Genomic DNA, 449942 nt, shown 5'->3' on the forward strand with positions numbered 1-449942 from the left:
GATGCCGGGCTCGATGCACGAGGCCGCCACCAGCGCCATCACGGCGACGAAGGACTCGGCCAGCATGCCGCCGTAGCCGATGAAGCGCGCATGGCGTTCGTTGTCGAGCATCTTGGGCGTGGTGCCCGAGGAGATGAGCGCGTGGAAGCCCGAGACGGCGCCGCAGGCGATGGTGATGAACAGGAACGGGAACAGGCTGCCCGACCACACCGGGCCGTTGCCCTGCGCGAACTGCGTGACGGCGGGCATCTGCAGCGTGGGCATCACGAACACGATGCCGATGGCCAGCGCGATGATGGTGCCGATCTTCAGGAAGGTCGAGAGATAGTCGCGCGGCGCGAGCAGCAGCCACACCGGCAGGCTGGCGGCGACGAAGCCGTAGCCCACCAGCATCCAGGTCAGCGCCTTGCCGTCGAAGGTAAAGAGCGGCGCCCACTCGGGGCTCTGGCTCACGGCCTGGCCGCCGAAGATGGCGAGCATCAGCAGCACGAAGCCGATCAGCGACACCTCGCCGATGCGCCCCGGGCGGATGTAGCGCAGGTACACGCCCATGAAGAGCGCCACGGGAATCGTCGCGGCCACCGTGAAGGTGCCCCACGGCGATTCGGCCAGCGCCTTCACCACGATCAGCGCCAGCACCGCGAGGATGATGATCATGATCATGAAGGTGCCGAACAGCGCGATCATGCCGGGCACCGGCCCCATCTCCTGCTTGACGAGATCGCCCAGCGAACGGCCGTCGCGCCGCGTGGAGATGAACAGCACGATGAAGTCCTGCACCGCGCCGGCGAACACCACGCCGGCCAGCACCCACAGCAGGCCGGGCAGGTAGCCCATCTGCGCCGCGAGCACCGGTCCCACCAGCGGCCCCGCGCCCGCGATGGCCGCAAAGTGGTGGCCGAACAGCACGTTCTTGTCGGTCGGCACGTAGTCCAGGCCGTCGTTGTGGCGGTGCGCCGGCGTCTTGCGGTTGCCGTCCAGGCCCAGCACCTTGTCGGCGATGAAGAGGCTGTAGTAGCGGTAGGCGATCAGGTAGGTGCAGATCGCGGCGGCCACCACCCAGAGGGCGTTGACGCTTTCGCCTCGGGTCAGGGCCACGGTGGCAAGCGCGAACGCGCCGACCACGGCCACGACCAGCCACACCAGATGGCGTCGGATGCTGTGCATGCGGATGTCTCCTCGGAATTGAACCCGGGGAGTTTTGCCGGCCCAGCGCCGTGGCGCATCCGTCGGACCGCGCGGGGCGGGCGCGTGGCTTTGCGTAATGGGAAACCCTCGATTCCACCGGTACGAGGCCCGGAAACGGGTCTTCCCGAGGCCTTGCATTTCTCATAAATGTGATAAATTCACATAATTAACAATGTGAAACATTCCTTTCGAGCCACGATGAACCAGCATTCGCAGGCACGCAGACGCAGCAGCGGCTTCACATTGATCGAGCTCATGATCACGGTCGCGATCGTGGCCATCCTGGCGTCGATCGCCCTGCCGAGCTATCAGCAGTACGTCGTCCGCTCGAAGCGCTCGGCGGCCCAGGCGCAGATGCTGGACATCGCCAACCGGCAGCAGCAGTTCCTCATCGCCAACCGCGGCTACGCCGACAAGGCGGCACTCACCGCCAGCGGCTACAGCCTGCCCGCCGAGGTTTCCGGCAACTACAGCTACGACGTCACCCTCTCCACCACCGGCATTCCGGGCTATACGCTCACCTTCACGCCGACCGGCGCGCAATCGGGTGACGGCAACCTCACACTCACCAGCGAAGGCGTGAAGGCGCCGTCCGGCAAATGGTGAAGAGCCGCTTCATCCGCCGCCAGCGCGGCACCACGCTGATCGAGGTGCTGGTCACGCTGCTCGTCGTGGCCATCGGCCTGTTCGGCCTCGTCGGGCTCCAGGCCCGCATGCAGGCTTCCGAGATGGAGTCGTACCAGCGCTCGCAGGCGCTGATCCTCCTGAACGACATGGCCAGCCGCATCGCGACCAACCGCCGCACTGCCGCCAGCTACGTCACCAGCGCGCCGCTGGGCGCCGACGCCGCCTGCCCCACCGCCACCGGCACGCGACAGCAGACCGACGCCAAGGAGTGGTGCAACGCGCTGCAGGGCGCCGCCGAAATCTCGGGCGGCAGCAAGCTGGGCACCGTGATCGGCGGGCGCGGCTGCGTGGAAGACATGGGCAACAACGAGTACCTGGTCACCGTCGCGTGGCAGGGGCTGGGGCCGATCTCCGCACCGCCGGCCGGCGTGGCCTGCGGCAAGGGCCAGTACGACACCGGCACCCAGTGCACCGGCGACAAGTGCCGCCGCGCCGTGACCACGCTGGTGCGCATCGGGTCGCTCTCATGAACCGCACGCGAGCCCTGGGGCATGCCCAGCGCGGCCTCACGCTGATCGAGCTGATGGTGGCCATCACCATCACGCTCATCGTGGTGGCCGCGCTGCTCGCGCTCTTCCTCAACGTGAGCAACTCCCAGCGCGAGCTGGAGCGGGTCAACCGCCAGATCGAGACCGGCCGCCTCAGCATCTTCGTGCTCGAGAACGAGCTTTCCCACGCAGGCTTCTGGGAAAACTACATGCCCGAGTTCGACGATCTCACCGTCACCGGCGCCCCCACGCACGTGCCCACCGGCGCGCTGCCCGACCCGTGCCTGCCCTACTCCGCCGCGAACTGGACCGACGACTACAAGCGCCAGTTGCTCGACCTCCCGGTGCAGACCTACGACAGCGTCCCCGCGAGCTGCGCCGACCTGCTGAAGAACAAGAAGGCCGGCACCGACATCCTCGTGGTGCGCCATGCCGAGACCTGCCTGCCCGGCACGTCCAACTGCGACGCCGACACGAGCGGCGCGATGTATTTCCAGTCGTCGCTGTGCGGCACGCAGAAGCCGTCGTCCTTCTCGCTGTCGATCGCCGGCTTCGACACCACGTTCCGCAAGGACTGCACCACCCCATCGCCCAAGCGCAAGCTCGTCGCCGACATCTACTACGTGCGCGACTACGCCGACACGGTGGGCGACGGCATCCCGACGCTCGCGCGCTCGCGCTTCGACCTGGCGGGCGGCACGCTGGCGCAGCAGCCGCCGACGCCGCTGATCGAGGGCGTCGAGGGCTTCCGCGTAGAGCTCGGTCTCGACACGCTGAGCAAGACCGGCGCCGCCGTGGACTACACCACGGCCATCGCCTGGGCCGATCCCGCGAACAAGTCCACGCCCGCCAACCGCGGCGACGGCAGCCCCGACGGCGCATTCGTGCACTGCACCACGAGCCCCGCCTGCACCGCCGATCAGCTCGTCAACGTGGTGGCCGTCAAGCTCAACGTGCTGGCGCGCAGCGTCGAGGCCTCGCCCGGCCACACCGACACCCGCACCTACCAGCTCGGCGGCGCCACGCTGGGGCCGTTCAACGACCACTACAAGCGCCACGCGTTTTCCACTTCCGTGCGCCTGAGCAACGTCACCGGCCGGAGGGAAACGCCATGAAGACACGCATGCCACGCATCGGCGGCACCCGTGGCGGCGGCCAGCGCGGCGCCGCCCTGCTCATCGGGATGATCATGCTGCTGCTGATCACGCTGGTGGTCACCGCCGCCTTCAACCTGAGCAACGCCAACCTCAAGGCGGTGGGCAACCTGCAGACGCGCAACGAAGCGGTCGCGGCCGCCAACCGCGCGATCGAAGAGGCCGCCACCAGCCTGCTCGTGCCCGGCAGCGACGGCAGCCCGACGCTCTCGCCGCCGCAACCCACCGTGAGTCTGGTGGACATCAACAACGACGGCGTCACCGACTACACGGTGAACGTCGCCGCCCCCGTGTGCGTGCGCGCCACCAAGGCCCTGGACAGCGGCAGCGGCGGCACCACGGGCCCGGGCGGCGTCACGGGCGGCGCCTCCACCAGCGGCTCCGGGCTCGCGACGCTGCCCGACCAATACAACTCGGTCTGGGACATCAGCACCACGGTGACCGACACCGCCACCGGCACTTCCACGGCCGTGCGCCAGGGCGTGCGCGCGCTGCTCAACAAGGCGCAGTTCGATGCCTTCTGTGCCTCCTAGGCATGCCACTTCACGACAACCCGACGACGAACAGGCCCGCACCATGATCCGGAAACTTCTCGCTTCGCTGTGGACGGCCGCCGCGCTCACCGCGTTGACGGCACTGCCGGCGGGCCAAGCCCGCGCCGAGGACATCGACCTCTTCGTGGGCTACAACCCCAGCGCGGCGCAGGCGCCGAACGTGCTGTTCGTGCTGGACAACACGGCCAACTGGAACCAGCCCTTCACCGCCGAGATGACCGCGTTGGCCTCGGCCTTCGAAAGCCTGAAGGCCAACAAGTTCAAGGTCGGCCTGATGATGTTCACCGAGACCGGCCAGGGCAACTCCAACTCCGACGGCGGCTACGTGCGCGCCGCGGTGCGCACGCTGGACGACGGCACCAAGGTCAAGTACGGCGCGCTCATCCGCAGCCTCGACAAGATCGGCGACAAGTCCAATGGCGGCAAGGCCGGCAAGACCATGGCCGAGGTCTACCGCTACCTGGCGAGCGGCACGCCCATCGCCGGCAGCGGCAAGGTCAAGGCCGACTACGCCGGCAACGTGAGCGGCACCCAGGCCTCGAAGGACATCTACGCGCTCACGCGCAACGCGCTCGGCAGCTTCTCCGCCACCACCTACGTCGGCCCGAGCACCGAGAACTGCACCGGCACCTACGTCATCTACATCAGCAACGGCGCGGCGCAGGACAACACCAACGACAGCCAGACCTCCAACGCCGCCCTGCGCGCCGCGGGCGGCGACGCGACGCAGATCGCACTGAGCCCCAGCGGCTCGCAGGACAACACGGCCGACGAGTGGTCGCGCTTCCTGCAGACCAGCATGGGCGTGAAGGTCTACACCATCGAGGCCGCCAAGGCCACCGGCGGCCAGGGCCCGGGCTGGAGCGCGCTGCTCAAGAGCATGGCCACCCAGAGCAAGGGCGAGTACTACGACATCTCGGCGCAGCCCAACCTCGGCAGCGCGCTCGGCGCGGCGCTGGACGACATCTTCAGCAAGATCCAGTCGGTCAACAGCGTGTTCTCCTCGGTAAGCCTGCCGGTGAGCGTGAACACCCAGGGCACCTACCTGAACCAGGTGTTCGTGGGCATGTTCCGCCCCGACCAGGACGCCTTCCCGCGCTGGAACGGCAACCTCAAGCAATACAAGCTCGGGCTGGACAGCAGCAACCAGCTGATCCTGCAGGACTCGGTGGGCAACAACGCCGTCAACAACCAGACCGGCTTCGTCGCGCCCTGCGCCCGCAGCTTCTGGACGCCCGCTCCCAGCGACACCGACCTCTACTGGAGCTTCCGGCCCTCCGGCGACTGCATAGGCAAGGAAGCCGCCGACAGCCCCGACGGCAACGTGGTGGAAAAAGGCGCGCAGGGCTACATGCTGCGCCGCCTCGCGGTGGCCAACCGCAACATGAAAACCTGCGCGCCGGGCAGCTGCACCGCCCTCACCGCCTTCGCCGACGGCAACTCCGCCATCACCAAGGCGGCGCTGGGCGTCACGGCGGACACCGACCGCACCGCGCTCATCAACTGGGCGCGCGGCCTCGACAACAAGGGCGACGAGCGGCTCGACGCGCAGGGCAATCCCGTCACATCGACCTCCATGCGCCCATCGGTGCATGGCGACGTGGTGCACTCGCGGCCGGTGGCCATCAACTACGGCACCGATGCCTCGCCCCAGGTGGTGGTGTTCTACGGCGGCAACGACGGCGTGCTGCGCGCCGTCAACGGCAATCGCAGCGCGGCCATCGGCTCGGCGGCCGCCGGCGACGAGCTCTGGTCCTTCATGCCGCCGGAGTTCTACGGCAGCCTCAAGCGGCTCTACGACGACACCACGCGCATCAACTTCCCCGGCCTGCCGGTCACCGCCGGCGCGGTCGCGCCCAAGCCCTACGGCATGGACGGCCCGGTCTCGGCCTACCGCAAGGACAGCACCGCCTGGCTCTTCGCGAGCATGCGCCGCGGCGGCCGGCTGATCTATTCCTTCGACGTTTCATCCGCCTCCGCGCCCACGCTGAAATGGCGCAAGGGCTGCCCCAACCAGGGCGACGACACCGGCTGCGACACCGGCTTCGAAGGCATCGGCCAGACCTGGTCGGCCCCCAAGGTGATGCGCGCCAACGGCTACGGCGGCGGCAACAGCCCGCTGCTCATCTTCGGCGGCGGCTACGACAAGTGCGAGGACGTCGACACCAACAGCGCAGCCCAGGCCTGCGGCAGCGGCGCGAAGGGCAGCGGCATCTACGTGCTCGACGCCGACACCGGCGCACGCCTGCAGATGTTCGCCACCGCGCGGCCGGTCGCTGGAGAAATCACCGTCGTCACCGACTCCCTCGGCATCGCCAGGATCGCCTACGCGGCGGACCTGGGCGGCAATGTCTACCGCATCGCCGTCGACAGCGGCGCTCCTTCGGGCTGGACCATGACGCAGATCGCCTCGCTCGGCTGCGACACCGTGACCACCTGCACGCCCAACCGCAAGTTCATGTTCGCCCCCGACGTGGTGGAAGACAACGGCGCCTTCGTGATCCTGCTGGGCTCCGGTGACCGCGAGAAGCCGCTGCGCTACTACAACGTCGCGCTCGGCGTGGCCAACCGCTTCTACATGCTGGTCGACAAGCCCACCGACAGCACCTGGCTGAGCAGCGAAACCAGCCGCTGCGGCACCGGCAACGGGCTGCTGTGCCAGGCCTCGCTGCAGCCCATCACCGACACCTCCACGCCGACCTCCTCCGACCTCGCCACGAAGAAGGGCTGGTACCTCGCCCTCGCCGCGGGCGAGCAGGTGGTGACGAGCTCGGTCACCGCCTACGGCATCACCACCTTCAACACCCATACGCCCAGCAACCCGAACGCGCAGTCGTGCCGCGCCGATCTGGGCACCGCGCGCGTCTACAACGTGTCCTACGTCAATGCCGCGCCCCAGGGAACCGGCGGCCGCTTCCAGAACGTGGTGGGCGGCGGCCTCGCGCCCTCGCCCGTGGTGGGTCGCGTACAGCTCGACGACGGCAGCATGCGCGACGTGGTGATCGGCGCCAACCCCGACTCGTTCCTCAGCCCCAAGGGCACCGCGCCCAAGGCGGCGTTCAAGCAGCCCAAGGGCCGGGTCTACTGGTTCATCCAGAAGTGAGCCCGCGCAGCACCGGCAACATGCGCAACCGCCCCCGCACCTCCCGCGCATACGGCTTCACGCTGGTGGAGCTGATGGTCACGGTGGCCGTGCTGGTGGTGCTCGTCGCCATCGCCGTGCCTTCGTTCGACGGCATCCGGCTTTCCATGCGCCTGAGCAACTACTCCACCTCGCTCGTGGCGGGCAGCCAGCTCGCTCGCAGCGAAGCCATCAAGCGCAACGCCCCCGTCACACTGTGCGCCTCGGCCGACGGCACCAGCTGCAGCACCAACGGCCAATGGGAAACCGGCTGGATCGTGTTGAGCGGCACGCAGGTGCTGCGCGCGGAAAGCGCCGCCGCCTCGGGCTACCTGCTGCGCGAGGCGGGCGGCGCGAGCGCCATCGTGTTCCAGGCCACCGGCATGGGCGCGAGCCAGAGCCGGATCACCATATGCCGCACCACCCCCAGCGCCAACCAGTCGCGCGCCGTAAGCATCAGTGCCACCGGGCGCACCAATGTCACGAGGTCGAACGACGGCACCTGCACCGCGACCTAGGTCCGCCCCGGCATGCCGGAAAGGCCGGCCATCGGGACGAACGACAATACCCCGCTGCGCAGGGGACCGGCCGGCGGCCCGGGCCCCTTTACTTTTGTCTCGGACGCACAGAACCAGGAGCAACGACCGCATTCATGGAACATCGGCTGGATTGGGCCCTTGCCGCCTGCGCTCGCATCCTTCGTCCCGTCGTCCGGCTGGCGCTCGCCATGGGCGTCAAGCATCCGCACCTGGAAGACCTGCTGCGCGACCTGCTCATCGAGGAGGCCCAGCGCTCTTGGCGCCAGCAGGGCGTGCGCCGGCCCAACCTCAGCCAGATCTCGGTCACCACCGGCCTGAACCGCAAGGCCGTCACCGCCAAGGTCCGCGCCACCGTCGACCCGCTGCCCCATACCGAACTCTCGGCGGCCGCCAAGACCTTCACGCTCTGGCTGCAGATGACGGCCGACGACGACGCCTTGCGCCGCATTCCCGTCACCACCGAGGACGAGACGCCCTCCTTCGAGCGCGTGGCCCGCCTGGCCAGCCGCGGCAACATGCATCACCGCACCATCCTGGATGAACTGGTGCGCCTGAACATGGTGGCCGAGGACAACGGCGTCGCCGAGCTCATGGCCGACGGCTTCGTGCCGGTCGAAGACCTGCAGTCGATGCTCGCCTTCCTCGGCGACAACGGCCGCGACCACCTGCTGGCCGCCGTCTCCAACACCCTGGGCGCGTCGCCCCGCATGCTCGAGCGCTCGGTCTACGCGCGCGGCCTCACGCTGGAAGACTGCGAAAAGATCCAGCTCCTCGCGCGCGAACGCTGGGCGGCCCTGCACCGCGAACTCGCCCGCGAAATGACCCAGGCCGTCGAGCACGCGCCCGCCGACAGCAAGGCGCGCATCCGCGTCGGCATCTATACCTACTACGAAGACGACGAAGCCGCGCCGAAGAAGAGCGGGCCCTCACGATGAACACGACTCTCACATTCCCCGGTTCCTTCCGGCTCGCGCGCGGCTTCCTGCGCAGCCTGCTGATCGCAGGCGGCATGACCATGCTCCTTTCCTGCGGCGGAGGCGGCGGTGGCGGCGGCACGTCCGGCCTGGGCGCCGCCGGCATCTCGGGGGCGGGCTCCAGCGCAACTGGCGCGGCAACTGGCAGCAGCACCGACACCAGCGGCGGCGGCACGGGCGGCTCCGGCAGCGGTTCCGCCAGCTCGGGCGATAACGGCGGCGCAGGTGGCAACGCGAGCAGCGGCACCAGCACCGCCGGCAACACCAACGGCGAAGGCTCCGGCGTGGGCTCCGGCGGCACAGGCGTGAGCGCGGACGCCGCCGGCATCGGCGCCGCGGACGGCCTCGGCAGCGTCATCCTCAATGGCCTGCGCTACAACACCGACAGCGCCACCTTCAGCCTCGAGGACACCACCGAGCTGCAGATCGGCATGAGCGCGCGCATCGCCGGCAAGGTCGACGCCAACTTCACCAGCGGCACCGCCGCCCAGGTCGTCTCGGCGGCAGAACTGCGAGGCGCCATCTCCAACATCGACCTCTCGAACGGCAGCTTCACCGTCATGGGCAGCCGCGTGACCACCGACACCGCCACCGTCTGGGGCGACTCCAACGGCGCAGCCGACCTGCGCGACGGCGCCGTGATCCAGGTCTGGGGCCTGCCCGCCGCACCGGGCACGCTGCGCGCCACGCGCGTCCAGATCACGCCGGGCTCCGTCGAGCCGCTGGTGACAGGCACCGTCCAGAGCCTCGACCTTGTCGGCCGGCACTTCACGCTCGGCCTGCTCACCGTCGACTTCGGCCCCGGCCTCGACACCGCCAGCCTGGCCGAAGGCGCCATCGTCCGCGTGCGCGGCACAGTGGCGCCAGTGGCCGGCCGCTTCACCGCCTCCACGGTCAAGGGCTGGTACGCCATCCCGACGGCCGACGGCATCGCGCTCCAGCTCGCGGGCGTCGCCACCGACTTCGCCTCGATCGGCGACTTCCGCGTGCTCGGCAACAAGGTCGACGCACGCAATGCGCAGATCACCGGCGGTCCGGCCGGCTCCATCGGCAACGGCGTCAAGGTCGAGGTCGACGGTTTCCTCTCCGGGCAAGTGCTCGTGGCGAAGAAACTGCGCATCCGCTACGTGCCGGGCACCGGCGGGCCGGCGTCCTTCACGGTGATCGGCCCCGTCGCCGGCTACCAGTCGGCTTCCGACTTCATGGTGCGCGGCCAGCGCGTGAACGCCGGCGGCTCCGCTACCATCTTCGAAAACGGCACCGCCGCGGACCTGGGCAACGGCAAGCGCGTGACAGTCGTCGGAGACCGCGTGGTCGACGGCGTTCTCATCGCCCAGCGCGTCACCTTCGCGCAACCCTGAGCCGCGGGGCGCCGAGCCCGGTACTGCGCGGTGCCGGGCAACCCAGGCCACGTCGTTCGCGGCGCGACCGGATCGATCGATCGGAGCCATGGACACGCCAACCGCCCAAGCGAGCGCATCCTCGACGCCACGCTGCTGCATCGCAGGTGGCGGTCCTGCCGGCATGGTGCTGGGCCTGCTGCTGGCCCGAGCCGGCGTGCCCGTCGTCGTGCTGGAGAAGCATCTCGACTTCCTGCGCGACTTTCGCGGCGACACCGTGCATCCGTCCACGCTTGAAGTGCTGCACGAGCTGGGCCTGCTCGAAGCCTTCCTGCAGCGCCCGCACGATCGCATCGACGAGCTTCGCGCCACCTTCGAGGGCCGCAGCGTTCCGGTGGCCGACTTCACCCACCTGCCCTCGCACAGCAAGTTTCTCGTGCTGATGCCTCAATGGGAGTTTCTCGATTTCATGTGCGACGAGGCCCGGCGTTACCCGGGCTTCGAGCTTTGGACCGATGCCGAAGCCGTCGGCCTGCTGCAGGACAAGGGCCGCGTGAACGGCGTGAAGGTGCGGCGCGGCCGGCATGCCGGCCAGCCGCGCGACGTCGAACTTCATGCCTCGCTGGTGGTGGCCGCCGACGGCCGGCATTCCGCGCTGCGCGATGCGGCGGCGCTGCCGCACATCAGCTACGGCGCGCCCATCGACGTGCTGTGGATGGCCGTTCCGAGGCTGGCCGGCGACCCAGCTGCCACCGCGGGCCACGTCGCGGGTGGCCACTTCCTGGTGACGCTGAACCGCGGCGACTACTGGCAATGCGCCTTCGTCATACCCAAGGGCGGCCATGACGCGCTGCGCGCGCGCGGCATCGGCGCCTTCCACAAGGAAATCGGCCGCATCGCGCCCTTCCTCGCCGACCGGCTGCCTTCCGCACTGCCCGACTGGGACGCGGTGAAGCTGCTCGAAGTGACGGTCGACCGCCTCGAAAGCTGGTCATGCCGCGGCCTGCTGTGCATCGGCGACGCCGCGCATGCGATGTCGCCGGTGGGCGGCGTCGGCATCAACCTCGCCGTGCAGGACGCCGTGGCTGCGGCGAACCTGCTGGCCGCCGCGCTGGCCGGCGACGCGACCGAGAAGCAAATCGACGCCCTGCTGCCCCAGCTGCAGCGCCGCAGGGAACTGCCCGTGCAGGTCACCCAGGCCGTGCAGCGCTTCATACAGGACCGCGTGCTCATGGCCGTGCTCGACGGCAAGCCGGCGACAGGCCCGCGGCGCCTGCCCTTGCCCCTGCGGCTGCTTGCGCGCTGGCCGCTGCTTCGCCGGCTGCCGGCGCGGGCCGTGGGGCTGGGCCTGCGGCCCGAACACGTGACTTCGCCGCGCTCGCCGCGCACATGATGAAAAAACTGGCATTTCGTTACATAGCCGGGGGCTGACGGGGCCTGGCGGGAGGGCTCGGACAGAGGGCCCTGTTGTAGACTGCCGGGTTTTTCGGATCACGCGCAATCAGGCGCTTTCAGGGGGCATGGAGCAAGTTTCAAGGCGCACAGGTTTCAACGGCTCGGCGCTCATTCGCTTGCTCTCAAGGCTTTCCAACGTCGACGCCCGGGAACCCGCGCAACCCACCGCCGACCGGCTGAGCCAGTGGTTCGGCTGGACCGATGCCATCTCGCTGTCCGCTGCGCTCGACGGTGCCCCGGCAACGCCGCAAACCGGCCTTCGCGCCCCCCGCAACAACGAAGAAAGCGAATGCCAGCGCGTGAAAGCCGCACTGGCCACTGCCATCGTCGAGGACAACACCTTCGGCGCCGGCAAGGACGCAGCCTCCGACTTCACCCCCTACAAGCGCCGCTACCTGGCCCGGCAACAGGCCATGGAAGCGGGCGCGAGCACGCTGCGCGGCAAGCTGCGCGCGGCCATGGCGGCCAAGTCGCCGGCCATGGCCCGGCTCGCATCGGTCGACGTGGTCATGGCCCAGGTGCTCGAAGCACGCGAATACAGCCTGCTGTCGGCCGTGCCGGGCATCCTCGAGCGGCACTTCGAGCGCCTGCGCAAGGCCGCCGAAGCTCCGCCGGCAGAAGCCGACGCCGAAGCATCCGAGACAGAAGACAACCCCCACAGTGCCCAGCCCGCCGACGAGTGGCTGGACGTGTTCCGCAAGGACGCCCAGGACGTGCTGCTCGCCGAACTGGACTTCAGATTTCAACCGGTCGAAGGGCTGCTCGATGCCCTTCGCACCCAGGCCACCAGGACCTCATGACCCGATTCCTCCACTACGCCGTATTTGTCGCTGGCCTTGCCGTCGTGGGCTGGGTAGGCGCCGGATACATCGGCACCAACCCGCTGGCACTGGCCGTCACGCTGATCATCGGCGCGTTCTACATCATGGGCGCGCTGGAGCTGCACCGCTTCCAGCAGGCCACCGACAGCCTGACGCAGGCCACGGCCGACCTCTCAGCCCCGCCCGACAGCCTGGGCACCTGGCTCGACCGGCTGCATCCCTCGCTGCGCAACGCCGTGCGCCTGCGCATCGAGGGCGAGCGCGTGGGCCTGCCGGGCCCCGCCCTCACACCGTACCTCGCCGGCTTCCTGGTGCTGCTGGGCATGCTGGGCACCTTCATCGGCATGGTGGTCACGCTCCGGGGCACCGGCCTCGCGCTGGAAAGCTCGACCGACCTGCAGACCATCCGCGATTCGCTCTCCGCCCCCGTGAAGGGCCTCGGCCTCGCCTTCGGCACCTCGGTGGCGGGCGTGGCCGCATCGGCCATGCTGGGCCTGGCCTCTGCGCTGAGCCGCCGCGAGCGCCTGCAGGCCGGGCAGGTGCTCGACACGAAGATCGCCACCGTGCTGCGCGTCTTCTCGCAGACGCACCAGCGCGAAGAGTCGTTCAAGCTGCTGCAGCAGCAGGCCCACGCCATGCCCGAGATGATCGGCCAGCTGCAGGCCATGGTGCACGCCATCGAACGGCAGAACCAGTCCCTCAGTGACCGGCTCGCGGCCAGCCAGGACAGCTTCCACAGCAAGGCCGAGGCCGTGTACGGAAACCTCGCTTCCTCCGTCGACCAGTCGCTCAAGCAGAGCCTGACCGAGAGCGCGCGCGTCGCGGGCGCCGCGATCCAGCCCGTGGTCGAAGCCACCATGGCCGGCATCGCGCGCGAAACGGCCGCGCTGCACCAGACCATCTCGAACACCGTGCAGCAGCAGCTCGACGGCCTCTCCGGCCGCTTCGAGGCCACCACCGACCGCGTGGCCGACACCTGGAAGACCGCGCTCGCCGAACACCAGCACACCACCGAAGCGCTGTCGAAGGACGTGCGCGGCTCGCACGACCACTTCGCGCAGACCTTCGAGCAGCGTTCCGCCGCGCTGGTCGACAGCGTCTCCGCGCGCCTCGAAAGCACCGTCGGCAACGTGTCGAAGACCTGGGGCGACGCGCTCGCGCAGCACCAGCAGGTCAGCGAAAAGCTGTCGGGCGATGCGCACCAGGCCCTCACCTCCGCCACCGCCGCGTTCGAACAGCACACCGCATCGCTGCTGCAGACCGTGGACCAGGCGCACGCCAAGCTGCAGACCGAGCTGGCAGCGCGCGACGAACAGCGCCTCTCGGCCTGGACACAATCGCTCACCGACATGGGCGCCTCGCTCCACCAGCAATGGCAGCAGGCCGGCGCGCACAACGCGAGCCAGCAGCAACAGCTGCTCGACACCATGGCGCAGACGGCACGCGACACGATGGCGCAGACCGAGACGCATGCGAAGAGCACCGTCGCCGAGATCGCACGACTGCTGCAGGCCGCGGCCGAGGCACCGCAGGCCGCGTCCGACGCGATGTCGCAGATGGCACAGCGAGATGAGCAGCGCCTTGCCGCCTGGACGCAATCGCTGACCACCATGGCCGCATCGCTGCAGCAGGAATGGCAGCAGGTCAACGCGCACCACGCGGGCCAGCAGCAGCAACTCATCGACGCGATGACGCAGACCGCACGCGACACGATGGCCCAGACCGAAGCGCATGCAAAGAGCACGGTCGCCGAGATCGCGCGGCTGCTGCAAGCCGCATCGGAGGCACCGCAAGCTGCTGCCGACGCGATGTCGCAGATGGCATCGCGCGACGAAGAGCGCCTCGCGGCCTGGACGCAATCGCTGACCACCATGGCCGCATCGCTTCAGCAGGAATGGCAGCAGGTCAACGCGCACCACGCAGGCCAGCAACAGCAGCTCATCGACACGATGGTGCAGACCGCGCGCGACACGATGGCGCAGACCGAGACGCACGCAAAGAACACTGTCGCCGAGATCTCGCGGCTGCTGCAGGCCGCCGCCGAGGCACCTCAGGCCGCGGCCGATGCGATGTCGCAGATGGCATCGCGCGACGAACAGCGCCTCGCGGCATGGACTCAATCGCTGGGCGCCATGGCTGCCTCGCTGCAGCAGGAATGGCAGCAGGCCAACGCGCACAACGCGAGCCAGCAGCAGCAGCTCTTCGACACCATGGCCCAGGCCGCGCGCGACATGTCGGCGCAGACCGAAGCGCACGCGAAGAGCACCGTCACCGAGATCGCGCAACTGCTGCAGGCCGCATCGGAAGCACCACGAGCCGCGGCCGAGGTGGTAACGGAACTGCGCCAGAAGCTCGCCGACAGCATGGCGCGCGACAACACCATGCTGGAGGAGCGCAGCCGCATCCTCGAAACGCTTTCCACCCTGCTCGACGCGGTGAACCACGCCTCGACCGAACAGCGCGCGGCCATCGACACGCTGGTGTCGGCATCGGCCGAAATGCTGGAGCGCGTCGGCAGCCGCTTCACCGAGAAGGCTGAAGCCGAGTCCGACAAGATGAGCAACGTGGCCGCGCAGATCGCCGGCAGCGCCGTCGAGGTGGCCAGCCTGGGTGAGGCCTTCGGCCTCGCGGTGCAGCTCTTCAGCCAGTCGAACGACAAGCTCGCGGCCCACCTGCAGCGCATCGAAGGCGCGCTGGGCAAATCGATCTCGCGCAGCGACGAGCAACTCGCCTACTACGTCGCGCAGGCGCGCGAGGTGATCGACCTGAGCATCATGTCGCAGAAGCAGATCGTCGAAGACATGCAGCAGATCGCCAGCAGGCAAGAGAAGCAACTGCAGGCACCCGCGGACAGCGAAGCATGATGGGCACCCGCGAAGACATCGAGGCCGGCTTCGACGAGCCCGGCGTGCCGGTGTGGGCCGTGTTCGGCGACCTCATGGCCGGCCTGCTCGGCGCCTTCGTGCTCATCCTCGTGTGCGCGCTCGGCATGCAGATGGAGCTGGCCTCGAAGCTGGAGACCGAAGTCAAGCAGCGGCAGGCCGAGGCCAAGCGCCTGCAGACGCTCGAACAGGCCCTGGCGGCGCCGCTTGCGGCCGGCCGCGTGACGCTGACCAACGGCCGCATCGGCATCAGCGGCAACGTGCTGTTCGCCTTCAACTCGGCAGAACTGCAGCCCGAGGGCAAGCAGCTGCTCAAGAGCCTGGCCGCGCCGCTGACCACTTATCTCAAGTCGCGCGACGAAATCCTGATGGTGAGCGGCTTCACCGACGACCGGCAGATGCGCGACAACGCGCGCCAGTTCGCGGACAACTGGGAGCTGTCGGCACAGCGCGCACTGACCGTGACGCGCTCGCTGATTGAGGCCGGCGTGCCGTCATCGACGATCTTCGCCGCCGCCTTCGGCTCCGAGCAGCCCGTGGCGTCGAATGCCGACGCGGATGGCCGCTCCAAGAACCGCCGCGTGGAAATGGCGCCCACGCCGCGCCCTTCTTCTTCCAGCGCCAGCGCGAAGCCTCGTGACTGAGCAGGAAGAAGCCACCACTCGCGACACCGGCGCCATGGTCGCCGCGGCGCTCGCGCGTGGCGACCAGCGCTTCGACCCGGTGCGCTTTCGCGTCATCGAGGCGATGGCCCGGCGCGCGGCTGCGCTCGATGGCGAAGTGCGGCGCATCGTCGACAACAAGGTGATCGCGCTGCTTGCGGCGTATGGCGACGATCTGGAGAAGGCGAAGTCCGCGGAAGCTGCGGAACAGCCGGCCGAGCCCGAGCGCGACGCATTCGCTGAGCTCATCGAGCACATCGCGAAGCATGCGCCGGCTGCCGTCGACGTTCCCGCAGCAACGGCAACAACGGCAGCGAAGACAACGGCAACGGGCAAGGCAGTGCCCCGCCCCTCTTCTCGCGCTGCAGCGCCTGCGCCAGCCGCCGAGCTGAAGTCGATCCGCTACTTCAAGAGCACGTGGTCCAAACTCAGCGCCGACCGGCGGCTGAATCAGTCGCGCGCGAAGGTGCCCCAGAACGCCGGCCCGCTCAACTCGCACCAGCTCGTGCACCGCTCGCTCACACTCATGCGCGACATGTCGCCGGAGTACCTCAACCGGTTCATGGCGTATGTCGATGCGCTGTCGTGGGTCGAGCAGTTGAATGCTGGTGGTGCCGCTGCTGCGGGTGCTGCGAGCCCGCGCGCCGAGGGCGCGAAGAAGAGCGGTCGCGGCAGCAAATCCGGCTGAGGACTCTACTCGCTCAGCCGAAGCAGCTCAGGGCCGCCGCGCCTGCACCACCTGGCGCGACCAATACACGCCATCGAGCCGATCGAGCCGCACAACGCCGCCCGTCGAAGGCGCATGCACAAAGCGCCCATTGCCCACGTAGATGCCCGCATGCGAGGGCGTGGAAGAGCCGAAGAGCACGAGATCGCCGGTGCGAAGCTCGGACACTGCCACCGGGCTGCCGAAAGCCGTCATGCGCGCCACCGTGCGAGGCGGCGATTCACCCACGCTGTTGAGGTATACGTAGCCGATGAGCCCGCTGCAATCGAAGCCGCCATCGGGCGTGTTGCCGCCGTAGCGGTACGGCGTGCCCACGAGGCCGAGCGCATGGATCGCGATGCTGTTCGATTGCTCGGCCGTCAACGTGCTGGTGCCGCCGATGACGGGCCCGGGGCCGCCGCCCTGTCGTGGCCCGGAGGGGCTCGCACAGCCGATGAACAGAAGGCAGGCCCCTATCGAAAGAAGCCGAAGCAGCCACTGCTGCAATGTGGTGGGGGATGAGGGTGTCGGCACAGGCGCGTCGTACATGTCGGAGGGCTGGGCTCGTGAACCTGCACGAACTCTAGCGCGGAATGCGACGGTTTCCTGAAGATGCCGGCCCTCCGCGGCCCGCACTGCTGCGCGGGCGCCACGGAGGGAGGTTGGGCAAGAGGCCTGCGCGTGCCTCCTGCGGGTTCTTTTGGGGTCTCTTTTCTTACTGGCTTACTGAGCGGCGGGCGCGTTGACCGCGTCCTTCAGCGCCTTGCCGGCGGTGAACTTCGGCGCCTTGCTGGCCTTGATGATCATCTTCTCGCCGGTCGAAGGATTGCGGCCTTCGCGCTCGGGACGGCTGGCCACGGCGAAGGTGCCGAAGCCGATCAGTTGCACCGTGTCGCCCTTTGCCAGGGCACGCGACAGGTTGTCGATGGCGGAGTCGAGCGCGCGAGCGGCATCGGCCTTGCTGAGGTTGGTGTCCGTGGCGATGGCGGCGATGAGGTCGGTCTTGTTCAAAACGGGTGTTCTTTCTTTGCTTGGATCAAACGGTGGAAAAAAACGGTGGCGCATGAATGCGCACCGGGCTTGAATGTAATCGCGCTCGGCTGCAGGCGTGGAGCGCCGATGCGTTTCAAAAGTGAAACATCGTGATCGATGCACGCCGGTGCGCGAAACTTGGGCAACCGGCCGATGAGGCCACGCATCCGCAATGAAACGACTGATCGACCGATTGCGAACCTGGAGAACGGCAGCGCACTGGCGCCGCGCCGCGAGCGAACGCGCACTGGCCGAGTTTGCGCTCACGCATGCGGAACGGGCGATGGGAGCGCATGTTTTGCGGCTCGATGAGCATGGGGCCGTGGTGCGCGTGATGTATGAGGCCGGGCATGTGCCGCCTGCGCGTTGCTGGTATGCGGTGCCGCGCGATGGGGGCAGTGTCCGGGCGATGACCTTCGAAGAAGTTGCATCGATGGAATCGCCCTGGCGGTGAGGTCCGCGGGGGGCCGCCATCGCGTGCCCCTTCAGCTCTTGGTGTCTCTCTTGCTGCGCCGTCGCTGAAACAGCCAGTTGCCGATCAATCCACCGACGACAACACAAACAGCCTGCGCCAGCAAGGCAATCATGAAAGCGTCCGAGAGGTCGTACTCGCTACGCGCCATGTTCATTTCGTACCAATGGCCGATCGCGACCAGGATGAAGTTCGAGATGAGTCCGAGCAGCAATGCGCCTGCCGCGATGAAAAGACCCCGAAACGCCACATGCGCAGCGTGCGCCCGCACAAAGATTGACACTGCTTCCTCCCGCGATCATCCGGGGCCTGATTTTTCTGCAGCCCCATGCACGAGTCGAGCAAGCTACCCGACGATCAAGAATCGCCGGTGAAAGATTCAGTGCTGGCCAAAGACCAGCAGCAGGTTGTTGGCAGGCATCGAATGCCGCTCCCGCAACACAAGCCCCGCCTGCTGCGCCTGCGCAGCCACATCAGCAAGCCGCCGAATGCCCCACGCAGGATTGCGCCCACGCAAGTCCTCATCGAACGCCAGATTGCTCGGTGCCGTCGGCACGTCGTCCTCGAAGTAAGGCCCGTAGGTAACGAGCACTCCGCCGGAACGCAGATGCCGGGCCGCCCCTTGCATCAGCCCGACGCAGGCGGCCCAGGGTGCGATGTGGATCATGTTCGCGCAGTAGATCGCGTCGAATTTCTCCTCTCCTTCGGCGAAGGAGAAGCCCTGCGAAGGCCATTGGGGTGCCGTGACGTCGAGCAGGACTGGCGCCCGGAGGTTGGGCCGCGCGGCTTGCGCGATTCGGGTTGCGATGCCGGGCAGCGCGCGGGCGTCCGCGTCGGTGGGCTGCCAGGTCCACTTGCTCAAGGCCGTGGCGAACCAGACGGCGTGCTGGCCTGTGCCGGATGCGATCTCCAGCATGGCGCCCTGCTCGCCGAGGATGCCGGCGAGTGCGTCGAGGATGGGCTGCTTGTTGCGTTCGGCGGCGGGGCTGTGGGGAAGATCGGGCATTCTGGAGGCACCTGGACGAAGAAGGAGGGTTGGAGCTCGTCGGGGCAAGAATAGCTTCGAATGACTCGCAAGGATGCCCGGGAATCCGGTACGGCATATAACAATGCAACCAACCCGACGCACCGGCAACGGGCCCCAGCCCGGCTGGGCCGCTCATCATCTTCACCTTCCGCGCGTTCTCATTTCCACAAGGACCCGACATGACCATCGAAACCCAAGACGACGTTGTAGCCCTGAAGCGAATCGGCCGCATCGTTTCGCTGACGCTGCAGCGCATGCTCGATGCTGCGGAGCCCGGCATGACCACGCGCGAGCTCGACCTCATCGGCCAGCGGCTGCTGGAAGAGCATGGCGCGCGGTCTGCGCCGAAGCTCACGTACAACTTTCCGGGCACGACCTGCATCAGCATCAATGAAGAGGCGGCACACGGCATACCCGGCGACCGCGTCATCCGTGCCGGCGACGTGCTGAACGTCGATGTGTCGGCCGAGCTCGGCGGTTACTTCGCCGACACCGGCGGAACCACGGTGGTGCCGCCCACCAACCCGCAGAAGACCCGCCTGTGCCACGCCACCCGCACCGCGCTGGCCGAAGCGATGAAGACCGCCAGGGCCGGGCAGCCGATCAACCGCATCGGCGCCGCCATCGAGCGCACGGCCAAGGCCTACGGCTTCAAGGTCATCGAGAACCTCGCGAGCCACGGCGTCGGCCGCACGCTGCACGAGGAGCCCGAGCACATTCCGGGCTACTTCGATCCCTCGGACACGCGCACGCTGCACGAAGGCATGGTCATCACCATCGAGCCCTTCCTGTCGACCAAGAGCCGCATCGTCACCGAGGCTTCCGACGGCTGGACGCTTGCGGGCGTGAAAGGCAACCTGTCTGCGCAGTACGAGCACACGATGATCATCACCAAGGGCGCGCCCATCGTCGTCACCCAGCACTGACGACTGAAGAAGAACGAAGGCGCCAGCGGCGGCGCCTTTGCCTTGCCCCCCTACCCCGCCGCCACGATCACATGCGCCTGGATCTTGCCGGCCACCGGGCCTTCGCCATGACGGCTCGCAATCGCATGAGCCGCGCGGTCCGTGGCCAGCTGGAGCGCGTTGGCGTCGCGTGACTCGATCTCGTTGCGCAGCGGTGTTCCCTGGCAATAGGCGGTGGCGACCTCGCGCGCCGAGGGTGAACGGCTGAGCTTCTCGCGCGTGTCGATCTGGATGCTGGTGAAGCCCGCGCGGCGCAGGTCTTCGCGGATCAGCGCGACGTCGTGATAGCCGTGCGGCGTGCGGGCCAGGAAGCGCGGAGGGTCTTGCGGGAACAGCTCGGCCATGGCGTTGGTGACCTCGTCGGCAAAGGCGTTCTCCTCGATGCGGTCCCACACGTTGAAGACAAAACGCCCGCCCGGCCTCAGCACGCGGCGCGCCTCGGCATAGCCGGCAGTCCGGTCAGGGAAGAACATCGCGCCGAACTGGCAGCAGACGACATCGAACGAGGCATCTTCGAACGGCAGCTTGAGCGCATCCGCCTGCCGCCATTCGATGTTGATGCCGGTGCTGCGGCCATCGGTGCCGTCGCCCTGCCGGGTGGCGGCGTAGTCGAGCATGGGCTGGTTGAGGTCGGTCACCACATAGCGCGCGCCGGCGCCGAGCCTGGGCGCAAGCGCCCGCGTGACCACGCCGCTGCCAGCCGCCGTTTCGAGCACCGCGCCGGGCGAAGAGGGCGCGACCAGCTCCGCCATGTCGAGGGCATAGGCCTCGAAGATCAGGGGGACCATGAGCGTGTCGTAGAACTTCGGGATCGAACCTGCGAATACCTTGTCGGTTTCGGGCATGGGGTGTCTCCTTGAAGGCTTGTTCGGAGCAGTGCCCTTGGGTGCCCTGTTGGGGTTACCTAGTCCGGGGCTGGCTAGGTGGCTGCAACAGGGGCGCGGGCTGATCGGGCATCGGCCGCGTTGTGCGATGGTGGCCCTGTCTGCAGGCCTCGTCAACGTCGTGACGTGGAGTGGCCTAGCGCGAAGGTCCGTCGAAGAAGAAGCGGGTCGTGGCCATCATCCGTACGTTCTTCGTCGAGTTGACCGATGGCGTGTGCAGCACGCGCATGTCCATCAGGAAGACATCGCCTGCGCGGCCGGACATCTCGATGATTTCAATGCCCAGTTGATCGAGATTGCGCTTCAGGTCGCCGGGGGTCTTCAGCACTTCGCGCAGTCGGGAAGATGTGGGCATGCCCTGGGTGTCGACTCGATGCGAACGGGTCAGTGCCAGCGTCGCGCCCCCTCCGGGGGCTACGTCGTCGATGAGGAAGAAGGCCTGGATTCCGGGTAATGGGCCTTTGGGGTTTGCGGCGATGTCGACGTGCCAGTTCAGGTTTTCGAGTGTCGAGGTGCCCTGGTTGGGTGGGGACAGGAGCAGTTGAGTATCTTGAATCGCTGACGGAGGGCGTCCGCCTAGACGAGTGATGCACTCGATCAGCTCGGGCGTTGACAGCGCTTCGTGCAAGCCCGGAACTTTGACGAGCGCAGATAGCTTTCCGATCTGCTGAAAGACAGGAAGCTTTTGCAGTGAGTTCGCCGAACCTTGTCCTCTCGGCGATGAATTCAGCCGCTTGAATTCATCGAGCAATTTCTGCCTGATACCGGTGACCTGTCTCTTTGAATGGAAGCCTTTCAGTCGCTGGTATCCGCTGTCAATGAAAGAACTGTTTTGAAATTGGCTCATAGCTTTTTCGTGGCAGCAGGTCAAGAGTGGACGTGAGGCCGCAGGCAATCAAGCGTACTGGAGCAGCCGCACACGGTGACAAGGGCCACATTTGAGGTCAAGCAGCAGTCACCTGGCCCTTTCTACCGCATGGCGGCTTCAGACTGGTTGCAGACGTTCGTTCTCGCAGTCACCAGCGACCGCTCTAGTCGCAGTTTCTGGCCAATCGTCGAGTTGTCTAGCAAAGTCACGCACATCAAACGCGGCGGCGCCCTCGATTCCAAGATATCGCACCGTACTCATCAGCCTGCTGTGATCCAGGCGAAGAGAATGGCGGAAACCTCGCCGTACATGGCACGCCCTCGCCCGTCGCCACATAGGTGGGACGGCGCCCATTGCGACCTCCGCGTCAGGCGTCAATCCAACCGAAGTTCGAACTGTGCCTTTGTCCTGTCCCAGCTCTCACCGAAAAGTGCTTCTTTCGCATCGGCCGTTGTCGCCCAGCGCGTCGACACCGCTACCGGATACAGCTCTAGTTCTTTGACCTGGATGTAGCGCAGTGCGTCGTCATCGAGATGCTTCTCAATGAAACTTTTGAGCAAAGGACCTGCCTGGACCCGCCAGATCATGAGCCGGCGAACAGCGCGAACCAAGTTTCCCAGCGGTGAGGGATTTGGCAGCAGGTTGACATCTAAGGTCCTGCTCCGGATTCGAAACAGATAGTCTTCTGAGCAGATAAGTTTCTTTTCCTTCAGATCGTACGCGGCTGCATCCCAATCAAAAAAAGTACTGGAGACGATGTCTTCAAGCGAATTCAAAGGGACGTACTTACGCGCCCAAGTCGTCTCGAGAGCCCAAAAGTCAATCTTCCACGGACCTTGCTTGCATCCGAAGCCGCCAAATCGATTCGGCGTAGCACGTAGCGAGGACGCAATTTCAGCGATCCTCTCCTTAGGCGCATCGATCACGAGATCTAGGTCGGAGCGAAAACTCCTCCGCCCTTCATATGCAAAATCGCGAACAAGGCCGCCGATTACCGCCACGCGCTCGAAGCCAATGAACTTATCCTTGAGCACTTGACGGAGAAACTCCATCTCTCCGGTGTTGTTCGCCCAGAAATATCGATCCAGACGACGCTTCAGGGCGTCATTACTAGGCGCCGTTGACATGAGGGATCTCCTGGATCTCGTCCCAGAGACGCATCGCGAACGAGTCCGTCATGCCAGACACCATATCAGTCAGAAGCCGTAGTTCGCGATAGCGTAGCCCGCCAGCGCCGTGGTCGGCCTGCGCCGCCGCAGCAGCCTCCTGAACATAGTTGGGGCTAATGACAGAGAAGATAAATTTGGACCGAGCGCTCACCCGCTTGGACTCGATGTCATCGTCCTTCTTGCGATCGCTAATCGCCTCCCAGAACGCACTCATCAATCCGTCGAGCGCTGCTGCACCGAGGGCCTCCGCTTTCAGCACGTCGGCATTCTCGAACGCATACTTTTGCGCAATCTTTTTCAGCGCTGAGCACAATGGTGAGTTATCCATCAACGGCGTCGCATGGCTGTACGAGAAGATGGCCGTTACGTCGCTGCTGAACTGATCGCTCGCGTGCGAAACCAAGGCCCCGATGAAGTGCGCGCGTAGATACTGAATTTTGATGTCACGCAGCGTGTCTGGGCGCAGGTCTTTACCCTCGATCCTGCCAAACAGCTCATGTAGGCCCTCAACTGTTGGATCGCCCGGAACTTTGCGGCGCAGTACGACAAGCACGTCGTCGGGCGACATCACTCCCTTCTTCAGAACATCATCCACGTCCAGCACGGAGTAGGCGATGTCGTCGCAGGCTTCCATGATCCAGGTCACCGGATGTCGCTGACCTTCGCTCAGACCTGTTTGAGCTCGAATCCATTCGACCACGCTTCGCTCTGACGAAAAATACCCCCCCTTTTTCTTGACCGGGCAGTCATCGTCGACCGTCGCAAAGCTGACGGGATACTTAAGTCCAGCAGCCAAAGTCGCAGCCGTCAGGTCGAGCCCCATGCCATCCACGTGGGTCTGAAGGCGCGTAAGCAACCGGAGCGCCTGCGGGTTGCCGTCGAACGCTGTGAACTCCATGCGAAGGGCGTCCGGCACGATGTCCTTTGAGTTCAGGTCGTCGCCATCAGGGGTTTTCTTGCTGAAGATCCATTTCGCTCGCTTCTTGAACCAGCGGCCGATAGCGGCTTCGCCCTGGTGGCCAAAAGGCGGGTTGCCAAGATCATGACCGAGCCCTGCAGCCTGGAGGATCGGTTGGATGACATTAAGCAGGGCATCGTCACCGATGTCCGATTCATCGAACTTAGATTTGTTTTTGAGGTAGACACGCGTGCCGATAGACCGAGCGAGGTTCGCCACTTCGTGAGAGTGCGTCAGACGTGTCCGCACGCCGTCATTCTCATCCATCGGCCAAACCTGCGTCTTGTCAGCGAGTCGCCGGACGGGCGTAGAGAACAGCAGCCGGTCGTAGTCATGCTGGAAATCCGAGCGCGGATCATCGGACTTGGCACTGTCCGCACGGGCACCCGACTGTGTGTCATTCTCCGGGTGCAGAGGCGCCCGACCAGGACGCGGCCGACGGACGTTGGACCAAATATTCAGAGAAAGAGCCGGCTTAGTCATGGCGCATTCTACTGAGGCCAGTCCGCACCCGACCGTAGATGCTTGGAGTTCGCGATCCTGCACAAAGCAGCGCCTGAGTGTCCGGTAGATGTCCCACTCCGATCGGTGGTGGACCTACCCACCGAAGTCAGCAGCCGCTGCAAAACGGAAAGCCGCGAAGAGAGCCGAAGTTCCACAGCAAGCGCCAAGCCACTTTCAGAGACTTGGCGCCCGACGCCCGGTCACCCAGCCGGACTCATCTCCTGATAAAGCACCACAGCCTCCCGCGCCAAATCCGAAGCAATCCAAAGCAGATTGTCCCGATGCGCCTCCCCCGCATCCTGGAACCATCCATCCCCGGCGCCGTAGAAGCACCAGAGCAGCGAGTTCAGTTGCTCCAGCTTGTTCTCAAGAAGACCGGACGGGTCCCGTGTCGTGGTGGTCGCGTCCGCGGATGCCGGCTTTGCGGCCCCGGCCATAATTCGTTTAGCCATCTGGTGTGCTCTCTTTCCAAAGTTCTGCACGTCACTTGGTCAGACGGTCAAGGTGTTCGCGCACCTTGGCCGTCGCCTTTTGCGCCTCACGTTCGCGTCGATGCAAGTCGCACCAACAGCCCGCCGCAAGGCAATGCGGTTCACTCAAGAGAAGTCTTTGTGTGCTCTGCCCTCCATGCCCACTTGGTGGGTCGTTCAACCACAGGGGCATTCACTGTATAGAAGACCAGCCCTGCGCAGAAATAACTTTCTGCCCAGAATTTCTCGATTCCTTCGAGTAATCGCGAGGCCGCAGCGCCAGTACACAAAGCGCTGACAGTCGCCGGGTCAATCAACGAAAAAGAGGCTGCAGAAGCGGCTGCATCAACTTAAGAATCGCGCCCGAATTCGCGCGCATGTTCCACCGCGTACTTGATGAGCTCTGCCTGCCCCTCGATGCCCAGGCGGCGCTTGATGCTCTGCCGGTGCGCCTCCACCGTGCGCACGCTCAGGCCCAGTTCGCGTGCGATCTGCTTGCTCGATTCGCCCCGGCCCAGCGCCGAAAGAATCTCGCTCTCGCGCGGCGTGAGCAGCGGCCTCGGCTCCTGCGTGCGAAACAGTTTTTTCGACACGGCCGGGCTCAGGAATGTGCCGCCGGCCGACACGGCCTCTATGGCCGCGACGATCTCGGCCGCGGGCGCGTCTTTCAGCACGTAGCCGCGCGCGCCCACCTGCAGGGCCTTCTGCACGTACTCGGGGTTGTCGTACATGCTGAGCATCACGATGTGCGTTGCGCTCTGGCGCTGCAGCAGCACTTCCGCTAGCTCGATGCCGTTCATGTCCTTCATGCCTACGTCCATCAGCATGAGGTCGGGCCGCACGCTGTCGACCAGTTCCAGCGCTTCGGCGGCGCTGCCGGCCTCGCCGACGATCTCCAGGTTGGGCATGGAGCCGAGCCGGGCGCGCAGGCCGTCGCGTACCAGCGGGTGGTCGTCGACAAGAAAGAGCCGGATGGTCTTGGCGGTGGTCATGCTCTGGCGCCTGATGCGGGCGCGTGTGCCTGCTGTTTCTGGTCGGCCGCTGCTGCCCTCGCGCTGCGTGCGGGCACCTCGGCCTCGATGGAGGTGCGCCCTGCGTTGCTGCACATGGTGAGCCGCCCGCCGATGGCTTCCATGCGCTCGCGCATGTTGCGCAGGCCGATGCCGCGCCGGGGGTCGAGCTGCACGGCCTCGATGTCGAAGCCGGTGCCGTCATCGCTCACTTCGAGCCGCACGCCTTCTTCCTCGTCGAAGTTCAGCGCAATGTGCACGTGCTGCGCGTTGGCGTGCTTGCGCACGTTGGTCAGCGCCTCCTGCGTGAGGCGGAAGAGCGCGGTCTTCACCTCGGGCTGCAGCTCGAAGGATTCGCCGCCGATCATCATCGAGGCATCGACGCCGCCGCCCTCTTCCCTGAACTCGTCGACCAGCCGCTCCAGCGCGGCGGGCAGGCCCAGGGTGTCGAGCAATGCGGGGCGCAGCCGGTGCGAGATGCGGCGCACCTCAATCAGCGAATCGTTGAGCCGCTGCAGCGCCTTCACGAGTGCAGGGGGCGTGGGCTGCTGCTGGCGGTCGAGCGATTCCACTGCCGATTCGATCAGCAGCTTGGCCGACACCAGCGTCTGGCTGGTGCCGTCGTGCAGCTCGCGTGCGAGGTGGCCGCGCTCTTCTTCCTGTGACTGCACCACGCGGCGCGCCAGCAGGCGCAACTTGGCTTCCGCCGTGCGGTGCTCGCTGAGGTTGAGCAGCAGGCCGGCGGCGCTGACCACGCCGAGGCACAGCGCGGCAATGCCGGCTATCCACAGCAGCGTGGCGGTGACGTTGGCGTTCACCTGCCGGTCGAGGGTGTCCATGGTGGTCTGGATGTCGTCGAGGTACAGGCCGGTGCCCACCATCCAGTTCCAGCGCGGCATGGCGGTCACGTAGCCGAGCTTGGGCGCCAGCTGCGCGCTCGAGGGCTTGCGCCATTCGTACTCGACGTAGCCGCCGCCGTTTTCCTTCGCGCCCTTGATCAGCTCCTGGATGGTGTAGCGGCCATGCGAGTCGCGCAGCTCCCAGAGGTTCTGTCCGACCAGCTCGGGCTGGCGCGAGTGCATGAGGGACTTGCCCTCCAGGTCGTACACGAAGAAGTAGCCGTCGTCGCCGTAGTTGAGCGCGGCCAGCCGGCGCAGTGCTTCGTTGCGGGTGGCCTCGTCGTCCTGGCCCGATTCGTACAACGGCATCAGGTTGCTGACGGCCAGGTCCACGTAGCTGCGCAGCTCGCTGCGGCGCTGGGCCATGTAGCTGTTCTCGATGAGGGCACGCTCGCGCTGGGCGAGGTCGTTCTCCTGGTGGCGCACCGCAAGGGCCACCAGCACCAGCGCCAGGAGCAGCGGTGCGACGGCGAGCGCAACGATCTTGGTGCGGAGGTTCATCGGGTGGCAAGGCTACCACCGCGCCTGGAGGCCGCCAGGCCGGGTCAGCCGCCGACGGCAGCAGGCACCGATGCCCGCCTGAACTCCGTCGCGTAGTAGAGCAGCGCCACCAGCACGTACCCGCCGCCCAGCAGGCACAACCCGCCCCATCCGTGAAAGGCGTATACGGCGGCCGCGATGCCCGAGGCCACCGCCGCGCAGATGAAGATGAAGGTCATGAACAGCCCGTTGATGCGGCCGCGCAGCTCGGGCGCCAGCATGAACAGGCTGCGGAAGTTGAGCACCTGGCACAGCTGCACGGCCCCGTCGAGCAGGATGCCTGCCGCGACCAGCCCGGCCAGCGAGTGGTAGTGCATGGAGACGGCGCCCAGCACGAACGAAAGCAGCGCGACGACGATGGCCCAGCCGGTGGCGGCCCGCGTCCAGCCCCTGTCGGCCAGCCGCCCTGCCACGGGCGCGAGCAAAGCGCCCGCGGCCCCCGCCAACGCGAACAGCGCGATGCCGCCCTGCCCCATGCCGAACTCGTGCACCAGCGCCAGCGGCACGGCCGTCCAGAAGGCCTGGAAGCCGGAGAACATCATTCCCTGGTAGAGGCTGCGCCTGCGCAGCAGCGGCGTGTTCCACACGATGCCGGGCAGCGAGGCCATGGTGCGCGCGTAGCCCACCGAGGCATGCGGGTGCCGCTGCGGCAGCACGCGCCACAGCACGGCGATGAGCGAAGCCATCAGCGCGGCCGACAGGCCGAACACCGCGCGCCAGCCCAGCGCCGAGGCCACCACGCTGGCAAAGGGACGTGCCAGCATGATCCCGCCCAGCAGCCCGGCCATGATGTTGCCGACCACCTTGCCGCGCGTGACCTCCGGCGCGAGGTGCGAGGCGAAGGGCAGCAGCACCTGGGCCGCGACGGCGCAGGTGCCCACTACGAAAGAAGCCGCCAGGAAAGTGACGGCCGAGCCCGACAGCGCGATGCCGACCAGCCCGATCACCGCACCGGCCAGCGCGCCGATGATGAGCTTGCGGTTCTCGACCACGTCGGCCAGCGGTACCAGCAGCAGCAGGCCCGCGCCGTAACCGAGCTGGGTGAGCGTCATGATGAGCCCGGCCAGGCCGGCGTGCAGCTGCAGCGTGTCGGAGATGGGGCCGATCAGCGGCTGGGCATAGTAGATGTTGGCTACGCAAAGGCCGCAGGCGACGGCGAAGACCAGCGTGAGCGCGGGCGTGAGCCCTGGGGCGGAAGGATGGGCAGCGTGGGCCGCTGGGGCCGCTGGGGCCGTGGAGGATGAAGAGGACACGGAGGAATCCCGGTTGCCGGTTGCGAGAAGGCTGGATTCAGGGTTAACCCGAAGGCCGGGCACCTTAGCACGCGCAGCCGGTTTCTGCTGGCGTGGGCCTTGTGCAGGCCCTCGGAACACCGCCGAAGCGCTCAGTCGACCGTGGTCGGCCGGCCCGAGGCCACCCATGCATCGAGCCCGCCCGTCAGCGGCAGGGCCCGACGCGCACCGCGCGCCAGCAGCACGCGCGCAGCCTGCGCGGCCGACACCTCGTTGGGGCAGTTGCAGTACAGCACCACGTCACGCCCCGCCGCGTGCGACAGGTCGAGGCTGCGCTGCTGCAGCGCCTTGAGCGTATAGGCCTGCGCGCCCGGAATGCGGCGCGGGTCGACCTGTACGCCGGCCTTGCCGCGCACGTCGATCACCAGCGGGGGCTCCTCGCCGCTCAGCAGCTCGTGCAGCTCTTCCACCGAGATGCGCGGCATGCCCGTGAGCCGCATGAAGGCGCGCCGGCGCCAGTAGCGCACCGCGAGGATCACCAGCAACACCACGGCCAGCGCGGCGGTGGCGACGCCGCCGGCCTGCGCCATGATGGCCAGCACCTCCTGGATCTGGTTGCGGAACACCCAGCCCAGCCCGAGGAAGAGCCCGGTCCAGACCAGCGCCGCGCCCACGTCGAAGCCGATGAAGCGCCGCACCGACATGCCCAGCGCCCCGGCCATCGGCGGTGCAACCACCGACACGCCCGGCACGAACTTGGCGGCCACCAAAGAGAGCCCGCCCCAGTCGGAAATGAGAGATTCGCCGCGCCGCACGCAGGAGTCGGGCGACAGCGAGATGCGGCACAACATGCGCATGAAGCGGTAGCCGAAGCGCCGCCCGGCATAGAACCACGCGCCGTCGCCCAGAAGGTTGGCGACAACCGCCGCCACCACCACGCCGGCCACCGAGACATCGCCCGCCGCCAGCAGCGCGCCCGTGAGCACCAGCACCGCCGCCGCCGGCACCGGCAGCCCCAGCCGCGCGGCGAAGCTGGCGGCGAAGACCACCAGGATCGCGTTCTGCACGAGCAGGGACATCAGCTGCGCCATGGCTGCCCTTGTGGCCCGGATGCGGGCGGAATCTGCGGAGGTTGCGTGCTGTTCATGCCGGCAGCGATTCTCGGGCATGGCCCAAGAACGTACCGGGCACAGGCCATTGGCGGATGGCTCCAGCCCTCGTCAGCCAGCGTCAACCGGCGGTTTTTTCAGGGGTGCGCGACACGCTGAAGCCGAAGGTATTCAAGCCTCCCTGGCTCGACGCGCTGACCTGCCCGCCATGCATGCTCGCCACGGCCTTCACGATGGCCAGCCCCAGCCCGTGGCCGTGGTGCTCGCCGCCGTCGTTGCGCGCCTCGTCGACACGGTAGAACCGGTCGAACAGGTGCTGCAGATGCTGCCCGTCGATCGGCGCGCCGGGGTTCGAAACCGTGATCCACGTCGCGGCGGCCTCCTCGCGCAGCGTGACCGTGATTCGCGCGCCCGGCTTCGAATGCTCGATGGCGTTCTGCAGCAGGTTCGACATGGCGCGGCGGAACAGCGCGCTCTCCAGCCGCGCCTCGGCCAGCACGTCGCCCTCGATGACGACCTGCGCGCGCGTCTCGTCGAGCACGAACTCGAAGAACTCGATGGTCTTGCACACCTCCTGCGCCACCGGCGTGAGCACCAGCCCGGTCGCCACCTCGCCGCGGTCGGCGCGCGCGAGGAACAACATGTCGTTGACGATGGAGCGCACCCGCTCCAGGTCTTCGAGGTTGGCCTGCAGCACCTCCTGGAACTCGCCCGCGCTGCGCTGGCGCGAGAGCGCCACCTGCGTGCTGCCTATGAGGTTGGCCAGCGGCGTGCGCAGCTCGTGCGCCACGTCGGCGTTGAACGATTCGAGCTGGCCGTAGGCTTCTTCCAGCCGGCTCAGCGCGCCGTTGAAGGCCTCGGCCAGCGCCGAGAGTTCCACCGGCAGCGGCTCCGCGCGCAGCCGCTGCGACAGTGTCTTGGGCCGCAGCGCCTGCGCCTCCTTCGACAGCCGCTCCAGCGGCCGCAGCCCGACCCGCGCGATCCAGTAGCCCGCGAAGGCCACCACCAGCACCGCGCCCAGCCCGAGCGCGACCAACGCGCTCAAAAAGGCCTGCCGCGTGCGCGCATAAGGCTCGGTGTTTCGCCCGACGATCAGGCGCACGGCCGGGCGCTGCTCGAAGGGATCGATGTGCACGGACAGCGTGCGGAACGGCCGCTCCTGCCCCGGCAGCTCGATCACGCTGGTGTGGCCGTTGGCCTCCCGCGTGAGGCCGTCGATCTCGGCCAGGCCCTTGCCGTACTGGAAGCGCGGATCGTCGCTGAGCACCCAGAAGCGCACGCTGCCGTCTTCGGGCGTGAGCGCGTCCATGCGCGACTGCACGCGCGACCAGCGCTCGGGGCTGCCGATGGCCTTGATCCAGAACTGCAGGCTCTTGAGCGTGGTGTCGAGCTCTTCGTATTGATGCCGCTCCAGCTCGCGCGCCAGCACGCTGTGCAACGCGAAGCCGGCCAGCGCGAAGGTCGCGAGCGCCACGGCCGCGAACATGATCACCAGCCGAGCGGTGATGGAGCGCTTCACGACGCGGCGCCCTCCCCGCCGCTCTCGCGTACCTCCATCACGTAGCCCATGCCGCGGATGGTGTGCAGCAGCTTCGGGCTGAAGGGCACGTCGATCTTGTCGCGCAGCCGCTTGATGGCCACTTCGACCACGTTGGTGTTGCTGTCGAAGTTCATGTCCCACACCAGCTCGGCGATGGCGGTCTTCGAGAGGATCTCGCCCTGGCGGCGCGCCAGCACCGCGAGCAGAGCGAACTCCTTGGCCGTGAGGTCGATGCGGGTGCTGCCCCCACCACTGCCACGAAAAGCCTTGCGCGCCAGCAGGTCGATCTGCAGGTCGGCGATGCGCAGCTGCATCGGCTCCTGCTTGCGGCCACGCCGGTTCAGCGCCTGCAGCCGCGCCAGCAGTTCGAGGAAGGAAAAAGGCTTGACGAGGTAGTCGTCGGCCCCTTCGTGCAGGCCCTTGATGCGGTCTTCGACGCGGTCGCGCGCGGTGAGCATGATGACCGGCGTCTGCTTCACGGCGCGCAGCGCGCGCAGCACCGAGAAGCCGTCCTGGCCCGGGAGCATCACGTCGAGCACGATCACGTCGTACTCGTGCGTGAGGGCGAGGTGCTGGCCGTCGATTCCGTTGTGTGCCATGTCGACGGCGCAGCCCTGCTCGGTCAGCCCCTTGGAGAGGTAGTCCGCGGTTCTCAGTTCGTCTTCGACTATCAGGATCTTCATGGCGCGTTCTGCCTTCTTGTCTTCGTCTCCACCCCTTGCGGCATCAGCCAGCATCAACCGGCATCAACCCGCGTTCATCCGTGCACCTCGGCAGGCACGGGAGCCTTGCCTTCCTTCGCGGCCTTGCGGGCCTTGCGCGCTTCCTTGCGTCGCATGTACCAGTAGTGGGCGCGGTCGAGGTACAGGTAGACCACCGGGGTCGTGAAGAGCGTGAGCGCCTGCGAGAGTATCAGCCCGCCGACCATCGCGTAGCCCAGCGGGCGGCGAAGCTCGGAGCCCGAGCCGTGGCCCAGCATCAGCGGCAGGCCCGAGAGCAGAGCGCACATGGTGGTCATCATGATCGGGCGGAAGCGCAGCAGGCAGGCCTGGTAGATGGCGTCATGCGGCGTCATGCCCTGCTCACGCTCGGCCTTGAGCGCGAAGTCGATCATCATGATGCCGTTCTTCTTCACGATGCCGATGAGCAGGATGATGCCGATCAGCGCGATCACGCTCAGGTCGTAGCCGCCCGCCATCAGTATCAGCAACGCGCCCACGCCGGCCGAGGGCAGCGTCGAGAGAATGGTCAGCGGGTGGATGTAGCTCTCGTACAGCAGGCCCAGCACGATGTACACCGCCACCAGCGCGGCCGCGATCAGGTAGGGCTGCGTGGCCAGCGAGTCCTGGAAGGCCTGCGCCGTGCCCTGGAACGAGCCGGTGAGCGACTGCGGCAGCCCCATGTCGGCCTGGGCCTTGTTGATGGCGTTCACCGCGTCACCCAGCGCATGGCCCGGCGCGAGGTTGAACGAGATGGTCACGGCCGGGAACTGGCCCTGGTGGCTGATCGACAGGTAGGCGGTCTTGCTGGTGTCCACCTTCACGAAGGTCGACAGCGGCACCTGCTGGCCGGTGATGGGCGAGTTGAGATACAGCTTGCTGAAGAGCGCCGGGTCCTGCTGCAGCGCGGGCGTTACCTCGAGCACCACGTGGTAGCTGTTGAGCTGGGTGAAGTACTGCGCCACCTGGCGCTGGCCGATGGCGTCGTACAGCGTGGCGTCGATGACGGCCGGCGAGATGCCGAAGCTCGATGCGCGGTCGCGGTCGATGGTGAGCACGGCAGAGGCCGCCGCGTTCTGCTGGTCGGTGGCCAGGTCGGTGAGCTCGGGCAGCTGCTTGAAGCGCTCCAGCAACTTGGGCGCCCAGGTGTTGAGCTCGTCGAGGTTGGCGTCGGTCACCGTGTACTGGTACTGCGTGCGCGAGGCCCGGCCGCCCACGCGGATGTCCTGCCCGGCCTGCAGGAACAGGTTCACGCCCTGCACCTTGGCCAGCTGCGGACGCAGCCGCGTGATGATCTCGTCGGCAGAGGCGGTGCGGCCTTCGTCCTTCGGCTTCAGGCTGATGAAGAAGTTGCCGGTGTTGTAGGTGGAAGAGCTGCCGTTCATGCCGAAGCCGGTCACGTCGGGGTCTTTGCGCACCACGTCGGCCAGCTCGAGCATGCGGGCGTTCATCGAGGCGAAGGAGGCGTCCTGTGCCGACTCGGCAAAGCCCGAGATGAAGCCCGTGTCCTGCTGCGGGAAGAAGCCCTTGGGGATGAACACGAAGAGCACGCCCGTGGCCGCCACAGTGGCGATGAAGGTCATGAGCGTGATGAACTGGTGGTCGAGCACCACGTGCAGCCCGCGCTTGTAGGCGCCGAGCATAGCGTCGAAGCCGCGCTCGAAGAGCTGGTAGAGCCGCCCGTGCTGGCTGCCGTGCTCGTTCTTCAAAAAGCGCGAGCACAGCATGGGCGTGAGCGTGAGCGAGATCACCACGCTCACCACGATGGTGAGCGTGACCGTCACCGCGAACTCGCGAAAGAGCCGCCCCACGATGCCGCCCATGAGCAGCAGCGGAATGAACACCGCCACCAGCGACACCGAGATCGAGATGATGGTGAAGCCGATCTCGCCCGCGCCCTTGTACGCGGCCTCGACGGCCGACATGCCCTCTTCCACGTAGCGGTAGATGTTCTCGAGCATCACGATGGCGTCGTCCACCACGAAGCCGACCGCGATGGTCAATGCCATGAGCGAGAGATTGTCCAGGCTGTAGCCCAGCAGGTACATCACCGCCACCGTGCCCAGCAGCGCGAGCGGCACCGTCACGCTGGGGATGAGCGTGGCCGGCACGTTGCGCAGGAACACGAAAATCACGGCCACCACCAGCGCGATGGTCAGCAGCAGCGTGAACTCCACGTCCTTCACCGAGGCGCGAATGGTCTGCGTGCGGTCGATGATGGCGTTGACGTCCACCGTCGGCGGGATCGAGGCCTTCAGCCTGGGCAGCGCGGCGTTGATTCGGTCCACCGTCTCGATGACGTTGGCGCCCGGCTGCTTGGTGATGGCGAGCACGATGGAGCGGCCGTTTTGCACGGTGCTGCCCTCGGGCGCGGCAGCGCCGGCGTAGGCCCAGCCGGCGATCTTGGCGTTCTCGGGGCCGTCGACCGCCACGCCCAGGTCGCTCACGCGGATGGGCGCGCCGTTGCGGTAGGCCAGCACCACGTCGTTCCACGGTTTGGCCTTCAGCAGCTGGTCGTTGGTATAGACGGTGAAGCTCTGGTTGGGCCCGTCGATGGTGCCCTTGGGCGCGTTGACGGTGGCCGAGGCGAGCACGGTGCGCACGTCTTCCAGGCTCAGGCCCAGTGCCGCGAGCTTGGCCGGGTCGACCTGGATGCGCACGGCCGGCTTCTGCACACCGCCGATGTTGACCAGGCCCACGCCCGAGATCTGCGAGATCTGCTGCGCGAGGATGTTGTCGGCGTAGTCGTTCACCTCGGTGAGCGGCAGCGTCTTCGACTGCACCGAGAGAATGAGGATGGGCGCGTCGGCCGGGTTCACCTTGCGGAAGGTCGGCGGGCTCGGCAGGTTGGCGGGCAGCTGGCCGGTCGATGCATTGATGGCGGCCTGCACGTCGAGCGCGGCGGCGTCGATGCTGCGGTCGAGGTCGAACTGCAGCGTGATCTGCGTGGAGCCGAGGCCGCTTGTCGATGTCATCTGCGACAGCCCCGCGATCAGCGAGAACTGCCGCTCCAGCGGCTGCGCCACGTTGGAGGCCATGGTTTCCGGACTGGCGCCCGGCAGGTTGGCCGAGACCTGGATGGTCGGAAAGTCGACCTGCGGCAGCGGCGCCACCGGCAGCAGCGGAAACACCGCCGCGCCGACCAGCAGGATGGCCAGCGCCAGCAGCGTGGTGCCGATGGGGCGCTTGATGAATGCGGCGGAGATGCTCAATTGCTGCTCCCGCTGCTGGTGGCGACCTTCGCCGCATCCTTCACGGCGTCCTTGACGGCATTCTTCGCGGCGGGCGGCGGCTCGACGATGGTGGCGCCGGGCTTGAGCTTGTACTGGCCGTCGACCACCACGCGCTGGCCGGCCTCCAGGCCCTTGTCGATCACGGCCGTGCCGTCGGCGATCTGCACCACGTGCACCGGCACGTTGGCGACCTTGTTCTCGGCGTCTACAGCCCAGACGTAGGTGCTGTCCTGGCCGCGCTGAACGGCGGCGGCGGGCAGCGTGAGCGAGTCGGCCCGGCGGTCGAGCTGCAGCCGCACGTTGACGTACTGGCCCGGCCACAGCGTGTGCTGCGGGTTGGTGAAGCTGCCCTTGAGCTGCACGGTGCCGCTGGTGGTGTCGATCTGGTTGTTCAGCAATATCAGCTTGCCGGTGCCCAGCATCTGCGTGCCGCTGCGGTCGTAGGCCACCACCGAGAGCGGCTGGCTGCTCTGCTGCTGCACGCGGTTGATGTCCTGCACCGCGTCCTCGGGCAGCGTGAACTGCACGGCGATGGGGTCGATCTGGTTGATGACGACCAGCCCGTTGGTGTCGGCCGCGTGCACGATGTTGCCCGGGTCCACCAGCCGCGCACCCACCCGGCCGTTCATGGGAGAGGTGATGCGCGTGAAACTCAGCTGCACCTCGGCGTACTGCACCTGGGCGGCGTCGTTCTGCACTGCAGCTTCGAGCTGGTTGACGAGCGCCTTCTGCGTGTCGACCTGCTGCTGCGTGGCGGCGTCCTGCGCGATCAAGGTGGTGTAGCGCTTGAGGTCGGCGCGGGCGTTCGTCAGCGTGGCCTGGTCCTTGGCCTTGGTGGCCTGCGCCTGCGCGAGCTGGGCCTGCAGCGTGCGCGGGTCGAGCTGGGCGAGCAGCTGGCCGGCCTTCACGTCCTGCCCCTCGACGAAGCCGACCTTGTCGAGCTGGCCGTCGATGCGCGCCTTGACGGTGACGGTGGCCATCGAGGCGACGGTGCCGATGCCCGAGCGGTAGACCTGCACGGTCTGGGTGGCGACGCGCGCGGTGGTCACCTGCACGGGCGGCGTCTTCGGCGCGTCGGGCTTGGCGGCGTTGGCCGCGTGATGGGTGAGCGCCCAGGCGCCGCCGCCGAGCACAAGCACGAGCGCGGAGGCCGCGAGCCAGGTGGATCGGCGTTGGTACAGGGGGTGCGTCGTGGTGGTGTCTGGGGTCGCCATGGCATCAATTCCCGGAAGTCGTTGTGGCGGCGTTCCAGCCGCCGCCCGTGGCCGCGATCAGCGAGACGCTGGCGGCCAGCTGGCGGCCGAGCACCTGCGCGGCCGTGCGCTGGTTGGTGAGCGAGAGCGTCTGCGCCGTCACCACGCTGAGGTACGTTGCGGTGCCGGCGCGGTACTGGCTCAACGCCATGCGCTCGGCGAGCTGCGCGGCGCGCACCGCATCGGCCTGCAGCGCGGATTCGTTGTCGAGCACGCGCAGGGTGGCGAGGTTGTCCTCCACCTGCTGGAAGCCAGCGAGCACGGTCTGCTTGTATTGCGCGACGGAGGCGTCGTAGGCGGCCACGGCCTGGTCGGTGTGGGCCTTGCGCAGGCCGCCGTCGAACACGGTCTGCGCCAGCGCGGCGCCCAGCGACCACACGCGGCTGGGCGTGTTGAACAGCGTGCCCAGGGTGGCTGCGCTGAAGCCGCCGCTGGCGCTGAGCACGATCTGCGGGTAGTAGGCGGCCTTGGCCACGCCGATGTTGGCGTTGGCCGCCTGCACGCGGCGCTCGGCGCCGGCGATGTCGGGGCGGCGCTCCAGCAGCTCCGACGGCAGGCCCGCGGGCGTGACCGGCAGCTGCAGGCGCAGCGCGGCGGCGGAGAAAAGCGACTCGGCCGTGGGCGCCTGCGACGAGGTCTCGAGCGGCGGCAGCGAGAACGACGCGGGCGCCTGCCCGGTCAGCACCGCGATGGCGTGCTCCAGCTGGCTGCGCTGGGCGTCGAGATCGACGGCCTGGGCCTGCGCGGTCTTGAGCTGGCTCTCGGCCAGCGCCACGTCGGAGCGCAGCACGGTGCCGGCCGCGTACTGGTGCTGCGTGAGTTCGAGCGCCTTGGCGTAGGCGGCGGTGGTGCTGGCGTACAGGTCGCGCTGCAGGTCGATCACGCGGATCTGCAGATAGTCCTGCGCCAGCGTGGTCTGGATGCTGAGCCGTGCACCGGCCAGGTCGTCGGCGCTGGCCTGCTGGCTCGCGTTGCCGGCCTCGACCGAGCGGCGCACCGCGCCCCAGATGTCGGGCTCCCAGCTCGCGGCAAGGCCGAGGGTGTCGGTGGTGCCGAGCTTGACGGTGCCGGTGCTGTTCGACTGCGCGCGGGTGGCGCCGGCATTGAGGCCGACGGTCGGGAAGAAGCCGGCACGCGCCGCCGCGGTGATGGCCTGCGCCTCGCGGTACTGGGCCTCGGCGACGCGGATGTTCTGGTTGGCCGCGTTGGCCTGAACGATCAATGAGCTGAGCGTGCTGTCGCCGTAGGCATCCCACCAGGGGTGGTCGGCGTCGATGGTCTGCGGTGCGGCGGTCTTCCAGGGGCCGCCGGTTTCCTTGAAGGCGGCGGGCACGTCCAGCTGCGGGCGGACGTAGTCTGGGCCGACGGCGCAGCCCGCGAGGAGCAAGGCGGCCAACGCAAGGGCCGAGGGCCTGAATGCCTTGCGCGATGGGGAGGTTGCGTCGGAAGAATCCATGATGAGGGCACTCTAGGCACCCCCATCAAACCCCTCGCTGTCGACTAACTGACAGTTCTGACAGTTTCAGTTTGTCAGCGCGGGGCGTCGCCCTTGCGGTACTCGGCGGTCAGCTCGTCCAGCTTCTGCTTGAGCGCCGGATCGAGCTTGTATTCGGCGGCCGCGATGGTCGCCTCGAGCTGGTCGGGGCGGCTGGCGCCGAGCAGGGGCGCGGTGATGAGCGGATTCGCCATCACCCAGGCCACCGCCAGCGTGGCCAGCGGCACGCCGGCCTCGTCCGCCAGCTTGTGCAGCTGCGTCACGGTGTTGAAGCTGCGCTCGTTCCAGTAGCGGTCCTGGTACATGCCGCCGGCGGTGCCGAGCGTGAAGCGGGTGTTTTCCTCGGGCTTGCCGCCGGGCTTGTACTTGCCGGTGAGCAGGCCGCCCGCGAGCGGGTTGTAGGGGATCACGCCCAGGCCCTCTTCCGCCGCCAGCGGCAGCAGTTCGCGCTCGATTTCGCGGAACAGCAGGCTGTAGCGCGGCTGCACCGACACGTAGCGCGTGAGCCGCAGCAGGTCGGCCTTGCCCAGCGCGCGGGCCAGGCGGTAGGCCAGGAAGTTCGACACGCCGATGTAGCGCGCGCGGCCCGACTTCACGATGGTGTCGAGCGCCTCCAGGCTTTCTTCCAGCGGCGTCTCGCGGTCGTCCATGTGCAGCTGGTACAGGTCGACGTGGTCGGTCTTCAGTCGCTTGAGCGAGGCGTCGATGGCGTCCAGCAGGTGCTTGCGCGAGGCGCCCTGGTCCCAGCTGTTGGGGCCGACCTTGTTGACTGCCTTGGTCGCCAGCACGAAGCGGCGGCGGCCCGAGGGGCCCTGCTTCTCGAGCCAGTTGCCGATGATCTCCTCGGTGCGCCCTGCCGTCTCGATGGTGCCGCCGAGCGGATACACGTCGGCGGTGTCGAGGAAGTTGATGCCGCCTTCGGCCGCCTTGTCGAGGATCTGGTGCGACACGGCCTCGTCGGTCTGCAGGCCGAAGGTCATGGTGCCGAGGGCGAGGCGGGAGACGGTGAGGCCGGTGCGGCCGAGACGGGTGGAGGGAAGGCTCATGGTGTTCGGTTCTCGCTCGGAAGGGAAGGAGATGGGTGGGAAGGAGCGGCGGCCATCATAGGCACGACCGCGCGACCCTGCAGGCGAGCGAGGTTTCAGCTGCTTTCGACATGCATGCCGGGCGCGCCGCGCTCGACCGAGAAGCGGGCCATGGTGCCGACCGGCGAGTCGGCCGTCTTCTCGTCTTCCACCGCGCGGAACTCGACCGAGCAGCCGCGCGCATCGAGCGTCGCGAGCGCGTAGCCGCGTCTGTCGGCCCGGCCGTAGCGCAGCTGCGGATTCTTCGCGAGCATGTTCGCCACGCTGGCGGCGCTGGGACCTTCGGAGGTGATGGCGCCGCCGACGAACTCGGTCGCGACCAGCGGCCCCTGCTGCGCATCGCCGCGCCGCAGGTCGGCGGCCCAGAAGGCGTGCACGTCGCCGCTGGCCACCAGCGCGTTGCCGCCGCGCGCCTTGTGTTCCGCCAGCGCGTCGAGGAGGCGCGAGCGGGCTGCGGCGTAGCCGTCCCAGCCGTCCATCCAGTAGCCGTGCTCGGGGCCGCGCTTGCGGTCGGCCTCGGCCAGCAGCGTGGGCTGGGCGACGACGGTCCAGCGCGCGGGCGGCGCGGCGAGTTCGCGCGCCAGCCAGGCCTCCTGCTGCGCGCCGAAGAGGCTGCGTTCGGGCGCGAGCCGGTCGGGGCAGTCGGCCAGCGGCGAGGCGCTGCGCCCCGCGAGGCAGACGTGGTGCGAGCGGTACTGGCGCCCGTCGGTCAGCAGCAGGTCGAGCATGCGGCCGAAGCGATGGCGGCCGTAGATCAGGGCATTGGGGCCGCGCGGGCGCATGCTGGCGGGCACCGGCATGTGCTCGTACCAGGCCTGGTAGGCGGCCGCGCGGATCGCGAGGAACTGCGCGGCGTCCGCCGTGCGCGGCGACTCGTCGTTCGTGTAGTCGTTGGCCACCTCGTGGTCGTCCCAGGTCACCAGCCAGGGGAATGCGGCGTGCGCGGCCTGCAGTTGCGCGTCGGCCTTGTAGAGCGCGTAGCGGTCGCGGAACTGGGCCAGTTGCGTGGGAATGCCGCCCTCGTGGCGCCGCACCTGGCGTGCCTTGTGGGAACTCTCGTAGATGTAGTCGCCCAGGTGCACCACGAAATCGAGCGGCTGCGCGGCCATGTCGCGGTAGGCGGCGAAGTAGCCCTGCTCATAGTGCTGGCAGGAAGCGAACGCGAAGCGCAGCGGCTGCGCGGACTCGTCGGTTTCCGCGGGCGCGGTGCGCGTGCGCCCGGCCGGGCTGCGCGCGCCGCCGGCCGTGAAGCGATACCAGTACCAGCGAGCCGGCGACAGGCCCTGCACTTCCACGTGCACCGAGTGGGCGAGCCCGGCCGTGGCGATGGCCGTGCCCTTCGCCACGACGCGCCTGAAGCCTTCGTCGTCGGCGACTTCCCACTTCACTTCGACGGGCGCGTCGCCCATGCCGCCGCCCTGCAGCGACTCGGGAGCGAGCCTTGTCCAGAGCACGAAGCCGTCGGCGCGCGGCACGCCCGAGGCCACGCCCAGCGTGAACGGATCGCGCTCGCCCCATGGTGTTGTTGTGGTCGTTGTTGTTGCCGGCTGCGCGTTCAGCAGCAGGAACGGGTGGCCGAGCGAAGCGGCCGCGAGGCCGCCGCACAGCAGGCGTCGGCGCGAGAGTCTTTCTTCCTTCATCCGGAGCAATGTCGTCCGGTTCGCTCGCCCCTGTCAATCGGGCCGCGTGCCGGTCAGTGCGTGCCGCCGGTCATGAGCCCGGCTGCGACCCCACGACGGTGACCCGCGCCGCCATGTACGGATGCACCGAGCAGACGTAGTCGTACACGCCCGGCTTGTCGAAGACGCGGGCGAAGGCCTTGCCTGGCAGCAGCAGGTCGATGCCGGTCGAGCCGTCCTTGAAGGCCAGGCCGTGCGGCGCGCCGTCGTCGTTCTGCCAGCTCACGCGCTGGCCGGCCTTGACGGTGATCTGCGCGGGCTCGAAGGCGAAGTTGCGGATCGTCACGTGCGCCGCCCCGCCGGCGTGCGCGCCGTCCGGTGCAGCGGCCGCCGAGGCGGTGGTTGCCATGCGCTGCACCGCGATCTTGCGCGGCGCGTTGCCCACCGCCACCGTGTGCATCGGCCCGCCCGCGAGGTCGACCACGCTGACGTCGTTGGAGCCTTCGTTGCTCACCCAGAGCTTCTTGCCGTCCGCCGACAAGTCGAGCCAGTGCGGCTGCTTGCCGACCGGGATGCTGCGCACCGCCGTGCGCGCGGCAGGGTCGAACAGCATGACTTCACCCGGCCCCTGCACCACGACCACGCCGCTGGACATGCCCGCGAAGTGCTGCGCGATGTGCGGCGACACGCCCGTGGGAACCGGCGCGCCCCACTGGTTGGTGGCCGGATCGAGTACCTGCACGGCCGGCAGGCCGGCCAGCGTCAGGTACAGCGCCTTGCCGTCGTGGCTGAACTCCAGGTCGCGCGGCGGCTTGTCGAGCGGGATCTGCGTGACCACAGCGCGCGTCGCCATGTCGATGACCACCAGCGCGAAGTGCCCCGGCTCCTGTGAGGCGACGTACGCCTGGCGCCCGTCGGGCCGGATGGCGATGGTGTGCGGCTTGGGCACCGGCACGGTGGCGCTCACGCCATGGGCGGATGTGTCGACGAAGGCCACGCGGTCGTCGCCGTTGACGGCCACCAGCAGCCACTTGCCGTCCGCAGTCATGGCCAGGCCCTGCGGACCCTTGCCGACGTCGATGGAGCGCGTGACGCGGTCGCTCGCGGCGTCGATCTCGCTCACGGCGGCAGCGCCCGAGCCGCTCACGAACACGCTGCGTCCGCCGGGCGCGACGATGATCCCGTCGGGCCCCGCCGCCACCGGCAGCGTGGCCACGACGCGCTCGGAAGCGGTGTCGATCACGCTGACCGTGCTGTCCTTGAAGTTGCCGACATAGGCCTTGGGGCCGACGGCGAGCGCCGGGCCGGCCGAGGCCGCCAGGGCCGCGAAGATGACGAGGATGCGCGCGAAGCCGGGCATGGCGATCATGGTGAAGACCTCCTGGGAGAAGAAAGAAGAAGCAGAATCCGCAGAGGGCATGACGCATGGCATGCCTTGCTTATTCCAGCCGGGGCCGAAAAAAAGCTGGAATAAAAAACCGGGCTGCCACGTCATGCAGGAAGAAGGAGCCCTTGAGCCTGTCGACCGACCGCACACGCCAGTTCGAAGCCGCCGCGCTGCCGCATCTCGATGCGGCATGGAATCTTGCGCGCTGGCTGCTTCGCGACGACCAACTGGCCGACGACGCGGTGCAGGAGGCCTACCTGCGCGCGTTCCGCTTCTTCGACGGGCTGCGCGGCGAGAGCGCGCGGCCGTGGCTGCTGGGCATCGTGCGCAACGCCTGCTACGACTGGATGCGGCAGAACCGGCAGCTGGCCGACCAGGTGGAGTTCGACGAGCTGCGCGACAGCGAGGCGGTTTCAGCGCCCTCCTCGCCCGAAGCCGGCGATCCGGCTCGGCAGTGGGAACAGCGCGTGCAGGGCGAGCGAGTCAACGCCGCCATCGACGCGCTGCCGCCGGTGTACCGCGAGGTGATCGTGCTGCGCGAGCTGGAAGAGATGCGCTACGAGGACATCGCGCGCATCGCGGGCGTGCCGCTGGGCACCGTCATGTCGCGGCTGTCGCGTGCGCGCTCGATGCTGCGCGAGAGCCTGCGCGACGAACGTCCCGGCGACGCGGGAGGAAGGACACGCCATGTCAATGTCTGACGAGGAACTGGGAACGCTGATACGGCGCCATGCCACGCGCCATTCGCCACCCGAGGGATTGGCCGAACGCATCGGGCATGCGGTGCGTGCCGAAGCGGTTGTTGCGCCGGTACCTGCTCCGATGCGGCGCCGTCTTTCCATGTGGCAGGGACTGGCATGGTTCGGCACCGGCGCCGCGACGGCCTGGGGCCTGGCGCTCGTGCTGCTGGCAACGCCGATTCCGCCTGCGGATGCGCTCGCCGAGGGCGTCACCTCGAACCATGTGCGCTCGCTGATGGCCTCGCACCTGGCCGACGTGGCCTCGTCCGACCATCACACGGTCAAGCCCTGGTTCGCCGGCAAGCTGGACTTTTCGCCGCCGGTGGTGGACCTTGCCGCGGAAGGTTTTCCGCTGACGGGCGGGCGGCTCGATTACCTCGACGGCCGGACGGTGGCAGCGCTGGTCTACCGCTCAGGGCCGCACGTCATCAACCTGTTCGTGTGGCCGGCTGCCGACGCCAAGGCGCAGCCGACGACGCTCTCCGCACGACAGGGTTACCAGCTGGTGCACTGGGCCCAGGGCGGCATGCAGGCCTGGGCGGTGTCGGATCTCAATGCAGCCGAGCTGCAGAACTTTGCGGCGCTACTGCGCGAACGCACCGCGCCGAAGTAGCACCGGCCTCAGTACGCGACGACGGCCGGCCGGCGCGCGGCGGCACGGGCGCTTGCCACCGCCCAGCCGAAGATGCCGAGGCCGGCGAGCGCCAGCAGCGCACCGACCCAGCCGGTGGAAGTCCAGCCCAGGCCTGCCGCGATCGCCACGCCGCCGAGCCACGCTCCAAGCGCATTGGCCATGTTGAAAGCCGAGTGGTTGAGCGCGGCCGCGAGCGTCTGCGCGTCGCCCGACACGTCCATCAGGCGGATCTGCAGCGCCGGGCCGATGGCCACGGTGGTGCCGATGAGGAACACGTTGATGGCGGCCGTGATCACGTTGTGCGCCGCGAAGGTGAACATCGCGAGCACCAGCGCCGCGTAGACCATCAGGCCACCGATGGTGCGCATCACCGACTTGTCGGCCAGCCGCGCGCCCACGAGGTTGCCCGCGACCATGCCGAGGCCGAAGAGCGCGAGCACGAAGGGCACGCCGCCCAGCGGCAGGCCCGCCACCTCGATCAGCGTGGGCTTGATGTAGCTGAACACCGAGAACATGCCGCCGAAGCCGATGGCCGCGATGCCGAGCGTGAACCACACCTGCTTGCGCTTGAGCGCGCCGAGTTCGCGCCATGGGCTGGCGCCGGCAGCGGGCGCCATGTCGGGAATGTCGCGGCGAAGCAGCGCGATGGCCACCAGCGCGATGACGCCCACGAAGACGAAGGCCGCGCGCCAGCCGAAGATCTGGCCCAGCCACGCCGCGATGGGCACGCCGACCAGCGTGGCGCCGGTGAGCCCCAGCATCACGAGCCCCACGGCCCGAGCCCTGCGCCCCGGCGGCGCGAGCGTGGCGGCCACCAGCGCGGCCACGCCGAAGTAGGTGCCGTGCGGCAGGCCGGCTGCAAAGCGCAGCAGGTTCAGCAGCAGGTAGTTGGGGGCGACGGCGCTGGCGAAGTTGCCGGCCGCGAACACGGCCATGAGCGCAATCAGCAGCGCGCGGCGGCGCCAGCCGGCGGCGAGCACCGCGAGCACGGGGGCTCCGATGACGACGCCGAGCGCATAGGCGCTGATGACGTGGCCGGCCTGCGGGATGCTCACGCCGATGTCCTTCGCCACCTCGGGCAGCAGGCCCATGATGACGAACTCGCCGGTGCCGATGGCAAAGCCGCCGACGCCGAGCGCGAGCACCGCGCGCAGGAAGTTGGCGGGTGCGCCCGAAGGCAGCTTGAAGGAAGAAATATCGGTGACCGCGCTGTCCTGCGCGGGTGGGGAGGCGTTCAAGGCCAGGCTCCTGGGAGGGGTGCCCGGCGGCAGCGGGCAAGGGGCGATTTTAGGGTAAACCCTGAAATCGCGCCGATACGCAATTGCCGAAGACCTTGTACTGGCAGGGCCGGGAGGCCCTCGCCAGCGGGCTCAGATCGCCACCAGCTGCCTCACGCCCTGCGCTTCCATGTCCTTGCCGAGGCCGCGCGCGATGACTTCGCCGCGCTCCATCACGAGATAGTCGTCGGCCAGCTCCTGGGCGAAGTCGTAGTACTGCTCGCACAGCACGATGGCCATGTCGCCCCGGTCGGCCAGCATGCGGATGACGCGGCCGATGTCCTTGATGATGCTGGGCTGGATGCCCTCGGTGGGCTCGTCGAGGATCAGCAGGCGCGGCTTGGGCGCCAGCGCCCGGGCGATGGCCAGCTGCTGCTGCTGGCCGCCGGAGAGGTCGCCGCCCCTCCGGTTCATCATCTGCTTGAGCACCGGGAACAGCTCGTACAGCTCCGCCGGAATGGGCGTGCCGCCGCTCTTGTAGGCCAGGCCCATGCGCAGGTTTTCCTCGACCGTGAGCCGCGCGAAGATCTCGCGGCCCTGCGGCACGAAGCCGATGCCCGCTCTCGCCCGCTCGTAGGGCGTGGCCTTGTGGATCGGCTTGCCTTCGAGCTCGATGCTGCCGCTCTTGATGGGCACGAGGCCCATGAGCGACTTCAGCAGCGTGGTCTTGCCCACGCCGTTGCGGCCCAGCAGCACCGTGACCTTGCCGAGCTTCGCCTCGAAGCTCACGTCGCGCAGGATGTGGGAGCCGCCGTAGTACTGATGGATGTTCTTGACTGTCAGCATGGTTCGTTCTCCCTCAGCGGCCCAGGTAGACCTCGATCACGCGCTCGTCGGCCTGCACCTCGTCGAGCGTGCCCTGCGCCAGCACGGAGCCATCGCACAGCACGGTGACGATCTCGGAGATGGTGCGGATGAAGCTCATGTCGTGCTCCACCACCATCAGCGAATGCTTGCCCTTGAGCGAGAGGAACAGCTCGGCGGTGCGCGCGGTCTCCTCGTCGGTCATGCCGGCCACGGGCTCGTCGAGCAGCAGCAGCTTCGGGTCCTGCATCAGCAGCATGCCGATCTCGAGCCACTGCTTCTGGCCGTGGCTCAGGTTGCCGGCCAGGCGTGACACGCTGTCGGCCAGGTGGATGGTTTCGAGCACTTCGGCCAAGCGATCACTCTGCGCCGAGTCGAGCCTGAAGAGCATCGACGAGCGCACGCCCTTGTCGGTCTTCAGCGCGAGCTCGAGGTTCTCGAACACGGTCAGGTGCTCGAACACGGTCGGCTTCTGGAACTTGCGGCCGATGCCCAGCTGAGCGATTTCCGCCTCGCGGTGGCGCAGCAGGTCGATGGTGCTGCCGAAGAACACGGTGCCCTCGTCGGGCCGGGTCTTGCCGGTGATGATGTCCATCATCGTGGTCTTGCCCGCACCGTTCGGGCCGATGATGCAGCGCAGCTCGCCCGGCGCGATGTCGAGCGACAGCTTGTTGATGGCCTTGAAGCCGTCGAAGCTCACGCTCACGTCTTCGAGGTAGAGGATGCGGCCATGCGTGACGTCGACCTCGCCCGGCGTGACGTGGCGGCCGAAGTCGGCGGCGCGTCCGCCCGACTCGGTGCTTCCGCTCACGTAGTGGATGCCGCTGGCGCGTGCGGCGCGCTCGGCGCCGGCTTCCATGAGATCCGGTGTCATGCACGTGCTCCCTTCGCGTCCACCGGCAGCGAGGCCAGCGCATCGGGCTCGACGCCCTGCTCTGCAGCAACCGCTCGGCGCACATCCTGCACGGGCTCCGGTGGCGTGGTCTTCTTTTTCTCCCTCGACAACCACTTGCGCACCAGCCCCACGATGCCGTTCGGAAGGAACAGCGTGACAGCAATGAACAAGGCGCCCAGGAAGTACAGCCAGTACTCCGGATAAGCCACAGTGAGCCAGCTCTTCGCACCGTTGACGATGAAGGCGCCGATGATCGGCCCGATCAGCGTGGCGCGCCCGCCCACCGCCGCCCAGATGGCGATCTCGATGGAGTTAGCCGCGCTCATCTCGCCCGGATTGATGATGCCGACCTGCGGCACGTAGAGCGCGCCGGCCACGCCGCACATGACGGCCGAGATGACCCAGATCGTGAGCTTGTACGGCAGCGGGTTGTAGCCCGAGAACATCACGCGCGTTTCCGCGTCGCGAATCGCCTGCAGCACGCGCCCGAACTTGCTGCCGATGAGCCACTTCGCGAACAGGAAGAAGCCCAGCAGCGTGGCGCCGGTGAGCGCGAACAGCGTCATGCGCATTTCCTGCGTGGCGATCGGGATGCCCAGGATGCGCTTGAAGTCGGTGAAGCCGTTGTTGCCGCCGAAGCCCGTCTCGTTGCGGAAGAACAGCAGCATGGCCGCGAAGGTCATGGCCTGCGTGATGATCGAGAAGTACACGCCCTTGATGCGCGAGCGGAAGGCGAAGAAGCCGAACACGAAGGCGATGAGGCCCGGCACCGCGACGATCAATATCAGCGTGGCGATGAAGCTGTCGCTGAAGGTCCAGTGCCAGGGCAGCGTCTTCCAGTCGAGGAACACCATGAAGTCGGGCAGGTCGCTCTTGTAGTTGCCGTCGCGGCCGATCTGGCGCATGAGGTACATGCCCATCATGTAGCCGCCCAGCGCAAAGAAGAGGCCATGGCCCAGCGAGAGGATGCCGGTGTAGCCCCAGATCAGGTCCATGGCCAGCGCGCAGATGGCGTAGCACATGATCTTGCCGACCAGCGCCACCGCGTAGTCGCTCATGTGCAGCGGGCTGTCCGGCGGCACCCACATGTTGAGGACGGGCGCCACGGCGCACACCACGATGAGCGCGACGAAGAAGGCCGTCCAGCCCTTGCCGCTCAGCAGCGGCCCCTTGGTTGGCAACGTTACCTTGCTCATGCTTCCGCGCTCCGGCCCTTCATGGCGAAGATGCCCTGAGGTCTCTTTTGAATGAAGATGATGATGAAGACAAGCACCGCGATCTTCGCGAGCACCGCGCCCGCCCAGCCTTCGATGAACTTGTTGAGAATGCCCAGCCCCAGCGCCGCGTACACGGTGCCCGCGAGCTGGCCCACGCCACCCATCACGACCACCATGAAGCTGTCGACGATGTAGCTCTGGCCCAGGTCGGGGCCGACGTTGCCGATCTGGCTCAGCGCGCAGCCTGCGAGACCGGCGATGCCCGAGCCGAGCGCGAAGGCGTAGGTGTCGATGCGCGCGGTGTTCACGCCCATGCACGAGGCGATCGGGCGGTTCTGCGTGACGCCGCGCACGAACAGGCCCAGGCGCGTGCGGCCGATGAGCCAGCCCATGGCGACCAGCACCAGCGCCGCGAAGACGATGATGCAGATGCGGTTCCACGGCAGCGTGACGTTGCTCAGCATGGTGAAGCCGCCGCTCATCCAGCCGGGGTTTTCAACACCGACGTTCTGCGCGCCGAAGATGGACCGCACCAGTTGCTGCAGCATCAGGCTGATGCCCCAGGTGGCCAGCAGCGTCTCGAGCGGGCGGCCGTAGAGGAAGCGGATCACGCCGCGCTCCAGCACCGCGCCAACGAGCGCCGATGCCATGAACGAGACGGGAATGGCGGCCACCAGGTACCAGCCGAACGCCGCCTCGGGCATGTACTTCTGGAAGATGCCCTGCATCACGTAGGTCGCGTAGGCGCCGATCATCATCAGCTCGCCGTGCGCCATGTTGATCACGCCCATCAGCCCGTAGGTGATGGCCAGGCCCAGCGCGGCCAGCAGCAGCACCGAGCCCAGGCTGATGCCGCTGAACACGGCGTTGATGCGGTCGCCCCAGACCAGCGCGCCGTCGATGCTTGCAATGGACGCGACGATGGCGGCCTTGACGTCCGCCTCGGTCTCGTCGGCCAGGCGCTGGTTGAGCAGCAGTTTGGTGTCGGGGTTGCGGTTGTTGCCCAGCTCCTTCGCCGCGGCGAGGCGCTTCGCCTTGTCGGCGCTGCCGAGCATGCTGGCGGCGCGCACCAGCTCGAGCTGGGACTTGATCTTCGGGTTGATCTCGGCGGCCAGCGCCTTCTCGACCATGGGCACGCGCGACTCGTCGGGCTCCTTGAAGAGCGCCTGCGCGGCCTCGGCGCGCACGGCGTCGTCCTTGCTCGTGAGCTTGAGCGCGGCCTGCGCTGCATCGAGCGCGCCGCGCATGAGGTTGTTGTTGACGACGTCCTCGGCGGTGTCGGGCACCTTCAGCTCGGCGCCGCTCACCGGGTCATAGCCCTTGTCGTCCTTCATCACGAAGACCTTGTCCTCGGTGTACTTCACCGCGTCGTCGGACATGGCCTGGATGAAGGCGGAAGTCTTCTCGTCGGCCGTGAGCACGGCCTTGTTGAGCGCGGCGATGCGGGCTTCGGAATCGCCGGAGGCGATGGCCCGGGCTTCGTCGGCGGTCAGCGCATGAACGGGCACTGCCACCAGGAGCAGCAGCGCCGTCGCGCAGGAACAGATTGGGCGCAATAAGAAATGCACAGCGTTTCTCTCATTCAGGAACACCGAGGAACCGGCTTTGCCGGTCCTCAGGTGTTGCCCCCGGTAGGGGGTTGGCGAAGCGACACGAAGTGCGCGCAGCCTGGGGGCGAGCCCAGTTACATCGACTTGCCGGCGGGGTAGTCCGGCTTCTTGTCGTTGCCTTCGATGTACGGGCTCCACGGCTTGGCCTTGACCGGGCCCGGCGTCTTCCACACCACGTTGAACTGGCCATCGGCCTTGATCTCGCCGATGAACACGCTCTTGTGCAGGTGGTGGTTCTTCTCGTCCATCTTCGAGACGATGCCCGAGGGAGCCGTGAAGGTCTGGCCGGCCATGGCGGCGATCACCTTGTCGGTGTCCGTGCTCTTGGCCTTCTCGACCGCCTGCTTCCACATGTGGATGCCGATCCAAGTGGCTTCCATCGGGTCGTTGGTGAGCGGCTTGTCCTTGTGGCCGGCGATGTTCTTGGCCTTGGCGTACTCGCTCCACTGCTTGATGAAAGCGGTGTTGGTCGGGTTCTTGATCGACATGAAGTAGTTCCATGCGGCCAGGTGGCCCACCAGCGGCTTGGTGTCCACGCCGCGCAGCTCTTCCTCGCCCACCGAGAAGGCGACCACGGGCACGTCCTTGGCCTTCAGGCCGGCGTTGCCGAGTTCCTTGTAGAAAGGCACGTTGGAGTCGCCGTTGATGGTCGACACCACTGCCGTCTTGCCGCCGGCCGAGAACTTCTTGATGTCGGCGACGATGGTCTGGTAGTCGCTGTGGCCGAAGGGGGTGTACTTCTCGTCGATGTCCGATTCCTTCACGCCCTTGCTCTTCAGGTAGGCGCGCAGGATCTTGTTGGTGGTGCGGGGGTAGACGTAGTCGGTGCCCAGCAGCACCCAGCGCTTGGCGCCGCCGCCTTCCTTGCTCATCAGGTAGTCGACGGCCGGAATGGCCTGCTGGTTGGGCGCGGCGCCCGTGTAGAAGACGTTCTTCGAGAGCTCTTCACCCTCGTACTGCACCGGGTAGAACAGCAGGCCGTTCATTTCCTCGACCACCGGCAGCACCGACTTGCGCGACACCGAGGTCCAGCAGCCGAAGATCACCGAGACCTTGTCCTGGCCGAGCAACTGCTTGGTCTTCTCGGCGAACAGGGGCCAGTTGGAGGCCGGGTCGACCACCACGGGCTCGAGCTGCTTGCCCAGCACGCCGCCCTTCTTGTTGATGTCGTCGATCGCCATCAGCACCGTGTCTTTCAGCACGGTCTCGGAAATGGCCATCGTGCCCGACAGCGAGTGCAGCACGCCGACCTTGATGGTGTCGGCAGCGAATGCGGGCGCAGCAGAAATGCTGGCCAGCGCGACGGCGGCGGTAAGCGCCTTGAGTGTGAAACGACGTTGCATGTGGACTCCTGCTCCGGGGTTGGTTGAACCTTGTCGACAGCGCTTGGCTGGCGTGGGAGGGAGTCTGCGGAACGCACCACAAAGGGGAAATACGCCGGGTGGCGTACACGGACGTACTCAGCCGGGTGGCGAGACAGGCGGTGCGGGGTACTTGCGGGCGTTGACCAGCATCTTGCTGCGCGCCGCTTCGATCATGTCGATGCCGAGCTTGTCTGCGAGCTGCAGCAGGTAGAGAAAGACGTCGGCGATCTCGGTGCCGATCTCGGCGCGCTTGTCGGCCGGCAGGTCGCGGCTCTGGGCTTCGGTGAGCCACTGGAAGTGTTCGAGCAGCTCTGCCGCCTCGACCGAGAGGGCTGAGGCGAGGTTCTTGGGGGAGTGGAACTGCTCCCAGTCGCGGGCTTGCGCGAAGTCGCGCAGGGCCTGGGTCAGTTGCTGCAGATCGGTGGCCATGTCTGTCCTGTCGTGCGGACGGGAGAGTTTGGCACGGCCACCCGCCGCCCCACACTTCAGCGCTGTCGGCTGCCGCGCCGGTGCAGCGCGGCCACCAGCAGCGCCGACACCGTCAGGTACAGCAACGACGCCCCGAACGCACTTGAATATCCCGCCGCATCGGGCGCGTGGCCCAGCCTCCCGTAGAAGAGGATGCCGATCAGCGCCACGCCCAGCGCGTTGCTCGCCTGCTGCACCATCGACATCACGCCCGAAGCCACACCCGCATGCTGCGGCGGCAGGCCGGCCAGTACGGTGGACACCAGCGGCGCCATCACCATGCCGAGCCCGGCGCCCTGCACGAACAGCAGCGGCACCATCCACGCCACGACGTGCGAATGCCCGGCCCATCCGGCGACGTTGACGAACTGCAGCGCATGCCCCGCCGCCAGCACGAGCGCACCGAGCGCGATGGGCGGCTTGCCGCCGAAGCGCCGCGTGATGCGCGCACCCGCGATGGAGGTCGCGAAGAAGCCGACCGCCAGCGAGGTGAAGACGACGCCCGAGCTCAGCGCGTCGAGCCCCAGGCCCTGCTGCAGATACAGGGCGAGCACGAAGTACAGCGAGGCGTTGCCCACGTAGAAGGCCAGCGTGGTGAACAGGCCCGTGACGAAGCGACCGTCAGCCAGCAGCACCGGCGCCACCAGCGGCGCGCCGCCGCGTGCCGCGAGCCGGCGTTGCTGATATGCGAAGGCCGTGAGCAAGGGCACTGCTGCCGCGAGGCACAGCCAACTCCACAACGGCCAACCTTGTTCGCGGCCCTCCACCAGCGGCAGCACCACGGCCACCGAAGCCGCGGCGACGAGCAGCACGCCGGTCAGGTCGAGCTTGCTGTGGCCGGTGTTCGCCAGCGGCGGAATGACGCGCGGCGCGAGCACCAGCGCCAGCAGGCCGACCGGCACATTGATGAGAAAGCAGCTGCGCCACCCCTGCCCCGCCAGGTCGGCATGGATCAGCAGCCCGCCCACGAGTTGGCCCAGCGTGGCGGCGAGCCCCAGCGCGAGCCCGTAGGCCGCGAAGGCCCGTGCGCGGTCTTCACCGGTGTAGGCCAGGCCGATCATGGCCAGCACCTGCGGCTGCAGCAGCGCGCCGGCCAGCCCCTGCAGCACGCGCGCGGCCACCAGCAGTTCGATGGTCGGCGCGAAGCCGCAGGCTGCTGAGGACAACGCGAAGAGCAGCAGGCCGAGCATGAACATCCGCCTGCGCCCGAAGATGTCGCCCAGCCGCCCGCCGGTGACGAGGCCCGCCGCCATGGCCAGGCCGTAGCCGGCCACCACCAACTGCAGGGTGCCCGCGCTCGCCTGCAGTTCGCGCTGCATCGACGGCAGTGCGACGTTGACGATGAAGAAATCCAGCACCACGAGGAAGGTACCGCTGAGCATGACCCACAGGCCGAGCCGGCCGGGCCTGGTCACGCCCGCGCCATGGCCGGCCGCGGGAGAAAGGGAAGTTGCTGCAGCGGAGGCAGCGGGATTCGACTGCGTCATGATGGCCCCAAGTCTTGGGGCGACGCAGTGCTGCGGCAATGACCTGGGAGGTCATGGCCGGGCTCTGGCAGCCGATCGATCGAGCCAGCCGCTCAGGTCTTTGTGGCGGCCTTCTTGAACTGGGCGGAAGCGAAGGCCCAGATCATGCGCGTGGCATCGGGCCCCTCGGGATCGCTGAACAGGAGGTTCGGCGCCCCGCCGCTCCATGAATGGCCCAGCCCCGCAATCTCGCAGAGCGTGACGAGCGTTCGCCCCCTGCGCCTGAAGTCGGTCACGCGCATCGCGCGGCGCTTGCCACGCTGCACATCGCGCGGCAGCCCGGGCCGCGCGCCCACCGCCGTGGCCCAGACCGCGGCGCTGCTGACGGCGTTGCTCGGCGCGACCACCGCGTCGGCGTCGCCGTGCAGCACCAGCATCGGCGGCAAGGTGGTGAAGACGGCCGCGGCGCCCATCGCCTTGCCGACAGCCGTGGTGGGCATCGGCGGTACGTGCTCGCCGCGCATCGCGCCCAGGGCCGTGGCTGGCGACTTCGCCGCGCCGGGCGCCACGCCCGAGTGCATGACGACGGCGCAGAAGCGGTTCGGATAGCGCGTCGCAAGCAGGGCCGCCATGCTCGCACCGGCGGAGAGGCCGGCCAGCGCCACGCGATCGCGGTCGACGGGGTAGAGCATGCAGGCTTGGTCGATGGCGGCCATCAGCGTGGCGGCCTCGGCATCGGCCTTGCCGGAGCGGCGTTCGTACCAGTTCCAGCAGCCCTGCGGATGGGCGAGCCGGTCCTGCTCGGGGTAGAGCACCAGGAAGCGCTGGCGCACGGCCAGTGCGTTCATCCGGGTGCTCGCGGCAAAGTCGCGCCCGGTCTGACCGCAGCCGTGCAGCATGACCATGAGCGGCAGGCGCTCGCCCGGCTGCAGTTCGAGACCGGCCGGCCGGAACAGGTGATAGCCGCGCGCGCCGCCCGGCCCCACCGCGACGCCGCCGAGCCAGTCGCCCTTGCCGGGCGGCGGCTTGAGCCGCTTGGCGGCTGCGCGCTGGACCTGTCCCGCGATGCGCTTGCCGATGCGCTTGCTGTTACTCAGCGTGGCCTTGGTGAGCGCACGCAGGTTGCGCTCGTAGGCGCGGGCAAAAACGGAAGCTGTGGAACGGCTGGCCATGGCGCGCAGTGTGACCGCAAAGCGCCGGCCGGCCTACCCTCGCCCTAACTGCGGGAACGGCGCCGCCGCCCCGGGGCATGCGTCAGTAGATTTCAGGAACGATCATGTTCGCCGGCACGGGCTGGCGCAGGTAGTCGGCATGGCGCACACGCTCGGGCAGCTCGACCGGCGGATGCGGCACTTCCTGGTAGGGCAGCTGGCCCAGCAGGTGGCTGATGCAGTTCAGGCGCGCCTTCTTCTTGTCGACCGCCTGCACCACCCACCACGGAGCCTCGGGGATGTGGGTGCGCTCGAGCATGGTTTCCTTCGCCTTGGTGTATTCCTCCCAGCGGCGGCGGCTCTCGAGGTCCATGGGGCTCAGCTTCCACTGCTTGAGCGGGTCGTGGATGCGGCCGAGGAAGCGCATGTGCTGCTCGTCGTCGGTGATGGAGAACCAGTACTTGATGAGCTTGATGCCCGAGCGCACGAGCATCTTCTCGAACTCGGGCACGGTGCGGAAGAACTCCTCGTACTCGTCGTCGGAGCAGAAGCCCATGACGCGCTCGACGCCCGCGCGGTTGTACCAGCTGCGGTCGAAGAGCACCATCTCGCCGGCCGCCGGCAGGTGCGCCACGTAGCGCTGGAAGTACCACTGCGTGCGTTCGCGATCGTTGGGCGCCGGCAGCGCGGCCACGCGGGCCACGCGCGGGTTCAGCCGCTGGGTGATTCGCTTGATGACACCGCCCTTGCCCGCCGCGTCGCGGCCTTCGAACAGGATGACGACTTTCTGCTTGCTGTGCTGCACCCAGTCCTGCAGCTTGACCAGCTCGCCCTGCAGGCGGAACAGCTCCTTGAAGTAGGCCTGGCGGGCCGCCTTGTCGGTGGAAGTGGCCGTCGTTCCCGCGGCGGGGTCGAGGCCGTCGATGTTGCGGTCCTCGATTTCCAGCTCGAGCTCTTCGTCGTAGCTGTCGATCAGGTCGCGGGCGATGCGTTGCATCAGGTCTTCGTGGTCGGGAAGTGCGCTCGTCAGCATGGTGGGGGCAGCGGAAGAAAGGATTGAAAAGAGAGGCGAAAAAGCATGCTGCTCGCCCTATATGACGACTACGTGACGGTTTTGACGCCGTTGACATGTAGTTGTCACACACGGCGAACACCATCTGAAGCCATTCCAACACCCCAGAATCCCCCATGAACACGCTCGCAGCCCCGCATGCCGAGTTGCCGTCGGCGTCCGCCTCGCAACGGCCAAAGCTCGACGCCAAGCCCGGTCCGCTCACGCTGATCACCTTCGTGGGGCTGCTGGCCGCGGGCCTGCTCTTCACGGCCTGGAGCCTGGTCGGCGACGTGACCGCCTCCGGAGCGCCCGTCACCACCTGGGTGCCCTACATACTTCTTGGCGTGGCACTGCTGATCGCGCTGGGCTTCGAGTTCGTCAACGGCTTCCACGACACCGCCAACGCCGTTGCCACCGTCATCTATACCCACTCGCTGCCGCCGAACTTCGCGGTGGTGTGGTCGGGCTTCTTCAACTTCCTGGGCGTGATGGTCTCCAGCGGCGCGGTGGCCTTCGGCATCATCGCGCTGCTGCCCGTGGAGCTCATCCTCCAGGTGGGCTCCAGCGCCGGCTTCGCGATGGTGTTCGCGCTGCTGATCGCCGCCATCATCTGGAACCTGGGTACCTGGTGGCTGGGCCTGCCGGCCTCGTCGTCGCACACGCTGATCGGCTCGATCATCGGCGTGGGCGTGGCCAACGCGCTGATGCATGGCCGCGACGGCACCAGCGGCGTCGACTGGGCGCAGGCCACCAAGGTGGGCTATTCGCTGCTGCTGTCGCCGATGGTCGGCTTCGGCTGCGCCGCCCTGCTGCTGCTGGCGCTGCGCGCCTTCGTGAAGAACCGCGCCCTGTATGAAGAACCCAAGGGCAGCGAGCCGCCGCCGTGGTGGATTCGCGGCCTGCTGATCCTCACCTGCACGGGCGTGTCCTTCGCGCACGGCTCCAACGACGGACAGAAGGGCATGGGCCTGATCATGCTGATCCTGGTGGGCACGGTGCCCATGGCCTATGCGCTGAACCGTGCGATGCCTGCCAACGAGAACGTCAAGTTCGTGGCCGTGGCCGAAATGGCGCAGACCGCCCTGAGCCGCAACGTGCCGACCTCGCTGCCCGCGATGGAGCCCGCCGCCGCGCGCGACACGCTTTCCGCCTATGTGCGCACCCGCGAGTTCAACCCGACCGTCGTTCCCGCCCTGGCCGTCACGGCTGGCAGCATCGGCACGCAGGTGCGCCAGCACGGTTCGCTGGCAGGCGTTCCGGCGGAATCCGTCGCCAACGTGCGCAACGACATGTACCTGGCCTCCGAGGCCATCCGCCACCTCGACAAGAGCGGCGCGGCCAAGTTCGACGAAGAGACGAAGCTGCGCGTGAACACCTTCCGCCAGGAACTGGACAGCGCCACGCGCTTCATCCCGTTGTGGGTCAAGGTGGCGGTGGCCATCGCGCTCGGCCTGGGCACGATGATCGGCTGGAAGCGCATCGTGGTCACCGTGGGCGAGAAGATCGGCAAGACGCACCTGAGCTATGCGCAGGGCGCCTCGGCCGAGGTGGTGGCCATGGTCACGATCGGCGCGGCCGACATGTACGGGCTGCCGGTGTCGACCACGCACGTGCTGTCTTCCGGCGTGGCCGGCACCATGACGGCCAGCGGCTCGGGCCTGCAGATGTCCACGCTGCGCAATCTCGCGCTGGCCTGGGTGCTGACGCTGCCGGTGGCGATGCTGCTGTCGGGCTCGCTCTACTGGCTGTTCACCCGCATCTTCTGATCCTGCTCATCTATCTACCATCTTGTCGGCATTCCATGACCTCGCAGCCCAGTCGTACGGGGGCGACGAAGCCGGGCTGATCTGCGGCTACCTCTTCGACACCCGCGCGCCCGAGCCCGCGCGGGCCATCGACTCGGCCCAGGCCGCCGCCTGGCTGGCCGGGCAGCGCGACGCCGAGACCGGCGAAGGCCAGGATGGCCGCGCCGGCTGCGAAGACGACGGCCAGGACAACCCCGCCTACGTCTGGCTGCACTTCAACCTGAGCCATGCGCACGCCGAGCGCTGGCTGGTGCGGCACGCGAACCTATCCGACACCTTCTACGAGACGCTGCACGAGGGACTGCCCTCCACGCGCATCGAGCGCGACGACGACTCGCTGATCGCCGTCATCAACGACGTGCACTTCGAGTTCAGTTTCGAGCCCTCGGACATCTCCACGCTGTGGATCAGCGTGGGCCCGCGCCTCGTGGTCACGGCGCGCACCAAGCCGCTGCGCTCGGTGGACGCGCTGCGCACCGCGGTGAAGGCGGGCGACGCGCCGCGCTCGAGCACCGAGCTGCTCGAACACCTGCTGCGCGCGCAGGCCGACGTGCTGGTGAAGATCGTGCGCGGCGTCACTTCGCGCATCGACCGCATCGAGGACGAGCTGCTGGCCGGCCGCCTCGACCACAAGCGCGCGCGGCTGGGCGTGCTGCGCCGGCTGCTGGTGCGGCTGCAGCGGCTGCTGGCGCCCGAGCCGGCGGCGCTGTTCCGGCTGCTGCAGGGGCCTCCGGCGTGGATGGCCGAGCCCGACTCGCAGGCGCTGCGCGGATCGACCGAGGAGTTCTCGGTGGTGCTGCGCGACATGCAGGCGCTGCAGGAGCGCATCAAGCTGCTGCAGGAAGAGATCGCCGCCAACGTCAACGAGGACAACAACCGCAGCCTCTTCGTGCTGACGGTGGTCACGGTGCTGGCGCTGCCGATCAACATCCTGGCCGGCCTGTTCGGCATGAACGTGGGCGGCATCCCGCTGGCGGACCACAAGCACGGCTTCTGGATCGTGGTGGCGATCGTGGCGACCTTCACCGCGGTGGCGGCCTGGGCGGCTTTCCGCAAGCAGCGCTGAGGCGCATGCAGCGGCGCATTAATGCTATTTATTTAATAGCATCTTTTGCAGTATCCACGCGCCCGCAACAGGGTTCCAGACCCCATAGAATGCGAGGGTGTCCTCCATTCTCAATGCCGATCTCCACTGCCACTCCGTGGTCTCCGACGGCACGCTGACGCCCGAAGAACTGGCCGCGCGCGCCGCCGCCAACGGGGTCGAGCTCTGGGCCCTCACCGACCATGACGAGATCGGCGGCCAACACCGCGCCGCCGCCGCGGCCCGTGCCAACGGCATGCGCTACCTCACCGGGACCGAGATTTCCGTCACCTTCGCGGGCGAGACCGTGCACATCGTCGGCCTGGGCTTCGATCCCGACGACGCGGCCATTTCGCAAGGCCTCTACGACACGCGCGGCGGCCGCGGCAAGCGGGCGCAGGAAATGTCCGAAGGGCTGGCCAAGGTCGGCATCCACGGCGCCTACGAAGGCGCGCTCAAGTTCGTCGGCAACCCCGAACTCATCTCGCGCACGCACTTCGCGCGCTTTCTCGTCGAGCAGGGCCACTGCCGCGACACGCCCGAGGTGTTCCGCAAGTTCCTCACCGAAGGCAAGCCCGGCTACGTGCCGCACCGCTGGGCCACGCTGAAGGACGCGGTGCACTGGATCACCGCCGCCAAGGGCATGGCCGTGATCGCGCACCCTGGCCGCTACAAGTTCACCGCCAACGAGGAATACGCGCTGTTCCTCGAATTCAAGGCGCATGGCGGCAAGGCGATCGAGGTCGTCACCGGCAGCCACACGCCGGCCGAGTTCGTCGAGTACGCCGACAAGGCGCTCGAATTCGATTTCGCCGCCTCGCGCGGCAGCGATTTCCACAGCCCCGACGAGAGCCACTGCGATCTCGGCAAGCTGCCGCCACTGCCCGGCGCGCTCACTCCCGTGTGGGAACTGCTCGGCGACCGTATCCAGCAGTGAGCCCAAGCCCCGGGACCAGCACCGACAACGCGGCGACCGTTGCGCTGGCCGCCGCACGCGCGGCGCAGCAGCGAAGCCTCGGCAAGGAATCGGAACGCATCCTCGCCGGCATCGGCCTCGTGATACTGGCCGTGGCCTGCTTCGCCACGCTCGATACGGCCACCAAGTACTCCACGCTCGGCGTGCCCATCCTGATGGGCGTGTGGTTCCGCTACGCCTTCCAGGCGGTGGCGACCACGCTGGTGCTGCTGCCGCTGCGTGGTACGGCACTGCTGCGCACGGGGCATCCGCGCTACCAGGCACTGCGCGGCGCGCTGCTGCTGGCGTCGAGCATCTTCGCCTTCCTGAGCCTGCGCTACATGCCGCTGGCCGAGTTCACGTCGATCGTGCTGATCGCCCCGCTGGTGATCACGCTGCTTGCAGCCACAACGCTCAAGGAGCATGTCTCGCCGCTGCGCTGGACGCTGGTGGCGGGCGGCTTCATCGGCACGCTGGTGATCCTGCGCCCGGGGGGCAGCGCCTTCAGCTGGGCCATATTCCTGCCGCTGGGGCTGGTGCTGAGCAACGCATGGTTCCAGGTGCTCACGAGCAAGCTCGCGCAGACCGAGAACCCGCTGACCATGCACTTCTACACCGGCTGGGTGGGCACGCTGATCGTCTCTTTCGCAGTGCCTTTCGTGTGGACCTCGCTGCCCTCGTGGGAGTGGTGGGCGCTGCTGTGCCTCATGGGCTTCATGGGCACGGTGGGGCACTTCATGCTGATCCTGGCCTACCAGCGCGCGCCGGCTTCCACGCTCACGCCTTATCTCTACGCGCAGATCGCGTTCGCCATGCTCGGCGGCTGGATCGTCTTTTCCCACGTGCCGGACCGCTTCTCTCTCATCGGCATGGCGATGATCGCGGTCTGCGGCGCGGCCGGCGCGTGGCTCACGGTGCGCGAGCGCCGCGTGCCCATCGAGCCCGCCGAATCCTGACCAGGAACCCTTCTTCATCATGGCCCAGTACTTCGAAGTCCATCCAGAGAACCCGCAGCAGCGCCTGCTGAAGCAGGCCGTCACGCTGCTGGAGCGCGGCGACATCGTGGCCGTGCCCACCGACTCCAGCTACGCGCTGGCCTGCCACCTCGACGACAAGGACGCGGTCGACCAGCTGCGCCGCATCCGCCAGGTCGACGAGAAGCACCACCTCACGCTGCTGTGCCGCGACCTGAGCGAGTTGGCCAACTACGCGCGCGTCGACAACAAGCAATACCGCCTGCTGAAGGCGGCGACGCCCGGCCCCTACACCTTCCTGCTCGAAGCCACCAAGGAAGTGCCGCGCCGCGTGAGTCACCCGCAGCGCAAGACCATCGGCCTGCGCGTGCCCGACCACAAGGTGCTGCTGGAGCTGCTCGCGCTGCACGGCGCGCCGCTCCTGGCCACCACGCTGATCGCGCCCGGCGAGACCGAGGCGCTGAACGACGCGCAGACCATCCGCGAGCGCTTCGAGAAGCAGATCGCCGCCGTCATCGACGCCGGCGCCTGCCCGTCGCAGCCGACCACGGTGGTCGATCTCACGCCCATGGGCACGGGCGACGACCCCGTCGTGGTGCGGCAAGGGCGTGGTGCGCTGGCCGTGCTGGGCCTCTGAAATCGGGCAAAGAAGCACTCCCTGTCTGACACAATCGCCCAGTGGATATTTCCAATCTCATACAGACCGTCCTGATCTACGCTCTGCCCGTGATCTTCGCGATTACCGTGCACGAGGCGGCGCACGGTTACGTTGCGCGCCATTTCGGCGACAACACGGCCGAGGTCATGGGGCGAGTCACGCTCAATCCGGTGAAGCACATCGACCCCATCGGGACCATCCTGATGCCGCTGATGCTGTACTTCGCGACCTCGGGCGCCTTCCTGTTCGGCTACGCCAAGCCGGTGCCGGTCAACTTCGGGCGGCTGCGCCATCCGAAGCGCGACATGGTGTGGGTGGCTCTGGCAGGGCCTGTTTCCAACTTCGTGCAGGCGATCCTTTGGGCGGTGCTGTTGATCGTGCTGGTCGCTGCGGGCCTGGAGAGTAAACACTTTTTCATTCAGATGGCGCAAGGCGGCATCCTGGTGAACCTCGTCATGTGGGCCTTCAACCTGTTCCCGCTGCCCCCGCTCGACGGCGGCCGCGTGCTGGCCGGCCTGCTGCCCAGCGGCCAGGCGCAGATGTTCCTCGCGCGCATCGAACCGTACGGCTTCTTCATCGTGATGGGCCTCGTCCTCGCGGGCATCGTCAGCAACTACTGGCTGCGACCGCTGATGGACGTGGGCTACTTCGTCATCAACCTGCTGATCACTCCGCTCAAGGCGCTGCTGCTTTAAGTATTTCTTCGTCTGTCCCATGGCTTCGTCTTCCAAAGCTCCCCTGCGCGTCCTGACCGGCATCACGCCGTCGGGCACGCCGCACCTCGGCAACTATGTCGGCTCGATCCGCCACTCGGTGCGGCAAAGCGTCGCGCCCGGTGTGCAGAGCTTCTTCTTCCTGGCCGACTACCACGCACTCATCAAGGTGCAGGAGCCGGCGCTCATCCAGCGCTCCACCCTCGAGATCGCCGCCAGCTGGCTGGCCTGCGGGCTCGACCCCGAGCGCGTCACCTTCTACCGCCAGTCGGACATCGTCGAGATTCCCGAGCTGACCTGGTTCCTCACCTGCGTGACCGGCAAGGGCGTGCTCAACCGCGCGCATGCCTACAAGGCGCAGCTCGACAAGAACGTGGCCAAGGGCGAGGACCCCGACGCCGACGTGACCGCCGGCCTCTTCATGTACCCGGTGCTCATGGGCGCCGACATCCTGATGTTCAACGCCCACAAGGTGCCCGTGGGCCGCGACCAGGTGCAGCACATCGAGATGGCGCGCGACATGGCGCAGCGCTTCAACCATCTCTACGGCGATCACTTCACGCTGCCCGAAGCCGAGATCGACGATGCGGTCGCCACCCTGCCCGGCCTCGACGGCCGCAAGATGAGCAAGAGCTACGGCAACACGATCCCGCTGTTCGCGCCGCGCGCGCAGCTGCAGAAGCAGATCTCCAGCATCGTGACCGACTCCCGCGCGCCCGGCGAGCCCAAGGACACCGAGGGCTCGGCGCTCTTCCAGATCTACCAGGCCTTCGCCAGCGCGGAGGAAACCGAGACGCTGCGCAAGGCTTACGCCGACGGTATCGGCTGGGGCGACGCCAAGCAGATGCTGTTCGAGCGCATCGACCTCGAAGTGGCGCCGCTGCGCGAGCGCTACGAGGCGCTCATGAACGACCCGGCACAGATCGAGCGCACCCTGCTGCTGGGCGCACAGAAGGCGCAGGCGCTGTCGAAGCCGTTCATGGCCAGCCTGCGCCACGCGGTCGGCCTGCGCAATCTCGCGACCGGCAAGGACAAGGGCGCAGCCAAGGCGGCGAAGGTCGCCAGGCCCAGTTTCAAGCAGTACCGCGAGAAGGCGGACGGGCTTTTCTATTTCAAGCTGTTGGATGCGCGCGGCGAAACCCTGCTGCAAAGCCGTGGATTCGCCTCGCCGCAGGAAGCGGGCCGTACCATCGCAATCCTGCAGGCGCAGCGCGGCGAGGCATTGCCCGCGCTGGCCGGCCAGATGGAGCCCATCGACACAGAGGTAATACGCGCCGTCAACGAGGCGCTGGAGGCACTGACGGAAACAACGCCCGGCACAACCAGCGGGAGTTGATCCGCCAACGCCCATCGGCTTATCCGCCGGTGAGCATGACGAGAGAAGACGGTGCGATCACAAAGGAAGAAAACATGAGCATTTATGTCATCGATGACCACCCCCTGATGCGCGACGCGATCGTGATGGTCTTGCGGCGCTTGCGCCCGGCCGAGAACATCGTCGAGCTCGAACGCCTCGACAAGCTCGCAGGCTCCGTGCAGCAGCGTGGTGCGCCTACGCTTTTCTGCCTGGACCTGAAGCTGCCGGACACCAACGGCGTGTCGGGCGTGATCGCGGTCAAGCAGGTCTATCCGAACGTGCCGATCGCCGTGTACTCGGCGGCGCCGTCCGCCGACATGGAAGACGCCTGCATCGAGGCCGGCGCCGACACCTACATCGAGAAGTCGGCCAGCTCCAACGAGCTGGCGGCCGCCCTGCGCGGCCTGCTGATGGCCGGCTCGGAAGACGAAGCCGACGAGATGCCGGCCGCCAACAGCGGCAAGCTCTCGAAGCGCCAGACGCAGCTGATCGCCATGCTCGACAAGGGCATGAGCAACCGCGACATCGCGACCGACCTGGAGATCAGCGAACACACGGTGAAGGTTCACCTGTGGCGCCTGTTCCGCAGGCTGGGCGTGAAGAGCCGGACGCAGGCGCTGCACTACGCGCGTACGAACGGATTGTTGTCGGGCTGAGAAAAGGCCAGCCGCCCCGACGGTTCCGCCTCCAAAAAGAACCGCGCCTGATGCGCGGTTCTTTTTTGCCTTCAAGCGCGCAGCGCCATCAGTTGGCTTTTCTCTTGTAGGCCACCTGGTGAGACACGCTCAAGGCGTAAGTCCCCTGGTCGCCAGCGAACTGCGGGTAGGCCGACGGGTCGAGTTCGACATCGACGTTCTCGGAAAAGTCTGCGCTGAACTTCTTCGTGTACACGTTGAACTTCGTCGTCGGCGTCGAGCCGCTATATGCCGTCACGTCGATATTCACAGTAGTTTCGACGACAGCTTCCCAGCCCTGGGGCGCGTTCAGCGGAGCAACTGCCCCGGCGATACGGTATGTGGCCTTGGAACCCGGGCTGCTCAACGGGGCATACATCCTGTACCCAGGAACGACGTAGTCCAGTGAGGTTCCACCGGCTTTCCCGATCGATGTACGGGCCAGCCCCGTGAGGTTCGCTGCAACCTCGTAGCTCATGCGGATCGGCGTCACGGGCAAGTCCGTGGGGAACGCGCCGGCTGCAACCGTGCTGTGCTCCCCCAATGGGCCGGGGAACAGGCCCGCGACAACCGGCAGAGAGCCCGCGCTTCGGTATTGGGTCTGGAAATCAGCAGGAAGGCCCAAGCCTGAATTGCAGTTCGAGGCATCCAACCCTGGAGTCCAGAAATCTGCAAGATGGCTATCGAGCCGGTACGCATCGCATACCTGGATGCTGGCGGTCCTGCTCGAGTCGGGCGTCGTGGTCGTCTCGACGAGCACGAACTTCAGCACAGGCCCTGTGGACGCAGGCACCACAGAGGTGATCGTCGCATCCACCGGAGCGCTGTCCCGCTCCCCATCATTGACGATCAGGCGGACAACGTAGTCACCCGCAACATCCAGCAGAAGAGAAGGCTTCGCGCTGGCCGAATCAACGAGAGCCGCCTGGCTCGTGGAGGGTTTGGACCGCAGTTCCCAACGATAGGTCTTGGTCTTGCCGCTCGCCACGGTACTCGTGCTGCCATCGAGATTGAAAACCTGGCCCAGTGCTCCGCTGGAAGGCGAGGTCACCACCGCGACGGGTGACGAAACCACACCCGGATCCGATGATGGATTCCCCGAAGACGGCGCTGGCGCCGGTGCCGGTGCTGGAGCCGGTGCAGGCACCGGAAATGGAAAGCCGCCTCCCGATGAACCACCGCCGCCTCCGCATGCGCTCAGCAACAGAAGCGCGGCACTGCCTGCCAAGACATGCTTGACTTGTCTCTTCATATCTATTTGATCCCCCCACCCGAATAGAAATAGTTCTCCAGCTCACAGAATCGTGGTTCTGGAGGCATCGCAAGATGCGCCGGGGATCGTAGATGACGTTACCGAAAGTATCCAAAGCGGCCCTATGCGATCGGGGGTCGTCGGAGCTTCCGAGCGCAGAGTGCGCGGAAATATGCAGGCATCCGGGCCTGCGATCAGGTCAGCCGCCGGAGGCCGTCACCCGCGCCTGCGCCACCGCCTCGTCCGCATCGTGCAGCGCCACGCGGAACACGCTGCCGCTGCCCAGCCGCGAACGCACGCTCACCGGGTGCCCCAGCACATGCGACAGCCGCGCGACGATGGCCAGGCCCAGGCCGAAGCCATCCGAGGTGCCGGCGTGGTCGGCCACCTTGTAGAACTCCAGGAACACGTCGCGCAGATGCTCGGGCGCGATGCCGATGCCCGTGTCCCACACTTCCACGCGCAGGCCGTCGCGCGCCTGGCGGGCGGCCAGGAGCACGCCGCCTTCGGTCGTGTACTTGATCGCGTTGGCCAGCAGGTTGCCGATCATGCGGCGCACGCGGATCGGGTCGGTGAGGAACGAGCCCTCGCACATGTGCACGCGGAAATCGAGACCGCGGCTCTCTGCCACGGGGCGGTATTGCAGTTCCAGGTCGTGCAGCAGCTCGGGCACGTCGACCCGCTCGACGTGCAGGCGCACCTGGCCCGAGTCGATGCGCGCCAGGTCGAACATGGAGTCGAACAACGCATTCACCGCATGGGTGGCGCGCACGATCTTCGGGGCGAGCTCCAGCACCAGCTCGGGCTCGTTGCGCAGCCAGTCGGCATACAACGAAAGTGCCAGCACCGGCTGGCGCATGTCGTGCGCGGCGCTGGCCAGGAAGCGGTTCTTCATGGCCACGGCCGACACCGCCGCCTGCCGCTGCTGGGTCAGCGACTTGATCAGGATGTGGTTGTGGAACAGCAGCTCCAGGCTGTTGCGCGCCGTCTCGTGGATGTGCCGCCCGGCCCGCAGCAGCAGGAACCAGTGCAGGATCGGCAGTATGGGCATCAGGTAGCCGTACTGGAACTGCGGATGCTGCAGCGTGAGGGACACGAGCCGCAGCAGCACCGCCGCCAGCATCGTGATGAAGAGCGTGTTGACGTAGCGCTTGAGCAGCGGCGGATGCAGCGCCAGCCCGTTGAGCGGAAAGGTGCCCACGCCGGCCACGATGAGCCAGCTCATGAACTGGTTGACCTGCGGCGTGCGCTCGAAGAACAGCAGCACCGACAGCCCCCACACCACCGCGCTGGTGCTCCAGACGAAGCCATAGCGCTCGGTGAACTGCTGCTGCGCCGCGGCGCTGCGCCCGGCATAGCGCACCGCGTAGACGCGCGCGCCCCATGCGCGGCAGGCTGTGGCGATCAGGCCGGCCACGAGCCAGGTGAGCAGCTCCCAACGTGGCACGTAGGCCCAGTTCAGGCCGACCATGGCCGGCATCAGCGCCGCGGAGACGAAATACGAGCCCTTCGCCGAGCGCATCAGGCTGCGGATGAGCTCGCCGCGTACCCACGATTCGGCTTCATCGGCCGAAGCCGGGGCGGGGGTCATGCTGGCGATCGACGCATTGGCCATAAGCCGGCGATCTTAACGGCCAGTCCGCCAGTGTTTCTTGGGGTAACAATCGAGATTCAGGTCAACAATCGAGCCGTTAACCAGGAAGAATTAACTCGCATGTTGTCCCACGTCTACATCGGTGCGAACGACTTCGAGCGCACCTTCTCCTTCTATTCCGCGCTCCTCGGCGAACTGGGCCTGAAGCTGAGGTTCCGCGACGACGGCAAGCCGTGGGCCGGCTGGCAGAGCCCCGATGCGCCCCGCCCTCTCTTTCTGGTGGGTACCCCGTACGACGAACAGGCGGCCTCGCCCGGCAACGGGCAGATGGTGGCGCTGATGGCCGCCGACCGCGCCACGGTCGATCGTGCCCACGCCACGGCCCTGGCTCAGGGCGGCTCATGCGAAGGCCCGCCGGGCCTCAGGCCGCACTACCACGCGGACTACTATGGAGCCTATTTCCGCGATCCCGACGGAAACAAGCTCTGCGTCTGCTGCCACACACCTCATCCATGCTGAACAACCTGACTCCCTTCCTCATCCACTGGGCCATCACCGCCATCTCGCTGTGGGTGGCCAGTCATCTCTTCCGCGGACTCAAGTTCGACAGCACCGGCGCGCTGGTGGTCTCGGCGCTGCTGCTGGGCCTGGCCAACGCCATCGTCAAGCCGCTGCTGATCGTGCTAACGCTGCCGCTGACGCTGGTGACGCTCGGCCTCTTCCTGCTGGTGATCAACGCGCTGATGATCCTGCTGGTGGCCGCGCTGGTGAAGGGCTTCAGGGTGTCGGGCTTCTGGACCGCTCTCTTCGCAAGCATCTTCATCTCGCTGCTGAGCGTGGTCATCGGCTCCTTCGTCACGGGCAGCGACCCCGCGGAGAAGGTGCAGATGCCGCAAAGCGGCAACTGGCTCTGAACGACTCAAGAAGCCCGGGCGCCTAGGCGAGCACCGCGCCGGCGCGCAGCAGCGCCTCGCGCAGCGCCGGCACCGCGACCGCACGCACCTGTGCGCCCATGCCCTCTTCGGCCGCTTTCGCCGCCATGGCCGCGGCGATGCCGGCCGCGTGCCCCACCGCCATCGAGATCGTCATGACCCGGATCGCCGCCAGCGCCTCGTGGCTGGCCGAGATGCCCCGGCCCACGCCCAGCGCGTTGTCGAGCGTGCACGGGATCAGGCTGCGATACGGAATCTGGTAGGCATGGTCGTCGCCCATCGGCACGTAGTGCAGCGAGCCTCCCTGCGCCGGATGGATGTCGATCGGATAGGCGCCCGCCGCGATGGCGTCGGCGAACTGCACCGGCTCCAGCAGTTCGGCGGCCGTGAGCACATGGTCGCCTTCCACCCGGCGCGTCTCGCGCACGCCCACCTGCGTGGCGAAGGCGCGTAGCCGGCCATTTCCGCACCCGGGCACCGAAGCAGCGATGAACTCCGCCGCCTTCCATGCCTGCCGCCGGCCCTCGATCTCGGCTCCGCCGAGTGCCATCGGGTCGGTGGCATCGATGGCCAGGCGGCTGATGTTGAACCAGGCGTCGTCCGAATGCGGAACGCGGCTCGAGTGCAGCGCGGCTCGCGCAAGCCCGCCCTGCGCGTAGCCCCGCGCCGCGAGCTCGGCCAGCTCGGCCTTCGAGAGCGCGCCGAAGCGCCCGAAGTCGACCGGGCCGAAGCGGAACATCATCGTGGCCGGCTGCAGTGCCTCGCCGCCGCCGAGTTCGAGAAAGCGCGCGCCCGCCTGCTTCAGCGCGTCCATATCGCCCGAGGCATCGACCAGCACGCCCGGGCGCAGCGCCAGCAGGCCGCCCTTGGTCAGCACGCGCAGGCCGACAATGCGCCGCCCCTCGCACTGCACGTCCAGCAGGCTCGCGTGCAGCAGCGGCCGCACGCCGGCCTCGGCCACCATGTCGTCGAGCACCAGCTTGAGCACCTCGGGCTCGTACTCGACACGGTCCATGTGATGCCCGGTGGACATCACGAAGCGGTCGTGCTCGCGCGCACCGCCATATGCCCGCAGCCGCCGGACCACTTCGTCGGCCAGCCCCGCCACCACGGTGCGGCCGTTGCCGGTCTGCCAGCTGTTGAACTGCGCCACCGCGCCCGCAGTGGCGTTGCCGCCCAGGAAGCCGTAGCGCTCGACCAGCACGACGAATGCGCCCTGCCGCGCCGCCGCCACCGCGGCCATGGTGCCCGCGACGCCGCCGCCGCACACCACCACGTCGGCCTCGACCGCGCGGCTCGTTCCGATGTTTTCGCTGCTCATCCTAGTTCTCGACCTGGATGCCGCGGCTCTTCACCACCTGTCCCCAGCGGGCGCCTTCGGCCTTCAGGTACTGCGCGGTGGCCTCGCGGCCGCGGATGAAGGTCTCAAGGCTCAGCGCGTCGAAGCGCTTCTTCACCACTTCCGACTGCTGCGCCGAGGCCAGCAGCTTCTCGAGCCGCGCCAGCCCCTCGGCCGGAATGCTGCCCTTGGGCGCCACCAGCGTGGCCCAGCCTTCGACCTCCAGGCTCTGCAGCTTCAGGCTGCGCAGCGTGGGCACGTTGGCCAGCTCGGCCACCGGCTGGGCCGACGACACGGCCAGCGCGCGCAGCCGGCCCGAGCGGATGTGCACGATCACGCTGGGCAGGTTCAGGAAGCCCATCGACACCAGCCCCGAGATCAGGTCGGGCATCAGCGCGCTCTCGCCCTTGTAGGGCACGCTGACCAGCGAGATGCCGGTCTCCTGCGCGAACAGCTCGGCCGTCAGGTGCGCCAGCGTGCCCGTGCCGCTGTTGCCCGCGCTGAGCTTGCCGGGCTGCGCCTTGGCCTGCGCCACGAGCTCGGCCAGCGTCTTCGCCTTCGAATCGGCCGGCACCACCAGCACCAGCGGCTGCTGCGAGACCATGCCGATGGCGTCGAAGTCGCGCGCCACGTCGTAGGTCAGCTTCGGGTTGAGCGAGGGGTTGATCACCATGCTGTTGCTGCCCATCAGCAGCGTGTGGCCGTCGCGGCTTTGCAGCGCCGCCATCACGCCGATGGCGCTGCCCGCGCCGGGCTTGTTCTCCACGATCACCGGCTGGCCGAGCTGCGGCGCCAGCACTTCGGCCAGCACGCGGGCAGAGCCATCGGCGCCGCCGCCGGGGGCGAAGGGAACGATGATGCGCACCGGCTTCGTGGGCCAGGCTTCGCTGGCATGCGCGCGGTGGCCAACGGCCATCGCAAGTGCCGCGAGCGAGAGCGTCGAGATCGCATGCCTGCGTGTGATGCCGCGCGCGGCGGTGGCTGTGGCCATGTCTTCTTGCCTCTTTGGTTGTTCTGGAAAAGAAACCCGATGCTAGGAAGCCGTCATGCATGCGGCAAATACCAAGACGTGCCAACGCCATAACATCGCGTTATCGAACCACGCCGATGAAACGGGCGATGTCATGAACCTCCGACAGATCGAAGTCTTCCGCGCCGTCATGCTGGCCGGCTCCGTCACCGACGCGGCGCGCTCGCTGCACGTGTCGCAGCCGGGCATCAGCCGCATGCTCTCGCACATCGAACTGCAGCTGGGGCTGCGCCTCTTCGAACGGCGCAAGGGCAGGCTGCTGGCCACGCCCGAGGCGCAGGCGCTGTTCGCCGAGGTCGAGCAGGTGTACCGAGGCGTGGCGCGCATCGACGACTGCGCGCAGGCATTGAAGGACGGCAAGATGCTCACGCTGCGCGTGCTGTGCAGCCCGAGCACCGGCCTGGACATGGTGCCGCGCGCGCTCACCGCGCTGGGCGAGGAGTTTCCTTCCGCGCGCATCTACTTCGAGGTGCTGCTCGCGAGGGAAATGGTCAAGCGCCTCGCGGCCCACGAGGCCGACGTGGCCATCTCCACCCTGGCCATCGACGATCCGCTGCTCACCTCCCGCCCCATCGGCCAGTGGACGCTGGCCGGCGTGTTCCCTCGCGGCCACGCGCTGGAGGCCCGCCGCACGCTGGCGCCGGCCGACATCCTGAAGGAACGCATGATCTCCTTCAGCCCCGACACGCCGCAGGGCCGCATCATTGCCGACTGGTGCGTGCAGCACCGCCTGCAGCCCGAGGCGCGCATCGAGGTGCGCGCCGGCCAGAGCGCCTGCGCTATGGCTGCGGCGGGCGCGGGCGTGGCGATCGTCGACGACCTCACCGCGCGCGGCTGCATGACCGACAGGCTGAGCTTCCGGCCGATACGCAACGCGCCTTCGTTCGACATCTTCGCGGTGACCAACGAGAACTTCGCGGCCTCGCTGCTGGCCGGCCGTTTCGTCGCGCACGCCGAGGCGGCCCTGCGGCAGCTGAAAAAAGAACGCGGCTGAACGGGCTGCGCCATCCCATGTTCTACGGAGGGACAGCGCGCGGCGGCTGCCTATGATCCGCCTCACCCGGCAGCCAGAGACCGGAGAACGAGGAGTCCCCATGAAGATCGCCTTCACGTCGTGCATGAACTTCAAGCCCGGCCCCGAGGGCTACCAGCGCGTGTGGAACCGCATCGCGCAGGAGCAGCCCGACTACCTGTTCCTTCTGGGCGACCAGATCTACATGGACTACTTTCCCAAGCTGGGTGAGCCGTCCGAATGGGACGCGGCAAAGTTCGCCGACGTGATGCAGGGCAAATACGAAGCGCAGTGGAACGTGCCCAACTTCAAGGCCCTGCGGGACGCGCTGCGCCAGAGGCAGGACAACGGCGGCGGCGTGTACGGCACCTGGGACGACCACGACTTCGCCTGGAACAACGCCCACGGCTCGGACGTCGAGCCGCAGGTCAGGCAGCAGACCCGCCGGCTCTTCACGCAGTACATGCAGATCGAGCAGCTGAAGAACCCGGCGCACCTCGACCCGACCGTGGACGGCATCTACTACTCGATTCCCCTGATGCACCAGCAGCAGCGCATCGGCCGGGCGATCTTCCTCGACACCCGCTGGTACAGCACCGCCCCCGGCGACGCCAGCCCGCTGCTCGGGCAGAAGCAGCTCGATTACCTGAAGCAGGAGCTGGCCGACGAGCAGGGCTACGTGGTGATCTGCGCCGGCACCCCGATCCGCGCGACCGGCAACGGCTGGATGCGCTACCGCGACGACTACGCGAAGTTCCGCGCGATCATCCAGGGGCGCAAGTCGATCTTCCTGACCGGCGACATCCACGAGAACGCCTTCCTGCCGCCGGCTGGCGAGACGAAGATGTTCGAGATCGTCTCCTCCGGCGCCTTCGTCACCAAGTACTACCTCACGGGCCAGCGAGAGAACTTCGGCATCCTCGAATACTCGAGCGCGAGCACCGACATCAAGCTGTTCGACAAGAACGGGCTGGAGATGCACAACGTGATCGACAACGCCACCTTCATGCACCAGGAGATCCAGTGAAAGCATCCCGGACCTTCTTTCGAGGCATCCTCGCGGCGGCCGCCCTCGGCGCGGCATCGATGCTCGCGCACGCGCAATTCGTCGGCGATCTGGTGCTGGAGCCCGCGGGATGTACCCAGACCGGCAAGTGCAAGGTCAGGAACAAGCTGCGGTTCACCGACAGCAGCAAGCTCGTCTGGGAAACCGACGACGGAGAAGACACCGACGGCGCCTCCATTCCGCCGATCTTCCAGCCGATCGTCGGCAAGCCCTTCGAGGAGTCGTTCCTGAAGGCGGCCATCATCCACGACCACTACTGCGTGCGCCATGTGCGGTCGTGGCGCGCCACGCATCGCGTCTTCTACGAAGGGCTGATCGACCAGGGCGTGCCGCAGTCGAAGGCCAAGCTCATGTACTACGCGGTCTACCTGGGCGGTCCCAAGTGGATCAAGCTGATTCCGGGTACGAACTGCGGCGGCAACTGCATCAAGAGCCTCACGACGAGCGGCGGCGACCCGGTGATCCGCTACCGCGAGGCCGACTATGCGACGGTGACGAACGACGCCGAACTCGCCGCGCTCGAACAGGAACTGCAGGCCAATCCCGACGGCATCAGCCTGGAAGACCTCGAGAAGCGCGCCGAGCAGAAGCGCCCCAACGATCTCTACTACCGCAACGGGGATCAGGTGCGCATGAAGAACCTGCTGGCCACCGAGTGACCGGCGGGCATTGACTCCCGCGAGCGGTGCTTCACGTCCGGGTCGGACCGCCCACCGTGAACGCGGCGTCGCCACCGCCCGCATCCATCCGCAGCTCCGCCCCCAGGAAGTACCACGAGGTGGGCCTCGAGCGCTGGTGCATGGCGGGCGACCGGGCCGCTCCCGACGACCAGCAGCGCACGGCCCCGTTCGGCTCGAACACGTAGCCGAAGCCCCGCACGGTCTGTATGAACCTCGGCATGGCCGGATCGGCCTCCACGAGCTTGCGCAGCCGCGAGACCTGCAGGTCGACGCTGCGGCTGAGCGGCGCGTCGGGGCACGACCGCGTCAGCCGCGCCAGTTCCTCGCGCGACTGCGGCTGACGGGGGCGCCTCGCCAGGGCGCCGAGCATGGCGGCGGCGCCCGCGCTCATCGGCACCATCGCGCCGTTCCTTGTCAGCACGCCGGCGCCGGCATGCCATTCGAAGCAGCCGAAGCTCACCATGTCGTGCCCGCGGAGGTTCGCGCCGGACGGCGGCCATGCGGTTGTCTGCGTATGCGTCGGCATCTTCTCTTGTCTCCTTGATCCTGTGCCGCCAGGCGGACTGGCGAGCGGCCCTGATGTGTGACGGGCGCACGATAGCGAAGCGGAACTTTCGGCTTGCTTTCAACCCGCGCACAAAACCCTCGGGGTTTTCCCGGGCGGCCCGCCCGGGCCGCGAGACAGCACGGATACACAGATGGATCGCCCCGGCCACCGGCAATACGATCCGCGCCCGCGAGGCACCGGGCCCCGTGCGGCAGGCCTGCGGCGGCGCGCTCCTTCGCTCGAAGAAGAGTTCACGACAACACACCAGCGAGACATTCATGAAACTCCGGCTTTCGCGCGGCGCCGCATCGGGCGCCGCCCTGCTCCTGTCCCTGTTGCTGCCGCTGTCCGCGCGTGCGGAAGACGGCGTGGGCAAGTCCGCCGTGCTGTTCGGCGTCTCCAGCGAGTTCAGCGGCCAGGCCGTGGCCAGGGAGGGCACCGATGGAGCGCTCGCCTACTTCGCCTACGTCAACAAGCGCGGCGGAGTGAACGGCAGGCGCGTCGAGCTCAAGACCTACGACGACGGCCGCGACGTGAAGAAGACGGTGGACAACACCGAGCGGCTCATCACGCAGGACAAGGTGTTCGCCCTCTTCGGCTACCGCTCCACCCCCACCGTCGAGGCCGCCATTCCGGTGGCGGTGCGCCACGGCGTGCCCATGATCGGGCCCTTCAGCGGCGCGCAGTCGCTGCGCGAGCCGTTCAGCCCGCTGGTGTTCCACCTGCGCGCGAGCTACCAGCAGGAAGCCGGCGCGATCATCGACCAGCTCGCCGTCCAGCAGATAGGCAGGATCGCCGTGCTCCACCAGGACGACAGCTTCGGCAAGGACGCCCTCGCCGGCTTCGAGAAGGCGCTGGCCCGCTACAAGCTCTCCGCCGTCGCGACGGCCAGCTACAGCCGAAAGGATCTGAAGGTCGAGGAAGCGAGCAAGGCCCTTGCTGCGGCGTCCCCGGGCGCCATCGTGATGGCATGCACGCCCGGCGCCTGCATCGACTTCATCAAGCGGACCAGGGCGCGCACGCGGGGAACGCAGTTCTACCTGCTGTCGAACGTCAACACCAACGAGTTCGCCAGCGAACTCGCGGCGGACGGCAACGGCGTCGTGGTCTCGCAGATCGTCCCCTCGCCCTGGAACACCGCCCTGCCGCTGGTGCGCGAATACCAGGACGCGCTCCGGGAAGCCGGAGGCCAGGCCGCGCCGGGCTACTCGGGCTTCGAGGGCTTCATCACGGCCAAGCTGCTCGTGACCGCGCTCCAGCGCGCCGGGGCCGAACCCACGCGCGCCAGGTTCATCGCCGCGCTGGAATCCATGCGCGAAGTGGACCTGGGAGGCATGTTCGTGCGCTTCTCGCCTTCCAGCCACCAGGGCTCGACGATGGTCGAACTGACCATGATCAACCGCAACGGCAAGTACATCCGGTAGGGGCACGGGGCTCTCCATCGCATATCCTCGAACCCGCGTGTCCGAGAGCGACAGAAAGAAGCCCCTTGCCCCCGTCCAAAGCCCCTGCCCCCGCTGCTGCCCTCACCCGTCCCGCGACGATGGCCGACGTGGCCGCGCGCGTCGGCGTGTCGAAGATGACGGTGTCGCGCGCGCTCAACCGCAACGGGCGCAGCGACCGCGTGACCTCCGAGGCATTGCGCCAGCGCATCCTGCAGGCCTGCGAGGAAATGGGCTACGTCATCGACCAGACGGCACGCACCTTCTCCAGCAAGCGATCGGGCTTCGTCGCGGTGCTGATCCCCTCGCTCAACAACTCCAACTTCTCCGAAACCGCGCAGGGCATCACCGCCGCCGTGGAAGCGCGAGGCCTGCAGCTGCTGCTGGGCTACACCGACTACCGCGTGGAAACCGAGGAGCGCCTGCTGCGCGCCATGCTCGCGCGCCGGCCCGAGGGCGTGATCCTCACGGGCGGCTCGCACACGCCGGCCGCGCGCGCCATGCTCCAGGCCGCGGGCGTGCCGGTGGTCGAAACCTGGGACCTGCCTGCCACGCCCATCGAACACACGGTCGGCTTCTCCAATGCCGAGGCCGCCGGCGCGATGGTGCGCCACCTGCACGCCAAGGGCTACAGGCGCATCGCGTTCATCGGCGGCACTTCCAACCGCGACACGCGCGGCGCCGACCGGCAGCGCGGCTACGCGGAGGCGATCCGCGATCTCGGCCTGCCCGACGGCCGCGTGATCAGCTTCGGCCAGCCGCCGATCTCGATGGAGCAAGGCGGCGAAGCCGTGGCGCAGCTGATCCGCCAATGGCCCGACGTGGATGCGGTGCTCTGTGTGTCCGACCTCTCGGCATTCGGCGCACTGATGGAATGCCAGCGCCGCGGCTGGGACGTGCCCGGGCGCATCGCGATCGCGGGCTTCGGCGACTTCGAAGTGGCGCGTGCCTGCCATCCGCGCATCACCACCGTGGCGGTGGATTGCGTGGGCATCGGCAAGGCTGCCGGCGAGCTGCTGCTGCGCGTGATCGACGGCGCGCGCGAAGGGCAGCGGCCGCCCGCGGAGACGGTGCTGATCCCGTTCCGCATCGAGCAGCGCGAGAGCTCCTAGCCTTTCCCTCTTCGGGGCTCAGGGATGCCAGGTCGAGACGACCGCGGGCGTCTGTGCGGTGGGCCGGCCCGCGAGCGCATAGGAGAGCTCGTTCGCGGCCTTCATGATGGTCTTGGCGTGGCCGATCAACCTGGCCTTGGGCAGGCGGTCCGCCGGCCCCGAGATGCACACCGAGCCCAGCAGCGCCCAGCGCAGCCCGAAGACCGGCGCGGACACCGTCGCCACGTTCTTCTCGCGCTCGCCGATCGAGTAGTGATAGCCCTTCTTGCGGATGTCCTCGTACAGCTTTCCGGGCTCGCCGGAAAACGCGAGGATCACGCGCCCCGGTGAACCCAGATCCAGCGGCAGCATCGCGCCCATGCGTGCGTGATGCCGGATGGGCTGCGGTCCTTCCACGCGCGCCAGGCAAGTCCTGGAATTTCCCTCGCGCACGTAGAACGCGGCGCTCTCGCCCGTTGCCTTGGAAAGGGCCAGCAGCATCGGCTCGACGACGTTGTTGGCGTCGAAGCTGGCCTGGTAGCGGGCACCGAGCCAGCCGGCCGCTGGGCCCAGCCTCCAGCCGCCGTCGTCGCGCTGCACCACGTAGCCGGCAAGCGCCAGCGTGCGCAGCAGGCGCAGCGCGGTGGTCTTGTGCATCTGGCTGCGCCGGGTCAACTCGGCCAGCGAAAGGTGCTCGTCCTGCATGCCGAAGGCATCGAGCAGTTGCAGCGCACGCGTGACGGCGGTGACGCCACCCGTGGCCTCGGAGTCCGCCTCGCGCGGCATCTCGATCACTTCCGTCCGGGTGGATCTGGTTCTTGGAGTTTGTTTCACACAGTGGTCCATGGTCCGTTCAGTGGACCACCATTGTATGGAATGGAACGCAAACCTAAAGTCGCTCCACGCCTCGCAGCACGGCCTGCAGGCGCCCAACGAACGATTCGGAGACACATCCATGCGTACCTCGAGCCTCGGCTCCATTCCTCGCCGCGCGGCCCTCGGCCTCGCCCTTCTTCTCGCCTCGGGCATGGTGCTGGCGCAGGCCTATCCGGCGCGTCCGATCAAGCTCGTCGTGCCCTTCCCGCCGGGCGGCGGCACGGACATCATCGCCCGCGAGGTGGCGAACAAGGTCGCGACCTCCGAAGGCTGGACCATCGTCATCGACAACAAGCCCGGCTCCGGCGGCAACATCGGCGTCGACGCCGTGGCCAAGGCCAACGCGGACGGCTACACGCTGGTGCTGGGCCAGACCAGCAACCTCGCGATCAATCCATCGCTCTACGCCAAGCTGCCCTATGACCCGGTGAAGGATCTCGCTGCGGTGGGCCTCGTGGCATCGGCGCCGCTGGTGGTGGTCGTTTCTTCCTCCTCGCCGTACAGGAAGCTCGCCGACGTGGTCGCCGCCGCGAAGGCCAAGCCCACCGCGCTCAACTACGCGAGCTCCGGCAACGGCACCGTGGCCCACCTCGCGACCGAGCAGTTCCAGAAGGTCGCCGGCATCCAGCTCACGCACGTGCCCTACAAGGGCGCGTCGCAGGGCCTGACCGATCTCGTCGGCGGGCAGATCCAGATGTACGTCTCGTCGGTGCCGACGCTGATCGCGCAGATCAAGAGCGGCCAGCTGCGCGCGCTCGCCGTGACCTCGCTGCAGCGCAACCGCGACCTGCCCGACGTGCCGACCATGGTCGAGGCGGGCTACAAGGACTTCGAGGCCGTCACCTGGTTCGGCGTGGCCGGCCCCGCTGCCATGTCCAGGGACGCGATCGCCAGGCTCAACGCGGCCTTCAACAAGGCCCTCGCAACGCCCGATGTGCAGAAGAAGCTCGCCGCGCAGGGCGCGGAGGTGCTGTCCGGCCCGCCCGAGAAGTTCGCGTCGCTGATCCGCACCGACGGCGTGCGCTGGGGCGCGATCGTGAAGGCTTCGGGCATCAGGCTCGATTGACGGCGCGGCGCTCCTCTTTCTCTTTTCCCTCCATCCCCGAAAGCACTTTCATGTCTTCTCCCCTTCCCGACGTCATCCGCGACTTCGAGCGCGTGCCGGCGCACATCGTGGCGCAGGCCGCCGTGTTCCAGCCAGCCATCCTGGCCGACGTGGCCGGCCGCCGCGGCGCGCTGGACGGCCGCATCAAGGCCCTGCGTCCCCGCATGAAGCTCGCAGGCACAGCCATCACCGTGGAGGTCCGCCCCGGCGACAACCTGATGATCCATGCCGCCATCGCCATGGCGAAGCCCGGCGACGTGCTCGTCATCGACGGCAAGGGCGACCAGACCTCCGCGCTCATGGGCACGATCATGATGACCGCGTGCAAGCAGATCGGCATCGCTGGCGTGGTGATGGACGGGGCCTGCCGCGACAGCGGCGAGATCGACGAAATGGACTTCCCGGTCTTCTGCGTGGGCACCAACCCGAACGGGCCGACCAAGAACATCGGCGGGCGCATCGGCCATCCGGTGTCGATCGGTGGCGTCACCGTGCACCCGGGCGACTTCGTCGTCGGAGACGGCGACGGCGTGGTGGTGGTGGAGCGCGCGAAGATCGAATCGCTGCTGCCGCTCGCGGCGAAGAAGGTGCAGGACGAAGCCGCGCGCATTGCCGCCATCAAGGAAGGCAACACCGCCGCCAAGTGGCTCGACTCGGCGCTGCGCGCTGCAGGCGTTCTGAAGGAAGGCGAGACGCTGTGACGGCCATTCTCGTGACGGGCGCCGACCTGGCACCGCAGGCCGTCGGCCTGCTCGAAGGCTACGAGCTCGTCTACGCGGGCAGGACGCCGACCGAGGACGACCTCGCGGCCCTGTGCCGTGCCCACGACCCGGTGGCCATCATCGTGCGCTACGGCAAGGTGGGCGCAGCCGTCATGGACGCGGCCCCTTCGCTCAAGGTGATCTCCAAGCACGGCAGCGGCACCGACACCATCGACAAGGCCGCCGCGCAGGCACGCGGCATCGAAGTGGTCGCGGCCGCGGGCGCCAATGCCGCCGCGGTGGCCGAGCAGGCGCTCGCGCTGCTGCTGGCCTGCGCGAAGTCGGTGGTGGCGCTGGACGCCCGCATGCATGCGGGCCATTGGGACAAGGCGACGCACAAGAGCCTCGAACTCGGCGGCCGCACCGTCGGGCTCATCGGCCTCGGTGCCATCGGGCAGCGCTTCGCTCGCATGGCCGATGCGCTCGGCATGCGCGTGCTCGGGTTCGACCCGTACGCGAAGAGCCTTCCGGAGTACGTGCAGGCCGTGGACCTCGCGACCATCTGGGCCGAGTCCGACGCCATCTCGCTGCACTGCCCGTTGACCGACGACAACCGGGGCCTGCTCGATGCCGCCACGCTGGCACGGTGCAAGCGCGGCGTGATCGTCGTCAACACGGCGCGCGGCGGCCTGATCGACGAAGACGCGCTGCTGGCGGCCGTGCGCTCGGGCCAGGTCGCCATGGCCGGGCTCGACAGCTTCGCGGTGGAGCCTATGACCGCCGGCCATCCGTTCCACGGCGAGAAGAGCATCGTGCTGAGCCCGCACATCGGTGGCGTGACCAGCGATGCCTACGTCAACATGGGCGTCGGCGCCGCGAAGAACCTGCTGCAGGTGCTCGAGCGCCAGACGGCCGCGAGCTGCTGAAACGCCTGGCCGGCCGAGACCGATCGAACGCACATTCCAAGGACACCAGGAGATGAAGACAACCATCCGCCGCATGCTCGCGGCATGCCTGCTCGCCGCTGGCGCCGCCTCCGCGCAGGCGGCTTTTCCGGAGCGCCCCATCACGCTCGTCGTGCCGTATGCGCCCGGCGGCTCGGCGGACGCGCTGGCGCGCGTGCTGGCCGTGCGCGTGGGAGCGAAGCTGGGCACCAGCGTGATCGTCGACAACCGGCCCGGTGCCAGTGGCACCATCGGCGCGAGCTTTGCGGCCAAGGCCGCGCCCGACGGCTACACCATGCTCTACGACGCCACGCCCTACTCGATCAATCCGCATCTCTTCGCGCGCATGCCGTATGCCGCCAATGCGCTGCAGCCGCTCTCGCTCGTCGCGCTGGCGCCCAACATCGTGATCGTGCGTGCCGAGTCACCGGTGAAGAGCATCAAGGACCTCGCTGACAGGGCGAAGGCCGAACCCGGAAAGCTCAACTTCGCATCGGGCGGCAGCGGCACCGTGCAGCGGCTTGCGGCGGAGCTGCTGCACCAGCGGCTCGGGCTGGACATGGTGCACGTAGGCTACAAGAGCGGCGGCCCGGCCATCTCCGATGTCATGGGCGGGCAGGTCGACTTCATGTTCAGCACCATCGCCGCCTCGTATCCGCTGGTGTCCTCCGGCAGGCTGCGCGCGCTGGCGGTGTCGTCGCCGCAGCGCTCGGCGCGGCTGCCCGAAGTGCCGACCATCGCCGAGACCGTGGCGCCCGGCTACGAGGCCTACGAGTGGAACGGCCTGCTCCTGCCGGCCGGCACGTCCGCGCCGATCGCCGAGAAGCTGCACAAGGCCGTCGTCGAGACGCTGAAGGAAGACGAAGTGAGAAAGCGCTTCGTGGACGTGGGCGTGCAGCCCGTCGGCTCGACACCTGCCGAGTTCGCCGACTTCCTGAAGAAGGAAGATGCGAAATGGGCGGACGTGATCCGCAAGGGCAACATCAAGCTCGACTGAAGACGCTCCACGAATGAACGCTGCCTCCATCGCACGGCCGGTTCCCCACTCGGTGGGCACGGGCCGCCCCGTGCCCGCGCTGCCCGCCGGTGCCTGCGACAGCCACATGCACATCTTCAACCCGCGCTTCGCCGCGTCGCCGCACTGGAAGCGCCAGCCGCCGCGCGCCGAGGTGGCGGCCTATCGACTGCTGCAGCAGCGGCTCGGAACCTCGCGCACGGTGGTCGTCAATCCGTCGACCTACGGCACCGACAACGCCTGCACGCTCGACGCGCTCGCGCAACTGGGCGAGAGCGCGCGCGGTGTCGCGGTCGTCGCCGACGACGTGAGCGACGCCGAGCTCGACCGCCTCGCGGCGCAGCGCATCCGCGGCCTGCGCGTGAACTTCGTGACGCCGCAGTCCTGGGGCGTCACCACGCCGGCGATGCTGACCACGCTGGCGCGCAAGGTGGCGCGGCTGGGCTGGCACATCCAGGTCTTCGTGCATCCGGAGCAGCTGGTGGCGCTCGAACCCGTGCTGGCGTCGCTGCCGGTACCGCTGGTCATCGACCACATGGCGCGCATCGATCCGGCCGATGGCGTCGGCGGCGCAGCCTTCGCGGTGGCGCGACGGCTGCTCGACGGCGGCAACACCTGGATGAAGCTCTCGGGCGTCTACATGCGATCGCGCGACGGGGCTCCGGCCTACCGAGACGCCTTCGCGCTGGGCCGCGCACTGGTCCAGGCAGCACCCGAGCGGCTGGTGTGGGGCAGCGACTGGCCGCACACGACCGAGACGCCGGGAACGGTGGACGACGCCGCGCTCGCCGACGTGCTCGCAGCCTGGTGCGGCGATGAGGCCGTGCGCAGGCGCATCCTCGTCGACAACCCGGCGACACTTTACGGATTCGCGGTCGCCTGATCCGCGCCGCCGAGGAGACCGACTTGTACTTCCTGCAAGCCCCCCAGGTACTGGAGCTCCAGACCTTCACCAGCATGCCCGAAGCGTTCCGCCGCCATGAGCCGAGCGCCTGGGCCGACGCCAACCGCGGCGGCCAGCCCACCGACTCGTTCCTCGAAGGCCCCGTGTTCGACGACGCCGGCAATCTCTACGTCTCGGACATCCCCTTCGGCCGGATCTTCCGCATCGACAGCGGCGGCGCATGGATCCCGGTGGCCGAGTACGACGGCGAGCCGAACGGCATGAAGTTCATCGATGCGAACACGCTGCTCGTCACCGACTACAGGAACGGCCTGATGCGCGTGGACGTTCGCACCGGCAACGTCACGCCGCACCTGCGGCGGCGCAACACCGAGAGCTTCAAGGGCGTGAACGACCTGGTGCTGGACGCGCAGGGCAACGTCTACTTCACGGACCAGGGCCAGAGCGGGCTGCACGATCCGTCGGGCCGCCTCTATCGCCTGCGGCCCGACGGGCAGCTCGACCTGCTGCTGTCCAACGTGCCCAGCCCGAACGGCGTGGCGCTCTCGCCAGACGGCAAGGTGCTCTACCTCGCCGTGACGCGCGGCAACTGCGTCTGGCGCGTGCCGCTGCTGGCGGACGGGAGCGTCGCCAAGGTGGGCCAGTTCTTCACCTCCTACGGCCCGAGCGGCCCCGACGGCCTCGCCGTCGATGCGCAGGGGCGGCTGCTGGTCGCCAACCCCGGCCTGGGCCATGTCTGGGTGCTCAATGCGCGCGCCGAGCCGGTGATGGTGCTGCGCGGCCCCGTCGGCGCATCCACGACGAACCTCGCCTTTGGCGGGCCCGACAGGTCCACACTGTTCGTCACCGACTCCACGCACGGGGAAGTGCTGAAGATCGCGCTCGACGTTCCCGGCGTCGGGCTGCATCGCCCGCAAGGCGAAGGCGCCTGAACCCCGGTCAGGCCTGCGCCTCCGGGGGCGGCGCCTCCAGCCTCGGCGTCCAGTCCTCGACGCGCATCGATGTCACGCGCTTGCGGAAAGTCTGGCGCCAGCGTTCGGCCAGTGCGGGGATTTCGGCGGCGCGCTCCCACTCAGGTGCAAAGCGTTCGTCGCGCGAGAACAGCAAGGCGATGAGGCGCGACAGCGGCCACTCCGGATGCGGCCGTTCGACCAGCGTCAGCGCCGCGCCGTTTCGTACCCAGCCGGGCTCCAGCGTTCGGTAGTACCAGCCCGTGCAGCCGCGCGACTGCATCTCGCGCGCCATGCCGGGCTCGCCGAATCGCAGGTCGAGCTTCCAGCAGGGTTGCCGGCCTTGCGACACCTGCGCCAGCGCTTCGCCGATGCGCACCACGTCGCCGATGCAGACCTTCGATTCGTCCCAGCCCGTGGTGGAGATGTTCTCGCCGAACGCCCCCGCGCGGCCGAGCAGATCGGCGCGACGGCTCCACGAAGCCCAGCCTGCGTAGTGTTCGCGCGGATAGTGATGCACGGCCTTCTCGACACCGCCATGCACGCGCAGATCGGCCTGCGCATCGCCCTGCAGGCCGGTGGAGGACAGCCACAGCGCGCCATCGACGGGCGACTTGAGAATGCCGCTGCGCGTGCGGCCGTCGGACGGCAGTGCGACCTGCCCCACAAGCAGCGCGTCGATCGTGATCGCAGCGGGCTTCATGGCTCGAGCTGCAGCAGCCATGCCGTGAGCACGGCCACGGCCGCCGCGCGCGTCCTGGCACCCTGCGCCGCGCTCTGGCGTCGCAGCGCCGGGATGTCGATGCCGGCCTGCTGCAGCTCGCAGGCATGGCCGATCAGCCAGGGCTCGATGCGCGCCGGGTCGGCCTCGGGGTGGAACTGCAGCGCCAGTGCATTGCGGCCGTGGCTGAAAGCCTGGTGCGGCGTGGCCGCCGTCCGCGCGAGCAGCTCGCCGCCCGGCGGAACATCGAAGGTGTCTCCGTGCCAGTGCAGCACCGGCACGTCCTGCAGCGCGGCGAGGCACGAGGCCATGCCCGCCGCATTCAGCTCGACCGGCGCCCAGCCGATCTCCTTGCCACCCGACGGGTACACGCGCGCGCCGAGCGCGCGGGCCATCAGTTGCGCACCCAGGCAGAGCCCCAGGGTCGGGCGCCGCAGCGCGAGGCGCTCGCGCAGGCCCCCGATCTCCGCTTCGAGAAAGGGATAGATGTTCGTGTCGTAGGCAGCGATGGGGCCACCGAGGACGACGATGAGTTCGGCCTCGCGCCATTCGTCGGTACGGAGGGTATCGAGGCCCGCCTGCCGGTACTCGACCTGGTAGCCCGCGTCGGCCAGGATGTCCGCGAACAGGCCCAGATCCTCGAAGGCGAGGTGCTGCAGGGCGATGCATTTCATGGGGTCGTCTTTCCTTTTCCTCATCCGGTCGTGCTGGCCCGGCAGCCGTGCCCGTCGCATCCTTCACTCACGGTTCCGGCCTCGCGGACGGCATCCGCAATCAGGGGCAGCGTCGATTCTTCCGCGGCCAGCTGGCCGATGGCGGCGCCGAGCGCCATGTCGTCGAGCAGGCCGAAATGGCTCAACCGTATGCGACCCTGCTTGTCGATCAGCACGGTGCTCGGCGTTCCCTGCAGCTGGTAGGCCCGCATCGTCGCCGGAATGCTTCCGTGCGCCGGACTGTCGATGCCGATGGGAAAGATGAAGCGGTGCTCGCGGATGAACGCCTCCAGCGCCGCGGCCGTCATCACCTCGTGATGCTCGAACACGGTATGCAGGCCGATCACCGCGACGTCGCCCGGCGCGAAGAGCTGCCGCATCTTCTTCGCCTGCGGCAGCCCGTGCGACACGCAGGCCGGGCACAGCATCTGGAACGCGTGCAGCACCACCACGCGGCCGCGCAGGGCCTCCAGCGTGAGGTCTGCATCGGTGTTGAACCACCGGGCGACCTGCAGCGCCGGTGCCTCTGGATGATGGCGGTGCGTGGCCATGCGCTTCTCCCGCCGGCTCTCAGGCGGCCTTGCGCAGCTTCACCGCCGGAAAGTCGAGCGGCACGTCGAAGGCAACGTTCACGTAGTTGGTGAAGAGGTTCAGCGCCACGTGCGCGACGATCTCGACGATGAGCCCGTCGTCGAAGCCCGCGTCGCGCAGCGCCTGCACGTCGGCCGCATCGACCTGCCCGCGCGCCTCGACCAGCTTGAGCGCGAAGCGCAGCGCAGCGGCGGTCTTCGGGTCGCGCGACTCGCCGGCCTGGGCGGCGGCCATGTCTTCGGCCGACGCCCCGGCCTTGCGGCCCAGCGCGGTGTGCGCGGCAAGGCAGTAGTCGCACGCGTTGCGATCGGCGACGGCAACCGCGATCTGCTCGCCGAGCTGCGCAGAGATGGCGCCGCCTCCCAGCGCGCTGAACGAACCCCACATGCTGCGCAGCGCCGCCGGCGAATTGGCGACGGCGCGGAACATGTTGGGCGTGGCGCCGAAGGCGCCGTGGATCTCGGCGAGCAGCGCCTTCGATTCGCCGGGAGCTGCCGATGCGTCGGCGATGAGATGAATGCGGGACATGGGTACTTCCTTTGCCTGTGGCGAGTGATGTCGATGAAGGAAGTGTCTTTCGCCCGGCCGTATGATTCGGCTCTTTTCATCCACAAAAGATATCTTTTCGTCCAATGTCGCAAGAGATGCCGCCGCCCATCGACAGGCTGTCGTCCCTGCTCGAGCGCTTTCGCGTCCGGGCGCACCTGTTCCATACGGGCCCGCTGTGCGGCACCACGCACTTCGCGGCGAAGAAGGGGCGCGGCTTCCTGCACGTGCTGCGCCGGGGCGAGATGGTCGTCACGCACTCGGCGCGCTCGGGTGCGCCGCGCAAGCTCTCGGTGAAGGAGCCGAGCCTGCTTTTCTACCCGCGGCCGCTGGCGCACGACTTCCACAACGCTCCGACGGAAGGATCGGATTTCGTCTGCGCCACGCTCGACTTCGACGGCGGCGAGGCGCACCCGCTGGCGCGCGCCCTGCCCGCGCTGGTGCGCCTGCCGCTGCATGCGGTGGAAGGACTGGAGCAATCGCTCGCGCTGCTGTTCGCGGAAACCACGCGGGTGATGTGCGGCCATCGCCTGCTGGCGGACCGGCTGTTCGAGGTTGTGCTGATCCAGCTGCTGCGCTGGCTGCTCGACCATCCGCAGGAAAGCGGCCTGCCGTCCGGCCTGCTCACGGGGCTGGGCGATCCGCAACTTGCGCGCGCCCTGGTCGCCATGCACGAGCGGCCGGGCGAACCGTGGATGCTGGAACAGATGGCGCGCGAGGCCGGCCTCTCGCGCAGCGCATTCGCGCTGCGCTTCAGGTCGGTGGTGGGCGCCACGCCGGCCGACTACCTGGCCGGCTGGCGCCTGAGCATCGCGCAGGCCGAGCTGCGCAACGGCGCCTCGATCAAGACCATCGCGCAGTCGCTGGGCTATGCCAACGCCTCGGCGCTGTCGCGCCTTTTCGCGCAGAAGGTCGGCATGTCGCCGCGCGAATGGATGGCCCGCGCGCAGCAGTGAACGAATGAAGCGTGAAGGGCAGCGGCTCAGGCCGCGACGGCTTCGGCGCCCTCGCCGGCGAAGTCGATCAGCACCTTCATCGCCTTGCGCCTATCGCTCGCCAGCTCGAAGGCCTGGCGCGCCTGCAGCATCGGGAAGGTGTGCGAAACCACCGGCGAAAGATCGACGCGCCCTTCGTTGATGAGCTTCACCGCCAGCGCAAACTCGGCGTGGAAGCGGAACGAGCCGCAGATGCTGAGCTCCTTGGCCACCACCATGTTCTGAGGAATGCTCACGTCGCCGCCCAGGCCGAGCTGCACGACCACGCCGCGCGGGCGCATCACCTCCAGGCCGTCGCGCAGGGCGCGCTCGTTGCCGGAGCATTCGAGCATCACGTCGAAGGTGCCCTTGTCGGCGGAGTAGCGCGACACCCAGGTCCTGTCCTGTGCCACGTTGATGGCCTCGTCTGCGCCCATGGCGCGCGCGGTGGTCAGCGGCTCGTCGACGACGTCGGTGGCGGTGATCGCGGCCGCGCCGTGCGCGCGCGCCGCCGCGATGGCGAGCACGCCGATGGGCCCGCAGCCCGACACCAGCACGCGCTTGCCCAGCAGCGGGCCGGCGCGCGACACGCCATGCAGCCCCACCGAGAAAGGCTCCGCCAGCGCGGCCAGCCGCAGCGGCACGTGATCGGCCACCTTCACGCACTGCGTGGCCTCGCACAGCAGCATGTTGCGGAAGGCGCCCTGCACATGCGGCGTGCGCATCGCGCTGCCGTAGAAGCGCATGTCCAGGCACTGGTTGGGCAGGCCCTCGAGGCAGAACTTGCAGGCGCCGCAGGGGCGGCTCGGGTTGACGGCCACCTTGTCGCCGATGCGAACGGTCTCCACGCCGGGCGCCACGGCCACCACGGTGCCGGCCACCTCGTGGCCCAGCACCATCGGCTCCTTGATGCGCACGGTGCCGAAGCCGCCGTTGTGGAAGTAGTGCAGGTCGGAGCCGCAGATGCCGCCCATTCCGACCTTCACCAGCACCTGGCCGGGGCCGATCTCGCCGGCGTCCTGTTCGTCCAGGCGCAGGTCGTCGGGGGCGTGAATCACGAGGCACATGCAACGCAGGCGCATGGTTCTTCTTCCTTCTTCAGGCAACGGGAGTGATCAGGGGAAGGCCCGCGAAGTGGGCCTCGAGGTTGCGGCGCACCAGCTCGCCCATGGCGCGGCGCGTCTGTTCGGTGCCGCTGCCATGGTGCGGAGTCAGCACCACGTTGTCCAGCGCGGCGAAGCGCGGGTCGATGCGCGGCTCGTTGAGGAACACGTCGAGCGCCGCGCCGGCGATGCCGCGCGTCTCCAGCGCCTGCAGCAGCGCGCCTTCGTCGACGGTGGTGCCGCGCGACACGTTCACGAGCCACCCCTTGGGGCCCAGCGCGCGCAGCACCTCGGCGTTCACGATGCCGCGCGTGGCCTCGCCGCCGGGCAGGATGACGATGAGCACGTCGCACCAGTCGGCCATCGCGCTCAGGCTGGTGAAGTGGCGGTGCGGGCTCTCCGCCTTCGGCGTGCGGCTGAAGTAGCCCAGCTCCACGTCGAAGCCCGAGAGCCGGCGCGCGATGGTTCCGCCGATGCGGCCGAAGCCCGCGATGCCGACGCGCTGGCCGAAGACGCGGGTAGCCAGCGGCATGGCCGATGTGGCCCACGCGCCGCTGCGCACGAAGACGTCGCCCGCCGCGATGCGCCGCTGCACCGCCAGCATGAGCCCCACGGCAAGGTCGGCCACGTCGCCGTTGAGCACGTCGGGCGTGTTGGTCACGCGGATGCCGCGCGCGCGGCAGGCGGCGAGGTCGATGGCGTCGGTGCCCACGCCGTAGCAGGCGACCAGCTCCAGCCCGGGCAGCGCGGCGATGAGCTCGGCGCTCGCGCCCAGCTCGCCGCGCGTGGCGATCGCGCGGATCCGCGATGCGTGTTCAGCGATGAAGGCCTGCCGGTCGGGCGCCTCCCAGAGGTGATGCAGCGAGTAGGCCTCCCGCATCGGCGCCATGTCCCATTCCGGGTAGGCGCCTGCCATCAGCACGTGCGGGGATGCGGCGGTAGTGGTCAAGCGGGTGTCCTTTTAGCTGGCCTCAATGATACCGGTAACTTTATATGTTCTGCGAGATCAGGCAAGTTCAGGCTTTACCTATTGACTACACTCAAAGATACCGGTAACTTTATCCGCCAGTCACGCACCAGGAAACTCCCTTGAAACTGTTCGACCTCTCCGGCCGCACCGCCCTCGTCACCGGCTCCAGCAAGGGCATCGGCTTCGCGCTCGCCGCCGCGCTCGGCAACGCGGGCGCGCGCGTCGTGCTCAATGCGCGCGACGCCGCGCTGCTCGCCGCCGCCCGCGACGCCCTGCGCGCCCGAGGCATCGCGGCCGAGGCCCAGGCTTTCGACGTGACCGATGCCGCGGCCGTTGAAGCCGGCGTGGCCGCCGTCGAGGCCGGGGTCGGCCCCATCGACATCCTCGTCAACAACGCCGGCATGCAGCATCGCGGGCCGTTCGCCGAGTTCCCGGTGGACGCGTGGCACAAGATCACCACCACCAACATCGACAGCGTGTTCCTGGTCGGCCGCGCCGTCGCGCAACGCATGATCGAGCGCAAGCGCGGCAAGATCATCAACGTGTGCTCGGTGCAGAGCGAGCTGGGCCGCCCGGGCATCGCGCCCTATGCCGCCACCAAGGGCGCGGTGAAGATGCTCACCAAGGGCATGGCGATCGACCTCGGCAGGCACGGCATCCAGGTCAACGGCCTCGGGCCGGGCTACTTCAAGACCGAACTCACGCAGGCGCTGGTGGCCGACGAGGCATTCACCGCGTGGCTCTCGGGCCGCACGCCCGCGGGCCGCTGGGGCGACGTGGAAGAGCTCGGCGGCGCGGCCATCTTCCTTGCCTCCGACGCATCGAGCTTCGTCAACGGCCACATCCTGTATGTGGACGGCGGCATCACGGCGAGCCTGTAGGCGGGCCGCGCCGTGTCCACCCAGCCGCAGCCGCAGTTGCAGTTCCAGCGCCTGCCCGTGGTGGTGATGGGCGTGTCGGGCACCGGCAAGAGCAGCGTCGCGGCCGGGCTCGCGCATCTGCTCGGCGTGCCGTGGGTAGACGGTGACGACCTGCACTCGCCCGAGGCCGTGGCACGCATGCGCGCAGGGCTGCCGCTGGGCGACGAAGACCGCTGGCCCTGGCTCGACCGCGTGGGTGCCTGTCTCGCCGACAGCACGGCCGCGCCCCGCGGCGTGGTGGTGGCCTGTTCGGCGCTGCGGCGCGCCTATCGCGACCGGCTGCGCGCAGCCTCGCCCGACCTTCGCTTCGTGTTCCTCGACGGTCCGCCCGAGCTCGTGCGCCAGCGCATGGAGCAGCGCACCGGCCACTACATGCCGCCCGCCCTGCTCGACAGCCAGCTGCTCACGCTGGAGAAGCCCGACGGGGGCGAGCCCGACGTGCTGCACACGGCCATAGACATGCCCGTCGCGCTGGTCGTCGCCAACGCCGGCGCGCGGCTTCCTCGATGGCCGCGGGATGCCGCCGCCAGGGTCTGCGCATGAGTCTTCGCATCACGGCAGGAAAGGCAAGCTCCATGTTCATCCGCTGCGCGTTCTTCAGGGGCCGGGTCAGGCCCGGCATGGAAGAAGCCTTCGACCGCCACGTGCACGAAAAGCTCGTGCCGCTGTGGACCCGCTTTCCCGGCGCGCTCGAAGTGCGCGTGCTGCGCCAGCTCGAGAGCGACGTGAGCGACCCGGAGCTGGCGATGGTGCTGTCGATCCGTTATGCGAGCCGCGAGGACATCGCCCACGCGCTCGAATCGCCGGTGCGCTACGAGAGCCGCGAAGTCTCGAAGAAGCTGTTCGAGATGTTCGACGGCACGGTCTTCCACACGGTGTTCAGCGCCGGGGAGTTCGCGCTCGCGAACGCTTCCTGAGCGGCGCAGCCTTCTTTCCGGCGGCCGTTGCCTTCTTCTTCGGCGCCGCCTTGCCGTCGAGATCCGCCAGCTCCCACATGCCGCCGGCCGCCGACACCAGCGCGTGCGCGCCGTTGATCAGCCCGATGTGCGAGAAGGCCTGCGGAAAGTTGCCCAGCTGCCGCTGCGCCACCGGGTCGTATTCCTCGGCGAACAGGCCCAGGTCGTTGCCCAGCGCCAGCAGCCGCCTGAAGAGCGCGCGCGCCTTGCGCACCTTGCCCATGGCCACGTAGACGTTCGACAGCCAGAAGCTGCACGCGATGAACGCGCCCTCGCCGCCCCCGAGGCCATCGACGCCCTTCTCGGTGCGATAGCGGTACACCAGCCCGTTGAAGACCAGTTCCTTCTCGATGCGCGCAACGGTCCCCTGCACGCGCTCGTCGTGGATCGGCAGGAAGCCGATCAGCGGCATCCACAGCAGCGCGGCGTCCACCGTGTCGGCGCCGTAGTACTGCACGAAGGAATTGCTTGCCGCGTCGTAGCCGCGCGCGCAGACCTCGGCATGGATCTCGTCGCGCGCCTCGCGCCAACGGTCGACCGGGCCTTCGAGCCCGAACTCGGTGGCGCTCGCGATCACGCGATCGAAGGCCAGCCAGCACATGATCTTGGAATGCACGAAGTGCCGGGGCTCGCCGCGCACCTCCCACAGGCTGCAGTCGGGCTCGCGCCAGAGCTCCAGCAGCTGCTTCGCGATGGCGCGCTCCAGCGGCCAGAGCTTGTCCATGTCGGCCAGCCCGGCCTTGCGCGCCGCATGGAAGGCCGCGATGACCGATCCGTACACGTCGAGCTGGCGCTGCCCGTGCGCGTCGTTGCCTATGCGCACCGGGCGGCTGCCCTCGTAGCCCGGCAGCCAGTTCAGCTCGAGCTCGGTGAGCGAGCGTTCGCCGTGCAGGCCGTACATCACCTGCAGCTCCTCGGGCGATCCGCCCACCGCGCGCATCAGCCACCAGCGCCACGCGCTGGCCTCCTCGACGTAGCCCGAGCCGATCAGCGCGTAGAGCGTGAGTGCCGCGTCGCGCAGCCAGCAGAAGCGGTAGTCCCAATTGCGCTCGCCGCCTGGCAGCTCTGGCAGCGAGGCGCTCGGTGCGGCGACGATGCCGCCGGTCGGCTCGTAGGTGAGCGCCTTGAGCGTCAGCAGCGAGCGCATCACCGGCTCGCGGAACTCGCCGTAGTAGCCGCAGCGCTCGGTCCAGGTGCTCCATTCGGTCACGGTGCGCGCCAGCAGCGCATTGGCATCGCGCGTCACCGGCGGCTTCAGGTGCGAGGGAAACCAGTCGAGGCTGAATGCGATGGACTGTCCCGCCGACACCTCGAAGTCGGCGAAGCTGGCGAAGCTCTCGTTGGTCAAAGGCACGCCGGAGCTGATGCGCACCGAGTCCGGCCCGGCGGTCGCGAACACCGCGCCGTCGCGCCGCTCCATCCACGGGCACCACTCGCCGTAGTTGAAGCGGATGCGGAACTCGGTGTGCATGCCGACCGTGCCGCGCACACCCCGCACGATGCGAATCACCTCGTGCGTGCCGTCGAGCGCGGGGCGGGGCATGAAGTCGGTGACGACGGCCACGCCCTTGCCCGTGCGTATCGTCGTTTCGAGAACCACGGTGCCGGGCAGGTAGCGCCGCGAGATTCGCGCCTTGCGGTCGCGCGCGCACATGGTCCAGTGGCCGTTGCGTTCGTCGCCGAGCAGGCTGGCGAACATCGCGGCCGAATCGAAGCGCGGTAGGCACAGCCACTCGATGTCGCCGCCACGATGCACCAGCGCCGCGCTGTGGGTCGAGCCGATGAGCGCGTACTCGCCGATCGGGCGGCTGGCCTGCAGCCTTGAAGAGGGTTGCTTGCGGGTCTTTGGCAAGCCACCGAGTGTTCGGGCGCGCGCAGGCGTTGCGCGCCGGAGGCGGGCTCGCCTCGCTGACGGACAACGCCTATTCAACGCCCGTTCAGCGCCTGTCCGTCACCTCGTGGCGAACGAAGACGCCCCTAGAGCAGGTCCTTCAGCTTCGCCCGCAGCCTGCTGATCGCCTGGCTGTGCAGCTGGCAGACGCGCGACTGGCTCACCTCGAGGATCGCGCCGATCTCGCGCAGGTTCAGCTCTTCCTCGTAGTAGAGGTTCAGCAGCAGCTGGTCGCGCTCGGGCAGCGCCGAGATGGCATCCACCAGCTGGTGGCGGAAGCCGCTTTCCAGCAGCTGTTCCAGCGGGTCGTCGCTGCTGCGCCGGTCCTTGCGCGCATCCTGCGAATGGCTGTCGAGAAAACCGTTGTCGGCATCGTCCTTGGAGAAGTCCTCGACGTAAAGAAGCTGGCAGCCCTGGATCTCCTGCAGCAGCGACTGGTACGCCTCGATGTCCATCTTCAGTTCCCTGGCGATCTCCCCTTCGGTGGGAGCACGCCCGAGCCTGTGGCCCAGCGCCTGCATCGCCTTCTCGATGCCGCGCGCCGACTGGCGCAGGCCGCGCGAGCCCCAGTCGGCGGCGCGCAGCTCGTCGAGCATCGCGCCGCGGATGCGCTGGCTCACGAAAGTCTCGAACTGGGCGCCGCGGTTGTCCTGGTAGCGTGCGGATGCGTCCAGCAGGCCCAGCATGCCGGCCTGGATCAGGTCGTCCAGCTCCACGCTGGCCGGCAGCTTCGCCATCATCTGCAGCGCGATACGGCGCACCAGCGGCTGGTGCTGCGCGAGCAGGTGCGATTTCTCGATGGTTCCTTGTGCGGTGTACATGGCCGTGCTTCCTTCCTCGGTGCGGAGCCGGCGGGCTCAGGCCACGGCCTGCAGCGGCGCTGCCTCGGGCCACGGCCATCGGTCCAAGTCGCCCGCCGCGCGGCGGAAGTCGACCGCCGCGTCGCTCGCGGGAAACGCCTCCGCGATGGTCTTCTTCAGCCGCCACGCATCGGCGACGAGCGGGTCGAAGCGCACCCAGCCCGCGGCCTGCAGCGACAGCGCGAGATAGCGACTGCCGGCATGGGCGAGGTTGTTCATGATCTGCCGCGCCGCCTGCACGTCGGCCACGCCGTTGAGCAGAAAGCGCATCTGCTTCAGGCCGTGCGCGTGGTGCAGGCGCTTGATGCCCGCGTACGCCGACGTGACCGAGGCGGGATGCGGCTGCAGCACCAGCAGCAGGTCGTCCGCGCATTGCGCGAGCGGCGACAGGCGGCCCTCGCGGTCGAAGGCCGCATCGATGACGACGACGCCGTCGTACCAGAACCTGCGCGGATCGATGGCGCCATCCGTTGAGCCATCCGTTGAGCCATCCGTTGAGCCATCCATTGCGCCATCCATCGCACCGGTTACCGCTGAAGGCGGCGCCGGCAGCACGTGCACGCCGCAGGCCGTGCGCACCTCGGCGCCGTCCAGCGTGAGGCGTCCGCCCGCGACGTCGACCAGGCTGCCCAGCGGATCGATGTCCCAGACCTCGCAGGCCGAGCCCTCGGCCGGGCAGTGCTCGTCCAGCAGCAGCACGTTGCGGCCCTGCCCGACCAGCGCCACGGCGAGATTCATCGCAGCCGTGGTGCCGCCCGCGCCGGGGCCCATGCCGAGCACCGCGACCACGCGCGCCTGCGTCGGGGCGAGCAGGCGCCGCAGGCCGTCCGCCTGATCCGCGACCAGCTTGTTCATTGCCTTACCCTCAATCCTGCCGCTCCAGCTTCTGCGGCTTCTCCAGCGCGCGGGGCGGCTGCACCGGCGCGCTCGACTCGGTGCCGAGCGCATCCAGCAGCAGGAAGAGCTTGCCCACGCCCGCATAGAGCGCGCTGCCGCTCATGGCGCGGCCGTTGCGCGCCGGGCGCCCGGTGAGCTGGCCCAGCAGCGCGCGCGCACGGTCGGCCCATTCGCCTTCTGCCTGCAGCAGGCGCCACACGGTGGTGGTCATCTGGCCGGCGATCAGCAGCCGCTTCATGATGTCGGGGTCGCCCAGCTCGCCGATGCCGCCCACCAGCTGCACGCCGTCGCGCATCAGGCGGAAGCAGGGCTCTGCCTCCACGGCCCAGCCCAGCCATTGCGCGAGCTGGCGCGCGGAAACCTCGGTGCCGACGTTCGACAGCGCATGGCCCAGCGCGAGCACGTTGCCGCTGCGCGCGTCGACCACCCGCGTGGCGACGCAGCGCAGCGCGGGCATCTCGTCGCGCCCGATGCCCGCCGCCATCGCGGCCGCATTGAAGCGCAGCACGACGTCGGCATGCGCCTCGGAAAGCAGCGCCGCCTTGCCGCGAAAGCGCACGGGGCGGCCTTCGCCGAACTCGAAATCCATGCGTGCGAGCGTGTCCGGCGAACCGGTGCGCATGTCGATCACCGCGGTGGAGCCCGGCGCGCGCGCCAGCCAGCGCTGGCCGGCGGCCTGCCACTGCACCATGGCCTCGATGCCGGGCAGCCTCGTCAGCAGATGCACCAGCGGGCGGGAGCCGAAGTCCTGCTGGCGCAGCCACGGCACCTGGCGTGCGCCCGGCTTGCGGGCGGCATCCTTCGCGCCGCGCGTGGCCGCGGTCGAGAGCCACTGGTTGGGCGCCGCCAGTGGCAGGCCCGTGCGGTCCGACAGCAGCAGGCTGCCATGGCATTCGTAGGCATCGCCGCCTTCGTTCGAGCGCAGCCCGACCTGCCCGCACAGCGCGAGCACATGGCTTTCGCAGCCTGCGGCCACTTCGCCGCGCGCGTGCACCAGCAGGTCTTGCAGCACGGCCTTCTGGCCCGCTTCCTCGTCGCTTGCCTGGCGCCACAGCGAACGGGCGCGCTCGAAGCCGATCTGCGCGCCGGCCAGCGCGCTCGCGGTGGTGGCGAGTTCCTGCGCGTCGTGCGCCATGGCACGGATCAGGTTCTGGTACTTCAGGCGCAGCAGGTCGGTCTCTCCCTGGGCCACCTGCACGGCCTGCTGCGAAGCGCCTGCCGAGGCGGCGTCTTCCTGCAGGTCGCTCTCGGCGGGCACGAACAGCGGGCTGTGCTGGCGCGGCTCGAACACGCTGTCCACCAGCTGCGCGCGGTCGGCCTGCATCAGGTTCTCTGGCACCTTCTGGCCGCTGGAGATGTAGTGCACCGGCAGGCGGTGGCGGATGACGGTGTCGATCAGCGCGCCCGGGTGCGTGGCCTCGTCCACCTTGGTGAAGATGCAGCCCGCGAGCTCGTTGCCGTGGCGGTAGGCGTGCACCACCTCGTTGAGCGTGTCGCCGTGGCTGGTGGCGTTGAGCAGCAGCAGCTTCTTCACAGGACGCGGGCTCTGGCCCAGCATGGCGATCTGCTCGGGCACGGCGCGGTCGCGCTGGCTCATGCCGACGGTGTCGATCAGCACCATGTGCTTCTCGCGCAGGTCGCGCAGCACCAGGTGCAGGTCGGCGGCGTCCTTCACCGCGTACACCGGCACGTTGAGGATCTGGCCGTAGATGCGCAGCTGCTCGTAGGCGCCGATCCGGTAGCTGTCGGTGGTCACCAGCGCGAGCTTGTCGGCGCCGAAGCGCATCACGCAGCGCGCGGCCAGCTTGGCGGTGGTGGTGGTCTTGCCCACGCCGGTCGGCCCCATCAGCGCATAGACGCCGCCCTGCGCGAACAGGGCGTCCTCGTCCTCATGCACGGGCACGGCGCGGATCAGCTCCGAGCGCACGTAGGCCATGCCTTCGGCATAGGTGCGGCCGGTAGGCAGCTTCTCGAGCATGGCCTTGGAAAGCCGTGCGCTGAAGCCGGCGCCCAGCAGCGTGCGCAGGAGGCGGCCGCGCACGGGATCGCGGCGCTGCCTGTCGTTCCACACCACGCTGGCGAGCTGTTCCTCGATCATGCCGCGCATGGAGTGGAGCTCTTCGAGCACGGTGTCGGCAGGAGCAGGTGCTGCGCCCGGTGCGGCCGACACGACTGGAGCCGGCGCCGCCGGCATCTGCATCGCACGTGCGGCCGGTGCGGGAACAGGAGCCACAGGTGCCACCGGGGCCGCCGCAACCGGAGCCGCCATGGGCTTCGCGGGCGCACTGCCGCCCTGCTGCAGCACGCCCTGCACTTCGCCCTCGACCATGGCGACGATCTCCACACCTTCCGCAGTAGCGCGGTGCGAGAGCACGATGGCGTCGGCGCCCAGCGCCTCCCTCACCAGTCGCAGGGCTTCGCGGCTGGTGGCCGCGACGAATTTGCGCGCGGTGGCGCGCACGTCTGTCTGTTGGGGGGAATTCAACCTCGTCCTCCGATGGCGGTGGTGACCTTGATGGTTCGGGAATCAGGAATTTCTGCGTGCGAAAGCACCTTGAGCTGCGGCAGGCTGCGCCGCAGGAAGCGCGACAGCAGCACGCGCAGCGCGTGCTGAACGACCAGCACGGGCGCGAGGCCCATCTGCTCCTGTCGCGTGATGGCTGCCTGCGCCTGGCGCAGCAGGTTGTCGGCGATGCCGGGCTCGATGCCGCTGCTGTTGGTGAGGGCCTGCTGCAGCACGCCGTCGAGCGAGCCGTCCAGGCCGATGACCTGCATCTCGGCATCGCCCGGGAAGAGCTGCTGCGTGATCGCACGGCCCAGCGCCAGGCGCGTGAGCGTGGTGAGCTCGGTCGGGTCCTTGACGGTCGGCGCGTGCTCGGCCATCACGTCGAGGATGGTGCGCATGTCGCGGATCGGCACCTCTTCGTCGAGCAGGTTCTGCAGCACCTTGTGCAGCGTGCTGAGCGACAGCACCTTGGGCACCAGGTCTTCCGTGAGCTTGGGCGCGGTCTTGGCGATCTGGTCGAGCAGCTGCTGCACTTCCTGGCGGCCCAGCAGCTCGGCGGCGTGCGTCTGTATGAGGTGGTTCAGGTGCGTGGCCATCACCGTGCAGGCATCGACCACCGTGTAGCCGTACACCTGCGCCTGCTGGCGCAGGCTCGCGTCGATCCACGTCGCCGCGAGGCCGAAGGCCGGGTCGCGCGTGGGGGTGCCCGGCAGCGTGCCGCTCACCTGGCCCGGGTTGATGGCCATCCACTGGTTGGGGAAGGCCTCGCCGCGGCCGATCTCCACGTCCTTCAATGTGATGACATAGGTGTTGGGCTTGATCTCCAGGTTGTCGCGAATGTGCACCACCGGCACCAGGAAGCCCACTTCCTGCGCGATCTTCTTGCGGATGCTCTTGATGCGCCCCAGCAATTCACCCTGCTGCGACTGGTCCACCAGCGGAATGAGCCGGTAGCCCACCTGCATGCCCAGCGGGTCGACCATGGCCACGTCGTCCCATGTGGCCTCGGCCGTCTCGGCGGACGACGCGGCAAGGTTCGCGGCCTGCGCGGCGGCGGCCTCCTGCGCGGCCTGCTGCTTCGGCTGGCGCAGCAGCAGCCCGCGACCCAGCCACACCAGGCCGCCCGCGATCAGCAGGAAGGCCAGGTTTGGCATGCCCGGGATCATGCCCAGCAGGCCGACGATCCCGGCCGTAAGAAAGAGCACCTGCGGGTTGGAAAAGAGCTGGCCCGTGAGCTGGCTGCCCACGTCCTCGTCGGTGGTCACGCGCGAGACGATCACGCCGGCGGCGGTGGAGATCACCAGTGCCGGGATCTGCGCCACCAGGCCGTCGCCGATGGCCAGCAGCGTGTAGGTCTTGCCGGCCGTGGAGAAGTCCAGCCCGTGCTGCACCATGCCCACCACCAGGCCGCCGATGATGTTGATGACCATGATGAGCAGGCCCGCGATCGCGTCGCCGCGCACGAACTTGCTGGCACCGTCCATCGAGCCGTAGAAGTCGGCCTCCTGCGCAACTTCCTGGCGGCGCTTGCGGGCCACGTCCTCGCCGATCAGGCCGGCGTTGAGGTCGGCGTCGATGGCCATCTGCTTGCCCGGCATCGCGTCGAGCATGAAGCGCGCGCCCACCTCGGCGATGCGGCCCGCGCCCTTGGTGATCACCATGAAGTTGATGAGCACGAGGATGATGAACACCATCACGCCCACCGCGAAGTTGCCGCCCACCAGGAAGTGCCCGAAGGCCTCGATCACCTTGCCCGCCGCGTCTGGGCCGGTGTGGCCGTTCATCAGCACCACGCGCGTGGAGGCCACGTTCAGCGACAGGCGCAGCAGCGTGGAGAACAGCAGCACGGCCGGGAAGGCCGCGAAGTCCAGCGCCTTCATCGTGTACATGCTCACCAGCAGCACCATCACCGACATGGCGATGTTGAAGGTGAACAGCAGGTCGAGCAGGAATGGCGGCAGCGGCAGCACCATCATGCTCAGGATCATGATGATGAGAAGCGGCCCGGCCAGGCCCTTGAGCTGCGAGCCCGGGAAGAAGCGCGCGGGCATGCGCATCAGGTTTGTCATCGCGTTCATGCGGCTTGCTCTGCCGCTTCGGCGGCGGTGTATTGAAGGTCTGCGGGAACCGGCAGATCGGTGGGTGTGCGCGGCGCTTCACCGCCCTCGGCCTTCCAGCGCCTGAGCTGGTAGACCCAGGCCAGCACCTCGGCCACTGCGGTGTAGAGGCCGGCCGGGATCTCGTCGCCCAGCTTCGTGTGCCTGTAGAGGGAACGCGCGAGCGGCGGCGCCTCGAGGATCGCCACCTTGTGCTCCTTGGCGAGCTCGCGGATGCGCGCGGCCACGAGCTCGGTGCCCTTGGCCACCACGCGCGGCGCGCGCATGCCGCCTTCCTGGTACTTGAGCGCCACCGCGAAGTGCGTGGGGTTGGTCAGCACGATGTCGGCCTTGGGCACCTCGGACATCATCCGGCGGCGTGCCATCTGCTGCTGCTGGCGGCGGATCGCGGCCTTGATGTGCGGATCGCCTTCGCTTTCCTTGTGCTCCTGGCGCACGTCCTCGCGCGACATGCGCAGCTTGCGGTAGTAGCTCCAGAGCTGGAAGGGCACGTCGATCAGCGCCACGAGAAAGAGAGTGGCCGCGATCAGCACGCAGTGCTTGGCCACCAGCACCATCGCGTGCGGCAATGCGTACTGCGCGGGCTGCGCCATCAGCGCCATCAGGGTGCCGATGTCCCTCGACACCACCCACCAGGCCACGCCGCCGATGAGGGCCGACTTGGCCAGCGCCTTGAGCAGTTCGGCGAGCGACTGCGCGGAAAACATGCGGCCGATGCCGGCCAGGGGATTGAGCTTGCCGAAGTTCGGCGCCACCGACTTGGTGGAGAAGAGCCAGCCGCCGAGCATCATCGGCGCGACCACGGCGGCGACGATCATCATCGCGAACATCGGGCCGATGGCGCCCAGCGCCTGCATCGACATGAGCCCCGTGCGGGACAGCATGTACGAGGAATCGAAGGCGCTCGCGCGATCGAACTGCAGGCCCATGCGCAGCGCGCCGTTCATGCTCGTGCCGAGCGACTCCGACGCGAGCCACAGGCCGGCACAGGCCGTGCCCAGCATGACGAAGGTGGTGAGCTCGCGCGAACGGGCTACGTTGCCTTCCTCGCGGGCCTTTTCCAGGCGCCGCTCGGAGGCGGGTTCCGTTTTCTCGAGATCGCTTTCCTCAGCCATTCATGCTCCGAACCAGCAGTGGCGAAGTACGCCTTGCTCATGGCCAAATTATTGAATTCGACCCTCCGGAACAATCTGTCGATCAGGGCCCTGATAGCCCTGCAATTCGGACAATAGAAAGGGCCTGGCAGGCCCTCGCGATCAGAAGCCGAGGCTCTCCAGCAGGTCGTCGACCTGCGCCTGGTCGGTGACGGCGTCGGGGTTGCCTGGCTTGACCTGCGGGCCGTTCTGAAGGCTCTGCGCGGCCTCGTGGCGCTTCTCGGGCGCCGAGTTGTCGATCAGCACCTGGAGCAGCTGCGTCTCCACGTCGTTGACCACTTCCATCATCTTCTTGATGACCTGGCCGGTGAGGTCCTGGAAGTCCTGCGCCATGAGGATTTCCATGAGCTGCGAGTTGATCGCGCTGGCGCGCTCGGGCACGCCGTCGAGATAGCCGCGCGTGTCCAGCACGAGCTCGCGCGCATGGTCGAGCTCGATCGGGTTCTTGAACCACTCGTCCCAGCGCTTGCTCAGGCCCTTGGCATCGGTAGCCAGCGCCTCCTGCAGCGGCTGCGCGACGTCGATGGCGTTGAGCGCGCGGTGCGCCGCGCGCTCGGTGGTGGCGGCCACGTAGCTCAGGCGGTCGCGCGCATCCGGAATGGCCTGCGCGGCCCTGGCCACCTGCTTGTCGAGGCCCAGCTCGCGCAGGCCTTCGCGCAGCTGGCGCGTGAGCTGGCCAATGCGGCCCAGCAGTTCTTCGGTGGTGTTGGCGGATTCCGCGACGGCGGCGGCAGTGTTCTGGCTCATGTCACGCAGCCTCCTTGGCCAGCTTCTCGAAGATCTTGGTGATTTTTTCTTCCAGCGTGGCTGCGGTGAAGGGCTTCACCACATAGCCGTTGGCACCGGCTTGCGCCGCCGCCACGATGTTCTCCTTCTTGGCCTCGGCCGTGACCATCAGCACCGGCAGCTTCTTGAGCTCCGGGTCGGCGCGGATGGTCTGCAGCATGGTCAGGCCGTCCATGTTGGGCATGTTCCAGTCCGAGACCACGAAGCCGAAGTTGCCGCCGCGCAGCTTCTCGATGCCGGCGGCGCCGTCCTCGGCCTCGTCGACGTTGTGGAACTCGAGTTCCTTCAGCAGGTTGCGCACGATGCGGCGCATGGTCGGGAAGTCGTCCACAACCAGGATTTTGATGCTCTTGTCCATCACGATATTTCCAACTCCAAGGTCGTTTTCTTTCTCTCAAACTCGGTTCGCACGTTCACCGAACGTGCGAAGGTGCGCCAGCACGCGGCGGCTCACTTCGGCCAGCGGGGACACGTCGTCCACCGCGCCCAGCGCGATGGCCTCGCGCGGCATGCCGAAGACCACGCAGCTGGCTTCGTCCTGCGCCAGCGTGTGGGCTCCAGCGCGCCGCATGCGAAGCAGGCCCTCGGCGCCGTCCTTGCCCATGCCGGTCAGGATGATCCCGATGGCGTTCTTGCCGGCATGCTTGGCGGCCGAATCGAACAGCACGTCGATGGACGGCCGGTGGCGGTTCACCGGCGGCTCCTGGTCGAGGTGCGCCACGTAGTTGGCGCCGCTGCGCGCGAGCGACAGGTGGAAGCCGCCGGGCGCGATGTAGGCATAGCCCGGCAGCACGCGCTCGCCGTGCTCGGCCTCCTTCACGTTGATGCGGCACAGGCCGTCCAGGCGCTGCGCGAACGAGCGCGTGAAGCCGGCCGGCATGTGCTGCGCGATCATCACGGCGGGCGAATCGGGCGGCAGCGGCTGCAGCACTTCGCGGATGGCCTCGGTGCCGCCGGTGGAGGCGCCGATGATGATGAGCTTCTCGGTACTCAGCAGCGGGCTGCGCAGCAAAGACTCCTGCGGCGGGTCGCCGCTGGGCCGCGCGGTTGCGGCGGGCCGCAGGCGCGCGCTGGCGGCCGTGCGGATCTTGTTCGCGATCAGCTCGGTGTAGTTGAGCAGGCCGTCGCGCACGCCCAGGCGCGGCTTGGTCACGAAGTCGATGGCGCCCAGCTCGAGCGCGCGCAGCGCGATCTCCGAGCCGCGCTCGGTGAGCGAGGAGACCATGACCACCGGCATGGGCCGAAGCCGCATGAGCTTCTCGAGAAACTCCAGCCCGTCCATGCGCGGCATTTCCACGTCGAGCGTGAGCACGTCGGGGTTGGTCACCTTGATGAGGTCGCGCGCCACCAGAGGGTCGGCGGCCGTGCCCACCACGGTCATGTCCGGCTGGCTGTTGATGATCTCCGTCATCACGCTGCGGATGAGCGCCGAGTCGTCGACGCACAGCACCTTGATCTTTTTGACGCTCACAGGTTTCCCTTGCTGTTGCTGTTGTTGTTTTCGGCAGCGGTCGCCGACGCCGCGCGCTGGCCTGAAAGCCTGCGCAGCAGTTCGCCTTCCTCGTGCTGCAGCTGCCGCACCTCGGTCTGCGCGCGCAGCTTGCGCACGATGGCCTTGCCTGTCGACGGCACGAAGCACACGCGACGTGCGTGCGGACCGCGCAGGTCCTGCGCGGCGACCTCGATGCGCTCGTTGTTCAGGTAGCGCAGCACGAAGTCGGCGTTGCGGTCGCCGATGTTGAGCGTGGTCATGTTGGCCAGCACCGCGCCGCCGCCGAACACCTTGGCCTTGAGCCGGTCGCGGCGCGCGCCCGCGCGCACCAGCTCGCGGATGAGCACGTCCATGGCGTAGGCGCCGTAGCGCATCGATTCGGCGGCATCGCGCGTGCCGGCCCCGGCACCCGGCTCGCCGTCGTCGGGCAGCATGAAGTGGTTCATGCCGGCCACGCCGGCTTCGCGGTCGTGCAGGCAGGCGGCCACGCAGGAGCCCAGCACCGTGCTGAGCACGGTGTTGCTCGATGTCACGTAGTACTCGGAGGGCAGCAGCTTCACCGCCATGAGGCCGACGTCGCGGTCGAAGTAATGGTGGCTTGCCACCGAGCCCGGCGCGGCAGCGTTGGAGGCGGCCGTCATGAGGAAGCACCCGCGGCACGGGTGCGTGCCAGCTCGTACACGGTCTGCCCCAGCGGGCGGAAGGCCTGGTTGACCAGCGACGCGTTCTCCGAATGCCCGGCGAACAGCAGGCCGTCGGACTTGAGCAGCGGCGCGAAGCGGTCGAGCACCTTCTTCTGCGTCGGCTTGTCGAAATAGATCATCACGTTGCGGCAGAAGATCGCGTCCACCGGCTCCTTCACCGCCCAGGCGCTGTCGAGCAGGTTGAGCCGCGAGAACTTCACCATCGCCGCCACTTCGGGGCGTACGCGCACCTTGCCGGCGTTCGAGCCCGTGCCCTTGTTGAAGAAGCGCCGCAGCCGCTCGGGTGCGAGCCTGCGCACCTGCTCGGCAGTGAACACGCCGGTGGAGGCCTTGGCCAGCACGGCCGTGTCGATGTCGGTCGCGATCACGCGCGAGGCGGCGGCCTTGTCGCCCAGAGCCTCCATCAGCGTGATGGCGATCGAATAAGGCTCCTCGCCGGTCGATGCCGCCGCGCACCACACGGTGACGGGCTGCTTCGCCTTGCGCACGTGCTCGGCCAGCGTCGGGAAGTGATGGGCCTCCCGGAAGAACGAGGTGAGGTTGGTGGTCAGCGAGTTGATGAAGAGCTGCCACTCCTCGCCGTCCTGGCGCTGTTCGAGCCAGTCGAGGTACGAGGCGAAGTCGGGCAGCTGGAGCTCCCTCAGCCGCCGCGAGAGCCGGCTGTAGACCATCTGCCGCTTCTGCTCGCCCAGGGCGATGCCTGCGCGGCGGTGGATGAGGGTCCGTATCCGGGAAAAGTCGCTATCGGTGAAGAGGAACTCGGTTGTCACGGCCAGCCTGGAAGGATGGCTTTCAATGTACATAGCGCCCACCGTTTCCAATGGACCGATCAGACGCGCAAATGCCTTGCACTTTCAGCACTTCAGGCCTCCCGCGCTTCATGGCTCGCCCGCGGCCGGGCCGGCGTCCTGCGCCCACACCAGCGCCGAGAGCTGCGCCGCGCTGACCTGCGCCGGGCTCAGGAACAGCGCCTCCGACAGGCGCGCCGCCTGCCCGTCGTCGAGCTCGCAGCTTTCGGCCAGCGCCACGAAGGGGCCGTACAGGCCGCCGCGCGAAAGAATGGCCTGCTGCACCGACTCGGTGAGCTGCACCTTGCGCAGCACGCCTTCCATCGAGACGCCCAGCAGCTGGTCGAGCAGCGAGAACATGCCCGCCACGAACAGGTTGTCGGCCTCGCTGGCCGGAAGCATCCCCTGCCCCACCAGTTCGACGAAGCGCCCGCGCAGGATGGCCTTCTTCATCATGTAGGGCGAGCCTGCCTTGTTGCTGGTGGCCAGCAGCAGCGAGAGCCAGCGGTACAGCGGCGAGTAGCCGAGCATGGCCACCGCGTGGCGCAGCGAATGAATTTCCACCGCCATGCCCACCGCAGGCGAATTGATGTAGCGCAGCAGGCGGTAGGTGAGCGCCGCGTCGTGCTTGAGCGCGGCCTCGATGACGCGCAGGTCTTCGTTGCGCTGGAGCATCTGCATCAGCTGCACGATCAGCAGCGATTCGGGCTGCAGCGCGTCTTCGGTCTCGAGCACCGGCGGATTGCGGAACGCGCCGTCGACGAACACGTTCACGCGCCGCGCGGCGCAAGCGTCGAACTCTCTCCAGTCTTCCACGCGCGAGGCCACGGGTTCCACCGGCGGGTGGCCCAGCTGCACGTCCTGCCGCAGCCGCTCCACGGTGGCGACATCGTGCGCGCCGACCTCGAAGTGGGTGACGATGGAGCGCAGCTCCGGGTCCTCGGGCAGTCCGGAGGCACCGCACAGCATGAAGCCGAAGCCCTGTTCGCGCAGGAACAGCAGGATGGAGCGCAGGTCGGCGTCCATCAGTTCTTCGGCGCGCATGCACAGCACCACCTGCTGCGGCGGCAGCGACTGGAGCTCGCTCTGGAAGAGCGCGTCGACCGTCACGTCGACGAACAGCAGCTGCGGCCCCAGCAGCCAGCCGTCGCCGCCCGGGTTGAGGTGCATGGAGAGCGTGTCCATGAGCGCCTTGACTCCCGCGGCGCCGGAAGCGCCGGAGTCTGCGCCCGCGGTGCGCCACGCCATGCGATAGCCGATGACGCGACGCTGCGCGTCGAGCAGCATCGCGTAGGTCACGTGGCCTTCGGAATTGGCCTCGGATTGCGCGGACGCATCCGCGCCGGCGCCTGCGTCTTCGGAAGAGCGACGGAAGAAATCGAACCGCATTCAGCTGCCTCCGTTGTTGTCAGAGCGCAATCGCGTCGGTCCTCCGGGCCGCGCCGGCGAGCGCGGCCGCGCTGGCGGCCTGTGCGCGCTGGATGCGCGGCATGGCGCCCACGTCGATGATGAAGGCCACGCTGCCGTCGCCGAGGATGGTCGCGGCCGAAATGCCGGGCACCTTCCGGTAGTTGGTTTCCAGGTTCTTGACCACCACCTGGTGCTGGCCCAGCAACTCGTCCACCAGCAGCGCGAAGCGGCTGTCGTCGGCCTGCACGATCACCAGGATGCCTTGGGTGGGGTGGGTCTGCGCGCCCTCCACGTCGAACACGCGGTGCAGCTCGATCAGCGGCAGGTATTCGCCGCGCACGCGGATCACGTGGCCGTCGGCGGTGATGGAATGCAGGTGCTCCGGCAGCGGCTGCAGCGACTCGATGACGTAGCTCAGCGGCAGGATGTAGGCCTCGCTGCCCACCTTCACCGACATGCCGTTGAGGATGGCCAGCGTGAGCGGCAGCACGATGCGCGTGGTGGTGCCCTGCCCGCCGCGCGAGTGGATCTCGACGTGGCCGCCCATTTCCTGGATGTTGCGCTTGACCACGTCCATGCCCACGCCGCGGCCCGAGATGTCGGTGATCTGCTCGGCCGTGGAGAAGCCGGGCGCGAAGATGAGCTGCCACACCTCCTCGTCGGGCATCGATTCGCTGACCGGCAGGCCCTGCTGCATGGCCTTGGCGAGGATGCGCTCGCGATTCAGGCCCGCGCCGTCGTCGCTCACCTCGATCACGATGTTGCCGCCGTGGTGCTGCGCCGACAGCAGCAGCTGGCCGGTGGCGTCCTTGCCCTTGGCAAGGCGCACGTCGGGCGTCTCGATGCCGTGGTCGAGGCTGTTGCGCACCAGGTGCGTGAGCGGATCGACGATGCGCTCGATCAGGCCCTTGTCGAGCTCGGTTTCCTTGCCGTAGGTGTCCAGGCGCACCTGCTTGCCCAGCTTGGCGCTCACGTCGCGGATGACGCGCGGGAAGCGGCTGAACACGTAGTCCATCGGCATCATGCGGATGGACATGACCGACTCCTGCAGGTCGCGCGCGTTGCGCTCCAGGTGACCAAGGCCGCTGAGGAAGCGCTCGTAGGCCACCGGGTCGAGCATGGTCGCGGCCTGCGTGAGCATCGACTGCGTGATGACGAGCTCGCCCACGAGGTTGATGAGCTGGTCGACCTTCTCCACGTCGACGCGGATGGAGCTCGACTCCTTGGCGGCAGCCGACGATGCGGCCGCAGCGGCGGCGACGGGCGCGGGAGCCGGTGCAGCCTGCGGCTTCGCGGCTTCCGCGACCGGGGCTGGCTCCGGCGCAGGCGCGGCCACTGGTGCTTCGGCGGCAGCCGCGGGTGCCGTGGGCACAGCGGAAACGGCCTCGTGCGTGATGTCGATCTGCGATTCGTCGATGACGAAGCAGCAGACCGCGACGATATCGTCGGGAGCACAGGTGGTTTCCAGGAGCACAGTGAGCTGGTCGTTGCTGCGCGTGCGCGACAGCACCTTGCCGAGGTTGGCCAGCTCGCCGGTCAGCAGCTCGCACTCGCTCTCCGACAGCCGCGCGAAGCGAACGCGCAGCGCGCCGCTACCGCCGGCAGCGGCAGGTGCCGCCACGGGTTCGGGCGCCGCGACCGGCGCAGGGGCCGGGGCTGGCGCGGGTGCCGCTACATGCTGCGCCGCGGCGCCTGCATCGCCGCTTTCGAGCGCGAGTTGCTGAAGCACGCCGCAGATGTGCGCGACCATGTCCGGGTCCGGCTCGTTGCCGGCCTGGTATGCGGTGAGTTGTTCTTGCAAGGCGTCCTTCGTTTCCAGGAATGCATCGATCATCCGGCCCGTCAGACGCAGCTGCCCGTGGCGGGCGCGGTCCAGCAGCGACTCGAGAACGTGCGTGGTGTTGGTCAGGGCGGTGAAGCCGAAAGTCGCCGCGCCGCCCTTGATGGAATGCGCCGCGCGGAATATGGCGTTGAGCTGTTCGCTGTCGGGCGCGTCGACATCGAGCTCCAGCAGAAGCTGCTCCATCTCCGCGAGCAGTTCGATGGCTTCGACGAAGAAGGCTTGGGTGAATTGACTGAGGTCCATCTCGTGTCTTGGGGTGTTTCTTGTTGTTGTGCCGCCTGCTGCCGCGCGCTCGTCATTCCGCCTTCGCGGCCGCCTTGCCGATACGCAGCCCGCCCACGGGCTCGACGCTGTTCTCGCGCTCGATGCGTTCCTGGGTGCGGTGGTTGAGCAGGATGATGCTGATGCGCCGGTTGATCGGGTTGCGCGGCTCGGCCTTGTCCAGGTGCATGCTGTCGGCCAGGCCGATCACGCGCAGCACCTTGCCCTCGGTCATGCCGCCGGCCACGAGCTCGCGCCGCGAGGCATTGGCGCGGTCGGACGACAGCTCCCAGTTGCCGTAGGAACGGTCGTTGGTGTAGACGATGGCGTCGGTGTGACCCGACAGCGTGATCTTGTTGGGCAGGCCGTTGAGAGCCGGTGCGAGCTCGCGCAGGATGGCGCGCATGTGCGGCACCACGCGGGCGCTCGCCAGCTCGAACATGGGTCGGTTCTCGGTGTCGACGATCTGCAGGCGCAGGCCCTCGGTGGTGATGTCGATGAGGATCTGCGAGCGGAACTGCTGGAACACCGGACTCTTCTCGATCAGCTCGTCGAGCTTCTTCTTCATCTCGACCAGGCGGCTGGCGTCGGCCTCGTCCTCGCTCGCCGTCTCGGTGAGACGGACCTCGCCCTCGACGTGGGTCGGGTCGGCGCCTCCGCCCGGAATCATGCTGGTGCTGAGACTGGCCTTGTCGCCGCCGTTCAACGCCACGCGCAACGGCATGCGGAAGTGCTCGGCAATGCCTTCGCGCTGCTTCGGACTCGAAATGGATAGCAGCCACATCACGAGGAAGAAGGCCATCATGGCGGTCATGAAGTCGGCATAGGCGATCTTCCAGCCGCCGCCGTGCGCGCCGCCGCCGTGCTTGCCCTTGTGGACGTGCTTGAAGATGACCCGGGGCTTGTCGTCGCTCATGATCGCTCGCGGCTGGCTCGTGCGATGGGCGCGTCAGCGCGCCTTGACCTCGCGGACGTGGTCGTCCAGCTCGGTGAACGAGGGGCGCTCGGTCGAGAACAGCACCTTGCGGCCGAACTCCACCGCGAGCTGCGGCGCGTAGCCGTTGAGGTTGGCCAGCAGCGTGACCTTGGCGCACTGGTAGATCTTCATGCCCTCTTCCACCTTCTGCTCGATCAGCGAAGCCAGCGGCGACACGAAGCCGTAGGCCAGCAGCACGCCCAGGAAGGTGCCCACCATCGCGTGCGCGATCAGCGCGCCCATCTCGGAAGGCGGCAGGTTGGCCGAGCCGAGGGCGTGCACCACGCCCATCACGGCCGCGACGATGCCCAGGGCGGGAAGCGCATCGCTCACGCGCGAGAGGCTATGGCCGGGCACGGCGGCCTCGTGGCGGATGGTTTCGATCTCGTGGTCCATCAGCGCCTCGATCTCGTGGGCGTCGGTGTTCCCGCTGATGACCAGGCGCAGGTAGTCGCACAGGAAGACGGTGATGCCCTCGTGCGCGAGGATGCCCGGGTAGCGCATGAATATCTCGCTCTGGGCTGGGTCCTCGACGTCGGACTCCAGCTTCATCATCCCTTCCTTGCGGGCCTTGGCGAGCAGCTCGTACAGCAGTGCGAGCAGGTCCATGTAGAGCTGGCGGTTGTGCTTGGAGGTGCGCAGCAGCAGCGGCAGCTCCTTGATGGTCGCCTTGATGGTCTTGCCGTTGTTGCCGGCGATGAAGGCGCCCAGCGCGGAGCCGCCGATCATGAGCAGCTCGACCGGCTGGAACAGGACACCGAAGTGTCCGCCCATGAGGCCGTAGCCACCGAAGACGGCACCGATCACCACGATGTATCCAACCAGAACCAGCACGCGCTACCCCTATCGCCCGAAGGCGTCGAATCAACAAAGCCCGAGCCGCGACGATCGCGGCAGGGGCGCTTTTCCTAGACGGCGCCGCCGATGTCCATCACGGGCGCCACTGCGACGAGTCCGCCGCGGCGCCGCTCCGTCGCCTTGGGCTTGCGTGCCTTGCCCGCGCGCGAAGGCGGTCGGCACAGCACGCACACGTATCCGTTCTTGTTGTCGTGCGCATGCGCCACGAAGTGGCCTCCGCACCGGCAGCAGGTGCTCAGCTGGAGCATGTCGCTGTCGAAGAAGCGCACCATGGTCTCGGCGCGGGTGAAGTCGAGCACCACCTCGCCGCCGTTGGCCTCGACCTGCTGGGTGTAGAGGCGATAGGCCTTGATGAGCGCGGGCAGTTCGTTCTCGTCCGCCTCGTCGAGCATGAAGCGGTAGATGTTGTAGAACATCGACGAGTGGATGTTGGCCAGCCACGTCATGTACCAGTCGGTGGAGAACGGCAGCAGGCCCTTGGGCGGGGAAACGCCCTTGAGTTCCTTGTAGAGGCGGATCAGCCGCTCCCGGCTCAGCGTGACCGCCGCCTCCAGGAACTGCAGGCGCGCGCCGAGCCCGATCAGCTCGATCGCGAGCTGGACCTGGCGCACCTCGCCCAGGACGCTCTTGCTGGTCACGCCGCGCTCGCTCCGCGCATCGGCGCCTGGGACTGGGCCTGCGCCTGGCGCGCAGCCATCAGGATCGACATGTGCGCCTGCTGCAGCGCGGGCTCCTTGCCCTCGCCGACCACCGCGAACATCGGGCGGTCGTCCAGCCGGAAGCTGCACAGCAGGAAGTTGGACGCGGCCAGCTTCACGATCTGGCTGAGCGACATGTTCGCCAGCAGATCGGCCAGCTCGCGGCCCACGCCGAGGCGGAACATGGCCTCTGCCCGGTCCTGCTTCACCAGCTTCTGCGCCAGCAGCATATAGGCCAGATTTATCTCGCCGATTTCCCTCGAAATCACGCCGTTGGCGGTGATGTTGACGTTTTCCATGTCTGATCCCATTTCCGATTCAAAGCTCACTTCGTGCTCCTAACAATCGTGTATACATTATATACACAAAGTTTTACATGTTGAAGTGTTTTGTATGACAGCAGGATAAAAAAGGTAGGAGGCGTCTGACACGATACCCCTCATCTCCCAATGGAGAGGGTGTGTTTACAGGTGTCAGACGTTTGGGTAACAAATGTTTCAGGCGCAACCAAAAAATGCCTGAATTTATTCACCCGTAACATCGAATTGATAAATACTATGGGTTTATTTCGCCTCGATGAAAGCCCGTTTTCGTGAATTTCACGATTCATGATTTCACATTGGTCCATCTGGTCAATTAGTCGCCTGAGCGACCCTCCAGGCGGTAGATCCACGCCATCACCTCGGCCACCGCGAGATACAGCTGCGGCGGGATCTGGCGGTCCAGGTCGACCTGCATCAGAAGCTTCACGAGGTCGGCCGACGAGTGCACGTACAGCCCGTGCTCGCGCGCCTCGCGCATGATCGATTCGGCGACCACGCCATAGCCCTTGGCCACGACGACGGGCGCACGCGTCTTGTCCGCGTACGACAGGGCGACGGCGCTGTTGCGGTTGTCGAGCACCTCGCTCATGCCGGCTCCTTTTCCGCAACCAGCACCTGCTGCAACTGCAGGCCCGCGGCGTCGAAGCGCTTCGCGAGCTGGCCGGTGTCGCCGCGCAGGCGCGCCATGGTCGAAGCCTCGCGCGCGAAAAGATGCGCCTGCACGGCGGAGCCGTCGAGGCTCAATCGCAGATCGACCTCGCCGAGCCTGGGCAACTCCAGCGACACGGTGGTCGACCAGCGACGCGCGCCCTCTTCTTCCACCGCCGCGCCATCGCGCGCATCGGAGCGGGCCTGTTCTTCCTCCACGGTCCAGCTCATTGGCACGTCGGGCCAGGCGTGGCCGTTCCAGCGGAAGACGGAACTGGCCAGCAGGTCGAGCTGCTGGTGCACGAGCGTCACGGCCTGCGGATGGATCACTTCGGCGGTGCGCGATGCCGGCAGCGCCGCGGCGTTGTCCGGCTGGCGCCCCGATTCGCGCACACGCTGCGTAGGCAGCGAATCCAGCGTGCCGCCGACGGACGCGCTCTCGGGCTGGCGATAGGCGGCCTGAACCCTGGCCGCGTCGCTGGCCGCGGTTTGTCGTTCCAGAGGCTGCGGTTTGTCTTGCGAAAAAGAGCGACCGGCGTCCTGCGGCTGCGCTTCTGCAGCCGACGCCTGTGCCGCGGCAGGGCTCGCCATGCGGGCTTCGTCGCCCCGCAGCGCCGGCACCTGGGCTTGCGCCTGCGCCACGAGCGAAGGCAGCGCATCCGGCAGATCGGCGATCGACGCCGCCGGACCGGCAACCACAGCCGCCGACGCGGCCGATGCGCTCGCCTGTGCCTTCGCGATCACCGGCACGGCCCATTGCGCCTGCGGCTCCTGCCTCATCTGAGCGATCGTGCGGCCTCCCGCGGCGAACGACGCCAGGTGCGATTCGTAGAAGAGCCCGCTGTCAGACAGCGTCTGCGCCAGCGTGCCCGCCAGGGCGGCGGCATTCACCGGCTGCCCGCGCGAAGGCATCAGCGGCACGGCGCCGCGCACCGGTCCGGGCTGCGCCTGCAGGTCCGCCAGCACCGCGCCGATGACACGCGCCGCCACCGACAGCCGCGTCGCCATCGAAGGCTGCGCGCCCATGCCCGCATGCGGCGCACCGCCGGCCGCGGCTCCCGGAATCTGCCTGTCGAGCGCTGCATTGGAAAGCAGCCGGACGTCGTTCTCGACCTTGCCGACCGCCACCGCCGGGCCGGGCGCGCCGATGGTCGCCTCGGGCTTGATGCCGAGCACGTCCAGCCGTGGCGCGAGCCTTGCGGCCAGCAGCGCGTCGAGCAGTCCGGCGAGTGCGGTCATGGTGCGGTTTCTTCAGCGTGTCGCGTTCGGTCGGCCGACGGGCGCGCTCAGTGCGGCGGCCCGTAGGCCCTGCCGAGGTTCTTCTGCTGCGTGAGATAACCCATGCGGCTGATCAGATCCTCGAGCTGCGGCTTGATGAGACCCGACACCTCGGCCTGGTCGGAACGGATGCGCTCGAGCAGGTCGAGCACGTGCTCCACCTGCGTCGCGTCCAGCGACTCGTAGGGCTCGATGGCCCGAAGGCGCTCCACCATCGCCGAGCAGCGGGCTTCGAGCGCGGGGAGCTGGCCCCACTCCCTGGCGCGAGCCAGCACCAGCATCGATGCGATGCCGGTGGCCAGCTCTTCGTAGCAATGAACGACCTCACTCCGGAATGCCATGTTTTCCTGTTTCTCTTTCGGTTGCATTTCAGCCACGAGCCCGGTCGTCGATCTCCCGCCAGGCGGAAGCGATGTTCTCGAGCAGCCGGTCGGCCTCGTCCAATGCCTGCACGTCGTTGTGCAGGTTGGCGCGGAAGAGCCGCTGGACGATGTAGTCGTACAGCGCCGAGAGGTTGCCCACCAGTTCGGCCCCGGCCTCGCCGGCCGCCTGAGCGTCGAGCCCGGCCTTCAGGCCGTTGTCGACGATGCCGATGGCCTTGGAGATCGCGTTGCCCTTGGCCTCGGTATCGCCCGCCGCCATGTGGTGGCGAGCCATGCCGATGGCGGTCTTCGCGCCGTCGAACAGCATCGTGATGAGCTGGTGCGGCGACGCGCTCATCGCGGTCGTTTCCACGCCGAGGCGCGCATAGGCGCCGGCACCGGTGCGCATGTTGTGTGGGGTGTACATCGGCTGATGCTCCGGGTCTGCGCTTGCTGCGCCTTACTTGGTCTGGCTCGACAGCGCCTCGAACTGCTGCGTGAGGTAGTTCTTGGTGTTGTTCATGTTGTTGATCAGCACGTCCAGCTGGTTGAACTGCTTGCGATAACGGTCGACCGTGGCGTCCACGCGCAGCTGCATCGCGTCGTACTGGGTGTCGAGCTCCTTGATCGTCGCGGTCACGCCGTCGCTGGCCACCTTCAGTGAGCCCTTGGTGACGTCGTCCACCAGCGCGTCGAGCTGCTTGCCGTAGCCGGCGGTGCTGCCGGTGGCGCTCGAGAACAGGTTCGCCACGCCCTTCAGGTTGTTGGCGAGGGCCTTGTCGAGCTTGTCGGAATCCACGGCCAGGGTGCCGTCCTTCTGGAAGGACACGCCGATCTCCGTGAGCACCTTCATGTCGTTCGCGCCGCCGGCCTGCGGCGTGGTGAGCGCCTGGCGGATGCGCGTCTGCAGGGTGCGCAGCGTGTTGTCGCCCACCAGCGCGGCGGCGGTATTGGTGTCGGCGTCGTAGGAGGTCAGCGTCTTGGCGGTGCTCTGCAGGCTGTTGTAGGCCTTCACGAAGTCGTTGATCGCCGTCTTCACGCCCGCCGTGTTCTCCTTCATCGACAGGCCGGTCTTACCGGTGCTCACCAGCGTCAGCGTGGCGCCCTGGATGGCTTCCTTCACGGTGTTGGTCGCGCTCGTGATGTCGATGCCGTTGACGTTGAGCTTCGCGTTCTGGGCCGCGGCCGTCTGCTTCAGGTTCTGCGTGCCGGCCGGGTCGTTGTTCAGCAGGTTCTGCAGCGACGCGTCGCCGTCCACCGAGATGCGCATGCTCGACTTCTCGCCGGTCTGCGAGGAACTCAGCACCAGGCGGTTGGGCGAGCCGCTGCCGTCGTTCACGATGGTGGCCGTCACGCCGGCGTTGGCGCCGTTGATCGCGTTGCGGATGCCTTCCAGCGTGTTGTTGGTCGGGTCGATGGTGATCGACTTGGCGGGCTGGCTCGCATCCGCGGTGAACGTGGAGCCGGTGTACTTGCCCGTCGCGGCGTCGAAGGTTCCGCCCGTGATGGCACCGAAGTCGATGGTGATCTTGCCGTTGCCGATCGCGGTCTTGGAGCTGGCCTGGCCCGCGGTGATGACGGTCTGCGACTGCGCAAGCTGCGTCACGTCGATGGTGTAGTTGCCCGCCGCGCTCACGTCCGTCGCGGATGCCGACAGGATGCCGCTGACCGTCGGAGTGCCCGTCACGCTCTGGAACAGCGCCGGGTCGCCCAGCTTCTTGGCGGCCGTCTGCAGCGTGGCGAGCGCGCTCTGGATCGTGCCGTAGGCCGACAGCTTGCTCGTGTAGCTCTTGGCCTTGTTCTGCAGCGCCACCAGGGGCTGGCTCTCGGCGTCCTGGAGCTTGGTGAGCAGGTCCGCCAGGTTCAGGTTGGAGCCCACGCCCAGGCTGCTGATCGTTGCCATGTCTTTGCCTTCTTGAATGTGTAGATGTGTGTCGTTGCCGATGCGTACGTGCCGCGGACTCAGGCCGCGTGGTCCACCAGCAGCCCGTTGCCGTCGTTCATCAGCTTCGCGATGCGCACGACTTCTTCGTTCGGAATCTGGCGGATGACCTCGCCGCTGGCGCGGTCCACCACCTTGACGATGACCATGTCGGTTTCCTTGTCGACCTCGAAGCGCAGGCCGACCTCGCGCAGCGCGAGTACCTCGTTGGCCTGGCGCACCGCCTGCTCGACCTGCACCGGCGTCGCCTCGTCCTTTGCGGCACCGCCCTTCGCGTCGGCAACCGCGCCGCGCGCGCCCGCGGCGCCACCGATGAGCAATTGCGCCCAGGGGCTCTCCGTCGCGGGTTTTGCAGGCACGGGGTTCAACATCATTTCCACCTTGTCTTGCTGGGTTTCCTGTCCTCTGCGGCCTCGCCCGTGGGCATGGCCGCAGAGGACAGGGCAGGCACTCGCGGCTCGCGCCACGGGCCTGCTCCGGCCGGGACCTCCCTTGCGGAAGGGCCCCGGCATTGCTTTCAGTTGCTACCGGACTCCTTCGATCAACGCAGGAGAGACAGCACGCCTTGCGTGGTCTGGTTGGCTTGCGACAGCACCGAGGTACCGGCTTGCTGCAGGATCTGGGCGCGCGTCATGTTCGACACTTCGACCGCGTAGTCGGCGTCCTGGATGCGCGAACGCGACGAGGACAGGTTAGTCACCGTGGTGCCGAGGTTGGCGATCACCGAGTCGAAACGGTTCTGCACCGCACCCAGCGAGCTGCGCAGCTTGTCGACCTTCGACAGGGCAGCGTCCAGTGCCTTCAGGGGATCGACCGTCGACTTCGCGTCGCTCACGGCGTTGGTCGTCAGCTTGCCGGGCTTGGCGGAGTCCGCGTAGACGACGCTGCCTTGCGAGTCGGTCACCACGCCGTTGGCGTTCAGGTTGATCGATTCGGCGGCGGTCGTCGTCAGGCCGCTCACGCCGATGAAGGCACCGGTCACGGCACCGCCGGCTGCTGCCACGGCGTAGGCGGGGGTAGCGCCACCACCGTCGATGTCGATGCTGCCTGCGCCAGCGTTGATCTTGGCGGCAACCTGGTCGGCCGTGGCGCGCTCGCCTGCAACCGCGAAGGTGCTGGCGCCGGCTGCTGCCGTCACCACGGTGTACGAAGCGCCGGTCGCGCCGATGGTGATCGAGTCGCCGGCGGCGGACATGCCGGTGGCTTGCTCGAGCACTGCCGACAGGGTGGCGGCGGTCGTCGCGCCAGCGCCGGTCTTCGTCAGGTTCTTCGAAGCGTCGAGGTACAGGGCCGAGCCGTCGGCGGCGTCGGTCATGGCGCCGTTGCTGTCGATCTTGACGTCCATCGAACGGTTGCCGAGCTTGACCGTGGCGGTCACGCTGGTGCCGGCCGGCGGGGTCAGCGATGCGAGCGTGTTGGCCTGGCTGCGAGCGGCTTCCGTGGCGGTGTAGCTCTTGGTCGCTGCGCTGTAGGTGTAGGTTGCGCCGCCGGTCATGGTGACCGTGCCGCCGTCCTGCATCTTGGCCAGCACGTCGTTGGCCGTTGCGCCGTTGGCGGCAGCGGTCAGCGTGCGGCTGTACGACGTGACGCCGTTGGTCGTCGCGCCAGCAGTGAAGCCGGCGACCAGCAGGTCGGAAGCCGTGGCGGTCTTGTTCTTCGAGCCGGTGTTGTTGACGTTGAAGCCGTCCAGGCCCAGGGTCTTGGCGCTGATTTCCTGCAGGTCGATGTCGATGGTTTCGCCATCGTTCGCGCCGACTTGCACGGTCAGCTTGCCAGCGTCGGCCGACAGGACCTTCACGCCGTTGAACTGCGTCTGTGCCGACACGCGGTTGATTTCGTCCAGGCGCTGGCCGATTTCCGACTGGATCGAGTCCAGGTCGCTGGCCGAGTTCGTGCCCGTGGCGGCCTGCACCGACAGTTCGCGGATGCGCTGCAGGTTGTTGTTGACTTCGGTCAGGGCGCCTTCAGTCGTCTGGGCGATCGAGATGCCGTCGTTGGCGTTGCGCGTTGCTTGCGTCAGGCCCTTGATGTTGGCCGTGAAGCGGTTGGCGATGGCCTGGCCGGCTGCATCGTCCTTGGCGCTGTTGATGCGCATGCCCGAGGACAGGCGCTCGATGGCGCTGTTCAACGCCGACTGCGACTTGTTGAGGTTGTTCTGCGTGATGAGAGAGAGGCTGTTCGTGTTGATGACTTGCGCCATGTTCGACTCCTGATTGATGAAAAAAGGTTGTGGACTCCGGCTTTCGGCCGTAACGCTGGACCCGCTTCCACTGTGAGACTCAAGCCATCGTTGACTTGGTTATCGGCGGGGGTTGCGGAACCTTTAGGGCGGCGTACAAAAAAGTTCGCCACCACTTCGGCAAGGCCACACCTCTCAGGAATTCAACCCCTCAGGCCTGCAGATTCATCACTTCCTGGTAGGCCGTCACCAGGCGGTTGCGCACCTGCAGCCCGGTCTGGAACGCGACGTTCGCCTTCTGCAGGTCAACCATCACGTCATTGAGTGCGACACCGGGCTTGCCCAGTTCGAAGGACTCGGCCTGCGCATAGGCCTGCTGCTGCGCGCCGCTGATGTTGGCGAGCGAGCGCTTGAGTTCGGCCGCGAAGCCGCCGGCCTCGGCCGGGGCGGATGCCGACGGGCCGATGCCCGTCTGGACCGCGGTGGCCCGCATCTGCTGCAGGACCGATTCGATGGCGCTGATGGACATGGTGATCCTCTTCCTCTTGTTTGTCTGAACACTTCCGCGTGACTTGACACGGAGGATCGAAGTCCTCCGGCTGGCCTGCAGCGTATCAAGGGAAGACCCCGATTCAAGCGCGCAACTGAGGGCAAAAACCCCGGCTGTTCGGGCATTCGAATTCCGGGTGACTGCTGACAATCGTCCGCGAAACGAACAGGCCGTGGACGACATCACCGGCCATCCGGAATGAAATCTCTAAATCGAAATTCCTCTCCCAGCATGGCAATGGCCGCGAAGAAGAAGGTGCGTCCATGAGCACGGCGGCGCCCGCGGGCGCGCTGCCCGAGGCCGGCAACGGCCCCTCGTCGCTTCTGGAACGCATGCGCGCGCAGCCCAGGCTGCCGCTGATCATCGGCGGCGCGGCCGTGGTGGCCGCCGTGGCCGCGTTCATGCTCTGGAGCCGCGGGCCTGACTACAAGGTGCTCTACACCAACGTGTCGGACCGCGACGGCGGCGCGATCATCGCTTCGCTGCAGCAGATGAACGTGCCCTACAAGTTCGCCGAAGGCGGCGGCGCGATCCTGATCGCGGGCGACAAGGTGGCCGAGACCCGCCTGAAGCTCGCGGCGCAGGGCCTGCCCAAGGCCGGCGGCGTGGGCTTCGAACTGATGGACAACCAGAAGTTCGGCACCAGCCAGTTCGCCGAGCAGGTCAACTACCAGCGCGGGCTCGAGGGCGAGCTGGCGCGCTCCATCGAATCCATCGGCGCCATCGAGTCGGCCCGGGTGCACCTGGCCCTGCCGAAGCCCTCGCTCTTCGTGCGCGACCAGAAGAAGCCCTCGGCTTCGGTGGTGCTCGCGCTGGCGCGCGGACGCAGCATCGACGAAGGCCAGGTCAGCGCCATCGTGCACATGGTCTCCAGCAGCGTGCCCGACCTCGACGCCAAGAGCGTGACCGTGGTGGACCAGCGCGGCAACCTGCTGTCCTCGGCGCGCGGCACCGACCGCGGGCTGGACGTGAGCCAGCTCAAGTACGCGCAGGAAATCGAACAGGGCTACATCCGCCGCATCGAGGCGATCCTGCAGCCCATCGTGGGCGCGAACAACGTGCGCGCGCAGGTGGCTGCGGACATCGACTTCTCGGTGGTCGAGCACACCGACGAGAAATACAAGCCCAACCAGGACCCGACGCAGGCCGCCATCCGCAGCCAGCAGAGCAGCGAATCGGCACAGCACGGCGGCGGCCAGCCCGGCGGCGTGCCGGGGGCGCTGTCGAACCAGCCGCCGGTGAACCCGACCGCGCCGATCACCGGGCCGAGGGCACCGAACGCGCCGGGCACGCCGCCTGCACCGGGAACGCCGGGAGCACCCGGAGCACCTGGCGCCACCGCATCGACCGCTTCCACGGCCCCCACCGGCCCGAGCAGCTCGCGCAAGGACACCACCACCAACTACGAGCTCGACCGGACCATCCGCCACGTGCAGCAGGCCGCGGGCGGTGTGAAGCGCCTGTCGGTAGCCGTCGTGGTGAACAACCGCGACGTGGCCGATGCCGCGGGCAAGACCACCAACCGCGCGCTGACGCCGGCCGAGCTGGAGCAGATCCGCAACCTCGCGAAGGAAGCCATGGGCTTCAGCCAGGATCGCGGCGACTCGCTCAATGTGGTGAACAGCGCCTTCGCCCGCGATGCCGACAGCGCCCCCGCGCCCGAGGTGCCGATCTGGCGCGACCGCGAGAACATCGAGCTCGCCAAGACCGCCGGCCAGTACCTGCTGTACGCGCTGCTCGCGCTCTTCGCCTGGTTCGCCGTGCTGCGTCCGCTGATGCGCAAGCACCTGGCACCGCCGCCCGCGCCCGCCGCGGCAGCGGCTCCGGCCTTCGTGGCTGCCGCCGAGCCCGACGAGAACGCGCCCTCCCCCGAGGAGAGCCTGCGCGAACGCGAGGCCAACCGCCGCAAGGCCGACATGGAATACGCCCACCAGACCGCCGACAAGGACCCCAAGGTGGTGGCGGCGCTGATCCAGCACTGGATGAACAACGATGAGTAGCGAACAGGGAACCCGCAAGAGCGCCATCCTGCTGATGGCACTGGGCGAAGACCGCGCCGCGGCCGCGCTGCACCAGCTGCCCACCTCCGAGGTGCAGGCGCTGGGCCTGGCGATGTCGAAGCTCAGCTCCGTGTCGAAGGAAGAACTGGCCGAGGTGCTGGCCGAGTTCCGCAACGAGACCGAGCAGCTCTCGGCCCTGCACCTTGGCTCGACCAGCTACATCCGCGCCGTGCTGCGCAAGGCGCTGGGCGAGGACCGCGCCAGCAACCTGCTGGAAGACATCCTGCAGCCCGACGAGCCGCACGGCGGCATCGAGCGGCTCAACGAGCTCGAGGCCGGCGAGGTGGCCGAGCTCATCCGCGACGAGCATCCGCAGATCCTGGCGACGCTGCTGGTGCACCTGGACCGCATGAAGGCCTCCGAGGTGCTCGAGAAGCTGCCGGCGCGGCTGCGCCACGACGTGATCATGCGCGTGGCCACCTTCGGTGGCGTGCAGCCCTCGGCGCTGAACGAGCTGACCGACGTGCTCACCGAGATGCTCGCGGGCCAGGGCCTGCGCCGCAGCCGACTGGGCGGCGTGCGCACCGCGGCCGAGATCGTCAACCTCATGAGCACCAGCGTGGAGGAAGAAGCCATCGCCCACGTGCGCGAGCAGGACGAGGCGCTGGCGCAGCGCATCGTCGACGAGATGTTCGTGTTCGAGAACCTGCTGGGCCTGGAAGACCGCAGCATCCAGCGCCTGCTCAAGGACATCGAGAGCGACTCGCTCATCATCGCGCTCAAGGGCGCGCCGATGGAGTTGCGCGACAAGTTCCTCAACAACATGTCGCAGCGCGCCGCCGAGACGCTGCGCGAGGACATGGAGCTGCGTGGACCTGTGCGCGTGTCGCAGGTCGAGACCGAACAGAAGGCCATCCTGCAGGTCGCCCGCCGCCTGGCGGAGGCCGGCGAAATCGTGATCGCGACGCCTGGCACCGATGAGTTCGTCTGATTCCAACGGCAACTTCGGCAGCTTCGGCGAGTCGCGCGAGCGGCTCGCGGCCATCCATGCCGCCGCGCGCCACGCGGCCGGCGGGCCGAGGACCGAGCGCCCCGAGGTGCCACCGCCCGCGCTCTCCGCATGGGAGCGCTGGGAGATGGGAACCATCGACGGCAGCCCCCGCGTGCCCGCCGCCCGCAAGGCGGCCGAGCGCCGCAACACGGCGCCGCCGCCACCGCCGCCCGCGCCCAAGGTCGACCTCGCCGATCTCGCGCGCATCCGCAAGGAAGCACGCATCGACGGAGAGGCGGAGGGCCGCGCCGCCGGCCTCGCCGAGGGCCGCAAGGTGGGCCACACCGAAGGCCTGGCCACCGGCCTCGCGGCCGCGACCGCGCATGCGGAACGCCTGCGCGCTCTGGCCCAGTCGCTGCCCGACGCGCTGCGCCGCGCCGAGGAAGAACTTTCGCAGGCCGTGCTCGCGCTCGCACTCGACGTGGCGCGCCAGGTGGTGCACCGTACGCTGACGGCCGAGCCCGAATGGGTGCTGCCCGTGGTGCGCGACCTGCTCAACACCGAGCCCGCATTGCGCGGCGAACCGCGCCTGCTGCTGCACCCCGATGACGTGGCGCTCGTGAGGAGCAGCCTGGGCGAAGAGATCGAGGCCGCAGGCTGGCAGATGCGCGCCGACGACACCATCACCCGCGGCGGCTGCCGCGTGCAATCGGCCACCGGCGAACTCGACGGCACGCTGGAAACGCGCTGGAAGCGCGTGACCGCCGCGCTCAACGGCGACACCGACGGCAGGGCCGAGGCCAAGTGAGGGGCACCATGCAGGCCACCGCCCCCAACCCCCATCTGCAGTCGGTGCGCGCCGCGCTCGACAAGGCGCGCGCAAGCGTCGCGCAATGCGAGACCACCATCGCATCGGGCCGGCTCACGCGCGCCGTGGGACTGGTGCTCGAGGCGGTGGGCCTGCAGCTGCCCGTGGGCAGCGACTGCCTGATCGAACTGCCGCCGGGCCATGCGCAGCGCCATGCCGAAGCAGAAGTCGTGGGCTTCGCCGGCGACCGGCTCTTCCTGATGTCGCAGACCGAAGTGGCGGGCCTGCTGCCCGGCGCGCGCGTGTATGCGCGCCCCGGTGCGCCCGAGCCCGACGCGGGCCTGAACGGCGGTGGCGGCAATGCCCACACCAAGCGCCTGCCCGTGGGCGAAGGCATGCTCGGCCGCGTGGTCGATGCGGCCGGCCGCCCGCTCGACGGGCTGGGCCCGCTCGACATGGCGCGCAAGGTGCCGCTGAGCTCGCCGCCCATGAACCCGCTGACGCGAGCGCCCATCGACTCGGTGCTCGACGTGGGCGTGCGCGCCATCAACGGCATGCTCACCGTGGGCCGCGGCCAGCGCATGGGCCTGTTCGCCGGCTCCGGCGTGGGCAAGAGCGTGCTGCTGGGCATGATGGCGCGCTACACCAGCGCAGAGGTCATCGTGGTCGGCCTGATCGGCGAACGCGGCCGCGAGGTGAAGGACTTCATCGAGAACACACTGGGCGAGGAAGGCCTGGCCCGCGCGGTGGTGGTGGCGGCCCCTGCCGACAACTCGCCGCTGCTGCGCCTGCAGGGCGCGGCCTACGCGACCTGCCTGGCCGAGTACTTCCGCGACCGCGGCAAGGACGTGCTGCTCATCATGGACTCGCTCACCCGCTACGCGATGGCGCAGCGCGAGATCGCGCTGGCCGTGGGCGAGCCGCCCGCCACCAAGGGCTACCCGCCATCGGTGTTCGCCAAGCTGCCCGCGCTGGTGGAGCGCGCCGGCAACGGCGCGCGCGACGCCAACGGGCGCGGCGGCTCCATCACCGCCTTCTACACGGTGCTCTCGGAAGGCGACGACCAGCAGGACCCCATCGCCGACTCGGCGCGCGCGATTCTCGACGGCCACGTGGTGCTCTCGCGCACGCTGGCCGAGGCCGGGCACTACCCGGCCATCGACATCGAGGCCTCCATCAGCCGCGCCATGACAGCGCTGATCCCGTCCTCGCAGTTCGACACCGTGCGCCGCTTCAAGCAGATGCTGTCGCGCTACCAGCGCAACCGCGACCTGATCAGCGTGGGCGCCTATGCGCCCGGCCACGACCTGCAACTCGACCAGGCGATCGCGATGTACCCGCGCATCGAAGGCTTCCTGCAGCAGTCGATGGACGAGCGCACGGACTACGCCGAATCCATCGCCCGCCTGGAGAAGCTGTTCGACGGCGAGCCGCGCACACCCACTCCGCAAAGAAACGCAAGATGACACGCAAGCTCCCCCTCGGCATGCTGATCGACCTGGCGCACACGCAGACCGACGACGCCGCGCGGCGTCTCGGCGCGCTGCAGAACGCCCACCTGGACGCCAGCCAGAAGCTCGACCTGCTGCTGCAGTACCGGCAGGACTACCACGAACAGCTCGACGCCCTGATGCGCGACGGCCTGCCCTCCTCGCAGTGGCGCAACTACCGCAACTTCCTCGGCACGCTGGACAACGCCATCGAGCAGCAGCGCGCCATCGCGGCCCAGACCGGCACCCGGCTGGACCACGGCCGCGACGACTGGCAGCAGCAGCGGCGCCGCCTGAGCTCCTTCGACACGCTGGCCGAGCGCGTGCGCATGCAGGAGCTCATGGCCGAGGCCAAGCGCGAACAGCGCGACAGCGACGAGCGCGCGGCGCGCAAGTTCTTCGACCGCGCCTCGCACCCGACCCTTTGAGAAACAGAAACATCCGCACGCAGGAACCGAAATGCCTTCCATGATCACGCCCCCCGTCACGACGAATGCCGCCGCACAGCCAGCGGCCGCGCAGGCCGCCTCGCGCGGGCGCGGCGCGGACGACGCGCAGGGCCTGAGCTTCGGCGCGGCGCTGGAGCGCTCGCGCGCGAACGGCGGCAGCCGCGCCGATGCGGCCGCGAAGGACGGCACGCAGGACGTCGCGGCCGCCGACCGCAAGGCTGCGCGCAAGCCCGGCACGGATGAAGACACGAAGAACGACGACACGACGCTCGCAGACCCGAACCTCGCCTTTCTCGCGCAAGGGCACGCGCCGCTGCATGCCCTGACGCTCGCGGGCCGCTCGGCTGCACGGGCGGGCGACGGCACGGCCGATGCGCTTGCGAAGACGACGGCGCCCGCCGGTGCGGCGGCCGATATCCCGCTGGACCCGGCCCTGCAGGCTGCTTCGGCGAAGACGGCCGCCGACGCGGCGCCTGTCGCAGCCGATGCGCAGGACGCGTCCGAAGCCGCCATCGCGGCCAATGCGGCCAACTCGGCGAAGGATGCAGCGCAGAAGCCCTCCGCATCCGCGGCGCAGGCAGCTCCCCTGCAGGCCGATGCCGCGCCGGCCGCATCGCTGCACGACGCCGCCCGCGCCGCCATCGCGGCACAGACCATGGCTGCCGGCTTCGCGAAGCCGGTGTCCGCTCCTGCAGGCCCGTCCGTGGGCACGGCCGCGACCGGCCGCGGCCCCGCATCGCGCGCCCCCATGAGCGCCACCACCGCAGAACAGCTTGCGAGCGCGGCCCAACCCGCCGCAGCCGGCGACGCGCAGGCCGCCAAGGCCGTTCCCGCCGCGAGCCCGTCGACTGCCGCAGCCGACGGCGCGGACAGCCAGCCCGCCGTGGACCCCATCGCGCTGCAACAGCCGGCTTCGGTGACCGCCTCCGCTTCGGATCGGCCGAACGACACCGCATCCGCCGCGCGCGCCCCGGCGCATGCCATCGCGCCCGAAGTCGGCAGCGACAAGTGGGCACCGGCGCTCGGCCAGCAGCTGCTGCGCATGAGCACCAGCGGGCATCACACGGCCGAACTCAGCCTGAACCCGGCCGGCCTGGGCCCGCTGAAGGTGACGCTGTCGATGGGCGACAACCAGGCGCAGGCGATGTTCGTCTCGGCGCACGAGAGCGTGCGCAAGGCCGTCGAGGCTGCGCTGCCGCAGCTGCGCAACTCGTTGTCGGAACAGGGCATCACGCTGGGCCAGGCTTCGGTCGGCACCGAGGCGCGCCAGCCCAACGGCAACGACGCAGCCTTCGCGCAGCAGCAACAACAGCAGAGCCAGCAGAACGCCGCGCGGCAGCAGGCCGCGGCCTCCTGGCCCGGCGCGGGCCGCGCGACGGTCGATGCACCGGCGGCCCCCGTCGCCGCCGCGCGTGCAGCAGCCGCCGCCGGCTCGCGCTCCGGCGTGGACACCTTCGCCTGAGGCAACGGGACACGCACGCAACCACACACCCGCCCCCGCCCCGCGACGGCGCCGCCTTGAACGGCGCCTCGCAATGAACGGATATGAAACGCCTTTGTGCGCTTGTTCGGCCGTTCGTCCGCGAGGGACTTCGCAAAGAATAGACCGGACAAGAAAAACCGCTTCACCATGGCTCCCCCAACATCTGTCGCAAACGCCGCACCGGCCATCGCCACGCTGCCATCTCCGCGCCGCTCCCCGAAGCTGCTGATCGGGATCGTGGTCGCCGTCGGTCTTCTCGCCGCGGCCGGCGCCGCCGCATATGTCTTCCTGCCGCGCTTCATGGGCGCCCCCGCCACGGCGGAGGCCAAGCCCGCGGCTCCCGAGAAGCCCATCTTCGTCATGCTGGACCCGCTGACGGTGAACCTGCAGGCCGAAGGCCGCAGCCGCTTCCTGCAGATCGGCATGGCGCTGCGCGTGCGCGACGAGCAGGCCAAGGCGCGGATCGTCGAATTCATGCCCGAGCTGCGCAGCCGGCTGCTGGTGCAGCTTTCCAACCGCCCGCCCGAGTCGCTGGTCACGCCGGAAGACAAGGCCAGGCTGGCCGAGGAAATCCGCGCCGCGCTGAACGCGCCGCTGACGCCCGATACGCCCGAGCTGGGCGTCTCCAGCGTCTCGTTCAACATCTTCGTCGTGCAGTGAGCACCACGTCACCTTTCTCCGGACGACAAGCGATCCATGGCGTATGAACAGGTGCTCTCGCAGGACGAGGTCGATGCGCTGCTGCAGGGCGTCACCGGCGACGTCGACCAGGCGCCCCCTCCGTTGCCCCCGAAGGACGGGCTGCCCGCCTACGACCTCGGCGCGCCCGACCGCGTGGTGCGCAACCGCATGCACACGCTGGAGGTCATCAACGACCGCTTCGCGCGCGGCCTGCGCAGCGCGCTGCTGAACTTCATGCGGCGCAGCCCCGACATCTCGGTGGGGCCGGTGCAGATCCAGCAGTTCGGCGAGTTCGTGCGGCACCTTCCGGTGCCCGCGAACATCAACATGATCCACATGAAGCCGCTGCGCGGCACCGCCCTCTTCGTGTTCGACCCGAAGCTGGTGTTCCTCGTGGTAGACAACCTCTTCGGCAGCGACGGGCGCTACCACGTGCGCGTGGAAGGCCGCGACTTCACGCGCACCGAGCAGCGCATCATCAAGCGCCTGCTCGACCTGTCGCTGCAGTGCTATGGCGACGCGTGGCAGCCGGTGTTCCCGCTGGACTTCGACTACGTGCGCGCCGAGATGCACGGCAAGCTCGCCAACATCGTCGCGCCCAACGAGGTGGTGATCAACACCACCCTGCAGATCGAGTTCGGCCCCATCGGCGGCTTCCTGCACGTGTGCCTGCCCTACTCGATGATCGAGCCGATCCGCGACCTGCTCTCCAACCCCATCCAGGACGAAGTCGAGGTCGACAAGCGCTGGGTCACGCAGATGTCGCGCCAGATGCAGTCCGCCGACGTGGAACTGGTGGCCGACTTCGTGACCATGCCCTCGACCATCGGCGAGGTGATGAAGCTGCGCGTCGGCGACGTGATTCCCATCGAGCTGCCGGAGACGGTCGTCGCCAAGGTGGGCGGCGTGCCGGTGATGGAGTGCGGCTACGGCACCTCCAACGAACGCTACGCACTGCGCGTGCAGAACATGATCACCCATCAAGACAGCGACCTGAAGAACGAACATGACTGACAACACCTCTTCCGCCGGCAGCGAAGCGGACGACTGGGCCAGCGCGCTGGCCGAGCAGACGGCCGCCACTGCCGCAGCACCGGCTCCCGCCGTGGCGCCCGCCACCGCGCAGGTCTTCCAGCAGATCCAGGACACGCCGGCCGCCGCGCCCCTGCCGGGCGGCAGCGCCACGCCGGTGGACATCGCGCGCGTGCTCGACGTGCCGGTGCAGCTCACCGCCGAGATCGGCCGCACGCGCATCACCATCAAGAACCTGCTGCAGCTCTCGCAGGGCTCGGTGGTGGAGCTCGACGGGCTGGCCGGACAGCCGCTCGACGTACTGATCAACGGCTACCTGATCGCGCAGGGCGAGGTGGTGGTGGTGAACGAGAAGTACGGCATCCGCCTGACCGACATCGTCACCCCTTCCGAGCGCATGCAGAAGCTCGCACGGGCATGAGCCTTCCCACCGTGCCCACGCCAGTCCACGACGTGGCGCCGGCCGCCGTCGGCGCCTCGGGCCTGCTGCAGGCGGGCTTCGGCATGGCGGTGGTGGTCGGCCTGATCTTTCTGTGCGCCTGGCTGGCGCGCCGCTTCGGCCTGCAGCGGCTGGGCGGCGGCCACCTGGTGAAGGTGGTCTCGAGCGCCGCCGTCGGCCAGCGCGAGCGCGTGGTGGTGGTCGAAGTGGCCGACACCTGGCTGGTGCTGGGCGTCACGCCGAGCCAGGTCAACACGCTGCACACGCTGCCTGCGCAGGCGCAGCCCCACTCGGCAGCGCCTTCCGCCCCGGCAGCGGCGCCTTCGCGCCACGTCGAACTCTTTGCCCGGAAGCTGCGCGAATCGCTCTCCGGCAAGACGCAGGACCGCGCCGCCCCATGACCCGCCCCGCATTGCGCCGCGGCCTGCGCGCCGCGCTGCTGCTGCTCGCCGCCGCCCTGCTGCCCGCAGCCGCATGGACCCAGGGCCTGCCCGGCCTCACCAGCACGCCCGGCCCCGGAGGCAGCCAGACCTGGTCGCTGAGCGTGCAGACCATGGTGCTGCTGACCTCGCTCACCTTCCTGCCCGCGCTGCTGCTGTCGATGACCAGCTTCACGCGCATCCTCATCGTGCTGGGCCTGCTGCGCACCGCCATCGGCACGCAGACCTCGCCGCCCAACCAGATCCTGGTGGGTCTGTCGCTGTTCCTCACCTTCTTCGTGATGGCGCCGGTGCTCGACAAGGCCTACGACGAGGCCTACAAGCCCTTCTCCGAGAACAAAATCAGCGCCGAGAAAGCCATGGAGCGCGGCATCGCGCCCTTCAAGACCTTCATGCTCAAGCAGACCCGCGAGAGCGACCTGGCGCTGTTCGCGCGGCTGGCCAAGGTGCCCGAGATGCAGGGCCCCGAAGACGTGCCGCTGCGCATCCTGCTGCCGTCCTTCGTCATCAGCGAGCTGAAGACGGCGTTCCAGATCGGCTTCACCATCTTCATACCCTTTCTCATCATCGACCTCGTGGTGGCGAGCGTGCTGATGTCCATGGGCATGATGATGGTGCCGCCGGCCTCCATCGCGCTGCCCTTCAAGCTGATGCTCTTCGTGCTGGCCGACGGCTGGCAGCTGCTCATCGGCGCGCTGGCGCAGAGCTTCTATCTGTAGGTACCAGGCAGAGATGACACCCGAATCCGTCATGACCATGGGCCACCGGGCCATGGAAATCTCGCTGCTGATCGGCGCGCCGCTGCTGCTGGTGGCGCTGATCATCGGCCTCGTCGTGAGCATCTTCCAGGCTGCCACGCAGATCAACGAAGCCACGCTCTCCTTCATTCCCAAGCTGCTCGCGGTGTTCGCGACGCTGGTGGTCGCCGGCCCGTGGATGCTCGACCGCATGCTGGACTACATGCGCGCGCTGTTCGCGGGCATTCCGCAGCTGCTGGCCTGACGCGATGTGACGCCGTCGATCATCTCGGTCACCTCGGCGCAGCTCGAGGGCTGGATCGTCGCCTTCCTCTGGCCCTTCGTGCGCATGCTCGCGCTGGTGAGCACCGCACCCGTCTTCGGCGAGCCGTGGGTGCCGCGCCCGGTGAAGGTGGCCATGGCCGCGATGCTGGCCTTCGTGGTCTCGCCCACCATCGGGCCGCTGCCGGCCGTGCCCGTGGTGTCCGCGGGCGGCATCTGGATCATCGCGCAGCAGGTCCTGATCGGCGCGGCCATGGGCTTCACGATGCGCCTCGTGTTCGCGGCCGTGCTGGCCGCCGGCGAATACATCGGCCTGCAGATGGGCCTGTCCTTCGCTTCCTTCTTCGATCCGATGAGCCATGGCAGCACCATGGTGGTGGCTCGCCTGCTGAACATGCTGGCGATGCTGATCTTCCTGGCGCTCGACGGGCACCTGCTGATGGTGAACGCGCTGGCCGAGAGTTTCCACACGCTGCCCGTGGCCGATGCGCCGCTGGCCTCGGGCGGCTGGATGTTCCTGGTGCTGGGCGGAGGCGAGATCTTCGCGAGCGGGCTGATGCTGTCGCTGCCGCTCATCACGGCCCTGCTGACACTGAACCTGGCCATGGGCATCCTGAACCGCGCCTCGCCGCAGTTCAGCATCTTCGCCGTGGGTTTTCCGCTGACGCTGCTGGCCGGCATCTTCATGCTGCAGCTGCTGATGCCGAACCTCGGCGCCTTCCTGGAGCCGCGCTTCGCGGAAGGCATCGCCAGCATGCTGCGCTTCACGCAGGGCCTGCGGCCCTGAGCGGATCAGCGCAGGAGTTCGGGCAATCCGGCGGCTTCGGCCGGTTCGGCGGGCCAATCGACCTTGGAGCGGATCTCGCCCCGGCGCCACTCGGCCAACCGTTGTGAGTAGCGGGGCGCGATGCGGTCGAAGTTCTCCCAGCTGTCCTGCGTCATCGCCTCGCCCGGCTTGCGCCAGTTGTTGCTGTCGCCGAATATCTCCTCCGTGTCGGGGGGCGCGGATGCCTCGCCCGGTTGCATCAGGCGGTTCATGTAGGCATGGCAGAACGCCGCATGCTCAGGGCGCACGTCGTTTTCCCAGAGCAGTCCGTCGAGGCTGGAAGACAGGAACTCCAGGGGTGACAGCTCCCGCTGGCGGAGAGCATCGAGGCGGCTGGCCGCAAGACGGTCTTCCCGCAGGATGCCGTTCAATGCGCACCAGCTTGCGAAGAAAGCGTCCTCCACCGAATGCTCCGGCTTGCCGCCGGGAAAGATGGTTGCGTAGGTCTCCTCCTCATCGACGCCCAGCAGCATGACCTCGGGCAGCCCGGCCGAATCGACCGTGACCTTGGCCCGAAGGCCTTCGCGGGGCGGCGGCAGCGTGAAGCGCACTTCCTCGACCATGCCCTCGATGCGCCGGATGAAGCGCGAGCCGAGCGCCGCGTCATCCATCTTCCAGTCGAAGCCCGCCGGCAGCGAGCCGCGGTAGTTGGGATAGATGAAGGCGTGGGAAACCCAGGTGACCCAGGTACGCCCCTCCTTGCGCGGCGGGAAATGCGAGCGGGTGCTGATGTTCATGCTGGTGCCGACCTCGATGCCGAGCTTGCGATTGACGATGTCGGGGCTGTTGTTCGGCGTCGCGTTCTTGAAAGGCTTCTTGCCGAGGGCTTCCGCCAGCCGGATGGCGGCGGGGTCGTCGATGCGCTTGCCGAGGGCGTCGAGCAGCAGAGGGGTCAGGTCTTCGGTAGTCATCAGGTCCTGCAGGTTCGATGTTGGAGTCTCGCGCCGGCGGATCTCGCCCTTCGCGCGGACCCGGGGATTGTTCCAGCGTCGCGGATATCTGCGTAGATGTACTGGTCGCCGTCACGTCAAAAACAGGCGTGATCGGGATTGGCGTCCCGTGTAACTGCTGCGACGAAAGCCGCAGACTCCTCCGCAGAGACCCTGCGGCTTTCTTCGTTCGTGCCTCCAGTTTTGGCGGCTCGGGCAGGGAGCCGCAAGGTCAGGCCCTGCGGCCCTGACGAACCGCGAACTCAATCCACGGCGCCGTACTGGACGAACCTGTTCTTGCCCATGCGCTTTGCCTCATAGAGCGCGACATCGGCTTCTCTCATCAGCTCCGGCGGAATGCGATGACGCCCCACGCCGGAGATGCCCACGCTGACCGTGACGGGCCGGCCCTCGATGCGGACGCCGTGCACCTGATCCAGGATCCGAGCCGCCATCGACCGCGCCTGCGTCGTGCCGCCGCCCGCCAGCATGATGCCGAACTCCTCGCCGCCGAGCCTGCCGAAGGCATCGCCGACCCCGATCTCCCTGAGCACGGCCGCGACCCGCTGCAGCGCCAGGTCGCCAGCCGCGTGCCCGAAGTCGTCGTTGATCTTCTTGAAGTCGTCCACGTCGATCATCAGGAAGCATCCTTCGCCAAGCCGTCCCTGCTCGTGAAGGTTCTGGACGTCGGCCAGGAACTTGCGCCGGTTGCTCATGCCCGTGAGCACGTCCTTGTACGCGAGCTGTTCGAGCTCCTGCCGCAGTTTCAGGCTCTCGCGGTGCAGCGTCGCAAAGATGACGTTCATGATCAGCCCCATCGTGATGGTTCCGCAGGGCATCAGCAAGCTCCAGCCGGCATCCAGGCCATGGGGAGTGCCTGACCACTCGCCACCTCCCAAGATGAGCCAAGCCCCCGAACTCGCCAGCGCCGAGACACTCAACCGGGAGAAGAGCGGCGCGCCCATGATGGAGACGATCACGCTCATGGACACCGCCCACACTTCGCGATCGGGGCTCTGCGACATGAGAATGGAGAACCCCAGGCACAGCAGCCATACGGTGATGATCGAGAAGAACGAAAGGAACCTGGTCGCGCAGCTTCCGGCGATGGACAACGCGATGCAGCATGCGAGCAGCACCAGGTGCGAGGTCACGTACTGGTAACCCGGGTCCGCGAGCCACCACGCAGCGCCCCAGAACATGAATCCGATCGCCTGGGTAGCCACGGAGATCGGCTTGATGAGCCGGAAGAAGTCTCGCAGCCGTGCCTGCTCGTCGATGGATGGAGAAAAAGCGATCATGATCCGAAACCTGCAACCTGGTGCTACGCGCATGGGCGCTCCGGTGGGGCATGGAGTGGTGACAGCTTTTTCTTCTCAGATCCGATCCGGCCTCGGGCTCTTCAGTGCCCCGTCCACGCGGAACGCAGCTCTGCGACGAGCCATCTGGATCAGGTCGTCCATCGGCACCGCCCTCGAGAAAAGATACCCCTGGCCGAAGAGCACGCCCATCTCCAGCAGAAGCGTCGACTGGTCTTCGGTCTCCACGCCCTCGGCCACCAGCGTGGCGTTGTAGCGCGTGGCGCTCTCGAGCGCGAGCGACACGGCTTCGCGCATGCGCGGCTGGTCGATCCTGGAGATCATGCTGTGGTCGATCTTCACCTCGGTGAACGGGATGGTCGCCAGGGTCGTCAGCGCCGAGTAGCCGGTGCCGAAGTCGTCGAGCGAAAGGCCCACGCCGGCGCCTTGCAGCACGGCGATGTTGGTGCGCACCGTTTCCACGTCCGGCACGTGGCCGCTTTCGGTGATCTCGACGTACAGCAGTCGCGGCGGCACGTGCAGCAGTTCGAGGAACGACAGCACGCGGTCGCCGAAGAGAGGAAGCGTCAGCGTGGTGGCGGAGATGTTGACGGAAAGAGGTATGGGGCAGCCGGCGGCCAGGCACCTCTGGATGTCCCGCCCGACGACCTCCAGGGTGCACCACTCGAACTGCGACAGCAGCTGATGGCGGGTCGCGATCTCGATCACATAGGGGGGAGGCAGCAGGTTCCCGTTCACCGGATGCGCCCGCAGCAGGGCTTCCGCCCCGCAGACATGGCGCGTCAGGAGATGGAACTTGGGCTGGTACTGCATCGGCGGGCTGGCGGTGCGGATCCAGTCGATCAGCAGGCGCCGCACATCCTCGTCCTTGTCCGCCTGCTCGGCGAACGACTCGTGAAAGTAGCGCACCATCTGCTCGTTGCTCTGCAAGGCGAAGTTCAGGTCACGCAGAATCGAGGCGGCGTTCGCCTGCGAATTCATCCGCACGTTCGAAACACCGATGCGCAGCTGCAGCGACACATAGGCCGCATGAGTGGCCCGCAGCGCAGCCACCGCTTCCGCCTGCACCTTCGACGCCAGCTGCTGCTGCTCCATCCATTCCAGTGAAGTGTCCTGCAACACGACGGTCAGCGACAGGTCGTTGAGTTGAAAGCACAGGGGATGGAATGCCTCGACCAGCTGGCTCGCCTGCCCCTGGGTCAGGGCAACGGAAAGCTGCGCCCAGAGATGGTCCGTCCAGTCATGGCCGAGCGCGCGGGCCATCTCGGCGAGGTTGGCGACCTGGAAGGTCATCAGCACATGCTGCCTGCCGTCGGCGGCCAGCAGCCTTTCGAGGAGCTCCCCGAGCGCGCGCCGGTTGGGAAGCCCGGTCAGCAGGTTCGTGTGCGACGCGGCGAATGCGCGCGCGCGGGACTCCCGTTCCCTGGCATCGCTGCGCAACAGGGCGAGCACGCAGGCGATGATCATCAGCGACAGCCCGCTGCTCAAGGCGTGCAGCACCAGCACCCTGGCGTTGACCATGGGAGGCACAAGCTGGAATGCGTGGATCAGGCTTATCGAAAGCATGGTGAACGCGACACGTACGAGCCAGGCGCTGCCGATGTCACGCCAGCCGAAGGACGTGATCGGCCTGCGGCCCAGGCGGTAGTGCATGACGATGCCCCCGCCGACCATCAGCGTCATGTCCAGCAGGAACGCGGCTGCCTGGTGGGTTCCGCCGAACAGGAGCCTGGCGCCCACGATCAGCGTCCAGCCGATGGCCCCGCCGCGCAGGCCGCCCAGCATGCCGGACAGGAAGAGCAGGTCGGACCCGAGGTACGGCTTCGACGGCAGGTTCATCAGCTGGAACGCCATCCCCAGCAGGACGAACCCGGTCAACCCCACCGTCCAACCGTAGAAGGTTGCCCGGGAATGCAGCATTGCTTCGGACGACTTCGACACCATGAGCACCAGACTGAAGACACCCAGCAGCGCTGCGGCCTGCATCAGGAGGATGGGGTAGTTGGCCACCTCCACCTTCCACACGGAAAGAACGAATTCCCACACCCTCGTACTCCCAGGTTCTCGCGTCGCGCTGCAGGCACCTACGCGAACATCTACAGGCTTTCAGGCTGCCGTGGCGAATCTCGCCCGACTTCCTTTCATCCGGCATCCGGCGGCAGGGCATCGCGCAGCGGCCTGCAAGCGGCATCGACGATCTGGGAGTAGTAGTTGTATTTGTCTCGTCGCCTCTGGAATCGCCGGCCTTGCGCGAATGCCGTGTCCGGAATCGGAATGGAGATTCACGGTCCATCGGGAAGCCCTGGGCGATCAGAGGTGGGTTCCGCCCGCCGCGGAAACCGGCGGCCCCTCGGGCCACCGCGTCCTTCCTCTAGAGGTAGTTGAACAACGAAATGCTGTTGAGCCGCGCAAAGGTCATCTGCGTGGCCTGCAGCGAGGTCTGGCGCTGATAGAACTCCGCGATCGCGCTGTAGGGGTCCAGGTCCTCGATCGAGGAACGATAGGACTCCTCCTGCAGCTTGCGGTCTGCTCCGCCCGAATCGAGCTCATCGATCTCGCTCTGCCTGGAGCCCACCGACGACAGCACGGTCAGCACGTTGTCGTGGGCGTTCGTCACCTTCACGTTGGCGGTGCTCAGCGCGTTCTGCAGCTTCGCCTGCGCGGCCGCTCCACCACCGGTCAGCGGCGTGCGAAGCGCGCTCACCAGCTCGCCGATGGCGGCGAACACGTCGGTGCCGGCATTCTTGGCGGCCGACACGTCGAAGCTGTCGCCAGCGGCCGGCTTGCCGGTGATCTTGATCTGCAGGCCGCCGAAGCTGATGGGCGTGTCCGGCGAGAACGCGCCGGTGGCGGCCACCACCGGAGGCGTGTCCTTGGTCATCACCGTGTAGTCGGTGGCGGTGAAGGAGATGGTGAAGTCCTTGCCGTAGTTCGGTGCGGTGGCATCGGCCACGCTGACCGAACCGAACACGCCGGTGCCGGTGTTGCCCGCGGCACCCGACGCCACATAGCCCGCGCTGCCCTGCACCGACTGGAAGACGGTGCGCCCGTCGTCCGCCGTGGCCATCTGGCGCGCCACGTCGACCTGCATCAGCCGCTGGCCCTGGTCGCCCACGTATTGCACGCCGCCGCCGGCCGCTGCCACGAAGGGCGGCGTGCCGCTCTTGAAGCCCGCGAACAGGTACTGGCCGCTGCTGTCGGTGGAGTTGGCGATGCCCATCAGCTGGTCGTAGCTGCTCTGGATGGCGGTGGCGATCGATGCGCGGTCGGCATCCGACAGCGCGGCGCCGCCGGCCTGCACGGTCAGGGTCTTGATGTTCTGCAGGATCGAGGTGACCGAGTTGAGCGCGTTCTCCTCGTTGGACAGCGACAGCGACGCGCGCTGGCGGCTGGTGGCGTACTGCGAGATCTCCGACAGCGTCTGGCTCACGCCGAGCGAGCGGGCCGCGCCCACGGGGTCGTCGCCGGCCGAGAGGAACTTGGAGTTGGTCGCCAGCTGCTGCTGGACCTTGAACAGCTTCTGCTGCTGCTGGCCCATGGCCAGCACGTTCTGTTCGTAGAAGGATTGGGAGCTGATGCGCATCGCTTTGCCTTGACTTTGTGGATCTTCCGGACGGACTCCGGGCTCAGCGGCCGATGCCGAGGATGGTGTCGAAGATGGTCGAGGCCGTCTGGATCACCTTCGCGTTGGCCTGGTACATCTGCTGGAACATCAGCAGGTTGGCGGTTTCCTCGTCCTGCACCACGCCCGAGACGGAATCGCGGTTGCCCTTGATCTGGCTGGTGACGCTGTCCTGCGTGGTGGCCGCCACCTTGATGGCCATGGACCGGTTGCCGACTTCGCTGACGATCTGCGAATAGGCGCCATTGAAGGTGGCCGTGCCGTTGGCCATGATGGTCTTGCGCTGCAGCGCGCCCATCAGCAGCGCGTTGCTGCCGTCGGACACGCCCGAGCTGTTCTTGCCGATGGTGAAGGTGTCGCCGTTCGCGGGCGCGCCGGTCATGGTGACGCTGATGCCGTCGAAGCTCATCTTCGCGCCGGCGGTGTAGGGCACGGGCGCGCCGGCCGCATAGGTGGTGCTGGTGCCGTTGGCCAGCGTGACGGTCACGGCCGAGGTCGCGGGAAAGCCCGTGAGGTTGCCGGTGGCGGCGTCGTAGCTCAGCGTGAGGTTGGCAGCCAGCGGCGTTGCGGGATAGCTGGCGTCCACCGTGGCCGCGCCCAGCGCGCCGGTGCCCTTGTTGCCGGCGGTATTGCCGGTGACGATGGGCGATGCCGCCGCCACCTTGGAGGGGTCGCGCGTCAGCACGTCGAGGTCGCGCGCGCCGGTGCGCGTGGGCTGGATCAGGAACGAATCGCCGGCCTGCGCCGTGCCGCTGGCCGCCGTGAGGCTCACGCCGTCGAAGGTGATCGGGAAGGTGGTGAACGCGCCCATCGACTGCTTGTCCGACAGGCGGGTGACGTTGTAGGTGAGCGTGCCAGCCACGTTGGTGACTTCCACGCTGTAGTCGCTGGTCGTGAGCTGCGAGGCGTTCGAGATCGAACCGCTGAGCTCGAGACTGCCCGTGTTCTTCGAATTCGCGAGCGCGCCCGGTACCGATTGCGTGAAGAAGTCCTTGCCCAGCGCGCCGCTCAGGTCCACGCCCAGCTTGTGCTGCGTGTTCACCGCGTCGGCCACCGACATGGCGAGCCGGCCGATGGCGTTCTGCGTGGGAATGAGCGTGTCGCGGCGGAAGGAGAGCAGCCCGCCGAGCGAGCCGCCGGTGATGGCGCCGTCCGACAGCTCGGCCGTGTTGCCCGCGAAGCCCTGCAGCGCGATGGCCTTGCGCGACGGGTCGGCCGCGGAGTTCACCGCCGCCATGGAGGAGGCGTAGTCGCCCACAACCAGCGACTGGCCGGTGGCGATGAACACGTTGTACTTGCCGTTGTCCTGCTGCAGCACCTTCACGTCGACGATCTGGCTGAGCTCGCTCACGAGCTGGTCGCGCTGGTCGAGCAGGTCGTTGGGCGGCTGGCCGCCGGCCATGGCGCTGATCTGGCTGATCTGCTGGTTGAGGTTGGCGATCTTGCCGGCATAGGTGTTGATCTGGTTCACGCTGCCGACGATCTGGTCGTTGATCGAGGTGTTCATGTCCGACAGGTACTGGTCTGTCGAACGGAACTTGCCGGCCAGCGCTTGCGCCGAGCTGATCATCTGCTGCCGCGCGGCCGGGTCGGCCGGTGTGTTGGCCACGCCCTGGATGCTGGTGAAGAAGCTCTGCATCAGCGGCGCGATGCCCGAGGTCTTGTCGGCCAGCAGGGTGTCGACGCGCGTGACCTGCGTGCCGTTGGCGGCGAGCGCCGCCGAGGCCGACTGCGCCATCGACAGCTGCGCCGTCAGGTAGCGGTCGTAGCTGCGCGAGACGGTCGAGACATTGGCGCCCGAGCCGATGAAGCCCGTGCCGCTGGAGATGGCGCTGCCGGTGGCGATCTCTGCCACCTGGCGGCTGTAGCCCGTGGTGTACGCGTTGGCCGTGTTGTGGGCCGTGGTCATCAGCGCGGTGCGGGCAACGCCGAGGCCGCTGAGACCCGTGTAGAACAAACTTCCGGACATATGGCTTTTACCTGTCGATGAGGTGTGTGAGTTGGAGTGGCGCCGATCGCATCGGCGCCTCTGCATCTATATCGGCGGCAGCCGCCGAAAGTTGAGGGCTAGGCCGTTCAGAACTCGGTCCAGTCGCCCTTGGCGTCGCCGGCCATGGCGAGCTGGGGGGCGGCTGAGGGTTCCTTGCGCGCCGGCAGGGCCTTGGACGGACGCTTCGGCGCCGGTTTCGCAGGCTTCGGGATCGGCGTGATGTGCGTGAAGCCGGGGCGTACCGTGGCAACAGCGTTGGTGTCGAGCTTGAAGATGCTGACTGCGCGAACGAGGCTGCCGGCTTGTTCCTGCAGCGATTGCGCTGCGGCCGAGGCTTCCTCGACCAGCGCGGCGTTCTGCTGCGTGACCTGGTCCATCTGCGTGATGGCCTGGTTGATCTGCTCGATGCCCGAAGTCTGCTCCTGGCTCGCCGCAGTGATCTCGCCCATGATGTCCGTCACGCGCTTGACGCTGCCCACGATCTCTTCCATCGTGCGGCCTGCTTCTTCGACCTGCTTGCTGCCTTCTTCGACTTTCTCTACCGAGTCGCCGATGAGCGTCTTGATTTCCTTGGCTGCTGCGGCCGAACGTTGAGCGAGGCTGCGGACTTCGGAGGCCACCACTGCAAAGCCGCGACCTTGTTCACCAGCGCGAGCGGCTTCTACAGCGGCATTGAGTGCGAGGATGTTGGTCTGGAAGGCAATGCCATCGATGACGCCGATGATGTCGACGATCTTCTTGGACGACGCATTGATCGAGCCCATCGTGTCGACCACCTGCGAGACGACGCTGCCGCCCTTCACTGCCACCTCAGAAGCAGACACAGCCAGCTGATTCGCTTGCCGAGCGTTGTCCGCGTTCTGCTTGACCGTCGAGGTCAGCTCCTCCATCGAAGCGGCCGTCTGTTCCAGCGAACTCGCCTGCTGCTCCGTACGCGAAGAAAGATCCTGGTTGCCCGAGGCAATCTGCCCCGAGGCCGTCGCGATGGTCTCGGTACCGGTACGCACTTCACCCACCACCTTCGCAAGGCTCGCATTCATCTCGCGCAGCGCATGCAGCAGCTTGCCCGTCTCGTCGCGGCTTTCCACCGTGATGTTCGAGCGCAGGTCACCCGAGGCGACCGTTTCGGCCACTTCCACCGCATGCCCCAGCGGGCGCACGATACCCACCGTCAGGCGCCATGAGAACAGTGCACCCAGCGCCAGCGCGATGATCGACAGCACCAGCAGCGTTCTCTCGCCGGTCGTGTGATCGGCCTCGATGCCCTTGGCCAGCTCGTCGATGCGGTCGCGCTGGTATGCGGCGAGCTTCGCCACGGCTTCCTCGTAGACCGCGAGCGCGGCCGCGAACTGGGTGTCGGCCATCACCATGGCCTCCTCGTCCTTGCCTTCGGCCTTGAGCTTGTTGATGTTCCCGATCACCGTGAGCACCACGCTGCGCGGGTCGGCGATGGCGGAATACAGCTTCTTCTCCTCGGGAGAAGTCAGCAGCTCCTCGAGCTTCTTCTGCACCGGGTTGATCTGCGCCGACTTGTCGGCGCGGGCCTTCTCGAAATACGCCACGACCTTGGGATCGCTCGCCTTGACCATCGCGAAGGAATTCGCAATGGCTGGCCCGAGAAACACCGACCACTGGTTGGCCAGCCGCTCCTTGACCAGCGCGCGCTGCATCACGTCCTCCGTGGCCTTGCCCACGCTCGCCAGCCGCAGCATGCCGGTGGCCGCGATGACCGCCATCAGGAGCAGGACGGCCGCGAAGCCGAGTCCCAGGCGGGTTCCGATTTTCAGATCCTTCAAGCTCATTTGACTTCCTCCTACCTTGTTCAGAATTCGGTCCAGTCGCCCTTGGCATCGCCGGCCATGGCGAGCTGCGGGGCTGCTGATGGTTCCTTGCGCGCGGCAAGAGCCTTGGCGGGACGCTTCGGCGCAGGCTTCGCGGGCTTCGGAATCGGCGTGATGCGCGTGAAGCCGGGGCGAGCGGTGCCGACGACGTTGGAGTCCAGCTTGAAGACGCTCACGGACTGGACGAGAGTGCCTGCCTGCTCCTGCAGCGACTGGGCTGCGGCCGAGGCTTCTTCCACAAGGGCTGCGTTCTGCTGCGTCACCTGGTCCATCTGCGTGATCGCTTGGTTGATCTGCTCGATGCCCGAGGTCTGTTCCTGGCTTGCCGCCGTGATCTCGCCCATGATGTCCGTCACGCGCTTGACGCTGCCCACGATCTCTTCCATCGTGCGGCCGGCTTCCTCGACTTGCTTGCTGCCCTCTTCGACCTTCTCTACCGAGTCGCCGATCAGGGTCTTGATTTCCTTGGCTGCTGCGGCGGAGCGTTGAGCGAGGCTGCGGACTTCGGAGGCCACCACTGCGAAGCCACGACCTTGCTCGCCAGCGCGAGCTGCTTCAACGGCAGCATTCAACGCGAGGATGTTGGTCTGGAAAGCGATGCCATCGATGACGCCGATGATGTCCACGATCTTTTTGGATGACGCATTGATCGAGCCCATCGTGTCCACGACTTGAGACACAACGCTGCCGCCCTTGACGGCAACTTCGGAAGCAGAGACAGCCAACTGGTTCGCCTGACGCGCGTTGTCGGCGTTCTGCTTGACTGTCGAGGTCAGCTCCTCCATCGAAGCAGCCGTCTGCTCCAGCGAGCTAGCCTGCTCCTCAGTGCGCGACGACAGATCCTGATTGCCCGAAGCAATTTGAGCCGAAGCCGTCGCGATCGTGTCCGTACCTGTACGCACTTCACTCACGATCTTCACGAGGCTGTCGTTCATTCCCTTCAGCGCTTCGAGCAACTGACCGGTCTCGTCCTTCGTCTGCGCTTCGATGCGGCTGGTGAGGTCGCCGCCGGCCACCGATTGCGCGACCTTCACGGCCTCTTCCAGCGGGCGCGAGACGATGCGCGCGATCCAAAGCGCCAGGCCCAGACCCAGCGCCACGCTGCCCAACAGCAGGCCGAGCACCCAGATCCTGGCCTGTTCGTGCACGGCGTTGGCGGTCTCGCCCGCGCGAACAGCGCCCGCCAGGTTCACCTGCGTCAGCTTGTCGAGCGCGGCATTCATCTCGCGGCTGAGCTGCTGCGACTTGCCGCGGATCATGGCGCTCGCCTGGTCTGTGTCCTGGGTGTGGGAGACGGCAACGATCTTCCTGTGCTCCAGCTCGTACTGCGCGAGCAGTTTCTCGAACACCGGAAAGACTTCGCGCTCCTCGGGCTCCGAGATGAGCCCCGCGTACTCGGTGCGCTTCTTCTGGAGCAGCGCCCACGACTCGTCCATCGCCTTCTCGTACGCGGCCATTTCGTTGAACGATCCCGACAGGGCGTGCGCCATTTCCTGCGAGCGGTAGTTCGCCACCATGCCCTTGAGTTCGAGCAGCGAACGCGTGGCGGGCAGCCAGTTGGTCGAGAGGTCGGTGGACGTCTCGTGCACCTTGGCAAGCTGCAGCATCGAGATCACGCCCAGGCACGCCGTGAGCATGAGGACCGCGACGAAGGACACTATCAGCTTGGTCGCGATCTTGAGGTTGTAGAAGGCTTTGATGATCTTTCCTTGGGACCCGCAGGCCCGATACGATGTTTTTTCCGGTCCTCGCCGGGGATCAGAACTCTCGCCAGTCGCCATCACCGGCCACGGCCAGCTGCTGCGGCGCGGGCAGCGAAGGTTCGATGCGTGTTGCGGGTTGCGTTGCCGTCTGGGCGCGCTGCGCCGAGTGCGTGCTGCTTGCGTCGAGCTTGAAGATGCTGACTGCGCGCACGAGGCTGCCGGCCTGTTCCTGCAGCGACTGGGCTGCGGCCGAGGCTTCTTCGACCAGTGCAGCGTTCTGCTGCGTCACCTGGTCCATCTGCGTGATGGCCTGGTTGATCTGCTCGATGCCCGAGGTCTGCTCCTGGCTTGCCGCAGTGATCTCGCCCATGATGTCCGTCACGCGCTTGACGCTGCCCACGATCTCTTCCATCGTGCGGCCTGCTTCTTCGACCTGCTTGCTGCCTTCTTCGACTTTCTCTACCGAGTCGCCGATGAGCGTCTTGATTTCCTTGGCTGCTGCGGCCGAACGTTGAGCGAGGCTTCGGACTTCAGAGGCCACTACTGCGAAGCCACGACCTTGTTCACCAGCACGGGCAGCTTCAACAGCTGCATTGAGCGCCAGGATGTTGGTCTGAAAGGCAATGCCGTCGATGACGCCGATGATGTCGACGATCTTCTTGGACGACGCGTTGATCGAGCCCATGGTGTCGACTACCTGCGAGACGACGCTGCCGCCCTTGACGGCAACTTCCGAAGCAGACACAGCCAGCTGATTCGCTTGCCGAGCGTTGTCCGCGTTCTGCTTGACCGTCGAGGTCAGTTCCTCCATCGAAGCGGCCGTCTGTTCCAGCGAGCTCGCCTGCTGCTCCGTGCGCGAAGACAGATCCTGATTCCCCTCCGCAATCTGCCCCGAGGCCCTGGCGATGGTCTCGCTCGAATCCTTGATCTCCACGACGATCGACGTCAGCTGCGACTGCATCTTCCGGATGGAGTTCAGCAGGCTGCCGTCGTGCGCGGCATTGGCCTCGACCGCCAGCGACAGATCGCCGTCGGCGATGCGGCCGACCACGTCGGCGGCGTACTGCGGCTCTCCGCCGAGCTGCCGTCCCATCAGGCGCGCCACCAGCACGCCCAGCCCGACGCTGACCACGATGCCAGCCAGCGCCAGCCCGAGCATCGTCAGCCTGGAGGTCTTGTAGGTCGCGTCGGCCTGTTCGGCGCGCTCGCGTGCCAGATCCTTGCTGTAGGCGACCATGCGCTGGAGCACTTCTTCCAGACCGCGCGATTCCTTCAGCAGGCGCGCACTGTCCTCGCTCACCTGGTTGTCGAACTGGGAGCTGTCCAGCGGCTGCTTGTTCAGCAGCGCCACGAAGTCGTTCATGTGCGCCGTCAGCGGCCCGATCAGTCCTTCGAACTGGCCGAACAGCTTGGCACCGTCTTCGGTTTCGCCGAAGAATGACTTGACCTCGGCGGCGCGCGCCGAGAGGTTTTCGATGGATGCCTTGACCTCGTTCGCACCTGCATTGCGCTCGCCGCGCGTGCCGGCCGACAGCAGCGTCATCTGCGCGCGGCTGGCATACAGCAGGCGGATGTTGGCGTCCTGCACGGCCTGCAGGGCGCGAAGCTCGTTGGCATAGAGCGCCTCAGTCGACGCGCTGATGCGCCCCATGTGGAAGATGCCGAGTGCGCTCACGGCGGCACCGATGGCCGCGACCACGAGAAAGCTGATGATCAGCCGGACGGTGACGCGAAGATTCTGGAACCACTGCATTGTCTTGCCTTCCGTTTCTTCGTTCATGCCGCCGACGCTGCGAAGGTCAGCCGATGCGACTGGTCTTCGGAATGGCCGACTCCGAGGCGGAACACTCCGACCACCTGCGACAGGCTGCCGGCCTGCTCACGCAGCGATTGCGCTGCGGCCGAGGCCTCTTCGACCAGTGCCGCGTTCTGCTGCGTCACCTGGTCCATCTGCGTGATGGCCTGGTTGATCTGCTCGATGCCCGAGGTCTGTTCCTGACTCGCGGCAGTGATCTCGCCCATGATGTCCGTCACGCGCTTCACGCTGCCCACGATCTCTTCCATCGTGCGGCCTGCTTCTTCGACTTGCTTGCTGCCTTCTTCGACCTTCTCTACCGAGTCGCCGATCAAGGTCTTGATTTCCTTGGCTGCGGCGGCCGAACGTTGAGCAAGGCTGCGGACTTCAGAGGCCACTACTGCAAAGCCGCGACCTTGTTCACCAGCGCGAGCAGCTTCTACAGCGGCATTGAGCGCGAGGATGTTGGTCTGGAAAGCAATGCCATCGATGACGCCGATGATGTCGACGATCTTCTTGGACGACGCATTGATCGAGCCCATGGTGTCGACGACTTGCGAGACGACGCTGCCGCCCTTCACTGCCACTTCCGAGGCCGAGACAGCCAGCTGGTTCGCTTGACGCGCGTTGTCCGCGTTCTGCTTGACCGTTGAGGTCAGCTCTTCCATCGAAGCAGCCGTCTGCTCCAGCGAGCTCGCCTGCTGCTCCGTACGCGAAGAAAGATCCTGGTTGCCCGAAGCGATCTGCCCCGAAGCCGTCGCGATGGTCTCCGTGCCCGTGCGCACCTCGCCCACAACCTTCGCCAGGTTCGTGTTCATGTTCTTCAGCGCCTGCATCAGTTGGCCCGCCTCGTCGCGGCTGCGCACCTCGATGTTCGCGCTCAGGTCGCCCGCCGCCACCGTCTCCGCCACCTGCACGGCTTGTGCCAGGGGGCGCACGATGCTGCGCGAGATGAAGAACGCGAAGACGCCGCCACTGACCACGACCAGCACGGTCAGCAGCAGTTGCAGGTTGAAGCTGCGCGTGTTGGCCGCGTCGATGGCTTCGCTCATGTCGTCGATGGCCTTGCGCTCCAGCGACAGCAGGTCCAGCACGCGGGTTTCATAGGCCTTGGCGGCCGGCTGGAAGACTTCCTTGAAGACCCGCGCGGTCGCCACCGTGTCGCCGCCCGCCTTGGCCTTGCCCACGTCGTCCTTCGCGGCCTGGTACTTCGCGCGCAGCTCGATGATGGATTTGAGGATCGCCTTCTCTTCGTCCGTCACCAGCAGCTTCTCGACCTTGGCGATAGTCTCGCTGCCCTTCTTCACGCTGTCGGAGATGACATCGGAAAAAACCACCGGCAGGCTCTCGTCGGTGGTGCGGGCGATCATCGACGTGCGGGCGATGGCCGAGTAGGTCAGCACGTACCAGTCGGAGATCAGCCGCTCCTTGGCGAGCGGGCTGCGCATCATGACCCGCGTGGCCTCCGCATTGCTGCGCGCGGAGACCAGCGCGATGGCGGTCGAAACCACGGTGAGGCCCAGGACGATGGCGAAGGCCAGCGCCAGCCGGTTGCCGATGCGAAGGTTGGTGAGGAAGTTCATGGTGCAGGCGTTGAGGGGTGGAAGATCGGGAGCCGGGCCAGGCCTTGCGGCCTTGGTGCCGGCCTCAGGCGGTGGCGGCGGCTTCGACCAGGCCCATTTCCTCGCTGGACATGAGCCTGTCGATGTCCACCAGGATCAGCATCCGCTCCTCCAGCGTGCCCAGCCCGATCAGGTAGTCCGCGTCCAGCACCGAGCCCATCTCCGGCGCGGGCTTGATCTGCTCTCCCGTCAGCGTGATCACGTCCGACACGCTGTCCACCACCATTCCCACCACCCGGCCACCGATGTTCAGCACGATCACCACCGTGAACTGGTCGTACGTCGGCTCGCCGAGCTTGAACTTGATGCGCATGTCGATGATCGGAACGATGATCCCGCGCAGGTTCACCACCCCCTTGATGTACTCCGGCGCGTTCGCGATGCGCGTCACCGCGTCGTACCCGCGCAGTTCCTGCACCTTCTGGATGTCTATGCCGTATTCCTCTTCGCCGAGCTTGAAGGTCACGACCTCCAGGCGGCTCACGCCGGTGGCAGCGGACGAGGCGGTTTGTTGCAGGGGATCTCTTGCCTTGTTCAGCATCTTTTCTTCTCCGGTTTGAATGGGGTTTGGCGCTGCACGTGGTGTCAGGCCGCCTCGGCGAAGGCCTCGGCGTTCTCGGCCTTGAATACGCGCACGGCTCTCACCAGGCCGTCGGCCTGCTCCTGCAGCAGCTGGGCGGTGGCCGAGGCTTCCTCGACCAGCGCGGCGTTCTGCTGCGTGACCTGGTCCATCTGCGTGATGGCTTGATTGATCTGCTCGATGCCCGAGGTCTGTTCCTGACTCGCGGCAGTGATCTCGCCCATGATGTCCGTCACGCGCTTCACACTGCCGACGATCTCTTCCATCGTGCGGCCTGCTTCTTCCACCTGCTTGCTGCCCTCTTCGACCTTCTCTACCGAGTCGCCGATCAGGGTCTTGATCTCCTTGGCTGCGGCTGCGGAGCGTTGAGCAAGGCTTCGGACTTCTGATGCCACGACAGCGAAGCCGCGGCCCTGCTCGCCAGCACGCGCGGCTTCAACGGCTGCGTTAAGTGCCAGGATGTTGGTCTGGAAGGCGATGCCGTCAATCACGCCGATGATGTCCACGATCTTCTTGGACGACGCATTGATCGAGCCCATGGTGTCGACTACCTGCGAGACGACGCTGCCGCCCTTGACGGCAACTTCCGAAGCAGACACAGCCAGCTGATTCGCTTGCCGAGCGTTGTCCGCGTTCTGCTTGACCGTCGAGGTCAGCTCTTCCATCGAAGCAGCCGTCTGCTCCAGCGAGCTCGCCTGCTGCTCCGTACGCGAAGACAGATCCTGATTGCCCGAAGCGATCTGGCTCGAAGCCGACATCACCCCCGACACATTGGCGCCGACATCCGCGACGATGGCGAACAGGTTCGCGCTCATCTGGTTCAGCGCGCGCAGCAGCCCGGTGATTTCGTCACCACGCCGCACGTCGAAGCGCACGAGGTCGCCACCCGCAATGGCGCGCGCGACGTGCACGGCTTCGTCCAGCGGGCGGAACACGGTGCGCACCAGGAACTGCCCCAGGCCCAGCCAGGCCAGCGCGAAGCCCGCGCCGCTGGCGACCATGGCGCCCGGCAGCCAGCTCTGGGCGCCGGAGGACGCGGCCAGCCGGGATGCTTCCATCCAGCCGAAGATGCCGAGCCCCAGCGACAGCAGCGCCCCGATGCCGGTCGCGCCGAAGACGCGCTGGCGCACGGGAATGCGGCGCAGCCGCGCCAGCGGGTCCGTCCAGCCGCGCGAGACCACTTCGCCCTGCAGCAGTTCGAAGTCCTTCGCGCGGCCTTCGCGGATGCGGGCGTAAAGCGCCTCGGCCTGCGCCACATCGGCGCGACCGGGCTTGCTGCGCACGGACATGTAGCCCTGCGTGCGGCCGTCGCGGCGGATCGGCGTGACGTTGGCCAGCACCCAGTAGAAGTCGCCGTTCTTGCGGCGGTTCTTGATGAGTCCTGTCCACGGCAGGCCCTGGCCCAGCGTCTGCCACAGGTCGGCGAAAGCCTCGGGCGGCACGTCGGGATGGCGCACGATGTTGTGCGCCTTGCCCATGAGCTCGGCCGCGGCGAAGCCGCTGGCCTCGACGAAGGCCGGATTGACGTAGGTGATGCGACCCTTCAGGTCGGTGCGGGACACCAGTGCGGCGTCCGGCGACAGTTCGTATTCGATGCCGGTGACGGGGAGATTGACGCGCATGGTCTTGTCGTCCTCCCTCAGGCCAGGGCCACGCGGTTGCCGCCGTTCAGGCGGAAGACGCCGACGACGCGGGAAAGGCTGCCGGCCTGTTCGCGCAGCGACTGCGCTGCGGCCGAGGCCTCTTCGACCAGTGCCGCGTTCTGCTGCGTCACCTGGTCCATCTGCGTGATGGCCTGGTTGATCTGCTCGATGCCCGAGGTCTGTTCCTGGCTTGCCGCAGTGATCTCGCCCATGATGTCCGTCACGCGCTTGACGCTGCCCACGATCTCTTCCATCGTGCGGCCGGCTTCCTCGACCTGCTTGCTGCCCTCTTCGACCTTCTCCACCGAGTCGCCGATGAGGGTCTTGATTTCCTTGGCGGCGGCTGCGGAGCGTTGAGCGAGGCTGCGGACCTCGGAAGCCACCACTGCAAAGCCTCTGCCTTGCTCACCGGCGCGGGCAGCTTCAACGGCAGCATTCAGCGCGAGGATGTTGGTCTGGAAGGCGATGCCATCGATCACGCCGATGATGTCCACGATCTTCTTGGACGACGCATTGATCGAGCCCATGGTGTCGACGACTTGCGAGACGACGCTGCCGCCCTTCACTGCCACTTCCGAGGCCGAGACAGCCAACTGGTTCGCTTGACGCGCGTTGTCCGCGTTCTGCTTGACTGTCGAGGTCAGCTCTTCCATCGAAGCGGCCGTCTGCTCCAGCGAGCTAGCCTGCTGCTCCGTACGTGAAGAAAGATCCTGGTTACCCGAAGCGATCTGCCCCGAGGCCGTCGCAATCGTCTCGGTCCCTTCCCGCACCTCGCCAACCACCTTGGCGAGGCTTTCGTTCATGTTCTTCAGCGCCTGCAGCAGTTGCCCCGCCTCGTCGCTGCCGTGCACATCGATGCGCGCGCTCAGGTCGCCCGAGGCCACCGTCTCGGCCACTTCCACCGCATGCCCCAGCGGGCGCACGATGCCCCGCGTCAGGCGCCAGGAGAGCAGTGCGCCCAGCACCAGCGCAACGGCCGACAGCACCAGCAACGTGGTGCGGCCTGTCGTGAAATCGGCGCCGATGCCCTTGGCGGCCTCGTCGATCTTCTCGCGCTGGTGATTGGCCAGCGCCTCGACCGCGCCGCCGTACACGCCCAGCGCATCGGAGAACTTGGTGTCGACCAGGGTGTTGGCTTCGGCGAGATTGCCGGAGTCCTTCAGCTTGTTGAGAACGCCCACCGTCTCCAGCACCACCGCGCGGGACGAAGCCACCTTCGCGTAGAGCGCCTTCTCTTCCGGCGTGCTGAGCATCGACTCGAGCTTCTTCTGCGCCGGGCTGATGCGTGCGGAACCCGCCGCCTGGACCTTGGAGAAATAGGCGGCGACCTGCGGATCGGTGGTCTTCACCATGGCGAAGTTGGCCACGGTGTTGGAGCGCAGGTTGCTCAGCCATTCGTTGGCCAGGCGCTCCTTGACCAATGCCTGGGCCACCATCTCATCGGTTGCGTTGCCCACGTTGGTGAGCCGCAGCACGCCCGTGCCGGCAATGAGCGCCATCAGCACCAGCATCGCTGCAAAGCCGAGGCCCAGGCGGGTTCCGATTTTCAGATCCTTCAGACTCATTGCTCTCTTTCTTCAACAACAGGGAACGGATTCATCCTGTTATCGGCATCGGAGCGCCAGACTTGAGTCCTTTCTCATCAAAATTCGGTCCAGTCGCCCTTGGCGTCGCCGGCCATGGCGAGCTGCGGTGCGGCCGATGGCTCCTTGCGCGCGGGCAGGGCCTTGGACGGACGCTTCGGCGCGGGTTTTGCGGGCTTCGGGATCGGCGTGATGTGGGTGAAGCCGGGGCGTACCGTGGCGACCGCGTTGGTGTCGAGCTTGAAGATGCTGACTGCGCGCACGAGGCTGCCGGCCTGTTCCTGCAGCGATTGCGCTGCGGCCGAGGCTTCCTCGACCAGTGCGGCGTTCTGCTGCGTCACCTGGTCCATCTGCGTGATGGCCTGGTTGATCTGCTCGATGCCCGAAGTCTGCTCCTGGCTCGCCGCAGTGATCTCGCCCATGATGTCCGTCACGCGCTTGACGCTGCCCACGATCTCTTCCATCGTGCGGCCTGCTTCTTCGACCTGCTTGCTGCCTTCTTCGACCTTCTCTACCGAGTCGCCGATGAGCGTCTTGATTTCCTTGGCTGCCGCGGCTGAACGTTGAGCGAGGCTTCGGACTTCTGAAGCAACGACAGCGAAGCCACGGCCCTGTTCACCAGCGCGAGCAGCTTCGACGGCTGCGTTCAGCGCGAGGATGTTGGTCTGGAAGGCAATGCCATCGATGACGCCGATGATGTCGACGATCTTCTTGGACGACGCATTGATCGAGCCCATCGTGTCCACGACTTGAGACACAACGCTGCCGCCCTTCACTGCCACTTCCGAGGCAGACACAGCCAGCTGATTCGCTTGCCGAGCGTTGTCCGCGTTCTGCTTGACCGTCGAGGTCAGCTCCTCCATCGAAGCGGCCGTCTGTTCCAGCGAACTCGCCTGCTGCTCCGTACGCGAAGAAAGATCCTGGTTACCCGAAGCGATCTGCCCCGAAGCCGTCGCGATCGTGTCCGTACCTGTACGCACTTCGCTCACGATCTTCACGAGGCTCTCGTTCATCTCCTTCAGGGCATGCATCAGCCGCCCCGTCTCGTCCTTCGACTTCACGTCGATGCGCGAGCTGATGTCGCCCGCCGCCACCTTCTCGGCCACCTGCACGGCGTCGCCGATGGGCCGGGTGATGGAACGCGTGATGAGCCAAGCGACGCCCGCGCCGAGCAGTATGGCGAGGCAGCCCAGCGCCAGCATCAGGTCGCGCGACCATGCATAGCCCGCGGCGGCCTCGTCGTTGGCGGCCTGCGAGCGCTTTTCCTGGTGTTCGCTCATCGCGTCGAGCTCCGCGAGCACCGCGCGCACGGCGGGCTGGAACTTCGAGATGAAGAGCGATGTCGCCTCGTCGTTCCTGTTCTGCTGCGCGAAGTCGCTGAGCTGGGTGTTCAGGGGCACGAGCACGGCCACCTTCTCGTCGATGCGCGCCAGCAGCGCCTTGCCCTCGGGGGTCGCCAGCAGCTTGGCCAGCGCCGAGCGGCTCTCGGTGAAGCGCTCGCGCGCGGCGCCGATCTTCTTGACCTCCTCGCGCATCGCCGCCTCGTCGATCAGCAGGATCAGGTTGCCATCGAGGATGGCGATGTCGCGGATCGCATCCGCCATTTTGTTGACCGAGGCGACCTTGACGTTGTTGCCGGTGACGATGCCGTTCAGCCGTGACTGGATGTCGGTCATCGCGCTGAGCCCGAGGCCCGCGATGCCGGCCAGGAGAAGGAGTACTGCTGCAAAGCCCGCGCCGAGGCGGGTGCCTATCTTGAGATTGAGAAACGAATTCATGGGGGAGAGTGTGTTTTTCTAGGAATCCTGTGCGTTGACGTGCTCGAACACCCGGTCGAGCCGGTCCGAGACCTTGGCGGCGTCATGGGTCGAACGGGTGACCGAGCGCATGACGAGCCATACGACGGCAACGGCTGTAAAAAATGCGGCCACGCCCAGCACGCAGACGGTCTGTTGCGCCCACTCGTAGCCGGCGCCGGCCTTGAAGCCGAGGCTCAATGCCACTGCCAGCAGGAACAACAGGATGGCGAAGCCCGCGCCGATGCGCAGGGCAAGCCTGGGACTGATACGCGTACGCATGGGTTTTTCAGGCTGGCTGCGCTTCTTCTTCTGCGTCGAGCTTGAAGGTGCTGACTGCGCGCACGAGGCTGCTGGCTTGTTCCTGCAGCGACTGGGCTGCGGCCGAGGCTTCTTCGACCAGCGCGGCGTTCTGCTGCGTCACCTGGTCCATCTGCGTGATGGCCTGGTTGATCTGCTCGATGCCCGAGGTCTGCTCCTGGCTTGCCGCCGTGATCTCGCCCATGATGTCCGTCACGCGCTTGACGCTGCCCACGATCTCTTCCATCGTGCGGCCTGCTTCTTCGACCTGCTTGCTGCCCTCTTCGACCTTCTCTACCGAGTCGCCGATCAGGGTCTTGATCTCCTTGGCGGCTGCTGCGGAGCGTTGAGCGAGGCTGCGAACTTCGGAGGCCACCACTGCGAAGCCGCGACCTTGTTCGCCAGCACGGGCAGCTTCAACTGCTGCATTGAGCGCGAGGATGTTGGTCTGGAAGGCGATGCCGTCGATGACGCCGATGATGTCCACGATCTTCTTGGACGAGGCATTGATCGAGCCCATCGTGTCCACGACCTGCGAGACGACGCTGCCGCCCTTGACCGCTACCTCGGAAGCAGACACAGCCAGCTGATTGGCCTGCCGCGCGTTATCCGCGTTCTGCTTGACTGTCGAGGTCAGCTCTTCCATCGAAGCAGCCGTCTGCTCCAGCGAACTCGCCTGCTCTTCGGTACGAGACGACAGATCCTGATTCCCCGCCGCAATCTGCCGCGAAGCCACCGCGATCGAATCGCTGGACGCCTTGATGCGCGTCACCAGGTCGGTCAGCGTGTCCTCCATCTCGCCCATGCCGCGCAGCAGCCGGCCGAAGTCGCCGCCGCGCTCGGTCTCGAATTCCTGGCTCAGGTCGCCCGAGGCGACGGTCTCGGCGATCAGCAGTGCCTCGCCGATCGGTTCCACGATGCTGCGCGTGAGCAGCCATGCGGTCACCGTGCCGACGATCAATGCAAGTGCGGCAAGCACCCCGATCCAGATTCGGCCGGAGCGGTACTTCGCATCGATGGCGAGAGCGGTGCGGTCGATCTCCTGCTGCTGGTGGTTCACCATGGCGCGGATGCTCGCGTCGTAGGCGTCCAGCGCGGGCACGAGCTGCGTGTCGGTCAGCCTGGTCGCGTCTTCCTTGCGGCCGTCGGCCTTGAGCTTGAGGATCTGGTTGCGCAGATCGACATAGTCGCCGCGCTTCTTCTTGATGTCCGCGCTCAGCGCCAGCTCTTCGGGCGACTCCAGCACGGCTTCGAGCTTCTTCTGCGTTTCGGTGATGACGGTGCTGGTGGCCGAGATGTTCTTCTGCAGGTAGGCCTGCACGGCGGCATCGTCGCTCTTGAGCAGCGAGAAGGTGCGCACGCTGTTGGTGTTGGTTGCCAGCTGCCAGGCGGCCGCGAGCCGCTCCTTGGCCAGCGAGGCGCCGGCCATGGCCTGCGTGGCTTCGCCCACGGCCTGCAGCCGCAGCACGCCGATGCCGGCGATGAGCACCACCAGCGCAAGCACCCAAGCAAAGGCGGCGCCCATGCGCCGTCCCACTGTCCAGTTCTTCATCATGTCGCGTCTCCTGCGGAACCTCTGTCTCGTCGTTGTGTGGGTTCGGGGGTGTGGGGCGCTCAGGCGGCCATCTTCTCGACCAGGCCCATTTCCTCGCTGGACATGAGCCTGTCGATATCCACCAGGATCAGCATCCGCTCCTCCAGCGTGCCCAGCCCGATCAGGTAGTCCGCATCCAGCACCGAACCCATCTCCGGCGCAGGCTTGATCTGCTCTCCCGTCAGCGTGATCACGTCCGACACGCTGTCCACCACCATCCCCACCACCCGCCCGCCGATGTTCAGCACGATCACCACCGTGAACTGGTCGTACGTCGGCTCGCCGAGCTTGAACTTGATGCGCATGTCGATGATCGGAACGATGATTCCGCGCAGGTTCACCACCCCCTTGATGTACTCCGGCGCGTTCGCGATGCGCGTCACCGCGTCATACCCGCGCAGTTCCTGCACCTTCTGGATGTCTATGCCGTATTCCTCTTCGCCGAGCTTGAAGGTCACGACCTCCAGGGGCGCGCGTGCGCTTTGAAGCTGCGGCGCCTGTGCGTGCCTGGTTGCTGCTGCCACTGCTGCTGCGGTCTCTGCCATGGGTGTTCCTTGGTGCGGTGAGCGCTCTCGCGGCTCAACCGAATTTCTGCATGATGCGAACCAGCTTCTCGCCGTAGCGAGGGTCGGTCGCGTAGCCCGCACGCTGCAGGCCATGGGCCGCCTCGTTGGGGTCGTCGGTCGCCAGCACGTTCGCGTAGCGCGGGTTGCGGGTGATGAAGCGTGCGTAGTCGGTGAAGGCTTCCTCGTAGGAGGCGTAGGCCCGGAACTTCGCGCGCACCTTCTGCGGTTCGCCGTCGACGTACTCGGTGGTCGTGGTCTCGACCGTTGCGCCCTTCCAGCTTCGGTCGGCCTTGATGCCGAACAGGTTGAAGCTCTGCGTTCCGTCGTCGGCGCGGATCTCGCGCTTGCCCCAGCCCGACTCGAGCGCGGCCTGCGCGAGGATCAGCGGCGCGGGCACGCCGCTGGCCGTGCTGGCGGCCTGCGCCGATGCGCCCATGCGGCCCACGAAATCATCGACCTGCCCCTGCAGCGTGGCGCTCGCACCCGCGCCGGGCGCGCGACGTTCGCTGTTGAACTGGTAGATGCCGAGGTCGGCCGCACGCGCGGTCGGTGCCGAGCCGAGCGGAATGCCGGCCCGATCCCCGAGGGGGAACCCGCCCATGCGCGGCTCCAGCGGCATCGGCCTGACGCCGATCTCCGCATCGGCCTGCGCGTCGGGCGGGCCCGACGGCATGCTGCGGCGCAGCTGCGCGAGCATCGCTTCGGCCAGCCCCACGCCACGCCCCGAGAGGTTCTGCGTGAGCTGCTGGTCGAACATCGACAGGTACACCTTCTGGTCCTGGCTGTCGAAGAGGCCGCTCGAAGGCGTCGCCTCGCGCATGCTCTTGAGCACCATGTTCATGAAGAGCGCCTCGAACTGCCGCGAGACCTGCTGCAGCCCTTCCTCGGGCGAACTGCGCACGGTGCGCCGCAGGGCATCGACGCCCTGCACGTCGAGCGCGAAACGCTGGTCGAGCGCGCCACTGCGGTCGGAAGCCGATACCGTCATCGCCCCGGCCCCGTCAGATGATCTCGAGCTCGGCGCTCAGGGCGCCGGCCGACTTCATGGCCTGGAGGATGGAAACCAGGTCCTGCGGATTCGCGCCCAAGCTGTTGAGCCCCTTGACCACGTCCGACAGCGAAGCCCCGCCGCGCACCATCTGGATGGCGCCGCCGCCCTGGTTGACCGAAATCTGCGAAGTCTGCGCCGCCACCGTGCTGCCGCCCGAGAACGCGCCCGGCTGGCTGATGACAGGCTCGGTATTGATGACCACCGACAGGTTGCCGTGCGCGATGGCGCAGTCCTTCACGCGAACGGCCTGGTTCATCACCACGGAGCCGGTGCGAGCGTTCACCACCACGCGGGCACCTGCCTGCGTGGGCGTCACTTCAAGATCCTCGAGCCGCGCGAGAAAGCCCACGCGCTGCTGCGGTTCGGGCGCCCTCACGCGGATCGAACGCGCATCGATGGCCTCCGCCGTTCCCGAGCCGAACTGCCGGTTGATCGCGTCCACCGCGCGCTGCGTGGTGCCGAAATCCGAGCGGTTGAGCTCGATGGAGAAAGTGCCTTCCGCGCCCACCGGCGACTCCACCGTGCGCTCCACCAGTGCCCCGGCCGGAATGCGCCCCGAGCTGAGCTGGTTGACCTGCACCTTGCTCCCGTTGGCCGACGCGCCCGCGCCGCCGACCACCATGTTCCCCTGCGCCACGGCGTAGGTCTGTCCGTCCACGCCCTTGAGCGGCGTCATCAGCAGCGTGCCCCCGCGCAGGCTCTTCGCATTGCCCATCGAGGACACCGTCACGTCGATGTTCTGCCCCGGCCGCGCGAACGAAGGCAGCGTGGCCGTGACCATCACCGCCGCCACGTTCTTCAGCTGCATGTTCACGCCCTGCGGAATCGTGATGCCCAGCTGCTGCAGCATGTTGTTCAGACTCTGCGTGGTGAACGGCGTCTGCATCGTCTGGTCGCCCGTGCCGTCCAGCCCCACCATCAGCCCGTAGCCGATCAACGGGTTGTCGCGCACGCCCTGGATGCTCGCCAGCTCTTTCAACCGCTCGGCATGCACAGGACCAAGGAAAAAGGCGCCCAGCACCGCCAGCGCCGCGATGCGCAAGCGAGCCGAAAATTTCGTGGGATGCCACGGAACCGGCTTTGCCGGGCCGTTGGCATCGCCCCCTGCAAGGGGGTGGGAGTAGCGACACGAAGTGCGCGAAGCCTGGGGGTGTTTCATCAGAATGGCATGACGTTCAGGAAGAAGCGCTGCATCCAGCCCATGTGCTGCGCCTCGTCGATATAGCCCTTGGCCGAATACTCGATGCGTGCATCGGCCACCAATGTGGAGGGCACCGTGTTGTTGCCCGAGACGGTGCGCGGGTTCACCACGCCCGAGAAGCGGATGTATTCCGTGCCCTGGTTGATGCCCATCTGCTTCTCTCCGCTCACCAGCAGGTTGCCGTTGGGCATCACATCCGTCACCGTGACCGTGATCACGCCGTTGAAGGTGTTGTTGGCATTGGCCCCGCCCTTGGCGTTGAGCGAATTGGTGCCCGAGAGCTTCGTGTCCTGCCCGTCGAGCAGGCCGCCGATGAGCTTGGGAATGGCGGCGAACACGCTGGTGGTGCTGCCGGTGCGGCTGGCGTTCGCGCCGGAAGTCTTGGTGGCGTTGACCTTCTCGCTGATGACGATGGTCAGGATGTCGCCGACGTTGCGCGGGCGGCGGTCTTCGAAGAGCGCGTTGGCGCCGGGGCCGTCCTGGAAGATGGCGCCGGGCGAGCGCCGGGACTGCACCGCCGCGTAGCTGTCGGCGCGCGCCGTCATCGGCTGGTGCACCAGCGGCTCGCGCGGAACCTGCGCGCAGCCGGTGGCCAGCACCGCTGCCGCGACCGCGAGCAGCGACAGCAGCCGTGCCCACGCATCGGCCGCACCGCTGCGAGGATGAAGACGCAACAGAAGAAGACGCAACGCCTGAAGCATCACAGCTGGGCCAGTCGCTGCAGCATCTGGTCCGAGGTCTGGACCGCCTTGCTGTTGATCTCGTACGAACGCTGGGTCGCGATCATGTTGACCAGCTCTTCCACCACGTTCACGTTCGAAGCCTCGACGTATCCCTGGCTCAGCGTGCCCGCGCCGTCGACGCCGGGGTTCACCTGGTTGGGCGCGCCCGACGCGTCGGTCTCGGCGTACAGGTTCTCGCCCAGGCTCTGCAGGCCCGTGGGGTTGACGAAGGTGGCGAGCTGCAGCTGGCCGATCTGCACGGTGTTGGTGCTGCCCGCCTGCACCACCGAGACGATGCCGTCGCGGCCCACGGTGATGCTGGTGGCGTTGGCCGGCACCGTGATGGCGGGCTGCACGGGGAAGCCGCTGGCGGTGACCAGTTGGCCGTCGCGGTCGGTCTGGAACGAGCCGTCGCGCGTGTACGAAGTGGTGCCGTCGGGCATCAGCACCTGGAAGAAGCCGCCGCCGCTGATGGCCACATCGGTCGGCTTGTCGGTCTTGGTGAGGTTGCCCTGCGAGTGGATGCGCTCGGTGGCGACCACGTGCACGCCGGTGCCGACCTGCAGGCCCGAGGGCAGGCGCGTCTGGTCCGACGACTGGCCGCCGACCTGGCGCAGGTTCTGGTAGACCAGGTCCTCGAACACGGCGCGGCTGCGCTTGAAGCCGGTGGTGCCGACGTTGGCGAGGTTGTTGGAGACCACGTCGAGCTGCGTCTGCTGCGCGTCGAGGCCGGTCTTGGCGATGTAGAGGGAGCGGATCATTTTTCTGGGAGTCCTGCGGAAGAGGTTGCGAAAGAGCGTGTCAGCCGTAGGCCAGCAGCTTGTTGGCGGACTGCGCGTTGGTGTCGGCCGTCTGCAGCGACTTCATCTGCATCTCGAAGCTGCGTGCGTTGGCGATCATGGCCACCATGGCCTCGACCGGATTGACGTTGCTGCCTTCGACCACGCCGCTGACCAGCGTGACCGCCTCGTCGGCCTCGGCCGGCTGCTGGCCGGCGCGCATGCGGAAGAGGCCGTCGTCGCCGCGCTCGAGGTCGGTGACCGCCGGGTTGACCAGCTTCAGGCGGCCGACTTCGGCAATGCCCGTGAGCGTGTTCGACGCCGCGTCGCGCGCGCCCACCAGCCCGTTGGCCGCGATGCTCACGGTGGAGCCCGGCGGCACGGTCAGCGCGCCGTTGTCGCCCATCACGGGGCGACCGCCCATCGTCGTGAGCTGGCCGTCGGCGCCGATCTGCAGGTTGCCCACGCGGGTGTAGGCCTCGCCGCCGTCGGGCGTCTGCACCACCAGCCAGCCCGAGCCGCTCACGGCCACGTCGAGCGCGCGGCCGGTTTCGGTGAGCGGGCCGTGGGTGAAGTCGGCGCCGGGCGTGGTGGCGGCCACGAAGGCGCGCGTGGGCGCCTCCTGGCCGACTACGGGCACGGCGCGGAAGTTGGCGATCTGCGCGCGGAAGCCCGGCGTCGAGACGTTCGCCATGTTGTTGGCGACGGCGGCCTGCTGCTCCATGACCTGCTTGGCGCCGCTCATGGCGACGTACAACATGCGATCCACTGGGTGCTCCTGCTGTTATCGGTCTGTCGGTAGCGCCGCGTCAGCGGATGTTCATGAGCGTCTGCATGACCTGGTCCTGCGTCTTCACGGTCTGCGCGTTGGCCTGGTAGTTGCGCTGCGCGACGATGAGGTTGACCAGCTCGGAGGTGAGGTCGACGTTGGATGCCTCGAGCGCGCCCGACTGCAGCGAGCCGAGCTTGGTGCCCTCGCCCGGCGTGCCGGTGAGCGGGTTGCCCGAGGCCTGCGTCTCGGCCCACACGTTGTTGCCCTTGGGCTCCAGGCCGTTCGGGTTGGCGAACGACGAGAGCACGACCTGGCCCAGCAGCTTGGTCTGTTCGTTGGAGAACTTGCCGGTGATGGTGCCGTCGGCGTTGATCGAGAACGAGGTGAGCTCGCCCGAGCGGTAGCCGTCCTGCGCGAGCTTGCTCATGGCGTTGGCCGCGCCGAACTGCGTGGTGCCCGAAATGTCGAGCGTGGGAGTGAGTGCCGCGGCGCCGTTGGTGAGGGTGAGCGTGCCCAGGCTCAGCTGGCCGCTGGCCGGCGCGGTCATCTTGCCGGCGGAGTCGAAAGTCAGGGTGCCGAGCGCGGCGCCTGCGTTCAGCGCCGCACCGTCGGCCGTGCCGTACACGCTCCAGGTGTTGGCGGGCGTCGCGCTCTTCACGAAGTAGACGGACACGTCGTGCGGGTTGCCCAGCGAGTCGTAGATGGGGCCGACGGCGTTCGAGTAGTTGAAGGTGTCGGAATCGGCCGCGTTGAAAGGCGTCTTGGTGGGCGTGGTCTTGCGCGCGTCGAGGTTGAACTCGGCGTCGATGCCGGTCGTGGCCTTGGGCGTCATGGGCGTGGTCGGAATCTGGATGGCCGCCGGCGTGCCGCCGCTGATGCCGCCGTTCGCGTTCGCGCCGAAGCCGGTGAGGCGCAGGCCCGAGGCGTTGACGATGTAGCCGTCCTTGTCGCGCGTGAACTGGCCGTTGCGCGAGTACATGACTTCGCCGGTGGCGCTGGTCAGGCGGAAGAAGCCGTCGCCGTTCAGGATGGCCACGTCCAGCGGGCGGCTGCTCGACTGGGTCACGCCCTGCGAGAAGTTCTGCGTCACGCCCGAGACCGAGGCGCCCAGGCCGACGCGCGAACCCGCGTACACGTCCTGGAAGGTGGCCGCTGCCGACTTGAAGCCGACGGTGCCCGAGTTGGCGATGTTGTTGCCGATGACGTCGAGGTTGGCCGCGGCCACGCCGAGTCCGCTGATGCCCTGGGAAAAAGCCATGATGGTTCCTTGCTTGTTGGTTTCGGTGCGTTGGATGCGATGGGGAAAGAAGCCCTGGGGCTCAGAGGAACAGGCGCACGTCGGACAGGCCGATGTTGGTGCCCGTCATCAGCTCGAGCGTGACGCCGTTGGCGCCCTGCTTCACTGCAGCCACCTGTGAGAAGGTGAGCGCGGTGGCCTTCACCGTCGTGCCGTTGTTGGTCGCGTTCACGTTGAAGCTGTAGGCGCCCGCGGGCACCACGTTGCCCGCGTCGTCCTTGCCGTCCCAGGTGACGGCGTTGACGCCTTCGGTCATGGAGCCGGCATCGATGGTGCGCACGACCTTGCCGGTGGCGTCGACGATCTTGATCTCGACGTCGGATGCAGTGCCCGGAAGCTCCACGGCGAAGGCCTGCGACGCGGGCTCCTTGCCTGTCTCGGGGGTCTTGGTGGTGAGCGTGCTGCCCGGCGACAGCACGTTGTAGCCGATGAGCGAGGTGGCCTGCAGCAGCTGGTTGGAGCTGGTCTGGTTCACCAGGCCCGAGAGCGTGCTGTTGAGCTTCTCGATGCCGCTGACGGTGCTCATCTGCGCGAGCTGCGAGGTGAGCTCGGCGTTCTGCATCGGGTTGAGCGGGTCCTGGTTGTTCAGCTGCGTGACCAGCAGCTTCAGGAAGCGCTGCTCGCTGTCGACGTTGGAGGTGCTGTTGTTGCTGCTCACCGCGGAGGTGGCGTTCTGTCCGGTGATGGACGAGGTATCGGAAATGGCCATGGCGCGTTCGTGCCTGTTCTTTGGTGTTTCTTCGGGGGTTACTGGCCGATGCTCAGCGTCTTGACCATCAGCGTCTTGGCGGTGTTGAGCACCTCGACGTTGGCCTGGTAGCTGCGCGAGGCGGAGATCATGTTGGTCATCTCCTCGACCACATTGACGTTGGGCATCGCCACGTAGCCTTCGGCGTTGGCGTGCGGGCTCTTGGGGTCGAACACCAGGCGCGGCGGAGACTGGTCTTCCACCACGCCGGCCACCCTGACGCCGCCGATGTCCCCGCCGCCGTACGACGAGGGCGCGACCTGGAACACCACCTGCTTCGCGCGGTAGGGCATGCCGTCGGGTCCGGCCACGCTCTCGGCGTTGGCCATGTTGCTCGCGGTCGCGTTCATGCGCTGCGATTGCGCGGTCATGGCCGAGCCGGCCACGTTGAAGATGTTCATGGAGGTGCTGTTGAAGGGCATGGAATGGGCTCCTGCCGCTTACTGCTGCACGGCAGACAGCAGCGACTTGATCTTCGAGTTGATGACCGTGAGGTTCGACTCGTAGCGCAGGGCGTTGTCGGCGAATGCGATGCGCTCGACGTCCATCTCGACGGTGTTGCCGTCGAGGCTGGACTGATTGGGCACGCGGTAGAGCAGGTCCTTGTCGGAGACGGCCTGTGCCTGTCCCGCGAGATGGCGCGACGAAGTGGTGGCCAGCGACATCGACTGCGATGCGCGGCCGCGCTCCACGGCTTCGCTCAGGCGCGCGCCGAAATCGAAGTCGCGCGCCTTGTAGTTGGGCGTGTCCGCATGGGCGATGTTGGCCGCAAGGACCTCCTGGCGCTCGGCGCGGAGGTTGAGGGCTTCGCGGTTGAAGCGAAGCGCCGCATCCAGCTTGTCGATCATGTCTTTTCCATCCGTTGAGGCGTCGCCAATGCGCGGGGCGCAGCGACAGATGGAAAGCGAGTCTATGCATGAGCCGCTTTTGCAATCGCCCGAACAAAGGGGGTTTTCGCCTGCTGCTCGCACCTTCGATCGACGCGTGGATTTCTAGAATTTCCGGGCGGCGGCATGCCTTGTCCTCTTGTGAGACGCATGCCATCGAGGCCACTCAAACACACGTATCCGATGACCTTCTTCGAGCTTGCAGAGCTTCGCGATCACGCCCTGCGTACGGTGCTGCCGGCACTGGCGCTGGCGGCCTGCTGCGCGTCGGCGCCCGCGTACGCGGCCAATGCAGCCAACGCCGCCGATGCCACCGGCAACGCCGGCACGAACGGCAACACAGGCGCGGTCATCGAGAAGTATCTGCAGATGCAGGCGGCCGGACTGCCGGGCAAGGTGACGATCAGCCTCGAGGGCCGGGGCACATCCGCCCTGCCCGCCTGCGATGCGCCCGAGGCCTTCCTGCCGCCGGGCGCGAAGCCGTGGGGCCGAGTGTCGGTGGGCGTTCGCTGCCAGACGGAACGGCCATGGACACGCTTCGTGCAGGCCCACGTGGCGGTGGAAGGCAGCTATTTCGTGGCGGCGCGCGCGATCGACGCGGGCCGCCCGCTGGGCGCGGGCGACGTAGCCGAGCGCACCGGCGACCTCACCAGGCTGCCGCGCTCGGTCATCACCAGCGCGGCCGAGCTGGCCGGCGTGGTGACGGTCAACCGCGTGGCGCCCGGCGCGCCGCTGCGCAAGGAGCTGGTGCGCGGCGTCACCGTCATCCAGCAGGGGCAGGCGGTGAAGGTCGTGGCGCAGGGCCAGGGCTTCGTCGTGAGCACCGAGGCCAAGGCCATGACCGGGGCGGCGGTGGGTGCCGTGGTGCAGGCCAAGACCCGCGACGGCCGGCTGGTCAGCGGCGTGGCGGACGAAGAGGGGCAGATCCAGCTGGCGCAATGACGCGCTGCACAAGACCGCCGTTCACGCCATTCCTAAAGTTCTTGCGCGGGCTGCCGATATACGGGTCAGCCCCTGAGGAATCACCTTGAAAATCGATCAACCCGCCCCTTCGGCCACGCCCCTCCATCGAACGACGCCCGCCACGGCAGGCACGGCTGGCACGGCCGCTGCGACAGGCGCCGACGCCGCCCAGCGCGCCGCCAGGGCGGCGGCGCCGGCGCCTTCCGCGCACGTTCATACGCTGCCGAGCGCCGCGGGCACCGCCAGCGATTTCGACGCGGCGCGCGTGGCGGCGATCCGCGAGGACATCCGCGCGGGGCGCTACCAGATCCGGCCCGAACGCATCGCCGACGGCCTGCTGGCCAGCGTGCGCGACCTGCTGACACCCGGCGCCCCCGGAACTCCCGGTACCCCGGGTGCTCCCGGCGAAAAGGGCGACGGCGAATGAAGAAACAGCCCGACCTGCTCGCCCATCTGCGCACCGAGGCGGCCTGCATAGAGGAATTCCTGTCCGTGCTCGACCGCGAGGCCGAGGCGATGTCGGGCGGCACTTTCACCGACCTGGCGGCCATCGCCGGGGAAAAGACCGTGCTGATCGACCGCATGGCCGAACTCGACGCGCAGCGCGAGGCACTGCAGGCGGCACTGGGCTTCGAGCCCGGACGCGCGGGCGCCGATGCGGCCGCCGCGGCGGCCGGCCCGCAGGTGCGGCAGGTCTGGGGAGAACTGCTGGAACTCGCCGGACAGGCCCGCGGCCACAACCTGCGCAACGGCTCGATGGTCTACGCGCATCTCGATTTCACTCAACAGGCACTGCACTTCCTGCAGGCCAGCGCACAGCTGTTCTACGGACCGGACGGCGCACGCAAGACGCAGGCGGGCTCCGGCAACCGCCTCGCGGCGGGCTGAGCCGCGTGAGGGCCGGGCTGCTGGTCGTGCTGTGGCTGTGCGCCGCCGCCGGACACGGCGCGGCAAGCGCAGCGGATGGCGTGCTGGTCTCGAACCTGGCGCCGGGCGTGCAACCGGGCGACGCAGTCAATCTCGGCCAGCTGAACCAGACGGGCGCGGCGCTGCGCGACGTGGAGCGCGTCGCGTATTCGGGCACAGCGATGGCCGTTGCGATGACGGCGGCGTACGTGCCCGCCCTCCTGCCCGGCGAGAAGACCGTGGGCCTGGCCTTCGGCGGCTACAGGGGCTACACGGCAGTGAGCCTGGGCTTCAGGACTCTTTCGGACGACGGGCGGACGGCCTGGGGCATGGCCGTCGCCAACGCGGGGCGGGACTGGGGATTCAACGCCGGCATCGGCTGGAAGCTGCCGCGCGGCGACAGCCGCTGACGCGGGCCGGCCTCCCCCACCAACACATGGAAGCTTTCGACATGAACAACGATGCTCACGGCGACGCGCGACAGGTGGCCATGGTGGGTTGCGACGAAGCACAGACGCGCGCCTGGGGCCAGAAACTGCGCCTGATGGGCTGCACGCCGGTTTCCTTCGACAGCAGCGCCGACTTTCTGCGCGCGGCCACGCACGGCACCAATCACTTCGACCTGCTCCTGGTCGTGCTGAAGGACGAAGGCGCCTGGCCGGTGCTGACCTCGATGTGCCAGGCGCTGCGGGTGCCGATCTTCCTGGTTGCCAACGCGCTGCAGCGCGAACTGCTGGCCGAGGTGCTGTCGGCGGCCGAGCCCGAGTCGCAGGGCCCGGGCATCGATTTCGCGGTGCTGCCCGTCGACGACTTCGAGGTGGAGCTGCGCGTGCGCGAGGCGCTGCGGCGCAACGAGACGCTGCTGCATCCGCAGGCGACGAGCGCGCTGTTCGGCGACTACCGCTTCGTCGGCAGCCGCAAGGTGGTGGTGCACAAGGGCGAGGAAATCCGCTTGAAGCCGCGCGAGTTCGAACTGGCGCTGCTGCTCTTTCGCAACGCGGGCCAGTTGCTGGAGCGCGAATGGCTGCTGGGCTCGCTGTGGCCGGACTCCCGCGTCGAACGCAAGAGCCGGGTGCTCGACTGCTGCGTGGCGAACATCCGCCGCAAGCTGTCGTTGCACAAGAAGAACGAGTTCGTCCTTCACTCGGTCTATGGACGGGGCTACGAGCTCAAGCATGCGGCCGCTCAGCCGATGGAAGGAACAGTGACGGGGACGGTGGACGACTCGGGCTTTCCGGACACGTCGAACGAGCCGAGCTGGCTGGCGGAAGCCGCCCGCGCATAGCCGCGCGAACGCGCAACAGCGCTGCGGGCAGGAAGAAATGGCGTGACGATCGCCGGCCTCGAGGAACCGCCCGCATTCAGCGGCGCGGGTGCCAGTGGCAACCTCTACCAACGCCAGCAGACCGTCGACTCCAGTATCGGCCGTCAAACTTAAGCCGGGCTGAATCGCGACAGCAACGCAAGTCAGGATGACGGCCGCCGCGGCAGGCCAGAATCCTGCGCATGCAATTGCAGATCGACCCGCACCAGGTCCACCTTTGGCACCTGTACGTTCCCGAACGGGACGACCCCACCGGCGACGCGGCCATCATGGCCCTGCTGGCGCCCGAGGAGCGGGAGAAACACGGACGCTTTCATTTCGCCCGCGACCGGCGCCGGTATCTCATGACGCGGGGGCTGATCCGCTCGCTGCTTTCGCGCTACGTTCCCTCGGTCGCGCCCGCGGACTGGAGCTTCGAGAACAACGAATACGGCCGCCCGCGCATCGCCAACGCGCTGCCGCAGGCGCAGCGCATCCGCTTCAACATTTCGCACAGCGCGTCGCTCGTCGTGGCGGCAGTGAGCGTCGAGCGCGAAGTGGGTGTGGACGTCGAGCACACGGGAAGGACCGCACCATTGGAGATTGCGGAGCATTTCTTCTCGTCGAAGGAAGCCCTGGCGCTGCAGCGGCTTCCCGCCGGGCTACAGCCGGCCCGCTTCTGGGATCTCTGGACGCTCAAGGAGAGCTACATCAAGGCACGCGGCATGGGCCTGTCGATTCCGCTGGACCGCTTTTCCTTCGACCTCGACGGTGACGACGAAGCAGCCATAGGCTTCGAGCACGCCCTCGACGGCGATTCCGCCGCGCGCTGGCGGTTCTGGCGGCTGCAGCCGGACGATGCGCATGCCGTTGCCCTCTGCCTTGAGCGGACTCCCGACGAGCGCGACGTACAGCTCCGGTGCCTGAAGGCGACGCCGCTGCTTGCGTCGATGGAGGAATTCCAGGGCACGGTGACGCGCCGATCGGCGGACCTCTGAAGGGCGTGCGCTACCTGCAGCTCCTATTGCCGGTTCAGGTTCGCCTCGAATTCGGCGCGGTTCCACAAGCCGAAATACAGCACGTCCGTCCATTGAAGGCCGAGCGGATGCTTCGTGGCGCCGTTGCGGGTGCTGTCGCAGTCGTCGTCGAGGCGAAGGCCGAAGAAGGCGTCGAGCGGTGCCGGGCATTTCTGCGCGATGGCTTTCTTCAATTGCCGCCCTGCTTCGGCGATGTCGGCGGGCAGCGCATCGATGGCTGCGCCGACGTGGATGCAGCGCGCGATCTCCTGCTCGACGCAGGCGCGCAGCGCTTCTTCCGTCTCTTCGGACATGGTGTCGAGCTCGACCGTCTCCAGCAGCAGGTAGCCGTCGCGATGGGCTTCGAGGAAGGCGATCGTCTCGTCCAGCCAGGCCGGGAGTTGCGCCGGAGCCGAAGGCGCTGCTGGCGGCGCGGCCTCCTTGCGTGGCGAGGCCAGCGCCGCGAGGCGGCCGAGAAGGGAGACGGGTTTCGTTGCCGGGGCGGATTGCGGCCCCGACGCCGGTGCCGCCATTGCGAGCGGCCGCACGATGTCGATGAAACGCTTCACGCGCCCGAAGCCGGGGTCGAAGGAGCTGCTGATCGCATGGAGCCTGGTCTTGCTGCCAGGCTCGTCGGTATCGAATCCGTCCGACACCAGCGAGGCGCACAACCGCGGATCGCCCGACATGAGAACCCGGAACATGAAAGGCACGTCGTACGGCCACTCGGACAGGCCCGAAATGGTTTCCGGGCGGTCGGCGTAGGAAGAAGGCCGATTGCCGAGGCTGTAGAGATAGGAACGGTTGGCCACCGGAAGCTCCCTGATTTCTTGCACGCCCTGCCTGGGCGAGGTCGGCGCATTCTAGGTAGGAGGCCGCTTTTCGCGGTACCCGGGAGTGGTCTTTTCATCCGGGTCAAACACTTTGGCATTAGATGAAGTTAATTCTTAAGAATTAAGAACCAAAGAACTCCTTATCCAACATTACAGAATTACGAGTGATTTGTTCCCAAATGAAACCGCTGCGTCTGCTACCGTGCCACACTGTGGAGCACACGGAGCCACCCGGCTTGCACAAGCGACAGGATCGAACCATGTCTTTGTCCATCTGGGCCAGGATTCGCCTGCCGTTGGCAATCTTCATGCTCGGCACGGCGCTGTCGATCGCCCTCGGAATATCTGCTCATCAGGAAATCGGGCGCAGCGCCCGGACGCGTTTCGACGCAACCGCCCTCGACCTGGCGCGAAAGGTCGAAGCCCGCTTCGACGACTACATCGCCGTGCTGATCGGCCTGCGCGCGCGATTCAACACCGCCGACGCCGTGACCAGGAGCGACTTCAGGGACTACGTCACGGGGCTGAACCTTCCAAGCGCGTACCCCGGCTTCCAGGCCGTGAACTACGCGCCCCGCGTCATGCCCGGCGACAAGCGCAACTTCGAGGAGCAGGTGCGCGCCGATACCGGCCTCGACGTGGCTGTTTCTTCCGGCTTCGCCATCAAGCCGCGCGGCGAGCGCGACATCTACTACCCGCTGGCTTTCATCGAGCCGCTGGCCGGCAACGAGAAGCTGCTCGGCAACGACCTGGGCGCGATGCCCGATCGCGGAGACGCGCTCGAGCAGGGCCGCGACACCGGCGGGCTCGTCACCTCCGGCCGCAAGATCCGCATCGCGGGCCGCGACTCGGAAGTCGGGCTTGCGATGCGGCTGCCGGTGTACCGCCCGAAGATGCCGATCGATACGCTCGAACAGCGGCGCCAGGCCTACATGGGCTCGGTCGGCGCGGGCTTCAGCATCACGGGCATGCTGCGCGACATGGTCAGCGTCGAAGCCGCCAGGACGCTGCGGATGCGCCTGGTCGATGCCGGGCCGGGCAAGGGGCCGATCGGGACGCGCATCGAAACCAGGTTCGTGACGCCGGTGGCGTTCGACGATCGCCAGCTGCTGTTCGACAGCGCAGCCCTGGCAAAGCCGGTTCCCGAGCCGACGCACAGCCTGGAGCGCATGCTCGGCTTCGAGCTCGGCGGCCACTCCTGGCTGGTGGAGGTGAGGCAGGACGAGAACCAGGTTCTCGGCCCGCTCGACAGGGCCATTCCGTGGTTCGTCTTCCTCGGCGGCCTCGCCACCAGCACGCTGCTGGCCGGCATCGTGCTGTCGCTGGCCACAACGAGCAGCCGGGCGCAGGTTCTCGCGACCGAGATGACCAGCCACCTGCGCGCCAGCGAGCGGCAGCTGGAAGACGCCCAGCACCTGGCCAGCCTCGGCAGCTGGACGCTCGACCCCGAAACCGGCACCCTGCAGTGCTCGGAGGAGGCGCGGCGCATCCTGGGCTTCGGGGACGACCCCTTGCCGCCGGACCTGCACGCGCTGCTCTCGCGCGTCCCGGCGATGGAGCGCGCCACTGTCAAGCGGCAGATCGCGCTGGCCACGCAGTCCACGGAGCGCAGCGAGTTCGAGCACCGCCTGTGCCTGCCCGACGGCACAGAGCGCTGGCTGCACGTCATCGCGCAGTCGGGCGAAGACGCGGGCCGGAGGCTGGTGCGCGGCACAGTGCGCGATGCCACGCGGCCGCGCAAGGACGCATTGCGCCAGAAGCTCGAATACAAGATCGCCCGGCTGCTGGCCGGCGACGGCCGGACCGAGACGGTAATCGCGCTGGCGCTGGAAGCGATATGCAACGACCTGCGCTGGGACTGCGGCGCGCTGTGGAGCGTGGGCGAAGACGGCCTGGCCCACTGCACCGTGGCCTGGCATGCCGACAACAACCCGGAGGTGCGGCGCTTCGTGGACGCCAGCCGGACGCTCACCTACCGCCCGGGCGAAGGCTCGCTGGGCCGCGCATGGGGCATCGGCAGCGTCGTGCGGATCGACACGCACGCCTCGCCGGGCCATTTCTCGCGCGACGCGCTGGCCCGCGAGGCGGGGCTGACCACCGGCCTCGTCGTGCCGATGGTGGCGACCGAGGCGACCACGGCGCTGGAGCTTTTCGGCGCCGCGCCGTATGCCTCGGATGCCGAGACGCTGGAGTCGCTGCGCGTCATCGCGCTGCAGATCGCCCAGTACAGGCAGCGCAAGCTGGCCGAGCGCAGCCTTCGCTTCATGGCCAGCCACGACGAACTGACGGGGCTGCTCAATCGGGCGGCGCTGCAGCACGAGCTTGCCCGGGCCATCAGGCGCAGCAACCGGCAGGAGAAGCAGTTCGCCGTGATGTTCGTCGACCTGGACCGCTTCAAGCAGATCAACGACACCCTGGGCCACGGCGTGGGCGACGAGATGATCAAAACCAGCGCCAAGCGCCTCACGACGCTGCTGCGCGATACCGATGTCGTGGCGCGCTTCGGCGGCGACGAATTCGTGCTGCTGATGGAGAACCTGGACAGCGCGAGCGATGCCGCGGTGCTCGCCGAGAAGGTGCTCGACTGCTGCGCCGAGCCCTTCATGATCGAAGGACGTGAGCTGCACGTCAGTGCCAGCGTGGGCGTGAGCATCTATCCGGAGAACGGCGCCGATGCCGAGACGCTGCTGAAGAACGCCGACACCGCGATGTACCGCGCCAAGGAAAAAGGCCGCAACACCTATCGCTTCTACGCCGCGAAGATGAACGCGCAGAGCACCGAACAGCTCATGCTGGAAAGCGCGCTGCGCCACGCGCTGGAGCGCGGCGAACTCGAAATGCACTACCAGCCGAAGATGAACCTGCAGACGCGGCGCATCGTCGGCGTGGAGGCGCTGATGCGCTGGCACCATCCGGTGCTGGGCATGATCCCGCCGGTGCAGTTCATCCCGATCGCCGAGGAGCTCGGCCTGATCGTGTCGATGGGCAAGTGGGCGCTGGAAAAGGCCTGCACCGACGCGCTCGCGTGGCGCAGGCACGGCCTGCCGGAGGTGCTGACCAGCGTCAACCTGTCGCCGCGGCAGTTCGAGAGCCGCACGCTCGTGGCCGATGTGAAGGCCATCCTGGATTCGTCAGGCCTCGATCCGTCGCTGCTGGAGCTTGAGATCACCGAGAGCGCGATGATGGCGAACCCCGAGCACGCGGTGAAGCTGCTGCGCACGATCCGCGACATGGGCGTGGGTCTCGCCATCGACGACTTCGGAACGGGGTACTCGTCGCTCTCCTACCTGAAGCACTTTCCGCTCTCGACGGTCAAGATCGACCGCTCCTTCATCAACGATCTCTCGCAGGATGCCGATGCGCGCGCGCTCATCGACGGAATCATCACGCTGGCCCACGGCCTGCGGATGAAGGTGGTGGCCGAGGGCGTCGAAACCGACGTCCAGTTCAACTACCTGCACAGCCATGGATGCGACGAAGCCCAGGGTTACTGGCTGTGCAAGCCGGTGCCCGCGGACGAGGCTCGCGATTTCATGGCGCGTCACCTGCGCAACCAGTTTGTCCCGTCGGTGGCGGCCTGACGGCCGGGCCTTCGCGGCAATCGTTACCGGGCACGTTCGCTCGGGCTTCCCCGCAACCTCACAGGAGCACTCATGACCGATTCAACCCACAGCAAGACATTGGAGCAGACGATCGCCGCGATCCACGCGCTCGACCTGACTCCGATCAAGTTCAAGGCCTGCCGCAAGGAGGACGGCTACGGCTGGTCAGCAAGCTACGCGGATCAGATGGAAGTGGCCTACAAGCGCTACCTGATCCTTCACGCCAGGCACTCCGACCTCACGCTGGCCCCCGACCAGGACGTCGACCGCTTCTGGCACATGCACATCCTCGACACGAGGAAATACGCGGCCGACTGCGAGGCCACCTTCGGATATTTCCTGCATCACTTTCCGTACCTCGGCCTGAGGGGCGAGGAAGACGCGAAGGCGCTGGAGGCGGCGTTCCTGCAGATGCAGCGCTTGCTTGCCGAAGAGTTCGGCGAGCCCATGCCCCGTCACGCGGTGGCGGAGGGTTCGGCCGCATGGTGTTCACTTGAAGCGGGCAAGGCATCGGCCGCCTGGTGCTCGCTGGAAGCGGGCAAGGCGTCGGCTGCGTGGTGCTCGCTCGAAGCAGGCAAGCCTCAGGCCGCGTGGTGCTCATTGGAAGCGGGCAAGCCTTCGGCTGCCTGGTGTTCGCTCGAGGCAGGCAAACCCCAGGCCGCCTGGTGTTCGCTGGAGGCGGGCAAGGCCTCGGCTGCATGGTGCTCGCTGGACAAGGAAGGCGCGGTCGTCGACCCTGCCCTCACGGTACGGCCCTCGGCGCAGGCCGGCGTGGGCGCTGCTGCAAACGGTTGAGAGCGCGGTCTATCCGCAATAGGCGCGAACGATCTTGCCGGTCGCGGGATCGGTCTCGATGGTCACGCGCTCGCGCCGGTAGTCCATCGTCACGCCCTGGCCCGGCTGGACCTGGCGCACGATGGATGCGCCGGTCGCCTGTCGCGCATCGGCATCGCTGATGCGGTTCTTGCCCGTCAGGGCGGCGGCCGCGTCCTGCCGGCACACGGCGGCGGGCGCACTGCCGGCATCCTGTGCCTGCGGTGTTCCGCAGGCCGCGATCGACAGAGTCGCCAGCGTCAGGGCTACGCCCGGAATCAGTCTGGAATCGAGCTTCATGGCAAATCCTTTCCTGGAAGTACGAAGAGTCTGTCTGTCAGCTTGACGGCCCCAAAAGAAAACGGCCTGACCCATGTTTTCATGGATCAGGCCGTCATTTTTTGGAGGAGAGGGAGGGATTCGAACCCTCGGTACTATCGCTAGTACGCCTGATTTCGAGTCAGGTACATTCGACCACTCTGCCACCTCTCCGGTGCTGTCGAGCCTGCGATTCTAGCAGACAAAAACGGGGCTTTTGAAGCCCCTGCCGATCAGGCCTTCAAAACTTCGAGTCCGCCGAGGTACGGGCGCAGCGCAGCGGGCACGTTGATCGAGCCGTCTTCGTTCTGGTGGTTCTCGAGCACGGCCACGAGCGTGCGGCCCACCGCAAGGCCGGAGCCGTTGAGGGTGTGCACGAGTTCGTTCTTGCCCTGCGCGTTCTTGAAGCGGGCCTGCAGGCGGCGCGCCTGGAAGGCTTCGCAGTTCGAGACCGAGCTGATCTCGCGGTAGGTGTCCTGCGCCGGCAGCCAGACTTCGAGGTCGTAGGTCTTGGTGGAGCCGAAGCCCATGTCGCCGGTGCACAGCAGCACGACACGGTACGGCAGCTCCAGCGCCTGCAGCACGGCTTCGGCGTGGCCGGTCATCTGCTCGAGCGCGTCGTAGCTCTTCTCGGGGTGCACGATCTGCACCATCTCGACCTTGTCGAACTGGTGCTGGCGGATCATGCCGCGCGTGTCGCGGCCCGCGCTGCCTGCTTCGGAGCGGAAGCACGGCGTGTGGGCGGTGAGCCTGATCGGCAGCTGCGATTCGGCCACCACCTCGTCGCGCACGAAGTTCGTGAGCGGCACTTCGCTGGTCGGGATGAGGTACAGCGCCGAATGGTCGGGCGCGGGCTCGCCGTCCTGGCCGCCCTTCTTCGCGGCGAACAGGTCGCCCTCGAACTTGGGCAGCTGGCCGGTGCCGCTCAGCGTGGCGGCGTTGACGATGTAGGGCACGTAGCACTCGCTGTAGCCGTGCTTCTCGGTCTGGATGTCGAGCATGAACTGCGCGAGCGCGCGGTGCAGGCGGGCGATCGGGCCCTTCATGACGGTGAAGCGCGAGCCCGCGAGCTTGGCGCCCATTTCGAAATCGAGGCCCAGCGGCGCGCCGAGGTCGACGTGGTCCTTGGGCGCGAAGGCCAGCGGCGTGGCGCTGGCACCGGCACCGCCCTTCGGAGCCCAGCGGCGCATTTCGACGTTGCCGGTCTCGTCCTCGCCCAGCGGCACGCTGGCATGCGGCAGGTTGGGCACGGCCAGCAGCAGTGCATGCAGCTCGGGCTGGATCTCCTCGAGCCGCTTCGACTGCGATTCCTGCTCGGCCTTCAGCGCGTTGACTTCGGCCATCAGCGCGTCGGTCGATTCGCCCTTGGCCTTGAGCGGGCCGATCTGCTTGTTCAGCGTGTTGCGGCGGGCCTGGATTTCCTCGGTGCGGGTCTGCAGCGTCTTGCGTTCGGCTTCGAGCGAGGTGAATGCCGAGACGTCGAGGTACGGCTGGTTCTTCTTGCGTTTTTCGAGGCCGGCCACTGCGGAGGCCAGGTCTTTGCGGAGCAGGGTGATGTCAAGCATGGGGTGATTTTAGGTGGGCGTAGCATCGGCGCCCCACCAACCCACCTCGAAGGGATTCAGCGATGGAAGCCTATCTGACATTCAACGGCAACGCCGCAGAGGCGCTTGCCTTCTACGCCAAGGCGCTGGACGGCAAGATCGCCTTCAGCATGACGTTCGGCGAAAGCCCCGCGGGCAACGAGATGCCCGCCGGCTACAAGGACAAGATCATGCACGCCACGCTCGAAGCCCGCGGCCACAAGCTGATGGCCTCCGACGCCCCGCCCGAGTGGCCCTTCGAGGGCTACAAGGGCTTTTCGCTGTCGGTCCAGGCCAACAACGTCGACGAGGGCAGGAAGCTGTTCGACGCGCTGGCCGAAGGCGGCAAGGTGACGATGCCCTATGGCCCGCAGTTCTGGGCCACCGGCTTCGGGATGCTCACCGACAAATTCGGCGTCGCCTGGATGGTGAACTGCGAGAAATAGGCCCCCCGGCTTTTCACTGCGCTTCGCTCCGTGTAATTCGCCACCCCCCGAGGGGGAGGCGCGGCCCGCCTTGGGGCGGCCCGGCGGCGGCCGCCCTGCCCGAATGAGCTCTCAGGCGACCGTCGAAGGATCGACGTTCGCCCCGCAGACGATCAGGCACACCTTCTCGCCCGCGCGCGGCACGTAGGCGCCGGTCTGCAGTGCCGCCAGCGGCAGTGCGGCGGCCGGCTCCACCGCCAGCTTCAGTTCCTTCCAGAGCCACTGCTGGGCCGCGCGGATGGAGTCGTCTGACAGCAGCAGCGCGTCCTGCACCTGCTGCTGCGTGATTTCCCAGGCGATGGCGCCGATGCGGCGTGCGCCCAGCGAGTCGGCGGCGATGCCGCCCACTTCCACGTCGACCGGCTCGCCGGCTTCGCGGGCGCGGAACAGCGTCGGCGCCTTCTCGGGCTCGAGGGCAACCACGCGAGCACGCTTCTCGAACCAGCCGGCCAGGCCGCCGATCAGGCCGCCGCCGCCGACGCTCACCAGCACCGCGTCGGGCAAGCCGCCCTGCTGCTCGATCTCGCGGCCCAGCGTGCCGGCGCCAGCCACCACTTCGGGCTGGTCGTAGGCATGGGTGAGCAAGGCGCCCGTTTCCTTCTGGCGCGTCAGGCAGGCGGCCAGCGCATCGGGGTACAGCTCGCCGACCACGACCACCTCGGCGCCCAGTGCACGCAGCCGCGCGCGCTTGGCTTCGGGCGAAACGCCCGGCAGGAAGACCTGGCAGGGCACGCCGAGCGCACGCGCCGCGGCAGCCGTGGCGATACCCGCGTTGCCGCCCGAGGCCACGATCACGCCGCTTTGCGGGATCTCGTTGGCCAGCAGCCGGTTCATCATGCCGCGCGCCTTGAAGCTGCCGCTGACCTGCATGTGCTCGAGCTTGAGCCAGATCTCGGCGCCCGGCGCATCGTCGATGCCGAAGGCCGCCGCCGGCAGCTTCCACAACGGGGTCTGGCGCAGGAAATGGCCGGCGCGCTCGTTCAGCCGCTGCGATGCGCTATCTATTTCGGAGCGCCAGCCGGTGGTCTTCGTGTCGTTCAAGAGATATGTCCTGGTGGCGGAATGTCGTCGAGCTTGAGGCCCTTGGGCAGCGGGAACTTGATGGTTTCTTCGATGCCGTCCATCTTGCGCACCGACACCGCGCCGAACTCGCGCACGCGATCGATCACCTCGCGCACCAGCACTTCGGGCGCCGAGGCGCCGGCCGTGATGCCGATGCGCGCCTTGCCCTCGAACCACTCGGGCCTGAGTTCGGCAGCCGAATCGACCATGTAGCTCTCGGTGCCCAGGCGCCGCGCCAGTTCGCGCAGGCGGTTGCTGTTGGAACTGGTGGGGCTGCCGACCACGATGACGAGGTCGACCTGCGGGCTCATGATCTTCACCGCGTCCTGGCGGTTCTGCGTGGCATAGCAGATGTCCTGCTGCTTGGGCTCGCGTACCGCCGGAAAGCGCGCGCGCACCGCGGCGGCGATCTCGGCGGCGTCGTCCACGCTCAGCGTAGTCTGCGTGACCACGGCGAGCCTGTCGGTCTGCGCCGGCGCGACCTTCGCCACGTCTTCCACGTCTTCCACAAGGTGGATGCCGCTGGAAAGCTGGCCCATCGTGCCCTCGACCTCGGGATGCCCCTTGTGGCCGATCATGATGAACTCGTAGCCTTCCTTCGCGAGCTTGGCGACCTCGACGTGCACCTTGGTCACCAGCGGGCAGGTGGCGTCGAAGATGGAGAAGCCGCGGTCGCGCGCCTCCTGCTCCACCGCCTTGCTCACGCCGTGCGCACTGAACACCAGCGTGGCACCGGGCGGCACGTCGGAGAGTTCCTCGATGAAGATCGCGCCCTTGGCCTTGAGCTCGTTCACCACGTAGGTGTTGTGCACGATCTCGTGGCGCACGTAGATGGGCGCGCCGAACTTGGCGATGGCGCGCTCGACGATCTCGATGGCGCGGTCCACGCCCGCGCAGAAACCGCGCGGCTCGGCCAGGATGACTTCGGAGATTCCGGGGTTCATAGCACGCCGATGAGCTTCACTTCGAAGGTCACGGGCTGGCCCGCGAGCGGGTGGTTGAAGTCGAAGCGCACCGCGGTGTCGTTCGACTCGATGACCGCGCCCGCATAGCTGCCGGTGCCGTCGGGCGTGGGGAACTGCACGACGTCGCCCACGGCGTACTGCTCGTCGGGGTCGCCCATCTGCGCGAGCAGCTTCCTGGCCACCCACTGCTGCATGTCGGGATTGCGCTCGCCGAAGGCTTCGCCGGCGGGCAGCTCGAAGGTGGCGTGCGTGCCCTCCTCCAGGCCCATCAGGCGCTGCTCCATGGCGGGAGAAAGCTCGCCGGTGCCGAGCGACAGGGTCGCGGGCTTGTCGGCGAAGGTGTTGATGATGTCGCCCGCCGGACCGGCCAGCCGGTAGTGCAGGGTGAGAAAAGAGCCGGAATTCACGACTTGGGACATGGAGCAGCTGATGTGTGCGGAGACGGGGAGGTGTCCCGATAAACTGGCCTCATTTTAAGGACCGGGGCTTCCACCCGGCTCCGCCAAGGTTTCACCCCGGGGTTTCATGTCTTTCAAGGATCTCCCTCTGGACGCCCGCCCGCGCGAAAAGCTCATCTCGCGCGGTGCTTCCGCGCTGGCCGACGCCGAGCTGCTGGCCCTGCTGCTGCGCACCGGCGTGGCGGGCAAGAACGTGCTGCAGCTCGCGCAGCAGCTGCTCGAACGCTTCGGCGGGCTCTCGGGGCTGCTGCACACCGGCCCCGAAGACCTCAAGTCGGTCAAGGGCATGGGCGGCAGCGCCAAGCGCTCCGAACTGATCGCGGTGCTCGAACTCGCGCGCCGCGCCATGGGCGAGAAGCTGCGCGAGCGCGCGGTGTTCGATTCGCCCGACGCGGTCAAGCAATACCTTCAGCTGCACATCGGCACGCGCCCCTACGAGGTGTTCGCGGTGGTTTTCCTCGACGTGCGGCACCGCATGATCGCGCTGGAGGAAATGTTCCGCGGAACGCTCACGCAGACCAGCGTCTACCCGCGCGAGGTGGTCACGCGCGCCATCCACCACCGTGCCGCGGCCGTGGTGCTGGCGCACAACCATCCGAGCGGCAGCATCGAGCCTTCCCGCGCCGACGAAGCACTCACGCAAACGCTGCGCGCCGCGCTGGCGCTGGTGGACGTGCGGGTGCTCGACCACATCATCGTGAGCCCCGGGCAGAGTTTCTCGATGGCCGAGAGGGGGCTGCTCTGATGGCCGCGCGTGCTCCTTCTATCAAGAATCTCGCCGACCTCAAGCAGGTGCAGCGCGTGCTCGCCGAAACCCGCGAGCGCGAAGCCGCCGAGGCCGCGGCCAAGGCGCTGGCCGAGCGCAAGCGCGCCGCCGAGAAAGACCTGTTCACCCGCGCCATCGGCGCCACCGAGCCGCTGCGCCGAAAGGCAGCGGTGCCGCTCGCGCCGGAGCCGCCCGCGCCCATCCCGGTGCAGCACCAGCTCGACGAGCAACGCGTGCTGCGCGAATCGCTCTCCGACGAGTTCGACGTGACCACGCTGCTCGACGTGGACGACGCCATGAGCTTCCGCCGCCCCGGCATCGGCACCGACGTCACCGCACGGCTGCGCAAGGGCGACTGGGCCATCCAGGCGCAGGTCGACCTGCACGGGCTGCGCAGCGACGAGGCGCGAGAGGCCTTGGGCGGCTTCATCCGCAATGCCTACAAGCAGGGCCTGCGCTGCGTGCGCGTCGTGCACGGCAAAGGCCTGGGCTCGCCGGGCAAGCAGCCGGTGCTCAAGACCAAGACGCAACGCTGGCTGATCCAGAAGAACGAGGTGATCGCCTTCGTGCAGGCCAAGCCGGCCGAGGGCGGGGCCGGGGCGCTGGTGGTGCTGCTGGCGCCTGCGCGGCGCTGAGCTGGGCCACAGGGCGGAGGGACAGAGGGCCTCCAGTGCCCCCTGCCCTCTTCGCCTTTCTCTCTTCTTACTGGCTCAGGTCGACCTTGTAGACCGAGCGGCCCTTGCCGCTGCCGTCATCGGCGGTCAGCAGCGAGATGTTGGTCAGCCCGGCGTCGGTTGCCGCGCTCAGCTGCCCCTGGCCCGAGGTGAACACAACGTTGCCCGCCGTCGTCGCCCGTGTGAAGCGCCAGCTGCGCGCCGTGCCGTTGGCGGCGCGCGTGATGGTCTTCTTGGCCTTGATGTACTCGATCAGCACGTCGCGGTTCGCGTCCGGCGAGGCATAGATCGTCGCGCGTCCGTCCAGCGCCGGGATGAAGCTCGCGCCGCTGGTCGCGCGGTAGTTGTTCGTCGCGATGACGAATTCCTTTGCCGGATCGATCGCCGCACCCAGGTAGCTGAGGTTCTTGATCCGGCTGCCCTCGGCCTGCGTCACGTCGATCTCGTACTGCACGTCCGGCGTGGTGAACATGTCGAAGTTGTAGCCCGGGAAGGTGCTGATGAGCTGCTGGTCCGCCGTCACCGCCGGATCGATGCGCTTGAAGCGCTTGGCCGCAGCCTCGAGCCAGCCCTTGATCTCCGCCCCCGTCACCTTCACCGCGTACACCGTGTTCGGGTACAGGTACAGGTCGGCCGCGTTGAAGATCGCGAGGTTGCCCACGGCCACGTCGGTGTAGTCGCGCCCGCCCTCGTAGCCCGACTTGAACGGTGCGCTCACCGACAGCACCGGCAGACTCGCGTACTGCGGCAGGTTGCCCTGGATGTAGGCCTTGACGTAGTCGGCCTGGGCCTGGTTCACGATCTGGATCGCTCCCGGATCGCCTACGTCCGCGAAATAGGTGTTCATGCGGAAGTCGGTGCTGCCGATGGGCGTCTTCACATAGGTGATGGCGGCCTGGTGCTGCGTTTCGATCAGCGGCGCGACGCTGGGGTCGGCATCGACGTAGATCGCCTTGCCCGCGCCGTCCTTGCCGGTCTGCGTGGAGCGCGCCTCGACGAAGGTCTTGCTCTTGTCCACGCTCCAGGCCTTGCCGTCGTACACGAGTTCGAGCTTGATCAGGCCCAGCGCCTTGCCCCAGGAACTGCCCATCACGGCCGGCACGCCGTTGACGGTGCCGGCGGCGTTGTCGACGCCTGCCTGCGTGTAGCCCGGCTTCGCGCCGCGGTCGGGGAAGGTGCCGTGCTGGTGGCCCATCATCAGTGCGTCGATGCCCGGCACCTTCGACATGTAGAGGCCGGGGCTCTCCATCGTCGGCGAGTACGGCGAGGCATCGAGGCCGCCGTGCTGCAGCGCGACCACAATGTCCGCTCCCTTTGCGCGCAACTCGGGAACGTACCTGGTGGCCGATTCCACCGCGCCCTCGGTGCGCACCTTGCCTTCGAGGTAGCGCTTGTCCCAGTTCAGGATGCCGGGCGTGGTGAAACCGATCACGCCGACCTTGACCGGCACCGTCACGGGCTTGCCGTCGGGGCCGGTGGCCGTGAACTGCTTCGTCACGATGGTGTACGGCGCGATCAGCGGCTTGCCGCTCTTCACGCTCTGCACGTTGGCCAGCACCATCGGGAAGGTCGGCCCTGCGCACTTCTTCGAGCCGTCCACGCCCTCGACATCGAGACCGCCGCCGATCACCTGGTTGAGGAAGTCGAGGCCGTAGTTGAACTCGTGGTTGCCAAGCGTGCCGGCGTCGTAGCCGGTCGCGTTCATGACCTTGTAGATCGACAGCGGCTGGGTGCAGGGAATGCGGCTCACCAGCGCTTCGTAGTCGGCCAGCGCGGTGCCCTGGATGGTGTCGCCGTTGTCGAACAGCATCGTGTTCGGGAATTCCTTGCGCGCCGCGTTGATCAGCGTGGCGGTGCGTTCGTAGCCGTACGACTTGTCTTCGGCAAGCTTGAAGTAGTCGTAGCTGCGCACGTTGAAGTGCAGGTCGGTGGTCTCCAGCAGAGCCACTGTGGTGCGCGTGCCCGCTGCGACGGGAGCGGGCGCCGGTGCGGGAGGATTCGGCGCGGGCGCCGGCGGGAATGCGATGCCGCCACCGCCATTCCCACCGCCACATGCGGTGAGCGCTGCGATCAGGACGGCGGCACAGGCGGACATGGGGGCAAGGCGCCACGAGGGCGCAGCCACTGCTTTCTTCATCGGGGTCTCTCTCTCTGTGGATTGGAGGAAGACCCAGTCTCAGAAAGCAGAGTGACAGGTCAGTGAACCGAAACTGACCTGCGGCGCGCCCGCGACAGATGCTTAACGAAAGATTAAGAGAGGTGGTTCTTCAGGGGCACGGACGCATCCGCCACCGCCGCCGCATCGGGGCTGCGGCCCGCCTCGAGCAACTTGCGGCTCATCATGTGATCGACCGGCGCGTTCACCGATTCCACGCACACGAGCTGGCCATCGACGTAGTGGAAGAGCGAGAACGCTTCGGGCTTCGGACCCGCGCGTCGCACGCTGCTCAGGCCCGGCGTGCCTTCGGCCGGCATCAGGCCCACCATCTGCAGGCGCATGCCGCCCTGGTCGGACCAGAACCACGCGACCGCGTCGTGCGCGCGCGCCTCGCCGGTCAGCGTGGCAACGGCCGTGCGCGCCTGGTCGTTGGCGTTCTGCACCGATTCGAGCCGCAGCGCGCGGCCCGCGCGGCGATCAGGAAAGCGCGTGCAGTCGCCCACCGCGAGCACGCCGGCCGCGCTGGTCTGCATGTGGCCGTCGACCACGATACCGTCCGCGCACTCGATGCCGGCCGCCTGCGCGAGCGCGGTCTCGGGCACGGCGCCGATGCCCAGCAGCAGCAGGTCGACCGGCTGCTTCTCGCCGTTGACCTGCAGCGACACCAGGCGATCGCCCTCGACCTCGAACGCGCCGGTCTGCGCGCCGAGCACGATGTCGATGCCCGACGCGCGATGCGTGGCCAGCACATGCGCCGACAGCTCGGGCGACACGGCGCGCCCCAGCAGGCGCGGCGCGCTCTCGATGACCTGCACCGTCTTGCCGAGCGCCTTGGCGGTGGCCGCCACTTCGAGCCCGATGAAGCCGCCGCCGAGCACCGTCACCTTCTCCGCCGCTGCGAGCCGCGTGCGCAGGCGATGCGCCTCGTCGGCCGCGCGCAGGCTGGCGACGTTCTCCAGGCCGGGCTTCAGGTCGGGCATCTGGCGCGCGCGCGTGCCGGTGGCCAGCACCAGCTGCTCCCACGGCAGGATCGCGCCCGAACGCAGCGTGACGGTGTGCGCCTCGCGGTCGATGGCCACGGCCGCATCGCCCAGGTGCAGCGTGATGCCGGCTTCGCGATACCAGTCGGCGGCCTTGTGCGGCTGCGTCGTCTCTTCCGCGCTCTTCAGGAAGGCCTTGGAAAGCGGCGGCCGGTGATACGGCTCACAGGCCTCCTCGCAGACCAGGTGCACGCGCGCGCCCTGTCCGGCTTCAGCGAGGCCGGCGCAGAGCTGGGCCGCGGCGTGGCCGCCGCCGATGATGACGATGGAATTCATGGAAAGGTCCTTCGAGTCAATGTCTATTCAGTTCGCTGACGGTCCCGCCCTGTTCGCGGAACACCGCGGAACCGGCTTTGCCGGGCCGCAGGTGTTGCCCCCCGGCAGGGGGTTGGCGCAGCGACACGAAGTGCGCGCAGCCTGGGGGACGAGCCTTATTCACCGCGGTTGCGCATCCAGTCGGCGGTCTTGAAGAAGGAGTCACGCAGCCTCGCACGCAAATCCTCAGGCACACCCGTCTCGCCCATCGCCTGGTCCATGCAGGCCAGCCACTGGTCGCGTTCCTTGATGCCGATGGTGTGGCCGCCGATGCTCTGCGGCAGGTGGCGCGCGCGCAGCATCGGGTGGCCGAAGCGGTCGGTGTAGTGCTGCGGCCCGCCCAGCCAGCCGCAGAGGAACCAGAACAGGCGCTGGCGCGCGTTGTCGAGGCTGGTGCCGTGCACCGCGCGCAATTGCGCGTAGGCGGGCTCGAGGTCCATCAGGTCGTAGAAGCGCTCGACCAGCGCTTCCACCTTCGCCTCGCCGCCGATCCAGTCGAACGGCGTGCCGGCGGGCGGCTTTTCTTGAATCTGCATGGGCGGGAGTATCCCCTCAGGGGCCTGCTAGAGCTGCACGAGGCCCGGAATGCCCACATCGGGGTTCACGTCGGCCTCGTAGTCCACGCCCTCCACCGTGAAGCCGAAAAGGCGCAGGAACTCGGTCTTGTAGCCGGCGAAATCGGTGAGCTCGCCGAGGTTGGCGTCGGTCACCTGCGGCCAGAGCTCCAGCACGCGCGACTGTACCTGCGGCGCCAGCTCCTTGTAGTCGGCGCGCAGGCGGCCTTCCTCGTCGATGTGCGGCGTGCCGCCGTAGAGGCTTTCGGCGTAGAGCCCGTGCACCTGCTCGATGCAGCCCTCGTGCGTACCCTCTTCCTTCATCACCTTGAAGAGCAGCGACAGGTACAGAGGCATCATCGGAATCGCCGAGCTGGCCTGCGTGACCACCGCCTTGAGCACCGACACGCGCGCGTCGCCGCCCTTGGCCGCGAGCTGCGCGCGGATGCCCAGCACCTTCTGGTCGAGGTCCTTCTTGGCCTCGCCGATGGAGCCGTTCCAGTAGATGTCGTGCGTGATCTTCTCGCCCAGGTAGGTGAAGGCCGTGGTCTTGGCGCCGTCGGCCAGCACGCCGGCCTGCTGCAGCGCGTCGATCCACATCTGCCAGTCTTCGCCGCCCATCACGGCCACGGTGTTGTCGATTTCCTCCTGCGTGGCGGGCTCGAGCACCGATTCCTTCACGGTCCCGCTGTCGGTGTCGAGGCCGCGCAAGGTCACCGCCTTGCCCACGGGCTTGAGCACCGAGTTGAAGACCTCGCCGGTCTTCGGATGCGTGCGCCGCGGCGCGGCCAGGCTGTAGACGACGAGGTCGACCTGCCCCAGGTCGGCGCGGATGGTGTCGATGACCTGCTGCTTCATCGCGTCGGAGAAACCGTCGCCGTTGATGCTCTTCGCATAGCGGCCCTCGGCGTGCGCCGCCCGCTCGAAGGCGGCGGTGTTGTACCAGCCGGGCGAGCCGGGCTTGGTCTCGGTGCCGGCGCGCTCCATGAACACGCCCAGCGTGTCGGCGCCGCAGCCGAAGGCGGCCGTGATGCGCGCGGCGAGGCCGTAGCCGGTCGATGCGCCGATCACCAGCACCTTCTTCGGGCCGCCTTCGATGGCGGGCCTGGCCTTGACGTATTCGATCTGCTGGCGGACGTTGGCTTCGCAGCCGGCGGGATGGGTGGTGACGCAGATGAAGCCGCGCACGCGGGGTTTGATGATCATGAGGATCTCGCTCGAAGAGATGCTGGAGGGAGGCGAAAAGGACCGGGAGAAAGGCGCCCGAAGCGCGTTTTTTGCGCCGCGAATTTAACCCAGCCCGAAAAAGCGGCCTTCAGCTTAACCATATGCATATGTCGATTGACGATTTAATAATCAGGGGTTTTATTGATATGGTCTCGCCCCTCTGCTTTCCACCAAGGAGAAGAACATGCGCATGAACCTGATTGCAGCCGCGGCCCTCGCCGCTTCCACTTTCCTGCTCGGCACCGCCGCCCACGCGGACCAGCTGGCCGACATCAAGAAGAAGGGCGAACTGGTCGTCGGCGTGCTCGGCACGGACGAGCCCGCGACCTTCGTCGACCCCAAGACCCGCCAGATCGTCGGCTACGAAGTGGACCTGGTGAACGCCATCGCGAAGAAGATCGGCGTGAAGCCGGTGCTCAAGCAGATCGCCGTGGCCGCGCGCATTCCCGAGCTGCAGCAGGGCCACGTGGACCTGGTGGCCGCCGGCCTCACGCACAACAAGGAGCGCGAGGCGCAGATCGACTTCTCGCTCACCACCTTCGTGACGGGCCAGAAGGCCATCGTGAAGAAGGACAGCGGCATCTCCGAAGTACCGCAGCTCGCCAGCAAGAAGGTGCTGACCATCCGCGGCGGCACGCAGGAGCCGAACATCCGCAAGGCCGTGCCCAACGTCGAGGTCGTGACCTTCGACACGAGCCAGCAGGCCTTCCAGGCCCTGCAGCAGGGCAAGGGCGTGGGCTACGTGGACGACGAGGCCGCGCTGCTGCGCAGCTACGCCAAGCTGGGCCCGCAGAAGGCGCAGTACGTGGTGCTCAAGCAGAACCTGAGCACCGAGGCGCTGGCCATCGGCATCAAGAAGGGCGAGAGCGGCCTGAAGGCGGTGGTGGACGACACGCTGCGCGAGCTCGAGAAGTCGGGCGACGCCGAGAAGATCTTCATCAAGTGGTACGGCCCGAACACGGCCTCGGGCTTCCAGTCGCGCGACTTCAAGCTCGACAGCGACAAGATCGACTGATCCCCTGGCTTCCTCCTTCCCCCGCCGGGGGAAGGCCGGGACGGAGGCTGCCGGCCTCCGCTCCTCGCGGCGGTGATACTGTCGCCCCCCATGCCCCTGTTCGACTATTCCTTGCTGCTGACCGGCAAGTACCACGACATGCTTGTCGCGGGCCTGCTGTTGTCGCTGCAGCTGCTCGTGGCCTCGCTGGTGCTGGCGCTGCCCATCGCGCTGGTGGTGGCGCTGCTGCGGCTGTCGCCCTTCGCGCCGCTGCGCTGGCTCGGCTTCGCGTACGTGGAGTCGATCCGCAACATCCCGCTGCTCGCGCACATGCTCTTCTGGTACTTCGGCGCGCCCGAGCTGCTGCCGGAGGACATCAAGCAGTGGCTCTACGCGGGGCACATCGAGGCCTACAGCGCCATCATCGCGCTCGCGCTGTACACGGCGGCCTTCATGGCGGAAGACATTCGCAGCGGCATCCGCGCGATTCCCACCGTGCAGTTCGAGGCCGGCCGCGCGATGGGCTTCAGCTACCTCGCCACCATGCGCCGCGTGGTGCTGCCGCAGGCGCTGCGCGTGACCATCCCGCCGCTCATCTCGCAGACATTGAGCCTGTGGAAGAACACCTCCATCGCCACCGTGATCGGCGTGGCCGAGCTGATGTACCAGGCCGGCCAGGTCGAGAGCGCGACCTTCCGCAGCTTCGAGTCCTTCGCGTTCGCGAGCGCGGCGTACCTCACGGTGTCGCTCGCCATCACCGGGCTGGCGACCTGGTACCACCACCGCTATCCGGTGCGGACCATCTAAAGGCCCGACGCGATGTTGCAGATCATCAACGACTACTGGGTCTACTTCCTCATCGGGCAGTATCCGAACGGCCCGCTCGGCGGGCTGGTGCTCACGCTGCTGCTGGCCTCCTGCGGGCTGGTGCTGGCGCTGCCGCTGGGCATCGTGCTCGGGCTCGCTCGGGTGAGCCCGTGGCGCTGGCTGCGCTGGCCGGTCACGGGCTTCGTGTTCGTGGTGCGCGGGCTGCCGCTGCTGATGGTGATCTTCTGGGCCTACTTCTTCCTGCCCAGCGTCACCGGAGTGAAGACCGACCAGTTCACCACCATGCTGATCGCGCTGGTGATCTTCGATGCCGCCTACCTCGCCGAGATCGTGCGCGCCGGCATCCAGGGCCTGCCGCGCGGGCAGATGGAAACCGCCCGCGCGCTGGGCCTGGGCTACGGCGCCGCGATGCGCCTCGTGGTGCTGCCGCAGGCGCTGCGCAGCATGCTGCCCTCGCTGGTGAACCAGTTCGTCTCGACCATCAAGGAGACCTCGCTGGGCTACATCATCGGGCTGGCCGAGGTGTCGTTCATCGCGACGCAGATCAACACGCAGGTGTTCACCAAGCCCGCGCAGATCTACCTGATCCTGGGCGGCACGTACTTCATCCTGTGCTTCGGACTTTCGCGCTTCGCCTACTGGCTCGAACGCCGGCTCGCGCGCCGCGGCATGTCCACCGTCGCACCCAAGGTGTCCGCATGATCGAACTCGAAAAAGTCAACAAGTGGTACGGCAGTTACCACGCGCTGGTCGACGTGACCGAGACCATCCACAAGGGTGAGGTCGTCGTCGTGTGCGGGCCCTCGGGCTCGGGCAAGTCGACGCTGATCCGCACCTTCAACCGGCTGGAGCCGATCCAGTCGGGCCGCATCGTGGTGAACGGCCAGGACATCCATGCGCCGGGCCTGGACGTGAACGAATTCCGCTCGCGCATCGGCTTCGTGTTCCAGCAGTTCAACCTGTTCCCGCATCTCACGGTGCTGCAGAACTGCACGATGGCGCCGATGCAGCTGCGCGGCCTCACGCGCAAGCAGGCCGACGAGCGCGCGATGGCGCTGCTGAACCGCGTGGGCCTGTCGAACAAGGCCAACGCATGGCCGGGCGAGCTGTCGGGCGGCCAGCAGCAGCGCGTGGCGATCGCACGCGCGCTCGCGATGCAGCCGCCGCTGATGCTGTTCGACGAACCCACCAGCGCGCTCGACCCCGAGATGGTCGGCGAGGTGCTGCTGGTGATGCGCGACCTCACGCGCGACGGCATGACCATGGTGTGCGTCACGCACGAGATGGGCTTCGCGCGCGAGGTGGCCGACCGCGTGCTCTTCATGGACGAAGGCAAGGTGCTGGAGCGCGCCACGCCCGACGACTTCTTCAACCGGCCGCAGCATCCGCGCGCGCAGCAGTTCCTGGCCGACATCCGATCGCCTTTCGCGAGAGACGCATGACCGACTCATCCCTCCCCCTCATCGACGTTTCCGCGCTCGTCGCGGGCACCGCCGCACGCGCTGCCGTCGCCGCGCAGATCGGCGCCGCCTGCCGCGCACACGGCTTCTTCTACGTGACCGGCCACGGCGTCGACGCGGCGCTGGTGAAACGGCTCGAAGACCTGAGCCACCGCTTCTTCGATCTGCCCGAGGAAACCAAGATGCAGTGGCGCATGGCCCTCGGCGGTCGCGCCTGGCGCGGCTTCTTCCCGCTGGGCGGCGAGCTGACCTCGGGCCGGCCCGACTGGAAGGAAGGCCTGTATCTCGGCACCGAGCTGCCCGCCACGCATCCGCTGGTGCAGGCGAAGACGCCGGTGCACGGGCCCAACCTGTTTCCCGACGTGCCGGGCTTTCGCGAGACCATCCTCGAGTACATGGCGGCCGTCACGCAGCTCGGCCATCGCCTGATGGAAGGCATCGCGCTGAGCCTCGGCCTGGAGGCGGACTACTTCGCCGCGCGCTACACGGCCGACCCGCTGATCCTTTTCCGCCTCTTCAACTACCCGTCGCAGCCGGTGCCCGAAGGCCTCGACGTGCAGTGGGGCGTGGGCGAGCACACCGACTACGGGCTGCTGACGATCCTGCACCAGGATCACATCGGCGGCCTCGCGGTGCACACGCCCGATGGATGGATCGACGCTCCGCCAGTGGCGGGCTCCTTCGTCTGCAACATCGGCGACATGCTCGACCGCATGACCGGCGGGCTCTACAAGTCGACGCCGCACCGCGTGAAGCGCAACACCTCGGGGCACGACCGGCTGTCGTTTCCCCTGTTCTTCGATCCGAACTTCGAGGCGCGCGTGCAGCGCATCGAGGGGCTGGCGGGCGCGGAGGCACGAGACGACAGCGCCGAGCGCTGGGACCGCGCCAACGTGCACGCCTTCAGCGGGCGCTACGGCGACTACCTGCTCGCGAAGGTGTCGAAGGTTTTTCCGCAGTTGCGCGACGAAGTGCTCTGAACGGCCGGCACCGGCTCGTCGAGGAAGGCGTCTTCCCAGCGCTCGATCTCGGCGTCGGGGTCGGAAATGGGCACGAGCTTGTCGCTGCGGCAGTAGAAGGTCCAGCCCTCGAACAGCACGTCGTAGTAGGTGCCGGGCAGGTAGCGCTCGCTGGGCGCCTCGTAGGGCGCGGAGACCACCTCCACGATCCGGCCCACGGCACGCTCGGTGAAGGGCGACGCCAGGCAGCTGTCGACCACGTGGCAGAGCGTGCCGATCTTGATCATGCGGATTGCGCGTTGCGTGCCGGCTGCAGAGGAAACCAGCGCGGCAGGTGCGCCAGCGCGTCGTGCAGCGAATCGAGCACATGGAAGGCCCGCTCGACGATGGATTCGGGCGGATGCTTGAGATCGGGCACGACCACCACCCTCAGGCCCGCCGCCAGCGCCGCCTTGGCGCCGTTCTCGCTGTCCTCGAAGGCGATGCATTCGGCCGGGTCCACGCCGAGCCGTTCGGCCGCGAGCAGGTAGAGCGCCGGATCGGGCTTGGCGCGCAGAACCTCGTCGCCGCCCGCGAAGGCCGAGAAGTGATCCAGCACGCCGAGGCTGCCGAGGCAGGACTGGATCTGCACGCTGGTCGACGAAGAGGCCACGGCGCAGCGCGTGCCGCGTTCGCGCAGCGCCGCCAGGATCTCGGTTGCGCCGGGCTTGATCGGGAACAGCGGCGTACCGTCGGAGCGCTCCAGCTGCAGGCGCTGGCGCACGAGGCCTACCGCGTGGCTGTAGGCAGCCGATCCACCCAGCAGCGAGGCAAGGACGATTTCGGACTCCGCCGTGGACAGCCCCACCACCTGCAGGTACTGGCTGTGCGAAAGCTCGATGCCGAGCGTGCGGGCGACGTCGATCCAGGCGGCCATGATGGGGCGCTCCGAATCGATCAGCAGCCCGTCCATGTCGAAGATTGCAGCGGCGAACATCGGGGCATCCTAATGAAAAACGAAAAAGGGGCCTGAGCGGCCCCTTTTTCTTTCCTGTGCGAAGAGACTTCAGTCCCGCGCCAGCGCCCGGTTGAGCCCCAGCGCCGCCAGCGTGGCGATCGCGCCCGACAGCAGGTAGACGCTGACGTAGGCCAGGCCGAAGTGGGCCGAGAGGCCAAGGGCCACCAGCGGGGCGAAGGCCGCGCCGATCAGCCAGGCCACGTCGGCCGTGAGCGCCGCACCGACGTAGCGGTACTTGGGCGCGAAATTGGAGGTCACCGCGCCGGCCGCCTGGCCGTACGACAGGCCCAGGATCACGAAGCCCAGCAGGATGAAGATGTCCTGGCCGATGCGGCCGCCGTCGAGCAGCGTGGGGGCGAAGCCGCTGAAGGCGGCGATCACCGCGGCCAGGCCGCCCAGCGTGAAGCGGCGGCCGATGCGGTCGGCCAGCAGGCCCGAGGCCACGATGCCGGCGGCGCCGAAGGCCGCGCCGATCATCTGGATCACCAGGAACTCGGTGACCGACTGGTCGGAATACAGCGTGATCCACGACAGCGGGAACACCGTGATCAGGTGGAACAGCGCGTAACTGGCCAGCGCGGCGAATGCGCCGATCAGGATGTTGCTGCCCTGGGAGCTGACCAGCTCGCTCACGCTGGTGGGTTCCAGTTCGCGCTCTTCGAGCAGGCGCGAGTACTCGTCGGTGGCCACGAGGCGCAGGCGGGCGAAGAGCGCCACCACGTTGATCGCGAAGGCCACGTAGAAGCTGTAACGCCAGCCCCAGTCGAGGAAGTCTTCAGAGGGCAGGCTGGAATACAGGTAGGCGAACAGCGCGCTGGCGATGAAGAAGCCGATGGGGGCACCCAGCTGGCCCAGCATGGCGTACCAGCCGCGGCGGTTGGCGGGCGCGTTCAGCGCCAGCAGCGACGGCAGGCCGTCCCACGAGCCGCCCAGCGCCAGACCCTGGCCGAAACGGAACACCGACAGCAGCACGATGGCCGTGAAGCCCAGGCTCGAATAGCCCGGCAGGAAGGCGATGCCGGCGGTGGAGGTACCCAGCACGAAGAGCGCCAGCGTCAGCTTGGCTTCCCGCCCGAAACGTCGCTGGATCATCATGGAGATGACAGTTCCGAACGGACGCGCGATGAAGGCGAAGGAGAAGATCAGGAACGAGTAGAGAACGCCCTCGAGGTGCTGCTCGAACGGGAAGAAGACCGCCGGGAACACCAGCACCGAGGCGATGCCGTAGACGAAGAAGTCGAAATATTCGGAGGCGCGGCCGATGACCACACCGACCGCGATCTCGCCGGGGGCGATGTGCGAGTGGTCGTCGCCCTGCCGGGCGCCGCCGTGGTCGGCAGGGTTCGGCAGCGGCTGTGCGCCTTGCGAAATGATGCTGGACGTCGTCATTGCTTGCTGTAATTCAGGTGTAACGCCGCGGCGCGACACCATAAGACCATGGGAGACCCCAGAGCGTCGCACCGAATCACATTTACCGCCATAGGACAAAACGTCCAATAGGCGAAACCCGTCATCGGGCGTAGATTGTGGGGTCTTTTTGCGTCGCCCCTGCACCTCTTTTCCCCCGGCATGCACATCCTCAAGAACCTTCGCCGAGCGCTCCTGCTGCTCTCCGCCATGCTCCTGGCGGGCTGCAACACGGTGCTGATGAACCCCTCCGGCGACATCGCCCATCAGCAGGGACGCCTCATCGTCGTCTCCACCGTGCTGATGCTGATCATCATCATTCCGGTGATCGGCCTGACCATCTTCTTTGCCTGGCGCTATCGCCAGTCGAACAAGGAGGCCACCTACAGCCCCGACTGGGACCACTCCACCCAGCTCGAGCTGGCGATCTGGGCGGCTCCGCTGCTCATCATCATCGCGCTGGGCGCCATCACCTGGATCAGCACCCACGTGCTCGACCCCTACCAGCCGCTGCGCCGCCTCGACGCCCAGCGCCCGATCCCGGCGGAAACCAAGCCGCTGACGGTGGAAGTGGTGGCCCTCGACTGGAAGTGGCTCTTCATCTACCCCGAGCAGGGCATCGCCACGGTGAACGAGCTGGCCGCCCCGGTCGACCGCCCGATCACCTTCAAGATCACGGCCTCCTCGGTCATGAACTCCTTCTTCATCCCCGCGCTGGCCGGCCAGATCTATGCCATGCCGGGCATGGAGACCAAGCTGCACGCCGTCATCAACAAGCCGGGCGAGTTCGAAGGCTTCTCCGCCAACTACAGCGGCGCGGGCTTCTCGGGCATGCGCTTCAAGTTCCACGGCCTGAGCAACGAAGGCTTCGACCAGTGGGTGCAGAAGGTCAAGACCGGCAAGGACGGCGAACTCTCGCGCGACCTCTACAAGAAGCTCGAAGTGCCGAGCGAGCGCGAGCCCGTGCGCCACTACCCCACCGTTGCCTCCGACCTGTACGACGCGATCCTCAACCAGTGCGTGGACCGCAACAAGATGTGCATGAAGGAAATGATGGCCATCGACGCCAGCGGCGGCATGGGCAAGCCCGGCGCCTTCAACGTCGCCACCAAGCAGGCATGGGACATCGACTCCCTCGATACGCCCAAGCGCAAGTACGTCACCGCGATGTGCACCACCGAAGAATAAGATGTTGCAGAACCTTGACCTGACGAAGCTCGTCTTCGGCCGCCTCTCCTGGGAGGCGATTCCCCTGCACGAGCCGATCCTGCTCGTGACCTTCGCCGGCGTGATCCTGGGCGGCCTGGCCGTCCTGGGCGCACTGACCTACTTCAAGCTGTGGGGCACCCTGTGGCGCGACTGGATCACCAGCATCGACCACAAGAAGATCGGCATCATGTACATCATCCTGGGCCTGGTGATGCTGCTTCGCGGCTTCGCCGATGCGCTCATGATGCGTGCCCAGCAGGCCATCGCCTTCGGCGACAACGCGGGCTTCCTGCCGCCTCACCACTACGACCAGATCTTCACCGCCCACGGCGTGATCATGATCTTCTTCGTGGCGATGCCGCTGGTCACGGGCCTCATGAACTTCGTGGTGCCGCTGCAGATCGGCGCGCGCGACGTGGCCTTCCCGTTCCTGAACAACTTCAGCTTCTGGATGACCACCTTCGGCGCCGGCCTCGTGATGGCGTCGCTGTTCGTCGGTGAATTCGCCAAGACCGGCTGGCTGGCCTATCCGCCGCTGTCGGGCATCCTCTTCAGCCCCGACGTGGGGGTCGACTACTACATATGGTCGTTGCAGATTGCGGGGGTGGGCACATTGCTATCCGGCGTGAACCTGCTGGCCACCATCGTGAAGATGCGCGCACCCGGCATGACCATGATGAAGATGCCCGTCTTCACCTGGACCGCCCTGTGCACCAACGTGCTGATCGTCGCCGCCTTCCCGGTGCTGACCGCCGTGCTGGCCCTGCTGTCGCTCGACCGCTACGCAGGCACCAACTTCTTCACGAACGACCTCGGCGGCAACGCCATGATGTACGTGAACCTGATCTGGATCTGGGGCCACCCCGAGGTGTACATCCTGATCCTGCCGGCCTTCGGCATCTTCTCGGAAGTGGTCTCCACCTTCTCCGGCAAGCGCCTCTTCGGCTACGCCTCGATGGTGTACGCCACGGTCGTGATCACCATCCTGTCGTACCTCGTCTGGCTGCACCACTTCTTCACCATGGGCTCCGGCGCCAGCGTGAACTCGTTCTTCGGCATCACGACGATGATCATCTCCATCCCGACAGGGGCGAAGATCTTCAACTGGCTCTTCACCATGTACCGCGGCCGCATCCGTTTCGAGCTGCCCATGATGTGGACCATCGGCTTCATGATCACCTTCGTGATCGGCGGCATGACCGGCGTGCTGCTGGCCGTTCCCCCGGCCGACTTCGTGCTGCACAACAGCCTGTTCCTGATCGCCCACTTCCACAACGTGATCATCGGCGGCGTGCTGTTCGGCATGCTGGCGGGCATCACCTACTGGTTCCCGAAGGCCTTCGGCTACAAGCTCGACCCGTTCTGGGGCAAGTGCTCGTTCTGGTTCTGGATCGTCGGCTTCTGGTTCGCCTTCATGCCGCTGTACATCCTGGGCCTGATGGGCGTCACCCGCCGCATGAGCCACTTCCAGGACATGTCGCTGCAGATCTGGTTCCAGGTCGCCGCCTTCGGCGCCGTGCTGATCGCGCTGGGCATCGCCTCGTTCCTGATCCAGCTGGTGGTGAGCTTCATCCGCCGCGACCAGCTGCGCGACACCACGGGCGACCCGTGGAACGGCCGCACGCTGGAATGGGCGACCTCGTCGCCGCCGCCGGCCTACAACTTCGCGTTCACGCCGCGCGTGCATGACAACGACGCCTGGTCCGACATGAAGGCCCGTGGCTACCAGCGTCCGCTGGAAGGCTTCAGCCCGATCCACATGCCCAAGAACACGGCCGCCGGCTTCATCATCGCCGCGCTGGCAGCGGTGTGCGGCTTCGCGCTGATCTGGCAGATGTGGCTGGTGGCCGGCATCGGCTTCGTCGCCATGCTCGCCGCCACGATCATCCACACCTTCAACTACAAGCGCGACTACCACATCCCCGCGGAAGAAGTCGTCCGTACCGAAGAAGCGCGCACGCGCCTGCTGGCTGCCAATGTCTAACAGTACCGCCCTCAACTCCAGCCACACGAACACCGTGGGCAACGCCGCGAGCGTGCCCACCTTCGAGGTGTTCAACGTCCGCAACGAAGACCACCACCCCGAGAACGGCACGCTGCTGGGCTTCTGGCTCTACCTGATGAGCGACTGCCTCATCTTCGCCTGCCTGTTCGCGGTGTACGGCGTGCTGGGCCGCAGCTACGCGGCCGGCCCCTCGGGCGCCGACCTGTTCGACCTGCCGCTGGTGGCGATCAACACCTCGCTGCTGCTGCTGTCGTCCATCACCTACGGCTTCGCCATGCTGCAGATGCAGCAGCGCCGCATGGGCGGCGTGCTGGTCTGGCTGGCCATCACCGGCCTGCTGGGCGCGGGCTTCATCGGCCTGGAGCTGTATGAATTCGCGCACCTGATCCACGAAGGCGCGGGCCCGCAGCGCAGCGCCTTCCTGTCGTCGTTCTTCGCGCTGGTGGGCACCCACGGCCTGCACGTGACCTTCGGCATCGTCTGGCTCATCGTGCTGATGATCCAGCTGCCCAAGCACGGCTTCACCGCCGCCAACCGCCGCCGCCTGATGTGCCTGTCGATGTTCTGGCACTTCCTGGACGTGGTCTGGATCGGCGTCTTCACCTTCGTGTATCTGATGGGATCGCTGCAATGAGCGCGCACACCGAAACCGCCGGCCACGGCGCACATGGCCACGACGATCACGGGCACGGTCACGACGACGGCCCGGTGAGCCACAGCACCTTCAAGGGCTACATGACCGGCTTCGTGCTGGCCGTGATCCTCACCGCCATTCCGTTCTGGCTCGTGATGGGCAAGGTCTTCGACAAGCCCGGCACCACCGCGCTCGTCATCCTGGCCTTCGCCGTGGTGCAGATCGTGGTGCACATGGTTTACTTCCTGCACATGGACGCCAAGTCCGAAGGCGGCTGGAACATGCTGGCGCTGATCTTCACGCTCGTGCTCGTGGTCATCACGCTGGCCGGTTCGCTGTGGGTCATGTACCACATGAACACCAACATGATGCCGCACTCGATGCACGACATGAAGAACATGCCCTGATGGCGGAGCAGGCCGTCCGCCAGCGCTCCACCGCCGCACGGGTGGCGCTGGCGGTCTGCGCAGTCCTCGCCTTCGCCGGCTTCGTCGCGCTCGGCACCTGGCAGGTCGAGCGCAGGGCCTGGAAGCTCGATCTCATCGCACGCGTCGACCAGCGCGTGCACGCCCCGGCCGCCACGGCCCCCGGGCGAACCGAATGGCCCATGGTCAATGCGGCCAACGACGAATACCGGCATGTCCGCCTTGCCGGCACCTTCCTCCACGACAAAGAAACGCTGGTGCAGGCCAGCACCAGGCTGGGCGCCGGCTTCTGGGTGCTGACCCCGCTGCGCAGCAGCGCCGACGGCACCGTGGTGCTCGTCAACCGCGGCTTCGTGCCGCCTGAAGCGCAGAAGCGCGAGGCGCGCGCCGCCACTGAGCCCCAGGGCGAGACCACCGTGGCCGGCCTGCTGCGCCTGACCGAGCCCAAGGGCGGCTTCCTGCGCAAGAACGATCCGGCCGGCGACCGCTGGTTCTCGCGCGACGTGCAGGCCATCGCCGCCGCACGCGGCCTGGCCGACGTGGCGCCCTACTTCGTCGATGCGGAGGCCGCGCCGGCCCCTGCGAATGCCACCGACACCCCCGCCTGGCCCGCCGGCGGCCTGACGGTCATTTCCTTTCCCAACAGCCACCTCGTCTACGCCCTGACCTGGTATGGCCTGGCCCTCATGGTGCTGATCGCGGCCTGGTTCGTGCGGCGCAGCGAAAATGCGGCCCATGCCGACGCCCGCCCCGCCGACCAAGATGCCCGCCGCGACGGCTGAGTCCGCCGCGGTCGCGGGCGAGCTGCACCCGCCCCGCGCCGGCGTCGCGAGCCTGGACAACGCCATCGGCCACCAGAACATGCAGCAGCTGATACAGCTGCGCTGGTTCGCGGTGGTCGGGCAGGTCGCCACCATCCTGGTGGTGCACTACGGCTTCGAGATCCGGCTGCCGCTGGACCACATGCTGCAGGTGCTGGCCTGCCTCGCCCTCTTCAACATGGTGAGCCTGCTGCGCTCGCGCAGCCACCGGCGCGTGACCAACGGCGAACTGTTCCTCGCGCTGCTGGTCGACGTGGCCACGCTCACGGCGCAGCTCTACCTGAGCGGCGGCGCGACCAACCCTTTCGTGTTTCTCTTCCTGCTGCAGGTGACGCTGGGCGCGGTGCTGCTGAAGGCCTGGTCGACCTGGACCATGGTCGTCATCACCAGCATCTGCTTCGCCGGACTGGCGCTGTTCTCGCGCCCGCTCGCGCTGCCGCTTGACCACGACCGCGGCCTGTGGAGCCCCTACATCCAGGGCATGCTGGTGTGCTTCGCGCTGAACGCCGCCCTGCTCGTCATCTTCATCACCCGCATCAGCCGCAACCTGCGTGCGCGCGACGCGCGGCTGGCCGACCTGCGCCAGCGCGCCTCGGAAGAAGAACACATCGTGCGCATGGGCCTGCTGGCCTCGGGCGCGGCGCACGAGCTGGGCACGCCGCTGGCCACGCTGGCGGTGATCCTGGGCGACTGGCGCCGGCTGCCGCACTTCAGCTCCGACCCGGAACTGCTGACCGAGGTGGCCGAGATGGAGCTGCAGATCCAGCGCTGCAAGAGCATCGTGAGCGGCATCCTGCTGTCGGCCGGCGAGGCGCGCGGCGAATCGTCGGAGGAAACCACCGTCAGCACCTTCCTCGACGACCTGGTCGAGGAGTGGCGCACCACGCGCCCGGTGGAAGACTTCGAGTACGACAACCGCTTCGGCCGCGACCTGCCCATGGTTTCCGACTCGGCCCTCAAGCAGATGATCTGCAACGTGCTCGACAATGCGCTGGAGGCGTCGCCGCACTGGCTGCGCCTCGAGGCGGCGCACGACGCCGACGCGCTGACGATCACCGTCACCGACGCGGGCCCGGGCTTCCTGCCGGCCATCCTCAAGGAGTTCGGCAAACCCTACCAGTCGAGCAAGGGCCGCGCGGGCGGCGGGCTGGGGCTGTTCCTGGTGGTGAACGTGGCGCGTACCGTGGGCGGTCGCGTCGCCGCGGCCAACCGGCCTGAAGGCGGCGCCATCGTGAAGATCACGCTGCCGCTCGCGGCCATCGTGCTCGAGGAAGAAGATTCGGAAGTGGACGATGACGAGGCCGATGCCGAAGCCATCGCCGCCAGCAGGACCATCGGAATGGAAGGCAATGAGCGAAACCGGAGCTGAAGAGCAGCGCCAGCTGCTGATCGTCGAGGACGACGGCGCCTTCGCGCGCGCGCTCGGCCGCTCCTTCGAGCGCCGCGGCTACGGCGTGACGCACGCGAGCAACCTCGCCGAGGTCGAGGCCCTGCTGGCAACCGCCACGCCAGGCTACGCAGTGGTCGACCTCAAGCTCAACGGCGAGGCCTCGGGCCTGGCCTGCGTGCAGATGCTGCACCGGCACAACCCGAAGATGCTGATCGTGGTGCTCACCGGCTTCGCCAGCATCGCCACCGCGGTGGAAGCCATCAAGCTCGGCGCCTGCCACTATCTGGCCAAGCCCTCGAACACCGACGACATCGAGGCCGCCTTCGGCCGCGCCACCGGCACCACCGAGGTCGAGCTGACCAACCGCTCCACTTCCATCAAGACGCTCGAATGGGAGCGCATTCACGAGACGCTGGCCGAGACCGGCTTCAACATCTCGGAGACCGCGCGCAGGCTCGGCATGCACCGGCGCACGCTGGCGCGCAAGCTGGGCAAGCAGCAGGTCAAGTAGACCGATCTTCAAACCACACGCGCTTGCGCACGGATTGCCGATGACCTCCAACTCTTCCCTGCAGACACGAGCTTCGCAACACAGCAAATCCTCCGTCCTCGCGGCGCGCGACCAGACGGCGATGGAAGAGCTCTTCAATGCCCTGAGCCACGGCCTGGGCCTCGCGCTGGCCATCGCCTCGCTGCCCATCCTGGTCTATAGCGCGGCCCAGAAGGGCCAGGCCGCGGGCGTGGTCGGCGCCAGCCTGTTCGCGGGCACGGCCATCGTGCTGTACCTGATCTCCACGCTCTACCACGCGCTGCCCATCGGCCGTGCCAAGGCCTGGTTCAACCGGCTGGACCACGCGGCCATCTACCTCTTCATCGCGGGCAGCTACATGCCCTTTCTATTCGGCGTGCTGCGCGGCCCGCTGGGCTGGACGCTGTTCGGCGCCATCTGCGCGGCCGCAGCGCTGGGCGTGAGCGCCAAGCTGTTCAACCGGCTGCAGCATCCGCTGTGGTCAACCGGCCTGTACGTGGCGATGGGCTGGATGGCGCTGATGGCCGCCGTGCCGCTGTACGAGCGCATGTCGGCGGCGGGACTTGGCTGGCTGGTGGCCGGCGGGCTCTTCTATACGGCCGGCGCGGTGGTGTTCCTGTTCGACAACAAGGTGCGCTTTGCACACTCGGTGTGGCACCTGTTCGTGCTCGCCGGCAGCACCTGCCACTTCTTCGCCGTGCTCTGGCACGCGCACGGCTGACCGCTCATTCCAGGAACGCCATGGAACCGGCTTTGCCGGGCCATCGGTGTTGCCCCCGGCGAGGGGTTTGGCGCAGCGACACGAAGTGCGCAAAGCCTGGGGGAGTATCAATAATGCGGAGGGAGTTCGTCGCGTGGATTGCGTGCAGCGCCATCCTGGCCTGAGCTCTGCATTTGCTCCTTCAGCTGCGTGACCTGCAGGATCAGCCGGTCGATCTGCTGCTGCTGGCGGTAGATCGTCATGTTCAGCTGGTCGAGCAGGTCTTCGGCGTAGCTCGACTTGATCTCGAGCTCGGTCACGCGTTCGGTGATGTCGTGGGGCGGGTTTTCCATGCCGCTATTGGACAGGAAGACCGCCCCGCTCTTTGTGACGCCTTGCTTAGCGGCGCACTTTCGCCTCGAGCAGGTCGGCCATGCCGATGCGCCTTGCGAACTCGATGCGCACGCGCTCCGACACCTCGAACACCTCGGCCGCGCCGTCGCCCACGAAGTCGATCAGCGAACGCATCGGCCGCGTGCCGGCCGGCAGGCCCACGATGCGCACGATCTCGTCGGCCACGGCCTGCGGGTCGGCGTTGTCGGGCGTCAGCGCCGAGAGGCGCGCGCCGATCTGGTCCATCAGGCCGTCGTAGCGGCCGTAGGCAGCGGCGGTCGCAGCATCGACCGGCTTGCCCGCGCTCGGGAAGTGGTCGGTGCCTTTGGTGAAGGCGCCCGGCACGACGATGGAAGTCTCGATGCCGAAGCGCGCGATCTCGTAGGCCAGCGTGGCGGCCAGCGAATCCATTGCCGCCTTGGCCGCGCCGTAGGGGCCCATGAACGGCGGGAAGCCGCCCTTGGTGGTGGTGCTGCTGATCCACAGCATCAGCCCCGACTCCTGGGCCCGCAGGTACGGCAGCACCGCGCGGTTCACGCGTTGCGCGCCGAGCACGTTGGTGTCGAACACCTTCACGATTTCCTCGGGCGTGAAGGCCTCCGTGGGCCCGACCACCAGGTGGCCGGCGTTCTGCATCACGACGTCAATGTGGCCCTGCTCCCGCACGATGGTCGCGGCGGCCGCATCGGCCGATTCCTGCGAGAGCACGTCGAGTTCGAGCGGATGCAGCTGGATGTTCTTCGCCGCGGCCAGCGCGCGCAGTTCGGCGGCGCGGCCGGCATTGCGGCCCGCGATGTCGCGCATCGACGCGTAGACGACGTGTCCGGCCTCGGCCAGCGATTGCGCACTGAGCCTGCCGATGCCGGTGCCCGCACCGGTGACAAGGACGATCTGCTTTTGCATGAGTGATTTCTCCGTCTGGTTCGTTTGGGATGAAAGCTCGCCGCCCGTCAGGCCAGGCCGCCGTTGGCGCGCAGGATCTGGCCGTTGACCCAGCCTGCGTCGGGCCCGGCGAGGAAGGAGACCACCGAGGCGATGTCCTCGGGCTGGCCCAGGCGCTGCAGCGGCGGCGCCTTCGCGAAGTTCTGGATCTGCTCCTCGGTCTTGCCCTCGAGGAAGAGCGCCGTGGCGATCGGCCCCGGCGCCACCGCGTTCACCGTGATGTTGCGGCCGCGCAGTTCCTTGGCGAACACGTGCGTGAAGGACTCGACCGCCGCCTTGGTGGCGTTGTAGATCGCATAGCCCGGCATGTTCAGCGCGAGCACCGTGCTCGAGAAGTTGACGATGCGCCCGCCCTCGTTGAGGCGACCGGCGGCCTCGCGCAGCGTGTTGAAGGTGCCGCGCACGTTGATGTCGAAGGTCTGGTCGTAGAGCGCGTCGGTGTGCTCGGCCAGCGGCAGGGTCTTGAGCACGCCGGCGTTGTTGACCAGCACGTCGACCTTGCCGAGCTGCGCCTCGACGGCGTCGAACATGGCACGCACTTCGCCGGCGCTGGCCACGTCGGCCTTGACGGCGACGGCCCTGCCGCCAGCGGCCTGGAGTTCGGCCACGAGGGCCTCGGCCTGCGCCGGGCTCGACGCATAGTTGACGGCGACCGCGAAGCCGTCCCCGGCGAGGCGCCGGGCAACGGCGGCGCCGATGCCGCGCGATGCGCCGGTGACGATGGCGACCTTGGGTTGGGGTGAGTGGGTCATGGCTGTTCCTTTGCAGTGGTGGGTGGTTGGTGAAGCGAATCTTCGATCGTTCCATTCAAAAGATAATCAGCCGCCATTTGCCATTACCATTCCATTTACTTCAACAATAGAACCCGGCGCCGCCCATGGACCGCTTCCAGGAAATGCAGGCCTTCGTGCGCATCGCCGAGCGCCAGAGCTTCACGCAGGCATCCGAAGACCTGCAGATCCCCCGCGCGACCGTCACCAACCTCATCAAGCGCGTCGAACAGCGCCTCGGCACCCGGCTGCTGGAGCGCACCACCCGCACCGTGCGCCTCACGCAGGACGGCGAGGCCTACTACCGCCGCTGCGTGCGGCTGCTGGCCGACGTGGAAGAGGCCGAGGGCCTGTTCCGCGACGCCGCGCCCAAGGGCCTGCTGCGCGTGAACCTGCAGGGCACGCTGGCGCGGCATTTCGTGGTGCCGGCGCTGCCGGACTTCCTCGCTCGCTACCCTGACCTTGAACTGCACATCGGCGAGGACGACCGGCTGGTGGACCTTGTGCGCGAAGGCGTCGACTGCGTGCTGCGCGCGGGCACGCTGCAGGATTCGTCGATGGTCGGGCGACGCGTGGCGCTGCTGCCGCAGGTCACGGTCGCGAGCCCGGCCTACCTGGCGGCGCACGGCGAGCCTCGCAGCCCGGAGGAATTGGCATCGCACCGCGCCATCCACTACATCTCCAGCGCCACGGGCAAGGCGGTGCCGCTCGAATTCACTGTCGACGGACGCGTGACGAGCGTGCAGCTCGGCGGCATCGTCTCGGTGACCGGTGCCGACCTGTACACCGGCTCGGCCGTCGCCGGCCTGGGGCTGGTGCAGGTGCCGCGCTACCGCGTGGCCGGCGAACTGGCGGACGGGCGGCTGAAGGTTTTGCTGCCGGAGTTCGCGCCGCCGCCGATGCCGGTTTCGGTGCTCTATGCGCAGAACCGGCAGCTGTCGTCGCGCGTGCGCGTGTTCACGCAGTGGCTGCGCGACATCTTCGAGGCCGCCGAAGCGGCCTGAAGCATCAGCAGGCCGTCGACTCCAGCGCCACGGCGCCGGCCTCGGCATGCGTCTCGCCGCGCAGGAAGGCGAACACGACGATTGCCGTCAGCACCGTCACGCCAGCCAGCACGTACAGCAGCGTGCCGAACGCCGCGCCATAGGCATGCAGCAGCCCCGCGCGGTCAATTCCGGGCAACAGCGCCAGTGCTTGCGAGAGGTTCCCGGTGGTCATGCGCTGCGCCGCCTGCGATGCGGCAGCGGCATGGCCCAGCTGCGCCGTCACCAGCGCAGTCAGCCCGGCGCCGACCAGCGCCAGCGCAATGCCCTCCCCCGCCACCCGCACCGTGTTGAAGATGCCCGAGGCCATGCCCGCGCGCTCGCGCGGCACCACGCTCACGGCCAGCCCGTCCATCAGGCCCCAGGGCAGTCCGATGCCGGCGCCGATCAGCAGCAGCGGCCACACCATTCCGGCGAGCGGCGTGCCCGGCGCACAGCGGCTGAGCCAGAAGAGCCCGGCAGCGCAGACCAGTAGCCCGACGGCCGAGATCGCGCCCGCCGAGAACCGGTGCGCCAGCGATGCCGCCAGCGTCGGCACGACGAGGATCGGCCCCGAGAGCGCGAACATGAAGGCGCCCGCCTCGATCGCGCTGCGCCCTTCGAGCCCCACGAAGCGGATCGGCAGCAGCACCAGCAGCACGACGAAGCCATAGGCCGGCGCGGCGGCCAGCAGCTGCACGCCCACGAAGCGCGGAAAGCGGAACAGCGACAGGTCGAGCATCGGATGCGCCACGCGCCTCTCGATGGCGACGAAGACGACGCCCATCGCCGCCGCGCCCGCCAGCGCGCCGAGCACCCACGGGCTGCCCCAGCCGCTGTCGGGCGCCTGCAGCACGCCCAGCGTCAGCAAGCTCAGCGCGGCGGTGAAGCTCAGCGTGCCCGGCACGTCGAGCCCCATGGCCTGCGGGTTGCGCGATTCGTGCATCGACAGCGCGGCGATGCACAGCGCCACGAGACTGACCGCGCCGGGGCTCAGCATCACCGCCTGCCAGCCGAAACTCTCCGCGAGCCAGCCCGAGAGGATGGAGCCGCAGGACAGCCCCACGCCGAACGCGGTGCCGATCAGGCTGAATGCCCGCGTGCGCGCCGCGCCGTCGAACACCTGCGCCAGCGCCGCCGTGCCTGCCGCGAAGGCCGCCGCCGAGCCCAGCCCCTGCAGCGCGCGCGCCAGGTCGAAGGCCACGATGCCCGGTGCCAGAGTCAGCAGCGAGGCGCTGAGCGCCACCACCGCGAGCCCCAGCAGGAAGACGCGCTTGCGCCCGTACGCATCGGCCAGCGCGCCGGCGGCCATCAGCGTGGCACCGAAGCTCAGCATGAAGGCGTTGGTCACCCAGTTGAGCTGCACCGGGCTGCCGCCCAGCGCATCGCGGACGGCGGGCAGCACCACCGCCGGGCCGGTGAAGCTCAGCGGCATGCCCAGCGCCGCGAGGCAGACGGCGGCCAGGAGCCAGTTTCTGGAGAAAGACGGGGACATCGGGAGCGTGCTTTCGCGGAAGGTAAAAAAGGAAGGCACGAAGATAGAAAGGAATCAATGCGATGAAAATTGCCCCATTGCTCCTCACACTCCCAACCAAAGGTTGCCAATCCATGGACAGCTTCAGCGGACTCGAATCCTTCGTGCGAGCGGCCGACCACGCGAGCTTCGCCAAGGCCGGCCGGGAGCTCGGCATCTCGGCCTCGGCCGTGGGCAAGAACGTCGCGCGGCTCGAGCAGCAGCTCGGCGTGCGCCTCTTCAACCGCACCACGCGGCACATGCGGCTCACGCAGGAAGGCGCCCTCTTCCACGAGCGCTGCCGCCGCATCCTCGACGAGCTGGACGACGCGCGGGCCATGATGCAGGACGCCATTGCCGCTCCGCGCGGACGCCTGCGCGTGAGCCTGCCGACCATCGGCTACCGGTTCCTGCTGCCGATCCTGCCGGCCTTCAGGGAGCGCTACCCCGAGATCGAGCTCGACCTCGACTTCAACGACAGGCTGGTCGACGTGATCGCCGAGGGCGTCGACGTGGCGATCCGCAGCGGCGACCTTGTGGATTCACAACTGGTGGCGCGCCGGCTCGGCCCGTTCCGCTTCGTGCTGGTCGCCTCGCCGGCCTACCTGGAGCGCCACGGCGTGCCGCAGACGCCGGCCGACCTCGCGCGGCACACCTGCCTGCGCTACAAGTTCGTCACCGGCGGAAAGATCGAGGACTGGGACCTGCCCGGCCTGCCTACGCAACTACCGCCCGGCCTGCTGTGCAACAACATGGAAGCCATGCTGGGCGCGGCCGTGGCCGGCCTCGGCGTGGCCTACATGCCCGATTTCCTCGCACGCGATTCGCTCTGCCGAGGCGAACTGCAGCGCGTGCTGGCCACGCACCTCGTGCGGCAAGGCCAGTTCTCGGCGCTTTGGCCGTCGAGCCGGCAGCTGTCGCCTAAGGTGCGGGCGTTCGTGGATTTCGCGGGGGAGCACATGTTCAGGGAAGAAGGCTGCCTCTGAACAAAGGCAGCCCCTCGACAGGAGCCAGCGGGATCAGGCGGGTTCGGTCTGCGCCACCGGAGCCTCGACGGGCTCCGCAGCCACGGCGACCGGCACTGCGGCGACAGGCTCGACGGGCTTGGCGCTCTCGGCGACCACCGGCTTCACCGGTTCGGGACTCGCAGGTGCCGGCACTTCCGCAGGCGCGACGGCCGGTGCAGCGACTGCAACAGGCACCGCTTCCGCAGGCTTTGCGCTTTCCACGACGACTGGCTCCACCGCCTCAGACTTGACTGTCTCGGCCTTTGCAGGAGCGACGACCTTCGCCGGCTCGGGCACGGGCATGGCTGGTGCCGGCGCAGCCACTGCGACAGGCGCTGCTTCCATCGGCTTGGCGCTTTCCACGACAACGGACTTTGCAGGTTCGGCCTTGACGGGTTCAGGCTTCGCAGCCTCGGTCTTCGCGGGAGCCGGAATCACGGCCGCCGCCTCGGCGGACTTGGCCGACTTCGCAGGCTTCGCGGGCGCGGGCTTCACCGGTTCCGGCGTCGCCACCACGGGCTTGGAGACGTCCTGCTTCACCGGCTCGCTCGCCATCCGGCTCAGCGCCACCGCGGCCTTCAACGGGAACAGCGTGCGCTCGTCGCCCTCCGCGGCATTGCTCACAGTGGTGCCGCCGACTTCGTCGAGGCTGGCCGTGCGCACCGCGTCGAGCCGGTGCGCGGGCACCATGAACGGCGAATGCGTGGTGTAGACGATCTGGTTGCCGAAGTCCTTCTCCAGGTGCGCCAGCAGGTCGGCCTGCGAATGGGGGTGCAGGTGAAGGCCGGGCTCGTCGAGCAGCAGCACTGCGTCTTCCGCGTTGCCGCCGCGGGTGTCGGCGAAGAAGGCGACGTAGAACGAGAAGAACCACTGGAAGCCGCGGCTGCGCTCCTCGAGGTTCACCTCGACCTCGTAGGCGGCGTTCGGGTCGGACACCAGCGTATCGAGGTACTGGCCGTCGAGGTTGAAGCGCACCTTCAGCGCGCGGTCCTTCCACAGGCGGCGGATCTCGGCGGTCACCACCGAGCCGGCGCGGTTGACGAGCTGGTTGCGAGTGGCCTGGTCGTTCTTGTCGAGCAGGGCCTGCAGCTGCCGCAGGTCGAGCCCCGCGACCTTGCACAGCTTGCCGAAGCTCTGCTGCTCGGGCGTGAGCTGGCCCCAGCCCTCTCGCCCCAGGTATTCGGCGATGTTCTGGCGGCCGGGCAGTGCCGGGTATTCGTCGACGTAGACAAAACGCGGCAGCTTGCCGATCACCCATTCCTGCGCGCGCTCCAGCGCGGGCGTGTCGTTGGCGATGGAAAGCGCGGTTTCCTCCAGCTCGGCGAGCATCTGGTCCTGCTTGTCGCTGAGCTCGGCGCCCGACACGGCAAGCGCCTTGCGCAGGGCCTGGGCCGCCTTGATGGCGCCCGCCGACCACTTGATGTAGTCGGGGCTCATGATCATCGCGGCGTCGAAGGCGTCGGTTTCCTGCTCGAGCGCGGCCTTCGCGGCTTCGTCGGCGACCTTCTCTGCGGCCGCCTTCACGGCCGGCACGATCTTGCGGACCTTGGCCTTGGTGTCGCTCACGTCGAGCGACAGGGCGCCAAGCCCTTCGAAGCCGGCCGAGCGGCTTGCGGCATAGCCCCGGCTCGCAGTGACGTGGCGCACGCCCGCCGCGCGCGGCAGGATCGCGGCCAGCTCGGCCTGCTCGCTCTCGTCGAGGCTCCAGCGCGTGAAGACGACGGGGGTGTCGCCAGTGCACTCTTCCAGGCGGCGATGGCGCGGAAAGTCCTTGATGGGGCTGAGTTCGGCAATGCCTTCGGCGGGGTTCAGGCTGTGGAGCGCACGCAGCAGGTTCGATTTGCCGCTGTCATTCCGGCCGAGGATCGCCGTGATCTGCGTGGAGTCGATGAGGCCGCTGTCGTTGATCGAGCGAAAGTTGGTGATCTGGAATGACGCCAAGCGCATGCAGGAATTTCTCTTCTCTGAAATGAATACGGGGCCGGGGAATGTATTGCATTCCACGGCCCCGTCCGGCCCGAGGCCGAAGAAAAAGATTGCTTCCGGCTGCTTCTACTCGGCGGCGCGGCGCAACGTGTCGACCACCGGCCGGCGCAGCACTTCGCGCAGGCCCCACCATCCCGCGCCGAGCGCCAGCACCGCCCCGGCCAGCGCACCGGCCACCGGCACCAGCGGCGAAGCGGTCCAGGTGAACTCGAACACGAAGCGCGCCAGCCCCCAGCCGATCAGCGCGGCCACGATGCTCGCGAGGAAGCCCGCCAGCAGGCCCACGCCCGCGAGTTCGGCGCGCTGCACCTGCCGCAGCAGGCTGGCGCGAGCGCCCACCGCGCGCATCACGGCGAACTCGCGCGCGCGCTCCTCGCGCGTGGCCGTCACCGCGGCGAACAGCACCACGAGGCCGGCCGCGAGCGTGAAGCCGAACAGGAACTCGACCGCGCGGATCACCTGGTCGAGCACGCGCTGCACCTGGTTGATGGTGGCGCTCATGTCGACGTTGGTCACGTTCGGGTAGCTGCGCACCAGCGCGTTGTCGAAGCCGCGCGTCTCGGGCGCGCGGAAGGCGCCCATGTAGGTGGTGGGCACGTCGGCCAGCGAGGCCACCGTGTACATCACGAAGAAGTTGGCGTGCATCGAGCCCCAGTCGACCTTGCGCAGCGAGGTGATGCGCGCGTCGTTCTGCATGCCGCCGATGTCGAAGCGCAGCATGTCGCCCATCTTCAGGCCCAGCGTCTCGGCCAGGCCCTCTTCCACGCTCACCTCGCCGGCGGCACCGGGTGTCCACTTGCCGTTGGTGATGCTGTTGTGCGCGGGCGCGTCCACGCTGTTGCTGAGGTTGAACTCGCGGTCCACCAGGCGCTTGGCGCGGTCTTCCGTGTAGTCGTCGGGCGTCACGGGCTTGTCGTTGATGGCGACGAGCCGTCCGCGGATCATCGGGTACCAGTCGAACTTGCTCACGCCCGCGTCGCGCAGCGACTTCTGGAAAGCCTCGCTCTGGTCGGGCATGACGTTGATGACGAAGCGGTTCGGCGCATCGGGCGGCGTGGCCTGGCGCCAGCTCGCCACGAGGTCGGTGCGCAGCAGCACCAGCAGCACCAGCGCCAGCAGGCCCACCGAGAGCGCGCTGACCTGCACCACCGCGTAGGCCGGCCGCGCCGAGATCTGCCGCGTGGCCAGCACCAGCCAGCGCGGCGCGGTCGCCTCGTTGACGCTGCGGCGCAGCACCTTCACCGCCAGCCAGCTCAGCAGCGCGAACACCGCCACCGCGCCCGCGAAGCCGCCGACGGCGATCAGGCCCAGCTTGATGTCGCTGCTCGCCGCCATCAGCAGCGCCGCGAAGCCCGCGACGCCCACGCCCAGCACCGCGAGCGAAGCCGGCTTGAGGCCGCCCACGTCGCGCCGGATCACGCGCAGCGGCGGCACGCGCGCAAGCTGCAGCACCGGCGGCAGGCCGAAGGCGAAGAGCAGCGTGAGCCCCATGCCCAGCCCGAAGGCCACGGGCCACAGCGTGGCCGCGGGCAGCGCGGTCTCGACCAGCCCCGCCAGCAGCAGCACGAAGACATAGTGCACCGCGAAGCCGATGGCCACGCCCAATGCGCTGGCCACGATGCCGATCACCGCGAACTCGAAGGCATAGGCAATGGCGATGGTGCGCTGGCTCTGTCCGAGCACGCGCAGCATCGCGCAGTCGTCGAGATGGCTGGCCGCGAAGCCGCGTGCGGCCAGCGCCACCGCCACGGCCGACAGCAGCGCCGCGAGCAGCGCGACCAGGCTCAGGAATTTCTCGGCGCGGTCGAGCGTCTGGCGCATCTCGGGCCGGCCACTCTCGAAGGAGTCGAGGCGCACGCCGCGCAGCTCGCCCTTCTTGATGGTGGCGTCGGCCCAGTCGGTGAAGCGCTTGACCGCGGCGTCGCTGCCCGCCACGGCATAGCGATACCCCACGCGGCTGGCCGGCTGCACGAGCCCGGTGCGGGCCACGTCGGCCTGGTTGAGCATCACGCGCGGCGAGAAGCTCATGAAGCCGGCGCCGCGATCGGGCTCCAGCGTGATGACGCGGCCCACTCGCAGGCCGGTGTCGCCCAGCAGCAGCGTGTCGCCGACCTTCAGGCCCAGCGAATCGAGCAAGGATGCATCGACCCAGGTTTCACCGGGCGGAGGAATGTCTCGCGTGACGGCGCCGGCGCCGTCGATGGTGGTGGAAGTCTGCAGGCTGCCGCGCAGCGGATAGCCGGCCGTCACCGCCTTCAGCGCCACCAGCTTGCTGGCGCCGCCCTGCGCATCGTCGGCGCGGGCCATGGTCGGAAAGCCGTAGGTGCTGGTGCCCTCCAGCCCCAGCGACTTCGCTTGCGCCACGAAGGCCTCGGGTGTCGGGTTGTCGCTGACGATCACCGCGTCGCCGCCCAGCAGCTGGCGCGCGTCGCGCTTCAGGCCGCCTTGCAACCGGTCGGCGAAGAAGCCGACAGCCGTGAGCGCGGCCACGGCCAGCAGCACGGCGACGATCAACAGGCGCAACTCGCCGGCGCGCAGGTCGCGCCAGAGCGTGCGCCAACCCAGGCGAAGGGAGGCATTCATGGCGCGAACAATAGCCGACGCCCGGCGCCACGGGTCGCTTCGAGGGTTATTGCGCTCCTTTTGCCCTTGATCCTGGCAGGATGCTGTCGCATGATGCGACAAACGCATCCCGTTTGTCGCAAACCGGGCACACCCGGCGAGCGGAAGACGAGGCCATAAAAACAGCCCGTTGCCGGATCCGCCCTTCCCACAAGGAGTGTCGATGCCACGATGTCAGCAGCGCTTGCAGATCATCGGCCTGTGCCTTGCCGCCGGCCTGCTGGCAAGTGCATGCGATCCCAAGCCCCCCGCGCCGAAGGCCTCCACAAGCACCGGCGCCACCGGCGCGAGCCCCACGGGCGTCGCGCCCGCCGCATCCGGTGACAAGGTCGAATCCTCCAGTTCCCACCAAGGCCCGTCCGAGGGCGGCGCAGCCGTCGGCGGCATGAGCGGGCCGGCCGGCAGCGGCGGCACCTCCGGCGGCGCGGCGCCCGCGCCCAGCGGAGGCGACGGCACGGCGCCCAAGTAGCGCGGCCGGCACGCAAGGTTCATTCGAAGTTACCCCGCAAGAAGAAAAGAAGACCACGATGAAACAACCCATCACTTCACCGCCGCAGGAGGTTCCGTCATGGACATGAACCGCCGGCAATTCTTCCGCGTCAGCAGCGCGGGGCTGGTCGGCTCCAGCATCGTCGCACTCGGCTTCTCGCCGACCGCCGCGCTGGCCGAGGCCCGCAACTTCAAGCTCGCGCGCACCACCGAGACGCGCAACACCTGCCCGTACTGCTCGGTGGGCTGCGGGCTCATCATGTACAGCCTGGGCGACAAGGCGAAGAACGTGGTATCCGACATCCTCCACATCGAGGGCGATGCCGACCACCCCGTGAACCGCGGCACGCTGTGCCCCAAGGGCGCCGGCCTGCTCGACTTCGTGCACAGCCCCATGCGGCTGAAGTACCCCGAGGTGCGCGAACCCGGCGGCACCGAGTGGAAGCGCATCGGCTGGGACGAGGCGCTCGACCGCATCGCCAAGCTGCTGAAGGCCGACCGCGACGCCAACTTCCAGACCACCAACGCCGACGGCAAGACCGTGAACCGCTGGACCAGCTCCGGCATGCTCTGCGCCTCGGCCTCGTCCAACGAAACCGGATACATCACGCACAAGGCATTCCGCTCGACCGGAATGCTGGTGTTCGACAACCAGGCACGCGTCTGACACGGACCCACGGTGGCCAGTCTGGCCCCGACGTTCGGCAGAGGCGCGATGACCAACCACTGGCAGGACATCCAGAACGCGGATGTCGTGCTGATCATGGGCGGCAACGCCGCGGAGGCGCATCCGTGCGGCTTCAAGTGGGTCATCGAGGCCAAGAAACAGAACAAGGCCCGCCTGGTGGTGGTCGACCCGCGCTTCACGCGCTCGGCCGCCATGGCCGACTACTACGCGCCGATCCGCGCGGGGTCGGACATCGCCTTCCTGGCCGGGGTCATCAACTTCCTTCTGACCAACGACAAGATACAGACCGAGTACGTCCGCAACTACACCAACGCGACCTTCATCGTCGGCCCCGACTACAAGTTCGAGGACGGCCTGTTCAGCGGCTACAACGCCGAGAAGCGCAACTACGACCCCAAGTCGTGGGGCTACGCGCTCGACGAGCAGGGCATGGCCAGGGTCGATATGAGCATGCAGGACCCGAACTGCGTGCTGCAGGTGATGAAGCGGCACTATTCGCGCTACACGCCCGAGATGGTGAGCCGCATCACCGGCACGCCGCAGGACAAGTTCCTGAAGGTCTGCGAGTACATCGCGAGCACCAGCACCTCCCAGCGCACCATGACCATCATGTACGCGCTGGGCTGGACACAGCACAGCCAGGGCTCGCAGATGATCCGCACCGGCGCCATCGTGCAGCTTCTGCTGGGCAACATCGGCGTGCCCGGCGGCGGCATGAACGCGCTGCGCGGCCACAGCAACATCCAGGGCCTCACCGACCTGGGGCTGCTGTCGAACTCGCTGACGGGCTACATGTCGCTGGCGCGTGACAACGAGCAGACGCTGGAGGACTACTACAAGACCCGCGCGCTCAGGCCCCTGCGTCCCAACCAGATGAGCTACTGGCAGAACTACCCGAAGTTCTTCGTCAGCATGCAGAAGGCCTGGTGGGGCAACGCGGCCACGGCCGAGAACGACTGGGCCTTCCACTACCTGCCGAAGATCGACAGGCTCTACGACGTGCTTCAGGCCTTCGAGCTCATGAACCAGGGCAAGCTCAACGGCTACATCTGCCAGGGCTTCAACCCGGTGGGCTCGTTCCCCGACAAGAAGAAGATCGTCGACGGGCTCTCGAAGCTCAAGTTCCTGGTCACCATCGATCCGCTGCAGACCGAGACCAGCGAGTTCTGGCGCAACTTCGGCGAGTTCAACGACGTCAAGTCCGCCGACATCCAGACCACGGTGTTCCGCCTGCCTTCCACCTGCTTCGCGGAGGAAGACGGCTCGCTCACCAACTCCAGCCGCTGGCTTCAGTGGCACTGGAAGGGCGCGGAGCCGCCGGGCGAGGCCAAGGGCGACATCGAGATCGTCGCGGGCATCTTCAACCGCATGCGCGCGGCCTACGCGAAGGACGGCGGCGCCTTCCCCGATCCGATCGTCAAGCTCACCTGGCCCTACAAGATTCCGCACTCGCCTTCCGCGCAGGAGCTGGCGATGGAATACAACGGCCGCGCGCTGGCCGACCTGACCGATCCGAAGGACCCGACCAAGCCGCCGCTGGCCAAGGCCGGCGAGCAGCTCTCGGGCTTCGGCCTGCTGCGCGACGACGGCAGTACCGCCAGCGGCTGCTGGATCTACGCCGGAGCATGGACGCAGGCCGGCAACCAGATGGCGCGGCGCGACAACGCCGACCCGTACGGCATCGGCATGGTGCAGAACTGGGCGTGGGCCTGGCCCGCGAACCGGCGCATCCTCTACAACGGCGCCTCGACCGACCCGACCACCGGCAAGCCGTGGATCGCGAAGCGCGGCCTCGTCGCGTGGAACGGCAAGCAATGGGGCGGCGCCGACGTGCCCGACATCCGACCCGACGCGAGCCCGACCGACGCCGAGGCGGTGCGTCCCTTCATCATGACCGCCGAGGGCGTGGCGCGACTCTTCGCTCCCACCGGCATGGCCGAGGGACCGCTGCCCGAGCACTACGAGCCCTTCGAGTCGCCGCTGGTCAACAACCTGATGCACCCGAACAACGAGAAGGCGCGCGCCAATCCCGCGGCACGCATCTTCAAGGGCGACCTCGAGAAGCTCGGCGTGCCGAAGGACTTCCCGTACGTGGCGACCAGCTACCGGCTCACCGAGCACTTCCACTACTGGACCAAGAACGTGCGCACCTCGGCCATCATCCAGCCGCAGCAGTTCGTCGAGATCGGCGAGGAGCTCGCGAAGGAGAAGGGCATCGGCCACGGCGACATGGTGAAGGTGTCGAGCAAGCGCGGCTACATCAAGGCCGTGGCGGTCGTCACCAAGCGCATCGTCGGGCTGCAGGTGGACGGCCGCACCGTGCACACCGTGGGGCTGCCGAACCACTGGGGCTTCGTGGGCGTGGCCAAGCCGGGTTACCTGGTGAACACGCTGACGCCTTTCGTGGGCGACGCGAACACGCAGACGCCCGAGTATAAGTCGTTCACCGTGAACATCGAGAAGGCCTGAACGATGTCCTCTCTTCAAACCCTCGACATCGCCGCCCGCTCGGCCACGACCACGCCGTCGCCGGAGATCCGCCACCGCCCGCAGGTCCAGCAGGTGGCGAAGCTGATCGACGTGTCGACCTGCATCGGCTGCAAGGCCTGCCAGGTCGCGTGCATGCAGTGGAACGACCTGCGCGACGAGGTCGGCACCACGCACGGCACCTACGACAACCCGGTCGACCTCACGCCGGCCTCCTGGACGGTGATGAAGTTCTCCGAGGTCGAGCCCGAGGCCGGCAAGCTCGAGTGGCTGATCCGCAAGGACGGCTGCATGCACTGCGACGACCCCGGCTGCCTGAAGTCGTGCCCCTCGCCGGGTGCGATCGTCAAGTACGCCAACGGCATCGTCGACTTCATCAGCGAGCATTGCGTGGGCTGCGGCAACTGCGTCACCGGCTGCCCCTTCGACGTGCCGCGCATCAGCAAGGTCGACAACAAGGCCTACAAGTGCTCGCTGTGCTCCGACCGCGTGGGCGTGGGCCTGGAGCCGGCCTGCGTGAAGGCCTGCCCCACCGGCGCGCTGCACTTCGGCACCAAGGAAGACATGCACGAGTACGCCTCGGAGCGCATCGTCGACCTGAAGGAGCGCGGTTTTTCCAACGCCGGCGTGTACGACCCGGCGGGCGTGGGCGGCACGCACGTGATGTACGTGCTGCAGCACGCCGACCGGCCGCAGCTCTACGCCGACCTGCCGAAGGATCCGCAGATCAGCCCGCTGGTCTCGCTGTGGAAGGGCGTGGCCAAGCCGCTCGCGATGGTCGCCATGATCGGCGCCGTGGTGGGCAGCTTCTTCCACTACATGAAGACCGGCCCCATCGAGCCCAAGGACGACCACCCCGACGCCGACCGCGACGGCAGGCCCGACGACGTGGTGGTGATCGAGGAACCGCCGGCCTCGGCTTCTTCGCCGCCGTCCGCCGCACCCCGCGCATGAGGAGAAGAACGCGATGACACGCTACTACCTTCGCCGCTACCGCGACGCCACGCGCATGAACCACTGGTTCGTCGCGATCATGTTCTTCGCCGCCGCGCTCTCGGGCCTGGCCTTCTTCCACCCCAGCCTGTTCTTCCTGACCAACCTCTTCGGCGGCGGGCCGTGGACGCGCATCCTGCATCCCTTCATGGGCCTCCTGATGGTGCTGGGCTTCGTGTTCCTGTTCTTCACGATGTGGCGCGAGAACATCCTCGACAAGGGCGACCGCGAGTGGATCGCCAACGCGCCGAAGATGCTCAAGGGCGACAAGTCGGGCATGCCGCCGGTGGGCAAGTACAACGCCGGGCAGAAGCTGGTGTTCTGGGCCTTCGGCATCAGCCTGCTCCTGCTGCTGGTGACGGGCTTCATGTTCTGGAGCCCGTGGTTCGTCGGCTTCTTCCCGATCCTCGTGCGGCGCATCGCGGTGGTGGTGCACGCGGCTTCGGCCGTGGTGCTGATCCTTTCGGTCATCACGCACATCTACGCGGCGATCTGGGTCAAGGGCACGCTGCGTGCGATGACGCGCGGCACGGTCACCGAGGGATGGGCGAAGCTCAACCATCCTCTCTGGCATCGCAAAATGACGCGAGGTGAGTGATACTGCGCCGATGACGAGTTCCCCCGGCAACCCACCGCCGACCCGGACCACACGCATCCTCGAGCCTGAGCAGATCGCCATGCAGGCCGGGCGGCAGATGCCGTTCCTGCGCCTGCCGGTGCGCTCCCTCGTGTTCTCCGACCGGCAATTGCGGCTTCGCCAGCTCGCGGCTTCGCATCCGATGCGCGAGTACCTGATCTTCATCGCCGACCTCGCGCAGGCGCAGCACCAGGTGCTGCAGGACTATGCGCCAGTCGATCTGCCCGAATCCGAAGCGCTCGAAGCCGCCGCGAAGGTGCTGAAGCCGCCGATGCCCGCCTTCGGCTGGACGCGCGATCCCGTGTGGCTGAAGGAACTGCGCCGCCTGCTCGGCCTCTTCCGCGCCCGCTTGCCCGAGGGCCCCGCGCGCGACACGCTCGACCGCGTGATGGCCACTGACGATGCATGGATCAACGAGCAGGCCGACCGTCTCTCGCGCCGCATCATGTTCGGGCTAGACCTCGCGGCCGCGCCGCTGATCGCAGCCGGCCTTCAGGCGTACTGGACGCAGCTCGTGCTGCAGGTGGCCGAACGCGAGGGCGAGAACATCTACGGACGCACCGACCCCGGCAACGAATGCCCCTGCTGCGGCAGCGCGCCCACCGCGAGCATCACGCGCATCGGCGCCGACGAAGCGGGCTTCCGCTACCTGCACTGCTCGCTGTGCGGCACCGAGTGGCACTACGTGCGCATCAAATGCACGCACTGCGAGAGCACCAAGGGCATCCACTTCGAGTCGCTCTCGCCGCAGCCCGGCGTAGAGCTGCCCGCCACCGGCGCGCGCGAAGGCGCGGTGAAGGCCGAGTGCTGCGACAGCTGCGGCCACTACCTCAAGCAGATCGCGATGGAAAAAGACCCCGAAGTCGAGCCCGTCGCCGACGACCTCGCGAGCGTCACGCTCGACCTGCTCGTCTCCGAAGCCGGCCACCAGCGCAGCGGCCACAATCTGATGCTCCTTTTCGGCGACCCCGAAATACCCGACGACGGCGGAGGCGGCTGATGGCAGCGCCCGAAGAGTCCGTGGTCCACGGCTCGACGGCAAGGCCCCAGGATCTGCCTTCTGTCGATCAACTGCTGCGCCTCGCCGTGCCGGGCGCATTGCTGGCCGAGCACGGCCATACGCTGGTGGTGAAGGAAGCGCGCGCGCTGCTCGAAGGGCTTCGCGCTCGGGCCGTGGCGGGCAAGCTCGCCGCTGCCGACGTGCAACCCGACGCGCTGGGCGCTGCGCTCGCATCGCGCATCCAGGCCCGCCTCGCGCCGCGCATGAAGGCGGTGCTGAACCTCACGGGCACCGTCATCCACACCAACCTCGGTCGCGCGCTGCTGGCCGATGCGGCGCTGCAGCGGCTGCTCGCGGTGATGACATCGCCCAACAACCTCGAGTACGACCTCGCCACCGGCAGCCGCGGCGATCGCGACTCGCTGGTGGAAGAGCTGCTGTGCACCATCACCGGCGCCGAAGCGGCCACGGTGGTCAACAACAACGCGGCTGCCGTGCTGCTCACCATCGCGGCGCTGGCGCGCGAGCGCGAGGCGATCGTCTCGCGCGGCGAGCTGGTGGAGATCGGCGGCGCCTTCCGCATGCCCGACGTGATGGCCAGCGCGGGCGCGCGCATGGTCGAGGTCGGCACCACCAACCGCACGCATCCGCAGGACTATGAACGCGCCATCAACGAGCGCACCGCGCTCGTGATGAAGGTGCACACCAGCAACTACGCGGTGCAGGGCTTCACCGCCGCGGTCGACGAAGCCACGCTCGCCGGCATCGCGCACGCGCGCGGCGTGCCGCTGGCCACCGACCTGGGCAGCGGCTCGCTGATCGACCTCGCGCACTATGGCCTGCCGCGCGAGCCGCTGCCGCAGGAAATGCTCGCGGCCGGCTGCGACGTGGTCACCTTCTCGGGCGACAAGCTGCTGGGCGGGCCGCAGGCCGGGCTCATCGTGGGCAGCAAGGAGGCCGTGGGCCGCATCCGCAAGTTCCCGATGAAGCGCGCGCTGCGCATGAGCAAGCTGCCGCTGGCCGCGCTCGAGGCCACGCTCTCGCTGTACCTGCGGCCCGAGCGCCTGGCGCAGGACCTGCCGACGCTGCGGCTGCTCACGCGGCCCGCCGATGCGATCCGCGAGATGGCCGAGGCGCTGAAGGCGCCGGTGCAGGCCGCCGTGTCGCCGCGCTTCACCGTCGAGGTGGTGCCGCTGCTTGGACAGATCGGCTCCGGCTCGCTGCCGGTGGAGCGCCTGCCCTCGGCGGGCCTTGCGCTCGCGCCGGCCGGCACCTCGAAGAAAGGCATCGGCACCGCGCTCGATGCCCTCGCCACCGCGCTGCGCGGCCTGCCGCTGCCGGTGATCGGCCGCATCGCCGAAGACCGCCTGCTTCTCGACCTGCGCTGCCTGGAAGACAGCGCCACCTTCACAGGCCAGCTCGACACCCTGCGCGAGCGGCTGATGTAGCAGACCCCGATTCCCTCAACCACCTGTCTGGAGAAAGCGATGAACCCCCTCGAAGTGCTCGCCGGTATCGAAACGCAAACGCTGCAGCCCCTGGCGCAGCGCACCGACGCAGAGGGACGCTTTCCACGAGAGACGATCTCGGCGCTGGGCGAGGCCGGCCTGCTCGGGCTGGTCTCGGCCGCGTCGGTCGGGGGCCAGGGGCTGGGCCTGAAGGAAGCCGCGCAGGTGGTGTCGCGCATCGCGCAGACCTGCCCTTCCACCGCGATGGTGGTGTGCATGCACTACTGCGCCACTGCCGTGCTCGAACAGTTCGGCCCCGAGTCCGTGCGGCGCGCAATCGCCAGCGGCAAGCACCTGAGCACGCTGGCCTTCTCCGAAGCCGATTCGCGCAGCCACTTCTGGGCACCCACCGGCACCGCGCGCGCGGACGGAAGCAACGTGGTGCTCGACGCCCGCAAGAGCTGGGTCACCTCGGCCTTCGAAGCCGACAGCTACGTGTGGTCGAGCAAGCCGCTGGCGGCCGAGGGCGCCAGCACGCTGTGGCTGGTCGATGCCAAGTCCGATGGACTGAGCCAGCCTGGCCGCTTCGACGGGCTGGGGCTGCGCGGCAATGCCTCCACGCCAATCACGGCGAAGGACGTGCGCATTGCGGCCAACGCCCGGCTCGGCGAGGACGGCAAAGGCTTCGACACCATGATGGGCGTGGTGCTGCCGTGGTTCTCGGTGCTCAGCGCCGCATGCTCCACCGGCCTGATGGAAGGCGCGCTGCGCGGTGCCATCGGCCATGTGAGCCAGACGCGGCACCTGCACCTCGATTCGTCGCTGGCCGACCTGCCCACCATCCGCGCCTATCTGGCGAAGGCACGCATCAAGGCCGACATGGCGCAGGCGCTGCTGGACGACACCATCGCCGCCATCGGCGCGGGCCGCGCCGACACCATGCTGCGCGTGCTCGAGGTGAAGGCGGCAGCAGCCGAATCCGCTCTCGAAGTGACCGACATCGCAATGCGCGTGTGCGGCGGTGCGGCCTTCCGAAAGGAGGCGGGCATCGAACGGCTCTTCCGCGATGCGCGCGCATCGAGCGTGATGGCGCCGACCTCCGACGTGCTCTACGACTTCATCGGCAAGGCCATCACCGGCCTGCCGCTGTTCTGAGAAAGGAGCCGCGAGATGCCGCAGCAGACGCTGATCATGGGCGCCGTGGCCTACGCGCCCAAGGTCGTCACCATCTGGGAGGGCTTCAAAGCCTTCTTCGTGAAGAACGGCCTGCCCTTCGACTACGTGCTGTATTCGAACTACGAAAGCCAGGTCGAGGCGCAGTTCGACGGCACGCTGCACCTGGCGTGGAACTCGCCGCTGGCCTGGGTCCGTGCCGAGCGCATCGCACGCAGCCGGGGCCTTCAGGTGCAGGCCGTGGCCATGCGCGACACCGACTGCGACCTGCGTTCGGCGATCGTCGTGCGCGCCGACAGCCCGGTGCAATCGCTGGCCGACCTGCGCGGCAAGACCGTCGGTTTCGGCGCGCTCGATTCGCCGCAGGCCACGCTGATCCCGCTCGACCACCTGCGCACCGAAGGCCTGCTGAAGCCGCGCGACTTCCAGGCGCGCTACTTCGACGTGCTCGGAGGCAAGCACGGCGACCACATCGGCGGCGAGCGCGACGCGGCCGTCGCGCTGATGGCCGGCGAGGTCGACGCCTGCTGCCTGATCGACGGCAACCACCTGGCCTTCGGCCTCGACGGCACGCTGCCCTCGGGCAGCACGCGCGTGCTGGCGCGCACCGGCGCGTACGACCACTGCAACTTCACCACCAGCCCCGGCGCGCCTGCAGCGCTGGTCGATCGCTTCGTCTCGCTGCTGATGGCGATGCGCTGGGACGACCCGCAGGTGCGCCCGCTGCTCGAACTCGAGGGCCTGCGCGAATGGCGCACCGGTCGCACCAGCGGCTACGCCCTGCTCGAACGCGCGGTGGACGACGAGCTCTTCTACGACGGCGATGGCCGCATCACCAATCCCGACTATCGATATTGAGTCGCTGGGCCTCGACCAGGGCGCCCTGCTGCTCATCCGCCGCGCGCTGGCCGAGCGGCCGGTGGGCGGCGAGCTGCGCGTGCGCGGGAACTCGCCCGACTGGCGCATGCACCTGGAGGCATGGTGTCGCAGCCAGGGGCACGTGCTGCACTTCGACGCGGCGCAGGAAGAAGCACTCGTCACGCGCGGCCCGCATGCCGAAGGCCGCTGGCTCGGTGCGCAATCCACGGGCTTCGCGCAGGGCGACGCCAACGGCACGCCCGCCGAAGACGCCGCGCCCGGCTGGGGCCTCGCCGCCCGCGGCGCCACGGTGGAAGCCGGCAGCCCGCCCTTCTTCTTCGCGCTGCACCGCCGCGACGAGCTCTGGGCCGAGACGGCCGGCGAGCTCTATCGGCAGGCGGCGGCAGCCCAATGGGATCCGGCGACCGCCATCGACTGGGACGCGCCCTTCGAGCTGCCGAGCGCCGTCGAAGCCGCCGTGGTGCAGGTGATGACCTACCTGATCGAGAACGAGAACGCCGCGCTGCTGGTGCCGGCGCGCCACCTCGGACAGATCCACCCCCACTTCCGCGAAGTGCTGCAGTTGCTGGCGCTTCAATGCGCCGACGAGGCGCGGCATGTGGAGGTGTTCACGCGCCGCGCCACGCTGCGTGGCCACCAGCCCGCGCTGTCGACGGCCGGCGGGCAGGCCTCGCTGCGCACGCTGTTCGACGCGCCCGACTTCTCCATCGCAACCTTCCTGCTGGCCGTGCTCGGCGAGGGCAGCTTCGTGAACCTGCTCAACTTCCTGCACGCGCACGCGCCCGACCCGGTGACCCGGCAGATCGCACGGCTCGCTGCGCGCGACGAGGCACGCCATGTCGCCTTCGGCATGGCGCACCTCGAATACCGGCTCTCGGTGCAGCCCGACTACCAGGTGCGGCTGCGCAATGCCATCGAGGTTCGCTACGACACGCTGGCCGGCACGGCGGGCCTCAACGAGGAAGTGTTCGACTCGCTGGTGCTGCTGGCCGCGGGCGAACTCTCTCCCGATACCGTCGCGCGCGGCCATGCGGCCGTGCAGCAGCTTCAGCGCGACATGGCGGCCGGCCGCCGGGCGCGGCTCGCGCGGCTGGGCTTCGGGCACGACGAGGCGCAGCGGCTCGCCGAGCTGCACACCCGCAACTTCATGTGACGACGCACCCACGATGATCATCGGCACCGCAGGCCACATCGACCACGGCAAGACCACGCTGGTGCGCGCGCTCACCGGCGTCGATACCGACCGGCTGCCCGAGGAGAAGCGGCGTGGCATTTCCATCGAGCTGGGCTATGCGTACCTGCACGCGCCCGACGGGGTGTCGCTGGGCTTCGTCGACGTGCCGGGCCACGAGCGCCTGCTGCACACCATGCTGGCCGGTGCGACCGGCATCGACCACGCACTGCTGGTGGTCGCCGCCGACGACGGCGTGATGCCGCAGACACGCGAGCACTTCGCGGTGGTGGCGCTGCTGGGCGTGCGCGAGGCCACGGTGGCCATCACCAAGATCGACCGCATCGACGAGACCGTCCGCGAAGCGCGGCTGGCCGAGGTGCGGGCCGACATCGCGGCTCTGCTCGCGCCAACGCCGCTGGCTTCGGCGCCGATGCTGGAGGTGTCGGCCACGACGGGCGAAGGCATCGACGCGCTGCGCGAGCGGCTTCTGGAAGTTGCGCGGCAGGAACGGGCACACGAAGACGACCTGGCCTTTCGCCTTGCCGTGGACCGGTCGTTCAGCCTCTCGGGCGTCGGCACCGTCGTCACCGGCACGGTCTTCAGCGGCACGGTACGCATCGGCGACGAGCTGCGCGTCGCGCCGGGCAGCCGCCCGGTGCGCGTGCGCGGCATCCATGCACAGAACCAGCAGGCCGAGACGGCGCACGCGGGCCAGCGCTGCGCGCTCGCGCTGGCCGGTGTCGGCAAGGACGAAGTGCATCGCGGCGATTGGGTCTGCGCGCCGGATGTCGCGCTCGCTTCCGCGCGCATCGACGTGCTGCTCACGCTGTGGCCCGACGAGGCAAGGCCTCTGCGCTCGGGCGCGACGGTGCACGCGCACCTGGGCGCGAGCGATGTGATGGCATCGGTCGCGCTGCTGGATCGCGATGCGCTCTCGCCCGGCGAGACGGCACTTGCCCAACTGGTGCTGCGGGAGCCGGTCGGTGCATGGCACGGCGATCGCGGCGTGCTGCGCGATGCCTCGGCCACGCGCACCGTGGCCGGCGTGCGCGTGCTAGATCCGTTCGCGCCGGTGCGGTATCGCCGCACGCCGGAGCGGCTACGCACGCTGACGGCCTGGGCCAACGACGACCGCGCCGCTCGCGTGGCCGCGCTGCTGCACAACGCGCCACTGGGCATGGACACTGCGCAGGCCGCGCGCGCCCTCTCGCTGGCCGATGAAGAGGCCCTGCCGCTGCCGGCCGATGCCGTACGCATCGGCCACACGGCCATCGCGCAAGCGCACCTGGACGCGCTCGAGGAACAGATCGCCGGCCGCCTCTCGGATTTCCATCGCACCGCGCCCGACGAAGTCGGCCCTGATGCGCGCCGACTCAAGCGTCTCGCCGGGCCGCGCACGGACGACGCGCTCTGGCGCCATGCGCTCGACGAGCTCGTCGCGCGCGGCACGCTGGTGCGCAGCGGCACCTGGCTGCATCTGCCGGACCACGCGGCGCGCCTCAACGAGGCCGAGCAGAAGCTCGCGCAGAAGCTGCTGCCCAAACTGGCCGATGGTGGCTTCGATCCGCCATGGGTGCGCGACCTCGCCAAGGACTGCGCGGCGAGCGAGGCGATGGTGCGGCAGACGCTCGCAAGCCTCGCGCGGCGTGGCGAGGCCTTCCAGGTGGTGAAGGACTTGTACTATCCGCTGGCGACCATCGAACGGCTGGCAGCCATTGCGCGGGATTGCCTCGACGGCCCCGAAGGGCTGCAGGCCGCGAGTTTTCGCGATGCGACCGGGTTGGGGCGCAAGCGCGCGATCCAGTTGCTGGAGTTTTTCGATCGTGTCGGCTACACGCGACGGGTGAAGGACACCCACCTGCTGCGGCCGGATACGTCGTTGTTCGGGGTAAGGCCTTGAACAGCAACGGAAACGATCATGGGAGGGGATCGTCCCTGGTGGGGCGGCCGGGCTTCAAACCCGGTTGGTGGCGCCAGTCGTCGCCGGGAAGGTTCGACTCCTTCCCCCTTCCGCCTTTTGGCGGGCATTCGCCTGCTGCGCAGTCCGATCTCGCACCTGCGATGCTCGACGTACCCATGTACGTCTGCGCTTCTCGGCGCAAGCTCGGACCGCTCGCGACGGCGACTGCCCACCAAAAGCGCTGGCGTAGGACCGCTCTGTCAAGGCACCACGTGCAGCGAGGGCTCTCCTGCTTCGACACGGCCGATCACCGCGGCGCGCGCAAAACCTTCGTCACGGAAGACCTTCAGCACCGCATCGACCGCATCGGGCGCGCAGCTCACGAGCAGGCCGCCGGAGGTCTGTGGGTCGCTCAGCAGGTTCTGCGTGGTGGCGTGCAGGCCGGGCGCGAGGCTCACTTCCGCGCCGTAGCCGGCCCAGTTGCGGCCGGATGCACCGGTCACGAAGCCTTCGGCGGCCATGGCCAGCACGTTTTCGAGCAGCGGCACCTTCGACCACTCGACGACCGCCTTGAGCTTGGCGCCGCGCGCCAGTTCGAGCGTGTGGCCGGCCAGGCCGAAGCCCGTGACGTCGGTCAGCGCATGCACGCCGTCGAGGGCCGAGAGCGCGATGCCGGGGGTGTTGAGCTTCGTCGTGCTCTCGATGAGCTGGCGGTAGCCGGTCTCGGAGAGCTTTTCCTTCTTGAGAGCTGCGGAGAGCACGCCCACGCCGAGCGGCTTGCCCAGCACGAGCACGTCGCCGGCCTTCGCATCGGCATTGCGGCGCACGCGCTCGGGGTGCACGAGGCCCATGGCGACGAGGCCATAGATGGGTTCGACCGAATCGATGGTGTGGCCGCCGGCGATCGGGATGCCGGCCGCGCGGCACACGTCCTGCCCGCCGCGCACGATCTCGGCGATGACCTCCACCGGCAACTGGTTGATCGGCATGGCGACGAGCGCCAGCGCCATGATCGGGCGCCCGCCCATGGCGTAGACGTCGCTGATCGCGTTGGTCGCGGCGATGCGGCCGAACTCGTACGGGTCGTCCACGATGGGCATGAAGAAGTCGGTGGTCGCGATCAGCGCCTGCTGGTCGTTGAGCCGGTAGACGGCCGCGTCGTCGGCGGTCTCGATGCCCACCATGAGCTCGGGCGGGATCAGCCCGCCGGCCTGGTTCTTGAGGATCTGCGACAGCACGCCCGGCGCGATCTTGCAGCCGCAGCCGCCGCCATGCGAAAAACTCGTGAGGCGCAGAGGCGCGAGCGGGTTCATGAGCGTTGGGTTCATGGGGCGATTATCGAATCGGGCCCGCTTTCTACAATCCCGTCCCTTCCTATCCCGCACGCACCTGAGGCGCATCCATGAAAAAGACACTCACCCGACTGGCCCTTGCCCTGACCTTCTCCGCCGCGAGCCTCGGGGCCTTCGCCCAGGGAGTGCTGCGCGTCTCGGCGATTCCCGACGAGGCCCCCACCGAGCTGCAGCGCAAGTTCACGCCGCTGGGCGACTACCTGAAGAAGGAAACCGGCATGGACGTGCAGTTCACGCCCGTGACCGACTACGCCGCCGTGGTCGAGGGCCTGGCCACCAACAAGATCGACCTGGCCTGGCTGGGCGGCTTCACCTTCGTGCAGGCGCGCATCCGCACCAACGGCGGCGCGGTGCCGATCGTGCAGCGGGCGGAGGACGAGGTGTTCACCAGCAAGTTCATCGTGCCGGTGGACAGCACCGCGAAGACGCTGGCCGATTTGAAGGGCAAGACCTTCGCGTTCGGCGCGCCCTCCTCCACCTCGGGCAGCCTGATGCCGCGCTACTTCCTGCTGCAGGCGGGCATCAACCCCGAGAAGGACTTCAAGACGGTCGCGTTCTCGGGAGCGCACGACGCCACCGTGGCCTTCGTGGCCGCATCGCGCGCGGAAGCCGGCGTGCTCAACGCCTCGGTGTGGGACAAGCTGGTGGAGGCCAAGAACCCCAACGCCGCCAAGGTGCGCGTGCTGGCCACCACGCCGACCTACTACGACTACAACTGGACGGTGCGCCCGGGGCTCGATGCCGCCGTCACGAAGAAGCTGACCGACGCCTTCCTGAAGCTCGATCCGGCCAACCCGGCGCACAAGGAAATCATGGCGCTGCAGCGCGCGAGCAAGTTCATTCCGACCAAGTCGTCGAACTACGACGGGATCGAGACGGCGGGCAAGTCGGCGGGCCTGATCAAGTGAGCCTGCGCGGATGAGTTTTTCGCTGGAAAGCGCGGGCGTCGTTCACCCCAACGGCCAGCGCGCTCTGGCCGATGTGACGCTGGCCGCGCGCGACGGCGAACGCATCGCCGTCATCGGGCCCTCGGGCGCCGGCAAGACCACGCTGCTGCGCGTGCTCGGCGCGGCGCAGCGGCCCACCGAAGGCGAAGTGCAAACGCTCGGCGCCAGGCCGTGGCAGTTGCCGTCCGCGGCGCTGAAGAAGCTGCGCGCGCGCATCGGCACCGTGCACCAGTCGCCGCCCATCGCGCCGAGGCTGCGCGTGGTCACGGCCGTGCTCGCGGGCCGGCTCGGCGAGTGGTCGATGCTGCGCGCGCTGGGCTCGCTGCTGCATCCCTCGGACATCGCCGGCGCGCACGAGGCGCTCTCGCGCCTGGCGCTGGAAGACCGGCTGTTCGAACGCTGCGACCGGCTCTCCGGCGGCCAGCTGCAGCGCGTGGGCATCGCGCGCGTGCTGTACCAGCGCCCTGCCCTGCTGCTGGCCGACGAGCCGGTGTCCGCGCTCGACCCCACGCTGGCCGACGCTGCCATCGGCCAGCTCGTCGCGCAGAGCGAATCGACGGGCGCCACGCTGATGGCCTCGCTGCACGCGGTGGACCTGGCGCTGCGCTGGTTTCCGCGCATCGTCGGCATGCGCGGCGGAACGGTGATGTTCGACCTGCCAGCCGCGCAGGTCACGCCCGAGATGCTCGATGCGCTCTACGCCAGCGAAGGCGGCATCGCGACGCAACGGCCGCTGCCGGCCGGCGCGATGGTGGAGGCGGCCTTCCACCGGCCGGACTGTCCTTGAACGCCGCAACCAGGGCTGCCGCACAGCGCGATCCGCACGCCGCGCGGCGGCTGGCCGCCTGCGCCGCCGCGCTCGTCATCGCGTGGCCGATGCTGGCGCTGTCCGAATTCAACCCATGGGCGCTTTTCAGCGGCGGCAATCTCGCGGTCATCGGCGGCTTTCTCGCGGGCTTCTTCCCGCCCGACGGCTCGCCGGCCTTTCTCGCCCTGCTCCTCAAGGCCACGCTGGAGACGCTGGCCATGGCCACGGCCGGCACCGCGCTGGCGCTGCTGATCGGCGCGCCGCTGGGCTTCGTGACGACGCGCGCGCTTTCCATCTCGCGCATCGGACCGGGGCCGGGCCGCGTGCAGGCAGGCATCGTGCGGCAGGCCGCGCGCTGGCTGCTGATGGTGCTGCGCGCGATTCCGGAGATCGTCTGGGCGCTGCTCTTCGTGCGCGCGCTCGGGCTCGGCCCGGCCGCGGGCGTGCTGGCGCTGGCCATCACCTACGGCGGCATGCTGGGCAAGGTCTACGCGGAGATCCTCGAATCGGCCGACACTCGCCCCGCCCGCGCGCTGCTCGAAGGCGGCAGCGGCCGGCTCGCGGCGCTGTGCTACGGCCTGTTGCCGAACACGGCACAGGAGCTGGCCTCGTACACCGTCTATCGCTGGGAATGCGCTGTGCGCGCCTCGGTGGTGATGGGCTTCGTCGGCGCGGGCGGGCTGGGGCAGCTGATGGACCAGTCGATGAAGATGCTCAACGGCGGTGAAGCCAGCAGCATCCTGCTGGTGTTCCTGGCGCTGGTGCTGCTGGCCGACCTGCTGAGCAGCGCGCTGCGGAGGCTGCTGGCATGACGGCGAAGACGCTGCCCCCGCGCCCGCCGCCGTGCTGGCGATGTCGCATCGCCCTTCTGCTGATCGGCGTGGCAGTGGTTGCGAGCTTTGCCTATCTGGGCATCGACTACCGTGCGCTGGGCTCGGCGGAGTCGCTGCGGCTCATGGGCAAGTTCATCGCCGAGTTCTTCCCGCCCGACGTGTCGCCGGACTTCCTCGCCAGGGTCGGGCATGGGGCCTTGCAGACGCTGGCGGTGTCGGCCCTCGGCACGGTGCTGGCGGCGCTTGCGGGCGCGGTGCTGGCCCTGCCCGCCTCCGGCCGCGCCGGGTGGATGCCGCGCCATGTGGCGCGCTTCGCCCTCAACTTCCTGCGCAGCGTGCCCGAGCTGGTCTGGGCCGCGCTGATGGTGCTGGCCGCCGGCATCGGGCCGTTCGCGGGCGCGCTGGCGCTGTCGCTGCACACCACGGGCGTGCTGGGCCGGCTGTTCGCCGAGGCGCTGGAGAACGCGCCGCGCGAACCCGAGCACGCGCTGACGCTCTCGGGCGCGGGCCCCGTCGCCTCCTTCAGCTACGCCAGCCTGCCCATCGTGCTGCCGCAATGGGTGGCCTACACGCTCTACCGCTGGGAAATGAACATCCGTATGGCGGCCGTGCTGGGCTTCGTGGGCGGCGGCGGGCTGGGGCAGCTGCTGTACTTCCACCTGTCGATCTTCCAGCAGCAGCAGGCGATGACGGTGCTGATCGCGATGTTCGTGCTGGTCACGCTGGTGGACTTTGCGAGCGCTCGCTTGCGAAAAGGCCTAGGACCGGCCTACGCCTGATTGCCTCGGTCGCCGACAATCAGGGCATGAGGTTCTTTCTGCCATGAGTCATCGCCAGCCCGTGCGGGTGGCCGACCGCCACGCCTTCGACACGCTGATCGACGCCCGCTCGCCGGCCGAGTTCGCGCTCGACCACATCCCCGGCGCCATCAACTGCCCGGTGCTGAACGACGAGGAGCGCCACATCGTCGGCACCGTCTACGTGCAGACCGGTGCCTTCGAGGCGCGGCGCATCGGCGGCGCGATGGTGGCAGCCAACATCGCGCGGCACCTGCGCGAGACGCTGGCCGACCGGCCCGAGAACTGGAAGCCGCTGGTCTACTGCTGGCGCGGCGGCATGCGCAGCGGCTCGATGGTCACCTGGCTGCGCCTCGTGGGCTGGGATGCGCAGCAGCTCGCCGGCGGCTACAAGAGCTTCCGCCGCCACGTCATCTCGCAGATCGACTCGCTGACGCCGAAGCTGGACCTGCGCGTGATCTGCGGCGCCACCGGCAGCGCCAAGACGCGCGTGCTGCACGCGCTGGCTGAGCGCGGCGCACAGGTGCTCGACCTGGAGGACTTCGCCAGCCACAAGGGCTCGCTGCTGGGTTCGCTGCCGGGTGTGCCGCAGCCTTCGCAGAAGCATTTCGAGACGCGCATTGCGGCGGTTCTGGAGGCCATCGACCCTTCGCGCCCGCTGTACGTCGAGGGCGAGAGCATCCGCATCGGACGGCTGTCGCTGCCGCTGCCGCTGGTGGCCCGGATGCGCGCCGCGCCATGCATCGAGGTGTCGGCCACGCCCGAGGCCCGGCTGGCCTACCTGCTGCGCGACTACGCCTACCTGGGCGACGACCGCGACGCGCTGGCCGACAAGCTCGGCGCGCTGAAGGAACTGCAGGGCAAGGAAACCGTTTCCCGCTGGCAGCAGTGGGCGCACGAGGCCGACCTGCCGCATCTGTTCGCGGAACTGATGTCGCTGCACTACGACCCGCACTACCAGAAGTCGCAGGAGCTGCACTTCCGCGCCTGGGCGCAGCGGCAGCGCGTGGCGGCGGGCGATCTATCGGATCAGGGCATCGAGGCCGTGGCCGATGCGGTGCTGGCGCTCGACAGCGGCGCTGCAAGCCCGTCGGCATAGAGCACGCCGCGCGGCGCACGGCACAAGCCCCAGAAGCGCAGGCCGCAGAGTTCGGCCATGCGCACCCCCATGGCGGTGGGCGCCGAGATGGTGGCCATCGCCGCGATGCCGAGGCGCGCGCACTTGCGCACCAGCTCATGGCTGCCGCGGCTGGACATCAGCACGAAGCCCGGCTCCTGCAGGCGCCCCGCTTGCGCGAGCCTGCCGAGCAGCTTGTCGAGCGCGTTGTGGCGGCCCACGTCTTCCATCAGGTCGGTGAGCTCGCCATCGATAGTGGCCCATGCGGCTGCGTGAATGGCGCCGGCTTCGGCGTTGAACACCTGGCGCGGCGGCATGGCGGCGAAGGCGCGCAGCACGGTCGGCAAGTCGATGCGCTCGATCCAGTCGCGCGGCGGCACGGGCTGCGGTGAGAGGTCCAGCCCCGCGAAGCTCTCGACGCCGCACACGCCGCAGCCGGTGCGGCCCGCGAGGCTGCGCCGGCGGTCCTTCAGGCGCTCGAAGCTGCGCGTGGAGATCTCGAGCTGCACCTCGATGCCGGGCATGCCATCCGGCAGGCCGGCTTCGGAAGCGTCAATGGTGCGCACGTCGATGCCGCGGCAGTCGGCTGCGGTGTCGAGGATGCCTTCGCTCAGCGCGAAGCCGAGCGCGAAGGCTTCCAGGTCTTGCGGCGTGGCCATCATCACCGCGTGCGAGACGCCGTTGAACACCAGCGCCACCGGAACCTCGGACGCGAGGGTGTCGTCGCGCAGCACGCCTTCGGGCGCAACGCCGCGTTCGCCGAACACGCGCACGGCGTGCCGCGACAGCGGCGGCAGGGTGTCTTCGGACTCGTGGGTGTCTGGCTGCGGCATGTTGGCTCCGGCTCGGCGGGCCATTGTCGGCTCAGTCGCGGTTTTCGTCTTCGGGAGGCAGGGTTCCCACCTGTGCCCGCCCGGCTTCGAGCAGGTGCGCGACCCAGCGGTCGTCGTGCTGCACCACGCGCACCCAGCCAGGGCCGCGTACGCCGCCGATGGCTGCGTCGCCCATCATCGTGAGTCGGCGCATCAGCACGCTGGCGCCCTGGCCGAGCCGCTTGCCCAGGCGCGGCAGCGAGACACCGGTGCCGTCGGGCTCCTGCGCGAGCATGCGCAGGATGGCCACCGACAGGCTGTCCTGCAGCAAGGCACTCATGCCGCTGCCACCATGCCGTCTGCTTCGTCCTCCGCCAGCTTCTGGATGGGCAGCTCGTGCGGCACCAGCACCACGGGAATGGACTTGGAAGTCGGCGTGCCCGCGTTCTCCGCCACGGCCGACAGCGGCACCAGCGGATTGGTCTCGGGGTAGTAGGCCGCGATGTTGCCGCGCGGGATGTCGTAGGCCACCAGCTTGAAGCGGTCGGCGCGGCGCTCCTGGCCGTCGTTCCACACTGTCTGGATGTCGACCCAGTCGCCGTCCTTCATGCCGAGCGCGCGGATGTCTTCCTTGTTGATGAAGACCACGCGGCGCTGGCCGAACACGCCGCGGTAGCGGTCGTCCATGCCGTAGATGGTGGTGTTGTACTGGTCGTGCGAACGCGTGGTCAGCAGCGTGAAGACGATGGTGTCGCCCTTCTTCGCGAAGCGCGCGCGGGCGCGGTGCGAAGGCGTGTCCAGCGGCACGGCGTGCGTGAAGAACACGGCCTTCTTCGAGGCGGTGTTCCACACGCGCTCGCTCGCGGTGTTGCGCAGGCGGAAGCCGCCAGGGTGGGCCACGCGGGCATTGAAGTCCTTGAAGTCGTCGAACACGGCTTCGATCTTGTCGCGGATGCGCGCGTAGTCCTCGATGAGCCACAGCCACGGCGTGCTGCTGCGCGCGCCGATGGTGGCCGCGGCGAGCCGCGCCACGATGGCTGGTTCGGACAGCAGGTGCTCCGACGCGGGCGGGTTGATGCCCATCGAGATGTGCACCATGCTCATCGAGTCTTCCACCGTCACGCCCTGCTGGCCACCGGCCTGCATGTCGATCTCGGTGCGGCCCAGGCACGGCAGGATGAGCGCCTCGCGCCCGTGGATCACGTGGCTGCGGTTGAGCTTGGTGGTCACGTGCACCGTGAGCTCGCACTGCTTCAGCGCCTTCCAGGTCTGGTAGGTGTCGGGCGTGGCGGCCGCGAAGTTGCCGCCGAGCGCGAAGAACACACGGCCCTTGCCGTCGAGCATCGACTGGATGGCCTCGACGGTATCGACGCCCTTGCGGCGCGGCGGCTCGAAGCCGAACACCTTCTGCAGACGGTCGAGCAGCGCAGCGGGCGGCTTCTCCCAGATGCCCATGGTGCGGTCGCCCTGCACGTTGCTGTGGCCGCGCACCGGGCAGGCACCCGCGCCTTCTCGGCCCATGTTGCCGCGCATCATGAGCAGGTTGCCGATCATCTGGATCGTGGCCACCGAATGCTGGTGCTGCGTGATGCCCATGCCCCAGCAGGCGATGACGCTCTTCGCGCCCAGGTACACGTTGGCCGCGGCGCGGATCTGCTCCTCGCTCAGGCCCGATTCGCGTGCCAGGATGTCCCACGACTCGGCGCGCAGGTCGGACGCCAGCGCCTCGAAGCCGGTGGTGTGCCCGGCGATGAATTCATGGTCGAGCACAGAGGGCTTGCCGCTCGCGACCGCCTCGTCCTCGCGCTCGATGACGTGCTTCATCATCCCCTTGATGGCGGCGAAGTCGCCGCCCACGCGCAGCTGGAAGTAGTGCGTGCTGATGGGCGTGGAGCCCATGGTCGCCATCTCGAGCTTGTCCTGCGGGTCGGCAAAACGCTCCAGGCCGCGCTCGCGCAGCGGGTTGAAGCTCACGATGCGCGCGCCGCGCTTCGAGGCCGCGCGCAGTTCGCCGAGCATGCGCGGGTGGTTGGTGCCGGGGTTCTGGCCAAAGATGAAGATCGCCTCGGCCTTCTCGAAGTCGTCGAGCGTGACCGTGCCCTTGCCCACGCCGATCTGCGGACGCATGCCGCTGCCGCTGGGCTCGTGGCACATGTTCGAGCAGTCGGGAAAGTTGTTGGTGCCGTACTCGCGCACGAAGAGCTGGTACAGGAAGGCAGCCTCGTTGCTCGCCCGGCCCGAGGTGTAGAAGATGGCCTGGTCCGGGTCGGGCAGCGCGTTCAGGTGACGGGCGATGCGCGCGAAGGCGTCGTCCCATTCGATCGGCACGTACTTGTCGCTCGCCGCGTCGTAGACCATGGGATTAGTGAGCCGGCCCTGATCCTCGAGCCAGAAGTCGCTCTGCTCGGCCAGCTCGGCCACCGTGTGCTTCGCGAACAGCTCCGGGCCGGCACGGCGCGCGGTGGCTTCGGCGGCCACCGCCTTCACGCCGTTCTCGCAGAACTCGAAGGTGGAGGCGTGGTTGCGGTCAGGCCAGGCGCAGCCGGGGCAGTCGAAGCCGTCAGGCTGGTTGGCCGAGAGCAGCGTCTTGGCGCCCTTGATGGGAATGTCCTGCCGCAGCAGCGCATTCGTCACGCTGCGCAATGCGCCCCAACCGCCCGCGGGGCCCTTGTAAAACTCGATCTTCTGCTCGCTGCTCATGCGAGCGAGTGTTCGCCGTGGGCCGGCGGAGCGTCAAATTGAATCGGGACATGCGGCGATTCAAAAAGGAAATGAATCGGCCGCCTTGTCGTCAGTGATAGTCGTCTTCGCGCTGGTGCCTGACGGCGGCCACGACGATCGAGTCGCTTGCCTCTATTTCGAACAGCGCCACATAGCCGCTGGCGCCGAACGGGATCACGAGCTCGCGGATGAAGGGGCTGTCGCCGGCTTTGCGGCAAGTGAAGGGCGAAAAGCCGAGGGTCGCCATGCCCTGTTCGATCGCTTCGAGGGCCCGCGCAGCCAGTTCAAGATCGCCGCCCCTGGCGAGTTCCCGTTCCAGGACGAAGTCGTACAGCCGCTCCAGGTCTTCGGCCGCCTGGCGCGTGAACCTGACCGTGTAGCTCACCGGCGGGCTGCGCCTTGCTGCTTCTTCGCTGCCGATTCGAGCTTGGTCCTGAGGCGTTGCACCACTTCACCCGCCTCGACGTATTCACCGCTGCGCCGCGCGCTGGCCAACGACTTCATGCCGCGGGCGACGAACTCGGCCTGGCTCTTTCGCTGCAGCACACAGGCGCGGACGGCCGCTTCGACGAACTGGGACAGGGTCTCGCCTTCGCCCAGCACCCGCTCGACCTCGTCCCGGAATTCGGGCTCTACACGCACAGAGGGAATGGTGGCGGTCTTCATCGCCAAAGTGTATCGCTTATGCGATGCAAGCCGTCAGTTGCGCACGTCCTGCATGAGCAATCCCCGAAGCTTGCGCCGCAGCGGCGTGTCTTCCACCTGGGGCACGCCGGCGACGTCGCGCAGCGCGAAGTCGCGGCTTTCGGCGTTGTGCAGGTCGATCTCGCGCACTACGCGGCCTTCGCTGTAGACGAAGGCCACGTCGGCCAGGGCGAGCACGTCCTCGATGTCATGCGTGATCATCAGCACTGGGATGCCCCACTGCCTGCGCACCTGCGCGAGTTCTTCGCGCAGTTCGGCGCGCAGCATGGGGTTGAGCGCGGCGAAGGGCTCGTCGAGCAGCAGCACCTGCGGCTCGCAGGCCAGCGCCCGCGCGAGGGCCACGCGCTGCCTCTGGCCGCCGGAGAGGTTCTGCGGGCGGCTGTCGGCGAGCGTGGCGAGGCCGAAGCTCTCCAGCAGGGCCTGCACGCGCTCGGCGTCCTTCGCGGCGGGCTTGCGGCGGTGCCATGCGGTCAGGCCGAAGGCGACGTTCTCGCGCACGCTCAGGTGCGGGAACAGCGCGTAGTCCTGGAAGAGGTAGCCGATGCGCCGCGCCGGCGCGGGCACGTCGATGCCCTGCGTCGAGTCGTACAGCGTGCGGCCGTCGAGCCGCACATGGCCCGAACTGGGATGCAGCAGGCCGGCAATGGCCTGCAGGGTGAGCGACTTGCCCGCGCCCGACGGGCCGTAGAGCGCGGCAAAGGGCACGTCCGTCGCGAAACGCACCGCGAGATCGAAGCGCCGGCGGCCGTCGGCCACCGTGAGCTTCAGATCGACATCGATCATGGCTTGCCGAATCCGTAGCGCGTGAGCACTTCCTGCGCGGCGGGCGTCGAGAGGAAGGCGATGAAGTCGCCGGCCAACGCCTTCTGCTTGCTCTCGGCGACCACGGCGATCGGGTAGGTCACGGGCGTGTGGCCGGTAGGTGTGAAGGCGATCTTCACCTTGTCGCCGGCGATGGCGGCGTCGGTGCGGTAGACGAAGCCGGCCTCGGCCTCGCCGCGGCTCACGTAGTCGAGCACCTGGCGCACGCTGTCGGCCTGCACGAACTTGGGCTCGAGCGCGGTCCAGAGGTTGGCGTTGTCCAGCACCTGCTTGGTGTAGCGGCCGACCGGCACGGTCGCGACCTTGCCGACGGCGATCTTCTTGACGTTGGCGCCGCCCAGGTCCTGCAGCGACTTCAGGCCCACGCCTTCCTTGGCGGGTTCGATGAGCACCAGGCTGTTGGTGACGAAGTCCTTGCGCGTGGCGGCATCGATGGCCTTCTGCTCGACGCCGCGGTTCATCGTTTCCTGGTCGGCGCTGGCGAACACATCCACGGGGGCGCCCTGGCCGATCTGCTGCAGCAGCACGCCCGAGGCGGCGAAGTTGAAGCGCACCGAGGCGCCCGCCTTGGCGGCCTCGAACTTCGGTCCGATTTCCTTGAACGCGTCGGTCAGGCTCGCGGCGGCGGACACGGTGATCTGCTGGGCCGCGGCGCCCAGCGGCAGTGCGAGCGCGACGACGAGGGACAAGAGGCGGAACGGACGCATGGCAACTCCTTATGGGTATGAATGGAAGACGAAGAAATCAGATCAGCGAAGGGAGAAGAAGCGGTTCGACAGCACCAGCACGGTGATCGACAGCAGCGAGGTCACGATGACCAGCAGCAGCGCGAGGTCGTCGTGCCCCGCCTGCACCGCGTCGTATATGGCCATCGACAGCGTCTGGGTCTGCTTGGGAATGGAGCCGGCCACCATCAGCGAGGCACCGAACTCGCCCATGGCACGCGCGAAGGCGAGCAGCGTGCCGGCCAGAATGCCGGGCCATGCCAGCGGCAGCGTGACGCGCAGGAAGACGGAGAACGGCGACTGCCGCAGCGTGCTGGCGGCGGCTTCGAGCGAGCGGTCCACGCCCGAGAACGCCGCGCTGGCCGACTTGAGCACCAGCGGCAGCGCCACCACGGCCGAAGCCACCACGGCGCCGTGCCAGCTGAAGATGATGGTGTAGTCGAGGTGCTCGCGCAGCCACGCGCCCAGCGGGCTGCGGCGCCCGGCCGCCACGAGGATGGCGTAGCCGATCACCGTGGGCGGCAGCACCAGCGGCAGCATGAAGACGGCCTCGAGCACGTTGCTGCCGAAGAACTTCCTGCGCGCGAACACCCAGCCCAGCGCCACGCCGGCGATCAGCGCCAGCACGGTCGCCACGGCGGCGACCTTGAGCGACAGCACCAGCGGAAACCAGTCGGTCGAGGCGATGAGCGAATTCGTCGTGTTCATGAAAATACGGCGGGATTGTTACACGGGTGAGCCCTAAGGTTCACACGGGGGTGCGCAAACCAATGAGTCTTCATATACTGAGGAATACAGCGTTGGAGACATCCCCATGCGCCATGCAGCCCACGACACCGTTGTCCGCTCGATCTCCGGCCAGCCGGAGCTTCGCCATCACGTGACGCAGGTGCGGGAATGGCGCATCGAGCGCACCATGGATGCCGACGGCTTCGTGCTGTCCATCACCGGCTCCGACGGCGCGAGCCAGTCGTTCTTCGTGGCGACGGCCGACGCGGACGACATCGGCGAGGTGCTGCGCCGCCAGGCGGTGTGGGCCGACCGGCCGCAGAGAGTATTGAACGAGCAATGAAGGAGCGATGGCACGCATGTGGCGGCACATGACAGGCGCGGAGCGCATTCTCGAAGTACTGCTGACGCGCCGCTCGGTGTCGCCCCGCCGCCTGGAGCATCCGGGCCCCAACCCCGACGAGCTGGACGCGATCATCCAGGCCGGCCTGCGCGCGCCCGACCACGGCGGACTGCATCCGTGGCGCGTGATCGAGTTCCGCCCGCAGAACCGCGAGGCGCTGGCATGGTGCTTCGAGCAGGAAAAGCTGCGGCGCGATCCGCTGGCCAGCCCTACCGACCTCCGGCGCGCGCGCGAACACGCCACGCGGCCGCCGCTGCTGCTGGGCTTTGTCGTATCACCCCGCGAACGCAGCAAGATCCCGGCGCGCGAGCAATGGCTGAGCGCCGGCGCCGCGCTGGGCAACCTGCTGAGCGCTGCGCACCAGCTGGGCTATGGCGCGATCGTGCTGAGCGGCGAGCGCTGCTTCGACGAGACGCTGGCGCGGCAGGTGGGCGTGCTGCCGGGCGAGTACCTGGCGGGCTTCGTCAGCGTGGGCAGCATCCGCGAGGCGCCGCCGCAGGCGCGCGAGGTGCTGTCGCAGAGCGTGTGGTCGTGCTGGCAAGGCTGGCAGGACCAGCCGCAGGGCACGGCCCCGGACCCGGCCGGTCAGCCCATCCTTCCGTCGGAGCGGGTGCGCGGCAGCTGATCGAGCCTGTCGCCGAACCAGCCGACCCGCGCGGTCTCGCGCACATCGAACTTCGGCACGTAGGGCTTGATGTCGAGCACCGGCGTGCCGTCCATCATGTCGTTGCCGCTGAAGTGCAGCGTGGTGCCTTCCACCGAAGTGAGCCGCACGATCGACAGGCCCAGCCGGTTCGGCCGTGCCGGCGCGCGCGTGGCGAAGACGCCGTGCGATGCGTTGCCCTGCTCCAGGAACGGCACCACCTCCAGCCGCTCGTGCGCGCAAAGATGCAGGTGGGTGACGAGGATCAGGTAGTCGAAGCCTTCGATGTCGCGCAGGCCGGCCGCGAACTCCGCAAAGACCTCGATGCGCCCGGTTTCGTCAGGCGCGCCGGCGGTCTGGATCGGCATGCCGGTGGCTTCGGTGAAGCGGCTGCGCACGATGCCGACCGGGCGGCAGACGACTTCGGCGACGGCTTCGGAACTCATGGCGCCAGCAGCCGTGTCAGCGCGCGGATGTCGGCAGCCGCGGCAAGACGCGCCGCGTTCTCGATGGCCCTGTAGTGCTTGACGATCTCCTCGCCCACTGGCGTCAGCGCCGTGCCGCCGCCGCGCGAGCCGCCGGCTGCCGTGTTCACGGCCGGCGAGGCCAGCGACTGGTTCATCTCGTCGATCAGCATCCAGGCCCGGCGGTACGACATGCCCAGCAGCCGGGCGGCCGCCGAGATCGAACCGGTCTCTGCCACGGCTTCGAGCACCGCGATCTTGCCGGGGCCGATGGCGATGGCGTCGTCCCGGTAGACGCGCAGACGGAACTGGACTTTGGATTTCATGTGGGCGCCAAGCGTAAACCAATGCGGGCCGCCATTGTCCGCCCGCAACAGGCCCGATCGTCATGCAAGAATGAATACGACGCCCCACCCTGGGAAAACGAGGAGTTCCTGTGAAAGACCGCGCACCGTTCCCTTCGCCAGCCTCCTGCCTGCGCTGTGTTGCAGCCGCTACGGCCATCGCGGTGCTCGGCGGCTGCGCCGGCAGCGCGCCGCCGGCCGCGATGGCGGCACATGCTCCGGCCGCCGCAGCCGGCGAGAACACCCCGCCGGCCTTCACCGTCTCGGGCGCCGTCGGCAAACGCGCCAGCTTCGACCTCGCCGCGCTGCAGGCGCTGCCCGCCACGACGCTGACGGTCGGCAGCAACAGCTACACCGGCGTGAGCCTCTGGACTCTGCTGAACGATGCGTCGGTCGGCCTCAGGCCCGACACCACGGCGCGTAACCCGGTGCTTTCGATGTATGCGGTGCTGGTCGGCAGCGACGGCTACCGCGCGGTGGTCTCGCTGGGAGAGATCGCACCCGAATCCGGCAACCGCGTTGCGCTGGTTGCCTACAGCCTGAACGGCACGCCGCTGGGTCGCAACGGCATGGCGCGGCTGGTGATGGCCGGCGACGTGAAGCCCGGCCGTTCGGTGGCCCGGCTGGCGGCGATCGAAGTGTTCGCCGCGCAGCCTTCGGGCCGCTGATCCTGCGAAAAGAAAATCAGCCGAAGAACTTGGCCGCGCTGACCAGCGTCTTGTAGACGCCCCAGGCCAGCGGAATGCCCACCGCCAGCCAGGCCAGGGCGACGACCGCCGGGCTCACCGTGTCGGCGCGGCCCGAGCCGCTGCCCACTTCGGCGGCCGAGGCCTTCTCGTGCGCCAGCTTCTTCTCGACGGCCAGTTCCTCATCGCTCATGAAGTGCTTGTCGGCCACCGGGCGCACCAGCAGGTTGGCGATGAAGCCGATCACCAGCATGCCCACGAGGATGTACATGGTCTGGTTGTAGACCTGCTCGCGCGGCAGGCCCAGGCCCAGTTGGTACTCGCGCATGTAGTTCACCACCACCGGGCCGAGAATGCCGGCCGTGGCCCACGCCGTGAGCAGGCGGCCGTGGATGGCGCCCACGAACTGCGTGCCGAACAGGTCGGCCAGGTAGGCCGGCACGGTGGCGAAGCCGCCGCCGTACATCGACACGATCACGCAGCACGCGCCCACGAACAGCAGCTTGCTGCCCGCGCCGGCGGAAGAAGGAATGCTCGCGTACAGGATGCCGCCGAGCACGAAGAACACCGTGTAGGTGAGCTTGCGGCCCAGCTTGTCCGACAGGCTCGCCCACACGAAGCGCCCGCCGATGTTGAAGAGCGACAGCAGCGCCGTGAAGCCGCCCGCCACCACGGCGATGGCCGCCAGTTGCGTCTTGTCGAGCTCGCCGTACTTCGCCGGCAGGTCGATCAGCGCACCGCCGAACACTTCCTGCAGCATGGGCGAGGCCATGCCGATCACGCCGATGCCCGCGCTCACGTTCATGCACAGCACCAGCCACACGAGCCAGAACTGGGGAATGCCCCAGACTTTCTTCACGTGCACGTGGCGCTGGGTGATCATGGTGTTGCTGGTCTGCGCCGGAGGCGGGGTCCAGCCTTCGGGCTTCCAGCCCGAGGGCGGCACGCGGTAGCCCAGCGCGCCGGCCATCATGAACACGAAGTAGCCCAGCGCCATCACGACGAAGGTCTGCATCACGCCTACGTCGGTGGCAGTGGAGAAGCGCTTCATCAGGTCGACCGCCAGCGGCGAGCCGATCATCGCGCCGCCGCCGAAGCCCATGATGGCCATGCCGGTCGCCATGCCGCGGCGGTCGGGGAACCACTTGATCAGCGTGCTCACCGGCGAGATGTAGCCCAGACCCAGGCCGATGCCGCCGATCACGCCCGAGCCGAGGATCATCAGCCAGAACTGGTGCAGGTGGATGCCCAATGCCGACAGCAGCATGCCGCCGCACCAGCACAGCGCCGACACCACGCCGGCCTTGCGCGGGCCCGCGCGTTCGAGCCAGCCGCCCCACAGGGCCGCCGAGCAGCCGAGGAAGACGAAGAACAGGGTGTACATCCAGCCGAGGGTGGCCACGCGCCAGTCGCAGCCGGTGGCGAAGAGCTCGGCGAAGAAGCTCATGTCCTTGGCGCAGGACTGGGCGCCGGTGCCGGCGGTACCCAGCGCCTTCGACAGCGGCAGCCAGAACACCGAGAAGCCGTAGGCCATGCCGATGCACAGGTGGATGGCCAATGCGGCCGGTGGAACGAGCCAGCGGTTGAAACCGGGGCCCGCGATGATGCGTTCTTTTTCCAGGAAGCCGGGCTGCGGTTGCGCCCCTGCTCCAACGATGCGCTCTCCGTCGAGGGCGCCTGCAGTCGAACCTGCCATATTTCTCCTTGTTCGCCGGATGTGTAAGTTTTTGCTAATCCGGGGCGCGGAGTGTCTGCGAACGGTTTAAGCGCCGTCAAATTCGATCAGGGCATGGCCTGATTCAATAACTAAATGAGGGAGAAGAAGGACGGCGACGGCAGCCGCCCGGCGATCAGTCGCCCAGCGAGCCCTCGTGCTCCCGCAGATGCGCCTGCCACTCAAGCGCCTGCATGAATGCCAGCGCGGCCTCGAGGGCGCGCGAGGCACGCACGCCGTCCTGCGTCATGAAGCCGATGGGCGTGCGCACGTCCGGCCCCACCAGCGGCAGCGCTTCCAGTTCGCGATGGGTGCGCACGGCATCCACCATGCTGCCGGGCAGCACGCTGTTGACATTGCCCGCGCTCACCGCGAGCGCCAGAGCGAGCACGGAGTTGGTCTCGATGGCCGGCGTCACCGGCGCGCCCGCCTCGCGCAGCGCCTGGTCGACGATGGCGCGGTTGTGCATGTCGGATGTGAGCAGGCACAGAGGCAGCCTGCCCGCCTCGGCCCATGACATCGGCTCGCCGATACGCAGCTCGTCGGACGAGGGCTTCTTCGCGCGGCGCAGCAGGAAGTAGTGCTCTACGCTCTGCGGCCAGGCCGCGAGCTTGATGCCCGGCAGGTGCATGCGCTCGGTGTAGCCCAGCGCGAGGTCGATGGAGAGGCTCTCCAGCCCCGTTTCCAGGTCTTGCGAGCTCATCGAGAGCACGGTCGGCACGATGCCCGGATGGCGCTCCTGCAGCATGGCCGCGAAGCGCGAGAGCATCGGGATCGCGGTGGGCACGGCCGCCATGCGCAGGCGCCCGTGCGGGTTGTCCACGTCGCTGCGCAGCTCCTGCAGCAGCACCTCGTTGTCGCGCAGCATGCGCTGGGCCGTGGCCAGCACGCGCTCGCCCTCGTGCGTGAGGCCGACGTACACGCGGGCCCGCTGGACGATGACGACGCCGAACTCGGTCTCCAGCGCGCGCAGCGCATTCGACAGGGCCGGCTGCGTGATGTGGCAGGCCTGGGCGGCTCGGCCGAAGTGCTTGTGCTCGTTCAGCGCCACCAGGTAGCGCATCGAGGCGAGCAGGTTCATCGGAAAGGGCCGTTCTTCAGGTGTTCTTGCTGATCGAGATCGTCGGGAACTTCGCCGAGAAGTCCTTCGCCTTCTCGGCGATGCCAACTGCCACGCGGCGGGCCACCGCCTTGTAGATGCCGGCCGCCTCGCTGTCGGGCTGGGACACCACGGTGGGCGCGCCGCTGTCGGCCTGCAGCCGGATGTCGATGTCAAGCGGCAGCGCGCCGAGGTAGTCCATCTGGTACTCGGCCGCCATCTTCTTGCCGCCGTCGGCGCCGAAGATGTGCTCGGCGTGGCCGCAGTTCGAGCACACGTGCACCGCCATGTTCTCGACGATGCCCAGGATCGGCACGCCGACCTTCTCGAACATCTTGATGCCCTTCTTGGCATCGAGCAGCGCGATGTCCTGCGGCGTGGTGACGATCACCGCGCCCGTCATCGGCACGCGCTGGCTCAGCGTGAGCTGGATGTCGCCGGTGCCGGGGGGCATGTCGACGACGAGGTAGTCCAGGTCTTTCCAGTTGGTCTGGCGCAGCAGCTGCTCGAGCGCCTGCGTGGCCATGGGGCCGCGCCAGATCATGGCCTGGTCCTGGTCGACCAGGAAGCCGATGGACATGACCTGCACGCCGTGGCGCTCCATCGGCTCCATGGTCTTGCCGTCGGCGCTGTCGGGGCGGCCCTCGATGCCCATCATCATGGGCTGGCTCGGGCCGTAGATGTCGGCGTCGAGCAGGCCGACCGTGGCGCCTTCGGCCGCCAGCGCCAGCGCCAGGTTGGCGGCCGTGGTGCTCTTGCCCACGCCGCCCTTGCCCGAGGCCACCGCGATGATGTTCCTGACGTTGGGCATCAGCTGCACGCCGCGCTGAACCGCATGGCTGATGACCTTGGTGACGATGTTGACCGACACGTTCTCCACGCCCGGCACCGCCTTGGCGGCCGCCACCAGCTCCTTGCGGATGACCGCGTGCTGGCTCTTCGCCGGGTAGCCGAGTTCGAGGTCGAACGAGACGTCGCCCTCCGAGACCTGGAGGTTTTTGAGCGAGCGGGTCGCCGCGAAAGGCTTGCCGGTGTTAGGGTCCTGGATGGCCTTGAGTGCCTCCATGAGCCCTTCTGGGGTGAGTGCCATTGATCAAACTCCTGAATGGCCGGTAGTCTAAGGCGCTCTCCAGGCCCGCATCGCACGGTCCTCCAATAGCCCGACAACGAACAAAAATGCCCGAGACAAGCCCCGTCACCGGACTTCTGCTCACCGGGGGCGGCGCCCGGGCCGCCTACCAGGTGGGCGTGCTGGAAGCCATCGCCGAGATCCGCCGCGCGGCCGGGCCGGCAATCACCGGCACCGCCAACCCCTTCCAGGTCATCACCGGCACCTCGGCCGGCGCCATCAACGCGGCGGCGCTGGCCTGCGGCTGCGACGACTTCGACTACGTGGTGGGCCACATCGCCGAGGTCTGGGGCCAGTTCCGCGCCGAACAGGTGTACCGCGCCGACTCGCTCTCGGTGATCGGCAGCGGCACGCGCTGGCGCATGCTGCTCGGCTTCGGGCGCTTCGCGGCCAACTGGATGCGCATCAAGCCGAAGTCGCTGCTGGACAACACGCCGCTGTCGGAACTGCTGCGGCGCATGGTGCTGCTCGACCGGCTGCCCCAGCTCATGAAGGAAGGCCACCTGCAGGCGCTGGCCGTGACCGCGTCGAGCTACAGCTCGGGCGAGCACGTCACCTTCTTCGAGGCGGCCGTGCCGATGGAGCCGTGGGTGCGCTCGCAGCGCCTGTCGGTGAGCGACAGCATCACGCATGCGCATCTGCTGGCCTCGTCGGCCATTCCCTTCGTGTTTCCGGCCACGGCGTTGCCGATGCAGGGCCACACCGAATACTTCGGCGACGGCTCGATGCGGCAGTCGGCGCCCATCGCGGCGGCCATCCACCTCGGCGCGCAGCGCATCGTGGTGATCGGCGCGGGCCGCATGCACGAGCCGCGCGACGCCACCGCGCCCAACACCCACAGCGGCTATCCGACGATGGCGCAGATCGCGGGCCATGCGCTCTCCAGCATCTTCCTGGACGCGCTGGCGGTGGACATCGAACGCCTGCGCCGCATCAACCACACGCTGGGGCTCATTCCCGAGGAGGCGCGCGCGGCGAGCTCACTGCGCCCGCTCGACCTGCTGGTTATTTCGCCATCCGAGCGCCTGGACGTGATCGCGGCACGCCACGTCGACGCCCTGCCCGGCGCGGTGCGGCATCTGCTGGGCGGCTCGAAGGTGGCGGCCGACGTGAAGGGCGGCGCTCTCGCGAGCTACCTGCTGTTCGAGTCGGGCTACACGCGCGAGCTGATGGCGCTGGGGCGCACCGACACGATGAAGCAGCACGACGAGGTGCTGCGCTTCTTCGGCTGGAACGCGGCCTAGCGCGCCCTCACGCGCGCCTGCCGGCCAGCCATCGGGCCTGCGCCGCGACGACCTCTTCGCCGGAACGCCCGGTGATCGCCCGGTACACGCCCGGCGCCGTCGCGCCTTCGGTGCTGATGAGAAGCACGCGCGCATCGGCTCCCAGCTGCGCGGCGTCGCGGGCGACGGGGTCGGCTGCGAGCGCCTGCAGTGCCGCGAGACCGGCGGCGCCCGATTCGCCGCTGAGCACGGGCACGTCGCCGGACTCGCCGCCCGCGAGCGTGCGCATCGCCTGCTCGGCCTGCGCGTCGGTCACGGTCATGAACACGTCGACGACGGGCTGCAGGAAGCGCCATGCGAGCGGCGAGGTCTCGCCGCAGGCCAGTCCCGCCATCACCGAATCGACCGAGCCCGTCGCGCGGCTCGGGCGGCCGTTGCGTGCGCTCTGCAGCAGGCAGTCGGCCTGTTCGGGCTCGACGACGATGAAGCTCGGGCGGGCCGTACCGAAGCGCTCCCAGAAATGGCTCACGACGCCCGCGGCCAAGCCGCCGACGCCACCCTGCACGATGACGTGAGTGAAGGGGGTCGGCGCGCCCGATGCGCAGTCTTCGAGCAGTTCGTCGACCAGGATGCCGTAGCCCTGCATCACGTCGCGCGGCACCTCCTCGTAGCCCTCGTAGGAGGTGTCGGAAACAACCTCCCAGCCGTTGGCACGGGCCAGCCGCGCGGCCTCCTCGACCGATTCGTCGTAGTTGCCGGCGATACGCACGATCTCGGCACCCAGCGCCGCGATGGGAGCCTCGCGCTCCTCGCTGACCTGCGCATGCAGCACGATCACGCAGCGGCAGCCGATGCTCTGCGCGGCCGCGGCCAATGCGCGGCCGTGGTTGCCGTCGGTAGCGCTGACGACCACGAAGTCGCGCAATGCTTCAGCGTGCCTGCCCGCGAGCAGGTCCGCAGGCGTCCAGCCGCTTTCAGGCCAGCGGCGAAGCACCAGCCGCAGCAGCGCCACAGGTGCGCCGAGTACCTTGAAGCTGCCGAGCGACGAGCGCGCCGACTCGTCCTTCACCGTCAGCGCGCTGATACCGAGCTGGCTCGCAAGCCCGGGCAGCGACCATGCAGGCGTGGGCGAGGGCTGCAGCCGGCTCCATGTCGAGAGCCATTGCCGGCTTTCCCTGCCGCGCGCGATGCTCATCACCTCGCGCAGCGGTTCGTCGTATGCGCGTCGCCGCGCCTGGGGGTTCCTGAAAATCATGGGGTCCGTTCGATCGATCAGTTGGTGGCGCCGGCCTGTGCGGGCAGGCGCATGCGGACGATCTCCGCGAAGTAACGGGCGCCCGCGGCGAGCACCTCGTCGTTGAAGTCGTAGCTGCCGTTGTGCAGCGGCGTGCCGCCGGCCTCGCCCTCGGCGCCGTTGCCGAGGAAGACGAAGGCGCCCGGCACCGCCTGCAGGAAGGCGCCGAAGTCTTCCGAGATCATCATCGGCGCCACGTTCGCATCCACGTTCTGCGCGCCCACGACGGCCGTGGCGGCGGCCACCGCCACGGGCACGCACTCGGCCCAGTTCACGGTGGGCGCGAACTCGTGGGTGCAGCTGAACTCGCAGCCGGCGCCGTGCATGCGGCAGATGCCCTCGCTGATCTCGCGCATGCGCGCGGCCAGCATGCGCTGCACCTCGGGGTCGTAGCTGCGCGTGTCGCCCTTGATGACGACGTTCGACGGGATCGCGTTGCGGATGCCGTCGGTGATGAACTCGGTGCACGACACCACCGCCTGCGCGCCGGGGTCGAGCGTGCGCGACACGATGGTCTGCAGCGCCAGCACGATCTGCGCGCCGATGACGATGGAGTCGACACCCATGTGCGGCCGCGCGGCGTGCGTGCCGCGGCCTTTCACGTGGATCACGAAGTTGTCCTCGCTGGCCATGAGGCCGCCCGCGCGCGTGGCGAAGGTGCCGGCGCGCATGCCGGGCATGTTGTGAAGGCCGTAGATCTCGTCGACCGGGAAGCGCTCGAACAGGCCGTCTTCCATCATCGCCTTGGCGCCGCGGCCGTGCTCCTCGGCCGGCTGGAAGATGAAGCGCACGGTGCCGTCGAAGTCGCGGCGCTCGCTCAGCAGTTGCGCCGCGCCGAGGATGATCGACATGTGGCCGTCGTGGCCGCAGGCGTGCATCTTGCCGGGCGTGCCCGAGGCGTAGGCACGGTCGGTGGGCAGCTCGGTGATGTTGAGCGCGTCCATCTCGGCACGCAGGCCGATCACTCCCTTGCCGCTGCCCACCTTCAGGTTGGCCACGAGGCCGGTGCCGCCGATGCCGGTGATCACCTCGAGGCCCAGCGCCTTCAGCACGCGGGTGACGAAGGCTGATGTCTTCGCCTCCTCGAAGCCGGTTTCGGGAATGGCGTGCAGGGCGCGGCGCCAGCCGGTGAGCGTGTCGCGCAGGGGTGCGTCTTGGAGGGTCATGGCGGGATGCTATTGACAATGGAGCGAGACAGGCACGCAAAATCGCCGCCTTTGACGCAACGTTTTTGCACACCCTAACCTTCATGACCCCACTCGATGCCCTCGACCTGCGCCTGCTGGAGCTGATCCAGGCCGACAGCCGCATGCCCCAGAGCGAGCTGGGCGAGCGCGTGCACCTGTCGACGGCGGCGGTGAACCGCAGACTCAAGCGCATGCGCGACGAGGGCGTGATCCAGCGCTACGGCGCCGTGCTGTCGCCCGCCGCGCTGGGCCATCCGCTGACCATCGTGGCCGAGGTGGAAACAGAGAGCGAGCAGATCGAGCTGCTCGATGCGATGAAGCAAAGCTTCAGGAACTGCCCGCAGGTGCAGCAGTGCTACTACGTGACCGGCGAATGGGACTTCATCCTCGTCTTCGTGGTGCGCGACATGGCGCAGTACACGGCGCTCACGCGGCAGCTCTTCTTCCAGAGCAACAACGTCAAGCGCTTTCGCACGCTGGTCACCATGGACCCGGTGAAGCTCAGTCTGGACGTGCCGGTGTCCGGGAACTGAGCCGTTCGGCCGGCGACATCAGCATCGAACGCAGCAGCAGCGCCACCGCGCAGACGATGGGCAGCAGCGCCAGCAGCCTGCCTGGCTCGAAGGCCAGGCCGGCTGCCACGCCGAAGGCGCAGCCGATCTTGATCCACCGCGCCACCGACTCCCATCCGCGCCGGTGCGTCACGGCAAACCCGACGAGGGCGACCCAGCCATAGAAGCCGCCGAAGACGGAGAAGACCCAGCTCAGCAGGTAATAGACCGTGTCCATGTCCCGGAACACGATCGCCGTGCCCAGGCTCTGCCAGGTGTGGCGCCAGCCGTCGAAGAGAAAGAAACCGGTGGCCGAGGCGGCCCACCAGAAGAAGGCATACAGGCTCGCGATGCCTGCCAGCGCGGCGAGCCATGCAAGCGCATGCCGCGTGATGTCGTCGAAGGGCATGTGGTCGCGCCACGCGACGGTGTGTCCGTTGTCCATTCGGGGCTCCAGTGGTTTTCGCAATGGAGACCGAAGTTAGGCACCGGATGTGCGGGCTGCGTGAAGCCCGTGTGAAATGCGGTGAACGGAAAAAGCCGGCGCGCGGGTGGCTATCGCTACTGCAGGAGCGCGATGAAGGCGTAGATGCCGGCAACCAGCCAGCCCGCCTTTGCTGCATTGCCCGCGCTTTCCCTGGAGATCGGATACATCTTCGCGCGCCTCCAGGCCCACGCGTTGAAGGCCACCGCGAGCACCAGCCCGCTTACGAAGCAAAGCCCCGAATGCAGGCCGAGCCCGCCGATCAGCGAGACCATGAAGATCACGATGCTGCCCACCCGGATGCCGCTGCTGGTACTGGCCAGCACATGCGAAAGGCCGCCGCAGGCGGAGCATTCGGCCGGCACGGCACGGCTGGACCAGCGCTTGGCGAGGCTGCCGATGCCGGATTCCTTGCAGCGTGGACAGATGTGCTTCATGCGTGGACCATCGCGATGGTCACCCCCACGACGACGATGATCATGGCCAGGAGTATCTCGAAGCGGGCGATGCAGAACATTACCGCGATCGGCACATGGCTGGCGAACCGACGGAGGCGGTCCGCCACGAGATTGCCGCGTGGAAGCACCGCCGCGATGACCAGCGGCACCACCGTGAGCACGAAGCCCAATGCGAGCATCGCCGCCACAGCCTTGAGCAAGAAGAAGAGCGGAACCTTCATCGGCGCCGTCCGGAGGTCAGCCTGCCTCGGAAATCCCCAGCTCCGAACACACCCGCCCCAGCAGCGCCTTCAGCGACGCCACCTCGGCTTCCAGCCTTGCCACGTTGGCCTTGAGCGCCGCGACCTCGCCGAGCGACACGTCGTTCGCCGCATATGCCGCGTCGGACGAGGCACCCGCAGGCCCAGCCACCTCTTCGGCCGGCGCACCGCTCAGCAGGTGCGCCCATCGGCTCTCGCGCGCGCCCGGCAGGCGCGCCAGCTTCACCACGAGCGCGCCCGCCGGCCGTTCCGCGAGCTCGTTGAGAAAACCCTCGACCGACGAGATGTCGGCGAAATTGTGCATGCGGTCGCAGGCGATGCGCAGCTCGCCCGCCGTCTGCGGGCCGCGCAGCATCAGCACGGTGAGCAGGATCACCGACTGCGACGGAATGCGCAGCACGCGATCGACGTTGTGTTCGTAGCGGAAGGCCCGCCCGCCGCTGGTCTCGGCCACGAGGCTGTAGCCCCTGAGGCTGTCGACGGCGGCCTGCACCTGCGACTCGGTCAGTTCGAGCACGGGGTTGCGGCTGGTCTTCTGGTTGCAGCCCGACACCAGCGAGTTGAGCGTGAGCGGATAACTGTCTGGCACGGTGCGCTGCTTTTCGGCGAGCACGCCGAGCACGCGGGTTTCGACAAGGGACAGGACGGGCAGCGAGGTGGAGGAAGACATGGCTCGAAATCGATGATGAAACTCAGGGCGACGCAACGCCGAGGATAGGCCCCAGCTCCCGCACGAAATCGCTTCTGTGCAGCGACGGCGAATGCAGCGCCGAGACCGTGCCGTCGAGGTACAGCGCGTCGCGGCAGTGGAGCACGTCGCGGAAGTAGAGCGCGAACTCGTGGAAATTCACCGGTACCTCGCTGATGACGAAGATCGCGGTGTGGCCGATCACGCCGACGCCGTTGCGGATCTTGCGCGAATCGGAATGGGGAATGAAGGCAGGATGCACGACGCCGCGGCGCAGCAGCAGCGGGCCCGACTGGGTCGCCAGGCGCACGCCCTTCGCCAGCGCCGGGTACTCCGACGACTCGATCACGCGCGGCCCGGCGTCCGACACGAGGAACACGCCGTTGGGCTTGAGGAAGAAGTTGCCAGCGCCGTCGGCCAGGTTCAGGGGCGATTCCTCGCGGCCGTCGCGCACCAGCAGGCCGACCGGCGAGAAGTCCTCGTGGTACATGCCGGCGTTCATCGCGAAGCCCAGCTGGCGGCCATGCGCCTTCAGCCAGGCATCGAGCCGGTCGAAGCGCTTGAACGGCACGCCCTCGTCGTCGCGCAGGAACAGCTCCAGCCGCTCCTTGCGCAGGTCGATCTTCACCACGGTGAAGCGCGGGTCCGCCGCGGCAAGACCAGCCAGCCCCGCGAACAGCAGAGCTCCCAGGAGCAGCGCAAGCCTTTTTCTCATGCAGCGCCCGCGAGCCCCGGCCGGATTCAACCGCCGTTGATGCGGCTGACCAGCGCCTTCGTGAAAGCCGCCGTACCGGCCGTGCCACCCAGGTCGCCGGTGCGCACCTTGTCGATGTTCAGCGTCTCGTCGATGGCAGTGCGCAGGCGCGTGGCCAGTTCGGGCAGCTTCACGTGGTCGAGCATGAGCGCGGTGGCCAGCAGCAGCGCGGTGGGGTTGGCGATGCCCTTGCCGGCGATGTCGGGCGCGGAGCCGTGCACGGCCTCGAAGATCGCGGCGTCGGTGCCGATGTTGGCGCCGGGCGCCATGCCCAGGCCACCGACCAGGCCGGCCACGAGGTCGGACAGGATGTCGCCGAACAGGTTGGTCGTGACCAGCATGTCGAACTGCCAGGGGTTGAGCACCAGCTTCATCGCGCAGGCGTCGATGATGACCGTGTCGAGCTCGAACTTGCCCTTGTACTTCCTCTCGTAGAGGTCCAGGCCGGTCTCCAGGAAGATGCCCGTGAGCGCCTTCATGATGTTGGCCTTGTGCACCAGCGTGACCTTCTTGCGGCCGGTGGCGATGGCGGTTTCGAAGGCGTATTCGAGCAGCCGGCGGCTGCCCTGGCGGGTGTTGATGCCGGTGGCCATGGCCACGGCGTGCGGGTCGCCGTCGATGGGCACGTAGTGCTCGTGGCCGATGTAGAGGCCTTCGAGGTTCTCGCGCACGACCGTCAGGTCGATCTTGTCGAAGCGACCGCCCGGGATGATGGTGCGCGCGGGGCGCAGGTTGGCGTAGAGCTGGAATTCCTCGCGCAGCCGCACGTTCGACGAGCGGTACCCGCCGCCCGAGGGGGTCTCCAGCGGCCCCTTCAGGGCCAGCCGGGTCTTGCGGATGCTGTCGAGCGTGGCCTGCGGCAGCGGATCGCCCGAAGCCTTGACGCCGCCCAGGCCGGCGATCTGCGTGTCCCAGGTGAAGGGGGCCTTCAGCGCGTCGAGCGCGGCCAGCGTGGCGTCGACGATTTCGGGGCCGATGCCGTCGCCGGGAATCAGGGTTGCGGGAATGGAGGTGGTGGTCATCGGCTTCGTCTCGCTTTCTGTCTGCGCTTGCTGTATCGGGGGCTGGAGCATACGTCGCCCGCGCGACAGCGGCGCGCCGAGTGCCCCCACGCTCAGACCTCCTTCTGCCTCTGGTACCGGTGGTAAGCAAAGGTGCCGATGACGCCCTGCAGGTAGAAGTAGAAGAAGACCGCCGCCATGACCAGGCCCGTTCCGTTGGCGTGGCCCAGCCGGATGAGGACGACCTTGGCCCACACGAAGTACGCCAGCATCAGCACCGCGCAGATGCGGCTCTTCTTGTAGATGCCGAAGGCGAGGCCGAGGATCAGCACGACGTCGAGCAACTGGTAGGCGCTCATGCCGATCAGGCTGGTGCCGGCGACCGCGATCAGCACGAAGACGAGCGTGACCGCCGCCGACACGAGGCCCGCGATCCAGGCGTTGCGGATCTTCCTGAGGATGGCGTCGGGCACCTCCCGCGCCATCTCCGGCATGAGCACTTCGGCGCCCGGCGGGGCGAAACGATCGTCGGACATGGTTTTTTCTCCCTGATCTCGGCCCCTGCGGCGCCGCTGCAGCCACTCTATAGGCCGGGCAGTTCCTCGTCCACCAGCGCCAGCCGGCCCACGACGCGGCCAGGCGCCAGCAGCGCCCCGGGCGCGATCACCGCATTGGCCCCGATGCGCACGCCGTCGCCGACGAGCGCGCCGAACTTCTCGCACCCCGTGCCCTGTAGCGCCCCGCCCTCGCCGCTGCGCACGAAGACCTGCTTGTCCGCGCGCTCGTTGCGGTGGTTGCAGATGATGCTGCCGGCTTCCATGTTCACGCCCGCGCCGATGACCGAATCGCCGACGAAGTTGAAGTGCGCGAGCGCCGTGCCCGCGAAGACGAAGGACGATTTCAGCTCCACGCCCGGCCCGATGCTGCAGCGGGCATCGACCCAGTTGCCGCCGCGCAGGTAGGCCCCCGTGGCCACGAAACAGCCCGGGCCGAGGATCAGCGGCCCCTTGAGCACCGCGCCCGGCTCGACCCGGGCGCTGCGGTGAATGGCCACTTCACCATCGACGGCATAGTCGCCAACGGGCAGCCCGGCCAGCAGCCGGCGCACGATTTCCGGGGCCTGCGGCGGCAGTTCCCACGGCGGCGATGCAGCCCACGGCGCGAGGGGAGACCCGGCGAATCCGGCGATGTAGGCGGCGAGTTCGATGGCGTGCGGCATGGGGTCGATGCTGCCACCGAAGGCACCCGGGAGCCACGCCACCTAAAATGTCCGGTTCTCCCCGTCAGCCACTCCGAAAGCGCCCTCCCCGATGTCCGCCCCGCGCAAGCTCTTCGTCACCACCGCCCTGCCGTATGCCAACGGCAAGTTCCACATCGGCCACATGATGGAATACATCCAGGCCGACATCTGGGTGCGGAACCAGCGAATGAACGGCGCCGACGTCAACTTCGTGTGCGCCGACGACGCCCACGGCGCGGCCATCACCATCGCGGCCGACAAGGCCGGCGTGACGCCGCAGGCCTTCGTGGCCGAGATCGCGGCGGGCCGCAAGCCGTACCTCGACGGCTACTACATCTCCTTCGACAACTGGCACTCGACCGACGCGCCCGAGAACCACCAGCTGGCGCAGGACATCTACCGCGACCTGCGCGCCAAAGGCCTCATCAGCACCAAGAGCGTCGAGCAGTTCTACGACCCCGAAAAGGGCATGTTCCTGGCCGACCGCTTCATCAAGGGCGAGTGCCCCAACTGCCATTCGAAGGACCAGTACGGCGACAACTGCGAGGTGTGCGGCGCCGTGTACGCGCCCACCGAGCTGATCAACCCCTACTCGGCCCTCTCGGGCGCCAAGCCCGAGCTGCGCAGCTCGGAGCACTTCTTCTTCAAGCTCTCCGACCCGCGCTGCGAGGCCTACCTGAAGGAATGGACCGCCGCAGCCGGCCACGTGCAGCCCGAGGTACAGAACAAGATCCGCGAATGGCTCTACAAGGACGACGAAGGCAAGGGTGGCCTCGGCGACTGGGACATCAGCCGCGACGCGCCCTACTTCGGCATCGAGATCCCCGACGCGCCGGGCAAATACTTCTACGTGTGGCTCGATGCCCCCGTGGGCTACCTGGCCTCGCTGAAGAACCTGCTGGACAAGCGCTGCATCGAGCTCGGCGGCGACGGCATCTCGTACACCGAGTACATGGCCGACCCCGACCTGGAGCAGGTGCACTTCATCGGCAAGGACATCATCACCTTCCACACGCTGTTCTGGCCCGCCATGCTGCACTTCAGCGGCCGCAAGGCGCCCGACGCGGTGTACGTGCACGGCCACCTCACGGTGAGCGGCGAGAAGATGAGCAAGAGCCGCGGCACCGGCATCGACCCGCTGAAGTACCTGTCGATCGGGCTCGACCCCGAATGGCTGCGCTACTACATCGCCGCCAAGCTCAACGGCCGCAACGAGGACATCGACTTCAACCCCGAGGACTTCGTCGCGCGCGTCAACAGCGACCTCGTGGGCAAGTACATCAATATCGCCAGCCGCGCGGCGGGCTTCGTCGGCAAGCGCTTCGGCGGCAAGCTGGGCGAGGTCTCGGCCGACGGCGACGCGCTGCTGTTCACGCTGCGCGACGCGGCGGCGCAGCTGCATTCGCTGTACGACGGCCGCGATTACGCCCGCGCGCTGCGCGAGGTGATGGCGCTGGCCGACAAGGTCAACGAGTACGTCGACCAGAACAAGCCCTGGGAGCTGGCCAAGAAGGAAGGCGCCGAGGCGCGCCTGCACGACGTGTGCACCGTGTGCATCGAGGCCTTCCGCCTGCTCACGCTGTACCTGAAGCCTGTGCTGCCGGCGCTGGCGCTGAACGTCGAGGCCTTCCTGAACATCCAGCCGCTGGCCTGGGCCGATGCGGCGCAGCCGCTGCCCGTCGGCCACGCCATCGGCGAATACAAGCACCTGATGCAGCGCGCCGACGCCAAGCTGGTCGACAAGCTGTTCGACGCCCCGGAACCTGCCGCGGCCCCCGTGACCGCACAGCCCCAGGAACTGCCGGGCGGCGAAGCCATCGCGCCCGTCATCACCATCGACGACTTCGCGAAGATCGACCTGCGCATCGCGAAGATCGTGGCCTGCGAGAAGGTCGAGGGCTCGACCAAGCTGCTGCGCCTGACGCTCGACGCCGGCGAGGGCAAGACCCGCAACGTCTTCAGCGGCATCGCCTCGGCTTACCAGCCCGAGCAGCTCGTGGGCAAGCTCACGGTGCTGGTCGCCAACCTCGCGCCGCGCAAGATGAAGTTCGGCGTGAGCGAAGGCATGGTGCTCGCGGCCAGCCACGGCGACGAGAAGGCCCACCCCGGCATCCACGTGCTCGAACCCTGGCCGGGCGCTACGCCGGGCATGCGGGTTCGCTGATCGACTTCGAAAGAGGAACCGCCATGACCACCCTGCTGCGCCGCGCCCTTGTGCTCGTCTCGCTTTCGACGCTGCTGGGCGGCTGCGCGGTGGTGACGGTGGCCAGCACGGCGGTGAGCGTGGGCGCCGGCGCGGTCGGGCTGGCGGCCGACGCGGCCATCGGCACCGCGCGCATCACGGGCAAGGCCGTGGGCGCGGCGGCCGACGCGGTGATTCCCGACAGCCAGTAAGGCTCTCGCGAAACTCAGTCCGCCAGGCCCAGCCGGGCCACGTGCGGCGGCGTGTGCAACGCCTTTTCCTTCCGCACGAATGCTGATCTGAGCCCCGCATGGGGCTCGCGCGCGTCGAAGAAGTTGCGGCGCATGTGGGTCAGCTCCTCGTCGCGGTAGCGCTGCAGCGGCTTCACCGACTCGTCCTGCTCGCGCATCGACTTCTTTTGGGCGATGCGCTCGGCGATGTCCGGTGACGCGGCCAGTTCCGCCGCCAGCCGGGCCACCTCGTCGCCCAATTCCTCTGACGCGGCCTGCAGCACGCGTTCCGCCATGCCCAGTTCGACCGCGCGCTTCGCGCTCACCGGCAGCGCCGACTGCGTGAGACGCAGCGCCTCGCTCTCGCCCACGCGGCGCGGGAGGATGTAGGTCCAGTATTCCGAGCCGTGCAGCCCCATCAGCTTGTAGTGCGGGTTGAGCACTGCGCCGTCGCGGCACCAGACCTCGTCGGCCGCCAGCGCGAGCATCACGCCGCCGGCCGCCGCGTTGCCGCCCAGCGCCGATACGGTGATCCGGTCGGTGGTGGTGAGCACAGCCTCGACGAGGTCGTTCATCGCATGGATGTTGGCCCACGACTCCTCGGCCGGGTCTTCGGCCGCTTCGATCACGTTGAGGTGGATGCCGTTGGAAAAGAAGTCGCGCACGCCGCCCAGCACCAGCACCGAGGTCGGCCGGGTGCAGGCGAAGCGGTAGGCCTCCAGCAGCCGCCGGCATTGCCTGGTGCTCATCGCGCCGCCGGGAAAGGAGAAGTTCAGCACCCCGACCGCGCCCTGCTCGCCGTAGCGGATGTCCGACCAGGTGCGGCGCCCGGCCGGCAGCTGCAGCGGCGCCGGCACCTCGGGCACTTCGAAGGGCAGCAGGTCGCCGAGCGCCTCGACGGCCGGCAGCTTGTAGCTGGGCAGGCGCGAGCCGGGTTCGCGCCAGGGCCGCAGCTGCTGGATCCACACCGCGCCGTCGACGGTGGCGCGGCAGATCGCGCCGGCGCGGGTGGCGATCAGTTCGCCGGGCCGGCCGCGCAGTTCGTCTTCGGGATGACCGCCGTGCAGGTACCAGCGCACGCCCAGCAGTTCGTCGAGCACGCCGGGCTGCGAGTCGGCAGCGCGCAGCCGGCGCAGCACCGCCTCTGTCGGGTCGGACGCCCAGTCGATGCGCCGCTGCTCCTGCTTCATGAAGGGCCGCCAGCCGGCGGCGAGCGCGGCTGGCTCCTGCTTCTGCGGCTTGTGCCTGCCCGAGGCGAAGCGCTCGACCGCGAGCAGCACCGCGTCGAGCGCCGCGTCGGCCACCTCGCCCCGGTAGAGATCGCTCTTGCCGGCCAGCGGCGGCAGCTTCAGCGGCGACCAGGCCCAGACATCGCCCGCGTCCATCTCGGCCACGGCCTCGAGCACGGTGACGCCCCAGCTTTCGGCGCCGCCCTGCAGCGTCCAGTCGAGCGACGAGGGGCCCCGGTCGCCCGGCGGGCCGGGATGCACGATCAGGCAGGTGTGGGCGGTCCAGACGTCTTGTGGGATCGCGCTGGTCAGCATCGGCGCCACGATGAGCTGCGGCGCATGCACCCGCACCGCCTCGCGCAGTGCGTCGTCATTGCCGAGGGCCAGCGCCACGCCGACGGTGTGGCCGCGATCCTGGAGTTCGGCGAGAACCCGTTGCGTCAGGCTGTTGAACGCGCTCGCGACAAGCAGGATGTGCATCGGACGGCCCCGGTAATGTCGGTGACGAAATGTCAACTAATGTCAAAAATGTATCTGTAACCCTCGTTCCGGATAAGTTGACTGAAAGTTCGCATGGCCCCTGCCGCAGCCCTTACTCGACGTAGGAAAGCGGCAGCGCGGTGGTGAACTTGATTTCCTCCATCGCGAAGCTGGAGCTCACGTCCGACAGGTCGGTGTCTGCCACCAGGCGCTTGTAGACCTTGTCGTAGGCCGCGATGTCGGGCACGACCACGCGCAGCAGGTAGTCGATGTCGCCGCTCATCCGGTAGAACTCGACGACCTCGGGAATCACGTCGACCACGGCCTTGAAGTGCTCGAACCACGCCAGCGAGTGCGTGCGGGTGCGCACGGCGACGAACACGGTGACGCCCACGTTCACCTTCTGCGGATCGACCAGCGTCACGCTGCGGGTGATCACGCCGGCCTCCTTCAGGCGCTGGATGCGCCGCCAGCAGGGCGTTTGCGACAGGCCGACCCGGGCGGCCAGTTCGGCGACCTGCCATTCGGAGTTCTGCTGCAGCAGTTCGAGGATCTTCCGATCCATGGAATCTATTTTTATCTTCTTCATATTTCTGAGAACAGGATTCTCAAATACTGAAGAAATGGAGCCTGGAACGCAAGCCTTTTCCTCGTACGGCTTTGCAGAATCATGCCCATGGAAATCTATCTGGACGCCAACGCCACCACCCCCGTTCTGCCCGAGGCCCGCGCCGCGGCGCTCGCCGCCATGGCCGGCGATTTCGGCAACCCCAGCAGCACCCACACCACCGGCCTGAAGGCCCGGGCGCTGATGGACGCGGTGCGCGCCCGCGCCCGCCGGGTGATCGGGGCGCCCTCGGGACAGCTGCTGTTTCTCAGCGGCGCGACCGAAGGCATCCAGACCGCCGTGCTGTCGGCCCTGAGTTCGCTGCGCGCACGCCACCAGGCGGGCGACACAACTACGCAACTGCTGCTCTACGGCGCGACCGAGCACAAGGCCGTGCCCGAAGCGCTTCGGCACTGGAACGCGCTGCTGGGCCTGAACCTGGAGGTGCTCGCCATCCCCGTGGGCCGCGACGGCCGCCACGACCTCGGCTGGCTGCGCGCGCACGCGCCGCGCGCCGGCATGGTCTGCACGATGGCCGCCAACAACGAGACCGGCGTGGTGAGCGACCTCGACGGCATCGCGGCCGCGCTCGCGAACAGTCCGGCGCTCTGGATGGTCGACAGCGTGCAGGCCCTCGGCAAGCTGCCGCTGTGGCTGGGCGAACGGCCCATCGACTACGCGCCCTTCTCCGGCCACAAGCTCTACGCGCCCAAGGGCATCGGCCTGCTGTATGTGCGCCAGGGCGCGCCCTTCACGCCGCTGATGGCCGGCGGCGGCCAGGAAGACTCGCTGCGCTCCGGCACCGAGAACATGTCGGGCATCGCGGCGCTGGGCGCGGTGCTCGAGGCGCTCGAAGAGGGCCGGACCTTCCAGGACCACGCCACGCTCGCCGCATACCGCGACCGCCTCGCCACCGCGCTGCAGGACGCCTTTCCGGGGCTGGTGTTCAACGCGCCGCCCGAGCTGTCCCTGCCGACGACCCTGAACTTCTCGGTGCCCGGCCTGAGTTCCAAGCTGCTGCTGGACCTGTTCGACGCCGCCGACATGCGCGTCAGCGGCGGCTCCGCCTGCGGCGCGTCGAAGGCCCGGCCCAGCTACGTGCTCGAAGCGATGGGGCTGCCCGCTTGGCGCACCGCCTCGGCGGTGCGGCTGTCCTTCGGCCCGGCCACCGACGAGGCCTTCATCGACGAAGCCTGCGCCCGCATCGGCGCCTGCGGCGAGTCGCTGCGCGAGAGCTGCCTGAGCACCACCCCGCAGAGCCACGCGCTGCCGCCCGAGCGGCTGACCCGCTTCGTCGTCGACGGCGCCTGCTGCTACCTGCTGGCCGACGCAGTGAGCCGCCGCTGCGTGGTCATAGACCCGCTGCCCGAATTGACCGGCCAGCTCACCCAATGGCTGGGCTGCCACGGCTACACGCTGGCCGCCGTGCTCGACACGCACAGCCACGGCGACCACGCCTCCTCGGGCCCCGAGCTGCTCGCCGCCGTGCCCGAATCGCAACGCGAGCCGGGGCCCGTGGACGCGCTCGGATGGCCGCAGGGCGCGCAGCAGATCGATCTCGGCGCGCAGCGGCTCACGCGGCTGGCGCTGCCCGGCCACACCGCCGACTCCACGGCCTACCTGCTGCACGATGCCGGTGGCCTGCGCCTGGCCTTCGTCGGCGACACCGTGATGCCCGGCGCCCTGGGCCGCAGCGACTTCGCGCAGAGCGAACCGATGGCCTACGGCCCTTCGCTGCTGAAGCTGAAGCAGGCGCTGGAACCCGGCACGCTGATGCTGCCGGGCCACGACTACGACGACCGCTTCGCCGCCACGCTGGACACCGAATGCGCGGCCCAGCCGCTGCTGCGGGACGTTCTCTCCGGCGCCCTGGACGCGGCCGGCTTCGCGCGCGCAAAGGAGGCGCTGGAGCGCGGCCTCGCGCTCACCGAATACCAGACCATGGCCTGCGGCGCGCGGGTCGACACCTGCACCGCCGGCACGTCCTTCGAGCTGGCCCCCGAGGCTCTGTCGGCACTGCTGCAGGCACAGCCCGGACTGGTGCTGGTCGACGTGCGCGAGCCCTACGAGCAGCGCCTGGGCCACGCGCCGGTGCTGGACTCGGCGAGCCGGCAGCAGGCCGTGTCGCTGTCGAGGCTGACCAATGCCCTGCCCGACTGGCTGGCGTTGCCCGAGGAAACGCCGGTGGTGTTCTTCTGTCGCAGCGGCAACCGCAGCGCGCAGGCCGCCAGGGCGCTGCGCAGGCTGGGCCATGCGCAGGCCTGGAGCCTCGCCGGGGGCCTTGCGCTTTGGCCGCGAGAATCGTCCGCCGAAGCCCTGCACGTGCAATCGGCCTGATCCCCTTGAAAGCCCCAGTGAATCTCCGCCGCAATCTTCTCCTCGCCACCTGCGCGCTCGGCACGCTGCCGGCCTCCGTCGCCTTCGCCCAGCGCCGCTCCGATTCCGTCGAAGGGCGCTTCGGCAAGCTCGACGGGCTGCGCTTCGATCAACTGCCTTTCCAGGACGCGATCAAGGTCGTGCATGGCAATGGCAAGCGGCAGATCGCGGTGTTCTCCGATCCGAACTGCGGCCATTGCAAGCGCGTCGACAAGGACCTGAAAACGCTCGGCAACGTCACCGTGCACGTCTTTCTCTACCCGGTGCTGGGCGAGGATTCATCAGCCAAGGCGCGCGACCTGTGGTGCGGCAAGGACAGGGCCGCAGGCTGGCAGGCATGGATCGAAGCGGGCACCGTGCCTGCGGCATCCACGGGCGCGTGCGATGCATCGGCGCTGCAACGCAACGCAGCGCTCGGGCGCAAGCTGGGCATACGGGGCACGCCCGCGCTGATCTTCGGCGACGGCACTTTCGTGCCGGGCGCGATTCCCGTGCGCTGGATCGAGCAGCTGCTCGGCGCGGGCGGCTGAGCCGGGCCGGGCCGAATCGAGGCTAGGGCGCCTCGGTGCCGCGGTCGGGCGAGGAGCCGCTGCGCACCACGCGCTGGTCGTCGTTGAGCGTGGCGGTGAAGACCATGGACGAGTTCGGCGGCTGCACCCAGCGCCACTCCCACTCGGTCTCGCGCTTGAGCGCATAGGGCGTGACCTTCGCGGGCTTGCCCAGCATCTTGCGCAGGTCTTCCATCATCATGCCGGGCTGCACCTTCGCGAAGTTCTCGGGCGTGAGCACCTGGCGCAGCGCGCTCATCTTTCCGTCGGTGCCGATGGTGATCATGTAGTTCTTCTGGCCGGCCGGCTGGCGGTTGTACTCGAACACGCGGGCGCCGCCAGGGGCGTCCCAGATGTTCTCGGGCTGGCCGAAGCGGGCCCGCACGTCGGCCTCGGTGGAGACGCCTTCCTCGAGTTCGCTGATGTTCTTCGAGTCGCATGCCGCGAGCCCGATCGCCGCCGCCAGACACCCGATTGCCATGCCGATCCGCCATCCCTGAATTTGCTTCATGCCGTCCCCGGTAAAATTCGCGCCAACAAAGGTCCAGTCTATGTCCATCTTCCGCCGCCCCCACTACACCTCCGAGATCACGAACTTCATCGAGGAGATGAAGGAAAAGAAGCCGACGCTGGAGGCCGAACAGCGCGCCGGCCGCGCCCTGCTCTGGGACAAGCACCTCGACCGCGGCCTGCTCGAGGAGTACAGCGAAGCCCGCGTGCCCCAGAAGCCGTACGTCTACCAGACCCAGACCAAGTAATTTCGCTGATGCCGAATTGGCAGCACACACCCGTCCGCATTGCGTTGGTCGCTACTGAAACAATAGCAACCACCCGATGAACAGCGACGAGGACACCGGCACGCTGGTGGTCGACATGCCCGAGGTGGTCGACCAGGTCGCGCTCGCGAGGCTCTATGGAGAGCCGCTGTTCGCGATGCCGAAGGACCTGTACATCCCGCCCGAGGCGCTGCAGGTGTTCCTGGAGGCCTTCGAAGGCCCGCTGGACCTGCTGCTCTACCTGATCCGCAAGCAGAACTTCAATATCCTCGACATCCCGATGGCGGGGCTCACGCGGCAGTACCTGAGCTACGTCGACGAGATCCGCCAGACGAACCTCGAACTCGCGGCCGAGTACCTGCTGATGGCCGCGATGCTGATCGAGATCAAGTCGCGCATGCTGCTGCCGCCCAAGAAGGTGGCCGACGGCGAAGAGGCGGAAGACCCGCGCGCCGAGCTCGTGCGCCGCCTGCTCGAGTACGAGCAGACCAAGCTGCAGGCCGCCGCCATCAGCGCCATGCCGCAGTACGGCCGCGACTTCTGGAAGGCGCAGGTCTACATCGAGCAGTCGCTGAAGCCGCGCTTTCCCGACGTGGACGTGATCGAGCTGCGCGACGCCTGGGCCGACATCATGAAGCGCGCCAAGCTCGTGCAGCACCACAAGATCTCGCGCGAGGAACTCAACGTTCGCGAGCACATGAGCATCGTGCTGCGCCATCTGCAGGGGCAGCGCTTCGTCGAATTCGAGAAGCTCTTCGACGTGTCGCGCGGCGTGCCGGTGCTGATCGTCACCTTCATCGCGATGCTGGAGCTCGCGAAGGAGACGCTGATCGAGATCACCCAGGCGGAAGCCTTCGCCCCCATCTACGTCCGGCTGGCGTACTCACCCTCCTGATCCACCCCGTGCGCGACTTCGACGTCCTCATCGTCGGCAGCGGCCTCGCCGGCCTCTCGGCGGCGCTGCACCTGGCACCCACGCACCGCGTGGCCGTGCTGACCAAGCGCGCGCTGAACGACGGCTCCAGCGCCTGGGCGCAGGGCGGCATCGCGGCGGTGCTGGCGGCGGGCGACAGCTTCGACGCGCACGTGGAAGACACCCTGATCGCCGGCGCCGGCCTGTGCGACCCCGAGGCCACGCGCTTCGTGGTCGAGCACGCGCCCGAGGCCATCGGCTGGCTGCGCGAGCTGGGCGTGCCCTTCTCGGAAGAAGACGGCGATCTGCATCTCACGCGAGAAGGCGGCCACAGCCAGCGCCGCATCGTGCACGTGACCGACGCCACCGGCGCGGCGGTGCAGCAGGTGCTGATCGAGCGGGTGCGGCGCACGCCGAACATCACGCTGTTCGAGCACCACACGCTGGTCGACCTCATCACCGGCCCGAAGATCGGGCTCGACGACCCCGCCTGCCTGGGCCTCTACGCGCTCGACGGCGAAACCGACGAGGTGCAGGCCTTCCGCGCGCCGCACACCATCCTGGCCACCGGCGGCGCGGGCAAGGTGTACCTGTACACCACCAACCCCGACACCGCCACCGGCGACGGCATCGCCGCCGCGTGGCGCGCGGGCTGCCGGGTGTCGAACATGGAGTTCATCCAGTTCCACCCGACCTGCCTGTACCACCCGCACGCCAAGTCCTTCCTGATCAGCGAAGCCGTGCGCGGCGAAGGCGGCCTGCTGAAGCTGCCCGACGGCACGCGCTTCATGCCGGAGCACGACGAGCGCGCCGAACTCGCGCCGCGCGACGTGGTGGCCCGCGCCATCGACTTCGAGATGAAGAAGCACGGCCTCGACTGCGTGTACCTCGACATCTCGCACCAGCCGGCCGCGTTCCTGAAGGAGCACTTTCCCAACATCCTGGCGCGCTGCCTGGAGTTGGGCATCGACATCACGCGCGAGCCCATCCCGGTGGTGCCGGCCGCGCACTACACCTGCGGCGGCGTGCTCAGCGACCTGAGCGGGCGCACCGACATCCCAGGCCTCTACGCCATCGGCGAGACCGCCTGCACCGGGCTGCATGGCGCGAACCGGCTGGCCAGCAACTCGCTGGTCGAATGCATGGTGTTCGCGCGCGCCGCGGCCGGAGCAATTGCTTCGGCGCCGATGCGTGAACGCGCCGAACTGCCCGCCTGGGACGACAGCCGCGTCACCGACGCCGACGAGGCCGTGGTCATCTCCCACAACTGGGACGAGCTGCGCCGCTTCATGTGGGACTACGTCGGCATCGTGCGCACCAACAAGCGCCTGGAGCGCGCGAGCCACCGCATCGCGCTGCTGCAGGCCGAGATCCAGGAGTTCTACGCGAACTTCCACGTCACGCCCGACCTGCTCGAGCTGCGCAACCTGGTGCAGGTGGCCGAGCTGATCGTGCGTTCCGCGCAGGCCCGCCACGAGAGCCGTGGCCTGCATTTCAGCCGCGACTACCCCTCGCTCGCCGAGCCCACCGCGCCCACGGTGCTGGTGCCTCCGGCAGACCGATAACCCTCACCCGTTCGTTTTTCTTCACTCAAGGATGCCCGGCCACCGACGCCCGCAGGGAGAAACCCAACCATGTCGAACACCACACCCGCCACCGCCGCTACTGAAGCACCGCCGGCCTCGCCTTACGGCACGCTGCCGCCGGCCTCCCCGCCCGCATCGCGCAAGCCCGTGAGCCTGCCGCGCCTTGCCGACATGCACGCGCGCGGCGAGAAGATCGCGATGCTCACGGCCTACGACGCCACCTTCGCGGCCATGGCCGACGCGGCCGGCGTCGACTGCCTGCTGGTCGGCGATTCGCTCGGCATGGTCTGCCAGGGCCTGAACAGCACCGTGGGCGTGAGCCTGGACACCATGCGCTATCACACCGACAGCGTCTCGCGCGGCCTGCGCCGAGTGCAGGGCACGGCCTGGCTGATTGCCGACCTGCCATTCGGCAGCTACCAGGAATCGCGCGAACAGGCGCTGCGCAGCGCCACCGTACTGATGCAGGCCGGCGCGCACATGGTCAAGCTCGAAGGCGGCGGCTGGACCACCGAGACCGTGCGCTTCCTGGTCGAGCGCGGCATTCCGGTGTGCGCCCATCTCGGCCTGACGCCGCAGACGGTGCACGCGCTGGGCGGCTACCGCGTGCAGGGCAAGGGCGACACCGCCAGCGCGCTGCTGAAGCAGCAGGCCCACGAGTTGCAGGACGCGGGCGCCGCGATGGTGGTGCTCGAGATGGTGCCGGCCGCGCTGGCCGCCGAGCTCACGGCCGAACTGAAGCACTGCGCCACCATCGGCATCGGCGCCGGCAAGGCCACCGCCGGACAGGTGCTCGTGCTGCACGACATGCTGGGCATCAACCTCGGGAGGATGCCGAAGTTCGTGCGCAACTTCATGGCCGACGCGCCGGGCGTGCTGCCCGCGCTCAAGGCCTACGTTCAGGCCGTCAAGGACGGCAGCTTCCCCGACGACCGACTCCACGCCTGGTAAGGAAGGAAACCTCATGCACATCGCACACACCATCGACGACCTGCGCAGCCACCTGGCCGCCTTCGGGCGCCCCGCCTTCGTCCCCACCATGGGCAACCTGCACGACGGCCACCTGGCCCTGGTGAAGCAGGCCAAGCCGCTGGGCGACGTGACCGTGGCCAGCATCTTCGTGAACCGCCTGCAGTTCCTGCCGCACGAGGACTTCGACACCTACCCGCGCACCTGGGACAGCGACTGCGAGAAGCTGCGCGCCGCCGGCTGCGACGTGCTGTTCGCGCCCGACGAGAAGGCGCTCTACCCCGAGCCCCAGACCTGCAAGGTGTACCCCGACCCGGCGCTGGCCGACATCCTCGAAGGCCACTTCCGCCCCGGCTTCTTCATCGGCGTGTGCACGGTGGTGATGAAGCTCTTCCAGTGCGTGCAGCCGCGCGTGGCGGTGTTCGGCAAGAAGGACTACCAGCAGTTGATGATGATCCGGCACATGGTCCGGCAGTTCGCGCTGCCGGTCGAGATCGTGGGCGGCGAGACCTTCCGCGCCGAAGACGGCCTGGCGCTTTCGTCGCGCAACGGCTACCTGAGCGAAAGCGAGCGCGCCGAGGCCGTGCAGCTGTCGAAGGCGCTGAAGGCGATGGCCGAGGCGGTGCGCTCGGGCGAACGCGACCTGGGCGCCATCGAGGCGCGGGCCATGCAGACGCTGACCGGGCGCGGCTGGCAGCCCGACTACCTGGTGCTGCGCCGCCGTTCGGACCTGCAGGCGCCGGCCCCGGGCGACGCGCTGGTGGCGCTGGCCGCGGCGCGCCTGGGCACCACGCGCCTGATCGACAACCTCGAGATCGAGACGCCGGCCCCATGACCTACAGCGTCAAGGAAATCTTCTACACGCTGCAGGGCGAAGGCGGCCAGGCCGGCATGCCGGCCGTGTTCTGCCGCTTCGCGGGCTGCAACCTCTGGACGGGCCGCGAGGAAGACCGCGCCTCCGCCGTCTGCCGTTTCTGCGACACCGATTTCGTCGGCACCGACGGCACGCTGGGCGGCAAGTTCAAGACCGCCGACCTGCTCGCCGACACCATCGCGGCGCAATGGCCCGCCACCGATGCCGACCACCGGCTGGTGGTGCTGACCGGCGGCGAGCCGCTGCTGCAGGTGGATGCGGAGCTGGTCGACGCGTTGCATGCGCGCCGCTTCCGCATCGCGGTCGAGAGCAATGGCACGGTCGAGGCGCCCGAGGGCATCGACTGGCTGTGCATCAGCCCCAAGGCCGGCGCGCCCTGGGTGCAGCAGCGCGGCCAGGAGCTGAAGCTGGTGTGGCCTCAGACCGAATTCGACCTCGACACCATGGCGCGCACCGGCGAGTTCACGCACCGTTTCCTGCAGCCCATGGACGGGCCCGACCGCGTCGCGAACACCGAGCTTTGCATTGCCGAATGCATGAAGCAGCCCGCGTGGCGCCTCAGCGTGCAGACCCACAAGATCACCGGCATCCGCTGAGACAGCGACCCTTTTCCCTCTGAGTTTCTTTTTGACGATGCGATTCACCATCAGCCAACGCTTCTTCTTCGATGCCGCCCACACGCTCAAGCGCGAGATCGAAGTCGAAGGCAGCCGCCGTATCCACGGCCACACTTACCACGCGGAGGTGTGGCTCACAGGCGAGCGCGACCCGGTGACAGGCATGGTGATCGACCTGGGCCTGCTGCGCCGTCGGTTGGAGGATGTGCGCGAGCAGCTCGACCACCACCTGCTGGACGACGTGGAGGGGCTGCATCCGCCGACGCTGGAGAACCTGTGCGTGTTCATCGCCGATGCGCTGCCCGACCTGCGGCCTTCGCTTGCGCGCGTGAAGGTCTGGCGCGAGGCGCTGGGCGACAGCTGTACGGTCGACTTCTAGCCGCCGCCCGCCTGGCGCTCGCTCAGGCCGCGCCGATGCCGGCCACCAGACTGCCGGGCGCCTGCCCGTTCTTCAGCCCGGCCGTGAACGCCAGCATCCGGTCGATCGGCACACGGGCCCGCAGCCCAAGCGCCGGATCGACGTGGATCTCTCCGGCCCCCGTCTCCAGGGCATTCGCCAGTTCCACCAGCCCGTTCATCGCCATCCACGGGCAATGCGCGCAGCTCTTACAGGTGCCGCCGTTGCCGGCCGTGGGCGCCTCGATGAAGACCTTGCCGGGGTTCAGCGTGCGCAGCTTGTGCAGCATGCCGCTGTCGGTGGCGACGATGAATTCGTTGGCGTCCATGCGCTGCGCCGCGTTCAGGATGGCCGAGGTGGAGCCCACCGCGTCGGCCAGCGCGATCACGTCCGAGGGCGACTCGGGGTGCACCAGCACCTTCGCCTTCGGATGCTCCTTCATGAGCAGCTCGAGCTCCAGCGCCTTGAACTCGTCGTGCACGATGCACGCGCCGTTCCAGCTGACCATGTCCGCGCCGGTCTGGCGCTGGATGTAGTCGCCCAGGTGGCGGTCGGGGCCCCAGAGGATCTTCTGCCCCGCCGCATGCAGCGCATTCACCACGTCGAGCGCGCAGCTGGAGGTGACGAGCCAGTCGGCGCGCGCCTTCACGGCCGCGCTGGTGTTGGCATAGACGACCACGGTGCGGTCGGGATGCTGGTCGCAGAAGGCGCTGAACTGGTCGACCGGGCAGCCCAGGTCGAGCGAGCAGTTCGCGTCGAGGTCGGGCATCAGCACGCGCTTCTCGGGCGAGAGGATCTTCGAGGTCTCGCCCATGAAGCGAACGCCCGACACCACCAGCGTCTGCGCGGCGTGGTCGCGGCCGAAGCGCGCCATTTCGAGCGAATCGCTCACGATGCCGCCGGTTTCCTCGGCAAGGTCCTGCAGGTCGGGATGCACGTAGAAGTGCGACACCATCACGGCATTGCGCTCGCGCAGCAGGCGGCGGATGCGCTCCTTCAGCGCGATGCGTTCGTCGGGCGAAGGCTCGGGCGGCACGCGGGCCCAGGCGTGGCGGGTGTCGCAGACGGCGCCGGCTGTGGTTTCGGCGGGCTGTTCGTAGTCGACGTCGATGACCGTGGACGACATGGGCGGATCAGCCTTCCTGGAAACGCATCGAGTAGTCGATGGCCTTGACGTCCTTGGTCAGGGCACCGACGGAAATCCGGTCGACCCCGGTTTCGGCCAGGGCGCGCAGGCCGTCCAGTGTGACGCCGCCGGAAATCTCCAGCACGGCCTTGCGGTCTTCGCCGGCCTCGTCGTTGATGCGCACGGCCTCGCGCAGCGTGGGCAGGTCCATGTTGTCGAGCAGCACCATGCGCGCGCCGGCATCGAGCGCCTCGCGTAGCTGGGCCAGCGTCTCGACCTCGACCTCGACGAACTCGGCCTGCGAAGCCACGGGCGCCACGGCGCGCAGGGCCGCGGCCACGCCACCGGCCGCGGCGATGTGGTTTTCCTTGATGAGCACCGCGTCGTACAGGCCGATGCGGTGGTTCAGGCCGCCGCCGGTGCGCACTGCGTACTTCTGCGCGAGGCGCAGGCCGGGAATGGTCTTGCGGGTGTCGACGATGCGCGCGCGGGTGCCGCGCACGGCATCTGCATGGATCGCGGTCTTGGTGGCGACCGCGCTCAGCAGCTGCAGGAAGTTGAGCGAGGTGCGCTCCGCCGTCAGCAGCGCGCGGGCCGAGCCTTCGATCCCGAGCACGGTCTGGCCGGCCTCGCAGCGCTCGCCTTCGGCGCACAGCCACTGGATGCGCACCTGCGGATCGAGCTGCCGCAGCGTGGCTTCGACCCACGGGGCGCCGCACACGACGGCGGCTTCGCGCGCCAGCACGCGGGCGCGGGCGGTGCGGGCCGGGTCGACCAGCGAAGCGGTGAGGTCGCCGCCGGCGACGTCTTCCTGCAATGCGCGGGTGGCATCGGACAGGGCCAGCGCGGCCACGGCCGACGCTGAAAAATCAAAGCGAAGGCTCATGGCTCTCTTTGTCTCTGCGTTTTTCTCAGGGGGATTGACGGGGGGAAGCGGCGGCGCCCGGCTGGAGCTGCACCGATTCCGGCACCGGCTCGCGGCCGACGAGGGCCGCCACGGCGTCCTGCGGGCTCATGCGGCCGTCGAGCAGCGCGACCACGCCTTCGGCGATGGGCATCTCGATGCCGAGGCCGCGCGCGCGCTGCACCACGGTGCGGGCGCAGTACACGCCCTCTGCCACGTGGCCCAGCGAATCGACGGCCTGCGCCAGCGTGCGGCCCTGCGCCAGCAGCAGGCCGACCTTGCGGTTGCGCGACAGGTCGCCGGTAGAAGTCAGCACCAGGTCGCCCAGGCCCGAAAGGCCCATGAAAGTCTCGGCGCGGGCGCCCAGCGCGAGGCCGAAGCGCGTCATTTCGGCAAGGCCTCGGGTGATGAGCGCCGCGCGGGCGTTGAGCCCGAGCGCGAGCCCGTCGCACAGCCCGGTGGCGATGGCCAGCACGTTCTTTACCGCCCCGCCCACTTCCACGCCGACGATGTCCTCGTTGGCATAGACGCGCAACGCAGGGCCGTGAAAGGCGTCGACCAGCATGTCGCGCACGGCGGCGTGCGGGCTGGCAGCCACCAGCGCGGTCGGCCGCCCTTCGGCGACTTCCTGCGCGAAGCTGGGGCCGCTGAGCACGCCCGCTCTCAAATCAGGAGCAACCTGCGCCCAGATCTCGTGGGCCAGCAGGCCGAAGGATGCGGGGGAAGAACTGTCGAGCGCGGGCTCGACGCCCTTGCAAAGCCACGCCACAGCGGCGCTGCTGCCGCGCAACGCGACGAGTTGCTCGCGCAAGGCGGCCATGGGCGTGGCGACGATGACGAGGTCGGCACCGGCCTGCGCCTGGGCGATGTCGCCGGCGCGCACGGCCAGCGAGGCCGGCAGGGCCAGCCCGGGCAGGTAGCGGGAGTTTTCTCGCGCGGCCGACATGGCGTCGGCCTGGGCGGCGTCGCGCGCCCAGAGCGTGACTTCGTGGCGGGCCGCCGCGTTGACGGCGACCGCCGTGCCCCAGGCGCCGGCGCCATGAACGCAGATCTTCATCGGCGTCTGTGGCTGCTACGGCTGCAATGCCGCGATTACTGTGCCAGCGAGGGCGCAGCCTGGCCGGCGGCCTGGGCCTGCTGCTGCTCGTACATGGCCTGGAAGTTGATCTCGGCCAGGTGCACGGGCGGGAAGCCGCCGCGCTGGATCACGTCTGCCACGTTGCCGCGCAGGTACGGGTAGACGATCTGCGGGCAGGCGATGCCGAGGACGGCGCCCATCTGCTCTTCCGGCAGGTGGCGGATCTCGAAGATGCCGGCCTGCTTGGCCTCGACCAGGAACACGGTCTTGTCGCCGATCTTGGTCTGCACGGTGGCGGCCACGGTGATCTCGAAGATGCCTTCGGCCACGGGCTGGGCGTCCACGCCGAGCTGGATGTCGACGGTGGGCTGTTCCTGCTCCAGCAGGATCGCGGGCGAATTGGGCTGCTCGAGCGACAGGTCCTTGAGGTAGACGCGCTGGATCTGGAAGACGGGATCTTGGGCTTGCTGGTCGGCCATGGCTGAACTTTCGAGGATCAAAACAATGCCCGCCGGGGAGGGGGTCCCGCAGCGGGCTGCAGATGAGTGAACTGGCGATTATGGCCCCGTCGGAAGACGGTTCCGGGGCAGGACCGGTTTCAGGCGGCCTGCAGCAGCGGAACGAGGCCGCCGCGGCTGTCGAGCGCCATCAGGTCGTCGCAGCCGCCCACGTGGGTGTCGCCGATGAAGATCTGGGGCACCGTGCGGCGCTGGGTGATCTCCATCATGGTGTTGCGGGCCTGGGGGTCGGTGTCGATGCGGATCTCCTCGATCTGCTCGACGCCCTTGGACTTCAGGATCTGTTTCGCGCGGATGCAGTAAGGGCAAACGGCGGTGGTGTACATCTTGACTGCTTGCATACGCTCCATCTCGGGGGATTTCAGGCCTTTTCAACGGGCAGGTTAGCGTCTTTCCAGGCTTTCAGTCCGCCGGCCACGGCTTGGGCCTGCTCGTAACCCAGCTTCTTGGCAACCGCCACGGCGCGCTGGGCGCGGGCGCCGGTGGCGCATACCAGCAGGAGCGGCACGTTCTTGTTCTTGACCGCGCCGGCGAGTTTTTCCTCGAGCTGGTTCAGGGGAACGTTCTTGGCGCCGATCATGTGGCCGGTGGCGAATTCTTCCGGTTCGCGCACGTCGACCAGCACGGCGCGCTCGCGGTTGATGAGCTGCACGGCGCCCTGGGCCGTGAGCGTTCCGCCGCCCGCCCCCCGCACCAGCGGCCAGGCCAGCATGGCGCCCGAGCTGAGCGCGATCAGGATCAGCATCCAGTTCGCGGTGACGAATTCGATCAATTTCACGGGGGTTCCTTGAATGGCAAACCGGGGATTTTAGAATGCGAGGTTTCGCAAGCGCAGCCAAAGGCCTCCCACATGCACAAACTGGTATTGATCCGTCACGGTGAATCGACCTGGAATCTGGAAAACCGCTTCACCGGATGGACCGACGTCGACCTGACCGAAACCGGCGTCGAACAGGCCAAGCAGGCCGGCCGGCTGCTGAAGGCCGAGGGCTACGACTTCGACGTCGCCTACACGAGCGTGCTCAAGCGCGCCACCCGCACCCTCTGGCACACCCTCGACGAACTCGACCGCACCTGGCTGCCCGTGGTGCACTCCTGGCGCCTGAACGAGCGCCACTACGGCGGCCTGCAGGGCCTGAACAAGGCCGAAACCGCCAAGAAGTACGGCGACGAGCAGGTGCTGGTCTGGCGCCGCAGCTACGGCACCCCGCCCCCGCCGCTGGAAGCCGACGACCCGCGCAGCGAGCGCGGCGACGTGCGCTACGCCAAGCTCTCGCCCGAGCAGATCCCGCTGACCGAGTGCCTGAAGGACACGGTGGCGCGCGTGCTGCCCTTCTGGAACGAATCGATGGCGCCGGCCATCCGCACCGGCCGCCGGCTGGTGGTGGCGGCCCACGGCAACTCGATCCGCGCGCTGGTGAAGTACCTCGACGGCATCTCCGACGACGCCATCGTCGGGCTGAACATCCCGAACGGCATTCCGCTGGTCTACGAGCTCGACGACGACCTCAAGCCCCTGCGCCACTACTACCTCGGCGATGCCGCGGCCGCCGAGAAGGCCGCCGCCGCGGTGGCTTCGCAGGGCAAGGGCTGAAACAGGCCCCGAACGGGCCTCGGGGGGACGTTCTGTAAAGCCCCCGTCCGGCACTCCACCCGTGGAACCCCGGCAAACAATTTGCTTCCAAGCTGTGTATATTGGACTGACAGCCGCCGACAAGGACAACCACTCATGATGGGCCAGAAATTGAAGATCACCGGCTGGGTCGCCGCCGGCGCCGTTGCCGGCGTCCTGACCACCGTCTCGCTGCAGACAGTCGCACGCGGTTCGCTTGCGCCCCTGCCGCTCGAGGAATTGCAGCAGCTCGCCGCCGTCTTCGGAATGGTCAAGAGCGACTACGTGGAGCCGGTCGACGAGAAGAAGCTCATCTCCGACGCCATCTCGGGCATGGTCGCCGGGCTCGACCCTCACTCCCAGTACTTCGACAAGAAGTCCTTCAAGGAATTCAGGGAAGGCACCACCGGCCGCTTCGTCGGCGTGGGCATCGAGATTTCCCAGGAAGACGGCCTCATCAAGGTCGTCTCGCCCATCGAGGGCTCCCCCGCCTTCCGCGCGGGCCTCAAGCCCAATGACCTGATCACCAAGATCGACGACACCGCCGTGCGCGGCCTGTCGCTGAACGAGGCGGTCAAGCGCATGCGCGGCGAAGCCAACACCAAGGTGCTGCTGACCATCTTCCGCAAGGACGAGAGCCGCACCTTCCCCGTGACGATCACGCGCGAGGAAATCCGCACGCAGTCGGTCCGCGGCAAGATGATCGAACCCGGCTACGGCTGGATCCGGCTGTCCCAGTTCCAGGAACGCACCGTCGACGACTTCGTCAAGAAGATCGACGAGCTGTACAAGGAAGACCCGAACCTCAAGGGCCTGGTGCTCGACCTGCGCAACGACCCGGGCGGCCTGCTCGACGCCGCGGTGGCGGTGTCGTCGGCCTTCCTGCCCGAGAACGTTACGGTGGTCACCACCGACGGCCAGCTGGCCGAGAGCAAGTCGGTCTACAAGGCGGCGCCGGAGTTCTACCAGCGCCGCTCGGGCAGCGACCCGCTGCGCAGCCTGCCGGCCGCGCTCAAGAGCGTGCCGCTGGTCGTGCTGGTGAACGAAGGCTCGGCCTCGGCCAGCGAAATCGTCGCCGGCGCCCTGCAGGACCACAAGCGCGCCACCATCATGGGCAGCCAGACCTTCGGCAAGGGCTCGGTGCAGACGGTGCGTCCGCTCGGCCCCGACACCGGCCTGAAGATCACCACCGCGCGCTACTACACGCCCAGCGGCACCTCGATCCAGGCCAAGGGAATCGTGCCGAACGTGCTGGTCGACGAAAGCGCCGAAGGCAGCCCCTTCGCCGCCCTGCGCATGCGCGAGGCCGACCTCGAGAAGCACCTGGCCAGCGGCCAGGGCCCCGAAGTCAAGGACCCCGAGCGCGAGAAGGCCCGCGACGAAGCCCGCAAGCGCCTCGAGGAAGAAGCCAAGAAGCCGCCGCAGGACCGCAAGGTGCCCGAGTTCGGCACCGACAAGGACTTCCCGCTCGTGCAGGCGCTCAACCGCCTGAAGGGCCAGCCGGTGCTCGTGAGCAAGACGCAGGTCATCGTCGACAACAAGGAAGAGAAGAAGGAAAACTGAGCCCGGTGGCGCATGGAAGATAGCGAACTGCTGCGCTATTCGCGCCACATCCTTCTCGAGGAATTCGGCATCGACGGGCAAGCCCGCGTCAGTGCCGGACGGGTTCTCGTCATAGGCGCCGGCGGGCTGGGCTCGCCGGTGGCCCTGTATCTCGCTGCGGCGGGCGTCGGCCGCATCGTGCTGGTCGACGACGACGAGGTCGATCTCACCAATCTCCAGCGCCAGGTGGCCCACAGCCACGCGCGCGTCGGCCTGCCCAAGGTCGAATCGGCCGCGCAGGCCATGCGCGACATCAACCCCGAGATCGCCATCGAAACCCACGCGCTGCGCGCCGACGAGGCGCTGCTGTCGCGCCTGGTCGCCGAAGCCGACGTGGTGGTCGACTGCTGCGACAACTTCGCCACCCGGCAGGCCGTCAACCGGGCCTGCGTGACCCATGCGAAGCCGCTGGTGGCGGGCGCGGCGATCCGCTTCGACGGGCAGCTGAGCGTCTACGACACCCGGGACGACGCATCGCCCTGCTACGCCTGCCTGTTCCCGCCCGATGCGTCCTTCGAGGAAACGCGCTGCGCGGTGCTCGGGGTGTTCGGCCCGGTGGTGGGCACCATCGGCACGCTGCAGGCCAGCGAGGCCCTGAAGCTGCTGGCCGGCATCGGCCCGTCACTGGCAGGCAGGCTGCTGATGTTCGACGGGCGCAGCACCTCGTTCGATACGCTGCGCGTGGCGCGCGACCCGCACTGCAGCGTCTGCGCGCAGCGCCCCCGCTCCAACTAAGGCTGCTTCGCGCCCTTCGCCCGGGCGGCGCCCTTGGCCGCGGCTCCTGCCGTGGGCTTGTTCGCCTGCGCCACCACGCCCTTGCAGTCGGAATCCTCGCCCGGCCCCGTCTCAATGGTCGCGGCCAGCGCCAGCAGCGGATTGACCGCACCCAGCGCCAGCGCGGCCAGTCCGCGTCCGGCCAGCGGCCCGACCTCCAGGCCGCCCTTCGGATCGCCGAAGGTGCCGCTCACCACCAGCGGCGTGCGGATCGAGAGGATGTTCTTGCTCTTGGGCTCCGGACGGACCACGAAGTCCAGCCCCTCGGTCGCCAGGTTGGCTTGGCCGGTGGCGATGAACACGGCGTTGGTGGTGTCCACCACCAGCGTGCGGCCGGTCATCAGGCCCTTGTTCACGTCGAAGGCCAGGGCCGCGCAGCGCAGTTCCACGTTGCGGTCGCCGCGCAGGATGAACTTGATGATGTCGCCGCCCACCAGCGTCGCGAACACCGGCAGCAGGTTGCCGAACTGCCCGCGCCCCGAAATGACCGCTACATCGCCCGACACGCCCCCGAGCCAGTTGGCCACCGTGCTGCCCGAGCCCGAGAGATTGATCCGCCCGTCCAGCCGGCCCACGCTGTTGCCGGTGGTTTCGAGCTTCGGGAACAGCCGGGCCAGCTTCATGGCCCGCGCGTCGAGCGAAGCACGGATGTCCGCCGGATTCTTCGAGCCGTCGATGCGGATCGCGCCGGCGAGCGTGCCGCCGGCCACGCCCAGGTCGAGCGGGTCGAGCGTGAGGACGCCCTCGGCCAGCTTCACCTGCACGCTGCCGCGCTCCAGCGGCACGTCGCGCACGTTGCGGATGCGGTCGGCCGTGTATTTCACGTCGGCATTCATGGCGCGCAGGCGCTCGAAGTCCAGCGGCGCCGTGGGCAGCACCTTGCCGCCGGGGCGCTTGACCTGGGTGACGGTGGGCGGCGGCGCCACGCCTTCCACAGTTGCGGCGGTACGCGCCGTGGGCGGCAGGCCGATCAGCGGGCCGAGGTCATCCATGTCCATCACGTTCGAGCGCAGGTCGCCCGCCAGGTGCGGCAGCTTGCCGGCCTGATCGAAGCGCATGTCGCCGGCAATGTCGGACAGGCCCAGCCGCCCCTTGAGGCCTGAGGCCTCCCACAGCTTGCCGCGCTTGTCGAGCTTGCCGCTCAGGGTGTAGGGCGAGGTCTGCGGCAGCGCGATGCCCAGCAGCGGGAACAGCGCGCCCAGCGTCTGGCCCTTGATGTCGAACCTGGCGTCGATGCCGTCCAGGTCCGACAGGCGGGCGATAGTGCCAGCCGCCTTCAGTTGCGTCTGGCCGGCGGCGGCGCGGATCTCGATCGGAAATGGCGGCGCGTTCGTGGCCTCGATCTGCAGCACGTTGCCGGTACGCCCGCTGGCGGTCAACGGCTGGCCCTTGTAGCGGCCCTTGATGCGGTAGTCGAGCGGCATCTCGCCGCGGCTGCTGTCGTAGCTCAGGTCGGCATGCACGTCGACGCCAAGATGCTTGGCCAGGAAGTCGACCGCGCCACTGTCGATCTGCACCTGGCCGATGGTGGGCACGGTGCCGCCTTCGGAGCTGTCCTTGCCCTCCTTGCCCAGCGACCACGTGCGACGGCCGTCGGCCTCCATCTGCAGCCCCACCGTGGGCGAGGAAAGCGCCAGCCTTGGAATGACGATGCTGCTCGAGATCAGCGGCCACAAGCGGATGTCGAAGTCGGCGCGTTCCGCCTTCACCAGATAGGGATCGCGTGCCCAGGCAGGATTGGCGAACTCGATGCCGTCCAGCTTCACGGTGGCCTGCCGCCACCCGAGCCCCACGTCGAGCCGCCGGGTGATCTCGAACTTGCGCCCGGTCTTCTCGCTGACGTAGCGGTTGACCGGCTCGCGCAGCATGTCCCAGGGGAAGAAGGCGAGCCCCACGGCCAGCGCCGCGAACAGCAGCACGAAGCCCGCCAGCACCTTCGGCCAGAGCGGCCTCTTGCGCGGGATGCTGTTCATGGTCTCGTTGTTTTCCATGGGCTCCTTGTAACTCCGATGATGGCTTCTCTCCGGTCGGCGGCGGGCCGCAGAAACCGTGAGGTATTGCCTACGAAACGGTTCGCGCATGCATGCGTGGGAACCCGCCTACAGCCGTGCCGCGCCGAAGCTTGCATGATGTGGAACGGGAAAGCCGCACAGTTGGTTTGCAGGCTTTCCCTGCCAACGAGGCGCCGCGAATGCGCCTGCCAACCAGAGAGGAAGCGCGGTTCGGCATGGATTCCAGATTGCAGACCTACGTTGTCGAAGACAACCTCACGATCCGTGAAAACCTCATTGGCACGCTGGAAGAACTCACCTGCGCCTCCGTCGTCGGCTTCGCTGAAACCGAAAGCGGCGCGCGTGCCTGGCTGCTCGGTCACGACGGCGACTGGGATCTCGTCATCGTCGATCTCTTCCTCAAGCAGGGCAGCGGCCTCGGCGTGCTGCAGGCCTGCCAGGCCCGCAAGCCGGTGCAGAAGGTGGTGGTGCTCAGCAACTATGCGACGCCCGACATCCGGCGGCGCTGTGCGGAATTCGGAGTCGACGCGGTGTTCGACAAGTCCAACGAGATCGACGCTCTGGTCGAGTTCTGTCTCGTGCAGGCCCGGGACCGGGCCTCGCGCTCCTCGCCCGGTGCGGGCTGAGGAAAGAGAAGAAGCCGCCTTGGACCCCCTCCCCGCCTGCCAGCCGATCTCAGTCGATCAGCTTGTTCTTCAGCGCGTAGTACGTGAGGTCGCTGTTGGAGGAGAGATTCATCTTCTCCATCAGCCGCGTGCGGTAGGTGCTCACGGTCTTCACCGACAGCGACAGCGTCTTGGCGATGTCGCCGGCGGTCTCGCCCTTGGCGAGCTTCAGGAACACCTGGAACTCGCGCTCCGAGAGCTGCTCGTGCGGAGCCGCGTCGTCCTTGCGGTCGAGCTGGCGGGCCAGCAGTTCGGCCACGGCGGGCGTGATGTAGCGCCGGCCCAGGGCGATGGTGCGGATGGCGTTGACGATCTCGATCGGATCGCATTCCTTGTTGAGGTAGCCGCTGGCGCCCTGACGGATCAGGTTCATCGCGTAGTGCTCCTCGGGGTATCCGCTCAGGATCAGGATGCCCACGTCCGGCGCCTTGGCGCGGATCATGGCGAGCGCGTCGATACCGCTTTGCCCGGGCATCGAAAGGTCCATGACCAGCACATCCAGCTCCGTGGTGCGCACCAGCTCGATGGCCTCGCGGCCGCTGGCTGCCTCGCCCGCCACGCGCAGGTCCACGTGCTCGGAGAAGAACTGCCGGAGGCCCGATCGCACGATGGCGTGGTCGTCCACAATTCCGATTTTGATCATTTGTTACTTTCGTCGTTGTGTTGCGCACGCGAGGGTCGCAACATGCCAGGTCCCTGATTGTTATCAATTATTCACGAACTTGCGCCGCAAGCAGCCTTGAAAGTTTCATGCACTGGTTAGCCCCTCCAAGAATGGCCGTGAGCCTGCTGCTCGCGGCGCTCGCCGCACTGGCCCTCGTCGGGATCAACGAGGCCGGCTACCGGCAGTCCAGCCGCGCCCTCGGCGACATCGACGAGGCGCAGCAGGTGCGCGGCACGCTCAACCAGATCCTGCAGAACATGCTGGACGCCGAAACCGGCCAGAGAGGCTACCTGCTGACCGGCGAGGCAAGCTATCGAAAGCCCTACGACGACGCGGTCAAGCAGGTCGACGGCCATCTCGCCACGCTGCGCCGGCTGTACGCCGGCCGGCCGGCCGAACTCACCCAGCTGGCCGAACTCTCGAAGCACGTGCTGCGCAAGATCGCCGAGATGGACATGAGCGTTCGCCTGCGCCAGGACGGCAAGGAAGACGCCTGGAAGTTCGTCATAACAACCGACGTGGGCAAGGAGGAGATGGAAGCCATCCGCACCACGGCGGGCGAGCTGGTCAAGATCAGCAACAACACGCTGCACCAGAGCCAGGCACAGGTGCTGCGCTCGCTGCAGCTCGCGCGCATCGGCACTTCCATCGTGGCGATCGCCGCGCTGATCGCCTTCTTCCTGTACCTGCGCCAGACGCATGCGCTGCGCTCGATCGGCGAGCGCCAGCAGGAGGCCCTGCAACGCGAGCGCAACGCGCTGGAAGACGAGGTGCGCGAGCGCACCGCCTCGCTGGCCGAGCTGGCTACCCACCTGCAGGACGTGCGCGAGACCGAGCGCGGCTTCCTCGCGCGCGAGCTGCACGACGAACTGGGCTCGCTGCTCACCGCCGCCAAGCTCGACGTCGCGCGGCTGAAGTCGCGGCTGGCGGACGCGCCCGACGCGATCCAGCGGCTGCAGCATCTGACCGAGCTGCTCAACAGCGGCATCGCGCTGAAGCGCCGGATCATCGAGGACCTTCGGCCCTCTTCGCTGGCCAACCTCGGGCTGGTCGCGTCCCTGGAGATCCTGGGACGCGAGTTCCGGGAGCGCTCGGGCCTGCAGGTCGAGATGGTGCTGGAGCCGGTGACCATGGACGAGTCGCGCCAGCTCACCATCTACCGGATGGTGCAGGAGAGCCTCACCAACATCGGCAAGTACGCCGAGGCCACCGAGGCCACCATCGTCCTGAAGAACTACGAAAACCACGTCGTGGTGGAAGTGGCGGACAACGGCAAGGGCTTCGACACCCAGCGTGTGCGCCCATCCACCCACGGCCTCGCGGGCATGCGGCACCGCGTGGAAGCCGCGCGCGGCAGGCTCACGGTCGCGTCGGCGCCGGGCAAGGGCACGCGGCTGAGCGCCATGCTGCCGGTCGTCAAGCCGGCTACCGGACCAGCCTGAGCATCCGGTCCGGCGCAGGGCGCGGGGCAGCAGCGGAACTCCTGCACACCCCGCCGCAAGGCAACTCGGCCATCTCCTACGCACCCCATCCCCGGCCGCTGACAGGTCCGGGACAGGGCCCCACTTAAGGTTGCACCCACGCCATCGGTGCTTTCCTTTCGAGATTGCCCGGTGCGATGTTTTCAAGACAACGAGCCAAGCCTCGAAGGAGTTCCAAATGCTGCATTACGCCGTGGTGTTTCTGGTCATTGCCCTGATCGCCGCCCTGTTCGGGTTCGGCGGCATTGCCGCCAGCGCAGTCGGTATCGCCAAGATCCTCTTCGTGATCTTCGTGATCCTCGCGATCGCGAGCTTCCTTGCCGGCTTGCTACGACGCAAGTAGCGTCGTTACGATCAACAGGCTTGCGCATTTCACTTTTCCGGAAAGGACTTTCACATGAACACGACGACCAAGACTCCCTCGCAACTCGCCGACGAAGCGCGCCAGACCGCCCGTGACGCGGTCGAAACCACCCGCGCCTACGCACAGAACGCGGTGAATGCGGCGGGCGAAAAGGTCCGCGACCTGCAGCGCGATTCCGAGCCGGCCGTCGAGCAGCTCGCCGCCCGCGTGCAGCAAGCCGTTCAGCGCGGCCTGGACGCCGCGTCCACCACCAGCGCACGCGCCCAGCGTCGCCTCGAGCAGGCCGCCGACGTGACCGGCCGCTACATCTCCGACCAGCCCGTGCGCTCGGTGCTGCTCGCAGCGGCCGCCGGCGCCGCCATCACGGCGCTCATCGTGCTGGCAAGCCGCCGCAGCCGGGACGACTACTGATCCACGAGGCGTTTGTCGTCGACCGATCCCGGCACCATGCTCCATCCGATTTTCTCCACGGTGCTCGGGCATCCGGAACTCGTCGCTGAACACCTCGCCAACTACGCCGCCCTCGTCCGCCAGGAATCCGCGCAGGCGGGGCGCGGCATTGCCGCCCGCATCGTCGCGGCCGTGCTGGCGGTGGCCACCATCACGCTGGCCCTCGGGCTGATCGGCGTAGCCATCCTGCTCGGCGTGATGCACGGCAGCTTCCACTGGGTGCTGGTGGCCGTGCCGGGCGTGGCCGTGGTGATCGCGGCCATCTGCACCTGGTATGCGATGCGGCCCGCACCGAACTACGCCTTCGAAGACCTGCGTTCGCAACTCGACGCCGACCTGCAGGCCCTGCGTGAGGCCGGAGCCCACCATGACCGGTACTGATCGCCGCCGCCGCCAGCAGCAACTCACCCCGCAGCAACGCCTGGCCCTCTCGCGCCGTGCGCTGGTGCGGCAGCTGAACGGCGGCGCGGACGACGACGGCGGCAGCTACGGCGGCAGGCCCGATCCGGACGATCTGGAATACGCATACAACGAACCGCACGCCGCCACACCCGACGGCCGGCGCGGCAGCCACCCGCAAGGAACAGGAGAAGGAGACCCAGGAGGACGAGGAGAAGGCGGAGCAGGAAGAAAGAGAAACGAGAACGTATGGCTCGCCGTGGGCCGCAGCGTGGCGGAACGCTGGTGGCGCAGGCATCCCGCGCATGCGGTCGGCCAGCTCGCGCGCCCGATGCTCGAGCACTACGCGCGCAAGGAACCGGCCAAGCTGATGGCCGCCGCGGCGGCCACCGGCGCGCTGCTGGTGCTCGCCAGGCCCTGGCGCCTGCTGTCGGCAACGGCGGTGCTGGCGGCGGTACTGAAGACATCCGACGTGGCCGACCTCATCAACACCCTGATGAGCAAGACCCCAAGTTCAACTCGCCCCCCACGAAAGGACTCTCCATGAAAACCGACGTTTCCTCCACGGCAGCCTCCAAGGCCTCCGGACACCAGCACCTGGCGCTCGACCAGAGCGGCCTCGACGCCGCCCGCAAGAGCCTGGACGACGGCGCAGTCACCCCGAGCTACGGCCCCTGGCGCGACGACGTCGTGAAGCTGCTGAACGATGCGCTGGCTACCGAGCTGGTCTGCATCCTGCGCTACAAGCGCCACTACTTCACCGCCAACGGCGTGGAGTCTCCCGCCATCGCCGACGAATTCCTGGTGCACGCGAACGAGGAATCGGCCCATGCCGACCTCATCGCCGAGCGCATCGTGCAGCTGGGCGGCGAGCCCGACTTCGCGCCCACCCACCTGCTGGACCGCAGCCACGCCTCGTACGACGAGTCGACCGACCTGCAGGCGATGGTGCGCGCCAACCTGATCGCGGAGCGCATCGCGGTGGAGTCGTACCGCCAGATGATCTCGCTGATCGGCGACAAGGACCCGACCACGCGCCGCATGCTCGAGGGCATCCTCGCCGACGAAGAAGAGCATGCCGACGAGCTGAAGGACTGGCTCGACCACTGACGGCCGCCCCGCCCACGAAGAAAAGCCCGGCATTGCCGGGCTTTTTCGTTGGAGGGAGTGAAGAGGAGCGCGGCGCTCAGTCAGCTCTTCACTTCGAGCTGGTTGCTCACCGAGGTCACGCCCTGCACGCCCTTGGCGATCTCCTCCGCACGCGCCTTGGCGGCCGCCGAGGGCGCCGGGCCCTTCAGGCTCACCGCGCCGGCCTTGGTGTCGACGTCGATCTTGATGGCGCTCAGGTCCGGGTCCTTGGCCAGGCCCGCCGACACGGAAGCCGTGATGGCCGCATCGTTCACCGTCGCGCTCACCGCGGCACCGGCGTCCTTCACCGCCTCCTTGGCATTGGCGGCGCCTTCCTTCACCTCGGCGGTGGTGTTCGACGACTCGACCTTGGCCTTGGCGTCCTTCAGGGCTTCGCCCGTCTTGGCGGCCGCGGTGTCGGCGGCCTGCTCGGTCTTCGCGACGGCGCTGTCGAGCTTCTCGCCCGCCGTGCGGTTGTCGCCCTTGTCGCAGCCGGCCAGGGCCAGTGCGGCGCCGGTCAGGAGCACTGCGAGCCAGACGTGCGCATACGGCATGGCCGCGATGCGCTGGTTGTTCGATACGTTGTTGTTCATGGGAATCCTCCTGTCGCTCTCGGAGTTGGAAAGAGAGAGTGGTTGCTCGAAGCGACGGCGGCCGGGCGGCAGGTGAATGCCTGCCCGGCCGCCGCGTCCGGTCACAGCTTGTCGGCGCCAGACTTGATCGCGTCCTTGGCCTTTTCCTTCACGTCGCCGTAGGTCTTCTGCACCTTGCCGGCGGCCTGGTCGGCAATCCCCTCGCCTTCGAGCTTCTCGTTGCCGACGACCTTGCCGGCGACTTCCTTCAGCTTGCCCTTGGCTTCCTCGACGCGGCCTGCCACTTGATCCTTGTTCATGTCGCTTCCTTCCTGATCGGGTGATTGATTGACGAAAAACGCGGGGGCCGGAACGACCCGCCGCATTCAATCTAGGCCCTGGCCCGTGGCATCGAACGCCGACGGAACCCCGAAGCGGTGTAGGACAACAAGGCTCAGGCGCTGACGATCCATCCTTCAAGCGGATCGATGCCTTCCGGCAGGCCATAGCCCGGGCCGGGGCTGCCGGCGCGCAGCAGGCCCCAGGCGGCCTGGAGCAGGCACAGCACGGCGTCGATGTCGTCGCCGCGCGCATCGGCCAGCAGCTCCGCGCGCTGCGTCGCAGTGACGGCGAGCCGCAGCCCGAGGCGGGGCGACCCGGCTTCGAGCGCGGCCAGCAGGTCGGCACGGGCGGCGTGCCGCTCGGGCGTCTGCTTCTGCAGGTCGTCGCTCTTGTAGCTGCGACGGCCGATCAGTTCGCGTGCCAGCAGGCCGGGGTAGGCCTCCAGTGCCACGCGATCGGTGCTCCGGCCAGCGTGCAGGCCCGGAATGCGCGCACCGGCGGCCAGCAGGCGCGGCACGCCCGCATGGAGCATGTAGGCCACCGGCGGGTTGACCCATTTCATCGAGGGGCTGGAGCCCGCGGGCCCGTCGGCCGCGCGGTGCGCGAACTTGCCGCCGGCCGGACGCGCCGCGCAGAAGGCGGCGAAGGTCTCGCGGATCCCGGCGCGGCTCAGGCTGGCGTAGTGGGCCATCAGCGGCTCCCATTGAAGCGGCCATCGCAGGTGCTCGACGAGCTCGCGCGGCAGGCTGAACGGAAAGTCGAAGCCGCCGGTCCACGCCGGCGTGGCGTTCAGCCATTCGCCCCATGCGTCGAGCGTCGGGAAGCGCCGCAGGCTGCCCAGCACGACCCGGTCGGCGCCGGCCAGTTCGCCGGTGGCGATGACGATGGGCTTGCGTGCCGTCGGCGCGCTGGAGAAGTCGCAGCCGAACAGCAGCACGGCCTCAGCCCATCGCGAGCGCCACCACGCCGGCGGCGATGAACATCGCGCCCAGCAGCCTCAGCAGCCGGTCGCCCTCGCGCAGCAGGTGGCCGCCGATGAGCGCGGCGAACAGCATCGACACCTCGCGCGCGGGGGCCACGTGCGAGATCGGCGCCTGCTGCACCGCGTACAGCACGAGCACGTACGACACGGGGCTGATCGCAGCCACCAGCAGCGCGTACTTCCACTGGTCGCGCCACATGCGCACGGTGGTCGCGCGATCCTGCAGCGCGGCGGGCAGCAGCAAGACGATGCGCACGAGGTTGCCCATGTAGTCGAGCAGGATCGGCGACATCGCAAGGAACTTGACCGCGTAGCTGTCGGTCACCGTGTAGGCCGCGATGAAGCCGCCGGTCAGCACGCCGTAGCGCATGCCCTTGTGCACCCGCGCGCGCTGCGCCGGGTCGTGCGCCTTCTGCCAGAGGCGCGGGCCGCCGGCGATGAGGAACACGCCGGCCACCACGCCAAGGATGCCCGCCACGCCGACCGGGCTGATCTTCTCGCCGAGGAAGAGCACCGCCACCAGCGACGACAGCAGCGGCCCGGAGCCGCGCGCCAGCGGATAGACCACCGTCAGGTCCGACTTGCGGTAGCCGCGCAGCAGCACGATGAAATAGAAGACGTGCAGCACGCCGCTGAGCACGACGAAGCTCCACTCGGCCCTGCCCCAGCCCGGCACCACGTTCCAGCCCAGCACGATACCCAGCGGGGCCCAGATGACCATGTTGAACACGCTGGTCTGGAAGCTGAAGCGCGCGTCGCCGTTCGCCTTCTTTGCGGCGATGTTCCAGCTGGCGTGGATGATCCCGGCGAGCAGGATCAGGGCGAATGCTGAGAGCGGCACCTCGAGCTATGCGAGACCGAGCGCCGCCGGGCCGCCCCAAGGCGCGAGCGGCCCCCTCGGGGGGCAGCGAGGACACGAAGTGCCGAGCGTGGGGGCCACCACTTTCAGTGGCGGCCGACGATGGCTGCGGTGGCCATCAGCTCTTCCAGCAGCGCCAGCGAGACCTTGCCCGACACCGCGTAGGGGTTGAGTTCGGGTTTCTCGGAGTACTTCAGCAGCGTCGACGCATTGAGCTTCGACAGGTTGACCTGCCCCATCGTCCAGCCGCCGAAGCGGCGTTCGGAGATTTCTTCGTAGTGCAGCAGCACCACGTCCTTGTGGCGCGCGTCGCGCTGAATGTGGCCGTAGAGCTCGCTGATGGCCATGCGCCCGCCCTCGATGGCCTGCAGGAAAGTGCCCGCGCCGTAGCAGAGGATGCCGGTGATGCCGCAGGCCGTGTTGTGCGAGCGCGATTGCGCAAGGATCGACTCGATGGCCTCGGGGCTGGTGTCGACGGCGCGGCTGGCGTAGAGAAGGCGGACCAGCATGGCTCAGTCCTTTCTGGGCAGGAGGGACAGGAATTCGCGGCGCAGGCTCGGGTCTTTCAGGAACACGCCGCGCATCACGGAATTGATCATCTTGCTGTCCATTTCCTTCACGCCGCGCCAGGCCATGCAGAAATGCTCGGCCTCCATGACGAGGGCGAGGCCGTCGGGCTGCGTCTTTTCCTGGATCAGGTCGGCCAGCTGCACCACGGCTTCTTCCTGGATCTGCGGACGGCCCATGACCCACTCGGCCAGGCGCGCGTACTTCGACAGGCCGATCACGTTGGTGTGCTCGTTGGGCATCACGCCGATCCAGAGCTTGCCGATGATCGGGCAGAAGTGGTGCGAGCACGCGCTGCGCACGGTGATCGGGCCGACGATCATCAGCTCGTTCAGGTGTTCGGCGTTCGGAAACTCGGTGAGCGAGGGCGCGGCGACATAGCGGCCGCGGAACACCTCGTTCAGGTACATCTTCGCGACGCGGCGCGCGGTGTTGTCGGTGTTGTGGTCATTCTCGACGTCGATCACCAGGCTCTGCAGCACGCCCTTCATCTTGACCTCGACCTCGTCGAGCAGCTTCTCGAGCTCGCCGGGCTCGATGAACTCGGAGATGTTGTCGTTGGCGTTGAAGCGCTTGCGCGCGGCAGTGATGCGCTCGCGGATCTTCACGGAGACGGGCGTGCCCTCGTCATCGTCGTTTCGATCGGGGCGCGGGTCGACGTCGGTTTTCCTCAGCATGGCGAAGATCGTACCAGTGAATGGCTCCAGACATTCGGGGCCGCAACGCCCGTCCCTTCTCGGAGCAATGCTATCAATTAAGGAGTGAAAAATCGGCCACCAGCGGCAGGTGATCGGACATGCGGGCCCAGACCGGACCGCGCGGCACCACGCAGGCCGTGGGCTCCAGCCCGCGCCCGTAGACGAAGTCGAGCTGCGTCACCGGCAGGCGCGATGGGTAAGTGAGCGTGCGAGGACCGCGCAGGTCGCTGGTGTCGCGCAGGCCCATGGCGTTCATGGCGTAGCGCATGCGCGCCCCCCAGTCGTTGAAGTCGCCCGCCACCACCACGGCCTCGCCGGGCGGCACCTCGCGGTCGATGAACTCGCGCAGCCGCGCGATCTGCCGCACCCGGCTGCCCTTGATGAGCCCCAGGTGCACCACGATGGCGTGCACCCGCCGGCCTTCCACGTCGATCACCACGTGCAGCAGCCCGCGCTGCTCGAAGCGGTGGTCGGAAATGTCCTGGTGGTTGGTGCCCAGCACCGGCCAGCGCGTGAGCAGCGCATTGCCGTGCTCGCCGTGGCGCGTGACCGCATTGGTCTCGTAGACGGCCGTGTAGCCCTCGGGCGCGAGGAAGTCGGCCTGCGGCAGCTCGGGCCAGCGCGCGAAACGCGCGGCCGCCTGCCGGTTCATCTTGCGCACTTCCTGCAGGCAGACGATGTCGGCGTCGAGTTGCTCGATGGCATGGCCGAGGTTGTGGATCTCGAGCCGCCGCGCCGGCCCGATGCCCTGCACACCCTTGTGGATGTTGTAGGTCGCGACGCGGAGGTTCTGCACCGCTGCTGCTGCCGGCTGGTTCATCGCACAAATTCTGGCAGCAACAGAATGGCTTCGGCATTCGATGGGGAAAAGCAGGCGTCCGCCGCCTCGCGGTACGGCAGCCAGCGCCAGTCGGTGTGCTCGCGCGGATCGAGCGTGGGCACGAGGCGCTCGGGCACGCGCAGCCCGAACAGGTGCTCGGTGTTGTGCGTGATGCCGGGCGCGTAACGGGCGCGCCAGCGCGGGTAGATTTCGTAGACGTTGCGCAGCTGCCAGTCGACAAGCTGCGAGGCCAGCGGCGTGCCTTCGCCGCATCGGATGCCGGTTTCCTCGGCCACCTCGCGCGCCGCGGTGAGCGCCAGCGGCTCGTCGGTCACATCCTTGCTGCCGGTGACCGACTGCCAGAAGTCGGTCTCGGCATCCGCACGCCGGATCAGCAGCACATCGAGCGCCGGCGTGTGGATCACGACCAGCACCGACTCCGGGATCTTCCAGGGCCGGGGGCTGGTCGTCATGGCCGCATCAGGCCGTTGCCTGGGGCGCGTTGCGCAGCTTGATGTGCAGCTCGCGCAGCTGCTTCTCGTCGACCGGGCTCGGGGCCTGCGTCAGCAGGTCCTGCGCGCGCTGGGTCTTGGGGAAGGCGATCACGTCGCGGATCGACTCGGCGCCGGTCATCAGCATGACGAGGCGGTCCAGGCCGATGGCAATGCCGCCGTGCGGCGGCGCGCCGTACTGCAGCGCGTCCAGTAGGAAGCCGAACTTGAGCTGCGCGTCTTCCGCGCTGATCTTCAGCGCGCGGAACACCTTGCTCTGCACTTCCTCGCGGTGGATACGAACCGAGCCGCCGCCCATCTCGATGCCATTGAGCACCATGTCGTAGGCCTTGGCGATGCACTTCTCGGGAGCGGTGTCCATGAGGTCCTCATGGCCGTCCTTCGGCGCGGTGAACGGGTGGTGCACGGCGCTCCAGCGCTGGCCTTCCTCGTCGAACTCGAACATCGGGAAGTCCACCACCCACAGCGGTGCCCAGCGGTCGTCGAACAGGCCGCTCTTCTTGCCGAAGGCGCTGTGGCCGATCTTCACGCGCAGCGCGCCGATGGCGTCGTTGACGACCTTTTCCTTGTCGGCGCCGAAGAACAGGATGTCGCCGTTGCGAGCACCCGTGCGGGCGATGATCTCGGCCAGCGCGTTGTCGTCGAGGTTCTTCACGATCGGGCTCTGCAGGCCTTCGCGGCCGGCGGCTGCATCGTTGACCTTGATGTAGGCCAGGCCCTTGGCGCCGTAGATCTTGACGAACTCCTGGTAGGCGTCGATCTCGCCGCGCGACAGGCCGCCCTCGGCACCGCCGCCGGGCACGCGCAGCGCGACCACGCGGCCGCCGGTCATGGTGGCGGCGTTGGAGAACACCTTGAACTCGACGCGCTTCATCAGCTCGGTGAGCTCGGTGAACTCGAGCTTCACGCGCAGGTCGGGCTTGTCCGAGCCGTACTTGAACATCGCGTCCGCGTACGTCATGGTCGGGAACACCGGCAGGTCGATGCCAGCGGCGTTGCGGAACACGTTGCGGATCATGCCTTCGAACATCTCGCGGATTTCCTCTTCGGCGAGGAACGAGGTCTCGATGTCGATCTGCGTGAATTCGGGCTGGCGGTCGGCGCGCAGGTCTTCGTCGCGGAAGCACTTCACGATCTGGTAGTAGCGGTCGTAGCCGGCCACCATCAGCAGCTGCTTGAAGAGCTGGGGCGACTGCGGCAGCGCGAAGAAGCTGCCGTCGTGCACGCGGCTGGGCACGAGGTAGTCGCGCGCGCCTTCGGGCGTGGACTTGCCGAGCATCGGCGTCTCGATGTCGATGAAGCCGTTGGCGTCGAGGAACTTGCGCGTTTCCATCGTCACCTTGTAGCGCAGCAGCATGTTGCGCTGCATGGCCGGGCGGCGCAGGTCGAGCACGCGGTGCGTGAGGCGCGTGGTTTCCGATAGGTTGTCGTCGTCCAGCAGGAAGGGGGGCGTGACCGAGGGGTTCAGCACCTTCAGCTCGTGGCACAGCACTTCGATCTTGCCGCTCTTGAGCTGGTCGTTGGTCGTGCCTTCGGGGCGTGCGCGCACGAGGCCGGTGATCTGCACGCAGTATTCGTTGCGCAGGCTCTCGGCCACGGCGAAGGTGGAGGCGCGGTCGGGGTCGCACACCACCTGCACGTAGCCTTCGCGGTCACGCACGTCGATGAAGATCACGCCGCCGTGGTCGCGGCGACGGTTGACCCAGCCGCAAAGGGTGACGGTCTGGCCCAGCAGGGCTTCGGTCACGAGACCGCAATAGTGAGTACGCATGGCCATAGGAATCCATTCCGGCGCCTCGAGGGCGCGTTCGTTCTTTTATGAGTTGGAAGACTTCACCGCCACCGTGGAAGGGCCGCCTGGAACGACCACCCCCATCGAGACGATGTACTTGAGCGCTTCGTCCACGCTCATCTTCAGTTCGATGCAGTCGCTGCGCTTGAGCATCACGAAGTAGCCGCCCGTGGGATTGGGCGTGGTCGGCACGTAGACGCTGAGGAACTCGCCCTCGCCGAGATGCGCGGCGACCTCGTTGCCGGGCGCGCCGGTCACGAAGGCGATGGTCCACACGCCTTCGCGCGGCCATTGCACCAGCACCGCCGTGCGGAAGGCATTGCCGTTCTCGGAGAACAGCGTGTCCGACACCTGCTTGACGCTGGAGTAGATCGAGCGCACCACCGGGATGCGCCGCACCACGGCGTCACCCCAGCCGAGCAGGCGCTTGCCGACGAAGTTGCTGGCCGTGGCACCCACCACCAGCAGGATGGCCAGCGTGAGCAGCACGCCCAGGCCGCGCACCTTGTGGTCGCTGAGCCAGGTCTGCCACTGCTCGGGCAGCAGCCACAGCGTCTGGTCGAGCGTGCCGATGATCCAGTTCAGCACGCCGAGCGTGATGACCAGCGGCACGATGACCAGCAGGCCGGACAGCAACCATTTGCGCAGGGCGAGCATGGCGGTCAGGGGTGTTTCAGTCGCCGCTCGTCGCGGCCGGCGCGGGAGCCGGTGCGGCGGGCGCCGGAGCGGGGCTCGGCGCGGCGGTCGTGGTGGAAGAAGGAGAAGAGGAAGACTCGGCGGAAGCGGGGGCCGTGGCCGGCTCGGACTTCTTGCCGCCGCCGTCGCGGAAATCGGTCACGTACCAGCCCGAGCCCTTGAGCTGGAAGCCGGCCGCCGTGACCTGTTTTTCGAACGCGCTCGCGCCGCACGCCGGACACACCGTGAGCGGCGCATCGGACATCTTCTGCAAAGCGTCCTTGGCGAAGCCGCAGGCGCTGCACTTGTAGGCGTAGATGGGCATGGGGAAATGAGGTCTAAAAGCGGCGCAACGGCCGCTCGCAAAGCCCTCGATTATAGGGGCGCCCCCGCCAAAGGACGCCCAGCCCGACCGCCGGGCCCGGGCTTCAGGCCGGTTCGGTGGCCAGCGGCCTGTGCGGCGTGTGAGTGTTCGCCAACCATTGCGGCAGCAGCGAGCCGGCCACCATGCCCGCGAAGGAGCACAGCACGCCCGCCAGCTGGGCCGGGAACACGGCGCCCCAGGACGAAACCCCCAGGAAGAGCAGCCAGACGCCGATGCCGAGAACGATCGAGGCAACCGCCCCCTGGGTGGTGGCGCGGCGCCAGTAGAGACCGCAGACCAGCGGCACGAAGGCTCCCACCAGCGGCACCTGGTAGGCGCCGGACACCTGCTCGTAGATGGAAGTGCCCTGCATGCGGATCGCGTAGGCCAGCACGGCGGCGCTGAAGAGCAGCACCGTGATGCGCATCGTCATCAGGTTCTGCCGGTCGGTGCCGGCCGGGCGGAACTGGCGCCAGATGTTCTCGGTGAAGGTGACGCTCGGGGCCAGCAGCGTGGCCGAGGCGGTCGACTTGATGGCCGACAGCAGCGCGCCGAAGAACAGCACCTGCATCACGAAGGGCATCTTCTCGAGCACCAGCGTGGGCAGCACCTTCTGCGGGTCTTCCTTCAGCAGCGTGGAGGTCTGCTCCGGCATGATCAGCAGCGCGCTGGCCACCAGGAACATCGGCACGAAGGCGAAGAGGATGTACGCCAGGCCGCCGATCACCGGACCGCGCCGGGCCGCCTTGACGCTGTTGGCCGACATCACGCGCTGGAACACGTCCTGCTGCGGGATGGAGCCCAGCATCATCGTGATGGCGGCCGCGAAGAAGAACACCATGTCGTGCAGGTTCGGCTCGGGCCAGAACTTGAAGAGGTCCTTGCTGACCGCGAAGGCCACCACCTTGTCGGCGCCGCCGGCCATGTTGCCCGCGAACATCGCGATCACGGCCAGGCCGGCCACCAGGATGATCATCTGGATGAAGTCGGTGACGGCCACCGACCACATGCCGCCGAAAAGCGTGTACGCCAGGATCGAGACCACCCCGATCACCATGCCGAGCGGAATGCTGATCACGCCGCCCGAAAGCAGGTTGAACACCAGCCCCAGCGCCGTGACCTGCGCCGACACCCAGCCCAGGTAGCTCAGCATGATGATGAGCGAGCAGGCCACCTCGACGCCGCGGCCGTAGCGTTCGCGGTAGTAGTCGCTGATGGTCAGCAGCGTCATGCGGTAGAGCTTGCCCGCGAAGAACAGGCCCACCAGGATCAGGCAGGTGCCCGCGCCGAACGGGTCTTCCACCACGCCGTTGAGCCCGCCCTCGATGAACTTGGCCGGGATGCCGAGCACCGTTTCGGAGCCGAACCAGGTCGCGAAGGTGGTCGTGACGATCATGTAGAGCGGCAGGTGCCGCCCGGCGATGGCGAAGTCGGTGGTGTTCTTCACCCGCTTGGCGGCATAGAGGCCGATCGCGATGGTGACAAGCAGATAGACGATGACCAGCGTCAACAACACGGCGGAGACTCCTCTAGAACAGACGCACGCGCACCAGCAATTGCATGGCGAGCAACCCCAATACAAAACCTATGCCACCGTAGACGATGGTCTGCAGCAACCGGTTGGTGCGCTTCTGTTCGGCCAGCAGTTCGAGCAGCTCGCGACGGTTGTCGACCGGGCGATTCTCCAGGAAATCGTGGAGCAAACGAGGCAATTGGGGCAGCAATTTGGCGTACCGCGGCGCCTCGGCCTTGAGCTGCTGGAACAGCTTCTTGGGGCCGATCTGGTCGACCATCCACTTCTCGAGGAAGGGCTTGGCCGTGGCCCAGAGGTCGAGTTCGGGGTCGATGTTGCGGCCCAGTCCCTCGATGTTGAGCAGCGTCTTCTGCAGCAGCACCAGCTGCGGCTGGATCTCGACGTGGAAGCGTCGCGAGGTCTGGAAGAGGCGCATCAGCACCATGCCCAGCGAGATCTCCTTCAGCGGCCGGTCGAAGTACGGCTCGCACACGGTGCGGATGGCCGCCTCGAGCTCGTCGATGCGCGTGCCCACCGGCACCCAGCCGCTTTCGAGGTGCAGCTCGGCCACGCGCTTGTAGTCGCGCCGGAAGAAGGCCACGAAGTTCTGCGCGAGGTATTCCTTGTCCGACTCGGTCAGCGTGCCGATGATCCCGAAGTCCAGCGAGATGTAGCGCCCGAAGGTCTCGGGCTCCAGGCTCACCTGGATGTTGCCGGGGTGCATGTCGGCGTGGAAGAAGCCGTCGCGGAACACCTGCGTGAAGAAGATGGTCACGCCGTCGCGCGCCAGCTTGGGAATGTCGACGCCGGCCGCGCGCAGGCGGTCCATCTGCGCGATGGGCACGCCCTTCATGCGCTCCATCACGATGACCTCGGGGTGGCAGAAGTCCCAGAACATCTCAGGGATCAGCACCAGGTCGAGCTCGGCCATGTTGCGGCGCAGCTGGGCCGCGTTGGCGGCCTCGCGCACCAGGTCGAGCTCGTCGTGCAGGTACTTGTCGAACTCGGCCACCACCTCGCGCGGCTTCAGGCGCTTGCCGTCGGCCGAGAGGTTCTCGAGCCAGCCGGCCATCATGGCCATCAGCGCCAGGTCTTTCTCGATCACGCCGCGCATGCTGGGGCGCAGCACCTTCACCGCGACCTCGCGCTCCTGGCCGTCGTTGGTGCGGATGGTCGCGAAGTGCACCTGCGCGATCGACGCGCTGGCGATGGGCGTCTCGTCGAACTGCACGAACACATCGCTCACCGGGCGGCGGAACGCACGCTCGATGGTGGCGATGGCCACCGCCGAGGGAAACGGCGGCACCCGGTCCTGCAGGAAGGCAAGCTCGTCGGCGATGTCAGGCGGCAGCAGGTCGCGCCGGGTGGACAGCACCTGGCCGAACTTCACGAAGATGGGGCCGAGGCGCTCGAGTGCCTCGCGCAGCCTCTGGCCGCGCGGCGCGTCGAGGTTGCGCCCGAAGGAAAGGACGCGCGTGACCGCGTGCACCCAGGGCTTCTGGAAGCTCGAGAGCACCAGCTCGTCGAGGCCGTAGCGCAGCGCGACCCAGACGATGAAAAGGCCGCGGTAGAAGCGCCTCATTCGGCGTTGCCTGCCGGGCCGACGGCCGAACCGCCGGCCTTTCCGGCCGTGCGGTCACCGACAAACTGGCGCAGCGCACCCACCACGCGTCGCACGGCGTTGCCCAGCGTGTGCGCGGGCACGTCGCCGATCACGCGGGCGAGATCGTCCTCGATGTCCCAGCGCACATGGTCGACCAGCCAGTTGACCTCTGCAGCCAGTTGCACATCACCGATGATCTGCACGGCAGGCTTGTCGCCGCGCAGCGCGGCGCGGGCGATGTCGAAGGGGGATTCGTCGGTGACGGTGAGCGTCAGTTCGGGCACCGAGCCGGCCGGGGCCAGGTCGAGCAGGCCGGCCGGCGTGGCCACCAGTTCCATGGTCACGAAGCGCCACTGGAAGCGCACCACCCGCCCCTGCTGCCGCAGCAACCGCTGCTGGGCTTCAGGCTCCTGCTGGAGCACATGGTTCAGGAACAGCACCGCGCGGTTCTGAATCTCGTGGACCGCCCACTCCGGGGGCTGCAGGCGCTCGCCAATGGTGTTGAAGAGGTCGCCTAGAAAAGAGAATGGGGACGATGGTGTGGCCATGTCCCCATTATCCCGCCTGCATCGCGGCCCCGTGAGGGCCGCTTTTCAGCTTTTTATTACTGCAGTGCCTGTACGCCCGCAACCAGCCAGCCGCTGTTGCCGCTGACGGGCTTGGTCATGTTCCACACTTCACGGAACGGACCCGGACCAGCCGAAGCGTCTTCGCGAATCATGCCGGAGAACTCCACGCTGGCCATGTAGGCGTCGGGCAGTTCCTCGATGCCGAGCAGCTTGGCGTCGAGCATCACCACTTCGGTCTTGTTCGAGGCACCGCCGGTGTGGCTGGCACGGTCCGCCAGCTGCGCGCGGATTTCATCGACCATGCCGTCGGTCATCATCGAGCGCAGCGTCGACACGTCGGCGCGGTCCCAAGCGTCCTGCAGCGTCACGAAGTTGCGCTTTGCTGCACCGAGGAAGCCATCGACGTCGAAGCCCGCGGGGATGCCCCACGACTGCGAACCGCCGAGCGCCGAGCCGATCATGCTGCCGCCGGCCGCTGTACCGGCCGCCGAGAGGCTGCTGCCGTGCGGCGTGGAATCGAAGGCAGCGTTGTTGCGCTCCCAGGGACGCGCCGATGCGTCGTTGCCCACGTTGGCGGGGCTGTACTGCACGGGAGAGCTCGCGTTGCTCGGGCTGGCGCCCGCGCCCTGGAAGGCGAAGCCGCCTTGTCGGTTGCCGGCAGGCTGCGAGCGCGACTTGATCATGCGCCACACCACCACGCCAGCCAGCACCAGCAGGCCGATCAGCAGGATGTTGGCGAAGCCGGCGCCGAGGCCGAGCGAATTCGCGAGCCATGCGAGACCCAGGCCGGCGGCCAGGCCACCGAGCATTGCGCCCCACGGACGCTTCGGTGCGGCTGCTGCAGCGGGCGCAGGCGTTGCGGGTTTCGCCGCCGCCGCGTTGGTCGCGTTCTGCTGCGCGGGCGCCGAGGGCGATGCGGCCTCGCGCTGCGTCACGTTGGACGACTGGCGCCCCACCGACTTGCCGCCACCCATGCGGGCAGCTTCGGCCTGAACACTGACCAGCACCAATGCGGCTGCCAGGAACAAAGAACCCAAACTCTTCATATCGTCGTCTCCTCTCGAGCGAAAGATCCGCTTCATCAACACTTGATTCCAACATGGAGGGCAGCGATTCCCCCAGTCATGTTGTGATAGTCCACATGTCCGAAACCGCCCTCTTTCATGAGGGTCTTGAGCTCCTCTTGCGAGGGGTGCATCCGGATCGATTCGGCGAGATAGCGATAGCTCGCGTCATCGCCGGCCACGAGCTTGCCGAGCCTCGGCAGCACGTTGAAGGAGTACCAGTCGTAGGCCTTGGCGAGCGGCTTCGCGACCTTCGAGAACTCGAGCACCAGCAGCTTGCCGCGCGGCTTGAGCACGCGGTTCATCTCCTTGAGCGCGGCGTCCTTGTGCGTCATGTTGCGCAGGCCGAAGGCCACGGTGACCACGTCGAAGTGGTTGTCGGGAAAGGGCAGCTTCTCCGCGTCGCAGACCATGGTGGGCAGCACCACTCCGGCGTCGAGCAGGCGATCGCGGCCGGTGCGCAGCATGGCCTCGTTGATGTCGGTGTGGACCACCTGGCCGCTGGCGCCGACCTTCTTCGCGAAGGCCAGTGCAAGGTCGCCGGTGCCGCCTGCGATGTCGAGGACGCGCGAGCCTTCGCCCACGTTCGCGACCATGACGGTGTACGCCTTCCAGGCGCGGTGCAGGCCGGCCGACATCAGGTCGTTCATGATGTCGTAGCGCGATGCGACCGAATCGAAGACACCGCGAACGCGGCTGGCCTTCTCGCTTTCGTCGACCGTTTCGAAGCCGAAGTGTGTGGTACTCATGCGACCGATGTTAGGCCGGAAGCCTTCACATCAAGTCGACGACCCCGCGCGCACGGCGGACATTTGTTGCTTTTTCCGCCCCGCCCTTTCTGGACGTAGGGCTATCTTTTCAATAGCACCGCGCGGATTTTCAGGCGATTCGGCGAGCCTCAGTGGCTGCTGCAGCCGTGCCCGCTCTTCTCGATCATCGGCGCATCGCGATCGACGCCCGCCTCGGCGAGCCGGCGCTCGTAGTCGGCCCACAGCTCGGCCTGCTTCTCGCCCAGTTCGTAGAGCAGGTCCCACGAGTAGATGCCCGTGTTGTGGCCATCGCTGAAGGTCGGCTGCACGGCGTAGTTGCCCACGGCTTCGAGTTCGACGAGCTCGACCTCGCGCTTGCCCGTCTGCAGCACTTCCTGGCCCGGGCCGTGGCCCTGCACTTCGGCCGAGGGCGAATAGATGCGCATCAGCTCGAAGGGAATGCGGAAGGTCGCGCCATCGGAGAAGCCCACTTCGAGCACGCGCGACTGGCCGTGCACGGTGATCGATTGCGGCGTCGGTGCGCCCGGTTTCAAGCCTGCCATCAGAAACTCCTGTTGCCCAGGCGTTCGATCATCGCAGCCTCGGCGGCCGGCAGGCGAGCGGCGATGCTCGCCTCCTGCGCGGCATCGCGTTCGTGCTGCACCGGTGCCCAGACCGATCCGGGGAAGTGGCTGTCTGTCGAGAAGCGCGCGATGACGTGCCAGTGCAGGTGCGCCACCATGTTGCCGAGCGCGGCGAGGTTGATCTTCGCCGGGTTCAGGTGCTCGCGCAGGCATTGCTCGACCACCGTCACAGCCTCCATGCACAACGCACGGTCGGCAGCATCGAGGTCCGAGAACTCGCGCGCATGGTCGCGCCACACGACGCGATAGAAGGCCGGAAAGCCCGCCTCCTCCGCATGGATCACGCGCAGCTTCGCGCCCTCGAACACGAGGCGGCCACCGGCCTCCTCGCACAGCACGCAGCCCTGGACCTTCGTCATACCAGCACCCGTTCGATGCCGCCCTGGTTGGCGGCATCCACGTAGTTCGGCATCCAGTCCTCACCCAAGATCTTGTTGGCCATCTCGACCACGATGTAGTCGGCTTCGAGCAGGCCGTTGTTCAGGTCGTTGCCGTAGCGCGAGAGGCCCTGCAGGCAGCTCGGGCAGCTGGTGAGGATCTTCACGTTGTCCTTCTCGCCGACCTTGCCGGCCTCGCGCAGCGCGGCCTCGCCCTTCTTCAGCTCTTCTTCCTTGCGGAATCGGATCTGCGTGGAGATGTCGGGCCGCGACACGCCCAGCGTGCCCGACTCGCCGCAGCAGCGGTCGTTCTTGAGCACGTTGTCGCCGACCAGCGCCTTCACCGTCTTCATCGGGTCCTGCTGCTTCATCGGCGAATGGCAGGGGTCGTGGTACAGGTAGCCGCCACCGGTCGCATCGGCGAGCGTGATGCCCTTTTCGAGCAGGTACTCGTGGATGTCGATGATGCGGCAGCCCGGGAAGATCTTGTCGAACTGGTAGCCCTGCAGCTGGTCGTAGCAGGTGCCGCAGCTCACCACCACCGTCTTGATGTCGAGGTAGTTGAGCGTGTTGGCCACTCGGTGGAAGAGCACGCGGTTGTCCGTGATCATCTTCTCGGCCTTGTCGAACTGGCCGCTGCCGCGCTGCGGATAGCCGCAGCACAGGTAGCCCGGCGGCAGCACGGTCTGCACGCCAGCATGCCAGAGCATCGCCTGCGTGGCCAGGCCCACCTGCGAGAACAGCCGCTCCGAGCCGCAGCCCGGGAAGTAGAAGACCGCCTCCGTCTCGGAGGTGGTTGCCTTCGGGTTGCGGATGATCGGCACGTAGTCCGCGTCCTCGATGTCGAGCAGCGCGCGCGCCGTCTTCTTCGGCAGGTTGCCCGGCATCTTCTTGTTGATGAAGTGGATCACCTGCTCCTTGACGGGAGCCGGCCCCAGCGAGGCCGGCGGTGCCGAGGTCTGCTTCTTCGCGAGGCCGCGCAGCAGGTCGTTGGCCAGGCGCTGCGCCTTGAAGCCCACGCCCACCATGCCCGCGCGCACCGCCTTGATGGTCTGCGGATTGGTCGCGTTCAGGAAGAACATCGCGGCCGCGTTGCCGGGACGGAAGCTCTTCTGGCCCATCTTGCGCAGCAGGTTGCGCATGTTCATCGACACGTCGCCGAAGTCGATCTTCACCGGGCAGGGCGTGAGGCACTTGTGGCACACCGTGCAGTGGTCGGCCACGTCCTCGAACTCTTCCCAATGCTTGATGCTCACGCCGCGCCGCGTCTGCTCTTCGTAGAGAAAGGCCTCCACCAGCAACGAGGTCGCGAGGATCTTGTTGCGCGGGCTGTAGAGCAGGTTGGCGCGCGGCACGTGCGTGGCGCACACCGGCTTGCACTTGCCGCAGCGCAGGCAGTCCTTCACGCTGTCGGCAATGGCGCCGATGTCGCTCTGCTGCATGATGAGCGACTCGTGCCCCATGAGGCCGAAGCTCGGCGTGTAGGCGTTGGTCAGGTCGGCATGAAGCGTCTCGGGCTTGCCGGCGGGCGCGCGCAGCAGCTTGCCCTTGTTGAAGCGGCCCTCGGGGTCGACCTTGGCTTTGTATTCGGTGAAGGGGCGCAGCTCCTCGTCGCTCAGGAACTCGAGCTTGGTGATGCCGATGCCGTGCTCGCCCGAGATCACGCCGTCGAGGCTGCGCGCCAGCGCCATGATGCGCACCACCGCGGCATGCGCGGTCTGAAGCATGTCGTAGTTGTCGCTGTTGACGGGGATGTTGGTGTGCACGTTGCCGTCGCCCGCGTGCATGTGCAGCGCGACCCACACGCGGCCCTTGAGCACGCGCTTGTGGATGGCCGTGCACTCGGCCAGGATCGGCGCGAACTCGGCGCCCGTGAAGATGGCCTGCAGTGGCTGGCGCAGCTGGGTCTTCCAGCTCGCGCGCAGGGAGTGGTCCTGCAGTTGCGGGAAGAGCGCGTCGACATCCGTCAGCCAGCCTGCCCACAGCGCGCGCGTTTCCTGCACCAGCGTCACGGCCTGCGCGACGCGGTCTTCCAGCAGCTCGGCCGCGGGAATCTCGTGCGCGTCGTCGGTCTTGCCCAGCGGCAGGTTGCCGCGCGTGAGGAAGGCTTCGAGCTCGTCGGTGAGCGCGAGCTTGTTCTGCAGCGACAGCTCGATGTTGATGCGCTCGATGCCGTCGCTGTACTCGGCCATGCGAGGCAGCGGGATCACGACGTCTTCGTTGATCTTGAAGGCGTTGGTGTGGCGGCTGATGGCGGCCGTGCGCTTGCGGTCGAGCCAGAACTTCTTGCGCGCCTCGGGGCTGATCGCGATGAAGCCTTCGCCGCTGCGCGAGTTGGCGATGCGCACCACTTCCGAGGTGACGCGGGCCACCGCATCGGCGTCGTCACCGGCGATGTCGCCGAACAGCACCATCTTCGGCAGGCCGCCGTGCGTCTTCGACTTGGTGGCGTAGCCCACGGCCTTCAGGTAGCGGTCGTCCAGGTGCTCCAGGCCGGCCAGCAGCACGCCCGAGCGCTTCTGCTCGGCGAACATGAAGTCCTTGATCTCGACGATGCTGGGCACGGCGTCCTTGGCGTTGCCGAAGAACTCCAGGCACACGGTGCGCGTGTGCGCCGGCATGCGGTGCACCACCCAGCGGCAGCTGGTGATGAGGCCGTCGCAGCCTTCCTTCTGGATGCCGGGCAGGCCCGAGAGGAACTTGTCGGTCACGTCCTTGCCGAGGCCTTCCTTGCGGAAGGTGCGGCCCGGAATTTCGAGGCGCTCGTTGCGCAGCTTGGTCCTGCCGTCGGCGGCGTAGTACTGCAGCTCGAACACGGCGCTGTCCACGTCGTGGATCTTGCCGAGGTTGTGGCCGATGCGTGTGACCTCGAGCCATTCGGCCTGCGGCGTCACCATGCGCCACGAGGCGAGGTTGTCGAGCGCCGTGCCCCACAGCACGGCCTTCTTGCCGCCCGCGTTCATGGCCACGTTGCCGCCGACGCACGAAGCCTCGGCGGAGGTCGGGTCGACCGCGAAGACGAAGCCTGCGCGCTCGGCCGCATCGGCCACGCGCTGGGTGACGACACCCGCCTCGGTCCAGATGGTCGGGACGGGGTCGGCCAGTCCGGGCAGCGCGACATGCTCGACCTCGGTCATCGCCTCGAGCTTCTCGGTGTTGATGACGACGCTGTTCCAGGTCAGCGGGATGGCGCCGCCGGTGTAGCCGGTGCCGCCTCCGCGCGGGATGATGGTCAGGCCCAGTTCGATGCAGCCCTTCACCAGCAGGGCCATCTCGGCCTCGCTGTCGGGGCACAGCACGACGAAGGGGTACTCCACCCGCCAGTCGGTGGCGTCGGTGACGTGGGCCACGCGCGAGAGGCCGTCGAACTTGATGTTGTCCTTGGCGGTGAGCCGGCCCAGCACGCGGTTGGCCTTGCGGCGCAGGGCGGCGACGTCGCGGAACTTGGTGTCGAAGGCGGCAACCGCATCGCCCACGAGGCTGGTGAGCTCGCCCACGAGCTGGTCGCGCGGCAGGTCGCTGTCGGGGGTGCGGCGCTTCTGCACCTCGGCCAGGCGGTGCCTGAGGGCATCGACCAGCTGGCCGCGGCGGCGGGGGTTGTCGAGCAGGTCGTCGACGAGGTAGGGGTTGCGCTGGACCACCCAGATGTCGCCCAGCACCTCGTAGAGCATGCGCGCCGATCGGCCGGTGCGGCGCTCGGCGCGCAGGGTCTGGAGCAGTTCCCAGCCGCGTTCGCCCAGAAGGCGAATCACGATCTCGCGATCGGAGAAGCTGGTGTAGTTGTACGGGATCTCGCGCAGTCGTACAGGCTCTGCGGCCTGCGACAACAGCGTATTCAACGCGGTCGGAGCATTCATCGGGTGGGGCGCCTCGGCCGGGCGCTGCGCGCCCATAGCCGGGCTGGGGATTTTATTGCAGCGCCTGGGGTCTTGCCTCGTGGCGGGGGTTGCGGCCTTGTGCTAGGCGCAACTTCCCGCGCATCGCGGCCCTGCTCCCGCCCGTGCGCCCCGGCTCAGAACAGCACGCGGCTGCGAATCGTCCCGTTCACCTTCGCGAGCTTCTCCAGCGCCAGGTCGGAAGAGGCCGCGTCGATGTCCATCACCACGTAGCCGATCTTCTCGTTGGTCTGCAGGAACTGCGAGGAGATGTTGATCTGGTTGTCCGAGAAGATCTTGTTGATCTCCGACAGCACGCCCGGCACGTTGCGGTGCACGTGCAGCAGCCGGTGCTTGCCCGGGTGCGCCGGCAGCGCCACCTCGGGGAAGTTGACGGAAGACGTCGAAGTGCCGTTGTCGCTGTACTTGACCAGCTTTTCCGCCACTTCCAGCCCGATGTTGGCCTGCGCCTCCATGGTCGAGCCGCCGATGTGCGGCGTCAGGATCACGTTGTCCAGGCCACGCAGCGGCGACTGGAACTCGTCCTTGTTGCTGCGCGGCTCGACGGGGAACACGTCGACGGCGGCGCCCAGCAGCTTGCGGGCCTTCAGGGCCTCGGCCAGCGGCTCGATCTCGACCACCGTGCCGCGCGAGGCGTTGATGAGGATGGCGCCGGGCTTCATCGCCGCGATCTCCGCCGCGCCGATCATCCATTGCGTGGCCTGCGTCTCGGGCACGTGCAGCGTCACGATGTCGCTCTGCGCCAGCAGCTGGTGCAGTTCGCGCACCTGGCGCGCATTGCCCAGCGGCAGCTTGGTGACCACGTCGTAGAAGGCGACGTGCATGCCCAGCGCCTCGGCCAGCACCGACAGCTGCGCGCCGATCGAGCCGTAGCCCACGATGCCCAGCGTCTTGCCGCGGATTTCATACGCGTTCTCCGCCGACTTGAGCCAGCCGCCGCGATGCGCCACCGCGCTCTTCTCGGGCACGCCGCGCAGTAGCAGGATGGCTTCGGCGAGCACCAGCTCGGCCACCGAGCGGGTATTGGAATAGGGGGCGTTGAACACCGCCACGCCATGCTCGCGGGCGGCTTCCAGGTCGACCTGGTTGGTGCCGATGCAGAAGCAGCCGGCAGCCACCAGCTTGTGCGCTGCAGCGAAGACCTCCGCGGTGAGCTGGGTGCGCGAGCGGATGCCGAGGAAGTGCACGTCGGCGATCTTTTCCTTCAGTTCGGCATCGGGCAGCGCGCCCGGCAGCGACTCGATGTTGGTGTAGCCGGCGGCGCGCAGCACCTCCACGGCCGAGGGATGGATGCCTTCGAGCAAGAGGAACTTGATCCTGCTTTTGTCGAGGGAGGTTTTGCTGCTCATGGAGGTTCTCTTGGAAGCCCCGGCCACGGCGACAGGCTAGGCCAAAAAAGGGAGGGCGATGCTAGCATGCTGCAGCGCAGCAAGCAGGGCCAGGGAAGGCCAGTTCCTCACTGGCCAGGGGGGTTTACCCGGGTTTCTCGGCATGTGCACTCCGTGCGACAAAGCCGCAAAACCGTCACGTATGTAACCTAACATCGCCGGTTTACTTTTTCCCTACAGGAGTCTTATGCGCTTCAAGACGCTCGCCATCGCCTCTACGCTGGCTGCCGCCCTGGCCGTGCCAGCCCTCGCCCAGGCCCAGACCGAGATCCAGTGGTGGCACTCGATGGACGGCGCCCTCAACGACTGGGTCAACGACCTCGCCAAGCAGTTCAACGAGAGCCAGAAAGATTACAAGGTCGTGCCCACCTACAAGGGCGAATATGACCAGTCGATGGCCGCCGGCATCGCGGCGTTCCGTTCGGGCAACGCACCCGACATCCTGCAGGTGTTCGAAGTGGGCACCGCCACCATGATGTATTCCAAGGGCGCCATCAAGCCCGTGGCCGACGTCATGAAGGAAGGCGGCCAGAAGTTCGATCCCAAGGCCTACATCCCCGCGGTGGCCGGCTACTACACCGCCCCCAACGGCCAGATGCTGTCGTTCCCGTTCAACAGCTCGACGACGGTGTTCTATTACAACAAGGACGCCTTCAAGAACGCCGGCCTCGACCCCGAGAAGGCCCCCGCCACCTGGCCCGAAGTGGTCTCGGCGGCCGCCAAGCTCAAGGCCAGCGGCAACCAGTGCCCCTTCACCACCTCGTGGATGAGCTGGGCCCAGCTCGAGAGCTTCTCGGCCTGGCACAACACCTCCTACGCATCCAAGAACAACGGCTTCGGCGGCCTGGACGCCCGCCTGGAGTTCAACTCGCCGCTGCACGTGCGCCACTTCGAGAACCTGTCGAACATGTCCAAGCAGGGCCTGTTCGTCTACAAGGGCCGCGCCAGCAAGCCGATCACCTCGTTCACCTCGGGTGAATGCGCGATGTTCATCGGCTCGTCGGGCAGCTACGCCAGCGTGAAGCGCGACGCCAAGTTCAAGTTCGCCGAATCGGCGCTGCCCTACTACCCGGACGTGCAGGGCGCTCCCCAGAACACCATCGTCGGCGGCGCCAGCCTCTGGGTGATGTCGGGCAAGCCGGCCGCCAACTACAAGGGCGTGGCCGCGTTCTTCGCCTTCCTGTCGAGCCCCAAGGTCCAATCGGAAAGCCACATGCGCACCGGCTACCTGCCGATCACCACGGCCGCCTACGAGCTGACCGAGAAGACCGGCTTCTACAAGGAAAACCCGGGCACCGACGTCGCGGTGAACCAGATGATCAAGAAGACCACCGACAAGTCGCGTGGCGTGCGCCTGGGCAACCTGCCCCAGATCCGCGCCATCGAGGACGAGGAAACCGAGCTGATCTGGACCGGAAAGAAGACCCCGAAGGAAGCCCTGGACAGCGCCGTGAAGCGCGGAAACGAACTTTTGGTGAAATTCCAGGCCGCAAACAAGTAAGCTCCGCACCCGGGCCGGCGCGAACGAATGTTCGTTTCGGTTCGTTTTACCCGCCACAAGCCAGGCTGCCCGGTGCAGTCCTGGCTGTTTGCTTATTTAGTGTGTCTGTGACCTGAGCGCTCCCTACCCATGGAAAAACGCGTCATCTTTCGTTCGAACTGGCTGCCCTGGGCATTGCTGGCGCCGCAGCTGATCATCGTCGGCGTCTTCTTCTTCTGGCCCGCCGGCCAGGCGCTGGTGCAGTCGCTGCAGCAGCAGGACGCCTTCGGCACGTCGATCACATGGGTCGGTTTCGACAATTTCGCGACGCTGTGGAACGACAGCACCTACATGGCCTCGTTCCACACCACCATCGTCTTCTCGGTGCTGGTGACGGTCCTGGGCCTGAGCATCGCCCTGCTGCTGGCGGTGTTCGCCGACCGGGTGGTGCGCGGCACGCGCTTCTACCGCAGCGTGCTGATCCTGCCGTACGCGGTGGCGCCGGTGGTCACGGGCCTGCTGTGGTCGTTCATGTTCTCGTCCTCCATCGGCATCGTTTCCTACACCCTGCGCAAGATGGGCTTCAACTGGAACCACCTGCTCAATGGCGACCACGCCATGGCCCTGGTCGTGATGGCCGCGGTCTGGAAGCAGATTTCCTACAACTTCCTTTTCTTCCTCGCCGGCCTGCAGTCGATCCCCAAGTCGCTGATCGAGGCCGCCGCGATGGACGGCGCCCGCCCCATGCGCCGCTTCTGGACCATCCAGTTCCCGCTGCTGACGCCCACCACCTTCTTCCTGCTGGTGATCAACATGGTGTACGCCTTCTTCGACACCTTCGCGATCATCGACGCCACCACCCAGGGCGGCCCCGGCAAGGACACCTCCACGCTGGTCTACCGCGTGTATTTCGACGGCTTCCGCGGCATGGACTTCGGCGGCGCCGCGGCCCAGTCGGTGGTGCTGATGGTGATCGTCATCGCGCTGACGGTCGTGCAGTTCCGCTACGTCGAGAAGAAGGTGCAGTACTGATGACCGCCCCGATGCAACCCCTCCTCGCCCTTCCCTTCGCCGCGACCACGGAGGCCCGCCATGGTTGAGCGCCGTCCCTCCCTGGGCATCCTCGCGCACGCGATCATGATCATCGGCGTGCTGCTGGTGATGTTCCCGATCTACCTGGCCTTCGTCGCCTCCACGCACACGCCGCAGGAAATCATGCAGGCGCCGATGCCGATCCTGCCCGGCAGCAACTTCTGGGAAACCTACAAGGCTGCGCTGACCGGCGGCGGCCGCACGAGCGCCAACGTGTCGGTCGCGCGGATGATCTGGGTGAGCACGGTCATCACCCTCGTCATCACCTTCGGCAAGATCAGCATCTCGCTGCTGTCGGCCTTCGCGGTGGTGTATTTCCGCTTCCCGCTGCGCGGCCTGTGCTTCTGGCTGATCTTCATCACGCTGATGCTGCCGGTCGAGGTGCGCATCGGCCCGACGTACCAGGTCGTGGCCGACCTCGGCATGATCAACAGCTTCGCCGGCCTGTCGGTGCCGCTGATCGCCTCGGCGACGGCCACCTTCCTGTTCCGGCAGTTCTTCCTCACGGTGCCCGACGAACTGGTCGAGGCCGCGCGCGTCGACGGCGCGGGGCCGATGCGCTTCTTCAAGGACATCCTGCTGCCGCTGTCGAAGACCAGCATCGCCGCGCTCTTCGTGATCCAGTTCATCTACGGCTGGAACCAGTACCTGTGGCCGCTGATCGCCGCCACCAGCGAGGACATGTACCCGATCGTCGTCGGCATCAAGGCCATGATCGGCAACGGCGAGTCGCCGGTGGACTGGAACGTGGTGATGGCCACCGCCGTGCTGGCGATGCTGCCGCCCGCGGTGGTCGTGGTGCTCATGCAGAAGTGGTTCGTCAAGGGCCTGGTCGATACCGACAAATAAAAACGCTGAACGAAAAAAATGGCTGCTATTTCCCTACGCAACGTCATCAAGCGCTACGGCCACGGGCCCAAGGCCAACCAGGTCATCCACGGCGTGAGCGCCGAGATCACCGACCACGAATTCATCGTCATCGTCGGCCCCTCGGGCTGCGGCAAGTCCACGCTGCTGCGCATGGTGGCCGGCCTCGAGGAAGTCTCCGCCGGCGAGATCGCGATCGGCAACAAGGTGGTGAACAACCTGGAGCCCTCCGAGCGCGACATCGCCATGGTGTTCCAGAACTACGCGCTCTACCCGCACATGAGCGTGTTCGCGAACATGGCCTACGGCCTGAAGATCGCGAAGGTGCCGGCGGCCGAGATCAAGGCGCGCGTCGACAAGGCCGCGAAGATCCTCGAGCTGGGCCACCTGCTGGAGCGCAAGCCGCGCGAGCTTTCCGGCGGCCAGCGCCAGCGCGTGGCCATGGGCCGCGCGATCGTGCGCCAGCCGCAGGTGTTTTTGTTCGACGAGCCGCTGTCGAACCTCGACGCCAAGCTGCGCGCCCAGACCCGCCTCGAGATCCAGAAGCTGCACCGCGAGCTCGGCATCACCTCGCTGTTCGTCACGCACGACCAGGTCGAGGCCATGACGCTGGCCCAGCGCATCATCGTGATGAACGGCGGCGTGATGGACCAGTTCGCCACGCCCGAGGAGGTGTACTCGCGCCCCGCCACCACCTTCGTCGCGAGCTTCATCGGCTCGCCGCCGATGAACCTGCTGAAGCATGCGCCGGGCGTACGCCCGGGCCAGATCCTGGGCATCCGCCCCGAGCACCTGAAGCTCGACGAGAGCGGCTGGTCGGTGCAGGTCGAGCAGGTCGAGCTGCTGGGCGCCGAACGGCTGGTGTACGGCCGCATCGGCGACGAGCAGATCATCATGCGCACCGACGAGGCCGACCATCCGCCGGTCACGGGCGACACGGTGAAGATCGCCGCGCGCGAAGACAAGCTGCACTGGTTCGACGCCGGCTCCGGCAAGCGCGCTGATTGATGCTCGCCCCCAGGCTGCGCGCACTTCGTGTCGCTTCGCCAACCCCCTGCCGGGGGCGGCACCGGCGGCCCGGCAAAGCCGGTTCCGCGGTGCCCCACGAAGAAACCGGGGCCTCACTCAAGGAATGATCATGAAATCCTGGCCCTACCCTCGCTGGGTCGCGCACCGCGGCGCCGGCAAGCTCGCGCCCGAGAACACGCTTGCGGCCTTCCGGCTCGGCGCATCGCACGGCTACCGCATGTTCGAGTGCGACGCCAAGCTCAGCGCCGACGGCGTGGTCTTCCTGATGCACGACGCCACGCTCGATCGCACCACCAGCGGCCGCGGCACCGGCGGCGCGCAGCCATGGAGCGCGCTGGCGCAGCTCGACGCGGGCGGCTGGCACTCGCGCGCCTATGCGGGCGAGCCGCTGCCCACGCTGGAGAACCTGGCGCGCTTCTGCCTGGCCAACGAATACCAGCTCAACATCGAGATCAAGCCCACGCCCGGCACCGAGCGCGAGACCGGCGAAGTCGTGGCCCGCGAAGCGGCCCGCCTGTGGCAGGGCGCGGCCGTGCCGCCGCTGCTCACGTCCTTCCAGGTCGAGTCGCTCAAGGGCGCACAGGCGGTGCAGCCCGACCTGCCCCGGGGCCTGCTGCTCGACAAGCTCTGGGATGGCTGGCTCGAAGCGGCCAGGCAGCTCGGCTGCGTCGCCATCGTCTGCAACCACGCGCTGTGGGACGCCACCGTGGTGGCGCTGGTGCACGAAGCAGGCATGCGCGCGCTGAGCTACACGGTGAACGACGACTGGGCCGCCCAGCGGCTGATCGACCTGGGCACCGACGGCATCATCACCGACCGGGTCGACCTTTTCAGTCCCGCCGGCTGAGGCCGCGAAGGCCGCGAAGGGCCGGGCTATGCAGGCTGCACTTGTGCACTTGCCTTACCGGTCTTTACGAAATGGCGGCTTCTATGATGCGGCCATGAGTTGGACCCTACGCTTCGCGAGCTTCTGCCTCGCGGCCCTGTTCATCTGCGGCGCCGCCCAGGCGCAGCCCGACCTCGGCACCGGCGGCAACAGCGCCGCCGCGGCCGCGGCAGCGCCCGCCCCCACGGTGGCCGAGCTGCGCGCGCAGTTCACCAAGCTCAGCACCGCCGCCGAGACCGACGAGGACGCGCGCAAGCTGCTCGCGCAGATCAACGACATCGGCGTGCAGGCCGACAAGTTCGTCACCGCGCGCACCGGGGAGCTGGCCGACCTGAACGCCAAGCTCGGCGAGCTCGGCAACCCGCCCGCCACCGGCGCCACCGAAGACCCCGACATCACCCGCCAGCGCGCCCGCCTGACCAAAGAGCGCAACGCGCTGGATGCCGACATCCGCCTCGCGCGCCTGCTGTCGGTCGACGTGCGCCAGCGCGGCACCGAACTGGTCACGCAACGGCGGGCGCTCTTCGAGGCGCAGCTCACCGAGCGCGCGGCATCGCCGCTGACCACCGAGTTCTGGAGCGACCTGCGCGAGGCCTGGCCCGACGACTTGGCCCGGCTGCAGGCGATGGCTTCTTCGGTGAACGACGGCCTGGTGGCCGCCACCCAGCCCGAGACCCGCCTGACGGTGATCGCCGCGCTGATCGGCGCGCTGCTGCTCGCGGTGTTCGGCAACTGGGCGGCCGAGGCCCTGCTGGTGAAGCTGGCGGCGCGCTTCCTGCCGGCGGGGCGGCTGCGGCGCTCGCTGCTGGTGATCGGCATCGTCGCCAGCCACATGCTGCTGGTGGCCGTGGCGGCGCACGGCTTCGTCGAGGTGCTCAAGGAGTTCGCCACCTGGGAGCCGCAGGCGCGCAAGGTGCTGAATTCGACGGCGCAGGCGCTGGTGTTCATGGCTTTCGTGATCGGGCTGGGCCGCGGGCTGCTGGCCACGCGCCGGCCCTCGTGGCGGCTGCCGCCCATTCCCGACGCCATGGCGACCCGGCTTGCCGCCCTGCCCTGGCTGGTGGCCCTGGTGGCCGTGCTGGCGTGGACACCAGCCGAGGTCAACGCGCTGATCGATGCGAGCTTCGCGGCCGTGGTGGCCACGCACGTGCTCACGGCGCTGGTGCTGACGGCGCTGGTCGGCTCTGTGCTCTACCTCGTGAAGCCGCTGCGCGCCGACGCGGCCGAGGCCGGCCTGCCCGAGCGGCCGATGTGGGTCGGCCTGCTGGTGGCGCTGATCGGCATGCTGATGATCGCCATCTGGGTGCTGGTGGGCCTAGGCTACGTGGCGCTCGCGAGCTTCCTGGCCTCGCAGCTGGCCTGGAGCGGCATCGTCGCGGCCGCGTTCTACGTGCTCTTCAAGTTCGCGGACGACGTGTTCATGGCCACGGTGTCCTCGCGCGCCGGCTTCGGCCAGCGGCTGCAGAAGAGCTTCAACCTCGCGCCGCAGACGCTGGACCAGGCCGCCACGGTGCTGTCGGCGCTCAGCCGCGTGGCGCTCTTCTTCTACATGCTGGTGGCGCTGGCCGCGCCGCTGGGCACCGGGCCGGGCGAGGTGTTCCAGCGCGGCGGCAAGATCGGCACCGGCATGAAGGTGGGCGAGTTCCAGCTGGTGCCGGGCGCGATCCTGAGCGCCGTCGGAGTGGCCGTGGTGGGCTTCATCCTGCTGCGGATCTTCAAGCGCTGGCTCGCGGGCAGCTACCTGCCGAACACCAAGTTCGAGCCGGGCATGCAGAGCTCCATCACCACGCTGCTGGGCTACGTGGGCGGCATCCTGGTGATCGCCTTCTCGCTGTCGGCGCTGGGCATCGGCATCGAGCGCATCGCGTGGGTGGCGAGCGCGCTGTCGGTGGGTATCGGCTTCGGCCTGCAGGCCATCGTGCAGAACTTCATCTCGGGGCTGATCCTGCTGGCCGAGCAGCCGGTGAAGGTGGGCGACTGGGTCGTGCTGGGCACGGCCGAGGGCGACGTGCGGCGCATCAACGTGCGCGCCACCGAAATCCAGCTGGGCGACCGCTCGACGCTGATCGTGCCGAACTCGGAGTTCATCACCAAGACCGTGCGCAACATGACGCTGGCCAACGCCGAGGGCCGCGTGCTGATCCGCCTGCCGATGCCGCTGACCACCGACGCGCAGCGCGTGCGCGAGCTGATCCTCGCGGCCTGCAAGGCGCACGAAGGCGTGCTGGAAACTCCGGCGCCCTCGCTCACGCTCGAGGGCATCGAGAACGGGCTGCTGATCTTCCAGGCGATCGCCTACGTGGCGAGTCCGCGGCTGGCGGGCGGCGTGCGCAGCGACCTGCTGTTCACGATCCTCGACGACCTGAAGAAGGCCTCGCTGCCGCTGGCGGTGCCGACGATGGTGATGGCCGCCGCACCCGAAGTGCCCGCCGCGCCGGCGGCCGTGCCTTCGTCGCCCGCCTCGCCGATCCCGGGCGTACCGCCGGCCTGAGCAGGCCGGCCGTTCACTCCAGCGGCAGCGCGGTGGTGAACTTGATCTCGTTGAGGCACACGCTCGAGCGCACCGCCGACACGCCGGGCATGTGCATCAGCGTGTGCATCAGGAACTGCGAGAGTGCCTCCAGGTCGTGCGCGACGACCTTGAGCACGTAGTCGAAGTCGCCCGTCACCGAATAGCACTCCAGGATCTGCTTCATGTCGGCGATCAGGTCCTGGAACTTGGGCAGCTCGTCGACGTGGCCGCGCGCCATGGTCACGTGGATGAAGGCGATCACGCCCAGCCCGATGTGGCGCGCGTTCAGCCGCGCCGCGTAGCCGTGGATGAGCCCCAGCTCCTCCAGCCGGCGATGGCGCCGCAGGCACTGGGCGGGCGAGAGGTTGGCCACCTCCGCCAGCTCCAGGTTGGAGGCCCGGCCGTGGGCCTGCAGGTGCTCGAGAATCTTCCGGTCGATCCGGTCCAGTGCGATGTCATGCAATTTCTTCTCCCTTTGCACCAAGTCGATGCAATTTTATGGCGCAAAGCGGGGTAAGCCCGAGGCTTTCATGCACCTTAATTGTGCAAAGTACGATCTAGACTTCGAGCCGCCCGGACCGCATGCCGCGATGTCCAGCCGCTGAATCCCTTGCCGCCGGCACCCGCCGGCGGCTTCAGACGCATCCATTCCCCACCCGGAGACCCTTTCCCGTGAAAAACGCTTTGCTTCGCACCCCCTTCAGCGCAGTGGCCCTGGCCCTCGGCATGCTGGCCGCCGCGCCTTCGTTCGCGGCCGACACCAAGTCGGTGGCCGTGACCGCCATCGTCGAGCACCCGGCGCTGGACGCGGTGCGCGACGGCGTGAAGGCCGAGCTGAAGGCCTCGGGCTACGAGGAAGGCAAGAACCTCAAGTTCACCTACCAGAGCGCGCAGGGCAACGTGGGCACCGCCGCCCAGATCGCCCGCAAGTACGTGGGCGACCAGCCCGACGCGATCGTCGCCATCGCCACGCCGTCGGCGCAGGCCGTGGTGGCCGCCACCAAGAGCATTCCGGTGGTGTACTCGGCGGTCACCGACCCGGTGGCGGCCAAGCTGGTGAAGAGCTGGGAGCCCACGGGCACCAACGTGACGGGCGTGTCCGACCTGTCGCCGCTGGAAAAGCACATCGCCCTCATCAAGCAGGTGGTGCCCAATGCCAAGCGCGTGGGCGTGATCTACAGCCCCGGCGAAGCCAACTCGGTGGCCATCGTCGACTCGCTCAAGAAGGCCGCTTCGGCCGCCGGCATGACCGTGGTGGAAGCCGCGGCCGCTCGCACGGTGGACGTACCGACCGCCGCGCAGAGCCTGGTCGGCAAGGCCGACGTGATCTACACGCCCACCGACAACAACGTGGTCTCGGCCTTCGAGGGCATCGTGAAGGTGGCGCAGCAGGCCAAGCTGCCGGTGGTGGCGGCCGACACCGCCACCGTCGAACGCGGCGCCGTGGCCGCCCTGGGCCTGAACTACACCGACATCGGCCGCCAGACCGGCAAGGTCGTGGTGCGCATCCTCAAGGGCGAGAAGCCCGGCGCCATCGCCTCGCAGACCAGCGCCAACTTCGAACTGGTGGTAAACCCCGGCGCCGCCAAGCTGCAGGGCGTGACGCTGTCCGACGAGCTGCTGAAGACCGCCAAGGTCGTGAGCACGAAGTAAGAAGCCGCCGGCTTTCCGCTTTTTCCCATGTCGCTCATCGCTTCGCTGGGCGCCATCGAGATCGGCCTGATATTCGGGCTGGTCGCGCTGGGCGTCTTCCTGTCGTTTCGCATCATCAACTTCCCCGACCTCACGGTGGACGGCAGCTTCCCGCTGGGCGCCGCCGTGGCCGCGACGCTGATCGTCGCGGGCTGGAACCCGGTCGCCGCCACCGCGGTGGCCTGCGTGGCCGGCGCCGCCTCGGGCTGGGTCACGGCCTGGCTCAACGTGAAGCTGAAGATCATGCAGCTGCTCGCGAGCATCCTGGTGATGATCGCGCTGTACTCCATCAACCTGCGCGTGATGGGCAAGCCCAACGTGGCGCTCATCACCGAACCCACCGTGTTCAGCATGGCCAGCTTCGGCGGCATGCCCGAACAGTGGGCCAAGCCGCTGTTGCTGCTGCTGATCGTGATCGTGGCGAAGATCCTGGTCGACATGTTCTTCGCCTCCGAAGCCGGCCTGGCGATGCGCGCCACCGGCGGCAACGCGCGCATGGCGCGGGCCCAGGGCATTTCGACCGACTTCCACACCATGGCGGGGCTGGCGCTTTCGAACGCGCTGGTGGCGCTGGCCGGCGCGCTGTTCGCGCAGAGCCAGGGTACGGCCGACATCTCGATGGGCGTGGGCACGATCGTGATCGGCCTGGCGGCAGTGATCATCGGCGAGACGCTGATACCGGCGCGAAGCATGATCATCACCACGCTGGCCTGCATCATCGGCGCGCTGCTCTACCGCTTCTTCATCGCGATGGCGCTGAACACCGACTTCATGGGCCTGCAGGCGCAGGACCTGAACCTGGTGACCGCCGTGCTGGTGGCCTTCGCGCTGCTGGTGCCCGCCTACAAGCGCAGGCTGGGTGGCCTGTTCAAGGGGAAGAACTGATGCTGCGCGCCCAACAACTCGAGATGACCTTCAACCCGGGCACGCCTATCGAGAACCGCGTGCTGCGCGGGCTCAGCCTGGAGATTCCCACCGGCCAGTTCGTCACCGTGATCGGCTCGAACGGCGCGGGCAAGTCGACCTTCCTGAATGCGGTGAGCGGCGACCTGATCGTCGACAAGGGCCGCATCGAGATCGACGGCAAGGACGTGACGCGCATGAACGCCTGGCAGCGCTCGGGCATGGTGGCCCGCGTGTTCCAGGACCCGATGGCCGGCACCTGCGAGGCGCTGACCATCGAGGAGAACATGGCGCTGGCCTGGAAGCGCGGCGAGCGCAGGGCCTTCGGCTTCGCGCTCAACCGCAACCTGCGCGAGCTGTTCCGCGAGAAGCTGTCGATCCTGAAGCTGGGGCTGGAGAACCGCCTGGCCGACCGCATCGGCCTGCTCTCTGGCGGGCAACGGCAGGCGGTGAGCCTGCTGATGGCATCGCTAAAGCCCTCGCGCATCCTGCTGCTTGACGAGCACACGGCCGCGCTCGACCCCAAGACCGCCGCCTTCGTGCTGGAGCTCACGGCCAAGATCGTCGAGGCCGGACAGCTCACCGCGATGATGGTGACACACAGCATGCGCCAGGCGCTGGACTACGGCTCGCGCACGGTGATGCTGCACGAGGGCCAGGTGATCCTCGACGTGGCCGGACCGCAGCGCTCGGGGCTCGACGTGCCCGACCTGCTTCGCATGTTCGAGCAGACCCGCGGCGAGAAGCTGGACGACGACAAGCTGCTGCTGGCCTGATGGAGCCGGACGCCGTCCTCGTGCGCGGCATGCGCGCCGACGACCTCGACGCGGTGCTCGCGATCCAGCTCGCGTGCTACGGCGCGGGCTTCGTGGAAGACGGCGCGCTGATCGCGAGGCGCCTTTGCGCCGCGCCGCACACGGGATGGGTGGTGGAGCATCGGGGCGGCGTGCGGGCTTACCTGGCGGGCTATCCGTCGGTGGCCGGCAAGCTGACGCCGCTGCACGGCGAGTTCGAAGTGGCGCAGCGGCCCGATTCGCTCTACCTGCACGACCTGGCGGTGGACCCGGGCGCCTCGGGCCTTGGGCTGGGCCCCCGGCTGGTGCGCCATGCCTGGGCCCATGCGATGCAAGCCGGCTGGCGGCATTCGACGCTGGTGTCGGTGCAGTCGTCGGTGGGTTTCTGGCAGCGGCAGGGCTACGAGGCCACGCTGCCCGACGGTCCGGCGCAAGAGGCCCGCCTGGCCACCTATCCGGGCGAATCGGTCTACATGATCCGCCGGCTGGACTAAGGAAGGCCGGCCCTCAGCGGCGCCAGCCGCGCATCGCCAGCCACTGGACGACGCCGCAGACCACGACGAGCGCGGCATAGGTCGCCATCGCCCCGTCGCGCCCGAACGCCACCAGCCCGACAACCAGCACCCCGACGCCGGCGGCGAAGGTCAGCGCGAACTGAACCCACCAGCGCGGAACGCCGGCGCGTGCGCCGCCCAGGAAGCGCCCGGCAAAGGCCAGCACCATGGCCAGGAAAGCCGCGGGTGCTACAAAATTAAGCAGGTGGTTCAGGAGGGCCGGCAGGTCCATCGGAGGGGGTTGCGCACTCGCCGGATCATGCGTCCGGGGTTATGGCTGTCATAGGGAAAGCCATTTGTCCCCTGGCCAGCCTCGTGCGGCTGCTGATTTTATAATCATGGGCATGTCAGTCTGGGCCCTCGGCTTGAACCACACGACCGCGCCGCTCGATCTGCGCGGTCGTTTCGCGTTCGCGCTCGACCAGATCGCCCCCACGCTGCAGAGCCTGCGCAGTTCCTTCGCCTCCGGCCGCCATCCCCAGGTCGAGGCCGCGATCATCTCCACCTGCAACCGCACCGAGATCTATTGCGCCTCGGAGCACGCCGCGCTCGACCACACCTTCGGCTGGCTCGCGCAAAGCGGCGGCGTGGCCCCCGCCCTGCTGCGCTCGCACGCCTACACCCTGCACGACGGCGACGCCGCCCGCCATGCCTTCCGCGTGGCCAGCGGGCTCGATTCGATGGTGCTGGGCGAAGCCCAGATCCTCGGCCAGATGAAGGACGCCGTGCGCGCCGCCGAAACGGCCGGCGCCCTCGGCAGCACGCTGAACCAGCTGTTCCAGCGCTCCTTCGCGGTGGCCAAGGAAGTGCGCACGGCCACCGAGATCGGCGCCCACTCCATCAGCATGGCCGCCGCCGCGGCGCGACTGGCCGGCCAGCTCTTCGAAGACCTGCGCAAGACGCGCGTGCTGTTCGTCGGCGCGGGCGAGATGATCGACCTCGCGGCCACGCACTTCGCCGCCAAGGAACCGAAGGCCATCGCCATCGCCAACCGCACGCTCGAGCGCGGCGAGAAGCTGGCCTCGCGCTTCGGCGGCGAGGCGATGCGGCTGGCCGACCTGCCCGCGCGGCTGGCCGAATTCGACATCGTGGTGAGCTGCACCGCCAGCACGCTGCCGATCATCGGCCTGGGCGCCGTGGAACGCGCGCTCAAGGCACGCAAGCACCGCCCGATGTTCATGGTCGACCTGGCCGTGCCGCGCGACATCGAGCCCGAAGTGAAGGCGCTCGAGGACATCTACCTCTACACCGTCGACGACCTCGCCCAGGTGGTGCAGCAGGGCCAGGCCAACCGCCAGGCCGCCGTGGCGCAGGCCGAAGTGATCATCGACGCCGGCGTGCAGAGCTTCATGCACTGGCTGGGGCAGCGCGGCACCGTGCCGCTGATCCAGCAGCTCAACGCGCAGGCCGACGAGTGGCGCGCCGCAGAGATGGCGCGCGCGCGCAAGCTGCTGGCCAAGGGCGAATCGGTCGAGGCCGTGCTCGAGGCCATGTCGCGCGGCCTCACGCAGAAGATGATGCACGGCGCGATGGCCGAGCTGCACGCGGGCGATGCCGCCTCGCGCGAGCAGACGGCGCAGACGATCTCGCGCCTGTTCCTGCGCAAAGAGCGTTAGCGGCGCTCGTCCGCTGCCCGGCTCCAGAGGCCGCGGCTTTCATGCGCATCGCCGCTGCATCGCGGCTTTTTCCTCCATTCATCCCGAGCTTCTTCCGTCGTGAAATCCTTTCTGCGCCACCAACTCGAACGCTACGCCCAGCGCCTGGGCGAGCTCGACTTCCTGCTCTCGCGCGAAGACATCATGAGCGACATGGCGCAGTACCGCACCATCTCGCGCGAGCATGCCGAGGTCACGCAGATCGCCGGCCGCTACGAGCGCTACAGGCAGCGCGAGGCCGACATCGCCGGCGCGAAGGAAATGCTCGACGACCCCGACATGGCCGAGATGGCGAAGGAGGAAATCTCCGGCGCCGAGGCCGAGCTGGTGCAGCTCGAGGACGAGCTGCAGCGCCTGCTGCTGCCCAAGGACCCGGACGACGCACGCAACGCTTTTCTCGAAATCCGCGCGGGCACGGGCGGCGATGAATCGGCCCTCTTCGCGGGCGACCTGCTGCGCATGTACACGCGCTACTGCGAGCGCGCCGGCTGGCGCTGCGAAATCGTCAGCGAGAGCGAGAGCGAGCTCGGCGGCTACAAGGAAGTGGTGGTCCGCGTGGTGGGCGACGACGTGTTCGGCCACCTGCGCTTCGAATCGGGCGGCCACCGCGTGCAGCGCGTGCCCGCCACCGAGACGCAGGGCCGCATCCACACCAGCGCCTGCACGGTGGCCGTGCTGGCCGAGCCCGACGAGACAGTGGCGGTGCAGATCAACCCGGCCGACCTGCGCATCGACACCTACCGCGCGAGCGGCGCCGGCGGCCAGCACATCAACAAGACCGACTCGGCCGTGCGCATCACGCACATCCCGACCGGCATCGTGGCCGAGTGCCAGGACGACCGCAGCCAGCACCGCAACAAGGCCAAGGCGCTGCAGGTGCTGTCGGCGCGCATCCAGGAGAAGGAGCGCAGCGAGCGCGCCGCCAAGGACGCGGCCATGCGCAAGGGACTGATCGGCAGCGGCGACCGCTCGGACCGTATCCGTACCTACAACTTCCCGCAGGGGCGGCTGACCGATCACCGCATCAACCTCACGCTCTACAAGCTGCTCGCCATCATGGAAGGCGACCTGGGCGACGTGCTGGGCGCGCTGCGCGCCGCGCGCGAGGCCGAGCAGCTGGCCGAGTTGGAATCGAGCCTGCCGGCATGAGCGCCGTCGAGAACCCGCAGCCGGCCACAGTGGCGCAGGCACTGTCCGCGTCCATCGCGCTGGGCGTGGACAGGCTCGACGCCCAGCTGCTGCTGCTGCATGCGCTGGGCCGCGCGCCGCATGACCGGGCCTGGCTGCTGGCGCACGATACCGATGCGATGCCCGACGCGGCGTGGTCCGCGCTGGCCGCGCAGCTGTCGCGCCGCCGGGCCGGCGAGCCGGTCGCCTACCTGCTGGGCGAAAAAGAATTTCACGGGCTCAGCCTGCAGGTCGATGCCCGCGTGCTGGTGCCGCGGCCCGACACGGAAACACTGGTCGAGTGGGCGCTGCAATGCCTCGAAGGCCATTCGGCCCCGCGCGTGCTCGACCTCGGCACCGGCAGCGGCGCGATCGCGCTGGCCCTGCAACACGCTCGTCTCGATGCACAGGTCGATGCGGTCGACGCCAGCGCCGACGCGCTCGCCGTGGCCCAGGCCAACGCCCGAAAGCTCGACCTGCCCGTGCGCTTCGCCCAGGCCGACTGGCTCGACGGCGCCGCCAGCGGCTACGCGGTCATCGCCAGCAACCCGCCGTACATCGCCGCGGGCGACCCGCATCTGCCCGCCCTGTGCCACGAGCCGTCTTCCGCGCTGGTCTCGGGCGCGGACGGCCTCGACGACATCCGCCGCATCGTGCAGGACGCCCCCACGCACCTCGCGGAGGGTGGCTGGCTGCTGCTCGAGCACGGCCACGACCAGGCCGCGGCGGTGCGCGAACTGCTCGCCGCCCGTGGCTTCGCCGAAGTGCAAAGCCGCGACGACCTCGCCGGCATCCAGCGCTGCTCCGGCGGAATCTGGCGCACGGTGAAATAATCCCCTCAGCCTATTTTTCAGGAGTCCCCATGTCCGACGCCCAGCAACGCATCGACGACCTCGTCAAGACCAACGACCTCGTGCTCTTCATGAAGGGCAACGCCAGCTTCCCGATGTGCGGCTTCTCGGGCCGCGCGATCCAGATCCTGAAGGCGGTCGGCGTCGACACCAAGACGCTCAAGACCGTCAACGTGCTCGACGACGACAGCATCCGCCAGGGCATCAAGGAATACAGCAACTGGCCCACGATCCCGCAGCTCTACGTGAAGGGCGAGTTCATCGGCGGCTCGGACATCATGATGGAGATGTACGAGTCGGGCGAGCTGCAGCAGGTGGTGAACGGCGCCAGCGCCTGAAGCCCGGGGGAACGGTCATGAGCCACGATCACGCGGACCACGACCATTCCCATGAAGACGGCAGCGACAGTGCAGCCCCGGCCTGGAAGCACGACGGCGTGCGTGTGATCCCGGCCGACCGGCTCGACGCCAACACCGCCCAGACGCCCGGCATGAACCGGGCAGCCGCCATCAACTTCGCCCGCGTGGGCGCGCAGAAGCTCTGGGCCGGCACGGTGACCATCCATGCCGACGCCAAGACCGGCGCCCACCATCACGGGCATCTCGAATCGGTGATCTACGTGGTGCGCGGCCGGGCCCGCATGCGCTGGGGCGAGAAGCTCGAGTTCACGGCCGAGGCCGGGCCGGGCGACTTCATCTATGTGCCGCCCTACGTTCCGCACCAGGAAATCAACGCCAGCGCGACCGAGACGCTCGAATGCGTGCTGTGCCGCAGCGACGGCGAAGCAGTGGCTGTGAACCTGGATATCGAACCCGTCGAAAAGCCCGAATCGGTGCTCTGGGTCGACCCCACTCACCCGCAGGGCGGGGTTTGAACGCTTTTCGGGTGCCGAGTCATGGCACCATGGTGGCCGTCTTCGACGTGCCAACATGACCCTCACCCAAAGCCTGCTCATCATCGCGCTGCTGATCGCGCTGAGCGCCTTCTTCTCCCTCGCCGAAATCACCCTGGCCGCCTCGCGCCGCCTGCGCCTGCGCCAGATGGCCGACGAGGGCGACCCACGGGCCGAGAAGGTGCTGCGCGTGCAGGAACAGCCGGGCCACTACTTCACCGTGGTGCAGATCGGGCTCAACGCGGTGGCGATCCTAGGCGGCGTGGTCGGCGAGGGCTCGCTCAGCCCGTACTTCGCCATCTTCTTCGAGAAGTGGCTGAGCCCCGAGGCCTCGGCCAGCGCGGCCTTCCTGTGCTCGTTCGTCATCATCATCGCGGTGTTCCTGGTGTTCGCCGACCTCTTTCCCAAGCGGCTGGGCATGAGCAACCCCGAGCGGCTGGCGGTGCGCATGGTCGGGCCGATGCTGCTGCTGATCACCACCTTCAAGCCGCTGGTGTGGTTCTTCACGCGCTGCACCGACCTGCTGTTCAAGCTGCTGGGCATGCCGATGGCGCGCGACGACAAGATCACCTCGGCCGACATCCTCGCGATGACCGAGGCCGGCGCGCAGGCGGGCGTGCTCGCGGCACGCGAGCAGCAGGTGATCGCCAACGTGTTCGAGCTCGACACGCGCCTGGTCAGCAGCGTGATGACGGTGCGCGACAACATCACCTGGTTCCTGCACGACGACCCCGAGTCGGTGCTGCGCGCGCGCATCATCGCCGAGCCCTTCTCGGCCTATCCGGTGTGCGACGGCGACATCGACCACGTGCTGGGCTACGTGGACGCCAAGGACATGTTCCAGCGCGTGCTCAGCGGCCAGCCGCTGGCCTTCGACCAGGGGCTGCCGCTGCACAAGGCGCTGGTCATTCCCGACCGGCTGTCGCTCACCGAGGTGCTGGAGCAGTTCCAGCAGGCGCACGAGGACTTCGCGATCATCGTCAACGAATACAGCCTGGTGGTGGGCGTGATCACGCTGAACGACGTGATGAGCACGGTGATGGGCGACCTGGTGTCCACGCCCGATGAAGAGCAGATCGTCCAGCGCGACGAGAACTCCTGGCTGATCGACGGCGTCACGCCCATCCAGGACGTGCAGCGCGCACTGCAGATCGACGAGATGCCGCACGCCGAGGAGTACGAGACGCTGGCCGGCTTCCTGATGGTGATGCTGCGCCGCGTTCCGAAGCGCACCGACAACGTGAGCTGGGGCGGCTACACCTTCGAGGTGATGGACGTGGACAGCTACCGCATCGACCAGGTGATGGTCACCAAGGGCTCGGGCACCGCGAAGGCGCCCGCGAACTGAGCGGACGGAAGAAGGAAGGCGTCAGGCCGCCGAGCGGTCCTTGTCCTTTTCTTTTTCCTTCTCGCGCTCCCTGTCGTTGAACACCCAGAGCCGCTGGTTGGAAAACACCGCGTTCGGATACGGCGACTTGCCGCGGCTGCCGTTGTAGCGGCCCAGCGTCATGAACAGGTCACCATTCTCTCGGTCGAGGTAGTGGCGAAGGATGACGCAGCCGAAACGCAGGTTGGTCTGCATGTGGAAGAGCTTGGCCGGGTCGCTGTCGCCGATCACGCGCGTCCAGAACGGCATGACCTGCATGTAGCCGCGCGCTCCCGCGCTCGACACCGCGAACTTGCGGAAATTGCTCTCGACCTGGACCAGCCCCAGCACCAGGCTCACTTCGAGCCCCGAGCGCTTGGCTTCGTACCAGACGGTCTGCAGGAATTCGATGCGCGAGGGCGCGTCGGCGATCTTCTTCTTGAGCCGCTCGCTCATCTCGCCCAGCCAGCGCAGATAGGCGAGCCGGGCTTCGGTGCTCGCGAACTGCGGCACCGGCGGTGCCTTGTTGTGAATGGCGGAGCTCAGCGCGGTGCGCACCGAGTCGATCAGCGGCTCCTCGATCTGCGCGCCTGCATGGGCGGCCTGCGGCAGCGACAGCACGGTGAGGGCGCCAGCGGTCACGGCGCCGCCCAGGCACTGGCGTCGCGAGAGGCCGCCCTCCAGGCTCATTTGGCGAGCTTGCCGGCGATGAAGTCGGCGATGCCGGCCGCGGGCACCTTGGTGGCGGCCGTGTCGCGACGGTGCTGGTACTCGAGCTGGCCTTCCTTGAGACCGCGGTCCGAGATGACCACGCGGTGTGGCACGCCGATCAGCTCCCAGTCGGCGAACATCGCGCCGGGGCGCTCGCCGCGGTCGTCGAGCAGCACGTCGGCGCCCTTGGCCAGCAGCTCTTCGTAGAGCGCTTCGGCTGCAACCTTGACCTCGGGGCTGCGGTCCATGCCGATCGGGCAGACCACCACCGTGAAGGGGGCGATGGCGTCCGGCCAGATGATCCCGCGCTCGTCGTGGTTTTGTTCGATGGCGGCAGCAGGCAGGCGCGTGATGCCGATGCCGTAGCAGCCCATCTCGAGGAACTGCGGCTTGCCGCCTTCGTCGAGGTAGGTGGCGTTCATGTCCTTGCTGTACTTGGTGCCCAGCACGAACACATGGCCCACTTCGATGCCGCGCTCGATGGCCAGCACGCCCTTGCCGTCTGGAGAGGCGTCGCCGGCGACCACGTTGCGGATGTCGGCCACCAGGTCGGGCTCGGGCAGGTCGCGGCCCCAGTTGACGCCGGTCATGTGGAAGTCGACTTCGTTGGCGCCGGTGATCCAGTCGGCCATGACGGCGGCTTCGCGGTCGGCCACGAGCTTCACGGGCTTCTTCAGGTTCAGCGGGCCCAGGTAGCCGGGCTTGCAGCCGAAGTGGTCCTCGATCTCGGCCAGGGTCGCGAAGCGGAAGCCCTGATTCAGGCCCGGCAGCTTGCCGACCTTGATCTCGTTCATGTCGTGGTCGCCGCGCAGCAGCAGCAGCCAGACCTGCGAACCCTTGATGTCGCCGGCCTCATTGACGACGTCCGTGGCCAGCACCAGCGACTTGATCGTTGTGGAAAGCGGCACGCCCAGCAGCTCGGCCACGTCGGCGCAGGTGCTCTTGCCGGGGGTCGGCGTCTTCTCGAGCGCCTTGGCGGCCGCGGGGCGCGGACCGGCCGGCGCCAGCGCCTCAGCCTTTTCCATGTTGGCGGCGTAGTCGCTGTCGGGGCAGTAGACGATGGCGTCCTCGCCGGTGGCGGCGATCACCTGGAACTCTTCGCTCAGGTCGCCGCCGATGGCGCCGCTGTCGGCCGCCACGGCGCGGTAGCGCAGGCCGAAGCGGTCGAAGATGTTGCGGTAGGCCTGTGCCATGACCTGGTAGCTCGCCTTGGCGGCGTCGAGATCGCGGTCGAAGCTGTAGGCGTCCTTCATGATGAATTCACGCCCGCGCATCAGGCCGAAGCGCGGACGGCGCTCGTCGCGGAACTTGGTCTGGATCTGATAGAAATTCTTCGGCAGCTGCTTGTAGCTGCGGATTTCCTGCCGGGCGATGTCGGTCACCACTTCTTCGCTGGTCGGCTGGATCACGTAGTCGCGGTCGTGGCGGTCCTTGATGCGCAGCAACTCGGGGCCCATCTTGTCGAAGCGGCCGGTTTCCTGCCAGAGTTCGGCCGGCTGCACCACGGGCATCGTCATCTCGACGGCGCCGGCGCGGTTCATCTCCTCGCGGACGATGGCCTCGACCTTGCGGATCACGCGCAGCCCCATGGGCATGTAGGTGTAGATGCCCGTGCCGAGCTTCTTGATCATGCCGGCCCGCATCATGAGCCGGTGGCTCGCCACTTCGGCGTCAGCGGGCGCTTCCTTGAGGGTGGAGACGAAAAAACGGGAAGCTTTCATCGGGATTGCGGTGATGGATTCGCTGGATTCGAGGTTCGGAAGTGGGGAACTGCTCCCCCGGAGAGACCCTGAGAGCCTGGCATCGGCAGCTTGCCGAGGGCAACCCGGCATGCATAATCGACTCAGTTCAAAAATTGGGGTTTGATTATGCTCGACCGGGACGGCTTCAGGCCCAACGTCGGCATCATCCTGCTCAACCAGAGAAACCAGGTTTTCTGGGGCAAACGCATACGCACGCATTCCTGGCAGTTTCCGCAAGGCGGCATAGACCGCGGCGAAAGTCCCGAGCAGGCCATGTTCCGGGAACTGCACGAGGAAGTGGGGCTCCACCCGGAGCATGTGCGCATCGTGGCCCGTACCCGCGACTGGTTGCGCTACGAGGTGCCGGATCGGTTCATTCGCCGTGACGCACGGGGCCACTACAAGGGCCAGAAACAAATCTGGTACTTGCTGCAACTCGTCGGCCACGACTGGGATCTCAACCTGCGTGCAACCGACCATCCCGAATTCGACGCCTGGCGCTGGCATGACTACTGGGTGCCGCTCGACGTGGTCGTCGAGTTCAAGCGCGGCGTCTACGAGATGGCGCTCACCGAGCTCGCTCGCTACCTGCCAAGGCAGGATTTCCGCAACCGCTTCCTGCGCAGCAACGTGCGCGCCCGAGAGTTCGAGCGCCATTCGCCGGACGCCGGGGCACCTCCCGGACTCGATCTGCCGCCCGGCGGCAGTTTCGATCCGCATCCCGACATTCCTTCTGCGAGCAATGAACCTCCTGTCCAAGACAACAAGGCACCACCGCCCCTTCCGACGCAGCGCTGAGCGCGTCCTCCTCCTGGCCTGCTTCGGCATCCTCGCGGGATGCGCCTCGGGCCCGCACGACACCGACAACCCCGACTGGGCGCAGGCCGGCCTGCCGCCGCCTCCCAAGCGCTACGAGACGGACAAGGAGTGGGAAGAGACGGCCACGCCGCCTCCGCCGGCCTTCAGCGAAAGCCGCCTGCTGCCGATCGAAATGCCGCCCTACATGAGCCTGAAGTTCGGCGTCGACCCGCAGACGATCGCCATCACCGGCGACGGCATCGTGCGGTACGTTGTGGTTGCCCAGAATCGCAATGGCGGCGCGACCAACGCTTTCTACGAGGGCATCCGCTGCTCCACGGCCGAGATGAAGAGCTACGCGCGCTACAACAACGGCACATGGCAGGACGTGGCGAAGCCGGAGTGGAAGCGCCTGAGCGACATGAACTCCAGCTACACCCGCAAGCTGGCGACGCAGGCCCTGTGCCGCGGCAATGCGCCGCGTGCTTCGGTGGGCGACATGGTCCAGAACATCCGCAATCCGGTGCGGGAAGTGCAGTAAGCGATCCGCGCCCGAGTCGAGCGCAATGAAAAACGGGGCCCATGGGCCCCGTTTGTTTTTGTTCTCGCTCAACCCGGCATCAGCACCATGTTGTCGCGGTGAACCATCTCCGGTTCCGCGACATAGCCCAGCAGGCGTTCGAACTCGGACGATGGCTTGCGGCACAGGAGACGCGCCTCCACGCTCGAGTAGTTGGCGAGGCCCCGGGCCAGCTCGACGCCATCGGCATCGCGCACCGCGATCACGTCGCCGCGCGAGAACTCGCCCGAAACGCCGGTCATGCCGATGGGCAGCAGGCTCTTGCCCTCGGCCCGCACCTTGGCAGCCGCGCCCGCATCGACGACGACGGCGCCGCGCAGCTGCAGGTGGTCGGCCATCCAGCGCTTGCGGGCCTGGTGCTTGGCGGTCTGCGCAACCAGCAGCGTGCCGATGGGCTCGCCCTTCGCCAGCCGCAGCAGCGCGTCGGACTCGCGGCCCCAGGCGATCACGGTGGAAGCACCCGAGCCGGCGGCCCGCTTGGCAGCAAGGATCTTGGTAATCATGCCGCCCTTGCCGATGCTCGAACCCGCGCCACCGGCCATCGCCTCGAGCACCGGGTCGCCGGCGGCGGCCTCGTGCACGAACTTCGCGTCGGGATCCTTGCGCGGGTCGGCCGTGTAGAGACCCTTCTGGTCGGTGAGGATGACCAGCGCATCTGCCTCGACCAGATTGGCCACCAGGGCGCCGAGCGTGTCGTTGTCGCCGAACTTGATCTCGTCGTTGACGACCGTGTCGTTCTCGTTGATGACCGGCACCACGCCCAGCTTGAGCAGCGTGACCAGGGTCGAGCGGGCATTGAGATAGCGCTCGCGGTCGGCCAGGTCGGCGTGGGTCAGCAGCACCTGGGCGCTGCCGATCTCGTTCTCGCGCAGCTTGGTCTCGTACATCTGGGCCAGGCCCATCTGCCCGACAGCCGCAGCGGCCTGGAGCTCGTTGATCTCGTGCGGCCGCGTGCGCCAGCCGAGACGCTTCATGCCTTCGGCGATCGCGCCGCTGGACACCATCACGACCTCGCGCCCGTCGCGCACCAGCGCTGCCAGTTGCCGGCACCACTCGCCGATGGCGACCTCATCGAGACCGCGCCCCTCGTTGGTCACGAGGCTGGAGCCCACCTTGACGACGATACGGCGGGCATCCCGCAAGGCAGTGGATCCGGAGTTCGAGGTCATTTTCGGGGTGCTACGGTCTTTGGATACGGCTTGGGTTGTTGTCTTGTGCCCGGCGCGGCCGGGCCGTCAATGCTGCGGCGATGCCGCTCAGGAGCCTTCGGGAGGCAGGGGCACGAAGCGCGGATCGACCTCGACCGGCTGGTGCTCGGCTACCTGCTGTGCCTTGACCTGCTGATAGATGGCCTGCACCAGATGCTCGCAGCCTTCGCGCGTGAGCGCCGAGATCTCGAACACCGGGCCTTTGAAGCGCAGGCGCTTCACGAAGTCCTTGATGCGCGCGGCGCGCTCGTCGGCGGGCACCATGTCGAGCTTGTTGAGCACGAGCCAGCGCGGCTTCTCGTAGAGCTCCGCGTCGTATTTCTTCAGCTCGCCGACGATGGCCTTGGCCTGCGCGACCGGGTCGACGCTGTCGTCGAACGGAGCCATGTCGACCACATGCAGCAGCAGGCGCGTGCGTTGAAGGTGACGCAGGAAGAGATGGCCGAGGCCTGCGCCTTCGGATGCACCTTCGATCAGGCCGGGCAGGTCCGCCACGACGAAGCTCTGTTCGGGGCCGACGCGCACGACGCCCAGGTTCGGGTGCAGCGTGGTGAAGGGGTAGTCGGCGATGCGCGGACGGGCATTCGAGATCGCGCTGATCAGCGTCGACTTGCCGGCATTCGGCATGCCGAGCAGGCCGACATCGGCCAGCACCTTGAGTTCGAGCTTCAGGCTGCGCTTCTCGCCGGGCCAGCCGGGGGTCTTCTGGCGTGGGGCGCGGTTGATCGCGCTCTTGAAGCGCATGTTGCCGAAGCCGCCGTCGCCGCCCTTGGCGATGGTGATGACCTCGCCGTCCTTCAGGAGCTCGAAGAGCACCTCGCCGGTCTCGGCGTCGGAAATGATGGTTCCGACCGGCATCTTGAGCGTGATGTCGTCGCCGGCGGCGCCGAACATGTCGGAGCCCATGCCGTGCTCGCCGCGCTTGGCCTCGTGGCGGCGCGAGTAGCGGAAATCGACCAGCGTGTTGAGGTTGGAATCGGCCACCGCGAAGACGTGGCCGCCACGGCCACCGTCGCCGCCATTGGGGCCGCCGAATTCCTTGTACTTTTCATGACGGAACGACACGCAGCCGTTCCCGCCATCGCCCGCGGCGATGTCGATGAAGGCTTCGTCGACGAACTTCATGGGATGTGTAGTTTACAAATGAAGAAGCCCCGGCAATGCGGGGCCTCTGGATGGTCGAATGGACTCGGGGCTTAAGCCGCGGGAGTCACGTTGACCGTGTGCTTGTTGAGCGCACCCTTGGTACCGAACGACACGTGGCCGTCGACCAGGGCGAACAGCGTGTGGTCCTTGCCCACGCCGACGTTCACGCCGGGGTGAAACTGGGTGCCGCGCTGGCGCACGATGATCGAGCCTGCGCTGATCAGTTCGCCACCGAAGGCCTTCACGCCGAGCATCTTGGGCTTGGAATCGCGCCCGTTTCGCGTTGAGCCGCCGCCTTTTTTCTGTGCCATGGAATCTGCTCCTTAGCCAGCGATCGCGCCGATTTGCAGTTCGGTGAACTGCTGGCGATGGCCTTGACGTTTCTGATAGTGCTTGCGACGGCGCATCTTGAAGATGCGAACCTTGTCGTGCTTGCCGTGCGACAGTACCGTGACCGTCACCGTTGCACCGGACACCAGGGGCGTGCCAACCTTGATTTCAGCGCCGTTGCCGACTGCCAGAACCTGGTCGATCACGATTTCCTGGCCTACGTCCGCAGCAATCTGTTCTACTTTGATTTTCTCGCCGGAAGCAACGCGATACTGCTTGCCACCGGTTTTTATGACCGCGTACATGTAAACCTCTTAGAAATGAGTCCCTACGGCGAATTCCGCAGAGCCCAAGATTATAGCGCGGATCGCGCCTGCTAGCCACTCCCCGGTCGGCGCCCCGCCGGCAGGCGGCCTCGGCTCCCTATAATTTGCGCCTTCCGGCCCTGCTCCCTACTGGGCTGCCCTCATACAAACTCAGCAGCGCCCCGCGCCTTCGCTTTGCCAGTTCCAGCCGCCGACACCTCCCCCACCGCCACCGTGCTGGACCTGATTGCCGGCGACATGGTCGAAGTCGACCGCGTGATCGCCCGCCGCCTCGACACGGGCGTGCCGCTGGTCAGCCAGGTTTCCAGATACATCATTTCCGCCGGCGGCAAGCGCCTGCGGCCGGCGCTGCTGCTCCTGATGTCGGGGGCGCTGGGCTACACCGGTGAGCAGCGTTTCAATCTGGCGGCCGTGGTGGAATTCATTCACACCGCGACCCTGCTGCACGACGACGTGGTCGACGAATCGACCCTGCGACGCGGACGGGCGACCGCCAACGAATCGTTCGGCAACCCGGCCAGCGTGCTGGTCGGCGACTTCCTCTACTCGCGCGCGTTCCAGATGATGTTGGATGCCGACAACATGCGCGTGATGCAGATCTTGGCCGAAGCCACCAACATCATCGCCGAGGGCGAGGTGCTTCAGCTGATGAACATGCACGACGCATCGCTGGACGAAGCAGCCTACCTGCGCGTGATCCGCTCGAAGACGGCGAAGCTCTTCGAGGCCAGCACCCGCCTAGCAGCCGTGCTGGCGAATGCCACTCCCGAAATGGAAGAAGCCTGCGCCACCTACGGCCAGGCGCTCGGCACTGCCTTCCAGGTGATCGATGACGTCCTGGACTACACAGGCGACGCCAACGAAACAGGCAAGAACGTCGGCGACGACCTGCGTGAAGGCAAAACCACGCTGCCGCTCATCTTCGCAATGCAGCGGGGCACCCCGGCCCAGAGCGAGCTCGTGCGCGCAGCCATCGAGGCTGGCGACACCGCCCAGCTCGGCAAGGTCATCGAGATCGTGCGGGAAACAGGAGCCCTGGATGCATCGCGCGCGGCTGCCGCGGCTGAAGCGCAACGTGCGATTCATGCATTAAAAGACTTCCCGTCCAATTTGCACGCTTCAGGTTTGCTACAATTGGCGGCTCAGTTGCTTGAGCGACGTGCCTGAACACCTCTCCTGAGTTGGCATCTAGGACGATTTCTTTTTTCTTGCAACCATCGGGGTGTAGCTTAGCCTGGTAGAGCGCTACGTTCGGGACGTAGAGGCCGGAGGTTCGAATCCTCTCACCCCGACCAGCCTTTGGCTGGCATAAATAGACAAATGGCCAGCCTGTTGCTGTGTAGCGATTTACAGCACAGGACTGTTCAGCGATGATCGTGAAGCAAATTTTCACATCTTTTTCACTCGCTGAATGGCTGCAGCCGAACTTCCTGTTAAAGAACCTTCGCAAATTGCCCTACCCGGGCTTGCGCGCGCCCTGGTCTCGGCCGGCAAATTGCCTGCCAGGGCAGCCGAAGACATCTATCAGAAGTCTCTCAGTGGCCGCACCAGCTTCATTGCCGAACTGACCGGCTCCGGCGCCGTCTCGGCCGCCGATCTCGCTCACACGCTTTCCAGCGCATTCGGCGCCCCGCTGCTCGATCTCGACGCCATCGACCCGCAGCGCCTGCCGAAGGACCTGCTCGACCAGAAGCTGTGCCATGCCTATCGCATCGTCGTCCTCAGCAAGCGCAACAACCGCCTGATTGTTGCAACGGCCGATCCCTCAGATCAGCAGGCAGCGGAGAAGATCAAGTTCGCCTCCCAGATGGGCGTGGACTGGGTCATCGCCGAATACGACAAGCTGTCGCGGATGATCGAAGCCGCCGCGGTCAGCGCGGCGGAAACCATCAACAGCATCGTCGGCAGCGAGTTCGAGTTCGACGATGTCACGGCCGAAACCGCGAACGAGAGCAACGACCAGGCCATCGCCGAAGTCGAGGACGCGCCGGTCGTGCGTTTCCTGCACAAGATGTTGCTCGACGCCGTCAGCATGCGGGCGTCGGACATCCACTTCGAGCCCTACGAGCACAACTACCGCGTGCGCTTCCGGGTCGACGGCGAACTCCGCGAGGTTGCCAGCCCGCCCACCGTCATCAAGGACAAGCTCGCCTCGCGCATCAAGGTCATTTCCAGGCTCGACATCTCCGAGAAACGCGTGCCGCAGGACGGCCGCATGAAGCTCAAGATCGGGCCCGACCGCGTGATCGACTTCCGCGTGAGCACGCTTCCCACGCTGTTCGGCGAGAAGATCGTGGTGCGGATTCTCGACCCGAGCAGCGCGCGCCTGGGCATCGATGCCTTGGGTTACGACGCGGATGAAAAGGCGCGGCTGCTGCATGCCATCGGCCGCCCGTACGGGATGGTGCTCGTCACCGGTCCGACCGGCTCCGGCAAGACCGTGTCGCTCTACACCTGCCTGAACCTTCTGAACCAGCCGGGCGTCAACATCGCAACGGCGGAAGATCCGTCGGAAATCAACCTGCCCGGCGTCAACCAGGTCAATGTGAACGAACGCGCAGGCCTGACCTTCGCGGCTGCGCTGCGCGCCTTCCTGCGCCAGGATCCCGACATCATCATGGTCGGCGAAATCCGCGATCTGGAAACCGCAGACATCTCGATCAAGGCCGCGCAGACGGGTCACCTTGTGCTGTCCACGCTGCACACCAACGACGCGCCGACCACGCTCACGCGGATGCGCAACATGGGCATCGCGCCATTCAACATCGCGTCGAGCGTGATCCTGATCACGGCCCAGCGCCTCGCGCGGCGCCTGTGCACAGTCTGCAAGCTGCCGGCCGACATCCCGCGCGAAACGCTGCTCGAGGCAGGCTTCCAGGAAGAAGAACTGGACGGCTCCTGGAAGCCTTACCGCCCGGTCGGCTGCTCCGCCTGCAGCAGCGGTTACAAGGGTCGCGTGGGCATCTACCAGGTGATGCCGATCTCGGAAGCCATCCAGGAAATCATCCTGCGCGACGGCAGCGCGCTCGACATCGCGACGCAGTCGGAGGCCGAAGGCGTGCGCTCGCTGCGCCAGTCGGGCCTGCGCAAGGTCATGCAAGGTCTCACTTCGCTCGAAGAAGTGGTCGCCTGCACCAACGAATAACGAACACACCGAATACCGGAGATCGAATGGCTACAGTGGCATCCTCCCGCACCCAGCCCACACACAAGGAATTTGTCTTCGAGTGGGAAGGCAAGGACCGCAACGGCAAGCTGGTACGCGGCGAACTTCGTGCAGCCGGCGAAAACCAGGTGCAGGCCGCACTGCGCCGCCAGGGCGTGCTCGCCTCCAAGATCAAGAAGCGCCGCATGCGCTCGGGCAAGGCGATCAAGCCGAAGGACATCGCGATCTTCACGCGCCAGCTGGCGACCATGATGAAGGCCGGTGTGCCCCTGATGCAGTCCTTCGACATCGTCGGGCGCGGCAATGCGAACGCGAGCGTGGCCAAGCTGCTCAACGACATCCGCAGCGACGTGGAAACCGGTACGTCGCTGTCGGCTGCCTTCCGCAAGTTTCCGAAGTACTTCGACAACCTCTACTGCAACCTGGTGGAGGCTGGTGAAGCGGCCGGTATTCTGGAAGAACTGCTGGACCGCCTGGCCACCTACATGGAGAAGACCGAGGCGATCAAGTCGAAGATCAAGTCGGCCCTGATGTACCCCACCTCGGTGATCGTCGTGGCGTTCGTGGTGGTGGCGATCATCATGATCTTCGTGATTCCAGCATTCAAGCAGGTGTTCACGTCATTCGGGGCCGATCTGCCTGCTCCGACACTGTTCGTGATGGCGATGAGCGAGTTCTTCGTCTCGTACTGGTGGCTGATCTTCGGCGGCATCGGCGGCGGAGTCTATTTCTTCCTGCAAGCCTGGAAACGCAACGAGCGCTTCCAACGATTCATGGACCGCCTGTTGCTGAAGGTGCCGATCTTCGGCGTGCTGATCGAAAAATCCTGCGTAGCCCGCTGGACCCGCACGCTGGCCACGATGTTCGCCGCCGGCGTTCCGCTGGTCGAAGCCCTCGACTCCGTGGGCGGCGCCTCCGGCAACACCGTCTACGGTGACGCCACCGCGAAGATCCAGCAGGAAGTCTCCACCGGCACCAGCCTCACGGCCGCCATGACCAACGTCAACCTGTTCCCCTCCATGGTGATCCAGATGACCGCCATCGGCGAGGAGTCCGGCTCCATCGACCACATGCTGGGCAAGGCTGCCGACTTCTACGAATCCGAGGTGGACGACATGGTCGCCGGTCTCTCCAGCCTGATGGAGCCCATCATCATCGTGTTCCTCGGCACCATCATCGGCGGCATCGTGGTGTCGATGTACCTGCCCATCTTCAAGCTCGGCCAGGTCGTTTGATGCTCGTTTCGCGGGAGTTCGACACCGTCTTCGCCGGTGTCCTGGGGCTATTGATCGGCAGCTTCATGAACGTGGTCATCTACCGGGTGCCGGTGATGATGTATCGCGAATGGCTCGCCGACGCGGTCGCCAATCTCACGTCGTCGAAGGAGGCGCCCTCGCTGTGGTCGCTCGCCTTCGGGCCGAAGGTCGCGGCACCCGCCGGGCTCGAGGCCGCGGCCGACAAGGCGGCCGAGATCGTCGAGAAGCAGCCCCCCTTCGACCTGATGCGCCCCGCGTCGCGCTGCGGCGCCTGCGGCCACAAGATCCGCTGGTACGAGAACATCCCGGTGCTGAGCTACGCCGTGCTGCGCGGGCGCTGCTCGTCGTGCAAGACCACGATCAGCCCGCGCTATCCACTGGTCGAATTGATCACCGGCGGCCTGTTCGCCCTTTGCGCCTGGCGCTTCGGCATCACGCCGGCGGGGGCGCTGTGGGCCGCCTTCGGTGCTTTGCTGATCTGCCAGTTCCTGATCGACTTCGACACCCAGTTCCTGCCCGACTCGCTCAACTACCCCCTGCTGTGGCTCGGCCTGATCGGCGCGGCCATGGGCTGGACCGGCGTCCCGCTGAGCTCGGCCGTCTGGGGCGCCGTGTTCGGCTACCTGAGCCTCTGGCTTGTGTACCATGCCTTTCGCCTGGTCACGGGCAAGGAAGGCATGGGCTATGGAGACTTCAAATTGCTGGCCGCTCTGGGCGCATGGCTCGGCGGCGACTACCTCATCGCGATCATCCTCGTCTCTTCGCTGGTGGGCGCGGTGATCGGCATCGCCCTGCGCATCGCCGGCAAGCTGGCCCACAAGGACATCCCCATCGCCTTCGGACCTTTCCTGGCTGGCGCGGGCCTCGTCTGCCTCGTGGCGGGCCCGGAAGTCGTAAGGCAGTGGATTCCGTTCGCCTTTCCCCTCGGCGCGCTGATCCACTGACATCCGGATGGTGGTGCAGCGCATCGGCCTGACAGGCGGCATCGGCAGCGGCAAGAGCACTGTCGCGGGCCTGCTGGTAGCCCAGGGAGCGGTGCTGGTCGACACCGACGCCATCGCGCGAGCCATCGCTCTACCGGGCGGCATCGCAATGCCCGCCCTGGAGGCCGCCTTCGGCCCCGGAGTCATCGATCCGGCCGGCGGCCTCGACCGTGCCGCCATGCGCCAGATCGTCTTCGCCGACGCCGGCGCCAAGGCCCGTCTCGAATCCATCCTTCACCCCCTGATCGGCGCCGAAACCCGGCGCCAGGCCGCGGCGGCCGGCGAGGATGCGGTCGTCGTGTTCGACGTTCCCCTGCTCGTCGAATCCGGCCGCTGGCGTGCCATCGTCGACCGGGTGCTGGTGGTCGACGCTACAGAAGAAACGCAGCTGAAGCGCGTCGTCGCACGCTCGGGCTGGGCGCCCGAGGCCGTTCAGGCGGTGATCGCCCAACAGGCCCCGCGCAGGGCGCGCAGGGCCGCCGCCGACGCCGTGATTTACAACGAGTCCCTGACCCTGGAGGAACTGGCTCAACAGGTCCGGGGTCTCTGGGAACGGTGGGCTAAGTCAAGCACGCGATAATTTGGGGTTGACGCCGCGACGGCTAAAGGACGATCACGTCAAACGGCGCATGCCCAAGCGCCCCTCACGATGCTTTTCAATTCGTATCCCTTCATCTTCGTTTTCTTCCCGCTGGTCCTGATCGGCTTCTTCCTGATCGGTGCGCGCAGCCCCCGGTCGGCGGCGGGGTTCCTGGCACTGGCTTCGCTCTTCTTCTACGGGTGGTGGAGCGTCAAGGCGCTTCCGCTGCTGCTGGGATCGATCTGCGTCAACTACTGGTTCGGGCTGCGGCTCACGCCCTCCCCCAGCCGCGAGGACAAGTACCGCAAGACGCTGCTGGTCATCGCGCTGGTGGTCAACCTCGGGGTGCTGGCGGTCTTCAAGTACGCCAACTTCTTCCTGGAAAACGTCGATGCCGGCCTGGCCGCCGCGGGCTTCGAGCAGATCGACCTGGTGCACATCGTGCTGCCGATCGGCATCTCGTTCTACACCTTCACGCAGATCGCCTTCCTGGTCGACTGCTGGCAGGGCAAGGTGCACGAGCGCAGCTTCATCCACTACGTCCTGTTCGTGACCTACTTCCCGCACCTGATCGCGGGCCCCGTGCTGCATCACGCGCAGATGATGCCGCAGTTCAACAACCCGGCCACCTACAGGATCAACGCCAACAACATCGCGCTGGGCCTGGGCATCTTCGTCTTCGGCCTGGCCAAGAAGATGCTGATCGCCGACCCGATGGGCCAGTACGCCGACATGATGTTCAAGGGCGTGCACGAAGGCGTGATGCCCTCGCTGTACACGGCCTGGTTCGGGGTGCTGGCCTATACGCTGCAGATCTACTTCGACTTCTCGGGCTATTCCGACATGGCCGTCGGCCTCTCGCTGTGCGTGGGGGTGCAGCTGCCTCTCAACTTCAGGTCGCCCTACAAGTCGACCAACATGATCGAGTTCTGGCGCCGCTGGCACATCTCGCTGTCGACCTTCCTGCGCGACTACCTCTACGTGCCGCTGGGCGGCAACCGCAAGGGCCCGGCGCGGCGCTACATCAACCTGTTCCTGACGATGCTGCTGGGCGGCCTCTGGCACGGCGCCGCCTGGACCTTCGTCATCTGGGGCGCCCTGCACGGCTTCTACCTGATGGTCAACCACTTCTGGAACGCCAAGGTACGTCGCGGCAGGACCGAAACCACCTGGTACGGCCGCGTGATCGGCTGGTTCATCACCTTCCTGTGCGTGATGATCGCCTGGGTCGTGTTCCGCGCCGACAGCATGGCGGCCGCCATCGAGATCTACAAGGGCATGCTGGGCATGCACGGCGCGCCCGTGTCGGCCTTCAGCGAGTTCCGCGTGCCGTTCCGCAAGCCCGAGTTCTTCCAGACGCTCCTGGTCGGCATCGTGATCTGCCTGGCGCTGCCGCCCACCATCACGCTCGACCGCTGGATTCCCAGCGTCGCCGGCCTGGCCGGGCGCCCACGCCTGCAACGCCTGGCCACCTGGGTCACCGGCCTGGGCTGTGTCTATCTTTTTGGCCTGTGCGTGTCCAAGTTCGGCAGCTACAGCCCCTTCCTCTATTTCCAGTTCTGACATGGAAGACACGAAATCGGCCAAAACCTGGCTTCGCATCTTCGCCGCGGGCTATCTGGTGTGCTGCGCCCTGCTGTTGGTCAGCCTCTTCACGCCCATCCCCTATGGCGACCTGACCCGCATCGGGCGCATTTCCGAGCGTGAATTCGGCTGGCACGAGCCGCCGCCGCCCATCCCCGACGCGGATGTGAAGACCTGGCCCATCAACGAATCCGACATCCTGGTGATCGGCGACAGCTTCTCCGTGCGTTACGCATGGCAGTCGTCGCTCGTGGGCGCGGGCTACAAGGTCACGACCACGCACTGGGACAACCTCGGCGGAGTCGTCTGCGACGACTTCTCGGGCTGGCTCGAGAAGTCGGGCTTCAAGGGCAAGGTCGTGATCGTCGAGAGCATCGAGCGCCTGCTGTACGACCGCATCGAGAAATCGCAGTCGTGCAAGACCATGAAGCACGCCTTCAAGCCGACGCCGCCGCCGTTCGAGAACCCGTCCAAGCCGGCCCCCGGCTTCCAGCTCAACTGGGACGCCCAGCTGCTCAGCGGCTGGTTCACATACCAAAACACCAAGGAGATTCTGGCCTCCGACAGCTGGACCAACACGCCCGAGCGCTGGGGCCCGCTGATCGACGCCCGCGTGGTGCCCGAAGGCTGCAGGCAGTTCAGCCACCACGCCTGCGACAAGCTGCTGATGACCGCGGAAGACCGTGTCAACCCTGCCCTGACGGCCGAGTCGGCGCAGTTCATGAAGCGCTTCGAGAGCACCGCCGCGCCCTACAAGGTGGTGTGGATGGTGGTGCCCAACAAGACCAGCGTGTATTTGCAACAAAACCATGCCGACGCGTTCCGCGCTGCGTTCAACCCGCAAAATATCGGACCGGACCTGTTCGCGCTGGCCGAGCAGAACCGTTTCAAGATGAAGGATCTTTTCCCTGCCAACGAGACCCACGTGTCGACCCGGGGTTACATTCTTTTCGGGCAGCGTATGCTGGAGGCTGTGCGCGAGGTGTTCCCGCCACCGGCCGCCAAATCGCAATGAGCTCGAACCCGACGTGAAAAACCGATACGCGTGATCCTCTACGAGTACCCCTTCAACGAGCGCATCCGCACGTACCTGCGGCTCGAGCACCTGTTCCGCCGCCTCGGCGAGTTGGTACCGGCCGAATCCCCGCTGTCCCACCACTACGCCCTGGTCACGATCTTCGAGATCATGGACGTCGCCGCGCGCGCCGACCTCAAGGCCGACGTGCTGCGCGACCTGGACAAGCACAAGAACGTCTTCAACAGCTACCGGGGCAATCCGGCCATCGCCGAGGCCGTGCTCGACCAAGTCGTCGGCCAGCTCGAAGGCAACTTCGCCACCCTCAACAGCGTGGCCGGCAAGGCGGGCCAGGCGTTGACCGAGAACGAGTGGCTCATGAGCATCCGCAGCCGCGCCGGCATTCCGGGCGGCACCTGCGAGTTCGACCTGCCCGCCTACTACGCCTGGCAGCACCGCCCCGTCGCCAGCCGCCGCGCCGACCTCGAACGCTGGTCGAACACGCTCTCGCCGCTGGCCTCGTCGATCTACCTGCTGCTCAAGCTGCTGCGCGACGCCGACGTGCCCTACAAGGTGATCGCGGTCAACGGCCAGTTCCAGCAGAACCTGCCCCAGGGCCGCAGCTTCCAGCTGCTGCGCCTGCGCATCGACCCCAAGCTGGGGCTCATCCCTGAAATCAGCGGCAACCGCCTCATGGTCTCGGTGCGCCTGATGCGCCACGACAAGGACGACCGCCTGCACCAGAGTTCGGAAGACGCGCCCTTCGAGCTCACCCTCTGCGCATGACCGCCGGCGTGAACGACAAGGGCGAGCGGATCGTGCGCTGCCCCACCTGCGGCGGCGACAGTGTCTTTACGCCCCGCAACACCTATCGGCCCTTCTGCAGCGCGCGCTGCAAGGGCATCGACCTGGGCGCCTGGGCCAGCGAGGAATTCCGCATGCCAGCCGAGGCACCGCCGGACGACGAGCCTTTCGGCGATCCGAAGATTCAGTAAGAACCAGGAACGGGCATTTGGGCGAGGTGGCTACTTGCCAGCCGCACCGCTCTCGCCATCCAGCAACGCCGGATCGATGTAGTTCGCGAAGCTGCGTGCGTAGCGCGGCCGGAGATGGCCGATGTCCTTGTACGCCGGCGAACCGTCGTCGGGCATGCTGCGAAGGCAACGGCCATCGGCGCACAGGCTGGCAAAGGGCTCGATGACCCGCGCGCCGTTGGCCAGCGCCACCTGCTTCAACCGTTCGTTGAACCGCGCCTGGTCTTCCGGCATCGGCGCCCCGGCCTGCCCGGAGGCGGCCGTCATCCTGCCCAGCCGGCTGCCCTGGATTTGCCCGAGCGGGTCGAAATCCATGCCCACCGGGTTGCCGAGCACCAGGTAGACCGTCTTTTTCGCCGACAGGCGCTTCAGCACCTGGCCCAGCGACTCGAGCGACCGGTCGATGCCGTCGCCGCCGATGAACGGATGCACCACCTTCCGGTCGTCGACGAAGTAGTTCACCGTCGGCCCCGCGCCGGTGAAATAGCAGCTCCAACAGGCGCCCAACACCACCGAATCGATCTCCGGCTTGAGCGCCAGGTCGAGCACTGCCGTGCGCCGCTCGTCGCAGCCGGTGTCGGGGCCGCTGAACAGGCCCGGTACGGGTGGGCACGAGCCCTTGGTCGCGAAGTACACGGTGCGCGCCTTGTCGGGCTGCGTGCGCACGAGTTCGAGCGCGCGCGGCGCGTACTGCTCGACATGGCTGTCGCCGATCAGCAGCACGTTGTGCTTGCCGCTGCCGGCGCGGTAGACGAACTGGTCGCCCAACGCGGACTCCTCGAAGCCATCGTAGTAGTTGTCCTCGCGCGTCGCGTCGGCCACTGCCTGCAGCGCCGGGCTGTCGTGGCGCGGCGATGGCGTGCCCAGGAAGACCAGCACGCCGGCCAGCGCCAGCGCCGCGCCCGCGCCAGCCAGCCCGCGCAGGATCGCCTGCGAGAGGTGCAGCTTGACGAAGCGCTCGAGAAAACGATACGTGGCCCAGGCCAGCACCACAGACGCCACGACCAGCACGATGCGCAGTTGCAGCGGCGGCTCTCCTCCGGTCACGATGCGCGCATATGAAAGCAGCGGCCAGTGCCACAGGTACAGCGGGTAGCTGATCAGCCCGATCCACACCATGACCCGGTTCGACAGCAGGTACTTGTTGAGCACGCCGTTCGGCCCGGCCGCGATGCAGCTCACCGCGCCCAGCACCGGCAGCAGCGCCCACCAGCCCGGAAACGCCTTCGTGCTGCGCGTCATGACGAGGCCCAGCACGAGCAGCGCCATGCCGACGATCGATTGCAGGTGCCTCTTCCAAGGGCGCGAATCCGCCGCGCCCGATGCGGCAGCCTGCAGCCGCATCGCCGCCAGCAACCCGCCCGCCATCAGCTCCCAGGCGCGCGACAGCGGCGAATAGAACGCGGCGGCGCGGTGCGCCTGCACCGTCAGCACGTTGACGAGGAAGGAGATCACGGCCACCACCAGCACCACGCGCAGCATCGGCCAGCGCTTGCGCCAGGCCAGCCCCAGCATCAGCGGCCAGAAGATGTAGAACTGTTCCTCGATGCCCAGCGACCACAGGTGCAGCAGCGGCTTGGTCTCGGCCGTGGCGTCGAAGTAGCCGGCCTCGCCCAGGAAGACGAGGTTGGCGAAGAAGGCTGCGCCACCCGTGGTCTGCTTGCCCAACTGCGAGAACTCGCCCGGCAGCAGCACGTACCAGCCGAAGGCCAGCGTCGCCAGCAGCACCAGCACCAGCGCCGGGAAGATCCGCCGGATGCGCCGCGCGTAGAAGTCGCGATAGCTGAAGTCGCCCGCCGCAAGGCTCTGCAGGAGGATGGTCGTGATCAGGAAGCCTGAGATCACGAAGAAGATGTCGACGCCGATGAAGCCGCCCGGCAGCAGGCTCGGGAAGGCGTGGTACGCCAGCACCGAGCCGACTGCGATGGCTCGCAGGCCGTCGATGTCCGGGCGGTACTTGGGATGCATGGTCGCGTTGTCGATCTGGCGGTCGGCCGGCGGAGTCCGCTCAGCGCGACGGCTGCTGCGCAGGGGCAGCGAGCACGGTGCGGTCGAAGTAGCTCGCCTCTTCGCGCGTGTAGCGCGGGCGCAGGTGGTCGGCGTCCTTGTATGCGGGGGCGCCGTCGGGCAGCGTGCGCAGGCAGTGGTCGTCCTTGCACAGCACAGCCATCGCATCGATCGGCTCCGCCCCGCTCGCCTCGGCGATGGCGCGCAGCCGGTCGTTGAGCTGCTTCTGGTCGGCCGGCAGCGGCGCCGTCGGCGAGGAAGTCATGGCCTCCATGTGCGTGAGGCGGCTGCCTTCGATCAGGCGCTTGGGCGTGAATTCGGGGCCGCCGGGGTTGTCGAGCAGCAGGAACACCTTCTTGTGGCGCGCCAGCTCGCGCAGCGTGGCTTCCAGCGAGGCCAGCGAGCGCTCGATGCCGTCGCCGCCCTGGAAGGGATGCACCTGCTTGTCGGGCCCGCGGTAGTAGTACTCCAGCGCGCCATGGCCGACGAAGTAGCAGTTCCAGCAGCCGCCGATGACGACCGAGTCGACCTCGGGGCCCATTGCATAGGCCAGCATGGCGTCGCGGCGTTCGGCGCAGCCGATGTTCTTGTCCGCGTACACGCCGGGCACCGCCGGGCATGCGCCCTGGGTCACGAACCAGGCCGACTTGTCGGGCATCGACAGCGTGCGCGACAGCTCCATGATGCGCGGCGCGTATTGCTGCACATGGCTGTCGCCCACGAAGAGCACGCGCTTCGGCCCGCCACCGGTCTTGTAGACCAGTTGCTCGCCGAGCTGGTCGAGCTTGAAGCCCGCGTAGTAGTCGGCGTCCAGCGTGGCGTTGGCGACGATCTGCAGCCTTTCGCTGTTGTTGCGGGGCCCGAACGCGCCAAAGAAGATCGCGGTGCCCAGCGCGGCGATCAGCACCATGCCCACGCCCAGCGCTTTCAGGATGCCCGAGCCGGCGCGGCTTCTGGTGTGGCGCTCGACGAAGCGGTACGTGCCCCAGGCCAGCAGCACGCTGGCCACCATCGCTCCGGCGCGGTAGACCGGCGAGGGATGCAGCGGGTCGGCCTCCACGATGCGCACGAAGGCCAGCAGCGGCCAGTGCCACAGGTACAGCGGATAGCTGATGAGCCCGATCCACACCATCACCCGGTTCGACAGCAGGTACTTGTTGAGCACGCCGTTCGGCCCCGCGGCGATGCAGCTCACTGCGCCCAGCGTGGGCAGCAGCGCCCACCAGCCCGGGAAGGCCTTGTTGCTGCGGATCATCACCAGCCCCAGCACGATCAGCCCGACGCCCAGCACCGACTGCACATGGCTGCGCCAGGCGCTCGGCGTCGATGGCTTCAGCCGCATGCAGGCCAGAATGCCGCCCACCATCAGCTCCCAGAAGCGGGAAGCCGGCGAATAGAACGACGCCGCAGGCAGCGGATGCACCGTGGCCACGTTCACCACGAACGAGACCGCCGCGACAGCCAGCACCACGCGCACGATCGGCCAGCCCTTTCGCCAGGCAAGCCCCAGCAGCAGCGGCCAGAAGATGTAGAACTGCTCCTCGATGCCCAGAGACCACAAATGCAGCAGCGGCTTGGTCTCGGCGGCCGTGTCGAAGTAGCCCGATTCGCCCCAGAACACGAGGTTGGCGACGAAGGCCGCGCCGCCCACCGTCTGCTTGCCCAGCTCGGCGAACTCGTCGGACAGCAGCAGGTACCAGCCCGCGCACAGCGTGGCGAACAGCACCACGATCAACGCCGGGAAGATCCGCCGGATGCGCCGCGCGTAGAAGTCGCGGTAGGTGAAGTCGCCCGCCGCGAGGCTCTGGAGAATGATGGTCGTGATCAGGAAGCCCGAGATCACGAAGAAGATGTCGACCCCGACGAAGCCGCCCATCAGCGCCGTCGGGAACGCGTGATACACAAGCACGGAGCCCACGGCGATTGCACGCAGGCCGTCGATGTCCGGACGGTACTTGGGATGCATCAAGCGATCAGTTGGCCGGCGCGACCACCGGCGGCGGCACGAACGGCAGGCCGCGCTCTTCCGACAGCCACTGCAGCACCGGGAACGCGCCCGGCAGCACCGGCGTCACGTCCAGCGGCAGCTGCTGCCAGGCCATGCGCTGGCCTTCGCGCATCTCGAATTCGCCGCTCCAGGCCGTGACCTTGCACCAGTGCAGGCGCACCAGCGCATGCGGGTAGTCGTGCTCCGTGACCTTCCAGACCTCGGCGCCGTCGATGGTGATGCCGAGTTCTTCCTGCAGCTCGCGCCGCAGCGCCTCTTCGACCGTTTCGCCCGCCTCGATCTTGCCGCCCGGAAACTCCCAGAAGCCCGCATAGGCCTTGCCCTCGGGCCGGGTGGAAAGCAGCAGCGCGTCGTCGGACAGGCGGATCAGCACGCCGACCGCGACTTCCGTATGCTTGCGGGCTTGTTCGCTCACGCCTTGCTCCGCCCCGCGTAGTCGCGCGCGAACTGGTAGGCCACGCGGCCGCTGCGCGAGCCGCGCTCCAGCGCCCACACGAGCGCCTCGGGCCGCGCCGCCGCGATGGCGGCCTCGTCCACGCCGAACGACGAGAGCCACTGGCCCACGATCGTCAGGTATTCGTTCTGGCTGAAGGGATAGAAGCTCACCCAGAGGCCAAAGCGCTCCGACAGCGAGATCTTTTCCTCGATCACCTCACCGGGATGGACTTCGCCGTCCTCGGTGTGGGTGTACGAAAGGTTGTCCTTCATGTACTCGGGAAGCAGATGGCGCCGGTTGCTGGTCGCGTAGATCAGCACGTTGGGCGTCGAGGCGGCGATGGAGCCGTCGAGGATCGACTTCAGCGCCTTGTAGCCCGGCTCGCCCTCGTCGAAGCTCAGGTCGTCGCTGAACACGATGAACTTCTCGGGTCGCTGCGACACCACCTCGACGATATCGGGCAGGTCGGTGAGCTCGGCCTTGTCCACCTCGATCAGCCGCAGCCCCTGCGGCGCATAGGTCTGCAGGCAGGCGCGGATCAGCGACGACTTGCCCGTGCCGCGCGCGCCCGTCAACAGCACGTTGTTGGCTGGCTTGCCTTCGACGAACTGCTGCGTGTTGCGCGCGATCTTTTCCTTCTGGACGTCGATTTCCTTCAGCGAATCGAGCGACATCGCCGCCACGTGCTTCACCGGCTCGAGCACGCCGTGGCCCGAGCTGCGGCGGCGATAGCGCCAGGCGATGGAGGCGTTCCAGTCGGCCGGCTCCGCCAGCGGTTGCGGAAGAATCGATTCGATGCGGGTAATGAGCTGTTCGGCGCGTTCGATCAGCTTCTGGAACTGCTCGTTCATGACCGGTAGTCGGCGTTGATCGTCACGTATTCGTGGCTGAAGTCGCAGGTCCACACGGTTTCGCTGGCATTGCCGCGGCCCAGGCCGATGCGCACGGTGATCTCGCTCTGCTTCATCACGCGCTGGCCGTCTTCCTCGCGGTACGACGGATTGCGCCCGCCCTTCACCGCCACGTGCACGTCGTCGAGGAACAGGTCGATGCCGGTCTGGTCGAGGTCGGCAATGCCCGCATAGCCCACGGCCGCCAGGATGCGGCCCAGGTTCGGGTCGCTGGCGTAGAAGGCCGTCTTGACCAGCGGCGAGTGCGCCACGGCGTAGGCCACCTGCTTGCACTCGGCGGCGTCCTTGCCGCCTTCGACCTGCACGGTGATGAACTTGGTCGCGCCCTCGCCGTCGCGCACGATGGCTTGCGCCAGCTTGCGCGCCACGTCCTGCATGGCGGCCACGAGCGCCTGGCCCTCGGACGAGTCGAGCGAGGTGATGGTGGCGTGCGCCGCCTTCTGCGTCGCGATGACCACGAACGAGTCGTTGGTCGAGGTGTCGCCGTCGATGGTCACGCGGTTGAACGAGGCGTCGGCCAGCAACTTGGCCAGCGGCTGGATCAGCGACGGATCGATCTTCGCGTCGGTCGCCATGAAGCCGAGCATGGTCGCCATGTTCGGGCGGATCATGCCGGCGCCCTTGCTGATGCCGGTGATGGTGACGGTGGCGCCGCCGACCTGCACCTGCTGGCTGAACGCCTTCGGGATCGTGTCGGTGGTCATGATGCCTTCGGCCGCGCGCGCCCAGTTGTCCGCCTTGGCATCGGCCAGCGCGGCCGGCAGGCCCGCCTCGATGCGGTCGACGGGCAGCGGCTCCATGATCACGCCGGTGGAGAACGGCAGGATCTGCTCGGGCGAGATCTCCAGCTTGCGCGCCAGCGCGATGCAGGTGGAGCGCGTGCGCATCAGGCCGTCTTCGCCCGTGCCGGCATTGGCATTGCCGGTGTTGATGACCATCGCCCGGATGCCGTGGTTCGCGGCCAGGTGATCGCGGCAGACCTGCACCGGCGCGGCGCAGAAGCGGTTCTGCGTGAACACGCCGCCGACGGCCGAACCCTCGTCGATCAGCACGACCGTCAGGTCCTTGCGATTGGCCTTGCGCACACCCGCTTCGGCCACGCCGATGCGGACGCCGGGCACCGCGAACAAGGCGGCGGGATCAGGGGCTGACAGGTTCACGGGCATGGCACTTATTCCTTCTTGCGTATCAATTTTTCATCGGCACCGACAAGACGCACTTTTCGTCGCCAGGGATACCGGGGAACCGGCTTTGCCGGGCCGCCGGCATCGCCCCCGGCGAGGGGGTTGGCGGCCACACGAGGTGCGGCAAGCCTGGGGGAGTATGTTTACTTCAGGTGAGCTTGCCGTGGCACTGCTTGTACTTCTTGCCGCTGCCGCAGGGGCACGGATCGTTGCGGCCGACGCGGGCAAATGCCGCGGCCTCCGCGCTGAGCGCGCCCAGGCCTGCGGCCGCGATGCGGCGCTGGTTTTCCTCGTCGACGCGGACCTCGACCTCGCCCGTCTCGGTCGGTGCCGAGTAGGTGATGTTCGAGACGTTCTCGCCGCGGCTTTCCATCGCTTCGGCGGCCTGCTCGAGCTGCTCGCTCGACTGCACGCGCACCGTCATGAGCTGGCGGGTGACTTCGTTCTTGACCGAGTCGAGCAGCTGGCCGAAGAGCTCGAAGGCTTCGCGCTTGTATTCCTGCTTGGGCTGCTTCTGCGCGTAGCCGCGCAGGTGGATGCCCTGGCGCAGGTAGTCGAGCGAGGCCAGGTGTTCGCGCCAGTGGGTGTCGATGCTCTGCAGCAGCACCATGCGCTCGAACTGGGTGAAGTTCTCCTGGCCGATCAGCGCGACCTTGGCGTCGAAGGTCTCGTTGGCGTTCTTGAGCACCTTCTCGACGATGTCCTCGTCGGCGATGGCTTCGGAGGCCTCCACTTCCTTCTTGAGCGGCATGTCGATGCCCCACTCGTTGAAGAGGCTCTTCTCGAGGCCGTCCAGGTCCCACTGCTCCTCGACCGACTCGGCCGGCACGTACTGGCGCGCGAGGTCGACGAAGCAGCCTTCGCGCAGCGCCGCGATCTGCGCCGTGAGGTCGGCTGCGTCGAGGATGTCGTTGCGCTGCTGGTAGATCACCTTGCGCTGGTCGTTCGACACGTCGTCGTACTCGAGCAGCTGCTTGCGGATGTCGAAGTTGCGCGCCTCGACCTTGCGCTGCGCGCTCTCGATGCTGCGCGTGACGATGCCGGCCTCGATGGCTTCGCCGTCGGGCATCTTCAGGCGGTCCATGATCGCCTTCACGCGGTCGCCCGCGAAGATGCGCATCAGTGGATCGTCCAGGCTCAGGTAGAAGCGCGAGGAGCCCGGGTCGCCCTGGCGGCCCGAACGGCCGCGCAGCTGGTTGTCGATGCGGCGCGACTCGTGGCGTTCGGTGGCGATGATGCGCAGGCCGCCGAGCGACTTCACGAAGTCGTGGTCCTTGTTCCACTCGGCGCGGATGTGCGCGATGTCGGCCTGCTTGGCCGCCTCGTCGCGGCCTTCGTCGTTCTCGATGGCCTCGATCATCTTCTCGATGTTGCCGCCCAGCACGATGTCGGTGCCGCGGCCGGCCATGTTGGTCGCGATGGTGATCATCTTCGTGCGGCCGGCCTGCGCCACGATGTCGGCTTCGCGTGCGTGCTGCTTGGCGTTGAGCACCTGGTGCGGCAGGCCCGCCTGGGTGAGCAGGCCGTCGATGATCTCGGAGTTCTCGATGGACGACGTGCCCACCAGCACCGGCTGGCCGCGCTCGTAGCACTCGCGGATGTCCTGGATGGCGGCCTCGTACTTCTCGCGCGTCGTCTTGTAGACGCGGTCGAGCTGGTCGTCGCGCTTGCTCTGGCGGTTCGGCGGGATGATGACGGTCTCGAGGCCGTAGATCTCCTGGAACTCGTAGGCCTCGGTGTCGGCCGTGCCGGTCATGCCGGCCAGCTTGCTGTAGAGGCGGAAGTAGTTCTGGAAGGTGATGGAGGCCAGCGTCTGGTTCTCGGCCTGGATCTCCACGCCTTCCTTGGCTTCCACGGCCTGGTGCAGGCCGTCGCTCCAGCGGCGGCCGCTCATGAGGCGGCCGGTGAATTCGTCGACGATCACCACTTCGCCCTGCTGCACCACGTAGTGCTGGTCGCGGTGGTAGAGGTGACGTGCACGCAGCGCCGCATTCAGGTGATGCATCAGCGTGATGTTGGCCGGGTCGTAGAGCGACGCGCCCTCGGGCAGCAGCTTGAATTCGCTGAGCAGGCGCTCGGCGTTCTCGTGGCCGTCCTCGGTCAGGAACACCTGGTGCGTCTTCTCGTCGACCGTGAAGTCGCCGGGCACCGTGACGCCCTCGCCCGTGCGCGGATCGGCTTCGCCTTCCTGCTTCTTGAGCAGCGGCACCACCTTGTTGATGGCGAGATAAAGGTCGGTGTGGTCTTCGGCCTGGCCGCTGATGATCAGCGGCGTGCGGGCCTCGTCGATCAGGATGGAGTCCACCTCGTCGACGATCGCGAAGTTCAGGCCGCGCTGCACCCGGTCGCCGGGCTCGTAGACCATGTTGTCGCGCAGGTAGTCGAAGCCGTACTCGTTGTTCGTGCCGTACGTGATGTCGCTGCCGTAGGCCTGCTGCTTTTCCTCGCGCGGCATCTGCGGCAGGTTGATGCCCACCGTGAGGCCGAGGAAGTTGTAGAGGCGCCCCATCCAGGTCGCGTCGCGGTTGGCGAGGTAGTCGTTCACCGTGACCACGTGCACGCCCTTGCCCGACAGCGCGTTCAGGTACACCGGCAGCGTGGCGGTCAGCGTCTTGCCTTCGCCGGTGCGCATTTCGGAGATCTTGCCGTTGTGAAGCGCCATGCCGCCCAGCAACTGGACGTCGAAGTGGCGCATCTTCATGATGCGCTTGGAGCCTTCGCGCACCGTGGCGAAGGCTTCGGGCAACAGGGCATCGAGGGTTTCGCCCTTGGCGATGCGGTCCTTGAACTCCTGGGTCTTGGCGCGAAGTGCGTCGTCGTCGAGCTTCTCGAACTCGGGTTCGAGCGCATTGATGCGTTCCACCGTCTTGCGATACTGCTTGAGCAGCCGGTCGTTGCGACTGCCGAAAATCTGGGTCAGGAAGTTGGTTGCCATGGGTGGAGATGGGCGGGCGCCTGAGATACGGCAGGCACTTCGACCGGATTCCCTAAGATATGGTGAAAGCAGTTGGGCGCGCTTTCAATGAAAGCAAGCGGCCTTTTTCCGGCGCGGACGCCGGCAAACCGGGCATTTTAGCTGTCTTGTTTCTGACCCCTGTATTACCCATGTATCGCCGACTCCCCCCCGCCATTTCACTGCAGGAAGCTGCGGAAGGAGCCCCCACGCTGGGCAGCCTGATGGCGCGTGCGCGCGACACCACCGAGCGGCTGAAGGCCGTGGAAGGGCTCATCCCGCCGGCCATGCGCCCGGCGGTCCAGGCCGGGCCTGCCGAGGGCGACGTCTGGTGCCTGCTGGTCAAGGGCAGCGCCGCGGCCGCCAAGCTGCGCCAGCTGTCGCCGATGCTCGTGACCAGGCTCAGGAACCGGGGCTGGAACGTGGCGACGATACGGATCAAGGTGCACACGGGGCGCTGACGGCAACGGCCTGTTCGGCCGTTTTTTTGATTTTTTGTCTGGAGATAGATAATATTTCCAGATGACATCCCCCACCGCGCCCGCCGACGCCCGGCTTCTTCTGCTCGACAAGACCCAGGTCGACGCCCTCCTCTCCCACGACGAAGTGCTCGAAGCCGTGCGCGAGGCCTTCGTGCTGCACAGCGAACGCCAGGGCCGCGTGTTCCCGGTCGTGCGCGAGCCGCTCGCCACGGGGGGCGTGTTCGGCATCAAGTCCGGCGACGTGCAGACCCAGGGCCTGCTCGGCTTCAAGGCTGCGGGCTTCTGGCCGGCCAACCGGCAACGCGGCGGCGAGCCCCATCAGGCGACCATCATGCTGATCGACCCGGCGATCGGCCGGCCGCTGTGCGTCATCGACGGCAACACGGTGACGACCGTGCGCACCGGCGCGGCCGGCGGACTCGGCCTGCGGAAGCTCGCGCGAACCGACAGCACGCGGCTTTGCATCTTCGGCACCGGCGTGCAGGCGCGCATCCAGCTCGACTTCGCGCTGCGCCTGCTGCCCTCGCTGCGCGAGGTTCTCTATATAGGTACAAGCGGCCAGCGCAATGCCGCCTTCGAAGCCACTTTCGCCGGCCGCTGCAACATCGCGCCGGCCGGCGACCGCAACGTCGCCGTGGCCGGCAGCGACGTCGTGATCACCGCCACGCCCGGCGGCGGCGCGCTGTTCGACCTCGACGCCGTCCAGCCCGGCACGCACCTGAACTGCGTAGGCGCCGACACCCGCGGCAAGCGCGAACTCCCCGAAGGCCTGCTGCCGCGGGCGCGCCTGTTCGTGGACGACCGCACGCAGGCCCGCCAGATCGGCGAGACGCAATGGGCGCCTGAGACGGAGTGCGTCGAACTGGGCGATCTGCTGAGCGGCAAGGCGGTGTTCGAGCGGGCCGCCGACGACATCACCGTTTTCGACATGACAGGCCTCGCGCTGCAGGACCTGACCGTCGCTCGCCTGCTGCATGCGCGCGCTGCCGAGACCGGCACGGGCACGCGCGTCGCCTGGCCCTGGTAAAGACTGCGCGGCAGAAAAGACGGCACACACGGCCCGTGCGTGCCCCAGCTTTCCTTGCATCGGAAGCGTGATTTTTTGATGCAGGAGAAGAACATTCCGGGCGCCGTGCACGCCGACATCTTTCGCCAACCTCCGTCATCAATGAATGGCGAGCGCATTTGCATGCGCAGATCACTCCCAAAGATGGCGTGAAAGCGCGAATTTCTGCTCGCGCCGAGACAGAAAACCTTCCTCCTCGAATTCTCTGGAACCACCAATTGCCGTCATCGACTGGCAGTTAGTGTCATTGTCCAATTCGCCTGCCAATCGATAAATTCCGCAGCCCCAAGGGTCATAGCGGAGTTTGGCAGCACGCCTCTCTGTGATGTTCATTCAAGAATAGACAGAGAGGTTGAAATGATTTCGCCCGAAATCCACATTTAGCTCCGCCTCATCGTCAGCGCACCCAACCGCGTGTGCGCCATCAGCCGTCGGTGAGGCTTGGCATCCCGCAATAGCCGGGACGCCAATTTCCCTCCCCTTTCGAACATTCCGAATCAAGCCGCCCATTACGCAGCGGCCGCGCCGTCGCGCCTCTCAATTGCGGAAATTATTTTCTCAATTCATTTTTTGAAGAATTCATGAACGACATTTATCGAAACAACCGGGACAGCCGTGTCAATTTCAAACCATCGGCAATCGCTGCCGCGGTTCTGCTCGCCGGCCTGCAGATGGCGGCATCGGATGCCAGCGCGTCGACCTACGCCCCCAGCCACTGCATCAACACGACCGGCGCAACCGTCGGACAGGCGACGGTGAACGGAACCAGAGAGATGCCGGTCGACGGAAGCAGCACCCTGTCCAACGTCGCCGGCTGCAATGCGAGCGGCAACAACCAGGACGGTGTTTCGGTATTCGGCAGCTACTCCCAGGGCACCGCAAGCGGGGCGTCCGCCTTCGGGTTCTCCAGCACCGCCGGCAAGTGGGGCAGCGCGGTCGGTCTCTCGAGCGACGCTTCCGGCACCGGGAGCTCGGCGATCGGCTACGGCTCCAAGGCTCCGGGCATCAACTCGACGGCGATCGGTGCGGCATCCACGGCAACCGGGCAAGGTTCGGTGGCCGTCGGCAGCAGCGCCGCGGCGCACTACGAGGGCAGCGCCGCCATCGGGGCAGGCAGCACCACGGCGAATTCGCTCGCCGCATTGCAGGGCGACGCGGCCTACGTGCCGTCCGCGGGTGCGGCAATCTCCGGCGCGACGCCGGCCGGCGAAGTGTCGATAGGGTCCAGCGGCAGTGAGCGCAGGCTCACCAACGTCGCCGCAGGCGGCGCCCCGACGGACGCCGTCAACGTGAGCCAGCTGTCGACGGCAACAGCCTCCCTGTCGACCAGCCTCGGCACGACGAACGGCGCCATCGCCAGCCTGTCCACCTCCACGGCGACCGGCCTCGGCAGCCTCTCGACCAGCCTCAACACCACCAACAGCAATCTCCGCAGCCTGAGCACGTCGGTCAGCACCCTCTACAACACGGGGCCCAAGTACTTCCACGCCAACTCGACGGCGGGCGATTCGGTGGCCAGCGGCAGCCGCGCCGTGGCGATCGGGCCTCAGTCGGAAGCCAGCGGCCCGAGCGCCCTCGCCGCCGGCAACGGCGCGAAGGCAGCAGCCAATGGCGCAGTGGCGATGGGCTCCGGCGCGCACGCTACCGGCGTGAACGCGATCGCCATCGGCACCGGTGCGCTGGCCACGGGCTCGCAGGCCATCGGCGTCAGTTCCCGTGCGGGCGGCGGCGGCGCAGCACTGGGCGACAACGCGGATGCCGGCGGCACCTCGCTGAGCCGGGCGCAGAACGTCGTCAAGGGCACGGCCATCGGCTTTGGCGCGGTGGTGCAGCAAAGCGAAGGCGTGGCACTGGGCTCCGGCTCGGTGGCGGCCACCGCTGCCGGCGTTGCGGGTTATCTGCCCCGCAATGCACCGGTGCAGCATCAGGCTGCGGTCAAGGCAACGACCGGCACGCAAGCGGCTGTGTCGGTAGGCGATGCGGCAAGCAGCCAGTTCCGCCAGATCACAGGCGTGGCCGCCGGTACGACGGACAGCGACGCGACGAACGTGGCCCAGCTCAAGGCATCCGAAGCTGCAGCGAGGGCCAGCAGCGTGCAGTACGCGACCAACCCCGACGGCTCGGCCAACTACAGCCAGGTCGTGCTGGGCAACGGCCAGGCGCCGGGCGGCACGCGCATTTCCAACGTGGCGCCGGGCGTGCTGCCCACCGACGCGGTCAACGTGAACCAGCTGAACCAGGTGCGCAGCCAGGTCGGCGACGTGGCCCGCATCGCCTACTCGGGCACGGCCATGGCGTTCGCGATGTCGGGCACCTATCTGCCGACGCTCTCCGCCGGCGAGAAGGCCGTTGGCGTCGGCGTCGGCAGCTACAAGGGCTACAGCGCCCTTGCGCTGACTTTCAAGGCGCTGTCGGACGACGGCCGGATGTCCTGGGGCGCGGGCGTTTCGACCACGGGCAAGGAATGGGGCTTGAACGCCGGCGTCGGCTGGAAGTGGAAATGAATGAAGTAAGCGAGGGAGGAAGCCGACAGCTGAATCGGCCAGCGTGAAGATGGCTCCCGTGCCACCCGGCATGGGAGCCATTTGCTGAAAGACAAGCGCCGCGCTAGGCCGCTGCGGCGTCGCCGAACAGGCCGGTCATGAACTGCGTCGACTTCAGCCCGGTGCCCGTCAGCAGCGCCACCGTCGTCTCGCTGCTCCTGATGTCGCCGCGCTGCGCCAGCACATCGATGGCCGCCGCGGCTGATGCGGAAGTCGGCTCGGCGTAGAGACCGCAGGCCGCAAGCCGGCGCACCGCCGCCGCGATCTGCTCTTCGGTCAGCGCCACGGTCCTGCCGTTCGTCTCGCGCAGCGCCTGCAGGATTTCCGCGAGCCGCACCGGCCGCTTGATCGCCGTGCCTTCGGCGATGGTCGGTTGCACGGCGCGCTCCACCAGCGTGTCTACACCCGCCGTGAAGCTCGCATCGATCGGCGAGCAGTTCAGCGGCTGCGCGACGAAGATGCGCGGCAGTTTCGCGATCTGCCCCGCCGCGAGAAGCTCCTTGAAGCCGATCCAGCAGCCGAGCACATTGCTGCCCGCGCCCGTCGGAATCACGACGTTGTCCGGCGCCACGAAGCCCAGGTCTTCCCACAGTTCGTACGCCAGTGTCTTCGTGCCCTGCAGGAAGAACGGGTGCCAGTTGTGGCTCGCATAGAAGATCGATTCCGACTGCCGCACCGCCTCGTATTCCGACTCCTCGCGCGGCCCCGGCACCAGCTGCACCTCGGCGCCGAAGGCGCGGATCTGCGCCACCTTCGGCGCGGGCGTGTAGCTCGGAGCGAGCACCTTCACGCGCATGCCGGCCGCCGCGCCCGCCGCTGCGATGGCCGCGCCGCCGTTGCCCGAGCTGTCTTCCAGCACCGCATCGACGCCGATCTGGCGCAGGAAGGACATCATCACCGCCGCGCCGCGGTCCTTGAAGCTGCAGGTCGGGTTGAACCATTCGAGCTTGAAGTGCGGCTCGAACTCGCCCCAGCGCTTCTGCACCAGCGGCGTGCAGCCCTCGCCCATGCTCGCGGGCCTGTCGATGACCAGCGGCAGCGCCGCGCGATAGCGCCACAGCGAGCGCGTGCGCGAATCGATGTCGTCGCGCCCGATGCCCGGCAGCGGCGTGACCAGCATCGGATTGCCGTCGTCCGAACGCCAGCGGCGCTCGGACAGCTCGTGGTGCCTGCCGGTGCGGGGATCGACGTAGCGTGCGCGTTCTGTCATTCGTGGCTCCTGGGTCAAATCCGAAAATCAGATGATACATCTAATATTGTACTTTTTGTATAAATCAGATTGTTCGTCCAGAGCTGGATACATTCCCCGGTATGAAGAAAAAGCCGAACAAGCAGCTGCTCGAGATGCTGAGCAACATGGCCGAAGGCCTGGGCCAGACCTTCGCGCCCTTCTGTGAAGTGGTGGTGCACGACCTCAGCAACCCCAAGAACGCGATCTACGCGATAGAGAACAGCCTGAGCGGCCGCGAGGTCGGCGAATCGGTCACCGAGCTCGGCCTCGCGCGCATCCGCGATCCGGAGTTCCCGGCGGTGATCGCGAACTACGCCAACACCTTTCCCGACGGGCGCAAGGTCAAGAGCACCTCCATCGGCATCAAGGACGAGAGCGGCGAGTACGTTGCGGCGCTGTGCCTGAACGTCGACCTCACGCTGTTCCAGAGCTTCCAGGGCGCGATCTCGCAGTTCACGCGCATCGACGACAAGGAAGTGCACGAGCACCTGGAGGCCGGTGGCGGCAACCATTCCGACCGCATCCACGCGCGCATCGACGAGTTCGCGGCCGCGCGCGCGACCACGCCGCGCTCGCTGAAGCCGGCCGACCGCAAGCAGCTGGTGCAGGAGCTGAAGAAAGCCGGAATGCTCGAAGTCCGCCGCGGCGCCGAGATCGCGGCGGCGCACATGGGCGTGTCGCGCGCCACCGTCTACAGCGACGCGAAGTAAGAGCGCCGGCCGGAGCCTATTGCGGCTGCAGGCCGATCTCGTGCGCGGCCTTCTGCCAGCGCTCGGCCTCCGAGCGCAGGAAGGCGCGCAGCTCGACCGGCGTCGATCCCTTCATCTGCACGCCGAGCACCGACAGCCGCTCCTTCACCGACGGATGCTCCAGCGCGGCGATGGCTTCGCGGCGCAGCTTCTCGATCACGTCCAGCGGCGTGGTGGCCGGCGCCACCATGGCCCACCACTGGTCGATCTCCAGGCCCTTGAGGCCGTTCTCCGCCAGCGCCGGCACGTCCTGCAGGCCGGGCAGGTTCACGCGCTGCGTGCTCGTCACCAGCAGCGGGCGGATGCGGTTGGCGCCCAGCAGGCTGGAGCCGCTGGCCAGCGTCGCGAAGTGGCCCGCCACGGTTCCCGCCGCCACGTCGGTGAGCGCAGGCGCCGAGCCGCGGTACGGAACCATGTTGAACCTGATCTTCGTGCGGCTCGCCAGCAGCTCCGCGGCCAGGTGGCTCACGGTGCCCGCGCCGCTGTGCGCGATGGCAGGCGGCGCGCCTTTGGCCGCAGCTGCCGCCGCGGTCTTCAGGAAGGTCTTGAAGTCCTTGCTGCCCTCGTCCATGCCCGCGAAGAACACCAGCGGCGAGGTGCCGATCATGGTCACCGGCGTGAAGTCGCGCAGCAGGTCGTAGGGCAGCTTCGCCGTCACCGCCGGCGCGATCGCATGCGGCAGCTCGACGATGGCGATGGTGTAGCCGTCGGGCGCGGCCTTGGCCGCCGCGTCGGTGCCGATCATGCCGGCCGCGCCCGGCCGGTTGTCCACGATCACCGGGCTGCCGATGGTCTGGCTCATGCGCTGCGCCATGGCGCGCGCGATGGCGTCGGTGCTGCCGCCGGCCGCCCACGGCACGACCAGCTTCACGGGCTTGTCGGGGTAGGCCGCCCACGCGGGGCTCACGGAAGAGGCGAGCAGGGCTGCAGAGCCGGAGGCCACGAAGGCCCGGCGATTCATCGTCGGCATATCTGATTCCTGAAGAGGTTTAGATCGGGCGATCGGGCCAGCTCGGGTCGCCCGTCGCATTGGCGGTCAGCATCAGCACCACGTGCGCGTCCGCAGCGATGGAGTTGCTCTCGCGCAGTTGCCGCAGCGCGGCGAGGCCACCCGCGGCGCACAGCTCGGCGCTCACGCCGGCCGCGGTGAGCAGCCGCCGCGCGGCGCGCGCTTCGTCGTCATCCACCACCACGGCACCGCCGCCCGTGGCCGTGGCTGCCTGCCACTGCAGGTAGGTGACGGTGGCACCTGCCGTGGAGAACTGCGCCGTATGCCCCGGGTAGCTGCCGTTGATGGCACCGCCCGCGAACACGCGCGTGAGGCGCGGGAACGGCTCCACCAGCCAGAGCCTGGGCAGGCGCGCGATGCGCCCTGCCGCCAGCAGGTCGCGAAAGCCCGCGTAGATGCCCCACGCCAGGTCGCCGCGCGCGGTGGGAATCACGACGTGGTCGGGCAGGCCGCCGTCGTTCAGGCATTCGAGCGCGATCGGCTTGTAGCCCTCGATCGCCAGCGGCGCGCTGCCCAGTGCGGGCAGGCGGTAGTTGGTCAGCGCGAAGTAGCCCGGGTGCTGCGAGCGCTCGCGCACGAAGGCCCAGCGGCCCGCGTTGTCGGAGAACACATAGCGGCGCGCGCCCAGCGCATCGAGCTGCCGCGCGTAGGTGGCCGGCATGCCCTCGTAGGTTGCCACTTCGCAGCCCAGGCCCGCGGCCCATGCGTAGTGCGCCGCCGAGACGGCCGCGTTGCCCGACGAGGCCAGCACCAGCGTGTGGGCGTCGAAGTCGAGCGCCTGCGCCACGCCCACGGCTGTCATGCGGTCCTTGTGCGAGCCGGTGGGGTTGCACGACTCGTCCTTGATCGCGAGGCGCGCCACGCCGAACTGCTGCGCGAGCCCGGGCAGGTCCTGCAGCGGCGTCTGCCCCTCGCCCAGCGCGAAGCCGGAGGTGTAGGGCATCGGCATGAGCTCGGCGCCGTCGGGCAGGTAGCTGGCGCGCAACGCAACGTGGAAGCCCGCTTGCTTGCACGCCGGGCAGCCGTCGTGCGTCAGCGTGACCGGGTAGAGCGCATCGCATCGCAGGCACTGCAGGCCGCGCAGGTTCGGGTTGCGCACGGGCTTGGGCGTGCGGTCGCGGACCATGCCCAGCGGATGCCCCGGCGACGAGGGATGGCTCAACGGATCCAGCGGGGGAGCGGCGAACTTGAAGTCGAGAACGGGCGATGTCGTCACGGGGTCATTCGTCTGATGAAGTTGTGACTAAATCTTATGCAATCGGAAATAAAATTATGCAGCCTCAGATACTCAACCGATAACAGAACTTATCGATGCGATTCGGCGAAATCGAAACGTTCCGGGCCCTCATGCGCAGCAGCTCCACCCGCAAGGCCGCTGCCCTGCTGCATGTGACGCAGCCCGCCATCAGCCAGTCGCTCAAGCGGCTCGAGGCGCAGGCCGGCATGCTGCTTTTCCAGCGCATCGGCGGGCGGCTGGTGCCTACGCCAGAGGCGCGCGCGCTTTGGGTGGAGGTGGAGCGGGTCTTCATCGGCATGGACGCCATCGAGCACCGGGTGCGCAGCCTGCGCGACTTCGGTGTCAGCCAGCTGGAGCTGAGCAGCTTTCCGGCCTACGGCCTGGGCTTCATGCCGCGGGCGCTGGCGCGGTTGAAGGCGCACCGCGGCGCAAGTCCGTGGCCGCAGGTGTCGCTGCAGGTGCTGAGCTCCAAGGACGTGCGCGACCGCGTGGCCATCGGCATCTCCGACTTCGGGCTGATGGCCGACGAGCTCTCGCTCGAGGGCATCGACCACTCCACCTTCTCGCGCTTTCCCGGCGTGGTGGTGATGCCGCCCAACCACGCGCTGGCCCGTTTCAAGACCATCAAGCCCGAGCAGCTCGCCGAGGCGCCCTTCATCTCGCTCAACCCCGAAGACCCCTCGCACCAGCGGCTCGAAGCCGCCCTGGCGCCGCACGGCGTAGCGCTGCGCGTGCTGGTGCAGACGCCCTACGCCGCCAGCGTGTGCGAGATGGCGCTGCGCGGCCTGGGCGTGGGGCTGGTCAATCCGATCACCGCGCTCGACTACGTGGAGCGCGGCCTGGTGGTGCGCCGGTTCTCGGTCGACGTGCATTTCACCTGCCTGCTGGCACTGCCGGCGGGCAAGGTGCTCTCTGCCACGGCGCGGGATTTCATCTCGCTCATGCGCCAGCAGCTGGCCGAGGACGAGAAGCGCATCCAGCGCCACCTGCGCTAGCCGGTCAGGACAGGGCGTTCACTTCCAGGTGAACTCGTGGTTCAGCCCGATCACGAAGCCCCGCACGCCCTGCGGCCCGGTGCGCGATGCGCTCACGTCCACGCTGATCAGCGGCGTGATGCTGAAGCGCCCGCCGACGCGCGAGGTCCAGACGTTCGACGCCCGGCTGCGCTCGGCGATGAGCGACACGGTGTCGTTCAGCGCCCATTCCACGCCGACACCGCCGCGCGGCGTGCGCACGCCGGTTCCGGTGGCCCAGTCGGCGCCGACGTTCGCGTGGATCTGCAGGCTGTCGAGCGGCCTCCAGGTCACAGGAATGACGAACTGCCCGCCCGCGCGGCCGCCGCGCTTGAAGTCGAAGACCGCGCCCATCGACACGGCGGCGCTGAAGGGCGCGTCGGCCGCCTGCCCGTAGAAGTTCCACTTGAGCTGCGGCCCGCCCGTGACCGAATGAACGCCGTCGACCGAGGTCCGGTCGAGGTTCAGGCCCAGCTCGAAGGGCCCGACGCGGCAGGCCGGCCCGAAGTGGAAACCCGTGACGGGCTCGACGCCCGTGCGGCCCCACCAGGTCTCGTACTGGCACTGGCCCGGGTCGAGCGTGCTGGCGTCGTCCACGTCGAAATGCCCGGCCGCCTGCGCGCCCAGGCCCGTGAACAAGCCGGAAGCCGCGAGCATCCAGCCGCGCCATGGCGGCTGGGGTGTTGCTCTGCCGTATCTGTTGCTGTTGTTCATCGCTCGCGTCCCGTGGGCCCTCGAACCATTCTAGGGACGCGGAAAGTAGGCGCCATGACGCGGCGCCGCACGGTGGGTACCCTTCAGATCTCGAACTGGGGCTGCAGCTCGCGGATGCGCTTGATGGCCACGCCCGCCGCCGCCGTGCGCGTCTCGACGCCCAGCTTCACATACACCCGCTCCAGGTGCTTCTTGGCCGTGGCCGGGCTGCTGCCGAGGATCTCGCCGATGTCCCTGTTGGTCTTGCCCTTGACCACCCAGTACAGCACCTCGGCCTCGCGCGCCGTGAGCTTCAGGCTCAGGCTCATGGCCTCGATGACCGCCGTGTCGGACACCTCGCGCATGATGATCATCCACTCGTCGCCGTCGTCGTCGCCGCCGGTCTGCTGGTGCAGCCGCAACGTGAGGCTGCCGGCGCCCTGCACGATGGACAGCGCCGGCGGCTCGATGCCCCGCTCGCGCGCGGCGGGCGTGTGGCTGCGCAGCCATTCGAGCACCGCCGGCGGCGTCTCGGGCGCGCGCGTCTCGCAGTAGCGATGCAGCAGGTCGCGCGCAAGCGCTGTCTGCCAGATCAGTCGCCCCTCGGGCAGCCGCACCGTGATGCTCGCGTAGCCGAAGGCGTCGAGCGCGTTGCGCGCCTGGCCGGCCTGCCGCGCGTCCTGCCTCGCGCGGCGCGCGCCCTGCAGGTGCACGTTCATGCGCGCCAGCACTTCCTTCGGCTTGATGGGCTTGGTGACGTAGTCGACGCCGCCCGCCTCCAGCGCCGCCACCAGATGCTCGGTCTCGGTGAGCCCCGTCATGAAGACGATGGGGATGTGCGCCGTCGCGGCATCGGCCTTGAGCCTGCGCGCGACCTCGAAGCCGTCGATGCCCGGCATCATCGCGTCGAGCAGCACGATGTCGGGCTTGGCCTGCACGGCGCGCTGCAGCGCCTGCTCGCCGTTGGTGGCGATGAGCACGGTGTAGCCCGATTCGTCGAGGGCGTCGTGCAGCACCGCGAGGTTGTCGGGCACGTCGTCCACGATCAGCACGAGGTCGCTGTTGGCGCCCTGCTGTTCGCGCAGGGCCCTGGCGAGGGATGAGGTTTCCATGGCGGGAGGTTGCGTCGGCGGGGTCATGCGGCGCTTTCGACTGCTTCCGCAAGCGCGCGGCTCATGGCCTCGAACTGGAACTGGCGGGCCAGTACGCGCTGGGCTTCGGTCCATGCCGCGCACTCGGGCTGCGCGGCGTCGATGTCGTCGAGCTGGTTCATGATGCCCCGGAAATAGCCAAGCCCCACGGCCTCCTCCAGCGCGCGCAGGCGGGCCAGCGAGGGCGCAAGCATCGCGCGCGGCACGGCGGCGGGTGCAGGCTTGGCGGCGGTATCGGTCCACTGCAGGCCCAGCCTGCGCTCGAGCCAGTCGAGCAGCTCCGTGTGGCGCACGGGCTTGACGAAGAAGTCCTCGGGCGCGATGCCCACGTCGTTGTCGAGCCCCTTGTCGAAGGCGTTGGCCGAGACGATGGCCACCGAGGCTTCGGTCAGCCCCAGCTTGCGTGCCCGGCGGATGGTCTCCCAGCCGTCGATGCCGGGCATCGCGAGGTCGACGAACATCGCGTCGGGCCGGTAGCCCGCCGCGACCAGGTCGAGCGCGTCGTGCCCGCTGGCCGCGCTGCGCAGCTCGAAGCCCAGCGGCGCGAGCAGGTGGCCCAGCAGGTCGCGGTCGGCCTCCTCGTTGTCGACCACCAGCAGCCGGCGGCGCGGGCCCTCGTAGCCGCGTCGCGCGCGCGGAACGGGCAGCGCGCGTCCGCTGCCCGTCGCCGTCTCGTGCACGCGCGGCAGGAAGAGCCGCACGCAGAAGAGCGACCCCACGCCCGGCGTGCTGCTCACCTTCATCTCGCCACCCATCAGGTCGGTGAGCATCTTTGCGATGGTGAGGCCCAGCCCCGCGCCCGGCGCGGCGGCCGTGCCCGTGGCGTTGCCCCGCGCGAAGGGCTCGAAGATGCGCTCGATGTCACCGGCCGGCATGCCCGGCCCGGTGTCCTCGATCTCGATGGAGGCGAACTCGCGCGCATAGGCCAGCCGCAGCGTGACCTGCCCCGCCGCCGTGAACTTGATCGCGTTGCCCAGCAGGTTGATGAGGATCTGGCACACGCGCTTCTCGTCCGCGCGCACCACCTCGGGCAGCGCCCCCGCCGCCTCGAAGCGGAACTGCAGCCCCTTCTCCGCAGCCTGCAGCTCGAACATGTCGGCCAGCTCGCGCAGCGTGTCGGCAAAGCGCATCGGCCGCGCATGCAGCGTGAGCTTGCCGGCCTCGATGTGCGCGATGGCCAGCGTGCCCTCGATGAGCGACAGCAGGTGCTCCCCGCCGCGCTTGATGACCGCCACCGCCTGCTGGCGGTGCGGCGGCACCGAGTGGTCTTCGCCCATCAGCTGCGCATAGCCCAGGATGCTGTTGAGCGGCGTGCGCAGCTCGTGGCTGATGGCGCTGATGTAGCGGCTCTTGGCCTGGTTGGCCTGGTCGGCCGCCTGCTTGGCGAGCTCGGCCGCGAGCTTGGCCTGCTCCGCGATCTCGCGCGCCTCGTCGGCCGACTGCTTGGCGGCCTGCAGCGCGCGGTCGGTCTCGCGGTGCAGCTCGATCTCGCGCACCAGCAGGTGGGTCTGGCGGTTCGACTCCTCCTGCGCCACCTTGCGGCTCTGGTGCGCGAGCACCAGCCACCACGCGACGATGCCCGCGATGACCAGCAGCGCCATGTACGCCTTGAGGAAGCCCGAGCGCAGCGACAGCTTCTGCACGCCGGCCAGCGCGGCGGCCACGTCGGGCTCGGAAGCCAGCTCCAGCGCGCCTTCGGCGAAGGCACGCAGCTCCTGCTGGTAGAGCACGCCGAACACCACCGCCAGCAGCGGCACGATGACCAGCATCAGCAGCAGGAAGTGCCCGAGTCCGGTATCGAGATAGCGCCAGCTGCGACGCGGCAGCAGCCATCGCAGCACCGCCGACCATTGCGAGGACAGGCTCGCGTGCGGCTTGCACAGGTCGCCGCAGCGCGCGTCCAGCGTGCAGCACAGCGAGCAGATCGCGCCCTGGTAGGCCGGGCAATGGGCCATGTCGGGCCCCTCGTACTCGCGCTCGCAGATCACGCAGTGCTGCACCTTCAGCCGCTGGTAGCTGCCCTCGTGTTCGACCCTGGCCCAGCGCACCGCGCCGGCCCCGGAGGACGGCACGCCGCGCGCCAGGTAGTACTTGCCGCCGGTCGCCCAGGCCAGCAGCGGCGAGGCCACCAGCGCCGTGCCCAGCGCGATCAGCGCCGAGAAGGCCTGTGCCAGCGGCCCGAACACGCCCAGGTGCGCCGTGATCGACAACCCCGAGGCCAGCGCCATCGCGCCCACGCCCACCGGGTTGATGTCCCACAGGTGCGCGCGCTTGAACTCGATGCCCGGCGGCGACAGGCCCAGCGGCTTGTTGATGACCAGGTCGGCCACCACCGCCATCATCCAGGCGATGGCGATGTTGGCGAACAGGCCCAGCACGTCGCCCAGCGCCTCGAACACGTTCATCTCCATCAGCATGAAGGCGATGAGCGCGTTGAACACCACCCACACCACCCGCCCCGGGTGGCTGTGCGCCACGCGCGAGAAGAAGTTGCTCCAGGCCAGCGAGCCGGCGTAGGCGTTGGTCACGTTGATCTTGAGCTGCGAGATCACCACGAACAGCGCCGTGGCCGCCACCGCCCAGCCGTAGTGCGGGAACACGTATTCGTAGGCCGCCAGGTACATCTGGTTCGGGTCCACCGCCCGGTCGGCCGGCACCATGTGCGTGATCGCCAGGTAGGCCAGCAGCGCCCCGCCCAGCATCTTGAGCACGCCCAGCACCACCCAGCCCGGCCCGCCGGCCAGCACCCCGGCCCACCAGCGCCGCGCCGTGGCTGCCGTGCGCGCGGGCATGAAGCGAAGGTAGTCGGCCTGCTCGCCCATCTGGGTGATGAGCGCGATGCCGACCGTGAGCGCCGCGCCAAACAGGTGCAGATCGAAGCCCTTGGTGCCCGACCTCACGCCGTTGTAGTGCACGATGCCCGCGAACGCACCAGGATCGCGCACCAGCACATAGGCAAAGGGCACCACCAGCATCAGCAGCCACAGCGGCTGGGTCCACAGCTGCAGCCGGCTGATGGCCGACACCCCGTGCGTGACCAGCGGAATCACCACCAGCGCGCACACCAGGTAGCCCCAGACCGGCGGAATTCCCAGCGCCAGTTCCAGCGCATAGGCCATCACGGCCGCCTCGAGCGCGAAGAAGATGAAGGTGAAGCTCGCGTAGATCAGCGAGGTGAGCGTGGAGCCGATGTAGCCGAAGCCTGCGCCGCGCGTGAGCAGGTCCATGTCGACGCCGTAGCGCGCCGCGTACACGCTGATCGGCACGCCCGCCAGGAAGATGATGAGCCCCGTCGCCAGGATCGCCCAGAAGGCGTTGGCGAAGCCGTACTGCACCAGCAGCGTGGCGCCCACCGCCTCCAGGATCAGGAACGAGGCCGCCCCGAAGGCCGTGTTGGCCACCCGCCATTCGGACCACTTGCGAAAGCGCTGGGGCGTGTAGCGCAGGGCGTAGTCTTCCAGCGTCTCGCTGGCGACCCAGCTGTTGTAGTCGCGCCGCACCTTGACGATGCGCTGCGGGGCGTCGTCGGGGGTGGCGGTCGTGGCTTCAGGGTTCACACCGTTTCGGTGCATCTTTCATGCCATCCGTACGGCTTTTGGCGAACAGGGCACGACTGTTGCAAAGAAGCCGGCTTGCCCATAATGGCCGCCTCCTCCCGCCACCCGACGCCGATCTCATGGAACTGACCCCGCGCGAAAAAGACAAGCTGCTGATCTTCACCGCGGCACTCCTGGCCGAACGCCGCAAGGCCCGCGGCCTCAAGCTCAACTATCCCGAAGCCATCGCCCTGATTTCCGCCGCCGTGATGGAAGGCGCGCGCGACGGCAAGAGCGTCGCCGAGCTCATGAGCGACGGGCGCGCGGTGCTGACCCGCGCCGACGTGATGGACGGCATCGCCGAAATGATTCCGGACATCCAGGTCGAAGCCACCTTCCCCGACGGCACCAAGCTGGTCACCGTGCACCAGCCCATCGTCTGAAATTCGAAGAACAAAAGGACTTTCCATGCGCAACAACAGCACTTCCAGAACCCTCGCCCTGCTCGCCCTGCTGCTGCCCCTCGCGGCCAGCGCCCACACCGGTGTCGACGGCGGCATGCACCACGGCTTCGTCACCGGCTTCATGCACCCGCTGACCGGCGCCGACCACCTGGCCGCCATGGTCGCGGTCGGCCTGTGGAGCGCGCTGGCCGCGCGCCGCGCCTGGCCAGACCTGCTCTGGGCGCCGCTGGCCTTCGCCGGCATGCTGCTGGCGGGCGCGCTGATGGGGCTGGCCGGCGTGCAGCTGCCGGCGGTCGAGCCGATGATCGCGGCCTCGCTGCTGGTGCTGGGCCTGCTGGTGGTCACGCGCGTGCACCTGCCGGCCGTGGCGGCCATGGCCGTGGTCGGCGTGTTCGCCGTCTTCCACGGTGTGGCCCACGGCTACGAACTCGCGAGCGAACAGGGCGCCGCCCTCACGTTGGCCGGCATGGTCTGCGCGACGGTGCTGCTGCACGCGGCGGGCATCGCGCTGGGCTGGGCGCTGCGCCATGCCAACGCATGGCTGCCGCGCATCGCGGGCGCCGCCGTGCTCGGCCTCGGCGCGACGCTGCTGGCGCAAGCCATCTGAGGCAGGCCCACTCATGATTCCCGGAGAACTCCTCACCGACGACGGCGAGCACACGCTCAACCCCGGCCGCCGCACCCTCACGCTGGTGGTGCAGAACACCGCCGACCGGCCGATCCAGGTCGGCTCGCACTATCACTTCGCCGAGACCAACGGCGCGCTCGGCTTCGGCCGCGAGGCCGCGCGTGGCATGCGACTGAACATCGCCTCGGGCGCCGCGGTGCGCTTCGAGCCGGGCCAGCAGCGCACGGTCGAGCTGGTCGACTTTTCCGGCGATCGCATCGTCTACGGCTTTCGCGGCCTCGTTCAAGGGAAGCTCTGAAACATGGCCACCATCGGGCGACGCGCCTATGCGGAAATCTTCGGCCCCACCGTGGGCGACCGTGTCCGCCTCGCGGACACGGAACTGCTGATCGAGGTCGAGGCCGACTACACCCTTCGCGCCGGCGGCTACGGCGAGGAGGTGAAGTTCGGCGGCGGAAAAACCATCCGCGACGGCATGGCGCAATCGCAGCGCACCAGGGCGCAGGGCGCGGTCGACACCGTGCTGACCAACGCGCTCATCCTCGACCACTGGGGCATCGTGAAGGCCGACATCGGCCTGAAGGACGGCCGCATCGCCGCCATCGGCAAGGCCGGCAACCCCGACGTGCAGCCGGGCGTGGACATCGTCATCGGCCCGGGCACCGAGATCATCAGCTGCGAGGGCAACATCGTCACCGCCGGCGGCATCGACAGCCACATCCACTTCATCTGCCCACAGCAGATCGAGGAGGCGCTTTCCTCCGGAGTGACCACCATGCTCGGCGGCGGCACCGGCCCCGCCACCGGCACCTTCGCCACCACCTCCACGCCCGGCCCCTGGCACATCGAGCGCATGCTGCAGGCGGCCGACGCCTTCCCGATGAACCTGGGCTTCCTCGGCAAGGGCAACGCCAGCCTGCCGCACGCGCTGCACGAGCAGATCGACGCCGGCGTCATCGGCCTGAAGCTGCATGAAGACTGGGGCACCACGCCCGCAGCCATCAACAACTGCATGGACGTGGCCGACGCCACCGACACGCAGGTGGCCATTCACAGCGACACGCTCAACGAATCGGGCTTCGTCGAGAACACCATCGCCGCGGTGGGCGGGCGCGGCATCTGCGCCTTCCACACCGAGGGCGCGGGCGGCGGCCACGCGCCCGACATCCTTCGCGTGGTGGGCGAGGGCAACTTCCTGCCGTCGTCCACCAACCCGACGATGCCCTACACCGTGAACACGCTCGACGAGCACGTCGACATGCTCATGGTGTGCCACCACCTCGACGCCGGCATCGCGGAAGACCTGGCCTTCGCCGAATCGCGCATCCGCAAGGAAACCATCGCCGCGGAAGACGTGCTGCACGACCTGGGCGCGATCAGCATGTTCAGCTCCGACAGCCAGGCCATGGGCCGTGTCGGCGAGGTCGTCATCCGCACCTGGCAGACCGCGCACAAGATGAAGCTGCAGCGCGGCACGCTGCCCGAGGACAGCGCGCGCAACGACAACTTCCGCGCGAAGCGCTACGTCGCCAAGTACACGATCAACCCGGCCATCGCGCACGGCATCGCGCACGAGGTGGGCTCGATCGAGGTCGGCAAGTGGGCCGACATCGTGATCTGGAAGCCGGCCTTCTTCGGCGTGAAGCCCTTCACCATCCTGAAGGGCGGCAGCATCGCGCTGGCCGCCATGGGCGACCCGAACGCATCGATTCCCACGCCGCAGCCGGTGCACTACCGCCAGATGTTCGGCGCCTACGGCGGATCGCTCGCGAAGAGCTCGCTCACCTTCGTCTCGCAGGCCGGGCTGGCCGCGGGCATCGGCGAACGCTACGGCCTGAAGAAGCAGCTCAGTGCGGTGAAGAACATCCGCAACGTGCGCAAGAAGGACCTGATCCACAACGGCTACACGCCGAAGATGGAGATCGACGCGCAGACCTACGCGGTGCGCGCCGACGGCAACCTGCTGACCTGCGAGCCGGCCAAGCTGCTGCCGATGGCGCAGCGCTATTTCCTGTTCTGAAGCCCCGGGGAATGCGCCTGCTTGACAGGCTGCGTATCCTCGAAGGTATTCATCCAGCCAGCGGGCGCCCTCCGGGGCGCTCCATTTGCACCATGCTCACCGCCAACAAACTCATGCCCCAGGGCCGCGGCCTCGCGCCCGTGCTGCTCAAGCGCGCAGCCACCATCGAGCTCGACTGGGACATCCGCCAGAAGAGCCGCTTCGACGCCACCGACTCGCAGGGCCGCCAGATCGGCGTGTTCCTGCCGCGCGGCACCGCCGTGCGCGGCGGCGACGTGCTGGTGGCCGAAGACGGCTCGCTGGTGCGCGTGGTCGCGGCGCCGCAGCCCGTGCTGCGCATCACGCACTGCACGGCGCACGGCACGCCCTTCGACCTGACGCGCGCGGCCTACCACCTGGGCAACCGGCACGTGCCGATCGAGCTGAAGCCCGACCACCTGAAGATCGAGCCCGACCACGTGCTGGCCGACATGCTGCGCTCGATGCACCTGATCGTCGTGGCGGTCGAGGAGGCCTTCGAGCCCGAGGGCGGTGCGTATGGATCGCACGAGCATTCGCATGGCGGGCACGGCCACGGCCATGACCATGGGCACTCCCACCATGACCACGACCACGGGCATTCGCACGGAAGCGGCGACGGACAGAAGCCGCTGGTCCTCGCGCCGGAGCTGCTGGACGACCATGACGGTCACGGCCACTCGCACGGCCATGACCGCGGCCACGGACATCACGGCCACTCCCACTGATCGCCGACATGTCCGCCCAGGGCCTCCTGCAACTGATCTGGCTGGCGTCCCCGGCCCTTCCGGTCGGCGGCTTCTCGTACTCCGAAGGCGTCGAGGCTGCCGTCGAATGGGCTGGCATCGACTCGGAGCCGCGCGCCGCCGAATGGCTCTCCGACCAGCTGCACCTGAGCTTCGCCCGCGGCGATCTCGCCGTCTTCGCGCAGGCGATGCAGGCCTGGCGCGCCGACGACATGCCTCGCGTGCGCCAGCTCAACGACTGGGTGATGGCCACGCGCGAATCGGCCGAGTTCCTGCTGCAGACCGAGCAGATGGGCCGCTCCTTCGTCGAATGGCTGAAGCTGCACCATGCGGACACGGCAGAAGTCTTCGCCGACCTGGGCGCGAGCTACCCCATCGCATTTGCCTTCGCAGCGAACCGCTCGGGAGCCTCGGCGCACGACGGCTGCCTGGCCTTCGCATTCGGCTGGGCCGAGAACATGGTCGGCGCCGCCGTCAAGGCCGTGCCGCTGGGCCAGAGCGCGGGCCAGCGCATCCTCGGGCGGCTGGCACAGGAGATCCCAGATGCCGTGACCCGCGCGATGGCCCTCGGCGACGACGAACGCCAGGCCTTCGCGCCCCTGCTGGCGGTGCTGTCGGCCCGCCACGAAACACAATATTCCCGCCTCTTCCGAAGCTGAACCGAGCACCATCCCCATGACCTCCGCCCTGCACCACATTCCCAACCGCACCAAGAGACTTCCGCCGCTGCGCGTGGGCATCGGCGGCCCGGTCGGCTCGGGCAAGACCACGCTGCTGGAAATGCTCTGCAAGGCGATGCGCGACAAGTACGACCTGGTCGCCATCACCAACGACATCTACACCAAGGAAGACCAGCGCCTGCTCACCGTGGCCGGCGCGCTGCCGGCCGAGCGCATCATGGGCGTGGAAACCGGCGGCTGCCCGCACACCGCGATCCGCGAGGACGCCTCGATCAACCTCGAGGCCATCGACCGCATGCTGGAAGACTTTCCCGACGCCGACGTGGTGTTCGTCGAATCGGGCGGCGACAACCTCGCGGCCACCTTCAGCCCGGAGCTCTCGGACCTCACGATCTACGTGATCGACGTGGCGGCCGGCGAGAAGATTCCGCGCAAGGGCGGCCCCGGCATCACCAAGAGCGACCTCTTCGTCATCAACAAGACCGACCTCGCACCCTACGTGGGCGCCAATCTCGACGTGATGGAGCAGGACACGCAGCGCATGCGCCGCCAGCGCCCCTACGTGATGACGAACCTCAAGACGCTCTCGGGCGTGGCCGACGTGGTCGCGTTCATCGAGGAAAAGGGCATGCTGGCCGCGGCCTGAAGCCGGCCCGCAAGGATCAGGGCAGGCCGAGGTAGACCCGCAGGTCGTCCCTCACCGTGCCGGCGGAGGCCACGGCGGTGCGCAGGCGCTCCTCGCTCACGCCGAACCATTGAGTCCAGTAGTCGACCTCCTTGAGGTCTGTGACGTCGATCCGTTCATCGTCCCGTGGAATGCGGATCTCGGTGTCTTCGCGCATCGTCTTCTCCTGAAGAGCCGGAAATTGGTTGCTGGAATGAAGTGCCAGGGCGGCGGGGGCCGGTGAAGCAGTTTCTCCGTGCGCCCCATCCGGGCCGCCGGACGAATCCGCCCCACCTTGCAGGACAACTGCCATAGTCCCCCCACGGCCGCGTGCATGCGGTGCCGTCCTGCAAGCCTGCCGCGGCCCGGATGCTTGAATCACGCAGTTACCTTGATTCATTCATTCGCGGAGAAGCGACCATGGAGCCTCATAACCAGCGGCTGCTGAGCATGGGCGTGCCGGGCCTCAACGATGTGCTCGGCGGCGGCCTCGAGCCAAACCGGCTTTATCTGTTCGAAGGCACACCCGGTGCCGGCAAGACGACCATCGCGATGCAGTTCCTGCTCGAAGGCGTGGCGCGCGGCGAGTCGGTGCTGTACGTGACGCTGTCCGAGACCGAGCCCGAACTGCGCGGCGTCGCCGACTCGCACGGCTGGGACATCTCCAGGGTCCACGTGCGGGAAATGCTGCCCACCCAGGACAGCCTGCAGCCCGAGGAGCAATACACCATGTTCCACCCCTCCGAGGTGGAGCTGAGCGAAACCACGCTGCGCATCCTGAGCGACGTGGAGGCCATCAAACCTTCGCGCATCGTTTTCGATTCGCTGTCCGAGCTGCGGCTGCTCTCGGGCACCTCGCTGCGCTACCGCCGGCAGATCCTGGCGCTCAAGCAGTTCTTCGCGGGGCGCCAGTGCACCGTGCTGCTGCTGGACGACATGACCGCCACCGAGCACGACCTCCAGGTGCAGAGCATCGCGCACGCGGTGGTGCGGCTGGAGCAGTCGAACTCCGACTACGGCGCCGCGCGCCGCCGCCTGCTGGTCGTGAAGTACCGCGGCCAGTCGTTCCGCGGCGGCTATCACGACTACAAGATCCATCGCGGCGGCCTGCAGGTGTTTCCGCGACTGGTGGCGGCCGAACACCTCAACGACATCGCGCTGACCAAGCTGCCCAGCGGCATCGAGGCACTCGACGCGCTGCTGGGCGGGGGCCTCGAGAAAGGCACCAGCACCCTGTTCGTCGGCGCGCCGGGCACGGGCAAGTCGTCGGTGGCGGTGCAGTTCGCCATCGCCGCGGCCGAGCGCGGCGAGGCTGCCGCGCTCTTCATCTTCGACGAGAGCATCAACACCTTGCGCACCCGCAGCGCCGGCCTGAGCATGAAGCTGGAGCCTCATCTTCAATCGGGCCGCATCCGCATCAAGCAGGTCGACCCGGCCGAACTATCGCCCGGCGAGCTGGTGCACGAGATCCGCCAGGCCGTGACGCGGCACGGCGCGAAGGTCATCGCCATCGACAGCCTGAACGGGTATCTCAACGCGATGCCCGACGAGCGCTTTCTCATCGTGCAGCTGCACGAGCTGCTCACCTACCTGGGGCAATCCGGCGTGGCCACGCTGCTGGTGGGCGCGCAGCACGGGCTCATCGGCGCGCAGATGCAGACCCCCGTGGACGCCAGCTACCTGGCCGACGCCGTGGTGCTGCTGCGCTACTACGAGGCCGAAGGCGAGGTGCGCCAGGCCATCTCGGTGCTCAAGAAGCGCGGCGGCGCACACGAGCGCTCCATCCGCGCTTTCTCGATGGACCAGCGCGGCCTGCACGTGGGAGATCCGCTGCACCGTTTCCGAGGCATCCTGACCGGCGTGCCCGTGCCGATCGACGGCGTTTCCAAGCCCCCGCCGTGACCGAGAGCCCGGCGATCCAGCTGCCGCAACTGCGAGATCCGCAGCTGCGCGTGCTCATGAGACCGGCGACCGCGAAGGACGCCGCGATGACCGCCGCCGTGCTCCTGCGCGCCGGCATCGAGGCGCAGACGTGCGCCGGCATTCCGGAGCTGCTGCGCGAAATGGGCCACGGCGCCGGCGCGCTGCTGGTGTCCGAGGAGATGCTCGCGGGCAGCGGCGCCGGCGAACTCGCCGCGGCAGTGGCGGCCCAGCCCCCATGGTCCGACCTGCCGGTGCTGATACTCGCGCGGCAGGGCGCCGACTCGCGCGCCATCAACACTGCCATGGAAGGCATGGCCAACGTCACGGTGCTGGAGCGCCCGATCCGCGTGGCCTCGCTGGTGAGCGCATTGCGCAGCGCGCTGCGCGCGCGGCGGCGGCAGTACGAACTGCGCCGCATGCTCGACGACCTCAACGAGGCCGACCGGCGCAAGACCGAGTTCCTGGCCACCCTCGCCCACGAGCTGCGCAACCCGATGGCGCCGCTGAGCACGGCGCTGGCCATCCTCAAGCGCAAGCCGCTGACATCCGAGGCCGCGCTGCCCTACTACGAGCTCATGGGTCGCCAGCTCGACCACATGGTGCGGCTGGTGAACGACCTGATGGAGGTCTCGCGCATCACGCGCGGCAAGATCGAGCTGAAGCTGGACGAACTCGCGCTGGACAAGGTGATTCGCAGCGCGGTGGAACTCAGCCGCCCGCTGATGGACGCCGGTCGCCACACCCTCGAGGTGCACCTGGCCGGCGCCTCGCTGGCCGTCAGGGGCGACAGCGTGCGCCTCACGCAGGTATTCGCGAACCTGCTGAACAACGCCGCCAAGTACACGCCCGAGGGCGGACGCATCGACGTGTTCCTGGAGAGTGACGGGCATGGCCATGCGGTGGTGCGCGTGAAGGACAGCGGCACCGGCATTCCGGCCGCCATGCTGGACGCGATCTTCGACATGTTCGTGCAGGTCAGTGGCACCGCGCGCGCCGCGCAGGGCGGCCTGGGCATCGGCCTCACGCTGGTGAAGAGCATCGTGGAGCTGCATGGCGGCACGGTCGACGCCAGGAGCGACGGCGTGGACCGGGGCAGCGAGTTCACGGTGTCCCTGCCACTGCTCGACCACGGAGTGCGCCCCGGCGCGGAAACCGGAGCGCCCGAAACCACCATCGCGGCGCACCACCGCATCCTGGTGGTGGACGACAACCGCGACGCGGCCGAGTCGCTCGAGGCGCTGCTGGAGCTGTTCGGCGCACAGGTCGCGGTGGCGTTCAACGGCCCGGATGCGTTGGCGAAGGCCGAGCAGTTCGATCCCTCGATCGCCATCCTGGACATCGGCATGCCGGGCATGGACGGCTGCGAGCTGGCGCGTCGCCTGCGAGCGCATGCGCGGCTGCATGGCATCGGCCTGATCGCAGTTACGGGCTGGGGCCAGCCCGACGACCGGCTGCGCATCGCGCGGGCCGGCTTCGACCATCACCTGCTGAAGCCGGTCGATGTAGACGAACTGGCGATGGCCCTGCAGAAACTCGACCAGCGCGGCACGGCCTGAGGCAGGCGGCCCTTCTCTTCAGAGCTCGCTGCCGTCGCGCAGCTGCCGTGCCTTGTAGACCAACCGCACACTGGCCCGGCGCGGATCGCCCGACTGCTGCTGCACGTAGATGTCTGTGTCGCTGCTGACCCATGCCGCATACGCGCTGCCGGGGTCGCGCGACGAAAGCTCGTTGCCGAAGGCGCCGCGCCCCCACTGCACCAGCGCCGCGAAGGCCGCCGCGCCGGCATCGGGCGCTGCCTGCGCCGAGGCCACGTATTCGACGCGCCGCAACTCGGAAGCCGCGAAGAAGAAGGTCGGCTCGAACAGCAGCCCCGCCATCTCGACTGGCGCCGCGCGCCATGAGCCGACAAGGCCGCCGCCCAGGCGCTGCGGCCTCTGCACGCGTTCGGCGGCGGGCAATGCGGCCTGCAGTTCCTCGGCCGACATGCCCAGCCGCACGCCGGGCGGCAGGGCCTGCGCATGCAGGGCGCCTGCTGCGAAAAGAGCAGCGCTCATGGCGAGCGCACGAAGAAGGATCGAGGGAGAAGGAAGTCGCACGACGGGCATCGAAGGGAAGGAAGGCGGCGGCAGCGTGGGACCGCAAGTATCGCGCGGAGTTCCGGTCCGACGCCCTTCCCCAGCCTTCCCGGCCCTTCCCTCGTCGTCAGTCCTCGACGAAGGCCTCTTCGCGCTTGGCCTTCACCGAAGGCAGCAGCACGATGATCAGCAGCAGCGCGGCGGCGACCAGCAGCCCCGCCGACAGCGGCCGCATCACGAACACGCTCCAGTCGCCGCGCGACAGCAGCAGCGCGCGGCGCAGGTTCTCTTCCATCATCGGCCCCAGGATGAAGCCCAGCAGCAGCGGCGCGGGCTCGCACTTCAGCTTGAGGAACAGGTAGCCCACGATGCCGAAGATCGCCACCATCCACACGTCGAAGGTGTTGTTGTTCTCCGAGTAGACGCCCACCGCGCAGAACAGCACGATCGACGGGAAGAGCCACTTGTAGGGAATGGTCAGCAGCTTGATCCAGATGCCGATCATCGGCAGGTTCAGCACGATCAGCATCAGGTTGCCGATCCACATCGAGGCGATCAGGCCCCAGAAGAGCTCCGGGTTGCTGGTCATGACCTGCGGGCCGGGCTGGATGTTGTGGATGGTCATCGCGCCCACCATCAGCGCCATCACCGCGTTGGGCGGAATGCCCAGCGTCAGCAGCGGAATGAAGGAAGTCTGCGCGCCTGCGTTGTTGGCCGACTCGGGGCCGGCCACGCCGCGGATGTTGCCCTTGCCGAAAGCGATCTCGCCCTGCTTGAGCTTGATCTTCTTCTCGATGGTGTAGGCCGCGAAGGCCGACAGCAGCGCACCGCCGCCGGGCAGGATGCCCAGCGCCGAACCCAGTGCCGTGCCGCGCAGCACGGCGGGCGTCATGTCCTTGAAGTCCTGCTTGGTGGGCCACAGGCCCTTCACCTTGGCGGTGAACACCTCGCGCTCGTGCTCGGGCACCGCGAGGTTGGCGATGATCTCGCCATAGCCGAACACGCCCATCGCGATGGCGATGAAGCCGATGCCGTCGGTCAGTTCGGGAATGTCGAAGCTGTAGCGCGCCACGCCCGAGTTCACGTCGGTGCCCACGAGGCCGAGCGCCAGGCCCAGCAGGATCATCGTGATGGCCTTGAGCAGCGAGCCCGAAGCCAGCACCACGGCGCCGATCAGGCCCAGGATCATCAGCGAGAAGTATTCGGCCGGGCCGAACTTGAAGGCCAGCTCGGTCAGCGGCGGAGCGAAGGCGGCCAGGATCAGCGTGCCCACGCAGCCCGCGAAGAACGAGCCCAGGCCTGCCGCCGCAAGTGCCGGCCCTGCCCTTCCTTTCCGCGCCATCTGGTAGCCGTCGATCACGGTCACCACCGATGAAGACTCGCCCGGCAGGTTCACCAGGATGGCGGTGGTGGAGCCGCCGTACTGGGCGCCGTAATAGATACCGGCCAGCATGATCAGCGCCGACACGGGCGGCAGCGCGTACGTGGCAGGCAGCAGCATCGCGATGGTCGCGACCGGGCCGATGCCCGGCAGCACGCCGATCAGCGTGCCCAGCAGGCAGCCGACGAAGGCGTAGACGAGGTTCTGCGCCGTGAAGGCGACGCCGAAGCCGATCGAGAGATTGGTAATCAGGTCCATGTGTCTTGTCTTTGGTCTTGTTGTTCTTCTTTGCGCATCAGCCCGAGATGAAGGTCGGCCACACCTGGAACTGCAGCTTCAGCGCGACCACGAAGGCCAGGTAGCTGCCGAGCGCGAGGATGGTGGCGAGGACGGTCACGCCCTTCCAGCCGAAGTTGTCCCCGGCGAGGCTAGCGATGAAGGTCAGCGCATAGATGGCGACGATGAGCCCCATCGACGGCAGGCCGATGCTCGGCAGGCCGCCCAGCAGCACGCCGAACATCAGGTTCGCGCCGATGATGAAGGCCAGCGGCTTCCATGCGATGCGCCCGATGGGCTCGCCGTCGTCGGTCTCCACCGCGAGCGCCTTGAGCGTGATGAGCACGCCCATGAGCGCGATCAGGATGCCCACGATCAGGGGAAAGTAGCCCGGCCCCATGCGGGCGCCGGTACCGACGTTGTAGGTCGTGGCGCCCCACGCGAAGGCCACGCCGAAGGCGCTGAAGAGCACGCCCGAGCAGAAGTCTCTCTGACTCTTGATTCTCACCGTTGATGTCTCCTGGAACTGCATTGATCGGCACGGGATGTGCCCCAGGCGATCCTAGGAATTCACGGCTGCGCTGTGCATGAACAAAACATTGCCATCCGGCAATGTTGCGAACGGACGAGAGGCAGGAAGAACGAAGGCAGCGAAGGCGCCCGGCCTTCAGCCGTCCGCCATCGGCAGGTCGATGCAGGCACGCAGGCCCGGCTTCGCATCCGCGAAGTCCAGCCGCCCGCCGTGCAGCGCCACCACCGCCGACACGCTAGCCAGCCCCAGCCCGTGGCCTGGCACGCTGCGGTCGAGCCGGTGGAAGCGCACGCCGATGCGTTCGTGCTCGGCCTGCGGGATGCCGGGCCCGTCATCCTGCACGAAGAGCTGCGCCCTGCCATCCACCGTGTGCGTGCCTATGCGCACGGTGGCGCCGGTGCCGGCGTATTTCAGCGCGTTGTCGAGCAGGTTGGCGGCGGCGCCCGCCAGCAGGTCGCGGTCGCCCAGCGCCACGGCCATGTCGGCGGGATCGCGCAGCAGCACGATGCCGTGCAGCTCGGCCACGGCCTCGTAGAGCTCCGCCACGTCGTCGGCGATCACGTGCAGCGCCACCGGCGCGAACTGCTGCCGCCGCGCGCCGGCTTCCACTTCCGCGATCTGAAGCAGCTTCTCGAACACCACGGCCAGTTCCTCGAGTTCGCGGATGGCGGTGGCCACGGCCTCGCGCTGCGGGTCGTTCGCGTCGAGCCCCGACTCCACCGCGCGCAGCCGCACCAGCACGCGCGTGAGCGGCGTGCGCAGGTTGTGCGCGATGGTGTTGGAGACGTGGCGCACGCCGTCCATCAGCGACTGGATGCGGTCGAGCATCGCGTTGATGTCGTGCTCCAGCAGCGCGAATTCGTCCTCCTCGCCCGAAGGCTCCACGCGCTCCTGCAGCTCGCCCGCCGCGATGCGCGCGGCCGTGCGCCGCACCGCGCCCACGCTGCGCTCCAACTCCTGGCGAAAGACGAAGGTGCCGCCGATCAGCAGCAGCACCGCCACGATGCCGGCCGCCGCGCTGGCGCTGGCCACCAGCGATTCGATGGACTCCTGGTCGCGCAGGTCGTGCCCCACCACCAGCAGGCCGCCGTCGGGCAGCGGGCGCATCACCAGATACGCGATGACGGTCTGGCCCGCGCGGACCACGCGGCGATGCACGCCGTCGCCGGCATCGGGAGCCTGCGAGGGCATCTGGTCGAGGTTGCCCGCGAGCTTGTTGCCTTCGCGGTCGGTGAGCAGGTAGATCTCGTTGTCGGAGTTGCGCCCGTCGGAAAGCGCATTGGCGATCTCGCCGGCCACGCCGTCGGCGCCGCGCGCGTCGTAGCGCACCATCAGCTGCTGCATGCTCGCGGCCACCTGTCGCACCATGCGCTGCTGCAGCACGCCCACCGTCTGCATGTAGACGATGGCCAGCGCCGCGAGCATGGTGATCGCTACCAGCAGCCCGTAGTAGAAGGCGAGCCGGAAGCCGACCGAGCGCCACAGCCGGCGCAGGGCGGCCGTCATTGCGGCGGCGCCAGCGTGTAGCCCACGCCGCGCACGGTGTGGATCAGCGTGGGAGCGCCGCCCGCGTCGAGCTTGCCGCGCAGCCGGCTGACCTGCACGTCGATCACGTTGGTCTGCGGGTCGAACTGGTAGTCCCACACCGCCTCCAGCAGCATGGTGCGCGTGACCACCTGGCCCGGATGCATCATCAGATAGGCCAGCAGCCGGAACTCTCGCGGCTGCAGGGCAATGGCGCGGCCGCCGCGCTCGACGTGGCGGCGCGCGAGATCGAGCGTGAGGTCGGCCACCTGCAGCGTGCGGATCTCGGGCCCGGTGCGCGAGCGCCGCACCAGCGCCTCGGCGCGCGCCGCGAGCTCGGAGAAGGCAAAGGGCTTGGCCAGGTAGTCGTCGCCACCGGCCTTGAGGCCGCGCACGCGCTCGTCGAGCGCGTTCAGCGCGCTGAGCACCAGCACAGGCGTCTTCTTGCCGAGCGCGCGCATGGTCGAGAGGATCGACAGGCCATCCACCTCGTTGGGCAGCATGCGGTCGAGGATGACGATGTCCCACTGCTCGCCCGTGGCGCGCGCGAGCGCGTCGGCGCCATCGCGGCTGATCACCGCCACGTGGCCGAGCGAGCGGAAGCCGTCGGCGATGTAGCGCGCGTTGTCGGCGTCGTCCTCGACGATGAGGCAGCGCCACATGGCCGTGGGGCCTAGCACTCCCGCGCGGCGCCCCGAAGCGGGACGGCGAAAGAGGCTGGCGATGAAGAAGGAAGACCGGAAGGACCGGAAAGAGGCTGCGTTCTGATGCTCATGGCGATGGGGTCGGCCGGCGCCCCATCGTCACGTTCACGCGGGCGCCGCCGGGGCCATCCTAGCCGCCATTGGATCAGAGAAAGCGCAGCCGCTTCATTACCGTTTGTCCATGTTCGGCTGCCGCACCCAGGCCCTCAGGCCTGCAGCAGCGGCAGGCGCAGCGTGAGCCCCAGCACGCCGCCGCCGTCGGGCGCCGAGTAGATGCGCCCGCCGTGATGGCCGGCAATGCGCTCGCAGGCTCTTGCGCTGGCCGCCATGGCGGCCGAAAGCTTGCTGTCGAAGAACCTTGCGAGCGGGGGATGCGCATCGACTGCATCGAGATCGCGCCAGTGGATCACCGCCTGCCCGCCATCGGCGTGCGCCGACACCTGCAGCGTGGCTCCGGCGCGCATCACGCTGGCCGCATAGGCCGTGACCTTCGCGAGCAGTTCGCGCAGTTCCGCCTCGATGGCGAACACGCGCACCGCTTCCTGCGGCAGCTGGATGTCCAGGCGGATGGCCCTGCCGTCGGCCTGGGCCGAGGCCGCGTCGAGCAGCGGACGAATATCTTGCGCGCGGCTCGCGCCCATGCGCTGCTGCGCTTCCTTCCGGGCCTGCTGCGCGAACTCGCGCGCCTTCGCGCTCTGCCGCACGTTGGCGATGAAGAGCGAACACATCATGCCGACCACGCTGCCCAACCCGAGAAGGATCACGGCGGCGATGATGAAGCCGAGGTTGCCCGAGTGCAGCTGCGCGCCGCTCATCAGCGCGCCCCCGGAGGCTGCTGCCCCGGTTCGCCCGGCAGGTCGCGCGCGCAGCGTTCCTGTGCCGGAGCATGGCCGGCTTCGCACATGCCCCATCCCGGAGGCGGCGGGCGGCGGGCATCGCCGAAGAGCATCGGCGGGGGTGGTCCCTCGCCACGGAAGCCCGGCGGCGGCGGACGGTAGGGCATGGGCGGCGGGGGCAGCATGATGCAGCCGGTCAGGCCGGAGGCCGCCAGCACGCCCGCGAGAAGTCGGACTCGGTTCATGGGTCGAAGCTCACTGCTGGTTGGATGGAATGAAGAAGAGAAGCGGAAACGAAAAAGCCGCGCGGAAGAAAAAGGGCTGCATGCGCATGCCCCTTCTCTTCCGCGCGGCGCGCGTTCAATCTCAGAACGCGTGGCGGATGCCGAAGTCGTAGCCGGTGGAGGAACGCGGCAGGCCCGTGTAGCTCGTGCCCGTGCTGCCGTAGCCGGTGGTGCTGGCCGACACCAGGCTGCCCGTGTAGTTCACGTCGTTGCGGTTGTTCACGCGCGCCACCGTCGCATACAGCGCCGTGCGCTTGGACAGGTTGTGCACGTAGCCGATCGCGAACTTGCGCGCCAGCGGGTCTTCGCCCGTGATGCCGGCCGTACCCTCGTTGTAGCGAACCTGCGAGTACGCCACGCGGATCAGGCCGGCACCCACCGGCACGGTCGCGCCGATCAGGTAGCCGTTGTAGCTGTCGTGCCTGTCGGCCGCTGCCGAGTAGTCGAACTTGTTCTTCACGTTCGAGAGTTCACCGAACAGCTTCACCGGACCGAAGTCGTACGAAGCACCCAGGTTGATGGTCTGCACGCTGCGCTCCAGCGCGGTGGTGTCCACCACGGTGCTGCGGCCCACGCCCAGCGCCACGTCCAGAGGACCGTTGGCATAGCCGAAGCGGCCACCGACGTAACGGCCCGCGCTGCTGCTCGAGGCTGCGGTGGTGCTGGTCGCGTCGGTGCTGGCGTTCTCGTGCAGGCTGTACTGCACCTGGCCGTAGAAGCCGCCCAGGTTCGGCGGCAGGAAGTAGCCGATCGAGTTGCTGGCGCGCACGTAGTTGGCGTTGTTGATGGTGGTGTTGCCGCTGACGGTGCTGATCACGTTCGTGCCCGAGCCGTTGGTGCCGAACGGGTCGAAGACGGTGTCGTTCCAGAAGGTGGGCGTGTAGTCGCGGCCCAGGCGCAGTTCGCCGAAGCCACCCGACAGGCTCACGGTGGAGCGGCGCGAGAAGGTGGAGATGCCGGTGGCGCCGTCGTCGTTGGTGATGGGCGCTTCGAGCCAGAAGCTCGCGGCCAGCCCGCCGCCGAGGTCCTCGGTGCCGCGGAAGCCGATGCGGCTGGAGTTGTAGGCGGAGTTGCCCAGGCTCGTCTTGCTTTGCTTGACCGACGCGCCGGTGGTGGTGTCGCGCGAGGTCGTCGACTGGTAGGTCAGGCCGGCGTCCACGACGCCGAACAGCGTGACCGACGATTGGGCAGAAGCCAGGCCGCAGACGGCCAGGGCAGCGAATGCCGTGAGGGTTTTCTTCATTCAGGGTTCTCCAGTTGCAGCGGCTCCACATCGAGCAGCAGGCATGCATGGTCCCGTTCAAATTCGGAGGAATCTTGTGGTTGACCGTTGCTTTGCGAGAACTGTTGTTTGCACGCAAACCATCGCCATCGACCGAAGGAAACACCTCGTTCAAGAAGTCTCCCAAAAGCGGCGCGATGCTCCCCCGATCGAAGGAGCTCTCCATGACCATTGCCTTGCCGCCGAGCACCACCGCCACCTCGCTGGGTGTGCAGCAGCTCGCCAGCGCATTCAGCCCGACCTTTTCCTACCTGCGCATTCTTCGCAACCTCATCATCCCGATGCCCGAGGGGCACACGATTCCTACCGCGCGCGTCGATGCGGTGCTGGTGTGCGAGACCGGCGTGTACCTCTTCGAGATCAAGGCCTGGCGCAACGCCTTCGTCTACCGCAAGAAGTCGGACCAGTCGCCGCCGCGCTGGTTTCTTCGCCTGCACGGCGGCAAGAACGCGCGCGAGGTGAAAGACCCCGCGTGGCAGGGCGGACGCAAGACATCGCAGCTGCGAAGCCTCTTGTCCGACGAGCTGCGGCTGCAGTACTTCGTGCTGCTGCCCTGCGAGGGCATCGAGCTCGAGGGCGTGATGCCGGCGGCCGTCATCACGCAGCAGGATCTGCCCTACATCGCGCGCCTGGTGCGCAACAACGGGCGGCTGGCGCGCAACTACCCGCTTCTGGACGAGCAGGCCGTCGATCGCACCGTGGAGCGCCTGCTCGATATACAGGGAGGCCTGACGATGGAGGACCACCTGCGCAACTGCCGCGAAAGAAGCACGCACGCCCCGCAAGGAGCCGCGGCGCCGGCATGGGCGGCATCGAACGCGATGGGGTTGCAGTAAGCCGGAAGTAAAGACCCCGACCGTTCCGGGGCAGCCGGGAGAAAGTCCCAAATTTCTCCGACATTGGCGGGAACCATGCGGCGATGCAGTTTCCCAAGTCACTCGCAGCTGCAGCAGCGCTGCTTGCCTCCATCGTCGTTTCTCCCGCCTGGGCATTCGATCCGTTCACCATCAGGGACATCCGGCTCGAAGGCCTGCAGCGCGTCGAGCCAGGCACCGTCTTCGCCACCATGGGCCTGAGGGCCGGCGACACCTACAGCGACGAGCGGGCCAGCGCGGCCATCCGCGAGCTCTTCAAGCTCGGGCTCTTCAAGGACGTGCGCATCGACGTGAACGGCAACGTGCTGGTGGTGGTGATGGAAGAGCGCCCCACCGTCGCCGACGTCGACTTCGTGGGCACCAAGGAATTCGACAAGGCCGCGCTGCAGAAGGCGCTGCGCGAGATCGGGCTGGCCGAGGGGCAGGCCTACGACAAGGCGCTGACCGACCGCGCCGAGCAGGAGCTCAAGCGGCAGTACATCAGCCGCAGCCTCTACAACGCCGAGGTCATCACCACCGTCACGCCGCTGGAGAAGAACCGCGTGAACCTGACCTTCACCGTGACGGAAGGCGAGAGCGCACGCATCAAGGAAGTGCACGTGGTCGGCAACAAGGCCTTCAGCGAGAGCACGCTGCTCGACCTGTTCGACCAGGACAGCGGCGGCTGGCTCGACTGGTACACGAAGTCCAACCAGTACTCGCGCACCAAGTTCAACGGCGACCTGGAGACGCTGCGCTCCTACTACATCACGCGCGGCTACCTGGAGTTCCGCATCGATTCGACGCAGGTCGCCATCTCGCCCGACCGGCAGACGCTGACGCTCACGATCAACATCACCGAGGGCGAGAAGTTCGCGGTGGCCGGCGTGAAGCTGGCGGGCGACTACCTGGGCCGCGAGGACGAGTTCAGGACGCTCGTGACCATCCGTCCTGGCAAGCCCTACAACGGCGAGGACGTGGCCGCCACCACCAAGGCCTTCACCGACTATTTCGGCACCTTCGGCTACGCCTTCGCGCGCGTGAAGGCCGAGCCCGAGATCGACCGCGCGAACAACCGCGTGACGCTGGTGCTGAAGGCCGAGGCTTCGCGCCGCGCCTATGTGCGGCGCATCAACATCGGCGGCAACTCCAGGACGCGCGACGAAGTGATCCGCCGCGAATTCCGCCAGTACGAAGGCGCCTGGTACGACGGCAACAAGATCCGCGCCTCGCGCGACCGCGTCGACCGCCTGGGCTTCTTCACCGACGTGAACGTCGACACCGTCGACGTGCCCGGCTCGCCCGACCAGGTCGACCTGGCGGTGAACGTGACCGAGAAGCCGACCGGCTCGCTGCAGCTGGGCGCAGGCTATTCGTCGACCGACAAGGTTTCGCTGAGCTTCGGCATCACGCAGGAGAACGTGTTCGGCAGCGGCAACTACCTGGGGCTGAACGTGAACACCAGCTCGTACAACCGCACCGTCTCGCTCACGGCCACCGACCCGTACTTCACCAAGGACGGCATCTCGCGCACGCTGAACGTGTTCCACACCACCACGCGGCCCTACTACGAGGCCGACGGCAACTACAAGCTCGCGAGCGAAGGCGGCTCCATCCGCTTCGGCTTCCCGGTGGGCGAGCAGGACACGGTGTTCCTGGGCATCGGGCTGGAGCGCTGGTCGTTCACGCCCGGCACCAACGGCACCTACACGCTGGTCGACGGCTCGTACGTGTACACCGCCACGCCGCAGGCCTACCTCGACTACTTCAAGTGCACCGGCACCGCGCCGAGCGTAACCTGCGCCAAGTCGAGCGTGGTGGGCATCCCCGCCACGCTGGGCTGGTCGCGCGACGACCGCGACAGCGCGCTGGTGCCCACGCGCGGGCGGCTGCAGAGCGCCAACCTCGAAGTGGGCGTGGGCAGCGAACTGCGCTACCTGAAGACCAACTACCAGTACCAGCAGTATTTCCCGCTGTCGAAGCAGTACACGCTGGCCATCAACGGGCAGCTCGGCTATGCGCGGGCGCTGGGCGACAGCACCTACCCGATCTTCAAGAACTTCTATGCCGGCGGCCTGGGCTCGATCCGCGGCTTCGAGCAGAACTCGCTCGGCCCGCTCGACTCGGTCACGGCCGGTGCGCTCGGCGGCACGCGCAAGGCGATCTTCAACATGGAGTTCAGCACACCCTTCCCGGGCGCGGGCAACGACAAGACACTGCGCCTGTACACCTTCCTGGACGCGGGCAACGTGTTCGCCGACCGCACCGCGAGCATGACGGACGCGCAGTGGAAGGCGCAGAACCGCATCCGCGCCTCGACCGGCATCGGCATCAGCTGGATCTCGCCGTTGGGCCCGCTGCGGCTGGCCTACGCGGTGCCGCTGCTCTACCAGAAGGCCGACACCGCCAACAACATCGCGGCCGACCGCACGCAGCGCTTCCAGTTCCAGATCGGAACCTCTTTCTGAGCCAAAGGAGTCCTGGCCATGGGTCGCATCCTGCTGGTGGAGGACGAACGACACGACAGCGCCTCGCTGCTGACGGGCCATCTGCAGGGCGCGGGCCACGAGATCGAACACGTCGGTGACGGCGAGGCGGCGCTGGAGCGCATCCTGGGCGAGCCGCCGGCGCTCACGCTGCTCGACGTGGTGCTGCCGCGGGTCGACGGCATCCAGGTGCTGGAGAAGGTGCGCTCATGCGGCACGCACCCGATCATCATGCTGACGGGGCGCACGCACGAGGCCGACCGGCTGCTGGCGCTGGACATGGGCGCCGACGACTATGTGTGCAAGCCCTTCTCGCCGCGCGAGGTGGTGGCGCGCATCCAGACGGTGCTGCGCCGGCATGCGCAGTGGCGCGACAGGGTCGCGCAGCCCTCCGCCGCAGTGCGCTTCGACGATCCGCGAGGCAATGCCTGCCTCGAGGGCCGCGCGCTGACGCTCACGCGCCGCGAGTTGCTGCTGCTGCGAGCGCTGTCGCGCGACCCCGGGCGGGTGTTCACGCGCTCCAAGCTGCTGGAGGCGGCGTTTCCCGAAGCCTTCGACGTGAACGAGCGCGCCGTGGACGGGCACATCAAGAACCTGCGCAAGAAGCTCGCGGCGGCCGTGCCTTCGCACGACTGGATCCGCTCGGTCTACGGCGTGGGCTTCAGCTTCGCGGAGCGGCCGGCCTGAGCCTTCCGAGGCAGGAAGGCTCAGCCTTCGGCGCGCGGCGGCACGATCGCGCGGATGCGCGCGGTGCCCTCAGGCGAGCGTGGACGCGGCATGCGCAGGCCGTCGGGCGGCATGCCTCCTGCATGCGGCATGCCTCCGGGCGGCGGTCCGCCAGGGCGCGGCGGACGGTCGACTACCGGGTTCGCCGCCGGATCGACCACCAGCGCGAGCGTGGCGACATAGCGCTGGCGCTCCTCACGCACCGAGCCGAGCACGGTCGCGCCGGCCTTCAGCGCGATGCCGTCGGCGCTGTTCAGCGTGTCGCGCAGCCGCGAGCGCTGGTAGGGCGAGACCTGCGTGTAGAGGAACTCGCTCAGCGCGTCGGGCAGGAAGAACTGCGAGGTGAGCACCGCGCGGGCGCCGTTGATCACCTTGAAATGGATGTGCGTGGTGCGCCCCGCGTACCAGCCCGGGTAGACGGTGCGGAAGGCAACGCCGCCCTCGCGGTCGGTGCGCTGGCTGCCGCGCAGGAAGGTCTTGCCCTCGAAGGACAGCGCGCGGTCGTCGCCCTGCTCGCCGAAGCCCGAGTAGCGGCCCAGCGCGTCGCAGTGCCAGAGGTCAACGCGCAGCTTCGGCAACGGCCGGCCAGCGGTGTCGCACACGGTGAAGCGCACCTCCAGCGGCACGCCGTCGAGGCCTTCGGTGATGTCCGAACGCTCCAGGGCGAGGTCGAGGTAGTAGGGCCCTTCGGTGGTCTGCGCGGTCAGCGGCAGTTGCCGCACGGCGGCGGGCGCCGGGCTCGCGGCGGCCGAAAAGCCGGCCGCGCCCAGGGCGGCCAGCAGGCCGCGGCGCCCGATGGGCGCCGGCGAATCGGGGATCGTCGTCATGGATCGGTCTTTTCTTCCGCCTCATCGGGCGAGGTGGGCCGCGTGGCCCGGCTCTCCGCCCAGAAGACGATCAGTGTCCAGGCCTGGGCGAGCAGCCAGAAAAACACCGTGATCGCCAGCAGCAGCGACAGCGGCAGGTCCATGTGCGGGTTCATGGCGCGCATCGTGCGGGCCGATCGGGGAGAAATGATGGAGAACAGTTCTCCCAGATTCCTCCACATTCGGCCGCGATGATCGGCTGCCGACCTACCCAGACTCCCCCTCGCCTGCCCGCCATGCATGCCGCAGAATGCGGCAATGCCCCCTGCCAGCCCATGCCCCACCTGACCCTTTCCAGAAAGATCTTCCTGGCGCTGGCCGCCTTGTTGATCGTGCTGCTGATCAGCTTCGCGGGGCTTTCGATCATCGCGCTGCAGCGCGGCCTGGGCTCCTACGTGGCCGAGATCGAGATCCGCCGCATGGACTGGCTCTCGCAGGTGCTCCTGAAATACTACGTGGCCAACGGCGACTGGAAGGGCCTGCACAACAACGACGACGCGTGGCGCCGCCTGCAGATGGGCCGCATGGCCGCCGCGTTCGACAACGCGGGCGGCAACGGCGGCAATGGCGACGAACGGCGACTGCCGCCCTGGTACGAGTACCGCGCCATGCGCGGCAACCCTCCGCCGGATGGCGGTGGCAACAACGGCAACAACGGTGGCGACGGCGGCCCGCCTCCCCCTCCTCCGCCTGAATCCGGCCTGTCGTCGCAGCAGCTCGACCTGGTGCCGCGCCGGCTGCCGACCATGCCGCCGCCGTGGTTCTTCCGCGACCCGCGCGAAATGCCGGACTCCATCTTCCAGCGGCTGGCATTGCTCGACGCGCATGGCGCGCGCGTGGTGGGCGCCGAGGGCGATCTCGCGAACGCCGCGCGCATACCCATCCGGCGGGAGCGCAGCGTCATCGGCTATCTGGCGCTGACGCCGCTGCAGGGCCTCGAGAGCGAAGCCGACCGTGCCTTCGTCGCGCGGCAGTCGGGCGTGATCGTGCTCACCGGCCTGTGCGGACTCGGCTTCGCGCTGGTGCTGTCATGGCTCCTGGCGCGCCGCTGGTTCAGGCCCATCGACGAACTCACGCAGGCCGCGCAGGACGTGGCACGCGGCCGGCTCTCCACCCGCGTCGCGGTACAGGGCTCGGACGAACTGGCGCTGCTCGGCCGCACCTTCAACGACATGGCGCAGCGCCTGGACACCATGGAAGCCTCGCGCCGTGCCTGGCTGGCCGACGCGGCGCACGAGCTGCGCACGCCGCTGGCCGCCATGCGCGCCGAAATCGAGGCGCTGCAGGACGGCGTGCGCACCTTCGACGAACGCACCGCGCTGCGGCTGCACCGGCAGGTGATCCGCCTGGGCCAGCTGGTCGACGACCTGCGCAGCAGCATGCGCGAGCCGCAGAACGACCTGCTCACGGCCACGGTGTTCCCGCTCTCGCTGCTGAAGGAGGCGCTCGACCACACGCGCGACCGTTTCGCCGCGCGCAACATCACCGTGGACCGCCGCGCGGTCGACCGCATCGGCGCCTCCGCGCAGCCCACCGTCGAGGGCGACGCGCACCGGCTGCACCAGGTCTTCATGAACCTGCTGGAGAACGCGCTGGCCTACACCGACCAGGGCGGCGAGCTGCGCATCGACGTCATCGTCGAAGGCGCCTGGACCGGCAACCGCCTCACGCTGGTGTTCGACGACAGCGAGCCGGGCGTGCCCGAGGCGGAGCTGCCGCGCCTCTTCGACCGCCTGTTCCGCGGCGAGAGTTCGCGCAGCCGCGAACACGGCGGCTCCGGCCTCGGCCTTTCCATCTGCCGCGCGACCGTCGAGGCGCACGGCGGCACCATCGACGCATCGGCCTCGCCCCTGGGCGGCCTGCGCCTGACCATCACCCTTCCACTGGCAGCAACGTCATGACACGCATCGTCATCGTCGAGGACGAAACCGACATCGCCTCGGTGGTGCAGGACTACCTGCGCCACGCGGGCTACGAAACCGAGCACTTCACCGACGGGCAGAGCGCGCTCGAGAGCATCGTCGCCTCGCCGCCCGACCTCACGCTGCTGGACATCATGCTGCCGCGGCTCGACGGGATCGAAGTGCTGCGCCGCGCGCGCGAGCACACGCCGCATCCGATCATCATGCTGACCGCGCGCATCGAGGAAGTCGACCGCCTGCTGGGCCTGGAACTCGGCGCCGACGACTACGTGTGCAAGCCCTTCTCGCCGCGAGAGCTGGTGGCGCGCGTTCGCGCCGTGCTGCGGCGCACCGCGCCGGGCCTCGCTCAGGGATCGTCCCCGCAGGGCGACGCGCCGGGGCTGGTGCTGGACGACGTGCACTGGCGCGCCTCGCTGGAAGGCACGCCGCTGAACCTCACGCGGCGCGAATTCGGGCTGCTGCAGGTGCTCTCGCGGCACCCGGGACGCATCTTCTCGCGCGCCCGACTGCTCGAACTGGCCTACGACGACACGGTGGACGTGACCGAACGCGCCATCGACAGCCACGTGAAGAACCTGCGCCGCAAGCTCGGCGTGGTGACGCCGGAGCATGACTGGATACGGTCGGTGTATGGGGTGGGATTTGCGTGGGAGGCGCCGCCGGGCTAATCACCGCGATCGACGGGGCCCGAGGCGCGGATCTGCGTCGCGGTCTTCGCCCAGGCTTTCTCCAGCATCCGGGACAGGTACGAGCCCGACTCCCAGCCCACCTGCAGGGCGATGGAAAGCACCGAGTCCCGCGTGTTCCTCAGCAGGTACTCCGCGCGCTCCAGCCGCCGGCGCTGCAGGTAGGCCAGCGGCGACACGCCGTACTTCGCACGAAAGACACGCTCCACCTGACGGCGCGAAAGTCGATGCTGCTGTGCGAAGGCCTCCAGCGACAGCGGCCGTGACAGGTCGCCCTCGATGGCTTCCGCCAGCAGCTCGGCCACCAGCAGGGCCGAAGAAGGATCGCCGTCCGACAACGGATTGCCGCTGAGCCGCGCCGCCTCCATGACGAGCGCACCGCACAGCGCGTAGTTCTCCGCGTCGCCGGTCCTCGCGGACTCGAACATCCGCTGCGACAGCGCGCGCAGCGCCGTGCTGCCTGCGCGCATGCCCTGCTGCGGCGCCGGAACGCCCTGGGCCTGCAACGCGGTCGCCCACAGCGCGGGATCGACATAGACCGCGATGTGCGTCTGGCCTGCGGTGAGCGTGGTCGTCGAATGCGCGCTGCCGGCGGCAAACCACAGGAAGTGCCCCGGCCCCAGGGCATGCGCGCCGCCCTGCGCATCGCCGACGCTGAAGCGCCCCGCCAGCGGCACGAAAAGCATGTCGCAGTCGTGCACGTGGGTGTCGGTGGCATAGCGGTCGCGGGCGTTCGCGACCATGGTGGCGTGGTGCGACAGCCGTTCGACGAACAGCGACCGGCGCGGTGCCGGTATCCGGATGTTCATTGGGTGCATGGCCATTCCTTGTCGCATTTGAACTCGTGCATGTCGCAATCGGCCGCGCGCGTTCGCGCTGGCTCAACAGAATCGGGAGACACCACTCCCGCTAGCAAGAAACATGAAACCTCAACCACTGCGCCGCGCGCTCCTCGGGCTGGCGGCCGCCGGCCTGCTGTACGGCCCCGCCGCCTCATGGTCGGCCTCCGGGACGGCCTATCCGGCCAAGCCGGTCACGATCATCGTACCCTTCCCCGCCGGCGGCGGCACCGACGTGATCTTCCGCTCGGTGCAGCAGCGGCTGCAGGCCGCGCTCGGCGTGTCGGTGATCATCGACAACCGCTCCGGTGCCGGCGGCACCGTGGGCACGGGCTTCGGCGCGAAGGCGAATCCCGACGGCTACACGCTGGTGGCCGCCACCACGTCGACCATCGCGTCCGCCGACGCGGTGTATCCCAAACTGCCCTACGACCCGGTCAAGGACCTGGTGCCGGTGGGCACCATCGGCACCACGCCCTTCGTGCTGGTGGTCACGCCCTCGCTGGCGGCACGGGACATCAAGGGCTTCGTCGACTACGCCAAGGCGCATCCGCAGGCGCTCAACTACGGCAGCATCGGCAACGGCAGCCTGAGCCACCTGGCGGGCGAGCTGTTCAAGCAGCGCACCGGCATCGAGATGACGCACGTGCCCTACCGCGGCGCGGCGCCCGCGCAGGCCGACCTGATGGCCGGGCAGATCCAGGCGCTGTTCGACAACCCGCCGGCACTGCTCGCGCAGGTGCGCGGCGGCCGCATGCGGGCGCTGGCGATCAGCGAGCCCTCCGCCGGCTTCGACGGCGTGCCTACATTCGAGCAGGCCGGCATCAAGGACTTCAGGCCGCAGCTCTGGTATGGCCTGATGGCACCGGCGGCCACGCCGCAGCCGGTGGTGCAGCGCCTGCGCGCCGCGCTGGACACGGCCATGCGCGACCCGGCGCTGCGCGCCGACATGCAGTCCAAGGGCGTGACGCCGTGGAGCGTGCAGCCCGATGCGTTCCAGGCGCAGATCCGCGGCGACATCCAGCTCTGGGGCGGCATCGCGCGCTCGGTGAACGCGAAGGCCGAGTGACGTAGATGACAGCAACGACTCTTTTCCCCAGCGCTCACGACATCCGCGTCTTCGTGGGGGCCGACCCGAAGACCGGCGGCAACCCCGCTCCGGTCTGGCTCGACGCCGACGAGCTCTCCAGCGCGCAGATGCAGGAGTACACACGGCGCAGCGGGCACGAATCGGTCTTCGTGCTGAAGCCCGAAACGCCCAAGCACGCCCTGCGCATGCGCTACTTCGTGCCGAACCACGAGATGGAAATGTGCGGCCACGCCACCGTCGGCGCGCTGTGGCTGCTGCACCGTCGCGGCGAATGGGACGGATCGCCGATTGCCATCGAGACGCTGAGCGGCACCGTGATCGGTCGGCGCGTGAACGGCACGGTGCAGATCAGCCAGCCGCGCGCCGTGGTGGAGACAGTGACGCAGCAGGCGCTGGTCGAGGAGATCGCCCGGTGCCTGGGAGTCGATGTCGCGCACATCACGGGGCCTGTGCTCAATGCCGCGACCAGCCGCGTGAAGACGCTGGTGCGACTGGCGGATACGAAGCAGCTGCACGGCCTGCGCGTGGACTTCCCGCGGGTCGAATCGCTGTGCGAGCGACTGGGCTCCACGGGGCTGTACCCGTATGCGATGTCGGAGGACGAGGCTGACATCGTCAGCGCCCGGCAGTTTCCGAAATCGTCCGGCTATCCCGAGGACGCGGCCACGGGCATCGCCGCGGCGGCGCTCGCATGGGGCCTGCGCCATCTGGGACTGGTGGGCAACGGCGCGCTCTCGGTGACGGTACGCCAGGGCGAAGCCATGGGGTCTCCTTCCGCCATCCATGTCGGACTTCCTACGGAAGCGATGGCGCAGGAAGGGTGCCGGGTGGGCGGCGAATGCTGCGAGGAGCCGCCGGAAGACCTGCGCCTCGACGTGCTCTGCCCGCCGGAAGCGGCGGCTGCCAGTCCTTCGGGCACCTACGCGACCTTCTCCAAGGTGGGCAGCCTCTGGCATTCGAGTGGCGTGGTCGGGCGGGAAAGCGGCGAAGTCATTTCCGGGCCATTGCGGAGCCCGGACGACGTGGCGCGCGGCCAGCGCGCGGCGGTGGCTGCCGTCGCCGCGCTGCTGCGTGCCGCCAGGGAAGAGCTGGGCAGCCTGTCGCGCATCGCCCGCGTCGTCGCGCTGAACGGATACCTCCAGACCAGCGGCGATTTCGGGGAGCATGCGAAGGTCATGGACGCGGCCTCGGGCCTGCTGGAGCAGATCTTTCCCGAGGCTGCGCTGCCGGCGCGCACCACCGTCGGCGTCGCGTCGCTGCCGCGCGGCGGCGTGGCCGAGGTGTCGCTGATCCTGGAGATCCGCGACTGACCGGCGCGGGGCCGCCTGCCTGCTCCTACTGGTACGCCGCCAGCTCCTGCTTGGCAATCGCGTTGCGATGCACCTCGTCGGGGCCATCGGCCACCCGCAGGTGCCGCTCATAGGCATAGAAGTGCGTGAGCAGCGTGTCCTGGCTCAGGCCCATCGCGCCGAAGGCCTGCATGGCCCAGTCGACCACCTTCACGCAGTTGTTGGGCGTGAGCACCTTGATCATCGCGATCTCCTTCGCGGCGACCTTGTTGCCCACGGTGTCCATGCGGTAGGCGGCGTTGAGCACCATCCAGCGCGACTGCTCGATGAGCATGCGCGACTCGGCGATGCGCTCGCGCCAGACGCCCTGTTCCGACAGAGGCTTGTGGAAGGCGGTGCGCGAGACGAGGCGCTGGCACATCATCTCCAGCGCTGCCTCGGCCATGCCGATGGCGCGCATGCAGTGGTGGATGCGGCCGGGGCCGAGGCGGCCCTGCGCGATCTCGAAGCCGCGGCCTTCGCCGAGCAGGATGTTCTCGACCGGCACGCGCACGTTCTCGAACACGATCTCGGGATGGCCGAAGGGCGGGTCGTACACGCCGAGCAGCGCCATGTCGCGCACGATGGTCACGCCGGGCGTGTTCTTGGGCACGAGGATCATCGACTGCTGCTTGTGGCGGTCTGCGTTGTCGGGGTCGGTCTTGCCCATGAGCACGAAGATCTCGCAGCGCTCGTTCATCGCGCCGGTGATGTACCACTTGCGGCCGTTGATGACGTACTCGTCGCCCTCGCGGCGGATGCTGCAGCGGACGTTGGTGGCGTCGCTCGAAGCCACCTCGGGCTCGGTCATGGCGAAGGAGGAGCGGATCTCGCCGGCCAGCAGCGGCTTGAGCCAGCGCTCCTGCTGCGCCTTGGTGCCGTAGCGCGCCAGCACTTCCATGTTGCCGGTGTCGGGCGCGGAGCAGTTGAAGATCTCGGAACTCCAGTAGCGCCGGCCCATGATCTCGCACAGCGGCGCGTACTCGACGTTGCTCAGGCCGGGGCCGTGCTCCGACTCGGGCAGGAACAGGTTCCACAGCCCGCGCTCGCGCGCCTTGGCCTTCAGGCCGGCCATCATCGGCAACTCGGCATAGGGACGGCCTGCGCGGGCATTGGCGGCCAGTTCCTCCTCGTGGCGCTTCTCGTTCGGGTAGACGTACTCGTCCATGAACCTGAGCAGTTCCTCGCGCAGCGCGATCACCCGGGGCGTGAATTCGAAATGCATGGTGCGTCCTTCGGCAAGAGTCGATGTGTATGTGTGTGCATTGAAGGTACGTCGCGCGCCGCGTTTCGCACGGTCTTCCGCGCGACAGCGGGGCCCTTGCGCTGTCACCTTGGCAGCAGCGGCCGGCGCGACAATGCGGGCATGACAGCCAGCCCCACGGACGTTTTTCCTCCCGCATCGCCGCGCCCCGTGCGCATGGCGGCCACCCTCATCGTGCTGCGCGACGGAAGCAGCGGCCTCGAGGTGCTGATGCTGCGGCGGGCCGAGAAGGCCAACGACCAGAACAGCGGCGCGAGCGTGTTTCCAGGCGGCGTGATCGACGCGCACGACCGCGGCCTGCACGGCTGCTGCAGCGGCCTCGACGACAGTGCCGCGAGCGCCCGGCTCGAAGTGCCCGAAGGCGGCCTCGACTACTACGCGGCGGCGATCCGCGAATGCTTCGAGGAAGCCGGCCTGCTCTTTGCGACCGACGCCGCCGGACGGCCTGTGACGCTGGACGGCCTGCCCTCCGGCCAGCTCGCGGAAATGCGCCAGGCGGCGGAGCAAGGCACCGACGCGCTGCTCTCGTTGTGCAGGCAGCACGGCTGGCGCCTGGCGGCCGACCGGCTCGCGTATTTCTCGTACTGGCTCACGCCACCGGGCATGCCGCGCCGCTTCGACACGCGCTTCTTCATCGCGGCGATGCCCGAGGCGCAGACCGTGCTGCCCGACGGCCGCGAGACGGTCGAGCACATGTGGCTGCGCCCCGCCGACACGGTGGACCCGGCACGCGGGCTCAAGCTGATGAACGTGACGCGCCGCATCCTGCTGGACCTCGCGCGATTCGAAAGCGTGGGTGCGCTCATGGCGCATGCGCGCGGCCTGAAGCACATTCCCCGCACCATGCCCCGGCTGGCGGACGGACCGGCGGGGCGGCGGCCGGTGAACATGGAGGAGCCTGCGTACGAGGAAGTCGGCTACCTCGATCCGGATGGCGCAGGCGGCGGACGCTATGCGCACGAGGCCGGCCTCGCGATGCGTCTGTCGGCGCGGGTGCTGCGGGTGACCGGGGAAAGCGGCGACGGGTCGGGCGCGCTGGCGCACAGCTACTTCGTGGGTACGGCGGGCGGAGATTGCGCGTTGATCGATGCATCGCCCGCGAGCCCCGCGCACATCGAGACGCTGGTAGCGGCGGCGCCAGGTCCGGTGCGGTGGATTCTGTCGACGCAAGCGGCTGTGCAAGAGGCCCTGCGCAAGACCTGGCCCGAAGCCTCTGTTGCGCTGCCTGCACCGGGCGAACAGATCCGGATCGGCGATGCCACGCTGCGTGTGCTGGCGGGCGACGACGGCACGCAGTCGCGCCGGTTCCTGCTGATCGAGGACGGAATGCTGTTCGCCGGCTCGTCGCACGCAATGTCGGCCGATGAGGAACAGGTCCGGTGGATCGCGCCGCGCCAGGGTTTCCTGCACAGCAAGCGCTGATCGCCCTCGCCATCGCCACATGGCCGTGGCATGCATCGTGCAAGATCGGCCCATCATGCTTCCCCTGTCCCCCGACGCGCTGCGCCAGCGGCTGCGGTCTTTTGCTTCGCGCGCGCAGCCCGTGCGCATTCTTCTCACGCTCGGCAGCCTCATGGCGGGCTGCGCCTGGACCGGCCATCCCGATGCGGTGATTCCCCTTTTCCTCGGCGCCATCGCCAGCGCGCTGGCCGAGACCGACGACAGCTGGCGCGGCCGGCTGCGCGCGCAGGTGGTCACGCTGGGCTGCTTCGCGGCCATCGCGTTCGCAGTGGAGGCGGCCTTCGGCATGCCGCTGCTCTTCATCGGCGGACTCGCACTCGCGGCCTTCTGCCTCACGATGCTCGGCGCCGTGGAGGCCCGCTACAAGGCGATCGCGTATGCGACGCTGATCCTCGCGATGTACGCGACTCTCGGCATCGAGAACATGGGCGCGCACGGCGTGGCGCATCGCGGGCGCGAGCCGCTGTTGCTGGTGGCAGGCGCGGCCTGGTACGGCGTGTTCTCGGTGCTGTGGTGCGCGGCCTTTCCGGCGCAGCCGGTGCAGGCGCGGCTGGTGACGCTCTTCACGGTGCTGGGCAACTACGTGCGCTTCAAGGCGTCGCTCTTCGAGCCGCTGCGCGGCATCGACATCGAGCGCAAGCGGCTCGCGCTCGCGCAACTCAATGCCGAAGTGGTGGCGGAGCTCAACGCGGCCAAGGAAAGCATCTTCCGCCGCATCGGCGCGCGTGCGCCTACCGGGCGCATCTCGCGCTACCGGGGGCTCTACCTGATCGCGCAGGACGTGCACGAGCGCGCCAGTTCCTCGCACGACGACTACAACGCGCTGGCCGACGCCTTCTTCCACAGCGACCTGCTCTACCGCTGCCAGCGCGTGCTGGGCCTGCAGGGGCTGGCCTGCCAGCGGCTGGCCGATTCGGTGGAGCGGCGCGAGCCCTTCGAGGTGGGAACCGAAACCGTGCAGGCGCTGGCCGACCTGCGCAGTGCCATCGAACACGAACGCGCGCGGGCCGGCACGCCCGAACGGATGGCGCTGCTGGCCTCGGTGGAAGCGCTGGCGCGAAACCTCGCGCTGCTCGACGGCCAGCTCGCGGGCGCCAGCCAGCCTTCGGCGCGCGCAGGCCGCACGGAGATGGGCCTGTTCGACCGCTCGCCGCGCTCGTGGCGCGACGCGGTCGAGCGCGTGCGGCGGCAGCTCACGGTGCGCTCGCCGCTCTTCCGGCACGCGCTGCGGCTGTCGATCGCTCTGGTGGTGGGCTATGGCGTGATGCACGCCATCCATCCGGCGCAGGGCTACTGGATCCTGCTGACCACGCTATTCGTCTGCCAGCAGACCTATGGCGACACCATCGCGCGCATGGGGCAGCGCATTGCCGGCACTGCCCTCGGCGTGGTGGCGGGCTGGGCGCTGCTGCAGCTCTTTCCTCAGCCGCTGGTGCAGTCGGTGCTCGCGGTGATGGCCGGCGTGCTGTTCTTCGCGACCCGCGCCACGCGCTACCTGCTGGCCACCGCCTCGATGACGCTGCTGGTGCTGATGTGCTTCAACCAGGTCGGCGACAGCGGCGTGCTGCTGGTGCCGCGGCTGGTCGACACCGCCATCGGCAGCGCCATCGCCGGGCTGGCGGTGCTGCTCGTGCTGCCGCACTGGCAGGCGCGGCGCATCAACGAACTGGCGGCCGCCGCGATGCGCGGCCATGCGGGCTACCTGCGGCAGATCGTCGGGCAGTACCGCACCGGCGCGCGCGACCATCTCGACTACCGGCTGGCGCGGCGCAACGACCACAACGCGGATGCGGCGCTGTCCACCGCGGTGTCGGACATGTTCCGCGAGCCGGGCTACGTGCGGCCGCGCGCGGGAGTCGCACTGCGCTTCCTGATCCGCTCGCACACGCTGCTGAGCTACCTGTCGGCGCTGGGCGCCCACCGTTCCGCGCTGCCCGACTCGGCACAGATGGCGGTGCTGCACGCCTCGGCGGAAGGCGCGATCGCGGCGCTGGAGGCGCTGGCGACCGGGCTCGAAAAAGGCACCGTAGATGTAACAGGCGGCCTGGAAGCCGAAACGGCCGCGCGCGCCGCGCTGGCGCAGGCCGCCGCCAATGGCGACGACCCGCAGGCGCGAACTTTCCATACCGAACTCGGTCTGATCTGGCTGCAGATAGACGCCCTGCGCACCCACGCGAGCGAATGGCTGCAGCCCGAAGGCAGCGAAAACACGACCGCGCCGGCCTGAGGAGCAGAACAGAACACCCGTGCGATCAGGTCGGTTGAAAACGCTGCCGCGAACTTCGTCACAGACGGCAGCTAAAATACCCCTACATGTCCCGCTGGTTTGCCGCTACCGTCCTCGCAATCATGTTGTCCTGCTACGGCTTCGCCGTGCTTGCCCACAACATGATCGGTGCCGGCCATCCGGGGCATTCGCACGCTGAATCGCAGGCCGCGCAAGCCACCCAGACGCTGGTCGTCAGCGTCGCCTTCTCTGACCTTTCCGACCTCGCCAACGCCCAGAAGCCGGCGGGCGATGCCGACAAGGCATCGGACGACACCCTCTCCATCGACGAAGCCGGCTCCGAACACGCCGAGCTGGTCGACGCTCGCAATGGCGCGCCCGCGCTGCTGCGCTTCACGGAACAGCCGCCGAAACTCGGCCTGACCACCATCGTCTCGCCGTTCCTGGCGCGACCCAAGCGGCCACCCCGCGCCGCTTCCTTCGTCGCCTAGGCCCCAAAAGCCTTCGCGACCGGGAGCCGCCATGGCTCCCGCCCCCTTGCGATTCGGGCCGTCCGCCCTCCGGCGGTGCCCGCATCGCAGCCGCTGCCATCCGCTCTCTCTCATTCACGGCCCTGTGCCCCATTGCGCGCGCCATTGCACGCAGCCGGCATCGGTCCAGCTTCAAGGAATCAACACAATGAACAACAGCCCTACCGCCTATCACGACAGCATCGAGCTGCCGATCGCCTCGGCGCAGGAGCGCAACCGCGTCCTGCGCAACACCTACCTGCTGCTCGCGCTGTCGATGGTGCCCACCGTGCTCGGCGCCTGGATCGGCGTCTCCACCGGCTTCTCGCGCGCCATGTCGCCGGGCATCGGCCTGATGGTGTTCCTCGGCGGCGCCTTCGGCTTCATGTACGCCATCGAGAAGACCAAGGAGTCGGCTGCCGGCGTGCCGGTGCTGCTGGCCTTCACCTTCTTCATGGGCCTGATGCTGTCGCGCCTGGTCGGCACCGTGCTCGGCCTGGCCAACGGCGCCAGCCTGGTGATGACGGCGTTCGCCGGCACCGGCGCGATCTTCTTGGGCATGGCCACGCTGTCGTCGGTCATCAAGCGCGATTTGTCGGCCATGGGCAAGTGGCTCTTCATCGGCGCCATCCTGCTGCTGGTGGCGGGCATCGCCAACTTCTTCATCAAGTCGAGCGCTCTGATGATGACGCTGTCGGTCCTGGCCATCGGCATCTTCTCGGCCTTCATCCTGCACGACCTCAAGCGCGTGAAGGACGGCCTGGAGACCAACTACATCTCCGCCACGCTGGGTGTGTATCTCAGCATCTACAACGTCTTCCAGTCGCTGCTGGCCCTGCTGGGCATCGCCGGCGGCCGGGACGAGTAATTCCCCACGAAGGAAGGAAAACATCCCATGCGTCTCACCACCAAAGGCCGCTTCGCGGTCACCGCGATGATCGACATCGCCCTGCACGGGCGTTCGGGCCCCGTCACGCTGGCTTCGATCAGCCTGCGCCAGCGCGTGTCGCTGTCGTACCTGGAGCTGCTGTTCGGCAAGCTGCGCCGCGCCAGCCTGGTCGAATCGACACGCGGCCCGGGCGGCGGGTATTCTCTGAGCCGCAAGGCGGCCGAGATTTCCGTGGCCGACATCGTCCTCTCGATCGAGGAACACGATGCCGAAACCACCCGCCGGCGCGATGCCGACGCGCCGGACGAAACGGGCCGCTGCGAAATCGACGAACTCTGGGCCACCGTGAACCTGCGGGCGGTCGAGTTCCTCAAGTCGATCTCGCTGCAGAGCCTTGTCGACGAACAGAAAGCCAAGGGCGTGCAAGCCGCGGTGCGGACCGAAGTCCGGCGCTCGCCGGCCGGCCAGCCCGCCACGCGCAAGCCTTTCGTCGTCGACGCGCCGAACTCGGTGTTCGCACTGGGACGGCGACAGCAAAGCGCCAGCTAGCTCCGAGCCAGCCAGCCAACACGGCCCATGCGGCAGGGCCCGCCGCCACGGATCGACGTGGCGGCGGGCTCGTGCCTGCATGGGCTTTTTTGTCGTTGGCCTCCCTCGGGAGCCTCAGGAACCCTTCATGTTGCGACGCAACACGGCAGGCAAAATGCACCATAACAGTGCAAAACAATACAAAGGCGCGACCCGGACGACTCCGGCTCGCGCCGCACCGCGTTTCCAGACAGCCATGACTTCCAAGCTTCTGCTTCTTCCCCTTTCCCTGATCGTGCTCGCCGCATGCGGCGCCAGGCAGGCCCCCGACACCGAAACCGCGCCGCCCGAAGTCGGCGTGATGGCGATGCACGCGAGCGACGTGCCGGTGCACACCGAGCTCTCGGGCCGCACGGCTGCATTCCGCGTGTCCGAGGTGCGCCCGCAGGTCAACGGCATCGTGCGCAAGCGCCTGTTCGACGAAGGCAGCATGGTCCGCGCCGGCCAGGTGCTGTACGAGATCGAGCCCGGCTCCTTCGAGGCCGCGCACGAGCAGGCGCAGGCCTCGCTCGCGACCGCGCAGGCCAGCATCGCGAGCCTGCGCGGCAAGGCCGAGCGATTCGGCGAACTGGTGAAGGCCAATGCCGTGAGCAGGCAGGAGCACGAGGAGGCCCAGGCAGCGCTCGTGCAGGCGCAGGCCGGCGTGAAGGCCGCGCAGGCTGCCCTGAAGGCGGCGCGCATCAACCTCGAGTTCACGCGCATCGAGGCGCCCATCTCGGGCCGCATCGGCCGCTCCAGCGTGACCGAAGGCGCCCTGGTGGCGCCGGGCCAGGCCACGGCGCTCGCGACCATCCAGCGCATCGACCCGATCTATGTCGACGTGGTGCAGTCCAGCCTCGAGCTCACGCGGCTCAAGCGCCGCTTCATCTCGGGCGACATGGCGCCCGCGAGCACGCGCGTGAGCCTTCGCATGGAAGACGGCCTGCCCTACCCGCACGCCGGTACGCTGAAGTTCACCGAAGTGGCCGTCGACGCCGCGACCGGCTCGGTCACGCTGCGTGCGGAGTTCCCCAATCCGCAGGGGCTGCTGCTGCCCGGCATGTACGTGCGCGCGCAGGTCGAGTCCGGCGTGGAGCGCCAGGCCATCCTCGCGCCGCAGCGCGGCGTGGCGCGCAACGACAAGGGCGAGCCGACCGCGCTGGTGGTGGGCAAGGACGACAAGGTCGAATTGCGCGCGCTCGAAGTGCGCAGCGCGGCGGGCGACCAGTGGATCGTGACCGGCGGGCTGCGCGAAGGCGACCGGCTCGTGGTCGACGGCCTGCAGCGCGCGCACCCGGGCGACAAGGTGAAGCCGGTGCCGGTCGCGGCGGCGGCTACGCCTTCCTCGGCAGATTGAGGCAAAGCCAGTGATCGCCAATTTCTTCATCCAGCGGCCCGTCTTCGCGTGGGTCATCGCTATCCTCATCATGCTGGCCGGCGGCGTCGCCATCCGCACGCTGCCGGTGTCGCAGTACCCGGACATCGCGCCGCCCACCGTGGTCGTCTCGGCCAACTACCCCGGCGCCTCGGCGCAGGCGGTGGAAAACAGCGTCACGCAGGTGCTCGAGCAGCAGCTCAAGGGCATCGACGGGCTGCTGTATTTCAAGTCGACGAGCAGTTCCGCCGGCTGGGCCGAGATCAGCGTCACCTTCCGCCAGGGCATCAACCCGGATACCGCGCAGGTGCAGGTGCAGAACAAGGTCAGCCAGGCCACCAGCCGCCTGCCGCAGGCGGTGCAGCAGCAGGGCGTGACGGTCGCGAAGTCGCAGAACAACTTCCTGATGATCGTCGCGCTCTACGACGAGACCGGGCGTCGCACCGACACCGACGTGGCCGACTGGATGGCCAGCAACATGCGCGACCCGATCAGCCGCGTCGACGGCGTGGGTTCGGTGCAGGCCTTCGGCGCCTCCTATGCGATGCGCATCTGGCTCGATCCGCACCGGCTCGCGAGCTACCAGCTGATGCCCTCGGACGTGACAGCCGCCATCGCCGCGCAGAACACGCAGGTGTCGGTCGGCGAGATCGGCGCGCGGCCATCGCCCGCGAAGCAGCAGCTCAACGCCACGGTGACGGCGCTGTCGCGGCTGCAAACGCCCGCGCAGTTCCGCGACATCGTGCTGAAGACTCAGTCCGACGGCGCCGTGGTGCGCCTGGGCGACGTGGCGCGCGTGGAAATGGGCAGCGAGTCGTACGCCGAGACCACGCGCCTGAACGGGCACCCCGCCGCCGGCGCGGCCATCATGCTGGCGCCGGGCTCGAACGCGCTGACCACCGCCAGCGCGGTGAAGGCGCGCATCGCCGAGATGGAGCCCTCGCTGCCCGCCGGCCTGCGCGTGGCCTACGCGGAAGACACCACGCGCTTCGTGAAAATCTCGATCAAGTCGGTCATCAAGACGCTGCTGGAGGCCATCGCGCTGGTGGTGGTCGTGATGTACCTGTTCCTGCAGAACTGGCGCGCCACGGTCATTCCGGCCATCACCGTGCCGGTGGTGCTGCTGGGCACCTTCGGCGTGCTCGCGGCCTTCGGCTACTCGATCAACGTGCTCACGCTCTTCGGCATGGTGCTGGCCATCGGCCTGCTGGTGGACGACGCCATCGTGGTGGTCGAGAACGTCGAGCGCGTGATGCACGAGGAAGGGCTCGACCCCAAGGCGGCCACCATCAAGTCGATGCAGGAGATCACCGGCGCGCTGGTCGGCATCGCGGTGGTGGTGTCGGCGGTGTTCCTGCCGATGGCCTTCTTCGGCGGCTCGGTGGGCGTGATCTACCGGCAGTTCTCGGTGACCATCATCGCGTCGATGGCGCTGTCGGTGGTGGTGGCCATCGTGCTGATCCCGGCGCTGTGCGCGCGCTTCCTGCGGGCCAGCGACGCGCCGCGCACGCGCGGTTTTCTCGGCGCCTTCAACCGGCGCTTCGACGCGGCGCAGGGCCGCTACGTGGGCCTGCTGGGGCGCATCCTGCGCAAGCCGCTGCGCTTCACCGCCGTGTACGCGGCCATCGTGGCCGGCATGGGGGCGCTGTACCTGAGCCTGCCCGGCGGCTTCCTGCCCGAGGAAGACCAGGGCAGCGTGATGGTGCAGCTCACGCTGCCGGCCGGCTCGACGAGCAGTCGCACCGATGCCGTGAACCGCGCGGTCGAGAAGCACTTCCTCGAAGCCGAGAAGGACACGACCGACACCATCTTCACGCTCTCGGGCTGGAGCTACGGCGGCTCGGGGCAGAACATGGGCATGGCCTTCGTCTCGCTCAAGGACTGGTCGGAACGCAGGCAGCCGGACAAGCGCGCGCAGGCCATCGTCGAGCGCGCCGGCGTGGCGCTGGGCAAGCAGCAGCGCGACGCCGAGGTCTACGGCATGGTGCCGCCGCCCATCGAGGGGCTGGGCGCATCCAACGGCTTCGAGTTCTGGCTGCAGGACACCTCGGGCATGGGCCCCGAGCGGCTGGTGCAGGCGCGCGAATCGCTCGTGAGCGACGCGAAGAAAGACCCGCGCCTGCAGTCCGTGCGCGCCAACGGCGTGGCCGGCACGCCGCAGCTGCAGATCGACATCGACCAGATCAAGGCTTCGGCGCTGCGCCTGTCGCTGGACGACGTGAACACCACGCTGGGCATTGCCTGGGGCGGCAGCTACGTCAACGACTTCATCGACCGCGGCCGCGTCAAGCGCGTGTACGTGCAGGCCGACGCGCCCTACCGCTCCGACCCGGACGACATCCGCCAGTGGTTCGTGCGCGGCGCCACCGGCGCGATGACGCCGTTCTCGGCCTTCGCCACCACGCGCTGGTCGCAGGGCGCGCCCCAGCTGGAGCGCTACAACGGCCTGCCCGCGGTGCAGATCCAGGGCGCGGCGACGCACGGCACGAGCTCGGGCACGGCGATGGCCGCCATCGAAACCGTCGCGAAGAAGCAGCGCGGCACCGGCCATGCGTGGAGCGGCCTGTCGTACCAGGAGCGGCTCTCGGGCGGGCAGGCACCGCTGCTGTTCGCGCTGTCGATCCTCGTCGTGTTCCTGTGCCTGGCCGCGCTGTACGAAAGCTGGTCGGTGCCGTTCTCGGTGATGCTGGTGATTCCGCTGGGCGTGCTCGGCGCAGTGATCGCCGCGGCGCTGCGCGGGTTGTCGAACGACATCTACTTCCAGGTCGGCCTGCTCGCGACCATCGGGCTGTCGGCGAAGAATGCGATCCTGATCATCGAGTTCGCGGAAGCCGCGCTGCGCCGGGGCATGCCTCTGCTCGACGCCGTGGCCGAAGGCGCGCGCCTGCGGCTGCGTCCGATCCTGATGACCTCGCTGGCCTTCCTGGCCGGTGTGGTGCCGCTGGCGCTGGCCACCGGGGCGGGCTCGGCGAGCCAGGTGGCCATCGGCACGGGCGTGTTCGGCGGGGTGCTGGCTGCGACGGCGCTGGGGATCTTCTTCGTGCCGCTCTTCTATCTGCTGGTGAAGCGGGCGGCGGCCGTGGTCTTCAGGCGCGACCGCGGCGTCGCGACGGCGCCCTGAGCAGACAGGCCACGCTTCAGCTCTTTCCGGCGGCGGGCGACTGCCTCGGCAAGCCCGGCAGGGTCCAGCCGAAGGTCATGCCCGCCGCCGCGATCAGGATGGCCGCCGCGCCCACCAGCTGCAGCGCGCCCAGCCGCTGGCCGAAGACGACGTAGTCGACACCGATCGCCACCAGCGGGTAGATGAACGACAGCGCACCCGCCACCGGCGTGGAGAGCTTCTGCAGCGCGCCGTACAGCAGCACGAACACCAGCCCCGTGTAGACCACGCCCATCGTCAGGTGCACGCCCCAGGTGGCCGCATCGGTCGGCAGCGCCTTCAGGTTGGCGAAGGGCGCGAGCATCACGATGCCCACGCAGACCTGGATCAGCGCGATGAGATGCGGCGCGATGCCGTCGAGCTTCTTCGCGACGAAGGCTGCCACCGCGTAGCAGAAGGCCGCGCCCAGCGCCATCAGCACGCCGATGAAATAGGACGACCCGCCGGCCCCGCCGCCACCGGACTTGGCCTGCGCCACCAGCACCACGCCGGCGAAGGCGATGCACAGCCATATGGCCTTCATCGCGGTGAGCCGCTCCGACAGCAGCAGCGCGCCGAGCGCCACCAGCATGAAGGGCTGCGTGTTGTAGACCGCCGTGGCGATGGAGATCGACGCGCGCGAGAAGGAAGCGAAGATCAGCACCCAGTTGACGACGAGCGCCACGCCACCGAACGCTGCCAGCGCGAACTTGCGCGGCGTGAGGCCCCGCTTCAGCAGGCCCAGCGCGAAGCACACGATCAGCAGCGTCGCCGCGCCGAACACGCAGCGCCAGAACAGCAGATCGAACAGCGGCTGGTCGAAGCGCACCACGAACCACCCGATAGTTCCCGAAATCGCCATGGCCGCGCTCATCTCCAGCGCGCCGCGAAACTGCGTCTGCATGTCCGTCTGTTGCCCTCTGCGGTTGGGGAAACAAGAGTGCCACGTATTGCGCCGCCTGGATATGCTTTGAAGAAGGCAGAAACTGCCTACTGCCTTTGAAAAGAAGCCATCGAGGCCGACCCACCGGAGATAGCAGGAAATGCTCGACGCAACAGACGAAGCCATCGTGCTGGCCCTCGCGGGCAACGCGCGGATGTCGCTGAAGGAACTGGCCCACCACGTGGGACTCTCGTCGCCCAGCGTGTCCGAGCGGCTGCGCCGGCTGGAGGAGCGCGACGTGATCCGGGGTTACACGCTCGAACTGAATCCGAAGGCGCTGGGCTACCAGTTCCAGGCCATCGTGCGCATCCGCCCGCTGCCGGGGCAGTTGCAGGCGGTGCAGAAGCTGATCGAGGGCACGCCCGAGTTCTGCGAGTGCGACAAGATCACGGGAGAAGACTGCTTCGTCGCACGGCTCTTCCTGCAGTCGCTCGAACAGCTCGACGGCATCCTCGACCGCATCGCGAGCAAGGCCGAGACCAACACCTCCATCGTCAAGGCACAGACGATCCCGAGGCGGCTGCCGCCCTTCGTGGCGCGATGAACGACGCGGCCCGGCTCACGGCATGGCGTAGCGATAGATCAGGAAGGCGCCCGAGCACAGCACGGCCAGCGCCACCACGCGCAGGAACTGCTCGCGCGACAGCCGCAGCGTGATGCGCCTGCCGAGCGCCGTGCCCACGAGCATCGCCGGAAACAGCAATGCCGCCAGCCACAGGATCGACGCCTGCGCATAGACGCCTGCGAGCAAAAAGAGCACGGCCCGCGTCAGCGTGCTGAGCCCGATCAGCGTGGACTGCGTGACGCGGATCCGCTCCTTCGCCTCGATGCGCCCCGACAGGTAGACCGCGTAGATGAAGCCGCCGCTGCCGAACATCGCCGAAAAGATGCCGCCGATGAAGCCGAAGGGCACGGCCGCGCGTGGCGACAGGCTGGACACCGGCTTGATGCCGCTGAGCGAATACAGCGCATAGGCCACCGCGAAGATGCCCAGCGCCAGCAGCATCACCTGCGGCCGTCCGAGCAGCAGCAATGCAGCGCCGACGAGGCTGCCCAGCGCCATCACGGGCACCAGCCGCCGCAGCTCGCCGATGTCGGCCGAACGCGCGTCTCGGCTCACGTTGGTGACGGCAGCGAAGAAGTCGAGCAATGCCAGCAGGGGCACGACACTGGCCACGGGAATGAAGTTGGCCAGCACCGGCCCGGCGACCAGCGCGGTGCCGAAGCCCGCGATGCCGAAGATGACGTAGGCGACGACGACGCCAGCGCAGACGATGGCGAACTGCGACAGCGTGACCGGCAGGGCCGCGAAGGAGAAAAAATCCATGGCCGCGAATCTAGGGATTTCGCGCCCCGGGCGCCAATGCCGAATTGGGCGCCGAACTATCTCGAAATCAGCTGGGAGAGCCCGTCGACACCGCTGCCCGGAGCGACGCGACGAGATCCTGCGCGAGCCGCGTGGCATCGTCGGCGCGCCACAACACCAGCACGGTGGTGACGGCATCGTCGCCATCCAGCGCGAGCAGCTTCACGCCCTCGGGTGCCATGCGCCCCATCGACTCGGGAACGATCGCGATGCCGAAGCCCGCCTGCACCAGCGCGAGCTGCGACCACTTGCGCGAGCGCACCTGCGCCGCGGCGGGGTGGTAGCCCTGCGCGCGGCAGAGCTCGGCCACGCGATGGCTCAGGCCGCCGCGCTCCACGTGCGGCGTCGCGACGAAGGGCTCGTTGCGCAGTTCGGCGATGCTTACGCGCTCTCGGCCGGCCAACGCATGCGCGGCGGGCACGGCCACCACCAGCGCTTCGCAGAAGAGCGGCGCCTGCTGCACGCCCGGGTAGCGGCGCAGCACGGGCTCGCGCGCAAGGCCGATGTCGGCGTTGCCTTGCTCGATGTCCATCGCCTGGTGCTCCGATGCGCGCTGCGACACCTCGATGGACACGCCGGGATGGCGCTGCGCATGGCTCCTAAGGCAGTCGAGCAGAGGCGGCGTCAGTGGCACCGAGCTCGAATGCAGCAGCTGCACGGTGCCCTCGATGCCGCGCTGCGCGTGGCGTGCGCCGACGGCCGCGCTCTCGATGGCGGCCAGGATGCGCCGCGCGTCGCCGTACAGCGAGCGGCCGGCAGGCGTCATTTCCAGGTGACGCGCATCGCGCTCCAGCAGCGGCACCTGCAGATGCCGCTCCATCTCCTTGATCTGCCGGCTCAGTGCCGACTGCGCGATGAACAGGCGTTCGGCCGCGAGGCTGAAGCTGCCCGCGTCGACGATGTCGACGAAATAGCGAAGCTGTTTGTGGGTGAGCATGTGGTTCTTGTCCCGTGGTGCCGGCGCTGCACGGCCTTGGCCGGATCGTAGAGCGCCCGCGCCACCGCATCTGCCGCGTCGGGTGGGTTATGTCCTGTTTTTGCGTAGATGCGCGCGGTTGCGCGCCGGCCTGGCATCCCAGAATGAACCGGCCGTGAGAGGCACGGCGTACGCATTCCATAAAACCAAGGAGACGCTCATGATCACTTCCCGCCGCGGCCTGCTGGCCGGTTCCGCCGCCATGGTCACCGGCGCCATCGCCGGTTGCGCGCTGCCCGCCGGGGCCGGCCGCTCGGCAGCAACCCCCTTCGATGTCGCCGCATCGACCATCCCGATCGTCGGCAGCGACCAGGTCTTTCCGGTACGCCGCATCTACTGCATCGGCCGCAACTACGAGGCGCATGCGCGCGAGATGGGCTCGGACCCCAGCCGCGAGCCGCCCTTCTTCTTCCAGAAGCCGGCCGACGCGATCCAGGTCGTGACGCCCGGCACGGTGGCCGATCACCCCTATCCCACGCTCACGAAGAACTACCACTACGAAGTCGAGCTGGTCGTGGCGCTGGGCAAGGGCGGGCGCAACATCGCGACGAGCGCCGCGCTCGACCATGTGTACGGCTACTCGCTGGGCCTCGACATGACGCGCCGCGACCTGCAGCGCGAGATGGGCGACCAGAAGAAGCCCTGGGAGATCGGCAAGAGCTTCGACCACTCGGCGCCCATCGGGCCGATCCATCCGGTGGCGAAGGTCGGCCACTTCACCGACGGCGCGATCTGGCTCAAGGTGAACGGGCAGACCAGGCAGAACGCCACGCTCAGGCACATGATCTGGTCGGTGGCGGAACAGATCAGCCGCCTGTCGCAGGCCTTCGAGCTGAAGCCGGGCGACATCATCTACTCGGGCACGCCGGAGAACGTGGGGCCGGTGGTGCGCGGCGACCTGATCGAGATCCATATCGACCGGCTGCCGGAGCTGTCGGTGCGGATCGTCTGAAGAAGGCTCCAGGAAGGCTTTGCGCGGCACCATTTTTTCTACGAGATTGGTGTCGATCATGGTGGCTACCGCAACCACAGAGCCACCATGTCCCAGCAGCAGCAGACCCCGCAAGCTACCTACATCGACGACCTGCACGCCCCGCAGGTGTTCGCGGACGAAGTCTCGGGCTACTGGGTCAACGCGGGCTGCGTGCACATCACCTTCGATGCCAGCCGAGTCGACCACAGCTCCGACCGCTGTCCGGTGCATCGGGCCGCGGTGCTGCGCGTGACGCTGCCGATACCCATCGCGCAGGTGCTGGCGGTCAGCCTCTATGACTTCCTGAAGCAGCGCGGGCTGGCGCCGTCGCCGGGCAACGGGCACTGAGCGGAAAGGGCAGGCAGACCGCGCCTGCAACAGGGTCAAGCTCCAATATTTCTGCCAGATTCACAATGAAGATGAGAGTTATTCTTATCTACAGCGTGAGTCAACATTGAATCCCGAACGCAAGAAGACCGCCGCCACAGCCTCGGCACACTCCTCCCTCCCTTCCTCCTTCGCCTCTTTCCCTTCCCCGATTTCATTCGGCCGAAGCGCATTCGGCCCGCCCGCGCGCGCGACGCTGCTGGTGCTGTGGGCCGCCACCCTCGTCGGGCGCGCGCATGCGCAGGAGGGCTCCGCGTCGCTGCCGACGGTGACCGTCACGGCCGAATCGCAGGACGGCACGCAGCAGCACCTCGGCGCCAAGGTCAGCAGCGGCGCGCTCGGCGCGCGCTCGCAGTTGGAGACGCCCTTCTCCACCACCGTGATCCGTGGCGAGGACATGGCCGAGCGCCAGGTCTCGAAGCTCGGTGACGTGTTCGCGCTCGACGCATCGGTGTCCGACAACAGCGGCGCCTACAGCGCCTGGGCCAGCTACATCACCGTGCGCGGCCTGCCGCTGGACTGGCAGAACGGCTACCGCATCAACGGCCAGCCCTTCCTCAGCTACGCCATCACCCTGCCCTACGAGCACTTCGAGCAGATCGAACTGCTCAAGGGCTCGTCGGGCTTCATGTACGGCTTCGGCGCGCCGGGCGGCATCGTCAACTACGTGACGAAGAAGCCGACCGACCAGCCGGTGCGCAGCATCGAGGTGGGCTACAAGACGGCCGGCATCTGGAGCGAGCACGTCGACCTGGGCGGGCGCTTCGGCACCGACGACCGCTTCGGCTACCGCCTCAACGCCACGCACGAGGAAGGCAAGACCTACAACGACGGCAACGTGCGCCGCAACTCGGTGTCGCTCGGCCTCGACGCGAAGCTCACCGACAAGCTCACCTGGACCTTCGACTCGCTCTACCAGAAGCGCACGTCCACCGGCCAGACGCCGTCGATCTTCCTCGGCAGCTACACCGGCACGCAGCTGCCCTCGACCATCAGCGCCAACAACCAGAACCTGGTGGGCCCGGGCCAGCACCTGGCGACCGACTTCAGGCTCTACTCGACCGGCCTGCAGTACCAGCTCGCACCCGACTGGACGCTGAGCACCAGCTACAGCCACAGCAGCGCCACGCGCAGCCGCAATGAAGGCATCGCATACCTGCAGGATGCCGGCGGCAGCTATGACGACTACCGCTCCGACAGCGCCGAGGGCCACCGCTTCAACCAGTGGCAGGCCATGGTCAACGGCAAGCTGCGCACCGGCGACTTCGAGCATCAGATCACGCTGGGCACCTCGTGGCAGAAGCAGGTCAACTACTACAGCAGCAACAGCGTCTACCAGCTGATCGGCACCGGAAACATCTTCGGGCAGAACCCCAACAGCTACGCCACCTCCACCGACTTCACGACCTACCGCAACAGCGACATCACGCAGCGCGCGCTGTTCGCGAGCGACACGCTGAAGCTGTCCGACAGGTGGTCGGTGCTGGCCGGCCTGCGCAGCACCACCTACGAGCAGACCGGCTACGACACCACCGGTGCGCAGAACTCGAGCTACCGCAAGAGCGGCGTGATCACGCCCACGCTGGCGCTGATGTACAAGCCCGCGCCCGACACCACGCTGTACACCAGCTATGTCGAATCGCTGGAGCCGGGCAGCACGGTGAGCACCATCTACGCCAACAACGGCCAGCTGCTCAATCCGCTGAAGAGCAAGCAGTACGAACTGGGCGTGAAGACCGAGCGCGACCGCTGGAGCGCGACGGCAGCGCTGTTCCGCATCGAGCGCGGCGCCGAATACGCCAACAGCGCCAACGTGCTGGTGCAGGACGGCCAGTCGATCTACCAGGGCCTCGAGCTCGGCGCATCCACCTGGCTGGGCTCGCAATGGCAGATCGGCGGCAACCTGATGCTGCTCGACAGCTCGTACGAGCGCGGCAGCAGCTACGTGGGCAACCGCGTGGCGGGTGCGCCGAAGCTGGTGGCGACTGCGCAGGTGTCCTACCTCGTGCCGCAGGTGCCCGGCCTCAGGCTCTCGGCCGACATGAAGTACACGGGCAACACCATGCTCAACGCTTCGAACCAGCTGAACCTGCCCGGCTACACCGTCGCCAACATCGGCGCGAGCTACACGACGCGCATCGCGGGACGCAACACCACCTTCCGCGCGGCCATCAACAACGTGGCGAACCGCCGCTACTGGGAATACCAGTACGACAACTACATCAAGCCCGGCGACCCGCGCACCTTCAGCCTGAGCGCCAAGGTCGACTTCTAGCCCCCTCCCGGCCTTCAGGAGATGGCCGCCCGGGAGCGCGGCCATCCAATTTTTCTCCCCCTTTGAAGTTCACGATACCGGTCATGAACAGCCACCGGTATCGCAACCCACACGGCGCATCGCGCGCACTGCAGGCCTTGCGCCTCGACGGCCTGCCGGCACTGGTGCATGCAGAGGGCTCGCAGCCCGGGCTCACCATGCGGGCCCGATGGAGCGGCAAGATGCAACCGATCCCCGCCACCATGCCCCGCTTCGACAAGTTCTCCTGGCTGCCGCGCATCGCGGGTGTGCTGGCCTTCGGTGCTCTGGCATTCGGCATCTTCTTGGCGGGCAGCGACGACTGCGCCGCGCGCGAAACCGACGCGGCCGGCAGCTACAGCCAGTCGACCCTCGCGCCGATCACCGCGACCGGCACGACGAAGACGGGCCTGCATGGCGGCAACTGCCGGCACAAGCACGGTCGCCCCCCGCAGCAGCACAAGCAAGCGACGACTCGCTGAGACGAACGGGGGCCAAGGCAGCTCGCGTCGGAAAGCCCATTCATGTCCGGCCACGCCCTCCCTGTCGGCACCTCGCGGATGCACCGGCCGCAGCTTTTCTTCGGTGCGCTCGTGGTGGAAAGCGACCCGGCCGTCGCGAGCCGCATGAAGCGCATCCTCGGGCTTCTCGCACCGGGCCGGCGCGTGGTGCTCGCACCCACTATCGACGAGGCTGAAGCGATGCTCGCCGCGCTGCCCTTCGACCTGGTGTTCGTCGACATGCAGCTCTACCCCATCGGCCGTGGCGCTGCATTGATCGCCGACGTGCGCGCGAAGCTGCCGCGCGCGCACGTCATCGCGCTGTCGGACACGGACGATCGCGAACTGGTGCTCTCGGCCTTCGCCTCGGGCGCGACGGGCTACCTGCTGAGCGACGCGGAAGACGCCGACATCGCCCTCGCCTTGCGCGCGCTACCGACCGGCACCGTGCTGGACCCGCGAGTGGCCGGCCATCTGCTGGCCCTGCTCGCCGAAACGCTTGGGGCACCGGAGTGCGCCGATGCAGCAGCCCCCTTCGCGGAAAGCGACTTCGGCACCTGCCGCAAGCTCGAGCTCAGGTGCCGGACCCGGCCGACTCCCGAGGGAACGCGCCGCAGTCTTCCGGACTGAATCGGCAACGCCGGGCCGTCGGCGGCTCGTGCACCGCGACGCACCGCCGGGTCAGGAACGCAATGCGCCGCGCGTCCCAGACCAGGAACATCGCAAGCAACGCGGTGTCGCAGATGGCCAGCGCGATCAGGGTGCGCCAGTCCCACAGCCAGTCGAACGATGTCATGGATCGGTAGGGGTGATGGTGAATGCGATGCCCCGAGATTGAGGGCTTCGCATTTCCTGCGAATTTCAATGTATTGCTGTGCTCACCCAGGCTTCGCGGCATCTCGCGAATGGGCGCCGGCCTTTGCGAAAGGCCAGGTCCCGGCTCAGGCCTCTCGCGTGCGCGTGACCGCGGGCACGAACATGTAGCCCTCGTTGCGCACGGTGCGGATCAGGTCGGCGCGCGTCTCGCCGGAGGCCAGCTTGCGACGCAGGCGGCTGACCTGCACGTCGATGGCGCGGTCGTACGAATCGCTTTCCGCGCCGAGCGCGTACTGCACCAGCTGGTCGCGCGTCAGCACGCGACGCGGGTGCTGCACCAGCGCGCGCAGCAGGCGGAACTCGCCATCGGAGAGATCCACGGGGCGGTCCTGCGGGTCGTGCAGCTGGCGGGCCTCGAGGTCCATGCGCCAGCCTGCGAAGAACAGCGTCGAGGATTGCTGCTGCTGTTGTTGTGCCTCGTGCGTGGCGGCCGCGGGCTGCGGTGGCTGCTGCCCCGCTGTTGCGGCAATGGCCGCGGCATGCGAAGTGCGGCGCAGCACGGTGCGGATGCGCGCCAGCAGCTCGCGCGGATTGCAGGGCTTGGCCAGGTAGTCTTCCGCGCCGATCTCCAGGCCCACGATGCGGTCGATGTCGGTGCCAACGGCCGACAGCATGATGACCGGCGGCCCGCCGATGCGCTGCAGGTCGCGCAGCGCGCTCAGGCCGTCTTCGCCGGGCATCATCACGTCGAGCACGATCAGCGCGTACTCGGCCTGCGCGAGGCGTTCGCGCATTTCCGCCGGATGGCCGGCCGCGTCGACCTGGAAGCCATGCTTTTCCAGGAAGGACGCCACCAGGCCGCGAATGCCGGCGTCGTCGTCGACGATGAGGATGCGGGTGGACAGGTTCACGTTACGGCGGATCGGGTAGCAGCGGATCATAGGCCGCGCAGCGCCCTGGCCCGAAGCCTTGCACGCGCTGCAATGAATTGCAATGCGGTGAAATCCGGCAGCAACATCCGCTTCGCAGACTCGCGCGCTCGAACGCTTGCGCATGCCCCGGCCCTGCGCAGCGGCGCTGACTTGGGAGAAAAGATGGGAATGCAAAGATCGAGCCATGCCGGCGTGACATCGCCTGCCGTCCGTGCCAGCATCGCCCCATGAACACCCAAGGTACCGCGCGACGCTGGCTGGGCCCGCCGCTCGCGTGGCAGATCATGGGCCTGCTGCTGGGCGGCCTGGTGGTGGCGCAGGTCGTGACGCTGGCGCTGACCGTGCTGCTGCCGCCCCAGCCCCAGCGGCAATGGCAGCTCGACGACATCGCTCGCGTGCTCTCGGGCCGTGGCGCCGAGGGCCGCAACGTGCACCTGCTGCAGCGCACGCTGCAGGCGAAGGCGCCACAGCCCAAGGGACAAGGCTGGCTCACATCCGACCGCTCGCGCCGCGACCTCGCACAGCTGCTGACGCGGGACGAGGCCGAGGTGCGGCTGTACTTCTTCACTCCGCTGCCGTTCGCAGGCACCACGGGGCCGGTCGCCTCTGCGGGCAGCGGGCACGACGTGTCGCGTGGCGTCGCCAGCGCGGCCTCCGGAAGCGGCTTCCTGCGGGTGCAGGCCCGGGGCGGCCCTCCGGGGGGTGGCGGTGGTGGCGGGCCGGGAGGTCCCGGAGGCATGGGCTTCCCGGGTGGCTTCGGAGGCCCCGGCAGCGGCTTCGGCACCGACAGGGGGGTGCAGAGGGACAGCATGACGGGCGCTCCGCCAGTGCCTCCGCCTTCGTCGTCTCAACAACAACAGCAGCAGCAACAACAACCGTCGCCGCCCGCCAGCGTGACGAATCAGGCGCCACAGAACAACGCCCCATCCAACGATTCGACGGCCGGACCGTCGACATCGTCCCGCTCGTCCACGCCCGCCAACACGACGAACCAGTCGCAACCAGGCAGCGCCCCGCCCGCGGACTCTACCGGTGGGCCTTCCGTGTCATCCCGGTCCTCCACGCCGTCTGCCGCAGCCGAGCCTGGTTCCGCTCCGCCGGGCAACACGACGACAGCGCCTTCGCCCGGCGCGCCGCCATCGCCATCCCAATCGCCGTCGCCTTCCGTCTCTCCTGCGCCGCCCGCCACGGCGATCGCGCCCAGAGCGCCCGACGCACCCTCGCCGTCGTCGATGGCACCACCGGGCATGGCGCGTGGCCAGCCTGCGGCCCCCTCGATGCAGCAGGGAGGCGGCATGCGAAGCCTGCCCCCTGTCGTCGAGAGCACTCCGCCACGCGAAGCTCCCGTCAAGGCGCAAGCGCCGCCATCGACCCCGGTACCGGTACCGGTGCCGAACACCGAGCCCGCGGCACGCCCATCTACATCCGGCAACGCTCCAACGGCCGGCACGGCACCGCCAACCTCCACAGCCGTGCCGCCACGCGCCCCTGCCAACACCACCGAAGCCACGGCCACCGACACCGCCGACATCAGTCGTCCCGCCACGCGCGGCCTCTTCGGCCTCGCACCCGCGCCCTTCGTCGAGGGCGACTTCATCGCCGCCGTCTACACGCCCGAGGGCAGCTGGGTCGTGGTGCAGCCCGCGCCCGAGTCCTTTCCCAATGCGTGGCAGCGTCGTGTGCTGCTGTGGTTTTTGATCGCGGCCGCCATCGTGGCGCCCGCGGGCTGGCTGTTCTCGCGCAGGCTGGTGCGCCCCATCGCCGGCTTCGCGCGCGCGGCAGACCAGCTCGGCCGCGACCCCGCGGCGCCGGTGCTCGCGCTGGATGGCCCCGCCGAGATCGGCCGCGCCGCGCAGGCCTTCAACCGCATGCAGGCGCGGCTTCGAAGCTTCGTCGACGACCGCACCGTGATGATCGGCGCCATCAGCCACGACCTGCGCACGCCCCTCACGCGGCTGCGCTTCCGCATCGAGGACGTGCCCGACGACGTGCGCGCCGGCATGCTCGAGGACGTGCAGGAGATGGAGCTGATGATCGGCTCCGTGCTCAGCTTCATCCGCGACGCATCCGTGGTGACCGCGCGCGAACGCACGGACCTCTCGAGCCTCGTGGAGGACGTGGTCGAGCAGGCCGCCTTCGTCGGCAAGGACGTGAAGCTGCGCCGCACCGAACAAGCGCCGGTGGAAGTCGACGTGATCGGCATGCGGCGCGTGCTCGACAACCTGATCGAGAACGCCGTGAAGTACGGCCACCAGGCGCGCGTGCGCCTCTTCACCGATGGCCCCGACGCCGTGGTCGAGATCGGCGACCGGGGACCGGGCCTGCCGGCGGCGGAACTCGAGCAGGTGTTCAGGCCGTTCTATCGCACTGCGCAGGCCCGCTCCTCGCGCGCGCCGGGCAGCGGACTCGGCCTGGCCGTGTGCCGCTCCATCGCGCGCGCGCATGGAGGCGACGTGGTGCTGAAGTCGGGCTCGCACGGGCTGCTCGCGCAGGTTCGCGTGCCGCTGGCGCTCGAGGCGCAACGGTTGGCGGCTGCGGCGCACTGATCCGCTTGGCTGAGCACGTGGCAGGCCTCGATTTCCGGGCAGACTTTTCACTTACCCACCCGCAGGAGCTTCAGGGCGTCGGCCCTTAGCTCAGGCTCCTCGATTGCGAGGTAGCTGTGCACATGCGGCGGCGCTTCTCGTTTCTTTCCCGGCCGATGCCGGTTGCCAGGCAGTCATTTCCGTGGTGCTGAACCGGGCGGTAGTGGCCTGTGCTCGGCCCCCTGTGCGGGCTTCGTGAAGCCCGCCTTCGTCATGCACGCGGTCATCGCCGTCTCATCAGGACCAACGTTCGAATCCTTGGCCACACTGGCTGCACAAGTCTTCAATGCAGCATCGACGGCTGAATTGCCACCTGCAGTATTACTGGCGCTTGCGCTGCAGTTTTCCGTAGCTGTCGACACAGCCCAGGCCCCGCTCGAGCAAATCAGCAGACACGCCGCCCTAAGGGACTTCCACTTCTTTTTCATCGGGCACTTCTCCAGAACATCGGTCAATCCGACACGACACGGATGCTCAGAGACAAAGTCGGAGGAACCTCGGATTCAGCGCCTCCCACGCGCACACAAACCCCAACGCATCAGCCAGATTTCTCCCAGATTGCGTGTTCGACTCGGCGTCCAGGAAGTTTCCGGTTGCTTCCGACAAACGAGGAGAAGAACCACCATGACGCGGCTGCAGAAGAAGCCCAGAGAGATTCGTGCGTGCGCGCATGGCTTCACCCTGATCGAGGTGATGGTCACCGTGGCGATCGTGGCGATCCTCGCGGCCATCGCCCTGCCCTCCTACACGGACTACGTAAGGCGCGGCCGCATCCCGGAGGCGACCGCCAACCTCTCGGCCAGCAACGCGAAGATGGAGCAGTGGTTCCAGGACGCCAAGAGCTACTACGCCACAGGCTCCACCAGCACATGCGGCGTGAGCATCTCCAACACCAACCTGAAGTACTTCACGCTCACCTGCACGCCGAGCTCGTCCACGAGCTACACCATCACGGCCACCGGCTCGTCCACCATGGCCGGCTTCACCTACACCATCGACCAGGACGGCACGCGAACGTCCACCATCACCGGCGTGACGGGATGGACCGCGTCCTCGTCGAGCTGCTGGATCACGAACCGGGGCGGGAGTTGCTGATGCGCACACGGCCGCGCTCGACGCGGGGATTCGGCTTGATCGAGTTGATGGTGGGCATCACGATCCTGGCGATCCTGACCCTGCTGGCCGCCCCCTGGTTCGGCGACTGGACGCGCAACACGCGCCTGCGCAGCGCGGCCGAAACGCTGCGCTCCGACCTGCAGATGGCCAGGGCGGAAGCCATCCGGCGCAACACCGGCACGCGGCTGCAGTTCGTCAGTTCGCTGGATGCCAGCTGCGCGCTCAGCACCAGCGTGGCGATCTGGGTGGTGAACTCCACGCTCTCCCAGACGCCGGCCGATGCCTGCGGCAACACGCCGAGCACCACCAGCACGCCTTACCTGATCGGCAAGAGCCCGCTCGAAGTCAGCAAGAGCTCGGACCTGGTTCTCACCGCAACGCGCAGCACCGTGGGCTTCGATGCGCTGGGCCGCCAGTCGGCCACGACCAACCCGACCACATCCATCGCCGCGCTGACGGTGCAGCTGAGCAGCGCAAGCGGCACCTGCGTCGCGTCCGGCGGCTCGGTGCGCTGCCTGAACGTGATCGTCTCGCCCGGCGGCGACTCCCGCATCTGCGACCCGGCGCGCAGCGGCACCACCGACCCCATGACCTGCTGACCATGACCCGCCACCACGCTCACTCATCCGCCATGAGCGGCTTCACCCTCATCGAGGCGATGGCCGCGCTGCTCATCTTCGCGATCGGGCTGCTGGGCATCACCGGCCTCTATGCCAGCACGGCGCGCACCGCGACGGGCGCCGAGTTCCGCACGACCGCCGCCATGCTCGCCAGCGACCTGGTCGGCCGCATGTGGATGAGCGACCGCACGGCGGCCACCCTCCAGGCCAACTACGCAAGCACTACTGCCGGTACGGGCTACACGAGCTGGAAGGCGGCCGTCGACAAGTCGAACCTGCCGGGCGTCGGCAGCCTGCCGCCGACGGTCACCTTCAGCACGGTCGCCGGCGGCGGCAGTTCGGCGGTGAGCAGCAGCCTGGCCACCATCACCATCTACTGGAAGGGCCCGGGCGACAGCAGCGCCCACCAGTACGTGGCCATGGCCCAGATGAAGCCGTGAGGAGCTTCATGCGCGGCCCACGCCCCATCCGCAGCCAGCACGGCTTCAGCATCATCGAGCTCATGATCGGCCTGCTCGTCGGCATGCTCGCGGTGCTGATCGTCGTGCAGCTGCTGTATTCCACGAGCACGCAGCAGCGGCTGACCAGCACCAGCGGCGACGCCGAGATCAACGCCGCCACGGTCACGCATGTCCTGGCACGCGAACTGAACCAGGCCGGCCTGGGCATCAGCGCCTACACGCTGCTGGGCTGCAGCCTCAGCTACACCACGACCTCGGACAGCAAGAGCGTCACGCTGTCGTCGCTGGCCCCGGTCACGGTGAACCCCGGTACTTCGCTGGTGCCCTCGGGCGACGCCAACACCGACACGCTCCTCATCGTCAGCGGCAGTTCGGCCAGCCCCACCGAGGGGGACGCCCTCACGGGCACCAGCACCGCGACCAGCTACACCGTGTCCACCCCGTCGTCTTTCGCTACGGGCGATTGGGTGACGGCCGCTTCGACCACGCGCGACATCAGTTCTTCCTGTGCCCTGATCCTCGGCAAGGTGACCGCCATCGCAAGCTACGTGCTGACCGTGTCCACTGGCACCGCCGGCCTGGCGTCGGCGGAGGCGGCCGTCTACAACCTCGGCTCCGCGCCCGTCATCCATGCCTATGCGGTGCGCAACGGCAACCTCACCGTGTGCGACTACACGGCCTACAACTGCGGCGACACCAGCTATACGACCACGCTCGACAGCAGCGTCTGGGTTCCCATCGCCAGCCACATCGCCAGCCTGCGGGCCCAGTACGGCCGCGACACCAGCGACCTGGTCACGCCGAAGATGGACGGCGTGGTCGACAGCTACGACCAGACCACTCCCGGCGGCACGAGCGACACCTCGGGCCTGTCCAGCTACTGCGGCTGGCTGCGGGTGGTCGGCCTGCGGCTCGCTGTGGTGGCGCGCAGCCAGCAGTACGACAAGGACACGGTCACCACCACCGCGCCCACCTGGTCCGGCAGCACCGCCAACACCAGCACCACCAGCACGCTGACCACCGTGACGCCCACGGCCCTGGCGATCGACCTCAGCGGCAGCTCGGACTGGAAGCACTACCGCTACAAGACCATCGAGACCACGGTGCCGCTGCGCGACATCATCTGGAACGGCAACCAGGTCACGTACCAGAGCGGAGACGTCGCATGCTGAGCCCGCCGTGCCTGCGGCGCGGGCAGCGCGGCTTCGTCATGATCATCGCGCTGATCGCGCTGGCGATCATGAGCATCGCCGCGATCGGCCTGATGCGCACCACCTCCACCTCGGCGAGCATCGCCGGCAACCTGGCCTTCGAGCAGGCGGCGGCTACCTCCGCCGACCAGGCGGTGGAAGCGGCGGTGACCTGGCTGGAGAACAACAGCGGACAGACCAGCTCCAGCACCGCCACCACCTGCTCGACAGGAACATCCGTGCTCGCCTGCGACCAGGCGAGCCGCGGCTACGCCGCCACGCGCACCGACCCCGGCAGCACGCAGTCGTGGTCTCAGCTGTGGACCCAGCTGGTCAGCGCGGGCTACACGGCCGTCTCGCAAAGCCAGGACAGCTCGGGCAACACCGCCTCCTACCTGATACAGCGCATGTGCGCCAGCACAGGCGATGCGTCGTCCGCCAACGGTTGCGGCAGTTCGCCCCTGGCCTTGAACACCGGAGGCAGCAAGAAGTCGGGCAGCGCCCAGTCGTCCAGCAGCCAAGTCTATTACCGCATCACCGTCAAGGTGAGCGGTCCGCGCAATACCGTCTCCTTCACGCAAGCCATGGTGGCCCTATGAACATGTTTCCTCACGGCCGCTGGCGCTCCTGCATGGGCGGCGCTTTGGCGCTGATCCTCGCGGCACCCGCCTTCGGCGCGCTCACCGACCTGGCGACGGCTCCGCTGGAAACGTCCTCGGCCACGCTGGTCAAGCCCAACATCATGTTCATCCTGGACAACTCCGGCAGCATGAGCTCCGCCTACCTCCCGGACTGGGCGGACGACTACAGCGCCAGCAGCTATCCGTACCTCTACCGCAACAGCCGCTTCAACGGCATCTACTACGACCCGTCGGTCACCTACACGCCGCCCGTCAACTACGCCGGCACCAGCTATACCAGCATGACCTCGGCCAACACCTCGGCATGGACCAAGGTGCCGACCGACGGCTTCGGCGTGATCTCCACGGGCACGACCGACCTGACGGGAACGAGCACGCCCGCCACGTACTACACCTTCATTGCGGGCGAGTACTGCTCCTCGGCCAACCTGCGCACCTGCAACAAGCAGAGCGCGGCCACCACCGCATACGCCTACCCGGCCTACCTGCGCTGGTGCACAACGTCCGCGCTGAGCACCTGCCAGGCGGTCTACGTCGACAGCACCTCCGCGCCGGCCACCTACAAGTACCCGCGGTATCCGGGCATGAGCTCCACCGCGACCATCGTCCTCGGCGGATCGGGCAGCACGAGCATCAGCGGCATCACGGTCAACGGCGTGCAGATTCTCTCGGCCACCACCTCGGCCAGCACGTCGTCGACCACGGTGGCCACCAACATCGTCACCGCCATCAACAACTGCACCAGCAGCAAGACCGGCAACTGCGGCATCGCAGGCTACAGCGCCAGCCGCAGCGGCAGCACCGTGACCATCACCTCGCCCAAGGGCGCCGATGCCTACGGCTACTCGCCCGTGGTCACGCAATCCGGCAGCATGACTGCCACGGTCACCGCCTTCAGCGGAGGCACGCCGGGCAGCTGGGTGCAGACCACGATCAGCAGCAGCACGTCGACCTATGCCTACCCCGGCACGAGCGCCCGCTCGACGACCCGCACCGACTGCACCACCAACAGCACCACCTGCACCTATGCGGAGGAGATGACCAACTTCGCCAACTGGTGGGCCTACTATCACACCCGCATGCAGGCGATGAAGAGCGCCACGACCCTCGCCTTCAGCGGGCTGACCTCCAGCTACCGGCTGGGCTACATGACCATCAACAAGGTCAGCAGCTCGACGGACTTCCTGAACATCGCCGACAACACGACCACCAGCGGCGGGCAGAAGTCGCTGTGGTACGGCAAGCTCCTGGCGGCCCAGGCCAGCGGCACCACGCCGCTTCGCACCGCGCTGTCGAATGCCGGGCGCTACTACGCCGCCAAGATCTCTTCCATCAACGGCGTGACGACCACCGATCCGATGCAGTACGCCTGCCAGCGCAACTACACGCTGATGTCGACCGACGGCTACTGGAACGAGACCGCGACGCCCTACAAGGTCGACAGCACAACCGCCATCGGCGACCAGGACAGCAGCGAGTCGCGCCCCTATCTCGACGGCAATGCGGTGTCCAACACGCTGGCCGATACGGCCGAGTACTACTACGTCACCGACCTGCGCTCGTCCGCCCTGAGCAATGCGACGAACTCGAGCGGCACGGACGTATCGAGCAACAGCTATTCCAACAAGCGCCAGAACATGGTGACATCCACCATCGGCCTGGGCGCCTCGGGCTACATGCTGTTCGATGCCGACTATGCGAACGCCACGAGCGGCGACTACTACGACATCGTCAACGGCACCGCCACCAGCAGCACGACGCAGGCCGCGGGGGTATGCAACTGGCAGAGTTCGGGCAGCTGCAACTGGCCCACGCCGGTCAGCAACACCCAGACCGCCATCGACGACCTCTGGCACGCGGCCGTCAACGGCCGGGGCGGCTACTACAGCGCTTCGAACGCATCCGACATCAAGACCAGCCTGACCAACTTCCTCAACACCGTGGACGCCACGACAAGCAGCTCCGCTGCCGTCACGCAAAGCGCCGCCGTGCTGACCTCCACCACCACCGGCTATACCTTCTCGACCACCTACTGTTCCGGCAAGTGGTTCGGCGAACTGGCGCGCTATGCGGTCAATTCGAGCACCGGCATCACATCCACCACCGCGGACTGGGCCGAGTCGGGCGCGGGCTCCGACTGCTCCAGCACCTCGGGCAGCCTCACCACCACGGCACTCCTGGACAACGTCGGCTACGCCTCGCGCACCATCTTCACCTACAACCCCAGCACCGCGACGAAGCTGAGCTTCGCCTGGGATTCGCTCACGACGACGATGCAGGGCTACTTCAAGATCGCGTCGATCGGCTCGCTGTCGCAGCTGTGCAGTTCCGGCACCAGCTGCCTCGCGACCGCATCGCAGGTCGACAGCTCCACCGCCGGCACCACCACCGGCGCGGGTGCGGTGAACCTGGTGAACTACCTGCGCGGCGACCGCAGCAACGAAGGCTCCACCAACACCAAGTACTACCGGTCGCGCACCCATGTGCTGGGCGACGTCGTCAACTCCACGCCGGTGTACATCAAGGCCCCTTCGCGCAGCTACAGCGACACGGGCTATGCCAGCTTCAAGACCGCCAACGCCTCGCGCCAGGGCATGGTCTACGTGGGCGCCAACGACGGCATGCTGCATGCCTTCAATGCCGACACGGGCGCCGAGGCCTGGGCCTACATTCCCTCGGTGCTGCTGCCCAACCTGTACAAGCTGGCGGACAAGAACTACGCGTCCAACCACGTCTACTTCGTGGACGGCCAGATCACGCAGGCCGACGTCTACTACAACAGCGCCTGGCACACCATCATCGTGGGCGGCCTTGGCGACGGCGGCCGCGCCTACTTCGCGCTGGACGTCACGGACCCGGCCTCGCCGACCGTGCTGTGGGAGTTCAGCTCCAGCAGCACGCTCACGCCCAACCTGTACGACACGGACCTCGGCTACACCTACGGCGCCCCAGTGATCACCAAGCTGTCGGACGGAACATGGGCGGTCGTGCTCAGCTCCGGCTACAACAACGTCTCCGACGGCGACGGCAAGGGCCACCTGTGGATCAGGAACGCCATGACCGGCGCGCTGATCAAGAAGATCGACAACGGCATGGGCAGCAACGCGAGCGGCAGCACGGTGACCGGCTGTTCCGTCGTGCCCTGCCCCAGCGGCATGGCGAAGATCAGCGGCTGGACCAACAGCTCCACCGACAACACGACCACCCAGGTCTACGGCGGCGACCTGTACGGCAACCTCTGGCGCTTCGACATCAGCGCCCTGACCGCCAGCAGCGGCAGCGCCACGGTGCAGCTCCTGGCTACGCTGTCGGACAGCTCGGGCAACCGCCAGCCCATCACCACGGCGCCGGAGTTGGGCCTCGTGAACAGCCAGCACGTTGTCTTCGTCGGCACCGGCGCCTACCTGGGCGTGACCGACATCACCACATCGCAGGTGCAGTCCATGTACGCCATCAAGGACACGCTGAGCGGCAGCTCCAGCACCACCGCCATCTACGGCAACCCGCGCAGCAACGCATGCAGCACGGGGACGACGACCAACTGCTTCGTCAAGCTGGCGCTCACCGATATCTCCGGCGTGCGCACGGTTTCCAGTTCGGTGAGCTACAGCACCAACTTCAGCAGCATGTACGGCTGGTTCGTGGACATGCCCGAGTCGGGCGAACGCGTCGACGAAGACCCGGTGCTCACCTCCGGCACGCTGGTCTACGTCTCCAACACGCCCAGCACCTCGGGCGCGTGCAGCACCGGCGGCTCCAGCTACATCAACTACGTCAACTACGCCACCGGCTTGACGGTGTCTGGAGCCGATAGTGCCGGCGTGCTGCTGTCCAGCGCGGGCCTGTCGAGCTCGGCAGCGATCGCGGTGACCACGAGCGGCAAGACCGTCGCCACCACCAAGGACTCCACCGGCGCCGTGACGACGACCACCATCCCGGTCTCCTCGTCGAGCGGCACGCGCCGCATCTCCTGGCGGCGGCTGACCGACGGCAAGTAGAAAGAAAGAAGGGCGTTGCAGGCGCGCTCCTGATCGATCGGCCTCTTGCCCACGAGCGAGCCCTCAAGATCCCTCCCACATCACCGCGCAGACTCGCCGGCATGTGCACTCCTGCAGCTTCGCGCCCGTGGATCCGTCTGCGCTGGCGCCTGCCCTGCACGGGGCTGTTCGGGCACGTCGTCGAAGGGTACTGGCTGTGGGAGCCCGATACGCCTGCGGTGCGCGCAGCCTTCCAGGCGGCCGTCGATGCCGGCAACCGGGCTCACGGCGTGGGGACGCACTGGGTGGAGCAGGAAGAAGCCGAGCTGCGCCATTGCGTCGATCCGAACCCGGCCGGATAGCAGCCCGACGACCACCTCTTCTCGAAGCGCGGATGCATTGCCACCGCGCGCCGCGCGCACTTCTTCACGCATCGCGACCGATCCTGTGCTCCGTCATTGAAAATGAAAGTGCGCCTCATATAGTCGGATCAAACTATTTTGAAGCGCGCTCACATCGTGGCCCATCCTGGGCGACCACGCCCGGCACGACCCGGACACTGCGACGCGCACACGCCAGCAGGGAGGGCCAAACAATGGCTGTGCAGGGAGAAGAAGAGGACATCTGGCTGGACTTCAGTCTGGGCCTGGGTGGTTTCGCGGAAGTCACCGCCGTGACGACCCCGCTCGACGACAGGAGAAAGATCCGAGTGCGCGTGCCCCCGGGCAAGCTCATCCCGATCGTGTTCCTGCCCGGCATCATGGGCAGCAACCTGCGCCTGTCCCGCGAGCGGCAGGCGCTGCTCAAACGCAGCGACAACCTCTCGTGGTCACCCGACAAGAAAGGCGACGCCTTCTCGCGGCGCAACGCAAGCGCGGCAGCCCGCCAGATGCGGCTGGACCCGGACGAAGTGGAAGTCGACCGCTACAAGGTCACCGACGAAAAGATCGAAGGCAAGCAAGGCCGCCGCTTCGATGCCACGGGCTCCGCGACCATCAGCTCCGACCAGCGCCACGACAACGTGCCCGACGACCTGGGCGACGTCAGCAAGCTGCTCATCACCGATCCGAAGGCCGACCCGACGCACCCGCTGGCGAGCAACCAGCAAAGCTTCACCGCCGCGCAGAAGGCCCGCGCACGAGGATGGAGCGAAGTGATGTTCGACGCCTACGGCAGCATCCTGCAATTGATGGAGCGCCAGCTCAACGACATGCTGCGACGGGAAGGCAAGAAGTACGTCGTCTCACCGGCATGGCTCGACAAGAGCAACCCCGAGGCGCTGATCGGCCGGCCGCCGTCGAGCTTCGGCGTCCACGACGCGCAGCCGCTGAGCGAGGACGACATCCGCAAGATCGGCAACTGCTGGTATCCGGTGCACGCCTTCGGCTACAACTGGCTCAGGAGCAACGGCGAGGAAGGCAGGCAGCTTGCGAAGAAGATCGAGCTGCTGATCGACACCTACAACCACAACGGCTTCGACTGCCCCGGCGTCATCGTCGTCACGCACAGCATGGGCGGCATCCTGGCGCGGGCGATGATGCACGCGGACTACGGCGCCATCAGGCATCGCATCCTGGGCGTGGTGCATGGGGTGATGCCCACCACCGGCGCGGCCGCCGCGTACAAGCGCATGCGCGCGGGCTTCGAGGGCAGCAACAAGCCCTGGTGGCATCTGAAGTCCCAGTTGGTAGGCGGCATCACGCAGAGCGTCCTGGGCGACAACGGCGAGGAAGTGACGGCGGTGCTGGCCAATGCACAGGGCGGCCTGGAGCTGTTGCCGGCAGCCGCCTACGGTACGCAGTGGCTGCAGGTGCAGGACGACAACGGCAAGTTCCTGGCGAAATGGCCCAGCAGTGACGCGGTGAGCGAGATCTACACGCTCGACCGGGACAAGTGGTGGAGGTTGATCAATCCGGATTGGATCGATCCGGCGAAACAGGCCGGAAAGCCCAAGGAAGAAGGAGGAAAGCCGACGGCCCAAATAGGCCTGGAAGCCACGATGAAGCGAATAGTGAACGCGATGAGATTCGCCAACGCCATCCAAGACACTTTCCACGAACGCACCTACGCACACTACGGCAGCGACCCGAAACAACCAGCTTGGAATGATCTGGTGTGGCGAGTAGTCGACGGCGATCCCATCGTGGCAGGTGCCCCGTCGACGTGGACGCCACTGCCCGGCAACGAAGGCGACGACGGACAAGGAATCTTGCGGGTGAAAGGCAACGGGGGCGAGGTACTCAAGCTCAGGCTTCAGCCCCCGATGACGCCCAGCGACGGCACAGTGCCCGTGGAACGCAGCGCCAACAAGGTGCGCGCCAAGGCCAAGTTCGTACAGACGGGCTACGACCACCAATCCAGCTACAGCAACGCCAATGCCGGTGCGGCCACGCTCTATGGCATTGCGCGTATCGCCGCAGATTTCGACTCGGCTTGGTGGGCGGAGGAGTACTGAAACACCCCAAAAGGCAATAGCAAATGGAGGACCCAACACATGAACAGACGCATTGAGAAATTGTTCGAGCACACCAAGCTGCTGTGCTTCGGACGCTATGTACTGACCGCTCCGATAGATTCGAGGCTGGCGTTCGGACGCGACTTTCCGACGCTGCCGAACCAAGCCAATGACATCGAGAAAGTGTTGGCCGCCGAACAGGCAAGAATCCTGGCAAAGGACAAAACGGCCAAGATCAATTTCGTTGGCCCCGGACCCGCACCAAACACTTGGTTGATTCGGTCTTACGACGATGACCTTGCGCCCAAGTATGGACTGGAGAGCTTTGATGTCTACTACGTCGTGGGGCCTCACATTTTTGTCGGCGGCAACACCACGGCCAAGAGCAACAACATAACCGCAGATTCGATACTTCGATATACCGTCGAGACCGCCAGCAACCTGCGCGCACGCGAGCCCAACGAAGTCCCCACGGATCAGGGCCTTTGCCATGAATACGGCTTCACCCGCGTCGACGGCTCCCGAGGCCCGGCTTTGTCTCAAGCCGGCTTGCACATGGCGGCCCTGCCCGACGTCGTGTTCAGCGTCCAGAGCAACCAGAGCCAGAGCACGAAGGGCAGCAATGGCTACGGCCTGCTCAAGCTCATCAACGACCGCAAGCGAGACGCCGGCAGCAGCTATCCCAGGCTGACGACGCTGCGCGAGGGCAAGAAGAAAGTCCACGGCTGGGACGGCGAGGAGTCGCTGGTCCGCGAAGCCGACGGCTCGCACGAGTTCGAATGGATGTTCATCGGCGAAACCGGCAACGTCGCGCGTCCCGCGCTGCTGCATGCGGCGATGTTCACCAAGGTGGCCTCCGATCGCGTGGGCGCGGCGGCGGCTTCGTCGGTCAACGACGAAGAGGCCATCGCGCTGTGGGACAAGCTGCTCGATGGCCTCAAGTTCCGCGTGGCGGTGCCGGGCGCCCCGGCCGAGGCGGTGGCGATCAGGTAGAACGACGGCCCTTCGCTCAACGCGCCGCGTTGCGGTCCGAGATCATCTTCGGGCTGATGAAGATCAGCATCTCGGTCTTGTTGTTGACCCGGCTGCGGGTGCGGAACAGCGCGCCGACCATCGGCAGCTCGCCCAGCACCGGCACGCGCGATTCCGAGTTGGTGTCGGTCAGCTCGAAGACCCCGCCGATGACGACCGTGCCGCCGTTCTCCACCAGCACTTCGGTCTGGATGTGCTTGGTGTTGATGGCGTAGCCCGCGGTGGTCGACTGGCCCACGGTGTCCTTGTTGACGTCCAGCGCCAGGATGATGTTGCCCTCGGGCGTGATCTGCGGCGTCACCTCCAGCTTGAGGTTGGCCTTGCGGAACGCGATGGAGGTCGCGCCGCTCGATGTCGCCACCTGGTAGGGCAGCTCGGTGCCCTGCTCGATCAGCGCCTTGGTCTGGTCGGCCGTCACCACGCGCGGGCTCGACACCACCTTGCCCTTGCCATCCGCCTCCAGCGCCGAGATCTCGAGGTTGAGCATCTTCGTGAGGCCCGAGTTGAAGAGCGACAGCGCGAAGGTGCCGACCGCGTCGCCGGTGCTGCTGGTCGCAGGCAGGTTGACGAAGCTCGTGCTCGAATAGGTGTTGGTGCTCGTGGTGGTGGTCACGCCGCCGGTGGTGCTGGAACTCACCGAAGGCGTCACGCCCACCGACGAGTTCGCATTGACGAAGCCGCCGCCCAGCTTTGCGCCCAGCGACTTGCTGAAGGTGTCGGTCGCCTCGACGAAGCGCGCCTCGATCAGCACCTGCCGGATCGGCACGTCGAGCTTCTGGATGAGCTCGGCCACCTGCGAGAGGCGCGAGGGAATGTCGGTCACGAAGAGCTGGTTGGTGCGCACCTCGGCCAGCACGCTGCCGCGCGCGCTCAGGATGCGCGTCGCACCGCCCGAGCTGCCGCTGCCTCCGCCCGCGCTCGTACCGGTGCCCGAGAGCCCCTGCGCCACTGTGGCCGCCTTCGCATAGTTGAGCTGGAACGACTGCGTGCGCAACTGCTCGAGCCCCTGCAGCGTGGCCTGGGCCTCGGCCTTGATCTTGTCCTTGGCGTTGAGCTCGTCCTCCGGCGCGATGCGCAGCACGCTGCCGTTCTTGCGCATGCCGAGGTTCTTCGCCTCCAGGATGATGTCCAGCGCCTGGTCCCACGGCACGTCCTTCAGCCGCAGCGTGAGCGAGCCCGTGACCGAGTCGGAGGTGACGATGTTGAAGCTGGTGAAGTCCGCGATCACCTGCAACAGCGAGCGGATCTCGATGTTCTGGAAGTTGAGCGACAGCTTCTCGCCGTTGTAGCCCACGCCTTGCGTCAGCTTGGTCGGGTCGATCTTGCGCGGGCGCACTTCCACCACGAACTGGCTGTTGCTCTGGTAGGCGCTGTGCTCCCAGTCGCCGCGCGGCTCGATCACCATGCGCACCCGGTCGCCGGCCTGCTGCAGGCTCACCGTCTGCACCGGGGTTCCGAAGTCGGCCACGTCGAGCTTGCGGTTCAGGCCCTCGGGCAGCTGCGACTTCGTGAATTCGACGACGAGGCCCTTGCCCTGCTGGCGGATGTCCACGCCGACCTGGTCGTTGGGCAGGCTCACGATCACGCGGCCCGCGCCCTCGGTGCCCAGGCGGAAGTCGACGTCGCGCAGCGGCAGCACGTCGCGGTTGCGGTTCTCCGCAAAGGTGGCCGATGCTGGAGTCGCCAGCGCCGGGCCCGCGGCGGACTGCAGCGTCACCAGCAGCGACTTGCCGCGCAGCTCGGCCTTGTAGGCAGTCGCCTGCTTCAGGTTGAGCACGAGGCGCGTGCGTTCGCCGGCCTGCACCACGTTCACGGAGCGCAGGTTGCCCTGGTTCATTTCGATGGCCTCGCGGCCCAGGCTGCTGCTCATGCCGGGAAAGTCGAGCGCGATGCGCGCGGGCGACTGGATGGCGAAGCCGTTGGGTTCCGCCGTCAGCGGCTCGGAGAAATCGACACGCAGCACTTCGCTGCCTGCCTGCAGGGAGCCCGTGACCGACTCGATCCTGTTCTGCGCCTGCGCCGCCGCGAGCGACCCGAAGGCGACGAGCAGGAACACGTACGCGCGCAACCGGCGCGCGAGCGCGAATATCTGTTTGTTCATTTGACCTGCCTTGAAATGCGGCACCTTCTCCTCGCTGCCCTGAGGTTCCCTCCCGAGCGCAGCGTGTTCCGGAGAGCGCGCAAGCCGTTGCGCACCGCCGGAACGGACAGCGCGGCGCCATTGCGGCGGCCGCGCTGTCCCGTCACATCCTCACGCGATCAGACGATCAGAACGCGTGGCGGATGCCGAAGTCGTAGCCGGTGGAAGAGCGCGGCAGGCCGGTGTAGCTGGTGCCCGTGCTGCCGTAGCCGGTCGTGCTCGCCGACACCAGGCTGCCCGTGTAGTTCACGTCGTTGCGGTTGTTCACGCGCGCCACCGTCGCATACAGCGCCGTGCGCTTGGACAGGTTGTGCACGTAGCCGATCGCGAACTTGCGCGCCAGCGGGTCTTCGCCCGTGATGCCGGCCGTACCCTCGTTGTAGCGAACCTGCGAGTACGCCACGCGGATCAGGCCCGCACCCACCGGCACGGTCGCGCCGATCAGGTAGCCGTTGTAGCTGTCGTGCCTGTCGGCCGCTGCCGAGTAGTCGAACTTGTTCTTCACGTTCGAGAGTTCACCGAACAGCTTCACCGGACCGAAGTCGTACGAAGCGCCCAGGTTGATGGTCTGCACGCTGCGCTCCAGCGCGGTGGTGTCCACCACGGTGCTGCGGCCCACGCCCAGCGCCACGTCCAGAGGACCGTTGGCATAGCCGAAGCGGCCACCGACGTAACGGCCCGCGCTGCTGCTCGAGGCTGCGGTGGTGCTGGTCGCGTCGGTGCTGGCGTTCTCGTGCAGGCTGTACTGCACCTGGCCGTAGAAGCCGCCCAGGTTCGGCGGCAGGAAGTAGCCGATCGAGTTGCTGGCGCGCACGTAGTTGGCGTTGTTGATGGTGGTGTTGCCGCTGACGGTGCTGATCACGTTCGTGCCCGAGCCGTTGGTGCCGAACGGGTCGAAGACGGTGTCGTTCCAGAAGGTGGGCGTGTAGTCGCGGCCCAGGCGCAGTTCGCCGAAGCCACCCGACAGGCTCACGGTGGAGCGGCGCGAGAAGGTGGAGATGCCGGTGGCGCCGTCGTCGTTGGTGATGGGCGCTTCGAGCCAGAAGCTCGCGGCCAGCCCGCCGCCGAGGTCCTCGGTGCCGCGGAAGCCGATGCGGCTGGAGTTGTAGGCGGAGTTGCCCAGGCTCGTCTTGCTTTGCTTGACCGACGCGCCGGTGGTGGTGTCGCGCGAGGTCGTCGACTGGTAGGTCAGGCCGGCGTCCACGACGCCGAACAGCGTGACCGACGATTGGGCAGAAGCCAGGCCGCAGACGGCCAGGGCAGCGAATGCCGTGAGGGTTTTCTTCATTCAGGGTTCTCCAGTTTCAGGTCTGATGCGGCCGTTCGGTATCGACCGGCTGTACGCATCGTTTCGTCCAATTCGGGAGGAATTTGGTGGTTTGGTTTTCTGGCGCACCGAGTGTTGTGCGCGCACATCAGAGCCACACCAGACCCACGTGCGTGGCCGTTACACGGTCCTTCAAATTTCTCCCAGATCGCCTGAAAAGATCCATGCATGACGAAGCTGGAGACCCGAAGGTGAAGCGTTCACGAACCCTGATGGCGGCAGTGTGCGGCGGACTCTCCATCGCATGCGCCAGCACGAGCATCGCGATGGTCCATCGCACCTCGCGGCTGGCCGCGGGCATGTTCGTCGACCATGCGGCGCAGAGAGCATCCACCGCATCCTCGCGCACGCAGGCGGACGCACGCTCGTGGTGGTCCGCCTTCGAAGACCCCGCGATGGACAGGCTGATGGCCGCGTCGAACGGCGCGAACGGCAGCAGTGCCGAGGCCGGCGTCGCGGCGGCCTACATCGCGCTCAAGGTGAAGACACTGGAGCTCGGCTACCTGGAGAACACGCGCTCGGCCGTCGCGCGGCAGACGATGCTCATCAAGGGCGCGGCGCTGCCGCACGACGACTTCGCGCAGCAGCTCGCACAGCGGCAATCCAGTGCACAGGCCACCATCGAGAAGCTGCAGGCCCAACGCGCGAGCTACATCGCCTATCTCGCCAGGCAGTGCCACATGACCGAAGCGGCACTCGGCGAAATGCTCGCCGACGCGCTGCAGGACAAGTCCCTGCCCCGCTTCGCGGCCGAAGTGCCGCGCGAGCTGCCGATGGCCGTGCTTGCCAACAGGAACGACGTCAACCTCGCCGCCGCGCTCTACGACGCCGACCCGACGGCGATGCCCTCGGGCACCATCGATGCCGAGGCAGAAGAGGCGCAGAACATCGAAGTGCCCGGCAAGCCGCTCTACGCACGCGCCGTCGCGCAGGCGCGCGAACAGGTCGCCGAGGCGCTGCGCCGCCTGCAGATGCAAAGCGACATCGCCAACACCGCATATGCGCGCGTCGTGAATGCGCGCACGGGCTTCAAGGCATCGAAGCAGCGCCGCGACCGTGGCGAGATTTCCGAAGTGCAGCTCATGGAGGACTTCCAGGGCCTGCTGCTCGACCTGCACGTGCTGGCCGCGGCCAACGGCGAGCTCGCGCTCGCGTGGGTCGTTCTCATGGGAAGCATCGGAAGCGGCGCATCGATCGACACCATCGCCGACCCGCGCTCCGCGCAGGTCGAACAGACGGGACTGACAGGACAGATCGGGCAATTGCCGTTTCTGCACAAAGTCTCCCGAAAGTTGCGCAATCCTTGAGTTCCGAAGGAGCCTCGAATGACCACTGCCCTGCACAAGATTCCTGCCCGCCCCGTGCTGACACTGGCCGGCCACGGACACAAGAAGCCCGACCCCGCCGCGCTCGCGCGCCGCATCTGCGCTCCCGACATCGAACCGGCGAGCAACGCCGCGACCACGCTGGCCATCCAGCAGCTCGCCGCCGCGTTCCAGCCCGCCTTCGGCCGCATGCATGTGCTGCGCGATCTCGTCATTCCCATGTACGAAGGCAGCGCCGTGCCCACTGCCCGCTTCGACGTGGCACTGGTGTGCGAGGCCGGCGTGTACCTGTTCGAGGTGAAGGGCTGGCGCAACGCGGTGGTCTACCGCAAGACCTCGACGCACACGGTGCCGCGCTGGTTCCTGCGCCAGCACGGGCACTCGCTGGCGCGCGAGGTGAAAGACCCGGCCTGGCAGTGCGGCCGCAAGACCACGCACCTGCGCAGCCTGATGCCGACCGACCTGCGCGTGCAGTACTTCGTGCTACTGCCGTTCGAGGGCGTGGAACTCGAAGGCGTGATGCCCACCGTCGTCATCACGCCGCAGGACCTTCCCTACATCGCCCGCGTGGCACGCAACAACGGCCGCAACGAGCAGGGCTACCCGATGCTCGACAACGCCGCCATCGACCGCACGCTGCAGCTGCTGACCGACCTGCAGGGCGACCTGACGGTGGACGACCACATGCGCAACTGCCGCGACCGCGCTCCTCAGGCTCCGCACCCCGCGAACGCCCAGGCCAGGACCGCGCACCCCGGCCCCCTGAAGCTCCAATGACGCGATGAGCCGCATCCTGCTGGTGGAGGAAGGGCACGACGCCTCCTCGGTGCTGTTCGACGAGCTGCGCCGCGCCGGGCACGAGGCCGAGCACATCGACGACGGCGCGGTCGCGCTGCACCGCATCCTGACCTCGCCACCCGCGCTCACCCTGCTCGACGTGGAACTGCCGCGCATCAGCGGCCTGCAGATCCTGGAGAAGATCCGCGCGCGCAGCGACCACCCGATCATCATGCTGACCGCGCTCGCGCAGGAGTCCGACCGGCTGCGCGGCTTCGAACTCGGCGCCGACGACTACGTCTGCAAGCCCTTCTCGCCGAGGGAAGTGGCGGTGCGCATCGACACGGTGCTGCGCCGCTATGCACAGCGCCAGCGCGTGGCGCGCCCGGGCATGCCGATCACCTTCGGCGCGGTGCGCGGCTGCGCGATCCTCGACGGGCACTACCTTCCGCTCACGCGCCGCGAGTCGCTGCTGCTGCGCGCGCTCTCGAAGGAGCCGGGCAAGGTGCTGACGCGCTCCAAGCTGCTCGAAGCCGCGTTCCCCGAAGCGCTGGACGTCAACGAGCGCGTGGTCGACACGCACATCAAGAACCTCAGGAAGAAGCTGGCCACCGTCTCGGCCGCGCACGACTGGATCCGCTCGGTCTACGGCGTCGGCTTCGCATGGGAATCGCAGGCCAGGCAGGACGCCTGAACGGGCGCCGGCTTCCTTCTCGGACATTCTTCTTCTCACATGAAACTACGCTGGCGCGGTCTTCCGCTGCCGCCGATGGTGCTGCTTTCGCTGCTCATGCTGCGCGCGCAGACGGCCACGGCACAGGACACCTGGACCGAGGCGCCGCTCACCCTGCGCCGCACGCCCGAACTGGCCGAGACCATCGCACCGGCCGAACGCGGGCTGCGCCCCAGCATCGTCGATGGCGACAGGCTGGGTGGACGCCCCGACCTCGAGGTGACGGTGGAAGGCAATGCCTCGCTGCGGCGCGGCGACACGCGCATCACGGCCGACCGCCTCGAATACCAGCCGCCGGGCGACCTCGCCACGGCCACCGGCAACGTGCACCTGAACCAGGCCGGCAACGTGTACGAAGGGCCAGAGCTGCACCTGAAGGTCGAGAGCTTCGAGGGCTTCTTCGACCACGTGCGCTACACGCTGCTGGCCAACGGCGCGCACGGCGAGGCCGAGCGCATCGACTTCGTCGACCCGAAGGTGTCGGTGGCGCGGCACGTCACCTACACCACCTGCCTGCGCGAGAACCGCCCGGGCTGGATGCCCGCGTGGATGCTCACGGCGGTCACGATGACTACCGACTCCGACACCAACCTCGCGACAGCCACCGACGCGCAGATCACCTTCCTCGGCATCACCACGCCGCCGATACCGTCGGTGAGCTTTCCGCTGAACAACGCACGCCAGAGCGGCCTGCTGCCGCCGGTGATCGGCTTCGACACCACCAACGGCTTCGAGTACCTGCAGCCGTACTACTGGAACATCGCGCCCAACCGCGACCTCACGCTGTACCCGCAGATCATGAGCAACCGGGGCGTGAACGTGGGCACAGAGTTCCGCTACCTGGAGAAGACCTACAGCGGTCAGATCCGCATCGACGAGATGCCCGGCGACAGCCTGCGCGAGCGCAACCGCTGGGGCCTGTGGGCCAAGCACAGCCAGCAGTTCGACCCCAAGCCCTTCGGGCTGGATTCGCTGAGCACCTCGTTCAACATCAACCGCGTGAGCGACGACGACTACTGGCGCGACTTCACGCATTCGCCCACGCTGACCTCGCGCACGCTCACCAACGAGTTCGATCTCAACTGGAGCAAGGGCGACTGGAGCGGCCAGGCGCGCACCCTTTCCTACCAGACGCTGCAGTACGCGGCCTCGCCGATCACGCCGTCATACAACCGCGTGCCGCAGATCACGGCCAACTACAACAAGTACGACTGGCACGGCTTCGACGTTTCGGGCACGCTGGACTACTCGCGCTTCGAGGTCGATTCGGCCTACTCGCCCACGCTCAACGGCATCAAGCAGCCCAACGGCGAGCGCATGGTGGGCAACCTGCAGATCAGCCGGCCGTGGATCACGCCGGGCGGCTACGTCATTCCGAAGCTGCTGCTGCACACCGCCTCCTACCAGCTCGACTCGCCGCTGGCCAGCGGCGCGACTTCGATCAGCAGCGTGGTGCCCACAGTGAGCCTCGACAGCGGCCTGGTGTTCGAGCGCGACACCAGCCTGTTCGGCCGCGCCTGGCGCCAGACGCTGGAGCCGCGCGCCTTCTACGTTCGCACGCCCTACCGCGACCAGAGCCAGCTGCCGGTGTACGACACGGCCGCCAACGACATCAGCTTCGCCACGCTGTACACCGAGAACGCCTTCTCGGGCAACGACCGCATCTCCGACACCAACACGCTGACCACCGGCGTGACCACGCGGCTGATCGACCCCGCCACCGGCGCCGAGTCGGCGCGCTTCGGCATCGCGCAGCGCTTTCGCTTCAGCGACCAGAACGTCACGCTGCCGGGCGGCACCGCGGTGACCGACCGCTCGGGCGACTTCATCCTGGGCGGACAGGTGCACTGGAACCCCAAATGGAGCATCGACGGCCTGGCCCAGTACAACATGGACACCGGCAAGAGCACGCGCGACGCGCTCACGCTGCGCTATACGCCAGCGCCCTACCACACGCTCACCGCGGCCTTCCGCTACCAGGCCGACAGCACCACCACGGCCAACGACGGCACGAAGACGGTGGACTTCAACTGGCAGTGGCCGCTGAGCGAGCTGACGCGCGGGCTCATCGGCGGCAAGTCGCCGACCGATCCGGGACGCTGGTACGCGGTGGGCCGGCTGAGCTACAGCCTGCACGACCGCGCGATGTCGGACAGCCTGATCGGCGCCGAGTACAACGCCTGCTGCTGGGTGGGCCGCGTGGTGCTCGAGCGGCTGGTGTCGGGCCGCACCACGCCCGACACGCGGCTGATGTTTCAGATCCAGTTCAACGGCTTCGGCAACATCGGCTCGAACCCCACGAGCACGCTGCTGCAGAACATCCAGGGCTACCAGCCGCTGAATCCGCAGACGCAGGAGCCCAGCCGATTCACCAACTACGACTGAGGCCCGGCCCGGCTCAGGGCAGCATCTCGAACTTGAGCTCGGCCAGCGGCGTAACCTTCTCCTCGCGCACCATCTTGTATTCGGTATTCGGACCCAGCCACTTGGCCCAGAGGCGGTCGAGCTCGCCCGACTTCTCCAGCGCGTAGAGCGCGGCATTCACCTTGGCGAGCAGCACGGGTTCGTCTTTCTTCATGCCGATACCTACCGGCTGCAGCACCATGGGCTCGGAGATCATCTTCAGTGCCACGCCGCCGGTCTTCGACTGGTTGACCAGCTTGGTGATGGTCATGGTGTTGGCGACCATGCCCACCGACTTGTTCTGCTGCACCGCCATGAAGGCCGAGCCCGTGTCCTGGAAGGTGACCGGCTCGGAGCCGTTCATCTTGATCGACAGCTCGGAGGTCGAGCCCTTGGTCGAGCTCAGGCGCTTGCCCTTGAAGTCGGCCTTGGTGGTGCCGGGGTCGGAGGCCTTCACGGCCAGCATTTCCTTGGCCACGTAATACGGGTCGCTGAACTGGATCTGCTCGCCGCGGCTCTTGGTGTAGGCCAGGTTCGCGATGGTCACGTCGACGCGACCCAGCTTCACCTCGGGCACGCGCGCTTCCACCGACAGCGGCGTGACCTTGGCCGTGAGGCCCAGCTCCTTGGCGAGCGCATTGCACAGGTCGACGTCGTGGCCCACCATCTCGCGCGTCTTGGGGTCGGGCGCGGCGAAGGGAGGCACGTCGGCGAAGGTGCCGCACTTGAGTTCCTTGCGCTGGCTGATGTCGCTCCACTGGTCGGCATGCGCGATAAGCGAGGCCGCGCAAAGACATGCACCGACGATGGAGAGACGAAGGACGGTCTGGTTCGACATGGGAACTCCTTGTATGGGATTCGAGGCGAGGAAGAAAAAGGAAATGAAGGGCCGCTGCGGCTCAGTGCGCGCGCAGGTCCGACAGGAAGCGCTGCGCGCGCGGATGCTGCGGGCTGCCGAAGAAGGTGGCGGGGTCGGCCTTCTCCAGGATGCGCCCCGCGTCCATGAACCAGACGCGGTCGGCCACCTCGCGGGCGAAGTTCATCTCGTGCGTGACGCACATCATGGTCATGCCGTCGTGGGCGAGCCCGCGCATCACCGACAGCACCTCGCCCACCATCTCGGGGTCGAGCGCGCTGGTGGGCTCGTCGAAAAGCATCGCCGGCGGCTCCATCGCCAGCGCGCGGGCGATGGCCACGCGCTGCTGCTGGCCGCCCGAGAGCTGCGCCGGATACGCACCCGCCTTGTTCGACAGCCCCACGCGCTCCAGCAGCTGCCCGGCCTTGGCCTTCGCATCGGCGCGCTTCACGCCGAGCACGCGCATCGGCGACAGCATGATGTTCTCCATCACCGACAGGTGCGGGAACAGGTTGAAGCTCTGGAACACGAAGCCGATGCGGCTGCGCAGCCTGTTGAGCGCCGAGCTGCCCATGGGCGCGTGGATGTCGTGGCCGTCGAAGAGCAGCTGGCCCGACTTCACTTCCTCCAGCCGGTTCACGGTGCGGATCAGCGTGGACTTGCCCGAGCCCGAGGGGCCGCAGACCACCACCACCTCGCCCTTCTTCACCTCGGCGTTGATGTCGGCCAGCGCCTGGTAGTCGCCGTACCACTTGTTGATGTTCGAGAACAGGATCATGGTGTCGTCCCTGGCGGGCGCTGGATGTGGAGCGGGCGTCGTGGTCATGGCTGCGGCGCCGTCACCGGCGAGGGAAGCGGCGTGCTGTCTCCGGCCGCGGGTCGGGGCTGCGCGGCGCCGAGGCGCTTGTGCGCGATGCGGCGCTCCAGCCATTGGGTGAGCTGGGTCAGGCTGAAGCAGACCACGTAGTAGGTCATCGCCAGGATGAAGAACACCTGGAAGGGCTTGGTCAGCAGCTGGTTGTTGATCTGGTTGGCCGCGAAGGTGAGCTCCTGCACGTTGATCACGTAGCCCAGCGTGGTCTCCTTGATGGTGGAGATGAACTGGCTCAGCATGCTCGGCAGCATGTTGTAGAGCGCCTGCGGAAGGATCACGAACCACATGGTGCCCAGGTGGCTGTGGCCCAGCGCGCGCGCCGCCTCGGTCTGCCCCTTGGGCAGGGCCTGGATGCCCGCGCGCACCACCTCCGAAAGGTAGGCACCTTCGTAGATCACCAGCGTGCACAGCATGGTGGTGAAGCCCGACACCTCGCGCCCGATGAGCAGCGGCACCAGGAAGTAGACCCACAGGATCACCATCAGCAGCGGCACGCCGCGCACCACGTACACCAGCACGGTGGCGGGCCAGCGCAGCAGGCGCCAGGGCGACAGCCGCGCCAGCGCGAGCAGCACCGACAGCGGAAAGGCCAGCACGATGCCCAGCACCGAGAGGATCAGCGTGGCGACGATGCCGCCGAGCGGGCCGTTGGGGTACTGGCCGACCAGCAGCAGCAGCCAGTTGTCGCGGAGGATTTCGTAGACGCTGTACATCGTGGCCTCTGGCTTCTTCTGTTCTTTCTTCCGCTTACCTTGCGCCTGCGATGCGGTAGCGCCGCGACAGCCATCCGCCCACGGCCATGATGAGCAGCGAGCACACCAGGTAGAGCACGGTGGCCACGCTGTAGGCCTCGAAGGTGCGGAAGCTCTGGCTTTCGATTTCCTTCACAGCGTGCGTGAGCTCGGCCACGCCGATGGCCATGGCCAGGCTGCTGTTCTTGAAGAGCGACACGCTGTGGTTGACCAGCGCCGGCACCGCGTTGCGGATGGCCTGCGGCAGCATCACGTGGCGCATCGATCCGATATAGCCGTGACCGAGCGCGCGTGCCGCCTCGGCCTGACCGGCCGGGATAGCGCGCAGGCCCGAGCGCATGTCCTCGCTGAAGTAGGCCGCCTGGCACAGGCCGAGCGCGACGATGGACAGCAGCCGCTCCGCGTTGTTGGCCGACAGCCAGCCCTGCAGCGCGTCGGGCAGCAGACTGAAGATGCCGAAGTACCAGAACATGAGCTGCACCAGCGTGGGCACGTTGCGGTGGTAGGAGACGTAGCCGGCCACCACGCGCTCGGCGACGCGGTTCGGCGTGAGCCGCACCACCAGCAGCACGACGGCCATGGTCATCGCCAGCAGCCAGGAGCCGGCCGCGATCCTCAGCGTTTCGAGCATGCCGTGCAGCAGCATGTCGCCGAACTCGGGCTTCAGCAGGATCGCCAGCAGGTCGAAGTCCTTCATGCGCTTTTCCTTTGGCTGGCGTGCATGAACACCCGGTGCTCAGCCGCGCGGCGTTTCGGGCCGGGTGGTCGAGAGGCCGCCCGGCACCTGCAGGGTGGGCGTGATTTCCATGTGGCCCACGTTCACCGCGATGGGCGCCGAGATGGCGAAGGCGATGGCGTTGGCGATGTCTTCCGCCTGCGGCAGCTCGAAGCCTTCGACGAAGCGCTTGTAGGTGTCCTCGGAATCGCCGTGCACGTGCGCGAAGATGTCGGTGGCCACGCGGCCCGGGCAGATCTCGGTGACGCGCACGCGCTTGCCGAAGCAGTCGATGCGCAGCTGGCGCGACAGCATGCTCACCGCCGCCTTGGTCGCGTGATAGGTGCTGTTGCCGCCGAAGTTGTAGGCGCCCGCGATGGAGCTGATGTTGACCACGTGGCCGCGGTCGCGCGCGGCCATGCCGGGCACCACCAGACGGCACAGGTGCAGCACCGCGCGCAGGTTCACGTCCACCAGCAGGTCGATGCCCTCGGCGTCGGCCTTCAGGATGGAACCGGGCCGGTCAACGCCGGCGTTGTTGACCAGCACGTCGAACTCGACCTCCTTCGCGAGCGCCGTGATGCCCGCGATGTCGCTCACGTCGATGGCGTGCGGAATGCAGCCGGTGCGGGCGGCGAGGTCGGCCAGCTTGTCGGCGCTGCGCGCGAGCGCGTGCACCTTCAGTCCTTCCTTGCTCAGGCGCTCGACGACGGCGGCGCCGATGCCCGAGGAGGCTCCGGTCACCAGTGCGGTCTTGTAGTCGGAAAACGGCATGTTCGGTTCTTTCGTTGAGGCAGGTGACTGCCTGGATTTCACTGTAGCCAGCGCCTGCTGGCGGCGCCAAGACGGATTGGCTGTGGAGCGATAAGCCCCCCTTATGTCGCCCGCGATCCGTGCATATGACTAAGGGTAAGCACCATGTTCGTGCCCTGGCCCGTCGATCAGTTCGCCTGCCTCGATATGGGCACCACGCGCCCCGCCTGCTCGACCACGCCACGCACGGCGCGCGCCAGTTCGACGGCGCCGGGCGTGTCGCCGTGCAGCAGGATCGAATGCACGCGCATCGGAATCTTCTTGCCGGCGACGCTGGTGACGGTGCCGTCCTCCAGCAACTGGCGCACGCGCGCCAGGACCGCCTCGCGCTCGTGGATCACGGCGCCGGGCAACTTGCGCGGCACAAGCAGGCCGTCGTCGCCGCAGGCCCGGTCGGCCAGGAAGGTCCTGCGCACGCGCAGGCCGCAGCGCCCGGCCGCGTCCTCGATGGCGCGGCTGGCGGATGTGCTGACGGTGAGCGAGGGATCGAAGTCGGCCACCGCGCGCACCAGCGGCTCGGCCAGCGCGGCATCGGCGGCTGCCATGTTGCCGAGCGCACCATGGAAGCTCATGTGCGTCATGCGGTGGCCCGCCGTGCGGGCCATGCCGTCGAGCGCGGCGAGCTGGTAGAGCACATAGGCCACCAGCTCCTTCGCCTCGATCTGCATCTGCCGGCGGCCGAAGCCCATCAGGTCCGGAAAGCCCACGTGCGCGCCCACGTCCACGCCGCGCTGGCGCGCCATGCGCACCGTGCGGTCCATGATGACCGGGTCGCCCGCGTGGAAGCCGCAGGCCACGTTGGCGGAGGAGACGATGTCGAGCAGCGCCTCGTCCTCGCCCATGCGCCAGGGGCCGAAGCCTTCGCCGAGATCCGCGTTCAGGTCGATGTCCATCGGGGTGTCCTTCTCTTGTTCGTCAGAGCGGGTGCAGCTCGAGCAGCGGCGTGCCGTAGCCGACGGCTGTGCCATCGGCCACGCGGATGCCGTCGACGATGCCCGCCTGCGGTGCGACCACCGGCAGCAGAAGCGGGCCGATCTTCATCAGGCCGACGGCCTGGCCGGCCTCCACGCGGGCACCGATGCGCGCCAACGGCACGGTCGCGAGCGGATGCGCGTGCAGGAAGACGCCGAGCGAGGGGCCTCGACCGGCACGAGCTCGATCTCCTCCTCGTCCTCCGGCAGCTCGACGATGCCGTCGCCCTGTCGTCCAAGGCGCAGCGTGCCCTGCGGCGTGCGCAGCTCCAGCAGGCCGATGTCGGTGCCTGCCAGCCAGGCGGCGAGTCGGGAAGCGTCCAGCATGCCGGTCAGTTCCTCGTGGCGGGCGCGCCGCGATGCAGTTCAACCATGCGCGCGACCTTGTCGAGCCAGGCGCGCACCTCGTCGAGGGCATCCAGCGCCTCGTCCCAGGTGGTCTCGATGAAGCGGATGTGGCTGCCGATGGGCGCCTGCCCGAGGCGCCACATGTCGGCCTCGATCACGGTGCCGAACTTGGGGTAGCCGCCCGAGGGCTGGGCGTCGCGCATCTGGATGATGGGCTGCCCGCTGTGCGGCACCTGGATCACGCCGGGCACGATGCCGTGGGAGCGCAGCTCCATCGGCGCGATCGGCCGCAGCGCCTCGCCTTCGAGCCGATAGCCGTAGCGGTCGCTGTGCGGCGTGATCTTCCATTCGCCGGCCCAGAAGGCATCGCGCGAGGCCGGCTCGAAGGCCATGTATTCGGCCGCGGGCAGCACGCGCACCGCGGCGACGCCATCGCGCTCCAGCGGCAGCGCGAGCGCCGGCGGCACCAGGCCGAAGCCGGTGCGGCAGGCGCCAGCCGCGCCGGTCACTCGCAGCAGGTCGCCCCTGCGCAGCGCGCGGCCCTCGTGGCCGCCGAAGGCACCGCGCAGCTGTGTGCTGCGCGAGCCCAGCACCTCGGGCACGTCGATGCCGCCGGCCACGCACAGCACCGCGCGGCTGCCGCGCTGCGCGCCGCCTTGCGGCAGGCCCAGCGTGAGCACCTGTCCGGCGCGCGCCTGGTGCACCCACCAGGGCAGCAGGGGCTGGTCGTCGAGCCGGGCGGCGCAGTCGGCGCCGGTGAGCGCGAAGGCGCAGTCCTCGTCGAAGAGCACCTTGAACGGGAACACCGGTATCTCGACGGCCGCAGCGCCGAGCCCGTTGCCCAGCAGCAGGTTGCCGGCGGCCAGCGCGAGGTTGTCCATGGCGCCCGAGGTGCCCACGCCCCAGCGCAGGCTGCCGGTGCGGCCCAGGTCCTGCACGGTGGCGAGTGCGGCGGAGGAAAGTATCTCGATCATCGGACGATGCCCTCCACGCGGAAGCGGATCATGTCGCCGGGCTGCAGCATCGCCGGCGGGTCTTGCGCCGGGTCGAAGAACACCATCGAGGTGGTGCCGATGGTGTTCCAGCCGCTGGGACCTGCCGACGCCGACACGCCCGTCTGCGCGCCGCCGATGGACACCGCGCCGCCGGGAATGCTCAGCACCGGCACCTTGCGCCGGGGCGTGGCGATGCGCGGGTCCATACCGCCGAGGTAGCAGTAGCCCGGGTGGCTGCCGAGCGCATACACCGGATAGAGCGGCGTGCTGTGCAGCTCGACGATGGCCTCGATGCCCAGGCCCGTGTGCGCCATCACGTCGGCCATGTGCGGACCGCCCTCGCCGCCGTAGACCACCGGCAGCTCGACGATGCGGCCCTCGCGCGACACGGCGGTGGCCGCGTCCCAGGCTTCGCACAGGCGCGCGCGCAGCGCTTCGAGATGGCGCGGCGCGCGGGTGAAGCTGAGCATCAGGTTGTTCATGCCCGGCACGGCCTCGCGCACCTCGGGCCAGCCTTCGGCCTCGCGCGCCAGCGCCCAGATGCGCTGCTGCGAGGGCAGGTTCATGCCGCCGGGCGCCTCGAAGAGCAGCGCGGTGGTTCCCAGGAGGCTGATGGATGGTGCCGTGCTCACGCCGCGCTCCTTTGCTGCAGCCAGCGTTCGAGATGATGGATGTCGACGCCGCCGGCGGCGAAGCCCTCGTCGCGCAGCAGCTCGCGGTGCAGCGGCACGTTGGTGGCGATGCCTTCCACGCGCGTCTCGGCGAGCGCGAGGCGCATGCGGTCCAGCGCGTCGGCGCGGCTCGCGCCATGCACGATGAGCTTGGCGATCATCGAGTCGTAGTACGGCGGCACGCGGTAGCCCGCGCCCGCATGCGAGTCGACGCGCACGCCGAATCCGCCGGGCACCTGCCAGCCGGTGATGCGGCCCGGCGCAGGCGCGAAGGTGTCGGGGTTCTCGGCATTGATGCGGCACTCGATGGCATGGCCCTGGCAGCGCACGTCGGCCTGCGCGATCGACAGGCGCTCGCCGCGCGCCATGCGCAGTTGCTGCTGCACGATGTCGATGCCGGCGGTCATCTCGGTCACGGGGTGCTCCACCTGCAGGCGCGTGTTCATCTCGATGAAGTAGAAGGCGCCCTTCTCGTAGAGGAACTCGAAGGTGCCGACGCCGCAGTAGCCGATCTGCCGGCACGCGGCCGCGCAGCGCTCGCCCACCTCGGCCATCAGCGCGTCGTCGATGCCGGGCGCGGGCGCTTCCTCGATCACCTTCTGGTGGCGCCGCTGCAGCGAGCAGTCGCGGCTGCCCAGCCATACGGCGTTGCCGTGGCTGTCGGCGAGCACCTGGATCTCGACATGGCGCGGATGCAACAGGAACTTCTCGATGTAGACCTCGGGGTTGCCGAAGGCCTGGCGCGCTTCCTCGCGGGTGAGGGCCATTGCGTCGAGCAGCGCGGCCTCTTCGTGCACCACGCGCATGCCGCGACCGCCGCCGCCGCCCGCGGCCTTGACGATGACGGGGTAGCCGATCTCGCGCGCCAGCGCCTGCACGGCAGCGGCATCGTCCGGCAGCGCCTCGTCGGGGCCGGGCACGCAGGGCACGCCGGCCTTGCGCATCGCGCGCTTGGCCGAAACCTTGTCGCCCATGGTGCGGATGCAGGCGGCGCTGGGGCCGATGAAGACGAGGCCGGCTTCCTCGCAGTGCTGCGCGAAGCCCGCGTTCTCCGAAAGGAAGCCGTAGCCGGGATGGACCGCCTGCGCACCGCTCACCTCGGCGGCGAACAGGATGGCGGACTGATTGAGATAGCTCAGGCCCGGCGCTGCGGGGCCGATGCACAGCGCCTGATCCGCCTGCGCGACATACATGGCGTCGCGGTCGGCCTCCGAGTGCACGACCACGGTGCGAAGGCCCAGCCCCCGGCAGGCGCGCTGAATGCGCAAGGCAATCTCGCCGCGGTTGGCAATGAGCACGGTATCGAACATCGCGCCTACCCTCTCATGCGAAGCGGAACAGGGGCTGCCCCGCTTCCACTTCCTGGCCCGATCGCACGAGCACCTGCCGGACGGCGCCCGCCCGGTCTGCGCGGACCTCGTTGAACATCTTCATCGCCTCGATCACGCACAGCATCTGGCCGGCTTCCACCGCCTGGTCCTGCCGCACGAAAGGCGGCTCGCCCGGCGCGGGCTGCAGGTGCACCACGCCATGCAGCGGTGCGAGGCACTCGTCACTGGCAGATGGTGCCGGCGCCGCCGTTTCCTCGACGGTTCTCTTCGCCGCCTTGCGGGCGACGGCCGGCGTCCGCGCGACGGGCGCGGCCCCCAGCGCAGCCAGCTTCACCAGCCGCAGCGTGCTGCCGTTCTCGCTGTACTCCAGCTCCGCCAGGTCCGATGCGGCCAAAGCGTCGATGAGCGTCTTGATCTGTTCCTGCTTCATGCCGGTGGCTGTGATGGCCGACGCGCTCCGCGAGCGCGTGACGGCATGCATGAAAGGTAACGGCCCGCGAGCCTGAAGCCAAAGACGGTTTGGCTGTGCCGGGATAAGGGCGCCTTATGACGCCCACCGATACGCCAGCGTCACGGCAGCGCGGCGATCTCGGGTTCGGGCGTGGACGCGACGGTGCCGGCCAGGTCGGCCACCAGTTCGAGCAGGATGTCCTTCACCGCCTGCGCGGGTTCCGACAGCGGCAGGTGGTCGGACTGGCACAGCGCCAGCGGCGCCTCGATGACCGGATCGACGATGGGGAACTGCCACGCGCCGCAGCTCGCCACCACCTCGCGCGCCATCGACGCCGGCAGGATGGTGGCGCCCAGCCCGTCGGCAATGGCGGCCGTGAGGGTGAAGGCCGACTCGATCTCCGCCACCACGCGCGGCACCATGCCCGCGCGCACGAAGGCCGCATCCACCAGCTTGCGCACCACGTTGTACGGGCGCGGCAGGAAGAGTTCGATGTCGCGCAGGTCGGCCAGCTTCACCGGCTGCGAGGGCGCGGGCATCGACGCCGGCCCGACCAGGAAGAGCGGCTCCTTCAGCAGCGGCAAGAACGTGAGCCCGTGGATGGCCTTGTCGCCGTAGAGCACGGCCAGGTCCATGCGGCCATTCATGATGAGCTCGCTCAGCGTGGTGCCGTAGTTCTCGTTCAGGTAGAGCAGGATGCCCGGGTGCCGCGCGCGCACGGTGCGAAGCAGCGGCAGCGAGAGCGCCGAGGCCGCCGTGCCCGGCGCGAGCCCCACCGACACCTGGCCCGAGAGCCCCTCGCCGGCGGCCTCCATGTCTACGCGAGCCTGCTCGCACTGGCGCAGGATGATCTGCGCATGGCGGTACAGCACCTTGCCGGCCTCGGTGGGCGTCACGCCGCGCTTGGTGCGCACCAGCAACTGCTGCCGCACTTCGCCTTCGAGCGTGGCCAGTTGCTGGCTCAGCGCGGGCTGGGCGATGAAAAGAACCTCGGCCGCCTGCGTGAGGCTTCCGATGTCCACGATCTTCACGAAATATTTGAGGCGTCGCAGGTTCACGCCTTGTCCCCAAGCAAGAGCCAAGCCTAGCACCGGCCCCGCGCGGCGGATATGGGTGCTCACCATGAGTCATAAGCTGCGCCTATACGACCAGTGCAATCTCGTCTTGGCCTCGCGGGAGCGATCTGCGTACCGTTCGGTCCATGCAAGCCACTACCTCCAGCGCCGACTCCCACGTTGCCTCCCGCATTGCCGCCCGCGTGCGGCGCATCAAGCCCTCGCCCAGCACCTCGGCCGCCGACCGCGCCAACGAGCTGCGCAGGCAGGGCAAGTCGATCGTGAACCTCGTGGTGGGCGAGCCCGACTTCGACACGCCCGCCCACATCCGCCAGGCCGCGGCCGCCGCCATCGAGCGCGGCGCCACCCGCTACACGCTGATGGCGGGCACCGTGGAGCTGCGCGAAGCCATCGTCGCCAAGCTGCAGCGCGAGAACGGGCTGAGCTACGCGATGAACGAGATCATCGCCACCAGCGGCGCGAAGAGCGCGATCTACAACGCCTTCGCCATCACGCTGGAGCCGGGCGACGAGGTGATCATCCCGGCGCCCTACTGGGTGTCGTATCCCGACATGGTGCTGGCCTGCGAGGGCACGCCCGTCACCGTGGCCTGCCCGGAGGCCAACGGCTTCAAGCTGACGCCCGCCCAGCTCGAGGCCGCCATCACGCCGCGCACGCGCTGGCTGCTGATCAACTCGCCGAGCAACCCTACCGGCGCGAGCTACACGGCCGCCGAATACCGCGCGCTGGCCGAGGTGCTGGAACGCCATCCGCAGGTGATGGTGATGACCGACGAGATCTACGAGCACATCCGCTTCGACGACGAGCCGCTGCCGCACATCCTCGCGGTGGCGCCTTCGCTGCGCGACCGCACGCTGATCGTGAACGGCGTCTCCAAGACCTACGCGATGACGGGCTGGCGCATCGGCTACGCGGCCGGGCCGGTGGACCTCATCAAGGCGCTGGACACGCTGCTTTCGCAGTCCACCGGCAACTGCTGCTCGGTGAGCCAGGCCGCTGCCGCGGCGGCGCTGAACGGCGACCAGTCCTTCGTGGCTGAGAGCGTGGCCGTCTACCGGCAGCGGCGCGACCGCACGCTGGCGCTCGTCGACGACATTCCCGGCCTGAGCTGCGCCACGCCGCCCGGCGCCTTCTACCTGTACATCAACTGCGGCGGGCTCATCGGCAAGACCACGCCCGAAGGCAAGCGGCTGCAGGAAGACGGCGACGTGGTGATGTACCTGCTCGAAAGCGAAGGCGTCGCGGTGGTGGCGGGCACGGCGTATGGCCTCTCGCCCTACTTCCGGCTTTCCATCGCCACGTCGCTCGAGACGCTGGAAGAAGGCTGCAGGCGCATCGCGCGCGCCGTGGCCGCACTGCGCTGAAGACTTCACGACCAGGACGATCTCCATGCCCTACAAAGCCATTCGCAAGAACCCGTCGGCCCCGCAGGTGGCGGCTCACATCCTCGCCGCGCTGCAGGACATTCCGGTCGCCGCGCTCAGCGACAACCTGCACCGCAACATCGGCAGCGTCGGCCTGCAGCCCTACCACCGCCCCGGCCACAAGACCATGGCGGGCACGGCCGTCACCGTGAAGACGCGCGGCGGCGACAACCTCACGCCCATGCGCGCCTTCGAGTTCTGCCGGCCCGGCGACGTGCTGGTGATCGATGCGGGCGGCGACGTCACCAACGCGGTCATCGGCGGCATCCTGTCGTTCTACACCGCAACCATCGGCACCGCGGGCCTGGTGCTCGACGGCGCGATCCGCGACGTGGCCGAGATCCGCGAGCGCGACTACCCGGTGTACGCGCGCGGCGTGAACCACCGCGGCCCCTACAAGGACGGCCCCGGCGAGATCAACGTGCCGGTGTCGGTGGGCGGCATGATCGTGAACCCCGGCGACATCGTGGTGGGCGACCAGGACGGGCTGCTGGCCTTCTCGCCCGACGAGGCCGAGCTGCTGATCGAGAAGGCCCGCGCGCACCTGGAAACGGAAGCGCGCACGATCCAGGCGATGAAGGAAGGCCGGTGGGACCGCAGCTTCCTCGACGCGCTCGAAGCGCGCTGCATGAACTGAGTCCGGGCGTCAGGCGCCTTCGCTGACCAGCGCCCACAGCGCCTCGGCGACCGGCGCCATCTGCGCCTGTTGGCGGTACAGGCGTATGTCCACCGGCACGCGCCAGCCGCCCGCGCCGGCATCGGCGAGCGCGCCGTTGCGCAGGTCGTCGGCCACCAGGCTCATCGGCAGCCACGCGAGGCCGCGGCCTTCGAGCGCCATGGTGCGCAGCAGCGCGGCATGGTGGGCGGTGAAGACGACGGAGAGCGACGCGGCGAAGTCCTTGCCGAACTCGATGTCCTGGATCGCCCGCATGATGCGGCCGAGCCCCGAGGCCTCGCTGTAGGCCAGCACGGCGGGCGACCTGCCCGTTCCCAACGCATGCAGCGGAGTGCCGCCGGCATCGGGCGCGCTCACTGGCACGAGCACGTCCTCGCTCAGGCGCTGCACGGGGTATTGCGACTCGTCGAGCCGGCCCGGCGCATCGGCATGGCCGTGGCACAGCACGAACTGGACCCGGCGCTGCAGCATCAGGTCTTCGCAGGCATGCGAGCTGTCGGAGATGGTCTGGATCGGCCCCATGCTCAGCCGCGACTCCACGCTCGCCAGCCAGCGCGGGAAGAAGGTGAGCGAGAGCACGTGCGTGGCGGCGAAGCTCAGGCTGGCCGCGGCCAGGTCGTGCGCGGCGCGGGCCTTGATGCGCGCGGCCTCCAGGCCCGCCAGCACTTCCTGCAGCAGCGGCTGGAAGCGCTTGCCCGCCGCCGTGAGCGCGGTCGGATGCGCGCTGCGGTCGAACAGGTCGACACCCACCCACTCTTCCAGCGAGCGGATGTGGCGGCTGAAGGCCGGCTGCGCGATGGAGCGCGCCTGCGCGGCACGCGAGAAATTGCCGGTCTCGGCCAGGGCCAGGAAATCTTCCAGCCATTCCATGTCGAGCGGTCGGTTGCCGGGGCCCATGCGCAGCGCGATTGAATAGTTGTATGCGATTCGAGTATTGGACGGCCCGCGCCCCGCCGGCAAAAGATGCACCCATTCCTGCACCTTGAACCATCACGGAGACACAGAATGCCTTCCATCGCGAATTATCGCGGGATCATCCCCGCCATTTCCTGCCCCTTCACGAACGACCACCGCATCGACGAGCCGGCGCTGCGCAAGCTGGCTTCGTGGCTGGCCGGCCATGACGGCGTGGTGGCGATCATGACCAACGGCCACACCGGCGAGGTGTTCTCGCTCACGCCTTCGGAGCGCGCCGAGGTGACGCGCATCGTGGCCGACGAGCTGCGCGGCCGCATGCCGGTGATCTCGTCGATCGTCTGCGAAGGCCTGGCCGAGGCCGCCGAGCATGCCCGCGCCGCGCAGGCCGCCGGCGCGGTGGCGCTGGATGTGATGCCGCCGCACCACTGGCTGCGCTTCGGCTTCACGCCCGGCCATGCGCTGCAGTACTTCGAGGCCATCCACCGCGCCGCGCCGGAGCTGGACCTGGTCTGCCACGTGTACCCGGCATGGACGCGCGCCTCGTACTCCTCGCAGCTGCTGGCCGAGCTGGCGCGCCTGCCCTACCTGCAGGCCTTCAAGGTGGGCCAGCGCGACATGAACAAATACGCCCGCGACATCCAGGCGATCCGCGAGGCCGATGCCTCGAAGGCCATCCTCACCTGCCACGACGAATACCTGCTGGCCTCGATGGTGCAGGGCGTGGACGGCGCGCTGGTCGGCTTCGCGACCTTCATCCCGCAACTCATCATCGACCTGTGGAACGCGGTAAAGGCCGGCGACCTGAAGAAGGCGATGGCGGTGCAGGCGCTCATCACGCCGCTGAAAGATGCCGTGTACGGCGGCGGCGAACCCACCGGCGAGGCGCATGCGCGCATGAAGGGCGGCATGTACCTGGCCGGCGTGCTCGAGAACGCCACGGTGCGCCCGCCCACCGAGGCGCCGAACGCGCGCGAGACGGACGCGCTGCGCGCGGCCGTCGAGCAAGCGGGCCTGTCGAAGCGCTGAGCCCACGGGCCACAGCGCCCGATCAAGAAAACACAAGGAGACAAGAGACATGCAACGCAAGCACTTCCTGCGCGCCACCCTGGCCGCCCTCGCGCTGGCCGCCGCATCGACCGCCGGCTTCGCCCAGAACTGGCCCGCCCGCCCGGTGCGCATGGTGATCCCGTTTCCGCCCGGCGGCACGCTCGACACCATCGGCCGGCTGCTGGCGCAGAAGCTCGGCGAGCAGACGGGCCAGACCTTCATCGTGGAGAACCGCGCGGGCGGCAACGGCGTGATCGGCGCCGACGTGGTGTCGAAGGCGCCGGCCGACGGCTACACGCTGCTGTTCAACGCATCGACCTTCACCACCGCGCCAATGACCATGAAGTCGGTGCCCTACGAGGTGGTGCGCGACTTCACCCCGGTGGCGCTGGTGGCGAAGGCGCCGCTGTCGGTGGCAGTCAACAAGAACCTGCCGGTGAACGACGTGAAGTCGCTCATCGCATACGCCAAGGCGCACCCCGGCAAGATGACCTTCGCGGTGGGCTCCATCGGCTCGGCGGGGCACCTGTCGACCGAGCTGCTCAAGCGCGCGGGCGGCGGGCTCGACTACCTGATCGTGCCGTACAAGGGCACGGCGCCCGCCTTCCAGGACCTGATCGGGGGGCAGATCGACGGCTTCATCGACCCGATCCTCGGCTCTCTGCAGTATCACAAGAGCGGCATGCTGAAGGTGATCGCCGTCACCTCGGCCACGCGCGCGACCAGCCTGCCGAACGTGCCCACGGTGGGCGAGAGCATTCCGGGCTACGAGTTCTACAGCTGGTACGGCCTGTGGGGCCCGGCGAAGCTGCCGGCCGCCATCACGCAGCGGCTGAACGCCGAGGTCAACAAGGCGCTGGGCACCGACATGCGCGAGACGCTGAACGCCCAAGGCCTGCTGCTGACGCCGGGCAGCGTCGAGGACTTCGCGAAGTTCCAGGCGGAGGACATGGCGCGCTCGAAGAAGATCATCACCGAGGGCAACATCCATGTCGAATGAGTTCGCCACGGCGCCCCATGCGGTGGTAACGGGCAGCAGCGGCGGCATCGGCCGCGCCATCGCCTCGCACCTGCTGGACGCGGGCTGGCGCGTGAGCGGGCTCGACCTTGCCGCGCCCACGCTGTCCTCCCGCACGGGCTTCTCGCATGTGGCCGTGGACCTCGGCGATGCCGGCGCCATCGCGCGCACGGCCGCGGCGCTGCAGGACGCCGACGCGCTGGTGCACGCGGCCGGCGTGCTGCGCGTCGGCCCGCTGGGCGAGCTCGACCACGCGGGCGGCGAGTTGATGTGGCGGCTGCATGTCGACGCGGCCACGCGCCTGGCCGACGCGCTCGTGCCCGCGATGGCCGCGCGCGGCAAGGGCCGCGTGGTGTTCATCGGCAGCCGCGTCGCGCAGGGCTTGCCGGGGCGCGGCCAGTACGCCGCGACCAAGGCCGCGCTGATCGCGCTCGCGCGAAGCTGGGCCGCGGAAGTGGCCGCTCGCGGCGTGACCGTGAACGTGGTGTCGCCCGGCGCGACGCAGACCTCGATGCTGCAGGACCCGGCCCGCGCGGGCAGCGCGCCGCGCCTGCCGCCCATCGGCCGGCTGATCCAGCCCGAGGAGATCGCGGCGCTCGCGGGCTTTCTTCTCTCGCCCCAGGCGGCGGCCATCACGGGGCAGGACATCCCGATCTGCGGCGGCTCGTCGCTGCATCTCTAGACATCTTTCGCTTTCTCTTCCTCCATCCGGAACCCGACCATGAAAATCGTCAACATCCTCGAATCCACCCGCCCCATCAAGTCGGACATCCGCAACGCCTACATCGATTTCTCGAAGATGACGCTGAGCCTGGTCGCCGTGGTCACCGACGTGATCCGCGACGGCAAGCCGGTCATCGGCTATGGCTTCAATTCGAACGGCCGCTACGGCCAGGGCGGGCTGATCCGCGAGCGCTTCCTGCCGCGCCTGCTGGAGGCCGAACCCGCGTCGCTGCTCGACGAGACCGGCGACAACCTCGATCCGCACAAGATCTGGGCCCGCATGATGATCAACGAGAAGCCCGGCGGCCACGGCGAGCGCTCGGTGGCCGTGGGCACCATCGACATGGCCGTCTGGGACGCCACCGCCAAGATCGCCGGCAAGCCGCTCTACCAGCTGCTGGCCGAGCGCTACGGCACCGGCAAGCCGAACCCGCGCGTGTTCGTCTACGCGGCCGGCGGCTACTACTACCCCGGCAAGGGCCTCGAAGGCCTGCAGCGCGAGATGACCAGCTACCTGGAGCGCGGCTACTCGGTGGTGAAGATGAAGATCGGCGGCGCGACGCTCGCCGAAGACTGCGAGCGCATCGAGTCGGTGCTGAAGATCCTCGGCCCCGGCCAGCAGCTCGCGGTGGACGCCAACGGCCGCTTCGACCTGAAGACCGCCGTCGACTACGGCCGCGCCCTCTCGCAATACCCGCTCTTCTGGTACGAGGAAGCCGGCGATCCACTCGACTACGAACTGCAGGCCAAACTCGGCGAGGTCTACTCGGGCCCCATGGCCACGGGCGAGAACCTGTTCTCGATGCAGGACGCGCGCAACCTCATCCGCCACGGCGGCATGCGCCCCGACCGCGACTGGCTGCAGTTCGACTGCGCGCTGAGCTACGGCCTCGTGGAGTACCTGCGCACGCTCGACATGCTCAAGGAAAACGGCTGGTCGCCCTCGCGCTGCATTCCGCACGGCGGCCACCAGATGTCCCTGGCCATCGCGGCCGGCCTCGGCCTCGGCGGCAACGAGAGCTACCCCGACCTGTTCCAGCCCTACGGCGGCTTCCCCGACGGCGTGAAAGTGGACAACGGCTACGTCACCCTGCCGCCGCTGCCCGGCATCGGCTTCGAAGGCAAGGCCGACCTCATCTCAGAGATGCGCGCCCTCGCGGCTTGATCAGGCGCGGCCCATTCGCGAGACACCGCGGAACCGGCTTGGCCGGGCCGCAGGTGTCGCCCCCCGGCGAGGGGGGTTGGCGTAGCGACACGAAGTGCGCGAAGCCTGGGGGGAGTACCAAGTTCATGGATGAAAGCCCGAGCGGCGCACCACCGGCTCCCATTGCGCGCGATAGGCCTTGAGCATCTGCGCCGTTTCCGGCGCGTTGCTGGCGACCGGCGTGATGAAGAGCGCCTCGGCCGCCTTCTGCAGGCCCGGGTCCTTCATCACGTCGCGGATCGAGTTGGCCAGCAGTTGCACCTTGGCGGGCGGCATGGCCGCTGGCGCGAAGAAGGTGTTCCAGCCGTCGGCATCGATCTTCATGCCGGCCTCGCTGAAGACCGGAATGTTGGGCGCGAAGCTCGCGCGCTTCTTGCCCGAGGTGGCAAGGATGCGGATCTTGCCGGCCACGTGCTGCGGGTAGAGCGAATCGAGCGTGTCGATGGCAATGGGCAGGCTGCCGTTGACCAGGTCGGCCGCCAGCGGCGCCGAGCCGCCATAGCCCTTGATCTGCGGCTGCACGCTCAGCGCGTCGCCCACCATCAGGCCGAAGAAGTGCGGCAGGCTGCCGGTGGCGGGCACGCCGAAGATGGCTTCCTCGGGGTGGGCCCACAGCCGGCCCACGAGGAACATCGCGCGGTCGAGCTGGAGCTTGCTGCCCACGGCCAGCGCGAAGTCGTAGCTGCTGACCTGCGAGACGGGCACGAAGTCCTTGTCGGGGTCGTAGCCCGCGTCCTTGATGACCAGCGGCGCGACCACCATCACGGCGGGGTTGCCCAGCATCAGCACGTTCTGCGCGGCGGGCGCGCGCTTCACCTCCTTGGCCGCGAGACGGCCGCCTTCGCCCGGACGGTTTTCCACGCTCACCTGCACGCCGAGCTTCGGCGTGAGCCGCTCGGCGATCAGCCGCGCGATGCGGTCGGTGCTGCCGCCCGGCGCATAGCCGACCACGAGGGTGAGCGGGCCGCCGTCCAGCGCGGCGGGCGCCTGGGCTTGGGCCAGGGGAGCGCAAGCGGCAAGGGCTGCGCCCCATGCCATGATGAGCTTGCGCCTGGAAAGGAATGCGGGCATCGGATCGGATCTCCTGCGGACGGTGGGCGCGAGCGGACGGACAGGCGCGCGCGGTTTTTCGCGGCGAAAATCGCGCGCCAAGACTGTTTCCGCTCGTTCAAATTTGTTACTGGTTTATACGTATGGGGAAACAGTTGATCTAATCCATCAACTGCCAGCCGAGGCGGGCGAACCACACTCCGCCCCTTTCCTCCCCGCCGACCTTCCCGCCCTTCCGTCATCCGTATGCAACAAGCTTTCCCCGATGCAGGAGCGTTGCGCGCGCCCCGTTCACTGGACGACCTGCTGCTCTACCGCATGGCACGCGCCGTGCGCGCGGGCAGCGGCATGGCGACCCGGCTGGTCGAAGGCGGCTTCGGCATCACGCGCCGCGAGTGGGGAATGATCGCCACGCTCGCGCAGGAGGGCGAGATGACGTCTTCGGCGCTGGCCGCGCTGCTGCACCTGGACCGCGTTCGCACCTCGCGCGGGCTGCGCAGCCTGGTCGAGAAGAAGCTGGTGCACCGCCGCCAGAACGCGGAGGACCGGCGCGAAGTGCACGTGCGGCTGAGCGCCTCGGGCCAGCAGCTTTTCGGCGGGCTCTTCCCGCGCATCGCGGGGCTGAACACCGAGCTGCTGGAAGGCGTGTCGCCGGCGGATCTCGATGCCTTCCTGCGCTGCCTGCGCCATCTGGAGCAGCGTGGCGAAGAGCTGCTCGCACAAGGCGTGGTCGCGGAAAAGGCCGACCGCCGCTCGGGCGGAACGCGCCACCGCTGGCCCGAACGCGGCGGCTGAGCCGCCTGATCCGGACCGTCAGGCCTGCACGTCCACCACGCTCCCCAGCGAGCCCGAGCCGCCGCGGCTGGCGCGCGGCGCACTGGCGGCGCTCTCTTCCAGCGAAGCCATGGCGCTCTGCTGGACGCTGGCCGTGCGCAGCGCGTTCATCTGCTGCTGCAGCATGGCCATCTTGGCCGCGAGCGCCTCGAGCTGCATCTGGATCGCCTTGCGCGCTTCGCCCTCGGGCGTGGCGACCAGCTGGGCCTGCGTTTCGGCGATCTGCTTCTGCGTCGTGGTGATCTGGCGCTGGATCTTCGCGATCTCCGCGTTGACGTCGCTACCGCTCCTCGTTGCGCTGCCGGTCGCCCCGATGGCATTCATCATTTCGATCCTCCGTTGTGGTTCGTGCAAGGCAAAGGATCCATATCGGCATCCGGCGCGAAAAATAGAGGGCAGCCCCTGATCGCCTTTCGTTCGCCCCTTCTCTCTTGCATGGCCGCCATCGCGGACTAGACTGAATTGCGAGGGCACCCGCGGTGCCGGGGGCCAAGGAGCCTGCCATGTACAAGCGTGTTCTCGTGGCAACCGACGGTTCCGCGCTGTCGGAGCGGGCGGTCGATTCCGCCATCGAGCTGGCCCTGCTCGCCAACGCGGAACTGGTGAGCGTCACCGTCGCGCACATCGAGCCCATCGGCTACTTCGAGGGTTCGATGATGCTGAGCCAGCGCGACATCGAGGCCGCGCAGGAGCAGTCGGACCAGGCCGCGCGCCGGCTGGTCGACAAGTCGGTCGCCACCGCGACGGCCAGGGGCGTTCGCAATCCGCGGGCCGTGGTCATGAAGTCGAACCAGGTGGCCGAGGCCATCATCGCGGCCGCGAAGAACCAGCAGTGCGACCTGATCGTGATGGCTTCCCACGGACGGCGCAGCCTTGCACGCCTGCTGATGGGCAGCGAGACGCTGCACGTGCTGACGCACTCGCACATCCCTGTGCTGGTGCTGCGCTAGCCGGCAACGCCAGGCGTCCTGCTCAGCTCGCGTACCGCTTCTCGAGCGCGTCGAGTTCGGGCTTGCCCACCAGCCGCTGGCGCTCCGCGAAGGGCACGACCAGCGCCGGGTCTTCGTCCACGCGCTTCGTGTCGCGCAGCACCGTGAGCGCCTTCTGCATGCCGGCGACGGCGCCCTGCAGCGCCGCATTGGCGTACAGCACGATGCCGTAGCCCAGGCCCGCGAGTTCCTCCGCGCCGAAGATCGGCGTCCTGCCGCCGATCACCATGTTCATGAGCTGCGGCTTCTTCAGCCGCTGCGGCAGCGCGCGGATCTCGTCGGCCGTGGTCACCGCTTCCACGAAGAGGATGTCGGCGCCGGCATCGCTGAACTGCTGCGCGCGCTCGATGGCGGCCTCGAAGCCCAGCGTGGCGGCGGCGTCGGTGCGGGCCATGATGAGCAGGTCGGGGTCGGTGCGCGCGTCCACCGCGGCCTTGATCTTGCTGACGGCCTCCTCGGTGGAGATCACGTCCTTGCCCGAGAAATGGCCGCAGCGCTTAGGTGCCACCTGGTCCTCGAACTGGATGCAGTCGGCGCCCGCGCGCTCCAGCACGCGCACCGTGTGACGCACGTTGAGCGCGTTGCCGAAGCCGGTGTCGGCGTCCACGATCAGCGGCAGGCCTACTGCGTCGCGGATGCGCGCCGTGTGGTCGGCGATCTCGTGCAGGCCCATGAAACCCTGGTCGGGCAGGCCGAACCACATGTTGGTGACGCCGGCGCCGGTGACGTAGATGGCCTCGAAGCCCAGGTCCTCGATCACGCGCGCCGACAGGGCGTTGAATGCGCCAGGCACCAGCACGCCGCGGCGTGCCTCGGCCAGGGCCCGGAGGGTCTTGCGAGTCGACATCGATTCTTCCTTGTCGTGTTGTGTTGACTTGTCTTGTTGATTCTCGAGCGTCACAGGGTATCGCCGGGCACACGCACCCAGCCTTCCATCAGCACGCGGGCGCTGCGGCTCATGACGGCCTTGGTCACGCGCCATTCGCCATCGACCCGGCTCGCCTGCGCGCCCACGCGCAGCGTGCCCGAGGGATGGCCGAAGCGCACGGCCGCGCGCTCGCCTCCGCCGGCAGCGAGGTTGACCAGCGTGCCCGGAATGGCGGCCGCGGTGCCGATGGCCACCGCCGCCGTGCCCATCATCGCGTGGTGCAGCTTGCCCATCGACAGCGCGCGCACCAGCAGATCGACATCGCCCGCCGCGACCGGCTTGCCGCTGGAAGCCGTGTAGCTCGCGGGCCTCGCGACGAACGCGACCTTCGGCGTGTGCTGCCGCCCGGCCGCCTCGCCGACGTTCGCGATGAGGCCCATCCGCACCGCACCGTGCGCGCGGATGGCCTCGAACTTCGCGAGCGCGGCGGCGTCGCCGTTGATCGCGTCCTGCAGCTCGGTGCCCGTGTAGCCGATGGCCTCGGCCTCGACGAAGATGGTCGGGATGCCGGCGTTGATCATCGTCGCGCGCAGCGTGCCGACGCCGGGCACCTCGAGTTCGTCGACGAGCCTGCCGGTGGGGAACATCGCGCCCCCGGCGCCTTCCTCTTCCGCGGCCGGGTCCATGAATTCGAGTTGCACCTCGGCGGCGGGAAAGGTCACGCCATCGAGTTCGAAGTCGCCGGTTTCCTGCACGGCGCCATCGGTCATCGGTACGTGCGCGACGATGGTCTTGCCGATATTGGCCTGCCAGATGCGCACCACCGCCACGCCGTCGCGCGGCACGCGGTTCGCGTCGACCAGGCCGTTGGCGATGGCGAAGGGGCCGACCGCCGCCGAGAGGTTGCCGCAGTTGCCGCTCCAGTCGACGAAGGGCTGGTCGATGGACACCTGGCCGAACAGATAGTCCACGTCGTGGCCGGGCCTGTCGCTCTTCGAAAGAATCACCGCCTTGCTCGTGCTGGAAGTGGCGGCGCCCATGCCGTCGATCTGCTTGCCGTAGGGGTCGGGGCTGCCGATGACGCGCAGCAGCAGCGCGTCGCGCGCCTTACCGGGCACCTGCGCGGCTTCGGGCAGGTCCTGCAGGCGGAAGAACACGCCCTTGCTGGTGCCGCCGCGCATGTAGGTGGCGGGAATCCTGATTTGTGGTGCGAGGGCCATGGTCGTGCGATTGTCGGTTCAGGCGATGGCGGGCGCCGCCGCGTTCGAGGCGAGGAAGTCCTGCGCGAAGCGCTGCAGCACGCCGCCGGCCTCGTAGATCGACACTTCCTCGGCGGTGTCGAGGCGGCAGGTCATCGGCACTTCGAGCCGCTCGCCGTTGCGGCGATGGACCACCAGCGTCAGGTCGGCGCGCGGCTCGCGCGCGCCGATCACGTCGTAGGTCTCGGTGCCGTCCAGGCCCAGCGTCAGGCGGCTGGTGCCGGGCCTGAATTCGAGCGGCAGCACGCCCATGCCGATCAGGTTGGTGCGGTGGATGCGCTCGAAGCCCTCGGCCGCGATGGCCTCCACGCCCGCCAGCCGCACGCCCTTGGCGGCCCAGTCGCGCGAGGAGCCCTGGCCGTAGTCGGCGCCCGCCACGATGATCAGCGGCTGCCTGCGCAGCATGTAGGTCTCGATGGCCTCCCACATGCGCATGACCTGCCCTTCGGGCTCCACGCGCGCGAGCGAGCCGGCGCGCACGCTGCCGTCTTCCTTGCGCACCATCTCGTTGCGAAGCGTGGGGTTGGCGAAGGTGGCGCGCTGCGCCGTGAGGTGATCGCCGCGATGGGTGGCGTACGAGTTGAAGTCCTCCTCGGGCAGGCCCATCCTGTGGAGGTACTCGCCGGCCGCGCTGTCCATCAGGATCGCGTTGGAGGGCGAGAGGTGGTCGGTGGTGATGTTGTCCGGCAGGATCGCCAGCGGCCGCATGCCCCTGAGCGTGCGCTCGCCGGCCAGCGCGCCTTCCCAGTAGGGCGGGCGGCGGATGTAGGTGGACGCGGCGCGCCACTCGTACAGCGGCGCAACCTTGGCGGCGGTGTCGGGCTGGATCGCGAACATCGGCTCGTACACCTCGCGGAAGTGCGCAGGCTTCACGCTCGACTTCACGATGGCGTCGATCTCCGCGTCGTCGGGCCAGATGTCCTTCAGCCGCACTTCCCTGCCGTCGATCACTCCCAGCACGTCGCGCTCGATGTCGAAGCGCACGGTGCCGGCAATGGCGTAGGCCACCACCAGCGGCGGCGAAGCAAGAAATGCCTGCTTCGCATACGGGTGGATGCGGCCGTCGAAATTGCGGTTGCCCGAGAGCACCGCCGTCGCATACAGGTCGCGATCGACGATCTCCTGCTGGATCGCCGGGTCCAGCGCGCCCGACATGCCGTTGCACGAAGTGCAGGCGTAGGCAACCACGCCGAAGCCGAGTTGCTCCAGCTCGCCCATCAGGCCGGCTTCCTGCAGGTACAGCGTCACGGCTTTGGAACCCGGCGCGAGCGACGACTTGACCCAAGGCTTGCGCACAAGGCCCAGCCGGTTGGCGTTGCGCGCGAGCAGGCCCGCGGCGATCACGTTGCGCGGATTGCTGGTGTTGGTGCAACTGGTGATGGCCGCGATGATCACGGCGCCATCGGGCATGCGGCCCGGCTCGTCGCGCCACGGCGCCGCGATGCCGCGCGCCGCGAGTTCGGTGGTGGCGACTCGCGCATGCGGATTCGACGGGCCGGCCATGTTGCGCACGACGGTCGACAGGTCGAAGTGCAGCACGCGCTCGTACACCGCGTCCTTCAGCGCGTCGGCCCACAGGCCTGTGTGCTTCGCGTAGGTTTCGACCAGCCGCACCTGCTCGTCGCTGCGGCCTGTGAGGCGCAGGTAGTCGATGGTCTGCTGGTCGATGGCGAACATCGCCGCCGTGGCGCCGTACTCGGGCGCCATGTTCGAGATGGTTGCGCGGTCTCCCAGCGTGAGGCTGGCCGCGCCCTCGCCGTGGAACTCCAGGTACGCGCCCACCACCTTCGACTGGCGCAGGAACTCGGTCAGCGCCAGCACCACGTCGGTGGCGGTGATGCCCGGCCGGGGCCGGCCCGAGAGCTTCACGCCGACGATGACGGGCAGGCGCATCCACGAGGCGCGGCCCAGCATCACGTTCTCCGCTTCCAGGCCGCCCACGCCGATGGCAACGACGCCCAGCGCATCCACGTGCGGCGTGTGGCTGTCGGTGCCCACCAGCGTGTCGGGGTAGGCCACGCCGTCCTGCGCGTGCACCACGGGCGACATCCGCTCCAGGTTGATCTGATGCATGATCCCGTTGCCCGGCGGGATCACCTCCACGTTCCTGAAGGCCCGCTTCGTCCAGTCGATGAAGTGGAAGCGGTCTTCGTTGCGCCGGTCTTCTATGGCGCGGTTCTTCGCGAAGGCATCGGGGTCGAAGCCGCCGCACTCCACCGCCAGCGAATGGTCGACGATGAGCTGCACCGGCACCACCGGATTCACCTGCGCCGGGTCGCCGCCCTGCTCCGCGATGGCATCTCGCAGCCCGGCCAGGTCGACCAGCGCGGTCTGGCCCAGGATGTCGTGGCACACCACGCGCGCCGGAAACCACGGGAAGTCGTGCTCCCTCTTTCCCTCGACGATCTGCAGCAGGCTGCGTTCGAGGATGGCCGGGTCGCAGCGGCGCACGAGGTTCTCGGCGTGCACGCGCGAGGTGTAGGGCAGCGTGGCCCAGGCGCCGGGACGCAGCGCCTCGACGGCTTCGCGCGCGTCGAAATGGTCGAGGGAAGTGCCGGGGAGGTTCTTGCGGTACTGGATGTTCATGGGGCGGCGCTCGGGCCTCTTTTTCGTCTTGGCGTGGCTTGTCTCTTCTTCGCTTTTTACTTCCGATCCTGGATCGGCGCGAACTTCATGTCTTCCGGGCCCGTGTAGTTGGCGCTCGGCCGGATGATCTTGTTGTCGATGCGCTGCTCGATGATGTGCGCCGCCCAGCCCGAGGTGCGCGCGATGACGAAGAGCGGCGTGAACATGGCCGTGGGCACGCCCATCATGTGGTAGCTCACGGCGCTGAACCAGTCGAGGTTGGGAAACATCTTCTTCGCCTCCCACATCACGCCTTCGAGCCGCTCGGCGATGTCGAACATCTTGGTCGAGCCGGCCTCCTGCGACAGCGATCTCGCCACGCCCTTGATGACCACGTTGCGCGGGTCGCTCACCGTGTAGACCGGGTGGCCGAAGCCGATCACCACCTCCTTCGCCTCGACGCGGCGGCGGATGTCGGCCTCGGCCTCCGCAGGCGAGTCGTAGCGCTTCTGGATCTCGAAGGCCACTTCGTTGGCGCCGCCGTGCTTGGGTCCGCGCAGCGCGCCGATGGCGCCGGTGATGGCCGAGTACATGTCGGAGCCCGTGCCAGCCACCACGCGCGCTGTGAAGGTCGATGCGTTGAACTCGTGCTCGGCGTAGAGGTTGAGCGAGGTGTGCATCGCGCGAACCCACGCGGCGGAAGGCTTCTGGCCGTGCAGCAGGTGAAGGAAGTGGCCGCCGATGGAGTCGTCGTCGGTCTCCACGTCGATGCGCCTGCCCTGCGTCGACCAGTGGTACCAGTACAGCAGCATGGAGCCGAGCGAAGCCATCAGCCGGTCGGCGATGTCGCGCGCGCCCGGCAGGTTGTGGTCTTCCTTCTCGGGGAGCATGCAGCCCAGCGACGAGACGCCGGTACGCATCACGTCCATCGGGTGCGCGCTGGCGGGCAGCTGCTCCAGCGCCTCCTTCAGGCTCGCGGGCAGGCCGCGCATCGACTTGAGCTTCGCCTTGTAGGCGCGCAGTTCCGCCGCCGTGGGCAGCTTGCCGTGCACCAGCAGGTGCGCGATTTCCTCGAACTCGCAGACCTCGGCGATGTCGAGGATGTCGTAGCCGCGGTAGTGCAAGTCGTTGCCGGTGCGCCCGACGGTGCACAAGGCAGTGTTGCCGGCCGTCACGCCGGACAGGGCCACGGATTTCTTGGGCTTGATGCCGGGGGCGGTGGGGGTTGCGGTGTCGCTCATGCTTCTTCCTTTTCTGGATTCGGGTGTGCCGGGTTTGCCTGGCGTGCCGGGTGTGCCTTCGGGATGCGCATGGGCCGCCCGCCCTTGTCGACGGCGACCATCTCGAAGAAGGAGCGCAGCGCCTCGCGCGGCGCGTGCCCCAGTTGCTCGAAGCTGCCGGTGACGCTGACCGTGAGCGAACTGCGGCCCTGGCGGCTGACCCATGCGCGCAGCCGCAGCACGCTGCCGACCGGCACGGGTGCGAGGAACTGCGCGTCGCCGCAGCCGGCCATCACGACGTCGGCCTGTGCGAAGGCCCGCGCCGCCAGGAACGCCGCCTTGGACATCAGCATCAGGGCGTTGCCGCCGAACAGGGTGCCGTAGTGGTTCGCATGCTCCGGGAACACGATTTCCGTGAGTTCGAGCGCCGTGTTCCTGTCTGTCATGGTTCGCAATTTACGCAAATGCGCGCCCATAATGAAGGACTGAATCAGCCAATCATTGCGAATGAAAAACCTCTGTTTTGCAAATCTTGCGAACATCAGGATTGCGCAAACCGGCGAGCCGTTCCGAGGAGCCGCACGATGAGCAAGACCTTCATGGGCGTGCGCCTGCGCAAGCTGCGCGCCGAACGCGGCATGACGCAGGTGGCGCTGGCCCAGGCGCTGGGCCTGTCGCCCAGCTACCTGAACCAGATCGAGCAGAACCAGCGGCCGCTCACGGTCGCCGTGCTGCTCAAGATCAGCCGCACGCTGGGCGTCGACGTGCAGCAGTTTTCTGAAGACGAGGAAGCCCGCCTCGTCTCGAGCATGCGCGATGCGCTGGCCGACAACCCCGGCGGAGAAGCCGTCGCGCTGCCCGAGCTGCGCGAAGTGGCCTCGCAGATGCCCGCGGTGGCGCGCGCCCTGCTCGCGCTGCACCGCCGCCACCAGGAAGCGATGGAGCGCCTGGAGATCATGGCCACCGAGCTCGGCGACGGACGCGGCGAGCTCACGAATGCGCGCCCCATGCCCTTCGAGGCCGTGCGCGACTTCTTCTTTGCCCACCAGAACCATTTCGAGGAGCTGGACCTGCAGGCCGAAAGGCTCGCCGACGAGGCGCGCGGCCACGGCGGCCCGCTGTCCGGATGGCTGCAGCAGCGGCTCCTGGAGCAGCACGGCGTGCGCGTGGTGCCCACCGACGACGACGCCATCGACAGCCAGCGCCGCTACGACCCCGCAACCCGCGTGCTGCGCCTGTCGGCTGGCCTGGAGCCGGGCCAGCAGTCGTTCCAGCTTGCGACCCAGCTGGCGCTGCTGGAGCAGACGCGGCTGATCGAATCACTGCTGGAAGGCGCCGGCTTCAACGACGCGCCGACGCATGCGCTGGCCCGCATCGGGCTGGCGAACTACTTCGCCAGCGCGGTGCTGCTGCCCTACGGCCTGTTCCTGAAGGCCGCGGAAAGCCTGCGCTACGACATCGACCTGCTGGCGCGCCGCTTCGGCGTCGGCTTCGAGACGGTGTGCCATCGCCTGAGCTCCATGCAGCGGCCCGGCGCGCCCGGCGTGCCTTTCTTCTTCATCCGGGTGGACCGCGCGGGCAACATCTCGAAGCGGCAGTCGGCCACGCACTTCCACTTCTCCAAGACCGGTGGCACCTGCCCGCTGTGGAACGTGTACGAGGCCTTCGCGCAGCCCGGGCGCGTGCTGCGGCAACTCGCGCGCATGCCCGACGGACGCACCTACCTGTGGGTGGCGCGCACGGTGTCGCATGGCCAGCGCGGCTTCGACTCGCCCAGCAAGACCTTCGCCATCGGACTGGGCTGCGACATCCGCCATGCGCCGCGCCTGATCTATTCCAAGGGACTGGACCTGACCGACCAGGACGTACCCACGCCCATCGGCATGGGCTGCAAGGTGTGCGAGCGCGTGGCCTGCCCGCAGCGGGCGTTCCCGTTCATCGGGCGTGCGCTGGACGTGAACGAGAACGAAAGCCGGTTCACGCCCTACGCAGTGGCCGACGCGTAGCGGGCAGCCTCAAACGACCGAGACAGCAGCCGATGCGGCGGGGCGGCCGTCGCCGAAGACCGGCGGCGTCTTCACGATCGACTCCAGCGCGGGCTCGGCCACGCGCAACGCGGCAAGGTCGGGACGCGGGCGGCGCAATTCGGGGTTCGCCGAGAACGCCGTCTCCATCGCATGCGCCGCGCCCAGCAGCAGGTGGTCGGCCCTGAATCCGCCCACGACCTGCAGCCCGAAGGGCATGCCCGCGTGGTCGAGTCCGCAGGGCAGCGCGATCGCCGGATGCGTGGTCAGCGTGACCACGTAGGTCAGCGCCAGCCAGCGGTAGTAGTTGGCCTGCGGCTCGCCGTTGATGGTCGCGGCGTAGAGCTGCGTCCACGGGAAGGGCGAGACGGGCGTGGTCGGCGACAGCACGAGGTCGTATTCGACGAAGGTCGCCTGGAAGCGCTTGAGAAGCCGCGTCTGCTCGGCCTGTGCCCAGGCGCTGTCGAGCAGGCTCATCTTCGCGCCCATCTCGTAGTTGGCGCGCGGGTTGGGGCCAAGGCTTTCGGGGTCGCGCTCGTAGGCCGCCTGCATGCCGGCCACGAAGGCCTCGGCGCGCAGTACGTCGAAGCAGCGGTGCGCCTCGCCCATGTCGAAGTCGACCTTGTCGCAGCGGCCGAACAGGTGCCGCATGGCTTCGATCTTGCGACGGAAGGTGGCGCGGATGCCGTCGTCCACCGCGCAGGTGCCGAAGTCCTCGGTCCACGCCACGCGCAGCCTGCCGAGGTCGACGTGCTGCGGCGTGAGGAAGGACAGCGCATCCAGCGGATAGCTCAGCGGATCGCCCGCGCTCATGCCGGCGGACGCAGCCAGTTGCAGGCAGGCCTCTTCCACGGTGCGGCCCATGGGGCCGACCACCGAGATCGGCGTCCAGCCCAGCGGCTTGCGCACGCTGGGCACCACGCCCGGCGATGGCCTGAAACCCACCACGCCGCACTTGGCAGCCGGAATGCGCAGAGAGCCGCCGGTGTCGGAGCCGGTGCACACGGGCAGCATGTCGCAGGCCAGCGCGGCCGCCGAGCCGCCCGACGAGCCGCCAGCGTTGAGATTCGGGTTGAAGGGGTTGCCCGTGGCTCCCCACACGTCGTTGCGCGAGTTGGCGCCCGCGCCCATCTC

436 protein-coding genes and 3 tRNA genes (2 of these 439 only partly in view) are annotated in these 449942 nt (G+C 67.9%); 208 read left to right on the plus strand and 231 right to left on the minus strand.

The genetic code is table 11. The features are described 5' to 3' along the window. Positions 1 to 1167, minus strand: partial view of a carbon starvation CstA family protein gene (locus tag SFB74_RS24815; RefSeq protein ID WP_432726994.1) — the 5' portion only. 906 nt of this gene lie to the left of the window's left edge; only the first 1167 of its 2073 coding nucleotides appear in the window; the start codon lies at positions 1165 to 1167; its stop codon lies off the left edge, out of view. A gap of 219 nt (positions 1168 to 1386) precedes the next feature. On the opposite strand from SFB74_RS24815, the gene SFB74_RS24820 reads away from it, so the two are divergent. The 13 genes from SFB74_RS24820 (at position 1387) to SFB74_RS24880 (ending at position 16553) form a co-directional block, all read left to right on the plus strand. After that, entirely contained in the window at positions 1387 to 1794 is a 408-nt protein-coding gene (locus tag SFB74_RS24820; RefSeq protein ID WP_432726996.1) for a type IV pilin protein, read from the plus strand. Continuing rightward, positions 1788 to 2345, plus strand: a complete 558-nt coding sequence (pilV, locus tag SFB74_RS24825) for a type IV pilus modification protein PilV (RefSeq protein ID WP_432726997.1) — start codon at positions 1788 to 1790, stop codon at positions 2343 to 2345. Before SFB74_RS24820 ends, pilV (SFB74_RS24825) begins: the two co-directional genes overlap by 7 nt. Further along, the gene (locus tag SFB74_RS24830) at positions 2342 to 3478 is read left to right on the plus strand and encodes a PilW family protein (protein WP_432726998.1); all 1137 of its coding nucleotides are present in this window, start codon (positions 2342 to 2344) and stop codon (positions 3476 to 3478) included. The genes pilV (SFB74_RS24825) and SFB74_RS24830 overlap by 4 nt, the downstream gene beginning before the upstream one ends. Next, entirely contained in the window at positions 3475 to 4050 is a 576-nt protein-coding gene (locus tag SFB74_RS24835; RefSeq protein ID WP_432727000.1) for a hypothetical protein, read from the plus strand. The genes SFB74_RS24830 and SFB74_RS24835 overlap by 4 nt, the downstream gene beginning before the upstream one ends. A 43-nt stretch (positions 4051 to 4093) precedes the next feature. Next, positions 4094 to 7174, plus strand: coding sequence for a pilus assembly protein (locus SFB74_RS24840; protein ID WP_432727001.1), 3081 nt, complete (start codon positions 4094 to 4096; stop codon positions 7172 to 7174). After that, positions 7171 to 7710 (plus strand): GspH/FimT family pseudopilin, encoded by a 540-nt coding sequence (locus SFB74_RS24845; protein ID WP_432727002.1) that lies wholly within the window; start codon positions 7171 to 7173, stop codon positions 7708 to 7710. The genes SFB74_RS24840 and SFB74_RS24845 overlap by 4 nt, the downstream gene beginning before the upstream one ends. A 134-nt stretch (positions 7711 to 7844) precedes the next feature. Then, the gene (locus SFB74_RS24850) at positions 7845 to 8666 is read left to right on the plus strand and encodes a DUF6502 family protein (protein ID WP_432727003.1); all 822 of its coding nucleotides are present in this window, start codon (positions 7845 to 7847) and stop codon (positions 8664 to 8666) included. Beyond that, positions 8663 to 10066 (plus strand): DUF5666 domain-containing protein, encoded by a 1404-nt coding sequence (locus SFB74_RS24855; RefSeq protein WP_432727004.1) that lies wholly within the window; start codon positions 8663 to 8665, stop codon positions 10064 to 10066. Before SFB74_RS24850 ends, SFB74_RS24855 begins: the two co-directional genes overlap by 4 nt. An 88-nt stretch (positions 10067 to 10154) precedes the next feature. Beyond that, entirely contained in the window at positions 10155 to 11438 is a 1284-nt protein-coding gene (locus SFB74_RS24860) for an FAD-dependent oxidoreductase (protein WP_432727006.1), read from the plus strand. Between the two features lie 127 nt (positions 11439 to 11565). After that, a complete protein-coding gene (locus tag SFB74_RS24865) occupies positions 11566 to 12300 on the plus strand; it encodes a DUF3348 domain-containing protein (RefSeq protein ID WP_432727008.1) in 735 nt (244 codons plus the stop codon). Then, positions 12297 to 15185 carry a DUF802 domain-containing protein gene (locus SFB74_RS24870; RefSeq protein WP_432727009.1) on the plus strand — a complete coding sequence of 963 codons (2889 nt, stop codon included), beginning with the start codon at positions 12297 to 12299 and terminating at the stop codon, positions 15183 to 15185. The genes SFB74_RS24865 and SFB74_RS24870 overlap by 4 nt, the downstream gene beginning before the upstream one ends. Continuing rightward, the gene (locus tag SFB74_RS24875; RefSeq protein ID WP_093301916.1) at positions 15182 to 15847 is read left to right on the plus strand and encodes an OmpA family protein; all 666 of its coding nucleotides are present in this window, start codon (positions 15182 to 15184) and stop codon (positions 15845 to 15847) included. Before SFB74_RS24870 ends, SFB74_RS24875 begins: the two co-directional genes overlap by 4 nt. Further along, positions 15840 to 16553: a DUF2894 domain-containing protein gene (locus SFB74_RS24880; protein ID WP_432727010.1), complete on the plus strand. Its 714-nt coding sequence runs from the start codon at positions 15840 to 15842 to the stop codon at positions 16551 to 16553. The genes SFB74_RS24875 and SFB74_RS24880 overlap by 8 nt, the downstream gene beginning before the upstream one ends. 27 nt (positions 16554 to 16580) lie before the next feature. On the opposite strand, the gene SFB74_RS24885 is transcribed toward SFB74_RS24880, so the two are convergent. Next, positions 16581 to 17120, minus strand: coding sequence for a C40 family peptidase (locus SFB74_RS24885; RefSeq protein ID WP_432727011.1), 540 nt, complete (start codon positions 17118 to 17120; stop codon positions 16581 to 16583). A 174-nt stretch (positions 17121 to 17294) separates the two neighbouring features. After that, the gene (locus tag SFB74_RS24890) at positions 17295 to 17582 is read right to left on the minus strand and encodes an HU family DNA-binding protein (protein WP_432727012.1); all 288 of its coding nucleotides are present in this window, start codon (positions 17580 to 17582) and stop codon (positions 17295 to 17297) included. 193 nt (positions 17583 to 17775) lie between these two features. Here SFB74_RS24890 and SFB74_RS24895 point away from each other — a divergent pair, with 193 nt between their 5' ends. After that, entirely contained in the window at positions 17776 to 18057 is a 282-nt protein-coding gene (locus tag SFB74_RS24895; protein ID WP_432727013.1) for a hypothetical protein, read from the plus strand. Between the two features lie 31 nt (positions 18058 to 18088). Here the strand turns inward: SFB74_RS24895 and SFB74_RS24900 are convergent, their stop codons facing one another. Then, the gene (locus tag SFB74_RS24900; RefSeq protein ID WP_432727014.1) at positions 18089 to 18358 is read right to left on the minus strand and encodes a hypothetical protein; all 270 of its coding nucleotides are present in this window, start codon (positions 18356 to 18358) and stop codon (positions 18089 to 18091) included. Between the two features lie 96 nt (positions 18359 to 18454). Beyond that, a complete protein-coding gene (locus tag SFB74_RS24905) occupies positions 18455 to 19081 on the minus strand; it encodes a DUF938 domain-containing protein (protein ID WP_432727015.1) in 627 nt (208 codons plus the stop codon). Positions 19082 to 19281: 200 nt separating this feature from the next. On the opposite strand from SFB74_RS24905, the gene map reads away from it, so the two are divergent. Then, positions 19282 to 20028 (plus strand): type I methionyl aminopeptidase, encoded by a 747-nt coding sequence (gene map / locus SFB74_RS24910; protein WP_432727016.1) that lies wholly within the window; start codon positions 19282 to 19284, stop codon positions 20026 to 20028. Positions 20029 to 20078: 50 nt separating this feature from the next. Here map and SFB74_RS24915 read toward each other — a convergent pair whose 3' ends face one another. From SFB74_RS24915 to SFB74_RS24995, 17 genes are all read right to left on the minus strand, one after another. Further along, positions 20079 to 20912 (minus strand): class I SAM-dependent methyltransferase, encoded by an 834-nt coding sequence (locus tag SFB74_RS24915; RefSeq protein WP_432727018.1) that lies wholly within the window; start codon positions 20910 to 20912, stop codon positions 20079 to 20081. 175 nt (positions 20913 to 21087) lie between these two features. Next, positions 21088 to 21798: a phytanoyl-CoA dioxygenase family protein gene (locus tag SFB74_RS24920; RefSeq protein ID WP_432727019.1), complete on the minus strand. Its 711-nt coding sequence runs from the start codon at positions 21796 to 21798 to the stop codon at positions 21088 to 21090. Between the two features lie 395 nt (positions 21799 to 22193). Continuing rightward, complete coding sequence (locus SFB74_RS24925) at positions 22194 to 22946, minus strand: hypothetical protein (protein ID WP_432727021.1); 753 nt, start codon at positions 22944 to 22946, stop codon at positions 22194 to 22196. Further along, a complete protein-coding gene (gene dgt / locus SFB74_RS24930) occupies positions 22930 to 24429 on the minus strand; it encodes a dGTP triphosphohydrolase (protein ID WP_432727022.1) in 1500 nt (499 codons plus the stop codon). The genes SFB74_RS24925 and dgt overlap by 17 nt, the downstream gene beginning before the upstream one ends. A 221-nt stretch (positions 24430 to 24650) precedes the next feature. Further along, positions 24651 to 24902, minus strand: coding sequence for a hypothetical protein (locus SFB74_RS24935; RefSeq protein ID WP_432727024.1), 252 nt, complete (start codon positions 24900 to 24902; stop codon positions 24651 to 24653). A 368-nt stretch (positions 24903 to 25270) separates the two neighbouring features. Beyond that, positions 25271 to 25912 (minus strand): response regulator, encoded by a 642-nt coding sequence (locus tag SFB74_RS24940; RefSeq protein ID WP_093197607.1) that lies wholly within the window; start codon positions 25910 to 25912, stop codon positions 25271 to 25273. Continuing rightward, on the minus strand, positions 25909 to 27330 hold the full coding sequence (locus SFB74_RS24945) for a cache domain-containing protein (protein WP_432727025.1): 1422 nt from the start codon (positions 27328 to 27330) through the stop codon (positions 25909 to 25911). Before SFB74_RS24945 ends, SFB74_RS24940 begins: the two co-directional genes overlap by 4 nt. Positions 27331 to 27374: 44 nt before the next feature. After that, entirely contained in the window at positions 27375 to 28622 is a 1248-nt protein-coding gene (locus SFB74_RS24950; protein ID WP_432727026.1) for an MFS transporter, read from the minus strand. Between the two features lie 131 nt (positions 28623 to 28753). Next, on the minus strand, positions 28754 to 29692 hold the full coding sequence (locus SFB74_RS24955) for a DedA family protein/thiosulfate sulfurtransferase GlpE (protein ID WP_432727027.1): 939 nt from the start codon (positions 29690 to 29692) through the stop codon (positions 28754 to 28756). Between the two features lie 139 nt (positions 29693 to 29831). Then, the gene (locus SFB74_RS24960; protein ID WP_432727029.1) at positions 29832 to 31229 is read right to left on the minus strand and encodes a heavy metal sensor histidine kinase; all 1398 of its coding nucleotides are present in this window, start codon (positions 31227 to 31229) and stop codon (positions 29832 to 29834) included. Then, positions 31226 to 31933: a heavy metal response regulator transcription factor gene (locus SFB74_RS24965; RefSeq protein WP_432727030.1), complete on the minus strand. Its 708-nt coding sequence runs from the start codon at positions 31931 to 31933 to the stop codon at positions 31226 to 31228. Before SFB74_RS24965 ends, SFB74_RS24960 begins: the two co-directional genes overlap by 4 nt. Before the next feature lie 74 nt (positions 31934 to 32007). Next, positions 32008 to 35181 carry an efflux RND transporter permease subunit gene (locus SFB74_RS24970; protein WP_432727031.1) on the minus strand — a complete coding sequence of 1058 codons (3174 nt, stop codon included), beginning with the start codon at positions 35179 to 35181 and terminating at the stop codon, positions 32008 to 32010. Then, positions 35178 to 36416, minus strand: coding sequence for an efflux RND transporter periplasmic adaptor subunit (locus SFB74_RS24975; protein WP_432727032.1), 1239 nt, complete (start codon positions 36414 to 36416; stop codon positions 35178 to 35180). Before SFB74_RS24975 ends, SFB74_RS24970 begins: the two co-directional genes overlap by 4 nt. 4 nt (positions 36417 to 36420) lie before the next feature. Then, on the minus strand, positions 36421 to 37911 hold the full coding sequence (locus tag SFB74_RS24980) for an efflux transporter outer membrane subunit (protein ID WP_432727033.1): 1491 nt from the start codon (positions 37909 to 37911) through the stop codon (positions 36421 to 36423). Between the two features lie 74 nt (positions 37912 to 37985). Beyond that, positions 37986 to 38996 carry an aldo/keto reductase gene (locus SFB74_RS24985; protein WP_432727034.1) on the minus strand — a complete coding sequence of 337 codons (1011 nt, stop codon included), beginning with the start codon at positions 38994 to 38996 and terminating at the stop codon, positions 37986 to 37988. 95 nt (positions 38997 to 39091) lie between these two features. Further along, the gene (locus tag SFB74_RS24990; protein ID WP_432727036.1) at positions 39092 to 40675 is read right to left on the minus strand and encodes an alkaline phosphatase D family protein; all 1584 of its coding nucleotides are present in this window, start codon (positions 40673 to 40675) and stop codon (positions 39092 to 39094) included. 70 nt (positions 40676 to 40745) lie between these two features. Further along, positions 40746 to 42023, minus strand: a complete 1278-nt coding sequence (locus SFB74_RS24995) for a cupredoxin domain-containing protein (protein WP_432727038.1) — start codon at positions 42021 to 42023, stop codon at positions 40746 to 40748. Positions 42024 to 42166: 143 nt separating this feature from the next. Between SFB74_RS24995 and SFB74_RS25000 the strand changes: the two genes are divergently transcribed. Further along, a complete protein-coding gene (locus tag SFB74_RS25000; RefSeq protein WP_432727039.1) occupies positions 42167 to 42742 on the plus strand; it encodes a sigma-70 family RNA polymerase sigma factor in 576 nt (191 codons plus the stop codon). Continuing rightward, positions 42729 to 43394, plus strand: a complete 666-nt coding sequence (locus SFB74_RS25005) for an anti-sigma factor (RefSeq protein ID WP_432727040.1) — start codon at positions 42729 to 42731, stop codon at positions 43392 to 43394. Before SFB74_RS25000 ends, SFB74_RS25005 begins: the two co-directional genes overlap by 14 nt. Before the next feature lie 8 nt (positions 43395 to 43402). Here SFB74_RS25005 and SFB74_RS25010 read toward each other — a convergent pair whose 3' ends face one another. The 10 genes from SFB74_RS25010 to ppk2 form a co-directional block, all read right to left on the minus strand. Beyond that, positions 43403 to 44653 carry an MFS transporter gene (locus SFB74_RS25010; RefSeq protein ID WP_432727041.1) on the minus strand — a complete coding sequence of 417 codons (1251 nt, stop codon included), beginning with the start codon at positions 44651 to 44653 and terminating at the stop codon, positions 43403 to 43405. Positions 44654 to 44785: 132 nt separating this feature from the next. Continuing rightward, the gene (gene urtE, locus SFB74_RS25015) at positions 44786 to 45478 is read right to left on the minus strand and encodes an urea ABC transporter ATP-binding subunit UrtE (protein ID WP_019657834.1); all 693 of its coding nucleotides are present in this window, start codon (positions 45476 to 45478) and stop codon (positions 44786 to 44788) included. A gap of 13 nt (positions 45479 to 45491) precedes the next feature. Then, positions 45492 to 46370 carry an urea ABC transporter ATP-binding protein UrtD gene (gene urtD, locus SFB74_RS25020; protein ID WP_093301977.1) on the minus strand — a complete coding sequence of 293 codons (879 nt, stop codon included), beginning with the start codon at positions 46368 to 46370 and terminating at the stop codon, positions 45492 to 45494. Beyond that, the gene (gene urtC, locus SFB74_RS25025) at positions 46367 to 47587 is read right to left on the minus strand and encodes an urea ABC transporter permease subunit UrtC (RefSeq protein WP_432727043.1); all 1221 of its coding nucleotides are present in this window, start codon (positions 47585 to 47587) and stop codon (positions 46367 to 46369) included. Before urtC ends, urtD begins: the two co-directional genes overlap by 4 nt. Further along, positions 47584 to 49131, minus strand: a complete 1548-nt coding sequence (gene urtB, locus SFB74_RS25030; RefSeq protein WP_432731991.1) for an urea ABC transporter permease subunit UrtB — start codon at positions 49129 to 49131, stop codon at positions 47584 to 47586. The genes urtC and urtB overlap by 4 nt, the downstream gene beginning before the upstream one ends. 161 nt (positions 49132 to 49292) lie before the next feature. After that, positions 49293 to 50561, minus strand: coding sequence for an urea ABC transporter substrate-binding protein (gene urtA / locus SFB74_RS25035; protein WP_019657838.1), 1269 nt, complete (start codon positions 50559 to 50561; stop codon positions 49293 to 49295). 117 nt (positions 50562 to 50678) lie between these two features. Continuing rightward, the gene (locus tag SFB74_RS25040) at positions 50679 to 51011 is read right to left on the minus strand and encodes a nucleotide pyrophosphohydrolase (protein ID WP_432727045.1); all 333 of its coding nucleotides are present in this window, start codon (positions 51009 to 51011) and stop codon (positions 50679 to 50681) included. Between the two features lie 56 nt (positions 51012 to 51067). Then, on the minus strand, positions 51068 to 52537 hold the full coding sequence (locus tag SFB74_RS25045; RefSeq protein ID WP_432727047.1) for an MFS transporter: 1470 nt from the start codon (positions 52535 to 52537) through the stop codon (positions 51068 to 51070). Positions 52538 to 52629: 92 nt separating this feature from the next. Next, positions 52630 to 53688: an extracellular catalytic domain type 1 short-chain-length polyhydroxyalkanoate depolymerase gene (locus SFB74_RS25050; protein WP_432727048.1), complete on the minus strand. Its 1059-nt coding sequence runs from the start codon at positions 53686 to 53688 to the stop codon at positions 52630 to 52632. Positions 53689 to 53770: 82 nt separating this feature from the next. Continuing rightward, positions 53771 to 54700: a polyphosphate kinase 2 gene (gene ppk2 / locus SFB74_RS25055; RefSeq protein WP_432727049.1), complete on the minus strand. Its 930-nt coding sequence runs from the start codon at positions 54698 to 54700 to the stop codon at positions 53771 to 53773. A gap of 155 nt (positions 54701 to 54855) precedes the next feature. Between ppk2 and SFB74_RS25060 the strand changes: the two genes are divergently transcribed. From SFB74_RS25060 to SFB74_RS25095, 8 genes are all read left to right on the plus strand, one after another. Further along, positions 54856 to 56487: an inorganic phosphate transporter gene (locus SFB74_RS25060; RefSeq protein ID WP_432727050.1), complete on the plus strand. Its 1632-nt coding sequence runs from the start codon at positions 54856 to 54858 to the stop codon at positions 56485 to 56487. Between the two features lie 22 nt (positions 56488 to 56509). Next, on the plus strand, positions 56510 to 57592 hold the full coding sequence (locus SFB74_RS25065; protein WP_432727052.1) for a transporter: 1083 nt from the start codon (positions 56510 to 56512) through the stop codon (positions 57590 to 57592). A gap of 97 nt (positions 57593 to 57689) precedes the next feature. Then, complete coding sequence (locus tag SFB74_RS25070; RefSeq protein WP_176662925.1) at positions 57690 to 58547, plus strand: 3',5'-nucleoside bisphosphate phosphatase; 858 nt, start codon at positions 57690 to 57692, stop codon at positions 58545 to 58547. Further along, positions 58544 to 59521 carry a DMT family transporter gene (locus tag SFB74_RS25075; protein WP_432727053.1) on the plus strand — a complete coding sequence of 326 codons (978 nt, stop codon included), beginning with the start codon at positions 58544 to 58546 and terminating at the stop codon, positions 59519 to 59521. The genes SFB74_RS25070 and SFB74_RS25075 overlap by 4 nt, the downstream gene beginning before the upstream one ends. 19 nt (positions 59522 to 59540) lie before the next feature. Continuing rightward, a complete protein-coding gene (locus SFB74_RS25080; protein WP_432727054.1) occupies positions 59541 to 60176 on the plus strand; it encodes an L-threonylcarbamoyladenylate synthase in 636 nt (211 codons plus the stop codon). 41 nt (positions 60177 to 60217) lie between these two features. Next, positions 60218 to 60892, plus strand: a complete 675-nt coding sequence (locus SFB74_RS25085; RefSeq protein ID WP_432727055.1) for a site-2 protease family protein — start codon at positions 60218 to 60220, stop codon at positions 60890 to 60892. 19 nt (positions 60893 to 60911) lie between these two features. Continuing rightward, complete coding sequence (locus SFB74_RS25090) at positions 60912 to 62246, plus strand: tryptophan--tRNA ligase (protein ID WP_432727056.1); 1335 nt, start codon at positions 60912 to 60914, stop codon at positions 62244 to 62246. Positions 62247 to 62320: 74 nt separating this feature from the next. Then, entirely contained in the window at positions 62321 to 62923 is a 603-nt protein-coding gene (locus SFB74_RS25095; RefSeq protein WP_007837193.1) for a LuxR C-terminal-related transcriptional regulator, read from the plus strand. Between the two features lie 88 nt (positions 62924 to 63011). On the opposite strand, the gene SFB74_RS25100 is transcribed toward SFB74_RS25095, so the two are convergent. Continuing rightward, positions 63012 to 64016 carry a PKD domain-containing protein gene (locus tag SFB74_RS25100; protein WP_432727057.1) on the minus strand — a complete coding sequence of 335 codons (1005 nt, stop codon included), beginning with the start codon at positions 64014 to 64016 and terminating at the stop codon, positions 63012 to 63014. Positions 64017 to 64392: 376 nt separating this feature from the next. Beyond that, on the minus strand, positions 64393 to 65808 hold the full coding sequence (gene shkS, locus SFB74_RS25105; protein ID WP_432727058.1) for a surface-behavior sensor histidine kinase ShkS: 1416 nt from the start codon (positions 65806 to 65808) through the stop codon (positions 64393 to 64395). A 99-nt stretch (positions 65809 to 65907) separates the two neighbouring features. On the opposite strand from shkS, the gene SFB74_RS25110 reads away from it, so the two are divergent. Both SFB74_RS25110 and SFB74_RS25115 read left to right on the plus strand, forming a co-directional pair. Beyond that, the gene (locus SFB74_RS25110) at positions 65908 to 66306 is read left to right on the plus strand and encodes a VOC family protein (RefSeq protein WP_432727059.1); all 399 of its coding nucleotides are present in this window, start codon (positions 65908 to 65910) and stop codon (positions 66304 to 66306) included. Continuing rightward, positions 66300 to 66701: a phage holin family protein gene (locus SFB74_RS25115; protein WP_432727060.1), complete on the plus strand. Its 402-nt coding sequence runs from the start codon at positions 66300 to 66302 to the stop codon at positions 66699 to 66701. Before SFB74_RS25110 ends, SFB74_RS25115 begins: the two co-directional genes overlap by 7 nt. 22 nt (positions 66702 to 66723) lie before the next feature. Here the strand turns inward: SFB74_RS25115 and SFB74_RS25120 are convergent, their stop codons facing one another. Together SFB74_RS25120 and SFB74_RS25125 are read right to left on the minus strand one after the other, a co-directional pair. Further along, a complete protein-coding gene (locus SFB74_RS25120; RefSeq protein ID WP_432727062.1) occupies positions 66724 to 68040 on the minus strand; it encodes an FAD-dependent oxidoreductase in 1317 nt (438 codons plus the stop codon). 1 nt (position 68041) lies between these two features. Further along, positions 68042 to 69049, minus strand: coding sequence for a Bug family tripartite tricarboxylate transporter substrate binding protein (locus SFB74_RS25125; protein ID WP_432727063.1), 1008 nt, complete (start codon positions 69047 to 69049; stop codon positions 68042 to 68044). Positions 69050 to 69182: 133 nt separating this feature from the next. Here SFB74_RS25125 and SFB74_RS25130 point away from each other — a divergent pair, with 133 nt between their 5' ends. From SFB74_RS25130 to SFB74_RS25140, 3 genes are all read left to right on the plus strand, one after another. Beyond that, a complete protein-coding gene (locus tag SFB74_RS25130) occupies positions 69183 to 70082 on the plus strand; it encodes a LysR family transcriptional regulator (RefSeq protein ID WP_432727064.1) in 900 nt (299 codons plus the stop codon). 100 nt (positions 70083 to 70182) lie between these two features. Then, positions 70183 to 71127 carry an alkaline phosphatase D family protein gene (locus SFB74_RS25135; protein ID WP_432727065.1) on the plus strand — a complete coding sequence of 315 codons (945 nt, stop codon included), beginning with the start codon at positions 70183 to 70185 and terminating at the stop codon, positions 71125 to 71127. Next, a complete protein-coding gene (locus SFB74_RS25140; protein ID WP_432727066.1) occupies positions 71124 to 71825 on the plus strand; it encodes a DUF1353 domain-containing protein in 702 nt (233 codons plus the stop codon). Before SFB74_RS25135 ends, SFB74_RS25140 begins: the two co-directional genes overlap by 4 nt. A 31-nt stretch (positions 71826 to 71856) precedes the next feature. On the opposite strand, the gene SFB74_RS25145 is transcribed toward SFB74_RS25140, so the two are convergent. Next, positions 71857 to 72267, minus strand: a complete 411-nt coding sequence (locus tag SFB74_RS25145; RefSeq protein WP_432727068.1) for a winged helix-turn-helix domain-containing protein — start codon at positions 72265 to 72267, stop codon at positions 71857 to 71859. A 404-nt stretch (positions 72268 to 72671) separates the two neighbouring features. On the opposite strand from SFB74_RS25145, the gene SFB74_RS25150 reads away from it, so the two are divergent. Then, the gene (locus tag SFB74_RS25150) at positions 72672 to 73817 is read left to right on the plus strand and encodes an ABC transporter substrate-binding protein (RefSeq protein WP_432727069.1); all 1146 of its coding nucleotides are present in this window, start codon (positions 72672 to 72674) and stop codon (positions 73815 to 73817) included. Between the two features lie 119 nt (positions 73818 to 73936). Next, positions 73937 to 74947 (plus strand): LacI family DNA-binding transcriptional regulator, encoded by a 1011-nt coding sequence (locus tag SFB74_RS25155; RefSeq protein WP_432731992.1) that lies wholly within the window; start codon positions 73937 to 73939, stop codon positions 74945 to 74947. Positions 74948 to 74965: 18 nt separating this feature from the next. Here SFB74_RS25155 and SFB74_RS25160 read toward each other — a convergent pair whose 3' ends face one another. Then, complete coding sequence (locus tag SFB74_RS25160; RefSeq protein WP_432727070.1) at positions 74966 to 75712, minus strand: IclR family transcriptional regulator; 747 nt, start codon at positions 75710 to 75712, stop codon at positions 74966 to 74968. 169 nt (positions 75713 to 75881) lie between these two features. Between SFB74_RS25160 and SFB74_RS25165 the strand changes: the two genes are divergently transcribed. From SFB74_RS25165 to SFB74_RS25190, 6 genes are read left to right on the plus strand one after another with little or no spacing between them, the layout of a single operon-like run. Beyond that, positions 75882 to 76868, plus strand: a complete 987-nt coding sequence (locus SFB74_RS25165) for a Bug family tripartite tricarboxylate transporter substrate binding protein (protein ID WP_432727071.1) — start codon at positions 75882 to 75884, stop codon at positions 76866 to 76868. Between the two features lie 50 nt (positions 76869 to 76918). Then, on the plus strand, positions 76919 to 77608 hold the full coding sequence (locus SFB74_RS25170) for an RraA family protein (protein ID WP_432727072.1): 690 nt from the start codon (positions 76919 to 76921) through the stop codon (positions 77606 to 77608). After that, positions 77605 to 78534, plus strand: coding sequence for an NAD(P)-dependent oxidoreductase (locus tag SFB74_RS25175; RefSeq protein WP_432727073.1), 930 nt, complete (start codon positions 77605 to 77607; stop codon positions 78532 to 78534). Before SFB74_RS25170 ends, SFB74_RS25175 begins: the two co-directional genes overlap by 4 nt. A 52-nt stretch (positions 78535 to 78586) precedes the next feature. Beyond that, on the plus strand, positions 78587 to 79549 hold the full coding sequence (locus SFB74_RS25180) for a tripartite tricarboxylate transporter substrate binding protein (RefSeq protein WP_432727074.1): 963 nt from the start codon (positions 78587 to 78589) through the stop codon (positions 79547 to 79549). A 13-nt stretch (positions 79550 to 79562) separates the two neighbouring features. Next, a complete protein-coding gene (locus SFB74_RS25185) occupies positions 79563 to 80450 on the plus strand; it encodes an amidohydrolase family protein (protein WP_432727075.1) in 888 nt (295 codons plus the stop codon). Between the two features lie 23 nt (positions 80451 to 80473). Continuing rightward, the gene (locus tag SFB74_RS25190; protein WP_432727076.1) at positions 80474 to 81403 is read left to right on the plus strand and encodes an SMP-30/gluconolactonase/LRE family protein; all 930 of its coding nucleotides are present in this window, start codon (positions 80474 to 80476) and stop codon (positions 81401 to 81403) included. Between the two features lie 7 nt (positions 81404 to 81410). On the opposite strand, the gene SFB74_RS25195 is transcribed toward SFB74_RS25190, so the two are convergent. From SFB74_RS25195 to SFB74_RS25210, 4 genes are read right to left on the minus strand one after another with little or no spacing between them, the layout of a single operon-like run. Continuing rightward, complete coding sequence (locus tag SFB74_RS25195; RefSeq protein WP_432727077.1) at positions 81411 to 82124, minus strand: MOSC domain-containing protein; 714 nt, start codon at positions 82122 to 82124, stop codon at positions 81411 to 81413. Continuing rightward, positions 82121 to 82816: a glutamine amidotransferase gene (locus SFB74_RS25200; RefSeq protein WP_432727078.1), complete on the minus strand. Its 696-nt coding sequence runs from the start codon at positions 82814 to 82816 to the stop codon at positions 82121 to 82123. Before SFB74_RS25200 ends, SFB74_RS25195 begins: the two co-directional genes overlap by 4 nt. A gap of 20 nt (positions 82817 to 82836) precedes the next feature. Further along, a complete protein-coding gene (locus SFB74_RS25205) occupies positions 82837 to 83406 on the minus strand; it encodes a TlpA disulfide reductase family protein (protein ID WP_432727079.1) in 570 nt (189 codons plus the stop codon). 19 nt (positions 83407 to 83425) lie between these two features. Further along, positions 83426 to 83974 (minus strand): carboxymuconolactone decarboxylase family protein, encoded by a 549-nt coding sequence (locus SFB74_RS25210; RefSeq protein WP_432727080.1) that lies wholly within the window; start codon positions 83972 to 83974, stop codon positions 83426 to 83428. Positions 83975 to 84078: 104 nt separating this feature from the next. Here SFB74_RS25210 and SFB74_RS25215 point away from each other — a divergent pair, with 104 nt between their 5' ends. Further along, positions 84079 to 84948: an AraC family transcriptional regulator gene (locus SFB74_RS25215; RefSeq protein ID WP_432727081.1), complete on the plus strand. Its 870-nt coding sequence runs from the start codon at positions 84079 to 84081 to the stop codon at positions 84946 to 84948. A gap of 26 nt (positions 84949 to 84974) precedes the next feature. Here the strand turns inward: SFB74_RS25215 and SFB74_RS25220 are convergent, their stop codons facing one another. Continuing rightward, positions 84975 to 86048 carry an L-idonate 5-dehydrogenase gene (locus tag SFB74_RS25220; RefSeq protein ID WP_432727082.1) on the minus strand — a complete coding sequence of 358 codons (1074 nt, stop codon included), beginning with the start codon at positions 86046 to 86048 and terminating at the stop codon, positions 84975 to 84977. A gap of 16 nt (positions 86049 to 86064) precedes the next feature. After that, entirely contained in the window at positions 86065 to 87018 is a 954-nt protein-coding gene (locus tag SFB74_RS25225; RefSeq protein ID WP_432727083.1) for a 2-hydroxyacid dehydrogenase, read from the minus strand. A gap of 140 nt (positions 87019 to 87158) precedes the next feature. Here SFB74_RS25225 and SFB74_RS25230 point away from each other — a divergent pair, with 140 nt between their 5' ends. From SFB74_RS25230 to SFB74_RS25240, 3 genes are read left to right on the plus strand one after another with little or no spacing between them, the layout of a single operon-like run. Continuing rightward, a complete protein-coding gene (locus SFB74_RS25230) occupies positions 87159 to 87920 on the plus strand; it encodes an SDR family oxidoreductase (RefSeq protein WP_432727084.1) in 762 nt (253 codons plus the stop codon). Between the two features lie 12 nt (positions 87921 to 87932). After that, positions 87933 to 88502 (plus strand): gluconokinase, encoded by a 570-nt coding sequence (locus SFB74_RS25235; RefSeq protein ID WP_432727085.1) that lies wholly within the window; start codon positions 87933 to 87935, stop codon positions 88500 to 88502. Positions 88503 to 88534: 32 nt separating this feature from the next. Further along, positions 88535 to 88876 carry a hypothetical protein gene (locus SFB74_RS25240; protein WP_432727086.1) on the plus strand — a complete coding sequence of 114 codons (342 nt, stop codon included), beginning with the start codon at positions 88535 to 88537 and terminating at the stop codon, positions 88874 to 88876. Here the strand turns inward: SFB74_RS25240 and SFB74_RS25245 are convergent. The 25 genes from SFB74_RS25245 to fliE all read right to left on the minus strand — a co-directional run bounded on the left by SFB74_RS25245 (position 88839) and on the right by fliE (position 115417). Then, positions 88839 to 90767: a glycoside hydrolase family 15 protein gene (locus SFB74_RS25245; RefSeq protein WP_432727088.1), complete on the minus strand. Its 1929-nt coding sequence runs from the start codon at positions 90765 to 90767 to the stop codon at positions 88839 to 88841. The two genes, SFB74_RS25240 and SFB74_RS25245, sit on opposite strands and share 38 nt — an antisense overlap. 125 nt (positions 90768 to 90892) lie before the next feature. Then, on the minus strand, positions 90893 to 91627 hold the full coding sequence (locus SFB74_RS25250; protein ID WP_432727089.1) for an RNA polymerase sigma factor FliA: 735 nt from the start codon (positions 91625 to 91627) through the stop codon (positions 90893 to 90895). A 36-nt stretch (positions 91628 to 91663) separates the two neighbouring features. After that, positions 91664 to 92521, minus strand: coding sequence for a flagellar biosynthesis protein FlhG (locus SFB74_RS25255; protein WP_432727091.1), 858 nt, complete (start codon positions 92519 to 92521; stop codon positions 91664 to 91666). Positions 92522 to 92531: 10 nt separating this feature from the next. Next, positions 92532 to 95048, minus strand: coding sequence for a flagellar biosynthesis protein FlhF (flhF, locus tag SFB74_RS25260; RefSeq protein WP_432727092.1), 2517 nt, complete (start codon positions 95046 to 95048; stop codon positions 92532 to 92534). After that, positions 95045 to 97147, minus strand: a complete 2103-nt coding sequence (gene flhA / locus SFB74_RS25265; protein ID WP_432727094.1) for a flagellar biosynthesis protein FlhA — start codon at positions 97145 to 97147, stop codon at positions 95045 to 95047. The genes flhF and flhA overlap by 4 nt, the downstream gene beginning before the upstream one ends. Continuing rightward, entirely contained in the window at positions 97144 to 98301 is a 1158-nt protein-coding gene (gene flhB / locus SFB74_RS25270; protein WP_432727096.1) for a flagellar biosynthesis protein FlhB, read from the minus strand. The genes flhA and flhB overlap by 4 nt, the downstream gene beginning before the upstream one ends. A 141-nt stretch (positions 98302 to 98442) precedes the next feature. Beyond that, positions 98443 to 99087: a protein phosphatase CheZ gene (cheZ, locus tag SFB74_RS25275; protein WP_432727098.1), complete on the minus strand. Its 645-nt coding sequence runs from the start codon at positions 99085 to 99087 to the stop codon at positions 98443 to 98445. A 1-nt stretch (position 99088) separates the two neighbouring features. Further along, the gene (gene cheY, locus SFB74_RS25280; protein WP_164546721.1) at positions 99089 to 99484 is read right to left on the minus strand and encodes a chemotaxis response regulator CheY; all 396 of its coding nucleotides are present in this window, start codon (positions 99482 to 99484) and stop codon (positions 99089 to 99091) included. A gap of 36 nt (positions 99485 to 99520) precedes the next feature. Next, a complete protein-coding gene (locus tag SFB74_RS25285; RefSeq protein WP_432731993.1) occupies positions 99521 to 100537 on the minus strand; it encodes a protein-glutamate methylesterase/protein-glutamine glutaminase in 1017 nt (338 codons plus the stop codon). A gap of 56 nt (positions 100538 to 100593) precedes the next feature. Further along, positions 100594 to 101259, minus strand: coding sequence for a chemoreceptor glutamine deamidase CheD (gene cheD, locus SFB74_RS25290; RefSeq protein WP_432727100.1), 666 nt, complete (start codon positions 101257 to 101259; stop codon positions 100594 to 100596). Then, positions 101256 to 102092 carry a CheR family methyltransferase gene (locus SFB74_RS25295; RefSeq protein WP_432727101.1) on the minus strand — a complete coding sequence of 279 codons (837 nt, stop codon included), beginning with the start codon at positions 102090 to 102092 and terminating at the stop codon, positions 101256 to 101258. Before SFB74_RS25295 ends, cheD begins: the two co-directional genes overlap by 4 nt. A gap of 108 nt (positions 102093 to 102200) precedes the next feature. Beyond that, entirely contained in the window at positions 102201 to 103499 is a 1299-nt protein-coding gene (locus SFB74_RS25300; protein ID WP_432727103.1) for an EAL and HDOD domain-containing protein, read from the minus strand. 19 nt (positions 103500 to 103518) lie between these two features. Then, the gene (gene cheA / locus SFB74_RS25305) at positions 103519 to 105606 is read right to left on the minus strand and encodes a chemotaxis protein CheA (protein ID WP_432727105.1); all 2088 of its coding nucleotides are present in this window, start codon (positions 105604 to 105606) and stop codon (positions 103519 to 103521) included. A 52-nt stretch (positions 105607 to 105658) separates the two neighbouring features. Then, a complete protein-coding gene (motB, locus tag SFB74_RS25310) occupies positions 105659 to 106540 on the minus strand; it encodes a flagellar motor protein MotB (protein ID WP_432727107.1) in 882 nt (293 codons plus the stop codon). Positions 106541 to 106573: 33 nt separating this feature from the next. After that, positions 106574 to 107434: a flagellar motor stator protein MotA gene (motA, locus tag SFB74_RS25315; RefSeq protein ID WP_432727108.1), complete on the minus strand. Its 861-nt coding sequence runs from the start codon at positions 107432 to 107434 to the stop codon at positions 106574 to 106576. Positions 107435 to 107508: 74 nt separating this feature from the next. Beyond that, positions 107509 to 108096, minus strand: a complete 588-nt coding sequence (gene flhC, locus SFB74_RS25320; protein WP_126023320.1) for a flagellar transcriptional regulator FlhC — start codon at positions 108094 to 108096, stop codon at positions 107509 to 107511. Further along, on the minus strand, positions 108093 to 108455 hold the full coding sequence (gene flhD / locus SFB74_RS25325) for a flagellar transcriptional regulator FlhD (RefSeq protein ID WP_432727109.1): 363 nt from the start codon (positions 108453 to 108455) through the stop codon (positions 108093 to 108095). The genes flhC and flhD overlap by 4 nt, the downstream gene beginning before the upstream one ends. A 337-nt stretch (positions 108456 to 108792) precedes the next feature. Continuing rightward, positions 108793 to 109068, minus strand: a complete 276-nt coding sequence (locus tag SFB74_RS25330; RefSeq protein WP_432727110.1) for an EscU/YscU/HrcU family type III secretion system export apparatus switch protein — start codon at positions 109066 to 109068, stop codon at positions 108793 to 108795. Further along, complete coding sequence (locus tag SFB74_RS25335) at positions 109065 to 110366, minus strand: flagellar hook-length control protein FliK (RefSeq protein ID WP_432727111.1); 1302 nt, start codon at positions 110364 to 110366, stop codon at positions 109065 to 109067. Before SFB74_RS25335 ends, SFB74_RS25330 begins: the two co-directional genes overlap by 4 nt. Before the next feature lie 47 nt (positions 110367 to 110413). Next, positions 110414 to 110746, minus strand: coding sequence for a flagellar protein FliT (locus SFB74_RS25340; RefSeq protein ID WP_432727112.1), 333 nt, complete (start codon positions 110744 to 110746; stop codon positions 110414 to 110416). A 28-nt stretch (positions 110747 to 110774) separates the two neighbouring features. Continuing rightward, a complete protein-coding gene (gene fliS / locus SFB74_RS25345; protein WP_432727113.1) occupies positions 110775 to 111194 on the minus strand; it encodes a flagellar export chaperone FliS in 420 nt (139 codons plus the stop codon). A 33-nt stretch (positions 111195 to 111227) separates the two neighbouring features. Beyond that, positions 111228 to 112670, minus strand: a complete 1443-nt coding sequence (gene fliD / locus SFB74_RS25350) for a flagellar filament capping protein FliD (RefSeq protein WP_432727115.1) — start codon at positions 112668 to 112670, stop codon at positions 111228 to 111230. A 59-nt stretch (positions 112671 to 112729) separates the two neighbouring features. Then, a complete protein-coding gene (locus tag SFB74_RS25355) occupies positions 112730 to 113083 on the minus strand; it encodes a flagellar protein FlaG (protein WP_432727117.1) in 354 nt (117 codons plus the stop codon). A gap of 167 nt (positions 113084 to 113250) precedes the next feature. After that, positions 113251 to 114909: a FliC/FljB family flagellin gene (locus SFB74_RS25360; RefSeq protein WP_432727118.1), complete on the minus strand. Its 1659-nt coding sequence runs from the start codon at positions 114907 to 114909 to the stop codon at positions 113251 to 113253. A 190-nt stretch (positions 114910 to 115099) separates the two neighbouring features. Beyond that, a complete protein-coding gene (gene fliE / locus SFB74_RS25365; protein WP_432727119.1) occupies positions 115100 to 115417 on the minus strand; it encodes a flagellar hook-basal body complex protein FliE in 318 nt (105 codons plus the stop codon). Between the two features lie 284 nt (positions 115418 to 115701). On the opposite strand from fliE, the gene fliF reads away from it, so the two are divergent. From fliF to fliR, 13 genes are all read left to right on the plus strand, one after another. Further along, positions 115702 to 117438 carry a flagellar basal-body MS-ring/collar protein FliF gene (gene fliF / locus SFB74_RS25370; protein WP_432727120.1) on the plus strand — a complete coding sequence of 579 codons (1737 nt, stop codon included), beginning with the start codon at positions 115702 to 115704 and terminating at the stop codon, positions 117436 to 117438. Continuing rightward, positions 117431 to 118429, plus strand: coding sequence for a flagellar motor switch protein FliG (gene fliG, locus SFB74_RS25375; RefSeq protein ID WP_432727122.1), 999 nt, complete (start codon positions 117431 to 117433; stop codon positions 118427 to 118429). Before fliF ends, fliG begins: the two co-directional genes overlap by 8 nt. Next, positions 118416 to 119237, plus strand: a complete 822-nt coding sequence (gene fliH, locus SFB74_RS25380; RefSeq protein WP_432727123.1) for a flagellar assembly protein FliH — start codon at positions 118416 to 118418, stop codon at positions 119235 to 119237. The genes fliG and fliH overlap by 14 nt, the downstream gene beginning before the upstream one ends. Positions 119238 to 119245: 8 nt before the next feature. Beyond that, positions 119246 to 120703, plus strand: a complete 1458-nt coding sequence (gene fliI / locus SFB74_RS25385) for a flagellar protein export ATPase FliI (RefSeq protein WP_432727124.1) — start codon at positions 119246 to 119248, stop codon at positions 120701 to 120703. Continuing rightward, a complete protein-coding gene (gene fliJ, locus SFB74_RS25390; protein WP_126023309.1) occupies positions 120700 to 121155 on the plus strand; it encodes a flagellar export protein FliJ in 456 nt (151 codons plus the stop codon). The genes fliI and fliJ overlap by 4 nt, the downstream gene beginning before the upstream one ends. A 31-nt stretch (positions 121156 to 121186) precedes the next feature. Next, positions 121187 to 122638: a flagellar hook-length control protein FliK gene (locus SFB74_RS25395; RefSeq protein WP_432727125.1), complete on the plus strand. Its 1452-nt coding sequence runs from the start codon at positions 121187 to 121189 to the stop codon at positions 122636 to 122638. 168 nt (positions 122639 to 122806) lie between these two features. Then, positions 122807 to 123319: a flagellar basal body-associated protein FliL gene (gene fliL / locus SFB74_RS25400; protein ID WP_432727127.1), complete on the plus strand. Its 513-nt coding sequence runs from the start codon at positions 122807 to 122809 to the stop codon at positions 123317 to 123319. 36 nt (positions 123320 to 123355) lie between these two features. Further along, positions 123356 to 124354: a flagellar motor switch protein FliM gene (fliM, locus tag SFB74_RS25405; RefSeq protein WP_432727128.1), complete on the plus strand. Its 999-nt coding sequence runs from the start codon at positions 123356 to 123358 to the stop codon at positions 124352 to 124354. After that, a complete protein-coding gene (gene fliN, locus SFB74_RS25410; RefSeq protein ID WP_432727129.1) occupies positions 124347 to 124793 on the plus strand; it encodes a flagellar motor switch protein FliN in 447 nt (148 codons plus the stop codon). The genes fliM and fliN overlap by 8 nt, the downstream gene beginning before the upstream one ends. Continuing rightward, positions 124790 to 125212 carry a flagellar biosynthetic protein FliO gene (gene fliO, locus SFB74_RS25415; RefSeq protein ID WP_432727130.1) on the plus strand — a complete coding sequence of 141 codons (423 nt, stop codon included), beginning with the start codon at positions 124790 to 124792 and terminating at the stop codon, positions 125210 to 125212. Before fliN ends, fliO begins: the two co-directional genes overlap by 4 nt. Continuing rightward, the gene (gene fliP, locus SFB74_RS25420; RefSeq protein ID WP_432727131.1) at positions 125209 to 125970 is read left to right on the plus strand and encodes a flagellar type III secretion system pore protein FliP; all 762 of its coding nucleotides are present in this window, start codon (positions 125209 to 125211) and stop codon (positions 125968 to 125970) included. Before fliO ends, fliP begins: the two co-directional genes overlap by 4 nt. Before the next feature lie 13 nt (positions 125971 to 125983). Further along, entirely contained in the window at positions 125984 to 126253 is a 270-nt protein-coding gene (fliQ, locus tag SFB74_RS25425) for a flagellar biosynthesis protein FliQ (RefSeq protein ID WP_432727132.1), read from the plus strand. A gap of 18 nt (positions 126254 to 126271) precedes the next feature. After that, the gene (gene fliR, locus SFB74_RS25430; RefSeq protein WP_432731994.1) at positions 126272 to 127057 is read left to right on the plus strand and encodes a flagellar biosynthetic protein FliR; all 786 of its coding nucleotides are present in this window, start codon (positions 126272 to 126274) and stop codon (positions 127055 to 127057) included. A 5-nt stretch (positions 127058 to 127062) separates the two neighbouring features. Here fliR and SFB74_RS25435 read toward each other — a convergent pair whose 3' ends face one another. The 25 genes from SFB74_RS25435 to flgB all read right to left on the minus strand — a co-directional run bounded on the left by SFB74_RS25435 (position 127063) and on the right by flgB (position 157397). Further along, positions 127063 to 128007 (minus strand): hypothetical protein, encoded by a 945-nt coding sequence (locus SFB74_RS25435; protein ID WP_432727133.1) that lies wholly within the window; start codon positions 128005 to 128007, stop codon positions 127063 to 127065. Between the two features lie 281 nt (positions 128008 to 128288). Further along, positions 128289 to 129326, minus strand: coding sequence for a GGDEF domain-containing protein (locus SFB74_RS25440; protein WP_432727134.1), 1038 nt, complete (start codon positions 129324 to 129326; stop codon positions 128289 to 128291). A 75-nt stretch (positions 129327 to 129401) separates the two neighbouring features. Then, the gene (locus tag SFB74_RS25445) at positions 129402 to 131354 is read right to left on the minus strand and encodes an EAL domain-containing protein (protein WP_432727135.1); all 1953 of its coding nucleotides are present in this window, start codon (positions 131352 to 131354) and stop codon (positions 129402 to 129404) included. A gap of 361 nt (positions 131355 to 131715) precedes the next feature. Continuing rightward, positions 131716 to 132927, minus strand: a complete 1212-nt coding sequence (gene flgL, locus SFB74_RS25450; RefSeq protein ID WP_432727136.1) for a flagellar hook-associated protein FlgL — start codon at positions 132925 to 132927, stop codon at positions 131716 to 131718. Positions 132928 to 132970: 43 nt separating this feature from the next. Continuing rightward, positions 132971 to 134935 carry a flagellar hook-associated protein FlgK gene (gene flgK / locus SFB74_RS25455; protein ID WP_432727137.1) on the minus strand — a complete coding sequence of 655 codons (1965 nt, stop codon included), beginning with the start codon at positions 134933 to 134935 and terminating at the stop codon, positions 132971 to 132973. 107 nt (positions 134936 to 135042) lie between these two features. Further along, the gene (locus SFB74_RS25460; RefSeq protein ID WP_432727138.1) at positions 135043 to 136758 is read right to left on the minus strand and encodes a methyl-accepting chemotaxis protein; all 1716 of its coding nucleotides are present in this window, start codon (positions 136756 to 136758) and stop codon (positions 135043 to 135045) included. A gap of 20 nt (positions 136759 to 136778) precedes the next feature. Next, positions 136779 to 138497, minus strand: a complete 1719-nt coding sequence (locus SFB74_RS25465; protein WP_432731995.1) for a methyl-accepting chemotaxis protein — start codon at positions 138495 to 138497, stop codon at positions 136779 to 136781. Positions 138498 to 138555: 58 nt separating this feature from the next. Next, complete coding sequence (locus tag SFB74_RS25470) at positions 138556 to 140253, minus strand: methyl-accepting chemotaxis protein (RefSeq protein WP_432731996.1); 1698 nt, start codon at positions 140251 to 140253, stop codon at positions 138556 to 138558. A 23-nt stretch (positions 140254 to 140276) separates the two neighbouring features. Further along, entirely contained in the window at positions 140277 to 141878 is a 1602-nt protein-coding gene (locus SFB74_RS25475) for a methyl-accepting chemotaxis protein (protein WP_432727139.1), read from the minus strand. Positions 141879 to 141942: 64 nt separating this feature from the next. Next, on the minus strand, positions 141943 to 142458 hold the full coding sequence (locus tag SFB74_RS25480) for a chemotaxis protein CheW (protein ID WP_432727140.1): 516 nt from the start codon (positions 142456 to 142458) through the stop codon (positions 141943 to 141945). A gap of 44 nt (positions 142459 to 142502) precedes the next feature. After that, entirely contained in the window at positions 142503 to 144119 is a 1617-nt protein-coding gene (locus SFB74_RS25485; protein WP_432727142.1) for a methyl-accepting chemotaxis protein, read from the minus strand. 17 nt (positions 144120 to 144136) lie between these two features. Then, positions 144137 to 145705 (minus strand): methyl-accepting chemotaxis protein, encoded by a 1569-nt coding sequence (locus tag SFB74_RS25490; RefSeq protein ID WP_432727143.1) that lies wholly within the window; start codon positions 145703 to 145705, stop codon positions 144137 to 144139. Between the two features lie 77 nt (positions 145706 to 145782). Beyond that, the gene (locus SFB74_RS25495) at positions 145783 to 147501 is read right to left on the minus strand and encodes a methyl-accepting chemotaxis protein (RefSeq protein WP_432727144.1); all 1719 of its coding nucleotides are present in this window, start codon (positions 147499 to 147501) and stop codon (positions 145783 to 145785) included. Positions 147502 to 147519: 18 nt separating this feature from the next. Beyond that, positions 147520 to 147801, minus strand: coding sequence for a hypothetical protein (locus SFB74_RS25500; protein ID WP_432727145.1), 282 nt, complete (start codon positions 147799 to 147801; stop codon positions 147520 to 147522). 7 nt (positions 147802 to 147808) lie between these two features. Further along, positions 147809 to 149374 carry a methyl-accepting chemotaxis protein gene (locus SFB74_RS25505; protein ID WP_432727146.1) on the minus strand — a complete coding sequence of 522 codons (1566 nt, stop codon included), beginning with the start codon at positions 149372 to 149374 and terminating at the stop codon, positions 147809 to 147811. 59 nt (positions 149375 to 149433) lie between these two features. Beyond that, the gene (locus SFB74_RS25510; RefSeq protein WP_432727147.1) at positions 149434 to 149958 is read right to left on the minus strand and encodes a chemotaxis protein CheW; all 525 of its coding nucleotides are present in this window, start codon (positions 149956 to 149958) and stop codon (positions 149434 to 149436) included. Positions 149959 to 149992: 34 nt separating this feature from the next. Further along, complete coding sequence (gene flgJ / locus SFB74_RS25515; RefSeq protein ID WP_432727148.1) at positions 149993 to 150967, minus strand: flagellar assembly peptidoglycan hydrolase FlgJ; 975 nt, start codon at positions 150965 to 150967, stop codon at positions 149993 to 149995. Between the two features lie 13 nt (positions 150968 to 150980). Continuing rightward, positions 150981 to 152072 carry a flagellar basal body P-ring protein FlgI gene (locus tag SFB74_RS25520; protein ID WP_432727149.1) on the minus strand — a complete coding sequence of 364 codons (1092 nt, stop codon included), beginning with the start codon at positions 152070 to 152072 and terminating at the stop codon, positions 150981 to 150983. Positions 152073 to 152188: 116 nt separating this feature from the next. Then, positions 152189 to 152905, minus strand: a complete 717-nt coding sequence (locus SFB74_RS25525; RefSeq protein WP_432727150.1) for a flagellar basal body L-ring protein FlgH — start codon at positions 152903 to 152905, stop codon at positions 152189 to 152191. A 26-nt stretch (positions 152906 to 152931) separates the two neighbouring features. Beyond that, on the minus strand, positions 152932 to 153714 hold the full coding sequence (gene flgG / locus SFB74_RS25530) for a flagellar basal-body rod protein FlgG (protein ID WP_093197930.1): 783 nt from the start codon (positions 153712 to 153714) through the stop codon (positions 152932 to 152934). Positions 153715 to 153754: 40 nt separating this feature from the next. After that, positions 153755 to 154501: a flagellar basal-body rod protein FlgF gene (gene flgF, locus SFB74_RS25535; protein ID WP_432727151.1), complete on the minus strand. Its 747-nt coding sequence runs from the start codon at positions 154499 to 154501 to the stop codon at positions 153755 to 153757. A gap of 40 nt (positions 154502 to 154541) precedes the next feature. Beyond that, the gene (gene flgE / locus SFB74_RS25540) at positions 154542 to 155762 is read right to left on the minus strand and encodes a flagellar hook protein FlgE (protein ID WP_432727152.1); all 1221 of its coding nucleotides are present in this window, start codon (positions 155760 to 155762) and stop codon (positions 154542 to 154544) included. Positions 155763 to 155823: 61 nt separating this feature from the next. Further along, entirely contained in the window at positions 155824 to 156510 is a 687-nt protein-coding gene (locus tag SFB74_RS25545; protein WP_432727153.1) for a flagellar hook assembly protein FlgD, read from the minus strand. Positions 156511 to 156548: 38 nt separating this feature from the next. After that, a complete protein-coding gene (flgC, locus tag SFB74_RS25550; protein ID WP_432727154.1) occupies positions 156549 to 156971 on the minus strand; it encodes a flagellar basal body rod protein FlgC in 423 nt (140 codons plus the stop codon). Positions 156972 to 156989: 18 nt separating this feature from the next. Next, positions 156990 to 157397, minus strand: a complete 408-nt coding sequence (gene flgB / locus SFB74_RS25555) for a flagellar basal body rod protein FlgB (RefSeq protein ID WP_176663004.1) — start codon at positions 157395 to 157397, stop codon at positions 156990 to 156992. Between the two features lie 222 nt (positions 157398 to 157619). On the opposite strand from flgB, the gene flgA reads away from it, so the two are divergent. The 6 genes from flgA (at position 157620) to SFB74_RS25585 (ending at position 161606) form a co-directional block, all read left to right on the plus strand. After that, a complete protein-coding gene (gene flgA / locus SFB74_RS25560) occupies positions 157620 to 158378 on the plus strand; it encodes a flagellar basal body P-ring formation chaperone FlgA (RefSeq protein WP_432727155.1) in 759 nt (252 codons plus the stop codon). Between the two features lie 85 nt (positions 158379 to 158463). Beyond that, positions 158464 to 158826, plus strand: coding sequence for a flagellar biosynthesis anti-sigma factor FlgM (gene flgM, locus SFB74_RS25565; RefSeq protein WP_432727156.1), 363 nt, complete (start codon positions 158464 to 158466; stop codon positions 158824 to 158826). Then, positions 158823 to 159287 carry a flagella synthesis protein FlgN gene (locus SFB74_RS25570; protein WP_432727157.1) on the plus strand — a complete coding sequence of 155 codons (465 nt, stop codon included), beginning with the start codon at positions 158823 to 158825 and terminating at the stop codon, positions 159285 to 159287. Before flgM ends, SFB74_RS25570 begins: the two co-directional genes overlap by 4 nt. Before the next feature lie 5 nt (positions 159288 to 159292). Further along, positions 159293 to 159715, plus strand: a complete 423-nt coding sequence (locus SFB74_RS25575) for a YadA-like family protein (RefSeq protein ID WP_432727158.1) — start codon at positions 159293 to 159295, stop codon at positions 159713 to 159715. Positions 159716 to 159756: 41 nt separating this feature from the next. Next, entirely contained in the window at positions 159757 to 160590 is an 834-nt protein-coding gene (locus SFB74_RS25580; protein ID WP_432727159.1) for a winged helix-turn-helix domain-containing protein, read from the plus strand. A 221-nt stretch (positions 160591 to 160811) separates the two neighbouring features. Further along, the gene (locus tag SFB74_RS25585; protein ID WP_432727160.1) at positions 160812 to 161606 is read left to right on the plus strand and encodes a 4'-phosphopantetheinyl transferase family protein; all 795 of its coding nucleotides are present in this window, start codon (positions 160812 to 160814) and stop codon (positions 161604 to 161606) included. Between the two features lie 23 nt (positions 161607 to 161629). On the opposite strand, the gene SFB74_RS25590 is transcribed toward SFB74_RS25585, so the two are convergent. After that, positions 161630 to 162436, minus strand: coding sequence for a hypothetical protein (locus SFB74_RS25590; RefSeq protein ID WP_432727161.1), 807 nt, complete (start codon positions 162434 to 162436; stop codon positions 161630 to 161632). A gap of 281 nt (positions 162437 to 162717) precedes the next feature. Here SFB74_RS25590 and SFB74_RS25595 point away from each other — a divergent pair, with 281 nt between their 5' ends. Beyond that, complete coding sequence (locus tag SFB74_RS25595) at positions 162718 to 166038, plus strand: bifunctional diguanylate cyclase/phosphodiesterase (protein ID WP_432727162.1); 3321 nt, start codon at positions 162718 to 162720, stop codon at positions 166036 to 166038. Positions 166039 to 166110: 72 nt separating this feature from the next. Continuing rightward, the gene (locus SFB74_RS25600; protein WP_432727163.1) at positions 166111 to 166854 is read left to right on the plus strand and encodes a glycine-rich domain-containing protein; all 744 of its coding nucleotides are present in this window, start codon (positions 166111 to 166113) and stop codon (positions 166852 to 166854) included. Positions 166855 to 166863: 9 nt separating this feature from the next. On the opposite strand, the gene SFB74_RS25605 is transcribed toward SFB74_RS25600, so the two are convergent. The 3 genes from SFB74_RS25605 to serS form a co-directional block, all read right to left on the minus strand. Next, complete coding sequence (locus tag SFB74_RS25605; RefSeq protein WP_432727164.1) at positions 166864 to 167172, minus strand: I78 family peptidase inhibitor; 309 nt, start codon at positions 167170 to 167172, stop codon at positions 166864 to 166866. A 102-nt stretch (positions 167173 to 167274) separates the two neighbouring features. Further along, positions 167275 to 167364, minus strand: a tRNA-Ser gene (locus tag SFB74_RS25610). Positions 167365 to 167423: 59 nt separating this feature from the next. After that, positions 167424 to 168755: a serine--tRNA ligase gene (gene serS / locus SFB74_RS25615; RefSeq protein ID WP_432727165.1), complete on the minus strand. Its 1332-nt coding sequence runs from the start codon at positions 168753 to 168755 to the stop codon at positions 167424 to 167426. A 62-nt stretch (positions 168756 to 168817) separates the two neighbouring features. Here serS and SFB74_RS25620 point away from each other — a divergent pair, with 62 nt between their 5' ends. Then, positions 168818 to 169219, plus strand: coding sequence for a VOC family protein (locus SFB74_RS25620; RefSeq protein WP_432727166.1), 402 nt, complete (start codon positions 168818 to 168820; stop codon positions 169217 to 169219). 111 nt (positions 169220 to 169330) lie between these two features. Here SFB74_RS25620 and SFB74_RS25625 read toward each other — a convergent pair whose 3' ends face one another. Genes SFB74_RS25625 through SFB74_RS25635 form a run of 3 tightly spaced genes read right to left on the minus strand, consistent with a single transcriptional unit; the run spans position 169331 to position 171704 of the window. After that, positions 169331 to 170299, minus strand: a complete 969-nt coding sequence (locus SFB74_RS25625) for a threonine/serine dehydratase (protein ID WP_432727168.1) — start codon at positions 170297 to 170299, stop codon at positions 169331 to 169333. Beyond that, positions 170296 to 171264 carry a 4-hydroxy-3-methylbut-2-enyl diphosphate reductase gene (gene ispH / locus SFB74_RS25630; RefSeq protein ID WP_432727169.1) on the minus strand — a complete coding sequence of 323 codons (969 nt, stop codon included), beginning with the start codon at positions 171262 to 171264 and terminating at the stop codon, positions 170296 to 170298. The genes SFB74_RS25625 and ispH overlap by 4 nt, the downstream gene beginning before the upstream one ends. Further along, on the minus strand, positions 171261 to 171704 hold the full coding sequence (locus SFB74_RS25635; RefSeq protein WP_019656687.1) for an FKBP-type peptidyl-prolyl cis-trans isomerase: 444 nt from the start codon (positions 171702 to 171704) through the stop codon (positions 171261 to 171263). The genes ispH and SFB74_RS25635 overlap by 4 nt, the downstream gene beginning before the upstream one ends. 106 nt (positions 171705 to 171810) lie before the next feature. On the opposite strand from SFB74_RS25635, the gene radC reads away from it, so the two are divergent. Continuing rightward, positions 171811 to 172488 carry a RadC family protein gene (gene radC / locus SFB74_RS25640; protein WP_432727170.1) on the plus strand — a complete coding sequence of 226 codons (678 nt, stop codon included), beginning with the start codon at positions 171811 to 171813 and terminating at the stop codon, positions 172486 to 172488. Continuing rightward, positions 172488 to 173144, plus strand: coding sequence for a Smr/MutS family protein (locus SFB74_RS25645; protein WP_432727171.1), 657 nt, complete (start codon positions 172488 to 172490; stop codon positions 173142 to 173144). The genes radC and SFB74_RS25645 overlap by 1 nt, the downstream gene beginning before the upstream one ends. Before the next feature lie 67 nt (positions 173145 to 173211). Here SFB74_RS25645 and SFB74_RS25650 read toward each other — a convergent pair whose 3' ends face one another. From SFB74_RS25650 to fabV, 4 genes are all read right to left on the minus strand, one after another. Continuing rightward, positions 173212 to 175278: a bifunctional 2',3'-cyclic-nucleotide 2'-phosphodiesterase/3'-nucleotidase gene (locus SFB74_RS25650; protein ID WP_432731997.1), complete on the minus strand. Its 2067-nt coding sequence runs from the start codon at positions 175276 to 175278 to the stop codon at positions 173212 to 173214. A gap of 155 nt (positions 175279 to 175433) precedes the next feature. Beyond that, positions 175434 to 176657, minus strand: a complete 1224-nt coding sequence (locus SFB74_RS25655; RefSeq protein ID WP_432727172.1) for an NAD(P)/FAD-dependent oxidoreductase — start codon at positions 176655 to 176657, stop codon at positions 175434 to 175436. Between the two features lie 155 nt (positions 176658 to 176812). Then, positions 176813 to 177232 carry a group II truncated hemoglobin gene (locus SFB74_RS25660; protein WP_301504331.1) on the minus strand — a complete coding sequence of 140 codons (420 nt, stop codon included), beginning with the start codon at positions 177230 to 177232 and terminating at the stop codon, positions 176813 to 176815. Positions 177233 to 177259: 27 nt separating this feature from the next. After that, a complete protein-coding gene (gene fabV, locus SFB74_RS25665; RefSeq protein ID WP_432727173.1) occupies positions 177260 to 178456 on the minus strand; it encodes an enoyl-ACP reductase FabV in 1197 nt (398 codons plus the stop codon). A gap of 205 nt (positions 178457 to 178661) precedes the next feature. On the opposite strand from fabV, the gene SFB74_RS25670 reads away from it, so the two are divergent. The 5 genes from SFB74_RS25670 to SFB74_RS25690 all read left to right on the plus strand — a co-directional run bounded on the left by SFB74_RS25670 (position 178662) and on the right by SFB74_RS25690 (position 182739). Beyond that, a complete protein-coding gene (locus tag SFB74_RS25670) occupies positions 178662 to 179492 on the plus strand; it encodes an ABC transporter substrate-binding protein (RefSeq protein ID WP_432727174.1) in 831 nt (276 codons plus the stop codon). Positions 179493 to 179582: 90 nt separating this feature from the next. Further along, positions 179583 to 180278 carry an amino acid ABC transporter permease gene (locus tag SFB74_RS25675; RefSeq protein ID WP_126471919.1) on the plus strand — a complete coding sequence of 232 codons (696 nt, stop codon included), beginning with the start codon at positions 179583 to 179585 and terminating at the stop codon, positions 180276 to 180278. 12 nt (positions 180279 to 180290) lie between these two features. After that, positions 180291 to 181001, plus strand: a complete 711-nt coding sequence (locus tag SFB74_RS25680; RefSeq protein ID WP_432727175.1) for an amino acid ABC transporter permease — start codon at positions 180291 to 180293, stop codon at positions 180999 to 181001. Beyond that, entirely contained in the window at positions 180998 to 181741 is a 744-nt protein-coding gene (locus SFB74_RS25685) for an amino acid ABC transporter ATP-binding protein (RefSeq protein ID WP_093197986.1), read from the plus strand. The genes SFB74_RS25680 and SFB74_RS25685 overlap by 4 nt, the downstream gene beginning before the upstream one ends. Then, on the plus strand, positions 181738 to 182739 hold the full coding sequence (locus SFB74_RS25690; protein ID WP_432727176.1) for an isopenicillin N synthase family dioxygenase: 1002 nt from the start codon (positions 181738 to 181740) through the stop codon (positions 182737 to 182739). The genes SFB74_RS25685 and SFB74_RS25690 overlap by 4 nt, the downstream gene beginning before the upstream one ends. Here SFB74_RS25690 and SFB74_RS25695 read toward each other — a convergent pair. The 3 genes from SFB74_RS25695 to SFB74_RS25705 form a co-directional block, all read right to left on the minus strand. Next, positions 182682 to 183005, minus strand: coding sequence for a hypothetical protein (locus tag SFB74_RS25695; protein ID WP_432727178.1), 324 nt, complete (start codon positions 183003 to 183005; stop codon positions 182682 to 182684). The two genes, SFB74_RS25690 and SFB74_RS25695, sit on opposite strands and share 58 nt — an antisense overlap. Further along, positions 183002 to 183694 (minus strand): HAD family hydrolase, encoded by a 693-nt coding sequence (locus tag SFB74_RS25700; protein WP_432727180.1) that lies wholly within the window; start codon positions 183692 to 183694, stop codon positions 183002 to 183004. Before SFB74_RS25700 ends, SFB74_RS25695 begins: the two co-directional genes overlap by 4 nt. Positions 183695 to 183763: 69 nt before the next feature. After that, positions 183764 to 185104: an MFS transporter gene (locus SFB74_RS25705; protein WP_432727182.1), complete on the minus strand. Its 1341-nt coding sequence runs from the start codon at positions 185102 to 185104 to the stop codon at positions 183764 to 183766. Positions 185105 to 185284: 180 nt separating this feature from the next. Here SFB74_RS25705 and cyoA point away from each other — a divergent pair, with 180 nt between their 5' ends. Genes cyoA through trhA form a run of 8 tightly spaced genes read left to right on the plus strand, consistent with a single transcriptional unit; the run spans position 185285 to position 192856 of the window. Beyond that, a complete protein-coding gene (gene cyoA, locus SFB74_RS25710) occupies positions 185285 to 186310 on the plus strand; it encodes a ubiquinol oxidase subunit II (protein WP_432727183.1) in 1026 nt (341 codons plus the stop codon). A gap of 1 nt (position 186311) precedes the next feature. Next, positions 186312 to 188315 carry a cytochrome o ubiquinol oxidase subunit I gene (cyoB, locus tag SFB74_RS25715; RefSeq protein ID WP_432727184.1) on the plus strand — a complete coding sequence of 668 codons (2004 nt, stop codon included), beginning with the start codon at positions 186312 to 186314 and terminating at the stop codon, positions 188313 to 188315. Beyond that, positions 188308 to 188970, plus strand: coding sequence for a cytochrome o ubiquinol oxidase subunit III (cyoC, locus tag SFB74_RS25720; RefSeq protein WP_432727185.1), 663 nt, complete (start codon positions 188308 to 188310; stop codon positions 188968 to 188970). The genes cyoB and cyoC overlap by 8 nt, the downstream gene beginning before the upstream one ends. Continuing rightward, positions 188967 to 189377 (plus strand): cytochrome o ubiquinol oxidase subunit IV, encoded by a 411-nt coding sequence (gene cyoD / locus SFB74_RS25725; protein ID WP_432727186.1) that lies wholly within the window; start codon positions 188967 to 188969, stop codon positions 189375 to 189377. Before cyoC ends, cyoD begins: the two co-directional genes overlap by 4 nt. Continuing rightward, a complete protein-coding gene (locus SFB74_RS25730; RefSeq protein ID WP_432727187.1) occupies positions 189377 to 190177 on the plus strand; it encodes an SURF1 family protein in 801 nt (266 codons plus the stop codon). The genes cyoD and SFB74_RS25730 overlap by 1 nt, the downstream gene beginning before the upstream one ends. Continuing rightward, on the plus strand, positions 190131 to 191585 hold the full coding sequence (locus SFB74_RS25735) for an ATP-binding protein (RefSeq protein ID WP_256228297.1): 1455 nt from the start codon (positions 190131 to 190133) through the stop codon (positions 191583 to 191585). The genes SFB74_RS25730 and SFB74_RS25735 overlap by 47 nt, the downstream gene beginning before the upstream one ends. Next, on the plus strand, positions 191566 to 192117 hold the full coding sequence (locus SFB74_RS25740; RefSeq protein WP_093198012.1) for a response regulator transcription factor: 552 nt from the start codon (positions 191566 to 191568) through the stop codon (positions 192115 to 192117). Before SFB74_RS25735 ends, SFB74_RS25740 begins: the two co-directional genes overlap by 20 nt. A 40-nt stretch (positions 192118 to 192157) precedes the next feature. Continuing rightward, positions 192158 to 192856, plus strand: a complete 699-nt coding sequence (gene trhA / locus SFB74_RS25745; protein ID WP_432727188.1) for a PAQR family membrane homeostasis protein TrhA — start codon at positions 192158 to 192160, stop codon at positions 192854 to 192856. A 107-nt stretch (positions 192857 to 192963) separates the two neighbouring features. Here trhA and SFB74_RS25750 read toward each other — a convergent pair whose 3' ends face one another. Genes SFB74_RS25750 through SFB74_RS25760 form a run of 3 tightly spaced genes read right to left on the minus strand, consistent with a single transcriptional unit; the run spans position 192964 to position 194922 of the window. After that, positions 192964 to 193188, minus strand: coding sequence for a SlyX family protein (locus SFB74_RS25750; RefSeq protein WP_093198017.1), 225 nt, complete (start codon positions 193186 to 193188; stop codon positions 192964 to 192966). Between the two features lie 46 nt (positions 193189 to 193234). Further along, the gene (locus SFB74_RS25755; protein ID WP_432727190.1) at positions 193235 to 194131 is read right to left on the minus strand and encodes an SDR family NAD(P)-dependent oxidoreductase; all 897 of its coding nucleotides are present in this window, start codon (positions 194129 to 194131) and stop codon (positions 193235 to 193237) included. A 47-nt stretch (positions 194132 to 194178) separates the two neighbouring features. Further along, the gene (locus SFB74_RS25760; protein WP_432727191.1) at positions 194179 to 194922 is read right to left on the minus strand and encodes an SDR family oxidoreductase; all 744 of its coding nucleotides are present in this window, start codon (positions 194920 to 194922) and stop codon (positions 194179 to 194181) included. A gap of 125 nt (positions 194923 to 195047) precedes the next feature. Between SFB74_RS25760 and SFB74_RS25765 the strand changes: the two genes are divergently transcribed. Beyond that, a complete protein-coding gene (locus tag SFB74_RS25765; RefSeq protein WP_432727192.1) occupies positions 195048 to 195944 on the plus strand; it encodes a LysR substrate-binding domain-containing protein in 897 nt (298 codons plus the stop codon). 4 nt (positions 195945 to 195948) lie between these two features. Here SFB74_RS25765 and SFB74_RS25770 read toward each other — a convergent pair whose 3' ends face one another. Further along, a complete protein-coding gene (locus SFB74_RS25770; RefSeq protein ID WP_432727193.1) occupies positions 195949 to 197457 on the minus strand; it encodes an MFS transporter in 1509 nt (502 codons plus the stop codon). 113 nt (positions 197458 to 197570) lie between these two features. Here SFB74_RS25770 and SFB74_RS25775 point away from each other — a divergent pair, with 113 nt between their 5' ends. Continuing rightward, positions 197571 to 198461 carry a LysR family transcriptional regulator gene (locus SFB74_RS25775; RefSeq protein ID WP_432727194.1) on the plus strand — a complete coding sequence of 297 codons (891 nt, stop codon included), beginning with the start codon at positions 197571 to 197573 and terminating at the stop codon, positions 198459 to 198461. A 33-nt stretch (positions 198462 to 198494) separates the two neighbouring features. On the opposite strand, the gene SFB74_RS25780 is transcribed toward SFB74_RS25775, so the two are convergent. Both SFB74_RS25780 and SFB74_RS25785 read right to left on the minus strand, forming a co-directional pair. Further along, positions 198495 to 200429, minus strand: a complete 1935-nt coding sequence (locus SFB74_RS25780) for an AAA family ATPase (protein WP_432727195.1) — start codon at positions 200427 to 200429, stop codon at positions 198495 to 198497. A 105-nt stretch (positions 200430 to 200534) separates the two neighbouring features. Further along, a complete protein-coding gene (locus SFB74_RS25785; RefSeq protein ID WP_432727196.1) occupies positions 200535 to 203051 on the minus strand; it encodes an ABC transporter permease in 2517 nt (838 codons plus the stop codon). Between the two features lie 202 nt (positions 203052 to 203253). On the opposite strand from SFB74_RS25785, the gene SFB74_RS25790 reads away from it, so the two are divergent. The 11 genes from SFB74_RS25790 to SFB74_RS25840 all read left to right on the plus strand — a co-directional run bounded on the left by SFB74_RS25790 (position 203254) and on the right by SFB74_RS25840 (position 216071). Next, positions 203254 to 203559 (plus strand): hypothetical protein, encoded by a 306-nt coding sequence (locus tag SFB74_RS25790; protein WP_432727197.1) that lies wholly within the window; start codon positions 203254 to 203256, stop codon positions 203557 to 203559. 99 nt (positions 203560 to 203658) lie between these two features. Beyond that, the gene (fdnG, locus tag SFB74_RS25795; protein WP_432727199.1) at positions 203659 to 206736 is read left to right on the plus strand and encodes a formate dehydrogenase-N subunit alpha; all 3078 of its coding nucleotides are present in this window, start codon (positions 203659 to 203661) and stop codon (positions 206734 to 206736) included. Between the two features lie 3 nt (positions 206737 to 206739). Then, positions 206740 to 207708: a formate dehydrogenase subunit beta gene (gene fdxH, locus SFB74_RS25800; RefSeq protein ID WP_432727200.1), complete on the plus strand. Its 969-nt coding sequence runs from the start codon at positions 206740 to 206742 to the stop codon at positions 207706 to 207708. Between the two features lie 13 nt (positions 207709 to 207721). After that, positions 207722 to 208345 carry a formate dehydrogenase subunit gamma gene (locus SFB74_RS25805; protein WP_093302200.1) on the plus strand — a complete coding sequence of 208 codons (624 nt, stop codon included), beginning with the start codon at positions 207722 to 207724 and terminating at the stop codon, positions 208343 to 208345. Between the two features lie 10 nt (positions 208346 to 208355). Continuing rightward, complete coding sequence (gene fdhE / locus SFB74_RS25810) at positions 208356 to 209384, plus strand: formate dehydrogenase accessory protein FdhE (protein ID WP_432727201.1); 1029 nt, start codon at positions 208356 to 208358, stop codon at positions 209382 to 209384. Further along, positions 209384 to 210832: an L-seryl-tRNA(Sec) selenium transferase gene (gene selA, locus SFB74_RS25815; RefSeq protein ID WP_432727202.1), complete on the plus strand. Its 1449-nt coding sequence runs from the start codon at positions 209384 to 209386 to the stop codon at positions 210830 to 210832. Before fdhE ends, selA begins: the two co-directional genes overlap by 1 nt. Positions 210833 to 210871: 39 nt before the next feature. Continuing rightward, positions 210872 to 211987, plus strand: coding sequence for an acyl-CoA dehydrogenase family protein (locus tag SFB74_RS25820; protein WP_432727203.1), 1116 nt, complete (start codon positions 210872 to 210874; stop codon positions 211985 to 211987). A 15-nt stretch (positions 211988 to 212002) separates the two neighbouring features. Then, entirely contained in the window at positions 212003 to 212863 is an 861-nt protein-coding gene (locus SFB74_RS25825) for a phosphate/phosphite/phosphonate ABC transporter substrate-binding protein (protein WP_432727204.1), read from the plus strand. Further along, positions 212829 to 214037, plus strand: a complete 1209-nt coding sequence (locus SFB74_RS25830) for a ferritin-like domain-containing protein (RefSeq protein ID WP_432727205.1) — start codon at positions 212829 to 212831, stop codon at positions 214035 to 214037. Before SFB74_RS25825 ends, SFB74_RS25830 begins: the two co-directional genes overlap by 35 nt. A gap of 13 nt (positions 214038 to 214050) precedes the next feature. Further along, positions 214051 to 215958: a selenocysteine-specific translation elongation factor gene (gene selB, locus SFB74_RS25835; protein WP_432727206.1), complete on the plus strand. Its 1908-nt coding sequence runs from the start codon at positions 214051 to 214053 to the stop codon at positions 215956 to 215958. A gap of 20 nt (positions 215959 to 215978) precedes the next feature. After that, positions 215979 to 216071: transfer RNA gene (locus tag SFB74_RS25840), tRNA-Sec, on the plus strand. Positions 216072 to 216218: 147 nt separating this feature from the next. Here the strand turns inward: SFB74_RS25840 and selD are convergent. Further along, positions 216219 to 217286, minus strand: coding sequence for a selenide, water dikinase SelD (gene selD / locus SFB74_RS25845; protein ID WP_432727207.1), 1068 nt, complete (start codon positions 217284 to 217286; stop codon positions 216219 to 216221). A 74-nt stretch (positions 217287 to 217360) separates the two neighbouring features. Between selD and SFB74_RS25850 the strand changes: the two genes are divergently transcribed. The 5 genes from SFB74_RS25850 to mnmH are packed head-to-tail and all read left to right on the plus strand — an operon-like array spanning position 217361 to position 221794. Then, positions 217361 to 218218, plus strand: coding sequence for a putative selenate ABC transporter substrate-binding protein (locus SFB74_RS25850; RefSeq protein ID WP_125946834.1), 858 nt, complete (start codon positions 217361 to 217363; stop codon positions 218216 to 218218). Positions 218219 to 218228: 10 nt separating this feature from the next. After that, positions 218229 to 219044: a phosphonate ABC transporter ATP-binding protein gene (locus SFB74_RS25855; protein ID WP_432727209.1), complete on the plus strand. Its 816-nt coding sequence runs from the start codon at positions 218229 to 218231 to the stop codon at positions 219042 to 219044. Further along, on the plus strand, positions 219035 to 219877 hold the full coding sequence (locus SFB74_RS25860; protein WP_432731998.1) for a PhnE/PtxC family ABC transporter permease: 843 nt from the start codon (positions 219035 to 219037) through the stop codon (positions 219875 to 219877). Before SFB74_RS25855 ends, SFB74_RS25860 begins: the two co-directional genes overlap by 10 nt. Next, on the plus strand, positions 219874 to 220677 hold the full coding sequence (phnE, locus tag SFB74_RS25865) for a phosphonate ABC transporter, permease protein PhnE (RefSeq protein WP_432727211.1): 804 nt from the start codon (positions 219874 to 219876) through the stop codon (positions 220675 to 220677). Before SFB74_RS25860 ends, phnE begins: the two co-directional genes overlap by 4 nt. Before the next feature lie 43 nt (positions 220678 to 220720). Further along, a complete protein-coding gene (gene mnmH, locus SFB74_RS25870; RefSeq protein WP_432727213.1) occupies positions 220721 to 221794 on the plus strand; it encodes a tRNA 2-selenouridine(34) synthase MnmH in 1074 nt (357 codons plus the stop codon). On the opposite strand, the gene fdhD is transcribed toward mnmH, so the two are convergent. From fdhD to modB, 8 genes are all read right to left on the minus strand, one after another. Continuing rightward, positions 221725 to 222645 (minus strand): formate dehydrogenase accessory sulfurtransferase FdhD, encoded by a 921-nt coding sequence (gene fdhD / locus SFB74_RS25875; RefSeq protein ID WP_432727214.1) that lies wholly within the window; start codon positions 222643 to 222645, stop codon positions 221725 to 221727. The two genes, mnmH and fdhD, sit on opposite strands and share 70 nt — an antisense overlap. A 31-nt stretch (positions 222646 to 222676) precedes the next feature. Beyond that, entirely contained in the window at positions 222677 to 222964 is a 288-nt protein-coding gene (locus SFB74_RS25880) for a hypothetical protein (RefSeq protein ID WP_418122346.1), read from the minus strand. Then, the gene (locus SFB74_RS25885) at positions 222961 to 225324 is read right to left on the minus strand and encodes an FdhF/YdeP family oxidoreductase (RefSeq protein ID WP_432727216.1); all 2364 of its coding nucleotides are present in this window, start codon (positions 225322 to 225324) and stop codon (positions 222961 to 222963) included. Before SFB74_RS25885 ends, SFB74_RS25880 begins: the two co-directional genes overlap by 4 nt. Before the next feature lie 91 nt (positions 225325 to 225415). Then, on the minus strand, positions 225416 to 225730 hold the full coding sequence (locus tag SFB74_RS25890; RefSeq protein ID WP_432727217.1) for a type II toxin-antitoxin system RelE/ParE family toxin: 315 nt from the start codon (positions 225728 to 225730) through the stop codon (positions 225416 to 225418). Further along, positions 225727 to 226011, minus strand: a complete 285-nt coding sequence (locus tag SFB74_RS25895; RefSeq protein ID WP_432727218.1) for a YlcI/YnfO family protein — start codon at positions 226009 to 226011, stop codon at positions 225727 to 225729. The genes SFB74_RS25890 and SFB74_RS25895 overlap by 4 nt, the downstream gene beginning before the upstream one ends. Before the next feature lie 33 nt (positions 226012 to 226044). After that, positions 226045 to 226833 (minus strand): ABC transporter ATP-binding protein, encoded by a 789-nt coding sequence (locus SFB74_RS25900; protein WP_432727219.1) that lies wholly within the window; start codon positions 226831 to 226833, stop codon positions 226045 to 226047. Further along, on the minus strand, positions 226830 to 227579 hold the full coding sequence (gene modA / locus SFB74_RS25905; protein WP_432727220.1) for a molybdate ABC transporter substrate-binding protein: 750 nt from the start codon (positions 227577 to 227579) through the stop codon (positions 226830 to 226832). Before modA ends, SFB74_RS25900 begins: the two co-directional genes overlap by 4 nt. 42 nt (positions 227580 to 227621) lie before the next feature. Then, complete coding sequence (gene modB / locus SFB74_RS25910; RefSeq protein ID WP_432727221.1) at positions 227622 to 228305, minus strand: molybdate ABC transporter permease subunit; 684 nt, start codon at positions 228303 to 228305, stop codon at positions 227622 to 227624. Between the two features lie 106 nt (positions 228306 to 228411). On the opposite strand from modB, the gene SFB74_RS25915 reads away from it, so the two are divergent. Then, the gene (locus SFB74_RS25915) at positions 228412 to 228669 is read left to right on the plus strand and encodes a hypothetical protein (protein WP_432727222.1); all 258 of its coding nucleotides are present in this window, start codon (positions 228412 to 228414) and stop codon (positions 228667 to 228669) included. A 7-nt stretch (positions 228670 to 228676) separates the two neighbouring features. Then, positions 228677 to 229354 (plus strand): nitroreductase family protein, encoded by a 678-nt coding sequence (locus SFB74_RS25920; protein ID WP_432727223.1) that lies wholly within the window; start codon positions 228677 to 228679, stop codon positions 229352 to 229354. On the opposite strand, the gene tsaA is transcribed toward SFB74_RS25920, so the two are convergent. Next, entirely contained in the window at positions 229315 to 229818 is a 504-nt protein-coding gene (gene tsaA / locus SFB74_RS25925) for a tRNA (N6-threonylcarbamoyladenosine(37)-N6)-methyltransferase TrmO (protein WP_432727224.1), read from the minus strand. The two genes, SFB74_RS25920 and tsaA, sit on opposite strands and share 40 nt — an antisense overlap. Continuing rightward, complete coding sequence (locus tag SFB74_RS25930; protein WP_019656631.1) at positions 229815 to 230162, minus strand: winged helix-turn-helix domain-containing protein; 348 nt, start codon at positions 230160 to 230162, stop codon at positions 229815 to 229817. The genes tsaA and SFB74_RS25930 overlap by 4 nt, the downstream gene beginning before the upstream one ends. Before the next feature lie 110 nt (positions 230163 to 230272). Here SFB74_RS25930 and SFB74_RS25935 point away from each other — a divergent pair, with 110 nt between their 5' ends. Continuing rightward, positions 230273 to 230848, plus strand: coding sequence for a hypothetical protein (locus SFB74_RS25935; protein ID WP_432727225.1), 576 nt, complete (start codon positions 230273 to 230275; stop codon positions 230846 to 230848). Positions 230849 to 230864: 16 nt separating this feature from the next. Here the strand turns inward: SFB74_RS25935 and SFB74_RS25940 are convergent, their stop codons facing one another. The 3 genes from SFB74_RS25940 to apbC form a co-directional block, all read right to left on the minus strand. Continuing rightward, complete coding sequence (locus SFB74_RS25940; RefSeq protein ID WP_432727226.1) at positions 230865 to 232562, minus strand: OFA family MFS transporter; 1698 nt, start codon at positions 232560 to 232562, stop codon at positions 230865 to 230867. 154 nt (positions 232563 to 232716) lie between these two features. Then, positions 232717 to 233661, minus strand: coding sequence for a LysR family transcriptional regulator (locus SFB74_RS25945; RefSeq protein WP_432727227.1), 945 nt, complete (start codon positions 233659 to 233661; stop codon positions 232717 to 232719). Positions 233662 to 233677: 16 nt separating this feature from the next. Beyond that, positions 233678 to 234769, minus strand: a complete 1092-nt coding sequence (gene apbC / locus SFB74_RS25950) for an iron-sulfur cluster carrier protein ApbC (RefSeq protein WP_432727228.1) — start codon at positions 234767 to 234769, stop codon at positions 233678 to 233680. An 86-nt stretch (positions 234770 to 234855) separates the two neighbouring features. On the opposite strand from apbC, the gene SFB74_RS25955 reads away from it, so the two are divergent. Next, complete coding sequence (locus tag SFB74_RS25955) at positions 234856 to 236052, plus strand: patatin-like phospholipase family protein (RefSeq protein ID WP_432727229.1); 1197 nt, start codon at positions 234856 to 234858, stop codon at positions 236050 to 236052. A gap of 7 nt (positions 236053 to 236059) precedes the next feature. Here the strand turns inward: SFB74_RS25955 and SFB74_RS25960 are convergent, their stop codons facing one another. Together SFB74_RS25960 and SFB74_RS25965 are read right to left on the minus strand one after the other, a co-directional pair. Further along, positions 236060 to 237286 carry a diaminopropionate ammonia-lyase gene (locus SFB74_RS25960; protein WP_432727230.1) on the minus strand — a complete coding sequence of 409 codons (1227 nt, stop codon included), beginning with the start codon at positions 237284 to 237286 and terminating at the stop codon, positions 236060 to 236062. Positions 237287 to 237303: 17 nt separating this feature from the next. Beyond that, positions 237304 to 238491: a M20 aminoacylase family protein gene (locus SFB74_RS25965; RefSeq protein ID WP_432727231.1), complete on the minus strand. Its 1188-nt coding sequence runs from the start codon at positions 238489 to 238491 to the stop codon at positions 237304 to 237306. A gap of 83 nt (positions 238492 to 238574) precedes the next feature. On the opposite strand from SFB74_RS25965, the gene SFB74_RS25970 reads away from it, so the two are divergent. Next, the gene (locus tag SFB74_RS25970) at positions 238575 to 239045 is read left to right on the plus strand and encodes an Lrp/AsnC family transcriptional regulator (RefSeq protein ID WP_432727232.1); all 471 of its coding nucleotides are present in this window, start codon (positions 238575 to 238577) and stop codon (positions 239043 to 239045) included. Here the strand turns inward: SFB74_RS25970 and SFB74_RS25975 are convergent. The 8 genes from SFB74_RS25975 to SFB74_RS26010 form a co-directional block, all read right to left on the minus strand. Then, the gene (locus tag SFB74_RS25975; RefSeq protein ID WP_432727233.1) at positions 239014 to 239508 is read right to left on the minus strand and encodes a hypothetical protein; all 495 of its coding nucleotides are present in this window, start codon (positions 239506 to 239508) and stop codon (positions 239014 to 239016) included. The genes SFB74_RS25970 and SFB74_RS25975 overlap by 32 nt on opposite strands. Before the next feature lie 116 nt (positions 239509 to 239624). Next, positions 239625 to 239984, minus strand: a complete 360-nt coding sequence (locus tag SFB74_RS25980; protein ID WP_432727234.1) for a hypothetical protein — start codon at positions 239982 to 239984, stop codon at positions 239625 to 239627. After that, positions 239981 to 240226, minus strand: coding sequence for a hypothetical protein (locus SFB74_RS25985; RefSeq protein WP_432727235.1), 246 nt, complete (start codon positions 240224 to 240226; stop codon positions 239981 to 239983). Before SFB74_RS25985 ends, SFB74_RS25980 begins: the two co-directional genes overlap by 4 nt. A gap of 16 nt (positions 240227 to 240242) precedes the next feature. Next, complete coding sequence (locus SFB74_RS25990) at positions 240243 to 240935, minus strand: YceH family protein (protein ID WP_432727236.1); 693 nt, start codon at positions 240933 to 240935, stop codon at positions 240243 to 240245. Positions 240936 to 240957: 22 nt separating this feature from the next. Then, complete coding sequence (locus SFB74_RS25995) at positions 240958 to 241668, minus strand: phosphodiester glycosidase family protein (RefSeq protein WP_432727237.1); 711 nt, start codon at positions 241666 to 241668, stop codon at positions 240958 to 240960. Between the two features lie 26 nt (positions 241669 to 241694). Further along, positions 241695 to 242729: an isocitrate/isopropylmalate dehydrogenase family protein gene (locus tag SFB74_RS26000; protein ID WP_432727238.1), complete on the minus strand. Its 1035-nt coding sequence runs from the start codon at positions 242727 to 242729 to the stop codon at positions 241695 to 241697. A gap of 92 nt (positions 242730 to 242821) precedes the next feature. After that, positions 242822 to 243244, minus strand: coding sequence for a hypothetical protein (locus SFB74_RS26005; RefSeq protein ID WP_432727239.1), 423 nt, complete (start codon positions 243242 to 243244; stop codon positions 242822 to 242824). 47 nt (positions 243245 to 243291) lie between these two features. After that, entirely contained in the window at positions 243292 to 243969 is a 678-nt protein-coding gene (locus SFB74_RS26010; RefSeq protein WP_432727241.1) for an LpxA family transferase, read from the minus strand. A 49-nt stretch (positions 243970 to 244018) separates the two neighbouring features. Between SFB74_RS26010 and metG the strand changes: the two genes are divergently transcribed. Both metG and SFB74_RS26020 read left to right on the plus strand, forming a co-directional pair. After that, positions 244019 to 246112 (plus strand): methionine--tRNA ligase, encoded by a 2094-nt coding sequence (gene metG, locus SFB74_RS26015; RefSeq protein ID WP_432727242.1) that lies wholly within the window; start codon positions 244019 to 244021, stop codon positions 246110 to 246112. A gap of 23 nt (positions 246113 to 246135) precedes the next feature. After that, complete coding sequence (locus SFB74_RS26020) at positions 246136 to 246342, plus strand: hypothetical protein (protein WP_432727243.1); 207 nt, start codon at positions 246136 to 246138, stop codon at positions 246340 to 246342. A 14-nt stretch (positions 246343 to 246356) separates the two neighbouring features. Here SFB74_RS26020 and SFB74_RS26025 read toward each other — a convergent pair whose 3' ends face one another. Together SFB74_RS26025 and SFB74_RS26030 are read right to left on the minus strand one after the other, a co-directional pair. Further along, positions 246357 to 248069, minus strand: coding sequence for an enoyl-CoA hydratase-related protein (locus SFB74_RS26025; RefSeq protein ID WP_432727245.1), 1713 nt, complete (start codon positions 248067 to 248069; stop codon positions 246357 to 246359). Between the two features lie 112 nt (positions 248070 to 248181). After that, positions 248182 to 248643, minus strand: a complete 462-nt coding sequence (locus SFB74_RS26030) for an Lrp/AsnC family transcriptional regulator (protein WP_432731999.1) — start codon at positions 248641 to 248643, stop codon at positions 248182 to 248184. Positions 248644 to 248745: 102 nt separating this feature from the next. Between SFB74_RS26030 and SFB74_RS26035 the strand changes: the two genes are divergently transcribed. Beyond that, positions 248746 to 251013, plus strand: coding sequence for an aminotransferase class V-fold PLP-dependent enzyme (locus SFB74_RS26035; protein WP_432727247.1), 2268 nt, complete (start codon positions 248746 to 248748; stop codon positions 251011 to 251013). Between the two features lie 17 nt (positions 251014 to 251030). Then, positions 251031 to 251582 carry a DsbC family protein gene (locus tag SFB74_RS26040; RefSeq protein WP_432727248.1) on the plus strand — a complete coding sequence of 184 codons (552 nt, stop codon included), beginning with the start codon at positions 251031 to 251033 and terminating at the stop codon, positions 251580 to 251582. Between the two features lie 22 nt (positions 251583 to 251604). Here SFB74_RS26040 and SFB74_RS26045 read toward each other — a convergent pair whose 3' ends face one another. Beyond that, positions 251605 to 252081, minus strand: coding sequence for an outer membrane protein assembly factor BamE (locus SFB74_RS26045; RefSeq protein WP_432727250.1), 477 nt, complete (start codon positions 252079 to 252081; stop codon positions 251605 to 251607). Positions 252082 to 252151: 70 nt separating this feature from the next. Between SFB74_RS26045 and SFB74_RS26050 the strand changes: the two genes are divergently transcribed. The 7 genes from SFB74_RS26050 (at position 252152) to SFB74_RS26080 (ending at position 257714) form a co-directional block, all read left to right on the plus strand. Beyond that, positions 252152 to 252358 carry a DUF3460 family protein gene (locus SFB74_RS26050; protein ID WP_432727251.1) on the plus strand — a complete coding sequence of 69 codons (207 nt, stop codon included), beginning with the start codon at positions 252152 to 252154 and terminating at the stop codon, positions 252356 to 252358. Positions 252359 to 252434: 76 nt separating this feature from the next. After that, a complete protein-coding gene (locus SFB74_RS26055; protein ID WP_432727252.1) occupies positions 252435 to 253271 on the plus strand; it encodes a segregation and condensation protein A in 837 nt (278 codons plus the stop codon). An 8-nt stretch (positions 253272 to 253279) separates the two neighbouring features. After that, a complete protein-coding gene (gene nadB, locus SFB74_RS26060) occupies positions 253280 to 254854 on the plus strand; it encodes an L-aspartate oxidase (RefSeq protein WP_432727253.1) in 1575 nt (524 codons plus the stop codon). Positions 254855 to 254923: 69 nt separating this feature from the next. After that, positions 254924 to 255826, plus strand: a complete 903-nt coding sequence (gene panB / locus SFB74_RS26065; RefSeq protein ID WP_432727254.1) for a 3-methyl-2-oxobutanoate hydroxymethyltransferase — start codon at positions 254924 to 254926, stop codon at positions 255824 to 255826. Positions 255827 to 255839: 13 nt separating this feature from the next. Further along, a complete protein-coding gene (gene panC, locus SFB74_RS26070) occupies positions 255840 to 256679 on the plus strand; it encodes a pantoate--beta-alanine ligase (protein ID WP_432727256.1) in 840 nt (279 codons plus the stop codon). Next, positions 256676 to 257314, plus strand: coding sequence for a 7-carboxy-7-deazaguanine synthase (gene queE / locus SFB74_RS26075; protein WP_432727257.1), 639 nt, complete (start codon positions 256676 to 256678; stop codon positions 257312 to 257314). The genes panC and queE overlap by 4 nt, the downstream gene beginning before the upstream one ends. Positions 257315 to 257351: 37 nt before the next feature. After that, complete coding sequence (locus SFB74_RS26080) at positions 257352 to 257714, plus strand: 6-pyruvoyl trahydropterin synthase family protein (protein WP_432727258.1); 363 nt, start codon at positions 257352 to 257354, stop codon at positions 257712 to 257714. A gap of 22 nt (positions 257715 to 257736) precedes the next feature. On the opposite strand, the gene nadA is transcribed toward SFB74_RS26080, so the two are convergent. From nadA to SFB74_RS26110, 6 genes are all read right to left on the minus strand, one after another. After that, positions 257737 to 258858, minus strand: coding sequence for a quinolinate synthase NadA (nadA, locus tag SFB74_RS26085; protein WP_432727260.1), 1122 nt, complete (start codon positions 258856 to 258858; stop codon positions 257737 to 257739). 7 nt (positions 258859 to 258865) lie between these two features. Continuing rightward, positions 258866 to 259744: a carboxylating nicotinate-nucleotide diphosphorylase gene (nadC, locus tag SFB74_RS26090; protein WP_432727261.1), complete on the minus strand. Its 879-nt coding sequence runs from the start codon at positions 259742 to 259744 to the stop codon at positions 258866 to 258868. A 25-nt stretch (positions 259745 to 259769) separates the two neighbouring features. Then, complete coding sequence (locus SFB74_RS26095) at positions 259770 to 260819, minus strand: NAD(P)H-dependent glycerol-3-phosphate dehydrogenase (RefSeq protein ID WP_432727263.1); 1050 nt, start codon at positions 260817 to 260819, stop codon at positions 259770 to 259772. Between the two features lie 35 nt (positions 260820 to 260854). Continuing rightward, positions 260855 to 261319 (minus strand): protein-export chaperone SecB, encoded by a 465-nt coding sequence (secB, locus tag SFB74_RS26100; RefSeq protein WP_432727264.1) that lies wholly within the window; start codon positions 261317 to 261319, stop codon positions 260855 to 260857. Between the two features lie 119 nt (positions 261320 to 261438). Continuing rightward, a complete protein-coding gene (grxC, locus tag SFB74_RS26105) occupies positions 261439 to 261699 on the minus strand; it encodes a glutaredoxin 3 (protein ID WP_176659423.1) in 261 nt (86 codons plus the stop codon). A 20-nt stretch (positions 261700 to 261719) separates the two neighbouring features. Beyond that, positions 261720 to 262103, minus strand: coding sequence for a rhodanese-like domain-containing protein (locus SFB74_RS26110; RefSeq protein WP_432732000.1), 384 nt, complete (start codon positions 262101 to 262103; stop codon positions 261720 to 261722). A gap of 105 nt (positions 262104 to 262208) precedes the next feature. Between SFB74_RS26110 and gpmA the strand changes: the two genes are divergently transcribed. The 3 genes from gpmA to SFB74_RS26125 all read left to right on the plus strand — a co-directional run bounded on the left by gpmA (position 262209) and on the right by SFB74_RS26125 (position 265307). Next, the gene (gene gpmA, locus SFB74_RS26115) at positions 262209 to 262952 is read left to right on the plus strand and encodes a 2,3-diphosphoglycerate-dependent phosphoglycerate mutase (RefSeq protein WP_301510335.1); all 744 of its coding nucleotides are present in this window, start codon (positions 262209 to 262211) and stop codon (positions 262950 to 262952) included. Between the two features lie 138 nt (positions 262953 to 263090). Next, on the plus strand, positions 263091 to 264533 hold the full coding sequence (locus tag SFB74_RS26120) for a S41 family peptidase (RefSeq protein WP_093198490.1): 1443 nt from the start codon (positions 263091 to 263093) through the stop codon (positions 264531 to 264533). Between the two features lie 12 nt (positions 264534 to 264545). After that, positions 264546 to 265307, plus strand: a complete 762-nt coding sequence (locus SFB74_RS26125; protein ID WP_432727265.1) for a HesA/MoeB/ThiF family protein — start codon at positions 264546 to 264548, stop codon at positions 265305 to 265307. Here SFB74_RS26125 and SFB74_RS26130 read toward each other — a convergent pair. Continuing rightward, a complete protein-coding gene (locus tag SFB74_RS26130) occupies positions 265304 to 267337 on the minus strand; it encodes an AsmA family protein (RefSeq protein ID WP_432727266.1) in 2034 nt (677 codons plus the stop codon). The two genes, SFB74_RS26125 and SFB74_RS26130, sit on opposite strands and share 4 nt — an antisense overlap. A gap of 200 nt (positions 267338 to 267537) precedes the next feature. On the opposite strand from SFB74_RS26130, the gene SFB74_RS26135 reads away from it, so the two are divergent. After that, positions 267538 to 267984: a response regulator gene (locus SFB74_RS26135; protein WP_432727268.1), complete on the plus strand. Its 447-nt coding sequence runs from the start codon at positions 267538 to 267540 to the stop codon at positions 267982 to 267984. A 49-nt stretch (positions 267985 to 268033) separates the two neighbouring features. Here the strand turns inward: SFB74_RS26135 and SFB74_RS26140 are convergent, their stop codons facing one another. After that, complete coding sequence (locus SFB74_RS26140) at positions 268034 to 268666, minus strand: response regulator (RefSeq protein WP_019656595.1); 633 nt, start codon at positions 268664 to 268666, stop codon at positions 268034 to 268036. Between the two features lie 131 nt (positions 268667 to 268797). Between SFB74_RS26140 and SFB74_RS26145 the strand changes: the two genes are divergently transcribed. The 6 genes from SFB74_RS26145 to SFB74_RS26170 all read left to right on the plus strand — a co-directional run bounded on the left by SFB74_RS26145 (position 268798) and on the right by SFB74_RS26170 (position 272491). Then, positions 268798 to 270129, plus strand: coding sequence for a CHASE3 domain-containing protein (locus tag SFB74_RS26145; protein ID WP_432727269.1), 1332 nt, complete (start codon positions 268798 to 268800; stop codon positions 270127 to 270129). 217 nt (positions 270130 to 270346) lie between these two features. Continuing rightward, positions 270347 to 270511 carry a DUF1328 domain-containing protein gene (locus SFB74_RS26150; RefSeq protein ID WP_093198217.1) on the plus strand — a complete coding sequence of 55 codons (165 nt, stop codon included), beginning with the start codon at positions 270347 to 270349 and terminating at the stop codon, positions 270509 to 270511. A 54-nt stretch (positions 270512 to 270565) separates the two neighbouring features. Further along, positions 270566 to 270943, plus strand: coding sequence for a hypothetical protein (locus tag SFB74_RS26155; RefSeq protein WP_176663088.1), 378 nt, complete (start codon positions 270566 to 270568; stop codon positions 270941 to 270943). A gap of 36 nt (positions 270944 to 270979) precedes the next feature. Beyond that, entirely contained in the window at positions 270980 to 271363 is a 384-nt protein-coding gene (locus SFB74_RS26160) for a hypothetical protein (protein ID WP_432727270.1), read from the plus strand. Next, positions 271350 to 271928: a hypothetical protein gene (locus SFB74_RS26165; RefSeq protein WP_432727271.1), complete on the plus strand. Its 579-nt coding sequence runs from the start codon at positions 271350 to 271352 to the stop codon at positions 271926 to 271928. Before SFB74_RS26160 ends, SFB74_RS26165 begins: the two co-directional genes overlap by 14 nt. Next, positions 271925 to 272491 (plus strand): ferritin-like domain-containing protein, encoded by a 567-nt coding sequence (locus tag SFB74_RS26170; protein ID WP_432727272.1) that lies wholly within the window; start codon positions 271925 to 271927, stop codon positions 272489 to 272491. The genes SFB74_RS26165 and SFB74_RS26170 overlap by 4 nt, the downstream gene beginning before the upstream one ends. Positions 272492 to 272571: 80 nt before the next feature. Here SFB74_RS26170 and SFB74_RS26175 read toward each other — a convergent pair whose 3' ends face one another. The 20 genes from SFB74_RS26175 to serA form a co-directional block, all read right to left on the minus strand. Beyond that, on the minus strand, positions 272572 to 273102 hold the full coding sequence (locus tag SFB74_RS26175; RefSeq protein ID WP_432727273.1) for a BON domain-containing protein: 531 nt from the start codon (positions 273100 to 273102) through the stop codon (positions 272572 to 272574). A gap of 101 nt (positions 273103 to 273203) precedes the next feature. Continuing rightward, a complete protein-coding gene (locus SFB74_RS26180) occupies positions 273204 to 273401 on the minus strand; it encodes a CsbD family protein (RefSeq protein ID WP_093198234.1) in 198 nt (65 codons plus the stop codon). Positions 273402 to 273535: 134 nt separating this feature from the next. Next, positions 273536 to 274360, minus strand: coding sequence for a DUF429 domain-containing protein (locus SFB74_RS26185; RefSeq protein ID WP_432727274.1), 825 nt, complete (start codon positions 274358 to 274360; stop codon positions 273536 to 273538). Between the two features lie 4 nt (positions 274361 to 274364). After that, on the minus strand, positions 274365 to 275246 hold the full coding sequence (locus tag SFB74_RS26190; RefSeq protein ID WP_432727275.1) for an EamA family transporter: 882 nt from the start codon (positions 275244 to 275246) through the stop codon (positions 274365 to 274367). 104 nt (positions 275247 to 275350) lie between these two features. Further along, positions 275351 to 275773: a BLUF domain-containing protein gene (locus SFB74_RS26195; RefSeq protein WP_176663096.1), complete on the minus strand. Its 423-nt coding sequence runs from the start codon at positions 275771 to 275773 to the stop codon at positions 275351 to 275353. A 3-nt stretch (positions 275774 to 275776) separates the two neighbouring features. Beyond that, the gene (gene folE, locus SFB74_RS26200) at positions 275777 to 276508 is read right to left on the minus strand and encodes a GTP cyclohydrolase I (RefSeq protein WP_432727277.1); all 732 of its coding nucleotides are present in this window, start codon (positions 276506 to 276508) and stop codon (positions 275777 to 275779) included. 73 nt (positions 276509 to 276581) lie between these two features. After that, positions 276582 to 277349 (minus strand): endonuclease/exonuclease/phosphatase family protein, encoded by a 768-nt coding sequence (locus SFB74_RS26205; protein ID WP_432727278.1) that lies wholly within the window; start codon positions 277347 to 277349, stop codon positions 276582 to 276584. After that, complete coding sequence (gene nudB / locus SFB74_RS26210) at positions 277346 to 277822, minus strand: dihydroneopterin triphosphate diphosphatase (RefSeq protein WP_432727279.1); 477 nt, start codon at positions 277820 to 277822, stop codon at positions 277346 to 277348. The genes SFB74_RS26205 and nudB overlap by 4 nt, the downstream gene beginning before the upstream one ends. A gap of 7 nt (positions 277823 to 277829) precedes the next feature. Further along, positions 277830 to 279638 carry an aspartate--tRNA ligase gene (gene aspS / locus SFB74_RS26215; protein ID WP_432727280.1) on the minus strand — a complete coding sequence of 603 codons (1809 nt, stop codon included), beginning with the start codon at positions 279636 to 279638 and terminating at the stop codon, positions 277830 to 277832. A gap of 39 nt (positions 279639 to 279677) precedes the next feature. Then, complete coding sequence (locus SFB74_RS26220) at positions 279678 to 280310, minus strand: DUF502 domain-containing protein (RefSeq protein WP_432727281.1); 633 nt, start codon at positions 280308 to 280310, stop codon at positions 279678 to 279680. A gap of 16 nt (positions 280311 to 280326) precedes the next feature. Next, positions 280327 to 280653, minus strand: coding sequence for an FmdB family zinc ribbon protein (locus tag SFB74_RS26225; RefSeq protein WP_432727282.1), 327 nt, complete (start codon positions 280651 to 280653; stop codon positions 280327 to 280329). A gap of 103 nt (positions 280654 to 280756) precedes the next feature. Continuing rightward, positions 280757 to 282208: a sodium:solute symporter family protein gene (locus tag SFB74_RS26230; protein WP_432727283.1), complete on the minus strand. Its 1452-nt coding sequence runs from the start codon at positions 282206 to 282208 to the stop codon at positions 280757 to 280759. A 13-nt stretch (positions 282209 to 282221) separates the two neighbouring features. Then, positions 282222 to 283787 carry a ubiquinone biosynthesis regulatory protein kinase UbiB gene (gene ubiB, locus SFB74_RS26235; RefSeq protein ID WP_432727284.1) on the minus strand — a complete coding sequence of 522 codons (1566 nt, stop codon included), beginning with the start codon at positions 283785 to 283787 and terminating at the stop codon, positions 282222 to 282224. Further along, entirely contained in the window at positions 283784 to 284356 is a 573-nt protein-coding gene (locus SFB74_RS26240) for a ubiquinone biosynthesis accessory factor UbiJ (RefSeq protein ID WP_432727285.1), read from the minus strand. The genes ubiB and SFB74_RS26240 overlap by 4 nt, the downstream gene beginning before the upstream one ends. 56 nt (positions 284357 to 284412) lie before the next feature. Beyond that, positions 284413 to 285423, minus strand: a complete 1011-nt coding sequence (locus SFB74_RS26245; RefSeq protein ID WP_432727286.1) for a Tim44 domain-containing protein — start codon at positions 285421 to 285423, stop codon at positions 284413 to 284415. Between the two features lie 35 nt (positions 285424 to 285458). Continuing rightward, positions 285459 to 286190, minus strand: a complete 732-nt coding sequence (gene ubiE, locus SFB74_RS26250) for a bifunctional demethylmenaquinone methyltransferase/2-methoxy-6-polyprenyl-1,4-benzoquinol methylase UbiE (protein WP_093198268.1) — start codon at positions 286188 to 286190, stop codon at positions 285459 to 285461. A 149-nt stretch (positions 286191 to 286339) separates the two neighbouring features. Continuing rightward, a complete protein-coding gene (locus SFB74_RS26255) occupies positions 286340 to 286753 on the minus strand; it encodes a gamma-butyrobetaine hydroxylase-like domain-containing protein (RefSeq protein ID WP_432727288.1) in 414 nt (137 codons plus the stop codon). Next, complete coding sequence (locus SFB74_RS26260) at positions 286753 to 287193, minus strand: HIT family protein (protein WP_432727289.1); 441 nt, start codon at positions 287191 to 287193, stop codon at positions 286753 to 286755. Before SFB74_RS26260 ends, SFB74_RS26255 begins: the two co-directional genes overlap by 1 nt. Then, positions 287190 to 291068, minus strand: a complete 3879-nt coding sequence (locus SFB74_RS26265; protein WP_432727290.1) for a DUF3683 domain-containing protein — start codon at positions 291066 to 291068, stop codon at positions 287190 to 287192. Before SFB74_RS26265 ends, SFB74_RS26260 begins: the two co-directional genes overlap by 4 nt. Positions 291069 to 291223: 155 nt before the next feature. Continuing rightward, positions 291224 to 292456 (minus strand): phosphoglycerate dehydrogenase, encoded by a 1233-nt coding sequence (gene serA / locus SFB74_RS26270; protein WP_432727292.1) that lies wholly within the window; start codon positions 292454 to 292456, stop codon positions 291224 to 291226. A gap of 226 nt (positions 292457 to 292682) precedes the next feature. Between serA and ugpB the strand changes: the two genes are divergently transcribed. From ugpB to SFB74_RS26300, 6 genes are all read left to right on the plus strand, one after another. Beyond that, on the plus strand, positions 292683 to 293996 hold the full coding sequence (gene ugpB, locus SFB74_RS26275) for a sn-glycerol-3-phosphate ABC transporter substrate-binding protein UgpB (RefSeq protein ID WP_432727293.1): 1314 nt from the start codon (positions 292683 to 292685) through the stop codon (positions 293994 to 293996). Between the two features lie 129 nt (positions 293997 to 294125). Further along, on the plus strand, positions 294126 to 295007 hold the full coding sequence (gene ugpA, locus SFB74_RS26280; protein WP_432727294.1) for a sn-glycerol-3-phosphate ABC transporter permease UgpA: 882 nt from the start codon (positions 294126 to 294128) through the stop codon (positions 295005 to 295007). 60 nt (positions 295008 to 295067) lie between these two features. Continuing rightward, on the plus strand, positions 295068 to 295916 hold the full coding sequence (ugpE, locus tag SFB74_RS26285) for a sn-glycerol-3-phosphate ABC transporter permease UgpE (protein ID WP_432727295.1): 849 nt from the start codon (positions 295068 to 295070) through the stop codon (positions 295914 to 295916). A gap of 18 nt (positions 295917 to 295934) precedes the next feature. Continuing rightward, entirely contained in the window at positions 295935 to 296942 is a 1008-nt protein-coding gene (gene ugpC / locus SFB74_RS26290) for a sn-glycerol-3-phosphate ABC transporter ATP-binding protein UgpC (protein WP_432727298.1), read from the plus strand. A 124-nt stretch (positions 296943 to 297066) separates the two neighbouring features. After that, positions 297067 to 297810, plus strand: coding sequence for a glycerophosphodiester phosphodiesterase (gene ugpQ / locus SFB74_RS26295; RefSeq protein WP_432727300.1), 744 nt, complete (start codon positions 297067 to 297069; stop codon positions 297808 to 297810). A 94-nt stretch (positions 297811 to 297904) separates the two neighbouring features. Beyond that, complete coding sequence (locus SFB74_RS26300; protein WP_432727302.1) at positions 297905 to 300340, plus strand: DUF3772 domain-containing protein; 2436 nt, start codon at positions 297905 to 297907, stop codon at positions 300338 to 300340. A 13-nt stretch (positions 300341 to 300353) separates the two neighbouring features. On the opposite strand, the gene SFB74_RS26305 is transcribed toward SFB74_RS26300, so the two are convergent. Beyond that, complete coding sequence (locus SFB74_RS26305; protein WP_093198292.1) at positions 300354 to 300824, minus strand: Lrp/AsnC family transcriptional regulator; 471 nt, start codon at positions 300822 to 300824, stop codon at positions 300354 to 300356. A gap of 263 nt (positions 300825 to 301087) precedes the next feature. Here SFB74_RS26305 and SFB74_RS26310 point away from each other — a divergent pair, with 263 nt between their 5' ends. Genes SFB74_RS26310 through SFB74_RS26325 form a run of 4 tightly spaced genes read left to right on the plus strand, consistent with a single transcriptional unit; the run spans position 301088 to position 304244 of the window. Further along, a complete protein-coding gene (locus tag SFB74_RS26310; protein WP_093198495.1) occupies positions 301088 to 302014 on the plus strand; it encodes an ABC transporter substrate-binding protein in 927 nt (308 codons plus the stop codon). A gap of 27 nt (positions 302015 to 302041) precedes the next feature. After that, entirely contained in the window at positions 302042 to 302938 is an 897-nt protein-coding gene (locus SFB74_RS26315; RefSeq protein WP_432727304.1) for an ABC transporter permease, read from the plus strand. Next, the gene (locus SFB74_RS26320; RefSeq protein WP_093198297.1) at positions 302938 to 303732 is read left to right on the plus strand and encodes an ABC transporter ATP-binding protein; all 795 of its coding nucleotides are present in this window, start codon (positions 302938 to 302940) and stop codon (positions 303730 to 303732) included. Before SFB74_RS26315 ends, SFB74_RS26320 begins: the two co-directional genes overlap by 1 nt. Then, complete coding sequence (locus SFB74_RS26325; RefSeq protein WP_432727306.1) at positions 303732 to 304244, plus strand: GNAT family N-acetyltransferase; 513 nt, start codon at positions 303732 to 303734, stop codon at positions 304242 to 304244. The genes SFB74_RS26320 and SFB74_RS26325 overlap by 1 nt, the downstream gene beginning before the upstream one ends. A gap of 13 nt (positions 304245 to 304257) precedes the next feature. On the opposite strand, the gene SFB74_RS26330 is transcribed toward SFB74_RS26325, so the two are convergent. Further along, positions 304258 to 304536 (minus strand): hypothetical protein, encoded by a 279-nt coding sequence (locus tag SFB74_RS26330; protein ID WP_432727308.1) that lies wholly within the window; start codon positions 304534 to 304536, stop codon positions 304258 to 304260. Between the two features lie 112 nt (positions 304537 to 304648). On the opposite strand from SFB74_RS26330, the gene hemA reads away from it, so the two are divergent. The 6 genes from hemA to SFB74_RS26360 all read left to right on the plus strand — a co-directional run bounded on the left by hemA (position 304649) and on the right by SFB74_RS26360 (position 310217). Next, positions 304649 to 305920: a glutamyl-tRNA reductase gene (hemA, locus tag SFB74_RS26335; protein WP_432727310.1), complete on the plus strand. Its 1272-nt coding sequence runs from the start codon at positions 304649 to 304651 to the stop codon at positions 305918 to 305920. 99 nt (positions 305921 to 306019) lie between these two features. Continuing rightward, complete coding sequence (prfA, locus tag SFB74_RS26340) at positions 306020 to 307108, plus strand: peptide chain release factor 1 (RefSeq protein ID WP_432727313.1); 1089 nt, start codon at positions 306020 to 306022, stop codon at positions 307106 to 307108. Next, positions 307105 to 307959: a peptide chain release factor N(5)-glutamine methyltransferase gene (gene prmC / locus SFB74_RS26345; RefSeq protein WP_432727315.1), complete on the plus strand. Its 855-nt coding sequence runs from the start codon at positions 307105 to 307107 to the stop codon at positions 307957 to 307959. The genes prfA and prmC overlap by 4 nt, the downstream gene beginning before the upstream one ends. Before the next feature lie 29 nt (positions 307960 to 307988). After that, positions 307989 to 308315: a Grx4 family monothiol glutaredoxin gene (grxD, locus tag SFB74_RS26350; RefSeq protein ID WP_432727316.1), complete on the plus strand. Its 327-nt coding sequence runs from the start codon at positions 307989 to 307991 to the stop codon at positions 308313 to 308315. 17 nt (positions 308316 to 308332) lie between these two features. Continuing rightward, positions 308333 to 308851, plus strand: a complete 519-nt coding sequence (locus SFB74_RS26355) for a cupin domain-containing protein (protein ID WP_432727317.1) — start codon at positions 308333 to 308335, stop codon at positions 308849 to 308851. Between the two features lie 55 nt (positions 308852 to 308906). Further along, entirely contained in the window at positions 308907 to 310217 is a 1311-nt protein-coding gene (locus tag SFB74_RS26360) for a hemolysin family protein (protein ID WP_432727318.1), read from the plus strand. A gap of 21 nt (positions 310218 to 310238) precedes the next feature. On the opposite strand, the gene SFB74_RS26365 is transcribed toward SFB74_RS26360, so the two are convergent. Both SFB74_RS26365 and SFB74_RS26370 read right to left on the minus strand, forming a co-directional pair. Continuing rightward, a complete protein-coding gene (locus SFB74_RS26365) occupies positions 310239 to 310925 on the minus strand; it encodes a lytic transglycosylase domain-containing protein (protein WP_432727319.1) in 687 nt (228 codons plus the stop codon). After that, the gene (locus SFB74_RS26370; RefSeq protein WP_432727320.1) at positions 310922 to 312667 is read right to left on the minus strand and encodes a proline--tRNA ligase; all 1746 of its coding nucleotides are present in this window, start codon (positions 312665 to 312667) and stop codon (positions 310922 to 310924) included. Before SFB74_RS26370 ends, SFB74_RS26365 begins: the two co-directional genes overlap by 4 nt. 147 nt (positions 312668 to 312814) lie before the next feature. Between SFB74_RS26370 and SFB74_RS26375 the strand changes: the two genes are divergently transcribed. Then, positions 312815 to 313486 (plus strand): RNA pyrophosphohydrolase, encoded by a 672-nt coding sequence (locus SFB74_RS26375; protein WP_432732001.1) that lies wholly within the window; start codon positions 312815 to 312817, stop codon positions 313484 to 313486. After that, positions 313431 to 314027, plus strand: coding sequence for a CNP1-like family protein (locus SFB74_RS26380; RefSeq protein WP_432727321.1), 597 nt, complete (start codon positions 313431 to 313433; stop codon positions 314025 to 314027). The genes SFB74_RS26375 and SFB74_RS26380 overlap by 56 nt, the downstream gene beginning before the upstream one ends. A gap of 68 nt (positions 314028 to 314095) precedes the next feature. On the opposite strand, the gene proB is transcribed toward SFB74_RS26380, so the two are convergent. The 4 genes from proB to rplU all read right to left on the minus strand — a co-directional run bounded on the left by proB (position 314096) and on the right by rplU (position 317055). Then, on the minus strand, positions 314096 to 315235 hold the full coding sequence (proB, locus tag SFB74_RS26385; protein WP_432727322.1) for a glutamate 5-kinase: 1140 nt from the start codon (positions 315233 to 315235) through the stop codon (positions 314096 to 314098). 87 nt (positions 315236 to 315322) lie between these two features. After that, a complete protein-coding gene (gene cgtA / locus SFB74_RS26390) occupies positions 315323 to 316399 on the minus strand; it encodes an Obg family GTPase CgtA (RefSeq protein WP_432727323.1) in 1077 nt (358 codons plus the stop codon). A gap of 71 nt (positions 316400 to 316470) precedes the next feature. Then, entirely contained in the window at positions 316471 to 316731 is a 261-nt protein-coding gene (rpmA, locus tag SFB74_RS26395) for a 50S ribosomal protein L27 (RefSeq protein WP_093057448.1), read from the minus strand. A gap of 12 nt (positions 316732 to 316743) precedes the next feature. Beyond that, the gene (rplU, locus tag SFB74_RS26400) at positions 316744 to 317055 is read right to left on the minus strand and encodes a 50S ribosomal protein L21 (RefSeq protein WP_057592097.1); all 312 of its coding nucleotides are present in this window, start codon (positions 317053 to 317055) and stop codon (positions 316744 to 316746) included. A 195-nt stretch (positions 317056 to 317250) separates the two neighbouring features. On the opposite strand from rplU, the gene SFB74_RS26405 reads away from it, so the two are divergent. The 10 genes from SFB74_RS26405 to SFB74_RS26450 all read left to right on the plus strand — a co-directional run bounded on the left by SFB74_RS26405 (position 317251) and on the right by SFB74_RS26450 (position 326655). After that, positions 317251 to 318243: a polyprenyl synthetase family protein gene (locus SFB74_RS26405; RefSeq protein WP_432727326.1), complete on the plus strand. Its 993-nt coding sequence runs from the start codon at positions 317251 to 317253 to the stop codon at positions 318241 to 318243. Positions 318244 to 318294: 51 nt separating this feature from the next. Further along, positions 318295 to 318371, plus strand: a tRNA-Pro gene (locus SFB74_RS26410). A gap of 116 nt (positions 318372 to 318487) precedes the next feature. Further along, positions 318488 to 320221, plus strand: coding sequence for a type IV-A pilus assembly ATPase PilB (pilB, locus tag SFB74_RS26415; RefSeq protein ID WP_432727327.1), 1734 nt, complete (start codon positions 318488 to 318490; stop codon positions 320219 to 320221). Between the two features lie 26 nt (positions 320222 to 320247). Further along, positions 320248 to 321477 carry a type II secretion system F family protein gene (locus SFB74_RS26420; protein WP_432727328.1) on the plus strand — a complete coding sequence of 410 codons (1230 nt, stop codon included), beginning with the start codon at positions 320248 to 320250 and terminating at the stop codon, positions 321475 to 321477. Continuing rightward, positions 321477 to 322442 (plus strand): prepilin peptidase, encoded by a 966-nt coding sequence (locus SFB74_RS26425; RefSeq protein ID WP_432727330.1) that lies wholly within the window; start codon positions 321477 to 321479, stop codon positions 322440 to 322442. The genes SFB74_RS26420 and SFB74_RS26425 overlap by 1 nt, the downstream gene beginning before the upstream one ends. Before the next feature lie 7 nt (positions 322443 to 322449). Further along, a complete protein-coding gene (gene coaE, locus SFB74_RS26430) occupies positions 322450 to 323061 on the plus strand; it encodes a dephospho-CoA kinase (protein WP_432727331.1) in 612 nt (203 codons plus the stop codon). Between the two features lie 69 nt (positions 323062 to 323130). Further along, positions 323131 to 324624, plus strand: a complete 1494-nt coding sequence (locus SFB74_RS26435; protein ID WP_432727332.1) for an MBOAT family O-acyltransferase — start codon at positions 323131 to 323133, stop codon at positions 324622 to 324624. Between the two features lies 1 nt (position 324625). Continuing rightward, the gene (locus SFB74_RS26440) at positions 324626 to 325660 is read left to right on the plus strand and encodes a hypothetical protein (RefSeq protein ID WP_432727333.1); all 1035 of its coding nucleotides are present in this window, start codon (positions 324626 to 324628) and stop codon (positions 325658 to 325660) included. A 30-nt stretch (positions 325661 to 325690) separates the two neighbouring features. Then, the gene (gene zapD / locus SFB74_RS26445; RefSeq protein ID WP_093198345.1) at positions 325691 to 326446 is read left to right on the plus strand and encodes a cell division protein ZapD; all 756 of its coding nucleotides are present in this window, start codon (positions 325691 to 325693) and stop codon (positions 326444 to 326446) included. Further along, positions 326443 to 326655, plus strand: a complete 213-nt coding sequence (locus tag SFB74_RS26450; RefSeq protein ID WP_432727336.1) for a DNA gyrase inhibitor YacG — start codon at positions 326443 to 326445, stop codon at positions 326653 to 326655. Before zapD ends, SFB74_RS26450 begins: the two co-directional genes overlap by 4 nt. Positions 326656 to 326685: 30 nt before the next feature. Here SFB74_RS26450 and SFB74_RS26455 read toward each other — a convergent pair whose 3' ends face one another. The 6 genes from SFB74_RS26455 to secA form a co-directional block, all read right to left on the minus strand. Beyond that, on the minus strand, positions 326686 to 328662 hold the full coding sequence (locus SFB74_RS26455) for an acyltransferase family protein (protein WP_432727337.1): 1977 nt from the start codon (positions 328660 to 328662) through the stop codon (positions 326686 to 326688). 40 nt (positions 328663 to 328702) lie between these two features. Beyond that, a complete protein-coding gene (locus SFB74_RS26460; protein ID WP_432727338.1) occupies positions 328703 to 330667 on the minus strand; it encodes an acyltransferase family protein in 1965 nt (654 codons plus the stop codon). A 7-nt stretch (positions 330668 to 330674) separates the two neighbouring features. Then, positions 330675 to 331124, minus strand: a complete 450-nt coding sequence (locus SFB74_RS26465; protein WP_432727340.1) for an NUDIX domain-containing protein — start codon at positions 331122 to 331124, stop codon at positions 330675 to 330677. Then, positions 331121 to 331996: an ATP-binding protein gene (locus tag SFB74_RS26470; RefSeq protein WP_093198358.1), complete on the minus strand. Its 876-nt coding sequence runs from the start codon at positions 331994 to 331996 to the stop codon at positions 331121 to 331123. Before SFB74_RS26470 ends, SFB74_RS26465 begins: the two co-directional genes overlap by 4 nt. Next, positions 331993 to 333222 (minus strand): bifunctional glutamate N-acetyltransferase/amino-acid acetyltransferase ArgJ, encoded by a 1230-nt coding sequence (gene argJ / locus SFB74_RS26475; protein WP_432727341.1) that lies wholly within the window; start codon positions 333220 to 333222, stop codon positions 331993 to 331995. Before argJ ends, SFB74_RS26470 begins: the two co-directional genes overlap by 4 nt. 166 nt (positions 333223 to 333388) lie before the next feature. Further along, on the minus strand, positions 333389 to 336175 hold the full coding sequence (gene secA, locus SFB74_RS26480; RefSeq protein ID WP_432727342.1) for a preprotein translocase subunit SecA: 2787 nt from the start codon (positions 336173 to 336175) through the stop codon (positions 333389 to 333391). Positions 336176 to 336345: 170 nt separating this feature from the next. Between secA and SFB74_RS26485 the strand changes: the two genes are divergently transcribed. The 3 genes from SFB74_RS26485 to SFB74_RS26495 all read left to right on the plus strand — a co-directional run bounded on the left by SFB74_RS26485 (position 336346) and on the right by SFB74_RS26495 (position 340245). Then, entirely contained in the window at positions 336346 to 336654 is a 309-nt protein-coding gene (locus SFB74_RS26485) for a hypothetical protein (RefSeq protein WP_093198364.1), read from the plus strand. Positions 336655 to 336715: 61 nt separating this feature from the next. After that, positions 336716 to 337702 carry an ornithine cyclodeaminase family protein gene (locus SFB74_RS26490; RefSeq protein WP_432727343.1) on the plus strand — a complete coding sequence of 329 codons (987 nt, stop codon included), beginning with the start codon at positions 336716 to 336718 and terminating at the stop codon, positions 337700 to 337702. A gap of 794 nt (positions 337703 to 338496) precedes the next feature. Then, a complete protein-coding gene (locus tag SFB74_RS26495) occupies positions 338497 to 340245 on the plus strand; it encodes a YadA family autotransporter adhesin (protein ID WP_432727344.1) in 1749 nt (582 codons plus the stop codon). 103 nt (positions 340246 to 340348) lie between these two features. Here SFB74_RS26495 and SFB74_RS26500 read toward each other — a convergent pair whose 3' ends face one another. Then, the gene (locus tag SFB74_RS26500) at positions 340349 to 341494 is read right to left on the minus strand and encodes a threonine synthase (protein ID WP_432727346.1); all 1146 of its coding nucleotides are present in this window, start codon (positions 341492 to 341494) and stop codon (positions 340349 to 340351) included. A gap of 101 nt (positions 341495 to 341595) precedes the next feature. Here SFB74_RS26500 and SFB74_RS26505 point away from each other — a divergent pair, with 101 nt between their 5' ends. Further along, entirely contained in the window at positions 341596 to 342225 is a 630-nt protein-coding gene (locus SFB74_RS26505; protein ID WP_432727348.1) for a helix-turn-helix transcriptional regulator, read from the plus strand. 16 nt (positions 342226 to 342241) lie between these two features. Here the strand turns inward: SFB74_RS26505 and SFB74_RS26510 are convergent, their stop codons facing one another. Further along, positions 342242 to 343234 carry a Bug family tripartite tricarboxylate transporter substrate binding protein gene (locus SFB74_RS26510; RefSeq protein ID WP_432727349.1) on the minus strand — a complete coding sequence of 331 codons (993 nt, stop codon included), beginning with the start codon at positions 343232 to 343234 and terminating at the stop codon, positions 342242 to 342244. Positions 343235 to 343253: 19 nt separating this feature from the next. Beyond that, positions 343254 to 344489 carry a threonine synthase gene (locus tag SFB74_RS26515; RefSeq protein WP_432727350.1) on the minus strand — a complete coding sequence of 412 codons (1236 nt, stop codon included), beginning with the start codon at positions 344487 to 344489 and terminating at the stop codon, positions 343254 to 343256. A gap of 95 nt (positions 344490 to 344584) precedes the next feature. Here SFB74_RS26515 and SFB74_RS26520 point away from each other — a divergent pair, with 95 nt between their 5' ends. Further along, the gene (locus tag SFB74_RS26520) at positions 344585 to 345505 is read left to right on the plus strand and encodes a LysR substrate-binding domain-containing protein (protein ID WP_432727352.1); all 921 of its coding nucleotides are present in this window, start codon (positions 344585 to 344587) and stop codon (positions 345503 to 345505) included. Between the two features lie 18 nt (positions 345506 to 345523). On the opposite strand, the gene SFB74_RS26525 is transcribed toward SFB74_RS26520, so the two are convergent. The 3 genes from SFB74_RS26525 to SFB74_RS26535 form a co-directional block, all read right to left on the minus strand. Continuing rightward, positions 345524 to 346237 carry a hypothetical protein gene (locus SFB74_RS26525; RefSeq protein WP_432727353.1) on the minus strand — a complete coding sequence of 238 codons (714 nt, stop codon included), beginning with the start codon at positions 346235 to 346237 and terminating at the stop codon, positions 345524 to 345526. 83 nt (positions 346238 to 346320) lie between these two features. Continuing rightward, positions 346321 to 347328: a response regulator transcription factor gene (locus tag SFB74_RS26530; protein WP_432727354.1), complete on the minus strand. Its 1008-nt coding sequence runs from the start codon at positions 347326 to 347328 to the stop codon at positions 346321 to 346323. A 23-nt stretch (positions 347329 to 347351) separates the two neighbouring features. Continuing rightward, complete coding sequence (locus SFB74_RS26535) at positions 347352 to 350939, minus strand: hybrid sensor histidine kinase/response regulator (RefSeq protein WP_432727355.1); 3588 nt, start codon at positions 350937 to 350939, stop codon at positions 347352 to 347354. 104 nt (positions 350940 to 351043) lie between these two features. Here SFB74_RS26535 and SFB74_RS26540 point away from each other — a divergent pair, with 104 nt between their 5' ends. The 7 genes from SFB74_RS26540 (at position 351044) to ureG (ending at position 356105) form a co-directional block, all read left to right on the plus strand. Continuing rightward, complete coding sequence (locus SFB74_RS26540) at positions 351044 to 351346, plus strand: urease subunit gamma (RefSeq protein WP_116909187.1); 303 nt, start codon at positions 351044 to 351046, stop codon at positions 351344 to 351346. Between the two features lie 25 nt (positions 351347 to 351371). After that, positions 351372 to 351974 (plus strand): HupE/UreJ family protein, encoded by a 603-nt coding sequence (locus SFB74_RS26545; protein ID WP_432727356.1) that lies wholly within the window; start codon positions 351372 to 351374, stop codon positions 351972 to 351974. 13 nt (positions 351975 to 351987) lie between these two features. Beyond that, on the plus strand, positions 351988 to 352293 hold the full coding sequence (locus SFB74_RS26550) for an urease subunit beta (RefSeq protein ID WP_432727357.1): 306 nt from the start codon (positions 351988 to 351990) through the stop codon (positions 352291 to 352293). 3 nt (positions 352294 to 352296) lie between these two features. After that, positions 352297 to 354015, plus strand: coding sequence for an urease subunit alpha (gene ureC / locus SFB74_RS26555; protein ID WP_432727359.1), 1719 nt, complete (start codon positions 352297 to 352299; stop codon positions 354013 to 354015). 92 nt (positions 354016 to 354107) lie between these two features. After that, on the plus strand, positions 354108 to 354761 hold the full coding sequence (gene ureE / locus SFB74_RS26560) for an urease accessory protein UreE (protein ID WP_432727361.1): 654 nt from the start codon (positions 354108 to 354110) through the stop codon (positions 354759 to 354761). An 8-nt stretch (positions 354762 to 354769) separates the two neighbouring features. Continuing rightward, positions 354770 to 355438: an urease accessory protein UreF gene (locus SFB74_RS26565; RefSeq protein WP_432727363.1), complete on the plus strand. Its 669-nt coding sequence runs from the start codon at positions 354770 to 354772 to the stop codon at positions 355436 to 355438. A 16-nt stretch (positions 355439 to 355454) separates the two neighbouring features. Then, positions 355455 to 356105, plus strand: coding sequence for an urease accessory protein UreG (ureG, locus tag SFB74_RS26570; RefSeq protein WP_432727364.1), 651 nt, complete (start codon positions 355455 to 355457; stop codon positions 356103 to 356105). Between the two features lie 16 nt (positions 356106 to 356121). Here the strand turns inward: ureG and SFB74_RS26575 are convergent, their stop codons facing one another. After that, positions 356122 to 356301 carry a DUF3606 domain-containing protein gene (locus SFB74_RS26575; protein ID WP_432727365.1) on the minus strand — a complete coding sequence of 60 codons (180 nt, stop codon included), beginning with the start codon at positions 356299 to 356301 and terminating at the stop codon, positions 356122 to 356124. Positions 356302 to 356543: 242 nt separating this feature from the next. Here SFB74_RS26575 and SFB74_RS26580 point away from each other — a divergent pair, with 242 nt between their 5' ends. Beyond that, a complete protein-coding gene (locus SFB74_RS26580) occupies positions 356544 to 358025 on the plus strand; it encodes an ATPase domain-containing protein (protein WP_432727366.1) in 1482 nt (493 codons plus the stop codon). Beyond that, positions 358022 to 359602 carry a hybrid sensor histidine kinase/response regulator gene (locus SFB74_RS26585; protein WP_432727368.1) on the plus strand — a complete coding sequence of 527 codons (1581 nt, stop codon included), beginning with the start codon at positions 358022 to 358024 and terminating at the stop codon, positions 359600 to 359602. Before SFB74_RS26580 ends, SFB74_RS26585 begins: the two co-directional genes overlap by 4 nt. 18 nt (positions 359603 to 359620) lie before the next feature. On the opposite strand, the gene SFB74_RS26590 is transcribed toward SFB74_RS26585, so the two are convergent. The 8 genes from SFB74_RS26590 to SFB74_RS26625 all read right to left on the minus strand — a co-directional run bounded on the left by SFB74_RS26590 (position 359621) and on the right by SFB74_RS26625 (position 366901). Next, positions 359621 to 360100: a hypothetical protein gene (locus SFB74_RS26590; RefSeq protein WP_432727369.1), complete on the minus strand. Its 480-nt coding sequence runs from the start codon at positions 360098 to 360100 to the stop codon at positions 359621 to 359623. A gap of 148 nt (positions 360101 to 360248) precedes the next feature. After that, a complete protein-coding gene (locus SFB74_RS26595) occupies positions 360249 to 361760 on the minus strand; it encodes a tripartite tricarboxylate transporter permease (protein WP_432727371.1) in 1512 nt (503 codons plus the stop codon). Between the two features lie 37 nt (positions 361761 to 361797). Further along, a complete protein-coding gene (locus SFB74_RS26600) occupies positions 361798 to 362286 on the minus strand; it encodes a tripartite tricarboxylate transporter TctB family protein (protein WP_125946716.1) in 489 nt (162 codons plus the stop codon). A 159-nt stretch (positions 362287 to 362445) separates the two neighbouring features. Continuing rightward, positions 362446 to 363816 carry a sensor histidine kinase gene (locus tag SFB74_RS26605; protein WP_432727374.1) on the minus strand — a complete coding sequence of 457 codons (1371 nt, stop codon included), beginning with the start codon at positions 363814 to 363816 and terminating at the stop codon, positions 362446 to 362448. Next, on the minus strand, positions 363813 to 364496 hold the full coding sequence (locus tag SFB74_RS26610) for a response regulator transcription factor (protein ID WP_432727376.1): 684 nt from the start codon (positions 364494 to 364496) through the stop codon (positions 363813 to 363815). The genes SFB74_RS26605 and SFB74_RS26610 overlap by 4 nt, the downstream gene beginning before the upstream one ends. Before the next feature lie 248 nt (positions 364497 to 364744). Beyond that, entirely contained in the window at positions 364745 to 365353 is a 609-nt protein-coding gene (locus SFB74_RS26615; RefSeq protein ID WP_432727378.1) for an ATP-binding protein, read from the minus strand. Beyond that, positions 365353 to 365619: a hypothetical protein gene (locus SFB74_RS26620; RefSeq protein ID WP_432727380.1), complete on the minus strand. Its 267-nt coding sequence runs from the start codon at positions 365617 to 365619 to the stop codon at positions 365353 to 365355. Before SFB74_RS26620 ends, SFB74_RS26615 begins: the two co-directional genes overlap by 1 nt. Before the next feature lie 121 nt (positions 365620 to 365740). Continuing rightward, positions 365741 to 366901 carry a porin gene (locus SFB74_RS26625; protein ID WP_093210124.1) on the minus strand — a complete coding sequence of 387 codons (1161 nt, stop codon included), beginning with the start codon at positions 366899 to 366901 and terminating at the stop codon, positions 365741 to 365743. Positions 366902 to 367104: 203 nt separating this feature from the next. On the opposite strand from SFB74_RS26625, the gene SFB74_RS26630 reads away from it, so the two are divergent. The 3 genes from SFB74_RS26630 (at position 367105) to SFB74_RS26640 (ending at position 370967) form a co-directional block, all read left to right on the plus strand. Further along, a complete protein-coding gene (locus SFB74_RS26630) occupies positions 367105 to 367776 on the plus strand; it encodes a nuclease-related domain-containing protein (RefSeq protein ID WP_432727382.1) in 672 nt (223 codons plus the stop codon). An 83-nt stretch (positions 367777 to 367859) separates the two neighbouring features. Continuing rightward, on the plus strand, positions 367860 to 370262 hold the full coding sequence (gene bamA, locus SFB74_RS26635; RefSeq protein WP_432727384.1) for an outer membrane protein assembly factor BamA: 2403 nt from the start codon (positions 367860 to 367862) through the stop codon (positions 370260 to 370262). Positions 370263 to 370280: 18 nt separating this feature from the next. Further along, the gene (locus SFB74_RS26640; protein WP_432727386.1) at positions 370281 to 370967 is read left to right on the plus strand and encodes a response regulator; all 687 of its coding nucleotides are present in this window, start codon (positions 370281 to 370283) and stop codon (positions 370965 to 370967) included. Between the two features lie 20 nt (positions 370968 to 370987). Here SFB74_RS26640 and SFB74_RS26645 read toward each other — a convergent pair whose 3' ends face one another. Beyond that, a complete protein-coding gene (locus tag SFB74_RS26645; protein WP_432727388.1) occupies positions 370988 to 371833 on the minus strand; it encodes an intradiol ring-cleavage dioxygenase in 846 nt (281 codons plus the stop codon). After that, the gene (locus SFB74_RS26650) at positions 371830 to 371997 is read right to left on the minus strand and encodes a hypothetical protein (protein ID WP_432727390.1); all 168 of its coding nucleotides are present in this window, start codon (positions 371995 to 371997) and stop codon (positions 371830 to 371832) included. The genes SFB74_RS26645 and SFB74_RS26650 overlap by 4 nt, the downstream gene beginning before the upstream one ends. Before the next feature lie 150 nt (positions 371998 to 372147). On the opposite strand from SFB74_RS26650, the gene SFB74_RS26655 reads away from it, so the two are divergent. Further along, on the plus strand, positions 372148 to 373773 hold the full coding sequence (locus SFB74_RS26655) for an ATP-binding protein (RefSeq protein ID WP_432727392.1): 1626 nt from the start codon (positions 372148 to 372150) through the stop codon (positions 373771 to 373773). Further along, complete coding sequence (locus SFB74_RS26660) at positions 373770 to 374462, plus strand: response regulator (RefSeq protein ID WP_432727394.1); 693 nt, start codon at positions 373770 to 373772, stop codon at positions 374460 to 374462. The genes SFB74_RS26655 and SFB74_RS26660 overlap by 4 nt, the downstream gene beginning before the upstream one ends. On the opposite strand, the gene SFB74_RS26665 is transcribed toward SFB74_RS26660, so the two are convergent. Beyond that, positions 374459 to 375298 carry a helix-turn-helix domain-containing protein gene (locus tag SFB74_RS26665; protein WP_432727395.1) on the minus strand — a complete coding sequence of 280 codons (840 nt, stop codon included), beginning with the start codon at positions 375296 to 375298 and terminating at the stop codon, positions 374459 to 374461. The two genes, SFB74_RS26660 and SFB74_RS26665, sit on opposite strands and share 4 nt — an antisense overlap. Before the next feature lie 103 nt (positions 375299 to 375401). On the opposite strand from SFB74_RS26665, the gene SFB74_RS26670 reads away from it, so the two are divergent. Together SFB74_RS26670 and SFB74_RS26675 are read left to right on the plus strand one after the other, a co-directional pair. Next, positions 375402 to 376388: a Bug family tripartite tricarboxylate transporter substrate binding protein gene (locus tag SFB74_RS26670; protein ID WP_432727397.1), complete on the plus strand. Its 987-nt coding sequence runs from the start codon at positions 375402 to 375404 to the stop codon at positions 376386 to 376388. Between the two features lie 5 nt (positions 376389 to 376393). Beyond that, complete coding sequence (locus SFB74_RS26675) at positions 376394 to 377719, plus strand: PhzF family phenazine biosynthesis isomerase (protein WP_432727399.1); 1326 nt, start codon at positions 376394 to 376396, stop codon at positions 377717 to 377719. A 25-nt stretch (positions 377720 to 377744) separates the two neighbouring features. Here the strand turns inward: SFB74_RS26675 and SFB74_RS26680 are convergent, their stop codons facing one another. Continuing rightward, positions 377745 to 378962 (minus strand): acyl-CoA dehydrogenase family protein, encoded by a 1218-nt coding sequence (locus tag SFB74_RS26680; RefSeq protein ID WP_432727400.1) that lies wholly within the window; start codon positions 378960 to 378962, stop codon positions 377745 to 377747. A gap of 141 nt (positions 378963 to 379103) precedes the next feature. On the opposite strand from SFB74_RS26680, the gene SFB74_RS26685 reads away from it, so the two are divergent. The 7 genes from SFB74_RS26685 to SFB74_RS26715 all read left to right on the plus strand — a co-directional run bounded on the left by SFB74_RS26685 (position 379104) and on the right by SFB74_RS26715 (position 389150). Next, entirely contained in the window at positions 379104 to 380423 is a 1320-nt protein-coding gene (locus SFB74_RS26685) for an NUDIX domain-containing protein (protein WP_432727402.1), read from the plus strand. A 55-nt stretch (positions 380424 to 380478) separates the two neighbouring features. Next, positions 380479 to 382689: a YccS family putative transporter gene (yccS, locus tag SFB74_RS26690; RefSeq protein WP_432727404.1), complete on the plus strand. Its 2211-nt coding sequence runs from the start codon at positions 380479 to 380481 to the stop codon at positions 382687 to 382689. Positions 382690 to 382775: 86 nt separating this feature from the next. Beyond that, positions 382776 to 383180 carry a hypothetical protein gene (locus SFB74_RS26695; protein WP_432727406.1) on the plus strand — a complete coding sequence of 135 codons (405 nt, stop codon included), beginning with the start codon at positions 382776 to 382778 and terminating at the stop codon, positions 383178 to 383180. Positions 383181 to 383367: 187 nt separating this feature from the next. After that, positions 383368 to 384066 (plus strand): Bax inhibitor-1/YccA family protein, encoded by a 699-nt coding sequence (locus SFB74_RS26700; RefSeq protein WP_432727408.1) that lies wholly within the window; start codon positions 383368 to 383370, stop codon positions 384064 to 384066. A gap of 27 nt (positions 384067 to 384093) precedes the next feature. Further along, positions 384094 to 384636, plus strand: coding sequence for an Rrf2 family transcriptional regulator (locus SFB74_RS26705; protein ID WP_432727410.1), 543 nt, complete (start codon positions 384094 to 384096; stop codon positions 384634 to 384636). 235 nt (positions 384637 to 384871) lie between these two features. Next, complete coding sequence (locus SFB74_RS26710; RefSeq protein WP_432727412.1) at positions 384872 to 386011, plus strand: efflux RND transporter periplasmic adaptor subunit; 1140 nt, start codon at positions 384872 to 384874, stop codon at positions 386009 to 386011. Positions 386012 to 386021: 10 nt separating this feature from the next. After that, positions 386022 to 389150 (plus strand): efflux RND transporter permease subunit, encoded by a 3129-nt coding sequence (locus SFB74_RS26715; protein ID WP_432727414.1) that lies wholly within the window; start codon positions 386022 to 386024, stop codon positions 389148 to 389150. 16 nt (positions 389151 to 389166) lie between these two features. Here SFB74_RS26715 and SFB74_RS26720 read toward each other — a convergent pair whose 3' ends face one another. After that, a complete protein-coding gene (locus SFB74_RS26720) occupies positions 389167 to 390072 on the minus strand; it encodes a DMT family transporter (RefSeq protein ID WP_432727416.1) in 906 nt (301 codons plus the stop codon). 139 nt (positions 390073 to 390211) lie between these two features. Here SFB74_RS26720 and SFB74_RS26725 point away from each other — a divergent pair, with 139 nt between their 5' ends. Then, the gene (locus SFB74_RS26725; protein WP_432727417.1) at positions 390212 to 390655 is read left to right on the plus strand and encodes an Lrp/AsnC family transcriptional regulator; all 444 of its coding nucleotides are present in this window, start codon (positions 390212 to 390214) and stop codon (positions 390653 to 390655) included. Between the two features lie 15 nt (positions 390656 to 390670). On the opposite strand, the gene SFB74_RS26730 is transcribed toward SFB74_RS26725, so the two are convergent. Both SFB74_RS26730 and SFB74_RS26735 read right to left on the minus strand, forming a co-directional pair. Then, positions 390671 to 391438, minus strand: coding sequence for a sulfite exporter TauE/SafE family protein (locus tag SFB74_RS26730; RefSeq protein ID WP_432727419.1), 768 nt, complete (start codon positions 391436 to 391438; stop codon positions 390671 to 390673). Between the two features lie 67 nt (positions 391439 to 391505). After that, complete coding sequence (locus SFB74_RS26735; RefSeq protein WP_432727422.1) at positions 391506 to 392414, minus strand: LysR family transcriptional regulator; 909 nt, start codon at positions 392412 to 392414, stop codon at positions 391506 to 391508. A 199-nt stretch (positions 392415 to 392613) separates the two neighbouring features. On the opposite strand from SFB74_RS26735, the gene SFB74_RS26740 reads away from it, so the two are divergent. The 5 genes from SFB74_RS26740 (at position 392614) to SFB74_RS26760 (ending at position 397236) form a co-directional block, all read left to right on the plus strand. Continuing rightward, positions 392614 to 393405, plus strand: a complete 792-nt coding sequence (locus SFB74_RS26740; RefSeq protein ID WP_432727423.1) for a fumarylacetoacetate hydrolase family protein — start codon at positions 392614 to 392616, stop codon at positions 393403 to 393405. Between the two features lie 87 nt (positions 393406 to 393492). Next, the gene (locus tag SFB74_RS26745; protein ID WP_432727424.1) at positions 393493 to 393774 is read left to right on the plus strand and encodes a hypothetical protein; all 282 of its coding nucleotides are present in this window, start codon (positions 393493 to 393495) and stop codon (positions 393772 to 393774) included. A gap of 241 nt (positions 393775 to 394015) precedes the next feature. Beyond that, positions 394016 to 396088 carry a TonB-dependent siderophore receptor gene (locus tag SFB74_RS26750; RefSeq protein ID WP_432732002.1) on the plus strand — a complete coding sequence of 691 codons (2073 nt, stop codon included), beginning with the start codon at positions 394016 to 394018 and terminating at the stop codon, positions 396086 to 396088. Positions 396089 to 396171: 83 nt separating this feature from the next. Further along, positions 396172 to 396588 carry a hypothetical protein gene (locus tag SFB74_RS26755; RefSeq protein WP_432727425.1) on the plus strand — a complete coding sequence of 139 codons (417 nt, stop codon included), beginning with the start codon at positions 396172 to 396174 and terminating at the stop codon, positions 396586 to 396588. A gap of 42 nt (positions 396589 to 396630) precedes the next feature. Next, on the plus strand, positions 396631 to 397236 hold the full coding sequence (locus SFB74_RS26760; protein ID WP_432727426.1) for a response regulator: 606 nt from the start codon (positions 396631 to 396633) through the stop codon (positions 397234 to 397236). Here the strand turns inward: SFB74_RS26760 and SFB74_RS26765 are convergent. Both SFB74_RS26765 and SFB74_RS26770 read right to left on the minus strand, forming a co-directional pair. After that, positions 397181 to 397402, minus strand: coding sequence for a hypothetical protein (locus SFB74_RS26765; protein ID WP_432727427.1), 222 nt, complete (start codon positions 397400 to 397402; stop codon positions 397181 to 397183). The two genes, SFB74_RS26760 and SFB74_RS26765, sit on opposite strands and share 56 nt — an antisense overlap. Positions 397403 to 397547: 145 nt before the next feature. Next, positions 397548 to 398333: a response regulator gene (locus tag SFB74_RS26770; RefSeq protein WP_432727428.1), complete on the minus strand. Its 786-nt coding sequence runs from the start codon at positions 398331 to 398333 to the stop codon at positions 397548 to 397550. Positions 398334 to 398581: 248 nt separating this feature from the next. Between SFB74_RS26770 and SFB74_RS26775 the strand changes: the two genes are divergently transcribed. The 10 genes from SFB74_RS26775 to SFB74_RS26820 all read left to right on the plus strand — a co-directional run bounded on the left by SFB74_RS26775 (position 398582) and on the right by SFB74_RS26820 (position 412392). Beyond that, on the plus strand, positions 398582 to 400900 hold the full coding sequence (locus SFB74_RS26775; protein ID WP_432727429.1) for an ATP-binding protein: 2319 nt from the start codon (positions 398582 to 398584) through the stop codon (positions 400898 to 400900). A 663-nt stretch (positions 400901 to 401563) separates the two neighbouring features. Continuing rightward, the gene (locus tag SFB74_RS26780; protein WP_432727430.1) at positions 401564 to 402034 is read left to right on the plus strand and encodes a type IV pilin protein; all 471 of its coding nucleotides are present in this window, start codon (positions 401564 to 401566) and stop codon (positions 402032 to 402034) included. After that, positions 401980 to 402654 (plus strand): GspH/FimT family pseudopilin, encoded by a 675-nt coding sequence (locus SFB74_RS26785; protein ID WP_432727431.1) that lies wholly within the window; start codon positions 401980 to 401982, stop codon positions 402652 to 402654. The genes SFB74_RS26780 and SFB74_RS26785 overlap by 55 nt, the downstream gene beginning before the upstream one ends. 32 nt (positions 402655 to 402686) lie before the next feature. Next, on the plus strand, positions 402687 to 403115 hold the full coding sequence (gene pilV / locus SFB74_RS26790) for a type IV pilus modification protein PilV (protein ID WP_432727433.1): 429 nt from the start codon (positions 402687 to 402689) through the stop codon (positions 403113 to 403115). Between the two features lie 8 nt (positions 403116 to 403123). Further along, positions 403124 to 404308 carry a PilW family protein gene (locus SFB74_RS26795; protein WP_432727434.1) on the plus strand — a complete coding sequence of 395 codons (1185 nt, stop codon included), beginning with the start codon at positions 403124 to 403126 and terminating at the stop codon, positions 404306 to 404308. Beyond that, positions 404302 to 404925, plus strand: coding sequence for a pilus assembly PilX family protein (locus tag SFB74_RS26800; RefSeq protein WP_432727435.1), 624 nt, complete (start codon positions 404302 to 404304; stop codon positions 404923 to 404925). Before SFB74_RS26795 ends, SFB74_RS26800 begins: the two co-directional genes overlap by 7 nt. Beyond that, entirely contained in the window at positions 404922 to 408965 is a 4044-nt protein-coding gene (locus tag SFB74_RS26805; RefSeq protein WP_432727436.1) for a pilus assembly protein, read from the plus strand. The genes SFB74_RS26800 and SFB74_RS26805 overlap by 4 nt, the downstream gene beginning before the upstream one ends. Positions 408966 to 409066: 101 nt before the next feature. Continuing rightward, on the plus strand, positions 409067 to 409306 hold the full coding sequence (locus SFB74_RS26810) for a hypothetical protein (protein ID WP_432727437.1): 240 nt from the start codon (positions 409067 to 409069) through the stop codon (positions 409304 to 409306). 233 nt (positions 409307 to 409539) lie between these two features. Beyond that, complete coding sequence (locus SFB74_RS26815) at positions 409540 to 411399, plus strand: esterase/lipase family protein (RefSeq protein WP_432727439.1); 1860 nt, start codon at positions 409540 to 409542, stop codon at positions 411397 to 411399. Positions 411400 to 411438: 39 nt separating this feature from the next. Continuing rightward, positions 411439 to 412392 carry a T6SS immunity protein Tli4 family protein gene (locus tag SFB74_RS26820; protein ID WP_432727440.1) on the plus strand — a complete coding sequence of 318 codons (954 nt, stop codon included), beginning with the start codon at positions 411439 to 411441 and terminating at the stop codon, positions 412390 to 412392. Positions 412393 to 412408: 16 nt separating this feature from the next. Here the strand turns inward: SFB74_RS26820 and pilQ are convergent, their stop codons facing one another. Both pilQ and SFB74_RS26830 read right to left on the minus strand, forming a co-directional pair. After that, positions 412409 to 414532, minus strand: coding sequence for a type IV pilus secretin PilQ (gene pilQ, locus SFB74_RS26825; RefSeq protein WP_432727441.1), 2124 nt, complete (start codon positions 414530 to 414532; stop codon positions 412409 to 412411). 166 nt (positions 414533 to 414698) lie between these two features. Continuing rightward, the gene (locus tag SFB74_RS26830) at positions 414699 to 415859 is read right to left on the minus strand and encodes a porin (protein WP_093210124.1); all 1161 of its coding nucleotides are present in this window, start codon (positions 415857 to 415859) and stop codon (positions 414699 to 414701) included. Positions 415860 to 416089: 230 nt separating this feature from the next. Between SFB74_RS26830 and SFB74_RS26835 the strand changes: the two genes are divergently transcribed. Genes SFB74_RS26835 through SFB74_RS26850 form a run of 4 tightly spaced genes read left to right on the plus strand, consistent with a single transcriptional unit; the run spans position 416090 to position 421118 of the window. Then, positions 416090 to 417205: a hypothetical protein gene (locus tag SFB74_RS26835; protein ID WP_432727443.1), complete on the plus strand. Its 1116-nt coding sequence runs from the start codon at positions 416090 to 416092 to the stop codon at positions 417203 to 417205. An 18-nt stretch (positions 417206 to 417223) separates the two neighbouring features. Beyond that, on the plus strand, positions 417224 to 418000 hold the full coding sequence (locus tag SFB74_RS26840) for a nuclease-related domain-containing protein (protein ID WP_432727445.1): 777 nt from the start codon (positions 417224 to 417226) through the stop codon (positions 417998 to 418000). A 4-nt stretch (positions 418001 to 418004) separates the two neighbouring features. Then, positions 418005 to 418694, plus strand: a complete 690-nt coding sequence (locus tag SFB74_RS26845) for a response regulator (RefSeq protein ID WP_432727446.1) — start codon at positions 418005 to 418007, stop codon at positions 418692 to 418694. 39 nt (positions 418695 to 418733) lie between these two features. Further along, positions 418734 to 421118: an LPS-assembly protein LptD gene (locus SFB74_RS26850; protein WP_432727447.1), complete on the plus strand. Its 2385-nt coding sequence runs from the start codon at positions 418734 to 418736 to the stop codon at positions 421116 to 421118. Positions 421119 to 421131: 13 nt separating this feature from the next. On the opposite strand, the gene SFB74_RS26855 is transcribed toward SFB74_RS26850, so the two are convergent. The 13 genes from SFB74_RS26855 to nac form a co-directional block, all read right to left on the minus strand. After that, positions 421132 to 421974, minus strand: coding sequence for an ABC transporter substrate-binding protein (locus SFB74_RS26855; RefSeq protein WP_432727448.1), 843 nt, complete (start codon positions 421972 to 421974; stop codon positions 421132 to 421134). Positions 421975 to 422035: 61 nt separating this feature from the next. Beyond that, a complete protein-coding gene (locus SFB74_RS26860; RefSeq protein ID WP_432732003.1) occupies positions 422036 to 422770 on the minus strand; it encodes an amino acid ABC transporter ATP-binding protein in 735 nt (244 codons plus the stop codon). A 44-nt stretch (positions 422771 to 422814) separates the two neighbouring features. Next, positions 422815 to 423579: an amino acid ABC transporter permease gene (locus SFB74_RS26865; RefSeq protein ID WP_432727450.1), complete on the minus strand. Its 765-nt coding sequence runs from the start codon at positions 423577 to 423579 to the stop codon at positions 422815 to 422817. Positions 423580 to 423613: 34 nt separating this feature from the next. Continuing rightward, positions 423614 to 424315, minus strand: a complete 702-nt coding sequence (locus tag SFB74_RS26870) for an amino acid ABC transporter permease (protein WP_432727451.1) — start codon at positions 424313 to 424315, stop codon at positions 423614 to 423616. Between the two features lie 39 nt (positions 424316 to 424354). Then, the gene (locus SFB74_RS26875) at positions 424355 to 425107 is read right to left on the minus strand and encodes an SDR family oxidoreductase (protein WP_432727452.1); all 753 of its coding nucleotides are present in this window, start codon (positions 425105 to 425107) and stop codon (positions 424355 to 424357) included. 167 nt (positions 425108 to 425274) lie between these two features. Then, on the minus strand, positions 425275 to 426039 hold the full coding sequence (locus SFB74_RS26880) for a LamB/YcsF family protein (protein WP_432727453.1): 765 nt from the start codon (positions 426037 to 426039) through the stop codon (positions 425275 to 425277). Positions 426040 to 426061: 22 nt separating this feature from the next. Beyond that, entirely contained in the window at positions 426062 to 426241 is a 180-nt protein-coding gene (locus tag SFB74_RS26885) for a biotin/lipoyl-containing protein (RefSeq protein ID WP_432727455.1), read from the minus strand. Beyond that, complete coding sequence (locus SFB74_RS26890; protein ID WP_432727456.1) at positions 426187 to 426444, minus strand: hypothetical protein; 258 nt, start codon at positions 426442 to 426444, stop codon at positions 426187 to 426189. Before SFB74_RS26890 ends, SFB74_RS26885 begins: the two co-directional genes overlap by 55 nt. 5 nt (positions 426445 to 426449) lie before the next feature. Beyond that, positions 426450 to 427439: a biotin-dependent carboxyltransferase family protein gene (locus SFB74_RS26895; RefSeq protein ID WP_432727457.1), complete on the minus strand. Its 990-nt coding sequence runs from the start codon at positions 427437 to 427439 to the stop codon at positions 426450 to 426452. Next, positions 427436 to 428092 carry a 5-oxoprolinase subunit PxpB gene (gene pxpB / locus SFB74_RS26900; protein ID WP_432727458.1) on the minus strand — a complete coding sequence of 219 codons (657 nt, stop codon included), beginning with the start codon at positions 428090 to 428092 and terminating at the stop codon, positions 427436 to 427438. Before pxpB ends, SFB74_RS26895 begins: the two co-directional genes overlap by 4 nt. Next, the gene (gene accC / locus SFB74_RS26905; RefSeq protein ID WP_432727459.1) at positions 428089 to 429441 is read right to left on the minus strand and encodes an acetyl-CoA carboxylase biotin carboxylase subunit; all 1353 of its coding nucleotides are present in this window, start codon (positions 429439 to 429441) and stop codon (positions 428089 to 428091) included. The genes pxpB and accC overlap by 4 nt, the downstream gene beginning before the upstream one ends. 13 nt (positions 429442 to 429454) lie before the next feature. After that, positions 429455 to 429892 carry an acetyl-CoA carboxylase biotin carboxyl carrier protein gene (locus SFB74_RS26910; RefSeq protein ID WP_432727461.1) on the minus strand — a complete coding sequence of 146 codons (438 nt, stop codon included), beginning with the start codon at positions 429890 to 429892 and terminating at the stop codon, positions 429455 to 429457. Between the two features lie 140 nt (positions 429893 to 430032). Continuing rightward, the gene (nac, locus tag SFB74_RS26915) at positions 430033 to 430971 is read right to left on the minus strand and encodes a nitrogen assimilation transcriptional regulator NAC (protein ID WP_093209927.1); all 939 of its coding nucleotides are present in this window, start codon (positions 430969 to 430971) and stop codon (positions 430033 to 430035) included. Positions 430972 to 431114: 143 nt separating this feature from the next. On the opposite strand from nac, the gene SFB74_RS26920 reads away from it, so the two are divergent. Together SFB74_RS26920 and SFB74_RS26925 are read left to right on the plus strand one after the other, a co-directional pair. Further along, positions 431115 to 432353 (plus strand): aspartate transaminase, encoded by a 1239-nt coding sequence (locus SFB74_RS26920; RefSeq protein WP_432727462.1) that lies wholly within the window; start codon positions 431115 to 431117, stop codon positions 432351 to 432353. 25 nt (positions 432354 to 432378) lie between these two features. Beyond that, positions 432379 to 433050 carry an RraA family protein gene (locus SFB74_RS26925; protein ID WP_432727463.1) on the plus strand — a complete coding sequence of 224 codons (672 nt, stop codon included), beginning with the start codon at positions 432379 to 432381 and terminating at the stop codon, positions 433048 to 433050. Between the two features lie 9 nt (positions 433051 to 433059). Here SFB74_RS26925 and SFB74_RS26930 read toward each other — a convergent pair whose 3' ends face one another. Next, positions 433060 to 433986: a LysR family transcriptional regulator gene (locus SFB74_RS26930; RefSeq protein ID WP_432727464.1), complete on the minus strand. Its 927-nt coding sequence runs from the start codon at positions 433984 to 433986 to the stop codon at positions 433060 to 433062. 108 nt (positions 433987 to 434094) lie between these two features. Between SFB74_RS26930 and SFB74_RS26935 the strand changes: the two genes are divergently transcribed. The 4 genes from SFB74_RS26935 to SFB74_RS26950 are packed head-to-tail and all read left to right on the plus strand — an operon-like array spanning position 434095 to position 437960. Further along, complete coding sequence (locus SFB74_RS26935) at positions 434095 to 435033, plus strand: dihydrodipicolinate synthase family protein (RefSeq protein WP_432727466.1); 939 nt, start codon at positions 434095 to 434097, stop codon at positions 435031 to 435033. A gap of 49 nt (positions 435034 to 435082) precedes the next feature. Beyond that, entirely contained in the window at positions 435083 to 436054 is a 972-nt protein-coding gene (locus tag SFB74_RS26940; RefSeq protein WP_432727467.1) for a Bug family tripartite tricarboxylate transporter substrate binding protein, read from the plus strand. Then, complete coding sequence (locus SFB74_RS26945; RefSeq protein ID WP_432727468.1) at positions 436044 to 436754, plus strand: SDR family NAD(P)-dependent oxidoreductase; 711 nt, start codon at positions 436044 to 436046, stop codon at positions 436752 to 436754. The genes SFB74_RS26940 and SFB74_RS26945 overlap by 11 nt, the downstream gene beginning before the upstream one ends. Before the next feature lie 39 nt (positions 436755 to 436793). Next, positions 436794 to 437960, plus strand: coding sequence for a mandelate racemase/muconate lactonizing enzyme family protein (locus SFB74_RS26950; RefSeq protein WP_432727469.1), 1167 nt, complete (start codon positions 436794 to 436796; stop codon positions 437958 to 437960). Between the two features lie 123 nt (positions 437961 to 438083). Here the strand turns inward: SFB74_RS26950 and SFB74_RS26955 are convergent, their stop codons facing one another. Then, on the minus strand, positions 438084 to 439070 hold the full coding sequence (locus SFB74_RS26955; protein WP_432727470.1) for a tripartite tricarboxylate transporter substrate-binding protein: 987 nt from the start codon (positions 439068 to 439070) through the stop codon (positions 438084 to 438086). A 225-nt stretch (positions 439071 to 439295) separates the two neighbouring features. On the opposite strand from SFB74_RS26955, the gene SFB74_RS26960 reads away from it, so the two are divergent. Beyond that, positions 439296 to 439844: a MarR family winged helix-turn-helix transcriptional regulator gene (locus tag SFB74_RS26960; RefSeq protein ID WP_432727471.1), complete on the plus strand. Its 549-nt coding sequence runs from the start codon at positions 439296 to 439298 to the stop codon at positions 439842 to 439844. A gap of 18 nt (positions 439845 to 439862) precedes the next feature. Here SFB74_RS26960 and SFB74_RS26965 read toward each other — a convergent pair whose 3' ends face one another. Further along, positions 439863 to 440210 carry a FlxA-like family protein gene (locus SFB74_RS26965; protein WP_432727472.1) on the minus strand — a complete coding sequence of 116 codons (348 nt, stop codon included), beginning with the start codon at positions 440208 to 440210 and terminating at the stop codon, positions 439863 to 439865. A 176-nt stretch (positions 440211 to 440386) separates the two neighbouring features. Here SFB74_RS26965 and SFB74_RS26970 point away from each other — a divergent pair, with 176 nt between their 5' ends. Beyond that, the gene (locus SFB74_RS26970) at positions 440387 to 440833 is read left to right on the plus strand and encodes a universal stress protein (RefSeq protein ID WP_432727474.1); all 447 of its coding nucleotides are present in this window, start codon (positions 440387 to 440389) and stop codon (positions 440831 to 440833) included. A gap of 22 nt (positions 440834 to 440855) precedes the next feature. Here the strand turns inward: SFB74_RS26970 and SFB74_RS26975 are convergent, their stop codons facing one another. Genes SFB74_RS26975 through SFB74_RS26995 form a run of 5 tightly spaced genes read right to left on the minus strand, consistent with a single transcriptional unit; the run spans position 440856 to position 447230 of the window. Next, a complete protein-coding gene (locus SFB74_RS26975; RefSeq protein WP_432727475.1) occupies positions 440856 to 441719 on the minus strand; it encodes an isocitrate lyase/PEP mutase family protein in 864 nt (287 codons plus the stop codon). Between the two features lie 50 nt (positions 441720 to 441769). Next, positions 441770 to 442960 (minus strand): 2-methylaconitate cis-trans isomerase PrpF, encoded by a 1191-nt coding sequence (prpF, locus tag SFB74_RS26980; protein WP_432727476.1) that lies wholly within the window; start codon positions 442958 to 442960, stop codon positions 441770 to 441772. 18 nt (positions 442961 to 442978) lie between these two features. Further along, positions 442979 to 445585 carry a Fe/S-dependent 2-methylisocitrate dehydratase AcnD gene (gene acnD / locus SFB74_RS26985; RefSeq protein ID WP_432727477.1) on the minus strand — a complete coding sequence of 869 codons (2607 nt, stop codon included), beginning with the start codon at positions 445583 to 445585 and terminating at the stop codon, positions 442979 to 442981. A 56-nt stretch (positions 445586 to 445641) separates the two neighbouring features. Then, a complete protein-coding gene (gene prpC, locus SFB74_RS26990) occupies positions 445642 to 446805 on the minus strand; it encodes a bifunctional 2-methylcitrate synthase/citrate synthase (protein ID WP_432727478.1) in 1164 nt (387 codons plus the stop codon). Further along, positions 446802 to 447230 (minus strand): acyl-CoA thioesterase, encoded by a 429-nt coding sequence (locus SFB74_RS26995; RefSeq protein ID WP_432727479.1) that lies wholly within the window; start codon positions 447228 to 447230, stop codon positions 446802 to 446804. Before SFB74_RS26995 ends, prpC begins: the two co-directional genes overlap by 4 nt. Before the next feature lie 138 nt (positions 447231 to 447368). On the opposite strand from SFB74_RS26995, the gene SFB74_RS27000 reads away from it, so the two are divergent. Beyond that, entirely contained in the window at positions 447369 to 448790 is a 1422-nt protein-coding gene (locus SFB74_RS27000; protein WP_432727480.1) for a short-chain fatty acyl-CoA regulator family protein, read from the plus strand. A 9-nt stretch (positions 448791 to 448799) separates the two neighbouring features. Here the strand turns inward: SFB74_RS27000 and SFB74_RS27005 are convergent, their stop codons facing one another. Continuing rightward, on the minus strand, positions 448800 to 449942 hold the 3' portion of the coding sequence (locus tag SFB74_RS27005; RefSeq protein WP_432727481.1) for an amidase. 408 nt of this gene lie beyond the right edge of the window; 1143 of the gene's 1551 nt are visible here — the last part of the coding sequence; its start codon lies off the right edge, out of view; its stop codon occupies positions 448800 to 448802.

Origin of the sequence: Variovorax xiamenensis (assembly GCF_050916385.1) — a bacterium.
Lineage (GTDB): Bacteria > Pseudomonadota > Gammaproteobacteria > Burkholderiales > Burkholderiaceae_C > Variovorax.

Bases quoted from the DNA above. Each gene is read 5' to 3' on its own strand.
- folE (WP_432727277.1), bottom strand. From the start codon at position 276,508: ATGCTGAGGAAAACCGACGTCGACCCGCGCCCCGATCGAAACGACGAT.
- SFB74_RS25135 (WP_432727065.1), top strand. From the start codon at position 70,183: ATGAAGATCGCCTTCACGTCGTGCATGAACTTCAAGCCCGGCCCCGAG.
- SFB74_RS25150 (WP_432727069.1), top strand. From the start codon at position 72,672: ATGAAACTCCGGCTTTCGCGCGGCGCCGCATCGGGCGCCGCCCTGCTC.
- SFB74_RS26505 (WP_432727348.1), top strand. From the start codon at position 341,596: ATGAAGAAAAAGCCGAACAAGCAGCTGCTCGAGATGCTGAGCAACATG.
- ugpC (WP_432727298.1), top strand. From the start codon at position 295,935: ATGGCTGCTATTTCCCTACGCAACGTCATCAAGCGCTACGGCCACGGG.
- SFB74_RS25570 (WP_432727157.1), top strand. From the start codon at position 158,823: ATGAAGAAACAGCCCGACCTGCTCGCCCATCTGCGCACCGAGGCGGCC.
- SFB74_RS25435 (WP_432727133.1), bottom strand. From the start codon at position 128,007: ATGACTACCGAAGACCTGACCCCTCTGCTGCTCGACGCCCTCGGCAAG.
- SFB74_RS26535 (WP_432727355.1), bottom strand. From the start codon at position 350,939: ATGCACCGAAACGGTGTGAACCCTGAAGCCACGACCGCCACCCCCGAC.
- SFB74_RS25220 (WP_432727082.1), bottom strand. From the start codon at position 86,048: ATGCGCCTGCGTTGCATGTGCCTCGTGATTCACGCCCCCGACGACCTG.
- SFB74_RS26225 (WP_432727282.1), bottom strand. From the start codon at position 280,653: ATGCCCATCTACGCCTACAAGTGCAGCGCCTGCGGCTTCGCCAAGGAC.
- SFB74_RS26775 (WP_432727429.1), top strand. From the start codon at position 398,582: ATGAACACCCAAGGTACCGCGCGACGCTGGCTGGGCCCGCCGCTCGCG.
- SFB74_RS26245 (WP_432727286.1), bottom strand. From the start codon at position 285,423: ATGAAGAGTTTGGGTTCTTTGTTCCTGGCAGCCGCATTGGTGCTGGTC.
- SFB74_RS25650 (WP_432731997.1), bottom strand. From the start codon at position 175,278: ATGTCCGCCTGTGCCGCCGTCCTGATCGCAGCGCTCACCGCATGTGGC.
- prmC (WP_432727315.1), top strand. From the start codon at position 307,105: ATGAGCGCCGTCGAGAACCCGCAGCCGGCCACAGTGGCGCAGGCACTG.
- flgB (WP_176663004.1), bottom strand. From the start codon at position 157,397: ATGATCGACAAGCTGGATGCGGCGCTTCGCTTCAACCGCGAAGCCCTC.
- selD (WP_432727207.1), bottom strand. From the start codon at position 217,286: ATGAACCCAACGCTCATGAACCCGCTCGCGCCTCTGCGCCTCACGAGT.
- SFB74_RS26450 (WP_432727336.1), top strand. From the start codon at position 326,443: ATGACCGCCGGCGTGAACGACAAGGGCGAGCGGATCGTGCGCTGCCCC.
- aspS (WP_432727280.1), bottom strand. From the start codon at position 279,638: ATGGCCATGCGTACTCACTATTGCGGTCTCGTGACCGAAGCCCTGCTG.
- queE (WP_432727257.1), top strand. From the start codon at position 256,676: ATGACCTACAGCGTCAAGGAAATCTTCTACACGCTGCAGGGCGAAGGC.
- SFB74_RS24850 (WP_432727003.1), top strand. From the start codon at position 7,845: ATGGAACATCGGCTGGATTGGGCCCTTGCCGCCTGCGCTCGCATCCTT.
- nudB (WP_432727279.1), bottom strand. From the start codon at position 277,822: ATGACGACCAGCCCCCGGCCCTGGAAGATCCCGGAGTCGGTGCTGGTC.
- SFB74_RS26730 (WP_432727419.1), bottom strand. From the start codon at position 391,438: ATGGATTTTTTCTCCTTCGCGGCCCTGCCGGTCACGCTGTCGCAGTTC.
- SFB74_RS25580 (WP_432727159.1), top strand. From the start codon at position 159,757: ATGAACAACGATGCTCACGGCGACGCGCGACAGGTGGCCATGGTGGGT.
- SFB74_RS26695 (WP_432727406.1), top strand. From the start codon at position 382,776: ATGTCCCGCTGGTTTGCCGCTACCGTCCTCGCAATCATGTTGTCCTGC.
- ubiB (WP_432727284.1), bottom strand. From the start codon at position 283,787: ATGAGGCGCTTCTACCGCGGCCTTTTCATCGTCTGGGTCGCGCTGCGC.
- SFB74_RS26195 (WP_176663096.1), bottom strand. From the start codon at position 275,773: ATGCTGGTCCGCCTTCTCTACGCCAGCCGCGCCGTCGACACCAGCCCC.
- SFB74_RS25915 (WP_432727222.1), top strand. From the start codon at position 228,412: ATGCGCCATGCAGCCCACGACACCGTTGTCCGCTCGATCTCCGGCCAG.
- SFB74_RS24885 (WP_432727011.1), bottom strand. From the start codon at position 17,120: ATGTACGACGCGCCTGTGCCGACACCCTCATCCCCCACCACATTGCAG.
- SFB74_RS25120 (WP_432727062.1), bottom strand. From the start codon at position 68,040: ATGAGCAGCGAAAACATCGGAACGAGCCGCGCGGTCGAGGCCGACGTG.
- SFB74_RS26590 (WP_432727369.1), bottom strand. From the start codon at position 360,100: ATGAGCGCTGCTCTTTTCGCAGCAGGCGCCCTGCATGCGCAGGCCCTG.
- SFB74_RS25705 (WP_432727182.1), bottom strand. From the start codon at position 185,104: ATGACGACGTCCAGCATCATTTCGCAAGGCGCACAGCCGCTGCCGAAC.
- SFB74_RS24895 (WP_432727013.1), top strand. From the start codon at position 17,776: ATGAAACGACTGATCGACCGATTGCGAACCTGGAGAACGGCAGCGCAC.
- accC (WP_432727459.1), bottom strand. From the start codon at position 429,441: ATGTTCGATACCGTGCTCATTGCCAACCGCGGCGAGATTGCCTTGCGC.
- SFB74_RS25690 (WP_432727176.1), top strand. From the start codon at position 181,738: ATGACCGACTCATCCCTCCCCCTCATCGACGTTTCCGCGCTCGTCGCG.
- SFB74_RS25285 (WP_432731993.1), bottom strand. From the start codon at position 100,537: ATGACGGAGATCATCAACAGCCAGCCGGACATGACCGTGGTGGGCACG.
- SFB74_RS26300 (WP_432727302.1), top strand. From the start codon at position 297,905: ATGAGTTGGACCCTACGCTTCGCGAGCTTCTGCCTCGCGGCCCTGTTC.
- SFB74_RS25675 (WP_126471919.1), top strand. From the start codon at position 179,583: ATGCCCCTGTTCGACTATTCCTTGCTGCTGACCGGCAAGTACCACGAC.
- SFB74_RS25780 (WP_432727195.1), bottom strand. From the start codon at position 200,429: ATGCGCTTGGCGTCATTCCAGATCACCAACTTTCGCTCGATCAACGAC.
- SFB74_RS25990 (WP_432727236.1), bottom strand. From the start codon at position 240,935: ATGTCTTCCTCCACCTCGCTGCCCGTCCTGTCCCTTGTCGAAACCCGC.
- SFB74_RS25895 (WP_432727218.1), bottom strand. From the start codon at position 226,011: ATGAAGACCGCCACCATTCCCTCTGTGCGTGTAGAGCCCGAATTCCGG.
- SFB74_RS26800 (WP_432727435.1), top strand. From the start codon at position 404,302: ATGCTGAGCCCGCCGTGCCTGCGGCGCGGGCAGCGCGGCTTCGTCATG.
- SFB74_RS25740 (WP_093198012.1), top strand. From the start codon at position 191,566: ATGAGCGAAACCGGAGCTGAAGAGCAGCGCCAGCTGCTGATCGTCGAG.
- SFB74_RS25505 (WP_432727146.1), bottom strand. From the start codon at position 149,374: ATGATGAAGAACTGGACAGTGGGACGGCGCATGGGCGCCGCCTTTGCT.
- SFB74_RS26850 (WP_432727447.1), top strand. From the start codon at position 418,734: ATGAAACTACGCTGGCGCGGTCTTCCGCTGCCGCCGATGGTGCTGCTT.
- argJ (WP_432727341.1), bottom strand. From the start codon at position 333,222: ATGCCCGTGAACCTGTCAGCCCCTGATCCCGCCGCCTTGTTCGCGGTG.
- SFB74_RS25695 (WP_432727178.1), bottom strand. From the start codon at position 183,005: ATGATCAAGATCGGCACGCTCTGCCACGTGGTCGACAGCTGCCTGGCG.
- SFB74_RS25115 (WP_432727060.1), top strand. From the start codon at position 66,300: ATGCTGAACAACCTGACTCCCTTCCTCATCCACTGGGCCATCACCGCC.
- SFB74_RS26680 (WP_432727400.1), bottom strand. From the start codon at position 378,962: ATGCATTTCGAATTCACGCCCCGGGTGATCGCGCTGCGCGAGGAACTG.
- SFB74_RS25360 (WP_432727118.1), bottom strand. From the start codon at position 114,909: ATGGCGCAAGTCATCAACACGAACAGCCTCTCTCTCATCACGCAGAAC.
- SFB74_RS25125 (WP_432727063.1), bottom strand. From the start codon at position 69,049: ATGGCCACAGCCACCGCCGCGCGCGGCATCACACGCAGGCATGCGATC.
- selB (WP_432727206.1), top strand. From the start codon at position 214,051: ATGATCATCGGCACCGCAGGCCACATCGACCACGGCAAGACCACGCTG.
- SFB74_RS24920 (WP_432727019.1), bottom strand. From the start codon at position 21,798: ATGAGCCAATTTCAAAACAGTTCTTTCATTGACAGCGGATACCAGCGA.
- ureE (WP_432727361.1), top strand. From the start codon at position 354,108: ATGCTCACCGCCAACAAACTCATGCCCCAGGGCCGCGGCCTCGCGCCC.
- SFB74_RS26950 (WP_432727469.1), top strand. From the start codon at position 436,794: ATGAAAATCGTCAACATCCTCGAATCCACCCGCCCCATCAAGTCGGAC.
- SFB74_RS26310 (WP_093198495.1), top strand. From the start codon at position 301,088: ATGCTGGCCGCCGCGCCTTCGTTCGCGGCCGACACCAAGTCGGTGGCC.
- SFB74_RS25500 (WP_432727145.1), bottom strand. From the start codon at position 147,801: ATGCGTACGCGTATCAGTCCCAGGCTTGCCCTGCGCATCGGCGCGGGC.
- ugpE (WP_432727295.1), top strand. From the start codon at position 295,068: ATGGTTGAGCGCCGTCCCTCCCTGGGCATCCTCGCGCACGCGATCATG.
- SFB74_RS26595 (WP_432727371.1), bottom strand. From the start codon at position 361,760: ATGGACCTGATTACCAATCTCTCGATCGGCTTCGGCGTCGCCTTCACG.
- fliQ (WP_432727132.1), top strand. From the start codon at position 125,984: ATGACACCCGAATCCGTCATGACCATGGGCCACCGGGCCATGGAAATC.
- ppk2 (WP_432727049.1), bottom strand. From the start codon at position 54,700: ATGCTGACGAGCGCACTTCCCGACCACGAAGACCTGATGCAACGCATC.
- SFB74_RS25210 (WP_432727080.1), bottom strand. From the start codon at position 83,974: ATGTCCCGCATTCATCTCATCGCCGACGCATCGGCAGCTCCCGGCGAA.
- SFB74_RS26470 (WP_093198358.1), bottom strand. From the start codon at position 331,996: ATGAACGAGCAGTTCCAGAAGCTGATCGAACGCGCCGAACAGCTCATT.
- SFB74_RS25750 (WP_093198017.1), bottom strand. From the start codon at position 193,188: ATGGAAAACCCGCCCCACGACATCACCGAACGCGTGACCGAGCTCGAG.
- nadA (WP_432727260.1), bottom strand. From the start codon at position 258,858: ATGTCGTCCACGGTCATCGACGTCGACTACGAACAGCCCGCCGAAACC.
- SFB74_RS24955 (WP_432727027.1), bottom strand. From the start codon at position 29,692: ATGGCGCAGCTGATGTCCCTGCTCGTGCAGAACGCGATCCTGGTGGTC.
- SFB74_RS26615 (WP_432727378.1), bottom strand. From the start codon at position 365,353: ATGAGCGGCGCGCAGCTGCACTCGGGCAACCTCGGCTTCATCATCGCC.
- SFB74_RS26970 (WP_432727474.1), top strand. From the start codon at position 440,387: ATGTACAAGCGTGTTCTCGTGGCAACCGACGGTTCCGCGCTGTCGGAG.
- SFB74_RS26910 (WP_432727461.1), bottom strand. From the start codon at position 429,892: ATGAAGCAGGAACAGATCAAGACGCTCATCGACGCTTTGGCCGCATCG.
- cyoD (WP_432727186.1), top strand. From the start codon at position 188,967: ATGAGCGCGCACACCGAAACCGCCGGCCACGGCGCACATGGCCACGAC.
- SFB74_RS25395 (WP_432727125.1), top strand. From the start codon at position 121,187: ATGCCTTCCATGATCACGCCCCCCGTCACGACGAATGCCGCCGCACAG.
- secB (WP_432727264.1), bottom strand. From the start codon at position 261,319: ATGGCCGACCAGCAAGCCCAAGATCCCGTCTTCCAGATCCAGCGCGTC.
- urtA (WP_019657838.1), bottom strand. From the start codon at position 50,561: ATGCAACGTCGTTTCACACTCAAGGCGCTTACCGCCGCCGTCGCGCTG.
- SFB74_RS25790 (WP_432727197.1), top strand. From the start codon at position 203,254: ATGCCACGATGTCAGCAGCGCTTGCAGATCATCGGCCTGTGCCTTGCC.
- fdhD (WP_432727214.1), bottom strand. From the start codon at position 222,645: ATGCCGCAGCCAGACACCCACGAGTCCGAAGACACCCTGCCGCCGCTG.
- SFB74_RS25995 (WP_432727237.1), bottom strand. From the start codon at position 241,668: ATGAGAAAAAGGCTTGCGCTGCTCCTGGGAGCTCTGCTGTTCGCGGGG.
- fliD (WP_432727115.1), bottom strand. From the start codon at position 112,670: ATGGCAACGATCAGCAGCCTGGGCGTGGGCTCCAACCTGAACCTGGCG.
- SFB74_RS26050 (WP_432727251.1), top strand. From the start codon at position 252,152: ATGTCCATCTTCCGCCGCCCCCACTACACCTCCGAGATCACGAACTTC.
- SFB74_RS26865 (WP_432727450.1), bottom strand. From the start codon at position 423,579: ATGTACAGCGTCTACGAAATCCTCCGCGACAACTGGCTGCTGCTGCTG.
- SFB74_RS25005 (WP_432727040.1), top strand. From the start codon at position 42,729: ATGTCAATGTCTGACGAGGAACTGGGAACGCTGATACGGCGCCATGCC.
- SFB74_RS25825 (WP_432727204.1), top strand. From the start codon at position 212,003: ATGCCGCAGCAGACGCTGATCATGGGCGCCGTGGCCTACGCGCCCAAG.
- SFB74_RS26525 (WP_432727353.1), bottom strand. From the start codon at position 346,237: ATGAACAACAGCAACAGATACGGCAGAGCAACACCCCAGCCGCCATGG.
- SFB74_RS26330 (WP_432727308.1), bottom strand. From the start codon at position 304,536: ATGGACCTGCCGGCCCTCCTGAACCACCTGCTTAATTTTGTAGCACCC.
- flgA (WP_432727155.1), top strand. From the start codon at position 157,620: ATGACCTTCTTCGAGCTTGCAGAGCTTCGCGATCACGCCCTGCGTACG.
- SFB74_RS26425 (WP_432727330.1), top strand. From the start codon at position 321,477: ATGCTCGTTTCGCGGGAGTTCGACACCGTCTTCGCCGGTGTCCTGGGG.
- ugpQ (WP_432727300.1), top strand. From the start codon at position 297,067: ATGATCATGAAATCCTGGCCCTACCCTCGCTGGGTCGCGCACCGCGGC.
- SFB74_RS26135 (WP_432727268.1), top strand. From the start codon at position 267,538: ATGCGCCTGCCAACCAGAGAGGAAGCGCGGTTCGGCATGGATTCCAGA.
- cheA (WP_432727105.1), bottom strand. From the start codon at position 105,606: ATGGACCTCAGTCAATTCACCCAAGCCTTCTTCGTCGAAGCCATCGAA.
- SFB74_RS26550 (WP_432727357.1), top strand. From the start codon at position 351,988: ATGATTCCCGGAGAACTCCTCACCGACGACGGCGAGCACACGCTCAAC.
- selA (WP_432727202.1), top strand. From the start codon at position 209,384: ATGGCAGCGCCCGAAGAGTCCGTGGTCCACGGCTCGACGGCAAGGCCC.
- SFB74_RS26125 (WP_432727265.1), top strand. From the start codon at position 264,546: ATGGAAGATAGCGAACTGCTGCGCTATTCGCGCCACATCCTTCTCGAG.
- SFB74_RS24985 (WP_432727034.1), bottom strand. From the start codon at position 38,996: ATGAGCCTTCCCTCCACCCGTCTCGGCCGCACCGGCCTCACCGTCTCC.
- gpmA (WP_301510335.1), top strand. From the start codon at position 262,209: ATGCACAAACTGGTATTGATCCGTCACGGTGAATCGACCTGGAATCTG.
- SFB74_RS26610 (WP_432727376.1), bottom strand. From the start codon at position 364,496: ATGTGGCGCTGCCTCATCGTCGAGGACGACGCCGACAACGCGCGCTAC.
- SFB74_RS26860 (WP_432732003.1), bottom strand. From the start codon at position 422,770: ATGATCCTGTTCTCGAACATCAACAAGTGGTACGGCGACTACCAGGCG.
- SFB74_RS26660 (WP_432727394.1), top strand. From the start codon at position 373,770: ATGACACGCATCGTCATCGTCGAGGACGAAACCGACATCGCCTCGGTG.
- SFB74_RS25300 (WP_432727103.1), bottom strand. From the start codon at position 103,499: ATGCGGTTCGATTTCTTCCGTCGCTCTTCCGAAGACGCAGGCGCCGGC.
- pilV (WP_432726997.1), top strand. From the start codon at position 1,788: ATGGTGAAGAGCCGCTTCATCCGCCGCCAGCGCGGCACCACGCTGATC.
- grxC (WP_176659423.1), bottom strand. From the start codon at position 261,699: ATGCAAGCAGTCAAGATGTACACCACCGCCGTTTGCCCTTACTGCATC.
- SFB74_RS26925 (WP_432727463.1), top strand. From the start codon at position 432,379: ATGCCCTACAAAGCCATTCGCAAGAACCCGTCGGCCCCGCAGGTGGCG.
- SFB74_RS26855 (WP_432727448.1), bottom strand. From the start codon at position 421,974: ATGTCGAACCAGACCGTCCTTCGTCTCTCCATCGTCGGTGCATGTCTT.
- cheZ (WP_432727098.1), bottom strand. From the start codon at position 99,087: ATGAGCCAGAACACTGCCGCCGCCGTCGCGGAATCCGCCAACACCACC.
- SFB74_RS27000 (WP_432727480.1), top strand. From the start codon at position 447,369: ATGAGCAAGACCTTCATGGGCGTGCGCCTGCGCAAGCTGCGCGCCGAA.
- SFB74_RS26700 (WP_432727408.1), top strand. From the start codon at position 383,368: ATGAACAACAGCCCTACCGCCTATCACGACAGCATCGAGCTGCCGATC.
- SFB74_RS25985 (WP_432727235.1), bottom strand. From the start codon at position 240,226: ATGAAGGTTCCGCTCTTCTTCTTGCTCAAGGCTGTGGCGGCGATGCTC.
- SFB74_RS26930 (WP_432727464.1), bottom strand. From the start codon at position 433,986: ATGGGCCCCGGCAACCGACCGCTCGACATGGAATGGCTGGAAGATTTC.
- SFB74_RS25600 (WP_432727163.1), top strand. From the start codon at position 166,111: ATGACCGATTCAACCCACAGCAAGACATTGGAGCAGACGATCGCCGCG.
- SFB74_RS26880 (WP_432727453.1), bottom strand. From the start codon at position 426,039: ATGGACATCGACCTGAACGCGGATCTCGGCGAAGGCTTCGGCCCCTGG.
- dgt (WP_432727022.1), bottom strand. From the start codon at position 24,429: ATGACTAAGCCGGCTCTTTCTCTGAATATTTGGTCCAACGTCCGTCGG.
- SFB74_RS26000 (WP_432727238.1), bottom strand. From the start codon at position 242,729: ATGACCACCACCTCCATTCCCGCAACCCTGATTCCCGGCGACGGCATC.
- SFB74_RS26625 (WP_093210124.1), bottom strand. From the start codon at position 366,901: ATGAAGAAAACCCTCACGGCATTCGCTGCCCTGGCCGTCTGCGGCCTG.
- SFB74_RS25760 (WP_432727191.1), bottom strand. From the start codon at position 194,922: ATGACCCACTCACCCCAACCCAAGGTCGCCATCGTCACCGGCGCATCG.
- SFB74_RS26545 (WP_432727356.1), top strand. From the start codon at position 351,372: ATGCGCAACAACAGCACTTCCAGAACCCTCGCCCTGCTCGCCCTGCTG.
- secA (WP_432727342.1), bottom strand. From the start codon at position 336,175: ATGGCAACCAACTTCCTGACCCAGATTTTCGGCAGTCGCAACGACCGG.
- SFB74_RS24995 (WP_432727038.1), bottom strand. From the start codon at position 42,023: ATGATCGCCATGCCCGGCTTCGCGCGCATCCTCGTCATCTTCGCGGCC.
- hemA (WP_432727310.1), top strand. From the start codon at position 304,649: ATGTCAGTCTGGGCCCTCGGCTTGAACCACACGACCGCGCCGCTCGAT.
- SFB74_RS25755 (WP_432727190.1), bottom strand. From the start codon at position 194,131: ATGCAAAAGCAGATCGTCCTTGTCACCGGTGCGGGCACCGGCATCGGC.
- SFB74_RS25660 (WP_301504331.1), bottom strand. From the start codon at position 177,232: ATGCAGATTCAAGAAAAGCCGCCCGCCGGCACGCCGTTCGACTGGATC.
- SFB74_RS25355 (WP_432727117.1), bottom strand. From the start codon at position 113,083: ATGATGTTGAACCCCGTGCCTGCAAAACCCGCGACGGAGAGCCCCTGG.
- SFB74_RS25110 (WP_432727059.1), top strand. From the start codon at position 65,908: ATGTTGTCCCACGTCTACATCGGTGCGAACGACTTCGAGCGCACCTTC.
- SFB74_RS26165 (WP_432727271.1), top strand. From the start codon at position 271,350: ATGACCGGTACTGATCGCCGCCGCCGCCAGCAGCAACTCACCCCGCAG.
- SFB74_RS26780 (WP_432727430.1), top strand. From the start codon at position 401,564: ATGACGCGGCTGCAGAAGAAGCCCAGAGAGATTCGTGCGTGCGCGCAT.
- SFB74_RS26640 (WP_432727386.1), top strand. From the start codon at position 370,281: ATGGGTCGCATCCTGCTGGTGGAGGACGAACGACACGACAGCGCCTCG.
- SFB74_RS25215 (WP_432727081.1), top strand. From the start codon at position 84,079: ATGTCGCAAGAGATGCCGCCGCCCATCGACAGGCTGTCGTCCCTGCTC.
- SFB74_RS26435 (WP_432727332.1), top strand. From the start codon at position 323,131: ATGCTTTTCAATTCGTATCCCTTCATCTTCGTTTTCTTCCCGCTGGTC.
- SFB74_RS25440 (WP_432727134.1), bottom strand. From the start codon at position 129,326: ATGATCGCTTTTTCTCCATCCATCGACGAGCAGGCACGGCTGCGAGAC.
- pilB (WP_432727327.1), top strand. From the start codon at position 318,488: ATGGCTGCAGCCGAACTTCCTGTTAAAGAACCTTCGCAAATTGCCCTA.
- modA (WP_432727220.1), bottom strand. From the start codon at position 227,579: ATGCGTCCGTTCCGCCTCTTGTCCCTCGTCGTCGCGCTCGCACTGCCG.
- SFB74_RS25040 (WP_432727045.1), bottom strand. From the start codon at position 51,011: ATGGCCACCGATCTGCAGCAACTGACCCAGGCCCTGCGCGACTTCGCG.
- SFB74_RS26995 (WP_432727479.1), bottom strand. From the start codon at position 447,230: ATGACAGACAGGAACACGGCGCTCGAACTCACGGAAATCGTGTTCCCG.
- SFB74_RS26485 (WP_093198364.1), top strand. From the start codon at position 336,346: ATGTATCGCCGACTCCCCCCCGCCATTTCACTGCAGGAAGCTGCGGAA.
- SFB74_RS25785 (WP_432727196.1), bottom strand. From the start codon at position 203,051: ATGAATGCCTCCCTTCGCCTGGGTTGGCGCACGCTCTGGCGCGACCTG.
- SFB74_RS26360 (WP_432727318.1), top strand. From the start codon at position 308,907: ATGACCCTCACCCAAAGCCTGCTCATCATCGCGCTGCTGATCGCGCTG.
- SFB74_RS25460 (WP_432727138.1), bottom strand. From the start codon at position 136,758: ATGAGCTTGAAGGATCTGAAAATCGGAACCCGCCTGGGACTCGGCTTC.
- SFB74_RS26490 (WP_432727343.1), top strand. From the start codon at position 336,716: ATGACATCCCCCACCGCGCCCGCCGACGCCCGGCTTCTTCTGCTCGAC.
- SFB74_RS26870 (WP_432727451.1), bottom strand. From the start codon at position 424,315: ATGAAGGACTTCGACCTGCTGGCGATCCTGCTGAAGCCCGAGTTCGGC.
- SFB74_RS25180 (WP_432727074.1), top strand. From the start codon at position 78,587: ATGAAGACAACCATCCGCCGCATGCTCGCGGCATGCCTGCTCGCCGCT.
- SFB74_RS25645 (WP_432727171.1), top strand. From the start codon at position 172,488: ATGGCCGCGCGTGCTCCTTCTATCAAGAATCTCGCCGACCTCAAGCAG.
- cyoC (WP_432727185.1), top strand. From the start codon at position 188,308: ATGTCTAACAGTACCGCCCTCAACTCCAGCCACACGAACACCGTGGGC.
- SFB74_RS26375 (WP_432732001.1), top strand. From the start codon at position 312,815: ATGCTCGACCGGGACGGCTTCAGGCCCAACGTCGGCATCATCCTGCTC.
- SFB74_RS26240 (WP_432727285.1), bottom strand. From the start codon at position 284,356: ATGGCCACACCATCGTCCCCATTCTCTTTTCTAGGCGACCTCTTCAAC.
- fliS (WP_432727113.1), bottom strand. From the start codon at position 111,194: ATGTACACCCCACACAACATGCGCACCGGTGCCGGCGCCTATGCGCGC.
- proB (WP_432727322.1), bottom strand. From the start codon at position 315,235: ATGACCTCGAACTCCGGATCCACTGCCTTGCGGGATGCCCGCCGTATC.
- SFB74_RS26095 (WP_432727263.1), bottom strand. From the start codon at position 260,819: ATGAAGATCTGCGTTCATGGCGCCGGCGCCTGGGGCACGGCGGTCGCC.
- SFB74_RS25605 (WP_432727164.1), bottom strand. From the start codon at position 167,172: ATGAAGCTCGATTCCAGACTGATTCCGGGCGTAGCCCTGACGCTGGCG.
- SFB74_RS26665 (WP_432727395.1), bottom strand. From the start codon at position 375,298: ATGCACCCAATGAACATCCGGATACCGGCACCGCGCCGGTCGCTGTTC.
- SFB74_RS26620 (WP_432727380.1), bottom strand. From the start codon at position 365,619: ATGAACCGAGTCCGACTTCTCGCGGGCGTGCTGGCGGCCTCCGGCCTG.
- SFB74_RS25240 (WP_432727086.1), top strand. From the start codon at position 88,535: ATGTTCATCCGCTGCGCGTTCTTCAGGGGCCGGGTCAGGCCCGGCATG.
- SFB74_RS24915 (WP_432727018.1), bottom strand. From the start codon at position 20,912: ATGCCCGAAACCGACAAGGTATTCGCAGGTTCGATCCCGAAGTTCTAC.
- nadC (WP_432727261.1), bottom strand. From the start codon at position 259,744: ATGAGCCTTCGCTTTGATTTTTCAGCGTCGGCCGTGGCCGCGCTGGCC.
- SFB74_RS26765 (WP_432727427.1), bottom strand. From the start codon at position 397,402: ATGACATCGTTCGACTGGCTGTGGGACTGGCGCACCCTGATCGCGCTG.
- serS (WP_432727165.1), bottom strand. From the start codon at position 168,755: ATGCTTGACATCACCCTGCTCCGCAAAGACCTGGCCTCCGCAGTGGCC.
- SFB74_RS25470 (WP_432731996.1), bottom strand. From the start codon at position 140,253: ATGCAGTGGTTCCAGAATCTTCGCGTCACCGTCCGGCTGATCATCAGC.
- SFB74_RS26705 (WP_432727410.1), top strand. From the start codon at position 384,094: ATGCGTCTCACCACCAAAGGCCGCTTCGCGGTCACCGCGATGATCGAC.
- fliP (WP_432727131.1), top strand. From the start codon at position 125,209: ATGACCCGCCCCGCATTGCGCCGCGGCCTGCGCGCCGCGCTGCTGCTG.
- panC (WP_432727256.1), top strand. From the start codon at position 255,840: ATGCACATCGCACACACCATCGACGACCTGCGCAGCCACCTGGCCGCC.
- ureG (WP_432727364.1), top strand. From the start codon at position 355,455: ATGACCTCCGCCCTGCACCACATTCCCAACCGCACCAAGAGACTTCCG.
- SFB74_RS26175 (WP_432727273.1), bottom strand. From the start codon at position 273,102: ATGAACAACAACGTATCGAACAACCAGCGCATCGCGGCCATGCCGTAT.
- SFB74_RS26005 (WP_432727239.1), bottom strand. From the start codon at position 243,244: ATGTCCGACGATCGTTTCGCCCCGCCGGGCGCCGAAGTGCTCATGCCG.
- fliL (WP_432727127.1), top strand. From the start codon at position 122,807: ATGGCTCCCCCAACATCTGTCGCAAACGCCGCACCGGCCATCGCCACG.
- prpF (WP_432727476.1), bottom strand. From the start codon at position 442,960: ATGGCCCTCGCACCACAAATCAGGATTCCCGCCACCTACATGCGCGGC.
- SFB74_RS26920 (WP_432727462.1), top strand. From the start codon at position 431,115: ATGCAAGCCACTACCTCCAGCGCCGACTCCCACGTTGCCTCCCGCATT.
- SFB74_RS26455 (WP_432727337.1), bottom strand. From the start codon at position 328,662: ATGCATCCCAAGTACCGCCCGGACATCGACGGCCTGCGAGCCATCGCA.
- SFB74_RS24855 (WP_432727004.1), top strand. From the start codon at position 8,663: ATGAACACGACTCTCACATTCCCCGGTTCCTTCCGGCTCGCGCGCGGC.
- SFB74_RS25545 (WP_432727153.1), bottom strand. From the start codon at position 156,510: ATGGCCATTTCCGATACCTCGTCCATCACCGGACAGAACGCCACCTCC.
- SFB74_RS26365 (WP_432727319.1), bottom strand. From the start codon at position 310,925: ATGAGCCTGGAGGGCGGCCTCTCGCGACGCCAGTGCCTGGGCGGCGCC.
- SFB74_RS25965 (WP_432727231.1), bottom strand. From the start codon at position 238,491: ATGACCCTCCAAGACGCACCCCTGCGCGACACGCTCACCGGCTGGCGC.
- SFB74_RS24830 (WP_432726998.1), top strand. From the start codon at position 2,342: ATGAACCGCACGCGAGCCCTGGGGCATGCCCAGCGCGGCCTCACGCTG.
- SFB74_RS26540 (WP_116909187.1), top strand. From the start codon at position 351,044: ATGGAACTGACCCCGCGCGAAAAAGACAAGCTGCTGATCTTCACCGCG.
- flhD (WP_432727109.1), bottom strand. From the start codon at position 108,455: ATGGAAAACGTCAACATCACCGCCAACGGCGTGATTTCGAGGGAAATC.
- SFB74_RS26575 (WP_432727365.1), bottom strand. From the start codon at position 356,301: ATGCGCGAAGACACCGAGATCCGCATTCCACGGGACGATGAACGGATC.
- SFB74_RS24860 (WP_432727006.1), top strand. From the start codon at position 10,155: ATGGACACGCCAACCGCCCAAGCGAGCGCATCCTCGACGCCACGCTGC.
- SFB74_RS25850 (WP_125946834.1), top strand. From the start codon at position 217,361: ATGAAAAAGACACTCACCCGACTGGCCCTTGCCCTGACCTTCTCCGCC.
- SFB74_RS25670 (WP_432727174.1), top strand. From the start codon at position 178,662: ATGCGCATGAACCTGATTGCAGCCGCGGCCCTCGCCGCTTCCACTTTC.
- SFB74_RS25165 (WP_432727071.1), top strand. From the start codon at position 75,882: ATGCGTACCTCGAGCCTCGGCTCCATTCCTCGCCGCGCGGCCCTCGGC.
- fliG (WP_432727122.1), top strand. From the start codon at position 117,431: ATGAGTAGCGAACAGGGAACCCGCAAGAGCGCCATCCTGCTGATGGCA.
- SFB74_RS25510 (WP_432727147.1), bottom strand. From the start codon at position 149,958: ATGGCAGAGACCGCAGCAGCAGTGGCAGCAGCAACCAGGCACGCACAG.
- SFB74_RS26965 (WP_432727472.1), bottom strand. From the start codon at position 440,210: ATGATGAATGCCATCGGGGCGACCGGCAGCGCAACGAGGAGCGGTAGC.
- SFB74_RS26420 (WP_432727328.1), top strand. From the start codon at position 320,248: ATGGCTACAGTGGCATCCTCCCGCACCCAGCCCACACACAAGGAATTT.
- SFB74_RS25475 (WP_432727139.1), bottom strand. From the start codon at position 141,878: ATGAACTTCCTCACCAACCTTCGCATCGGCAACCGGCTGGCGCTGGCC.
- SFB74_RS25595 (WP_432727162.1), top strand. From the start codon at position 162,718: ATGTCTTTGTCCATCTGGGCCAGGATTCGCCTGCCGTTGGCAATCTTC.
- SFB74_RS26035 (WP_432727247.1), top strand. From the start codon at position 248,746: ATGGAAATCTATCTGGACGCCAACGCCACCACCCCCGTTCTGCCCGAG.
- SFB74_RS24865 (WP_432727008.1), top strand. From the start codon at position 11,566: ATGGAGCAAGTTTCAAGGCGCACAGGTTTCAACGGCTCGGCGCTCATT.
- fliM (WP_432727128.1), top strand. From the start codon at position 123,356: ATGGCGTATGAACAGGTGCTCTCGCAGGACGAGGTCGATGCGCTGCTG.
- SFB74_RS26320 (WP_093198297.1), top strand. From the start codon at position 302,938: ATGCTGCGCGCCCAACAACTCGAGATGACCTTCAACCCGGGCACGCCT.
- fliN (WP_432727129.1), top strand. From the start codon at position 124,347: ATGACTGACAACACCTCTTCCGCCGGCAGCGAAGCGGACGACTGGGCC.
- SFB74_RS26815 (WP_432727439.1), top strand. From the start codon at position 409,540: ATGGCTGTGCAGGGAGAAGAAGAGGACATCTGGCTGGACTTCAGTCTG.
- SFB74_RS26565 (WP_432727363.1), top strand. From the start codon at position 354,770: ATGTCCGCCCAGGGCCTCCTGCAACTGATCTGGCTGGCGTCCCCGGCC.
- cgtA (WP_432727323.1), bottom strand. From the start codon at position 316,399: ATGAAGTTCGTCGACGAAGCCTTCATCGACATCGCCGCGGGCGATGGC.
- panB (WP_432727254.1), top strand. From the start codon at position 254,924: ATGTCGAACACCACACCCGCCACCGCCGCTACTGAAGCACCGCCGGCC.
- SFB74_RS26810 (WP_432727437.1), top strand. From the start codon at position 409,067: ATGTGCACTCCTGCAGCTTCGCGCCCGTGGATCCGTCTGCGCTGGCGC.
- rplU (WP_057592097.1), bottom strand. From the start codon at position 317,055: ATGTACGCGGTCATAAAAACCGGTGGCAAGCAGTATCGCGTTGCTTCC.
- cheD (WP_432727100.1), bottom strand. From the start codon at position 101,259: ATGACGGCCGCCTCCAACGCTGCCGCGCCGGGCTCGGTGGCAAGCCAC.
- SFB74_RS26745 (WP_432727424.1), top strand. From the start codon at position 393,493: ATGTCCCAGCAGCAGCAGACCCCGCAAGCTACCTACATCGACGACCTG.
- fliF (WP_432727120.1), top strand. From the start codon at position 115,702: ATGAGCACGGCGGCGCCCGCGGGCGCGCTGCCCGAGGCCGGCAACGGC.
- SFB74_RS26440 (WP_432727333.1), top strand. From the start codon at position 324,626: ATGGAAGACACGAAATCGGCCAAAACCTGGCTTCGCATCTTCGCCGCG.
- radC (WP_432727170.1), top strand. From the start codon at position 171,811: ATGTCTTTCAAGGATCTCCCTCTGGACGCCCGCCCGCGCGAAAAGCTC.
- fliJ (WP_126023309.1), top strand. From the start codon at position 120,700: ATGACACGCAAGCTCCCCCTCGGCATGCTGATCGACCTGGCGCACACG.
- SFB74_RS25050 (WP_432727048.1), bottom strand. From the start codon at position 53,688: ATGGCCAGCCGTTCCACAGCTTCCGTTTTTGCCCGCGCCTACGAGCGC.
- SFB74_RS26840 (WP_432727445.1), top strand. From the start codon at position 417,224: ATGACCACTGCCCTGCACAAGATTCCTGCCCGCCCCGTGCTGACACTG.
- SFB74_RS25250 (WP_432727089.1), bottom strand. From the start codon at position 91,627: ATGTACACCGCACAAGGAACCATCGAGAAATCGCACCTGCTCGCGCAG.
- SFB74_RS25485 (WP_432727142.1), bottom strand. From the start codon at position 144,119: ATGCGCGTCAATCTCCCCGTCACCGGCATCGAATACGAACTGTCGCCG.
- SFB74_RS26605 (WP_432727374.1), bottom strand. From the start codon at position 363,816: ATGACGGCCGCCCTGCGCCGGCTGTGGCGCTCGGTCGGCTTCCGGCTC.
- SFB74_RS26370 (WP_432727320.1), bottom strand. From the start codon at position 312,667: ATGAAAGCTTCCCGTTTTTTCGTCTCCACCCTCAAGGAAGCGCCCGCT.
- SFB74_RS24875 (WP_093301916.1), top strand. From the start codon at position 15,182: ATGATGGGCACCCGCGAAGACATCGAGGCCGGCTTCGACGAGCCCGGC.
- shkS (WP_432727058.1), bottom strand. From the start codon at position 65,808: ATGGCCAATGCGTCGATCGCCAGCATGACCCCCGCCCCGGCTTCGGCC.
- fliH (WP_432727123.1), top strand. From the start codon at position 118,416: ATGAGTTCGTCTGATTCCAACGGCAACTTCGGCAGCTTCGGCGAGTCG.
- SFB74_RS25090 (WP_432727056.1), top strand. From the start codon at position 60,912: ATGGCTTCGTCTTCCAAAGCTCCCCTGCGCGTCCTGACCGGCATCACG.
- fliE (WP_432727119.1), bottom strand. From the start codon at position 115,417: ATGTCCATCAGCGCCATCGAATCGGTCCTGCAGCAGATGCGGGCCACC.
- SFB74_RS26935 (WP_432727466.1), top strand. From the start codon at position 434,095: ATGCCTTCCATCGCGAATTATCGCGGGATCATCCCCGCCATTTCCTGC.
- SFB74_RS25700 (WP_432727180.1), bottom strand. From the start codon at position 183,694: ATGTTCGCCGCTGCAATCTTCGACATGGACGGGCTGCTGATCGATTCG.
- urtD (WP_093301977.1), bottom strand. From the start codon at position 46,370: ATGACACCGGATCTCATGGAAGCCGGCGCCGAGCGCGCCGCACGCGCC.
- SFB74_RS24820 (WP_432726996.1), top strand. From the start codon at position 1,387: ATGAACCAGCATTCGCAGGCACGCAGACGCAGCAGCGGCTTCACATTG.
- SFB74_RS25205 (WP_432727079.1), bottom strand. From the start codon at position 83,406: ATGGCCACGCACCGCCATCATCCAGAGGCACCGGCGCTGCAGGTCGCC.
- SFB74_RS25195 (WP_432727077.1), bottom strand. From the start codon at position 82,124: ATGAAGCCCGCTGCGATCACGATCGACGCGCTGCTTGTGGGGCAGGTC.
- SFB74_RS26170 (WP_432727272.1), top strand. From the start codon at position 271,925: ATGAAAACCGACGTTTCCTCCACGGCAGCCTCCAAGGCCTCCGGACAC.
- SFB74_RS25495 (WP_432727144.1), bottom strand. From the start codon at position 147,501: ATGAATTCGTTTCTCAATCTCAAGATAGGCACCCGCCTCGGCGCGGGC.
- SFB74_RS26685 (WP_432727402.1), top strand. From the start codon at position 379,104: ATGACAGCCAGCCCCACGGACGTTTTTCCTCCCGCATCGCCGCGCCCC.
- SFB74_RS25960 (WP_432727230.1), bottom strand. From the start codon at position 237,286: ATGATTTTCAGGAACCCCCAGGCGCGGCGACGCGCATACGACGAACCG.
- SFB74_RS26890 (WP_432727456.1), bottom strand. From the start codon at position 426,444: ATGCTGGACGCTTCCCGACTCGCCGCCTGGCTGGCAGGCACCGACATC.
- prpC (WP_432727478.1), bottom strand. From the start codon at position 446,805: ATGAGCGACACCGCAACCCCCACCGCCCCCGGCATCAAGCCCAAGAAA.
- flhB (WP_432727096.1), bottom strand. From the start codon at position 98,301: ATGGCTGAGGAAAGCGATCTCGAGAAAACGGAACCCGCCTCCGAGCGG.
- SFB74_RS25170 (WP_432727072.1), top strand. From the start codon at position 76,919: ATGTCTTCTCCCCTTCCCGACGTCATCCGCGACTTCGAGCGCGTGCCG.
- SFB74_RS26650 (WP_432727390.1), bottom strand. From the start codon at position 371,997: ATGCGCGCCATGAACCCGCACATGGACCTGCCGCTGTCGCTGCTGCTG.
- SFB74_RS25775 (WP_432727194.1), top strand. From the start codon at position 197,571: ATGGACAGCTTCAGCGGACTCGAATCCTTCGTGCGAGCGGCCGACCAC.
- SFB74_RS26080 (WP_432727258.1), top strand. From the start codon at position 257,352: ATGCGATTCACCATCAGCCAACGCTTCTTCTTCGATGCCGCCCACACG.
- SFB74_RS26520 (WP_432727352.1), top strand. From the start codon at position 344,585: ATGCGATTCGGCGAAATCGAAACGTTCCGGGCCCTCATGCGCAGCAGC.
- SFB74_RS25340 (WP_432727112.1), bottom strand. From the start codon at position 110,746: ATGGCATTCCGGAGTGAGGTCGTTCATTGCTACGAAGAGCTGGCCACC.
- ugpB (WP_432727293.1), top strand. From the start codon at position 292,683: ATGCGCTTCAAGACGCTCGCCATCGCCTCTACGCTGGCTGCCGCCCTG.
- SFB74_RS26975 (WP_432727475.1), bottom strand. From the start codon at position 441,719: ATGTCGACTCGCAAGACCCTCCGGGCCCTGGCCGAGGCACGCCGCGGC.
- SFB74_RS25735 (WP_256228297.1), top strand. From the start codon at position 190,131: ATGCCGACGCCCGCCCCGCCGACCAAGATGCCCGCCGCGACGGCTGAG.
- SFB74_RS25855 (WP_432727209.1), top strand. From the start codon at position 218,229: ATGAGTTTTTCGCTGGAAAGCGCGGGCGTCGTTCACCCCAACGGCCAG.
- SFB74_RS26845 (WP_432727446.1), top strand. From the start codon at position 418,005: ATGAGCCGCATCCTGCTGGTGGAGGAAGGGCACGACGCCTCCTCGGTG.
- urtC (WP_432727043.1), bottom strand. From the start codon at position 47,587: ATGAGCAAGGTAACGTTGCCAACCAAGGGGCCGCTGCTGAGCGGCAAG.
- yccS (WP_432727404.1), top strand. From the start codon at position 380,479: ATGCTTCCCCTGTCCCCCGACGCGCTGCGCCAGCGGCTGCGGTCTTTT.
- SFB74_RS25130 (WP_432727064.1), top strand. From the start codon at position 69,183: ATGAACCTCCGACAGATCGAAGTCTTCCGCGCCGTCATGCTGGCCGGC.
- SFB74_RS24925 (WP_432727021.1), bottom strand. From the start codon at position 22,946: ATGTCAACGGCGCCTAGTAATGACGCCCTGAAGCGTCGTCTGGATCGA.
- SFB74_RS26045 (WP_432727250.1), bottom strand. From the start codon at position 252,081: ATGGCAATCGGGTGTCTGGCGGCGGCGATCGGGCTCGCGGCATGCGAC.
- SFB74_RS26820 (WP_432727440.1), top strand. From the start codon at position 411,439: ATGAACAGACGCATTGAGAAATTGTTCGAGCACACCAAGCTGCTGTGC.
- SFB74_RS25955 (WP_432727229.1), top strand. From the start codon at position 234,856: ATGCCCGAGACAAGCCCCGTCACCGGACTTCTGCTCACCGGGGGCGGC.
- ugpA (WP_432727294.1), top strand. From the start codon at position 294,126: ATGGAAAAACGCGTCATCTTTCGTTCGAACTGGCTGCCCTGGGCATTG.
- SFB74_RS25620 (WP_432727166.1), top strand. From the start codon at position 168,818: ATGGAAGCCTATCTGACATTCAACGGCAACGCCGCAGAGGCGCTTGCC.
- map (WP_432727016.1), top strand. From the start codon at position 19,282: ATGACCATCGAAACCCAAGACGACGTTGTAGCCCTGAAGCGAATCGGC.
- SFB74_RS24945 (WP_432727025.1), bottom strand. From the start codon at position 27,330: ATGAACCTCCGCACCAAGATCGTTGCGCTCGCCGTCGCACCGCTGCTC.
- SFB74_RS26500 (WP_432727346.1), bottom strand. From the start codon at position 341,494: ATGACAGAACGCGCACGCTACGTCGATCCCCGCACCGGCAGGCACCAC.
- SFB74_RS26805 (WP_432727436.1), top strand. From the start codon at position 404,922: ATGAACATGTTTCCTCACGGCCGCTGGCGCTCCTGCATGGGCGGCGCT.
- SFB74_RS25940 (WP_432727226.1), bottom strand. From the start codon at position 232,562: ATGGCAGGTTCGACTGCAGGCGCCCTCGACGGAGAGCGCATCGTTGGA.
- SFB74_RS26655 (WP_432727392.1), top strand. From the start codon at position 372,148: ATGCCCCACCTGACCCTTTCCAGAAAGATCTTCCTGGCGCTGGCCGCC.
- SFB74_RS25945 (WP_432727227.1), bottom strand. From the start codon at position 233,661: ATGAACCTGCTCGCCTCGATGCGCTACCTGGTGGCGCTGAACGAGCAC.
- SFB74_RS26155 (WP_176663088.1), top strand. From the start codon at position 270,566: ATGAACACGACGACCAAGACTCCCTCGCAACTCGCCGACGAAGCGCGC.
- SFB74_RS25655 (WP_432727172.1), bottom strand. From the start codon at position 176,657: ATGAATTCCATCGTCATCATCGGCGGCGGCCACGCCGCGGCCCAGCTC.
- SFB74_RS25880 (WP_418122346.1), bottom strand. From the start codon at position 222,964: ATGAGTGCCTTGCTGCAGGACAGCCTGTCGGTGGCCATCCTGCGCATG.
- SFB74_RS26255 (WP_432727288.1), bottom strand. From the start codon at position 286,753: ATGGCAGGCTTGAAACCGGGCGCACCGACGCCGCAATCGATCACCGTG.
- SFB74_RS26460 (WP_432727338.1), bottom strand. From the start codon at position 330,667: ATGCATCCCAAGTACCGTCCGGACATCGACGGCCTGCGTGCAATCGCC.
- SFB74_RS25490 (WP_432727143.1), bottom strand. From the start codon at position 145,705: ATGAGTCTGAAGGATCTGAAAATCGGAACCCGCCTGGGCCTCGGCTTT.
- SFB74_RS26220 (WP_432727281.1), bottom strand. From the start codon at position 280,310: ATGCTCGCCCTGCGCAAATGGTTGCTGTCCGGCCTGCTGGTCATCGTG.
- SFB74_RS25095 (WP_007837193.1), top strand. From the start codon at position 62,321: ATGAGCATTTATGTCATCGATGACCACCCCCTGATGCGCGACGCGATC.
- SFB74_RS25635 (WP_019656687.1), bottom strand. From the start codon at position 171,704: ATGTCCCAAGTCGTGAATTCCGGCTCTTTTCTCACCCTGCACTACCGG.
- flhA (WP_432727094.1), bottom strand. From the start codon at position 97,147: ATGAACGCGATGACAAACCTGATGCGCATGCCCGCGCGCTTCTTCCCG.
- fdhE (WP_432727201.1), top strand. From the start codon at position 208,356: ATGACGAGTTCCCCCGGCAACCCACCGCCGACCCGGACCACACGCATC.
- SFB74_RS25930 (WP_019656631.1), bottom strand. From the start codon at position 230,162: ATGAAATCCAAAGTCCAGTTCCGTCTGCGCGTCTACCGGGACGACGCC.
- modB (WP_432727221.1), bottom strand. From the start codon at position 228,305: ATGAACACGACGAATTCGCTCATCGCCTCGACCGACTGGTTTCCGCTG.
- ubiE (WP_093198268.1), bottom strand. From the start codon at position 286,190: ATGAGTACCACACACTTCGGCTTCGAAACGGTCGACGAAAGCGAGAAG.
- SFB74_RS26205 (WP_432727278.1), bottom strand. From the start codon at position 277,349: ATGAACCAGCCGGCAGCAGCAGCGGTGCAGAACCTCCGCGTCGCGACC.
- flgE (WP_432727152.1), bottom strand. From the start codon at position 155,762: ATGGCTTTTTCCCAGGGCATCAGCGGACTCGGCGTGGCCGCGGCCAAC.
- motB (WP_432727107.1), bottom strand. From the start codon at position 106,540: ATGAGCGACGACAAGCCCCGGGTCATCTTCAAGCACGTCCACAAGGGC.
- SFB74_RS25045 (WP_432727047.1), bottom strand. From the start codon at position 52,537: ATGACGCAGTCGAATCCCGCTGCCTCCGCTGCAGCAACTTCCCTTTCT.
- SFB74_RS26675 (WP_432727399.1), top strand. From the start codon at position 376,394: ATGACAGCAACGACTCTTTTCCCCAGCGCTCACGACATCCGCGTCTTC.
- SFB74_RS24940 (WP_093197607.1), bottom strand. From the start codon at position 25,912: ATGACCACCGCCAAGACCATCCGGCTCTTTCTTGTCGACGACCACCCG.
- SFB74_RS26725 (WP_432727417.1), top strand. From the start codon at position 390,212: ATGCTCGACGCAACAGACGAAGCCATCGTGCTGGCCCTCGCGGGCAAC.
- coaE (WP_432727331.1), top strand. From the start codon at position 322,450: ATGGTGGTGCAGCGCATCGGCCTGACAGGCGGCATCGGCAGCGGCAAG.
- SFB74_RS26140 (WP_019656595.1), bottom strand. From the start codon at position 268,666: ATGATCAAAATCGGAATTGTGGACGACCACGCCATCGTGCGATCGGGC.
- SFB74_RS25900 (WP_432727219.1), bottom strand. From the start codon at position 226,833: ATGATCGATGTCGATCTGAAGCTCACGGTGGCCGACGGCCGCCGGCGC.
- SFB74_RS26355 (WP_432727317.1), top strand. From the start codon at position 308,333: ATGAGCCACGATCACGCGGACCACGACCATTCCCATGAAGACGGCAGC.
- flgL (WP_432727136.1), bottom strand. From the start codon at position 132,927: ATGCGCATCAGCTCCCAATCCTTCTACGAACAGAACGTGCTGGCCATG.
- SFB74_RS26645 (WP_432727388.1), bottom strand. From the start codon at position 371,833: ATGACGACGATCCCCGATTCGCCGGCGCCCATCGGGCGCCGCGGCCTG.
- SFB74_RS25080 (WP_432727054.1), top strand. From the start codon at position 59,541: ATGGCCCAGTACTTCGAAGTCCATCCAGAGAACCCGCAGCAGCGCCTG.
- SFB74_RS25585 (WP_432727160.1), top strand. From the start codon at position 160,812: ATGCAATTGCAGATCGACCCGCACCAGGTCCACCTTTGGCACCTGTAC.
- cyoA (WP_432727183.1), top strand. From the start codon at position 185,285: ATGCACATCCTCAAGAACCTTCGCCGAGCGCTCCTGCTGCTCTCCGCC.
- SFB74_RS25255 (WP_432727091.1), bottom strand. From the start codon at position 92,521: ATGAACAAGCTGGTCGCGGATCAGGCGGACGGCCTGCGGCGCCTGCTC.
- fliI (WP_432727124.1), top strand. From the start codon at position 119,246: ATGCAGGCCACCGCCCCCAACCCCCATCTGCAGTCGGTGCGCGCCGCG.
- SFB74_RS26150 (WP_093198217.1), top strand. From the start codon at position 270,347: ATGCTGCATTACGCCGTGGTGTTTCTGGTCATTGCCCTGATCGCCGCC.
- SFB74_RS24990 (WP_432727036.1), bottom strand. From the start codon at position 40,675: ATGAAGGAAGAAAGACTCTCGCGCCGACGCCTGCTGTGCGGCGGCCTC.
- SFB74_RS25160 (WP_432727070.1), bottom strand. From the start codon at position 75,712: ATGCCGCGCGAGGCGGACTCCGAGGCCACGGGTGGCGTCACCGCCGTC.
- SFB74_RS26945 (WP_432727468.1), top strand. From the start codon at position 436,044: ATGTCGAATGAGTTCGCCACGGCGCCCCATGCGGTGGTAACGGGCAGC.
- SFB74_RS25685 (WP_093197986.1), top strand. From the start codon at position 180,998: ATGATCGAACTCGAAAAAGTCAACAAGTGGTACGGCAGTTACCACGCG.
- cyoB (WP_432727184.1), top strand. From the start codon at position 186,312: ATGTTGCAGAACCTTGACCTGACGAAGCTCGTCTTCGGCCGCCTCTCC.
- apbC (WP_432727228.1), bottom strand. From the start codon at position 234,769: ATGGCACTCACCCCAGAAGGGCTCATGGAGGCACTCAAGGCCATCCAG.
- SFB74_RS26580 (WP_432727366.1), top strand. From the start codon at position 356,544: ATGGAGCCTCATAACCAGCGGCTGCTGAGCATGGGCGTGCCGGGCCTC.
- tsaA (WP_432727224.1), bottom strand. From the start codon at position 229,818: ATGAGTTCCGAAGCCGTCGCCGAAGTCGTCTGCCGCCCGGTCGGCATC.
- SFB74_RS26130 (WP_432727266.1), bottom strand. From the start codon at position 267,337: ATGGAAAACAACGAGACCATGAACAGCATCCCGCGCAAGAGGCCGCTC.
- pilQ (WP_432727441.1), bottom strand. From the start codon at position 414,532: ATGAACAAACAGATATTCGCGCTCGCGCGCCGGTTGCGCGCGTACGTG.
- fdxH (WP_432727200.1), top strand. From the start codon at position 206,740: ATGTCCTCTCTTCAAACCCTCGACATCGCCGCCCGCTCGGCCACGACC.
- metG (WP_432727242.1), top strand. From the start codon at position 244,019: ATGTCCGCCCCGCGCAAGCTCTTCGTCACCACCGCCCTGCCGTATGCC.
- SFB74_RS26740 (WP_432727423.1), top strand. From the start codon at position 392,614: ATGATCACTTCCCGCCGCGGCCTGCTGGCCGGTTCCGCCGCCATGGTC.
- SFB74_RS26955 (WP_432727470.1), bottom strand. From the start codon at position 439,070: ATGCCCGCATTCCTTTCCAGGCGCAAGCTCATCATGGCATGGGGCGCA.
- SFB74_RS26380 (WP_432727321.1), top strand. From the start codon at position 313,431: ATGAACCTCCTGTCCAAGACAACAAGGCACCACCGCCCCTTCCGACGC.
- SFB74_RS26120 (WP_093198490.1), top strand. From the start codon at position 263,091: ATGGGCCAGAAATTGAAGATCACCGGCTGGGTCGCCGCCGGCGCCGTT.
- SFB74_RS24835 (WP_432727000.1), top strand. From the start codon at position 3,475: ATGAAGACACGCATGCCACGCATCGGCGGCACCCGTGGCGGCGGCCAG.
- flgK (WP_432727137.1), bottom strand. From the start codon at position 134,935: ATGTCCGGAAGTTTGTTCTACACGGGTCTCAGCGGCCTCGGCGTTGCC.
- SFB74_RS26055 (WP_432727252.1), top strand. From the start codon at position 252,435: ATGAACAGCGACGAGGACACCGGCACGCTGGTGGTCGACATGCCCGAG.
- fliO (WP_432727130.1), top strand. From the start codon at position 124,790: ATGAGCCTTCCCACCGTGCCCACGCCAGTCCACGACGTGGCGCCGGCC.
- acnD (WP_432727477.1), bottom strand. From the start codon at position 445,585: ATGAACATCCAGTACCGCAAGAACCTCCCCGGCACTTCCCTCGACCAT.
- SFB74_RS26895 (WP_432727457.1), bottom strand. From the start codon at position 427,439: ATGATCGAGATACTTTCCTCCGCCGCACTCGCCACCGTGCAGGACCTG.
- trhA (WP_432727188.1), top strand. From the start codon at position 192,158: ATGACCTCCAACTCTTCCCTGCAGACACGAGCTTCGCAACACAGCAAA.
- fabV (WP_432727173.1), bottom strand. From the start codon at position 178,456: ATGATCATCAAACCCCGCGTGCGCGGCTTCATCTGCGTCACCACCCAT.
- ispH (WP_432727169.1), bottom strand. From the start codon at position 171,264: ATGAACCCCGGAATCTCCGAAGTCATCCTGGCCGAGCCGCGCGGTTTC.
- SFB74_RS25920 (WP_432727223.1), top strand. From the start codon at position 228,677: ATGGCACGCATGTGGCGGCACATGACAGGCGCGGAGCGCATTCTCGAA.
- SFB74_RS26830 (WP_093210124.1), bottom strand. From the start codon at position 415,859: ATGAAGAAAACCCTCACGGCATTCGCTGCCCTGGCCGTCTGCGGCCTG.
- SFB74_RS26510 (WP_432727349.1), bottom strand. From the start codon at position 343,234: ATGCCGACGATGAATCGCCGGGCCTTCGTGGCCTCCGGCTCTGCAGCC.
- cheY (WP_164546721.1), bottom strand. From the start codon at position 99,484: ATGGACAAGAGCATCAAAATCCTGGTTGTGGACGACTTCCCGACCATG.
- flgG (WP_093197930.1), bottom strand. From the start codon at position 153,714: ATGATCCGCTCCCTCTACATCGCCAAGACCGGCCTCGACGCGCAGCAG.
- SFB74_RS26180 (WP_093198234.1), bottom strand. From the start codon at position 273,401: ATGAACAAGGATCAAGTGGCAGGCCGCGTCGAGGAAGCCAAGGGCAAG.
- SFB74_RS26025 (WP_432727245.1), bottom strand. From the start codon at position 248,069: ATGCACATCCTGCTTGTCGCGAGCGCGTTCAACAGCCTGACGCAACGG.
- bamA (WP_432727384.1), top strand. From the start codon at position 367,860: ATGCAGTTTCCCAAGTCACTCGCAGCTGCAGCAGCGCTGCTTGCCTCC.
- SFB74_RS24935 (WP_432727024.1), bottom strand. From the start codon at position 24,902: ATGGCTAAACGAATTATGGCCGGGGCCGCAAAGCCGGCATCCGCGGAC.
- SFB74_RS24870 (WP_432727009.1), top strand. From the start codon at position 12,297: ATGACCCGATTCCTCCACTACGCCGTATTTGTCGCTGGCCTTGCCGTC.
- SFB74_RS25980 (WP_432727234.1), bottom strand. From the start codon at position 239,984: ATGAAGCACATCTGTCCACGCTGCAAGGAATCCGGCATCGGCAGCCTC.
- SFB74_RS26110 (WP_432732000.1), bottom strand. From the start codon at position 262,103: ATGCTGATCCTGATCGCGCTCAGCTCGGGCGCCATGCTGGCCTGGCCG.
- grxD (WP_432727316.1), top strand. From the start codon at position 307,989: ATGTCCGACGCCCAGCAACGCATCGACGACCTCGTCAAGACCAACGAC.
- SFB74_RS25805 (WP_093302200.1), top strand. From the start codon at position 207,722: ATGACACGCTACTACCTTCGCCGCTACCGCGACGCCACGCGCATGAAC.
- SFB74_RS26020 (WP_432727243.1), top strand. From the start codon at position 246,136: ATGACCACCCTGCTGCGCCGCGCCCTTGTGCTCGTCTCGCTTTCGACG.
- pilV (WP_432727433.1), top strand. From the start codon at position 402,687: ATGAGCGGCTTCACCCTCATCGAGGCGATGGCCGCGCTGCTCATCTTC.
- SFB74_RS26145 (WP_432727269.1), top strand. From the start codon at position 268,798: ATGGCCGTGAGCCTGCTGCTCGCGGCGCTCGCCGCACTGGCCCTCGTC.
- SFB74_RS26940 (WP_432727467.1), top strand. From the start codon at position 435,083: ATGCAACGCAAGCACTTCCTGCGCGCCACCCTGGCCGCCCTCGCGCTG.
- SFB74_RS25680 (WP_432727175.1), top strand. From the start codon at position 180,291: ATGTTGCAGATCATCAACGACTACTGGGTCTACTTCCTCATCGGGCAG.
- SFB74_RS25060 (WP_432727050.1), top strand. From the start codon at position 54,856: ATGAACACGCTCGCAGCCCCGCATGCCGAGTTGCCGTCGGCGTCCGCC.
- SFB74_RS25330 (WP_432727110.1), bottom strand. From the start codon at position 109,068: ATGAGCGAGGTGCTCGACAACCGCAACAGCGCCGTCGCCCTGTCGTAC.
- SFB74_RS25335 (WP_432727111.1), bottom strand. From the start codon at position 110,366: ATGACCGCACTCGCCGGACTGCTCGACGCGCTGCTGGCCGCAAGGCTC.
- SFB74_RS26710 (WP_432727412.1), top strand. From the start codon at position 384,872: ATGACTTCCAAGCTTCTGCTTCTTCCCCTTTCCCTGATCGTGCTCGCC.
- SFB74_RS25185 (WP_432727075.1), top strand. From the start codon at position 79,563: ATGAACGCTGCCTCCATCGCACGGCCGGTTCCCCACTCGGTGGGCACG.
- SFB74_RS24965 (WP_432727030.1), bottom strand. From the start codon at position 31,933: ATGAAGATCCTGATAGTCGAAGACGAACTGAGAACCGCGGACTACCTC.
- flgC (WP_432727154.1), bottom strand. From the start codon at position 156,971: ATGCCCTTCAACAGCACCTCCATGAACATCTTCAACGTGGCCGGCTCG.
- SFB74_RS25830 (WP_432727205.1), top strand. From the start codon at position 212,829: ATGGCCGCATCACCAATCCCGACTATCGATATTGAGTCGCTGGGCCTC.
- SFB74_RS26315 (WP_432727304.1), top strand. From the start codon at position 302,042: ATGTCGCTCATCGCTTCGCTGGGCGCCATCGAGATCGGCCTGATATTC.
- SFB74_RS25155 (WP_432731992.1), top strand. From the start codon at position 73,937: ATGGCCGACGTGGCCGCGCGCGTCGGCGTGTCGAAGATGACGGTGTCG.
- ureC (WP_432727359.1), top strand. From the start codon at position 352,297: ATGGCCACCATCGGGCGACGCGCCTATGCGGAAATCTTCGGCCCCACC.
- flgJ (WP_432727148.1), bottom strand. From the start codon at position 150,967: ATGACGGTATCGGCTTCCGACCGCAGTGGCGCGCTCGACCAGCGTTTC.
- SFB74_RS25970 (WP_432727232.1), top strand. From the start codon at position 238,575: ATGACCCCACTCGATGCCCTCGACCTGCGCCTGCTGGAGCTGATCCAG.
- SFB74_RS26760 (WP_432727426.1), top strand. From the start codon at position 396,631: ATGTCCGGCCACGCCCTCCCTGTCGGCACCTCGCGGATGCACCGGCCG.
- SFB74_RS26630 (WP_432727382.1), top strand. From the start codon at position 367,105: ATGACCATTGCCTTGCCGCCGAGCACCACCGCCACCTCGCTGGGTGTG.
- rpmA (WP_093057448.1), bottom strand. From the start codon at position 316,731: ATGGCACAGAAAAAAGGCGGCGGCTCAACGCGAAACGGGCGCGATTCC.
- serA (WP_432727292.1), bottom strand. From the start codon at position 292,456: ATGAGCAGCAAAACCTCCCTCGACAAAAGCAGGATCAAGTTCCTCTTG.
- SFB74_RS26755 (WP_432727425.1), top strand. From the start codon at position 396,172: ATGAACAGCCACCGGTATCGCAACCCACACGGCGCATCGCGCGCACTG.
- phnE (WP_432727211.1), top strand. From the start codon at position 219,874: ATGACGGCGAAGACGCTGCCCCCGCGCCCGCCGCCGTGCTGGCGATGT.
- SFB74_RS25885 (WP_432727216.1), bottom strand. From the start codon at position 225,324: ATGAGCAGCGAGCAGAAGATCGAGTTTTACAAGGGCCCCGCGGGCGGT.
- SFB74_RS26265 (WP_432727290.1), bottom strand. From the start codon at position 291,068: ATGAATGCTCCGACCGCGTTGAATACGCTGTTGTCGCAGGCCGCAGAG.
- SFB74_RS26160 (WP_432727270.1), top strand. From the start codon at position 270,980: ATGCTCCATCCGATTTTCTCCACGGTGCTCGGGCATCCGGAACTCGTC.
- SFB74_RS25480 (WP_432727140.1), bottom strand. From the start codon at position 142,458: ATGCTGAACAAGGCAAGAGATCCCCTGCAACAAACCGCCTCGTCCGCT.
- SFB74_RS24905 (WP_432727015.1), bottom strand. From the start codon at position 19,081: ATGCCCGATCTTCCCCACAGCCCCGCCGCCGAACGCAACAAGCAGCCC.
- SFB74_RS26735 (WP_432727422.1), bottom strand. From the start codon at position 392,414: ATGCTCACCCACAAACAGCTTCGCTATTTCGTCGACATCGTCGACGCG.
- SFB74_RS26260 (WP_432727289.1), bottom strand. From the start codon at position 287,193: ATGACGAAGGTCCAGGGCTGCGTGCTGTGCGAGGAGGCCGGTGGCCGC.
- SFB74_RS26670 (WP_432727397.1), top strand. From the start codon at position 375,402: ATGAAACCTCAACCACTGCGCCGCGCGCTCCTCGGGCTGGCGGCCGCC.
- SFB74_RS24840 (WP_432727001.1), top strand. From the start codon at position 4,094: ATGATCCGGAAACTTCTCGCTTCGCTGTGGACGGCCGCCGCGCTCACC.
- SFB74_RS26530 (WP_432727354.1), bottom strand. From the start codon at position 347,328: ATGGAAACCTCATCCCTCGCCAGGGCCCTGCGCGAACAGCAGGGCGCC.
- SFB74_RS26875 (WP_432727452.1), bottom strand. From the start codon at position 425,107: ATGCCGTTTTCCGACTACAAGACCGCACTGGTGACCGGAGCCTCCTCG.
- SFB74_RS26960 (WP_432727471.1), top strand. From the start codon at position 439,296: ATGCAACAAGCTTTCCCCGATGCAGGAGCGTTGCGCGCGCCCCGTTCA.
- mnmH (WP_432727213.1), top strand. From the start codon at position 220,721: ATGAGTCATCGCCAGCCCGTGCGGGTGGCCGACCGCCACGCCTTCGAC.
- SFB74_RS25820 (WP_432727203.1), top strand. From the start codon at position 210,872: ATGAACCCCCTCGAAGTGCTCGCCGGTATCGAAACGCAAACGCTGCAG.
- urtE (WP_019657834.1), bottom strand. From the start codon at position 45,478: ATGCTGACAGTCAAGAACATCCATCAGTACTACGGCGGCTCCCACATC.
- SFB74_RS26795 (WP_432727434.1), top strand. From the start codon at position 403,124: ATGCGCGGCCCACGCCCCATCCGCAGCCAGCACGGCTTCAGCATCATC.
- SFB74_RS25770 (WP_432727193.1), bottom strand. From the start codon at position 197,457: ATGTCCCCGTCTTTCTCCAGAAACTGGCTCCTGGCCGCCGTCTGCCTC.
- SFB74_RS25975 (WP_432727233.1), bottom strand. From the start codon at position 239,508: ATGGACAACGGACACACCGTCGCGTGGCGCGACCACATGCCCTTCGAC.
- SFB74_RS24980 (WP_432727033.1), bottom strand. From the start codon at position 37,911: ATGGATTCTTCCGACGCAACCTCCCCATCGCGCAAGGCATTCAGGCCC.
- SFB74_RS25730 (WP_432727187.1), top strand. From the start codon at position 189,377: ATGGCGGAGCAGGCCGTCCGCCAGCGCTCCACCGCCGCACGGGTGGCG.
- SFB74_RS26785 (WP_432727431.1), top strand. From the start codon at position 401,980: ATGGACCGCGTCCTCGTCGAGCTGCTGGATCACGAACCGGGGCGGGAG.
- SFB74_RS25200 (WP_432727078.1), bottom strand. From the start codon at position 82,816: ATGAAATGCATCGCCCTGCAGCACCTCGCCTTCGAGGATCTGGGCCTG.
- SFB74_RS25765 (WP_432727192.1), top strand. From the start codon at position 195,048: ATGGACCGCTTCCAGGAAATGCAGGCCTTCGTGCGCATCGCCGAGCGC.
- SFB74_RS26325 (WP_432727306.1), top strand. From the start codon at position 303,732: ATGGAGCCGGACGCCGTCCTCGTGCGCGGCATGCGCGCCGACGACCTC.
- SFB74_RS24975 (WP_432727032.1), bottom strand. From the start codon at position 36,416: ATGGCGACCCCAGACACCACCACGACGCACCCCCTGTACCAACGCCGA.
- SFB74_RS26720 (WP_432727416.1), bottom strand. From the start codon at position 390,072: ATGCAGACGCAGTTTCGCGGCGCGCTGGAGATGAGCGCGGCCATGGCG.